This window comes from Streptomyces sp. GMY02 (assembly GCF_019056675.1).
Taxonomy (GTDB): Bacteria; Actinomycetota; Actinomycetes; order Streptomycetales; family Streptomycetaceae; genus Streptomyces; species Streptomyces odonnellii.
Map to the genome: position 1 here is coordinate 1,784,883 of NZ_CP077658.1, position 461,373 is coordinate 2,246,255.

The 461,373-nt window shown below is 69.9% G+C and carries 350 protein-coding genes, 1 tRNA gene, 3 rRNA genes, 13 pseudogenes and 2 riboswitches (2 of these 369 running past the window's edge); of the genes and pseudogenes, 121 read left to right on the forward strand and 246 right to left on the reverse strand.

What is annotated here, in order from left to right:
* Positions 1–552, reverse strand: partial view of an AIM24 family protein gene (locus tag KQY30_RS07490; protein WP_217306166.1) — the 5' portion only. Its footprint begins 126 nt before the window's first position; the window shows 552 of its 678 coding nt (coding positions 1–552); the start codon lies at positions 550–552; its stop codon lies beyond the left edge, outside the window.
* A gap of 116 nt (positions 553–668) precedes the next feature.
* Between KQY30_RS07490 and KQY30_RS07495 the strand changes: the two genes are divergently transcribed.
* From KQY30_RS07495 to KQY30_RS07515, 5 genes are all read left to right on the forward strand, one after another.
* Positions 669–1,481 (forward strand): peptidyl-tRNA hydrolase, encoded by an 813-nt coding sequence (locus KQY30_RS07495; protein WP_217310840.1) that lies wholly within the window; start codon positions 669–671, stop codon positions 1,479–1,481.
* Positions 1,482–1,595: 114 nt separating this feature from the next.
* Positions 1,596–2,408, forward strand: coding sequence for a DUF4142 domain-containing protein (locus KQY30_RS07500; protein WP_217306167.1), 813 nt, complete (start codon positions 1,596–1,598; stop codon positions 2,406–2,408).
* Positions 2,409–2,759: 351 nt separating this feature from the next.
* Positions 2,760–4,133: a DUF692 domain-containing protein gene (locus KQY30_RS07505; protein WP_217306168.1), complete on the forward strand. Its 1,374-nt coding sequence runs from the start codon at positions 2,760–2,762 to the stop codon at positions 4,131–4,133.
* 5 nt (positions 4,134–4,138) lie between these two features.
* Complete coding sequence (locus KQY30_RS07510; RefSeq protein WP_217310844.1) at positions 4,139–5,161, forward strand: TIGR04222 domain-containing membrane protein; 1,023 nt, start codon at positions 4,139–4,141, stop codon at positions 5,159–5,161.
* A gap of 189 nt (positions 5,162–5,350) precedes the next feature.
* Positions 5,351–7,021: an alpha/beta hydrolase gene (locus KQY30_RS07515; protein ID WP_217306169.1), complete on the forward strand. Its 1,671-nt coding sequence runs from the start codon at positions 5,351–5,353 to the stop codon at positions 7,019–7,021.
* 110 nt (positions 7,022–7,131) lie between these two features.
* Here the strand turns inward: KQY30_RS07515 and hemQ are convergent, their stop codons facing one another.
* Both hemQ and hemG read right to left on the reverse strand, forming a co-directional pair.
* Entirely contained in the window at positions 7,132–7,848 is a 717-nt protein-coding gene (gene hemQ, locus KQY30_RS07520) for a hydrogen peroxide-dependent heme synthase (RefSeq protein ID WP_046504833.1), read from the reverse strand.
* A gap of 4 nt (positions 7,849–7,852) precedes the next feature.
* On the reverse strand, positions 7,853–9,298 hold the full coding sequence (hemG, locus tag KQY30_RS07525; RefSeq protein WP_217306170.1) for a protoporphyrinogen oxidase: 1,446 nt from the start codon (positions 9,296–9,298) through the stop codon (positions 7,853–7,855).
* Positions 9,299–9,478: 180 nt separating this feature from the next.
* Here hemG and KQY30_RS07530 point away from each other — a divergent pair, with 180 nt between their 5' ends.
* The gene (locus KQY30_RS07530) at positions 9,479–10,579 is read left to right on the forward strand and encodes a DUF4349 domain-containing protein (RefSeq protein WP_217306171.1); all 1,101 of its coding nucleotides are present in this window, start codon (positions 9,479–9,481) and stop codon (positions 10,577–10,579) included.
* Positions 10,580–10,642: 63 nt separating this feature from the next.
* Positions 10,643–12,022, forward strand: coding sequence for an FAD-dependent oxidoreductase (locus KQY30_RS07535; RefSeq protein WP_217306172.1), 1,380 nt, complete (start codon positions 10,643–10,645; stop codon positions 12,020–12,022).
* A gap of 109 nt (positions 12,023–12,131) precedes the next feature.
* Here KQY30_RS07535 and hemE read toward each other — a convergent pair whose 3' ends face one another.
* Positions 12,132–13,205, reverse strand: a complete 1,074-nt coding sequence (gene hemE, locus KQY30_RS07540; RefSeq protein WP_217306173.1) for a uroporphyrinogen decarboxylase — start codon at positions 13,203–13,205, stop codon at positions 12,132–12,134.
* A 91-nt stretch (positions 13,206–13,296) separates the two neighbouring features.
* Between hemE and KQY30_RS07545 the strand changes: the two genes are divergently transcribed.
* From KQY30_RS07545 to KQY30_RS07565, 5 genes are all read left to right on the forward strand, one after another.
* The gene (locus tag KQY30_RS07545) at positions 13,297–13,986 is read left to right on the forward strand and encodes a DUF3000 domain-containing protein (RefSeq protein ID WP_217306174.1); all 690 of its coding nucleotides are present in this window, start codon (positions 13,297–13,299) and stop codon (positions 13,984–13,986) included.
* 280 nt (positions 13,987–14,266) lie between these two features.
* A complete protein-coding gene (locus tag KQY30_RS07550) occupies positions 14,267–14,926 on the forward strand; it encodes a response regulator transcription factor (RefSeq protein ID WP_093605154.1) in 660 nt (219 codons plus the stop codon).
* A 78-nt stretch (positions 14,927–15,004) separates the two neighbouring features.
* Positions 15,005–16,309: a ribonuclease D gene (locus tag KQY30_RS07555; RefSeq protein WP_217306175.1), complete on the forward strand. Its 1,305-nt coding sequence runs from the start codon at positions 15,005–15,007 to the stop codon at positions 16,307–16,309.
* A 215-nt stretch (positions 16,310–16,524) separates the two neighbouring features.
* Positions 16,525–17,745: an acetyl-CoA C-acyltransferase gene (locus KQY30_RS07560; RefSeq protein ID WP_217306176.1), complete on the forward strand. Its 1,221-nt coding sequence runs from the start codon at positions 16,525–16,527 to the stop codon at positions 17,743–17,745.
* Positions 17,742–19,868 carry a 3-hydroxyacyl-CoA dehydrogenase NAD-binding domain-containing protein gene (locus KQY30_RS07565; RefSeq protein WP_217306177.1) on the forward strand — a complete coding sequence of 709 codons (2,127 nt, stop codon included), beginning with the start codon at positions 17,742–17,744 and terminating at the stop codon, positions 19,866–19,868. Before KQY30_RS07560 ends, KQY30_RS07565 begins: the two co-directional genes overlap by 4 nt.
* A gap of 102 nt (positions 19,869–19,970) precedes the next feature.
* Here the strand turns inward: KQY30_RS07565 and KQY30_RS07570 are convergent, their stop codons facing one another.
* The gene (locus tag KQY30_RS07570; RefSeq protein WP_254407003.1) at positions 19,971–20,942 is read right to left on the reverse strand and encodes a hypothetical protein; all 972 of its coding nucleotides are present in this window, start codon (positions 20,940–20,942) and stop codon (positions 19,971–19,973) included.
* Between the two features lie 290 nt (positions 20,943–21,232).
* Here KQY30_RS07570 and KQY30_RS07575 point away from each other — a divergent pair, with 290 nt between their 5' ends.
* The gene (locus KQY30_RS07575; RefSeq protein WP_217306178.1) at positions 21,233–21,625 is read left to right on the forward strand and encodes an NTP pyrophosphohydrolase; all 393 of its coding nucleotides are present in this window, start codon (positions 21,233–21,235) and stop codon (positions 21,623–21,625) included.
* On the opposite strand, the gene KQY30_RS07580 is transcribed toward KQY30_RS07575, so the two are convergent.
* The 10 genes from KQY30_RS07580 to ngcE all read right to left on the reverse strand — a co-directional run bounded on the left by KQY30_RS07580 (position 21,601) and on the right by ngcE (position 35,461).
* Positions 21,601–23,124, reverse strand: coding sequence for a glycosyltransferase family 39 protein (locus KQY30_RS07580; protein WP_217310845.1), 1,524 nt, complete (start codon positions 23,122–23,124; stop codon positions 21,601–21,603). The two genes, KQY30_RS07575 and KQY30_RS07580, sit on opposite strands and share 25 nt — an antisense overlap.
* A gap of 59 nt (positions 23,125–23,183) precedes the next feature.
* Positions 23,184–24,683: an amino acid permease gene (locus KQY30_RS07585; RefSeq protein ID WP_217306179.1), complete on the reverse strand. Its 1,500-nt coding sequence runs from the start codon at positions 24,681–24,683 to the stop codon at positions 23,184–23,186.
* A 153-nt stretch (positions 24,684–24,836) separates the two neighbouring features.
* The gene (gene dxs / locus KQY30_RS07590; RefSeq protein WP_217306180.1) at positions 24,837–26,741 is read right to left on the reverse strand and encodes a 1-deoxy-D-xylulose-5-phosphate synthase; all 1,905 of its coding nucleotides are present in this window, start codon (positions 26,739–26,741) and stop codon (positions 24,837–24,839) included.
* Between the two features lie 278 nt (positions 26,742–27,019).
* A complete protein-coding gene (locus KQY30_RS07595; protein WP_217306181.1) occupies positions 27,020–28,339 on the reverse strand; it encodes a sugar ABC transporter permease in 1,320 nt (439 codons plus the stop codon).
* Positions 28,336–29,124: an ATP-binding cassette domain-containing protein gene (locus tag KQY30_RS07600; protein WP_217310847.1), complete on the reverse strand. Its 789-nt coding sequence runs from the start codon at positions 29,122–29,124 to the stop codon at positions 28,336–28,338. Before KQY30_RS07600 ends, KQY30_RS07595 begins: the two co-directional genes overlap by 4 nt.
* 261 nt (positions 29,125–29,385) lie before the next feature.
* Positions 29,386–30,486, reverse strand: a complete 1,101-nt coding sequence (locus tag KQY30_RS07605) for a substrate-binding domain-containing protein (RefSeq protein ID WP_217310850.1) — start codon at positions 30,484–30,486, stop codon at positions 29,386–29,388.
* A 133-nt stretch (positions 30,487–30,619) separates the two neighbouring features.
* The gene (locus KQY30_RS07610; RefSeq protein WP_046502268.1) at positions 30,620–31,819 is read right to left on the reverse strand and encodes an ROK family transcriptional regulator; all 1,200 of its coding nucleotides are present in this window, start codon (positions 31,817–31,819) and stop codon (positions 30,620–30,622) included.
* A 216-nt stretch (positions 31,820–32,035) separates the two neighbouring features.
* Positions 32,036–32,971, reverse strand: coding sequence for a carbohydrate ABC transporter permease (locus KQY30_RS07615; RefSeq protein WP_217306182.1), 936 nt, complete (start codon positions 32,969–32,971; stop codon positions 32,036–32,038).
* On the reverse strand, positions 32,971–33,894 hold the full coding sequence (locus KQY30_RS07620) for a carbohydrate ABC transporter permease (RefSeq protein ID WP_217306183.1): 924 nt from the start codon (positions 33,892–33,894) through the stop codon (positions 32,971–32,973). Before KQY30_RS07620 ends, KQY30_RS07615 begins: the two co-directional genes overlap by 1 nt.
* Before the next feature lie 121 nt (positions 33,895–34,015).
* Positions 34,016–35,461 (reverse strand): N-acetylglucosamine/diacetylchitobiose ABC transporter substrate-binding protein, encoded by a 1,446-nt coding sequence (gene ngcE, locus KQY30_RS07625; protein ID WP_217306184.1) that lies wholly within the window; start codon positions 35,459–35,461, stop codon positions 34,016–34,018.
* A 546-nt stretch (positions 35,462–36,007) separates the two neighbouring features.
* Here ngcE and KQY30_RS07630 point away from each other — a divergent pair.
* Positions 36,008–39,870: pseudogene (locus KQY30_RS07630) on the forward strand (GH92 family glycosyl hydrolase).
* 120 nt (positions 39,871–39,990) lie between these two features.
* Here the strand turns inward: KQY30_RS07630 and KQY30_RS07635 are convergent.
* The 6 genes from KQY30_RS07635 to KQY30_RS07660 all read right to left on the reverse strand — a co-directional run bounded on the left by KQY30_RS07635 (position 39,991) and on the right by KQY30_RS07660 (position 48,030).
* The gene (locus KQY30_RS07635; protein ID WP_217306185.1) at positions 39,991–42,312 is read right to left on the reverse strand and encodes a tetratricopeptide repeat protein; all 2,322 of its coding nucleotides are present in this window, start codon (positions 42,310–42,312) and stop codon (positions 39,991–39,993) included.
* 93 nt (positions 42,313–42,405) lie between these two features.
* Positions 42,406–43,035, reverse strand: coding sequence for a DUF6879 family protein (locus tag KQY30_RS07640; protein ID WP_217306186.1), 630 nt, complete (start codon positions 43,033–43,035; stop codon positions 42,406–42,408).
* On the reverse strand, positions 43,028–43,297 hold the full coding sequence (locus KQY30_RS07645) for a hypothetical protein (protein ID WP_217306187.1): 270 nt from the start codon (positions 43,295–43,297) through the stop codon (positions 43,028–43,030). The genes KQY30_RS07640 and KQY30_RS07645 overlap by 8 nt, the downstream gene beginning before the upstream one ends.
* 257 nt (positions 43,298–43,554) lie before the next feature.
* The gene (acnA, locus tag KQY30_RS07650) at positions 43,555–46,284 is read right to left on the reverse strand and encodes an aconitate hydratase AcnA (RefSeq protein ID WP_217306188.1); all 2,730 of its coding nucleotides are present in this window, start codon (positions 46,282–46,284) and stop codon (positions 43,555–43,557) included.
* Positions 46,285–46,769: 485 nt separating this feature from the next.
* The gene (locus KQY30_RS07655; RefSeq protein WP_217306189.1) at positions 46,770–47,660 is read right to left on the reverse strand and encodes an aminoglycoside phosphotransferase family protein; all 891 of its coding nucleotides are present in this window, start codon (positions 47,658–47,660) and stop codon (positions 46,770–46,772) included.
* Positions 47,661–47,757: 97 nt separating this feature from the next.
* Complete coding sequence (locus tag KQY30_RS07660) at positions 47,758–48,030, reverse strand: hypothetical protein (RefSeq protein WP_254407004.1); 273 nt, start codon at positions 48,028–48,030, stop codon at positions 47,758–47,760.
* 428 nt (positions 48,031–48,458) lie between these two features.
* On the opposite strand from KQY30_RS07660, the gene KQY30_RS07665 reads away from it, so the two are divergent.
* The 4 genes and pseudogenes from KQY30_RS07665 to KQY30_RS07680 all read left to right on the forward strand — a co-directional run bounded on the left by KQY30_RS07665 (position 48,459) and on the right by KQY30_RS07680 (position 53,322).
* Entirely contained in the window at positions 48,459–49,124 is a 666-nt protein-coding gene (locus KQY30_RS07665) for a superoxide dismutase family protein (protein WP_254407005.1), read from the forward strand.
* A 318-nt stretch (positions 49,125–49,442) separates the two neighbouring features.
* Positions 49,443–50,423, forward strand: coding sequence for a hydroxyacid dehydrogenase (locus tag KQY30_RS07670; protein WP_254407550.1), 981 nt, complete (start codon positions 49,443–49,445; stop codon positions 50,421–50,423).
* A 215-nt stretch (positions 50,424–50,638) separates the two neighbouring features.
* Positions 50,639–52,656: pseudogene (locus tag KQY30_RS07675) on the forward strand (DUF2264 domain-containing protein).
* A gap of 69 nt (positions 52,657–52,725) precedes the next feature.
* Positions 52,726–53,322, forward strand: coding sequence for a TetR/AcrR family transcriptional regulator (locus KQY30_RS07680; protein WP_217306191.1), 597 nt, complete (start codon positions 52,726–52,728; stop codon positions 53,320–53,322).
* A gap of 117 nt (positions 53,323–53,439) precedes the next feature.
* Here the strand turns inward: KQY30_RS07680 and KQY30_RS07685 are convergent, their stop codons facing one another.
* Together KQY30_RS07685 and KQY30_RS07690 are read right to left on the reverse strand one after the other, a co-directional pair.
* Positions 53,440–54,093 carry a histidine phosphatase family protein gene (locus KQY30_RS07685; RefSeq protein ID WP_217306192.1) on the reverse strand — a complete coding sequence of 218 codons (654 nt, stop codon included), beginning with the start codon at positions 54,091–54,093 and terminating at the stop codon, positions 53,440–53,442.
* On the reverse strand, positions 54,090–55,847 hold the full coding sequence (locus KQY30_RS07690) for an FGGY-family carbohydrate kinase (protein ID WP_254407551.1): 1,758 nt from the start codon (positions 55,845–55,847) through the stop codon (positions 54,090–54,092). Before KQY30_RS07690 ends, KQY30_RS07685 begins: the two co-directional genes overlap by 4 nt.
* A 386-nt stretch (positions 55,848–56,233) precedes the next feature.
* Here KQY30_RS07690 and KQY30_RS07695 point away from each other — a divergent pair, with 386 nt between their 5' ends.
* From KQY30_RS07695 to KQY30_RS07705, 3 genes are all read left to right on the forward strand, one after another.
* Entirely contained in the window at positions 56,234–57,022 is a 789-nt protein-coding gene (locus KQY30_RS07695) for a DeoR/GlpR family DNA-binding transcription regulator (protein WP_217306193.1), read from the forward strand.
* A gap of 114 nt (positions 57,023–57,136) precedes the next feature.
* Positions 57,137–58,153 carry a 2-hydroxyacid dehydrogenase gene (locus KQY30_RS07700; protein ID WP_217306194.1) on the forward strand — a complete coding sequence of 339 codons (1,017 nt, stop codon included), beginning with the start codon at positions 57,137–57,139 and terminating at the stop codon, positions 58,151–58,153.
* A gap of 81 nt (positions 58,154–58,234) precedes the next feature.
* On the forward strand, positions 58,235–59,686 hold the full coding sequence (locus tag KQY30_RS07705; protein ID WP_217306195.1) for an FGGY-family carbohydrate kinase: 1,452 nt from the start codon (positions 58,235–58,237) through the stop codon (positions 59,684–59,686).
* 29 nt (positions 59,687–59,715) lie between these two features.
* Here KQY30_RS07705 and KQY30_RS07710 read toward each other — a convergent pair whose 3' ends face one another.
* The 5 genes from KQY30_RS07710 to KQY30_RS07730 all read right to left on the reverse strand — a co-directional run bounded on the left by KQY30_RS07710 (position 59,716) and on the right by KQY30_RS07730 (position 70,321).
* Positions 59,716–63,876: a hypothetical protein gene (locus KQY30_RS07710; RefSeq protein WP_217306196.1), complete on the reverse strand. Its 4,161-nt coding sequence runs from the start codon at positions 63,874–63,876 to the stop codon at positions 59,716–59,718.
* Between the two features lie 70 nt (positions 63,877–63,946).
* Entirely contained in the window at positions 63,947–64,786 is an 840-nt protein-coding gene (locus KQY30_RS07715; RefSeq protein ID WP_254407007.1) for a carbohydrate ABC transporter permease, read from the reverse strand.
* Positions 64,783–65,823 carry a carbohydrate ABC transporter permease gene (locus tag KQY30_RS07720; RefSeq protein ID WP_217306197.1) on the reverse strand — a complete coding sequence of 347 codons (1,041 nt, stop codon included), beginning with the start codon at positions 65,821–65,823 and terminating at the stop codon, positions 64,783–64,785. Before KQY30_RS07720 ends, KQY30_RS07715 begins: the two co-directional genes overlap by 4 nt.
* Positions 65,820–67,145 (reverse strand): extracellular solute-binding protein, encoded by a 1,326-nt coding sequence (locus tag KQY30_RS07725; protein WP_217306198.1) that lies wholly within the window; start codon positions 67,143–67,145, stop codon positions 65,820–65,822. Before KQY30_RS07725 ends, KQY30_RS07720 begins: the two co-directional genes overlap by 4 nt.
* Positions 67,142–70,321, reverse strand: a complete 3,180-nt coding sequence (locus tag KQY30_RS07730; RefSeq protein WP_217306199.1) for an alpha-L-rhamnosidase — start codon at positions 70,319–70,321, stop codon at positions 67,142–67,144. The genes KQY30_RS07725 and KQY30_RS07730 overlap by 4 nt, the downstream gene beginning before the upstream one ends.
* 389 nt (positions 70,322–70,710) lie before the next feature.
* Between KQY30_RS07730 and KQY30_RS07735 the strand changes: the two genes are divergently transcribed.
* The 4 genes from KQY30_RS07735 to KQY30_RS07750 all read left to right on the forward strand — a co-directional run bounded on the left by KQY30_RS07735 (position 70,711) and on the right by KQY30_RS07750 (position 80,962).
* The gene (locus tag KQY30_RS07735; RefSeq protein ID WP_217306200.1) at positions 70,711–72,318 is read left to right on the forward strand and encodes an alkaline phosphatase; all 1,608 of its coding nucleotides are present in this window, start codon (positions 70,711–70,713) and stop codon (positions 72,316–72,318) included.
* A gap of 286 nt (positions 72,319–72,604) precedes the next feature.
* Positions 72,605–74,134: a UDP-N-acetylglucosamine 1-carboxyvinyltransferase gene (locus KQY30_RS07740; RefSeq protein WP_217306201.1), complete on the forward strand. Its 1,530-nt coding sequence runs from the start codon at positions 72,605–72,607 to the stop codon at positions 74,132–74,134.
* Positions 74,135–75,048: 914 nt separating this feature from the next.
* Entirely contained in the window at positions 75,049–79,905 is a 4,857-nt protein-coding gene (locus tag KQY30_RS07745; RefSeq protein ID WP_217306202.1) for an RHS repeat-associated core domain-containing protein, read from the forward strand.
* A gap of 22 nt (positions 79,906–79,927) precedes the next feature.
* Complete coding sequence (locus KQY30_RS07750; RefSeq protein ID WP_217306203.1) at positions 79,928–80,962, forward strand: hypothetical protein; 1,035 nt, start codon at positions 79,928–79,930, stop codon at positions 80,960–80,962.
* 58 nt (positions 80,963–81,020) lie between these two features.
* Here the strand turns inward: KQY30_RS07750 and KQY30_RS07755 are convergent, their stop codons facing one another.
* Positions 81,021–81,461, reverse strand: coding sequence for a hypothetical protein (locus KQY30_RS07755; protein ID WP_217306204.1), 441 nt, complete (start codon positions 81,459–81,461; stop codon positions 81,021–81,023).
* Between the two features lie 296 nt (positions 81,462–81,757).
* Between KQY30_RS07755 and KQY30_RS07760 the strand changes: the two genes are divergently transcribed.
* The gene (locus KQY30_RS07760) at positions 81,758–83,416 is read left to right on the forward strand and encodes a hypothetical protein (protein WP_217306205.1); all 1,659 of its coding nucleotides are present in this window, start codon (positions 81,758–81,760) and stop codon (positions 83,414–83,416) included.
* A 133-nt stretch (positions 83,417–83,549) separates the two neighbouring features.
* On the opposite strand, the gene KQY30_RS07765 is transcribed toward KQY30_RS07760, so the two are convergent.
* Together KQY30_RS07765 and KQY30_RS07770 are read right to left on the reverse strand one after the other, a co-directional pair.
* Complete coding sequence (locus KQY30_RS07765) at positions 83,550–83,948, reverse strand: RidA family protein (protein WP_217306206.1); 399 nt, start codon at positions 83,946–83,948, stop codon at positions 83,550–83,552.
* Positions 83,945–85,300: an acyl-CoA dehydrogenase family protein gene (locus KQY30_RS07770; RefSeq protein WP_217306207.1), complete on the reverse strand. Its 1,356-nt coding sequence runs from the start codon at positions 85,298–85,300 to the stop codon at positions 83,945–83,947. Before KQY30_RS07770 ends, KQY30_RS07765 begins: the two co-directional genes overlap by 4 nt.
* A 118-nt stretch (positions 85,301–85,418) precedes the next feature.
* Here KQY30_RS07770 and KQY30_RS07775 point away from each other — a divergent pair, with 118 nt between their 5' ends.
* Both KQY30_RS07775 and KQY30_RS07780 read left to right on the forward strand, forming a co-directional pair.
* Positions 85,419–87,089 carry an AMP-binding protein gene (locus KQY30_RS07775; protein WP_217306208.1) on the forward strand — a complete coding sequence of 557 codons (1,671 nt, stop codon included), beginning with the start codon at positions 85,419–85,421 and terminating at the stop codon, positions 87,087–87,089.
* A 4-nt stretch (positions 87,090–87,093) separates the two neighbouring features.
* Positions 87,094–88,026: a PaaX family transcriptional regulator C-terminal domain-containing protein gene (locus KQY30_RS07780; protein ID WP_217306209.1), complete on the forward strand. Its 933-nt coding sequence runs from the start codon at positions 87,094–87,096 to the stop codon at positions 88,024–88,026.
* On the opposite strand, the gene KQY30_RS07785 is transcribed toward KQY30_RS07780, so the two are convergent.
* Both KQY30_RS07785 and KQY30_RS07790 read right to left on the reverse strand, forming a co-directional pair.
* Positions 88,013–90,400, reverse strand: a complete 2,388-nt coding sequence (locus KQY30_RS07785; RefSeq protein WP_217306210.1) for a bifunctional salicylyl-CoA 5-hydroxylase/oxidoreductase — start codon at positions 90,398–90,400, stop codon at positions 88,013–88,015. The two genes, KQY30_RS07780 and KQY30_RS07785, sit on opposite strands and share 14 nt — an antisense overlap.
* Entirely contained in the window at positions 90,385–91,248 is an 864-nt protein-coding gene (locus tag KQY30_RS07790) for an enoyl-CoA hydratase family protein (RefSeq protein WP_217306211.1), read from the reverse strand. The genes KQY30_RS07785 and KQY30_RS07790 overlap by 16 nt, the downstream gene beginning before the upstream one ends.
* A 484-nt stretch (positions 91,249–91,732) precedes the next feature.
* Here KQY30_RS07790 and KQY30_RS07795 point away from each other — a divergent pair, with 484 nt between their 5' ends.
* Complete coding sequence (locus tag KQY30_RS07795; protein WP_254407008.1) at positions 91,733–92,149, forward strand: ATP-binding protein; 417 nt, start codon at positions 91,733–91,735, stop codon at positions 92,147–92,149.
* Positions 92,150–92,371: 222 nt separating this feature from the next.
* Here KQY30_RS07795 and KQY30_RS07800 read toward each other — a convergent pair whose 3' ends face one another.
* The 11 genes from KQY30_RS07800 to KQY30_RS07850 form a co-directional block, all read right to left on the reverse strand.
* Positions 92,372–93,508, reverse strand: coding sequence for a sorbosone dehydrogenase family protein (locus KQY30_RS07800; protein ID WP_217310856.1), 1,137 nt, complete (start codon positions 93,506–93,508; stop codon positions 92,372–92,374).
* A 263-nt stretch (positions 93,509–93,771) separates the two neighbouring features.
* Complete coding sequence (argF, locus tag KQY30_RS07805) at positions 93,772–94,818, reverse strand: ornithine carbamoyltransferase (RefSeq protein WP_217306212.1); 1,047 nt, start codon at positions 94,816–94,818, stop codon at positions 93,772–93,774.
* Between the two features lie 141 nt (positions 94,819–94,959).
* Positions 94,960–96,192, reverse strand: a complete 1,233-nt coding sequence (locus KQY30_RS07810; RefSeq protein WP_217306213.1) for an arginine deiminase — start codon at positions 96,190–96,192, stop codon at positions 94,960–94,962.
* Between the two features lie 270 nt (positions 96,193–96,462).
* Positions 96,463–98,955 carry a polynucleotide kinase-phosphatase gene (locus KQY30_RS07815; RefSeq protein WP_254407552.1) on the reverse strand — a complete coding sequence of 831 codons (2,493 nt, stop codon included), beginning with the start codon at positions 98,953–98,955 and terminating at the stop codon, positions 96,463–96,465.
* Between the two features lie 125 nt (positions 98,956–99,080).
* A complete protein-coding gene (locus KQY30_RS07820; RefSeq protein WP_217306215.1) occupies positions 99,081–100,724 on the reverse strand; it encodes a 3' terminal RNA ribose 2'-O-methyltransferase Hen1 in 1,644 nt (547 codons plus the stop codon).
* Between the two features lie 128 nt (positions 100,725–100,852).
* Positions 100,853–101,755, reverse strand: a complete 903-nt coding sequence (mmuM, locus tag KQY30_RS07825; RefSeq protein WP_217306216.1) for a homocysteine S-methyltransferase — start codon at positions 101,753–101,755, stop codon at positions 100,853–100,855.
* Positions 101,756–101,812: 57 nt separating this feature from the next.
* Positions 101,813–102,742, reverse strand: a complete 930-nt coding sequence (locus KQY30_RS07830) for an LLM class F420-dependent oxidoreductase (RefSeq protein ID WP_217306217.1) — start codon at positions 102,740–102,742, stop codon at positions 101,813–101,815.
* Between the two features lie 4 nt (positions 102,743–102,746).
* A complete protein-coding gene (locus KQY30_RS07835) occupies positions 102,747–103,223 on the reverse strand; it encodes a DUF6099 family protein (protein ID WP_217306218.1) in 477 nt (158 codons plus the stop codon).
* A 145-nt stretch (positions 103,224–103,368) separates the two neighbouring features.
* Entirely contained in the window at positions 103,369–103,719 is a 351-nt protein-coding gene (locus KQY30_RS07840) for a nucleotide pyrophosphohydrolase (protein WP_217306219.1), read from the reverse strand.
* Positions 103,720–103,836: 117 nt separating this feature from the next.
* Positions 103,837–104,241 carry a cell division protein SepF gene (locus tag KQY30_RS07845; RefSeq protein ID WP_217306220.1) on the reverse strand — a complete coding sequence of 135 codons (405 nt, stop codon included), beginning with the start codon at positions 104,239–104,241 and terminating at the stop codon, positions 103,837–103,839.
* A gap of 247 nt (positions 104,242–104,488) precedes the next feature.
* Positions 104,489–106,612, reverse strand: coding sequence for a glycogen debranching N-terminal domain-containing protein (locus KQY30_RS07850; RefSeq protein ID WP_254407009.1), 2,124 nt, complete (start codon positions 106,610–106,612; stop codon positions 104,489–104,491).
* Positions 106,613–106,736: 124 nt separating this feature from the next.
* Between KQY30_RS07850 and KQY30_RS07855 the strand changes: the two genes are divergently transcribed.
* The 6 genes from KQY30_RS07855 (at position 106,737) to KQY30_RS07880 (ending at position 113,124) form a co-directional block, all read left to right on the forward strand.
* A complete protein-coding gene (locus KQY30_RS07855) occupies positions 106,737–107,786 on the forward strand; it encodes a LacI family DNA-binding transcriptional regulator (protein ID WP_217306222.1) in 1,050 nt (349 codons plus the stop codon).
* A gap of 146 nt (positions 107,787–107,932) precedes the next feature.
* A complete protein-coding gene (locus KQY30_RS07860) occupies positions 107,933–109,177 on the forward strand; it encodes an extracellular solute-binding protein (RefSeq protein ID WP_217306223.1) in 1,245 nt (414 codons plus the stop codon).
* Positions 109,178–109,197: 20 nt separating this feature from the next.
* Complete coding sequence (locus tag KQY30_RS07865) at positions 109,198–110,340, forward strand: carbohydrate ABC transporter permease (protein ID WP_254407010.1); 1,143 nt, start codon at positions 109,198–109,200, stop codon at positions 110,338–110,340.
* Positions 110,337–111,290 carry a carbohydrate ABC transporter permease gene (locus KQY30_RS07870; RefSeq protein ID WP_217306224.1) on the forward strand — a complete coding sequence of 318 codons (954 nt, stop codon included), beginning with the start codon at positions 110,337–110,339 and terminating at the stop codon, positions 111,288–111,290. Before KQY30_RS07865 ends, KQY30_RS07870 begins: the two co-directional genes overlap by 4 nt.
* Positions 111,291–111,571: 281 nt before the next feature.
* On the forward strand, positions 111,572–112,264 hold the full coding sequence (locus tag KQY30_RS07875; protein ID WP_254407011.1) for a ferritin-like domain-containing protein: 693 nt from the start codon (positions 111,572–111,574) through the stop codon (positions 112,262–112,264).
* On the forward strand, positions 112,261–113,124 hold the full coding sequence (locus KQY30_RS07880) for a ferritin-like domain-containing protein (protein WP_254407012.1): 864 nt from the start codon (positions 112,261–112,263) through the stop codon (positions 113,122–113,124). The genes KQY30_RS07875 and KQY30_RS07880 overlap by 4 nt, the downstream gene beginning before the upstream one ends.
* A 94-nt stretch (positions 113,125–113,218) precedes the next feature.
* Here KQY30_RS07880 and KQY30_RS07885 read toward each other — a convergent pair whose 3' ends face one another.
* The 3 genes from KQY30_RS07885 to KQY30_RS07895 all read right to left on the reverse strand — a co-directional run bounded on the left by KQY30_RS07885 (position 113,219) and on the right by KQY30_RS07895 (position 115,687).
* A complete protein-coding gene (locus tag KQY30_RS07885; RefSeq protein WP_217306226.1) occupies positions 113,219–113,635 on the reverse strand; it encodes a hypothetical protein in 417 nt (138 codons plus the stop codon).
* Between the two features lie 123 nt (positions 113,636–113,758).
* Positions 113,759–114,472, reverse strand: coding sequence for an HAD family phosphatase (locus tag KQY30_RS07890; protein WP_217306227.1), 714 nt, complete (start codon positions 114,470–114,472; stop codon positions 113,759–113,761).
* Between the two features lie 225 nt (positions 114,473–114,697).
* The gene (locus KQY30_RS07895; protein ID WP_217306228.1) at positions 114,698–115,687 is read right to left on the reverse strand and encodes an AfsA-related hotdog domain-containing protein; all 990 of its coding nucleotides are present in this window, start codon (positions 115,685–115,687) and stop codon (positions 114,698–114,700) included.
* 174 nt (positions 115,688–115,861) lie between these two features.
* Here KQY30_RS07895 and KQY30_RS07900 point away from each other — a divergent pair, with 174 nt between their 5' ends.
* Positions 115,862–116,524 (forward strand): ScbR family autoregulator-binding transcription factor, encoded by a 663-nt coding sequence (locus KQY30_RS07900; protein WP_217306229.1) that lies wholly within the window; start codon positions 115,862–115,864, stop codon positions 116,522–116,524.
* A gap of 300 nt (positions 116,525–116,824) precedes the next feature.
* On the opposite strand, the gene KQY30_RS07905 is transcribed toward KQY30_RS07900, so the two are convergent.
* Entirely contained in the window at positions 116,825–117,676 is an 852-nt protein-coding gene (locus tag KQY30_RS07905) for a transglycosylase SLT domain-containing protein (protein ID WP_217306230.1), read from the reverse strand.
* Positions 117,677–117,680: 4 nt separating this feature from the next.
* Positions 117,681–117,835, reverse strand: a riboswitch (cyclic di-AMP (ydaO/yuaA leader).
* 806 nt (positions 117,836–118,641) lie between these two features.
* Between KQY30_RS07905 and KQY30_RS07910 the strand changes: the two genes are divergently transcribed.
* Complete coding sequence (locus KQY30_RS07910) at positions 118,642–119,550, forward strand: SDR family oxidoreductase (RefSeq protein ID WP_217306231.1); 909 nt, start codon at positions 118,642–118,644, stop codon at positions 119,548–119,550.
* Positions 119,551–119,599: 49 nt separating this feature from the next.
* Positions 119,600–119,974 carry a hypothetical protein gene (locus KQY30_RS07915; protein WP_217306232.1) on the forward strand — a complete coding sequence of 125 codons (375 nt, stop codon included), beginning with the start codon at positions 119,600–119,602 and terminating at the stop codon, positions 119,972–119,974.
* A gap of 47 nt (positions 119,975–120,021) precedes the next feature.
* Here the strand turns inward: KQY30_RS07915 and KQY30_RS07920 are convergent, their stop codons facing one another.
* From KQY30_RS07920 to KQY30_RS07935, 4 genes are read right to left on the reverse strand one after another with little or no spacing between them, the layout of a single operon-like run.
* Positions 120,022–121,185 (reverse strand): XdhC family protein, encoded by a 1,164-nt coding sequence (locus KQY30_RS07920; protein ID WP_217306233.1) that lies wholly within the window; start codon positions 121,183–121,185, stop codon positions 120,022–120,024.
* Positions 121,178–123,382: a xanthine dehydrogenase family protein molybdopterin-binding subunit gene (locus tag KQY30_RS07925; protein ID WP_217306234.1), complete on the reverse strand. Its 2,205-nt coding sequence runs from the start codon at positions 123,380–123,382 to the stop codon at positions 121,178–121,180. Before KQY30_RS07925 ends, KQY30_RS07920 begins: the two co-directional genes overlap by 8 nt.
* Positions 123,379–124,371 (reverse strand): xanthine dehydrogenase family protein subunit M, encoded by a 993-nt coding sequence (locus KQY30_RS07930; RefSeq protein WP_217306235.1) that lies wholly within the window; start codon positions 124,369–124,371, stop codon positions 123,379–123,381. The genes KQY30_RS07925 and KQY30_RS07930 overlap by 4 nt, the downstream gene beginning before the upstream one ends.
* Positions 124,368–124,994: a (2Fe-2S)-binding protein gene (locus KQY30_RS07935; RefSeq protein ID WP_217306236.1), complete on the reverse strand. Its 627-nt coding sequence runs from the start codon at positions 124,992–124,994 to the stop codon at positions 124,368–124,370. Before KQY30_RS07935 ends, KQY30_RS07930 begins: the two co-directional genes overlap by 4 nt.
* Positions 124,995–125,253: 259 nt before the next feature.
* Between KQY30_RS07935 and KQY30_RS07940 the strand changes: the two genes are divergently transcribed.
* Positions 125,254–125,901: a TetR/AcrR family transcriptional regulator gene (locus KQY30_RS07940; RefSeq protein WP_254407013.1), complete on the forward strand. Its 648-nt coding sequence runs from the start codon at positions 125,254–125,256 to the stop codon at positions 125,899–125,901.
* A gap of 171 nt (positions 125,902–126,072) precedes the next feature.
* Here KQY30_RS07940 and KQY30_RS07945 read toward each other — a convergent pair whose 3' ends face one another.
* Positions 126,073–127,401: a class I SAM-dependent RNA methyltransferase gene (locus tag KQY30_RS07945; protein ID WP_217306237.1), complete on the reverse strand. Its 1,329-nt coding sequence runs from the start codon at positions 127,399–127,401 to the stop codon at positions 126,073–126,075.
* Positions 127,402–127,515: 114 nt separating this feature from the next.
* Positions 127,516–129,657, reverse strand: coding sequence for an APC family permease (locus KQY30_RS07950; RefSeq protein WP_217306238.1), 2,142 nt, complete (start codon positions 129,655–129,657; stop codon positions 127,516–127,518).
* Positions 129,658–130,028: 371 nt separating this feature from the next.
* Here KQY30_RS07950 and KQY30_RS07955 point away from each other — a divergent pair, with 371 nt between their 5' ends.
* Entirely contained in the window at positions 130,029–130,697 is a 669-nt protein-coding gene (locus KQY30_RS07955; protein WP_046494400.1) for a TrkA family potassium uptake protein, read from the forward strand.
* A complete protein-coding gene (locus KQY30_RS07960) occupies positions 130,697–131,374 on the forward strand; it encodes a TrkA family potassium uptake protein (RefSeq protein WP_046494402.1) in 678 nt (225 codons plus the stop codon). Before KQY30_RS07955 ends, KQY30_RS07960 begins: the two co-directional genes overlap by 1 nt.
* A gap of 175 nt (positions 131,375–131,549) precedes the next feature.
* Here KQY30_RS07960 and KQY30_RS07965 read toward each other — a convergent pair whose 3' ends face one another.
* The 10 genes from KQY30_RS07965 to dut all read right to left on the reverse strand — a co-directional run bounded on the left by KQY30_RS07965 (position 131,550) and on the right by dut (position 142,567).
* Complete coding sequence (locus KQY30_RS07965; RefSeq protein ID WP_254407014.1) at positions 131,550–132,359, reverse strand: DUF3159 domain-containing protein; 810 nt, start codon at positions 132,357–132,359, stop codon at positions 131,550–131,552.
* A 3-nt stretch (positions 132,360–132,362) separates the two neighbouring features.
* Positions 132,363–132,749 (reverse strand): OB-fold nucleic acid binding domain-containing protein, encoded by a 387-nt coding sequence (locus tag KQY30_RS07970; protein ID WP_217306239.1) that lies wholly within the window; start codon positions 132,747–132,749, stop codon positions 132,363–132,365.
* 127 nt (positions 132,750–132,876) lie between these two features.
* Entirely contained in the window at positions 132,877–133,566 is a 690-nt protein-coding gene (locus KQY30_RS07975; RefSeq protein WP_046494406.1) for a response regulator, read from the reverse strand.
* 26 nt (positions 133,567–133,592) lie between these two features.
* Positions 133,593–136,136 carry a sensor histidine kinase KdpD gene (locus KQY30_RS07980; protein ID WP_217306240.1) on the reverse strand — a complete coding sequence of 848 codons (2,544 nt, stop codon included), beginning with the start codon at positions 136,134–136,136 and terminating at the stop codon, positions 133,593–133,595.
* 95 nt (positions 136,137–136,231) lie between these two features.
* Positions 136,232–136,894, reverse strand: coding sequence for a potassium-transporting ATPase subunit C (locus KQY30_RS07985; protein WP_217306241.1), 663 nt, complete (start codon positions 136,892–136,894; stop codon positions 136,232–136,234).
* Positions 136,895–136,901: 7 nt separating this feature from the next.
* A complete protein-coding gene (gene kdpB, locus KQY30_RS07990; protein ID WP_217310866.1) occupies positions 136,902–139,016 on the reverse strand; it encodes a potassium-transporting ATPase subunit KdpB in 2,115 nt (704 codons plus the stop codon).
* Positions 139,017–139,042: 26 nt separating this feature from the next.
* Positions 139,043–140,707, reverse strand: coding sequence for a potassium-transporting ATPase subunit KdpA (kdpA, locus tag KQY30_RS07995; protein ID WP_217306242.1), 1,665 nt, complete (start codon positions 140,705–140,707; stop codon positions 139,043–139,045).
* 3 nt (positions 140,708–140,710) lie between these two features.
* Entirely contained in the window at positions 140,711–140,800 is a 90-nt protein-coding gene (kdpF, locus tag KQY30_RS08000) for a K(+)-transporting ATPase subunit F (protein WP_217306243.1), read from the reverse strand.
* A 452-nt stretch (positions 140,801–141,252) separates the two neighbouring features.
* Positions 141,253–142,041, reverse strand: coding sequence for a DUF3710 domain-containing protein (locus KQY30_RS08005; RefSeq protein WP_217306244.1), 789 nt, complete (start codon positions 142,039–142,041; stop codon positions 141,253–141,255).
* A gap of 1 nt (position 142,042) precedes the next feature.
* Positions 142,043–142,567: a dUTP diphosphatase gene (gene dut, locus KQY30_RS08010; RefSeq protein ID WP_046494417.1), complete on the reverse strand. Its 525-nt coding sequence runs from the start codon at positions 142,565–142,567 to the stop codon at positions 142,043–142,045.
* Positions 142,568–142,697: 130 nt separating this feature from the next.
* On the opposite strand from dut, the gene KQY30_RS08015 reads away from it, so the two are divergent.
* On the forward strand, positions 142,698–143,156 hold the full coding sequence (locus tag KQY30_RS08015) for a DUF3093 domain-containing protein (protein ID WP_217306245.1): 459 nt from the start codon (positions 142,698–142,700) through the stop codon (positions 143,154–143,156).
* 93 nt (positions 143,157–143,249) lie between these two features.
* Here the strand turns inward: KQY30_RS08015 and KQY30_RS08020 are convergent, their stop codons facing one another.
* The 4 genes from KQY30_RS08020 to KQY30_RS08035 form a co-directional block, all read right to left on the reverse strand.
* A complete protein-coding gene (locus tag KQY30_RS08020) occupies positions 143,250–144,164 on the reverse strand; it encodes an EcsC family protein (protein WP_217306246.1) in 915 nt (304 codons plus the stop codon).
* A 13-nt stretch (positions 144,165–144,177) separates the two neighbouring features.
* The gene (locus KQY30_RS08025; RefSeq protein WP_030350183.1) at positions 144,178–144,474 is read right to left on the reverse strand and encodes a DUF4193 domain-containing protein; all 297 of its coding nucleotides are present in this window, start codon (positions 144,472–144,474) and stop codon (positions 144,178–144,180) included.
* Positions 144,475–144,878: 404 nt separating this feature from the next.
* Positions 144,879–146,111, reverse strand: a complete 1,233-nt coding sequence (locus tag KQY30_RS08030; protein WP_217306247.1) for a HAMP domain-containing sensor histidine kinase — start codon at positions 146,109–146,111, stop codon at positions 144,879–144,881.
* A gap of 5 nt (positions 146,112–146,116) precedes the next feature.
* Positions 146,117–146,770, reverse strand: a complete 654-nt coding sequence (locus KQY30_RS08035) for a response regulator transcription factor (RefSeq protein WP_046494423.1) — start codon at positions 146,768–146,770, stop codon at positions 146,117–146,119.
* Positions 146,771–147,087: 317 nt separating this feature from the next.
* Here KQY30_RS08035 and KQY30_RS08040 point away from each other — a divergent pair, with 317 nt between their 5' ends.
* The gene (locus KQY30_RS08040; RefSeq protein ID WP_169922638.1) at positions 147,088–147,261 is read left to right on the forward strand and encodes a hypothetical protein; all 174 of its coding nucleotides are present in this window, start codon (positions 147,088–147,090) and stop codon (positions 147,259–147,261) included.
* 303 nt (positions 147,262–147,564) lie between these two features.
* On the opposite strand, the gene KQY30_RS08045 is transcribed toward KQY30_RS08040, so the two are convergent.
* On the reverse strand, positions 147,565–148,353 hold the full coding sequence (locus KQY30_RS08045) for an inositol monophosphatase family protein (RefSeq protein WP_217310869.1): 789 nt from the start codon (positions 148,351–148,353) through the stop codon (positions 147,565–147,567).
* A gap of 99 nt (positions 148,354–148,452) precedes the next feature.
* A complete protein-coding gene (locus KQY30_RS08050) occupies positions 148,453–149,580 on the reverse strand; it encodes a ferrochelatase (protein WP_217306248.1) in 1,128 nt (375 codons plus the stop codon).
* 158 nt (positions 149,581–149,738) lie between these two features.
* Between KQY30_RS08050 and KQY30_RS08055 the strand changes: the two genes are divergently transcribed.
* Together KQY30_RS08055 and sepH are read left to right on the forward strand one after the other, a co-directional pair.
* Complete coding sequence (locus KQY30_RS08055) at positions 149,739–151,064, forward strand: D-arabinono-1,4-lactone oxidase (protein WP_217306249.1); 1,326 nt, start codon at positions 149,739–149,741, stop codon at positions 151,062–151,064.
* A 581-nt stretch (positions 151,065–151,645) separates the two neighbouring features.
* Positions 151,646–152,680, forward strand: a complete 1,035-nt coding sequence (gene sepH, locus KQY30_RS08060; RefSeq protein WP_046494427.1) for a septation protein SepH — start codon at positions 151,646–151,648, stop codon at positions 152,678–152,680.
* 153 nt (positions 152,681–152,833) lie between these two features.
* On the opposite strand, the gene KQY30_RS08065 is transcribed toward sepH, so the two are convergent.
* The gene (locus KQY30_RS08065; protein ID WP_217306250.1) at positions 152,834–153,661 is read right to left on the reverse strand and encodes a sulfurtransferase; all 828 of its coding nucleotides are present in this window, start codon (positions 153,659–153,661) and stop codon (positions 152,834–152,836) included.
* 219 nt (positions 153,662–153,880) lie between these two features.
* Here KQY30_RS08065 and KQY30_RS08070 point away from each other — a divergent pair, with 219 nt between their 5' ends.
* Positions 153,881–154,675, forward strand: coding sequence for a VOC family protein (locus KQY30_RS08070; protein ID WP_217306251.1), 795 nt, complete (start codon positions 153,881–153,883; stop codon positions 154,673–154,675).
* Between the two features lie 50 nt (positions 154,676–154,725).
* On the opposite strand, the gene KQY30_RS08075 is transcribed toward KQY30_RS08070, so the two are convergent.
* The 4 genes from KQY30_RS08075 to KQY30_RS08090 all read right to left on the reverse strand — a co-directional run bounded on the left by KQY30_RS08075 (position 154,726) and on the right by KQY30_RS08090 (position 160,185).
* Entirely contained in the window at positions 154,726–155,427 is a 702-nt protein-coding gene (locus KQY30_RS08075; protein ID WP_254407015.1) for a thymidine kinase, read from the reverse strand.
* A gap of 112 nt (positions 155,428–155,539) precedes the next feature.
* Positions 155,540–156,736: an alkaline phosphatase family protein gene (locus tag KQY30_RS08080; RefSeq protein WP_217306252.1), complete on the reverse strand. Its 1,197-nt coding sequence runs from the start codon at positions 156,734–156,736 to the stop codon at positions 155,540–155,542.
* A complete protein-coding gene (locus tag KQY30_RS08085; protein ID WP_217306253.1) occupies positions 156,736–157,359 on the reverse strand; it encodes a DUF5998 family protein in 624 nt (207 codons plus the stop codon). Before KQY30_RS08085 ends, KQY30_RS08080 begins: the two co-directional genes overlap by 1 nt.
* Positions 157,360–157,440: 81 nt before the next feature.
* A complete protein-coding gene (locus KQY30_RS08090; RefSeq protein ID WP_217306254.1) occupies positions 157,441–160,185 on the reverse strand; it encodes a bifunctional GNAT family N-acetyltransferase/acetate--CoA ligase family protein in 2,745 nt (914 codons plus the stop codon).
* Positions 160,186–160,313: 128 nt separating this feature from the next.
* Here KQY30_RS08090 and KQY30_RS08095 point away from each other — a divergent pair, with 128 nt between their 5' ends.
* Complete coding sequence (locus KQY30_RS08095) at positions 160,314–160,595, forward strand: HPr family phosphocarrier protein (protein ID WP_046494437.1); 282 nt, start codon at positions 160,314–160,316, stop codon at positions 160,593–160,595.
* 185 nt (positions 160,596–160,780) lie between these two features.
* Here the strand turns inward: KQY30_RS08095 and KQY30_RS08100 are convergent, their stop codons facing one another.
* The 3 genes from KQY30_RS08100 to KQY30_RS08110 form a co-directional block, all read right to left on the reverse strand.
* On the reverse strand, positions 160,781–161,470 hold the full coding sequence (locus tag KQY30_RS08100) for a GntR family transcriptional regulator (protein WP_217306255.1): 690 nt from the start codon (positions 161,468–161,470) through the stop codon (positions 160,781–160,783).
* Positions 161,471–161,697: 227 nt separating this feature from the next.
* The gene (locus KQY30_RS08105) at positions 161,698–163,080 is read right to left on the reverse strand and encodes a pitrilysin family protein (RefSeq protein ID WP_217310871.1); all 1,383 of its coding nucleotides are present in this window, start codon (positions 163,078–163,080) and stop codon (positions 161,698–161,700) included.
* 17 nt (positions 163,081–163,097) lie between these two features.
* Positions 163,098–164,471, reverse strand: coding sequence for a pitrilysin family protein (locus KQY30_RS08110; protein ID WP_217310874.1), 1,374 nt, complete (start codon positions 164,469–164,471; stop codon positions 163,098–163,100).
* Positions 164,472–164,734: 263 nt separating this feature from the next.
* On the opposite strand from KQY30_RS08110, the gene KQY30_RS08115 reads away from it, so the two are divergent.
* Positions 164,735–167,185 carry a DNA topoisomerase (ATP-hydrolyzing) subunit A gene (locus KQY30_RS08115; protein ID WP_217306256.1) on the forward strand — a complete coding sequence of 817 codons (2,451 nt, stop codon included), beginning with the start codon at positions 164,735–164,737 and terminating at the stop codon, positions 167,183–167,185.
* Positions 167,186–167,212: 27 nt separating this feature from the next.
* Here the strand turns inward: KQY30_RS08115 and KQY30_RS08120 are convergent, their stop codons facing one another.
* Together KQY30_RS08120 and KQY30_RS08125 are read right to left on the reverse strand one after the other, a co-directional pair.
* The gene (locus KQY30_RS08120) at positions 167,213–168,394 is read right to left on the reverse strand and encodes a GTP-binding protein (RefSeq protein ID WP_254407016.1); all 1,182 of its coding nucleotides are present in this window, start codon (positions 168,392–168,394) and stop codon (positions 167,213–167,215) included.
* Between the two features lie 269 nt (positions 168,395–168,663).
* Complete coding sequence (locus KQY30_RS08125) at positions 168,664–169,788, reverse strand: hypothetical protein (RefSeq protein ID WP_217306257.1); 1,125 nt, start codon at positions 169,786–169,788, stop codon at positions 168,664–168,666.
* Positions 169,789–169,913: 125 nt separating this feature from the next.
* Between KQY30_RS08125 and KQY30_RS08130 the strand changes: the two genes are divergently transcribed.
* Positions 169,914–170,480, forward strand: a complete 567-nt coding sequence (locus KQY30_RS08130; protein WP_217306258.1) for a TetR/AcrR family transcriptional regulator — start codon at positions 169,914–169,916, stop codon at positions 170,478–170,480.
* A 166-nt stretch (positions 170,481–170,646) separates the two neighbouring features.
* Here the strand turns inward: KQY30_RS08130 and KQY30_RS08135 are convergent, their stop codons facing one another.
* The 6 genes from KQY30_RS08135 to KQY30_RS08160 all read right to left on the reverse strand — a co-directional run bounded on the left by KQY30_RS08135 (position 170,647) and on the right by KQY30_RS08160 (position 181,473).
* A complete protein-coding gene (locus tag KQY30_RS08135) occupies positions 170,647–172,263 on the reverse strand; it encodes a glycoside hydrolase family 13 protein (RefSeq protein WP_217306259.1) in 1,617 nt (538 codons plus the stop codon).
* A gap of 60 nt (positions 172,264–172,323) precedes the next feature.
* Positions 172,324–173,274, reverse strand: coding sequence for a carbohydrate ABC transporter permease (locus KQY30_RS08140; RefSeq protein WP_079023058.1), 951 nt, complete (start codon positions 173,272–173,274; stop codon positions 172,324–172,326).
* A gap of 15 nt (positions 173,275–173,289) precedes the next feature.
* A complete protein-coding gene (locus KQY30_RS08145; protein WP_217306260.1) occupies positions 173,290–174,246 on the reverse strand; it encodes a carbohydrate ABC transporter permease in 957 nt (318 codons plus the stop codon).
* Positions 174,247–174,259: 13 nt separating this feature from the next.
* The gene (locus KQY30_RS08150; protein WP_217306261.1) at positions 174,260–175,609 is read right to left on the reverse strand and encodes an ABC transporter substrate-binding protein; all 1,350 of its coding nucleotides are present in this window, start codon (positions 175,607–175,609) and stop codon (positions 174,260–174,262) included.
* A 317-nt stretch (positions 175,610–175,926) separates the two neighbouring features.
* Complete coding sequence (locus tag KQY30_RS08155) at positions 175,927–176,973, reverse strand: LacI family DNA-binding transcriptional regulator (protein ID WP_217306262.1); 1,047 nt, start codon at positions 176,971–176,973, stop codon at positions 175,927–175,929.
* A 213-nt stretch (positions 176,974–177,186) separates the two neighbouring features.
* Positions 177,187–181,473 carry a discoidin domain-containing protein gene (locus KQY30_RS08160; RefSeq protein WP_217306263.1) on the reverse strand — a complete coding sequence of 1,429 codons (4,287 nt, stop codon included), beginning with the start codon at positions 181,471–181,473 and terminating at the stop codon, positions 177,187–177,189.
* A gap of 319 nt (positions 181,474–181,792) precedes the next feature.
* Here KQY30_RS08160 and KQY30_RS08165 point away from each other — a divergent pair, with 319 nt between their 5' ends.
* Positions 181,793–183,472 (forward strand): sensor histidine kinase, encoded by a 1,680-nt coding sequence (locus KQY30_RS08165; RefSeq protein ID WP_217306264.1) that lies wholly within the window; start codon positions 181,793–181,795, stop codon positions 183,470–183,472.
* Positions 183,469–184,146 carry a response regulator gene (locus KQY30_RS08170; RefSeq protein WP_217306265.1) on the forward strand — a complete coding sequence of 226 codons (678 nt, stop codon included), beginning with the start codon at positions 183,469–183,471 and terminating at the stop codon, positions 184,144–184,146. Before KQY30_RS08165 ends, KQY30_RS08170 begins: the two co-directional genes overlap by 4 nt.
* Before the next feature lie 104 nt (positions 184,147–184,250).
* Here the strand turns inward: KQY30_RS08170 and KQY30_RS08175 are convergent, their stop codons facing one another.
* The 6 genes from KQY30_RS08175 to KQY30_RS08200 form a co-directional block, all read right to left on the reverse strand.
* Positions 184,251–185,855 (reverse strand): cation acetate symporter, encoded by a 1,605-nt coding sequence (locus KQY30_RS08175; protein ID WP_217306266.1) that lies wholly within the window; start codon positions 185,853–185,855, stop codon positions 184,251–184,253.
* Positions 185,852–186,349: a DUF485 domain-containing protein gene (locus KQY30_RS08180; protein ID WP_217306267.1), complete on the reverse strand. Its 498-nt coding sequence runs from the start codon at positions 186,347–186,349 to the stop codon at positions 185,852–185,854. Before KQY30_RS08180 ends, KQY30_RS08175 begins: the two co-directional genes overlap by 4 nt.
* A 96-nt stretch (positions 186,350–186,445) precedes the next feature.
* Positions 186,446–187,114: a response regulator transcription factor gene (locus KQY30_RS08185; RefSeq protein ID WP_217306268.1), complete on the reverse strand. Its 669-nt coding sequence runs from the start codon at positions 187,112–187,114 to the stop codon at positions 186,446–186,448.
* A 159-nt stretch (positions 187,115–187,273) separates the two neighbouring features.
* Positions 187,274–188,500, reverse strand: a complete 1,227-nt coding sequence (locus tag KQY30_RS08190) for a sensor histidine kinase (RefSeq protein ID WP_217306269.1) — start codon at positions 188,498–188,500, stop codon at positions 187,274–187,276.
* Positions 188,497–189,021, reverse strand: a complete 525-nt coding sequence (locus KQY30_RS08195) for a CcdC protein domain-containing protein (RefSeq protein ID WP_217306270.1) — start codon at positions 189,019–189,021, stop codon at positions 188,497–188,499. The genes KQY30_RS08190 and KQY30_RS08195 overlap by 4 nt, the downstream gene beginning before the upstream one ends.
* Before the next feature lie 153 nt (positions 189,022–189,174).
* Complete coding sequence (locus KQY30_RS08200) at positions 189,175–191,295, reverse strand: type IIA DNA topoisomerase subunit B (protein ID WP_046495430.1); 2,121 nt, start codon at positions 191,293–191,295, stop codon at positions 189,175–189,177.
* 457 nt (positions 191,296–191,752) lie between these two features.
* On the opposite strand from KQY30_RS08200, the gene KQY30_RS08205 reads away from it, so the two are divergent.
* The gene (locus KQY30_RS08205; RefSeq protein WP_046495432.1) at positions 191,753–191,983 is read left to right on the forward strand and encodes a hypothetical protein; all 231 of its coding nucleotides are present in this window, start codon (positions 191,753–191,755) and stop codon (positions 191,981–191,983) included.
* Positions 191,984–192,114: 131 nt separating this feature from the next.
* Here the strand turns inward: KQY30_RS08205 and KQY30_RS08210 are convergent, their stop codons facing one another.
* The 7 genes from KQY30_RS08210 to KQY30_RS08240 all read right to left on the reverse strand — a co-directional run bounded on the left by KQY30_RS08210 (position 192,115) and on the right by KQY30_RS08240 (position 202,593).
* The gene (locus tag KQY30_RS08210; protein WP_217306271.1) at positions 192,115–192,963 is read right to left on the reverse strand and encodes a serine protease; all 849 of its coding nucleotides are present in this window, start codon (positions 192,961–192,963) and stop codon (positions 192,115–192,117) included.
* Positions 192,964–193,186: 223 nt separating this feature from the next.
* Entirely contained in the window at positions 193,187–194,737 is a 1,551-nt protein-coding gene (locus KQY30_RS08215) for an RNA polymerase sigma factor (RefSeq protein WP_217306272.1), read from the reverse strand.
* 340 nt (positions 194,738–195,077) lie between these two features.
* On the reverse strand, positions 195,078–196,019 hold the full coding sequence (locus tag KQY30_RS08220) for a FadR/GntR family transcriptional regulator (RefSeq protein ID WP_269801346.1): 942 nt from the start codon (positions 196,017–196,019) through the stop codon (positions 195,078–195,080).
* A gap of 109 nt (positions 196,020–196,128) precedes the next feature.
* The gene (locus KQY30_RS08225) at positions 196,129–198,063 is read right to left on the reverse strand and encodes an ABC transporter ATP-binding protein (protein WP_217306273.1); all 1,935 of its coding nucleotides are present in this window, start codon (positions 198,061–198,063) and stop codon (positions 196,129–196,131) included.
* Positions 198,064–198,277: 214 nt separating this feature from the next.
* Positions 198,278–199,042, reverse strand: coding sequence for an NUDIX domain-containing protein (locus KQY30_RS08230; RefSeq protein ID WP_217306274.1), 765 nt, complete (start codon positions 199,040–199,042; stop codon positions 198,278–198,280).
* Between the two features lie 118 nt (positions 199,043–199,160).
* Positions 199,161–201,188, reverse strand: coding sequence for a glycogen debranching N-terminal domain-containing protein (locus KQY30_RS08235; RefSeq protein WP_217306275.1), 2,028 nt, complete (start codon positions 201,186–201,188; stop codon positions 199,161–199,163).
* A gap of 115 nt (positions 201,189–201,303) precedes the next feature.
* Complete coding sequence (locus KQY30_RS08240) at positions 201,304–202,593, reverse strand: DUF4192 domain-containing protein (protein WP_217306276.1); 1,290 nt, start codon at positions 202,591–202,593, stop codon at positions 201,304–201,306.
* A gap of 110 nt (positions 202,594–202,703) precedes the next feature.
* Between KQY30_RS08240 and KQY30_RS08245 the strand changes: the two are divergent.
* Positions 202,704–203,112: pseudogene (locus tag KQY30_RS08245) on the forward strand (DEAD/DEAH box helicase); the annotation flags it as partial.
* 16 nt (positions 203,113–203,128) lie between these two features.
* Here KQY30_RS08245 and KQY30_RS08250 read toward each other — a convergent pair.
* Both KQY30_RS08250 and KQY30_RS37375 read right to left on the reverse strand, forming a co-directional pair.
* Complete coding sequence (locus KQY30_RS08250; RefSeq protein ID WP_217306277.1) at positions 203,129–203,287, reverse strand: hypothetical protein; 159 nt, start codon at positions 203,285–203,287, stop codon at positions 203,129–203,131.
* Positions 203,288–203,488: 201 nt separating this feature from the next.
* Positions 203,489–203,899: pseudogene (locus tag KQY30_RS37375) on the reverse strand (IS3 family transposase); the annotation flags it as partial.
* Positions 203,900–204,607: 708 nt separating this feature from the next.
* Between KQY30_RS37375 and KQY30_RS08260 the strand changes: the two are divergent.
* Positions 204,608–205,156, forward strand: coding sequence for an SMI1/KNR4 family protein (locus KQY30_RS08260; RefSeq protein ID WP_217306279.1), 549 nt, complete (start codon positions 204,608–204,610; stop codon positions 205,154–205,156).
* Between the two features lie 60 nt (positions 205,157–205,216).
* Here KQY30_RS08260 and KQY30_RS08265 read toward each other — a convergent pair whose 3' ends face one another.
* From KQY30_RS08265 to KQY30_RS08285, 5 genes are all read right to left on the reverse strand, one after another.
* Positions 205,217–209,617 carry a hypothetical protein gene (locus tag KQY30_RS08265; RefSeq protein WP_254407017.1) on the reverse strand — a complete coding sequence of 1,467 codons (4,401 nt, stop codon included), beginning with the start codon at positions 209,615–209,617 and terminating at the stop codon, positions 205,217–205,219.
* 54 nt (positions 209,618–209,671) lie between these two features.
* Complete coding sequence (locus KQY30_RS08270) at positions 209,672–209,941, reverse strand: hypothetical protein (RefSeq protein ID WP_217306280.1); 270 nt, start codon at positions 209,939–209,941, stop codon at positions 209,672–209,674.
* Positions 209,942–210,174: 233 nt separating this feature from the next.
* Positions 210,175–211,191, reverse strand: coding sequence for a YgdI/YgdR family lipoprotein (locus KQY30_RS08275; protein ID WP_217306281.1), 1,017 nt, complete (start codon positions 211,189–211,191; stop codon positions 210,175–210,177).
* Between the two features lie 12 nt (positions 211,192–211,203).
* Positions 211,204–211,719, reverse strand: a complete 516-nt coding sequence (locus tag KQY30_RS08280; RefSeq protein ID WP_217306282.1) for a hypothetical protein — start codon at positions 211,717–211,719, stop codon at positions 211,204–211,206.
* A 379-nt stretch (positions 211,720–212,098) separates the two neighbouring features.
* Positions 212,099–212,278, reverse strand: a complete 180-nt coding sequence (locus KQY30_RS08285; RefSeq protein ID WP_217306283.1) for a hypothetical protein — start codon at positions 212,276–212,278, stop codon at positions 212,099–212,101.
* Between the two features lie 1,714 nt (positions 212,279–213,992).
* On the opposite strand from KQY30_RS08285, the gene KQY30_RS08290 reads away from it, so the two are divergent.
* A complete protein-coding gene (locus KQY30_RS08290; RefSeq protein ID WP_217306284.1) occupies positions 213,993–214,346 on the forward strand; it encodes a hypothetical protein in 354 nt (117 codons plus the stop codon).
* A 118-nt stretch (positions 214,347–214,464) separates the two neighbouring features.
* Here the strand turns inward: KQY30_RS08290 and KQY30_RS08295 are convergent, their stop codons facing one another.
* The 5 genes from KQY30_RS08295 to KQY30_RS08315 all read right to left on the reverse strand — a co-directional run bounded on the left by KQY30_RS08295 (position 214,465) and on the right by KQY30_RS08315 (position 221,136).
* A complete protein-coding gene (locus KQY30_RS08295; protein WP_217306285.1) occupies positions 214,465–214,788 on the reverse strand; it encodes a hypothetical protein in 324 nt (107 codons plus the stop codon).
* Positions 214,785–215,153 (reverse strand): hypothetical protein, encoded by a 369-nt coding sequence (locus KQY30_RS08300; RefSeq protein ID WP_217306286.1) that lies wholly within the window; start codon positions 215,151–215,153, stop codon positions 214,785–214,787. Before KQY30_RS08300 ends, KQY30_RS08295 begins: the two co-directional genes overlap by 4 nt.
* Positions 215,153–216,610 carry a hypothetical protein gene (locus tag KQY30_RS08305; RefSeq protein ID WP_217306287.1) on the reverse strand — a complete coding sequence of 486 codons (1,458 nt, stop codon included), beginning with the start codon at positions 216,608–216,610 and terminating at the stop codon, positions 215,153–215,155. The genes KQY30_RS08300 and KQY30_RS08305 overlap by 1 nt, the downstream gene beginning before the upstream one ends.
* Before the next feature lie 1,551 nt (positions 216,611–218,161).
* Positions 218,162–218,746 (reverse strand): DUF2690 domain-containing protein, encoded by a 585-nt coding sequence (locus tag KQY30_RS08310; RefSeq protein ID WP_367997476.1) that lies wholly within the window; start codon positions 218,744–218,746, stop codon positions 218,162–218,164.
* Between the two features lie 230 nt (positions 218,747–218,976).
* Positions 218,977–221,136 carry a RecQ family ATP-dependent DNA helicase gene (locus KQY30_RS08315; protein WP_217306289.1) on the reverse strand — a complete coding sequence of 720 codons (2,160 nt, stop codon included), beginning with the start codon at positions 221,134–221,136 and terminating at the stop codon, positions 218,977–218,979.
* A 198-nt stretch (positions 221,137–221,334) separates the two neighbouring features.
* Between KQY30_RS08315 and KQY30_RS08320 the strand changes: the two are divergent.
* Positions 221,335–223,119 (forward strand): annotated as a pseudogene (locus KQY30_RS08320) (helicase-related protein); the annotation flags it as partial.
* A gap of 214 nt (positions 223,120–223,333) precedes the next feature.
* On the forward strand, positions 223,334–223,963 hold the full coding sequence (locus tag KQY30_RS08325; protein ID WP_217306290.1) for a hypothetical protein: 630 nt from the start codon (positions 223,334–223,336) through the stop codon (positions 223,961–223,963).
* A gap of 217 nt (positions 223,964–224,180) precedes the next feature.
* On the opposite strand, the gene KQY30_RS08330 is transcribed toward KQY30_RS08325, so the two are convergent.
* From KQY30_RS08330 to KQY30_RS08340, 3 genes are all read right to left on the reverse strand, one after another.
* Complete coding sequence (locus KQY30_RS08330; protein ID WP_217306291.1) at positions 224,181–224,819, reverse strand: hypothetical protein; 639 nt, start codon at positions 224,817–224,819, stop codon at positions 224,181–224,183.
* A gap of 151 nt (positions 224,820–224,970) precedes the next feature.
* On the reverse strand, positions 224,971–225,681 hold the full coding sequence (locus KQY30_RS08335; RefSeq protein WP_217306292.1) for a ribonuclease HII: 711 nt from the start codon (positions 225,679–225,681) through the stop codon (positions 224,971–224,973).
* Between the two features lie 90 nt (positions 225,682–225,771).
* Complete coding sequence (locus tag KQY30_RS08340; RefSeq protein ID WP_217306293.1) at positions 225,772–226,401, reverse strand: TetR/AcrR family transcriptional regulator; 630 nt, start codon at positions 226,399–226,401, stop codon at positions 225,772–225,774.
* A gap of 137 nt (positions 226,402–226,538) precedes the next feature.
* Between KQY30_RS08340 and KQY30_RS08345 the strand changes: the two genes are divergently transcribed.
* Positions 226,539–228,095: an MFS transporter gene (locus tag KQY30_RS08345; RefSeq protein WP_217306294.1), complete on the forward strand. Its 1,557-nt coding sequence runs from the start codon at positions 226,539–226,541 to the stop codon at positions 228,093–228,095.
* A 147-nt stretch (positions 228,096–228,242) separates the two neighbouring features.
* On the opposite strand, the gene KQY30_RS08350 is transcribed toward KQY30_RS08345, so the two are convergent.
* From KQY30_RS08350 to KQY30_RS08365, 4 genes are all read right to left on the reverse strand, one after another.
* Positions 228,243–230,081 (reverse strand): DUF4153 domain-containing protein, encoded by a 1,839-nt coding sequence (locus KQY30_RS08350; protein ID WP_254407018.1) that lies wholly within the window; start codon positions 230,079–230,081, stop codon positions 228,243–228,245.
* 185 nt (positions 230,082–230,266) lie between these two features.
* Positions 230,267–231,196 (reverse strand): ADP-ribosylglycohydrolase family protein, encoded by a 930-nt coding sequence (locus tag KQY30_RS08355; protein ID WP_217306295.1) that lies wholly within the window; start codon positions 231,194–231,196, stop codon positions 230,267–230,269.
* A gap of 29 nt (positions 231,197–231,225) precedes the next feature.
* Positions 231,226–231,885, reverse strand: coding sequence for a histidine phosphatase family protein (locus tag KQY30_RS08360; protein WP_217306296.1), 660 nt, complete (start codon positions 231,883–231,885; stop codon positions 231,226–231,228).
* Between the two features lie 82 nt (positions 231,886–231,967).
* The gene (locus tag KQY30_RS08365) at positions 231,968–232,573 is read right to left on the reverse strand and encodes a YdbC family protein (RefSeq protein WP_046495476.1); all 606 of its coding nucleotides are present in this window, start codon (positions 232,571–232,573) and stop codon (positions 231,968–231,970) included.
* A 215-nt stretch (positions 232,574–232,788) separates the two neighbouring features.
* Here KQY30_RS08365 and KQY30_RS08370 point away from each other — a divergent pair, with 215 nt between their 5' ends.
* Both KQY30_RS08370 and KQY30_RS08375 read left to right on the forward strand, forming a co-directional pair.
* Positions 232,789–233,325 (forward strand): TerD family protein, encoded by a 537-nt coding sequence (locus tag KQY30_RS08370; RefSeq protein ID WP_217306297.1) that lies wholly within the window; start codon positions 232,789–232,791, stop codon positions 233,323–233,325.
* A gap of 28 nt (positions 233,326–233,353) precedes the next feature.
* On the forward strand, positions 233,354–234,055 hold the full coding sequence (locus KQY30_RS08375) for a 2-phosphosulfolactate phosphatase (protein WP_217310883.1): 702 nt from the start codon (positions 233,354–233,356) through the stop codon (positions 234,053–234,055).
* A 155-nt stretch (positions 234,056–234,210) separates the two neighbouring features.
* Here KQY30_RS08375 and KQY30_RS08380 read toward each other — a convergent pair whose 3' ends face one another.
* Entirely contained in the window at positions 234,211–237,117 is a 2,907-nt protein-coding gene (locus tag KQY30_RS08380; RefSeq protein WP_217306298.1) for a vitamin B12-dependent ribonucleotide reductase, read from the reverse strand.
* Positions 237,118–237,259: 142 nt separating this feature from the next.
* Entirely contained in the window at positions 237,260–237,766 is a 507-nt protein-coding gene (nrdR, locus tag KQY30_RS08385) for a transcriptional regulator NrdR (RefSeq protein WP_217306299.1), read from the reverse strand.
* A gap of 499 nt (positions 237,767–238,265) precedes the next feature.
* Between nrdR and lexA the strand changes: the two genes are divergently transcribed.
* Positions 238,266–239,051 (forward strand): transcriptional repressor LexA, encoded by a 786-nt coding sequence (gene lexA / locus KQY30_RS08390; RefSeq protein ID WP_217306300.1) that lies wholly within the window; start codon positions 238,266–238,268, stop codon positions 239,049–239,051.
* A gap of 158 nt (positions 239,052–239,209) precedes the next feature.
* Here lexA and KQY30_RS08395 read toward each other — a convergent pair whose 3' ends face one another.
* The 5 genes from KQY30_RS08395 to KQY30_RS08415 form a co-directional block, all read right to left on the reverse strand.
* A complete protein-coding gene (locus KQY30_RS08395; protein ID WP_217306301.1) occupies positions 239,210–241,180 on the reverse strand; it encodes an ATP-dependent DNA helicase in 1,971 nt (656 codons plus the stop codon).
* Positions 241,181–241,219: 39 nt separating this feature from the next.
* Entirely contained in the window at positions 241,220–243,004 is a 1,785-nt protein-coding gene (locus KQY30_RS08400; protein ID WP_254407554.1) for an IucA/IucC family siderophore biosynthesis protein, read from the reverse strand.
* A gap of 223 nt (positions 243,005–243,227) precedes the next feature.
* Positions 243,228–243,968 (reverse strand): GNAT family N-acetyltransferase, encoded by a 741-nt coding sequence (locus KQY30_RS08405; RefSeq protein ID WP_217306303.1) that lies wholly within the window; start codon positions 243,966–243,968, stop codon positions 243,228–243,230.
* A 116-nt stretch (positions 243,969–244,084) separates the two neighbouring features.
* Positions 244,085–245,998, reverse strand: coding sequence for an IucA/IucC family siderophore biosynthesis protein (locus KQY30_RS08410; protein WP_254407020.1), 1,914 nt, complete (start codon positions 245,996–245,998; stop codon positions 244,085–244,087).
* Between the two features lie 146 nt (positions 245,999–246,144).
* Positions 246,145–247,509, reverse strand: a complete 1,365-nt coding sequence (locus tag KQY30_RS08415; protein WP_217306305.1) for a diaminobutyrate--2-oxoglutarate transaminase family protein — start codon at positions 247,507–247,509, stop codon at positions 246,145–246,147.
* 336 nt (positions 247,510–247,845) lie between these two features.
* On the opposite strand from KQY30_RS08415, the gene KQY30_RS08420 reads away from it, so the two are divergent.
* Positions 247,846–249,057 carry a serine protease gene (locus KQY30_RS08420; RefSeq protein ID WP_217306306.1) on the forward strand — a complete coding sequence of 404 codons (1,212 nt, stop codon included), beginning with the start codon at positions 247,846–247,848 and terminating at the stop codon, positions 249,055–249,057.
* A gap of 112 nt (positions 249,058–249,169) precedes the next feature.
* On the opposite strand, the gene hflX is transcribed toward KQY30_RS08420, so the two are convergent.
* From hflX to miaA, 6 genes are all read right to left on the reverse strand, one after another.
* Positions 249,170–250,660 carry a GTPase HflX gene (gene hflX / locus KQY30_RS08425; RefSeq protein WP_217306307.1) on the reverse strand — a complete coding sequence of 497 codons (1,491 nt, stop codon included), beginning with the start codon at positions 250,658–250,660 and terminating at the stop codon, positions 249,170–249,172.
* A gap of 157 nt (positions 250,661–250,817) precedes the next feature.
* Entirely contained in the window at positions 250,818–252,341 is a 1,524-nt protein-coding gene (locus tag KQY30_RS08430) for a M1 family metallopeptidase (RefSeq protein WP_217306308.1), read from the reverse strand.
* Positions 252,342–252,468: 127 nt separating this feature from the next.
* Positions 252,469–254,580, reverse strand: a complete 2,112-nt coding sequence (locus tag KQY30_RS08435) for a bifunctional (p)ppGpp synthetase/guanosine-3',5'-bis(diphosphate) 3'-pyrophosphohydrolase (protein ID WP_217306309.1) — start codon at positions 254,578–254,580, stop codon at positions 252,469–252,471.
* Between the two features lie 209 nt (positions 254,581–254,789).
* Entirely contained in the window at positions 254,790–255,701 is a 912-nt protein-coding gene (gene dapF / locus KQY30_RS08440) for a diaminopimelate epimerase (RefSeq protein WP_217306310.1), read from the reverse strand.
* A gap of 111 nt (positions 255,702–255,812) precedes the next feature.
* Positions 255,813–256,250 (reverse strand): hypothetical protein, encoded by a 438-nt coding sequence (locus KQY30_RS08445; protein ID WP_217310885.1) that lies wholly within the window; start codon positions 256,248–256,250, stop codon positions 255,813–255,815.
* A 125-nt stretch (positions 256,251–256,375) separates the two neighbouring features.
* The gene (gene miaA, locus KQY30_RS08450; protein ID WP_217306311.1) at positions 256,376–257,314 is read right to left on the reverse strand and encodes a tRNA (adenosine(37)-N6)-dimethylallyltransferase MiaA; all 939 of its coding nucleotides are present in this window, start codon (positions 257,312–257,314) and stop codon (positions 256,376–256,378) included.
* A gap of 226 nt (positions 257,315–257,540) precedes the next feature.
* Here miaA and KQY30_RS08455 point away from each other — a divergent pair, with 226 nt between their 5' ends.
* Complete coding sequence (locus KQY30_RS08455; protein ID WP_254407021.1) at positions 257,541–257,780, forward strand: gliding motility protein; 240 nt, start codon at positions 257,541–257,543, stop codon at positions 257,778–257,780.
* A gap of 30 nt (positions 257,781–257,810) precedes the next feature.
* A complete protein-coding gene (locus tag KQY30_RS08460; protein ID WP_217306313.1) occupies positions 257,811–258,059 on the forward strand; it encodes an antitoxin in 249 nt (82 codons plus the stop codon).
* A 213-nt stretch (positions 258,060–258,272) separates the two neighbouring features.
* Here the strand turns inward: KQY30_RS08460 and KQY30_RS08465 are convergent, their stop codons facing one another.
* Positions 258,273–259,049 (reverse strand): class III extradiol dioxygenase subunit B-like domain-containing protein, encoded by a 777-nt coding sequence (locus KQY30_RS08465; protein WP_217306314.1) that lies wholly within the window; start codon positions 259,047–259,049, stop codon positions 258,273–258,275.
* 41 nt (positions 259,050–259,090) lie between these two features.
* The gene (miaB, locus tag KQY30_RS08470) at positions 259,091–260,578 is read right to left on the reverse strand and encodes a tRNA (N6-isopentenyl adenosine(37)-C2)-methylthiotransferase MiaB (RefSeq protein WP_217306315.1); all 1,488 of its coding nucleotides are present in this window, start codon (positions 260,576–260,578) and stop codon (positions 259,091–259,093) included.
* A 134-nt stretch (positions 260,579–260,712) separates the two neighbouring features.
* On the opposite strand from miaB, the gene KQY30_RS08475 reads away from it, so the two are divergent.
* Positions 260,713–261,714 carry a TAXI family TRAP transporter solute-binding subunit gene (locus tag KQY30_RS08475; RefSeq protein ID WP_217306316.1) on the forward strand — a complete coding sequence of 334 codons (1,002 nt, stop codon included), beginning with the start codon at positions 260,713–260,715 and terminating at the stop codon, positions 261,712–261,714.
* 54 nt (positions 261,715–261,768) lie between these two features.
* On the opposite strand, the gene KQY30_RS08480 is transcribed toward KQY30_RS08475, so the two are convergent.
* Together KQY30_RS08480 and KQY30_RS08485 are read right to left on the reverse strand one after the other, a co-directional pair.
* On the reverse strand, positions 261,769–263,160 hold the full coding sequence (locus KQY30_RS08480) for a HAMP domain-containing sensor histidine kinase (protein ID WP_217306317.1): 1,392 nt from the start codon (positions 263,158–263,160) through the stop codon (positions 261,769–261,771).
* 6 nt (positions 263,161–263,166) lie between these two features.
* Positions 263,167–263,880, reverse strand: coding sequence for a response regulator transcription factor (locus KQY30_RS08485; RefSeq protein ID WP_217306318.1), 714 nt, complete (start codon positions 263,878–263,880; stop codon positions 263,167–263,169).
* Between the two features lie 249 nt (positions 263,881–264,129).
* On the opposite strand from KQY30_RS08485, the gene KQY30_RS08490 reads away from it, so the two are divergent.
* The 8 genes from KQY30_RS08490 to KQY30_RS08520 all read left to right on the forward strand — a co-directional run bounded on the left by KQY30_RS08490 (position 264,130) and on the right by KQY30_RS08520 (position 270,566).
* Complete coding sequence (locus tag KQY30_RS08490) at positions 264,130–264,915, forward strand: amino acid ABC transporter ATP-binding protein (RefSeq protein WP_217306319.1); 786 nt, start codon at positions 264,130–264,132, stop codon at positions 264,913–264,915.
* Positions 264,916–265,023: 108 nt separating this feature from the next.
* Entirely contained in the window at positions 265,024–265,863 is an 840-nt protein-coding gene (locus KQY30_RS08495) for a glutamate ABC transporter substrate-binding protein (protein ID WP_217306320.1), read from the forward strand.
* Between the two features lie 176 nt (positions 265,864–266,039).
* On the forward strand, positions 266,040–266,714 hold the full coding sequence (locus KQY30_RS08500; RefSeq protein WP_217306321.1) for an amino acid ABC transporter permease: 675 nt from the start codon (positions 266,040–266,042) through the stop codon (positions 266,712–266,714).
* A complete protein-coding gene (locus KQY30_RS08505) occupies positions 266,711–267,616 on the forward strand; it encodes an amino acid ABC transporter permease (RefSeq protein WP_217306322.1) in 906 nt (301 codons plus the stop codon). Before KQY30_RS08500 ends, KQY30_RS08505 begins: the two co-directional genes overlap by 4 nt.
* A gap of 143 nt (positions 267,617–267,759) precedes the next feature.
* Positions 267,760–269,376: an FAD-dependent monooxygenase gene (locus tag KQY30_RS08510; protein ID WP_217306323.1), complete on the forward strand. Its 1,617-nt coding sequence runs from the start codon at positions 267,760–267,762 to the stop codon at positions 269,374–269,376.
* A gap of 47 nt (positions 269,377–269,423) precedes the next feature.
* A complete protein-coding gene (locus tag KQY30_RS37380) occupies positions 269,424–269,495 on the forward strand; it encodes a putative leader peptide (protein ID WP_309544753.1) in 72 nt (23 codons plus the stop codon).
* 76 nt (positions 269,496–269,571) lie between these two features.
* Positions 269,572–270,138, forward strand: a complete 567-nt coding sequence (locus KQY30_RS08515; RefSeq protein WP_217306324.1) for a cysteine dioxygenase family protein — start codon at positions 269,572–269,574, stop codon at positions 270,136–270,138.
* Positions 270,135–270,566 (forward strand): rhodanese-like domain-containing protein, encoded by a 432-nt coding sequence (locus KQY30_RS08520; protein WP_254407022.1) that lies wholly within the window; start codon positions 270,135–270,137, stop codon positions 270,564–270,566. Before KQY30_RS08515 ends, KQY30_RS08520 begins: the two co-directional genes overlap by 4 nt.
* Before the next feature lie 288 nt (positions 270,567–270,854).
* On the opposite strand, the pseudogene recX reads toward KQY30_RS08520, so the two are convergent.
* From recX to KQY30_RS08540, 4 genes and pseudogenes are all read right to left on the reverse strand, one after another.
* Positions 270,855–271,544, reverse strand: a pseudogene (gene recX, locus KQY30_RS08525) (recombination regulator RecX); the annotation flags it as partial.
* A complete protein-coding gene (gene recA / locus KQY30_RS08530; RefSeq protein ID WP_217306325.1) occupies positions 271,445–272,581 on the reverse strand; it encodes a recombinase RecA in 1,137 nt (378 codons plus the stop codon). The gene recA and the pseudogene recX, both read right to left, overlap by 100 nt.
* A 223-nt stretch (positions 272,582–272,804) precedes the next feature.
* Positions 272,805–273,941: an AI-2E family transporter gene (locus tag KQY30_RS08535; protein WP_217310887.1), complete on the reverse strand. Its 1,137-nt coding sequence runs from the start codon at positions 273,939–273,941 to the stop codon at positions 272,805–272,807.
* Positions 273,942–274,255: 314 nt separating this feature from the next.
* Positions 274,256–274,450 carry a DUF3046 domain-containing protein gene (locus KQY30_RS08540; RefSeq protein ID WP_046497305.1) on the reverse strand — a complete coding sequence of 65 codons (195 nt, stop codon included), beginning with the start codon at positions 274,448–274,450 and terminating at the stop codon, positions 274,256–274,258.
* 78 nt (positions 274,451–274,528) lie between these two features.
* Between KQY30_RS08540 and KQY30_RS08545 the strand changes: the two genes are divergently transcribed.
* Positions 274,529–275,479 carry a hypothetical protein gene (locus tag KQY30_RS08545; protein WP_217306326.1) on the forward strand — a complete coding sequence of 317 codons (951 nt, stop codon included), beginning with the start codon at positions 274,529–274,531 and terminating at the stop codon, positions 275,477–275,479.
* Between the two features lie 30 nt (positions 275,480–275,509).
* On the opposite strand, the gene KQY30_RS08550 is transcribed toward KQY30_RS08545, so the two are convergent.
* The 3 genes from KQY30_RS08550 to KQY30_RS08560 form a co-directional block, all read right to left on the reverse strand.
* Positions 275,510–275,818, reverse strand: a complete 309-nt coding sequence (locus tag KQY30_RS08550) for an AzlD domain-containing protein (RefSeq protein ID WP_217306327.1) — start codon at positions 275,816–275,818, stop codon at positions 275,510–275,512.
* Complete coding sequence (locus KQY30_RS08555; protein WP_217310889.1) at positions 275,815–276,621, reverse strand: AzlC family ABC transporter permease; 807 nt, start codon at positions 276,619–276,621, stop codon at positions 275,815–275,817. Before KQY30_RS08555 ends, KQY30_RS08550 begins: the two co-directional genes overlap by 4 nt.
* 100 nt (positions 276,622–276,721) lie before the next feature.
* Positions 276,722–277,678 (reverse strand): LysR family transcriptional regulator, encoded by a 957-nt coding sequence (locus KQY30_RS08560; protein WP_217306328.1) that lies wholly within the window; start codon positions 277,676–277,678, stop codon positions 276,722–276,724.
* A gap of 231 nt (positions 277,679–277,909) precedes the next feature.
* Between KQY30_RS08560 and KQY30_RS08565 the strand changes: the two genes are divergently transcribed.
* Positions 277,910–279,052: an aldo/keto reductase gene (locus KQY30_RS08565; RefSeq protein WP_217306329.1), complete on the forward strand. Its 1,143-nt coding sequence runs from the start codon at positions 277,910–277,912 to the stop codon at positions 279,050–279,052.
* Positions 279,053–279,130: 78 nt separating this feature from the next.
* On the opposite strand, the gene KQY30_RS08570 is transcribed toward KQY30_RS08565, so the two are convergent.
* Entirely contained in the window at positions 279,131–279,985 is an 855-nt protein-coding gene (locus KQY30_RS08570; protein WP_217306330.1) for an AraC family transcriptional regulator, read from the reverse strand.
* A 134-nt stretch (positions 279,986–280,119) separates the two neighbouring features.
* Here KQY30_RS08570 and KQY30_RS08575 point away from each other — a divergent pair.
* Positions 280,120–284,767 (forward strand): annotated as a pseudogene (locus tag KQY30_RS08575) (ATP-dependent helicase).
* A 95-nt stretch (positions 284,768–284,862) separates the two neighbouring features.
* Complete coding sequence (locus tag KQY30_RS08580) at positions 284,863–285,621, forward strand: Fpg/Nei family DNA glycosylase (protein WP_217306331.1); 759 nt, start codon at positions 284,863–284,865, stop codon at positions 285,619–285,621.
* Between the two features lie 61 nt (positions 285,622–285,682).
* On the opposite strand, the gene KQY30_RS08585 is transcribed toward KQY30_RS08580, so the two are convergent.
* The 10 genes and pseudogenes from KQY30_RS08585 to KQY30_RS08630 all read right to left on the reverse strand — a co-directional run bounded on the left by KQY30_RS08585 (position 285,683) and on the right by KQY30_RS08630 (position 300,975).
* A complete protein-coding gene (locus KQY30_RS08585) occupies positions 285,683–285,907 on the reverse strand; it encodes a hypothetical protein (RefSeq protein ID WP_217306332.1) in 225 nt (74 codons plus the stop codon).
* 250 nt (positions 285,908–286,157) lie between these two features.
* Positions 286,158–286,628, reverse strand: a complete 471-nt coding sequence (locus KQY30_RS08590) for a Dps family protein (protein WP_217306333.1) — start codon at positions 286,626–286,628, stop codon at positions 286,158–286,160.
* A gap of 167 nt (positions 286,629–286,795) precedes the next feature.
* Entirely contained in the window at positions 286,796–287,179 is a 384-nt protein-coding gene (locus KQY30_RS08595) for a helix-turn-helix domain-containing protein (RefSeq protein ID WP_046497329.1), read from the reverse strand.
* A gap of 109 nt (positions 287,180–287,288) precedes the next feature.
* Positions 287,289–287,780 (reverse strand): CinA family protein, encoded by a 492-nt coding sequence (locus KQY30_RS08600; protein WP_217310891.1) that lies wholly within the window; start codon positions 287,778–287,780, stop codon positions 287,289–287,291.
* A gap of 53 nt (positions 287,781–287,833) precedes the next feature.
* Positions 287,834–288,643 (reverse strand): CDP-diacylglycerol--glycerol-3-phosphate 3-phosphatidyltransferase, encoded by an 810-nt coding sequence (pgsA, locus tag KQY30_RS08605; protein WP_217306334.1) that lies wholly within the window; start codon positions 288,641–288,643, stop codon positions 287,834–287,836.
* Complete coding sequence (gene rimO / locus KQY30_RS08610) at positions 288,640–290,193, reverse strand: 30S ribosomal protein S12 methylthiotransferase RimO (RefSeq protein ID WP_217306335.1); 1,554 nt, start codon at positions 290,191–290,193, stop codon at positions 288,640–288,642. The genes pgsA and rimO overlap by 4 nt, the downstream gene beginning before the upstream one ends.
* A gap of 49 nt (positions 290,194–290,242) precedes the next feature.
* Positions 290,243–291,028, reverse strand: coding sequence for a helix-turn-helix domain-containing protein (locus KQY30_RS08615; protein ID WP_254407555.1), 786 nt, complete (start codon positions 291,026–291,028; stop codon positions 290,243–290,245).
* A gap of 445 nt (positions 291,029–291,473) precedes the next feature.
* A pseudogene (locus tag KQY30_RS08620) lies at positions 291,474–294,346 on the reverse strand (DNA translocase FtsK).
* A gap of 166 nt (positions 294,347–294,512) precedes the next feature.
* Complete coding sequence (locus KQY30_RS08625; RefSeq protein WP_046497340.1) at positions 294,513–295,181, reverse strand: two-component system response regulator; 669 nt, start codon at positions 295,179–295,181, stop codon at positions 294,513–294,515.
* A gap of 277 nt (positions 295,182–295,458) precedes the next feature.
* Positions 295,459–300,975, reverse strand: coding sequence for a HAMP domain-containing protein (locus KQY30_RS08630; protein WP_217306337.1), 5,517 nt, complete (start codon positions 300,973–300,975; stop codon positions 295,459–295,461).
* A 267-nt stretch (positions 300,976–301,242) separates the two neighbouring features.
* Here KQY30_RS08630 and KQY30_RS08635 point away from each other — a divergent pair, with 267 nt between their 5' ends.
* Positions 301,243–303,894, forward strand: coding sequence for a SpoIIE family protein phosphatase (locus tag KQY30_RS08635; RefSeq protein ID WP_217306338.1), 2,652 nt, complete (start codon positions 301,243–301,245; stop codon positions 303,892–303,894).
* Between the two features lie 72 nt (positions 303,895–303,966).
* Here KQY30_RS08635 and KQY30_RS08640 read toward each other — a convergent pair.
* The 9 genes and pseudogenes from KQY30_RS08640 to KQY30_RS37395 all read right to left on the reverse strand — a co-directional run.
* Positions 303,967–304,039 (reverse strand) — tRNA-Thr (locus KQY30_RS08640).
* 144 nt (positions 304,040–304,183) lie between these two features.
* Positions 304,184–304,300, reverse strand: a 5S ribosomal RNA gene (gene rrf, locus KQY30_RS08645).
* Between the two features lie 76 nt (positions 304,301–304,376).
* Positions 304,377–307,497, reverse strand: a 23S ribosomal RNA gene (locus tag KQY30_RS08650).
* A gap of 306 nt (positions 307,498–307,803) precedes the next feature.
* Positions 307,804–309,329, reverse strand: a 16S ribosomal RNA gene (locus KQY30_RS08655).
* The 16S, 23S and 5S rRNA genes sit together here with 1 tRNA gene alongside, the layout of an rRNA operon.
* Before the next feature lie 449 nt (positions 309,330–309,778).
* Positions 309,779–311,464: a ribonuclease J gene (locus KQY30_RS08660; protein WP_217306339.1), complete on the reverse strand. Its 1,686-nt coding sequence runs from the start codon at positions 311,462–311,464 to the stop codon at positions 309,779–309,781.
* A 197-nt stretch (positions 311,465–311,661) separates the two neighbouring features.
* The gene (gene dapA, locus KQY30_RS08665) at positions 311,662–312,561 is read right to left on the reverse strand and encodes a 4-hydroxy-tetrahydrodipicolinate synthase (RefSeq protein ID WP_217306340.1); all 900 of its coding nucleotides are present in this window, start codon (positions 312,559–312,561) and stop codon (positions 311,662–311,664) included.
* A 221-nt stretch (positions 312,562–312,782) separates the two neighbouring features.
* Positions 312,783–313,301 carry an FAD-dependent thymidylate synthase gene (gene thyX / locus KQY30_RS37385; protein WP_367997477.1) on the reverse strand — a complete coding sequence of 173 codons (519 nt, stop codon included), beginning with the start codon at positions 313,299–313,301 and terminating at the stop codon, positions 312,783–312,785.
* A 147-nt stretch (positions 313,302–313,448) separates the two neighbouring features.
* Positions 313,449–313,718: pseudogene (locus KQY30_RS37390) on the reverse strand (thymidylate synthase (FAD), intein-containing); the annotation flags it as partial.
* Positions 313,698–314,006, reverse strand: a pseudogene (locus KQY30_RS37395) (FAD-dependent thymidylate synthase); the annotation flags it as partial. The pseudogenes KQY30_RS37390 and KQY30_RS37395, both read right to left, overlap by 21 nt.
* Positions 314,007–314,228: 222 nt before the next feature.
* On the opposite strand from KQY30_RS37395, the gene KQY30_RS08675 reads away from it, so the two are divergent.
* The gene (locus tag KQY30_RS08675) at positions 314,229–314,795 is read left to right on the forward strand and encodes a hypothetical protein (protein WP_217306342.1); all 567 of its coding nucleotides are present in this window, start codon (positions 314,229–314,231) and stop codon (positions 314,793–314,795) included.
* Between the two features lie 185 nt (positions 314,796–314,980).
* Here KQY30_RS08675 and KQY30_RS08680 read toward each other — a convergent pair whose 3' ends face one another.
* The 6 genes from KQY30_RS08680 to eccD form a co-directional block, all read right to left on the reverse strand.
* Entirely contained in the window at positions 314,981–315,433 is a 453-nt protein-coding gene (locus KQY30_RS08680) for a hypothetical protein (RefSeq protein WP_217306343.1), read from the reverse strand.
* Between the two features lie 82 nt (positions 315,434–315,515).
* Positions 315,516–316,268, reverse strand: a complete 753-nt coding sequence (gene dapB, locus KQY30_RS08685; protein ID WP_217306344.1) for a 4-hydroxy-tetrahydrodipicolinate reductase — start codon at positions 316,266–316,268, stop codon at positions 315,516–315,518.
* A gap of 127 nt (positions 316,269–316,395) precedes the next feature.
* Positions 316,396–317,772 (reverse strand): pitrilysin family protein, encoded by a 1,377-nt coding sequence (locus KQY30_RS08690; RefSeq protein WP_217306345.1) that lies wholly within the window; start codon positions 317,770–317,772, stop codon positions 316,396–316,398.
* Positions 317,769–320,000: a polyribonucleotide nucleotidyltransferase gene (locus KQY30_RS08695; protein WP_217306346.1), complete on the reverse strand. Its 2,232-nt coding sequence runs from the start codon at positions 319,998–320,000 to the stop codon at positions 317,769–317,771. Before KQY30_RS08695 ends, KQY30_RS08690 begins: the two co-directional genes overlap by 4 nt.
* A 357-nt stretch (positions 320,001–320,357) precedes the next feature.
* Positions 320,358–320,648 carry a 30S ribosomal protein S15 gene (rpsO, locus tag KQY30_RS08700; protein ID WP_030351649.1) on the reverse strand — a complete coding sequence of 97 codons (291 nt, stop codon included), beginning with the start codon at positions 320,646–320,648 and terminating at the stop codon, positions 320,358–320,360.
* Between the two features lie 190 nt (positions 320,649–320,838).
* Complete coding sequence (eccD, locus tag KQY30_RS08705) at positions 320,839–322,317, reverse strand: type VII secretion integral membrane protein EccD (protein ID WP_217306347.1); 1,479 nt, start codon at positions 322,315–322,317, stop codon at positions 320,839–320,841.
* Between the two features lie 162 nt (positions 322,318–322,479).
* Between eccD and eccCa the strand changes: the two genes are divergently transcribed.
* Complete coding sequence (eccCa, locus tag KQY30_RS08710) at positions 322,480–326,433, forward strand: type VII secretion protein EccCa (protein ID WP_217306348.1); 3,954 nt, start codon at positions 322,480–322,482, stop codon at positions 326,431–326,433.
* Between the two features lie 76 nt (positions 326,434–326,509).
* A complete protein-coding gene (locus tag KQY30_RS08715; RefSeq protein WP_046499898.1) occupies positions 326,510–326,755 on the forward strand; it encodes a DUF397 domain-containing protein in 246 nt (81 codons plus the stop codon).
* A 109-nt stretch (positions 326,756–326,864) separates the two neighbouring features.
* Here KQY30_RS08715 and KQY30_RS08720 read toward each other — a convergent pair whose 3' ends face one another.
* From KQY30_RS08720 to eccB, 4 genes are all read right to left on the reverse strand, one after another.
* Entirely contained in the window at positions 326,865–327,161 is a 297-nt protein-coding gene (locus KQY30_RS08720; protein ID WP_217306349.1) for a WXG100 family type VII secretion target, read from the reverse strand.
* A gap of 91 nt (positions 327,162–327,252) precedes the next feature.
* Positions 327,253–327,591 (reverse strand): WXG100 family type VII secretion target, encoded by a 339-nt coding sequence (locus KQY30_RS08725; RefSeq protein ID WP_217306350.1) that lies wholly within the window; start codon positions 327,589–327,591, stop codon positions 327,253–327,255.
* A 161-nt stretch (positions 327,592–327,752) separates the two neighbouring features.
* Complete coding sequence (mycP, locus tag KQY30_RS08730; protein WP_217310892.1) at positions 327,753–328,988, reverse strand: type VII secretion-associated serine protease mycosin; 1,236 nt, start codon at positions 328,986–328,988, stop codon at positions 327,753–327,755.
* Between the two features lie 125 nt (positions 328,989–329,113).
* Positions 329,114–330,673 carry a type VII secretion protein EccB gene (eccB, locus tag KQY30_RS08735; protein WP_217306351.1) on the reverse strand — a complete coding sequence of 520 codons (1,560 nt, stop codon included), beginning with the start codon at positions 330,671–330,673 and terminating at the stop codon, positions 329,114–329,116.
* 201 nt (positions 330,674–330,874) lie between these two features.
* On the opposite strand from eccB, the gene eccE reads away from it, so the two are divergent.
* The 8 genes from eccE (at position 330,875) to KQY30_RS08775 (ending at position 342,697) form a co-directional block, all read left to right on the forward strand.
* Complete coding sequence (gene eccE, locus KQY30_RS08740; RefSeq protein WP_217306352.1) at positions 330,875–332,158, forward strand: type VII secretion protein EccE; 1,284 nt, start codon at positions 330,875–330,877, stop codon at positions 332,156–332,158.
* The gene (locus KQY30_RS08745; RefSeq protein ID WP_217306353.1) at positions 332,158–332,916 is read left to right on the forward strand and encodes a hypothetical protein; all 759 of its coding nucleotides are present in this window, start codon (positions 332,158–332,160) and stop codon (positions 332,914–332,916) included. The genes eccE and KQY30_RS08745 overlap by 1 nt, the downstream gene beginning before the upstream one ends.
* 327 nt (positions 332,917–333,243) lie before the next feature.
* Positions 333,244–336,426 (forward strand): SCO5717 family growth-regulating ATPase, encoded by a 3,183-nt coding sequence (locus KQY30_RS08750; RefSeq protein WP_217306354.1) that lies wholly within the window; start codon positions 333,244–333,246, stop codon positions 336,424–336,426.
* 215 nt (positions 336,427–336,641) lie between these two features.
* Entirely contained in the window at positions 336,642–338,519 is a 1,878-nt protein-coding gene (locus KQY30_RS08755; protein ID WP_217306355.1) for an ABC transporter substrate-binding protein, read from the forward strand.
* A gap of 3 nt (positions 338,520–338,522) precedes the next feature.
* Entirely contained in the window at positions 338,523–339,605 is a 1,083-nt protein-coding gene (locus tag KQY30_RS08760) for an ABC transporter permease (RefSeq protein ID WP_217306356.1), read from the forward strand.
* The gene (locus KQY30_RS08765; RefSeq protein WP_217306357.1) at positions 339,602–340,570 is read left to right on the forward strand and encodes an ABC transporter permease; all 969 of its coding nucleotides are present in this window, start codon (positions 339,602–339,604) and stop codon (positions 340,568–340,570) included. Before KQY30_RS08760 ends, KQY30_RS08765 begins: the two co-directional genes overlap by 4 nt.
* A gap of 14 nt (positions 340,571–340,584) precedes the next feature.
* Positions 340,585–341,601, forward strand: a complete 1,017-nt coding sequence (locus KQY30_RS08770; protein WP_254407023.1) for an ABC transporter ATP-binding protein — start codon at positions 340,585–340,587, stop codon at positions 341,599–341,601.
* 97 nt (positions 341,602–341,698) lie between these two features.
* Positions 341,699–342,697 carry an ABC transporter ATP-binding protein gene (locus KQY30_RS08775; protein ID WP_217306359.1) on the forward strand — a complete coding sequence of 333 codons (999 nt, stop codon included), beginning with the start codon at positions 341,699–341,701 and terminating at the stop codon, positions 342,695–342,697.
* 19 nt (positions 342,698–342,716) lie between these two features.
* On the opposite strand, the gene KQY30_RS08780 is transcribed toward KQY30_RS08775, so the two are convergent.
* From KQY30_RS08780 to rimP, 8 genes are all read right to left on the reverse strand, one after another.
* Entirely contained in the window at positions 342,717–343,670 is a 954-nt protein-coding gene (locus tag KQY30_RS08780) for a bifunctional riboflavin kinase/FAD synthetase (protein ID WP_079023557.1), read from the reverse strand.
* A 339-nt stretch (positions 343,671–344,009) separates the two neighbouring features.
* Positions 344,010–344,909 (reverse strand): tRNA pseudouridine(55) synthase TruB, encoded by a 900-nt coding sequence (gene truB / locus KQY30_RS08785; protein WP_046504583.1) that lies wholly within the window; start codon positions 344,907–344,909, stop codon positions 344,010–344,012.
* Positions 344,906–345,412 carry a 30S ribosome-binding factor RbfA gene (rbfA, locus tag KQY30_RS08790; RefSeq protein WP_217306360.1) on the reverse strand — a complete coding sequence of 169 codons (507 nt, stop codon included), beginning with the start codon at positions 345,410–345,412 and terminating at the stop codon, positions 344,906–344,908. The genes truB and rbfA overlap by 4 nt, the downstream gene beginning before the upstream one ends.
* 87 nt (positions 345,413–345,499) lie before the next feature.
* The gene (locus KQY30_RS08795) at positions 345,500–345,793 is read right to left on the reverse strand and encodes a DUF503 domain-containing protein (RefSeq protein ID WP_046504590.1); all 294 of its coding nucleotides are present in this window, start codon (positions 345,791–345,793) and stop codon (positions 345,500–345,502) included.
* A 144-nt stretch (positions 345,794–345,937) separates the two neighbouring features.
* On the reverse strand, positions 345,938–349,078 hold the full coding sequence (gene infB / locus KQY30_RS08800) for a translation initiation factor IF-2 (RefSeq protein WP_217306361.1): 3,141 nt from the start codon (positions 349,076–349,078) through the stop codon (positions 345,938–345,940).
* 149 nt (positions 349,079–349,227) lie between these two features.
* The gene (locus KQY30_RS08805) at positions 349,228–349,506 is read right to left on the reverse strand and encodes a YlxR family protein (RefSeq protein ID WP_217310894.1); all 279 of its coding nucleotides are present in this window, start codon (positions 349,504–349,506) and stop codon (positions 349,228–349,230) included.
* Between the two features lie 230 nt (positions 349,507–349,736).
* The gene (gene nusA / locus KQY30_RS08810; RefSeq protein ID WP_217306362.1) at positions 349,737–350,780 is read right to left on the reverse strand and encodes a transcription termination factor NusA; all 1,044 of its coding nucleotides are present in this window, start codon (positions 350,778–350,780) and stop codon (positions 349,737–349,739) included.
* Positions 350,781–350,782: 2 nt separating this feature from the next.
* Positions 350,783–351,280 carry a ribosome maturation factor RimP gene (gene rimP, locus KQY30_RS08815; RefSeq protein ID WP_046508530.1) on the reverse strand — a complete coding sequence of 166 codons (498 nt, stop codon included), beginning with the start codon at positions 351,278–351,280 and terminating at the stop codon, positions 350,783–350,785.
* A gap of 160 nt (positions 351,281–351,440) precedes the next feature.
* Between rimP and KQY30_RS08820 the strand changes: the two genes are divergently transcribed.
* The 3 genes from KQY30_RS08820 (at position 351,441) to KQY30_RS08830 (ending at position 353,443) form a co-directional block, all read left to right on the forward strand.
* Positions 351,441–352,022: a hypothetical protein gene (locus tag KQY30_RS08820; protein WP_217306363.1), complete on the forward strand. Its 582-nt coding sequence runs from the start codon at positions 351,441–351,443 to the stop codon at positions 352,020–352,022.
* Positions 352,019–352,441: a ferritin-like domain-containing protein gene (locus tag KQY30_RS08825; RefSeq protein ID WP_217306364.1), complete on the forward strand. Its 423-nt coding sequence runs from the start codon at positions 352,019–352,021 to the stop codon at positions 352,439–352,441. The genes KQY30_RS08820 and KQY30_RS08825 overlap by 4 nt, the downstream gene beginning before the upstream one ends.
* A 90-nt stretch (positions 352,442–352,531) precedes the next feature.
* The gene (locus KQY30_RS08830) at positions 352,532–353,443 is read left to right on the forward strand and encodes an aminoglycoside phosphotransferase family protein (protein ID WP_217306365.1); all 912 of its coding nucleotides are present in this window, start codon (positions 352,532–352,534) and stop codon (positions 353,441–353,443) included.
* Positions 353,444–353,571: 128 nt separating this feature from the next.
* Here KQY30_RS08830 and KQY30_RS08835 read toward each other — a convergent pair whose 3' ends face one another.
* The 7 genes from KQY30_RS08835 to KQY30_RS08865 all read right to left on the reverse strand — a co-directional run bounded on the left by KQY30_RS08835 (position 353,572) and on the right by KQY30_RS08865 (position 361,838).
* A complete protein-coding gene (locus KQY30_RS08835; RefSeq protein ID WP_217306366.1) occupies positions 353,572–355,263 on the reverse strand; it encodes a proline--tRNA ligase in 1,692 nt (563 codons plus the stop codon).
* A gap of 82 nt (positions 355,264–355,345) precedes the next feature.
* Positions 355,346–355,927 (reverse strand): GNAT family N-acetyltransferase, encoded by a 582-nt coding sequence (locus KQY30_RS37400; protein WP_217306367.1) that lies wholly within the window; start codon positions 355,925–355,927, stop codon positions 355,346–355,348.
* A gap of 15 nt (positions 355,928–355,942) precedes the next feature.
* The gene (locus KQY30_RS08845; RefSeq protein ID WP_217310901.1) at positions 355,943–356,785 is read right to left on the reverse strand and encodes a GNAT family N-acetyltransferase; all 843 of its coding nucleotides are present in this window, start codon (positions 356,783–356,785) and stop codon (positions 355,943–355,945) included.
* 135 nt (positions 356,786–356,920) lie between these two features.
* The gene (gene ispG, locus KQY30_RS08850) at positions 356,921–358,075 is read right to left on the reverse strand and encodes a flavodoxin-dependent (E)-4-hydroxy-3-methylbut-2-enyl-diphosphate synthase (protein WP_217306368.1); all 1,155 of its coding nucleotides are present in this window, start codon (positions 358,073–358,075) and stop codon (positions 356,921–356,923) included.
* 98 nt (positions 358,076–358,173) lie between these two features.
* A complete protein-coding gene (locus KQY30_RS08855; RefSeq protein ID WP_217306369.1) occupies positions 358,174–359,475 on the reverse strand; it encodes an RIP metalloprotease in 1,302 nt (433 codons plus the stop codon).
* Positions 359,472–360,833: a 1-deoxy-D-xylulose-5-phosphate reductoisomerase gene (gene dxr, locus KQY30_RS08860; protein ID WP_217306370.1), complete on the reverse strand. Its 1,362-nt coding sequence runs from the start codon at positions 360,831–360,833 to the stop codon at positions 359,472–359,474. The genes KQY30_RS08855 and dxr overlap by 4 nt, the downstream gene beginning before the upstream one ends.
* A 225-nt stretch (positions 360,834–361,058) precedes the next feature.
* Complete coding sequence (locus KQY30_RS08865; RefSeq protein ID WP_217306371.1) at positions 361,059–361,838, reverse strand: hypothetical protein; 780 nt, start codon at positions 361,836–361,838, stop codon at positions 361,059–361,061.
* A 238-nt stretch (positions 361,839–362,076) separates the two neighbouring features.
* Here KQY30_RS08865 and KQY30_RS08870 point away from each other — a divergent pair, with 238 nt between their 5' ends.
* Positions 362,077–363,309, forward strand: a complete 1,233-nt coding sequence (locus tag KQY30_RS08870; protein ID WP_217306372.1) for a glycoside hydrolase family 64 protein — start codon at positions 362,077–362,079, stop codon at positions 363,307–363,309.
* 85 nt (positions 363,310–363,394) lie between these two features.
* Here KQY30_RS08870 and KQY30_RS08875 read toward each other — a convergent pair whose 3' ends face one another.
* The 4 genes from KQY30_RS08875 to KQY30_RS08890 form a co-directional block, all read right to left on the reverse strand.
* Positions 363,395–365,368, reverse strand: coding sequence for an acyl-CoA dehydrogenase family protein (locus KQY30_RS08875; RefSeq protein WP_217306373.1), 1,974 nt, complete (start codon positions 365,366–365,368; stop codon positions 363,395–363,397).
* A gap of 264 nt (positions 365,369–365,632) precedes the next feature.
* Complete coding sequence (locus KQY30_RS08880) at positions 365,633–367,078, reverse strand: aldehyde dehydrogenase family protein (protein WP_217306374.1); 1,446 nt, start codon at positions 367,076–367,078, stop codon at positions 365,633–365,635.
* Between the two features lie 441 nt (positions 367,079–367,519).
* Positions 367,520–369,097 (reverse strand): PucR family transcriptional regulator, encoded by a 1,578-nt coding sequence (locus KQY30_RS08885; protein ID WP_217306375.1) that lies wholly within the window; start codon positions 369,095–369,097, stop codon positions 367,520–367,522.
* Positions 369,098–369,254: 157 nt separating this feature from the next.
* Positions 369,255–371,396 carry an ATP-binding protein gene (locus KQY30_RS08890; RefSeq protein ID WP_217310908.1) on the reverse strand — a complete coding sequence of 714 codons (2,142 nt, stop codon included), beginning with the start codon at positions 371,394–371,396 and terminating at the stop codon, positions 369,255–369,257.
* Positions 371,397–371,770: 374 nt separating this feature from the next.
* On the opposite strand from KQY30_RS08890, the gene gabT reads away from it, so the two are divergent.
* Together gabT and KQY30_RS08900 are read left to right on the forward strand one after the other, a co-directional pair.
* Positions 371,771–373,105, forward strand: coding sequence for a 4-aminobutyrate--2-oxoglutarate transaminase (gene gabT / locus KQY30_RS08895; protein ID WP_217306376.1), 1,335 nt, complete (start codon positions 371,771–371,773; stop codon positions 373,103–373,105).
* A 368-nt stretch (positions 373,106–373,473) separates the two neighbouring features.
* Positions 373,474–374,298, forward strand: coding sequence for a phosphatase PAP2 family protein (locus KQY30_RS08900; RefSeq protein WP_367997406.1), 825 nt, complete (start codon positions 373,474–373,476; stop codon positions 374,296–374,298).
* Here the strand turns inward: KQY30_RS08900 and KQY30_RS08905 are convergent.
* From KQY30_RS08905 to KQY30_RS08945, 9 genes are all read right to left on the reverse strand, one after another.
* Positions 374,252–376,084 (reverse strand): chitinase, encoded by a 1,833-nt coding sequence (locus KQY30_RS08905; RefSeq protein ID WP_254407024.1) that lies wholly within the window; start codon positions 376,082–376,084, stop codon positions 374,252–374,254. The genes KQY30_RS08900 and KQY30_RS08905 overlap by 47 nt on opposite strands.
* A 156-nt stretch (positions 376,085–376,240) precedes the next feature.
* A complete protein-coding gene (locus tag KQY30_RS08910; protein ID WP_217306377.1) occupies positions 376,241–376,726 on the reverse strand; it encodes a hypothetical protein in 486 nt (161 codons plus the stop codon).
* 160 nt (positions 376,727–376,886) lie between these two features.
* Complete coding sequence (locus tag KQY30_RS08915) at positions 376,887–377,381, reverse strand: HPP family protein (protein ID WP_217306378.1); 495 nt, start codon at positions 377,379–377,381, stop codon at positions 376,887–376,889.
* A 266-nt stretch (positions 377,382–377,647) separates the two neighbouring features.
* Entirely contained in the window at positions 377,648–379,204 is a 1,557-nt protein-coding gene (locus tag KQY30_RS08920; protein ID WP_254407025.1) for an FAD-binding oxidoreductase, read from the reverse strand.
* 68 nt (positions 379,205–379,272) lie between these two features.
* Positions 379,273–380,088 carry an ABC transporter permease gene (locus KQY30_RS08925; RefSeq protein ID WP_217306379.1) on the reverse strand — a complete coding sequence of 272 codons (816 nt, stop codon included), beginning with the start codon at positions 380,086–380,088 and terminating at the stop codon, positions 379,273–379,275.
* Entirely contained in the window at positions 380,088–381,029 is a 942-nt protein-coding gene (locus tag KQY30_RS08930) for an ABC transporter permease (protein WP_217306380.1), read from the reverse strand. The genes KQY30_RS08925 and KQY30_RS08930 overlap by 1 nt, the downstream gene beginning before the upstream one ends.
* The gene (locus KQY30_RS08935; protein ID WP_217306381.1) at positions 381,026–382,192 is read right to left on the reverse strand and encodes an ABC transporter ATP-binding protein; all 1,167 of its coding nucleotides are present in this window, start codon (positions 382,190–382,192) and stop codon (positions 381,026–381,028) included. The genes KQY30_RS08930 and KQY30_RS08935 overlap by 4 nt, the downstream gene beginning before the upstream one ends.
* 70 nt (positions 382,193–382,262) lie before the next feature.
* On the reverse strand, positions 382,263–383,510 hold the full coding sequence (locus tag KQY30_RS08940) for a PotD/PotF family extracellular solute-binding protein (protein ID WP_217306382.1): 1,248 nt from the start codon (positions 383,508–383,510) through the stop codon (positions 382,263–382,265).
* A 43-nt stretch (positions 383,511–383,553) separates the two neighbouring features.
* Entirely contained in the window at positions 383,554–385,071 is a 1,518-nt protein-coding gene (locus KQY30_RS08945) for a gamma-aminobutyraldehyde dehydrogenase (RefSeq protein WP_217306383.1), read from the reverse strand.
* 219 nt (positions 385,072–385,290) lie between these two features.
* Between KQY30_RS08945 and KQY30_RS08950 the strand changes: the two genes are divergently transcribed.
* Positions 385,291–385,878: an NADAR family protein gene (locus tag KQY30_RS08950; protein ID WP_217306384.1), complete on the forward strand. Its 588-nt coding sequence runs from the start codon at positions 385,291–385,293 to the stop codon at positions 385,876–385,878.
* Between the two features lie 86 nt (positions 385,879–385,964).
* On the opposite strand, the gene KQY30_RS08955 is transcribed toward KQY30_RS08950, so the two are convergent.
* A complete protein-coding gene (locus tag KQY30_RS08955) occupies positions 385,965–386,717 on the reverse strand; it encodes a DUF4190 domain-containing protein (protein WP_217306385.1) in 753 nt (250 codons plus the stop codon).
* Positions 386,718–386,958: 241 nt separating this feature from the next.
* Between KQY30_RS08955 and KQY30_RS08960 the strand changes: the two genes are divergently transcribed.
* Both KQY30_RS08960 and KQY30_RS08965 read left to right on the forward strand, forming a co-directional pair.
* Positions 386,959–387,984 (forward strand): adenosine deaminase, encoded by a 1,026-nt coding sequence (locus tag KQY30_RS08960; protein WP_217306386.1) that lies wholly within the window; start codon positions 386,959–386,961, stop codon positions 387,982–387,984.
* Entirely contained in the window at positions 387,969–388,742 is a 774-nt protein-coding gene (locus KQY30_RS08965; protein ID WP_254407026.1) for a glycerophosphodiester phosphodiesterase, read from the forward strand. Before KQY30_RS08960 ends, KQY30_RS08965 begins: the two co-directional genes overlap by 16 nt.
* Positions 388,743–388,818: 76 nt before the next feature.
* Here the strand turns inward: KQY30_RS08965 and KQY30_RS08970 are convergent, their stop codons facing one another.
* Entirely contained in the window at positions 388,819–390,258 is a 1,440-nt protein-coding gene (locus KQY30_RS08970; protein WP_217310914.1) for a gamma-aminobutyraldehyde dehydrogenase, read from the reverse strand.
* A gap of 184 nt (positions 390,259–390,442) precedes the next feature.
* Here KQY30_RS08970 and KQY30_RS08975 point away from each other — a divergent pair, with 184 nt between their 5' ends.
* The 4 genes from KQY30_RS08975 (at position 390,443) to KQY30_RS08990 (ending at position 394,429) form a co-directional block, all read left to right on the forward strand.
* A complete protein-coding gene (locus KQY30_RS08975; protein ID WP_046499681.1) occupies positions 390,443–390,958 on the forward strand; it encodes an Lrp/AsnC family transcriptional regulator in 516 nt (171 codons plus the stop codon).
* Positions 390,943–392,322, forward strand: a complete 1,380-nt coding sequence (locus KQY30_RS08980) for an aspartate aminotransferase family protein (protein ID WP_217306387.1) — start codon at positions 390,943–390,945, stop codon at positions 392,320–392,322. The genes KQY30_RS08975 and KQY30_RS08980 overlap by 16 nt, the downstream gene beginning before the upstream one ends.
* Positions 392,323–392,567: 245 nt before the next feature.
* Entirely contained in the window at positions 392,568–393,296 is a 729-nt protein-coding gene (locus tag KQY30_RS08985; RefSeq protein ID WP_217306388.1) for an ABC transporter ATP-binding protein, read from the forward strand.
* Positions 393,278–394,429, forward strand: coding sequence for a hypothetical protein (locus KQY30_RS08990; RefSeq protein WP_217306389.1), 1,152 nt, complete (start codon positions 393,278–393,280; stop codon positions 394,427–394,429). The genes KQY30_RS08985 and KQY30_RS08990 overlap by 19 nt, the downstream gene beginning before the upstream one ends.
* A gap of 89 nt (positions 394,430–394,518) precedes the next feature.
* Here the strand turns inward: KQY30_RS08990 and KQY30_RS08995 are convergent, their stop codons facing one another.
* From KQY30_RS08995 to rpsB, 10 genes are all read right to left on the reverse strand, one after another.
* Positions 394,519–395,568, reverse strand: coding sequence for an ABC transporter ATP-binding protein (locus KQY30_RS08995; protein ID WP_217306390.1), 1,050 nt, complete (start codon positions 395,566–395,568; stop codon positions 394,519–394,521).
* Complete coding sequence (locus tag KQY30_RS09000; protein ID WP_217306391.1) at positions 395,568–397,181, reverse strand: iron ABC transporter permease; 1,614 nt, start codon at positions 397,179–397,181, stop codon at positions 395,568–395,570. Before KQY30_RS09000 ends, KQY30_RS08995 begins: the two co-directional genes overlap by 1 nt.
* Before the next feature lie 130 nt (positions 397,182–397,311).
* Entirely contained in the window at positions 397,312–398,448 is a 1,137-nt protein-coding gene (locus KQY30_RS09005) for a thiamine ABC transporter substrate binding subunit (protein WP_217306392.1), read from the reverse strand.
* Between the two features lie 83 nt (positions 398,449–398,531).
* Positions 398,532–398,657: riboswitch (TPP riboswitch) on the reverse strand.
* A gap of 265 nt (positions 398,658–398,922) precedes the next feature.
* Positions 398,923–400,029 carry a 23S rRNA (adenine(2503)-C(2))-methyltransferase RlmN gene (gene rlmN / locus KQY30_RS09010; RefSeq protein ID WP_217306393.1) on the reverse strand — a complete coding sequence of 369 codons (1,107 nt, stop codon included), beginning with the start codon at positions 400,027–400,029 and terminating at the stop codon, positions 398,923–398,925.
* A gap of 179 nt (positions 400,030–400,208) precedes the next feature.
* Positions 400,209–401,048 carry a GNAT family N-acetyltransferase gene (locus KQY30_RS36280; protein WP_254407027.1) on the reverse strand — a complete coding sequence of 280 codons (840 nt, stop codon included), beginning with the start codon at positions 401,046–401,048 and terminating at the stop codon, positions 400,209–400,211.
* Positions 401,049–401,148: 100 nt separating this feature from the next.
* Positions 401,149–402,234, reverse strand: a complete 1,086-nt coding sequence (locus tag KQY30_RS09020) for a phosphatidate cytidylyltransferase (protein WP_217306394.1) — start codon at positions 402,232–402,234, stop codon at positions 401,149–401,151.
* On the reverse strand, positions 402,234–402,791 hold the full coding sequence (gene frr, locus KQY30_RS09025) for a ribosome recycling factor (RefSeq protein WP_046499668.1): 558 nt from the start codon (positions 402,789–402,791) through the stop codon (positions 402,234–402,236). The genes KQY30_RS09020 and frr overlap by 1 nt, the downstream gene beginning before the upstream one ends.
* Positions 402,792–402,918: 127 nt before the next feature.
* Complete coding sequence (pyrH, locus tag KQY30_RS09030; protein ID WP_046499667.1) at positions 402,919–403,683, reverse strand: UMP kinase; 765 nt, start codon at positions 403,681–403,683, stop codon at positions 402,919–402,921.
* Between the two features lie 158 nt (positions 403,684–403,841).
* On the reverse strand, positions 403,842–404,678 hold the full coding sequence (gene tsf, locus KQY30_RS09035) for a translation elongation factor Ts (protein ID WP_046499666.1): 837 nt from the start codon (positions 404,676–404,678) through the stop codon (positions 403,842–403,844).
* Positions 404,679–404,776: 98 nt separating this feature from the next.
* Entirely contained in the window at positions 404,777–405,673 is an 897-nt protein-coding gene (gene rpsB / locus KQY30_RS09040; protein ID WP_217306395.1) for a 30S ribosomal protein S2, read from the reverse strand.
* Between the two features lie 420 nt (positions 405,674–406,093).
* On the opposite strand from rpsB, the pseudogene KQY30_RS09045 reads away from it, so the two are divergent.
* Positions 406,094–406,537 (forward strand): annotated as a pseudogene (locus KQY30_RS09045) (peptidoglycan DD-metalloendopeptidase family protein); the annotation flags it as partial.
* A gap of 121 nt (positions 406,538–406,658) precedes the next feature.
* On the opposite strand, the gene KQY30_RS09050 reads toward KQY30_RS09045, so the two are convergent.
* The 4 genes from KQY30_RS09050 to KQY30_RS09065 form a co-directional block, all read right to left on the reverse strand.
* Complete coding sequence (locus tag KQY30_RS09050; protein ID WP_217310918.1) at positions 406,659–407,198, reverse strand: TetR/AcrR family transcriptional regulator; 540 nt, start codon at positions 407,196–407,198, stop codon at positions 406,659–406,661.
* 79 nt (positions 407,199–407,277) lie between these two features.
* Complete coding sequence (gene whiG, locus KQY30_RS09055) at positions 407,278–408,114, reverse strand: RNA polymerase sigma factor WhiG (RefSeq protein ID WP_217306396.1); 837 nt, start codon at positions 408,112–408,114, stop codon at positions 407,278–407,280.
* A 241-nt stretch (positions 408,115–408,355) separates the two neighbouring features.
* Positions 408,356–409,522, reverse strand: a complete 1,167-nt coding sequence (dprA, locus tag KQY30_RS09060; protein ID WP_217306397.1) for a DNA-processing protein DprA — start codon at positions 409,520–409,522, stop codon at positions 408,356–408,358.
* Positions 409,519–410,991: a YifB family Mg chelatase-like AAA ATPase gene (locus KQY30_RS09065; protein WP_254407028.1), complete on the reverse strand. Its 1,473-nt coding sequence runs from the start codon at positions 410,989–410,991 to the stop codon at positions 409,519–409,521. Before KQY30_RS09065 ends, dprA begins: the two co-directional genes overlap by 4 nt.
* Before the next feature lie 46 nt (positions 410,992–411,037).
* Here KQY30_RS09065 and KQY30_RS09070 point away from each other — a divergent pair, with 46 nt between their 5' ends.
* The 4 genes from KQY30_RS09070 (at position 411,038) to KQY30_RS09085 (ending at position 416,845) form a co-directional block, all read left to right on the forward strand.
* Positions 411,038–412,567 (forward strand): integrase, encoded by a 1,530-nt coding sequence (locus KQY30_RS09070; RefSeq protein WP_217306398.1) that lies wholly within the window; start codon positions 411,038–411,040, stop codon positions 412,565–412,567.
* A gap of 77 nt (positions 412,568–412,644) precedes the next feature.
* A complete protein-coding gene (locus tag KQY30_RS09075; RefSeq protein ID WP_254407029.1) occupies positions 412,645–414,297 on the forward strand; it encodes a hypothetical protein in 1,653 nt (550 codons plus the stop codon).
* Complete coding sequence (locus KQY30_RS09080) at positions 414,294–416,432, forward strand: integrase (RefSeq protein ID WP_217306400.1); 2,139 nt, start codon at positions 414,294–414,296, stop codon at positions 416,430–416,432. The genes KQY30_RS09075 and KQY30_RS09080 overlap by 4 nt, the downstream gene beginning before the upstream one ends.
* Positions 416,429–416,845 (forward strand): hypothetical protein, encoded by a 417-nt coding sequence (locus KQY30_RS09085; protein ID WP_031087648.1) that lies wholly within the window; start codon positions 416,429–416,431, stop codon positions 416,843–416,845. Before KQY30_RS09080 ends, KQY30_RS09085 begins: the two co-directional genes overlap by 4 nt.
* A gap of 222 nt (positions 416,846–417,067) precedes the next feature.
* Here the strand turns inward: KQY30_RS09085 and KQY30_RS09090 are convergent, their stop codons facing one another.
* Both KQY30_RS09090 and KQY30_RS09095 read right to left on the reverse strand, forming a co-directional pair.
* Entirely contained in the window at positions 417,068–417,322 is a 255-nt protein-coding gene (locus KQY30_RS09090; protein ID WP_254407030.1) for a hypothetical protein, read from the reverse strand.
* A 43-nt stretch (positions 417,323–417,365) separates the two neighbouring features.
* Positions 417,366–417,530, reverse strand: coding sequence for a hypothetical protein (locus tag KQY30_RS09095; protein ID WP_217311535.1), 165 nt, complete (start codon positions 417,528–417,530; stop codon positions 417,366–417,368).
* A 629-nt stretch (positions 417,531–418,159) separates the two neighbouring features.
* Here KQY30_RS09095 and KQY30_RS09100 point away from each other — a divergent pair.
* The 3 genes from KQY30_RS09100 to KQY30_RS09110 all read left to right on the forward strand — a co-directional run bounded on the left by KQY30_RS09100 (position 418,160) and on the right by KQY30_RS09110 (position 421,191).
* Positions 418,160–418,423 carry a helix-turn-helix transcriptional regulator gene (locus KQY30_RS09100; protein WP_217306401.1) on the forward strand — a complete coding sequence of 88 codons (264 nt, stop codon included), beginning with the start codon at positions 418,160–418,162 and terminating at the stop codon, positions 418,421–418,423.
* A 231-nt stretch (positions 418,424–418,654) separates the two neighbouring features.
* On the forward strand, positions 418,655–420,124 hold the full coding sequence (locus KQY30_RS09105) for a UvrD-helicase domain-containing protein (protein ID WP_217306402.1): 1,470 nt from the start codon (positions 418,655–418,657) through the stop codon (positions 420,122–420,124).
* A 443-nt stretch (positions 420,125–420,567) separates the two neighbouring features.
* A complete protein-coding gene (locus KQY30_RS09110) occupies positions 420,568–421,191 on the forward strand; it encodes a hypothetical protein (protein ID WP_254407031.1) in 624 nt (207 codons plus the stop codon).
* A gap of 10 nt (positions 421,192–421,201) precedes the next feature.
* On the opposite strand, the gene KQY30_RS09115 is transcribed toward KQY30_RS09110, so the two are convergent.
* Positions 421,202–422,362 (reverse strand): hypothetical protein, encoded by a 1,161-nt coding sequence (locus KQY30_RS09115; RefSeq protein ID WP_217310922.1) that lies wholly within the window; start codon positions 422,360–422,362, stop codon positions 421,202–421,204.
* A gap of 37 nt (positions 422,363–422,399) precedes the next feature.
* Complete coding sequence (locus tag KQY30_RS09120; RefSeq protein ID WP_217306403.1) at positions 422,400–423,482, reverse strand: ImmA/IrrE family metallo-endopeptidase; 1,083 nt, start codon at positions 423,480–423,482, stop codon at positions 422,400–422,402.
* A 197-nt stretch (positions 423,483–423,679) separates the two neighbouring features.
* On the opposite strand from KQY30_RS09120, the gene KQY30_RS09125 reads away from it, so the two are divergent.
* Positions 423,680–424,576, forward strand: a complete 897-nt coding sequence (locus tag KQY30_RS09125) for a hypothetical protein (RefSeq protein ID WP_217306404.1) — start codon at positions 423,680–423,682, stop codon at positions 424,574–424,576.
* A gap of 332 nt (positions 424,577–424,908) precedes the next feature.
* Here the strand turns inward: KQY30_RS09125 and KQY30_RS09130 are convergent, their stop codons facing one another.
* Entirely contained in the window at positions 424,909–426,342 is a 1,434-nt protein-coding gene (locus KQY30_RS09130) for a tropomyosin (protein ID WP_254407032.1), read from the reverse strand.
* Positions 426,343–426,510: 168 nt separating this feature from the next.
* On the opposite strand from KQY30_RS09130, the gene KQY30_RS09135 reads away from it, so the two are divergent.
* Complete coding sequence (locus tag KQY30_RS09135; RefSeq protein ID WP_217306405.1) at positions 426,511–429,258, forward strand: serine/threonine-protein kinase; 2,748 nt, start codon at positions 426,511–426,513, stop codon at positions 429,256–429,258.
* A gap of 71 nt (positions 429,259–429,329) precedes the next feature.
* On the forward strand, positions 429,330–429,719 hold the full coding sequence (locus KQY30_RS09140; RefSeq protein ID WP_217306406.1) for a hypothetical protein: 390 nt from the start codon (positions 429,330–429,332) through the stop codon (positions 429,717–429,719).
* Here the strand turns inward: KQY30_RS09140 and KQY30_RS09145 are convergent.
* From KQY30_RS09145 to KQY30_RS09230, 19 genes and pseudogenes are all read right to left on the reverse strand, one after another.
* Entirely contained in the window at positions 429,716–431,374 is a 1,659-nt protein-coding gene (locus tag KQY30_RS09145; protein ID WP_217306407.1) for a UvrD-helicase domain-containing protein, read from the reverse strand. The genes KQY30_RS09140 and KQY30_RS09145 overlap by 4 nt on opposite strands.
* Positions 431,371–433,305 (reverse strand): ATP-dependent endonuclease, encoded by a 1,935-nt coding sequence (locus KQY30_RS09150; RefSeq protein WP_217306408.1) that lies wholly within the window; start codon positions 433,303–433,305, stop codon positions 431,371–431,373. The genes KQY30_RS09145 and KQY30_RS09150 overlap by 4 nt, the downstream gene beginning before the upstream one ends.
* A gap of 87 nt (positions 433,306–433,392) precedes the next feature.
* Positions 433,393–435,345 (reverse strand): DUF3732 domain-containing protein, encoded by a 1,953-nt coding sequence (locus KQY30_RS09155; RefSeq protein ID WP_217306409.1) that lies wholly within the window; start codon positions 435,343–435,345, stop codon positions 433,393–433,395.
* On the reverse strand, positions 435,342–435,818 hold the full coding sequence (locus KQY30_RS37405) for a three component ABC system middle component (protein ID WP_367997408.1): 477 nt from the start codon (positions 435,816–435,818) through the stop codon (positions 435,342–435,344). The genes KQY30_RS09155 and KQY30_RS37405 overlap by 4 nt, the downstream gene beginning before the upstream one ends.
* Positions 435,818–437,041 (reverse strand): ABC-three component system protein, encoded by a 1,224-nt coding sequence (locus KQY30_RS09160; RefSeq protein ID WP_217306410.1) that lies wholly within the window; start codon positions 437,039–437,041, stop codon positions 435,818–435,820. Before KQY30_RS09160 ends, KQY30_RS37405 begins: the two co-directional genes overlap by 1 nt.
* 197 nt (positions 437,042–437,238) lie before the next feature.
* A pseudogene (locus KQY30_RS09165) lies at positions 437,239–437,400 on the reverse strand (magnesium chelatase domain-containing protein); the annotation flags it as partial.
* A complete protein-coding gene (locus tag KQY30_RS09170) occupies positions 437,400–437,831 on the reverse strand; it encodes a YraN family protein (protein WP_217310925.1) in 432 nt (143 codons plus the stop codon). The pseudogene KQY30_RS09165 and the gene KQY30_RS09170, both read right to left, overlap by 1 nt.
* A 197-nt stretch (positions 437,832–438,028) precedes the next feature.
* Positions 438,029–438,337 (reverse strand): DUF2469 domain-containing protein, encoded by a 309-nt coding sequence (locus tag KQY30_RS09175; protein WP_014675276.1) that lies wholly within the window; start codon positions 438,335–438,337, stop codon positions 438,029–438,031.
* Between the two features lie 55 nt (positions 438,338–438,392).
* Positions 438,393–438,911 carry an NUDIX hydrolase gene (locus tag KQY30_RS09180; protein ID WP_217306411.1) on the reverse strand — a complete coding sequence of 173 codons (519 nt, stop codon included), beginning with the start codon at positions 438,909–438,911 and terminating at the stop codon, positions 438,393–438,395.
* A complete protein-coding gene (gene lepB / locus KQY30_RS09185; protein ID WP_254407033.1) occupies positions 438,901–439,656 on the reverse strand; it encodes a signal peptidase I in 756 nt (251 codons plus the stop codon). The genes KQY30_RS09180 and lepB (KQY30_RS09185) overlap by 11 nt, the downstream gene beginning before the upstream one ends.
* A 206-nt stretch (positions 439,657–439,862) precedes the next feature.
* Positions 439,863–440,759, reverse strand: a complete 897-nt coding sequence (gene lepB / locus KQY30_RS09190; RefSeq protein ID WP_217306413.1) for a signal peptidase I — start codon at positions 440,757–440,759, stop codon at positions 439,863–439,865.
* Positions 440,665–441,833: pseudogene (gene lepB, locus KQY30_RS09195) on the reverse strand (signal peptidase I). The gene lepB (KQY30_RS09190) and the pseudogene lepB (KQY30_RS09195) overlap by 95 nt, the downstream one beginning before the upstream one ends.
* On the reverse strand, positions 441,826–442,773 hold the full coding sequence (gene lepB / locus KQY30_RS09200; protein ID WP_254407034.1) for a signal peptidase I: 948 nt from the start codon (positions 442,771–442,773) through the stop codon (positions 441,826–441,828). The pseudogene lepB (KQY30_RS09195) and the gene lepB (KQY30_RS09200) overlap by 8 nt, the downstream one beginning before the upstream one ends.
* A gap of 72 nt (positions 442,774–442,845) precedes the next feature.
* Positions 442,846–443,196 carry a 50S ribosomal protein L19 gene (gene rplS / locus KQY30_RS09205; protein ID WP_046499649.1) on the reverse strand — a complete coding sequence of 117 codons (351 nt, stop codon included), beginning with the start codon at positions 443,194–443,196 and terminating at the stop codon, positions 442,846–442,848.
* Positions 443,197–443,327: 131 nt separating this feature from the next.
* Complete coding sequence (gene trmD, locus KQY30_RS09210) at positions 443,328–444,149, reverse strand: tRNA (guanosine(37)-N1)-methyltransferase TrmD (protein ID WP_217306414.1); 822 nt, start codon at positions 444,147–444,149, stop codon at positions 443,328–443,330.
* Complete coding sequence (gene rimM / locus KQY30_RS09215; RefSeq protein WP_217306415.1) at positions 444,146–444,703, reverse strand: ribosome maturation factor RimM; 558 nt, start codon at positions 444,701–444,703, stop codon at positions 444,146–444,148. The genes trmD and rimM overlap by 4 nt, the downstream gene beginning before the upstream one ends.
* Before the next feature lie 86 nt (positions 444,704–444,789).
* Complete coding sequence (locus tag KQY30_RS09220; RefSeq protein WP_030753580.1) at positions 444,790–445,029, reverse strand: RNA-binding protein; 240 nt, start codon at positions 445,027–445,029, stop codon at positions 444,790–444,792.
* Positions 445,030–445,031: 2 nt separating this feature from the next.
* The gene (rpsP, locus tag KQY30_RS09225) at positions 445,032–445,478 is read right to left on the reverse strand and encodes a 30S ribosomal protein S16 (RefSeq protein ID WP_217306416.1); all 447 of its coding nucleotides are present in this window, start codon (positions 445,476–445,478) and stop codon (positions 445,032–445,034) included.
* A 198-nt stretch (positions 445,479–445,676) separates the two neighbouring features.
* Positions 445,677–446,270, reverse strand: a complete 594-nt coding sequence (locus KQY30_RS09230; RefSeq protein ID WP_046499640.1) for a hypothetical protein — start codon at positions 446,268–446,270, stop codon at positions 445,677–445,679.
* 472 nt (positions 446,271–446,742) lie between these two features.
* Between KQY30_RS09230 and yhfZ the strand changes: the two genes are divergently transcribed.
* The 4 genes from yhfZ (at position 446,743) to KQY30_RS09250 (ending at position 450,065) form a co-directional block, all read left to right on the forward strand.
* Positions 446,743–447,681: a GntR family transcriptional regulator YhfZ gene (gene yhfZ / locus KQY30_RS09235; RefSeq protein ID WP_217306417.1), complete on the forward strand. Its 939-nt coding sequence runs from the start codon at positions 446,743–446,745 to the stop codon at positions 447,679–447,681.
* Between the two features lie 118 nt (positions 447,682–447,799).
* Complete coding sequence (locus KQY30_RS09240; protein ID WP_217306418.1) at positions 447,800–448,177, forward strand: PRD domain-containing protein; 378 nt, start codon at positions 447,800–447,802, stop codon at positions 448,175–448,177.
* 83 nt (positions 448,178–448,260) lie between these two features.
* Complete coding sequence (locus KQY30_RS09245) at positions 448,261–448,617, forward strand: DUF2620 domain-containing protein (RefSeq protein WP_217306419.1); 357 nt, start codon at positions 448,261–448,263, stop codon at positions 448,615–448,617.
* Positions 448,618–448,637: 20 nt separating this feature from the next.
* Positions 448,638–450,065, forward strand: coding sequence for a YhfT family protein (locus tag KQY30_RS09250; protein WP_217306420.1), 1,428 nt, complete (start codon positions 448,638–448,640; stop codon positions 450,063–450,065).
* A 41-nt stretch (positions 450,066–450,106) separates the two neighbouring features.
* On the opposite strand, the gene KQY30_RS36285 is transcribed toward KQY30_RS09250, so the two are convergent.
* The gene (locus tag KQY30_RS36285) at positions 450,107–450,325 is read right to left on the reverse strand and encodes a hypothetical protein (RefSeq protein ID WP_254407035.1); all 219 of its coding nucleotides are present in this window, start codon (positions 450,323–450,325) and stop codon (positions 450,107–450,109) included.
* Here KQY30_RS36285 and KQY30_RS09255 point away from each other — a divergent pair.
* Genes KQY30_RS09255 through KQY30_RS09270 form a run of 4 tightly spaced genes read left to right on the forward strand, consistent with a single transcriptional unit; the run spans position 450,221 to position 454,783 of the window.
* Positions 450,221–451,132: a phosphotriesterase gene (locus KQY30_RS09255; protein WP_254407556.1), complete on the forward strand. Its 912-nt coding sequence runs from the start codon at positions 450,221–450,223 to the stop codon at positions 451,130–451,132. The two genes, KQY30_RS36285 and KQY30_RS09255, sit on opposite strands and share 105 nt — an antisense overlap.
* Position 451,133: 1 nt before the next feature.
* The gene (locus KQY30_RS09260; RefSeq protein ID WP_217306421.1) at positions 451,134–452,330 is read left to right on the forward strand and encodes an aminotransferase class V-fold PLP-dependent enzyme; all 1,197 of its coding nucleotides are present in this window, start codon (positions 451,134–451,136) and stop codon (positions 452,328–452,330) included.
* A gap of 2 nt (positions 452,331–452,332) precedes the next feature.
* Entirely contained in the window at positions 452,333–453,496 is a 1,164-nt protein-coding gene (locus KQY30_RS09265; RefSeq protein WP_217306422.1) for an alanine racemase, read from the forward strand.
* A 12-nt stretch (positions 453,497–453,508) separates the two neighbouring features.
* Positions 453,509–454,783, forward strand: a complete 1,275-nt coding sequence (locus tag KQY30_RS09270) for a phosphopentomutase (RefSeq protein WP_217306423.1) — start codon at positions 453,509–453,511, stop codon at positions 454,781–454,783.
* Between the two features lie 63 nt (positions 454,784–454,846).
* Here the strand turns inward: KQY30_RS09270 and ffh are convergent, their stop codons facing one another.
* The 5 genes from ffh to KQY30_RS09295 form a co-directional block, all read right to left on the reverse strand.
* Positions 454,847–456,403, reverse strand: coding sequence for a signal recognition particle protein (gene ffh, locus KQY30_RS09275; RefSeq protein WP_217306424.1), 1,557 nt, complete (start codon positions 456,401–456,403; stop codon positions 454,847–454,849).
* Positions 456,404–456,623: 220 nt separating this feature from the next.
* The gene (locus tag KQY30_RS09280) at positions 456,624–459,071 is read right to left on the reverse strand and encodes a [protein-PII] uridylyltransferase (protein WP_217306425.1); all 2,448 of its coding nucleotides are present in this window, start codon (positions 459,069–459,071) and stop codon (positions 456,624–456,626) included.
* Positions 459,072–459,119: 48 nt separating this feature from the next.
* The gene (locus tag KQY30_RS09285) at positions 459,120–459,458 is read right to left on the reverse strand and encodes a P-II family nitrogen regulator (protein ID WP_046499635.1); all 339 of its coding nucleotides are present in this window, start codon (positions 459,456–459,458) and stop codon (positions 459,120–459,122) included.
* Positions 459,455–460,744: an ammonium transporter gene (locus tag KQY30_RS09290; RefSeq protein WP_217306426.1), complete on the reverse strand. Its 1,290-nt coding sequence runs from the start codon at positions 460,742–460,744 to the stop codon at positions 459,455–459,457. Before KQY30_RS09290 ends, KQY30_RS09285 begins: the two co-directional genes overlap by 4 nt.
* 310 nt (positions 460,745–461,054) lie before the next feature.
* On the reverse strand, positions 461,055–461,373 hold the end of the coding sequence (locus KQY30_RS09295; protein WP_217306427.1) for a hypothetical protein. Its footprint extends 1,160 nt past the window's final position; the window shows 319 of its 1,479 coding nt (coding positions 1,161–1,479); its start codon lies off the right edge, out of view — the gene reads right to left on this strand; the stop codon is at positions 461,055–461,057.

The window sequence follows — 461,373 nt, forward strand, 5'->3', positions numbered from 1 at the left end:
GCGGTGCAGCGAGGTGCCGAGCTGGGTGCTCCAGCCGACGACCGCGTCCGTGTCGACGTACACCGGCGCCTGCGCGGTGACGGGAATGACGATCGGGGTGCCCTCGCAGATCAGGCCGAGCTTGCCGTAACCGGTGAAAACGCTGTTGAAGAGCCCGCCGCCGGTCATGCCCGCGCCCTTCACGGTCTTGATGTCGTACGAGAGGGTCGCGTCGAAGCAGAGGACGTTGCGGCCGCTGATGGTGAGCGAGTCGCCGTGCTCGATGTCCACGATGAAGCAGTTGGCGGCCTCCTGCGCGAACCAGGCCTCGCCCTGTCCGCGTACGGCCATCAGCGGCAGGCCCTCGCCGGTGACGGCCCGCTTGAGCATGCCGCCTATGCCCTGGCCCTTCCGCTCGAACTGGAGGCTGCCCCGGTAGGCGATCATGGATCCCTGCCGTGCGTGCATCTCGCCGTTGACGGCGTACTTGATCGACTTGGAGTTCTGGAGGCTCATCCCGGGGGCGGTCGCCGGCTGGGCCAGATGTTCCGCGTTGAACAGATCGCTCTTCATGGCGTGCATCCTCGCCCGGAGGCGCTCGTTCCGCCAAGATTCCGGCCGGGATTCCGGCCGGAGGGAGCGGCGGGAGGGGCTGGCAGACTGGACGCGTGAGCAGCGACAGCGACGACATCACCAGCACACGCGCCGACAGCGGCGGCGAGGCCATCCGCACCGACAGCCCGTTCCGGCACGAGCGGACGGACCGCGACGAGGCCCCGCAGTTCGTGCTGCCGCTGGTGGTCCATATCGAGAAGGCCGCGCCCCCGGCCCGTACCGACGCCCTGGAGACGGCGGCCCGCGCGGTGCTCGTGATGCTCTCCGACGAACGGTCGCTGGGCGAGGGCGAGTGGGCGCGGGCGATGCGCGACTGGCAGGACGCCAGGATCCGCAAGGTGGTACGGCGGGCGCGCGGCGCGGAGTGGCGCCGGGCCTCGGCACTCCCGGGCCTCACGGTGACGGGTACGGGCACGAGTACGGGGCCGGGTTCGGGTGCGGCTCCCTCTGCGGACGGTACGCCGGGTGCCCCGGACGGGACGCCTCCCGCCGAGGTACGGGTCTTCCCGCCCGTACCGCTCGACGGCTGGCCCAAGGAGCTGGCCAAGCTCCAGGTCTCCGGCACCGATCTGACCGACCCCGCGCCGCCGCCCGCCCCCGACCCCGCACACCCCGTCCTCTGGCTCAGCCCCGAGCTGGAGATGTCGGCCGGCAAAGCCATGGCCCAGGCCGGGCACGGCGCCCAACTCGCCTGGTGGGAACTGTCGGAGACGGAACGCAAGGCCTGGCACGCGGCCGGTTTCCCGCTCGCCGTGCGCACCGCCGCCCCCGCGCACTGGCGCGCGCTCACGGCCACCGGCCTCCCGGTGGTCCGCGATGCCGGATTCACGGAGATCGCTCCGGGCAGTGCCACCGTGGTCGCTGATCATCCGGCACTGCGGAGCTGAACAATCGGGCACCCGTCCCCGTATCTTCCAGTGCCGCCGAGCGAGTTGAGCCGGTCGGTCAACGGTGGATGTGGATACAGCGGTGTCATATATCGGTTCGGAGGCAGCACATTGTTGCGACGCATCAACGGTACGGCGCTCATCATCGCGGCACTTGTCGCCACGGTGGGGGCGCTGGCCTTCCCCGTCTGGTCGTACGCCGACCGTTCCGGGACCGGGCAGGCCAATCTCAACGCCTCGTCCGTCGCGACCCAGTGGGGCCCGCTCTCCGCGACCGACCGCGATCTGCTGATCAAGGTGCGGCTGGCGGGTCTCTGGGAGCTGCCGGCCGGGCAGCAGGCGATCGAGCGCGCGCCCAGCCAGGCCATCAAGGAGTGCGGTGACCACCTTGTCGTCGGCCACACCGATCTGGACAAGCGGGCCCGCGACGTGGCGGCCAAGCTCGGTATCGAGCTGCCGAACCAGCCGAACGAGCAGCAGCAGGGCTGGCTCAGAGAGCTGTCGGCGGCGACCGGCCAGGAGTACGAGCGCAAGTTCGCGAATCTGCTGCGGAACGCGCACGGCAAGGTGTTCGCGCTGATCGCGCAGGTACGGCACACCACCAGAAACACGCTGATACGCCAGCTCGCCTCCGACGCCAACCAGACCGTGCTCGACCACATCACGATGCTGGAGGCCACCGGCTTCGTCGACTTCGACGGTATCGCCAACGAGGCGGCGGGCACCGCGACCGCCAGCCCGACCGGCCCGCCGCCCCCGGACGGGAATCTGCCGCCGGCCCCGTCGCCCGCCGAGCCGAGCGGCGACCAGTCCTTCACCTCCCTGCCCTCGACCCAGCCGGGCGCGCCGACGGCCATCAACACCAACCGGCCGGAGCCGGGAACGGAGCCAGGGGCGGAACCGGGAGCGGAAGTACCGGTTCCGTAGCGCGGAGTTCCGGCCACCGGCGGACGCGACGGACGCCCGCGCGCGGGCTCCTGGGTCCTCGGCCCCCGAGCCTAGGGGGTGTCTCGCCGATCTTGCCGGGCTCGCGGGGCCCGGCACGCACGCTCGCGGCGTTGTCGTCAGTCGCCTACGCTCCGCGTGGGCTCCCTCCTCCGCCTTGCGATCACACGCACCGGACCCCGCTCACCGATCCGGCCCGATCGACAAGACACCCCCTAGCGCGCGGGAACCTCAAATCGACCTCTGAACGTCCCCCTCTGCGGATTCGCCGGCGCGCGGCGGGGTCATCACCTCTGCACCGTTGCGCTGTCGCGCACCGACGTAGGGGGAGCCATGAGTCACACACCACACCTGGGGATCGGAATCGGCTGGCGGCCGGAGATCGCGGACGCGGTGGAAGCACTGCCCGGGGTCGACTGGGTCGAGGCGGTCGCGGAGAACCTCTGCGCGGACCATCTTCCCGACTCGCTCGTACGGCTGCGCGAGCGCGGCGTCACAGTCGTGCCGCACGGGGTCTCGCTGGGCCTCGGCGGCGCGGACCGGCCCGACGCGCGGCGGCTCGCGGACCTGGCGGAGCGCGCCGGGGCCCTGGGCTCCCCGCTGGTCACCGAGCACATCGCGTTCGTACGGGCCGGGGGGCCGCGCACCGCGTCGCCCGCGCTCGAAGCGGGCCATCTGCTGCCGGTACCGCGGACCGGGGACGCCCTGCGCGTGCTCTGCGAGAACATCCGCATCGCCCAGGACGCGTTGCCGGTGCCGCTGGCCGTGGAGAACATAGCGGCGCTGGTCGCGTGGCCCGGCGAGGAGATGAGCGAGGGGCAGTTCCTGGCGGAGCTGGTGGAGCGGACCGGCGTGCGGCTGCTGATCGATGTCGCCAATCTGCACACCAACCGGGTGAACCGCGGCGAGGACCCGGCGAAGGCCCTGGACGAGCTGCCGGTCGAGGCGATCGCGTACGTCCATGTCGCGGGCGGCATCGAACGCGACGGCGTCTGGCACGACACCCACGCCCACCCCGTCACCCGCCCGGTCCTCGACATACTGGCGGCCCTGCGCTCCCGCATCACTCCGCCGGGCGTCCTGCTGGAACGCGACGACGACTTCCCGCCGACGGCGGAACTGGCCGCGGAACTGACCACGATCCGGCAGACGGTCAGGCTCACGGACGCGCGTGCGGGCGTCGGTGCGGGCGCGGACATGGGCGGGGGAACCGGCCGGGGCGCGCGTACGGGCGAGCCCGCCGCCGCATCCGTATCTCCCCGACTCCTCATCGGGGAGGGCGAATCGCCCGACACCGGCCCCGCCCGCGAGCGGCTCGCCCTGCGGGAGGCCGGCCTGCTGTCCGCGCTGGTCGCCGGGGCGGCCGCGCCCGAGGGGTTCGACGCCGGGCGGCTGCGGGTGCAGAGCCGGGCGCTCGCCGCCAAGCGGGCCGGAGTGGTCGCCAAGGTCGCGCCCGAGCTGCCGGAGATCCTGGGCGGCGGCTTCCGGGCCGCGTTTCTCGCGTACGCCGCGGACCGGCCCATGCGGGACGGCTACCGCCGGGACGCGCTCGACTTCGTCGAGCATCTGCTGTTCGAGGGTCGGCCCGAGGATCCCGTGGCCCGGCGGCGGTTGACGCTCTGGTGGGAGGAGCGCGCCGGGGCGCGGCCGCCGCGCCGGGCGACCCGGCTCGTCCGCAGGGCGCGTGCCGCGCTGATCGGGCGGTGACCACGATGACAACGTTCCTCGTCGTACTGGTCCATCTCGCGGTCGCCGTCTCGTCCGTTCTGCTCGTCACCACCGTGGTCCGGCTGCGCGGCCGGAGCGCGGGCGGTCCCGTCCATGACGTGCTGGAGGCCGCGTTCCTCGGCGGCGGGCCCGGCCGGGTCGTGGACGCCACGATCGCCGGGATGCAGGCGGACGGGCGGCTGGCGGTCGGCGGGCCCGGCATCGTCCTCGTACCGCATCCGCTCGCCAGGAACCCGGTGGAACAGGCCGTGCTCCAGGAGCACGCCACCGCGCCCAGCGGCGCTCTGCACACACTCCGTCTCGCGGTGATGCGCAGTCCGGCCGTCCAGCAGGTGGGCGACGCGCTCGCGGCCCGGGGGCTGCTGGTGGCCCCGGCGGAGGCGCGCGGGCCGCGGCGGTGGGGCGTCACGCAGGGGGTGGTCTGCCTGGTCGCCCTGCCTCTGTGCTTCGTCCTGGCCGTCTTCACCTTCGTCGAGAGCTCCGGCCCCGGCTTCGGCAGCCCGATCGCCTTCTCCCTGCTGCCGACCCTGTTCGTGGGCTCGATCACCGGGATGGTCTGCGCGTCCGTGACCGGGCGGCGGATCACCGGAGCGGGGCTGCGGGCGATGCGGGCGTTCGTCGCCGCGCATCCGTACGGCGGGACCGCCTCGGCGGCGCATCTCGTCGCGGCACACGGCATTACGGCGCTGCCCGATCCCGTACTTCAGCAGCAGTTGCGGGCGGCGGCCCGGCTGCGGTCCGGGCGTGACGTCTCATTCACGGATCACGCGTCGCTCGCGGTGGTGACGTGGTGCTCGGGCGCTCAGCCCGGTTCCGGTACGGGGTGCGGTGGCGCGGGATCCGGCTGCGGCGCGAACTCCTGCGGGGGCACAGGAGGTTCCGGCGGGGGCGGTGACTCCGGCGGCGGGGGCAGTAGCTGCGGAGGCGGAAGCGGAAGCAGTTGCGGGGGCGGAAGTAGCTGTGGCGGCGGAAGCAGCGGAAGTAGCTGCGGCGGCGGGAGTTCCTGAGGCCGCGCCCCCGCACGCCGTACGCGCACAACCCCGCGTGCGCACGCCGGAGGAGCCTCCGGAGTGGCCCGGGGGCGCATCGGGGTCATTGGCCCCGACACCGCTCCCGGGTCCTTGTGCGGCCCGCCCCGTCTGCCGACCCTCTGTCGTGCGGTGGATTCCCCCGACCGCACGCATGAAGGGAACGCGATGCGCGCAGTAGTGAAGTACGGGGCACTGACCGCCCTCGGCTCCCTGGTCCTGTCGGCCCTTGCCGTCGCCCCCGCGGACGGAGCGGACGGCCCGGTCCCCGGCGCTCCCGGAACGGCCGCCCGTACCGGCACCGCCGACAGCCGCACCGCTGCCGCCCCCGCCGCCGAGGCCCGGGGCACCGCCCGTGCCGCCCATCGCGCCGCCGCTGCCGGTATCCGCTTCGGCCCCTGCCCCAAGGCCGAGATGCTGCCCGCCCCCATCACCTGCGGCACGGTCGAGGTCCCCCTCGACTACGCCCGGCCGGACGGCCGGAAGATCCGTCTCACCGTCAGCCGTGTCCGCGCGAGCCGCAAGGCGGCCACGCGGCAGGGCGCGCTGGTCTTCAACCCCGGCGGCCCCGGCGCCTCCAGCATGTACTTCCCGATGGCCGCCGGACTGCCCGAATGGAAGCGGATCGCCGCCGCGTACGACATCGTCGGCTACGCCCCGCGCGGAGTGGGCCGCTCCGCCCCGCTCTCCTGCGAGAACCCCGCGGACTTCAGCAAGGCCCCGACCCAGTCCCCGGTGCACCCCTCCGAGTCGTACAAACGGGAGCGGATCTCCGAGGCCAAGGCGTACGCACGGGGCTGCGCCGAGAACGCCGGGACCGCTCTGCCCCACTTCACCTCGCTCAACAACGCCCGCGACCTCGACGTACTGCGCGCGGCCCTCGGCGAGAAGCGGCTGACCTTCATGGGCGCCTCGTACGGCACCTACTTCGGCGCCCTCTACGCGACGCTGTTCCCCTCGCATGTGCGCAGGATGGTCTTCGACTCGGCGGTCGATCCGGACCCGCGGCAGATCTGGTACGGCAACAACCTCACGCAGTCCGTCGCGTTCGAGCGCCGCTGGCTGGACTTCCGTACCTGGATCGCCAAGCACGACAGGACGTACCACCTGGGCACCACCCCCGAGGAGGTGCAGCACAGTTACGAGAAGGTGCGCGCCGGAGTCGCCCTGGAGCCGGCGGGCGGCAAGGTGGGCCCGGGACAGTTGCAGGCGGCGATGCTGGGGGCCGGGTACTACGACGACTACTGGGCGATGCGCGCCACGGCGCTCTCGGAGTACCTCAAGGGCAATCCGGCGCCGCTGGCCGCGCAGGCCTCCCCCAGGCCGGTGGCCGCCGCCGACAGCGAGAACGGCAACGCCGTCTACACGGCTGTCGAGTGCAATGACGCGCCCTGGCCGGCCGACTGGCGGATCTGGGACCGCGACGCCACCGAACTGGCGCGCCACGCACCGTTCGAGACCTGGGACAACGTCTGGATGAACCTGCCGTGCGCCTACTGGCCCGCGCCCCGGCAGCAGCCCCTCGACGTCCGCACCTGGCCGGGCGAGCTGCCCCCGACGCTGATCCTCGCCGCCGAGCGCGACGCGGCCACACCGTACGAGGGAGCGCTCGAACTCCAGCGCCGCCTCGCCGGTTCCGCGCTGGTCACCGAGCGGGACGCCGGTACACACGGGATCGCCGGCGGCAGCAACACATGCGTCAACGCGTATATGGAGGACTATCTGCTCCGGGGCAAGACACCACCGGCACGGCACGCGGAGTGCGCGCCGCACCGGGAGCCCAACCCCGTGTCACTGGAGGAACGGCCGAGCAGCCGCAAGCTGCCGCCAATCGTCTGATCTTCCGGGCGGGACGGCCGGTCCGCGACAGCACGGACCGGATGGGCCGGACGGGCCGCACGGACGGACCGACGGGCGCGCGGGGCCCCGGGTCCCGCTCGGGCCCGGGCTTACGCCAGTCCGGCGATCAGGTCCGCGACCGACTTGCGGCGGCCCGTGTAGAACGGGACCTCCTCGCGGACATGCATCCGGGCCTCCGAGCCGCGCAGATGGCGCATCAGGTCGACGATCCGGTACAGCTCGTCGGCCTCGAAGGCCAGCACCCACTCGTAGTCGCCGAGCGAGAACGACGCCACCGTGTTGGCCCGTACGTCCGGGTAGCCGCGCGCCATCTTGCCGTGGTCCGCGAGCATCCTGCGGCGGTCCTCGTCGGGCAGCAGATACCAGTCGTACGAGCGCACGAAGGGGTAGACGCTCACATAGGCGCGGGGCGTCTCGTCGGCCAGGAAGGCCGGTACGTGCGACTTGTTGAACTCGGCGGGCCGGTGCAGCGCCATGTTCGACCAGACCGGTACCAGCGCCCGCCCGAGCCGGGTGCGGCGGAAGCGGTTGTACGCCTCCTGGAGCTCGTCCGAGGTCTCGGCGTGCCACCAGATCATGAGATCGGCGTCGGCGCGCAGCCCGGACACGTCGTACGTCCCGCGCACGGTGACGTCCTTGGCGCCGAGCTGGTCGAACAGCTCCTGGACCTCCTCCGCGTAGCCGGTCCTGTCCTCGGGCAGCACATCGCGCAGTTTGAAGACGGACCACAGCGTGTAGCGGATGACCTCGTTGAGGTCCTTGGCCTTCTTGCCCGCGTTGGGGGTCTTCTCCGGTGCAGCAGTCATGCGTCTATTCTCCCGCGCCCCGGCCGGTGCCCCACGCCAGGGTCGAGGTGGCGGTGATCTCGTCGGCGGCGCGCCGGGCGCTCGCCACACAGGCCGGAATGCCGACGCCGTCGTACGCCGCGCCGCAGAGCCGCAGGCCGGGGAGCTTGGCGACCTCCTCGCGGATCCGGGCCACCCGGGTCTGGTGTCCCACGGGGTACTGGGGCAGGCCGCCGATCCACCGGGTCACCTCGGTGGCCACGGGGCGCGCGGTCAAGCCGGTCGCCTCGCCGAGATCGCGGAGGGACACCTCGACCAGATCGGCGTCGTCCTGGTGCACCTGCTCCTCCTCGCCGTACCGTCCGATCGAGGTACGGAGCAGGAAGAGGTCCGGCGCGGCGTCGGCGACCCAGCCCCACTTGCGGGTGGAGAAGGTGGACGCCTTGATGGTCCGGCCGTCGACGGGCGGTACGAGAAAGCCGCTGCCGTCCGGCAGCACGGCGGCGTCGGAGCGCCGGAAGGCCATGGTCACCAGCGCCATCGAGGCGTACTCGACCTCGGCGAGCCCGGCGGAGGCGGCCGGGGACTCCTCGGCGAGCAGCGCGGAGGCGGACCAGGCGGGGGTCGCCAGGATCACGCCGTCGGCGGTCAGCACGCTGTCGGTGGTACGGATCCGCCAGCCGCCGGGGGTACGGGAGAGCCCGTGGACGGGGGTCTCCATCAGGATCCGGCCGCCCCCGGCCCGTACGGCGTCGGCGACGGCGCCCGGCAGCCGGCCCACCCCGCCCTCGATGCCCGCGAAGACCGCGCCGCCCGGCCGCTGGGCCGCGGCGGCCTTCGACTGGAGGTCACGGACGCTCTCCAGCAGCGAGTCATGGGTCCTGAGCGCCTCGAAGAGCTGGGGAACGGCCGCCTTCATGGAGATGCGGTACGCGTCGCCCGCGTACACCCCGCCGAGCAGCGGCTCCACCAGCCGGTCGACGACCTCCCGGCCGAGCCGCTCCGCGACATACGTGCCGACCGACACGTCGTCGCCGACTTCTGCGGGCGGCAGTTGGCCCTCCTGCGCGATCCGGGCGAGGCCCTCGTCGGAGAGCAGGCCCGCGAGCGCGGCGGGATCGCCGGGCACGCCCATCACATGGCCCTTGGGCATGGGCCGCAGCTCTCCGCGGGTCCAGACGGAGGCGTTGGCGGTGGCGGGCGGCTGGAGCCGGGCACCGAGCCCGACGGCCTCGGCCAGTTCGACGGCCTCGGGTCTGCGGGCGAGCATCGACTCGGCGCCGAGGTCGACGGGCGCGCCCTCGATCTCGCCCGCGTACAGCTTGCCGCCGAGCCTGCTCGTGGCCTCCACGAGCGTCACCTCGATCCCGGTGCCGAGCAGCCGGTGGGCTGCCGCGAGACCGGCGATTCCGCCCCCGACGACCACGACATGACCCGTATGTGTCTCCGCGTGCTGCGCGCTCGGCTCCATGCCCCCACTCTCTCAAACCCGTACCGAGGCCCGTAAACCCGGACCGGCTCCCACGGGGTCCCGTACCGAGGCCCGTAACGAGTCCCGACCGTGACCCCTTCGGAACCGGAAACGGGCAACCCGCCCAGGGGCCCCGAACGTCGAACCGGCATCATCCGCTTTTCACTCAGGGGGGCCGGTATGCGCAGGATGCCCGCGTTCGCGGCAGCACTACTCGTGATCTCGCTCGCACTCGCCGGATGCGGTGCGGGCAGCGACGACAACGCCGGCTCGGACGCGGCGAAAGCCGTTCCGGCGCAGCAGGACGGTCAGGAGGGCGCGGCGGGCGCCGGGGCGGCGGACCGGGCGGCGGAGGCTCCGGGCAGCGAGGGGCAGCCGACGACGGCGCCCTCCCGGGCCGGGACGCATGTGATCCGCACCGCCGAACTCACCGTGCGCGTGAAGGACACCCAGAAGGCGCTCACCGTCGCACGGACGGCGGCCGAGGACGCCGGGGGCGTGGTGGAGGACGAGTCCACCGAGCGCACCGAGGACGCGTATGTGACGTCACGGATCGTGCTGCGGGTCCCGCAGGACGCGTACGACTCGGTCCTCGCCGAACTGGCCGGTACGGGAACGCTGTTGGCCCGCAAGGCGAACGCGAAGGACGTCACCGACCAGGTGGTCGACGTGAACAGCAGGATCGCCTCGCAGCGGGTGAGCGTAGAGCGGATACGGGAGTTGATGGACCGGGCCACCACGCTCGGCGATGTGGTGACGCTGGAGGCGGAACTGAGCACCCGTCAGGCCGCGTTGGAGTCGCTGCTCGCCCAGCAGGCCTCGCTCAAGGACCGTACGACGCTGGCCACGATCACCCTGGAGCTGTCGGAGGCCCCGGTGGTGAAGCCGGCCGAGAAGGAGGAGGACCCCGGATTCCTGGACGCGCTGGCCGGCGGCTGGGACGCGTTCACCGCGACCGTGCGGTGGATCGCCGTGGTCCTGGGCGCGGTGGCGCCGTTCGTGGGGGCGGTGGCCGTGCTGTACGGGCTGTGGCGGCTGGCGCGCCGGCTGCTGCCGACGACGACGGGGGCGCACGGCGGCAGGACCACCGTGGCTCCGGGCCTGCCGGCGACGGGCAGGCCGGGTCCGGTGGCCGACGGAGCCGCGGCAGTCCCGGCAGGTCACGCGGCCCCGGCAGCCCCAGCCGGTCCTGCCGCTCCTGCGGCTCCTGAAGGGCACAGGCCGGCCGGTCCCGCAGGACCGCCCGCAGGACCGCCTCCGCGGCGCGGGCCCGAGGACTGACCGCGCCGCGCCCGCGCCGCCCGCGTAGCGTTCCCCGAGGACACACGGCGAAAGGGACGCGCAATGGCGGCGGAGCGCATGGTGGTCATCGGCGGCGATGCGGCGGGCATGTCCGCCGCATCACAGGCCCGCAGGATGAGAGGGCCGGAGGAGCTGGAGATCGTCGCCTTCGAGCGCGGCCGCTTCACCTCGTACTCCGCGTGCGGCATCCCGTACTGGGTGGGCGGCGAGGTGACGGACCGCGACGAACTGATCGCCCGTACCCCCGAGGAGCACCGCGCCCGCGCCATCGATCTGCGCACCCGCACCGAGGTCATGGAGATCGATGTGCCGGGGCAGCGGGTGCTCGCACGGGATCTCACCGACGGTACGGAGAGCTGGACCGGCTTCGACAAGCTGGTGGTCGCCACCGGCGCAAGCCCCGTACGGCCTCCGCTGCCGGGCATCGACGCGCCGGGCGTGCACGGCGTACAGACCCTCGACGACGGCCAGGCGCTGTTGGACACCCTCGCCGGTACGCGGGGCCGCCGCGCGGTCGTCGTCGGCGCGGGCTATATCGGTGTGGAGATGGCCGAGGCGCTGCTGAAGCGCGGTTACGAGGTCACCGTCGTCCACGGCGACGAGCAGCCGATGGCCACGCTCGACCCGGACATGGGCCGGCTGGTCCATGAGGCGATGGACGGGCTGGGCATCACCACCGTGGGCGGCACACCCGTCACCAAGGTCCTCACCGGGCAGGACGGCCGGGTCCGGGCGGTGGCGACGGAGGACGCCGAGTACCCGGCGGATGTCGTGGTGCTGGGCATCGGCGTCCGGCCGGAGACCACGCTCGCGCGGGCCGCGGGGCTGCCGCTGGGGGCGTACGGCGGGCTGCTCACCGACCGGTCGATGCGGGTGCGCGGCCACGAGAACATCTGGGCGGGCGGCGACTGCGTCGAGGTCCTCGACCTGGTCTCCGGCGCGAACCGCCATCTCGCCCTGGGCACCCACGCCAACAAGCACGGCCAGATCATCGGCGCCAACGCGGGCGGCGGCTATGCCACGTTCCCGGGCGTGGTCGGTACGGCCGTGAGCAAGGTCTGCGACCTGGAGATCGCCCGTACGGGACTGCGCGAGAAGGACGCCCGCCGGGCGGGCCTGCAGTTCGTCACCGCGACCATCGAGTCGACCAACAGCGCCGGTTACTACCCGGGGGCGGCCTTTATGACGGTGAAGATGCTGGCCGAGCGGCGTACGGGCCGGCTGCTGGGCGTCCAGATCGTGGGCCGCGAGGGCTCGGGCAAGCGCGTGGACATCGCGGCGGTGGCACTGACCGCGGGGATGACGGTGGAGCGGATGACCACCCTGGACCTCGGCTACGCCCCGCCGTTCTCCCCGGTCTGGGACCCGGTCCTGGTAGCCGCCCGCAAGGCGACTGCGGCGGTACGGACTGCGGGTATGTGAGGCGAGCACATACAGGCAGCCGTACGGCGGGCATGTACAGCGGTCATATAGGGGACACCCACATGTGCCCGGACACCATGGGTGCCGGGCACATGGATGCGGAGACCGCTCAGCGGGCCGTCTGTGCCGTCCGTGTATGGACGTACTCCACAAGCCGGGTCAGCGCGTCCGGGTCCGTGCTGGGCAGCACCCCGTGGCCCAGATTGAAGACATGCCCCTCCAGACCGGCCGCCGCGTTCAGCACCTCCTGGGCCTTCGTCTCCACCACCCCGGCGGGGGCGAAGAGCACGGCCGGGTCGAGATTGCCCTGGAGCGCCTTGCCGGGCCCGACCCGCCGGGCCGCCTCGTCGAGCGGTACGCGCCAGTCCACGCCGACCACGTCCGCGCCGGCCTCACCCATCGGCCCGAGCAGCTCGCCCGTACCCACACCGAAGTGGATGCGCGGCACACCGTACGGGGCGACCGCGTCGAAGACCTTGGCCGAGGCCGGGAGCACGGAGCGCCGGTAGTCGGCCGGGGCCAGCGCGCCCACCCATGAGTCGAAGAGCTGCACCGCGCTCGCGCCGGCCTCGATCTGCACCTTGAGGAAGGCCGCCGTGATGTCCGCGAGCCGGTCCAGCAGCTCGGCCCAGAGCGCCGGATCGCCGTACATCATGGCCTTGGTGTGCTCGTGGTTACGGGAGGGACCGCCCTCGACGAGATAGCTCGCGAGAGTGAAGGGCGCCCCGGCGAACCCGATGAGCGGGGTGGCACCCAGCTCGCCGGTCAGCATGCCGATCGCCTCGGTGACATACGAGACGTCGTCGGGCGTGAGGTCGCGCAGCCGCGCGAGATCGCCCCGGCTGCGGATCGGGTCGGCGACGACCGGGCCGACGCCCGGCTTGATGTCGAGGTCGAGCCCGATGGCCTTGAGCGGCACCACGATGTCGCTGAAGTAGATCGCCGCGTCGACCTTGTGGCGCCGTACGGGCTGGAGGGTGATCTCGGTGACCAGCTCGGGCCGCATACAGGACTCCAGCATCGGAATTCCCTCACGGACCTTGAGGTATTCCGGCAGCGAGCGGCCCGCCTGCCGCATGAACCAGACCGGCGTGTGCGGGACCGGTTCGCGCCTGCACGCCTTGAGAAAGGCCGATTCGTACGTCTTCGTCTGCTGGCCCTGGGGCCGGTCAATGGCGCTCACGCCCAGAATCTTCGCACGTACCGGCAAGCCGCCGCCCCGGCCCGGGTGTCCCTCCCTGCGCGAGGCGCGCGTTCCGCCTACTCTTCCCCGCATGGCCGCGGCTCAGGGACAGTTTTCCGATCATTCCAACGGCACCGAGGGAACGGACGGCACGGAGGGGGGCTCCGTCCCTTCCGCGTTCCGTACGGCGGTCGAGGCACTGCGGTCGGCCCGGCCGCGTCCCGGGATCGAGATCGAGCCGACCCCGCCGCCCAAGCGGCTCGCACCGTACGCCCACGCCCTGGAGGCGACCGTGGTGGACGGCGACGACGATCTCGCGGACGGCCGGCTGATCCTGCTGCACGACCCGGCCGGGCACGAGGCCTGGCACGGTACGTTCCGGCTGGTGACGCTCGTACGGGCGGAGCTGGAGCCGGAGATGGCCACCGATCCGCTGCTGCCCGAGGTGTGCTGGTCCTGGCTGACCGGCGCCCTGGAGGCGCGCGGGCTGTCGTACGACGAGGCCAGTGGCACCGTCACCCGGGCGGGCTCGTACTACTTCGGCGGTCTGGCCGAGCGCAGGCCGGCCACCCAGATCGAGATCCGGGCGTCCTGGACCCCGCGCGAGGCCCGGGGCGGGGCGCCCGACGCCGCGGCGCATCTCGCGGCCTGGTGCGATCTGCTCGGCCAGGTCGCGGGGCTGCCGCCGGCCGCCCCCGGACCGGTCCAGGGAGCGGCGGAGACGGGCTCGGGCGCAGGTGTGGTCTCCCTGCCCCAGCGGCGCGGCCCGCAGGTCTCCTGACAGCCCCTCACCCCCGTACACCACCGGCCCGCGGCTCCCGCTCGCCCGCCGTCCCGCCGCGACACCCTCGAACCCCCGCCACACGCGTCGACGCGGCGGGGCGGGTCATAGGATGATCGATCACCCGTCCGAATTGCCCGAATTGTTACTCACCAAATCGTGATCATTCCCTAAAGGCGGGCGGTATTGCTGCCGAAGAGGTCAATGACCCTTCAAACACGGTTCGCCCCGGCTTCATCCCCCAGAGCCGGCTCCGTCCCGCACCTTCCCAGGAGGCCTGGTGTCCGTTCTCCTCGAGCAGCCCGCAAGCCTGGTCGCCTACCGCCCGAACAAGCCGACGGCCATGGTCGTCGTGGCCGACCCACGCGTCCGCTCCACCGTCACCCGCCACCTGTGGGCCCTTGGAGTACGTGACGTCATCGAGGCGTCGTCCATCGCGGAGGCACGCCCCCGCGTCGGCAACCCGCGCGACATCTGCGTTGCCGACGTCCACCTGCCCGACGGTTCCGGGCTGACCCTGCTGTCCGAGACCCGGGCGGCCGGCTGGCCCAACGGCCTCGCCCTCTCCGCCGCCGATGACATCGGCGCGGTGCGCAACGCCCTCGCGGGCGGCGTCAAGGGCTATGTCGTGACCGGTACCCGTACGAACATCGGCCACCCCACCCGCCCCGGCGCCGCCCCCATCGGCGCCGGCCAGCGGATGCACCGCCGCCCCCCGGGCGCACCGAGCCACCCGGGCGGCTACCGCGAGCTCTCCGGCCGTGAGGTCGAGGTGCTCAGGCTGGTGGCCGAAGGACAGTCCAACAAGGCCATCGGTGTCTCGATGGGCCTGTCCGCGCTCACCGTCAAGAGCCATCTCGCCCGGATCGCGCGCAAGCTCGGCACGGGCGACCGGGCGGGGATGGTCGCTGTGGCCCTCCGTACCGGCATCATCCACTGAAGCGACTCCCCGCCCCCACCGCCCGTCGACGGAACGTTCCGTCGACGGGCGCCGTCCGTTCACGGATACCCTTGACAGGTGACCGACGCCCAAGAGACCGCAGCAGAGCCAGCACTGCGAACCACCGGGGGCCCGCGGCGGCAGCCGCTCACCGCGCAGCCCCCGGCCGACGTCGAATCGGCGCCGATCCCCTTGTTGGAGCCCCGCGAGGGCATTCCGCCGGTGGTGGCCACCGAAGAAGCCCTGGCCGGGGTGATCGCGGCCTTCGCCGCGGGCACCGGGCCCGTGGCCGTCGACGCGGAGCGCGCGTCCGGTTACCGGTACGGGCAGCGGGCGTATCTCGTCCAGTTGCGCCGCGAGGGCGCGGGCACGGCACTGATCGATCCGGTGGGCTGCCCCGATCTCTCCGGTCTCGGCGAGGCCCTCGCGGAGACCGAGTGGATCCTGCACGCGGCCACCCAGGATCTTCCGTGTCTGCGTGAAATAGGCATGACGCCCACCCGGCTGTTCGACACGGAACTGGCAGGCCGGCTGGCGGGCTTCCCCCGGGTCGGGCTCGGCGCGATGGTCGAGAACGTGCTCGGGTACGCGCTGGAGAAGGGCCACTCCGCCGTGGACTGGTCGACGCGGCCCCTTCCCGAGCCCTGGCTGCGGTACGCGGCGCTCGATGTCGAGCTGCTGGTTGACCTGCGCGACGCGCTGGAGAAGGAACTGGACCGGCAGGGCAAGCTCGACTGGGCGCACCAGGAGTTCGCCGCGATCGCCTCGGCGCCGCCGCCCGCCCCGCGGAAGGACCCCTGGCGCCGTACGTCGGGAATGCACAAGGTGCGCCGGCGCCGTCAGATGGCGGTCGTACGGGAGCTGTGGAACACCCGTGACCGGGTGGCGCAGCGGCGCGACGTCTCCCCGGGCAAGGTGCTGAGCGACACGGCGATCGTGGAGGCGTCGCTGGCGCTGCCGGCGAATGTCCACGCGCTCACCGCGCTGCCGGGGTTCGGCCACCGGATGGGGCGGCGGCAGCTCGAACAGTGGCAGGCGGCGGTCGACCGGGCGCGTGCGCTGCCCGATACGGAGCTGCCGCAGCCGGGCCAGCAGGTCGCGGGCCCGCCGCCGCCGCGCTCCTGGGCGGACAAGGACCCGGAGGCGGCGGCCCGTCTCTCGGCGGCGCGGGCGGCGGTATCGGCGCTGGCGGAGCGGCTGAACATGCCGCAGGAGAACCTGATCACGCCGGACACGGTGCGGCGGGTCTGCTGGGAGCCGCCGCGGGAGCGGACGGCGGAGTCGGTGGAGGCCGCTCTGGCGGAGCACGGCGCGCGGCCCTGGCAGATCGAACAGGTCGCGCCGCTGCTGGCGCGGGCGCTGTCCTCCGTACCGGCGGAGTAGACGCGGGGCCCAGCGGACCGGTGACGACGACCACCGGCCGCGCCCCGGCAACCCCCATAGGCCTGGAGCCGGCCTCGTAGTCGGCCCCGTAGTCGGCCCCGTGGCAAAAACCTGGCAGGGGTGGGCGGGATGGTTACCGGCAAGTAGCATGGGGTGTGGACGTACGCTCCGGCGTGCCCCGCAGCAGTGCCATCCCCACCTGGAGGAGAGCCATCGTGCCTCGTACCGTCAGGGACGTCGTCTTTGTCGACGGCGTCCGCACCCCGTTCGGCAAGGCGGGCCCGAAGGGCATGTACCACGAGACCCGCGCCGACGATCTCGTCGTGAAGGCGATCCGGGAGCTGCTGCGCCGCAACCCGGATCTCGACCCGGCCCGGATCGACGAGGTCGCCGTCGCCGCGACCACGCAGATCGGTGACCAGGGCCTCACCCTCGGCCGTACCGCGGGCATCCTCGCGGGGCTGCCGCAGTCCGTGCCGGGCTATTCGGTCGACCGTATGTGCGCGGGCGCGCTGACCGCGGTGACCACCACCGCCGGTTCCATCGCCTTCGGCGCGTACGACATCGTCGTGGCGGGCGGTGTCGAGCACATGGGGCGGCACCCGATGGGCGAGGGCGTGGACCCCAACCCGCGGTTCGTGAGCGAGCGGCTCGTGGACGACTCCGCCCTCTTCATGGGGATGACGGCCGAGAATCTGCACGACCGCTTCCCGCATCTCACCCGTCAGCGCGCCGACGAGTACGCGGTGCGGTCGCAGGAGAAGGCGGCCAAGGCGTACGCGAACGGCCTGATCCAGCAGGACCTGGTGCCGATCTCCATCCGCCGTACCGACCCCGCCGCGGGCGAGACCGGCTGGGGGCTGGCCACCGCGGACGAGCCGATGCGGCCGGGTACGACGCTGGAGGGGCTGGCCGGGCTGAAGACCCCGTTCCGGCCGCACGGAAGGGTGACGGCGGGCAACTCGGCGGGGCTCAACGACGGTGCCACCGCCTCCCTGATCGCCGCCGAGGACTTCGCGCGCGAGCAGGGGCTGCCGGTCAGGATGCGGCTCGTCTCGTACGCCTTCGCGGGCGTCGAGCCCGAGGTGATGGGGTACGGGCCGATCCCGGCGACGGAGAAGGCGCTCGCCAAGGCGGGGCTGTCGATCTCCGACATCGGGCTGTTCGAGATCAACGAGGCCTTCGCCGTACAGGTGCTGGCCTTCCTCGACCACTACGGCATCGCGGACGACGACGAGCGCGTCAACCAGTACGGCGGCGCGATCGCGTTCGGCCATCCGCTGGCCTCCTCCGGCGTACGGCTGATGACGCAGCTCGCCCGGCAGTTCGAGGCACACCCGCAGGTCCGGTACGGACTGACCACGATGTGCGTCGGCTTCGGCATGGGCGCGTCGGTCATCTGGGAGAACCCGCACTTCGACGGAGGCACCAAGTGAGCACCGCTGAACTCCTGAAGGGCGCGGCCGAGCTGTTCCCCGACGAGGTCGTGACCCAGGCGCACGTACGCCATCTCGACCTCCCCGCGGGCGCCGGGCGCTTCGCGCTGATCACGCTGGACAACGGTCTCGACCACACCAAGCCCACCACCTTCGGCCCGCAGTCCCTGGCCAATCTGGACGCGGCGCTCGCGCGGGTCGAGGCCGAGGCGGCCGAGGGCACCATCGTCGGGGTGGGGGTGACCGGCAAGCCGTTCATCTTCGCCGTCGGCGCGGACCTCAAGGGTGTGGAGCTGCTGAAGCGCCACGAGGACGCCCTCGCGATCGGCCGGGGCGGCCACGAGGTCTTCAAGCGACTCGCCTCGCTGGCCGTGCCGACCTTCGCGTACTACAACGGCGCGGCGATGGGCGGCGGCGTCGAGATCGGTCTGCACTGCCGGTATCGCACAGTGTCGGCGGCGCTGCCCGCGTTCTCGCTGCCCGAGGTCTTCCTCGGTCTGGTGCCGGGCTGGGGCGGCTGCACGCTGCTGCCGAACCTGATCGGCGCCGACCGCGCGGTCTCGGTCGTCATCGAGAACTCGCTCAACCAGAACAAGCAGCTCAAGGGCCCCCAGGTGCATGAGCTGGGCATCGCGGACGCGATCTTCGAGGGCGCCGACTTCCTGGAGCAGTCGCTGCGCTGGACCGCGTCGGTGCTCACCGGCGAGCTGGAGGTCGTACGGCCCGCGGTGGACCGGGGCGAGGCCTGGGACCAGGCCGTCGCGCGGGGCAGGGCCTTCGCCGACTCCAAGGTGCACGGCGCGGCCCCCGCCGCGTGCCGCGCGCTGGACATCATCGCCGCGGCCAAGGACGGCGATCTCCAGGCGGGCTTCGACGCCGAGGACCGGGCCCTCGCGGACCTGATCATGGGCGGTGAGCTGCGCTCGGGGATCTACGCCTTCAATCTGGTGCAGCGGCGCGCCAAGCGCCCGGTGGGGGCGCCGGACAAGGCGCTGGCCCGTCCGGTCACCAAGGTCGGCGTCGTGGGCGCCGGGCTGATGGCCTCTCAGCTCGCGCTGCTCTTCCTGCGCCGGCTCGAAGTCCCGGTCGTCCTCACGGACATCGACCAGGAGCGGGTCGACAAGGGTGTCGGCTATGTGCATGCCGAGATCGACAAGCTGCTGCTGAAGTCCCGTATCAACCAGGACAAGGCGAACCGGCTCAAGGGCCTGGTCTCGGGCGTGCTGGACAAGGCGGAGGGCTTCGCGGACGCGGACTTCGTGATCGAGGCCGTCTTCGAGGAGATGGGCGTCAAGCAGCAGGTGTTCGCGGAGGTCGAGGCGGTCGCCCCGGCGCACGCGATCCTCGCCACCAACACCTCGTCGCTGTCGGTCTCGGAGATGGCGTCGAAGCTGAAGCACCCCGAGCGGGTCGTGGGCTTCCACTTCTTCAACCCGGTCGCGATCCTGCCGCTGCTGGAGATCGTGCGCGGTGAGCGGACCGACGACGCGGCGCTGGCGACGGCGTTCGGCGTGGCGAAGAAGCTCAAGAAGACGGCGGTACTGGTGAAGGACGCCCCGGCGTTCGTCGTCAACCGGATCCTCACCCGCTTCATGGGCGAGATCCAGAACGTCATCGACGAGGGCACGCCGGTCGCGGTGGCGGAGCGCGCGGTGGAGCCGCTGGGGCTGCCGATGTCGCCGCTGGTCCTGCTGGAGCTGGTCGGGCCCGCGATCGGGCTGCATGTCTCGGAGACGCTGCACCGCGCGTTCCCGGACCGCTTCACGGTCTCGGAGAATCTCGCGGCGGTCGTGGCGGCGGGCAAGCGCGGCTTCTACGTCTACGACTCGGGTGCGCCGGAGCTGGATCCGGAGGTCGCCGCGCTGCTCAAGCAGGGCGGTACGGTCCTGACGGAGGAGCAGACCCGGGCGCGCGTGCTGGACGCGGTGGCGCAGGAGATCGGTCTGATGCTGGCCGAGGGCGTCGTCGCGGAGGCCCAGGACATCGACCTCTGTCTGATCACGGGTGCGGGCTGGCCGTTCCACCTGGGCGGCATCGCACCGTACCTGGACAGGGAGGGCGTGTCCGAGCGGGTGAACGGCAAGCGGTTCCTGGAGCCGGGTCTGGCGAGCGTGCCGGCGTAGCGCTCCGTTCTCGGGCGCCGGGCGGTCCGGTTCCGGGCCGTCCGGCGCCCGTCCCGCGTTCGTCCGGCGTTCGAGGGCTTGAGCACAGCGGCGCCGGTCGTGTCAGACCTGTCGCCATGCCTCCAGGGCCAGGCCGGGTTCCGCCTTCTGACGGGCCAGGCGCAGAGTGCCGTCCTCGGCGAAGGCGGCCAGGACCACCCGGCCGCGGCCGTCCAGGGCCAGGGCCGGGGCGCCCACGCAGGGTTCGCCGGAGGGGGTCCAGTGCAGGCCCGCGGCCTCGTTCTCGGTCGGGTACGCGGCGACGCGCGGGCGGCCGTCGGGGCCGCGCTGGGCGAGGATCGTGCAGTCGTGGCCGTCGACGGGGGTACGGAGCAGGGCCGGCGGGCCGGTGCCGGGGCCGCCCAGCGAGACGGGTCCGGTGCCGGGGCGCCAGGCGCGGACCGTACCGACCCCGGGGTCGCGCCAGAAGCGGGTGAGCCGCCCCGGTCCGGTGCGCTCGGCGGTGAGGGTGCCGGGCGCGACGGCGGCCGCGGGCTCGTCCTCGGCGCGTTCCAGGGCCGCTTCGGGCTTTCCGCGCAGCCAGCGCACCATGGAGTCCCCGGCCGGTACGAGCACGTCGATCGCACCGTGGTCGGTGACGGCGGCGGCCGGCTCGCCGGTCAGTTCCGTCCCCTCGGCGTTCGCGCCGCCCCAGGCCTGCCAACGGCCGCTGGGCGCCTGGTGTTTGGCCGAGAGGCCGCCATTGGCGTTCCGTACGAAGAGATGCACGGAGCCGGTGGTGTCCAGTACCGCCGAGGGCAGACCGATGCGGGCGGCCTTCCCGTGGTCCTTGCCGTGCGGGTTGCCCAGGGAGTGCCAGTCCCGCAGCGGACGGCCCGTCTGGAACTGGACGGCGTGCACCAGATCCGTATCGTCGGGGCCATCGGCACGCGGACGTTTCCGCACCGCCAGCAGATGGACGAAGCCCTCGGCGCTCTGGGCGATGGACAGATACGGCAACAGGCCCTGGGCGGCGAGCAGTTCGGGCCCCGACCAGTCGGGGCCGCCGGTCCGGGTCTCGGTCCTGCGGAGCACCCCTCCGCCGTCGGCGCGTACGCGGTGAGCCTGCCGTCCTTGCCGCGCAGCAGCCAGCCGGCCGTGGCGGGCAGGGAGGTGTCGGCGGGGAGCGCGAGGGGCGTGCGGCGCGACTCACGGGCGACATCGGCGGCCCCGCCCGTACCGTCTCCCGACCGTTTCGACGTCCGTCCGGACCTCGGTGTCATGGCCTGGCGCCACCTTCCCGAGCGCTGGAAACCCGGAGCCCGATGATACTCGCGGGTACTCCGGCGGGCCCGTGAGCCCTGGTGCTGTGGCAGGCTGCCGGGATGCGGATGCAGCTCATCGTCGACGCGGCGAATGTGGTCGGTTCCGTCCCCGACGGATGGTGGCGCGACCGGCGCGGGGCCGCCGAGCGGCTGCGCGACTCCCTGGTGCCGTACGCGGAGAGCGGGATCGACGGCTGCCCGGGGCCGGTCGAGGTGGTGCTCGTCGTCGAGGGCGCGGCCCGGGATGTGACGCCGGTGCCGGGGGTACGGGTCGAGCCCGCGCCCGGCAGCGGCGACGACGGGATCGTGGAGCTGGCGGCGCGGGCCGAGGAGGAGGGCGCCGGGTGTGTCGTGGTGACGGCCGACCGGGAGCTGCGCCGCCGGGTGACGGCCCATGGGGCGCGCTGCGTGGGGCCCAGGACGGTGCGTCAGCCGCCGGGCGGGCGCCCGTAGAGTGCGTCGGTCTCCTGGCGGGCGCTTCCTGGTGAGCGTACGTAGAACACCGCGCCGTCGACCGTCGCCGGGAGCGGCTCGTAGTGCCGTGCCAGCAGCGCCCGGAGAGTGGGCAGCCGGTCGGGGGCGAAGGGCTTGCCGCGCGAGTCGTCGACGATCAGGGCCGGGGGGCGGGCGCGCAGTTCGGCGGTGAACACGGGCCAGGCGCCCGCCACACCGTACTTCTCGCCGACCCCGGGGCCGTCCCGCCCGCCGCTGTAGTTGGTGAGCAGACCGGCCGTCAGATAGCGGCTGGCGGGGGTGCGGTCGGCGAGCCAGTACGTCTCGGGGTGTATCCCCCAGACCAGGATCCGGTCGGCGGGCGCGGTCAGGGCCCGTACGGAGTCGGCGAGGCGCTGGGCGTGTACCAGTTCGGGGCGGGGCGCGAGCAGGCCCCAGGCGAGGAACAGCACGCAGACGCAGCCGGTGGTGAGCAGTGCGGACGCGACGCGTTCGGGGTGCAGCGGGCGCAGGGCCGCGGTCGCCAGCAGGACCAGCGGCGGTACGAGTTGCAGGAAGTAGTGGCCGAAGAAGTGGAAGCCGGCCACGACGGCGACGGCCGAGGCGGCGAGCCAGACCCACAGGTCCGCGGTGCCTCGCCGGGCGCGGACGAGCGATGTGGGCAGCCCGGCGCAGGCGAGGCAGAGCAGGGCGGTGTTGGCCAGGCCCCGGAAGAGGACGTGCAGTTCGGAACCGGTGAAGGTGGCGTACGCGGCCGAGCCCGTCACCGTCCAGAACAGAAAACCGGCCGGGTCGGTGAGCAGGGCCGCGCCGAGGACCGGCAGTACGAGTCCGGCGGCCAGCCGGGGCAGCCCCGCCCGTCCGGCGGCACCGGCTCCGCTTCGTGCCCCGCGGGCCGCGGAGTGCCGGAGCAGCCACAGGACGGGGACGAGGACGGCGCCGCCGGTCTGTTTCGTCAGCAGCGCCCCGGCGACCGCGAGTCCGGCCGCGCCCGCGCGACCGCGGCCCGCACACCACATCGCGGCGGCGGTGAAGGGCAGTATGAAGACCTCGAACGTGGCGGCCTGGGTGTCCTCGGGGTTGAGGCCGGTGGCCAGCAGCGGGTGGAGGACCCCGGCGATCCTGCCCGCCCGGTCGCCCCAGCGGTCGCGCGCCACGGCGGCGAGCAGGACGGCCGTGAGCAGGTGGGCCAGCACGGCGAGCGCCTTCATCGCGTACAGGGACTCGTCGCCGAAGAGCGTGAAGGCGGTCTCGTACAGCCAGGGCAGCAGCGGCGGCTTGCGGTCGACGACGGTCTCGTACAGCGCTCCTCCGTCGGCCAGTATCCGCGCCTGTACGGCGAGATAGCCCTCGTCGGGGCTCCACAGGGGGTGGCGTAGGGAGGGGATCCGGGTGACCAGGACGAGCAGGGCCAGCGCGGGGAGGAGGCGCCGCCAGTAGCCGGTGGTACGGGGGGCCGCGGCCGGTGCGGTACGGCGGCCCGGCGGCCCGTACCGCAGGGCGGAGGGCGGCGGCTCGGCGAGCACGGCGGGCGGGCCGGAACGAGCCGCTGCCGCCCTCAGTGGGAGGCTCCGAGGCGGCTGTGCCCACGTCCGTACAGGGCGTAGAGGACGAGTCCGACGGCCATCCAGATCCCGAAGCGCAGCCAGGTCTCGGCGGGCAGATTGAGCATCAGCCACAGCGAGGCGAGCATGGACGCGACCGGCAGATACGGGACGAACGGGGTACGGAAGGACCGGGGCAGTTCGGGACGGCGCCGGCGCAGCAGGATCACGCCTGCCGCGACCACCACGAAGGCGAACAGCGTGCCGATATTGACCAGTTCGGCGAGTTCCTGGATGGAGGTGAGCCCGGCGACGACCGCGACGACCAGCCCGAGCAGCACGGTCGAGCGGTAGGGCGTGCCGAAGCGCGGGTGGACCTGGGAGAAGGTCCTGGGAAGGAGTCCGTCGCGGCTCATCGCGAAGAACACCCGGGTCTGGCCGAGGAGCAGGATCATGCAGACGGAGGTGAGGCCGACGGCCGCGCCGAAGCTGATGAGCCCGGCCCAGAAGGGATGGCCGACGGACTTGAAGGCGTCGGCGAGCGGGGCGTCCACCGAGAGCTGTGTGTAGTGCTGCATGCCGGTGACGACGAGCGAGACGGCGACATAGAGCACGGTGCAGATGAAGAGCGAGCCGAGGATGCCGCGCGGGACGTCGCGCTGGGGTCTCACGGTCTCCTCGGCGACGGTGGCGACGATGTCGAAGCCGATGAAGGCGAAGAAGACGACAGCCGCGGCGGTGAAGATGCCCATGACACCGAAGTCGGTGGGGGTATAGCCGACGATGAGCTGGATCAGCGGGGCGGTCAGGCCTCCCGCGGCGGGCCGGGGCTCGGCGGGCGGGATGAACGGCTGGTAGTTCGACGCGGTGATGAAGAAGGCGCCGACGACGATCACGATGAGGACGACGGTGACCTTGACGGCGACGACGACGGCGGTCACCCGCGAGGAGAGCTTCACTCCGGCGACGAGGACGGCGGTCAGGGCGAGTACGAGGATGAAGGCGAGCAGATCGAAGCCGAACCGGTCGCCGTGGGTGCCGGACAGGGGCTCGGGCAGGCTCAGCCCCGCGTTGCTCAGCAGCAGGCGCACATAGCCGGACCAGCCGACCGCCACGACCGCGCAGCCCAGGGCCAGTTCGAGGACCAGATCCCAGCCGATGATCCACGCGGGCAGCTCGCCCAGCGAGGCGTACGCGAAGGTGTACGCAGAACCGGCCACCGGTACGGTCGAGGCGAACTCGGCGTAGCAGAGGGCGGCCAGACCGCAGACGACGCCCGAGACGACGAACGCGAGCGCGGTGGCGGGGCCCGCGTTCTCCCGGGCGACCACTCCGGTCAGTACGAAGATGCCGGTACCGATGATCACTCCGACGCCGAAGACCGTGAGATCGAGGGCGGAGAGCGACTTCCTGAGCGCGAACTCGGGGTCCTCGGTGTCACGGATGGACTGTTCCACGCCCTTGGTGCGGAACAGCCCCTCCCCCACCGGTTCCGGGGCATGCTGTGTACTCACCGGCGTACCTCCGTGCGCGCGTCGTTCCCGACATGATCGAGAGGCCGCGCACCGCCCGGTACCCGCAACGTCGAATTTCACACGGATGGGCCGGTCGGACCACCCGTACAGGGCGGACCGACCGGCCCATCAGCCGTTCGGGGGACCGCCGCCTCAGTCGCGGGCGGCCTCGGTGGGCGAGTCCTCCAGCCGGCCGTCCAGCCGTGCGACCAGACCGGTGACCTGGCGGGCGATGTCCGGGGCGGTGAGGCCGATCTCGGCCAGGACCTCCTTGCGGGAGGCGTGGTCGAGGAAACGCGGCGGGATGCCGAAGTCCCGCAGCGGTACGTCGACACCGGCGTCGCGCAGGCTCTGGGCGATCGCGGAACCGACGCCTCCGACGCGGCTGTTGTCCTCGACGGTGACGACGACGCGGTGCTGCTCGGCGAGCGGGGCGAGCGCCTCGTCCACCGGCTTGACCCAGCGCGGGTCGACCACGGTGGTGGTGATGCCCTGCTTGTCGAGGAGCCCGGCGATCTCCAGGCACATCGGGGCGAGCGCTCCGACGGAGACCAGCAGGACGTCCGCCGGGCCCTCGGCCGGCCTGCGCAGCACGTCCATACCGCCGACGCGGCCGACGGCGGCGACGGCCGGTCCCACGGCGCCCTTGGAGAAGCGGACCACCGTCGGGGCGTCGTCGATCGCCACCGCCTCGCGGAGCTGGGCGCGTACCTGGTCGGCGTCGCGCGGCGCGGCGATCCGCAGGCCGGGCACGACCTGGAGGATCGACATGTCCCACATGCCGTTGTGCGAGGCGCCGTCGGTGCCGGTGATCCCCGCGCGGTCGAGGACGAACGTCACTCCGCAGCGGTGCAGGGCGACATCCATCAGGACCTGGTCGAAGGCCCGGTTGAGGAAGGTGGCGTAGACGGCGAAGACGGGGTGGAGCCCGCCGGTGGCCAGGCCCGCCGCGGAGACCGCGCCGTGCTGCTCCGCGATGCCGACGTCGTACACCCGGTCGGGGAAGATCTTCGCGAACCGGTCGAGGCCCACGGGGTGGAGCATGGCCGCCGTGATGGCGACGATGTCCTCGCGCTCCCTGCCGAGCTTGACCATCTCCTCGCCGAACACGGATGTCCAGTCGACGCCCGAGGAGGCGATGGGGAGTCCGGTGTCGGGGTGGATCTTCCCCACGGCGTGGAAACGATCCGCCTCGTCCGCGAGCGCGGGCTGGTAGCCGCGGCCCTTCTCGGTGAGGCAGTGCACGATGACCGGGCCGCCGAAGCGCTTGGCGCGCAGCAGCGCGGACTCCAGGGCCTCGATGTCATGGCCGTCGATGGGGCCGACGTACTTGAGGCCGAGGTCCTCGAACATGCCCTGGGGGGCGATGAAGTCCTTGAGGCCCTTCTTGGCGCCGTGCAGGGTGTCGTAGAGGGGCCTGCCGACGACGGGGGTGCGCTCCAGGATGTCCTTGCCGCGGGCCAGGAAGCGTTCGTAGCCGTCGGTGGTGCGCAGGGTGGCGAGGTGGTCGGCGAGGCCGCCGATGGTCGGTGAGTACGAGCGCTCGTTGTCGTTGACGACGATGACGAGCGGGCGGTCCTTGGCGGCGGCGATGTTGTTCAGCGCCTCCCAGGCCATGCCGCCGGTGAGCGCGCCGTCTCCGGTGACCGCGACCACGTGGTCGTCCTTCTTGAGGACCTGGTTGGCCTTGGCGATGCCGTCGGCCCAGCCGAGCACGGTGGAGGCGTGCGAGTTCTCGATGACGTCGTGCTCGGACTCGGCGCGGGACGGGTATCCCGACAGGCCGCCCTTGCTCTTGAGCCGGGAGAAGTCCTGACGGCCGGTGAGCAGTTTGTGGACGTACGACTGGTGACCCGTGTCGAAGAGGATCTTGTCCTTGGGCGAGTGGAAGACACGGTGCAGGGCGATGGTCAGCTCGACGACACCGAGGTTCGGGCCGAGATGGCCGCCGGTCTTGGAGACGGCGTCCACCAGGAAGGACCGGATCTCCGCGGCCAACTGCTCAAGCTGCTCCGGGCCGAGCCGGTCCAGATCGCGGGGGCCTCTGATGCGGGTCATCAACTCCCATTCGCCCACCCCCGCCCCTGCTCGGCGCGCGTCGCGCGGCACTTGCTTCACTGTGCCTCCTTGCGTGTGAGCTTGCGATTGAGCTGTCGGGCTGTGCCGATCCGGCGAGTCTAATGTTCCGCCCGCGCCGGTCGTCAGTGGGCTGTGGATTGTTCATCACTCGATCGGACGTATGTAGGTCATATGGGCGTCATCCGGAACACACCTGTGCCCGGCACCCCGGGAAGGGTGCCGGGCACGGGCCCGTACGGACGCGCGTGAGCCGCCGGTCAGGCGCGGCCCGCGGTCTTCTGCGTCTTGCGGGTGATGGAGTCGATGACGACTGTGGCGAGAAGCACACCGCCGGTGATCATGTACACGATCGGGGTGGCAATGCCCTGGAGGGCGAGGCCGTACTGGATCGAGGTGATCACCATGACACCGAGCAGCGCGTTCCAGGTGCGGCCGCGGCCGCCGAAGAGGCTGGTGCCGCCGATGACGGCCGCCGCGATCGCGTTCATCAGCAGGTCGCCGGTGCCGGCGCCCTGGTTGGCGGCGGCGATCTTGGAGGCGATGAAGAGACCGCCGACGGCGGCGAACGTACCGGCGATCGAGTAGACCGAGACCCGGATCAGCGTGACATTGATGCCCGCGCGGCGGGAGGCCTCGACGCTGCCGCCGAGCGCGAAGATCTTGCGGCCGTAGGTGGTGCGGCGCAGTACGAAGTCGGTGATGACCAGCACCGCCAGGAAGACCACCAGGGCGAGGGGCAGACCCTTGTACTGGTTGAACATGATCGCCGCGGCGAAGGCCACGACGGCGAGGACGGCCGTACGCAGCACGATCTCGCTCAGCGGCCGGGACGGCACACCGGCCGCCTCGCGGCGGCGGCTGTCCAGGAAGGAGGTCACGAAGAACACCACGACCGCGACGAGGGCGAGCCCGTAGGCGGCGGCCACATCGGTGAAGTAGTACGTGGTGAGCTGGGCGACCACGCTGTCCGCCGGCAGGTTGATGGTGCCGGAGTCGCCCAGGAGCTGGAGCATGAAGCCGAGCCAGAAAAGCAGACCGGCCAGGGTGACGGCGAACGCGGGCGCGCCGATACGCGCGAAGAAGAAGCCGTGGATCGCGCCGATGAGCGCGCCGCCGGCGATGGCGATCACCAGAGCCAGCCAGTCGTTCACCCCGTGGGTGACGCTCAGCACGGCGAAGAGGGCGCCCGACACACCGCTGACCGAGCCGACCGACAGGTCGATCTCGCCGAGCAGCAGGACGAAGACGATACCGGTGGCGATCATGCCGGTGCCGACCATGGCCACGGAGATGTTGCTGAGGTTCTCCGCGGACAGGAAGTTCGAGTTCAGGCTCTGGAAGACGACACAGATGATCAGCAGACCGAGGACGACCGGGATGGAGCCCAGGTCACCGGCGCGTATCTTGCGCTTGAACTCGGCCAGATAGCCGCCGAACCCCTGCTCCCTTACGAGCAGCCGCGGGTCGACCGCGGTGACCGCGCCGTCCGCGGCCGCGGGCGCGTCGACCGCCGCGGGGGCCTTGTCCAGCGACGTGGTCGCCTGGCCGGCCGAGGGGGAGGTGTTCTCCGTACTCACTTCTGAACCTCCACGGTGCGCGACTGGCGGCGGGTCACGGCGTTGTCCGTGGCTCCGGTGATGGCCGCGATGATCTCTTCCTGCGAGGTGGACGCCACGTCGAAGACGCCGTTGTTGCTGCCGAGCCTGAGCACGGCCACCTTGTCGGCGACGGCCTTGACGTCCGCCATGTTGTGGCTGATGAGCAGTACGGCGAGACCGCGCTCGCGCAGCCGCTCGACCAGGTCGAGCACCTGGGCCGTCTGCTCCACGCCGAGGGCCGCGGTCGGCTCGTCGAGGATGACGAGCTTGGGCTCGCCGAGCATGGACCGCGCGATGGCCACGGTCTGGCGCTGACCGCCGGAGAGCGAGGCGATCGGGATACGGACGCTCGGGATACGGATCGACAGGGTGGTGAGCAGCTCGCGCGAGCGGCGCTCCATCTCGACCTCGTTGAGCACGCCCCAGCTCCGCAGTTCACGGCCGAGGAAGAGGTTGCCGACGACATCGATGTTGTCGCACAGCGCGAGGTCCTGGTAGACGGTGGCGATGCCCAGGTTCTGGGCGTCGTGCGGCCTGGTGATCGACACGGGCCTGCCTTCCCACTCGATGACGCCGTCATCGATGGGGTGCACGCCGGCGATGGTCTTCACCAGCGTGGATTTCCCGGCGCCGTTGTCGCCGACCAGGGCGACCACCTCACCGGAGTGGACCTCAAGCTCTACATCGGTGAGCGCCTGGACGGCACCGAATCGCTTGGAGACCCCTCGCAACGCCAGCACGGGCGTAGCGGTCACGTGAACCATCTCCTTCGCCGCCTGACCGGCGGGGATGCCGCGCCGGGGGGAGGCGCGGAGGTCGAGCAGAAGAGAACGGACGGGGCCGGCCACGCGGTGCGGGGGCACGGTGCGCGGCACGGCGGCCGGGGTGGTTCCATCCGGCACCCCGCCCTAGCTGCGGGGCTGTTGAGTGGGCGGGGTGCCGGACAGGCTTCACCGGGGCAGGTCGCCGGACGGGCCGGCAGGGACCTGGGGCCTCTCGCGAGAGACCCCGGGGCCCCGGAAGACCTACTTCAGACCGATCGCGTCACAGGCGGCCTTGTAGCCACCGGTGCAGATCTCGCCGACCGTGTAGATGCCGTCCTTGATGACGGTGTCGTTGATGTTGTCCTTGGTCAGGGAGACGACCGGGACGAGCACCGACGGAACACCCTTGGTGGTCGGGCTGTCGACGGTGTCCTTGGCGATGGAGTCCAGCTTCTCGCCCTTGGCGAGCGCGACGGCCATCTCGGCGGCCACGGCGGCCTCTTCGGGGTAGGACTTGTAGACGCTCATGAACTGCTCGCCCGCGACGATGCGCTGCACACCGGCGAGTTCGGCGTCCTGGCCGGTGACCGGCGGGAGCTTGGTGAAGCCGGCGCCCTTGAGGGCGGTGATGATACCGCCGGCCATGCCGTCATTGGCGGAGTAGACACCGATGATCTTGTCCTTGCCGATGGCGGCGATGGCGCCCTCCATGTTGGCGTTGGCGTTCTCCGGCTTCCACTCCTTGGTGTCGTACTCCTTGCCGATGTTCACCTTGCCGTCGAGCTGGGAGTGCGCGCCCTTCTTGAACAGGGCGGCGTTCGGGTCGGTCACGGCGCCGTTCATCATCACGATGTCGCCGGACTTGGCCTTGTCGCCGAGCGCTTCGAGAAGCGCCTTGCCCTGGACCCGGCCGACCTCTTCGTTGTCGAAGGAGGTGTAGGCGTCGATCGGCCCCTCGGCCAGTCGGTCGTACGCCACGACCGGTATGCCGGCCTCCTTGGCCTTGGTCACCGAGCTGGCGATGGCCTTGGAGTCGACGGCGTCCACGACGAGCACGTCGACCTTGTTGGTGATCATCGTGTCGACCTGCTGGTTCTGCAGAGTCGCATCCTGCTTGGCGTTGGCGTAGACGACCTTGCCGGTTCCGTCGGTCAGCTCGCTGACCTTCTTCTCCAGCAGCGGCTTGTCGAACTTCTCGTACCGGGCGGTCTCGTTCTCCGGCAGGAGCAGCCCGATCGTGATCGGGCCCTTGTTGTCCGACTTCGACGCTTCGGCGCTGTCACCGGACTCCTTCGCGCTGCCACAGGCGGCGAGGGAGACGGCCAGCGCGGTGGTGGCGGTGGCCACGGCAGCACGACGCATCTTTGCGTTCACTTCACAAACCTCCCTGACGAGGCCGCGTCGTTGCGGCCGAGGTGGCTGGAAGTCAACTCGGCTCCGGGGTCGGCGTCAAGGAGTAAATCCTTAACGAGATGACAACGGTGCCATTCGTTATCTAAGTGAAGGCAGGCGTGGTGGCTGGAATGACACTTTCCAAAAGGGTCGAATCGCCCATCTCGCTCAGTACGAGGGCGAGTGCGCCGAGCACCTCGGCCCGGCCGCCGAGCGCCCCGGGAAGCACCGAGAGCTGCCGGGCGGCGCTGGGTATCGCGTACCGGGAGACCGACTCGCGGATGGGTCCCAGCACCAGTTCCCCAGCCTCCGCCAAATCCCCGCCGAGCACCACCCGGCTGGGGTTCAGGAGATTGCACAGGTTCGCCACCCCGCTGCCGATGTGGCGGCCCACGTCGGCGACGACCCGGCGGCAGCCCGGGTCGCCCTCGCGGGCGAGCTGGACGACGCGCTCCATCGTCAGATCGGCGCCGTGGCTGGACTCCAGGAGCGGCAGGACATACCGGGCGGCGGTGAAGGTCTCCAGGCAGCCGCGGTTGCCGCAGCGGCAGACCGGGCCCGACTCGTCCAGCGTGATGTGGCCGATCTCACCGGCCGTACCGCCGGGTCCCCGGTAGATCTGGCCGTCTATGACCAGACCGGCGCCGACCCCGCTCGCGACCTTGATGTACGCCAGGTCCCTGACCCCGCGGCCGCTCCCCCAGACCAGCTCGCCGAGCGCGCCCAGGTTGGCGTCGTTGTCCACGTACACCGGTACGCCCAGCCGCGCGGCCAGTTCGTCGCTGGGGTTGATACCGCTCCAGCCCGGCAGTATCGAGGTGGAGCCGAGCGTGCCCGACTCGACGTCGATCGGCCCCGGCACACCGAGTCCGACGCCGACCACCTTGGCGCGGCTGACTCCGGTGGTCACGATCAGCCGCTCGACCAGCTCCTCGGCACGGCCGAATCCCTGGGCGGAGGAGGCGTCCACGTCGAGCGGCTCGGACTCCTCCGCGAGCACCTGGTGGGCGAGATTGCCGACGGCGACACGCAGGTGGGTGTGGCCGAAGTCGACCCCGATGACGATGCCGGCGTCGCCGCTGAGCGAGACGCTGCGGGCCCGGCGCCCGCCCGCCGAGGTGGGCGTGACCTGGACCGTGCCGCCGTCCTTCAGCTCGCGGACGATATTGGAGACCGTGGCCGCCGACAGTCCCGTGCTCCGGGCGATCTCCGCCTGGGTGAGCGAACCGGCCATACGCACCGCGCGTACGACCCGTTCGAGGTTGGCCCGGTGCAGAGACGACTGCGACCCTGGAGTCTCCACGACTCATCCACTCCTGCCCTTGGCAGGCGGCACGACCGCCGCCGCCGGCCGGGGCCGCGCCAATGAGACCCCGACGTATCTCCAACTTGTGAACCCTAAGCTCAGCCTTTCGGGCCGCTCCCCGTCAAGACCTTGAGCAATGCGGAAGGCAGCAAACCGCCCGCCGACCAGTGCCGACGGGCGGTTCGTACGATTCGTGCCGCTAGGAGGCGTCCGCTACTTCAGGGCTCCCGCTGTGAGACCGGCCACAACCTGGCGCTGGAAGATGATGTACGCGCCGAGCACCGGCAGCATCGCCATCACCAGTCCGGCGAACAGACCCGACCAGTCGCCCTTGTACCCCTGGCTGACCGCGAGCTGCACCAGGCCCTGCGAGAGGACCTTCTTCTCCGGGTCGGTGTTCAGCACCGTGGGCAGCAGGTACTGGTTCCACTGGCCCAGGAAGTTGAAGATCCCGACGCTGATCAGGCCCGGCCTGGCCATCGGCAGCATCACCTGGAAGAAGGTCCGGGTGTGCGAGGCGCCGTCGATGATCGCCGCTTCCGCCACCGAGGTGGGCAGCGTTCTGAAGAAGGAGGTCAGGAAGAAGACCGTGAAGGGCAGCGAGTAGGCGATGTAGACCAGGATCAGGCCGTGGATGGTGTTCAGCAGGCCCAGGTTGTTCAGCACGTAGAACAGCGGGACCAGGGCCAGGATGACCGGGAAGCTCATCCCGCCGATGAACAGGTAGTAGATGAAGCGGTTCCCCGGGAACTCGAAGCGCGCCAGGACGTACGCGGCCATCGAGCCGAGCAGCAGCGTCCCCACCAGTGAACCGGCCACCACCAGAATGGTGTTGAGGAAGTAGTCGCTCATATGCGCCTGGGTCCAGGCGCGCGACCAGTTCTCGAAGTGCAGGGTGTCCGGCAGCGACCACGGCTTGGTGAAGATGGACTTGTCGTCCTTGAAGGACGTCATGACCGCCCACAGCAGCGGCATCACGACCAGGATGGCCCAGATGACCAGCACACCGTGCGAGAAGAGGTTGAGGACGCCGCCGCCCTTGGTCTCCTTCGCGGGCCGCGGCGCCGCCGTCTTGGCGAGCGGCCGGGCCTCGGCGGCCGGGGCCGGTTCCTGGGCACCGGCGGGGGGAGGGGTGTCAGTGGTCTTCATCAGAACTCCAGCCGCTCGCGTCGGCCCAGCCGCATCACGACGGCGGCGAAGGCCAGCGTGACGACGAGGAGGGCGACTCCGATCGTGGTCGCATAGGCCGCCTGACCGTCACGGAACGCCTTCTGGTAGACGAGCAGGGTCAGTACGTTGGTGGAATCGGCGGGCCCGCCCGGCCCCACGGTCATGATCTGGACGACCGCGAAGGACTCCGCGCCCAGGGCGAGGATGCCCATGTAGACCCACCCCGACTGCACCGTGTCCCACAGCAGCGGAAGCGTGATGCGGAAGAAGGTGGTGAAGCGGTTCGCGCCGTCCAGCAGCGCCGCCTCGTAGAAGTCCTTGGGGATGGAGGCCATGCCCGCGGAGAACAGGACCACGAAGAAGCCGGTGGTGGACCACACCAGGACGGCCATCACACACCACAGCGCCAGATTGGGATCGCCCAGCCACTCCGGCTGCACACTGCCCAGACCGAACGCGTCGAGCGCCGAGTTGATGGCACCGCTGTTCGGGTTGTACGCGAACTGGAAGAGCAGCGCGACAATCGCGATCGAAAGCACCTGCGGAAAGAAATACACGATCTTGTAGAAGCCGGAACCGCGCACACCCGAAATCGCGGCTCCCTTCCTCCGGCGCCCGCCGACATTCAGCATGAAGGCGAAGAAGAGCGCCAGTCCGAGCACCACCACCGGAAGCAGCAGCGCGAAGAGCAGACTGTGCCGGAGAGAACTCCAGAAGGTGCTGTCGTCCAGCATCCGGGTGTAGTTGTCGAAGCCGACCATCGCGAAGTCGGGGCTGAGCCCGGTCCAGTCCGTGAACGAGTAATAGATGGACTGGATGAACGGCCATACGACGAAAAGCGCGTACAGCGCCAGCGGGGCGATGAGAAACCCCACGATGAACCGGTACTTGCCGTGTTGCATGTCTCCCGACCCCGAATCCCGGCGGGTGCCGCCGTGCCGCCCTGGAGAGCCCGTCGGACTCCGTACGGGACCGACGGGCCGGAACCGGAAGCCCCGGCGGGGCCTCCGGCCGCTTCCGCTCCTACTGGTGCTTGTAGTGCTTGATGGAGCTGTCCTTGGCCGCCGCGTCGGCGTACTCCTGGGCCTTGTTCATGGCCTCGGCCGGGGTCATACGACCGGCCATCATCTCGCCGAGCACGCCCACGCCGATCTTCTCCTTCTGGAGAGCGGCGTACCAGTCCTGGAGCCGCGGGTTCAGCACGTTGTCGGCCGCCTTGGCGAGGGCGTCGACACCGGACTGGAGCGCGGTGGACAGGGTCAGGCCGTCGGTGCCGCCGTTGAAGGAGGTGAGCGACTTGACCTTGGTGGTGAAGTTCTTCGACGAGGCCTCGCTCAGCATGATGCGGAGCTGCTCCATGCCGCCGTCGGGGTTCTTGGCCTTCGACGGGACGATGAAGGGCTCACCGCCGGAGGCCCAGATGGTGCCGAACGGCAGCTTGTCCGAGCTGTCCAGACTGGACGGCGCGGCCACCTTCATCTGGAAGTCCGCCGGCGTGGTCTTGGCCGCCTCGTTCTCCACCCAGGAGCCGTTCGGGATGAACAGCGCCTTGCCCTCGGTCCACGCGGTCTGCGACTGGATGTGGTCGAGTCCGGGGGTGCCCTGGAGGATGTAGCCCTTCTTGAACAGCTCGTAGTACGCCTCGAAGGCGGACTTCACGGCCGGGTTCTTCCAGGCGTTCGGCTCCAGGTTGTCGATCGCGTCGAGGACCTCGCGACCGCCGATCTTGCCGATGAACGGGTAGAGCGAGAACGGGATGTAGTACGGGTACTTGCCCGCGTACGTCCAGCCGGCGATGCCCTTCTTCTTGGCCTTCTCGCAGAGGGCCAGCATCGCGTCCCAGTCCTCGGGGTACTCCGCGTCCAGCTTGTCGAGCGCCGTCTGCGAGTACCACACGCCGTACACCGTGTAGGCGTAGTACATGATCCAGACCGGGTCGCCGTCGAACTGGCCCATCTCGACGACACCGGGGCGCAGCGTGTCGCGGACCTTCTTGGCCGGGTCGTCGTACGACGGGGCGTCCAGCAGCGGGGTGAGGTCGGCGAGCTGCTTCTTGCCGACGAGGACGCCCATGTCCATCTGCTCGGCGCCCGAGTTGTCGATCAGGTCCGGCGGGGTGCCGCCGTTGAAGCGCGGCTGGAGCTGCGACTGGATCTTCTGAGTCGGGGTGAACGTCACCTTCGCCTCGGGGAAGGCCTTCTCGTACTGCTTGACGGCGTCCGTGGCGTACTCCGTACCGAAACCGCCGTCGAACAGGACGAAGTCGAGCGGCGCGGTCGCGTTGACCCCGAGCGGGTTCTTCGCGGACTTCTCGCCCTTCTCGACCTTGTTGTCGCTCCCGCTGTCGCTGCTCGCGCAGGACGCCAGGAAGCTCATCGTCGGGACGGTGATCAGGCCGATCGCGGCGGACCGCTTGATCACATCACGACGGCCGAGGCCCCCGTTGTGCTGAGCGGAGGTGGATCCCATGCTCAAGTCCTCGCCTTCTCCAGGACTCAGGCGGTGTACCGGTCGCCCGTGCTTCTCGCCTGAGGAGAAGGGCCCCGCCACCGCGGTCAATTGAAGCTGGGTCGTGCAGGATTGTGGTTGTCGCGTCGTTGAGTCGGATGTCGTCGCTCGCGTCTGCTGCTTCGCTCGCTTCGATCGGAGGAGCACGGGCCAGGACGGACCGGCCAGAAGTGGACAGAGCCCTCCCCGCCACCCCCTGCCCCCCTACATGTTGTCCGCCACTGCGGGAAACACCAGGGGCGGACGCCGACAGGTATAGTCCACTTCCCGTCAACTGAGCAAGATCGAAAGCGGGTTTGGGCGGCAGTCTTTCCCTAGTTGAGACCTCGCGGATATCCGAGCCGGTTGTGTACTCATTCGACCACCTCCGGCCTCTTCGGAATGGCCGATTCCGAAAGTTCCACCCGTGCAACACCCTTGACACCATCCTGCACTTGGCCCCTACTGGACCCTGCGCTCTCGTTTGACAACGTTGTCCGACTTGGTACGCAGGAGGAAAGGCTCGGTATGCAGGAGAGATCCCGACCCCGGCGCAGACAATGGCACACCGCCGCCCTGGTGGCGGCCGCCGCTCTGCTCGTCATAACGGCGCAGTCCGCCGCCGTGGCACAGCCCGCCCGATCCGGGCCCGCTGAAAAGGAATTCACGTCATCCTTCGAGGCGGACGAAAAACAGCCGGACTGGCGCAATACCGTTGAAGTGGGGCCCGCCGGAGAGAAGCGGGCATCCGGTGTCGACGGCGGCTTCACCAGCGGAATCCCGGGCAATGTCACCGACAGGGTCGTGGAGTTGCGCGCGAGCGGCGAGAACTCCGGCTCCGGCGAGACCAAGGAGAACCTGGTCGACGTGCAGTCGGCCAGCAAGTGGCTGGCGTTCAGCAGGACCGCGTGGGTCGAGTTCGATCTCGACGCCCCGGTCAAGGTGGTCACATACGCGCTGACCTCGGCGAACGACCACGCGGAGCGCGACCCCAGGGACTGGAAGCTCCAGGGCTCCACGGACGGCAAGGAGTGGAAGGACCTCGACACCCGCACGGGCGAGACCTTCGGCCAGCGCTTCCAGACCAAGTCGTACGAATTCTCCAACACCGTGGCGTACCAGCACTACCGGCTGGACATCACGGCCAACAACGGTGGCACGGACGCGACTCAGCTCGCCGACGTCCAGTTCTCCAACGGCGATACGAGCACGCCGCCGCCGCAGGACATGCGCACCCAGGTCGACCGCGGCCCCTCCGGCTCCCCCACCGCCAAGTCGGCCGCGGGATTCACCGGGGTGCGGGCGCTGAAGTACGCCGGTACGCACCAGCCGGACGGGCGGGCGTACTCGTACAACAAGATCTTCGACGTCAACACGGCCGTGCAGCGCGACACCGCGCTCTCGTACCGGATCTATCCCGCCATGGGCGAGACGGATCTGAACTACCCGGCCACGAACGTCTCCGTCGATCTCGCCTTCACCGACGGCACCTATCTGAGTGATCTGAAGGCCGTCGACGCGCACGGCGGGCTGCTGACCCCGCAGGGCCAGGGCGCCGCCAAGCGGCTCTACGTCAACCAGTGGAACCAGGTCGACGCGCGGATCGGTTCGGTCGCCGCCGGCAGGACCGTCGACCGGATCCTGGTGGCGTACGACTCGCCGCAGGGCCCCGGCACCTTCCAGGGCTGGATCGACGACATCACCCTGGCGCCCAAGGCGCCCGAGAAGCGGCTCGCGCACCTGTCGGACTACGCGTCCACCACCCGCGGCACCAACTCCAGCGGCTCCTTCTCGCGCGGCAACACCTTCCCGGCGACGGCCGTGCCCAACGGTTTCAACTTCTGGACCCCGGTGACCAACGCCGGGTCGAACAGTTGGCTGTACGAGTACAGCCGCGGCAACAACGCCGACAATCTGCCGACCGTGCAGGCCTTCAGCGCCAGCCATGAGCCCAGCCCCTGGATGGGCGACCGGCAGACCTTCCAGTTGATGCCGTCGGCCGCCGAGGGCACGCCCAACGCGTCCCGTACGGCGCGGGCACTGCCGTTCCGGCACGAGAACGAGACCGCGAAGCCGCACTACTACGGGGTGACGTTCGAGAACGGCCTCCGGACGGAGATGACGCCGACCGATCACGCGGCGATGGTGCGGGTGACCTATCCGGGCGCCGACGCGAGCATGATCTTCGACAACATCTCCAACGCGGGCGGGCTGACCCTCGATCCGGAGAACAGTTCCTTCACCGGTTTCTCGGATGTCAGGAGCGGTCTGTCGGCGGGCGCCACGCGCCTGTTCGTATACGGCGTCTTCGACGCGCCCGTCACGGCGAGCGGCAAGCTGTCCGGCGGCGGGGGCTCGGATGTCACCGGGTATCTGCGCTTCGACGCGGGGGACGACCGTACGGTCAATCTGCGTATCGCGACGTCACTGATCAGTGTGGACCAGGCGAAGAAGAACCTCGCCGACGAGATCCCCGCGGGCACGCGCTTCGAGCGGGTCAAGGACCGGGCGCAGGACGCCTGGGACGACATCCTCGGCAGGGTGGAGGTGGAGGGCGCGGACCACGACCAGCTCACCACGCTCTACTCCAGCCTCTACCGGCTGTATCTGTATCCCAACTCCGGCTTCGAGAACACCGGTTCACAGTCGCGTCCGAAGCAGCAGTACGCCAGCCCCTTCTCGCCGAAGACCGGCCAGGACACCCCGACGCAGACCGGCGCGAAGATCGTCGACGGCGAGGTGTACGTCAACAACGGCTTCTGGGACACCTACCGGACCACCTGGCCCGCGTACTCGCTCCTCACCCCGGACCGGGCGGGCGAGCTGGTGGACGGCTTCGTACAGCAGTACAAGGACGGCGGCTGGATCTCCCGCTGGTCCTCCCCGGCTATGCCGACCTGATGACCGGCACCAGTTCGGACGTCGCCTTCGCCGACGCGTATGTCAAGGGAGTCGACTTCGACGCGGAGGCGGCGTACGAGGCGGCGCTGAAGAACGCCACCGTGGTGCCGCCGAGTTCGGGCGTGGGCCGCAAGGGCATGGAGACCTCGCCCTTCCTCGGCTACGCCTCCACGGAGACGCACGAGGGCCTGTCCTGGTCGCTGGAGGGCTACCTCAACGACTACGGCCTGTCGCAGATGGGCGAGGCCCTCTACAAGAAGACCAAGAAGGCGCGTTACAAGGAGGAGTCCGAGTACTTCCGCAACCGTGCGCAGAAGTACGTCACCCTCTTCGACTCCGAGGCCGGCTTCTTCCAGGGCCGTGACCTCAAGGGCGACTGGCGGGTGCCCTCGGAGCAGTACGACCCGAGGGTGTGGGGGTACGACTACACCGAGACGAACGGCTGGGGTTACGCCTTCACCGCCCCGCAGGACTCGCGCGGCCTGGCGAACCTGTACGGCGGCCGGGCCGGTCTCGCGCAGAAGCTGGACACCTACTTCGCGACGCCCGAGACGGCCGCCCAGGAGTTCGTCGGCTCGTACGGTGGTGTCATCCACGAGATGACGGAGGCGCGTGACGTACGGATGGGCATGTACGGCCACTCCAACCAGGTCGCCCACCACGCCACGTACATGTACGACGCGGCCTCGCAGCCCTGGAAGACCCAGGAGAAGGTCCGCGAGGTCCTGAGCCGCCTCTACGTCGGCAGCGAGATAGGGCAGGGCTACCACGGCGACGAGGACAACGGCGAGCAGTCCGGCTGGTACCTCTTCTCGGCGCTGGGCTTCTATCCGCTGGTGATGGGCAGCGGGGAGTACGCCATAGGCTCGCCGCTCTTCACCAAGGCGACGGTCCATCTCGACAACGGCCGCACGCTGGTGGTCAAGGCGCCGAAGAACAGCCGGAAGAACATCTATGTCCAGGGCCTCAAGGTCAACGGCAAGTCGTGGAACTCCACGGCCCTCCCGCACGATCTGATCGCCCGGGGCGGCACGCTGGAGTTCGAGATGGGCCCGAGGCCGTCGAAGTGGGGCACGGGCAAGAACGCGGCCCCGGTCTCGATCACGAAGGACGACAAGGCCCCGTCCCCGCGGACGGATGCGCTGCCTTCCTCCGCGGGCCCGCTGTTCGACAACTCTTCGCGCACGGAGGCGGCGGTCGAGACCGTGGACCTCCCGGCACCCGCCGGAACCCGCGCGGTCCAGTACACCCTCACGTCGTCGACGGCCGCGAAGGCCCCGACGGCCTGGACCCTCCAGGGCTCGACGGACGGCGGCGCCACCTGGCGCACGATCGACACCAGGTCGTCCCAGTCCTTCACCTGGGACAAGCAGACCCGGGCCTTCACGATCGCGAGGCCGGGCACGTACGAGAAGTACCGCCTGGTGAGCGACGGCGCTGCGGCACCGGCAGAGCCTTCGACCCTGGCGGAGGTGGAACTGCTGAGGTAACAGCCTGAGTCGAACCGCATGAGTCGAACCGCAGGAACGGGTCACCGGCACAGCCCGGTGACCCGTTTCCGTTCTCCGCTGTCCGTTCTCCGCTGTCCGCTCTCCGCTCTCCGCTACGACTCAGCCCTCGGCGGCGCGGCGGCTTTCGATCCGGGCTCGGGCCGCGACCGCGCGGGGGTCGTCGTAACCGGCCAGCAGTCCCAGGGCATCCGCCCAGTGCGTACGAGCGGCCTCCGGGTCGTCCACGACCAGAGCCTCGGCCAGACCGTCCAGCGCCATCGCCTCGTCCCACGTGTCGCCGAAGGCACGATGCACGGCGGCGGCCCGACGGTGGAAGTGCGCGGCTTCCTCATGCCGGTCGAGATACCGGTACGCCTGAGCCGTACCGTTCCACCCCATGGCCTCCCGACTGCGGTTCCCGAGCCGCCGGTGCAGGGTGGCGGAGCGCTGGTAGGAGGCGAGTGCCTCGGTGGGCTGGGCGTTGGCGAGCTGGGCGTCGCCGAGGGTGAGGAGCCAGTAGCCTTCCAGACGCTGATCGCGCAGCGCAAGCGCGATGTCCACTGCCTCACGGGCCGTGCCGAGTGCGCTCTCCTCGTCCCCCTGCTCATGCTCCACATGGCTCAGCAGGCGCAGGATGTTGCCTTCACCGCGCTGATTGCTCAGGGCACGGTGCGCCGCCAACGCCTGGCGGCCGGCGGCGGACGCTTCCGGGAGGCGGCCGGCGCGGTAGTGGGTGCTGGCGAGGTTCGAGAGCGTCGTGGCTTCCCAGTGGGCGGCGTTCTGCTCGCGGAAGACGGCGATGGCCTGCTCGAAGTACGAGGCGGCGTCGGCGAGTTGCCGGGTACGGAGGTGGAACAGGCCGATCAGATTGAGCGAATGTGCCTCCCCGAGCCGGTCACCCAGCTCACGCCAGATCCCGAGCGCCGCGGTGTGGTTCTCGTGGCTCTCGGTGAGGCGGTTGTTCCGGGTGTGGCTGATACCCAGCTCGGTGAGGAGCTGGGCCTCCGCGCTCCGGTCACCGAGCCGGCGTGCCGCCTCCAGGCCGAGCCGTCCGACGGCCGGCCAGTCGGCGAAGGGAGCGGAAGGGGACTGGGCGTTCGCGAGAACGGCCGGCAGTTGCCAGGCGAGCCGGTCGTCCGCGGTGGCGGCTGCCCGTACCGCCTGGAGCAGATTGGCGTGCTCACGCTCCGACCAGTCCACGGCGGTGTCGTAGTCGGGGAAGGACAGCGGGCGCACGCCCTCCCCCGGCGGGGTGAGTGAGAGATGAAGCTCCGCCGGGCTGATCCAGCTCTGTGCCGCGTCGGCGGTGTGCAGATACCAGTCCAGTACACGGCAGAGCGCGGCCGACCGCTCCTCGGGAGGCTCTTCGTGTTGTGCCTGGTCGGTGGCGTAGGCACGCAGCAGGTCGTGGAACTGATAACGGTCCGGGGCGATCTGCTCCAGCAGATGGGCGCCGACCAGGGAATCCAGTAACTGACGGGTCTTCGGGGCGGTCAGTCCGGCGAGGGCCGCCGCGGCATGGAGGCTGAACTCGGGGCCGGGATGCAGCCCCAGCAGCCGGAACAGGCGGGCGGCCCGCTCCGGGAGCGCCCGGTAGGACCACGCGAATACGGTACGGACCGCCTCGGCCTCTTCGTCGTCGCCGGTGCTGAGGGCGTCCCACAGGGCGCTCTCGTCCCGTAAATCGGCGATCAGGTCGTCCAGCTTCATATGGGGATGACTGGCGGCGCGCTCGGCCGCGATCCGCAGGGCCAGCGGCAGCCGGGCGCAGAGCACGGCCAGTTCGGTGAGCTTGTCCGGGTCGTCCTCGGGCCGGTATCCGGCGGTGACGGCACGCAGCAGGGCGACCGCTTCGGGTTGCGGCAGCGTCCCGAGTGTCAGCCGCCGCGCTCCGTCCCGTACGGCGAGTCCGGAGAGGCGGCTCCGGCTGGTGACCACCACCAGACACCCGGCGCTGCCGGGCAGCAAGGGGCGGACCTGGCCGACCGTGGCAGCGTTGTCAAGGACGATCAGCATCCGGCGGTCGGCCAGCAGCGAGCGGTAGAGCGCGGCGGCGGAATCGGGGTCCTGAGGCACCGATCCGGGCCGTACGCCCAGCGAGCCGAGGAAACGGTGGAGGGCGTCCTGGGCGGTGACGGGCGCCCCCGGGTCGTAACCGCGCAGATTCACGTAAAGCTGCCCGTCCGGGAATCGGTCCTGCACCTGATGGGCCCAGCGCAAAGCCAGCGAGGTCTTTCCCGCGCCGGCCGTACCGGCGATCACGCAGACCGAGATGACCAGTGGCCGACCGTCCTCATCGGCCAGCACAGCGTTCAACTCGTCGAGTTCATGCGTACGGTTGACGAATCCGCGTATATCGGCGGGGAGTTGCCGGGGTGTGGGATTCGGTGAACCGTCCTCGCCAAGTGTGCCGTGCCCGTGGAAGTGGATTCCTCCGCTCACATTTCCCGCCTGTATGACGTCGCGCGACGTACCCGACAGGTCGTTGTTCGTCCTGCCGGGCCGCCCCTCGTCTCTTCTGTGCTCGTTGATCGTCTACTCCGCGTTGATCGTCGGCGGGGGAAGGTGTGCCACCTCGCGAGCGAAGTAGCTCTGCACGTCCTCACCTGCCCGGTAGAGTTCCTTGATGTAGCTTTCCCAGATTCCGACAATTTCCGGGTCGGTATACCTGACCGCACCACAGGATGCGCCGGATTCGGTGTAGAGCACTTCATACAGCGTGTGTCCGCCGAGGACGACCACTTCAGGAAGAAGGCCGTCGCCCTCCGATTCCGCTACTTCCCCGGCGCCGATCGTACGGATTCTTTCTCCGTATTCCGCGCGCTGCCGAAGCGAGTGCAGTTCCCATTGCATATAGGGCGTCAGCGGCCTTTCCACAACACGCACTCGATGAAAACGGGAATCACGGCGTTCGTCGTCGAGAGCGGAAGCAAGCAGATCCGCGCGCCGTGCTTCGATGAGTCGCAGCGCTTCAGCCCAGTCGCCCCGGGACAGCGCGTCCCGGCTGGCACTTCCCTGCTCCTCGAAGTGCTGCCGGCGTTCGAGCTTCCAGGAGTCCCCATGGCGGATCGCTTCGTACCGCTCCCGGAAGTCCCTCTTATACGTGTCGCGTACGAGCCTCTCGCCCTGCTCACGAGGAAAGGCGGCGGGATGCAGGTCAAGCATCGGCGATGTCCGGTTTCGCGGCGCTGAGCATTGTTCCCGGGATGACGACCAGTCGTTCGTCCGCGGCGAGAGTGACGCCCTCCGGCAGATGCGGAGCGTAATGCGAGGTGAGGTCACGGCCGATTACCGCGATATCGCCGTTGTCGAGCCGCCAGATGTCCGGGCAGTCGTCCTTGCCGTCCGAATGGCCCAGTTCTTCGGCCGACTTTCCGAGTCGCCGCTCGAATAACGCGGACGGATCGGCCTCCCAGGCACGAGCCATGTCTGCCTCCACTCGGTTGTTCTCGGGTGTTGATTGAGTGCGCAACAGCTTCACATTGTATGTGCACACGATTACTCAGAGCAACGTCCCTCGGAGGCAAGTTCGCGCCATCGAAGCCGTCGAGGCCCGTCGAGGTCCGTCGAGGCGACGAGCCTCAGAAGCCGTCGAAGCCGCCGAACGCAGCAAGGGCCGTGTCCCGTACGCGTACGTACGGGACACGGCCCCCGGCTCATCGCCGTCGGCGCGGCAATCGCCGCCTACTTGCGGATCAGGCTCCGCAGCACGTACTGCATGATCCCGCCGTTGCGGTAGTAGTCCGCCTCGCCCGGCGTGTCGATGCGGACCACCGCGTCGAACTCCACGCCCGTGTCCGTGGTGACCTTGACCGTACGCGGCGTCGTGCCGTCGTTCAGTTCCGTCACGCCCGTGAAGGAGAAGGTCTCCTCGCCCGTCAGCCCCAGCGCCTGCGCCGACGCGCCCTCCGGGTACTGGAGCGGGAGGACGCCCATGCCGATCAGGTTCGAGCGGTGGATGCGCTCGTACGACTCGGCGATGACGGCCTTCACGCCCAGCAGCGCGGTGCCCTTCGCCGCCCAGTCGCGGGACGACCCCGAGCCGTACTCCTTGCCCGCCAGGACGACCAGCGGGACGCCCGCCGCCTGGTAGTTCTGCGAGGCGTCGTAGATGAAGGAGACCGGGGCGTCCTCGCGGGTGAAGTCGCGGGTGAAGCCTCCCTCCGTGCCCGGCGCGATCTGGTTGCGCAGGCGGATGTTGGCGAAGGTGCCGCGGATCATCACCTCGTGGTTGCCGCGGCGCGAGCCGTACGAGTTGAAGTCGCGCCGCTCGACGCCGTGCTCCGTGAGGTACGTACCGGCCGGGGTGTCGGCCTTGATCGCGCCCGCCGGGGAGATGTGGTCGGTGGTGACCGAGTCGCCCAGCTTGGCCAGCACCCGCGCGCCGGTGATGTCCTCGACCGGGGTGGTCTCCATCGTCATGCCCTCGAAGTACGGGGGCTTGCGGACATAGGTGGACTGCGGGTTCCACTCGAAGGTGTTGCCGGTCGGGATCGGCAGCGCCTGCCACTGCGCGTCGCCCGCGAAGACGTCCTGGTAGGACTTGTTGAACATGTCCTCGCCGATGGCGTTGGCCACCACGTCGTTGACCTCGGCCTCGGTGGGCCAGATGTCTTCGAGGTATACGGGCTTGCCGTCCTGGTCGATGCCCAGGGCGTCCCTGGTGATGTCGACCTTCATCGAGCCGGCGATGGCGTACGCGACGACCAGCGGCGGGGACGCCAGGTAGTTCATCTTGACGTCGGGGTTGATCCGGCCCTCGAAGTTGCGGTTGCCGGAGAGCACCGAAGTGACGGCCAGGTCGTGCTCGTTGACGGCCTTGGAGACCTCCTCGGGCAGCGGGCCCGAGTTGCCGATGCAGGTGGTGCAGCCGTAACCGACCAGGTTGAAGCCGACCTTGTCGAGGTACGGGGTCAGGCCGGCCTTGTCGAAGTAGTCCGTGACGACCTTCGAACCGGGGGCGAGGGTGGTCTTGACCCACGGCTTGCGGGACAGGCCCTTCTCGACCGCCTTCTTGGCCACGAGCGCCGCGGCGACCATGACGTACGGGTTCGAGGTGTTGGTGCAGGAGGTGATCGCGGCGACGGTGACGGCGCCGTGGTCGATCTCGTACGTCGAACCGTCGGGCGCCGTGACCAGCGTCGGCCGCGTCGGTACGCCGTCGGCGTAGGCCGGGGCGTCGGAGGCCGGGAAGGACTCCTTGCCCGCCTCCTCGTCCTCGGTGACGTAGTTCCGTACGTCCTCCAGGAACCTCTGCTTGGCCTCGGCCAGGACGATACGGTCCTGGGGGCGCTTCGGGCCCGCGATGGAGGGGACGACCGTGGCGAGGTCCAGCTCCAGCTTCTCGGAGAAGTCGGGCTCGGCGGCCGGGTCGAGCCAGAGGCCCTGCTCCTTGGCGTACGCCTCGACGAGCGCGACCTGCTGGTCGCTGCGGCCGGTCAGCCGCAGGTACTTGAGGGTCTCGTCGTCGATCGGGAAGATCGCGGCGGTGGAGCCGAACTCCGGGGACATGTTGCCGATGGTGGCGCGGTTCGCGAGCGAGGTGGCGGCGACGCCCTCGCCGTAGAACTCCACGAACTTGCCGACGACGCCGTGCTTGCGCAGCATCTCGGTGATCGTGAGGACCAGGTCGGTGGCGGTGGTGCCGGCGGGCAGCTCGCCCGTCAGCTTGAAGCCGACGACACGCGGGATGAGCATCGAGACGGGCTGGCCGAGCATCGCGGCCTCGGCCTCGATGCCGCCGACGCCCCAGCCGAGCACACCGAGGCCGTTGACCATGGTGGTGTGCGAGTCGGTGCCGACGAGGGTGTCGGGGTACGCCTGGCCGCCGCGGACCATGACCGTACGGGCCAGATGCTCGATATTGACCTGGTGGACGATGCCGGTGCCGGGCGGTACGACCTTGAACTCGTCGAACGCGGTCTGGCCCCAGCGCAGGAACTGGTAACGCTCCTTGTTGCGCCCGTACTCCAGCTCCACATTCTGGGCGAAGGACTCGGGCGTACCGAACTTGTCGGCGATCACGGAGTGGTCGATGACCAGCTCGGCCGGGGCCAGCGGATTGATCTTCGCCGGGTCGCCGCCCAGCTCCTTGACGGCCTCGCGCATGGTGGCGAGGTCCACGACGCAGGGCACACCGGTGAAGTCCTGCATGATCACACGGGCCGGGGTGAACTGGATCTCCTGGCTCGGCTGGGCCTGGGAGTCCCAGCCGCCGAGCGCGCGGATGTGACCGGCGGTGATGTTCGCGCCGTCCTCGGTACGGAGCAGGTTCTCCAGCAGCACCTTCAGGCTGTAAGGGAGGCGCGCGGAGCCCTCGACCTTGTCCAGCCGGAAGATCTCGTACGACTCGCCGCCCACGCGCAGCGTGCTGCGGGCGTCGAAGCTGTTCGCCGACACGACAGTCTCCTTCATCAATGTGCGCGTACTACCGCGCCGTACCTCTATAACCGACTACCGCCGCGCGATGCCGCCACGGCCCTCGCCGATCCGCTAAGGTAAGACTTGGTTAGGTAACCCTTACCGACTGGCGGCTGCGGGTACGCCTTCGGCAGATATCTCGATGTCGAGATAACTCTAATACATGCCCGCCGCGCGGTCATGCGCGGGCCCGGCCGACCTCTGCCGTCCGATCGAGGCGCTTGACAGCGAACCCAGTCGTTCCGGCTCCCTGGCCGGCGAAGCCAGTCGTACGAGGGGACGTACTGGGGGGTGGGACGTACTGGGGGTGCTGGGTGGCCGCCACCGGTCGGGGCGGATCTTGCGGAGCCGTACGTCGGGCTGTCGTACGTCGGGCTGTCGTACGTCGGACAAGGGCATTGCCGAGAAGGTCGAGTTGACCGCAATGATCGACCTGCGACCAGATCAAGCGATCTGTCACGGCCCGCGATGGGGCGACATCATTCCGTCGGCTCCAGAATGCGGTCGAGTGTCCGGCGCCCCATTCCGCTCATCGTCGGATTGCTCTCGACGTAGTACCAGACAAGACCCATCGCCTGTACGAAGGCCCATGCCTTGCCGCGCTCCCACTCCAGATCGTCGCAGGCCAGTGTCCGCCGGAGCACTTCCCGTGGGCCCGGTTGCAGCAGGTGCCATGCGCCGACCAGATCCAGCGCGGGGTCGGCCGGGCCGAAGCCGCCGGTGTCGAGCACGCCGCTGAGCCGGTCTCCCGCGACCAGTACGTTGCCGGGAATCAGGTCACCATGGCTCATCACGTCGGCACCCGTGCGTGGCAACTCCCTGAGGTGGCTCCACACCTGGCGCAGCCGGGGCACGTCGAGCAGCCCCTTGCTCTCCTCGAAGCACGTCGCCATCCAGTCGTCGTGGTGAGCGAGAACGCCGCCACGGTTCTCGCCGCTGAAACGCCGCCCCCGCGTCTCGGCGTCCCGCAGGGCTGCGATGAAGGCCGCAAGATCCTCGGCGAAAGCGTCCGACCCACTCGGGTCGGCTTCGAAGGCGACCGTTCCCGGCAGCCATGTCTGGACGGACCACGGCATGGGATAGCCCGCTCCGGGCTTTCCCAGGGCGACGGGTTCCGGAACGGGGAACCGGGACACCTGTGCCAGTTCCGCGCTCGCCTCGGCTTCCCGTTCCAGAACCGCCAGCGCCTCCGCCGCATCGGTCAGACGCAGCGGGAAACGCGCGGAGAGGTCCTCCCCGATGCGGAAGATGGCGTTGACCGTCCCGGTCGACGACAGGAGTTGGATCGCCTTGCCGCTCCACTGAGGGAACTGTTCCTGGATCAAGGTCGCAACGATGTCGGTGGTCACGTGCACTTGGTCATCGTGCATGGTCAATCTCGTTGGCCCTTCCACTAATCCAGTTCGAAACGACGGAGGCAGTCCAGATCAACTGAGACGACAGCGTCCGCTGATCTCGCAGCTCGTGTCACAGTTCACCGTCGTAGGGCGGAATCGTCCATCGCATCACCATCGTTCCCGCCTGGTCGGCTTCGAGCGTGACCGGATAGACCTGGTCGGCGTCCCGCTCACCGCGGTGCCTGATCGAGTGGTCGCCCTCGTCCCACTCGATGCCGAGCATCTGGCAACCGCCGACGTCGACAGAACCGGCGCGGAGCGGATGGTGCCACCCGGCCATGCCGAGTACCAGCACACCCGACGGCGCAGTGACCTTTCCCAGGTCGACGAAGATCTCAGACATGCGCCGATTGTGCCTTCCGGGTACGACAACGGTCCGCGCACCGTCTGGGTGCCCGGCGCCGCTGGAGCTTCCGCGCCGCGACGGGCGCCTCCTTGCCGACCGGTGCCGGTCTCACTGGGCGACGGGCACCACCGGGCCCGCCGGGGCCGAACCACTCACCCGCCGTGAAGCCGCGCGCCGGGCGCGCGTCAGTCGTATGGAGGAGCCCGGCGGGCGGGGTTTCCGGGCGGGGCGGGCGGCGCGCGGGGGCACCGTTGGCGCTCGCCCGGGGTAGTTGTACGGTCACTTTCCGGAGCTGCCAGGGGTCGTGCTCGTCGTTACGCTCGCCTCAGTGGGCGGTGGATGGCGCGGACTCGCCAGGTGACACGTCGGGCCACCACCATCGACCACGCTGGACTCCTCATCCCCATCATCGAAGGAGACCACCCGTGAAGCCCCTGAAGCCCGTGAAACTGATGAAGCCCGCGAGGATCCCTCGTAAGGCGTCCGCCGCTCTCGCCGTCACGGCCCTGCTCACCTCGCCGGCCACCACCGCGTTCGCACAGGACGAATCCCGTTGGGTGAAGGCGGGGGAGGTGAGGGCGGCAGGGGTGTTCGTACCGCCGTCACCGCGCCGGCTCGCCGAGGCGCTGACGTACGACGTGAAGCTGGTGCCCGTGGGCGCGCGCATCGCCGTCGTCGAGCGGGTGGGGGATCGTCGCGTCGGCGGGCATGCCGGCAAGGAGACCGCCGGCTCGGGCACCGACGTCCGGCTCAGCGTGAGCGGGCTGCTGCCCAACCGTATGTACGGCGCACATGTGCACACCGAACCGTGCGGCAGCACCCCCGAAGACGCGGGGCCGCACTACCAGAACGTCAAGGACCCCGAGCAGCCCTCCACCGACCCCGCCTACGCCAACCCGGAGAACGAGATCTGGCTGGACTTCACGACCGGCAGCGGCGGCCAGGCCACCGCGGAGTCCCGGCACACCTGGCGGTTCCGGCCGGGTCAGGCGGGGTCGGTGGTCATCCATGAGCACGGGACGGCGACGACCCCGGGCGAGGCGGGAACGGCGGGCGCGCGGCTCGCCTGCCTCACCGTGCCCTTCGAGTGAACTCCGGGGCACGGCGGGATCGTGCGTCGGTACGGGAGACCGTTCGGTGCGGGGGGTACGGGGGTGCGCCGAAGGTACGGGGGGTGTGCGGGGGGGCCGGGGTGTGCGGGGGTACGGGACACCGCGCCGCGCCCGGCTCGTCCTGGAGGAGGATGGGGGCTGCGCCAAGGGAGGCGCCCCTGCCCCGGGGCGCCGCCCGGCCCCCGCTCCCGTACCAGGAGAACGATGACCGCCGCACCCGTCCCGCCCATCCCGCCCGCCTCGTCCGCCTCGTCCGCCGCACGCCCCCCGAGGGCCAAGCCGCGCGCCGCGCTCGCCATGGCACCGGACGCCGCCGCCGGTGTCCTCGGCCCCGACGCGCTCAGCGCCCTGAGCGCCGTGTGCGAACTGGCGCCGCCGCCCGTCCTCGACGACTTCACCACCGACCGGGCCCGCGCCGCCCTCGCCGACGCCGAACTCCTCGTCACCGGCTGGGGCTGCCCGCCCCTGGACGCGGCCGTCCTGGAGTCGGCACCACGGCTGCGCGCGGTCGTCCACACCGCCGGTTCGGTACGCGGCCATATCACCGAGGCCTGCTGGGAGCGCGGGATCGAGGTGTCCTCGGCTGCCGCCGCCAATGCCCTGCCGGTGGCCGAGTACACCGTCGCGATGATCCTGCTCTCCGGCAAACGCGCCCTGGAACGCGCCCGCGACTACCGTGCGTCGCGCCGCCGCGAGGAGTGGCTGCCCACGGCACCCGAGGTGGGCAACTACCGCCGCACCGTGGGCATTCTGTCGGCCTCGCTGATCGGCCGACGGGTCATCGAACTGCTGCGGCCGTACGATCTTCCGGTGCTGCTGCACGATCCGTACGTCGACGACGAGGAGGCCGCCGCGCTCGGTGCCCGGGCGGTCGGGCTCGGTGAACTGTTCACCGCGAGCGACACGGTGAGCGTGCACACCCCGCTGCTGCCCGCCACCCGAGGCCTCGTCAGCCGTGAACTCCTGCTGTCCATGCGGCAGGACGCCGTCCTGATCAACACCGCGCGCGGCGCCGTCGTCGATCAGGACGCCCTGACCGAGGTGCTCCGGGCGGACCGGATCCGGGCCGTCCTCGATGTCACGGAGCCGGAGGAACTGCCCGCGGACCATCCGCTGTGGGAGTGCGAGAACGCGCTGATCACCCCGCATCTCGCGGGTTCGCTGGGCAATGAGCTACGGCGACTGGCGGATCTGGCGGTCGGTGAGATCGCCCGCTGGGCGGCGGGCGAGGGCTTCGCCCATCCCGTACGACGCGAAAGGCTGGCGTTCCTCGCATGACCGGACCGTACGAAGCAACTGGACCGGACGGCGCCCCCATAGCCGGACGCCATGGGCGCGAAGGCCGTGTGGGCGAGCACCATGTGCCCGCGCCACATGGGGGCGAACACCATATGGGCCCGCACCATGGGGGCGAACACCGGTCCGAGCGCCATGGGTCCGAGCAGCATGGGTCGGAGCGCCCTGGGTCTGAGCGCCATGTGCCCGGACACCATGTGGTCCCGCTGCCCGACGAGGACCGTGTGCTCAGCCCGTTCACCGGCTACACCCGGGCGCACTGGGAAGCCGTCGCCGACGGGCTGCTGCGCGCCGCCTGGCAGTGGGCCTCCCCGGCCGCGCCCTGCTCGATCTCCCGGGGCGGCCCTCCGTCTCCGGGGTGCGCTCGGACGGACTGGAGGGGTACGCCCGTACGTTCCTGGCTGCCGCGTTCCGGGTCGCGGGCGCGGGCGGCGCGGACCCGTACGGCTGGCTCGACCGGTACGCGGAGGGGCTCGCGGCCGGGACCCATACCCCCGGACGCGACGACGCCGAGTCCTGGCCGCTGGTCCTCGGTCACGATGTGCACGGCCAGCCCATGGTCGAGTCCGCGTCCGTCGCCATCGGGCTGCGGCTGACCAGGGCCTGGCTCTGGGACCGGCTGGACCCGGCGGTCCAGGACCGCGCCGAGGAGTGGCTGCGTGGCGCGCTGCGGCACACCCCGGCTCCCAACAACTGGTACCTGTTCCCCTATTCGGTCGCCGGATTCCTGGAGTCGGTGGGCCGCGGCGACACCGAGACGGCCCGCGCGCGGGAGCGGGCGCTCGGGCTGCTGGAGGGGTGGTACCGCGGGCAGGGCTGGTACACCGACGGCGACGGCCGCGCCTTCGACCACTACAACGGCTGGGCCCTGCACCTGTATCCGGTCCTGGACGCCCATCTTTCAAGCCTGGAAGGCAAGTTGGGCAACCCGGAAGCCGGGGGCAACACACCCGGGACGGCATCCGGGGTGACGCCCGAGGCGATATCCGAGGTGACTTCCAGGGCGACCGCGCGTCATGGCGCGCGGCTGCGCGAGCATCTGGAGAGTTTCTCGCTGCTGTTCGGCGGCGACGGTGCGCCGATCCACTTCGGCCGCTCGCTCACCTACCGTTTCGCGGCCGGCGCGGCGGTCGCCCTGGGTGCCGTCACCGGGCACACCCCGCTCGCCCCCGGTGTCTCGCGGCGCCTGCTGAGCGGCTCGCTGCGCTACTTCCTCGACCGCGGCGCCATCGGTACGGACGGCCTGCTGAGCCTGGGCTGGCACGGCCCCCACGTCGCCACACTCCAGCGCTACTCGGGCCCGGCCTCCCCCTACTGGGCGTCCAAGGCCTTTGTCGCTCTGCTCGCACCTCCGGACCACCCCTTGTGGACGGCGACCGAGGAGCCCGCCCCCAGTGAGGGCCCCGACCGTGTGCTCGCCCTGGCCGCGCCGGGGCTGCTGGTGCAGTCGACGGCGGCGGACGGGATCGTACGGCTGCACAATCACGGCAGTGACAACATCCGGCCCCACGAGGGCGAGCCGGCCTCGGAGGACGACCCGTACTACGGCCGGCAGGCCTACTCCACCCGGACGGGCCCCACTTCGGTCGAGAACCTCGCGGACAACCATCTGTCCGTCGAGATCGCCGGAGTCCGCAGTGTCCGCCGCCGTATCCGCCCCCTGGGCACGGGGCAGGGCGACGGCTGGGGCTGGGCCGCCTCCTGGCATCTGCCGGTGTTCGCCTCGGGTCCGCCCATGGTGCCCGAGCTGCGGGTCGAAAGCGTGACGGTCGTCAGGGGCCGGTACGAGCTGCGCGCGCACCGCGTCCTGGGCGCACCGCCCGGCACGCTCGTACGCCAGACGGGCTGGGCGACCGGCCCCGGTCCGGACGAAGGTCCTGACGGCGACGACGGCGTACGGTCCGCTCTCCACGGCCTGTACGGCTGGGCGGGCCCGGACGAGCAACGGGCACCGCAGGGCACGGCCTTCACCCGCTGGGCGCGGGTGCCCCGGCTGACCGGCGAGGCCGGGGGGACAGCCCTCTTCGCCGCCCTCGCCACCCTCACCGCGGAGCCCGCCGCGGCCCCGCTGTCCGTGGCCGTGAGCGAGGTGCGGCTGCCGGGTGCGGACCTGGACACCATCGAGGTGACCTGGGCGGATGACGGATCCGTGACGCGCGTCGCCTTCACACCACTGGAGGTCGCCCACACCGGTCGTGTCACCCACATGGCCTGAACCAGTTGAACTAAAATAGACCAGCAGGTCCAGACGATGGGACCGGCAGGCATCGGAAGGACGGCCGACATGCCGAAGGCACTGACCGCCAAGGGAACGGCGACCCGGCAGCGGATCATCGACGGCGCCGTGGCCGAGATCCACGACCGCGGGGTCCTGGCCACCACCCTGGACGATGTCTGCCGCAGGACCGCGACCAGCAAGGGCCAGCTCTTCCACTACTTCCCCGACGGCAGGGAGGAACTGCTGCTCGCCGTCGCCGAGCGCGAGGCGGAGCGTGTACTGGAGGACCAGCAGCCGCACCTCGGCCAACTGACCACCTGGAGCGCCTGGGAGTCATGGCGGGACGCGGTCGTCCTCCGCTACCAGCGGCAGGGCATGAACTGCCCGCTCGGTGTGCTGATCACCGAACTGGGCCGCAGCACCCCCGCCGCGCAGCTTGTGACGGCACGGCTCATCGAGCGGTGGGAGCACCAACTGCTGGTCGGTATCAGGGAGATGCAGCGGCACGGCCATATCGCCGAAGGTCTCGACGCCGGGCGCACCGCGGCCGCGATTCTCGCAGCCGTCCAGGGCGGCGTGACCATCCTGATGTCCACCGGCAGCAGCGCCCATCTCGAAGCGGCGCTGGACACCTCGCTGTTGTTCCTGCGGCTCGCGCGCTGACGGCGAACGGCGCGCCGGCCCCACGACCGCCGCGCCCCTCGCGCCCCGCGCCCCACACCCCGCGCCCCACACCCCGCGCCCCACACCCCGCGCACTTCGCCCCGCGCGCCTCGCCCGTTACTCCGTCGGCACGTTGTACGACATGAGCGCCACCTGTCCACGCGACACCCGCAGTTCGGTGATCGCGCAGTTGCGCAGCTTCGGGAGCACCCGCCGGTACTCGCTCTCCGGGATACCGAGCAGCCTGCACAGCACCAGCCGGAACAGGGAGTTGTGCGCGACGGCCAGCACACGACCGCCCGGATGGGTCCCCGCCAGCCGCAACAGGGCGGCGGCGCCACGGTCGGCTGCGGACTTCGGGTCCTCGCCGCCGGGCAGCGGATGGGCGGCCGGGTCGCGGCGGAAGTCCGCGACCTCCTGGGGGTACGTTGCTTCGAGTTCGGCCAGGGTCCGGCCCTCGGCGACGCCGAAGTCCAGCTCGGCCAGGTCCGGTTCGACGACCGGAACCAGTCCCGTGGTGCGGACAGCGGGTTCGGCGGTGCGGCGGGCGCGGGTGAGGGGCGAGGTCACGATCGCGTCGAGTCCGGCGCCCGCCGCCCAGCTCCCGAGTGCTTCGGCCTGCTGGATTCCACGCGGGGTCAGCGCGATGTCGCTGACCCCGGCATAGCGGTTCTCGTCGTGCCAGATCGTCTCGCCGTGCCGGGCGAGAAAGAGAGTGGTGGAAGCCGTGGGCTCCGGGGCCTGTCCTGCTTCCTTTGCCGAGGCTGTCATCCGTGCTCCCGTGCGTAGGCGGCGGTTTCCGAAGGGAGCCAGCCGCGCCGCTCCAGGGCGTCCACCAGGGTGACAAAGGGCTCGTGAAAACGCGGGGTGACCTGGGGCCGCGGATCCAGGATCGTCCGTACGCGCACCATGCTCCGTACGGTGGAGAGCAGTGTCGACTCGCCATATGCCGACGCACCATGTGGCGCCGCCCCATGTGCCTGGCCCCCATGTGCCTGGCCCCCATGTGCCTGGCCCTCATGTGCCTGGGCCCCATGTGCCTGGGCCCCATGTGCCCGGCCCTCATGTGTCCGGACCCCATGTGCCGCGAGCACAGCCATCCCCAGCGCGGAATCCGTGTGTTCGGGGATGGTGGCGGTCAGTCCGAGGATGTCCGCACGGAGCTGGTTCCAGTACGGGCTGCTCGTGGCGCCGCCGGTGAACGCGATCGGTGAATGGGCCGGGGCACCCAGGAACCGGACATAGGCCAGACAGAGCCGTTCGACCAGGGCGACACCCTGGAGCAGCGCGGCATGGTGATCGCCGTCGTCGGCCGGCCGCCCCAGGACGAAGGGCTCGGCGTCCGCGGCCAGGAACGGGAAGCGCTCCCCGCGCGAGACCAGGGGGTACGCGACGACCCCGGCCGGTTCGTGCGCGGCGGCCAGCCGGTCGAGCTGAGCCAGATCCGCCCCGGGGAACGCCTGCGTCAGGGCGCCCGCGCCAACGCTGGAGGCACCGCCCGGCAGCCAGTGCCCGTCCGGGGAAAGGTGGTTGTAGAGCACGCCGGCGGGATCGTGGAGCGGGGTGTCGGTGACGCCTTTGAGGACGAGTGTGGTGCCGAGGACCGTGTTCCACCGCCCCACGCCCCAGGCCCCCGAGCCGAGTTGGGCCGCGCAGCCGTCGGTCATGCCCGCGATCACCGGGGTCCCCTCGGCCAGTCCCGTGGCCTCCGCCGCCTCCGCGCACACCGTACCGAGCGGTGTCCCGGGGAGCACCACGGCAGGAAAGTCGAGGCCGGAGAGCCCGAGCCGGTCGTGGACGGCCGTCGGCCATGTACGGGTGCGCAGGTCGTAGCCGGTCTTGAGGGCATGGCTGGAGTCGGTCGCCACCGGGCGCCCGACGAGCCGGGTGGTGATGAAGTCCGCCTGGTGGCAGACCCGGGCACCCTTGAACCCGGACGCACCCGCACCGGACCCGCCGGCTCCGGACGTACCAGAGCCGCTCGCACCGAAGCCGCTCGCACCGGAGCCGGACTCACCGGAGCCGGCCGCACCACCTCCACCGCCCGGAGCACCCCGGCCACCACCTCCGCCCCCCGGAGCACCCCGGCCACCCCCGTCGCCCCCTGGACCGCCCCGCTCCGACCGTACGAGCCAGAGCAGTTTGGCCAGGGCCCAGGTCGGCTGGATACGGTGGCCGAGCGAGCGCCACACCTCCTCGCCCGCCTCCTGCGCGTCCCGCGCCTCCTCCCCGGCCCGCCCGTCGTCGTACATCAGCGCCGGCGTCAGGGGGGTCCCCCGGGAATCGGTGAGCAGTACGGTGCCCGAGGTGGCGCAGACCGCCACCCCGCGCACCCGTGCGGCGGAGAGTGTCCGCAGGGTCCGGCGGACCGCCGCGCCGACGCCTTTCCACCAATCGGACGGGAGCTGTTCATGACGGTGCCCGTCGCGACGACCGGTGAGAGGAGCGGAGCCCCGCCCGAGCACATGTCCGTCGTCGGTGACGGCCAGGGCGCGCACGCTCTGGGTCCCCAGGTCGATCCCCATCCACACGTCTCTGTGGCGTGTGTCCGTCACGGATTCCCGCCTTCCCCGTCGCGTCGTCTTCTCTTTGTCCGCTGGTGGCCTTCTCGTTGTCCGCCGGATCCCCCAGTGGTCTCACCATGCTTTTCACACCAGGGCCACCGGCGACCGCCATCGCGCCGCGGCCACCGCCCGCGAGCCCGGGATGCCTTGTCTCACCTGGTGAGGACGGGGTCGTGGCACCGCTGGACGGGTTGACCCGGTCGATGGCCGTGGTGAACACTGCCAAACGCTACATCAGTAATCTATGTTATATCCTCAGAGCTTCATGTTATTGATGAGGTGTCTCGGGGCAACGGATCAGCGAACGCGACAGACGCGCGCGACCAGCGCGCGGAACAGGACCGGGAATGCCAGAGGACGACAAGAGCCAGCGCGGCCCCATACAGCGGCGCCGGGAGATCTCCGACCTTGTGCTGAGCGAGGGATCGACCTCGGCGGCGGACCTGGCGGAGCGGTTCGGTGTGAGTCCGATGACGATCTACCGGGACATCGACGAACTCGAACGCGAAGGCGTCCTGCGCAAGTTCCGGGGCGGGGTCACCGCGCAGCCCTCGGGCGTCTTCGAGAGCAATGTGGCGTACCGGAAGAACGCGATGCGGGCGGAGAAGGAGGCGCTCGCAGCCAAGGCCGTCACCCTCATCGAGCCCGGTATGTCGGTGATGATCGACGACTCGACCACCACACTGGAACTGGCCCGGCTCCTCCCCCGTATCGAACCGCTGACGGTCGTCACCAACTTCCTCGAAGCGCTGAACCTGCTCGCCGAGGAGCGCGGCATCCATCTGATGGCGCTGGGCGGCGACTACGACCCGCTGCACGACTCCTTCCTCGGGGTGCCCTGTGTGGAGGCCGTCGAGGCGCTGCGGGTGGATGTGTGCTTCGTCTCCACCTCGTCCGTGTTCGGCGACTACGCCTTCCACCAGGAACAGCGCATAGTCGCGGTCAAGCGCGCCATGCTCAAGGCCGCCGGCCGCAATGTGCTGATGATCGACCACTCGAAGCTGACCCGCACCGCGCTGCACCGGCTGGCCCCGCTCACCGCGTTCGACCTCGTACTGATCGACGACCGCACACCGCCGGAGGCCGTCAAGGCCCTCGACGAGAGCGGTGTCCGTTACGAACTCGCCCCGACCTGAGCCCACTTGACGGCTCGGGCGCCACCTGAGCCCGCTTGAGGGCCCGGGCACCCACGGGAGCCGGGCCCACGGGCCGCCAGGCTCCCGCCGTACCACGCCAAGGAGATCCGGCCGATGAGAATCCTCGCCGCGGGAGACCACTTCGTCGCCCCCGAACTGCTCACCCGGGAACTGACGGCCGTGATCGGCGCCGCCCACACCATCGGCCAACTGCGTCTGCCCTGGCCGCTGACGCCCTTCGGCCCGGTCTCCGAGGTCGACGAGGCGTCCGGCGACGAGGACACGCTCCTCGCCGCGCTGGCCGGGGCCGAGGTGTGCGTCACCCAGATGGCGCCGGTCACCAGCAAGATCCTCGACGGATCGCCGGATCTGCGGCTGGTGGTCGTCGGCCGCGGCGGCCCCGTCAATGTGAATCTGGACGCAGCCAAGGCGCACGGTGTCCAGGTCTGCAACACCCCGGGCCGCAACGCCGCCGCCACCGCCGAGTACACCATCGGGCTGATCCTCGCCGCGATGCGCCGGATCCCGGAGACCTCGGCGGCGCTCGCCGCGGGCCGCTGGGCGGGCGAGTTCTACACGTACGACAACTGCGGCCCCGGCCTGGACGGCGCGACCGTGGGGCTGATCGGCTGCGGCGCGGTCGGCAGCCGGGTGGCCCGGGCCCTCACCGCGCTCGGCTCGGAGGTCCTGGTGTACGACCCGTACGCCGACCCCGCTCTGCTGCGCGAGGCCGGCACCCCGGTCGTGAGCCTGGACGAGCTGCTGAGCCGCTCCTCCGTCGTCTCGCTGCACGCCCGGCTGACGCCCGAGACCCGCGGACTGCTCGGCGCGCGCGAACTCGCGCTGCTCCCCAAGGACGCGGTCGTGGTCAACTGCGCGCGCGGCGCGCTGCTGGACGAGGACGCGCTGTGCGACGCACTGGAGTCGGGGAGGCTCGCGGCGGCCGGGCTCGATGTGTTCGCCGTGGAACCTCCGCCGCCCGGCTCCCGGCTGCGTATCGCTCCCCGGCTGGTGATGACCCCCCATCTCGCGGGCGCGAACAAGTCGGTCGCGCACAACGCGGCGCGCGTCGCCGCCGCCGAGGTGGGCAGGTACCTGCGCGGCGAGCAACTCGCCCACCGCGTCGCCTGAACACCACGGCTTCCGGCCGGAGCCACACGTCGCAAGCCGCAAGCCGCAAGTTCACAAGTCCACAAGGGAAGGGGCCGCACAGTGTTCGTCGGTCTGGACATGGGAACCTCCGTCGCCAAAGCGGCGGCCTTCGACGAGGACGGCACCGTACTGCGCGTCGAGTCCACCCCCGTCTCCCTGGGCGGGCGCGGTGACCGCGTGGAGCAGGATCTCGAAGAGGTGGTACGGGCCGCCTCCCGCGTCCTGGGCGCGGTGACCGGCGACCGTACGCCCGTGCTCGTCGCCCTCACCGGTCAGGGCGACGGCCTCTGGCTGGCCGACGCGACGGGCCGGGCCGTACGTCCCGCGCTGTCGTGGATGGACGGCCGGGCCGGCGATCTCGTCGCGCGCTGGATGGCCGACGGCACCGCGGAGCGGCTGTACCGGCGCACCGGCAATGTCCTCTTCCCCGGCTCCCCCGGCCCGCTGATGGCCTGGCTCGACCGGAACGAACCGCGGTCCCTGGACGCGGCCGCCACCGCCGCCTGCTGCAAGGACATCCTCCATCTCCGGCTCACCGGCGAGCGCTCCACCGATCTCTCCGACGCCTCGGTGCCCTTCCTCGATCCCCGTACCCGCGCCTACTCCCCCGAGGTGCTCGCGGATCTCGGGCTCGCACACCGCGCCGATCTGCTGCCCCCGATCGCGGCGACCCTGCCGTACGGGGAGGCCACCGGCCGTACACCGGGGCTGGCGGCGGGAACCCCGGTCAGCTCCGGTCCGTACGATCTGCCCGCCTGCGCGCTCGGCGCGGGGGTGACCGAGCCGGGGGACGGGCTGCTGACCGTCGGTACGACCCTGGCCTGCCAGGTCGTGGTCGAACGGGTCGCGCTGGACGAGGATCCGGTCGGTTTCCATCTCGCCACGGCACGCCCCGACCGGCACATGCGGGCGCTGCCCGCGATGACCGGGACCGTCGCGCTCGACTGGGTGCTCGGTCTGACCGGCAGCTCCCACGAGCAGGTCTCGGGTCTGCTGGACCAGACCCCGCGCGGTGCCCACGGGGTGGCCGCGCTGCCCTATCTGTCACCGTCCGGCGAGCGCGCGCCCTTTGTGGATCCCACCGCGCGCGCCGAGTTCACCGGCCTCGATCTGCGGGCGTCGCGCGCCGATCTGGTACGGGGCATGTGTGAGGCGATCGCCTTCGCGGCCCGGCACTGTCTGGAGGCCGCGGGCCTCACCGGCGCTCTGGCCGTCTGCGGCGGCGGCGCGCGCAATCCCGCCTGGCTGCGGATCTTCGCCGATGTGCTGGGCCGCCCGCTGCGGGTGGCCCGGGGCCCGGAACCGGGTGCGCGCGGTGCGGTGCTGGCGGCGGTCGCGGCCCGGGGCGCGGACCTCGGTCTCGCCCTGGACACCGGTGTCTGGACCGTGCCGGACGCGGTGGTGGACCCGGATCCGGCGGGGGTGGAGTTCTACGAGGAGGCCTACGCGGCCTATCTGTTCCGGGTGGAGAGCGCGCGGGCACGGTGGCGGGGGCCGGCGGGGGCGCGCTGAGCGGCACGCCCCCGCCGGGCCGACCGGATTCAGCCGACGAGCAGCCGTACGGGCCCCATCAGCCCGGAGACGCGCTGGCCGGGGAAGACGAAGTGGGTGGGGCTCGTCGCGTCCAAGTGGGGTGCGAGCGTGCCGAAGACGGTGATCTCGATGGTGCACTCCTCCCCGGCCGCGACCAGTCCGGTCACATCGAAGACATACGGGGAGCAGACACGTACCCCGGCCGCGGCGCCCCCGATCCGTACCTCCGCGGTGCCTCGCACCCGCCCGAGGTCGAGCAACAGCCGCTCTCCAGCCGTGACTTGGCTCGCGGCCGGGACCGTCATCCGGCGTGTGTAGCGCACCCCGCCGCTGTACTCGGCGAGGCCCCGCGTCTCCCAGTCGCCGGTCCTGATCAGCCCCGGGCCGGTCTCGCACCGTACGGGACCGGCCAGGGCCGCGCCTCCCCGGTGGGCGGGGCGGGTCCGTACGCGCAGGGCGGCGGCGCGCGGCCCGCCGGGACCTCCGGCCGGCAGATCGGCGGTCACCGTGCGCACACCGTCCGGGCCGAGGACGGTGACCGCCGGGCGCTCCTGGCCGTCCACGAACACCGAGGTCTCGCCGTACGTCCGGGCCGTCAACCCGACCGTGCCCGGCGGCAGTTCGTACCAGAGCCACTCCTCCGCCTCGGCCGGGGCCCCCGGCACCGCGAATCCGACCGGCACCACCGTCCCGTCGTCGGCGTCCGGGTCCAGCCAGGCGGCGCCGGGCAGGGGATGCGGCCTGCGGCGCAGATAGAGGGCGGCCGGATCCCCGACCGGCTGGCGGCGCACCGCGACCGGCCCCCGCTCCCCCGCGCGACCGGCCCACCAGGTGGCATCGCTGTGGGCGGTCGCGACCACCCGGTCGCGCTCGTCGTACAGAGCCGCGTCCACCAGTACGGCCGGATCGCCGCGGCCCGTATCCCGGCCGCCCGTACCGCCATCGTCCCTACGGCCGACGCCCGTACCGCTGTCGTCCGTACGGCCGTCGTCCGTACCGCCGTCGTCCGTCTCCACGGTGATCTCGTTGTCGCCGGTACGGAGTGCCGCCGCCACCTCGTGCCGGCGCACCCGGGGCACCGCGTGCTCGGCGTACGGGTCGAATCCGCCCTGCCTGCCGACCACTTGGCCATTGACGCGCAGAACGCACCGGCCGCGCGCGGCGACCTGGACGACCGCCCGGGCGGGCACGGCCGCCAGGGTCAGGGTCGTACCGACAACGGCCGGGCCACCACCGGGCGGGAGGATCCATTCGGGGCGCCGGTAGCGCTCCGGGTCGCGGACGAGCGCCAAGTGGGCGCGCAGATCGGCATCCTGATTGAGCATCAGGTCCAGCTCCAGGAGATGGCGGCCCGCCGCCAGCCCGACCGGGCCCATGGCCAGATGGCCGCCGTCCGCCAACTCGACCGGCAGACCGTCGAGTCGGGCCGTCTTCGACGCCGCGGCCCCGATCGCGAGATACCCCTCGAAGTCCTCGTCCAGCAGCAGATCGGTCCGTACCCGCACCACCGTCCCGGCGGACGTCGGGCCGACAAGGACGAACTCCTCGGGCACATGCCCCTTGGGACCGAGGACATCGCGGTGGACCGGGTCCTTGTGGACGCCGCGCGTACTGGACCACTCCAGAGTCGACCGGACCCCGCCGCCGGGGTCGAGCAGCACCGCGTGCGGGCCGAAGGTCGCGTGGACCGGGGGCCCGGCGGGGCCTTCGGCGCCGCCCTGCCGGAACGTATGGCACTCGACGACGGCCGGACCGCCGGGTCCGCCGGTCGCGGGCCGCGCGAAGTCGCCCCAGGTGTTGTCGAGGGTCGGGACGAGCGCCATCTCCCAGTCGGCGTCGGCGGGGATCTCGACGACGGTACGGGACGGCCGCGCGGCGACCGGGGCGAGCGCGGCGACCGGGGCGAGCGCGGCGACCGGCGCAACCTCGGACGCCTCCTCCGAAAGCCCCGGAAAGACCAGCACCGCCGCGGGCCCGGAGTCGAACGGCACCTCCACCTCCACCGCCCCCGCGTCGTCCTCCACCGACCGGGCCGGCAGCGTGCGGGGAGGGCCGCCGAACGGATCCAGCAGAACGGCCGGGCCCCGGCCACCCCGTACCCGTACCGACGCCGTGCGCGCGTACCGGCCGGGGTCGAAGTCGTAGCGCGCGTCGAGCCAGCCCTGCGCCGCGCCCCGTTCGTCCGGGGCGGCGACGGACGCCCGGGTCGCGCGCGGGGAGCCGGCGGTCAGGAACACCACCGTGGCGCCGTCGACGCGCCGCGCCAGCGCGGGCACGGACGCCCGGACGGCCGGGCGCCGCGCGGCGAGTGCGGCGGTCAGGTCCGAAGTCTCCGGTACGAGCACCGCCCGGCCCTCGGTGAAGCAGGCGCGCAGTTCGTCACGGATCTTGTCGAGAGTGGCGGCTCCGTCGGGGCCGACGATCTGTTCGGGCAGGGCACCGACCGCGATCAGGGTGCCGCCGGCCGAGGCGAATTCGACCAGCCTGCGCGCGGTGTCCTGTTCGAGCACCGTGCACGCGGGCAGCACGACCGTCGCGTACCGCTCCTCGGCGGCACAGAGCCGCGCCGCGCTGTCGAGCCGCGCGGCACTGTCGGGGCCGTCGTCGTCGCCGTACCCCTCTCGTACGGTGGCGCGCGCCAGGGACTCGTCGTCGATCACATCGGCGTCGAGGCCGAGCCGGTCGAGCACCCCCGGTCGGGTGTGGAACCAGGTCATGTCCCCGACGAGTTCGAGGTAGACGGCCTGAGCGCGCTCCGCGGCGGCGGAGACCCCGTCCAGGGCCGTGCCCGCCTGCGCCGTGGTGGTGGGCAGCAGGACCGCGGTGTCACAGAGATGGCGGCCGAGGCTCAGGATCGCGCAGAGCCGGGTGACGGCGTCGGCGAAGACTCGGTGGTGGCGCCAGTACGGCTGGCGCCAGTCGGTGGCGGGTGGCGCCCACTCCCACCAGCCGCCCTTGGTCGTGTAGTAGACGGCGTGCGGGTTGTAGAGGGTCGCGCCGGCCCGCAGCCAGGGCAGCAGCCAGTCGAAGGTCTCCTCCAGTGTGCCGCCCCAGCCGGTGGAGTGGAACGCCTCGATCCAGGTGCGCGGCCTGCCGTGGAGATGGGCGAGCGAGGAGTGGATCCGGGCGTCGCCGTGGTGGTCGGAGCCGGGCGCGGAGAACCAGCAGTGGGTGCGGGCGTAGTCGGCGTACAACTCGACTCCGCCGACGGGGTGTCCGGCACGGGCGGGGTCCTGCTGGTCGCAGCCGACGAGCAGGCCATGGCGCTCGTGCCAGCCGAAGAGGGGCCGGAAGAACGCCTCTTCGGCCAGTTCGGCGCGGGTCAGGTGGTAGTCGTACCGGATCCGGTGGGCGTCGGGACGGGTGTCGTCCTCGTACAGCGCGTCCAGGCAGGCGACGAGGTCGTAGCCGCGCAGCCGGAGGAAGGCGTCGGCGAATCCGGCCGACCAGGAGGGCAGTGCGGGGAGTTCGTCCTGGAACGAGCCGACGACGGTGGTCCCGAGCCGGTCGCCGAGCCGTCGCTCGAAGGCGCCGTGCACCCGGTCGAGAAGAGCCGCGCAGGCCTCCTGGCCGAGGTAGTCGAAGCCGCGCGGCACATGGTGATGGAGCGTCAGTCGCCATCGCCCGGGGCCGGGGGGCCGTACGGTCCGGCCGTCCACCGGGACCGGGACGGCGGGCCCGGTGGGACGGTCAGCGGCATCGAGTGGTTCGGCGCGGCCCGCGAGGGGCTCGCCGTGCTCGGGGCAGCGCAGTTCGCCGCTCTCGTCGGTGACCGTACGGATCCGGGTCAACCGGCGCCCGGCATAGGCGGGTTGTTCGTCGACGAGCCGTGCCTGGAGATCGGCTCCGGAGAATCCGAGCTGATCGTAGAACCAGAGGCTCACCCCGAGATCGCGTGCGTCGTCGCAGACGCGTTCCAGCAGGTTCCACCACGCCTCGGACATGAACGGCGGGTCGTCGGCGTCGGAGCCGAACAGGGGCCCCGAAGGTGCCAGGTTGAGCAGGACGAGCTGGAACACCCCGCCCTCCGCAAACCGTTGGAGCTGGTCACGCAGCCGTTCGCGGTCGAGCCGCTCGCCGCTCCACCACCAGAGGGCGGTGGGCGAGAAGGCGCGCGGGGGTTCGGCGAGGATCGCCGCGATGGGGGCGGGGAGCTGTCCGTACGTCATGGTTCCGTCCTCGGCATGGTTCTGTGCTCGGTCCGTCGGCGCCCGGGAAGCGCGCGGCCCGCGTGCCGGTTCAGCCCTTGAGCCCGCCCGCGAAGCCCTTGATCACATAGCGCTGGAGAAGCAGGAAGACCACCAGGACCGGCAGCGCGGCCAGCACCAGTCCGGCGAAGACCAGGCCGTAGTCCGACACGTACTGGCCGACGAACGAGAACACCCCGACCGGCACGGTCTCCTTGCCCGAACCGCCCAGATAGAGCAGCGGGGTGAAGAAGTCGTTCCAGATGAAGACTGCGTTGAGGATGATCACGGTGCCCGTGACCGGCCGGAGCAGCGGGAAGACGATCCGGGTGAAGGCCTGCCGGTGGTCGCAGCCGTCGATGAGCGCGGCCTGCGCGTAGTCCTGGGGCAGGGCGCGGATGAAGCCGGTGTAGAGGAAAACGGTGAACGGAAGCTGGATACCGGTGTAGAAGAGCACCATGCCCTGGTACGTGCCGAGCCAGCCGAGGCTGTCGACCAGCTTGTACAGCGGGATCATGCCGAGTTGGAAGGGCAGCACGATGCCCAGCAGAAAGAGGATGGAGAGCCCGTAGCCGAGTCCGCGGGCGCGGCGCGCGAGGTAGTAGGCGCAGGTGGAACCGAGGGCGATGAGCAGCAGCAGGCTGATGGCGGTGATGACCGTACTGCTGAGCAGGGCCGGGCCGAGGGACGCGGAGGTCCAGGCGTTGCCGAAGTTGGCGAAGGTGGGCGGCAGGGGCGCTGCGAGCGGGGACTCGGCGATCTGCCGCGGGTCCTTCATCGCCAGGGTGACCAGGGCGTACACGGGGAAGAGGAAGACGACGGCCGCGGCCGCCATGACCAGTTCGAGGCCGTAGCGCCCGAAGCCGCGGCGCCGGAGTGCCGTGGTGTTCACGTGGTGACCTCCCGGGCGCGCAGATAGCGGAGCTGGACCAGGGAGACGGCGGCGACGAAGAGCGCGAGGACGAGGGCGACGGCGGTGCTGTAGCCGAACTTGCCGAAGACGAAGGCCTCTTTGTACAGCACGGTCGAGAGGGTCTCGCTCGCGGTGCCCGGGCCGCCGTTGGTGGCCGCGTAGACCTGGTCGAAGAGTTTGAGGCCGCCGATGGTCGACAGCATGAGGTTGACGGTCAGCGCGGGGGCCAGCAACGGCCAGGTGACATAGCGGAAGCGCTGCCGGATTCCGGCGCCGTCGATGGTGGCGGCCTCGTGGAGTTCGGGGGGTACGCCCTGGAGGCCGGCGAGGAAGACGACCATCGAGTATCCGGCGTACTGCCAGACGACCATCGCGGCGACGGACCAGAGCGCGAGCGAGGGGTTGCCGAGCCAGTCCTGCCGCAGTTCGCCGAGGCCGACGGCACCGAGGACCGCGTTGAGTCCCGCGCCGTTGTCGGGGTTGTAGACGTACTTCCACAGGAAGGCCACCATGACCGGGCTGACGACGGCGGGGGCGAAGAAGATGACCCGCAGCAGCGACCGGGACCGGATGTTGGCGTTGACGCCGAGGGCGAGCAGCAGGCCGACGGCGTTCTGGACGATGACGACGGCGAGGGTGAGCAGGAGGGTGTTGCTGACGGATTCCAGGGCGCGGTCGTCGTCGAGGAGGGTACGGAAGTTGTCGAGGCCGACGAAGGAGAAGCCGCCGACGCCCGACCAGTCGGTGAAGGCGTAGACCACGCCGGAGGCGCTCGGGTAGAGGACGACGAGTGCGTAGACGACGAGGGCGGGGACGACGAACAGCCATGGGGGGACGGTGGGATCGCGGCGTTCGCGGCGGAGCCGGAAGCGGCGGGCGGAGTGCGTTTCCTTGGCGACCGGCTCGGAGGTGCTCGTGAGGCCGGGTGCCGGGGTTCCGTCGGCGTCGCCCGCACCACCGCCGCTGCCACCGGCGCCGCCGCTGTCCGAAGTGGGCGTCCTGGGAAGGGAGTTCACGATGCCTGCCCGTAGGCCTTGTCCATCTGCCCCAGCGCTCCCCTGACATCCGTCTTTCCCGCCAGCAGTTCCTGTACGGCCGCGAAGTGGGCGGGCTGCACCTCGGCGTTGGGCCAGCTCTGGTCCATGAAGGGGACGGCCCGGTTCGCGTCGATGATGGGCAGGAAGTCCTTCAGTACGGGGTCGATGGCGGTGGAGGGGCCACGTTTGAAGGGGATCGCGGAGACGGCTGTGGCCCAGCGGTCGATGTTCTCCTGCTGTCCGAGGAAGGCGATGAACTCCTTGGCCTCGGCGGTGTTCTTGGCGTGCGCCGCCACTCCGAGGCCGACGACGATTCCCGCGGGAATCCACAACCGGGCGGGGTCGTCGCCGCCGGGGAAGGGGAACATGCCGAGGTCGTCGGGGGTCTTGGCGGCGGCGCGGAAGGCGGAGAGCACGGCAGAGACCTGGACGGCCATGGCGGCCTTGCCACCCGCGACGAGCGCGGTCTGCTGTTCGTAGGTGGTGCCGTTGGGGTTGTCGTTGAAGAAGCCGCGGCGCTGGAGTTCCTGGTACCTGCCCAGGGCGTCGGCCCAGCCGGAGCCCGCGAAGGTGGCGCGTCCGGCGGCCATCTCCCGGTCGAATCCGGGGGACTTGGCGTAGACGGCGTTGGGGACCAGGGCGTAGGTGATGAGCTGGGTGACCCAGGGGGTCTGGGCGCCGAGGGCGATCGGCACGACTCCCCTGGCCTTGAGCCTGGCGCAGACGTCGAGGAGCCCGGCCCAGGTGGTTGGCGGCTGAACGCCGGCGTCGGCGAAGACCTTCTTGTTGTATATCGCCCCGATGACACTGCTGCCCGCCGAATAGAGATAGGTCTTGCCGTCGTAGCGGTAGGCGGCGTCGAAGTTCCTGGGGATGCCCTCGGTCCACTTCTGGTCGCCGAGGTCGGTCAGAAGTCCCGCCTTGGCCAGTTCGACCATGGACATCGCGCTGCCGCTGCCGGGGAACAGCACATGGACATCGGGCGCGTTGCCGCCGGCGAGCTGGGTGCGTACGACGGTCTGGACCTGGTCGGTGGGGGCGAAGGAGGTGCTGAAGCGGGCGTCGGGGTGGCTCGTACGGTACGCGGCGAGGAGTTCGTCGACCGGCTTCTGCTGGTCGGCGACGCCGACGATCCGTACCTGTCCCGAGCCGCCGCCCGAACCGGAGCAGCCGGTGAGGGCCGGGGGGAGCGCGGCGAGGGCGGCGGCGCCCCCGCCGATACGGAGGAACCCCCGGCGGCTGACCGCACCCGGGACCGGGGCGGGGCCGGGGCCCGGACGGCTGCGAGAACCCGTGGTCATGGTGTGTCCTCCTCGTGGGAGCCGACGGACGAAGGGGCCGCCGGAGCGGATGTGCGGGGGTGCGGGGTGAGCGGCGGGCGGGGCGCGCCCGGTGCGGTGAGGGCCGCGGTGAAGCGGTAGCGGCCGGAGGCCACGCGGTAGAGGGCGTGGTCGGAGGCGGCGGCGACGCGTGTGATGTGGGGGCTGGTGCCATACCCGCCGGGTGCGTGGTCCCGTCCGTGCCCGTCGACCGGCTTGTGCCCGTCGTACTGCCGGTGTTCCTCGTACGGCCCGCGTCCCCCGGCCACTTCCCCGTCCGCATCTCCGTCCGCTTCTCTGGCTGCTTCTCCGGCCGCATCTCCGTCCGCATCTCCGGCCGCTTCGCCGTCAGCGCGTACGGACTCCGGGTCGCTGGTGGGTACGCGGACCTCGGCGGTGGCCCCCGGCGGTACCTGCACGTCGAGATCGAACCGGTCCCCCTCGCGCCGCCACCGCACCGCGACCGTGCCGCGGGCCGATTCGTAGCGGGCACTCGCGTGGGTGAGTCCGCCGGGGCGGGGGCGGATGCACAGCTCGCGGTATCCGGTGGAGTCCGGCTTCTGGTCGAGGCCCGCCACCCCGCGGTAGAGCCACTCGCCGATGGAACCGAGCGCGTAGTGGTTGAAGGAGTTCATCGAGGGGGCGCGGAAGCCCGCCTCGGGGGTCCAGCCGTCCCAGCGTTCCCAGATGGTGGTGGCGCCGTGGCGCAGCGGGAACAGCCAGGAGGGTACGTCCGTACGGCGCAGCAGCGCGTGCGCGAGATCGTCGCGGCCATGGGCGTCCAGGACGGGCGCGGCGAGCGCGACGCCGAGGAACCCGGTCTGGAGGGCGGGGCCCGCCTGCTCGATCAGTTCGGCGAGGCGGCGCGCGGCACCGTCGACGGCCTCCGCGGTCGGCAGCAGGCCGAAGGCCAGCGCGATGAGATAGCCGGTCTGGGTGTCGCCCTCGACGCGCACGGTGGTGCCGTGGTCGGCGGTCGTCACAAACCGTTCGACGAAGACCTCGCGGATGTCGGAGGCCAGCTTGTGGAAGTCGCGGGCCACGTCGCGCTGTCCGAGGACGTCGGCGGCCCTGGCGGTGAGCCGGGCGCTGTGCGCGAAGTAGGCGGTGGCGATGACGTCGCGCGGGGTGGGGGTGCCCGGGGCGAGCCAGTCTGAGAAGTGCGGCCCCACGCGCCGGCGCCAGATCAGGTCGGGGTTGTGGCGGTGGATCAGTTCGACCCAGGCGCGCATGCCGGGCAGGGCACGGGAGAGGAAGCGGGGATCGGCGTACGTACGGTAAAGATGCCAAGGGATGATCACACCGGCGTCGGCCCAGCCGGGGGCTCCTTCGTCGGCGACCCCTACCAGGCGCGGGGCGACATTGGTGAAGCCTCCGTCCGGGGTACGTGCGTCGTCCACATCCCGCAGCCACTTCGTATAGAAGGCGGCCACATCGGCGTTGAGGGCGGCCGTGGGGAGGAAGACCTGGGCGTCGGCGAGCCAGCCGAGCCGTTCGTCACGCTGGGGGCAGTCGGTGGGCACACTCACGAAGTTGGAACGCTGTCCCCAGCCCACACAGGTGTGGAGCCTGCGCACATCGGGATCGGAGCAGTCGAAGGCGCCGGTCCACGGGGTGTCGCTGTGCAGGGCCACGGCGACGACAGCGTCCTCGTCCAGATGAGGGACTCCGCTGATCTCCGCGTACCGGAAGCCGTGGTAGGTGAAGCGCGGCTCGAACACGACGGGGGCCCGGCCGTCGCCGATCAGGATGTCGGTGGCGGCGGCGGTGCGGAGGTTCGCCGTATAGAGAGCGCCGGTCTCGTCCAGTGCCTCGCCGTGGCGTATGACGACACGGGCGCCGGGGGCGAGCCGGCCGAGACGGAGCCGTACCCGTCCGGCGAGGTTCTGGCCGAAGTCGACAACATGGACGCCGTCGCGGATACGGGTGAGGGAGCGGGGGCGCAGGGTGGCCGTCGCCCGTACGGGCTCGTCCACCGAGGCGACAAGCAGCCGGTGGTCGGAGTCGACGGCCTGGGCCGGTGTCCAGCCGGAGTCGTCGAAACCGGGCAGGTCCCAGCCGTCGGCCGCGTACCGGAGGTCATGGCATTCGCCCATGAGCAGATCGGCGTGCCGGATGGCTCCTGTGTGGGTGCGCCATGAGCCGTCGGTGACGATGGTGGTGGTACGGCCGTCGGTGCCGGTGGAATGGAGTTCGGCCAGGAACTGGGGGCGTGAGCCGTAGTGTGCTCCCGCTCTGCGCGGTTCGAAGCCGACGAATCCGCTCCACCAGCCGTCCGCGACGGTCGCCGCGAGGACGTTCTCGCCGTCCCGGAGCAGTTCGGTCACGTCGTACGTCTGGTACTGGATGCGGCGGGTGTAGTCGGTCCAGCCGGGCGCGAGTTCGGCGTCGCCGACCCGGGTGCCGTTGAGGCGGACCTCGTACAGCCCGCGTGCGCTCACATAGAGCCGGGCGCGGGTGGCGGTGCTGCCGGGGAAGGCGCGGCGGAGTAAGGGACAGGGCGCGAGCCCGTGGTGGTCGAGCGCGCGCTCGCCCTCGGTCGGGGCGTCCATGACCTCGATGGGGCGGGGGTCGTGCGCGATCCAGGAGGCCCGCCAGGGACCGGCGGCTGACGGTGCCTCGGACGGCGTAGCGGAGAGTGCGCCGAAAGGCCTGTCGGAAGGTCCGCTGAAAGGTTTGTCGGACGACCGGACCGTCATCCCGGTCTCGAACCAGGAGGTGTCCTCGGCAGAACCGGCCGGAAACGCGGGACGGACAGGACGGGCAGGACTGGCGGAGCGGACGGAATCGGCGGAACGGGCGGGGTCGCCGGGGCCGGCGGCATCGTACGGTCCGGAGGACCCGGCCCGGCCGTACGGCTCGCGCGGCCCGGCCGCCCAGACGGTGACCCGCCAGTGATAGCGCGTACGGGCCCGGAGCGGCGGCCCCTCGTACACCGCGCCGATCGCCGCCGGGTCCTCGACCCTGCCCGTGTCCCACAGGGGTCGGCCGCCCTCGTCCAGATCCTCCGGCCGCTCGGCGACCCGGATCCGGTACGCGGCGGGGTCCTCGCCCCGGCGGCCGGAGACGAGACGCCAGGAGAGCATGGGAGCGGACTCGTCGATTCCCAGCGGGGTGGTGCGATGGTCGCACCGCAGGGCGTAGGGCCGCAGGGCCACGGGCGCGTCCTCCCTCGCGCCGAGTGGCGCATCGCCGTTGGCTGTTCGTCTGTTCGTCCGTTCGTCGTCACTTGCCTGCCGTGAAGACGACCATCTTTGAATGTGAAATCTAACGTGAATTCTGTGGCGTGGAGACTATGAGCCCCCCGCGAGAGGTGTCAAGAGTGTTACCGATGCGCTCGACCACCCATCTCATAGCGTGACCGAACTCCCCGGACAGGGCGCGCGACAAGCGCCGTACCCGCCCAGGAACCCCTTCGGCGGGTGCCCTTGTGGCCCCCGATTCCAGTGTGATATTCACCGTGTGATTACCACATGAACGGACGTTAAATCACGCGTGGATCCCCCCTCGGGCGGCGGGACCACGCACGACGAACGGACCAGTCTTCATGAGAAAGAACAGTGGGACCGGCGGCACCAGCGCCCTGGAGAGACGGGCCGTGCTCGGTGCCGGGACCGTCGCCCTGGCCCTCGCCGCGGGCGGTCTGACGGCCAGTCGCGCCCGGGCCAGGGAGCGGTTCAGCGAGGACCCCTTCACCCTGGGCGTCGCGTCCGGCGACCCCTGGCCGGACGGTGTCGTCCTGTGGACCCGGCTCGCCCCCCACCCGCTCGCCCCCGACGGCGCCGGCGGAATGGACCCGGCCCCCGTAGACGTCCACTGGGAGGTCGCCACCGACGAGCGCTTCCGCAGGGTCGTACGCAGCGGGCGGACCCGCGCGGTCGCCGAACTCGCCCATTCGGTCCATGTCGAGGTCACGGGGCTGCTGCCGGGACACCGCTACTACTACCGGTTCCGGGCCGGCGGAGTGGTCAGCCCGGTGGGCCGCACCCGTACCGCGCCGTCGCCGTTCAGCCGCCCCAAGGCCGTCAACTTCGCCTTCGCCTCCTGCCAGGCGTGGTTCGAGGGCTTCTACACCGCGTACCGGCATCTCGCCGACGAGGACGTCGACCTCGTCCTCCATCTCGGCGACTACATCTACGAGAACCCCATCGACGCGATGGGCGGGGTACGGCAGGTCCCGGTCGCCGCCGAGCTGCGCCCCGAGCCGACGACCCTCACCCAGTACCGCAACCGGCACGCCCTGCACCGCTTCGACCAGGACCTCATCGCCGCCCACCAGGCCCACCCCTGGGCCGTCGTCTGGGACGACCACGAGGTCGAGGACAACTGGGCGCGCGACATCTCCAAGCTGGACAACGAACCGGACCAGGACCCGGCGGTCTTCCGCCGGCGGGCCGCGGCGGGCTTCCAGGCGTACTACGAACATCTCCCGCTCCGCCTGCCGAACAAGCCGCAGGGCTTTGACGCCAAGATGTACCGGAGTCTGCGGTACGGGCGGATGGCCACCTTCCACATCCTCGACACCCGGCTCTTCCGCGACGACCAGCCCTGCGGCGACGGCACCAGGAGCGGCTGCGCCGAACGGCTGCTGCCCGAGCGCAGCATCCTCGGCGCGGAGCAGGAGCGCTGGCTCTACCGCGGTCTGGGCCGCTCCGATGCCACCTGGAACCTCATCCCGCAACAGATCCCGGTCGGGCAGGTCGACACCGACCCGGGCGCGGGACAGTCGTTCGTGATGGACTTCTGGGACGGTTACGTGGCCTCGCGCCAGCGGCTGTTCAAGCAGCTCACGGACCAGGACGTGAGCAATCCCGTCGTACTGACCGGCGATATGCACCGCCATCTCGCGGCCGATCTCAAGCAGAACTACGACGACCCGGACTCACCGACGATCGGCGTCGAATTCGTCGGCAGCTCGATCGCCACCGGCAAGGACGGTATGGACCTCGACCCCTCCGGGGCGAATCTGATCGCGGCGAATCCGCATATCAAGTTCACCAACTTCCAGCGTGGTTACGTCCGTTGCTCACTCACCCGGGAGACCTGCCGGGCCGACTTCCGGGTGCTCCCGTATGTGACGGCTCCGGGCGCGCCCGTCTCGACCCGGGCCTCGTACGTCACGGAGTCGGGCCGGCCGGGGGTACAGCTCGTCTGACCCGCGCCCGGTCCACCGACCCCCGTCCGAACCAGGCCCGATCCACTGATCCGCGCCTGATCCGGACCCGGTCCACCCGTACAGCCGCGCAGCGGTTGCCGGGGCGGCCCCCCGATGCACAGGATCGGACATGGGTGGCCGCCCCGTGCGTCCGGGCCCGGTCTGTGCTGTGCGCGGGCCGCCTGGATTCCATGGGGGTGGGCACCCTGGATCCCCCCGGGTGGCCGTCACCCCAACGGCACCCCCCAGCATCACCCTTATCTCACATCTGAGATAACCTGCATCTATGGCAGACGACTACCTCGTACGCATCGGCAAGCTCATCCGCGACGCCCGCCAGCATCGGGGCTGGACACAGAGTCAGCTCGCGGACGCTCTGGCCACCAGCCAGAGCGCCGTCAACCGCATTGAGCGCGGTAACCAGAACATCAGCCTTGAGATGATCGCGCGCATCGGTGAGGCGCTCGACAGTGAGATCGTTTCGCTCGGTTATGCCGGGCCCATGCATCTGCGGGTGGTCGGCGGACGCCGGCTCTCCGGCGCCATCGATGTCAAGACGAGCAAGAACGCGTGTGTGGCCCTGCTCTGCGGCTCACTGCTGAACAAGGGGCGTACGGTGCTGCGCCGGGTGGCGCGCATCGAGGAGGTGTTCCGGCTGCTGGAGGTGCTCAACTCCATCGGCGTACGGACCCGCTGGATCAACGACGGCGTGGACCTGGAGATCGTGCCGCCCGCCGAGCTGGACATGGAGGCCATCGACGCGGAGGCGGCCCGCCGTACCCGTTCCATCATCATGTTCCTCGGCCCGCTGCTGCACCGGATGGACACCTTCCGGCTGCCGTACGCGGGCGGCTGCGACCTCGGTACGCGCACCATCGAGCCGCATATGATCGCGCTGCGCCGGTTCGGTCTGGACATCGCCGCGACCGAGGGCCTCTACCACGCGCAGGTGGACCGCACCATCTCTCCGGGCCGCCCGATCGTACTGACCGAGCGCGGCGACACCGTCACCGAGAACGCCCTGCTGGCCGCCGCGCGCCACGACGGCGCGACCGTCATCCGCAACGCCTCGTCCAACTACATGGTCCAGGACCTCTGCTTCTTCCTGGAGGCGCTGGGCGTACGGGTCGAGGGCATCGGTACGACCACCCTGACCGTGCACGGCGTGCCGAGCATCGACGTCGATGTGGACTACTCGCCCTCCGAGGACCCGGTCGAGGCGATGAGCCTGATCGCCGCCGCGGTGGTCACCGAGTCGCAGCTCACCATCCGCCGGGTGCCGATCGAGTTCCTGGAGATCGAGCTGGCGGTGCTGGAGGAGATGGGCCTCGACCACGACAGGTCCACCGAGTACTCCGCCGACAACGGCCGTACGCGGCTGGTGGACCTGACCGTACGGCCCTCCAAGCTGGAGGCGCCGATCGACAAGATCCACCCGATGCCGTTCCCAGGCCTGAACATCGACAACGTGCCGTTCTTCGCGGCGATCGCGGCGGTGGCCCAGGGCAAGACCCTGATCCACGACTGGGTCTACGACAACCGCGCGATCTATCTGACCGACCTCAACCGCCTCGGCGGCCGCCTCCAGCTCCTGGACCCCCACCGCGTCCTGGTCGAGGGCCCCACCCGCTGGCGGGCCGCAGAAATGATGTGCCCCCCGGCCCTGCGCCCGGCGGTGGTCGTCCTGCTGGCGATGATGGCGGCGGAGGGGACGTCGGTGCTGCGCAACGTCTATGTCATCAACCGGGGCTACGAGGACCTGGCGGAACGCCTGAACTCGGTGGGCGCGCAGATCGAGATCTTCCGCGACATCTGATCGACGGATCTTGCCCCCCTTCCGGCCTGCGCTGAAGCGGGCCGGAAAGGGGGCTTCGGCAACTCTTGTGGCGCTCGACGAACCCGCAGCGCCTGTCGTAGTGCTCGTTACGCAGGATGTCCGCCATCGGCACCGGTAGCGGGGACGAGTCGACCACCGCACATCGGACCACACAGGCGTTCGAGCGCAGGTATATTGCGCAATCCGGCGTGCGACGCCCGCGCACGTATGGTTTCCGCGGGAAGTCCCCCGGCGCTCCCGGAGAGCGAGCGTGCCGGGCGGTCCGGCCGGTCGGTCGGTAATTGCGTTCTCGGACATGTTGTGTCCCGTCCGCGGGGCACGAGCCGGCTTGGTCCGTGCCCCCTTCTCGGCTTGCGCGGCACTGAATTGAAAGCCTTCCCCGAGCGGTTGGGAGGGCCTTCGGCGGCCGGCCGGGCGCGGCCGGTTTTGGTCAGTCGCGCATTCGGGATCTGGACCAGGTCAGGGGCCGCGCCTACGCTGTGGACCTCGAAGCCCGGTGGCTGACGTCACCACACCCATCCATTGGTCACTCCTCACACGATGGCCGCGAACACTGCCTCATCAGGCATGTTCCGCGTTCCGCCGTCCTGCGGAAGCGTTCGCGACGGCGGAAGAGACGGCCGCGGTTTCCGCTGACTCGTTCGGAACGATTCCATCTCTCCGCGAATTCCCTGTTCCGAGGCAACGGCCACACCAGTATCTCCTGTACGGCGTCAGCAGTTGTGGAATTGACAGGTGACGGGTGCAAGATCCTGCCTCGTCGGATCCTTTCCGGTTCCTTGTCGGATGCTTTTCGGATCCCGCTTGTCGATTCGTGGGATTCCACGCGCCGTACTCTGCTCAGGCGGTCAATTTCGCACGTGTCGCGTATTGTCAACCGGGGGGCGTCCGGCATGAGTTCGGTCTCTGCTTTCTTCACACAGGCCACCAATTTCGGCAGCGCGGTGTCCGGTGGAGTCGATCCCCGTACCGGTCTGTTCGCCGTCCGGATCGCGTTGGGCGATCTGGTCGGCAATCACAACCTCGGCCCGTCGCTGCCACTGGAGATGGGCTGGTCGCCGCTCTCCGGAGCCGACGCGGGGTTCGGACAGGGCGTCTCTCTGGGGCTGACCACCTATGACACCGACAGCCAGTTACTGGTCCTGTCCACGGGCGAGCGGTACAAGGTCCAGGAGACCGGCACGGAGGTGATCCTCAAGCAGAGCAAGCTGGATACGGTCCATGTCACGAAGGACGAGGACCAGAACTTCTACCGGATCGTGCACAAGTCCGGTGACGTGGAGATCCTCACGGGACCGGGGAACGCGTTCAGCCTGAAGGTGCCGACCGCTCTGCTGACGCCGGCCGGTCGCTGCCTGACGCTGACCTGGGATTTCAGCGGTCCGCAGCCGCGCCTGGCGCAGGTCGACGACGAGAGCGACACGCTGCTGACCGTGGTCTACAGCGGCTCCAAGACCACCTTGCGCGTCCTGCCCGGCCAGGCCGAGGGCTATGACGTCGAACTGTGGTTCCAGAACGGGCTGCTGGGAAGCCTGCACCACTTCGGGCTCGGGCAGGACAGGCCACTGGTGTGGAGCTTCACCTACGACGCAATGGGTCAGCAGGGGGAGTGGGGATCGTGGATCACCGGTGTGACCATGCCGGGCGGGATGTCCGAGACGGTCTCCTACCGCAACGACGGGCAGGGGCACCAGTTCCCGGACTCCGCCGGCCTGCCGGCCCTGCCCTACGTGGACCAGTTCGTCCGGACACCGGGCGGCGGGCAGCCGCCGATCGCGGTCGGCTACGACTACACGGACAACAACTTCCTGGGCGGCAATTCGGGCGTGAGCTGGGATCCCGACCAGGACAACCTCTATGACGACACCCTGAGCAGCTACACGTACGGCTCGACGGAGTCCCTGGTCTGCGGGGACCGGACCACGACGATCACCCGTGTGTACGACCAGTACCACTTGCAGACAGAGGAGACAGCACAGCAGAACGGCTTCTCCCAGTCACTTGAGACCGACTACTACGCGGTGGTCGGCCAGACCTTCGCCGACCAGCCGGCCCAGTTCCAGCTCCCGAAGACCCGCACGGTCACCTGGACCGACGCGCAGGGGCAGTCGCGCAGCGAGGTCACGGAGACCAGCTTCGATTCGGCGGGCAACCCGCAGAGCCGGACCGGGCCCGACGGTACCCGGACCGACTGGGAGTACTACCCGGCGGGCGGAAGCGGCAGCGACTGCCCGCCCGACCCCAACGGCTTCACCCGCCTGCTCGCCGGCGTCACCCGCACACCCCCGGGCACCGACTTCGACGCCCCTGTCTACCGGACCTCCTACCGCTACACCGCGTACACGGACCTGCCTGATCCCCGCGTGAGCACCGCCGTGCTGAAGACCGAGGAATCCCATCACGGCGACGGCCGGCTCCTCGCCCGTAAGACGTTCGCCTACAGCACCTCGGGCGCGGAGTCCGGGCGGATCACCGGCCTGGTCGAGACGGAGTACCCGGACGGCGACGGCGGCGCGTCGTACACCGCGACCCACTCCTTCGCCTTCTCGGCGCAGCAGGACGCGCTGGTCCAGAGCCACACGCTGACGACGCATGACGAGCTGACGGTGTCACGGTCGCAGACCCGTTCGCGGTTCACCGGTCGCCTGCGGTCCGCCACCGACCCGCAGGACAACGTCACGGCCGTGACGTACGACGGCCTGGGCCGGGTGGTGACCCGTACCGTCAACCCCGGCACCCGCTACGAGGCGGGAGAGACCTACGCGTACGCCATGGATGGCGACGCCCCGTTCGTCGTCACGTTCACCGACGCGCTGGGCAACCAGTTCCGCGAGAGCCTCGACGGCGCGGGCCGGCCGGTCCGGCGGGAGCGCAAGGACATCGACGGCGACGGCGCCTGGTACACCGTCCGGACACTCGGTTACGACGAGCAGGGCCGTACGTCGTCGATCTCGGAACTGGATCAGGTGCGCGACGGCGGCCGGGTCGAGCTGGCCCGGACCCTCTCCTACGACGACTGGGGCCAGTTGTCGACCACCACCTTCAACGACGGCGCGGTCGACCTCACCCGCACGGATCCGGTCCACCTCACCACCACGAGCCAGCAGCTCAGCGGCGAGGCTCCGGTCACGGGCACGGTGGTGACGACGTACGACACCGGGGGCGACCCGGTGAGCGTGGAGCGCTTCGACCTGACCGGGGCGTCCACAGGCCGGCAGACGTGGGAGCGTGACGGCTGGGGCAGGCCGCGCCGCGAGACCGACGCCGCCGGGAACACCACGCGGTACGACTACGACACACACAGCCGGCTCCTGACCACCACGCTGCCCGATGGAACCCAGGTCTCCCGCGACTACGCGCCCTTCTCGCCGGACGCGCTGGTCACCGGGATCGCCGTGAACGAAGCCAGCTACGGCACGCAGACCTTCGACGGCCTGGGCAGGCTCACCACCACCAACTCCGGCGGACGCAGTTGGGACTACGACTACACCCGGGCCGCCGACCCGCTCCCCTCCTCGGTCATCACCCCCGACCAGCTCCACTCCCACCAGTTCGACCCACGGCTCGACAACGCGCTGTCGCAGATCCAGGCGGGGTCGCTCACGCAGGTGTTCACGCGCGACCCGGTATCCGGCTCGCTGACGAACGCCCAGGCCGGCGATGCCACGATCGTGTGCGACTACTACCCGTCGGGCCGTCCCCGTACCGAGACCACCAAGCTCTCCGGCCGGCCCGACCGTACGGCGACATGGAGCTACACGGTCGGCGGCCGCCAGCAGAGTTACACCGGGGCGGACGGCACCACCCAGCAGATCACCTGGGACGCCTACGGCCGGCTCTCGGCCGTCACGGACCCCGCGGTTCAGGCGTCACTGACCTACGACGCCATCGGCCGGCCGGTCACGTGGGTGGCCAGGGACACGCAGTCGGGACACACACTCACCACGGCGCTCACCCGCGACGACTTCGGCCGCGAGGTGAAACGCACCGTCACGGACGACCAGGGGTCGTCATGGACGCTCACACAAGCGTGGCAGCCGAACGACCTTCTCAGCGGCAGGACGTTCTCGCGTGGCGGAACGACGCTGCGGGAGGAGTCCTTCACCTACAACAGCCGCAACCAGCTCGCCACTTACGCCTGTACGGGGCAGGCGCCTCCGCTGGACGAGCGCGGGAACGCGGTCACCCGGCAGACGTTCGGCCACGACGCCTACGGCAACGTGACAAGCTGCCTGACCGAGTTCCCCGACGGCTCCGACACGGCGACGTACCTGTTCGAGAACGCGTCGGATCCGTGCCAACTGACCGGCATCGCCCACTCCCACGCGTCGTATCCCTCCCGGATCGATCTGAGCTATGACGAGGCCGGGCGGCTGGTCACGGACGACGCCGGACGCACACTCAGCTACGACCCCCTGGGACGCCTCCAGTCGGTGAGCTCGGCAAGCTCGTACGGATACGACCCGCTGAACCGGCTGCTGACCCAGAAGACCGACGGCGACACCAGCGTCCTGCACTACCAGTGGGAGTCGGTCGCCTCGGTGATCGAGGGCGACCGGTCCACCCGCTTCCTCCAGCTCGACCAGGCGTGCGTGGCCCAGCGCCGCGAGGGAGCCCAGGCAGAAACGCGCCTGCTGGGGACGGACGGCAAGCGCACCGTGCTCGTGGCGGCCGGCGGCCGGCAGCAGGAGTACGCGTACACCCCTTACGGCGACCGCCCCGCGGACGCGACGAGCAGCGTCCTGGGCTTCGACGGCGAGCGTACCGATCCGGCCCTCGGGTGGTACCACCTCGGCAACGGCTACCGCCCCTACCACCCGGGCATGATGCGGTTCACCGTGCCCGACGAGCTGAGCCCCTTCGGCGCCGGCGGGATCAACCCTTACGCGTACTGCCTGGGCGACCCGATCAACCGCGTCGACCCAACAGGGCACTTGAGCTGGATGGCCTGGCTGGGCATCGGTCTGGGCATCGCGGGCCTGGCCCTGGCGGTCGTGACCGCCGGCGCGTCGATCGTGGCAGCAGGCGGGGTGATGGCGGCGGTGGGCGCCGCCGAGACGACGACGCTGGTTGTCGGCGCCATCGGCGTTGTCTCCGACGTGACCGCCATAGCCAGCGGAGCTCTCGAAGAAGCGTCCCCCAAGGCCTCGTCCATCCTCGGATGGGTCTCCCTCGGCACCGGCATCGTCGGCCTCGCCCACGCGGGCGCGAGCGCCGCCAGGTGGACGAGCCGGGTCTCGGAACTCGCCGAAGACGCGGGGGAGGCCGAACGTGTCGAGACGGGAACGGCGCGGGGCATCGGCCACAGCAAGCCGAAGCAGAAGGAAATCACCGAAAAACAGTGGAAGGAACGCAGGAAGTTCAAAGTCGTGAAGAACAGCCACCGCCAGGAGGTGTACGTCACCCAATACGAGGCGGTCGGAAGTCAACTCCCGGACGTGATCAGAAACGCGCAGGCGCGCGCCCCCAAGGTTGCCATCCTGTCCGGCACGCACGGTGCCGAGGACGGACTCCGCACATCTCTTGACGTCGAGCCGAAATTCTATAGGCAGGACCTGAGGCTGCAGCACCTGGAAAAGGGTTCGAGCGTAAAGGTCTACGACACGCCGAACCTGCCGGAGGGAAAACTGGAACGGATCCTCAACCGCAAGGACACCGCCGTCATCGCGGCGTTCTGCTACAGCCGGAACGACAGTCGTCTGCGAGAAATACTCAAACTGAAACCCACGGTCTCGTACGTCACTCCTTGAATACGAACAGAGGAGACAGAACATGTCAACGTGGACGAGCGTGTCCAAGCTCTCGGTGATCCTCGCGAGCGGCTACCAGAATTGCAACATATATGCGAACGGACGGAACAGGATCGGTGTGACGATCAATGTCGAGCCGATCGACGAAAAAGGAAATTCCGTCCAGGTCGACCCCCAGCATCTGGTCGACAACTTGTGGCTCATCGACTACGTCGACGAGTCGACACTCAACTGGAAGGGCAGCTCGGGCTGGGCCTATACGGACGCCGCGAACAAGTTCACCGCGACGCCCGGCGGGTTCAGCGAGGAGGCCGAAGCCTCGGCCAACGGCGCCGGCACCCAGCAGGTCACGTTCTACGTGTACTGCTCGCCCGGTACGAACCCGAAGTCGATCGGCGTCCGGGTCAGGACCGACTCCGGCAGCACCATCAACAGCTCTTTGAACGGAAAGTACCACAGCAAAGTCACATTCAATCCGCAGGCAGCCACGACTTACATGAAGGGAGACATCAACTGGGAATACTCACACACGTCGACCAAATACGGCGACAACAAGAAGTACGTGACGACGGACGCCTGGAACTACTATCTGTCCCTGAAATCAGCGAACAACTACTTCGTCACCTTCTCGGTGAGTGCCTACTTCAGCGAGTCCGGTTACGACGGCTTCTTCGCGTGCAACATCACTCCAGACAGCCACCACAAGAATTTCTACGGCGGCTATGTCTGGTATCAGGAGCCGCACGACTCCGCGTACTACTCCTCGCAGGACGGGTACAGTTCGGGCGAGATCGTCAACTTCCCCGCGGGAAACAAGTGGTGGGATTACGCGAAGATCTACGACAGGAAATATCCCGAGCGATACCTGTGCTTCACGTGGGTGCACTCCACCACCGGCGGCGACGGATGGCACATTCCGAACGGCCCGCTGGACACCTGGAAGGAGTGGTTCCGTCCGTCGATTGTCGCGTACGACATGTACGGCAACACGGGCACGTTCTGGGTGGACGGCTCGGACATCACCGGCGCGCTCAACATCTACGACCACCAACTGTAGTAAGGGGGCCGACGGCGGACTGAAGGGATCCGGTGCCCGGGGCAAAGACTCGCCAGGCTCACCGCGTAAGACCTCGCCTGAATTGCAGCAGCGACGTCGAGAAGTCCTCCCGAACAGCGTCAGACTCGGGCAGTCCGCCGAGCTCACTCGCCGCAAACTCCTCAGCCGCCCTGAGGAGTTCCTCAACAAACTCGGACGAATCCGCCGCTCCGACAACCCCGTCCCGGCCGGAAGTCTCCACCACACTCCCCCGCATTCTAAATGCAAGCGCAAAGGAAGAGTCCGCACCGACGAACTCGAAGGAACCGCTGGAAGACGTCACCAGGTTGGCCATTTGATCAAGCAGGAGCGAGACGGAGAGATAGATCATCATCCCCTGGTCAGGTGACTGCCCGGCGGATGTCGACATTCCACCTTCTCCCGTGACGACGACATCTCCCAGATCGAAGCCGCTGGGGTCCCCTTGATCGGGGCGGAGGGAGAACTTGAAGTGAATCACGGCGTGTGGCTCTTTCCGACCGGGAAGAAGGTGATGACGCGAACCGACCGGCAACCTCGACAGGGTCGGCGCCGCAGGCCGTGCTGGAACTGCTCCGGGAACTGTACGAAGACGGATCGCCATGAAGCCACCGCGTCTTCGCCGCGGCATCCGTTGCCGGTGTTGTGCGTTGGGCCTGGTCGTGGGGGTGGGTTGGGCCCGTAAGTGGGTCCGGGGGCCCTGCTGTTGGGTCCGGGTTCGTTCCTACGCTGCTTGCCGTTCGGGGGAGCGGTTACGGCAGTGTGCGAGGAGCGGGGATGACGAAGGGCGCCGGGCGGTTCCCTGGTTGGCGTGGGCATGACAGTAGCGGACGGCGGGACCGGGGGCAGGGCGGCATCGAGTATGTCGCCGTGGCCGGGGTCGTCTCCCTGATCGTTGCTGCGATCGTCGGGCTGACGGTGCCCGAGGACGAGGCCGTGGGGCTGAAGGACGCGGTGTGCAGAATCGTTCATGCAGCCGATGGCCCCTCAGGATGCGACTCGGGAAACAACAGGGGCGGCGGCGATGACGGGGACGGCGGGGGTGACGGTGAGGATCCCGCCGTACCGCCCGGCGACCCGTTCCAGCCCGCGAAGTGCCTGCTCTCCGAGGACCAGACCAAGGACACCGTGGTCATCCAGATCCTGTTCATCAAAATCAGCGGCTCGGAACAGCTCAAGGTCCAGCAGTGGTCCGACGGTACGGTCACCGTGGAGCGTGTGACCGACAGCAGTGTCGGTGTCACCACAAGCGTCTCCGCCGGCATACCCGGGCTCAAGGACTGGGACGCCAAGGCCTCACTGAGCGGCACCTATATGCAGGGCAGCGGCAAGGGCGGGCAGTGGGTGTTCAGCAGCCACAAGAGCGACAACCCCCAGGACGATCTGGAGGCCAACCTCGCGGACGCCAAGGCCTTCGCCGAGGGGCTCAAGCAGAAGGACACCTGCGACGCCATGATCGGCTCCCCCGTCTCACCCATCAGTGTGGTGGGGTGCCAGAACAGCGCCCGCTCGCAGATCGACGACTCCAATCCGGAGCGGTTGCCGGACGTCGACATCACCAAGACGACCACCGAGGCCTCTGGCGGACTGAGTTTCGGCAAGTCGTTCACCAGCGGCGGCTCGGACGGCAAGGACGGCAAGCCCAAGAGCCTCGGCAGCATATCCAGCGACATCGCCTCCGGCTCGATGACCGAGGACGTGGTGGTCCTGCGCACCAAGACCGGGCCCGACGCCGGGAAGATCACCTTCGTCTACACCTTCACCGTCAGCGGCAAGGCCGGTGAAATCGCACAGGTCAGGGGCAGCCGGATGCAGCAGGTGGCCGTGACCTACGACGCGGCCATGTACGACGAGGAAGCGAAGAACGGCCAGCCGCACCACCCGCAGAAGATGGTCATCACCACCAGCCAGGAAGCCGGCGAGGGACCGGGTGTCCAGGTCGGCACCGGAACGAACGCGGGCCCGGTGTCCATCGATGTCGGCGGCGGGGGCGGCACCATCGAGTCCCGGATCCACACCGAGTCGGCGGAACTCGTCCTCGACAACGACGCGGACAGCACGCTGGTGGAGGACTGGCTGCGCGGGCGCGGTGACTTCCCGGCCAGCGACGCGCTGCCGACACCGTCGGACGCGGCGGAGGCGCCGGACTCCGACGCGGGCCCGATCGAGCGGCTCCTGCACGACAAGGGCAAGCTCTCCCGTCTCGACTACAAGGCCAACACCGACTGGTGGAACGCCTCCCTCGGCATCGGCTTCGGCATCTCCGCCGGACAGGTCACCCTCGGATTCAAGCTCTTCGGCATCGACATCACCCACGAGCACAAGCAGCAGACCATCACCGGCGACCCCACCTACGCCACCGCGCCCCGGAGCGGCGGCACCCGCCCCTGGGTCGAATGGAAGAACTGCACCCAGACCAAGCCCATCACCACCTGAGGCCCCGGAACCCGAGGTCACGGACCACTCCGCCAGTACGGGCGGTGGCCCCCGGACGCCGATGCCGGGGACCGCCGCCCGTACCGCTTCGTATTCCCATGAGCACAGGCGCGGGGGCCCAGGGGCACAGGGGCTACGGCAGGACCGCGATGCCGTCCAGTTCGACCAGCGCCGGTATGTCCCAGAGCCGTACGACGCCGATCACCGCCATCGCCGGGTAGTCACGGCCCGCCAACCGGCGCCAGATCAAACCGAGTTCGGCGGCGTGCGCACGGTAGTCCGCCACATCGGTGGTGTAGACGGTCACCCGGGCCAGATCGCCCGGCGCGCCGCCCGCCGCCGCCACCGCGGTCAGCAGATTGCCGAGCGCGGTCTCGAACTGGGCCGGAAGGGTCTCCCCCACGATCCTTCCCTCGCCGTCGAGCGCGGTCTGTCCGGCGAGCAGGACCAGCCGTCCGCCGGTGGCGACTACGGCGTGCGAGAAGCCGGTGGCCGGGGAGAGCTGGGCGGGATTGACGCGTTCCAGGCTCATGCGTTCGCCTCCGTGTCCGGGGTCGTGGCCCGCTCCGCGGGCGACCGCCCCGTATCCCTCTCCACGGGCGGCTGTTCGTACGCGTACCGCTGCTCCCGCTCGTACCGCTCCCGGTACAACTCCTTGGCGATGATGCTGCGTTGGACCTCGGTGGCGCCTTCGTAGATACGAGGTGCGCGGACCTCGCGGTAGAGGTGCTCCAATGGGTGGCCGCGCTGGAGGGCGCGGGCGCCGTGCAGTTGGACGGCGGAGTCGACGACGTACTGCGCGGTCTCGGTGGCGAACAGCTTCGCCATGGCCGAGCGGCGCGGTACCCCGGGGGCGCCCGAGTCATAGGCCTCGGCCGCCGCGTAGACGAGCAGTCGCGCCGCCTCCGTACGGGTCGCCATCTCCGCGACCTGGTGCGCGACGGCCTGTAGATCCTTGAGCGGGCCGCCGAACGCGGTGCGCCCGGCGATGTGTTCGAGTGTCGCGTCGAGGGCGGCCTGTGCCATGCCCACGGCGAAGGCGCCGACGCTGGGGCGGAAGAGGTTCAGGGTGTTCATGGCGACCCGGAAGCCGTGCCCGACCTCGCCGAGGACATCGTCGGGGGTCACGGGTACGGAGTCGAAGGCGAGGGCTCCGATGGCGTGCGGCGCGAGCATCTCGATCGGGGTACCGGTCAGTCCGGGTCGACCGGCGGGAACGAGGAAGGCGGTGATCCCGCGCGCACCGGCCCCGGCCCCCGCGCGTCCATGCCCCGTACCGTCCGCTCGCCCGCGCCCCGCAGGCTCCGCGCGTCCATGCCCCGTACCGTCCGCACGCCCGCGCTCCGCACCGTCCGTACGGGCAAAAACCGTGTAGAAGTCGGCCTCGGGCGCGTTGGAGATCCAGCGCTTCTCACCGGTCAGCAGCCAGCCGTCCCCGTCCGGTACGGCCCGCAGGGCGAGCGCCGCCGCGTCCGAACCCGCCCCCGGCTCGCTCAGCGCGAACGCGGCCACGGCCCGGCCCGCGCTCACCTCGGGCAGCCAGCGCGCCCGCTGCGAGCAGGTTCCGGCCTGGACGACCGGATACGCACCGAGGCCCTGAAGGGCGAGGGCGGTCTCGGCCTCCGTGCACCCCTGTGCGAGCGACTCGCGCAGCAGACACAACTCCAGCGCACCGACCGCGCCCGCTGGTCCGCCGCCCCCGGCCGCGCCCGTATCTCCGAACACCTGGCCAAGCAGCCCCAGTTCACCGAGCGCCGCAATCAACGGCCGGTTCACCCGCCCTGGTTTCCCCTTCTCCGCCAGTGGCCGCAGCCGCTCCACCGCCAGCGCGCGCAGTTCCGCGCACCACTCCGTCTGTGCCGGGCCGAGTGTGAATACGGGCATCCGAGCCCCCACTTCCAGCGCGTCCCAGCGCGCTTATCGCGGCCTGTTGACTGTCGTCACCTTCACGATACGCTCGATGGGCGACCCCACGATCCCACCGTGGCAAGGGGGCGGACCCATGGAATCGTTGACGCCGTCGGCGCATCGCGACACCTTCGCGCGCGACCGGTTACCGCCTCCCGAGCAATGGCCGCGCCTGCTCCCCCCACCGGACGGGCTGCACAACGCCGACCGGCTCAACTGCGCCGCCGAGCTGCTGGACCGTACGGCCGAGCTGTTCGGTGCGGACCGGCCGGTCTTCCGTACGGGCACCGGCGAGGTCTGGTCGTACGGCGGGCTGCGTGAGCGCGTCGACCGGATCGCGCATGTCCTGACCTCGGATCTCGGGGTGGTGCCCGGCAACCGCGTACTGCTGCGCGGCCCCACCACCCCCTGGCTCGCGGCCTGCTGGCTGGCGGTGCTCAAGGCGGGCGCGGTGGCGGTGACCGTACTGGCCCAGCACCGGGCACAAGAGCTGGCCACCATGTGCGAGATGGCCCGGGCGAGCCATGCCCTGTGCGACAGCCGGTCGGTGGACGACCTGGTCGCGGCGCGGGTGCCCGGGCTGCGGATCACGGCGTACGGCGGGGACGCGCCCGACGATCTGCTGCGGCTGGCCGAGGCACGGCCGGGGCGCTACCCGGCGGTGGAGACCGCGGCGGACGATGTGGCGCTGATCGCCTTCACCTCGGGGACCACCGGCCGGCCCAAGGGCTGTATGCACTTCCACCGCGACGTACTGGCCGTCGCCGACACCTTCTCGCGCCAGGTGCTGCGGCCCGAGCCCGGTGACCTCTTCGCGGGCAGCCCACCGCTCGGCTTCACCTTCGGTCTCGGCGGTCTGGTGATCTTCCCGATGCGGGCCGGGGCGTCCGCGCTCCTGCTCGAACAGGCCCGCCCCCGGGAGCTGCTGGCCGCGGTCGCGGAGCACCGGGTGTCCGTCCTGTTCACCGCGCCGACCGCGTACCGGGTGATGCTCGACGAGCTGGCGGCGCGGCCGTCCGCGTACGACATCTCCTCGCTGCGGCGCTGTGTCTCGGCGGGCGAGAATCTGCTCGCGGCGACCTGGCAGTCCTGGTTCGACCGGACCGGGCTGCGCCTCATCAACGGCATCGGCGCGACCGAGCTGCTGCACATATTCATCTCCGCGGCGGACGAGGCGGTCCGGCCGGGGACCACCGGGGTGCCGGTGCCCGGCTGGCAGGCGTGCGTGGTCGACCGAACGGGCGCTCCGGTACCGGACGGAGAGCCGGGACTGCTGGCCGTACGCGGTCCTGTCGGGTGCCGGTATCTGGCGGATCCACGCCAGCGGGAGTACGTACGAAACGGCTGGAATCTGACCGGTGACACCTATATACGCGAGCCCGACGGCTACTTCCGCTATGTGGCGCGTGCCGATGACATGATCATCTCGGCCGGTTACAACATCGCGGGTCCCGAGGTCGAGGACGCGCTGCTGGCCCACCCGGATGTGCTGGAGGCGGCGGTGGTCGGCCGCCCCGACGAGGTGCGCGGCCAGACCGTCGCCGCGTATGTCGTCCTGCGGGAGGGCGCGGAGCCTGGCGAGGAGACCGTACGGGCGCTGCGGGACTTCGTCGGCGCGCGGCTCGCACCGTACAAACGCCCGCACTCGGTGGTCTTCCTGGACGCGCTCCCCCGTACCCCCACGGGCAAGCTCCAGCGCTTCCTGCTGCGCGGTCCGGGCCCTGTCCACCGTGGTCCCGGCGCTGTCCACCAGGGCATACAGTGATCGCGTGGCCGAGCAGCACACCCCTCGTTCCCTGATCGTCACCCTGTACGGCGCGTACGGCCGCACTCCGGACGGCGCCCCGCTCGCCGTGGCCGGGCTGATCCGGCTGCTGGGGGCGCTCGGTGTCGACGCGCCCGCGGTGCGCTCGTCGGTCTCGCGGCTCAAGCGCCGCGGTCTGCTGGTCCCTGGACGTACCGCGGAGGGCGCGGCCGGGTACGCGCTGTCGGCCGAGGCCCGCGAACTGCTCGACGACGGGGACCGCAGGATCTACGACCGGCCCGCGCCCCGGCTCTCCGACGGCTGGGTGCTGGCGGTGTTCTCCGTACCGGAGGCCGAGCGCCACAAGCGCCATCTGCTCCGCTCACGGCTGGGCCGCCTCGGCTTCGGCACGGCCGCGCCGGGTGTCTGGATCGCGCCGGGGCGGCTGTACGAGGAGACGAGCCACACCCTGAGCCGGCTCGGCCTCGACGGGTACGTGGATCTCTTCCGCGGGGACCATCTCGGCTTCGAGACCACGTCGGAGGCCGTGGCCCGCTGGTGGGACCTGGACGCGATCGCCACGCGCCACGAGGAGTTTCTGGCCGCGCACGAACCGGTGCTGCGGGCCTGGGCGGACCGGCGGGAGGTGCCGCCGGAGGACGCCTACCGCGACTATCTGCTCGCTCTGGACTCCTGGCGCCACCTCCCGTACACCGACCCGGGCCTGCCCGCGGATCTGCTGCCGAAGACCTGGCCGGGCGAGCGCTCGGCGGAGGTCTTCGCCATGCTGCACGCCCAACTGCGGGACGCGGGCCTGGAGTTCGTACGGGAGTCGCTCGGCGCGGAGGCGGCGGAGACAGCGGAAACGACGAAGGCAGCGGCGGAGGCGGCTGAGGCCACCCAGTCGGCATCGACGGCGGAAGCAGCGGACGTACGGGGGCCGCTCAGCCTGGAGTGAGGCCCAGCGTGAGGCGCGGCCTGGGAGCGTCGGTACGGCCCGAGGGCGGCGGGCGGCTGCCCGCGCGGTACGGGAGCGGCCAGGGCGCGGCGGGCCCCTCGTACCCCTGGGCCGCCGCGGCGTGGAGCGTCCACTGCGGGTCGTGGAGATGCGGCCGGGCGAGGGCGCAGAGGTCGGCGCGGCCCGCCAGCAGCAGGGAGTTGACATCGTCCCAGGAGGAGATGGCGCCGACGGCGATCACCGGGACGGACAGGGTGTTGCGGATCAGATCGGCGAACGGTGTCTGGTACGAGCGGCCGAACTCGGGCCGTTCGTCCGCGACGACCTGGCCGGTCGACACATCGATCGCGTCGGCGCCGTGCGCGGTGAAGGCACGGGCGATCTCCACGGCCTCGTCCATGGTGGTGCCGCCGGGCGCCCAGTCGGTGGCGGAGATCCGGACGGTCATGGGCAGGTCGTCGGGCCACTCGGCCCGTACGGCGTCGAAGACTTCGAGCGGGAATCGCAGCCGGCCCTCCAGCGGTCCGCCATAGGCGTCGGTGCGCCGGTTGGTGAGCGGGGAGAGGAAGCCGGAGAGCAGATAGCCGTGTGCGCAGTGCAGTTCGAGCAGGTCGAAGCCGCTGCGCCGGGCCCGCCGGGCGGCTGCCGCGAACTGTTCGCGTATCTCGCCCAGTTGACGGCCGTCAAGCTGGCGCGGTACCTGGCTGACCCCGGGCCGGTACGGCAGCGGGGAGGCGGCGCTCAGTGGCCAGTTGCCCTCGGCCAACGGCTCGTCCATGCCTTCCCACATCAGCCGGGTGGAGCCTTTGCTCCCGGAATGCCCGAGCTGGACGCCGATGGCCGTTCCGGGCGAGGCGGTGTGGACGAAATCCGTGATGCGGCGCCAGCCGTCGCCCTGCTCGCGGGTGTAGAGGCCGGTGCAGCCGGGGGTGATCCGGCCCTCCGGGCTGACACACACCATCTCGGTCATGACCAGCCCGGCGCCGCCGAGGGCGCGGGCGCCGAGATGGACGAGATGGAAGTCGCCGGGGACACCGTCCACCGCGGAGTACATGTCCATGGGCGAGACGACGATCCGGTTGCGCAGGGTCAGCCCGCGCAGCCGGAAGGGCGTGAACATCGGGGGCGTGCCGGGCGGGCAGCCGAAACCGTCCTCCACCGCCCGGGTGAAGGCGGGGTCGCGCAGCCGCAGATTGGCATGGGTGACCCGGCGGCTGCGGGTGAGCAGCCCGAAGGCGAACCGGCGCGGCGGCTGGTCCGTGTACGTGGCCAGTTCCTCGAACCAGCGCAGGCTCGCGGCGGCGGCGCGCTGGGTGGACTCGACGACCGGACGGCGCTCGCTCTCGTACGCGGCGAGGGCGGCCGGCAGACCGGGACTCTCCTCGATACAGGCCGCGAGCGCGAGGGCGTCCTCGACGGCGAGCTTGGTGCCGGAGCCGATGGAGAAGTGGGCGGTGTGGGCGGCGTCGCCGATCAGCACCGTATTGCCGTGGCTCCAGCGGTCGTTGACGACCGTGCGGAAGACGGTCCAGGAGGAGGCGTTCGCGCGTAGGGGCCGTCCGCCGAGGGCTCCGGCGAAGATCTCCGCGCACCGTTCGACGGACCGTTCGAGGGACCGGTCGGCAGATCGCCCGGCGGACCGCTCGGTGGACGTTTCGGTGGACATTTCGGTGGACCGCCGCTCGTCGAGTTCCTCGAACCCGGCCGCCCGCCAGACCTCTTCGCGCATCTCGACGATGACGGTGCTGCGCGGGCCGTCGGCGCTCCGTTCGTCGGCGTACGGATAGCCGTGGAGCTGCATCACCCCGTGTTCGGTCTCGGCGGTCTCGAACCGGAAGGCGTCGAAGGCGAAGTCGGCGGCGAGCCAGATGTAGCGGCAGCGGTGGGCGCTGATCCGCGGCCCGAAGTGCGCGGCATGGGCCGTGCGGGTGAGGCTGTGGATCCCGTCCGCGGCGATGACCAGGTCGTGGGAGGCGGCGAGTTCGGCGGCGGGCGGTGCCTCGGTGCGGAAGCGGAGCCGTACGCCCAGGGTGGCGCAGCGCTCGTACAGGATCTCCAGCAGGCGGCGCCTGCCGAGGGCTGCGAAGCCATGGCCGCGCGAGGTGAGGGTGTGGCCCCGGTGGACGATGTCGATGGCGTCCCAGCGCACGAACTCGTTCTGGAGCGCCTGGTGGACGACGGGATCCGCGTGCTCGATCCCGCCGAGCGTCTCGTCGGAGAGGACGACTCCGAAGCCGAAGGTGTCGCCGGGGGCGTCACGCTCCCAGACAGTGATCTCGCGGGCGGGGCCGAGCCGTTTGAGCAGGGCCGCCGCGTACAGTCCGCCGGGTCCGCCACCGATCACGGCGATCCGCACGGCTACCGCCCCTGCCACTTCGGGGGCCGCTTCTCCGTGAAGGCGGCGTGGAACTCCGCGTAGTCCTTGCCGTACATCAGCAACGCCTGGGTGGAGGCGTCCAGTTCGACGGCGGCGGCCAGCGGCATGTCCAGCTCGGCGGTGAGCAGGGCCTTGGTCCTGGCGTACGCGAGAGCCGGGCCGCGTGCGAGGGTACGGGCCAGTTCGGCGGCCCGCGGGCCGGCGGCGCCCTCGGCGGTCAGCTCGCTGATCAGGCCGATCCGCTCGGCCTCGGGCGCGGGTACGGGCTCTCCGAGCATCAGCAGCCGGGTCGCGTGGCCGAGGCCGACGATCCGGGGCAGCAGATAGGCCGCGCCCATGTCGCCGCCGGAGAGGCCCACGCGGGTGAAGAGGAAGGCGAACCGCACGGAGGGGTCCGCGATCCGGAAGTCGGCGGCGAGCGCGAGGACCGCTCCGGCTCCCGCGGCGACTCCGTGCACGGCGGCGATCACCGGGAAGGGGCACTCGCGGATCGCCCTGACGACCTGCCCGGTCATCCGGTTGAAGTCGAGGAGCTGGGCCGTGTCCATGGCGAGCGTTGCGCCGATGATCTCGTCGACATCGCCGCCGGAGCAGAAGCCGCGCCCCTCGCCGGCCAGCACCAGGGCACGTACGGAACCCTCCCGGGACAACTCGGCGAGGAGATCGCGGAGATCGGCGTAGGCCCCGAAGGTGAGGGCGTTGAGCTTCTCGGGGCGTGCGAGCGTGACGGTCGCAACGCCGTCGTCATCACGCGTCAGCCGGAGATGGCGCCACTCCTCGGTGCGGGGCGCGGAGCCGGTGAAGGGGCTCGTGGAGCGGGTGGAGCTGCTCGCGGAGTGGCTCATGGGCGTACGGCCTCCCTCGACGGGGCGCGGTCCCTCACCGGAACCGTATCACCGCTCCGTGACTGTCGTCACGAGTGCGCGATACGTACGCGAAACGATCCGCGTCCTCCTGGCATGTGCCGTGCTCACGCCGTCCGAAGCACGCCACGCTCACGCCGTCCGGAGCACGCCACGCTCGGGCCGTCCGGAACACGGCACGCTCAGGCTGTCCGGGTACGCCGTGCTCGCGCCGTCCGGAGCGCATCGCGCAATACCCCGCCCGGCCCCTCCGCCACCCCCATCGGCCCCGCGGCACCCGGCCCGTATCCGGCCCGGCACCGTGCCGAAGGTCCCGGCGGCGGCGGGACGGAAGTCCCGGCCATGGCAGGCCGCCGCCTCTTGCCCGCGCCCTAACGCTCCGTAAATTTGAATCCGATAAAACTTCTGGGCTTCGACAGCCCGCCAACGCTTGTTCAACAGCCAACCCTTGATCGGACCACCCGCCGTGCCGGAAACCTCAGGCCTCCCCTCCTGGCGTGTCGCACTGCCCCACAGCCCTGAAGCCGTACCGCTCGCGCGGGCCCTGGTCCGGACGGCGATCGCGCATCTCGCGGACACGACGGACAGCGACACCGCGGAGCTGCTCACCGCGGAGCTGGTGGCCAACGCGATCAAGCACACCGCGGGCGACGAGCCGATCGAGCTGGTGGTGGAGCTGCTCCCGACCGGCTGCCAGGTCGAGGTGCACGACCGCGACCCGGCTCCGCCGGGCGATCTCGCGCGCGCCGGGTTCGGCACGATGCCCGACCCCTGGCAGGAGGACGGCCGCGGCCTGCTGCTGATCCACACACTGAGCGCGGAGTGCGGACACCGCCCCACCGACCAGGGCAAGGCGGTCTGGTTCACCCTGCCGTCGGCCTGACCCGGAGCGCGTGGCGAAGCGCACGGCGGAGCGCATGGTGCCGGCTGCGCACGGCGAAGCGCACGGCGTCGGCCGCGCACGGCTCCCGGAACGGGGCCGCACAGCACATCAGGCCCGGTGCTGATCTCTCAGCGCCGGGCCTGACCTGGGCCGGCCGTCAGCCGGTCGTCACGCCGGGTCGATACGGGCCCCGTGCGGGGTCCGTGCCGGGCCGGTCGGGGTTCAGGCGGGGTCTATACGGGAGACCTTGCCGCCGATGCCGAGCACGTACAGCTCGCCCTTGCCACCCTGCACGAAGGAGATGACCTCGCCACCGTTGACTCCGAGGTCGCTCACGCCGGTCACCTTGCCGTTCTGCAACTGGAGAGCGCGGACGGTGCCGTCGCAGTAGTCGCTGAACACATACTGGCCCTTGAGGCCCGGGATCGCGTTGCCGCGGTAGACGAATCCGCCGGTCACCGAGCAGCCAAGACCGTTACGGTCGTACTCGTAGATCGGCGGTACGTGGTTCGCGGGCTCCGTGCCGCCCCGGAAGGGGTGGTTGCCCTCCATCTCGGACCAGCCGTAGTTCTCCCCGCCCTTGCTGGACGCCGGGGCCCAGTCGATCTCCTCCCAGGCACTCTGGCCGACGTCCGCGATCAGCAGGGCGCCCGTGCCCGCGTCGAAGGAGAACCGCCACGGGTTGCGCAGCCCGTACGCCCAGATCTCGTCCCTCGCGTTCGGGTCGTTCACGAACGGGTTGCCCGGCGGGATCGCGTACGGCGTGCCGCCCCTCGGGTCGATCCGCAGCATCTTGCCGAGCAGCGTGTCGAGGTTCTGCCCGTAGTCGTGCGGGTCGCCGCCCGAGCCGCCGTCGCCGAACGCGATGTAAAGGTAGCCGTCGGGGCCGAACTTGATGTCGCCGCCGTTGTGGTTGGAGTACGGCTGCGTCTGGGTGAGGACGGTACGCCGGGTGTTCGGCTGGATCTTGCCGTACCGCACGGCGAACTCGTCGATGGTGCTGGTGCCTTCGAGGTCCGTGAACGATATGTAGAAGTGCTCGAACCTCTTGTCGAACGCGATGCCCAGCAGGCCGCGTTCGCCGTCGGTGGTGGTCTCGTCGGATATGTCGAGGACCGGCGCGCCGAGCCCCTGCGTACCCAGGACCCGTACGGTGCCCGCGCGTTCGGCTATCCAGACCGTGCCACCGGGCCCGGCGGTGCCGGCGATGGGATTCTGCGCCGTGGCCACTTGAGTGAGCTTGACCGCCGCCGCCGGACGTGGGGCGGCGCGCTCGTCGGCGGATGCCGTGGTCAAGGCGAGTGAAGCAATGAGGCAGATGGTGCCGATGATCGCCGAGCTTCTGGTGCGAACTTTCACCATGACTCCTAGAGGCGGCGAATGGGGGAACCCGGCTGCATAGGGCAGAGTTGTGTGGTCGTCGCCCGCGCCAGCACGCAACCTGGGTGGGGGGATTGTGTGCCGCTGGCCACGGATGAGAATACAGGGACAGGGCGGTTTGGCGTAGACCAATGCACGCCGTCTCCGCACCCCCCGTTCCGCTTTCCGCCACCGCCGCCCTCCGGCCCCGCGGCCGACGAGGCGCAGCCCCTCCGCAGCCCCCTCCGCCGCCGCCTCCGCGGTCAGCGAAGCCCCGTGGCCGTCACCCCGTTCGCGGCCGTCGAACCGTTCCCGGCGAGCGTGGCCACCAGGACCGCCTTGATGGTGTGCAGCCGGTTCTCGGCCTCGTCAAAGACGACCGAGTGCGCCGACTCGAAGACCTCGTCGGTGACTTCCAGCTCGCTCAGACCGTGCCGCTCGTGGATCTCACGGCCGACCGCCGTGTCCAGGTCGTGGAACGCCGGCAGGCAGTGCAGGAACCTCACCTCGGGGTTCCCGGTCGCGCGCAGCACGTCCATGGTCACGGAGTACGGACCGAGCGCGGCGATCCGCTCGTCCCAGACCTCCTTCGACTCGCCCATCGACACCCACACATCGGTGGCCACGAAGTCCGCGCCCGCGACGCCCTCCTTGATCTCCTCGGTGAGGGTCAGCCGCGCGCCGCTGACCTGGGCGGCCTCGCGTGCCAGGGCGAGGACCGAATCGGCCGGCCAGTAGGCGCGCGGCGCGACGATCCGTACGTCCATGCCCAGCAACGCGCCTGTGACGAGGTACGAGTTGCCCATGTTGAAGCGGGCGTCGCCGAGGTAGGCGAAGGCGATCTCGGTCAGGGGCTTGGCGCTGTGCTCGGTCATGGTCAGCACATCGGCGAGCATCTGGGTCGGATGCCAGGCGTCCGTCAGGCCGTTGAAGACCGGAACGCCCGCGTGCGCGGCCAGTGCCTCGACGGTCGCCTGGGCGTCGCCGCGGTATTCGATGCCGTCGTACATCCGCCCGAGGACTCGGGCGGTGTCCTTCGCCGACTCCTTCTTCCCGATGTGCGAACCGGATGGGTCGATATACGTGGTGGCCGCGCCCTGGTCCGCCGCCGCCACCTCGAAGGCGCAGCGGGTACGGGTGGAGGCCTTCTCGAAGATCAGCGCGATGTTCTTGCCGCGCAGCCGCTGGATCTCGGTGCCCGCCTTCTTCGCGGCCTTCAGCTCGGCGGCGAGGTCGATCAGGCCGCGGAACTCCTCGGCCGTGAAGTCCAGTTCCTTGAGGAAGTGGCGGCCTGCGAGGTCTATCGCCATGGTGGCTGCTCCTGGGGGCGCGGAGAGGAAAAGGAAAAAGGGGCGGAAAGCAAGAGGGCGGCCCCAACCGGGACCATGGAACTATATACGATGACCCGTATTGCTATACGATGGGCGATACCGCGCGCCGGGGTACGTCTCTCAGACCGCGGCGCGTTCCACCGGGCAGCTCATACAGCGCGGTCCGCCCCGCCCCCGGCCCAGTTCGCTGCCGGGGATCTCGATCACCTCGATGCCCTGTCTGCGCAGATGCGTGTTGGTGGTGACATTGCGGTCGTACGCCACGACCACCCCGGGCTCGACCGCCAGCACATTGCAGCCGTCGTCCCACTGCTCGCGCGCCGCCGAGTGCACGTCCTGGGTGGCGGTCAGCACCCGGATCTCCGCCAGCCCGAGGGCCGCCGCGATCGCGCGGTGCATATGCTCCGGCGGATGGTCGGTGACCTTCAGCTCGAACCCGTCGCCGCCCGGCTCGATGGTGTACGAGCGGAGCATGCCGAGCCCCGCGTACTGCGTGAAGGTGTCGGAGTCGACCATCGTCATCACCGTGTCGAGATGCATGAACGCCCGCTTCTTGGGCATGTCCAGCGCCACGATGGTGTTCGCGGAACCGGTCGCGAAGAGCCCCCGGGCCAGCATCTCGATCGCCTGCGGGGTGGTGCGCTCGCTCATCCCGATCAGTACGGCTCCGCCGCCGATCACCAGGACGTCGCCGCCCTCGATCGTCGAGGGATAGTCGTCCTGCCCCTCCGACCAGTGGTGGAAGTCACCGGCGTCCGGGCCGGTGAAGAGCGGATGGTGCTTGTAGATCGCCTCGAAGTGCACGGTCTCGCGCTGCCGGGCGGGCCAGCGCATGGCGTTGATGCTCACCCCGTCGTAGATCCAGGCGGAGGTGTCACGGGTGAAGATGTGGTTCGGCAGCGGGTCGAGCAGGAAGTCGTCCAGCGCCATCACATGGAAGCGGACGGAGGTCGGCTCCGCGTGCCGCTCCAGGAACTCGCGCTTGGTCATCCCGCCGACCAGCGCCTCGACCAGCTCGTCCGTCGGCAGCGCGTCGAAGACCGCGCGGAGATGGCCGGTGGCGAGCGGCCCGTACTCCTTCTCGTCGAAGACCCGGTCCAGTACGAGCCGCCGCGCCGCCGGAAGCTCCAGCGACTCGCGCAGCAGCTCGCCGAAGAGATGCACGTGCACGCCCCGGTCGCGGAGCACCGCGGCGAAGGCGTCGTGCTCCTCCTGGGCACGCCGTACCCACAGCACGTCGTCGAAGAGCAGCGCGTCCTTGTTGCCGGGCGTGAGCCGTTTCAGCTCCAGATCCGGCCGGTGCAGTATGACGCGGCGCAGTCGGCCGGTCTCGGAGTCGACATGGAATCCCATGCCACCATCCTCACCGCACGGCGCGTGATTCACGCGGTGAACGGCAGCGGATGAGAGGACGGTCTCAGCGGGGGCCCGCGGCGGGACCGGGCCGGGCGGCCCGGTGCCCGCGACGGGCGGCCCACTCGGACACGGGGACCGACCCGCCGGACACGGGGACCGACCGGCCGGAGACGCGGATCGACCGGCCCGGGTCGTGGGCCGACCGGTAGAGACCGGGGTCGACCGGCCCGGGTCGTGGGCCGACCGGCAGAGACCGGGACCAACCGGTCAGAGACGGGGGTCGACCGGTTCCGATTCCAGCGCCAGGACAGCGAAGACCGCCTCGTGGACCCGCCACAGCGGCTCGCCGTCCGCCAGCCGGTCCAGCGCCTCAAGGCCGAGGGCGTACTCCCGCAGCGCCAAGGACCGCTTGTGGCCGAGGAACCGGTTGCGCAGGCGCTGGAGATTGTCCGGACGGGTGTACTCGGGACCGTAGATGATCCGCAGGTACTCCCGGCCGCGCACCTTGATGCCCGGCTGTACGAGCCGCCCCTTCGCGTCCCGTACCAGCGCCGCGAGCGGCTTGACCACCATGCCCTCGCCGCCGCGCTCCGTCATCTCCAGCCACCAGTCGACGCCTCCGCGCATCGATTCCTCGTCGCCCGTGTCGACGATCAGCCGCCGGGTGACCTGGAGCAGCCCGGTGGGGTCGTGCTCGACCAGCAGGTCCAGCCAGGCGAGCTGCTGGTCGTGCGGGACTCCGGCCAGGCTGCGGCCCTGGACGGCCAGGAGCTGGAACGGCGCGAGCCGCACCCCGTCGAGCCCGTCCGTGGTCCAGCAGTAGCGCCGGTACGCCTCGGTGAACGCGGCCGCGTCGTTCGCGCGCCCGCGCTGCACCGCCAGCAGATCGCCGGCCTCGACGCCCCTGGCGACCGCGGCCTCCAGGGCCCGGGTCACGGCCGGGAAGGTAGCGCCCGCCGCGGCTCCGACCGCCGCGTACTGGGTGCGCAGCAGCCCGGTGGCCTTGAGCGACCAGGGCATCAGCTCGGCGTCCAGCAGCAGCCAGTCCGTGCCGAGTTCCGCCCACAGTCCGGCGGCCGTGACGGCGGCGCGCAGCCGCTCCAGGATCTGCTCGGTGACCGCCGGGTCGTCGAAGAAGGGCCTGCCGGTGCGGGTGTGCAGGGCGCCGGTCACCCCGGCCGTGCCGAAGCGCTCGCGCGCCACCGCCTCGTCCCGGCAGACCAGCGCCACCGCGCGTGAGCCCATGTGCTTCTCCTCGCACACGACCCGGTCGACCCCGTCCGCGCGGTACTGCGTGAAGGCCTCGGCCGGGTGCTCCAGGAACGGCCCGCCGGCCACGTCCGGGGCGGCTGTCGCGGTGGGCGCCATGGTGGGCGGGAGATACGCGAGCAGCCGGGGGTCGACCGCGAAGCGGCTCATGACCTCCAGCGCCGCCGCCGCGTTCTCCTCGCGTACCGCGAGCCGCCCCATGTGGCGGGTCTCGACCGTCCGTCTGCCCTGTACGTCGGCCAGGTCCAGCGGCCGGCCCTCCCGGCCGCCGGGCGCCTCGGTGGCCAGCGGCCGCGTCGGCTCGTACCAGACCCGCTCGGCGGGTACGTCGACGAGTTCGCGCTCGGGCCAGCGCAGCGCGGTCATCCGGCCGCCGAAGACCGCGCCGGTGTCCAGACAGATGGTGTTGTTGATCCATGAGGTGTTCGGTACGGGTGTGTGGCCGTACACCACAGCGGCCCGACCCCGGTAGTCCTCGGCCCAGGGGTAGCGCACGGGCAGGCCGAACTCGTCGGTCTCCCCCGTGGTCTCGCCGTACAGGGCGTGCGAGCGTACCCGGCCCGAAGTGCGGCCGTGGTACTTCTCGGGCAGCCCCGCGTGACAGACGACCAGCTTGCCGCCGTCCAGGACGTAGTGGCTGACCAGGCCGTCGATGAACTCCCGTACCCGCGCGCGGAACGCGTCGTCCTCCTTCTCGAACTGCTCGACGGTCTCGGCGAGTCCATGCGTGTGCTGGACCTTCTTGCCCTTGAGCCAGCGGCCGAGCTTGTTCTCGTGATTGCCCGGTACGCACAGGGCGTTGCCGGACCCGACCATGTCCATCACCAGGCGGAGCACTCCGGGGCTGTCGGGGCCGCGGTCGACGAGGTCGCCGACGAAGACCGCCGTGCGGCCCTCCGGGTGGGCGCCGTCCTGGTAGCCGAGCTTGCCGAGCAGGGTCTCCAGCTCGGAGCGGCAGCCGTGGATGTCGCCGATGATGTCGAAGGGGCCGGTGAGGTGGGTGAGGTCGTTGTAGCGGCGTTCGAGGACGACCCCGGCGGCGGCCACCTCGCGCTCGCCGCGCAGGATGTGGACCTTGCGGAAGCCCTCGCGTTCGAGGCCGCGCAGCGAGCGGCGGAGTTCGGCGCGGTGGCGCTTGATGACATGGCGGGGCATCCCGGACCGGTCGGGACGGCCCGCGTTGCGCGCCGCGCACACCTCTTCCGGCAGGTCGAGAACGATCGCCACGGGCAGCACATCGTGCTCGCGGGCGATCCGTACGAGCTGTTTGCGGCTCTCGGGCTGCACATTGGTGGCGTCCACGACGGTGAGCCGGCCGGCCGCGAGCCGCTTGGCCACGATGTAGTGCAGGACGTCGAAGGCGTCGCCGCTGGCGCTCTGGTTGTTCTCGTCGTCGGCGACCAGACCGCGGCAGAAGTCCGAGGAGACGATCTGGGTGGGCTTGAAGTGGCTTCTGGCGAAGGTGGACTTGCCGGAGCCGGTGGCGCCCATCAGCACGACGAGGGAGAGATCGGGGACCGCGAGACCGCGCGGGGCGGCGGAGTGCGGCGCGGTGGCGGAGTCCGGCGCGGTGGTCACGGTGGCCGCGCCACCGGCGGAGGTGTCTGGTATGTCGCTCATGCGGCCTTTCCTTCCTGGTGGCCGTTCTCCTCGCGGCGGCTGAAGACGGCCATCTGGGTGGGCGGTCCCACCTCGGGGTCGTCGGGGCCCACCGGGGCGTACGCGACGGTGTAGCCATGGCGCCGCGCGACCGCGTCGGCCCAGCCGTGGAACCCCTCGCGGGTCCACTCGAAGCGGTGGTCGCTGTGGCGTACGTGCCCGGCGGGCAGGGTCTCCCAGCGCACGTTGTACTCGGCGTTCGGTGTGGTCACGAGGACGGTACGGGGGCGGGCCGCACCGAACACCGCGTACTCCAGGGCGGGCAGCCGCGGCGGATCGACATGCTCGACGACCTCGCTCAGCACGGCCGCGTCGTACCCCTTGAGCCGCTTGTCCGTATAGGTGAGGGCGCCCTGTACGAGGGTGACTCGGGCGGCCTGGCGCTCGCTGAGCCGCTCCAGCCCGAGGCGGCGGGAGGCGATGGTCAGGGCGCGTACCGATACGTCGACGCCGACGACGCGGGTGAAGCGCGCGTCCTTGAGCAGCGCCCGTACGAGCCGGCCCTCGCCGCAGCCCAGGTCGAGCACCGTGCCCGCGCCCGCGTCGCGCAGGGCGGTCAGGATCGCGTCGCGTCGCTGATCGGCGAGCGAGGGCTCCTTCGCCGCGCTCCCGCTCCCGGAGCTGTCGGAGTTCTCGGAGCTGCCGTTCTCGGAGCTGTCGGAGCTGGCGGAGTTCTCGGGGCTGTCGGAGCTGTTGGGGGTGTTCGGGCCGTTGGGGCGCGTCGGGCCGTCGGAGCCGTACGGTGTGCCGTCGGCCGGCGCCTCCTCGGTCTCCTCCGCGGGGTCGTCGAGCACCACCGCGTTGTCGAGCGCCTCGACCTCCATGTCGTCGGCCTCGGCGAGCCGTACCAGCTCAAGGCGCTCCATGGCCTGCCGGGTCAGACTCCAGCGGCGGGCCAGATAGCGGCTGGTGATCAGCTTCTGTTCCGGGTGGCCGGCCAGCCAGCCGTCGCCCGCGCGCAGCAGCTTGTCCACCTCGTCGGGCGCGACCCAGTAGTGCTTGGCGTCATCGAGGACCGGCAGCAGGACATAGAGCTGGCGCAGCGCGTCCGCGAGCCGCAGCTCGCCCTCCAGGACGAGATGCGTATAGCGCGACTCGCCCCACTGCGGGAACCGCTCGTCCAGCGCCACCGGCCGTGCCTCCACGGAGGTCCAGCCCAGCGGTCCGAAGAGCTTGCCCACCAGCTCGGCGCCGCCGCGCGCGGGGACGGCGGGGATCTCGATCCGCAGCGGCAGCGGACTCGCGGCGCGCTCGGGCATGGCGGCGCAGACGCCGCGCAGCGCGCTCTTGAAGACCGTGCTCAGCGCGACCGCGAGAAGCGAAGAGGCCGCGTAGGGGCGGTCGTTGACATACTGCGCGAGTGCCGCGTCGGGCGCGCCGCCCCGGCCCTTTCCCCGGCCCCGGCGTACCAGCGCCACGGGATCGACCTCCAGCAGCAGCGCCGCCGTGCAGCGCTCGGCGGACGCCTCGGGGTAGAGCACATGGGCGGTGCCATGCGCCGTGGAGAACGTCTGTGCCCGGTCGGGATGCTTGTGCAGCAGAAATCCGAGGTCGGTCGCGGGACGTTCCGGGGTGCCGGTCGTACTGATCGTCAGGAACACCCGAACGAGTATTGCCCGCCAGGACCGCCACGACCAGGGGTTTTCCGCCCGGATCGCCCTCCGGCCATCGCCCGGGACACCCCCTGGCGGTCCTCCGGGCGGCTACCCGGCCGCTCCCCCGCGAGCCCTCACCGCGCCAACGCCGTGCCGAGCCGGGCGATATCGGCCGGACCGACCCGGCAGCATCCGCCCACCAGCCGGGCCCCCGCCTTCTGCCAGGACCGCACCCGCGCCGGGTCGAATGTGGCGCCGCCGCGCCAGCTCCGGGTTTCCGCGTCCCATCCCTCTCCGCTGTTGGGGTAGACGACCACCGGCTTGCCGGTCACCGAGGCTGCGATCTCGACGGCACGGCCGGCGTCGGCCGGCTCGCAGCAGTTGATGCCCACCGCGATCACCTGCCCGGCACCGGCCGCCAGGGCGAAGGCGTCGGCGAGCGGCTGGCCGGCCCGGGTGCGCTCGCCCGCGATGGAGTACGAGAGCCAGACCGGCACCCCGCAGCCGTCGGCGGCCCGCAGCAGCGCCTCCGCCTCGTCGGTGTCCGGCACCGTCTCCAGCGCCAGCGCGTCCGGACCGGCCGCCGCGAGGGCCTCGATCCTCGGCCGGTGGAAGCGCTCCAGCTCCGCCACCGTCAGCCCGTACCGCCCGCGGTACTCGCTGCCGTCCGCGAGCATCGCGCCGTACGGTCCGACCGACGCGGCCACCCACACCTCCCGCTGACCCGCCGCGCCCGCGCGGCGCGCCAGCTCGACGCTTCTGGCCAGCAGTGCGCCCGCCTCACGCCGCGGCACGCCCCGCCGCGCGAAGCCCTCGTAGGTCGCCTGGTAGCTGGAGGTGATCAGCACCCGGGCGCCCGCCCGCACATACGCCGCGTGGGCGGCCTCGATCTGCCCGGGTCCGTCGGCCAGGAGCCGCGCGGACCAGAGGTCGTCGGACAGATCGCAGCCCTGGTCCGCGAGCTGGTTGGACAGACCGCCGTCCAGGACGACGGTCTCCTCCGCCAGCGCGGCAGCGAGGGTGCGGGAGGGTTTCATGACTGCTCCAGTGCTCCTGGCTCCAGGATCCGGCTTCGCCGCTCGGGTACCGGCGGGTCAGGAACCGGCGAGCTGAGACTGGACCTGCGAGGAGATCAGCTCCAGATGATCGAGGTCGTCCAGGTCCATGACCTGGAGATAGATCCGCGACGAGCCGACGGCGCCGTACCGCCCGATCTTGTCGACCACCTCGGCGGGCGAGCCCGCCAGCCCGTTCGCCTTCAGCTCCTCGACCTCCCGGCCGAGGGCCGCCGCCCGCCGGGCCACCTCGGCGTCGTCCTTGCCGACACACACCACCAGCGCGTTCGAGTACACGAGATCACCGGCCGGGCGGCCGATGGCCTCGGCGGCGGCCCGTACCCGGCCGAACTGCCGCTCCGTGTCCTCGATCGAGGCGAAGGGGATATTGAACTCGTCGGCATACTGCGCGGTCAGCCTCGGCGTGCGCGTCGCGCCATGGCCGCCGATCAGGACCGGCACCTTGCTCTGCGCGGGCTTGGGCAGCGCTGGCGAGTCGGTGAGCTGGTAATAGGTGCCGTCATAGCTGAAGGTCTTGCCGGTCTCCGTGGCCCAGAGCCCGGTCACGATCGCGAGCTGCTCCTCCAGCCGCGCGAACTTCTCCTTGGGGAACGGAATCCCGTACGCCTTGTGCTCCTCCTCGAACCAGCCCGCGCCCAGGCCCAGTTCGACCCGGCCGCCGGACATCTGGTCCACCTGCGCGACCTGGATGGCGAGCACGCCCGGCAGCCGGAACGTACCGGCCGTCATCAGCGTGCCCAGCCGGATCCGCTTGGTCTCCCGCGCCAACCCGGCCAGGGTGATCCAGGCGTCCGTCGGCCCGGGGAGCCCGTCGGCGGACCCCATCTTCAGATAGTGGTCGGACCGGAAGAAGGCATCGAAGCCCAGGTCCTCGGTGGCCTTGGCCACGCTGAGCAGCGTCTCATAGCTCGCCCCTTGCTGGGGCTCGGTGAAGATTCGAAGATCCATGCATCTATCCTGCACCCTCGAACCGCCGGCCCCCTTCCCGCTCCCGTGCGCTCAGCCTGCGCAGCAGCGCGCCCACCCGGTCGCTCGACTCGTCGGCCGCGTCGATCGCCTCGATGCACTGCCAGTACAGCCCCTCCTCGTCCGTCGCGCACGCCACCGCCACCAGGGCGATCCCCACCTCGCCCAGCAGCGTGCCCAGTCCGGCCAGCGCTCCCCGCGTGTCCAGCACCCCGGAGAGTCCGCCCGCCCGTATCCCGCCGCGGCAGAGCCCCGGCTGGTCCGGCAGTCCACAGCCGCGCCCGCCGGCCTCGCCCAGCTCGCGCGCCTCGCCCCTCAGCTCCTGCGGTCCGCCGATCGCCAGCCGGTCACCGATCGCCTGAGCCAGGGCCTGTGCCTGGCAGGCCTCCGCGATGACGTCCAGCGGCTCCGCACTCCCCGCCAGTGCATGCCGGCTCACCGCGATGAGCCGTTCCGCATCCATCCAACAGCCCCCGTTCATAAGACAATCCTGCCCTCTCACTCCACTACCCAGAGTGAGGGACTGGCGACGGAAAGGCCAGAGCAATGCGGAAATCTGTGGACAGCAGGCTCAATGTGTATAACTCAATCACTCCGCAGAGTGACGATCATGAAGAATTGGGTGGTTCCGAGGAACGCTTGGGGGGATAGCGGACCTCATTCCGTTCCATCTTGGCCGCGAGCGCCACAAGCGGATCGATGCCCAGCACCTCGCAGAACTGGAGCAGATACGCGAGCACATCGGCGACCTCGTCCCTCACCCGGTGCGCCGAGTCCGGGTCCGCCATCACCCGTGCCGACTGCTCCGGGGTCAGCCACTGGAAGATCTCCAGCAGTTCGGAGGCCTCGACGCTGAGCGCGGCCGCCAGATTCTTGGGGGTGTGGTACGGCTCCCAGTCCCGCGCCGCCGCGAACTCGGCCAGGGCCCGCTGAAGTCCCGCCACATCGTGTTCTGTCACGGATCCAGGTCTACCACCACGGCCGCCGCCACCCGGACGGCCCGGTACCGGCAACCACCCAGCACCCGCGACCACGCGACAACCCGCCGACGGAACCCCCGCACCCACAGGACCGGCCTACGACCGGGGAATGGCCTCCGCCGCGATCCCCTCGACCTCCGTGCCGATCGGTGCCAGCAGGAAGACATTCCGGTCGACGCGGTGCATCCCGCTGCCGAGCCCGAAGACCACACCGCTGCTGAAGTCCAGGATCCGCTTGGCCACATCGGGCTCCGCACCGGTCAGATCGAGCAGCACCGGAATCCGCGCGATGAGATGGTCCGCGACCTCCCGCGCGTCCCCGAACACCTGCACCCGCAACACGATGAAGCGCCGGTTCTCGGCCTCGTACGTACGCGGGTCCGCCCGGTGGTCGACCCTGGAGGGCCACTCGTCGCGTCCGCGCAGCGGTACGACCTGGGCCAGGCCCTCCCACTGCTCGTCGGTGGCGTCGAATTCGCCGTACCTGCCGTACCTGCTCACCGGACCACCCCACCCGCGCGCTGAGTCTGCATCGGGCCATCCTCCCGCCCCTCACTCGTTCGGCCCAATAGCGACACGGCCCGACAGGCGATCGAATGCGGTCGGCCGAAGGAGCCGGAACCGGCCGGAGTCGGTCGGAGTCAGCCGGAGCCGGCCGGTGCCGACAGGACTCCGGCCGCCACCGGAGTCCCCGCGAACCCGCCCTGCTCGCGCCGCCCGACCGCCCGCGCCGACCCGCACCGCCCGCTCAACGCGGCGCCGGGTACTCCCTCTTCACCTCCAGCCCGGCCGGCGCCTCGATCCGCGCCGTACCGTCGGCCTCCACGGAGATGTCCAGACGCCCGCCCGCGACCTCGAACCCGGTCACCGCCAGCGGCCGGTACGCCTCCGCGAACCCGGGCGCGACGGTGAGCGTCCCGCCGGGGACATCGGCGCTGAGCCCGAGCAGGGACTGGAGCACCAGTACGGACGAGGCCGCCGCCCAGGCCTGCGGACGGCAGGACGCCGGATAGGGCGAGGGCCAGGTGTCGGTCGCCGCGCCATGGCCCGCGAACAGTTCCGGCAGACGCGCGTCGAAGCTCTCGGACGCGGTCAGCAGCCCCGCCGCGAGCGGCCCGGCCTCGTCCGGGAACCCGGCCCTCACCAGACCGTGCACGGCGATCGCGGTGTCGTGCGGCCAGATGGAACCGATGTGGTAGCCGTACGGGTTGTAGCCCACCGAGCCGCTGCTCAAGGTGCGCAGCCCGTGCCCCGAGTCGAGGTCGGGCGCGCTGAGCCGGGCCGCCAGCAGCGCGCTCTCCTCGTGGTCGAGCAGGCCCGTACCGAGCAGATGCCCGAACCCCGAAGTGACCGAGTCCACCGGCCTCCTGTCCCGGTCGAGGGCGACCGCGGGGTACGGTCCCCGCTCGTCCTCCACCCAGAAGTGGCTCCGGAAGCGGTCGCGCAGCCGCTCGGCCCACTCCTCCCACTCGTCGGCGCCCGGCCGGCCGAAGGCGCGCAGCAGCGCGGCGCCGCCGCGGGCCGCCTCGTACGCGTACGCCTGGACCTCGCACAGTGCGATCGGGGCGGCGGCCAGCCGCCCGTCGCGGTGCCGGATGGCGTCGCCGGAGTCCTTCCAGCCCTGGTTGGCGAGGCCCCGCCCGGTGAGATCGATGTACTTGAGGAAGCCGTCGCCGTCCGCGTCGCCGTGGTCGCGCATCCAGGCCAGCGCGGACTCGGCGTTCGGCAGAAGCTGTTCGACCTGCTCGGGCGCGAGGCCCCAGCGCCAGGAGTCGTGCAGCAGGGTGACCCAGAGCGGGGTGGCGTCGACCGTGCCGTAGTAGACGGGCGGCAGGCCGAAGCCGTCGTGGAACTCCTGGGCGGCCCGCCGGACTTCGTGCAGGATCTTGCCCGGCTGCTCCTGCGTGTCCGGGTCGGACGCGGCTCCCTGGCGGCGGGCGAGCGTACGGAGCGTACCGGCGGCGAGACCGGTGCCCAGGGGCAGCAGCATCCTGGCCGCCCACAGCGAGTCGCGGCCGAAGAGCGTCAGGAACCAGGGGGCTCCGGCGGCCAGGAACTGGTCTGCGGGCGCCTCGGGGTCGGTGAGCCGCAGCCGGTCCAGGTCGGCGGCGGACTGGCCGAGCCAGTGGTCGAAGCGCCGGTCGGAGCTGCGCAGCACCGGGGTGCTCCACGGAAGGGTGTCCGCGGCGGGCGCCGGGAACTGGTCGCCGTCCTCGTGAGCGGCGTCACAGCGCAGTACGGCCGTCCATGTCTCGCCGGGCGCGAGCCCGATCTCGTACTCCAGCCGTCCGGTCGCCGCGTCGAGCGCGGTGGGCCTCGGCGTGGAGGCGAGGCGTACGGCGAAGGCCCCCCGCGACCAGTCGAGTCCGCTCCCAAAAGCGGTGGCGGGGGCTGTGGGCAGTGTCTCACCGGTCTTGACGCGCTCCATCGGCGCGAGGTCGGTGGTGGCGGTCACGGCCAGCCGGAAACGGACATTCTGCCGCCCCGCGTTGGTGACTTCGAGGGTCTCCTCCAGCCGCCCGGGGGTGACGCGGCGGATCCTGCGCAGGGTGACGGCGGGGTCCGCGGTGTCCTCGCCGAGGCCGCGCAGCACCGCGCGGAAGGAGGCCCGGTCGGCACCGTCAAGGGCTCCGCGCACCGGTGCGAGCGCGACGCCGTCGGCCGCCACGGTGAGCCGGGCCAGTGCCCTGCTGTCGCCGTGGAAGAAGCCGTCGACACCGCCGTCGATCTGCCCGTCCGGGTGCGAGATCGCGAAGCTCGGCGCGTACAGCGTCACACAGGCGTCGTGCAGAAACGGCTGGAGACCTTCGATTGAGGGGGCAGCCCCCGCGACGGACTTCGTTATGTCGTGGGTCTTGACAGTTGTATCCAACAGAGCAGAACCTCTCAGGCATTGGAGCGTTCCAAGAACCCTAACGACGACTTCAGGGCGTTGACAATGGCATTTAGAACGCTCCAATGTAATCACCTTCCGTACGACCGGCCCCGGAGAACCCATGCCCCGCTCCCCCGACACCGCTTCGTCCAAGGCCGGTCCGGTCACCCTGGCCATGGTCGCGCGACGGGCCGGAGTCTCTCCGCAAACCGTGTCGAACGCCCTCAACTCGCCCGGCCTGCTGCGCCCCGAGACCCTGGAGCGGGTCCGGCGCACCATCGACGAGATGGGCTACCGCCCGCACCGGGCCGCGCAGACGCTGCGCACCCGCTCCAGCAAGCTCATCGGCTACGGCATACGCCCGACCCCGCCCGGCACCCTGGCACCGGTGATGGACCGGTTCCTGCACGCGCTCTCGCAGACCGCCGACGAGGCGGGCTACCGGATCCTGCTGTTCGCCTCGCCGCCCGGCACCACGGGCCTTGAGGGGTACGAGGAGCTGATCGACCTGCACAGCGTCGACGGTTTCGTGCTCAGCGGCACCGACCGCGGCGACCAGCGGCAGGCCTGGCTCGCCAAGCGCGGGGTGCCCTTCGTGGGCTTCGGCCGGATGTGGTCGAGCCGCCAGATAGGCGACTGGGCGGATGTCGACGGCGCCTCGGGGACGGACGCGGCGGTCGACCATCTCATCGGTCTGGGGCACCGGAAGATCGCGTTCCTCGGCTGGCCGCGCGGCTCCGGTGTCGGTGACGACCGTGCCGAGGGCTGGCAGCGCGCCATGCGCCGGCACGGGCTGCCGGTACGCGGTCGGCACGCCCGGAGCGTCGACGACATCGAGGCGGCACGGGCCGCCGTGGAACCGCTGCTCGACGCGGGCGCCACGGCCGTGGTCGCCGCCAGTGACACGCTCGCGCTGGGCTGCTATCGCGCCCTGCGCGAGCGGCAGGCCGTACCCGGCAGGGATGTCGCCGTGGTCGGCTTCGACGACTCGCCGACCGCCGCGCTCCTGTCGCCCGGCCTGTCGACCGTCGCGCAGCCGCTGGAGGCCGTCGGCCGCGAGTGCGTCCGGCTGCTGCTGGCCCGGATGGCGGCCCCGGACGCCCCGCCCGAGCGCGTCCTGCTCGAACCCTCGCTCGTCATCCGGGACAGCACACCGGCGTTAGCCGGCTGAGCGCCCGCCCTCGCCCCACCCCCCGCACTCGCCGCCGCCGGAGCCCTCGTACCACCGCAACACCGCCCGGCCGCCGGCCCACTGATTGACAGCTCGCCCTCCCCGGGCCGCTGAGCCGCACGTTTCATCCCTTTCAGGAGGAATTCATGGTCACCCGCACGGCCGTCGCCGCACTCGCCACCTGCGCGGCGCTGCTGGCCGCCACCGGCTGCTCGTCCAATTTCGACGACAGCAAGGAGCCGGCCCAGGACAAGGCCGCCAAGCAGAACCTGACCGTACTCATCGCCACCTCGGGGGACGCCGAGACCGGGGCGGTGAAGGCCGCGGCCGCCGCGTACGCGAAGAAGTCCGGCAACACGGTCACCGTCGAGGTCGCCAAGGACATGAACCAGCAGCTCGCCCAGGCGTTCGCCGGGCACAAGCCGCCGGACGTCTTCTACGTCAACTCGGACCAGTTCGCGAACTACGCCAAGGGCGGCTCGCTCTACCCGTACGGCGACCGGATATCCGACGCCGACGACTTCTCGCAGCAGCTCCGCTCGTCGTTCACCTACGACGGCAAGCTGGTCTGTCTGCCCAAGGACACCTCCACCCTCGGTCTCGCCATCAACACCGATCTGTGGGCGAAGGCCGGTCTGACGGAGAAGGACTACCCGAAGACCTGGGAGGACCTGAAGACCGTCGCCGGCAAGCTCACCCGCGACGGTGTCACCGGCCTGGTCACCAGCGACGAGTACCAGCGTCTGGGTGTCTTCATGAAGCAGGCCGGCGGCTGGGTCACCGACGCCGACCAGCAGACCATGACCGCCGACACCCCCGAGAACGCCGAGGGGCTCTCCTTCGTCCAGTCCCTGCTGAAGTCCGGGTCCATGAAGTTCGCCAAGAACGTGGACACGAGCTGGGGCGGCGAGGCGCTCGGCAAGGGCAAGGCCGCCATGACCATCGAGGGCAACTGGCTCGACGGCGGCATGAAGCTCGACTACCCGGACGTCAAGTACGCGGTGGCGCCGCTGCCCGCGGGCCCGGCCGGCCAGGGCACCCTCGCCTTCAGCAACTGCTGGGGCGTCGCCGCCGACAGCGCGCACCGCGAGGCGAGCGTCGATCTGGTGAAGGCCCTCACCAGCGCGGACCAGCAGCTCGCGTTCGCCGACGCGTTCGGTGTGATGCCGTCGCGGACCAGCGCGCTCTCCACGTACGCCCAGCAGTTCCCGGCGGCCAAGGCCTGGGTGGACGGCAGTGCCTACGCGCAGGGCCCGGTGACGATCGCCGGATTCGACAAGGTGCTGAGCCAGTTCAACACCGAGCTCCAGTCGCTGCGCACCGCCGACCCGAAGAAGATCCTCGCCGACCTCCAGCGCAACGGCGAACAGGCCATCGCGAAGGGCAACTGAGCCCGATGTCCCTCCGCACGATGCGCGCGCCCCGTGCGCGCCGCACCCCCCGCGCTACCGGCAGGCCGGGCGCACCTGACAGCGCATCCGGCGGACCCGGTACGCCCGCGACGGCCCGCGCCACCCGCGCGGGCCGTCGCGGGGAGGGCGCCTGGGGCTGGCTGTTCGTCAGCCCCATGGTGCTGGTCCTCGGTCTGTTCCTGGTCCTGCCGATCCTGATGGCGCTGTGGGTGAGCCTGCTGCGCTGGAACGGGCAGTCCAACCCGTTCTCGGGACAGGCCGACTTCGTGGGCCTGGACAACTACCGGGCCCTGCTCACCGAGGACGGTCTCGACCGCACGCTCTTCGCGACCGCCCTGCGCAACAACGCGTACTACGTCCTGCTGACCGTGCCGCTCCAGACCGTACTGGCGCTGGGCCTGGCCCTGGTCGTCAACCAGAAGGTGCTGCGCGGGCGCGGCGCCCTCCGTACGGCCTTCTTCTTCCCCTCGGTCACCAGCTCCATCGCCGTCTCCACGGTCTTCCTCTTCCTGTTCCAGGGCAGCGGGGCGGTCAACTCCCTGCTGTCGTGGATCGGGGTGAAGGGACCGAACTGGTTCGCCGATCCGCGCGGGGTGCTCTCGCTGATCCTGGGCGGTCTGGGGATCGTCGATCCCGAGCGTCCCTCCGGGGTGCTGGCGGACCACTCCTTCATGGGGCTCCCGTGGTTCGAGTGGCTGTCGGGGCCCTCGGTCGCGATGTGCACGATCATCCTGCTGTCCGTCTGGACCACTTCGGGCACCTTCATGCTGATCTTCCTCGCGGCGCTCCAGGACATCCCGCGCGAGCTGGAGGAGGCCGCCGCCCTGGAAGGGGCCAACCGCCGCCAGCTCCTGCGGTACGTGACGCTGCCCGCGCTGCGTCCCGTGCTGTTCCTGGTGCTCACCCTGGGGCTGATCTCCACCTGGCAGGTCTTCGACCAGGTGTATGTGATGGGCCAGGGAGCGCCGGGCAACACGACGCTGACCCCGGCCTTCCTGTCGTACTCGGCGGGCTTCGACAACGCGGACTTCGGGCAGGGCGCGGCAATCGCGTTCATTTTGCTCGCCCTGATCCTCTGTCTGACCGCCTTCCAGCGCTGGGCGCTGCGTGAGCGCGGCGCGCGTACGAGGAGGAACCGATGAGCGCCACCGGTACGGCCGTGTCCGAGCGGGCCGGAAGCGACCGGGCCGGGCGGGGGTCCCGCAAGCGCGCCCCGCGCGGGCACGGGCGGCCCGTACTGCCGCGGTTCCCGGTCCCCGCGCGGGTGCTGGGGTACGCCCTGGTGGCGGGGATGGGCCTGCTCTATCTGCTGCCGTTCGCGCTGCAGTTGGTGACGGGCTTCAAGACCGATCCGGACGCCGCCTCGCATCCGCTCTCGCTGCTGCCGGCCACGCCGACGACCGCCGCCTATCAGCGGCTGTTCGGGCTGAGCCAGACAGCGGACGGGGTGCCGTTCCTGCGCTGGCTGGGCAATTCGGCGCTGGTGGCGGTGCTGGTGACCGCCGGGCGGGTGCTGTTCGACTCGATGGCGGGGTACGCGCTCGCGCGGCTGCGCTTCCCGGGCCGCGGGCTGCTGTTCGGCTTCGTCCTCGCGATCATGGCGGTGCCGGGGGTGGCGCTGCTGATCCCCAAGTTCCTGGTGCTCAACACCTTCGGGATCTTCGACACCTATACGGCCATGATCCTGCCGCTGCTGGTGGACGCGGCGGGCATCTTCATCATGAAGCAGTTCTTCGAGTCGGTGCCCCGCGAGGTCGAGGAGGCCGCGCGGGTGGACGGCGCGGGGGTGTTCCGTATCTTCTGGTCCGTCGTCCTGCCGATGGCCAGGCCCGCGCTGATCACCCTGACGATCCTGTCGTTCCAGGGGTCGTGGAACGAGTTCACCCACTTCCTCGTCGCCACCCAGTCCGGCCAGTACGAGACGCTCACCACGGGCCTGGCCCGCTTTGTCTCGGGCGGTCTCGGCGGCGGTACGCAGTATCCGCTGAAGCTGGCCGCCGCGCTGCTGTCCACGCTTCCGGTGGCCGCGCTGTTCTTCTGCTTCCAGCGCTACTTCGTCAACGGCGCGAACGCGGGCGCGGTCAAGGAGTGAGTACGCGCCGGTGAGCGGGTGGTACGGGCCGGGGCCCGGCGGGGAGTCGCCGCCGGGCCCCGGCCGCTGCCACCCGCCTCGCGCCACCCCGTACCGCCCTCTCGTACCGCGCCTCGTACCGTCTCGTCGCACCACCCGCGTCGCTCGGCCGATGAGGTGAAACACCCTCCGGCCGCCGGTGCGGTCGGCGGGCGACCGGCCGCCTCCTCGCGAATGTGTCGATGACAGTGCCCGCGCAGCCGCGGGCGCCGGACACAGGTACCGAGTAGAGAGGGAGCGTGATGCGCGCGGAGCACATCGACACCCGGCTGCTGAAGGAACGGACCGAGCGGTCGCGGAACATGAACGGCGACGCCGTCAGGATCACCGAGCGCGTCCTGAAGGACGCCGCCGCGGACGATGCCGCGAAGAAGGACGTCATGGCGCTGCAGACGGCGGCGGCCCTGGAGCATCTCGCGGTGAGTGTCTACCGTACGGCCGCCGGGCTGCCGTTCATCAAGAACGGCACCAAGACGGTCGCCGAGTTCATCGCCACCACCGTCCAGCAGCATCAGGAGCACGCCAAGGCGTTCAACGCCGCGGCCGTCAAGGCGGGCGGCAAGGAGCAGACCCGGCCCGACGAGCAGTACGGGGACATGGTCAGGCGGACCCTGTCGTCAGCCAGGAACCCGGTGGATGTGATCAAGCTGTCCGCGTCCCTGGAGGACATGGCCGCGCGGACCTACACCAAATACGTGGGCCAGGTCCATGACACCCGGGTGCGGCGGCTCTTCGCGTCGGTCGCGCCGGTCGAGGCCCAGCACCGCGCGACGCTGCTGGCCGTGCAGTCCCTGCTCGCCTCGGGTCACGAGAACCTGGTCGAGATCCCGACGGACGCCCCGAGGCTGCCGGCGGCCCTGGGGAGCGCGGGGATCCCCGATGTGTTCCAGGCGACCGCCAACGCCCGGCCGATGTCGGAAGGAGCGGTGCTGTGAGGCGTGCGCGGGGCGGCTGGGAGCTGCCCATCGGTGAGAACGAGCTGAGCGGCCTCACCAGGGACATGGAGGAGGCGCACCGGGAGACGCTGCCCGCGATGCGTACGAGTGCGGCGGATCTCGGCGAGCGGATCAGGGAACTGGGGCAGGCGGGCCCGCCGGGGAATCCGGGAGGCCCCGCGCGGATCGGGCCGGTGGACGCGGGGCGCCGCCGTTTCCTGCTGAACGCCGGTGGCCTCGGGGCGGCCTTCCTGCTGACCGCCTGCTCCAGCACCGGGACCGACGAGAAGGGCGTCTCGCCGCAGGACGGGCCCTCCGAGGCGCTCCCGCCCCGGGCCGCCGTGGACACCGTCATGTACACCGCCGAGCTGCGGTTCGTCGCGCTGTCGGCGGCCCTGGAGAACCAGGCGGTGGGGGCGTACGGATCGATCCTGGCCGCCGCGGGGGCCGAGAAGTTCGGCGCCGTACCGCCCGCCGTGTCGACCTTCGTCACCATGGCGATGGCCCACCACATCGACCACGCCAAGGCCTGGAACGAGGCGCTGACCGCCGCGGGCAAGCCCGTCGTCACCGATGTGCCGCTGTCCAACCAGCGGGCGGTCACCACCGCGCTGGACCGGGCCGCCAGCGTCGACGACGCCGCCAAACTCGCACTGCAACTGGAGGAGCAGGCCGCGCAGACCTATCTCTCCGCCGTCTACCACGGCAAGAGCCGGGGCGGCATCGAGACCGCGGCCACCATCGCCCCCGTCGAGGCGATGCACGCCTCGATCCTGCGCTTCGTCCTCGGGCAGTACCCGGTCCCGGACGCCTTCCTGCCCGAGGACCTGGCGGCGACACCGGGCCTTCTGACGGTCTGAGAGCCGCGAGCCGCACGGGCCGGTCCGGTCGCGTGCCCGGTGGCGGGCACGCGACGGCCGCGGTGTCCGATGCCGGGCGCGGGCACCGCCGCCGCTATCCCGGGCGCCGGGGCCGCCAGGGGAGCCGGAGTCTGCGGCGGTAGCCGCGCGAGGGAAGCACGGGACCGGTCCCGCGGTACGGAGGGTCCTCGTCGAGATACGGTCCCGGGCCGTCGTCCGCCGGGGTACGCAGTGCCTCCTTGTCGTACTGGGTGGTGGCGATGACGTCGACGAGCTGTTCCTCGGTGAAGGTCTCGGAGCCCCGTACGTGCGGCACGAATCCGACGAGGACCCCGTCCTCCACGACCTCCGCCCGCAGGCCCAGCACCTCGTCCATGTCCCAGATCGCCTCACCGCCCTCGATGAGCACGATCTGCACACCGCACTGGTAGACGCCCAGGTGGGCCATATGGGCCATGACTCCCCGGGCCCGCAGTGAGGATACGAGACGGCCGGCGCGTTCCTCGTCCATCCGATGGCCACTCTCTGTGCGGTGACTTTGGGCGGATATGCCCCATCGGACTCATGGTAGGCCGTTTCCCCGGGAGGGCGAGTTCCGGGATTCCGGGGGGCTTCGGCGCTCCGGGGTCGCGGGTCAGCCGACGGCGGGCATGATGTCGAAGGAGACCTGGACGGGTACGCGGGCGCCGGTCCAGCCGCGTACCTCCGGTTCGTTCAGCGAGCGGACCCAGATGTCCACCAGCGCCACGATCTCCTCCCCAGGCCAGGGCCCGACGCCCACGACCCGCATTCCGGCCTGCGCGGCGGAGCGGATTCCGCAGGAGGAGTCCTCGACCGCCAGGGTGTCGACGGGCTCGGCGCCGCACAGCCGTGCGGCGGTCAGATAGACGTCCGGGTGCGGCTTGGGTCTGATCTCGCCCTCCGGTACGACGATGTGGTCGAAGCGGTCGAGCAGGCCGGCGGTGCCGAGGCAGGATTCGACGACTTCCCTCGGGCAGTTGCTGGCGACCGCGAGCGGGGCCAACTCGCTTGATTCCTCGACCAATTGGCGGGCGCCGGGCATGGTGAGCGGATTGTCGGCCACCAGGGCGCGGAAGTGCCCGAGCAGCAGCTCGGTCATGTCCTCGGTGAGTTCGGGGTGTCCCGCCTCTTCGGCCATGAGGCGGCCGCATTCGGTGTAGTGCAGCCCTTTGGCGCGCTCGGCGAAGCCCGGCAGGGGGGCGAAACCGTACTCGCGCAGCGCCTGAATTCGGGCGTCCTGCCAGTGGCATTCGGTGTCCATGAGGGTGCCGTCGCAGTCGAAGACGATGGCCGCTGGGGTCCAGGAAAGGATGCGATGAGCTGTCATCCGATTGTTCCGTTCAGAAGAGCCCGGTGAGCGGCAGCCCCGGCCGCCGCGACAGTGCGAAACACCGCGGGCACGCCGGCCACCCGCTGTCGGGCGGGCGCGATCCGGGCAGTCGCGGCCTTGTGGATAAGGCCGGTTGAGGCGACCACCCAAGAACATAACGATCGCTACGCTAGAGAGGAAAACTCTTCGTAGTCAAGTGACTTCGCAGAGTATTTTGAGCTTTTACCTGTAGCAGAGGGCACCAAAAGCCTTCTGTTCGCCGTCCTGCAGAAAACGGAACACACAGGTGTCGTGGTGGATCGCGCACATAATTCGAGCAGGCGGACTGTGTTCGACAAAGCGTGCTGCTTTGAGCCGGCCGCGGGCGGGGCGCAGCAAGGTGCCCCCGCTGTAGACGGCCACGGCCTGGCGGGCGGCTTCGAGCAGCATGATGCCGGGGACATGGTCCGTGGGGTGGTCGAAGAAGAACGGGTGCCGGGGATCGGCGGGGTCGACCAGAACGGCGGGGCCTTCGAGCGCCACGACGACATCGTGCGCGCCGGTCACTCCCAGATCGCGGACATCGGGGCGCGTCCGGGCATTCATTCCGGTCGGCGGCGCCGGGCGCATACGGCCGACCCGTACCGACTCGTACTGCGCGTCATTCAGGAACCGCGCACCGCCGCCGGCCCGCGCGAACGGCATTCCGTGGGCCATTCCGTGGGGCGGTATCGCGCGGGTCGCCGGTCCGGAGGCCGTGACTCCACGGGCCGCGATTCCGCAGGCCGAGAAGGAGACATGGAGCCGCATTCCGGTGATCGATCCGTCGGCGGCGGCGCGGCGTATGTCGTCCACCCGCACCTGACAGAGGACCCCGGTGGCGCCGGAGAGCGCCCGGGGTTCCGCGCGGAAGTCGATCTCGAAGAAAAGATCGGTGATGACGAGATGCATCGCCGGAGGGACATCGAAATAGCGGAGCGGGATATAGATCCCGAGCTGGCGCAGGGTTTCGACGATCACCAGCGGGCTGTGCAGATCGGCGCCGTCACGGGGGAAGGTCGGGTGGGACCGGGGCCAGGACGCGGCGGCTTCGAATCCGCCGTCCGGGGCCCGCCGCACGTCAGTGAGCAGCACCTCGGCCACGGAGTCCCGGTGCACCATCTCGCGGGCGACGGTGCGCGACCAGGACAGCGGCCGGACATCGTGCGCGATGTCGCCAACCGATATGCCCATGCGACAAGAACACCGCAATTCCCGCGGTTGCGCACCCCGGTCACGGCCCTGTACTCACGCCGGTCCGGGGGCCCGTACGCACCTTGGTCCGGGCCCCGCAAGCCCGCCGCGTACGGCGGGAAAAGCCGCTACATTGCCTGCTGTCATGCAACGGAACGGCAATCCGGAGTACACGTGCAGGTTCGGGCGGAGCAGGGGCGGGCGAAAACGACACGGAGGTTTCTGCTGGAAGCGGCGGCACATCTGTTCGACGAGCGGGGTTACGCCGGGACCAGCATCAGCGATATCAGCGAGCAGTCCGGCCGTACCAGCGGAGCGATCTACTTCCACTACGCCAGCAAGGAGAATCTCGCCCTGGCCGTGGTCGAGGCGCATTTCGCGAGCTGGCCCGAGCTGATCGAACGCCACCGCTCGCCGGAATTCCCGGCGCTGGAACGGCTGGTGGCGCTGAGTTTCGATGTGGCGAGAGCCTTCAGGGACGATGTCATCATCCGTGCCGGTGCCCGGCTCTGGGCAGAACGCGCCGCCATCGACGCCACATTTCCGAAGCCCTTCGTGGGCTGGCTGGAGACAGTCACCCAACTCCTTGAAGAAGCACGGCAGGAGGGGGAACTGGCGAATGGAATCACCCCGAAGGTCGCCGCGCACGGAGTCGTCTGCGCCTTCTTCGGACTGCACACCGTCTCCGACGCGCTGGAGGGGCGGCGGCATATCGAAGAAGGGCTGCACGATCTGTGGCTGCTGCTTCTGAGCGGCCTTCAGACGCACCCCGATCCGGCGGGGCTGCTGGCGCGGGTGCGGGGGCGCCCGGCCGGTGCCGAGACCACCGGAACATGACGAGACCCGCCCCGGCGGGAGCGCTTTCGCGATTCCCGGCCGGGGCAGGTCTCTGAGCGGCCCGGCAATGGTGCGTGACCCGACAATGCGTCAGGAATGACGCTGGTACGTCGGTAGGTGGCTAGGTCCTGTCCGGCGGATCTTCGTGGATCAGCCCGGGGCGGCTGGTGCGGTGGATCGCAAGGCGGAGGATCGTCCTCGTACTGGACGTACTTGGACGACTCCGACAACGCAGCGAGGTGCCGTGCCAGGCGTTCCGGGCCCGCGAAGATCCGCCGGACAGGGCCTAAGCCGGTACGGTCAGTACGGACCGTTCACATTGTCGATCGAACCGTACCTGTCGGCCGCGTAGTTGCACGCGGCGGTGATGTTGGCGACCGGGTCGAAACTGTCCATCGACGTACCGGGCACGTGATAGGCCTGGAATGTGGGGTCGATGACCTGGAGAAGGCCCTTGGAGGGCGTTCCGGCGGCGGCGTTGGAGTCCCAGTTGTTGATGGCCTGCGGATTGCCCGAGGACTCGCGCATGATGTTGCGGTAAATGCCGTCGTAGCTGCCGGGAATGCCGTTGGCCGCCATGACGTCCAGTGATTCCTTGATCCAGCCGTCGAGATCGTTGGTGTACGTCTTCTCGGCCGCCGGGGTGGCCTCGGTGACCGTACCGGCGGCATCGGCCGGCGCGTTCTCGGCGGTCGCGCTCTCGGCCGGCGCGTTCTCGGCGGTGGCGTTCTCGGCGGTCGTGGAGACGGCTTCTCCGGCGGTGGTGGAGCCGGCCGGTTCCTGCGACGCCGTCCGCGCGCCGAGGGTGAGCTTCATACCGGGGCGGATCAGCGCCGGATTTCCGCCGATGACGTCCCGGTTGTCCTCGTACAACTTCTTCCAGCCGCCGCTCACCGAATACCCGGCCGCGATACCGGAAAGCGAGTCCCCCGCGACCACGGAGTAGGTCTCCGGGCTCCCCTTCTCCGATGTTCCGGAGAGAGTGCCGGTGAGCGGCCGGGGGGCCTCGGCGGCGCTGTGCGCGGGTGCCGCCTGGGCGGCGGTCGCGGCCACGAACGGGAGCGCGAGTACGGCACCACCTGTGCCGACTGCGGCGAAACCACGGGCGAACGGACTGCTTCGGGGACGACGGTGCTTGGCCTTTGCGGGCATGACGAATTCCTCTCCGTCGCCTGCGAGGTGAGCTGTCGGGTTCGGGCTGGAGATGCCCGGCCGCGCTGTGTACACGGCTTCACCCCTAGCCGGTCCGGATTACGGACCGGCGACTTACCTGGGTCCCCCGCTCCTGCCGTGGATGAGTGGGTTCGGTTTCCGGACGACGGCAGGATTCGGCGGTCCGTCCGGATTGACGTGAACGTAGGCGGAACATCCGGCGGAAAACAAGACCTGAATTCACAACTCGCCCCGGGAAACCAATCCGTACGGGAATGAGCGGGTCACCCGGAGGGCATCCGGGAACTCAACTCTCTTTCCCCGTGAGCGAAATGGGGAAGGCGGCCGAAGCCGCCCCTCATGCCCATGTGACGCACATCATGGTGGCGATGGATTTCCTTACATCACAACACCGAACAGAGGATGACAAGTTGTCCTAATACCCCACAAATGAACCATAGGGAGAAAGTGGACAATTCACCATAATGGGCCGGGCTGTCCGGTCGCGTGCATGTGATCACAGCGGTGTGCACCCGACCCCACGCGCCCGCCGTACGGTCCGCGCGATACGGGCCGTCGGCGGTGAGAATGTGTCACATTCCGGGATAAAAGCGAATGGATCCTTGCGGGGTGGCGAGGTCGGCGCCACGGCGGGGCAGGGGGCCAGGGGGCTGTTGACAGTGATCAGCCACGGTGGCAATCATGGCGGCATGGGAGCGCTTCCATGAGCGCGCGAGCCAGCGTCGACTCGTGTGGGGTATCCCGCCCCCGTTCCCCCTCCTCCGTCCGCGGTCCCCCATGACCACCCCCCGGTCACACCAGTGCGCTCCGAAGCACTTCGAAGCACTCCGGACTCACGCCCACCGCCCCGGATCCACCACGCTTCACCAGCACAGCCGCGCCATGTCGCGCGCCTTGACGCCCCGACGATGCCGCAGGCACCAGAGCGGCGGAGAAGAGACGACATGCCTCGAAGGATTCTTGTGACCGGCGCCGGCGGCATGCTGGGGGCCGAGCTGATGACCACTCTGTCCGCCGTCGGCAACGAAGTGCTCGGCTGGTCCTACTCCCAGGACCACCCGAACTGCCGCCGTATGGAAGCCGGTTCGCGCCGGGATGTGGAGGCGTTCTTCGCGGAACAGCCCCTGGACGTCTGTGTCCACTGTGTGGCGAACGCCGATGTGCAGCAGTGCGAGGACGACCCCGGGATGGCCCGCCGGGTGAACGCCGAAACCACCAGGATCGTGGCGGAGCAGTGCGCCCGCCGCGGTGTGAAACTGGTGTACATCTCCACGGAGTACGTCTTCGACGGCACAGCCCCCGACGGGTACGAGGAAAAGGCCGCCCCGCTGCCGCTTCAGATCTACGGGGAGACAAAACGCGGCGGTGAACTCCACACGTCCCGGGTCCCCGACCATCTGATCGTGCGCCTTCCCGTGCTCTACGGGCAGCGGGTGCCGGGGCGCGGCCCGAACTGGACCGAGTCCGTCCTTCAGGCCCTCAGGAACGAAGTCTCCCTCGAACTGGACGACCGGCTCGTACGCCAGCCGACCTGGACGAGCGATGTGGCCCGCACGCTGGAGCGGGCCCTCGCCGCGGATCTCGGCGGCATCCTCCATGTGGCCGCCCAGGAAGGCGTGACGAAGTACGCCTGGGGCAGGAAGATCGCGGAAGCGGCGGGCCTTCCCCTCTCCCTGCTCCGGCCGTCGCGGGGACCGCGGACGGAGTCCGGCGCGCTCAGGCCGGCGCGACCGTGGCTGAGGACGGCCCGGCTGGAGCGGCTGGGGATCCGGCCGCCGGCCGGAGTGTCCGAGCAGGTCCTTCCTTATCTGCGGTCGATGGGAGCGATCGGGGCGACGCCCGCGCACCGGTAGTCGGAGCCGGAGGTCACCGGCGGCCGGGGCGCCGGTAGCCGGGGGCCCGGTGCCGGCACCGGCACCGGCACCGCACGACTATGTGCGCCGTACGCATCTCGACCGCATCCGCAGAAGGCTCGTGGAGACCGCGGCGGCCATTCCCGCGCGGTGGCGGCTCTCGAACGCGGCCGAAGTCCGGGTGAACGGCCTTCCCTTACGCGGAATGCTTCGGGTGGCCGACGCCTTGGCGGGCGACCGGGCGGCCCTGGAAATGCTGACGCCGGACCGGCTCGTCCGTACCCCTGGCGAGCCGCACCGGTTCCTCAAGATGCGGCTGGCCGAGGCCGCGCATGTGCAGTGTCATGCCCTTCCGAGCACCCCGCCGCCCACTCCGTGGAACAGCAGACCGTACGGCTGCGCGCAGGGGACCTACCAGTCCTGACCGTGCCCGACCGTCCCTGACCAGGCGCCCGCGGCAGGCCGAGCCGGTCACGCCGCCGCTCGTGGGCGGGTCCCGTCCGGCTGCCCGCCGTCCTGCTGCCTCCCGTCGACGTCATGGTGGATGAACGTCCCCGAGCCGGTCAGCGGGACCCCCGTCCCGCCCCGGCGCGCCGCGACGATCTCCGCCGCGATGGAGAGGGCGGTCTCCTCGGGCGTACGGCCGCCGAGGTCGAGGCCGATCGGCGAGCGCAGCCGGGCCAGGTCGGCGTCCGTGAGGCCCACTTCGCGCAGGCGGCGGTCGCGGTCCTCGTGGGTGCGGCGCGAACCCATCGCGCCGACGAACGCGACCGGCAGCCGCAGGGCCGTCTCCAGCAGCGGAACGTCGAACTTGGCGTCATGGGTGAGCACACACAGGACGGTCCGCTCGTCGGTCGGGGTGCACCGGAGATAGCGGTGCGGCCAGTCGACCACGAGGTCGTCGGCCTCGGGGAACCGGACCCGGGTGGCGAAGACCGGCCGGGCGTCGCACACGGTCACGTGGTACCCGAGGAACTTGCCCACCCGTACCAGCGCCGTCGCGAAGTCCACGGCGCCGAAGACGATCATCCGGGGCGGAGGCACCTTCGACTCCACGAACAGCGTCACACCGCCCGGGCAGTGCGACCCGTCCTCCGCGATCTCGACGGTGCCGGTGCGGCCGGTGTCCAGCATGGCGCGGGCCTGCGCCGCCGCTGTCCGGTCCAGTTCCGGATGTCCGCCGAGACCGCCCTCGTACGATCCGTCGGGATGTACGAGCAGCGCGCCGCCGAGCAGGCCGCCCGGGCCCCGGACCACCCGGGCGAGCGCCGCGGCCTCGCCCCGGTCCGCGGCCGAGACGCCGGCCCGGAACACCGGGGTGTCCGCGCGCACCGGCGTGACCAGGACGTCAATGACGCCACCGCAGGTGAGTCCCACCGCGAAGGCGTCCTCGTCGCTGTACCCGAACCGTTCGCGCACGGTCCGGCCGTCCTGGAGCGCCTGGGCGCACAGCTCGTACACCGCTCCTTCCACGCACCCGCCGGAGACGGAACCGATGGCGGTGCCGTCGCTGTCGACGGCGAGCGCGGCGCCGGGGTCGCGCGGCGCGCTGCCGTCGACGGCCACGACCGTCGCGACGGCGAAGTCCCGGCCCTCCTCGAACCAGCGGTTCAGCTCTCCGGCGAGATCAAGCACTTCCGGCCCCTTCCGCCGCCACGCTCCCGGTCTCCCGCGCCGCCGCGCGCCGGGCTTCGTCCGCCGCCTCCAGGACACGGTCCGGACGGATCGGCAGGTCCCGGTGGCGTACGCCCGTCGCGTGCCACACCGCGTTGGCGATCGCGGCGGCGACACCCACCACGCCGATCTCGCCGATGCCCTTGATCCCGACCGGGTCGTCGGGAACGGGATCGTCCACCCAGTCCGCCTCGATGAGCGGCACATCGGCATGCGCGGCGAAGTGATAGCCCGCGAGGTCGGCGCCGACATGCCCGCCGGAGGCCGTGTCCCTGACCGCCTCCTCGTGGAGGGCCATGGACAGCCCCCAGGTCATTCCCCCGATCAACTGGCTGCGGGCGGTGAGCGGGTTGACGATGGTGCCCGCGGCGTAGATGCCGAGCAGCCGTCGTACGCGTACCTCACCGGTGGTGACATCCACCGCGACCTCGGCGAACTGCGCTCCGAAGGAGTGCCGTTCCCGCTTCGCGAGGGCAGCGATGGCCTCGGCGGTGTTGGACCGGGCGGTGATCCCCTCGGGCGGAATGCCGCCTCCGAGGGCCAGTCGCTCCCGCAGCTCCTCCGCCGCGATGGTCACCGCCCACGCCCAGGACCGCGTGCCCATCGAGCCGCCGGCGAACACCGCGGGGCCGAGGTCGCTGTCCGCCATGCGCACGCGGACACGGTCCGGGTCCACGGCCAGCGCCTCCGCGGCGACCAGGGTCATCGCGGTCCGCGCCCCGGTCCCGATGTCCGTCGCGTTGATCCGTACGGTGAAGGTGCCGTCCGCCTCCGCGGTCACGGCCGCCGTGGACGGGCGGGCCCCCGACGGGTACGTGGCCGCCGCCGTTCCGGTCCCGAGCAGCCAGCGCCCCTCACGGCGCAGTCCGGGACGCGGGTCCCGGTCCGCCCAGCCGAATCTGCGGGCGCCCTCCTCGAAGCAGGCGAGCACATTGCGGCTGCTGAACGGCAGCCCGGACACCGGACCCGTCTCGGGTTCGTTGCGGGCGCGCAGCGCGATCGGGTCGATACCGCACTTCTCGGCGAGTTCGTCGAGGGCGGATTCGAGAGCGAAGGATCCCGGTGCCTCGCCCGGCGCGCGCATCCAGCCCGGGGTCGGCACATCGAGCCGTACGAGCCGGTGAAGGGTGTGATGCGCGTCGGCGTCGTACATCACGCGCCCCAGCACGGCGCTCGACTCGACGAATTCGTGCACGGTCGACGTGAGACTCGTAGACCGGTGGTCGAACGCGCGCAGCCGGCCATCGGCGTCGGCGCCGAGCCTGATCCGCTGTGCCGTGGGGCTGCGGTAGCCGACGAGGGAGAACATCTGACGGCGTGTCAGTACGACTCGGACCGGGCGGTGAAGGACGGTCGCGGCCATCACGGCAGCCACCTGGTGCGGGCTCAGACCTTTCGATCCGAAGCCGCCGCCGACGTGTTCGGACCGTACCCGTACGGAGGCCGGATCGAGGGAGAAGAGCTGCGCGAGTTCGGTCGCCACCCAGGTGCTGCCCTGGTTGGAGTCCACGACGTCGAGCCGGCCGCCGTCCCAGCGGGCCGTCGCCGCGTGGGGCTCCATCGCGTTGTGGTGCTCCTCCGGTGTCGTGTACTCCTCGTCCACGACGACGGCGGACAGGCCGAGCTGGGCCGCCACGTCGCCTATCTCGGTCTCAGCCCGGACCAGCGGGCTGTCCGCCGGTGTGTACGCGCCGGGGTGTCCGGCGAAGAACGCGGCGTCGTGCGGCTCCTCGTCGTACCGGACCACCAGCGCCTCGGCGGCCTCCCTGGCCTGCTCGGGCGTCTCGGCCACGACCAGCGCCACCGGCCAGCCCACAAAGGGCACGCGGTCGTGCTGGAAGAGCCCGAGGACCGGGTTCGGTCGTCCCACGACGCCGATGTAGTCGGTGTCGACGCGCGGCGCGTTGCCGTGGTGCAGCACGGTGAGGACACCGGGCATGGCCAGGACGGGGGTGTCCGCCACGGAGCGGATGTGTCCACGGGCCACGGTCGACAACACCAGCCAGCCGTGGGCGAGTTCGGTGAACGGTATCTCCCCGGCGTAGCGGGCCGCCCCGGTGACCTTGGCGCGGCCCTCCACCCGGGTACGGGCGGTGCCGAGGGCTCCCGTCACGGCGGTGGGCCGGGGCGTCGTGACCGGTGTGGTCGGCGGGGTCATCGGGAGGCCTCCTCGGTGAGACCGGTCAGCACGGCCACGATGAGATTGCGGGTCAACGGCACCTTGTATCCGTTCTGGGGAAGCGCCTCGGCCGCCGCCAGCTCGGCGTCCGCCGCGGCGGCGAACGCCTCCGCGGTCGCCGGGCCGCCGGTCAGCGCCCGCTCGGCGGTACGGGCCCGCCACGGCCGGGACGCGACCGCACCGAACGCGAGGCGCACTTCGCGTACGACACCGTCCTGGACGTCGAGCGCGGCGGCGAGCGAGCCGATCGCGAAGGCGTACGAGGCACGCTCGCGCACCTTCCGGTACCGGGAGTGGGCGGCGACCGGGGCCGGCGGCAGCGTGACGCCGGTGATCAGCGCGCCGGGCGGGAGGGCGGTCTCGATGTGCGGGGTGTCGCCCACGGGCCGGTAGAACTCGTCGATCGTCAACTCGCCGGGGCCGTCGGCCGTTTCGTACGAGATGACGGCGTCGAAGGCGGCGAGCGCGACGGCCATGTCCGAGGGGTGGGTGGCGACGCAGTGCCCGGAGGCGCCGAGGATCGCGTGGTTGCGGTGCTCCCCCGTGAGGGCGGGGCAACCGCTGCCGGGCGAACGCTTGTTGCACGGTTTGCTGAGGTCGGTGAAGTATCCGCAGCGGGTCCGCTGGAGCAGATTCCCGCCGACCGTGGCCATGTTGCGGAGCTGTCCCGAGGCGCCGGCCAGAACGGCCTGCGCCAACGCCGGGTAGTGACGGCGCACTTCGCGGTGGGCCGCGAGATCGCTGTTGGTGACGGTCGCGCCGACGCGCAGTCCGCTGTCGTGGCTGAACTCGACTTCGCCGAGCGGAAGTTCGCGCACATCGATGAGCAGCGAGGGCCTTTCCACGCCGGCCTTCATCAGATCGACGAGGTTGGTGCCGCCGCCGAGGAAGCGGGCGTCGGGGGCGGCGCCGAGCAGGGCGACCGCCGCGGAGACGTCGAGAGCACGTTCGTAGCCGAATTCCCTCATGCGGCAACCTCCTTGACGTCGGCGGGCTCGACATCTGCGGACTCGGCATCGGCGGCCTCGGCGGGCGCGATATCGGATTTCCCGGCCGTTGCCTCCGCCGCCCGTGCGACCGCCTGCACGATCGACACGTAGGCGCCACAGCGGCACAGGTTTCCGCTCATCCGCTCGCGTATCTCCTCGGCGGTGAGGGCGGGTGCCCCCGCTTCGGGCCGTACATCGTCGGTCACGGCACTCGGCCAGCCCGCCGCGTGTTCCTCGATCACCGCGATGGCCGAACAGATCTGCCCCGGTGTGCAGTAGCCGCACTGATAGCCGTCGAGTTCGACGAAGGCCTGCTGCACCGGATGCAGCCGGTCGCCGTCGGCCACGCCTTCGATGGTGGTGATCTCGCGCCCCTCGGCCGCGACCGCGAGCTGAAGACAGGAGACGGCCCGACGCCCATCGAGCAGCACCGTACAGGCACCGCACTGTCCCTGGTCACAGCCCTTTTTGGTACCGGTCAGATCAAGACGCTCACGCAGGGCGTCGAGCAGGGTGGTGCGGTGGTCGACGGGCAGCGTGTGCTTCTCGCCGTTGATGTTCAGGGTGATGGCACTGTGCGTGGTTGACGGGGCTGGGGCCATGATCAGCCTTCTTTCGCATTGCTGATGCGTGTCGAACGTGATCCCGGCAGACGGCACGGGATGGCGGGGGTGGGGGGAAGGCAGGGGGTGGGCGAACAGCGACAATGGGTACCGGTCGGCCGCACTGGCCGGATCCGCCGCTATGGTGGAGGCAAGCGGATAACTGTCCGGTTGCTATCGAACCTAGCGGACAGTTGTCCGGTTAGCAAGGCCGGGCTGTGCCGTGATTCCGGTTGACCGGATTCCGGAAGGAGGACGGGTGCGAGAAGAAGCGCGGGAAGAGAAGGGCGCGGCGCTGCGCTCGGACGCGCAACGGAATCGCGAGCGCATTCTGGAGGTCGCGCTGGACGAGCTGACGCGGGCCGCGGACGCACCGCTGAGCGTGATCGCGAAGAAGGCGGGCGTCGGTCAGGGCACGTTCTACCGCAACTTCCCCAACCGCGAGGCCCTCGTCATGGAGGTCTACCGCTACGAGATGCAGCAGGTCGCCGACACCGCCGCCCGGCTGCTCCGGACCCGCACGCCGGACCGGGCCCTGAGGGAGTGGATGGACCGCCTGGCCCAGTACGCCATGGCCAAGGCCGGTCTGGCCGACGCCCTGCGCAAGAGCACCAGCACACACGGCAGCCTGGCCCGGATCGGCTACTCCCCGGTGAGCCAGGCGGTCACGCTCCTGCTGAACGCGAACAAGGAAGCCGGCACGATCCGCCCGGACCTCACCCCCGACGACTTCCTGCTCGCCATCGCCGGCCTCTGGCAGATCGACCCCCACACCACCGACTGGCAACCCCGCGCCACACGGCTGCTGGACCTGGTGATGGACGGCCTGAGAACGGGCGCACGGGGAACGACCGGCCCGACGACGAACGAGCCCAAGACGGACGACCCGGAGGACGAGCGGCCCTGAGAGCCACGCCGCCCCGGCCGCTTCAGCGGTCTTGGCGCCGTCGGCCGGCGTCGACGCCGAGGACGAGGACAGGGTGGCCGGGGCGCGGCTCGGCGGACTCGGTCAGTGCGGCAGAGTCGGTCAGTACGGCGGACTCGGCCAGACTGGTGCGGCAATGAGCCTCTAGCTTGGTCAGACGCCCTTGGCGACAGGCTCAAGGATCGCCACGCACTCCACGTGGTGCGTCATCGGGAACAGGTCGAAGGCCCGCAGAGTGCGCGGGCGGTAGCCGGACTCCCGGAAGTACGCCAGGTCTCGGGCCAGGGCTGCCGGGTCGCAGGCCACGTACGCGATGCGGCGGGCGCCCAGGCGGGCGAGTTGGGTGACGGTCTGTTTGCCGGCGCCCGCGCGGGGCGGGTCGAGGACGATCAGGTCCGCCTCGGTGATCCGGGTGCGGGGGAGCACCTGGTCGACCTTGCCCTGTTCGATACGGACGCGGGGGAAGTCCTGGAGGTTGTGCCGGGCGTCCTCCACCGCGCGCTTGCCGGACTCGATGCCCAGGACCGCGCCGGTCTCCCCCACCCGCTCCGCGATCGCCCCGGCGAACAGCCCGACGCCGCAGTAGAGATCGAGCGCCGTCTCGCCCTTCCTCGGCATCAGCCCCTGCATCACGGCCTCGACAAGAAGCTGCGGAGCCTGCGGGTGCACCTGCCAGAAGCCGCCCATGCCGACGCGGTACGTACGGCCGTCGGCCCGCTCGCGTACGAAGTCGCGGCCGTGCACCCGGTGCACTCCCCCGTCGCGCTCCTCGACCCGCAGTACGGAAACCGGCCGGTCCAGTTCGACCAGCGGCAGCCGACCGCCCTCGCGCGGGGTGAGGATCACCTGCCGGTCGCCGGAGCCCGACGCGGCGATCGCCTCGACCGTGGCGATCCCCGGCCATTCGCGCCGCTCGACGCCCAGTTCGCTGACGCCCTCGGTGGCGATCAGGCAGTGCTCGACCGGCTCCACCTCGTGCGAGCGGTGCCGCCGCAGCCCCGCGCGCCCCCGCTCGTCGACCGCGTACTGCACACGGGAGCGCCACGCGGGCACCTCGCCCGTCGGCAGCTTGTCGCCGGGCGCGGGCACGACCGTACCGTCCCAGCCCGCCTCCTCCGGGGTGAGGCCCGCGATCCTGCGGAGCTGCTCGGCGATGACCTCGCCCTTGAAGCGCCGCTGCGCACCCGGCTTGGCGTGCTGCCAGTCGCAGCCGCCGCAGCGGCCGGGACCGGCGTACGGGCACGGCGCCTCGACCCGGTCCTTGGAGGCGTCGATGATCTCCACCGCGTCGGCGCGGAGATAGCGGGAGTCCGGGCCGCCCTCGGTCACCCGGGCGCGGACCCGTTCGCCGGGCAGGGCGTGCCGTACGAACAGCACCCGGCCCTCTTCGGTGCGGGCGACGCAGTGGCCTCCGTGTGCGACGGGGCCCACCTCGACCTCGTACTCCTCCCCGACCAGCGAAGCCTGCGGTTCTGTGTGCATGACGGGGTGGCTCCAAAGGATCAAGGTGTCAAGGGTTTACGGGTACGCAAGTCAAGAGGTACGGCGGAACGCCAGCCCACCAGTCTACGTGCGTGTCAGGGCCGCGCCGACCGCTCAGCGCTTCGTCCCGCTACCCGTACCGCTCCCCGTCCCGCTCCCCGACGCGGACCCACTGCCCGGCGCCTTCGTACCCGTACCCGTACCGGCACCTGCACCACCGCCCGTGTCCCCCGGCCGCGCGTCCACAGGTCCCCGCCGGACCGCGCCCGGCGCCACGTACACGCGCCGCTTCTTCGCCCGCTGCTTCGCCAGTTCCGAGGATTCGAGCTGGTACGGCACCGAGGTCACCATGACCCCCGGTGTGAAGAGCAGCCGCCCCTTGAGCCGCAGCGCGCTCTGGTTGTGCAGCAGGTGCTCGTACCACCGGCCGACCACATACTCCGGGATGTAGACACTGATCGCGTCCCGGGGATTCTCGGTCCGCAGGCCGCGTACGTACTCGATGACCGGCCGGGTGATCTCGCGGTACGGCGAATCGAGGATCTTCAGCGGCACATTGATGCCACGCCGCTCCCACTCGTCCTTGAGCGCCTTCGTCTCGGCCGGATCGACACTGATGCTGAGGGCCTCCAGGGTGTCCGAGCGCATGAGCTTGGCGTACGCGAGCGCGCGCAGCGTGGGCTTGTGGACCTTGGAGACCAGCACGATGGAGTGCACCCGGGACGGCCGCACGCTGTCGTCGGAGGGCCCCTCGGCGGCGGCGATCTCGTCGGAGACCCGGTCGTAGTGCTTACGGATCGCGGTCATCGTCCCGTAGAAGATGACCATGCCGAGCAGCGCGACCCAGGCGCCGTGTGTGAACTTGGTGGCGAGGACGACGATCAGCACCAGGCCCGTGAAGAAGGCGCCGAAGGTGTTGATCGCCCGGGAGCGGATCATGTGGCGGCGCTTGGCCGCGTTCCGCTCGGTCTTGAGATGTCGGTTCCAGTGCCGGACCATGCCGGTCTGGCTCAGGGTGAACGAGACGAAGACGCCGACGATGTAGAGCTGGATCAGCCGGGTGGAGTCCGCGCCGTACAGCCCCACCAGCAGGGCGGCGGCGCCGGCCAGCAGCACGATGCCGTTGGAGAAGGCCAGCCGGTCGCCGCGGGTGTGCAACTGCCGTGGCAGATAGCGGTCCTGGGCGAGGATCGAGCCGAGGAGCGGGAAGCCGTTGTACGCGGTGTTCGCGGCCAGGAAGAGCACGAGCGCGGTGGCCGCGGCGAGCAGGACGAAGAAGAAGGTGCCGTCCCCGAAGACGGCGGCGGCGACCTGGGAGATCACCGGGTTCTGCACATAGTCCGAGCCGACCGGCACACCGTTGCGGAGCAGATCCGTGCCCGGCGACTCCGCCATCTTCACATCGGTGGCCATGGCCAGGCCGATGATGCCGCAGAACATGGTGACGGCGAGGCCGCCCATCAGGGCGAGCGTGGTCGCCGCGTTCTTGCTCTTCGGCTTGCGGAAGGCGGGCACGCCGTTGCTGATCGCCTCGACGCCGGTCAGCGCGGCACAGCCGGAGGAGAAGGCCCGTAGCAGCAGGAAGACCAGCGCGAAGCCGGCCAGCCCCTGTTCCTCCGGCTTGATCTGGAAGCCGGCCGTCGGTGCCCTCATGGTGTCGCCGAAGGCGAGTCCGCGGACCGCCCCCCAGACGATCATGATGAATACGGCGCCGACGAAGACATACGTCGGAATCGCGAAGAGCTTGCCGGACTCCCGGACACCGCGCAGGTTCATCAGCGTCAGCAGCACGATTATCGCGATGGCACAGAGGACCTTGTTCTCCACGACGAACGGGATCGCGGAGCCGAGGTTCTCCACCCCGGAGGAGATCGACACGGCCACGGTGAGCACGTAGTCGACCAGCAGGGCGCTGGCGACGGTGAGTCCGGCCTTGGGGCCGAGGTTGGTGGTGGCCACCTCGTAGTCGCCGCCGCCGCTCGGGTACGCGTGCACGTTCTGCCGGTACGAGGCCACGACCGTGAACATCAGGACCACGACGGCCACCGCGATCCACGGGCTGAAGTGGTAGGCCGACACACCCGCGATGGACAGGACGAGGAGGACCTCTCCTGGCGCGTACGCCACCGAGGACAGCGGGTCGGAGGCGAAGACGGGCAGCGCGATGCGTTTGGGGAGGAGCGTTTCCCCAAGTCTGTCGCTACGCAGCGCCCGCCCGATGAGAATCCGTTTGGGCACGTCGGTCAGTTTGGACACGACAGGATGCTATGCGCTCGCACGGTGGCCCGTGAGGGCAGCACCCCCTCTTCTCCTGCCGCTCCCCTTCTTGTCCTGCGCTCTTCGCCGAAGGCTCTCCGGCCCAGGGGACCCGGGCCGGAGGGCCTCCGGCCCGGGTCTCCCGCCGCGCTCCCGCCGCGCTCCTGTCGCGCTCCCGCCGGGCCGGGCCCGGCCTCTTGCCGAGCCGGGCCCCCACGTGGATGACTGGATTGTCACCCCTGCCGCATAAGCTCGACTCGGGGGACCGTCGTATACGGTGTCCCGCTGGATGCCCGGCAGGTCGAAAAGGAAGAGTGAACAGGGTGTTTTCGCAGGTCAGCAAGGCGACCAGGAGTGCGGGGTAAGTCCACGTGCACATCGTCATCATGGGCTGCGGCCGGGTGGGAGCCGCACTCGCGCAGACCCTGGAGCAACAGGGGCACACCGTCGCCGTCATCGACCAGGACCCCACCGCGTTCCGCCGGCTCGGCTCGGGTTTCGGCGGCCGCCGCGTCAACGGGGTCGGGTTCGACCAGGACACCCTGCGCGAGGCCGGGATCGAGGAAGCCGGCGCCTTCGCCGCCGTGAGCAGCGGGGACAACTCGAACATCATCGCGGCGCGGGTCGCCCGCGAGATGTTCGGCATAGAGAATGTCGCCGCCCGGATCTATGACCCGCGGCGGGCCGAGGTCTATCAGCGCCTCGGTATCCCGACCGTGGCGACGGTCCGCTGGACCGCCGACCAGATGCTGCGCCGGCTGCTGCCGTCGGGCGCGGAGCCGCTGTGGCGGGACCCGAGCGGCGGGGTGCAACTGGCCGAGGTGCATACGGCACCGAGCTGGATCGGCCACAAGATCAGCACGCTTCAGGAGGAGACCGGGGTGCGCGTCGCGTTCCTCACCCGGCTCGGCGAGGCGATGCTGCCGACGTCCCAGACCGTGCTTCAGGAGGGCGATCTCGTCCACGTGATGATGCGCACGGACGATATCGAGAAGGTCGAGGCGGCATTCGCCGAGGGCCCGGACGGAGGCGGGAACTGATGCGGGTCGCGATTGCCGGGGCAGGCGCGGTGGGCCGTTCCATCGCGGGCGAGCTGCTGGAGAACGGACACGAGGTGCTGCTGATCGACAAGGCGCCGACCGCGATCTCGGTGGAGCGGGTACCGCTGGCCGAGTGGCTGCTTGCCGATGCCTGCGAGATCACCTCGCTGGACGAGGCGGCGCTCCAGCGCTGCAATGTCGTGATCGCCGCAACCGGGGACGACAAGGTCAATCTGGTCGTCTCGCTGCTCGCCAAGACGGAGTACGGCGTGCCGCGGGTGGTGGCCAGGGTCAACAACCCCAAGAACGAATGGCTGTTCAACGAGGCCTGGGGGGTCGATGTCGCGGTGTCCACGCCACGGCTGATGTCGGCGCTGGTGGAGGAGGCGGTGAGCGTCGGCGATCTGGTGCGTCTGCTGCGCTTCAGCCATGGCGACGCCAACCTGGTCGAGCTGACGCTGCCGCCGGAGTCGGCCGTGACGGGCACGCTGGTGGGCGATGTGATCTGGCCCGAGGACACCTCGCTGGTGACGATCATCCGCGGTACGCGCGTACTCACGCCGAGTCCGGAGGAGACGCTGGAAGCGGGCGACGAGCTACTGTTCGTGGCGGCGCAGGCCCGTGAGGAGCAGTTGGAGGACCTGCTGTCGGTACGCAGGGAGGACGCGGCGGGCTGAGCAACCGGCGCGGCGGGCTGACGTCGGCCGCGTGAGCGTCGGCCGCGCCCGGAGTACGCACGTACGTCGCCTGCTCACGCGCGTAACAAGAAAGGGCCCGGCACCTGGATACGGAGCCGGGCCCTTGCCGCTCTTGAACGGCCGCTCTTGGATGCCGGGTCGGCCGGATGCCGGGTCAGCGCTCGCGGCGGTGGCTCGTCGGGCCGTTCGGGGTGGTGACGGCCGCGGCCTTGCGGGCCCGCTCCGCCTCCTCCTCCGCCTCCATCTCGGCGAAGACATCGATCGGCGGCGGCGCCTTCGCCAGGAACACCCAGGTCAGATAGACCGCCAGCAGGAACGGCGGGATCTTCAGCGTGATCAGCACCCAGCCGAGCTGTGTCGTATCGGCCCACAGGTAGAGCGGGAACAGGATCGCGCACTTGGCGAGCAGGATCAGCCCCCACGCCCAACTCGCCTTCGCGTACGCGGTCTTGCGGCCCGGATTGCGTGTCCGCCAGGAGAGGTTCTCCTTGAAGACCGGGCCCAGGATCAGCCCGATCAGCGGCACGCCCGCCAGCGTCGTGATGATGTACGCGAGCGACAGCCCCAGCGTGTAGAGCATGCCCGGCAGATAGAAGTCCTTCGCGTTGCCGGTCATCATCGCGAAGACCACGCCGAAGGCCACCCCGAAGACCCCGCTGAACGCGTGCTTGACGGTGTCCCGGCGGATCAGCCGGACCACGACGAGCAGCAGCGAGACCGCGAGCGCGGCGATCGCCGAGGTGTGCAGGTCCTGGTTGATGGTGAAGATCGTGACGAAGAGCAGGCCCGGCAGTACGGTCTCCACCATGCCGCGCAGGCCCCCGAAGGCCTCGAACAGCGCCGCCTCGGTGACGGCTTTCGCGTCACCGTCCGGGCTGTCCGGGCCGTCAGGACCTTCGGGTGAGGCACCGGAGACGGAGGCGCTGGAAACGTTCGAGGCGGCGGGCTTGTCGGGTGACGTCACCGGCTACTCCTGTCCGAGCGGTCGGAGTTCGTATTTGGGATTGAACAGCACCCGCCGACCGTGGCTCAGGGAGATCCGGCCGGAGGCGATCAGTCTGCGGCCCGGCTCTATGCCCATGATGGAGCGCCGGCCCAGCCACACCACGTCCAGCGGCGCGGTGCCGTCGAACAGCTCCGCCTCCAGCGCGGGCACTCCGGCCCGCGGACGCAGGGTGACCGTCCGCAACGTACCAGTCACCCGGACGATCTGGCGGTCGTTGCAGTCGGAGATCTTCGTGCACCCCGACGCCTGCGCGTCCTCCCGCAGCTCCTCGGACTCCAGATCCTCCTGGGAGCTGGACAGCCGGTCGAGCATCCGGCGGAAGCGGCCGGTCGGCTTCTCAGCACTCATGGTTAGAGCGTACCGGGGCGAGGGGCCACCGGATCCAGGGGCGCGGGATCCGGACCGGCTCCGGAGCGGGACCGGATCAACTCGCTCCGGAGCGGGGTACGGACCGGTGCCCCCGGAGCGGTCCGGATCAGCGCTCGAAGCGGTAGCCCATGCCCGGCTCGGTGACGAAGTGCCTGGGGTGCGAGGGATCCGTCTCCAGCTTCCGGCGGAGCTGGGCCATATAGACCCGCAGGTAGTTGGTCTCCGTGCCGTACGAGGGCCCCCAGACCTCCTGGAGGAGCTGTTTCTGGCTGACCAGCCGTCCCGTGTTGCGTACGAGCACCTCCAGCAGGTGCCACTCGGTCGGGGTGAGCCGTACGTCCCTGCCCTCGCGGTGCACCTTCTTGGCGGCCAGGTCCACGGTGAAGCCCTCGGTCTCGACGACCGCGGTCAGGTCGTCGCCGTCCCCGCCGACCGGCTCGGCCCGCCGGACCGCGGCGCGCAGCCGGGCCAGCAGCTCGTCCATGCCGAAGGGCTTGGTCACATAGTCGTCGGCGCCGGCGTCCAGCGCCTCGACCTTCTCGTCGGAGGTGTGGCGGGCCGAGAGCACCAGGATCGGGACCCGGGTCCAGCCGCGCAGCCCCTTGATGACCTCGACCCCGTCCATGTCGGGCAGCCCGAGGTCGAGCACGACGACGTCGGGGTGGCGCGCGGCGGCGAGTTCGAGCGCGCCGGCCCCGTCGGAGGCCGCGTCCACCTCGTACTTCCGCGCCCTGAGGTTGATCACCAGGGCGCGTACGATCTGCGGCTCGTCGTCGACCACGAGCACCCGCGTCATAGCGGTCCGCCTTTCTGCTGTCCCGGTCATGAGCTGATCCGGGCCGGTGGTTCGCGGCGCACCGGGGCGATCCCGGCCGCCGCTGTGAGGGTGAGAACCATGGTCAGGCCGCCGCCGGGGGTGTCCTCGGCGGTGAGGGTGCCGCCCATCGCGTCGACGAAGCCGCGTGCGACCGCGAGCCCGAGGCCGACCCCGGCACCGCGCGGCGCGTCGCCGTGGCGCTGGAAGGGCTCGAAGATCCGTTCCTTGGCGTCCTCGGGAACACCGGGGCCGCGGTCGACGACCCGTACCTCGACCCGGTCCCCCAGCGCGCTGGCGGCGACGGTGACCTTCTTGGCGTCGGGGCTGTACTTGACGGCGTTCTCGACGATATTGGCGACCGCGCGCTCCAGCAGGCCCGGGTCGACGGCGACCATGGGCAGCGACTCGGGGATGTCCAGCTCCACGCTGTCCTCCGGTACGCCGCCGAGCGCCATCGGAACCACCTCATCGAGGTCGATCTCCCGGATCAGCGGGGTGACGGTGCCGGTCTGGAGCCGGGACATGTCAAGGAGATTGCCGACGAGATGGTCGAGCCGGTCGGCTCCGTGCTCGATGCCTTCGAGCAGCTCCGCCCGGTCCTCCTCGGACCATTCGACGTCGTCGGAGCGGAGCGAGGATACGGATGCCTTGATCCCTGCCAGCGGGGTCCGCAGATCGTGGCTGACGGCCGCGAGCAGGGCCGTACGGATACGGTTCCCCTCGGCCAGTTCACGGGCCTGCTCCGCCTCCCCCACCAGGCGCTGCCGGTCCAGTACGACGGCGGCCTGCGCGGCGAAGGCGGCGAGCACCCGGCGGTCCTCGGCCGGCAGCACCCGGCCGGAGAGCGCCAGCGCCATGTGGTCGCCGACCGGCATGTCGACATCGGCCGACTCCGGGCGGTCGACGGGCCGCGGTCCGACACTGCCCGCGCAGGTCCAGGGGTCGACATCGCTCTTGCGTTCGAGCAGCGCCACGGACTCCATGGAGAAGGTCTCCCTGACCCGCTCCAGCAGCGCGTCCAGCGTGGTCTCGCCGCGCAGCACACTGCCAGCGAGGAAGGAGAGGATCTCGGACTCGGCTCTGAGCCGGGCCGCCTGATGGGTACGGCGTGCCGCCAGGTCGACCACCGACGCCACCGACACGGCCACCGCGAAGAAGATCACGATGGCGACCAGGTTCTTGGGGTCCGAGATGGTCAGGGTGTGGGTGGGCGGCGTGAAGTAGAAGTTGAGCAGCAGCGAGCCCACCGCGGCGGAGGCGAGCGCCGGCCGCAGCCCGCCCAGCAGCGCCGACATCACGGTCAGGAAGAGGAAGAGCAGGACATCGTTGGCGAGCCCCGGCGAGTTGCCCACCATGGACAGCAGCAGCGAGAGCAGCACGGGCGCGACGACCCCGGCCAGCCAGCCCCAGATGATCCGGGAGCGGCCGAGCCTGGCCCCGCGCGCCACCGGCAGCCCGCGGCCCTTGGCGGCCTCCTCGTGCGTGACGATGTGCACGTCCAGATCCGGGCCGGACTCCCGGGCGACGGTGGCGCCGACGCCGGGGCCGAAGATGTACTGCCAGGTCTTGCGGCGGCTGGAGCCCAGCACGATCTGGGTGGCGTTGACCCCGCGCGCGAACTCCAGCAGCGCGGAGGGGACGTCGTCGCCGATGACATGGTGGAAGGTGCCGCCGAGATCCTCGACCAGGGTGCGCTGGACGGCCAGCTCCTTGGGCGAGGCGGCGGTCAGGCCGTCGCTGCGGGCTATGTAGACGGCGAGGATCTCGCTGCCGGAGCCCTTGGCGGCCATCCTGGCGGCGCGGCGGATGAGCGTACGCCCCTCCGGGCCGCCGGTGAGGCCGACGACGATGCGTTCGCGGGCCGACCAGGTGGTGCGGATGTTGTGCTCGCCCCGGTACTGCTGGAGGTATTCGTCGACCCGGTCGGCGACCCAGAGCAGGGCCAGTTCACGCAGCGCGGTGAGATTGCCCGGCCTGAAGTAGTGGGAGAGCGCGGCGTCCACCTTGTCGGGTTTGTAGACATTGCCGTGCGCCAGCCGTCGGCGCAGGGCCTGGGGCGACATGTCGACCAGTTCGATCTGGTCGGCCCGCCGGACGATCTCGTCGGGAACGGTCTCCTGCTGCCGTACACCCGTTATCGATTCGACGACGTCACCGAGTGACTCCAGATGCTGGATGTTGACGCTGGAGACGACCTCGATGCCCGCCTTGAGCAGTTCCTCGACGTCCTGCCAGCGCTTGGCGTTGCGCGAGCCGGGCACATTGGTGTGCGCCAGCTCGTCGACGAGGGCGACGGCCGGGCGGCGCTCCAGCACCGCGTCGACATCCATCTCGGTGAAGGTGGTGCCGCGGTACTCGATGGACCGGCGGGGCACTTCTTCGAGGCCGTGCAGCATGACCTCCGTACGGGGCCGGTCGTGGTGCTCGACGAAGGCCACGACGCAGTCGGTGCCCCGCTCGACCCGGCGGTGCGCCTCGGAGAGCATCGCGTACGTCTTCCCGACGCCCGGTGCCGCGCCCAGATAGATACGAAGCTTGCCGCGTCCCATGGCCCCATTGTCTTCCAGAAGAGCCACCGCGTCCGACACGGTGGCGACCTTGGTCCCGGTACGGACATCTCCGTACCGGGACCGGTGTACGAAGGTCAGCCGGCCAGCTCTTTGAGCGCGATGTTGAGCTGAAGGACATTGACCCGGGGCTCGCCCATGAAGCCGAGGATCCGGTCCTGGGTGTTGTCGTCGACGAGCTTCTCCACCTGCTCGACGTCCAGGTGGTTCTTCTCGGCGACGCGGTGCGCCTGGAGTTCGGCGTACTCGGGTGAGATGTGCGGATCCAGGCCCGAACCGGAGGAGGTGACGGCGTCGGGGGGCACGTCCTGGGGCCTGACCCGGTAACCGGGGGTGGAGTTGTCCTTCACCACGGCGGCCTTGGCGTCCTTGACCCACTGGATCAGTTCCTCGTTGTCGCCGGAGCGGTTGGTGGCCCCGGAGAGTATGAGCTTGTACTGGGTGTTGACGCTGTTGCTGCCCAGGCCGTTGGACGGGCGGGGCTGGAACCACTTCAGGTCCGGCTCCGGGGTGTCCTGGCCCTCCTTGAGCGGCAGGTCGTACCGCTGCCCGATGAGCGAGGACCCGACCACCGTGCCGTTCCGGGTGACCTCGGAGCCGTTGGCCTTGCCCGGGAAGAGGCCCTGGGCGACGCCGGTGACCGCGAGGGGGTAGAGGACGCCGCAGAGGACGGTCAGGACCAGCAGGGCGCGCAGCCCGGCGCCGAGCAGCCGTGCGGTGTTTCCTACGGAGTTGTTCATGGCGTGATCAGCCGATTCCGGGGATGAGGGAGATGAGCAGGTCGATGATCTTGATGCCGATGAACGGGGCGATCAGCCCGCCGAGACCGTAGATCCCGAGGTTTCTGCGGAGCATCCGGTCGGCGCCGGCGGGCCGGTAGCGCACGCCCTTCAGGGCGAGCGGTACGAGCGCGACGATGATCAGCGCGTTGAAGACGACCGCCGAGAGGATCGCGGACTCGGGCGAGGAGAGGTCCATGATGTTGAGCTTGCCGAGGCTCGGATAGACCACGGCGAACATCGCGGGGATGATCGCGAAGTACTTCGCCACGTCGTTGGCGATGGAGAACGTCGTGAGCGCGCCCCTCGTGATGAGGAGCTGTTTGCCGATCTCCACGATCTCGATCAGCTTGGTGGGGTTGGAATCCAGGTCCACCATGTTCCCGGCCTCCTTGGCGGCCGAGGTGCCGGTGTTCATGGCCACCCCGACGTCCGCCTGGGCCAGGGCGGGCGCGTCGTTCGTACCGTCCCCGGTCATCGCGACCAGCTTGCCGCCGGCCTGCTCGCGCTTGATGAGGGCCATCTTGTCCTCGGGCGTGGCCTCGGCGAGGAAGTCGTCGACACCGGCCTCCTGCGCGATGGCCTTCGCGGTCAGCGGGTTGTCACCGGTGATCATGACGGTCCTGATGCCCATCCGGCGCAGCTCGTCGAACCGCTCCCGCATCCCCTCCTTCACCACGTCCTTGAGATGGATCACCCCGAGGGCGCGGGCACCCCGCTCGTCCTCAACGGCCACCAGCAGCGGTGTGCCGCCGGCCTGCGAGATCCGGTCGGTCAGTCCCTGGCAGTCCCGGGCCACGCTGCCGCCGCGCCCGGCGACCCACGCGGTCACCGCGCCGGCGGCTCCCTTACGGACCTGGCGCCGCGTCCCGTCCTCGGTGAGGTCGACACCGGACATCCGGGTCTGGGCGGTGAAGGCCACCCACTCGGCACCGGCCAACTGCCCCTGGTGGCGCTCCCGCAGCCCGTACTTCTCCTTCGCCAGGACGACGATGGAGCGGCCCTCGGGCGTCTCGTCCGCGAGCGAGGAAAGCTGGGCGGCATCGGCCAGTTCGGCCTCGGTGACGCCCGGGACGGGGAGGAATTCGGCGGCCTGCCGGTTGCCGAGGGTGATGGTGCCGGTCTTGTCGAGCAGCAGTGTCGACACATCGCCGGCGGCCTCGACGGCGCGCCCGGACATGGCGAGGACATTGCGCTGGACGAGCCGGTCCATGCCCGCGATGCCGATCGCGGAGAGCAGCGCCCCGATGGTCGTCGGTATCAGACACACCAGCAGAGCGATCAGCACGATCATCGACTGCCGCTGCCCGGCATAGACCGCGAACGGCTGGAGGGTGACCACGGCCAGGAGGAAGACGATGGTGAGGGACGCGAGGAGAATGTTCAGCGCGATCTCATTGGGCGTCTTCTGCCGCGCCGCGCCCTCCACCAGCTTGATCATCCGGTCGATGAACGTCTCGCCCGGCTTCGTCGTGATCCTGATGACGATCCGGTCGGAGAGCACCTTCGTACCGCCGGTGACAGCCGAGCGGTCACCGCCCGACTCCCGGATCACGGGCGCCGATTCGCCGGTGATCGCGGACTCGTCCACGGAAGCGACGCCTTCGACGACATCGCCGTCGCCGGGGATGATGTCCCCGGCCTCGCAGACCACCAGATCCCCGACCCGCAGGTCGGTGCCGGGTACGCGCTCCTCGTCCGGGCCGATGACACGCCGGGCGACGGTGTCGGTCCTGGCCCTGCGCAGGGTGTCCGCCTGCGCCTTGCCCCGGCCTTCCGCGACCGCCTCGGCCAGATTGGCGAAGACGGTGGTCAGCCAGAGCCAGGCGGCGATCGCCCAGCCGAACCAGTCGCCGGGATGGATCGCGGCGAAGACCGTGGACAGCACCGAGCCGACCTCGACCACGAACATCACGGGCGACTTGACCATCACCCGCGGATCGAGCTTCCTGACCGCCTGCGGGACGGACGTGATCAGCAGACGGGGATCGAACAGGCCCCCGCCCACCCGTGCCTTCCCGCCCGGACCGGGTCCGGGGGATACCGGCGGGTGCGGCGCACGGGACGGAGTGACAGCGGACATCGTGCCCTCTTGCTTCAGACGAGTGCTCATGACGCCAGCCCCTCGGCCAGCGGTCCCAGCGCGAGGGCCGGGAAATAGGTCAGCCCGGTGACGATCATGATCGTGCCGACCAGGAGTCCGGTGAACAGCGGCTTGTGGGTACGCAGGGTGCCCGCGGTCTCGGGTACGGGCCGCTGCGTGGCCAGCGCGCCGGCCAGCGCCAGGACGAACACCATCGGCAGGAAGCGGCCGAGCAGCATGGCCAGGCCGATCGTGGTGTTGAACCACTGCGTGTCCGCGTTCAGCCCGGCGAAGGCCGAGCCGTTGTTGTTGGCGCCCGACGTGTAGGCGTACAGGATCTCCGAGAAGCCGTGCGGCCCGGAGTTGGTCATGGAGTTGCCCGGGGTGGGCAGGGCCATCGCGGCGGCGGTGAAACAGAGCACCAGCGCCGGGGTGATGAGGATGTAGCTCGCGGCCAGCTTGATCTCACGGCTGCCGATCTTCTTGCCCAGATACTCGGGCGTACGGCCGACCATCAGCCCGGCGATGAACACCGCGATGATCGCCATGATCAGCATCCCGTACAGACCGGATCCGGTCCCGCCGGGCGCAATCTCACCGAGCTGCATCCCCAGCATGGTGATACCGCCGCCGAACCCCGTGAACGAGGAGTGGAACGAGTTCACCGCACCGGTCGACGTGAGCGTCGTGGCCACCGCGAAGATGGACGAGCCGCCGACCCCGAATCGGGTCTCCTTGCCCTCCATCGCGCCACCGGCGATATCGAACGCCGGGCCGTGGTGGGCGAACTCGGTCCACATCATCAGCGCGGTGAACCCGATCCAGACGGCGGCCATCGTGGCGAGGATCGCGTAGCCCTGCTTCACACTGCCGACCATCGTCCCGAACGTCCGCGTCAGCGCGAACGGGATCACCAGGATCAGGAAGATCTCGAAGAGGTTGGAGAGCGGGGTGGGGTTCTCGAAGGGGTGGGCGGAGTTGGCGTTGAAGTAACCGCCGCCGTTGGTGCCCAGCTCCTTGATCGCCTCCTGCGAGGCCACCGCACCGCCGTTCCACTGCTGCGAACCGCCCAGGAACTGCCCGACCTCATGGATCCCGGCAAAGTTCTGGATGGCGCCACAGGCGACCAGCACGATCGCGCCGATCACGGACAGGGGGAGCAGGATGCGGACGGTGCCGCGCACCAGGTCCGCCCAGAAGTTCCCCAGCTCCCCGGTACGGGACCGGGCGAAGCCCCGTACCAGCGCCACCGCCACGGCCATGCCGACGGCGGCGGAGACAAAATTCTGTACGGCCAGGCCACCGGTCTGCACGACATGGCCCATGGCCTGCTCGCCGTAATACGACTGCCAGTTCGTATTCGCGACGAACGACGCGGCCGTGTTGAACGCCTGGTCCGGATCGATCGACGAAAAGCCGAGCGACCCGGGAAGAACCCCCTGCACCCGTTGCAGCAGATACAGGAACAGCACGCTCACCGCGGAGAACGCCAGCACTCCACGGAGATAGGCGGGCCAGCGCATCTCGGTCGCGGGATTCGCGCCGATCGCGCGGTAGATCCACTTCTCGACCCGCAGATGCTTCGTCGAGGAATAGGTCCGGGCCATGTAGTCGCCCAGCGGGCGGTACACCAGACCCAGCGCGACAACCAGCGCCAGCAACTGAAGCACACCGGCGAGGACGGAGCTCATCACTCAGAACCTCTCCGGGAAGAGCAGCGCCAGGACGAGATAACCCAGCAGGGCGACCGCCACCAACAGCCCGACCACGTTCTCGGCCGTCATAGCTTCGCCACCCCCTGGCGATCAGGGCCACCAGCGCGAACACCGCGATCGTGGTGACAACGAAGGCCACATCGGCCACCGCGCACTCCTAGAAGAGTCGGGAAAAACTGACTCCCTGAGGAAACCGGCTGATCCGCCCGGTCAGGCTCGCGTTGACGGGTCCCATACGGCCGGTGCCGCGGGCTTGACGGACTTCATATGGCCGACGCCGTGCCTTGTGATGTGCCGCATACGGCAAGGCATCCGCCCTGGCTCGCAGGCGCCACGGCGTTCGGGCAAACGAAAGGCCGGTGGGGGCGAACGAAAGGCCGGTGGGCCGCGTCCCCGTCCAGGGATGCGGCCCACCAGCCTTGTCGCTCAGGTCTGTGCCAGTCAGGTCTGTGCCGATGCGGTACGTGCCAGTGCGGTGCGTGCCAGTCCGGTCGGTGTCCGGCCGGAGCGCCGACAGGGGCTCAGCGCACCTCGGTGATCTCGGGACCGCGCTGAAGCTGTCCCATGCCACCGGAGAAGCGCGAGCCCTCCTGCTCGTCCTGCTGGACGCCCTCGGCCACCATCTGCGCGTCGTCCGGCAGCTTGAGGACGATCGGGTCCCTGGGCGCCATCGGCCCCTCGCCCCGTACGACCACGGTGTCCCGGAAGATCTGCTCCAGCAGCCCCGCGGCGCCGGGCTGTACCGCGCCCTGCCCGGAGATCACACCGCGCAGGAACCAGCGCGGTCCGTCGACGCCGATGAAGCGCACGAGCTGCACGCCGCCGGTGCCGTCCGGAAGCTGTACGGGAACCTGGGCGCGCAGCTCCCAGCCCAGCGGCCCCTCGACCTCGTCGATGATGCCGCCCTGCCGGGTGATGCCGGAGGCGATCTCCTCGCGGACCTCGCCCCAGATACCTTCCTTCTTGGGCGCCGCGAACGCCTGGAGCTGTACGGCGCTGTCGCGCACGACGACCGTGGCGGCGACGATCGCGTCACCGGCGACCTCGACGCGCAGCTCCATGCCCTCGACCCCGGGAACGAAGATCCCGCCCAGATCGACCCGGCCCTCCCCGGGCCTGGAGACCTCGGAGATGTCCCAGGGGCCGTCCGGCCTGGGGGCCGGCGGAAGGTTCACCCTGCGGGGCGCGGCCGCCCCTTCGGCAGCCGTGTCGGCACCGGCGTCACCGGCATCGTCGGTGAACTGCTCGGCCTCGCCCGCTGCGTCCGCCGCGTCCGCTGCGGAACCACTCTTCTTGCGACGTCCGAACACGTCACTGTCCTTCCCGGTCGGATACGACCGAAGCGTATCGATTCCCGCCCTGTACGCCGCCCACGGCGGCATGACCGCCGGTGGACCCGAAGCCCCCGTCGCCCCGCGCCGACCCGGGAAGCTCCGCCACCTCGTGGAAGCGGACCTTCTCGACCTGCTGGACGACCAACTGGGCAATCCGGTCGAACCGCTCGAACCGAACGCTCTCGCGCGGGTCCAGATTGACCACGATCACTTTGATCTCTCCACGGTACCCGGCATCCACCGTCCCCGGGGCATTCACCATGGCGACGCCGCATCGGGCCGCCAGTCCGGAGCGCGGATGCACGAAGGCGGCGTACCCGTCGGGCAGGGCGATGGACACTCCCGTGGGCAGTACGGCCCGCTCCCCGGGGGCCAGTTCGGCGGCCTCGGTGGTGACCAGATCGGCCCCGGCGTCGCCCGGATGCGCATACCCCGGAAGCGGAACCTCCGGATCGAGGCGGCGGATCAGTACGTCCAGGGGGGCGGCGGGGGTACGGCTCATGGGTTCACCTCGACGGCGCGGGCGCGCCCGGCCTGGTCCGGGAGGCGTCCCCGGGGGTGGCGCGCTGCTCACAGGCGCAGACCTTACCCGCGCGGTCGCCCGGCTTCCGCACCATGCCAAGCTTGGCCGCATGGAGCCTTCCGCCGCGCGCTACGACGAACGCCTCACCGCCCCTCCTTCCTGGTGGGCCATAGCGGCCCTCATCGCCGTGGCGGGGGGCCTGATCACACTGCCGCTGGGGCCGTTGCCACTGCTCGGCGGGGTGATCGGCGCGGGAGCGCTGGCGGCGGCCGGGGTGAGTTCCTACGGCTCGGCGCGGATCAGGGTGGTGGCGGACTCGCTGGTCGCGGGCGATGCCCGGATCCCGGTCTCGGCGCTGGGCGAGGCCGAGGTGCTCGACGCCGAGGAGGCGCGGGCCTGGCGGCTGCACAAGGCGGACCCCCGGGCGTTCATGCTGCTGCGCAGCTATGTGCCGACGGCGCTGCGGGTGGAGGTCACGGATCCCGAGGACCCGACTCCGTACGTCTATCTCTCGACCAGGAACCCGCAGGCTCTGGCGACGGCGCTGAACGCGGTACGGACGGGCTGAACGCGGGGATCCCGCCGCTTCGAGGCCCCTCGGTCCGCCACCGCTGCTCCGCCACCACCGGTCCGCCTCTCGGAGAGATCCAAACGAGAGGCCCTAGCTCTCCAGTTCCTTCGGCAGCTCCGCGGGGAGTTCCTCCGGCCGCTTCAGCGGGGGCAGTTCCGGAAGCGCGTCCCAGGGGATCTGGCGGGCCCGCAGGTCCTTGCGGACGTGCTCGGCGACCTTCTTGGTGTCCCGCCGGTTCATCATCGCGCCGACGGCCGCCCCGATCATGAACGGGACCAGGTTGGGCAGGCTGCGGACCGTGCGCTTCATGATCTGCTGCCGCAGCTCGCGTTTCATACGCCCGCCCAGCGCGCCGTTGAAGGTCGACGGCTTGGTGACATCGACCCCGCGCTCCTCCGTCCAGGAGGTCAGATAGGCGGCGCTGCGCTCCTTGAGCGTGCCCGGCGGGCGCAGTCCGTAGACCTCGTGCAGCTCGGCTATGAGCTTCAGCTCGATCGCGGCGACCGCCGTGATCTCGGCCGCCAGCTCGGCGGGCATCGCGGGCGGTACGGGCAGCATCGCGGCCGCGCCTATGCCCGCGCCGACCGTCGCGCTGCTGTTCGCCGCGCCGGCGACCAGTTTGTCGGCCAGTTCCTCGGGGCCGAGGCCGGGGAACTGGCCGCGCAGGGTCGCGAGGTCACGGACGGGTATCCGGGGCGCGTTCTCGATGATCCGGTCGGCGACATATCCCAGCGCCGCCTTGGCACCCGCGCCGCCCTTCCGTACCCGCCGCTTGACGGCGTCCAGCCGCCGGCCCCCGGTCGTGGGGCCCCCGTGGTCCTCTTGGGCTGCTTCGAGCGAGGCCGGGAGGCCTCGCTCGTCGTCACGTGCGCCGTGCTGGGGCAGGAGGGCGGAGTGCTCGGCAGCGGGCTGAACGCCTTCTGCCGGGCCCGAGCCGCCCCGATACGCCTCCGGTGCGCTCTCGCGCCGGAAGCGTCGTTTCCGAAACGGTGTGTCGCCTGCCACGGCCGACCCGACCTCAGTCGCAGTCGCGGCAGATCGGCTGACCGTTCTTCTCCCTGGCGAGCTGGCTCCTGTGGTGCACCAGGAAGCAGCTCATGCAGGTGAACTCGTCGGCCTGCCGGGGCAGCACCCGGACGGACAGCTCCTCGTTGGAGAGATCCGCGCCGGGCAGTTCGAGCCCTTCGGCCTGCTCGAACTCGTCGACGTCGACCGCCGAAGTCGACTTGTCGTTCCGACGGGCCTTCAGTTCCTCAAGGCTGTCCTGATCGACGTCGTCATCGGTCTTGCGTGGGGTGTCGTAATCCGTTGCCATGTCGCTCTCCCCCTCTGGGTGTCTGTGGTGTCTCCAGCGCACGTAACGCGTGAGAGGCCGGACTTGTGCCCGACCTGAGGCGGAGATTTTGCCTCACATCAAGGTCTGTTACTCAATCGACACCCAACCGGACCCCTGTGGAGTGATCGGCTTCGGGTGGCGAAGGGGACCGTACACGGTCCTGCTGTTGTGCCTCACGGGCGCCACCCCGTGTACTTCCCGTGATCCCGGCCCCCGGAAACCCGGACGATACCGGCTTTCCGATGAAGGCCTGATCACGCAGAGTGGATAGGCGTGAATTCGCCCCTGTGATCGATCACACACGGATTCGCCGGAAATCCGTCCCGGAAATTCCGCGCAAAGCGAACAAAGGCCGATGCTCCCCGGATACCGCGCGCAGCATCTCAGACCGGGAGAGTGACACGCATCACCAGTCCCCCGCCCTCGCGGGGTTCCGCGAAGATCCTGCCGCCATGGGCGCGCGCCACGGACCGCGCGATCGAGAGGCCGAGGCCGACCCCCTTGTCGCTGCCCGTACGCTCCGTACGCAGCCGCCGGAACGGCTCGAAGAGGTTGTCGATCTCGTACCCCGGGACCACCGGGCCCGTATTGGAGACCACCAGGACCGCCTGGCCCTGCTGGACCTCCGTGGAGACCTCCACCCAGCCGCCCTCGGGGATGTTGTACCGCACGGCGTTCTGCACCAGGTTCAGCGCGATCCGCTCCAGCAGGACCCCGTTCCCCTGGACGACCGCCGGCGCGCACTCCGTACGGATCTCGACGCCCTTCGCCTCCGCCTCGCCGAGGCACTGGTCCACACCGCGGGTGGCGACCTCGGCGAGGTCGACCGGTTTTCGCTCGACGATCTGGTTGTCGCTGCGGGCGAGCAGCAGCAGGCCCTCCACGAGCTGCTCGCTGCGCTCATTGGTGGCCAGCAGCGTTCTGCCGAGCTGCTGGAGTTCCGCGGGCGCCCCCGGATCGGAGAGATGGACCTCCAGCAGGGTGCGGTTGATCGCGAGCGGTGTGCGCAGCTCGTGCGAGGCGTTCGCGACGAACCGCTGCTGCGCGCTGAACGCCCGCTCCAGCCGGTCCAGCATCTCGTCGAAGGTGTCCGCCAGCTCCTTCAGCTCGTCGTCGGGGCCGTCCAGCTCGATCCGGCGCGACAGGTCGGAGCCGACCACCCGGCGCGCGGTACGGGTGATCCGGCCCAGCGGCGACAGCACCCGCCCGGCCATCGCGTAACCGAAGGCGAAGGCGATGACGCTCAGGCCGACCAGGGCGAACAGCGAGCGGCTGAGCAGATCGTCGAGCGCCTGCTTGCGCTGGTGGTTGACGCAACTGTTCATGGCCGCGTTGAACTGCTCCGGTGGTGCCTGGTCCGGGAAGTTGCAGACATCGCTGCTCACCTTGCCGGTGACGATCTTGAAGGGCAGCTCACTGCCCACGTGCAGCGCCTGCGCGGCCAGCAGATAGATGATCGAGAGCAGCAGGATGCCGGCGATCAGGAACATCCCGCCGTACAGCAGCGTGAGACGTATCCGGATGGTGGGGCGCACCCAGGGCAGTGCCTGGTCGGGCCTTCTGGGGTCCCAGGTGGGCTTGGGCGGTGCCGCGGGCGGCATCGGGGTCGCGGCCACGGGCATCAGATCCGGTACCCGGAGCCGGGCACCGTGACGATCACGGGCGGCTCGCCGAGCTTGCGGCGCAGGGTCATCACCGTGACCCGGACGACATTGGTGAACGGGTCCGTGTTCTCGTCCCAGGCCTTCTCCAGGAGCTGCTCGGCCGAGACGACCGCGCCCTCGCTGCGCATCAGGACCTCCAGCACCGCGAACTCCTTGGGCGCGAGCTGGATCTCCCTGCCCTCGCGGACGACCTCGCGGCGGTTGGGATCGAGCTTGATGCCCGACCGCTCCAGGACCGGCGGCAGCGGTACGGTCGTACGCCGGCCGAGGGCCCGCACCCTGGCGATCAGCTCGGTGAACGCGAAGGGCTTGGGCAGATAGTCGTCCGCGCCCAGCTCAAGGCCCTCGACCCGGTCGCTGACATCGCCCGAGGCGGTGAGCATCAGGACCCGGGTGGGCATCCCCAGCTCGACGATCCTGCGGCAGACGTCGTCGCCGTGGACGAGGGGGAGGTCCCGGTCGAGCACCACCACGTCGTAGTCGTTGACCCCGACCCGTTCCAGGGCGGCGGCGCCGTCGTACACCACGTCGACGGCCATGGCCTCCCGGCGCAGTCCGGTGGCCACCGCATCGGCGAGCAGTTGCTCGTCCTCGACGACGAGTACACGCACGTCGCAGTCCTTCCTCTGGGCCCGTCACCCCTGAGCGGGGCAGGTTGTAGCACTGGCTGTGCGGCCCCATCCTGCCCGTTACGGCCATAAACCGGCGGTAAGACGATGCCGGGTGACCTGGGACATCCGGGAATGGAACGGATTGTTTGACGCGTTGAGGTTTCTCGAAGTCGGACCCTGGGGAAGACGACTTCACACCCGAGATCACGCCCTGTTTGTGGCACGCCACACCCTTTCTGTCATCCAGAGGCAGTGGGTGCGTGATCTACCCGCCGTCGGCACACCCCCGTGCCACTGACCCACGACGAGGGGGCGCAATGGACGCGTTCACCGCCGGGCTTCTGCAGCGTATAAAGGCCACGGAAACGGATCTCAACCGAGCCCGGGAGACGGGCGACGACTTCCTCGTGGATGTCGATCAGGAAGAGCTGGAAGACCTTCGCCGGCTTGCGGCCGAGCACGGTGTGGAGGTCGGCGCGGCAAGCGCCTGACCGCATGCCTTGGCCCTATCCAATATCAGAGCTGTGACAACGACCTAGTGAGAAGGGCCCCGGCGCCGAGGGGACGGCACCGGGGCCCTTCCGTACGCCCGGCCGCATCGCCGGGACCGGGCCCGGTGGGGCCTATCGGCCAGTGCCTTGACCGGCAATGTTTGCCCGTCAAGGAGCGGCGTCCGGTGCGTGCGATCGCAAGGCGGCCGGAAGTCCTTGTAGCGGAGCTACCAGGGCTTTTGGCCAACGCCGCGAGCGTGCGTGCAGGGCGTCGCGACGGGGCAAACGTTGCTGGGAGGGGCACTAGTCGTGCCAGGCGCCGTACTCGTCCAGCAGGCCCTGGAGGGGTTCGAAGACACCCGGGGTGGCCGCCACCGTGAGTTCGAAGCCGGGGCGGGTGCCGGGACGGCCGCCGGTGAGCGCGCCCGCCTCGCGGGCGATGAGATCGCCGGCCGCGAAGTCCCAGGGATGCAGCCCGCGCTCGTAGTAGCCGTCCAGCCGGCCGGCCGCCACATCGCAGAGGTCGGTGGCCGCGGAGCCGCCCCGCCGGATGTCGCGCAACTGCGGGATCAGCCGCTGGGCGATTGCGGCCTGGTGGGCGCGAACGGCGGTGACGTAGTTGAAGCCGGTCGAGACCAGCGCGCGCTCCAGCGGGGGCGCGGGGCGGCAGCGGACAGGCCGGTCGTTGAGGAAGGCGCCGCCACCGCGTACGGCGCGGAAGGTCTCGCCGCGCATCGGGATCGCGACGACTCCGGCGAGGGTCTCGCCGTCGCGTTCCGCGGCGATGGAGACGGCCCAGGTGGGCAGTCCGTACAGATAGTTGACGGTGCCGTCCAGCGGGTCGATGACCCAGCGGATTCCGCTGCTGCCCGTCGAGCTGGCGCCTTCCTCGCCGAGGAAACCGTCGTCGGGGCGGTGCTCGGAGAGATGGCCGGTGATCAGCTTCTCGGCGGCGATGTCCATCTCGGTGACGACATCGATGGGGCTGGACTTGGTGGCGGCGACGGCCAGATCGTCGGGGCGGCCGTCGCGCAGCAGCTCGCCCGCGCGGCGGGCGGCCTCCAGCGCGAGGGAGAGCAGCTCGGCGGTCAGGGCCTCATCGGGCCGGTCGGTGGCAGCGGGTTGGGCATCGGTGACAGCAGGTAGGGCGTCGGTGGCAGCGGGTCGGGTGTCGGTCACGTCGGGGCTCCTTCAGGCGTACGGGCTGTCGGCGCCCGCGGCGGCGGGCCTGGGGGCACGGGCCGGGCAGCAGCCGACCGGGCAGAGGTCATGACTCGGGCCGAGCGCGCCCAGCGCGCAGCGCTCCACCGGCTGCCCGCGTTCGGTGGCGGCGCGCTCCAGCACCAGGTCGCGGACGGCGGCGGCGAAGCGCGGGTCGGCGCCCACCGTGGGCGAGCGGCGGACGGGCAGCCCCAGCTCCGCGGCCTTGGCGGTGGCCTCGGTGTCGAGGTCGTACAGGACTTCCATATGGTCCGAGACAAAGCCGATGGGGGCCATCACGACCGCCGGGACGCCCTCGCCGTGCAGTGTCTCCAGGTGGTCGCAGATGTCCGGCTCCAGCCAGGGGATGTGCGGGGCGCCGCTGCGGGACTGGTAGACCAGCCGCCACGGGTGCTCGACGCCCGTCTCCTCCCGTACCGCCTCGGCGATCAGCCGGGCGGTGTCGAGGTGCTCGGCCACATACGCGCCGCCCTCGCCGTGGTCCTCGGCCGGTCCCGAGGTGTCGGCCGACGCGACCGGGATGGAGTGGGTGGTGAAGGCGAGGTGGGCGCCCGCCCGTACCGGCTCCGGCAGATCGGCGAGCGAGGCCAGCACGCCGTCGATCATGGGGCGCAGAAAACCGGGATGGTTGAAGTAGTGCCGCAGCTTGTCCACGCGCGGTGGTTCGAGTCCCTCGGCCGCCAGGGTGGCGAGCGCCTCGGCGAGGTTCTCGCGGTACTGGCGGCAGCCCGAGTACGAGGCGTACGCGCTGGTCGCGAGGACGGCGATCCGGCGTCGGCCGTCCAGGGTCATCCGGCGCAGGGTGTCGGTCAGGTAGGGCGCCCAGTTGCGGTTGCCCCAGTAGACGGGCAGATCGACACCGTGCTCGGCGAAGTCCTTGCGCAGCGCGTCCAGCAGCGCGCGGTTCTGTTCGTTGATCGGGCTGACCCCGCCGAACAGGAAGTAGTGCTGGCCCACTTCCTTGAGCCGCTCCTCGGGGATCCCACGCCCCCTGGTCACGTTCGCCAGGAACGGAATCACATCGTCCGGGCCCTCGGGGCCGCCGAAGGACAGCAGGAGCAGCGCGTCATAGGGGGAAGTCTCAAGCTGTTGGGGCATGTTTCGATCCTGCCATCCGCGCTGCCCGGCATGTGCGGCGGCGGTAGCCGGGGGGCGTACGCACGGTGGCCGTGAGTATGATCCCCCTCCAACTGGCCAGGGCACGGGGTGCCGTCGGCCGCGCGAGCCGGTACCGATGCGGGGAGGGCACGGGGCGTATGACCAGGACCCACACGAACGGGCCGACCGTGGACGCGTGGCGCAACTGGGCGGGGAATGTGACAGCCCGCCCGGCCCGCGTGGTCTCCCCCGCCTCCGTCGAAGAGCTGACCGAGGCGATACGAAGGGCCGCCGAGGACGGGCTGAAGGTCAAGGCGGTCGGCACGGGCCACTCCTTCACCGCCACCGCCGCCACCGACGGGCTGCTCGTACGGCCCGATCTGCTCACCGGCATCCGGGACATCGACCGGGCGGCGGGCACCGTGACCGCGGCGGCCGGCACCCCGCTGAAGCGGCTCAACGCGGCACTGGCGCGCGAGGGTCTGTCGCTGACCAATATGGGCGACATCATGGAGCAGACCGTCGCGGGCGCCGTCTCCACCGGCACCCATGGCACCGGCCGTGACTCGGCCTCCATGGCCGCCCAGATCCGTGCCCTGGAACTGGTCACCGCGAACGGCTCGCTGCTGCGCTGCTCGGCGGAGGAGAATCCGGAGGTCTTCGCCGCCGCCAGGATCGGGCTGGGCGCGCTGGGGGTGATCACCTCGGTGACCCTCGCGGTCGAGCCGGTCTTTCTGCTGACGGCCCGTGAGCAGCCCATGGCCTTCGACCGGGTCACAGCCGAGTTCGATCAGCTCGTGGCCGAGAATGAGCACTTCGAGTTCTACTGGTTCCCGCACACCGGCAACTGCACCACCAAGCGCAACAACCGCAGCGCGGGTCCGGCGGCCCCGCCCGGCCGGTTCGGCGGCTGGATCGATGACGAGTTCCTCTCCAACGGGCTGTTCCAGGTGGCCTGTTCGGTCGGCCGGGCCGTGCCCGCGACCATCCCCGCCATCGCCAGGATCTCCAGCCGCGCCCTCTCCGCACGCACCTACACGGACATCCCTTACAAGGTCTTCACTTCCCCGCGCCGAGTGCGCTTTGTCGAGATGGAGTACGCGCTGCCCCGCGAGGCGGCGGTAGGGGCGCTGCGTGAGGTCAAGGCGATGGTCGAGCGCTCACCGCTGCGGGTGAGTTTTCCGGTGGAGATACGCACGGCGCCCGCGGACGACATCACGCTCTCGACCGCCGCGGGCCGGGACAGCGCGTACATCGCGGTGCACCTGTACCGGGGCACGCCCCACCACGCGTACTTCACCGCGGTGGAGCGGATCATGACCGCGCACGGCGGCCGGCCGCACTGGGGCAAGATCCACACCAGGGACGCGGAGTACCTCTCGGAGGCGTATCCGCGCTTCGGACAGTTCACGGCGCTCCGGGACCGGCTGGATCCGGACCGGCTGTTCGGCAATGACTATCTGCGGCGGATTCTCGGGGACTGATCGGGGACTCATGGGGACCGATCGGGGCCTGACGGGAGCCGGCGGGGACCGCTTCCCGGGGGCCGAGGCGGACCGGGGAGCTATGCCCGGTCTTCCGCCTCTGCTCACCCATCTGCCCCATCTCGTACCGGGAAAGGGCGACTGAGCGAAGCCGATCGTTCCGATGTAGCGGATTCTGTGAAGCAGCAGGCCTGGTCAGGGGCGTTGCCGGTGCTCAACTCCGCGCACCGGCGAGAACTTGGGCGGCGTGCCGGTCCACCCGGATGGCCCGAATGGAGTACTGTGGCGAGCCCTGGGGCCGGACTCCCTCATGGGTGTCCGGAACCTTCGGGAAGGGGGCCGAACGTGGCACTCGATCCGGCGGCGCCGCGGCACCGCACGGGCGCCTGCTGCACAGAGTGACCGGGTCTGTCACTCTGCGTCGCAAAGAGGTAACCGTGCCATAACGGCGATCCAGGGCCACTGCCCGACACGCCGGGCAGCACGGCAAGGTTGTGGCAGGCTGCACCCGGGCAGGCCACACTCGACTAGCGGAAGCAGCGACGCACGTGACGTCGGCAGGCACCACCCGGGAGGTCCCCATGCCCGAACTGCGTGTCGTGGCCGTCTCCAACGACGGCACACGACTGGTGCTCAAGGCTGCGGACAGCACGGAATACACGCTTCCGATTGATGAGCGCCTCCGCGCCGCCGTGCGCAATGACCGCGCCCGCCTCGGTCAGATCGAGATCGAGGTCGAGAGCCACCTCAGACCGCGTGACATCCAGGCGCGTATACGAGCCGGGGCCTCCGCCGAGGAGGTCGCCCACCACGCCGGTATCCCCGTGGACCGGGTCCGCCGGTTCGAGGGACCGGTGCTGGCCGAGCGCGCCTTCATGGCCGAGCGGGCCAGGAAGACGGCCGTGCGCCGCCCCGGCGAGAACGCGGGACCCCAGCTCGGCGAGGCGGTGCAGGAGCGGCTGACGCTGCGCGGCGCCGAGAAGGACACCGTGCAGTGGGACTCCTGGCGGCGTGACGACGGCACCTGGGAGGTGCTGCTCGTCTACCGGGTCGCGGGTGAACCGCACTCGGCGAGCTGGACGTACGACCCGCCCCGGCGGCTCGTCCAGGCGGTGGACGACGAGGCACGCGCCCTGATCGGCGACACCGACGACACGGTCACCGCGCAGGAGCCGAGCTTCCCGTTCGTACCGCGGATCGCGCGGCTGCCGCGCGACCGCGACCGGCCGATGGACCGCGCGCTCGACCGGCAGTCGGAGCGGCCCGGGGCGCCGGAGCCGGACGAGATGAGCGAACGCGACTCGCTGACCAGCCTGCTGGAGGCGGTGCCGAGCTTCCGCGGCGACATGGTGGTGCCCGAGCGGCCCGCCCCGGAGCCGCCGGCCACGGATCCGGAGGAGGAGCCGGAGGCCGAGGAGCCGCCGGCGCCCGCGGCCTCGGCCGGTTCGGCGTACGCGGATGTGCTGATGCCGCGCTCGGTGTCCGGGCACCGGGACCGGCTCACGGGCACGACGGACCGCCAGGCGGAAGCGGACGGGGTCCGTCCGGGCCGCAGGGCCGCGGTGCCGAGCTGGGACGAGATCGTGTTCGGCACACGGCGCAAGAAGCAGGAGTAGCGCGAAGACGGCTACGGCCGCGGCGAGTTGTCGGTTGCGGCGGGTTGACGAAGGGGCCTTCGCGAAGGGGGCCCGTACACGGTGTGCGTGTACGGGCCCCCTTCGTATGCGTGTACGGCGGGCGGTACGGCGAGACGCGGGCCCGGGCCCGGGCTACTGGGGGTCGGGGCCCTTGGCGACCGGACGGGTCTCGTCCGCCGACCACTCGGACCAGGAGCCCGCGTACAGCGCCGCCGGGATGCCCGCGATCTCCAGCGCCAGCACCTCATGCGCCCCCGAGACACCGGACCCGCAGTAGACACCCACCTCGGTGCCGGCTGTGGCACCGAGTGCCGTGAATCGTGCGGCCAGATCTCGTGCAGACAGGAAGGTGCCATTTTCGGCCACATTCGCCATCGTGGGCGCCGACAGCGCGCCGGGAATATGGCCGCCGATCCGGTCGACGGGTTCGACGTCGCCGCGATAGCGCTCGGCGGCCCGCGCGTCCAGCAGCAGCCCGCTGCGCGCCAGGGCGGCCGCGCCGTCCGCGTCCAGCAGCGGGAGCGAGCCCGGCACCGGGCTGAAGTCGCCCTCGGCGGGGTCCGGGACCTCAGTGGAGAGCGGGCCGGTCCAGGCGGCCAGGCCGCCGTCCAGCACCCGGACGTCGGAGTGACCCGTCCAGCGCAGCAGCCACCAGGCGCGTGCCGCCGCCCAGCCCTGGCCGCCGTCGTACACCACCACCGGCCTGTCCTGCGACACCCCGGCCCGCCGCATCACCGCGCCGAAGGCCGCCACCTCCGGCAGCGGATGCCGACCGCCGGCCCCGGGCGGGTCCGCCAGCTCCGTATCGAGATCGACATAGACGGCGCCCGGCAGATGGCCCGCCTCGTAGGCCGGACGGCCGGGAGGTCCGCCGAGCTGCCAGCGGACGTCGAGCAGGACGGGCGGACGAGGTCCGGCCGACTCGCCCTGGAGTTCCACCGCGGTGATGATGGCTGTCATGGAGCCATCCTCGCGCACGGGCGGCCCTACCCGGAAACGGCGGAGAAACGGCCGGTAAACACCCCATCGAGATCGCGCCAAGGTCGGCGCAGTCGGGAAGCGGCACCCGGTGACAGGTGCGAGCATCTGCACGGGCGTACGACCGTTCCCGTACGGCGGCCGGAGAGCGGCCCGCGCCCGGTCCCCGCACGGCCACGACGGTCCGAGGAGAGAGTGACGATGACCGAGGCAGCGATCCGGCGCACACCCGGCACACCTTGCTGGGTGAGCCTGATGGTGCACGGCCTTGCCGCGACCGAGGAGTTCTACCGGGAGTTGTTCGGCTGGGAGTTCCGGCCGGGACCGCAGCAGCTCGGACCGTATGTCCGCGGCATGCTGGACGGCAGGGCGATCGCGGGCATCGGCCAGTTGCCGCCCGACCGGCAGTTGCCCATCGCGTGGATGACCTATCTGGCGACGGACGACGCGGATCTGACGGCCGACACGATCAGAAGCTGTGGCGGAACGGTCGGGGTCGGTCCGCTCGACGCGGCGGAGGCGGGCCGGATGGCCATCGCCGCGGACCCCGCGGGCTCGGTCTTCGGAATCTGGCAGGCGGAGGCGCACATCGGGACGGCGGTGGCCGGGGCCCATGGCACCCCGGTCTGGAACGAACTGATCACACGCGAGACCTCGGCGGTCGGAAAGTTCTACGAAGCGCTCTTCAACTACGACGTGGAGTCGGTCGAGTCGACCGACTTTGACTTCCTGACCCTGCGTCTGGAGGGACGGCCGGTGGCCTCCCTGCACGGGGTCGGGCGGGCGCTCGCCAGGGATCTGGGCTCGCACTGGATGACGTATTTCGAGGTGGACGACACCGACGCCGCCGCGCGGCTGGTGACGGAGCTGGGCGGGCGGGTGATCAAGCCGCCGCACGAGGGCACGCACGGCAGGCTGGCCACGGTCGCGGACCCGGAGGGCGCGGTCTTCTCGATCGTACGGTCGGCCGGGCACCGGCAGCTCGCGGACCTCTGACCGCCCGGCGCCGACCGCGAAGCACCGGCGTCTGCCTGAGAGGCGTCGGTCTAGCGGAGTGCCGCCTGCTCGTCGGTCAACGGCCCGCCGTCCAGTGGCACTTCGCCGTTCCCGACCGGCAGGACATCCGGTGAGAGCGTGGCCGCCCGCGCGGTCGCCGCGGTCATCCGCCGCCGGTGATGGCGCCGGCACAGCACCTCGTACCCGATCTCGTCGCCGGACTGGTGCACATCGCCGACGACGACCTGGGCCCCCTCGACGACCATGGCGCCGCCGACCGTCCGCGCGTTGTGCGTGGCCCGGGCGCCGCACCAGCAGAGCGCCTCGACCTGGAGGACCTCGATCCGGTCGGCCAGTTCCACCAGCCGTTGCGAGCCGGGGAAGAGCTTGGAGCGGAAGTCGGTGGTGATGCCGAAGGTGAAGACGTCCAGCTCCAGATCGTCCACCACCCGGGCGAGCTGGTCGACCTGCTCGGGGGCGAGGAACTGCGCCTCGTCGGCGATGACGTAGTCGCAACGGCCGCCCTGGGAGAGGCGGTTGACCAGATACGCGTAGAAGTCGAAGCCCTCGGCGGCCTCGACGGCGTCGGTGACCAGGCCGAGCCGGGAGGAGAGCTTGCCCTCCCCGGCGCGGTCGTCACGGGTGAAGATCATGCCCTGGAGTCCGCGCGCGGAGCGGTTGTGCTCGATCTGAAGAGCGAGGGTGCTCTTTCCGCAGTCCATCGTTCCGGAGAAGAACACCAGCTCTGGCATGAGGGAGTGACGGCCTTTCGGTTCTCGGGCGTGACGTCCGCGGGCCCTGGGGCTCGCGGGGGCTCTGGGGCTCGCGGGACTTCTGAGAGCCGCGAAGCGTATGGGCCACGGCCTAGGAGCGTACTTCGAGAAGCGGGACGAGCTGCTCGACGGGGGTCATCGAGCCATGCATCCCGACCATCGCCGACTCGTGCGGCTCCTGGACGGAGGCGGTGATCACCACATCGTCATGGGCCGCCGCGACGACATCGCCGATCCGTCCGTACACCCGCTCGTCCATCGCGCCGGGCCGTCCGAACCAGCCCCCGGCGATCGCCTCCTCCCGGCTCGCCACCCAGAACCGCTCGCCGAGCACCTCGCGCCAGACGGCGAGGACATCGGCCTCGGCCCCCGGTACGGCGTAGACATGGCGGGCCCGGCCCTCGCCGCCGAGCAGGGCGACCCCGGCGCGCAGCTCCCAGTCCTCGTCGAAGTCGATACGCGACTCCTCGTCGAAGGGGATGTCGATCATGCCGTGGTCGGCGGTCACATAGAGCGCGGTACGGGGCGGCAGCCGCTCGGCGAGGCGCTGGGCGAGCCGGTCGACATACATGAGCTGGCCGCGCCAGGCGTCGGAGTCGACACCGAAGCGATGGCCCTTGCCGTCGACCTCGCTGTAGTACGTGTAGACGAGCGAGCGGTCGCCCGCGGCGAGCTGCTCGGCGGCGAGGTCCATCCGCTCCTCGCCGGTGAGACGGCCGTGGAAGCTGCCGCCGCTCAGCGCGATCCTGGTGAGCGGGGTGGTCTCGAAAGTCGGCGAGGACACCTGGGCGGTATGGACCCCGGCCTCGGCGGCGAGCCGGAAGACCGTGGGGTACGGCTGCCAGACCGCGGGCTCGGTCCAGGGCTTCCAGCGGAGCTGGTTCATCAGCGCGCCGGTGGCCGGATCGCGGACGGTGTAGCCGGGCAGTCCGTGCACGGCCGGTGCCAGGCCCGTACCGAAGGAGGCGAGGGAGGTCGCCGTGGTGGCGGGGAAGCAGGTGGTGAGGGGGCGGCCGGTACCGCCGCGCGAGCTGCCGAGCAGGGAATTCAGATAGGGCGCCTCGTCCGGGTGGGCCCTGAGCTGTTCCCAGCCGAGGCCGTCGATCAGAAAGACACAGTTCCGGTCGGCGGGGGTCAGTTCAGGAATGGCCGCGGTCAGATCCGGTACGCCCTGGCCTGCCGCGAGTGTGGGCAGCAGGTCGGCGAGCGAGCCGGTGCCGTACTCGGGCAGCGGAGCGGAGTCCGGGGCGAGCGGGACGGGGTCCTGCCAGAGTGCCTCGGCTGCCATCAGCGGCCGGAGCCCGAAGGGGCGGGGGCGGCGGCGGGGGCCGCGGTCGCCGCTGTGGCCTCCGAAAGGGCCTGGGCGAACGCGAGCGTCTGGCGGACCGTGTCGGGTCCGTCGCCCGCCTCGCTGACTCTGAGGCTCAGGTCGTCGGCGGTGGAGCTGCCCGTGTAGCCGTGGTCCGCCTCGCAGTTGGGGTCGCCGCAGGCGGCGGGCTCCAGATCGATCCGGGAGACCGCGCCCCAGCCGATGGTCAGGACGACCTCGCGCGGCAGGGTGCCGGGGGTGTACGACTCCGGATTGGCGACGACCCTGCTGACCACGACGGACGAGATGCGGTCGAGTTTGACCGACTCGGTGGAGGTGGTGGCGTACGGGGTCGGGGAGCTGGTGTCGGCGTTCTGCTCGTCGGTGTGGCTGACGATGAAGCGGTGGGCGGTCAGGACGAGGACGGTGACATGCCGGCGCACCTCGTTGGCGTCGAAGGTGGTCTCCTGGTGCACCACGTACGACGCGATCTGCTCACCGCCGACAGCGGCCTCCACCGCTTCGGCCACGAGAGCCGGGTAGTAGCCGCTGCGCTCGATCGCCGTGCGCAGCCCCTGGGTCGTCGTACCGGTCTTCGCCATGGGCTCCATCCTACGGTGGCCGGATGGCTGCCGAGGACGCCCCGGAGGGCCCGCCGGACAGGGCCCGGTCCCGGTGACCCGTCAGTAACTGGGGAGGCGGCGGGGGCCCAGATCGTCGCGGGCGGGCGGCGGTGCGAGCCGTACGCCCGCGTCGAGGACGGAGAGCCCACGGGTGGCGACGACGACCGGTTCCAGGGTGACGGAGACGATCTCGGGGTGGTCGTCGACCAGCCGGGACACCCGGAGGAGCAGTTCCTCCAGGGCAGGGGTGTCGACGGGCGCGGAGCCGCGCCAGCCGAAGAGGAGCGGGGCCGTTCTGATGGACCTGATCTGTCCGGCGACATCGCGGTCGGTGGCGGGTACGAGCCGGTGGGCGAGGTCGCCGAGCAGTTCGGAGGGCGGGCCCGCGAGACCGAAGGAGAGCACGGCCCCGGCGGCCGCGTCGATGGCGGCCCGTACGACGGTGTCCACCCCGCGCGGGACCATCGACTGGACGACGGGCCGCAGTTCGTCGGGGCGGCCGAGCGTCTCGGTCATCTCGCGGTAGGCGAGCCGCAGTTGGGCCTCGTCTGCGAGATCGAGCCGTACGCCTCCGAGGTCGGCGCGGTGGCGGAGATGGGGCGCGGTCGTCTTCAGCGCGACGGGGTATCCGAGCCGGGCGGCGGCGCCGACGGCCGCCGCCGGGTCGGGCGCGGGGAGGGTCGGGCGTACGGGGATGCCGTACAGCGCGAGCAGCGCGTGCGTGTCGGCGGGGCCGAGCCGTACCCCGCGCGGATCGGTGTGCTCGCCGAGCGTCCGGGCGATCAGCGCGGCGGCACCGCTCTCGTCGATGGTGTCGTCGATGGACTCGGGCACCTTGCCGGGCTCGCCGGACTCGCGCCGCCACTGCGCGTACCGGACGGCCTCGGCGAGCGCCCTCACGGCCCGCTCGGCGGCGGGGTAGGCGGGGATGCGCGCGGCGGGCTCGGCGGGGTGCGGCGTCGACAGGGCTTCGGTGAGGCCCGCGATCTCGACGTGGACCAGGGCGACCGGCTTGGGCGGGCCCTTGGTGAGTGCCTCGCGGAGCGCGCCGGCCAGGGCGGTGCCGGGGGCGGCGGGCGTCGCGTCCGGCTCGCCGACGTGCGGGATGGCGGTCACCACGACGGCGTCGCAGGCCTGGTCGGACAGGGCCTCGGCGAGCGCCGTACGGAAGTCCGCGGGCGTCGCGGCGGTCGTCAGGTCCCGGGGCCGCAGCGGGCGGAGCCCCTCGGTGAGACAGGCGTCGTAGGCGAGCAGACCGAGGGACTCGGAGTTGCCGAGGATCGCGACGCGCGGCCCGGCGGGGAGGGGCTGCGAGGCGAGCAGCAGGCCCGCGTCGACCAGTTCGGTGACCGTGTCGACGCGGATCACGCCGGCCTGACGCATCAGCGCCGAGACCGTCGCGTCCGGGATCCGGGTGACCGGGACCGCGTGGCCCGGGGGCGTACTGCCGCTGTGGCGCGCGCCCTTGACCACCACGACCGGTTTCAGCGCCGCCGTACGCCGGGCGAGCCGGGTGAACTTCCGGGGGTTGCCGATCGATTCGAGGTAGAGCAGGGCGACATCGGTGTCCGGGTCCTCGTACCAGTACTGGAGGATGTCGTTGCCCGAGACGTCCGCGCGGTTGCCCGCGGAGATGAACGACGAGAGGCCCGCGCCGCGCCGGTGGAGCGCGGAGAGCAGCGCGATCCCGATGGCCCCGGACTGGGTGAACAGGCCGATGCGTCCACGGGCGGGGGGCCCGGGTGCGAGCGAGGCGTTCAGCCGGACGGCATCGGCGGTGTTGATGATCCCGAAGGCGTTCGGTCCGATGATCCGCATTCCGTACGAACGGGCCTGCCGCACCAGCGCGCGCTGCCGCTCCCTGCCCTCCGGGCCGCTCTCCGCGTAACCGGCGGAGAGGACCACCAGCCCTCGGACACCGTGCTCGCCGCAGTCCGCGACCGCTTCGGGCACCCGGCCGGCCGGTACGGCGACGATCGCGAGGTCGACGGGCTCCTTGATCAGCGCGACCGAGCGGACGGCCGGGACGCCGTCGATCTCGGCGCGGTCCTCGTCGAAGGCCCGGTTCACCGCGTACGTACGTCCGGTGAACCCGGCGTCGAGCAGATTGCGCAGGACCGTTCTGCCGACCCCGCCGGGTGCCCGGCCGGTGCCGACGACGGCGACCGAGCCAGGCGCGAGCAGCCGCTGCACCGAGCGGGCCTCGGCCCGCTGCTCCCGGCCGCGCTGGACCGCCAGGGACTTCTCGGTCGGTTCGAGGTCGAGCGTGAGGCGTACGGCTCCGTCCTCGAAGCTGCGCCGCTGGGTGTACCCGGCGTCCCGGAACACCTTGATCATCTTGCTGTTGGCGGGCAGCACCTCGGCGGTGAAGCGCCGGATACCGCGCTCGCGGGCGACCGCCGCGATGTGTTCGAGCAGGGCGGACGCGACCCCGCGCCCCTGATGCGCGTCCTGGACGAGGAACGCGACCTCGGCCTCGTCGGCGGGCGCGGACGCGGGCCTCCCGCGCTCGTCGACGCGGTCGTACCGTACGGTCGCGATGAACTCGCCGCCCACCGTGACCGCGAGGCCCACCCGGTCCACATAGTCGTGGTGGGTGAACCGGTGGACGTCCTTCGCGGAGAGGCGCGGGTAGGGCGCGAAGAAGCGGTAGTACTTCGACTCGTCGGAGACCTGTTCGTAGAAGCTGACCAGCCGCCCGGCGTCGTCGGTGGTGATGGGCCTGATACGGGCGGTGGCTCCGTCGCGCAGCACCACGTCCGCTTCCCAGTGACCGGGGTACGCGTGGTCCGGCGGCGTCTCCATGCCGAAAGCCTACGGGGGACGGCGCCGCCGAGGGGGCCCTCAGGGGTCGGGAAGGGGTGATTCCCCGGCACATGAGATTCTGGGCCGGACATCGTTTTTCAGACTTTTGAGACTTGAAGGGCAACACCATGGCTGAGCGCCGCGTCAATGTCGGCTGGGCCGAGGGGCTGCACGCCCGTCCCGCTTCCATCTTCGTCCGTGCCGCCACGGCCGCCGGAGTCCCCGTGACGATCGCGAAGGCCGGTGGCACCCCCGTCAACGCCGGGTCGATGCTCGCGGTGCTCGGTCTGGGCGCGCAGGGCGGCGAGGAGATCGTGCTGACCTCCGACGCGGACGGCGCGGAGGCTGCTCTGGACCGGCTGGCGAAACTGGTCGCCGAGGGCCTGGACGAACTGCCCGAGACGGTCTGAACGAGCTGGACGAGAGCTGTCCGACGGCGGGACCCGGTCCGGTGGCGGGACCCCGTCCGGCGCCCGGCCGGAATTACGCACGACGGAGCCGCGGTGCGCGAATTCAGCGCACCGCGGCTCCGTATTTTCGTGCGGGCAGCGAAGAATAGGCCGCGCTTTTCAATACTTTGTATACGGCGAGATTGTTAAGTGCGGGCACTCGCGGTGTTTACACCATGTTGCGAAACCCTCACCCTTTCCCGGTCGCGCTCGGTCCGCCGCAGCCGGTGCACGGCCGCCGTACGCTCCGCATGCAGGGCGGTCAGCGATCGCGCGCGTTCCGCGTCACCGCGCGCCACCGCGTCCACGATCGCGCCGTGCTCGGCCCAGGAGTCGACCGGGTGCGCGGGCTGGTCGACCACGTACATCCAGGCGATCTTGTGCCGGAGCTGGGTGAGCGGGGCGGTGAGCGCCGGGCTTCCGGACGCCTGGGCGAGGGTCTCGTGGAACCAGGCGCCGAGCGAGCGCAGATCCTCGCCCTGTCCTCGCCTGGCCCGCTCCTGCCCCAGTCTGACCAGGCCCCGGAGCACCTTGAGATGGGCTTCCGTACGGCGCTGGGCCGCGCGCGCCGCGCCCAGCGGCTCCAGGAGCTGCCGTACCTCCAGCAGATCGGCCGCCTCCTGGTCCGTGGGCTCGGCGACACACGCGCCGACATGACGGCGCGTGGTCACGAAGCCCTCCGACTCCAGGGTGCGCAGGGCTTCGCGCACCGGGACGCGTGAGACGCCGTAGCGCCGCGCGAGCTGCTCCTCGGTGAGCCGGCTGCCCCGTTCGAATACACCGGAGACAATGTCGTCGCGGATCGCCGTGCATACCGAGTGCGCGGGAATGCGCATGTCCGAACCTCCGCCTTAATCCGCGCGAAACGCTGCCGATCGACCCCTGTTCCGTGACTCTATTGCAATCAACGCGGATTTCCGATGGGTGCCCGGAATCGATGGATATCTTTTGGCCAGCACGGAGCGAGCCACCGCGGAGCAGACGGGCAGCCTCGTAGCGAAAGCGGACATTTAAGAAACCCCGGCGACAGTTGTCGCCGGGGTTTATCACGGAGTCGGTTTTCTCAGCCGCTGACGACCGTGACGTCGCCGATACCGAGCGCCGTCACCGGCTCCTTGATCTGCTCGGCGTCCCCGACGAGCACGGTCACGAGCCGGTCCACCGGGAAGGCGCTGACGGCCGCGGCCGTCGCCTCCACCGTGCCGGTCTCGGCCAGGCGCGCGTAGAGCTGGGCCTGGAAGTCGTCGGGAAGGTGCTGCTCGACCTGGTCGGCCAGGGTCGCCGCGACGGACGCGGCCGTCTCGTACTTGAGCGGTGCCACCCCGACCAGGTTCTGGACGGCCACATCGCGCTCGGCGTCGGTGAGGCCCTCCGCCGCGAGGGTGCGCAGCACCTTCCAGAGGTCGTCCAGCGCCGGGCCCGTGGACGCGGTGTCCACGGAACCGCTGATGGCGAGCATCGCGGCGCCCGTCGCCCCGCCCGGCTCCGAGGGGGCCGAGGAGCGCAGCACCTGCCCGAAGGCCCGCACTCCGTAGGTGTAGCCCTTCTCCTCGCGCAGCACCCGGTCGAGCCGGGAGGTGAGCGTGCCGCCCAGGCAGTACGTGCCGAGCACCTGGGCGGGCCAGACCCGGTCGTGCCGGTCGGCGCCGATCCGGCCGATCAGAAGCTGGGTCTGGACGGCGCCCGGCCGGTCCACGATCACCACGCGGCCCGTGTCGTCGGCCGTGATGGGCGGTACGGGTCGCGGCTTGGCGGTGTCACCGGTCCAGGTGCCGAGGGTGTCCGCCAGCACTCCGTCCAGGTCGACCCCGGTGAGATCGCCGACGATCACGGCGGTGGCCGTGGCGGGCCGTACATGCGCTTCGTAGAAGGCACGCACACCCGAGGCGTCGATGCGCGCCACCGTCTCCTCGGTGCCCTGGCGCGGCCTGGACATCCGGGAGGAAGCGGGGAACAGCTCCTTGGAGAGCTGCTTGGCGGCGCGGCGGCCCGGGTTGGCGGTCTCGTGCGGGATCTCGTCCAGCCGGTTCCGCACCAGCCGCTCCACCTCGCTGTCGGCGAAGGCGGGCGCGCGCAGCGCCTCGGCGAGCAGGCCGAGGGCCTTGGGCAGCCGGGAGACCGGGACCTCCAGGGAGATCCGCACCCCCGGGTGGTCGGCGTGCGCGTCGAGGGTGGCGCCGCAACGCTCCAGCTCGGCGGCGAACTCCTCGGCGCTGTGCTTGTCGGTGCCCTCGGAGAACGCCCGCGCCATGATCGTGGCGACCCCGTCGAGCCCCTCGGGCTCGGCCTCCAGCGGGGCATCGAGATTGATCTCGACGGCCACCACCTGCTGTCCCGGGCGGTCGCAGCGCAGCACCGTCAGCCCGTTGTCGAGCGCGCCGCGCTCGGGCGCGGGGAAGGCCCAGGGCCTGGCCTCGCCGGCGGTCGGCTGCGGGTGGAAGTCCATGGTCACGGCAGCGTCGCTCACTGGTCCGCCCCTTCGTGCTCGTCGGTCTCGTCGGCGGCCGTCCCCGCCGCGTCGGCGGTGTCCTCGGAGGCCAGCGGTTCGTACACCAGCACCGCCCTGTTGTCGGGGCGCAGCCGGGCCGCGGCGACGGCCCGTACCTCCTCGGCGGTGATGTCCAGCACGCGGGTGACGGCGGTCAGCGCGAGCTGCGGGTCGCCGAAGAGCACGGCGAACCTGCACAGTTCGTCCGCGCGGCCCGCGACCGTGCCGAGCCGGTCCAGCCATTCGCGTTCGAGCTGGGCCTGGGCCCGCTCCATCTCCTCGGCCGTCGGGCCCTCGGCGGCGAGCCTGGCCAGCTCCTCGTCGACGGCGGCCTCGATCTGCGGGACCTCGACCCCGCCGGAGGTCTTCACATCCAGCCAGCCCAGCGAGGGGGCGCCGGCCAGCCGCAGCAGCCCGAATCCCGCGGCGACCGCGGTCTGGTCCCTGCGCACCAGCCTGTTGTGCAGCCGCGAGGACTCGCCGCCGCCGAGGACGGTGAGCGCCAGATCGGCGGCGTCGCACTCGCGGGTGCCGTCGTGCGGCAGCCGGTAGGCGGCCATCAGCGCGCGCGCCGGGACCTCCTCGTGGATCTCCTCGCGCAGCTCCTCGCCGATGACGTCGGGCAGGGTGCCGTCGCGGGGCGGCTGCTTGCCGTCGTGGGACGGGATGGAGCCGAAGTACTTCTCGACCCAGGCGAGGGTCTGCTCGGGGTCGATGTCGCCGACGACCGACAGCACCGCGTTGTTCGGCGCGTAGTTGGTACGGAAGAACGCGCGGGCGTCCTCCAGGGTCGCGGCGTCCAGGTCGGCCATCGAACCGATCGGGGTGTGGTGGTACGGATGGCCCTCGGGGTAGGCGAGCGCGGTGAGCCGCTCGAACGCCGTGCCGTACGGCACGTTGTCGTACCGCTGGCGGCGCTCGTTCTTGACGACGTCCCGCTGGTTCTCCATGGACTCCTCGTCGAGCGCGGCGAGCAGCGAGCCCATCCGGTCGGCTTCCAGCCAGAGTGCCAGTTCGAGCTGGTGGGTGGGCATGGTCTCGAAATAGTTGGTGCGCTCGAAGCTGGTGGTGCCGTTCAGCGAACCGCCGGCCCCCTGCACCAGCTCGAAGTGGCCGTTCCCCTTCACCTGGGCCGAGCCCTGGAACATCAGGTGCTCGAAGAGGTGGGCGAGGCCCGTACGGCCTTTGACTTCATGGCGTGACCCGACGTCGTACCAGAGGCAGACAGCGGCGACCGGGGTCAGGTGGTCCTCGGAGAGCACCACGCGCAGGCCGTTGGCCAGGCGGTGCTCAGTCGCTGTCAGGCCGCCGGAACCGGCCTGCGCTGTGGCCGTGTGACCCATGGGCATGTACGTCCCTTCGATCGCGATATGGAGAAGTCCTGCCACTGTATGCAAGCGTGCTGACACCTGGCGAAGTTCCGGCGTGGCAGACGCCCGCCACGCGCCCCGCGCACCACCTGCTCCGTACCCCCCGCTCCGCGCTCCGGCGTACCCCCCGGCCGTATGCCGGTGACGGGTCGAGGTCCGGGTTGTCGGCGGCTCGGTCCACAATGGTCCGCGTCAGCTAGAGAAGTTGCCGTACAAGGACCTGTGAAGGAGCCGCAGCAGCGATGGCCCGCCGCAGCACGAAGACCCCGCCGCCGGAGGACTTCGAGGAGAAGATCCTCGACATCGACGTGGTCGATGAAATGCAGGGCTCCTTCCTCGAGTACGCGTACTCGGTGATCTACTCCCGGGCCCTGCCGGACGCCCGGGACGGCATGAAGCCGGTGCACCGCCGCATCGTCTACCAGATGAACGAGATGGGCCTGCGCCCCGACCGCGGGTATGTGAAGTGCGCCCGCGTCGTCGGCGAGGTGATGGGCAAGCTGCACCCGCACGGCGACGCGTCGATCTATGACGCCCTCGTGCGTATGGCACAGCCCTTTTCGATGAGGCTGCCCCTCGTCGACGGACATGGCAACTTCGGCTCGCTCGGCAATGACGATCCGCCCGCCGCCATGCGCTACACCGAGTGCCGGATGGCCGACGCCACGTCATTGATGACGGAATCGATCGACGAGGACACCGTCGATTTCGAGCCGAATTACGATGGGCAGGAGCGAGAACCGGCCACACTTCCGGCTGCTTATCCCAATCTCCTCGTCAATGGCGCCTCCGGTATCGCGGTCGGTATGGCGACGAACATGCCGCCGCACAATCTGGGCGAAGTCGTGGCGGCCGCACGTCATCTCATCAAGCACCCGGGTGCGGACCTGGAGACGCTGATGCGGTTCGTCCCCGGCCCCGATCTGCCGACCGGCGGCCGGATCGTCGGACTGGCGGGCGTCAAGGACGCGTACGAGAACGGCCGGGGCACGTTCAAGATCCGGGCGACCGCGACGGTGGAGGACGTCACCGCGCGCCGCAAGGGCCTGGTCGTGACCGAACTGCCCTTCACGGTCGGCCCCGAGAAGGTCATCGCGAAGATCAAGGACCTGGTCTCCGCCAAGAAGCTGCAGGGCATCGCGGATGTCAAGGACCTCACGGACCGCTCGCACGGACTGCGCCTGGTCATCGAGATCAAGAACGGCTTCGTGCCCGAGGCGGTGCTGGAGCAGCTCTACAAGCTGACGCCCATGGAGGAGTCCTTCGGCATCAACAATGTGGCGCTGGTGGACGGGCAGCCGCTGACGCTGGGGCTGAAGGAACTGCTGGAGGTCTATCTGGACCACCGGTTCACGGTCGTACGCCGCAGGAGCGAGTTCCGCAGGACCAAGCGGCGCGACCGGCTGCATCTCGTCGAGGGCCTGCTCGTGGCGCTCATCGACATCGACGAGGTCATCCGGCTGATCCGGTCCAGCGACAATTCGGCGCAGGCCAAGGAGCGGCTGATCGAGCACTTCTCGCTGAGCGACGTCCAGACGCAGTACATCCTGGACACGCCGCTGCGCCGACTCACCCGCTTCGACCGGATCGAGCTGGAGAGCGAGCGCGACCGGCTCAACGGCGAGATCGACGAGCTGACCGGGATCCTCGAGTCGGACACCGAGCTGCGCAAGCTGGTCTCCGCCGAACTGGCCGCGGTGGCGAAGAAGTTCGGCACCCCGCGGCGCACGGTGCTGCTGGAGTCGGCCGGTTCGGCGGTGGCCGCGGTGCCACTGGAGGTGGCGGACGATCCGTGCCGGGTGCTGCTCTCCTCGACCGGTCTGCTGGCCCGTACGGTCAACGGCGAGCCGCTGGAGGGCGGCGACGGCAAGCGCGTCAAGCACGACGTGATCATCTCGGCGGTGCCCGCGACGGCGCGCGGCGACATCGGAGCGGTGACCTCGACGGGACGGCTGCTGCGGATCGCGGTGATCGATCTGCCGCAGCTCCCGGACACCGCCTCGGCCCCGAATCTGGCGGGCGGGGCCCCGGTCTCGGAGTTCCTGGCGCTGGAGGGCGACGAGACGCTGGTCTGTCTGACCACGCTCGACGAGTCGTCCCCGGGGCTGGCGCTGGGCACGCTCCAGGGTGTGGTCAAGCGGGTGGTCCCGGACTATCCGGCCAACAAGGACGAGCTGGAGGTCATCTCCCTCAAGGAGGGCGACCGGATCGTGGGCGGCGCGGAGCTGCGCACGGGCGAGGAGGACCTGGTCTTCATCACCTCGGACGCGCAGCTTCTGCGGTACCAGGCCTCGCAGGTACGGCCGCAGGGCCGGCCGGCGGGCGGGATGGCGGGGATCAAGCTGACCGAGGGGGCGACGGTGATCTCGTTCACGGCGGTCGACCCGGCCGCGGACGCCGTGGTGTTCACGGTCACGGGTTCGCACGGCACGCTGGACGACTCGGTGCGTACGGCGAAGCTCACACCGTTCGACCAGTACCCGCGCAAGGGCCGGGCCACGGGCGGGGTGCGCTGCCAGCGGTTCCTGAAGGGCGAGGACATGCTGGTGCTGGCCTGGGCGGGCGCGAGCCCGGCGCGCGCGGCGCAGAAGAACGGCGCGCCGGTGGGGCTGCCGGACCCGGACCCGCGCCGGGACGGTTCGGGTACGCCGTTCGCAGCGCAGGTCGACGCGCTGGCCGGGCCCGCGCACTGATCCGGTGCCACGGATCACGGTTACGGATTACGCCCTGTCCGGGGCCGAGTCCAGGTCCGGGTCCGGCTCTGGATCCTCGCGCTCGGATCCGGCCGGGTCGGGTACGTATCGCAGGACGCCCCACATGCCGCGCTCGTCGGCAGGGGCGTCCCGCGGCCCGGTCTCCTCGCAGGCCGCCAGCTCCTTGAGCAGGGCCTCGCTGCCGATGCCGGAGCCGATCAGCACCAGTTCGGTGCGCCGCTCCTCGCCGCGCGGCCAGGGCGCGGGGTAGAAGCGCAGAAACCGGCCGACGGCGTGCACGGCATAGCGATTGGCCGGGTCGTACGCCCCGAAGTCGACAAATCCCTTGATCCGGTAGAGCCCTTCGGGCCGGGAGTCGAGGAACTCCATCAGCCGGCGCGGGTCCATCGGGGCCCGCGCGGTGTACGAGGCGCTCTCGTAGGCGGCGTGGAGATGGCCGTCGTGTCCCCCGTGACCGTCGTGTTCCCCGTGTCCCCCGTGGCCGTCGCTGCCATCGCGACCGTCGTGTGCGCCGGGACCGTGGGCGAGCGCGTCCTCCGCGTAGAGGTCCTCGAAGGTGAGCTGCCGGACCTTCTCCTCCTCGGCCGGTGCGACGGCCGGGTCGAACAGCAGCTCAGGGTCCACCCGTCCGTACGAGGCGGAGACGACCGGGGTCCCGGGCGCGAGTTCGCCGACGGCGGCCAGGACGCGCCGCCGCTCCGGCTCCGCCACCCGGTCCGTCTTGTTCAGGACCACCAGATCGGCGATCGCGAGATGCCGGTCGGTCTCGGGATGGCGCTCCCGGGTGGCGTCGAACTCGGCCGCGTCGACGACCTGGACGAGTCCTCCGTACACCGTGCCCGGATGGTTCCCGGCGAGGAGCATCCGGACGAGTTCACGGGGTTCGGCCAGTCCGCTCGCCTCGATGACGATGACGTCGATCCGGGCGGCGGGCCGGGTCAACTGCTCCAGATAGCCGTCAAGTTCGCTCGCGTCGACGGCGCAGCACAGACAGCCGTCGCCGAGCGAGACGGTGGAGCCGACCTGCCCGGCGACCGTCATGGCGTCGATCTCGATGGCTCCGAAGTCATTGACGACCACGGCGATGCGCCGGCCCGCGCGGCGGCGCAGGAGATGGTTGAGCAAGGTCGTCTTGCCCGATCCCAGAAAGCCCGTCAGGACCACCACCGGAATCTGCTTCCCGCTCACGAACACCCCTCCGTACCGCGCCGTACCTCTGCCTGGGCGGATGATCACGGAGTCATCCGCCTGCTCCAGAATATTGGCGCGCCGTCCCACCACCCGCGCCAAGGCGAAGGCCGGAGCGAACATCCCGCGCGGCAGCGCCGTCGCGGTGGCGGACCATCCGCGGGCAGGCCGCCCGCCCGGTGCCGGGCCGGCCACCGGCTCCGTCCGGGGCGGGACCCCTCTCCGTCGGCATGAGTCGGCGGGCATCGGCGCTGGTCAGTCCAGATTGCTCAGTCCCGTACGAAGGTGCCGCCCGCGGTGGTCGCCAGGTCGGGCCCCAGGGCGGCTGCCGGTGTCCAGGCGCCGGGGCTGCCGACACCGCCGGCCAGCAGTTCGGTGACCGTGGCGGTGACGTCGGCCGTGAAGTCCATGCCGTCGCCGGCTCGGAGCCATCCCTCGTGCCTGGTGCCGTCCGCCCACTCCACGACGGCGTGCCCCCAGGAGTGCTCGCGCGGACGGGGTGCGGCCTTCACCCGTATCCGGCCGAGCCGGTCGACGGCGAGGCGTCGCAGCGCCGGAACGGACAGCAGGCGGCCCAGCGGCGGGAGCAGGGCACGTATCAGCGGAGCGGTCGGTACGAGCGCGGAGGTGGCGGTGACGTACGGTGCGCCGCTCACCGTGTGCGCCGCGACGAGTTCGCCGGACGCGACACCTGCCGACCTCGCCGACTCCCCGTCCGGGAAGGTGAGTTGCCGCGGGTCCGCGCCGAGGCGCGAGGTCATCAGCCGCCCGTTCTCGTACCGCCGTCCGCCGGCTGTGAGCACGTCCACGATGCTGGCCGCGAGGGCGGCGCCGAGTACGCCCGCCTCGACGGCCACCGAGGCCACGGAGTCGACCCGCACCCGGTGCGGCGTGGGCCGCCCTTCGCACAGCTTCGCCACGACCGCCTCCGTCGCCAGCACGCCGAATCCGGCGCCGGTGACCAGGGTGCTGCCCGCCCGTACCGCTTCGTCGTGCAGGGCGAGCAGCCCCGCCACGGCGGCCACGTCGTTGGCCTGGTCGACGTAGTGGCCGCCGGGCATGCAGGCACGGGCGATCACCGGTGCCGTGGCGGCGAAGGCGCCCATCGTGTTCACCACCACCCGTGGGCGCTCCCGGACGATCTCGTCCGCGATCCGCTCGGCCGAGTCGGCGACGACCACCTTCGCGTCCCCGGGCAGCCCGGCTTCGGCCCCGGCGGCGAGCAGCCGCTCCCGGCTGCGCCCGACCGGCACGACCGTCAGCCCCCGCGCGGCCAGTCGCGCGGTCACGCCCCGGCCCACACGGCCGGTCGCCCCGACGATCCACACCTCGTCGTTCGTCCTGCTCCTGCCTGTCGTCCCGCCGGTCTCGCCGGTCTCGCTGGTCTCGGTCATGCGAACGTCACCCTGCCTGCTCCGGGCCGCACTGGGGACGGACGCCCGCCAGTGATGACACACTGTGTCGTGAGTGCAGGCTAGCACTGACGACACAGTGGGACATCACCTGTTAGAGTCGGCCCATGGCGAGGTGGGATCCGGGTGCTGAGCAGCGCCTGAAGCGGGCGGCTCTGGAGCTGTACCGGGAGCGCGGCTACGACAACGTGACGGTGACCGATATTGCCGAGCGCGCCGGACTCACCCGGCGCTCCTACTTCCGCTACTTCCCCGACAAGCGCGAGGTCCTCTTCGCCGGCTCGGAGCGCCTGCCCCCGACGCTGGCGGAAGCGGTCCTGGCGGCGGACCCAAACGCGGCTCCGCTCCCCGCCGTCCTCGACGCGCTGGCGCGGGTCGGTGCCGAGCTCGTCGAGCACGTGGACGGTGCGATGGAGCGCCGGGCGGTGATCGACGCCAGCCCCGAGTTGCAGGAGCGCGAGCGGACCAAGACCGCCGCGATCACCGCCGCGATCCGCGACGCCCTGAAGCAACGTCAGGTGAACGCCGACACGGCCGAACTGGTGGCACAGCTTGCCACGGTGGCCTTCCAGAACGCCTTCCGGCACTGGATCGACGCCGAGGGGCGCGCGAGCTTCGGCGACTGCCTGCACACGGTGACCACCGAACTGCGAGCCGCCCTCGCCGAGACGTGAGAAGTACAACAGCCCCCGCCCGCCAGGCGGCCCGCCCGGGGCGGGGAGGGGTCAGGGCGTGGCCGCGGAGTCTCGAAGTCGCCCACAGGCGGGACGAGACTTCGCGGGCACGCCCCCCGGGCGGAAACCTGGCAGGCGGGGGCGCCGGTCGGACGGGGGAGGTCCGTCAGTTGCGGAGCCAGGCCGCCGTGTCGCGGGGCAGCCGTCCTTCGGGGTCCAGCGCGCCGCTGACCAGCAGAACCCCCGTGTGGGCCGGGAGTTCGGCCGGTTCCTCGCCGAGGTTGACCACGCAGACCAGCCCGTCCTCCCGGCTGAACGCCAGCACCGCGGGATCCGTCTCCAGCCAGCTCATCGGCCCGTCCCCGAAGCCCGTTTCCGTACGGCGCAGCCGCAGCGCCTCGCGGTAGAGCGTGAGCATCGAGTCCGCATCGCCCGACTGGAGGTCCGCGGCGTACGAGGACCACGACTCCGGCTGCGGCAGCCACGGTTCGGTGTCCGAGCCGAAGCCCGCGTACGGCGCGTCCGCCGTCCAGGGCAGCGGCACCCGGCAGCCGTCACGGCCCGGATCCGTACCGCCGGAGCGGAAGTGCATCGGGTCCTGGATCCGGTCGAGCGGAATCTCCACCTCCGGCAGCCCCAGCTCCTCGCCCTGGTAGAGGTAGACGGCGCCCGGCAGCGCCAGCGAGAGCAGCGCGGCGGCCCGCGCGCGGCGGGTGCCCAGCTCCGTGTCGGTCGGGGTGCCGAAGGCCTTGGCCGCGAAGTCGAATCCGGTGGCCTCGCGGCCGTACCGCGTGACCGTGCGGGTCACATCGTGGTTGCAGAGCACCCAGGTGGCGGGGGCGCCGACCGGCGCGTGCTCGGCGACCGTGTCGTCGATCGCGGCCCGCAGCAGCTCCGCGTCCCAAGGACAGGCCAGGAACGTGAAGTTGAACGCGGTGTGCAGCTCGTCCGGACGCAGATAGCGGATGAACCGCTCGGTGTCCGGCAGCCACACCTCGCCGACGAAGACCGCGTCGTACTCATCGGCGATGGCACGCCACGACCGGTAGATGTCGTGCAGCTCGTCCCGGTCGACAAAGGGATGCGGGTCACGGCCGACCGTGAAGTCGGGCAGCGCGGGGTCCTTGGCGAGCAGCGCCGCCGAGTCGATCCGTACACCCGCGACCCCGCGTTCGAACCAGAAGCGCAGCACGTCCTCGTGCTCCTGGCGCACCGCCGGATGCGCCCAGTTGAGGTCGGGCTGCTCGGTCGCGAAGAGATGCAGATACCACTCGCCGTCGTCGAGCCGGGTCCAGGGCGTGCCGCCGAACTCGGAGATCCAGTCGTTGGGCGGGATCTCGCCGTGCTCGCCGCGGCCGGTCCTGAAGTGGAACAGTTCGCGCTCGGGGCTGCCGGGGCCCGCCGCCAGCGCCGCCTTGAACCAGGCGTGCTGGTCGGAGACATGGTTGGGCACCACATCGATGATCGTGCGGATGCCCCGCTCACGTGCCTCGGCGATGAGCTTCTCGGCCTCCGCGAGGGTGCCGAACGCCGGGTCGATGGTGCGGTAGTCCGCCACGTCGTAGCCGCCGTCGGCGAGCGGGGACAGGTACCACGGCGTGAACCAGATGGCGTCCACGCCCAGTTCCACGAGATACGGCAGCCTCGCCCGTACACCCGCGAGATCACCGGTGCCGTCTCCGTCACCGTCGGCGAAGCTGCGTACGTAGATCTGGTAGATGGCGGCATCGCGCCACCAGTTCTTGTCGGCGGGCTCCAGAGGGGCAGGGGAGGGCTGTCTCACAGTGCGAAGCCTTCTGCGTCGAGGTGAAGGTGAGGGGGGTGGCACGGCTGCTGGGGCTGGTCAGCCCTTGGTACTGCCGGCACTGATGCCGGCGATGATGTGGCGCTGGAACACCAGGAACATCAGCACCATCGGAATACTGGCGATCACCATGGCGGCGATCAGCACCGACAGCGGGATGTTCTGGGAGAGCTGGACGAGCGCCACGCTGATGGGCTGCTGCTCGGTGTCCGAGAAGACCATCAGAGGCCAGAGGAAGTCCTGCCAGACGGCGACCAGCGCGAAGATCGACACCACGCCGAGCACCGGCCTGGACATGGGCAGCAGGATCGACCAAAGGGTACGGAGCTTTCCCGCGCCGTCGATCTCCGCGGCCTCCAGCACATCGCGCGGGATCTGGTCGAAGAACCGCTTGAGGAGATAGAGGTTGAAGGCGTTGGCGACGGCCGGCAGCCAGATGCCGAGCGGGTCGTTGAGCAGGCTGGTGTGGATGAGCGGCAGATCGGCGACGGTCAGGTACTTCGGTACGAGCAGCGCCTGGGCCGGGACCATCAGCGTGGCCAGGATGCCGCCCAGGATGATCTTCCCGAACGCCGGCTTGAGCTTGGACAGCGCGTAGGCCGCCGCCGTGCAGAACACGAGCTGGAGGATCCACGCCCCGGCCGCCTGCACCACCGTGTTCCACAGATGCGTCGGAAGCTGCATCTGCTCCCAGGCGTCGGTGTACGCGGTGAAGGTCAGGGACTCGGGGAACAGCGTCGGCGGTGTCTGGACCACCTCGTCGGGGGTCTTCATGGCACCGGAGGCCATCCAGTACACCGGGAACAGGAAGGCCAGCGCGAAGCCGAGGACGACCGCGCAGAAGACGGTCCAGTACAGGATTTTTCCGCGGGTGCTGCCGAGCGCGAGCGGGGAGACCAGCGTCCGTACGGCCGGGCCCTGGGTCTTGCGTCCGGCGGTCCCTGCCACCGAGGGGGGTGCCTGCCGGGGAGGCGGCGCGATCTGGGTCATGGCGCTGCGCTCCTCTCAGTCGTCGGTGCGGGTGAGCCGCAGGTAGAGGGCGGAGAAGAGACTGAGCACGATGAGCAGCATCACGCTCAGGGCGCAGGCCCCGCCGAAGTCGTTGTAGAGGAAGGCGTACTTGTAGATCAGGTACAGGATGGTGACGGTGGAGTTCTCCGGACCGCCGCCGGTGATCACGAACGGCTCGGTGAACACCTGCATGGTGGCGATGATCTGGAGGAGCATCAGCATCAGGATGATGAAGCGCGTCTGCGGGATGGTCACATGGCGTACGCGCTGCCAGATGTTCGCGCCGTCCAGCTCCGCCGCCTCGTACAGCTCCCCCGGGATGCCCTGGAGCGCGGCGAGATAGATCAGGACCGTGCCGCCCATGTTCGCCCAGGTGGCGACGATGACCAGGGAGAGCAGCGCGGTGTCCGCGCCGTTGGTCCAGTTCGAGGTGGGCAGATGGAGGAAGCGCAGTGCCTCGTTGGCGAGGCCGGCGCCCGGATCGTAGAACCACTTCCACAGCAGGGCGCTGACCACCGGCGGGATCATCACCGGGAGATAGACGACCACGCGGAAGAACGATCTGGCGTGCCGCAGTTCATTGAGGACGAGCGCCATCACGAACGGCACCGCGAAGCCGATGAGCAGGGCGAGCAGGGTGAAGGTGAGGGTGTTGCGCCAGGCCGCCCCGAACTCCGGATCCTGGAAGACCTGGGTGAAGTTGTCGGTCCCGACCCACTCGGGGGCCGACCCGGGCGTGTACTTCTGGAAGGCGATGATCACCGCGCGGATCGCCGGATACCAGGAGAACAGCGCGAAGCAGATCAGGCCGCCGATCAGGAAGCCATAGGCGCGGGCCTGGTGGGAGAGCCGACGCGCGAGGGGGCTCGCGGACCGGCGGCCCGCCGGGCGCGGCCCCGGGGTGACGGGCGGCGCGCCGGCGGACCGGTGGGGGGCCTGGACAGTCTTCATCGGTGCCTCAGCCTCAGCCTCGGGCCAGGATTCCGTCGATCTTGGACTGTGCGTCCTTCAGCAGCGCGTCGATGTCCGCGTCCTTCTTGGTGAGGACCGCGGAGACCGCTCCGTCGAGAACGGAGTAGATCTGCTGGGCCTTCGGCGGCTCCAGCTTCGCGGTGAGCTGCTGGCTTCCGTCGAGGAACGCCTGGTAGTTCTCCACCGGCACATTGGCGTACTGCTTCTTCAGCGCCTGGTCCTTGGCGTCGGTCTCGCCGGTCCAGAGCCGGGGCTCGGGCATTCCGACCGGGGCGTCCAGATCGGCGGCGCGCTTCCAGTTGTTGAGGCCGGTGCCGATGCCGATGGTCTGGTATTCGAGCCACTTCAGGCCGGCCTTGATCTGCTCCGGGGTGGCCTTCTTGTTGAACATGTAGCCGTCGCCGCCGATGAGCGTGCCCTTGCCGCCGGGCATCGGGGCGAGCGCGAGGTCCTCGTACTTGCCGCCCTTCTCCTTGACCAGGATCGGGATGTTGTCCGGGGCGGAGATGTACATGCCGAGCTTGCCGGAGCCCATCATCTGCTGGACGTCGTTGAGGATCAGGAGCTGCTTGCTGCCCATGGAGTTGTCGGTCCAGCGCATGTCCTTGAGCGTCTGGAGCACGGCCTTGCCCTCCGGGCTGTCGACGGCCGCAGACTTGCCGTCCGCGCTGACGACATCGCCGCCCTGCGAGTACATCTCCGCGGTGAAGTGCCAGCCGCCCTGGTTCTGCGCGCTGTAGTCGGCGTATCCCACATAGCCCTTGCCCAGGCCCGCGATCTTCTTGGCGGCGGTGCGGACCTCGTCCCAGGTGGCCGGCGGCTTGGCCGGGTCGAGGCCGGCCTCCTCGAAGAGCTTCTTGTTGTAGAGGAGGCCCATCGAGTAGTTGGTGCGCGGAACGCCGTAGACCTTGCCGTCGACCGTGTAGACATCGCGCAGTGACTGCTGGATGTCGGTGTAGCTCTTCATGTCCTTGACGTACGAGGTGATGTCCGCGGCCTGGTTGATGTCGACGACATGCTTGGCGTCCGTGAAGTACGTGTAGAAGACGTCTTCCATCTGGCCGCCGGCGAGCTTGGCGTCGAAGGTCTTGGGGTCCTGGCACGGGAAGGCGTCGTGGCCGACGATGTCGATCTCCGGGTTGGCCTTCTCGAACGCCTTGATGTCGTCCTCGAAGCTCTGCCGGTCGATCTTGGCGCTCTTCGGGGGCATGCAGTTCACGGTGACTTGCGTCTTGCCCCCCGCGGCGTCCTCGCTGTCCGAGCCGCACGCGGCCAGTCCAGTGAGGGCGAGCGCGGAGGCTATGGCTGCGGTACAGGTACGGCGGAACCCGGAGCTTCTCATCGGTGGGACCCCTCTTGGGCAGGAGCGTGGGAAACCCACAGCTTCTCGCTGTGTGGCGGCGCTCACTCAACCACTAACTACGGATGTCCGCAATATGTCGCCCCGATTTCGCAAATACTTGACAGTGCGCTGCATGGGCCGGTTTGATCCGGAAGGGGCCCGCACGCCCTTCGCGACGTGCGAATACGGCCCGGTGACGGCCCCGGCGCTCGGCGAAAACGACGAAGGGGCCCTCAACGGGGCCCCGTACAAACGTCGTTGGGACAGCGCGCGGACCGTGCCCGGACAGCGCGCACCCCGGCCCTGAGGCCGGTGGCTCAGGCGCCCGCGGGCGCCACGGAGGTCTCCCCGGCCGGCTGGCGGGGCGCCTGCGCCGTGGAGCCCCGTACCACCAGCTCCGGCTCGAACAGCAGCTCGCCGGGCGGTACGGCACCGCCCTGGATCTGGGCGTTGAGCATCTCGACCGCCGCGCGCCCCATGGCCTCGATGGGCTGCCGCACGGTGGTCAGCGGCGGCTCGGTGCAGTTCATGAAAGCGGAGTCGTCGAAGCCGACCACCGACACCTCGCGGGGTACGTCGAGACCGCGCCGGCGAGCGGCCCGTACCGCCCCCAGGGCGAGCGGGTCACTGGCGCAGATGATCCCGGTGACCCCCCGGTCCAGCAGCCGCGACGTCGCCGCCTGGCCGCCCTCCAGCGAGAACATGGTCCGCTCGATGTACTCGTCGGGCAGCCGGGCCCCGGCCGCCCGCGCCGCCGCGAGGGCCGCCGCGAGCTTGCGCCGGGACGGCACATGGTCGGAGGGGCCGAGCACCAGCCCGATGCGCTCGTGGCCGAGGGAGGCGAGATGGCGCCAGGCCTGCTCGACGGCGACGGCGTCGTCGCAGGAGATACAGGGGAAGTCGAGGTTCTCGATCGGCGCGTTGATCAGGACGACCGGAATCTTGCGCTCGGCGAGCTGGCGGTAGTGGTCGTGCGGGGCGTCCGCCTGCGCGAACAGACCGCCCGCGAAGACCACCCCGGAGACCTGCTGCTGGAGCAGCAGCTCCACGTAGTCCGCCTCGGAGACCCCGCCCTTGGTCTGGGTGCACAGCACGGGCGTGAGGCCCTGCTGGGCCAGCGCTCCGCCGATCACCTCGGCGAACGCGGGGAAGATAGGATTCTGCAGCTCCGGCAGCACCAGCCCGACGAGCCGGGCCCGCTCCCCGCGCAACTGCGTCGGCCGCTCATAGCCGAGGACGTCCAGCGCGGTCAGCACCGACTGCCGCGTGGCCTCGGAGACTCCGGGCTTGCCGTTGAGCACCCGGCTGACCGTGGCCTCGCTGACCCCAACCTTCTTCGCCACCTGAGCAAGTCGTCGCGTCATACACGCAAGACTATCGCAAGACATGCAAGCTACTTGCTCACGAGCGTAAAAGGCGCTGACAAGCACGGTGCCGGCCGGACGGATCCGGCCGACACCACACTGCCTGGGCAGGATTACGGACATGTGACGGGTTGCCGCCGATGTGCTACGGATCGCCAACCCGCCACAGTCCTGCTCTCAGCCCTCTGGATCACTCACCGATTCCGTGATCGCTCACGGATTGACGTGGATCCTGAAGGTGGACGTCGTGTTCCTGATGTCCACCGCGTTGTTGTTGAGCGTCAGACCGTTGAAGGTGACCTCACCGACCGCCGGTCCCTGACCCGCCTCGGGCATCTCGTTCGCCCACAGTCCGAAGCCGGACTTGGCGTCGTAGGCGTCACCGCTCTTGCGGGCGCCGGTGATCGAGATGTCGCTGAGGATGGTGTCCTTGATCGGGAACTGCGGCTGGCCGCCCACATAGTTGGTCTGGAACATCACACCGCTGTAGGTCGGATCGACAATGTCGACATTGTTGATCCGGATCCCCTGGAACACCTTCGACGCCGAGAACAGCCAGATTCCGGGGAAGGTCTGGCTGCCCCAGAAGTGACCGCCGGCCCGGATGATCGAGACGTTCTCGATCGTCGTGGGCTCGGTCCCGAAGCCGTTCATCGCGTAGCCGAAGTCCAGCGAGCTGACCGTGATGCCCGAGTAGACCAGGGTGTCCGCGATATGGATGTTCCGGAAGGTGTTGCGGTAGCCGCCGTACACCGCGAGACCCGCCGCACGCCAGGTGAGCGTGGAGGACAGGTTCTCGTACACGTTGTTGAACATGTCCGCACCACCGGCGTCGATCGCCGAGAACAGCGCGAAGCTGTCGTCGCCGGTCGCCCGCGCGTCGTTGTTGACCACGTGGTTGTCGGTGGAGCCGTTGGTCATGTTGATGCCGTCGGCGAACATGTTCCGGATCCGGGAGTTCTTGATCGTGATCCGGTCCGCGTTGGCGCCCCAGTAGAGGCAGACCATGTGCTCGTTCCAGATGTTGTCGATCGTGATGTCCGAGACATTGGCGAAGTCGAACACCTTGCCGGGACCGTCGATGCGCGAGGTGTAGTTGCCGAAGTACGCGAAGCCGGTGAAGGACGAGCCCTTCGCCGCCGCCTCCGCGCGGAAGCCGACATCGGTGTTCTCCTGCGTCGACGGGGCGAAGAACCTGGTGTACCAGGGACCCGCGCCGATGACCTGGACCGGCTTTCCGTACACCTGGAACTTGCTGGACGTCTGGTAGTCACCGGCCGGCAGATAGACACCGACCAGCTTGCCGGTGGTGTCCATCCGGACCCGGTCCAGCGCGTTCTGGACGTCCTGGTGGGTGAATCCGGTCGGGACGGTGTACGTCGCCGGGTCCGGGTTCGCGGTCGCCGCGACCTGCTCCAGGTTGATGAAGTCGATCGCGAAGGTGCCCGCGTTGGCCGCGTCCTTCTGGAGCCTGATCTTGCTGCCCGCCGGGACGGTACGGCCCAGCATGACGTTGGCCTCGTCGTAGATGTGACGGGGCGCGCCGGAGCCCGGGGAGTTGCCCGGCGCCGTCTCGTTCCCGTACAGCCAGGCGTACTTCGAGGTGAGGTCGATGGCCTTGACGAACGTGCCGTCGACATAGATGTTCAGGTTGGAGTTGGTTCCTCCGCCGCCCGCCGAGTCGGGGATGGAGAACCGGGTGACCAGGGTGTTGGTGCTGGCCCTGGTGGTGAACTCGACGTAGTTGCCGTTGCCGTTGAGGGTGACGGCCTTGCGGCCCGACGCCTCGCCCGCGATGTCACCGACGGTCCGGTTGGGACCGACGACCTGGGCGCCGCCGCCCGCGACCCCGTCCTCCGCCTCGTACATGTCGTACGGCATGTTGGCGCCGCGACCGACGAAGAGCGGCTGGGTGCTGGTGTTGTTGGCGCGCTTGACCGGCAGCTCATTGGCGTCGTCGGCGATGACGACCTTCATCTGGTACGAGCCGTTGGCCGCCGTCCAGGTGCCCAGGCCCACCGCGCTGGAGGTCGCGCCCGCGGCGATGGTGCCGTTGTAGGAGCCGGTCAGGGTCTGGACCGTGGCTCCGGACGAGTTCAGCAGCGACAGCGTGATGCCGTGGGCGCCCGCCGCGGAGGCCACCGTGCCCTGGTTCCTGATCGCCACCGAGAAGGAGACGGTGTCTCCGGCCGACGGCGAGGAGGGCGAGGTGGAGACCGTGGCCGCGATCAGGTCGGAGCTGGCGACCGGCCGCACCACCAGCGCGCTCGCGGCGGTGTAGGTGTTGTTGGTCTCGTTCTGCTCGATGATCGCGTTGGCCGGGTCGGCGACCGCGCTGAGCTGGTACGAACCGGCGTCCCGCGCACCGATGTCCGCGGTGACGGTGGCCGAGGCCCCGGCCGCGAGCGCGCCCACGGAACCGGTGCCGACCCGCGTACCGCCGAGCCGGAACTCGACCGAACCGGCCGGGGAGGCGAGCGCCCCGGAGTTGCGTACGGTCGCCGACAGCGTGATCGGGTCGGACTCGACCGGGGAGGCCGGGGACGCGCTCAGCGCGGTGACCTCCAGGTCCGGGTTGGGCGCCGGGTCACCGAGCACCTGGAACTCCGCGACCTGGCCCGCGCCGGCGCCGGTGTTGGAGGTGAACCGGAGCTGGACGTCGGCGACGCGCGCGGTGACCGGGATGGTCACCAGATTGCCGCTCGCCGGGCTGAACGCGTAGTCCCTGGCGGCCACCAGGCTGGTGAAGCCGGTGGCGTTCTGCTCACGGCCCAGCACCTGGATGTTCTGGGTGCGCGCGCCCCAACTGCTGTCGGGGTTGAGCTTGACGACCACGCTCTGGGTGTCGGCGTTGGCGCCCAGCTTCACGGTGAGGGTGTTGGGGTAGCTGCCGCCCGCGCCCTCCCAGTAGGTGGTGAGGCTGTTGTCGTTGGCGTTCTCCGCGACGAAGGTGAAGACCGTGGAGGACGCGCTGATCGGCTTGCCGACGGCCAGGTTCGACGCCGTACCGGAACTGCCGTTCCTGGTCACCGTGTTGCTGTTGCCGGACTGGTTGCCCGCCGCGTCCTTGGCCCGTACGAAGTACGAGACCGTGGTGCCCGCGGACTGGGTGTCCGTGTAGGTGGTGACACTGCCCGCCACGCTCGCGCGCAGCACGTTGTTGGCGTAGATGTCGTAGCCCGTCACGCCCCGGTTGTCCGTGGAGGCGCCCCAGGCCAGCCTGATCTGGCCGGAGGACGGCTCGGTGTAGGCGAGGTTCGTGGGGACGGTCGGCGCCTGGGTGTCACCGGTGTCCCCCTGGCGGGTGACCGTGTTGCTGTTGCCGGAGACATTGCCGGCCGCGTCCTTGGCCCGTACGAAGTACGAGACGGTCGTCCCGGTCGGCTGGGTGTCCGTGAAGGACGTGACATTGCCCGCGACGCTGGTGCGCAGCTCGTTGTTGGCGTAGATGTCGTAGCCCGTGACACCGGTGTTGTCGGTCGACGCCTTCCAGCTCAGCCGGATCTGACCGGTGGCCGGCTCGGTGTAGGCCAGCTCCGTGGGGGCGGTGGGGGCCTGGGTGTCACCGGTCTCGGGGCCGTAGACCTCCAGCTCGGAGACCTGGCCGCCGGGCTGCCCGGTGTTGGCCGTGATCAGCACCCGGACATAGCGCGTGGTGGTGGCGTCGAAGGAGATCGTCACCGTCTGCGCGGACGCGGGGCTGAAGGTGTAGGCCTTGGAGGCCGTCAGATCGGTGAAGTTGCTGTTGTCGGTGCTGCCCTGGATCTTGAGCGTCTGGTCCCTGGCTCCCCAGCCGTCGGGCAGCCGGAGCACCACCTGGTTGACGCGGACGGAGGAGCCGAGGTCGGCCTGGATCCACTGCGGGAAGGCGTTGTTCCTGCTCTCCCAGTAGGTGGCCTTGTTGCCGTCATTGGCGTTGCCGGGCCCGTAGACCTCGGTGAAGCTGCTCGCGGTCAGCGTCTTGCCGAGGGCGAGGTTCACCGAGGCGGCCGCCGCGGCGTGCACCTCCAGCTCGGCGAGCTGGGCCTTCTTCCCCGCCGTGTTGGCGGTGAAGTTCGCCCGCACGAACCGCGCCTTGGTGGCCGGGAAGGCGACCTTCACCGTGTTGCCCTGGCCCTTGCTGAAGCTGTACGTGGCCGAGGTCTTCAGCGTGGCGAAGCTGGTCCCGTCGGCGCTGCCCTGGAGGGACAGGGTCTGCTTGCGGCTCTCCCATCCGGCGGGGAGCTTCAGCACGACCTCGTCGACACGCTTGCTGGAGCCCAGGTCCGTCTGTACCCACTGGGGGCCCTTGCCGTTGCCCTCCCAGTAGGTCGACTGGTTTCCGTCGGTCGCGTTACGGGCTCCCGTGCCGCCCGTACTGGTGCTCGACGCCGCGGTCCGCCCCGCGGCGACGTTGGGGCCGTCGGCCGCGACAGCGGTGAACGACGGCCAGCCGATCATCACAAGACTGGTGGCTATGGCGGCGGAGAGGACCCGCCATCTCCGGCGTAGCGATCTCATGGATCCCCGATCTTCGGCCTCGGCGCGGGGGCGGCGAGGGCGCGGCTCTGACTGCCTGCCGAATGGCAAGCATTTGTGCACTGATGAGCAGGGTCTTTTGCGTTTTGCGGTCAGAGAGTTGCAGAGAACTGCCAGTCCGTCCACTGCTCAGACAGAACCAAATCCACTGGTTCGCCTTCTGCGTTGCCCCCAACGGCCCCAAACCAGGCAGTTTTTGGCCGCTCATCAGGCAAACGTAAGCGAGCCGCAAACCTTGCAAGTATTTTGCGGAAGCACGGAAATTTCAGAAAGCACGCCCGGCCCTCTACCGTTCGTACACATGAGTGCCGGACCGGGCACCGAGGGGAGACGGCGGCGATTCGGCTGGCCGCGCCGGGTCTTCTCGCAGGTGCTGCTGATGCAGCTCGCCATCGCCGCGGGCGTCACCGTGCTGGCCACCGGCCTCTTTCTGGCGCCCTTCAGCCATGAACTGGACGACCAGGCGATGCGCCGCGCGCTGGCGATCGCCGAGACCGCCGCCTCCGCGGAGATCGCCGCCGATCTGGTCTCCTCGCGGCCGACGCCGGGCGGGCCCGTACAGGCCGAGGCCGAGCGCATCCGGCGGGCCACCGGCGCCGAGTATGTGGTGGTCATGGACAGGCGCGGGGTCCGCTGGTCGCACACCGACACGAGCCAGATCGGCCGGGTCGTCTCCACCGACCCCAGCGCGCCCCTCGCGGGCGCGCATGTCATGGAGATCGACAGCGGTACGCTCGGCCGCTCCGCCCGGGGCAAGGTGCCGCTGCGCGACCGTACGGGCGAGATCGTCGGAGCCGTCTCGGTCGGTATCGCGTACGACAGTGTCCGCGACCGGCTGCTCGCCGCGATCCCGGGGCTGCTCGCCTATGCGGGAGGGGCGCTGGCGGCGGGGGCGCTCGCCGCGTATCTGATCTCCAGGCGGCTTCAGCGGCAGACCCACGATCTGGCCTTCTCCGACATCTCGGCACTGCTCACCGAGCGCGAGGCCATGCTGCACAGCCTGCGCGAGGGCGTGGTGGCGCTGAACGGGAGCGGCCGGATACGGCTGATCAACGACGAGGCGCAGCGGCTGCTCGGCCTCGGCCCCGACGCGATAGGCCGCCCGCTGGACGAGGTGCTGGGTGGCGGACGCACGACCGAGGTGCTGTCCGGGCGGGTGCTGGGCGAGGATCTGCTCGCCGTCCGGGGCAGCCGTGTCCTGGTCGCCAACCGGATGCCCACCGATGACGGCGGCGCGGTCGTCACCCTGCGCGACCGCACCGAGCTGGAGCGGCTGGGCCGTGAACTGGACGCGACCCGCGGGCTGATCGACGCCCTGCGCGCCCAGGACCACGAGCACGCCAACCGGATGCACACCGTGCTCGGGCTGCTGGAGCTGGACCTGCACGAGGAGGCGGTGGAGTTCGTCACCGAGGTCGTCGGGGTGCACCGGGTCACCGCCGAGCAGATCACCGAGCGGATCCATGACCCGCTGACCGCGGCGCTGCTGGTCGGCAAGGCCACGGTCGCCGCCGAGCGCGGGGTCTCGCTGCGGCTCTCGCCCGTGACCCTGCTGCCCGACCGGCTGGTGGATCCGCAGGGTCTGGTCACGGTCGTCGGCAATCTGGTCGACAACGCGCTGGACGCGACGGCCGGCTCGGAGGACCCGAGGATCGAGGTGGAACTGCGCGCGGAAGGCCGTACGGTCGTCCTTGTGATCTCCGACAGCGGTCCCGGTGTCCCCGCAGCCCATCGCGAACTGGTCTTCTCCGAGGGCTGGTCGACCAAGGAGCCCCCGGCCCACGGCAAGCGCGGTCTGGGTCTGGCCCTGGTACGCAGACTCGCCGAGCGGCAGGGCGGCAGCGCCCGGGTCGGGGAATCGGTGGACGGCGGCGCCGAGTTCACCGTCGTACTTCCCGAGGCCCTGACCGCCGAGACGGAGGCGGAGGCCGCGGAGGGCGGCGCCGGAGACCTGATGAACGCGGCCGGGGAGCCACGGTGATCGACGTACTGGTCGTGGACGACGACATCCGGATCGCGGAGATCAACACCGCCTATGTGGCCAAGGTGGCGGGCTTCCGGGTGGTGGCCCAGGCGCACTCGGCCGCCGAGGCGCTCGGCCGGATCTCCGAGCGGTCCGTCGATCTGATCCTCCTGGACCACCATCTGCCGGACGAGAACGGACTCGCGGTGGTACGGGAGTTGCGGCGGCTGGGCCATCAGACCGATGTGATCATGGTGACGGCGGCCCGCGATGTCGCCACCGTCCAGGCCGCGATGCGCCATGGAGCGCTCCAGTATCTGATCAAACCGTTCACCTTCACCGGGCTGCGGGCCAAGCTGGAGGCGTACGCGACGCTGCGCAGGACCCTGGACCGCGGCGGCGAGACGGAACAGGCGGAGGTGGACCGGATGTTCGGCGCACTCTCCGCCGGCGCCGCCGCCCCCGCCCTGCCCAAGGGCCACTCCCCCACCACCGCGGAGCTGGTGCGCCAGGTGCTGATGGGGGCGAACGGGCCGCTGTCGGCACAGGAGATCGCGGAGCGCGCGGGAATGAGCCGGCAGACCGCGCAGCGCTATCTCAAACTTCTGGAGCGGACCGGACGGGTGGAACTCACGCTCCGGTACGGCGAGACGGGGCGCCCCGAGCACCGGTTCACCTGGTCAAGGGGCTGAGGCGGCGGCCGGGGCGCGGTCACACGGGGCCCGCGGCGGCCGGTCACACCGCACTTACGGCGGCCGGGGCACGGTCACACCGCGCCCGCCATGGCCGGGTTCGGTCACACCGCGCCCGCGCCCGTCAGCGAACGCACCTCCGTCCTCGCGTGCTTGGCCGCGTCCGGCGGCTCCGGCGAGGTGACCGTACCGATCCAGCCCGCGAGGAAGCCCAGCGGAATGGAGACCACGCCCGGGTTCTGGAGCGGGAACACCTGGAAGTCCAGGCCGGGGAAGACCGCCTCGGGGCTCCCCGAGACCACGGGCGAGAGCACCACCAGCACCACGGCCGGCACCAGTCCCCCGTAGACGGCCCAGACCGCGCCCCGCGTGGTGAAGTTCCGCCAGAACAGGGAGTACAGCAGGACGGGCAGATGGGCGGAGGCGGCCACCGCGAAAGCGAGTCCGACCAGGAACGCCACATTCAGCCCCTGGGCCAGCAGGCTCAGCGCGATGGCCACGGCTCCGATCCCGGCCGCCGCCAGCCGGGCCACCGCGACCTCGCTCCGCCGCCCGCGCCTTCGGCGGGTACGCCGACGCCGGAGCGAGGCGTACAGGTCGTGGGCCACGGAGGCCGAGGAGGCGAGCGTGATGCCCGCGACGACCGCCAGGATCGTGGCGAACGCGATAGCGGCGACGACCGCGAAGAGAACCGTTCCGCCGGTCGTTCCCGTTCCTCCCCCGAGATCGAGCGCCAGCAGCGGAACCGCCGTGTTCCCGGCCGCGTTCGAGGCCCGTACGGCATCGGAGCCGACCAGCGCCGCCGCCCCGAACCCGAGCACGATCGTCATCAGATAGAAGCCGCCGATGAGTCCGATCGCCCAGACCACCGAGCGCCGGGCGGCCCGCGCGGTCGGCACGGTGTAGAAGCGCGACAGGATGTGCGGCAGTCCCGCCGTACCCAGGACGAGCGCCAGCCCCAGGCTGATGAAGTCGAAACGCGCGGTCCAGTCCCCGCCGTACTTGAGACCGGGCGCCAGGAACTCCCCGCCGTGGCCGCTGTGCGCCACGGCCGTGTTCAGCAGGGCATTGACATCACCGTGGAAGCGGACCAGGACCAGCGTGGTCAGCGCGACCGCCCCGGCCATCAGCAGAACGGCCTTGACGATCTGGATCCAGGTGGTGGCCCGCATCCCGCCGAGCGTCACATAGACGACCATCAGCGCGCCGACGCCGATCACGGTCCAGGTGCGCGCCGACGCGCTCGTACCGCCGAGCAGAAGAGCGACCAGACTGCCCGCCCCGACCATCTGCGCGACCAGATAGAGCACCGACACGGTGACCGAGGAAATGCCCGCCGCGATCCTGACCGGCCGCTCGCGCATCCGGGCGGCGACCACATCGGCGAGGGTGAACCGGCCGCAGTTACGGACGAGTTCGGCGACCAGGAAGAGGACGACCAACCAGGCGACGAGGAAGCCGACCGAGTAGAGCACGCCGTCGTAACCGAAGAGGGCGATCAGGCCGGAGATGCCCAGGAAGGAGGCGGCGGACATATAGTCCCCGGCGATGGCGAAACCGTTCTCCATGGGGGAGAACAGCCGCCCGCCGGCGTAGAACTCCTCCGCCGAGCCCTGCCGGTGGCGGCTCACCCAGGTGGTGATCCCGAGGGTGACCGCGACGAACGCGGTGAACAGCAGCAGCGCCAGGGTCTGATGATCGCCGGTCACCGGGCACGCCCCGAAGTCTCCCGTGCCTGCTCCTGGTCGAAAACGGCCCAGCGCAGTTCGAGCGCCGCCCGGTCCCTGCGCAGCCGGGCATGGCGTGCGTACGCCCACGCCAGCAGAAAGGTGGAGAGGAACTGGCCGAGGCCCGCCACCATCGCGACATTCACCGCTCCGACCACCGGTCTCGCCATCAGCTCCGGCGCGGTAGTCGCGGCCACCACGTACGCGAAGTACCAGAGGAAGAAGGCGAGCGACGCGGGAATCACAAAGCGCCGGTAGCGTCCGCGCACCTCCTGGAAGGCGGCGCTGCGCTGCACCCGCAGATAGATGTCGGAATCCGCGTCGCTGTCGGCGGTCCTGTCGGCGGCGCTTCCTGGCGCGGCCGGTGCCGACGGCGGGCCGGAGCCGTCCGGCTCGCCCCAGTCCGAGGCCAGCGCTTCGTACCAAGGGTCGTCGAGCCGCACCTCCGCGGTCTTCCGCCCGTCCTGCTTCTCCACCGGTCAACTCTCCTTGTCGGCGAACCGTTTCGGCCGCGTAGCAAGGATGGTCGGCACGGTGGCGCCCGGGAGCCCGGTCGCCCCTGCTTCACCCCATCAGGTGATGGTTGTCCCGGGTGGCGCGATGAGTCCCCGTTGATAGGCGTATCGCACGGCCTGTGCGCGATCGCGCACCCCGGCCTTGGCGAAGAGGTTGTTGATATGGGTCTTCACCGTGGCCGCGCCGATGTGCAGCCGCTGTGCGATCTCCCTGTTGGAGAGCCCCTCCGCGACCAGGGAGAGCACCTCGGCCTCCCGGGCGGTGAGGCCGTCGGGCAGTTCCACGGGCGCCTGCGGCTCGGGCGGGGCGGTGACCCGCTCCAGAAGTCTGCGCTGTACGGCGGGTGCCAGCCCGGCTTGACCTGCCAGTACGTCCTCGACGGCCCGTACGATCTCCTCGCCCTGCGCGTCCTTGGTAAGATAACCGCGCGCGCCGGCCCGGAGCGCGGCGAAGAGCGAATCGTCGTCCGCGTAGGTCGTGAGGACCACCACCTGGGTGCCCGGGTGTTCGGTACGGATACGGCGGGTCGCCTCCACCCCGTCGCAGCGCGGCATCCGAAGGTCCATCAGGACGACATCGGGGGCGAGTTCGGCAACGAGGGCCACGGCCTCCTCACCGTCCTTCGCGGCACCGACGACCTCGATACCGGGCAGCAGCCCGAGCAGCATCACGATGCCCTCACGCACCACGGCCTGGTCGTCGGCCACGATCACCCTGGCCGTCACGCCGGCACTCGCAGACGCACGGTGAAACCTTTCCCTCGGAGGTCTTGGAGACCTGGGGGGTCTGTGAGACCTGGGGGGTCTGTGAGACCCGCACGCTCCTGAGAGCGCTCGGAACGCCCGGAGCCCTCCGGCCCTTCCGGACCCTCCACGCGCTCCGGCTCAGCCGGACCGTCCACGTGCTCGGTCCCTCCCGTATCGCCCACGTGCTCCGGCTCTCCCGGACCCCCCCGCGTGCTCGGGCCCGGCGCCCCGGAGGCCTTGCGGTCCGGCCTCCAGACTCCCGCCGAGCAGTTCGGCGCGCTCCCTCATCCCCAGCAGACCGTACCCGGAGCCGGAGGCCTCCAGCCCGGCCGGGCCCGTCCCCTTCCCGCCGGAGTCCCGTACATCCAGCGTCACCTCGTCCGGCCCGTACGTGAGCACCATCCGCACACGCGCCCCCGGCGCATGTTTCCGTACGTTGGTGAGCGCCTCCTGCGCCACCCTCCGTACCGTCTGCGAGGCCTCCGCCGGCAGCGGCCTGGGCGTCCCCTCGACCACCGCCTCGGCACCGTCCACCGCGGCCAGCTCCCGCAGATACTCGCCGAGCGGCGGCATCTCCCCGCGCAGCGCGGAGAGCGCCTGGCGGGTCTCGGCGAGCCCTTCGCGCGCCATGGAGCGCGCGGCCACCACCCGCTCCAGGATCTGGTCGCGGAACGGTCCCGGGGGCTCCTTCTCGATCCGCAGCCGGGCGGCCTCCAGGTGCACGAGCTGTGCGGACAGGCTGTGCGCGAGGACGTCATGGATGTCGCGGGCGATCCTGGCCCGCTCGGCGAGGGCGGCCGACTCCGCCTCGGCGGCACGAGCGGCCCGTTCCTGGGCCAGCAGCCGCTGGGCGCTGCCGCGCGCCTCCGCGTCGAGCCGCAGCACATACCCGCCGAGGAGCAGCCCCGCGGTGGTGATCGCCGCGCCCGGCCAGGACTCGTGGTTGACCGCGGTGTACCCGCCGAGGGCGGCGAAGGTGACGGGCAGGGCGGCGGCGAGCGGCAGCCGTTCCATGGCGGAGACGCCGCAGCCGCACCAGATCACGACCGCGGGAGCCTCGAACCCCGCCTGGTTCGAGGCGATGGCCCCGCCCATCAGCAGGACCAGCAGGCCGACCGACGGCCAGAGCTGATGCCGCAGGGTGGTGCGGAAGAACGCCCAGGCACAGCCCACCACCGCGAGCACGGCCGCCACGACCGCCAGCGCCGTCCAGCCGTCCACATCGCGCCGGCTGAGGATCGCCCACAGCAGGCTCACCAGGACGACGATCCGAATCGTACGGGCCAGCCAGCGCCGGGCCTCAGTACGGCCCTGCCGGGAGAGGGCCTCCCGGGAGGGCCAGTTCGTCCAGACGTCGGCTGTCACACACGGTCCTTCCAGGGCTCGGTTGCCGCCCCGGCGGCGGCCGAGCCGTCGCCGTACGGCGGGCGGGCGGTACGCGCCCGCATCACCAGCATGCCCCTGCGGACCAGCACGGAGGCGGCGAGCGCGAGGAGCAGCGCTCCGGTCCCCTGGTGGACATCGGCCAGCGCGCCGATACCCATCAGGCCGAGCCGCAGCGCGATCCCGCCGATCCACACCGCGATGGTGGCCTTGGTGCCCCGGCTCCACAGTGTGCCGTCCTGGCCGGTCCACAGCCTGCTGGTCCTGGCCCAGCCGACGCCCATCGCCAGGCCGACCAGCAGTTCGGCGCCGAGCAGCAGCACCGACAGCGACCGGTGGTGCTGGTCGAGGAGACCGGGCTCACGCAGCGCGACGACCACCAGGACGACCGGCAGGACCAGCCAGCGCCGCCCGTCGGCGGTGACCCGCTGCGGCCTGAGCTGGCGTACGGCGATCAGGGCGACAGCGGCGATGATCACCAGGACATCGACAAGTGCGGACATGGAGTGCCTCCGGGGACGGGGAAGGCCGACACGGAAGGTCGGCGCCGTCGACAGTACGGAGAAAGCCCAGGTCGGAGCATCGGCGTACGGGTTGATCACGGGTGGAGCCGTGGTCTCCACCCTGGGGTGGAGACCACGGCTCCGGACAGCACGTCAGGCGTCGATGCGCGAGCGGTCCAGCGTCGCCGCCGAGCTGGTGATGAACTCCTTGCGGGGCGCCACCTCGTTGCCCATCAGCAGATCGAAGATCTGCTCGGACGACTCCAGGTCCCCGATGTTGATCCGCCGCAGCGTGCGGTGGCGCGGGTCCATCGTGGTCTCCGCGAGCTGGTCGGCGTCCATCTCGCCCAGACCCTTGTAGCGCTGGATGGAGTCCTTGAACCGGATGTTCTTGCGCTGGTACTCCAGCAGCGTCTGGCGCAGCTCATTGTCCGAGTACGTGTACACGTACTTGTCCTGGCCGCGCTTGGGCTGCACCAGCTCGATCCGGTGCAGCGGCGGTACGGCGGCGAAGACCCGGCCCGCCTCCACCATGGGCCGCATATAGCGCTGGAAGAGCGTGAGCAGCAGACAGCGGATATGGGCGCCGTCGACATCGGCGTCGACCAGCAGCACGATCTTGCCGTAGCGAGCCGCGTCGATATCGAACGTACGACCGGAACCCGCCCCTATGACCTGGATGATCGCCCCGCACTCGGCGTTCTTCAGCATGTCCGAGACCGATGACTTCTGGACATTGAGGATCTTGCCCCGGATCGGCAGCAGCGCCTGGAACTCGCTGTTCCTGGCGAGCTTGGCCGTACCGAGCGCGGAGTCCCCCTCCACGATGAACAGCTCGCTGCGGTCCACGTCGTCACTGCGGCAGTCGGCGAGCTTGGCCGGCAGCGAGGAGGTCTCCAGCGCGGTCTTCCTGCGCTGCGCCTCCTTGTGCTGACGGGCCGCGATCCTCGTACGGGCCGCGGCGACGGCCTTCTCCAGCACGGCCCTGGCCTGCGCCTTGGCATCGCGCTTCGTCGAGGTCAGGAACTCCTTCAGCTCCTTGGCGACGACATTGGAGACGATCCGGTTGGCCGCCGAGGTGCCGAGGACCTCCTTGGTCTGGCCCTCGAACTGCGGCTCGGCGAGCCGCACCGTGACCACGGCGGTCAGGCCCTCCAGGGCGTCGTCCTTGACGATGTCGTCCTCGGCGACGCGCAGCATCTTGGCCGAACGCAGCGCCTCGTTGACCGTCCGGGTCAGGGAGCGCTCGAAACCGCTCACATGGGTGCCGCCCTTGGGCGTCGCGATGATGTTGACGAACGACCTGACCGTGGTCTCGTACCCGGTGCCCCAGCGCAGCGCGATGTCGACCCCCAGCTCGCGGGTGACCTCGGTGGGCGTCATGTGCCCGCGGTCGTCCAGGACCGGCACGGTCTCCTTGAAAGTGCCCTGCCCGGTCAGCCGCAGTACGTCGCAGACGGCCTTGTCCTGCGCCAGATATTCGCAGAATTCGCTGATCCCGCCGTCGAAGCGGAACGTCTCCTCGGACGGGCCGCCGCCCTCGGCGCCCGCGCGCTCGTCCCTGACGACGATGGTCAGTCCGGGCACCAGGAAGGCGGTCTGGCGGGCGCGCTGGTGGAGCGTCTCCAGGGAGAGCTTGGCGTCCTTGAGGAAGATCTGCCGGTCCGCCCAGTACCGCACACGCGTGCCCGTACGGGTCCGGGGCACCCGCTTGCCCTTGATCAGCCCGTTCGCCGGATCGAAGGGGCTGTCGGGGCCCGGCTCAGTGAAGATGCCGGGGACCCCGCGCCGGAAGCTGATCGAGTGCGTCGCGCTGTTGCGGTCCACCTCGACATCGAGCCGGGCGGAGAGCGCGTTCACCACGGAGGCGCCCACGCCGTGCAGACCGCCGGAGGCCGCGTACGAGCCGCCGCCGAACTTTCCGCCGGCGTGCAGCTTGGTCATCACGACCTCGATGCCGGACAGGCCGGTCTTGGGCTCGACGTCGACCGGGATGCCCCGGCCGTTGTCCTTGACCTCGACCGAGCCGTCCTCATGGAGGATCACCTCGATGTGGTCGCAGTACCCGCCCAGGGCCTCGTCGACGGAGTTGTCGATGATCTCCCAGAGGCAGTGCATCAGGCCACGGCTGTCGGTCGAGCCGATATACATTCCGGGGCGCTTGCGGACCGCTTCGAGCCCCTCAAGGACGAGCAGGTGCCGCGCGGTGTAGTTGGAGCCGTCACGGTCTGCGGTCAGCAGCGCAGTGGACGGCACGGACGTCTCGGCGGTCACGCGGTTCGCTCCTCGCTGAATTTGAGATGTGGCCCCGTGGGGTAAAGGCCCGGCGTCTGTCACCGGTCAGAGGGTACAGAGGCCTGGTAGAGCCGTTGTCACGCTACCCTCGCGATTTCTCATGCTAGTCCAAGGTCGTATAGGTGTTCGATCCCTCGCCAGGGTGAAGCACACATCACGTTCCCTTCCAGGCATGAACCATTTAGGCTCCGGGCACGTCCTCATCAACAACCGGCAAGCCAGCCGGTGAGGGCGCTCCCCACTGACAAGCACTGTCAAGCGAAGCGAAACCCGTAGAGCGAAGCCCAGCCAGCAATACGGCTCATTCGCCGCCAACCACCAGCAGCCGGCCAGCGCGGAAAGAAGTTTTCGAGGAAAAGCCGAGAGCGGGAACGTTTTCGGCCTGGTTGGATGTTGACCCTGGTACGACAGCTCGTCGAGCTAGAGAAGAGGCGACGTGACTACTGTTCTGACCCCCGCGAGCCCGCTGACCGCGGCCGACCGCTGCGACCGCTGCGGCGCGCAGGCCTATCTGCGCGTCGTCCTGATCAGCGGTGGTGAACTGCTCTTCTGCGCCCACCACGGACGTAAGTTCGAGCCGGAACTCAAGAAGATCGCCGCGGAAATACAGGATGAGACCGACCGGCTGACGGCTGTTCCGGCCGGCGGCGGTGAAGAGGAGCGCTGACACCTCGCATCCACGACGAGCCAGGGGCCGGCGTACACCGGCCGACGGGCGGCCACCCCGGTACTGCGGGGTGGCCGCCCGTTCTCTTGAGCGCGGTACGGGCGCCCTGTCCCAGCGTGATACGGGCGTTCTCAGCGTGGTACGGGCGTTCCCACCGCGGCCGCGACCGACTTGTTCCCCGTGGTGATCCTGGTGTAGACGCCGGGACTGTCCTGGCGCCCGCAGCCGCTGCCCCACGAGACCAGCCCGATAAGCCGTCCCTGGGCCACCAGCGGCCCCCCGCTGTCGCCCTGGCACGCGTCATGCCCGCCCCGGGGATCGCCCGCACAGAGCATCGTGACGGGGTCGTAGCGGCCCCCTGAGCCGCCCGGGTACGCCTTCTCGCAGTTCGCGTCCGACAGCACCGTCACCGGCGCCGAGCGCAGCGTACTCGCGTAGTCCCCGTTCCCCGAGGTGTCGCCCCAGCCGTAGACGGCCGCGGCCGTACCGGGCGTGGCGGCGGAATCCCCCGGCTCCGCGGGCCGGATCGCGTACCGCCCCGGCAGCGAGCGCTCCAGGGTCAGCACGGCCAGATCCGCCGCGTTGGTCGCCTGGTCGTACCCCGGATCCACCTGTACGGACCGCACGGACACGACATGGCCGCCCCTGCCGCGCAACCGGTCCCGCCCCGCGATGACGCTCAGGTCGCGCACCCGTCCCGGAGGCCCTCCGAGCACATCCGGGCTCATACAGTGCGCGGCCGTCAGCACTTTCGTCGGAGCCACCACCACGCCTCCACAGAACTGGCCCGCCCGTGTACCGCCGAAACGGTCACGGCTGGACACGGCCACGGCCCAGGGGCTGTCGGCGGCCCGTACCGGCTCGCCCCCGATGACCACACTCTCGGCGGCCGCGGGCAGGGGTGAGACGAGCAGCGGCAGCGCCCCCGCCGCGATCACGGTCACTCCTCCCGTCAGCACGCGGGCAAGGGAACGGCGCATACGGGCTCCTGACTCTCCGGTGAAGGTGTATCTACCCAGAGTCAGCCCCCGACGCGCCTCCCGCACCCCGCGCGCAGAGTGAAGGCCCGGATCCCTGGAGGCATCCGGGCCTTCGAACGCGCTTCAGTGCGCCCCTGAAAGTGACCTGATCGAGACCGGACGGATCACGTGCCGACCGAGCGCGCCAAGCGGATCAGGCTCCAGCGGGGTACTGGGCGGGGTACTAGTCGAGATAGTCGCGCAGAACCTGCGAACGCGACGGGTGGCGCAGCTTCGACATGGTCTTCGACTCGATCTGCCGGATCCGCTCCCGCGTCACGCCGTAGACCTTGCCGATCTCGTCCAGCGTCTTGGGCTGGCCGTCCGTGAGGCCGAAGCGCATGGAGACCACGCCCGCCTCACGCTCGGAGAGGGTGTCGAGAACCGAGTGCAACTGCTCCTGGAGAAGCGTGAAGCTCACCGCGTCGGCCGGGACGACCGCCTCGGAGTCCTCGATCAGGTCTCCGAACTCGCTGTCGCCGTCCTCGCCCAGCGGGGTGTGCAGCGAGATCGGCTCACGGCCGTACTTCTGGACCTCGATGACCTTCTCGGGGGTCATGTCGAGTTCCTTGGCCAGCTCCTCCGGGGTGGGCTCGCGGCCCAGGTCCTGGAGCATCTGGCGCTGCACACGCGCGAGCTTGTTGATGACCTCGACCATGTGCACCGGGATACGGATGGTGCGCGCCTGGTCGGCCATGGCGCGGGTGATCGCCTGCCGGATCCACCAGGTGGCGTACGTGGAGAACTTGTAGCCCTTGGTGTAGTCGAACTTCTCGACCGCGCGGATCAGACCGAGATTGCCCTCCTGGATCAGGTCCAGGAAGAGCATGCCGCGGCCGGTGTACCGCTTGGCCAGCGAGACCACGAGCCGGAGGTTGGCCTCCAGCAGATGGTTCTTGGCGCGGCGCCCGTCCTCGGCGATGATCTCCAGCTCACGCTTGAGCTTGGGCGCGAGCTTGTCGGAGTTGGCCAGCTTGTCCTCGGCGAAGAGCCCGGCCTCGATGCGCTTGGCGAGTTCGACCTCCTGCTCGGCGTTGAGGAGCGGGACCTTGCCGATCTGCTTCAGATAGTCCTTGACCGGGTCGGCGGTGGCACCGGCGACGGCGACCTGCTGGGCCGGCGCGTCGTCCTCGTCGTCGTCGGAGAGGACGAAGCCCTTGTTCTCGCCCTCGGTCTCCTCCTCCTCGACCTTGCCGCCCTGGATCTCATCGGTCGGCTCTTCGCCGTCCGGGGCCTCGTCGGCGTCCTTCTTGCCCGTGGCCTTCTTGGCGGTCGTCTTCTTCACGGCGGTCTTCTTGACCGCCGCCTTCTTGGCCACGGTCTTCTTCGCGGCGGTCTTCTTCGCGGGTACGGCGGCCTCGTCGGCAGCCGCGTCCACGCTCTCCACCACGGGAGCGGCGGTGGCTGCCGCGACGGTCTTCGCCGTGGCCGTCTTGGTCGCGACAGTCTTGGTGGCGGTGCGCTTGACCGGGCTCTTCGCTGCGACGCTCTTACGGGTGCGCTTGGGCGACTCCGCGGCACTGACCATCAGCGTCACACCCTCTTCCTCGAGGATCTGGTTGAGGCTGCGCAGAACATTCTTCCACTGGGTTGGCGGAATCTGGTCGGCCTCGAAGGCCCGACGCACGTCATCGCCGGCGATCTGCCCATCAGCCTTTCCCCGCTCGATGAGCGCCATCACAGACTCGGACTCGGCGATCTCCGGCGGGAGCGTACGGGATGTGCTGGCCGACACGAACAACCTCTCGGAACGATGGAAACGGCTTCCGGCCCCGCCCAGGATCGGGCCGGAGCCGACGACCGTCGGCTGGGGATGTGCCGACGGCGCGGGCTAGGACCTCAGAGGGTGAATACAGCGCCACGCACGGCGGTCGTATTCCCTCCTCGGCTGTCACCTCTTAGGTCATCGCCCTGCCTCAAGGAGTGTTACGCCCATTCCACGTGGCCCGAGTCACACCCCATTTGCGACAAAGCACACAGAAGCGGGATCTAGGACCTCACAATCGCGTCGCCGGACCCCCGGGTCCGGCGACACACGATGCGTACATCCCCGTACGTCCTGGTCCTGGCGGCGGTCAGTGCTCGCGCGGCGCGGGCACAACGCGCTCCACATCCGGCTGGACCGTGAGCAGTTGGCGCATGGCCGATTCCGCGGCGTGCGCGTCGCCGGAGGCGAGGGCGTCGGTGATCCGGGCGTGGTGGGCGAGTGAGGCCTCGGTGGGGCGGTCGCATCCGGTGACCGGACCGCCGGAGACCTGGAGGGCGGCGGAGACGATGCCGGAGAGGTGCTCCAGCATGCGGTTGCCGGCGAGCTGGATCAGCAGGGAGTGATATTCGGCGTCCGCGCGGGCGAAGGTGATCGAGTCGCCCTGGGCGAGGGAGTGGCCCATGATCTCGACCATCTCGGCGAGCCGCTGCTGCACCTCCGTCCGGCCGTGGCCGGCGGCCAGCCGCGCGGCGAGGGGCTCGATCGTCCAGCGCAGCTCGCTCAGCTCACGGCGCTGGTCGTCGCGCTGCGGCCCGAAGGCGCGCCACTCGATGATGTCGGGGTCCAGCAGATTCCAGTCGCTCACCGGGCGGACGCGCGTACCCACATTGGGACGGGCGCTCACGAGGCCCTTGGCCTCGAGAACGCGCAGCGACTCCCGCACCACCGTGCGGGAGACCTCGAAGCGCTGGCCGATCTCCTCCGGTACGAGCGGCCGGTCGGCGCCCAGGTCTCCGGAGACGATCATCTGGCCGAGCTGCTGGACGAGTTGGCCGTGCAGTCCGCGGCCGCGGCTGCTCGCCGTACGTCGTCCCACCCGGCCCAGATCGGTGTCGGCGCCCTCCCAGACGGGAGCTGCCGCGCGGTCGGCGCCTGGCGCCTCCGCGAAGGGGTAGCGGTCGAGTTCACCCGGGTCGGCGAGGCCCGGCTCGACGGAACGGGCGGCGGTCATCATGGTGTGCGCAAGGGTACTCACGCATCCTTTGTCGGCGTTGCTTCCACGAGCCTTGAGGTCTTTGGTGAAAAGCACACGAAAGGGTGATCGGCGCTCGCCCCTCGATTGACGCCTTATCGGAAAGAAGCGGGCTTTCTCAGGGGAGTTGTGAGCAGGAAGGCACGCTCCGGTCGCTCCGCGATCATCAACGGGCCCTGCGGCGAAGGCCGGTGAGCAGATACGCGCAGAGAAGGACCGACACCGACAGGGCCAGCGCGGCGGCGAGCGGCCGGGCGAGGAGTCCTGCCACGGCCGTCAGCCAGTGGTCGGCACGGGTGGGCCACTGGAGCCACGCCAGTTCACGGAGCCTGGCCGGGAGTCCGGCCGTCGAACGCGCGGACGGGCCCGCGAACGCCGTCTGCAACAGGGGTACGGCCAGGGTCGGTACGGCAACGACGACGGCCACTCCGGCGACGGTGACCCGGAAGACCCCGGCGCCGAGGAGGCCTGCCCAGGCGCAGCCGACGGCCAGTCCGGCCCAGCGGGCACCCAGCGCGGGCCAGTTGTCCGGTACGGGCGCGGCGGCATGGCCGTGGACGAGGCGCAGCGCGGCGCCGTCGACCGCCACCACCAGGAAGGCGAGGAGCAGGGCCGAGGCCGCGGTCACCGCGAGCTTGGCGAGGAGCAGGGCGAGACGGCGGGGAACGGTGCCCCGGGCGCCGGCGAGCGCGGGATAGCGGAATTCGTCGCCGAAGGTGAGCGCGCCGAGCAGTCCCGCGCCGAGCGCGGCGGGCGGCAGCGGCAGGATCGCGGGCCAGGCCACCAGCAGGCCGCGCGGCGGAGTCCCGCCGGCGCGGGCGAGGAACAGGGCGAGGAGAACGGATACGAGGACGACCGCGGCCACGATCAGCGGTGTCGTACGGATCCCGAACATGCGGTGGAGTTCGTAGCGCACCGGTCTGAGCGGACTGCGGACCGGACGCGGCGACAGCGGCGGCACCGGGCGCGGCAGGGGCCCCGGGCCGTCGGACGGCGGTCCGGGCGTGGACGTGGAGGCGTTCGCGGAGTTGGTGACGGGCTTGGTCCGGGGAGCGGCCCGGAGTTCGGCGGGCGGGGCGATCACCGCCCGGGTCGGTGCCGTGTCCGCCTCGGAGGCCGGAGCGGGAACGGTGCCGCTGCCCTGGCCCGACGCGGGCAGCGAGACGGGCCGGGGAAGCGGAATGGGCGCGAAGGCGGCTGCGAGGGCGGGGTGGTGAGCGGGCTCCGGTCCTGTGTCCCCGAACTCGTCGGCGAGCTGATGGACGAGGACACCGTGGCGGAAGGCGGTCTCGCCGATCTCGGGGCAGCTACTGCCGTAGACGGTGAGCCGGCTGCCCGCCTCGGCGACCACTTCGACCGAGCGCCGCTCCGCGCGGGCCTCGCGGCTCAGCGCGTCGGCGAGGCGCGCGGCGTGCGGTGTCCTGACCGCTACGCGCGGGCGCAGTCTGGTACGCGCGAACTCGGCCCCGTCCTGGTCCGCGACCAGGCGGCCGTCGTCGATGGTGACGACATGATCGGCGGTACGGGCAGCTTCCTTGGGGTCGCTGGTCGTGTAGAGAACGGTGCCGCCCCGGGCCGCATGAGCGCGGAGCAGTCCGAACAGCCAGGTGCTCTCGCGCAGCGAGAGACCCGCGGACGGCGCGTCGAGCAGCAGCGCGTGCGGGTCGCCCAACAGCGCGGTGGCGAGCCCGAGTCTGCGGTCCATGCCGAGCGAGAGCGTGCCGAGCCGTTCGCCGCGCAGTCCGTCGAGGCCGACGGCACCGAGGAGTTCGTCCGCGCGCGACGCGGGGACGCCGGCCGCGGCGCCGAGCATTCTGAGCTGGCCTCTGACGGTCCGTCCGGGGTGGCCGGGCACATCGCCGAGGAGCACCCCGACCTCGCGCGCCGGGTGGGCGACGCGATGGAGCGGCAGGCCGCGGAAGTAGGTGATCCCACGGCCGGGTTGGAGTTCGAGCATCAGCCTGAGGACCGTGGTCTTGCCCGCGCCGGAGGCACCGAGCAGCGCGGTGACGGTGCCGGACCGGACCTCGAAGGTCAGATCGTCCACGGCGGAGGTGAGGTCTCGACGGGGGGTGCTGGTCAGTCCGATGGCCTGGAGCATCGCTTCTCTCGCGGGGGAGGTGAGACCGCTCGGCGGCAGGGGCTAGTACCGCAGCAAGATAACTCGACATGTCCGACTTGTGACGCATGATGCGCACCCGGGTGTCCCGGTGTCCGCAATTCGCGTCCGGCCACGCGGCTTCCACCGGAGCCTGAACTGACGATCCGTCAGGTCATCCTGACGCCCGCTCCGCCGGTGCCGCCCGTACCGGAGGTCAGACCTCGGGGCGCAGCATCGGCGGATTGAGTACGGTCGCCCCGCCGGCCCGGAAGAGCTGGGCCGGTCTGCCGCCCTGCCGGGTGGTGGTCCCCCCGGACGGGACCAGGAAGCCCGGGGTGCCCGTCACTTTGCGGTGGAAGTTACGGGGATCCAGCGCCACGCCCCACACCGCCTCGTACACCCTGCGCAGCTCGCCGACGGTGAACTCGGGCGGGCAGAACGCGGTGGCGAGCGAGGAGTACTCGATCTTGGAGCGGGCCCGCTCCACCCCGTCCGCGAGGATCCGGGCGTGGTCGAAGGCGAGCTGGGCGGGCTGTTCGTCCTCGCGGGCGAAACCACCCTCCTGGTTGAGCAGCGCCTCGACGGGTGCCCAGCGCGCGCTGTTGGCATCGCCGCCGGCCCGGGGCGCGGGAAGGTCGGGCGAGAGCGCGAGATGCGCCACGCTGACGACCCGCATACGGGGGTCCCTCCCGGGCTCCCCATAGGTCGCGAGCTGTTCGAGATGGGCCCCGTTCCCGGGCTCCGGGGAGAGCGGGTCGTGTGCGCAGAGCCCGGTCTCCTCGGAGAGCTCCCGTGCCGCCGCCTCGGCGAGATCCTCGTCGCCCCGGACAAAGCCGCCGGGCAGCGCCCACCGCCCCTGGAAGGGCGGCTCCCCGCGCCGTACGACCAGCGCGCAGAGCGCGTGGCGCCGGACGGTGAGCACGACCAGGTCGACGGTGACAGCGAAAGCCGGGAAGGCCGACGGGTCGTAGGGCGACATGCGATGATCATAGTCGTCTGCTTGACGATAAACACTCCTTGTGTCATTAACCCACGGCCACTTCTTTGCCGTTCCTCCGATCTTCAAGTCCGCGGACCAGCGGGCCCGCCGAGCCGTCTCACACCCCGAGCTGGAGTCCGTCGGCCGCTTCCTCGACCATGCCGAGCCCGAGCCGGCTTACCCGTACGGAGAAGGGCTCCCCCGCCACCCGCAGCCCGCTGAGCTGGACCGCTCCCAGCGGGGCGGTGCGCATCGGGTGCAGCGCGACCGTGCCACCGGGGGCGTCGGGACGGATACCCACGAGCGCGGTGAGCACATGGATCCCCGCCGCCGCGGCCACCGCGGCAGGCCGGCATGCGGCGGGATGCGGTACGGGCGCACCCACGGCGGTCCGCTGCTCCCCCGCGTACATCTCCGGCAGCCGGTGGCCAAAAGCCTCCGCCGCGTCCAGCAGCCCGCGCAGCAGCGAGACGGCTTCCTTCTCGTGCCCGGCCGCCGCCAGACCCCCGATCGCGACGGCCGTCTCGTGCACCCGCACCGCCCCGGCCCGGTGGCCGAACGGATTGTGACCCGGCTCCTTGGCCGCGAGTCCGCGCAGCCCCCAGCCGGTGTCGAGCGCGGGACTGCCGAGCAGCCGGGCCACCTGCTCGGTCCTGGCACCGTCCAGGAGACCCGGGGCCGCTCTCCCCTCGCCGAGCAGCCCCGTGTCCAGGAGATGCGCGGCATTGCCGCTCGGATACGGAAGGAGCCGTCCGTCGGAGAGCCGCGCCGCGGCCGGCCGGCCCCCCGCGCGGTCGTCGATCCAGAACGTCTCGCCGAACCGCCGCCGCAGCGCCCCCGCCCACTCCCGCCAGCCGTCCGCCCCCGGCCGTCCGCAGGCCTCCAGCAGATCCGCCCCGAGCAGGGCCGCCCGGTGCGCGTGGGCCTGGGTCTCGACGCGCTGCGGCCCGGTGGGGCCCGGCTCCCCCAGCAGATCGCCGTCGTCCGAGGCGACACGCAGCCACTGGAGACAACGCTCCGCGGCCGGGAGCAGCTCGGCCAGCTCCTTTTCGGGAAGCCCCCAGAGGCGTGCCTCCGCGAGGACGACGGGAAAGGCGAGTGTCGCCTCCACGCCGGTGCAGCTCGGCGGCAGATGAGGACCGGCGTCGCGCAGCGGTCCGCGGAGCCGCCCGAAGTCTCGCCCCTTCTCCCTGAACTGTGTGCGGGCGAGGGTACGGAGCGTCGCCGCGGCCAGGCGGGTGCCGAGCGGGAGCGCCATCCGTACGGCCCAGAGCGCTTCCGCGGCGGGCGGGCCGCAGCGCCAGGGCACGCCTGCCGCAGGGTGGAGGTCCGCAGGGCCACCGGGACCTCGGAGCAGCAGCCCCCGCAGATCGCCGAGGCTCGCGGCGAACAGCGGCCGCACGCGGAGGTCGTCCCCCTCGGCCGCCGCCCGGGGCAGAGGATCGCTCCCCGTTCGGCCTGTGGGCCGCACCGGCCGATCGGAGCGGATCCGCAGTTCGATGGTGTGGGCGGCTCCGGGCCCCAGCTCCACTTCCCAGCGCAGCAGTCCCGCCGAGGCCAGCGAGTCCTGCGGGGCCGGGGACGCGGTGACGACGGCGTACCGTCCGTCCGGCGCTGACCAGCGCAGACCCGCCGCATGGACACCTGCGGGCAGTTCGGGGCCCGCCCGGCCGGCGCCGATCGCGGCCAGCTCCGCGAGGTCGGTGCCGAAGGAGATCTCCACCGGAATCCTGCGCGGCCGCCGGGCGGAGCTGTGCAGGGTGATCCGCTCGGTGCCGTCGGCGTCCCGCAGCCGTTCGACGCTGATCTCCGGATCGGGTCCGGCGTCCTCGGGGGTACGGACCACCGCCCGGAACCGCGCCCGGTCGGCGGCGACGAGCCTGCCCTGCAGCGGGACCGGGTCCCGTCCCGCGATCCGCAGCCAGCACCGGGAGAGCAGTCGTCGGCCCGACTGGTAGAAGCCCTCGATCCCCTCGCCGTTGAGCTGTCCGTGCTCGGCCGAGACCGCGAGGCAGGGCAGCGCGACACACAGCAGAGCGTGGTGCACGGCGGGCGGCCCTGCGGGCGGCGCCGCCCGCCTCCGGACTGCCCCGACGGGGCTGATACGCGGCGGCTCGCTGTTCGGGGAGGGGGCGGTGAGGGCCATGGGTGGTCAGTTCTGCCTTCTGTGCGCTCCGGAGGGCGGCCGTCGCCGCGGCGGTGCGGCTCGTACGGCTTCGCCACAGAGGTGAACGCCCGCCCGGCCGACCGGGTCACGGCCGTCATCCCCCGCTCCTTGTCCCGCGCGTGCCGTCGCGCCGGCCGACCCGGCCCCGCGCCGCCGTCCTTTCGGGGCGCCGTGCGGCCTGGAGTGTTTTGCGCCGCTCGGGCGGACGCGCGGAACGGGACGCGGGCCGTCCGGCAGCCCCGCGTGGACCCGGCAGGGCCCGTGCGACACGTTGCTCGCGCAGACAGCGGCGCAGCGCCTCGGGGTCGAGTCCTTCGTTGCAGGCCTGGTGGAGCAACTGGGCGAAGACATACTGCGGGTCGAGGCGCAGGGCGAGCCCGAGCGCGACCCGGGCGCCGGGTTCGTCACCGGTGGACCACGCGACCCAGCCAGCCAGGGTCAGCGGTGCGGTGGCGAATTCGTTGTAGGGGCCGACGCAGCGCCGGGCCAGGGCGCGCCAAAGCCTCAGGGCCGGCTCGGCCTGCGGACCTTCCATCCACTCGGCGGCCCGGTCCCGCGTCGTACGGTCCTGGAGTCCGAGGATGACGGCAGCCGCCTCCTGATGGCTGATGAGCCGGTCGTCCTCGGCGTCCATGGCCGCCTGTCCCGCACGTGGCGCCTCCGCGAGCCGCTTCATCAGCTCGCGCGCCGCCCGCAAGGTCTCCGCACCGACCTTTTCCTGGCTCCGTTCGACCAGGATCCTGGGCACGAGGACCGCGCTCGCCTCGTCGAGCGCACGCTCCTGTTCTTTGGCGGCCGGTGTCCCCCAGGAGGTCAGACGGGCCTCCATCTCCCTCAGCGATCCGCGGACCTGCACACCGGCGTAGGTGGCGGCCGCAGCCATCACCGACGTACCGGGCAGGGCCAGTCCGGTGCCCTCGGACGGACAGCAGCGCACATCGGGGCAGCAGTACGACCAGAAACGCCCGTCGGAAACGCAGAGCACCTCGTACACGGGCACATCGAGGCTCCCGCAGGCGGTGCGCAGCCGCTGCGCGAGGGGGCGGAGCCGCTCCATCACCTGCCGGCCCGTCTCCCCCTCTTCCGGGTCCTGGCAGAGAAAGGCGACAACACCGTCCGGACGGGCGCCCCTGCGTGCGCTTCCCTCGATCAGGCAGTCGGCGAGCTGCTCGGCCACCGGTGGCCACTCCTTCGGCGAACTCGGGATGCCCAGCCTGAGGCGTCCGCCGAAACTTCCGTGCTCGCCGTGGAGCGCGACCATGACGACGGAATCGGTGGGGTGGAAGCCGAACAAGTACGGGAGCGCGTCGGCGAGTTCGGCGGCACTGCGCAGGGTCATCTGCTGCCTGCCGGTGGATGAGGTCGATTCGTGGTCGTTGTTCATGGCACGACCGTCCCTCGCCCGGCCGGATCCCGCGACCCCTGTGGATAACTTTGTCCACAGGCCGGCGGCCGTGTTCGCGCTCTGTCCGAGCCATCGGGTTGCATGGGTGCATGACCAACGCAGACCGCACGGCTCTCCGGGCCTCCGCCGATTCCGTTCTCGCCCGCCTCGTCGGTGACGCCACCGGCGCCGCCACGCTGCGCGAGGACCAGTGGCGGGCCATCGAGGCGCTTGTCGCCGACAAGCGCAGGGCGCTGGTCGTCCAGCGGACGGGGTGGGGCAAGTCCGCGGTGTATTTCGTGGCGACCTCGCTGCTGCGGGAGCGCGGCGCGGGCCCGACCGTGATCGTCTCGCCGCTGCTCGCGCTGATGCGCAATCAGGTGGAGGCCGCCGCGCGTGCCGGGATCCGCGCGCGGACGATCAATTCGTCGAACGTGGAGGAGTGGGACACGGTCCAGGACGAAGTGGCGGCGGGCGAGGTCGACGTCCTGCTGGTCAGCTGAGCGACTGAACCACCCCGGGTTCGTTGGAGATCTCAGTCGGTGGCTGTGATCTGGGGTTTCGTGGTTGCTCGGTAGTAGTTGGTTTCGTATTCGGCGGACAGGATGTGCCCTATCTCACCGTGGAGTCGACGGTGGTTGTACGAGTCGCCCCACTCGGCCGCGGCGAGCTCGACTGTGAGAGCGACTTCCACGCCGCATCTGTTTGATGACCTCGATCCTGTACAGGCCGATTGTCGACTCCGTGAGGGCGTTGTCATACGCCTCACCGACCGAGCCGACCGGGGCGGCGATCTGGGTGCATCGAGGTGTTCGGCCAGGCGGAACGATGTGCATTGCGAGCCCGCGTCCGGGTGATAGACCAACTCGCCGACACCGGCGGCCGACCGTCGCGGTCACGCTGCCACAAGCCCATGCCCAGGGCGTCCAGGACGAGTTGGGGCTCCTTCGACATCGACGCGGACCAGCCGACGATGCGGCGGGAGAATGTGTCCACGACGAAGGCAGCGTAGACGACACCCGCCCAGGGCTGCCACGTGTGTGAAGTCGGCTACCCAGGTGCGATTGAGGGCCGGGCCGACGAAGTTGCGGTCGATGCGGTCTTGGGCCCGGGCTGCGGCCGAGTCGGGGGAAGCGGTGATGACCTTCCTGCCGCGTACCGCGCCGACGGTGCCGACTTCGCGCATCAGGCGTTCGACGGTGCAGCGGCCCACCCGGTGTCCCTGGCGGTTGAGCTCCCGCCAGATCTTCCCTGCCCCGTAGACACGGTAGTTGGACTGATAGACCATCTGGACCAGTTCCCTGAGTTCCTCGTCCCGCGTGGCCCTGGCTAAGGGAGTTGCGCGGCGTTACTTGTGGGCGTAGTAGGTAGAGGGGGATCTTGCAGCCGTGCTGGGTTACGCGGCAGATCGGCTAACACCGCCGAAGCGGTCCCGGTGCTCGTCGGTGAACGCTACGAGCGCAGGTGTGGCCGGTCGAGCTCGGCCGCGAAGAAACTCGCCGAAGCCTTCAGAATCTCGTTGGCCCGCTTGAGTTCGGCGATCTCCTTCTTCATCGCCTTGATCTGCTCGGACTCCTCCGTCGTCGTCCCCAGACGCTATTCGGAGTCGGACCTGGTCCTGCCGGACCCACTTGCGCAGCGTCTCGCGCGAGCCGGTGCCCAGCTTGACCATGACCCCGTGGATCTCGGCGGACTCGGTCGGGTATCACCGCGGACCTCGGCGACCATGCGCGCCGCGCGCTTGCACAGCTCAGACGGGTAGGAGGAGGGACGTGCCATGACTCTGATCCTTAACATGGAATCGAGTCTCCATTCGAACCGGGGCGGTTCAGATGCGGCGCTTCGGGGTGGTCTCCTGTCGTTGCCTTCTCAGGCTAACAAGATAAATCGATGCATTTCGCGCCACGTTGCCACAGAGGGTCGCAGCCGTCAGTTCTGGAGCGGGTGCGAAACGTTCGATCGAGACCAAGCCAGGCCCCTATATTTGAGAACCTGCCAACAACAAGAGGACGCAATGAGCACCATTGAGCCACTGGATCACTCCATTGAGCGCATTACGCAGTGGATTCGCTCCCAATCGCAAGTCGATATCCCACCACTCAACACCCCGGCCTCAGAAGCAGACATCACCTCCCTCGGCCAAGCCATCGGCCTGGAACCCCCTCCACCCCTTGCGACTCTCCTACGCTTTTCGAACGGTCTCGACTGGTACAGGCTTTTCCCCGCGGGTGAGGGGCTGATGAGCTGTGCGCGGATCGAACGCATCTACACCAGGAACCTGGAGATCGCCCGGCAGAATGAAGACCCCAATTGGTGGCGGACCGAATGGATCCCCTTCGCTGAACGCTACGAAGGACACGAAGGGTTCCTGATCGATGCAGGAAATCCAACGCACCCGATCCTAAAGTACACGGAAGCGGACTACCCGCGCCCTTACGCCCCCTCGATGGCGCGGCTGCTGCACGCCCTCGCCGCCGCCCTGCACGGCACCCAGAACGACCCCGAGTTGCCCTTCGCCGGACGTTCCGCATCCATGGTGGACGGCCTGATCGACTGGTCATGATGACAAGAACAGCCGTGGCGCCGACGGGTCCCGTCGGCGCCACACCCGTTCATTCACCGTCTAGCTGGGCTTCTGCGCTTCCAGCCAGTAGTTGTCTCCCTCGATCACACGGTTCTTTGCGCGCCAGTTCGGGAACGGCTGCATCGACTGTGTGTTCTGATAGTTCGACATGCTGGACCGCCCGCACGGCTCATCCCACGTCGGCACGTGATACCGCGAATCCGGGACGAGACGCCACTTGCCGTCCGCCCCCTTCTTCGCGATGGTGTTCACGCACTCGTCACCGGAGCTGACCTGTTTGGCGTTCTTACCACCCCACGATTTCGGAGTGGCGGCGCTCTGCCAGGAACGGGCAAAGGGGAACTCGTCACAGCTCGGCTTGTCATCCGGCCAGATGTCCGTGCTCAGGGTCGCGTCCGGGCTGCGGATGTACTTGGGGGGATCGGGGCAGATAGCGTCCCGGTTGTATTCGTAGATCGACTTGCTGGAGTTCGGCGGGTCCGGCACGAGAACGTCGTCGCTGAGGAATGTCAGTGGCTCGCCGCCCTGGACACCGTACTTCGCACTGGTCTTGTTCCGGATAAGCCAGACGTGCGCGGCGGCGGCCGGGAACTTCTTGTGGTTGATGGCGTAGGTGGGCTTGTACCAGGAGAACACGCAGCCCGCGCCGACAGTGTTGAACTCGTTGTCGCAGCGGACGTCGAGGCCGGTCTTCTCGACCGTCAACGGGTTCCTGATGACGTCGCCGTTGGTGCTGCCACCAAAGGTCCAGTACGGGACGATGGGCCCACTGTCACCCGTTGACCCAGTCCACTTCATCTTGGTGGTGATGATCGCGGTGTGCGTGTCTCCCTTGACCCATGTGCCGCTGCCGCTCCACGTCACGCTTTCCACAGAGCAGTAGCCGCGGCACTTGTATCCGAGATCGAGGGCGACCGTGTTCATGACGCCGGCCATGCTGCTCAGCTTGAGGGTCGTCGTCTGAGTGAACGTATCGCTCTTGACGTCCGTGTCGATCTCGCTGCGATAGTCGAACAACGCCTGTCCGTCAGGCGATTCGGTTTGTCCGTCGACATGCAGCACACTGAGTTCGGCATGTATGCAGGCATCAGTCCGGGTGTAGGTGACGGACTTCTCTGTCACCGAGCACGCCGCGGTGTCCCCGGTCGAAGCTGAACTCGCCGAGAGCGCCGTCGCGGAGGACACGGATACAGCGGACTCGTAGGGGAAGAATCCCCCCTCGACCGTGTTCGGTGTCTCGTTCGGCACTGGGTCCGCAGCGTTCGGGTCCGGATCGGAAAAGGTGAGATCGCTGGGGATGTTGGAGTAGTCGCCAGGCACGAAAGCGATGGCATCGAAGGCGATGTCCGCGCTTCCGTCGCCGCCGTTGAAGTTGTGCAAGGTGACTTCGGGAGTCATGCCGGTGAAGAAGTACGCACCCAGGTCGACCCACTTGTTGGCCTGATTGGCGTCCTGGGAGATCGCCTTGACGGTCGTTCCGCGCGCGTGAGTGATGCGGTACTCGGCCTTGGAGGTCTGCGCCCCGTGATCTGGAATGTGTGCATACACCTTGGCCTGGCCGTCATACGAGGTGATCTGACTGCCGAGCTTCCAAGTTCCGCTCACCTTCATGCGGTCGCCCGGCTGCGGGAACGACTCAGAAGAACGAGTGTGGGTGAACCAGAAGTGGTTCCCGTACGCCGCACCGATCTGATGTGTGTCGACCTTCCCCGGATAGGTGGTAATCGTCTGCCCGGTATCGGCATCGATGATGTCGGAGGGCTGGTATGTGAGGGTGAACGTGCCGTCCGACTGCGCCGCCCCGCATCCACGCGAATCCGATCCTGCCGGGGTGGTGCCGTCAGGCACGTCGTCCACGATCAAGGCGTTCGAGGGCAGGCCGCTGCTGCAGTGCGGCGGGTAGGAGTTGGCGTCCGGCTGTTCCGGATACGAGGTGTTGAAGCGGTGGACCTGGTGGCCGCACTCAGCCGACCGGTCGCAGTCCTTCCACTCAGCCGACTTGTCCCACCAGCAATGCAGCCAGTGAGGGTTGGTGTCGGAGTCACCCGCATCAAGCTGGCAGGCACCCATGCCGGGATCGTTGGAGTCGTTGTCGCTGATCTTGGACGCATCGCAGTCGTTGGAGGCGTCGCAGAACAGGTCGATCGGCGGCTTCACGGTGCTGCGGTAATCGTTGCTGTTCCACCAGGCAGCCAGATAGCCGGGCTTGAAGTCGCCGGGGGCGAACATCGCCGAGATCGGGCGAGCTGCCCAGCCGAGAACCTTTTCCTCATAGGGCCAATCCTGCGGGTGCGCGGCGTGACTGTAGTCGTCCTTGGACGGGTCCGTGGCGCTCTGCAGGAAGGGGATCCGGTTGGCCTTCCACAGCGGGTTGGCCGGGTTGTTGGTCCAGCCCAGTCCCTTGTGCCCGCCGGAGTCAGCCGTCTCGTAGAAGCCGGAGTTGTACGCCCACAGGGCGAAGAACCAGTTTTCGATCCACTGCGGGTGGCCGTCGTTGACCTTCATGCCGGCCCGGTAGGTCTGGTTCCACTTGTCGGAGAGGATCCGCACGCCGTAGGCGATGTTGGCGGTGTAGTCCAGCGCGACAGCCTCCTGAGTGAGCGGAGACAGAGCCGTCTCACCCGCCTTCTCCTTGCCCGCCAGCCGCATACCGTCAGTGGCCTGGGTGATGCCGTAACCACAGTCGGCCTCGGAGAAGTCAACGCGCCACGGGTCGGCCTGAGTACCGTCGGAGGTGTACTCGGTGCCGTAGTAGTTTCCGATGAGGCTGTTGGCGGTCACGCCGGGGACAGCGAACCGGGTGGCCTGCCACATGTTGGATTCCTGTGCGGTGACGCCGAGCATCACCTGCGAGGGTATGTGCCAGCGGTCGGTGACGTCGGGGTCCTCGTTGTCGAGGGTGCCGTTGGGGTCGCCAGCCAGCACGATCGACGGGAACAGACCCTGGGGCTGGTAGCCGCCCATGCCGGTGTTCTTCCAGTTCGGCGAGCGGTAGAAGTTCAGCTCACCGACGACGGCTTGGTCCACGGCCCATTCCACCTGCCGGGGGGTGGGCTGGAATGCCTGCTTCTTGACATCGTTGCGGGCCACCGCGCAGTAGCGTTCATCGGTGCCCTCGCTTGGACCGGTCGGCGACGCCGTCAGTGCCTGGGTGCGCATCGTCTGCGTGGACAGCCCCTCGCTGTCGCCACTGACCGACGGCTCCGCCGGCGACTCCTTCCCCGTCGGGACGCCCAGCGCCGGGGAGAGTCGGCTTCCGATCTCGGCCCGCTCGGCGGGCACCTGAGGTGTCGCGTCCAACTCGGTGTGCTTGCCGGTGGCGACCACGTCCAGAGTGATCCGCGCATCACGGACCTGCTTGGCCTCCTCGGGTGCAATCAGGCTGGTCTTGCCGTCCGCCCAAGAGGTGGACACGCCCGCGTGGCCCAGACTCGACATGCGGGCACCCTTGGCGAGATGCCCCGGGTTCTTCACCGGTCCCGGCAGAGCCCCCATGTTCTTGGCCTTACCCGTGAGGAACACCGTGCCGCCAGGGGTAGCAGAGAGGTCCCAGTCGGTGAGTTTTCCTTCAGCAACCGTCTTCGGGGTGGTCTTCTCGCCCTTGACCTGCGTGGCGTCCAGGTACTTGGCCCAGGACTTCGCCTTGGTCTTCTTTGTGTCGGCTTCCCGGTCGATGAAGGTCACGCCGTCGCCGGTGTCGGCCGCGATCTGGAACGGCACATGCTTCGTCACGGAGAGGACAGTTTCCTTCTGCCCGTTGATGCGGACGAGCTTGTTGCCGTGGCCGGCCACGATGCCGTGCTGGGTCGGGACAGCTGAGGTGACCTGACCGGGGAAGGCGACCGGCTGGGACTGTTTGCCTGTGGCCGCGTCCACGGTGATCAGACGGGTCTTCTGCTCCTCGTCCCCGTCGTAGGTCAGCTGGGTGAAGACCACGTCATCCCTGGTGCCGCAGCCTGGAGAGAAGTACGCCAGCGACGCGGTGAACGGCAGCTTGGTGACCTTGCCGCTGCCCAGCTCGACGACAGCGGTGAACGCGCCGCGCACCATCAGCTCGGGGTTGTTGGTGAACGTCCGGGGCGCGTAGGCGACGGCCGCGTACTTCCCGGACCTGGTCACGCACGCGTTACCGATCCAGGTGTCCGCATCAAATCCGTCTTCGCGCAGGGTGGCAACGGTGGTGAACTTGTAGCCGTCTTTCTCCTTGCCTGTCAAAACGTGGAAGCCTGTGCCGTCGCCGGAGGTGGACAGGGCCACGTCCTTGGAAGAAGAGTAGTTATTGCCCAGGACGGAGGCACGGTCCTTCTCGCCGACCTCCTGGGGTTTGCTCGCAGCTTTCGGCAGGCTCTTGCCTCCTTGAACGGCACCGTCGGGGACCTCCGGTCCCTGAGCCTGCGCGGAGATGGACAGTGACGAGGCAAGAAGCACAATCGCCGCCACTATCACTATCGCGCGCTTCCTCTTTCTTACACGCACAGTCACATGTTCTCTTTTCTACTTCTGATCGACGATCGGAGTGAACTTGTCGACGTAAATCTTCGGAACCTTTGGAACGGGACCCATGTCTTTCGAGCCAATCACCGCGTCATCCCGCGCGGTTTTGCCCGGAGGAACATCCTGAAGCCAGAATTGGTTGTAGGCAGTCCAGCCCTCACCGTCCGCAATGCTGATCTGGAGCGAGTACGTCGCATTCCGCTCGTAGGTATTGGTTACCTCGATCTTCGTACGCACACCGTCGCTTTCCGGCGTGGCACGCACGACCAAGTCGCCGTACTCCAGGACACGCGTACGGCCTTCGGAGTGCACCGAAGCCGCAGGCGATGGACGCACTTGCGGACTGCTCGGCTCCGAGCTCGGAGTCACCGGCCGGTGCGACGCGAGGGCCCTGTCGGTGGGGGCCCTGTCGCCGGCGTCCGTACACCCGGCGGCCAGCGCACACGCCGCCATCAGGCACAGTGCCCGGACCACGCGCAGTCCGGGCACTACTCCATCAGCCCTCACTTGGAGGAAGCCGTCATCTGCTCGCGCGCGGCGGCGACTTCCTTGCCGTGCTGCTCCTTGATCCCGGCCAGCCGGCTCTTGTTGTCGGCGATCTGCTTGTCCTGAATCGCAGACTCCGCACCGGACCATATCTTCACCAGATCCGTCTGCTCCTTGCAGTCGATGTCGTCAACCGCAAGGGCGATGGACTCCTGCGACGGCTCCCCATCGTGCGTGACACCCTGGTCCATTGCCTTATACGGATCGGCAAGCCCTGCGTGTCCTTTGCCGTCCATGCACGAAGACCATGCGGCGACGGCCTTGATGACCTTGTCGTCCTTCATCGACTTCACCAGGCTGTCCCCGGCGAGCTGCGCCACAATGATCGGGTCGGCTTCCTTCACGCCGAGTTGATCCTTGGACCAGCCGATACAGCCGCCCGTCTTCAACTTCTTCCCGTTGTACTCCGCCCGAGCGGGCTTCGTGCCCTGGCCAGGGCCGGCGAACGCCCCTCCCGCCTTCACTCCCTCGGGAGCGTTGGGCAGTTCGGGCTTGGTGTGGCCGGTCAGGACCTCAACCTCGACACCGGACAGGTCACGCATGGGCTGCTCGATGTGCTGCTGCAGCGCCGGGGGGAGTTCGTAGCCGTACTTCTCGGCCTCGGCCCGGTCTGTGATGCCATAGCGGCGTTCGATGTTCGCGTCGTTGTCACTGGGAGGCGGATTGGCGCCCGCTCGCGGCAGCGTCAGGTCGATGCCGTAGTCCTTCAGACAGGACTGCTGAAGATCGTTGGCGGCCTGTTCGACGGTGACCTGGTCCTCGTAGGAGGCCATGTACGCCTCCAGTGGAAGGGTCAGATCCTTGGTCAGGCCGCTGACAGGGACCTTCTTGGGCCAGTTTTCCTTGTTCACGATCGGTTTGCCGTCGGCCACATTCTTCGCGGTCTCCGGTGCCGTGCCGGAGGAGCAGGCACTGACCAAGAGAGCTGAAGCAGTCAGGGCTACTGCGGTGGCTGTCCGCTTGATGCGCTTCACGGGAGTTCCTTCTTAAGCGAAGTGGGAAGATGCATTGTTGTTCTTCAGAGCAGAGATCAGGTCCGTGATGTTGCAGTCTCCGTAGGGACCGTTCTTCGCGAAGTACTGAGATGTGCCGCCGTAGCCAGAGTTGTAGTACACCCGGTAGTTGTCGTCGGGGGCACAGTTCTGCACGGACGCCGAATTGTTCTTCATGTACTCGCCGTTGCCGTTGCCCCCGTTGCCAAAGACGTACCGGTAGGTCGTCAGTGACGATCCCTGGTACTGGCTCGTACCCCAGTGGTCGGACACGTTGCTGTAGAAAGTCGTGAAGGCCGACTTGATGTAGCCATTTTGAATGGCAATGTCCTTCGAGTTGTAGAACAGCCACAGATCACCGTACGAGCAGGTGATCCACGGAACATCACAGTTGTCAGTGACCTTGAACTCCGCCGCGTGCGCCGGGCCGGCGGTCGCCACCACAGCCACCACCGACGCGAAGGACGTAGCCAAGGCGGCTACCTTCTTCTTGAAGTGGATGCTCTTCATCACATCTCCATCGCTAGATCGCTTGTGCGAGAAGATCTTCACATCCAGGCGGATGTCATGTCCATGAGTTTTAGGATGGCTCGTAGACAAACGTCTCAGCGCCTATGGCGGAGGCGGTCCTGTTCGCCACACGACATCAACTGCCGCCGCAGGCACGCACGTTACGACCACGGCACAGGTGGTCAGCGCCCGCCCACGTTCACAGTGTCGTAATGCACTTCCCGTCCGCGGGGTTGCGCAGCCAACCCCGCTCGGCGGGTCGGTTCAGCGTCAAACGCATCGCCTCCGAACAGGCCGGCTCCAGAGCTCGCGCTGCGGCACCGCCAGTACCGCACGGCCCGCAACCTGCCCGGCGGGTGGCGTCACGAGTCGCTCGGCTTCAGCACACCCGCTCAGCCAGCCAGCGCGCGACCCGTTCGGCGACAGCAAGTTCCTCCAGCTCGTCACGGACCTCCTGCAACTGCTGGCTCAACTTCTCTGCCTGCGCATCCAGTTCGGCCCTGCGGGCTGTGACCAGTTCATGAAGGTCCGCTTCCGCGCCTTGGGCCGGAGAATCCACAGATCCGTGATCACCGAAACGACAGACGACTTTGAGACACGACCGGCGCCTTCGACCAGCATGAGTACACGGAGTGTGATTCTGCGCACGGGCGCGGTTGCCGGGAAAGCAGGCCGGCAGGCCGAAGCGTTGGACTGGTCGCCCCGTACCTGGCAACCGGCTGGTGGAAGCCGTCGTATCCGGGCCGAGCCGCTGGAGCGCTGGAGCCGCGTCGACGAGGCGATCGAGATCACCCGAGTCCGTATGGAGGCCGGGCACCCGATGGCGCTGGGATCCTACACCTGCCTACTCACCCGGCACAGCCGCGCCGAGAAGGCATTTGCCCTGCTGCGCCCCCACATCGGCGAGCTATCGCCGCCGCCCTTGAACAGCACGCCTCCGCGAACAGCCATGATCTCGGCTACCTCATCGGCCTCGGCCGCGTCGAGGACGTCTTGGCCGTCCTCCAACGGTGCGCCCCCGGCCGCCCGAGTTGTCGGGTGGCGCCTGGCACGACGAACCCCCGTTCTGAGGCCCTGCCCTGTTCGGGCCGCTAGGGCGGCCCGTCACCTGGAGAGCGGCAAATTTGTTTGTGCAGGTTCACCAGACGAGGCGGCCGTTCTCGACCTTGCCGTGCTTTCGCAACCCCTCCGCGACAGAATAAAAACATTCCACCACCGAAGCGCGCATTTCAAACTTATTCAGGCCCCCACCGCGAAGGGACCCAATCAAGGTGCCATACCAGGGTTCCGTGATCCGGATATGGCGCCGACTCCAATGCTTCTATTTCCATACGTGATTCGAAGACGTTCAAGATCCGTTGCATGGACAGCAGGTGTCATCCAGACAGAAGAAATCTACTGCAATAAGCAGCGAATTTACTGCTTTCTGCATCGCCGACCATACGCGCCATTGTTGGTGAGCGACCATGTCCACATTTCCTGCCGGGATCTCACACCCGATCCTCGCTTCGACATCGATGATCATCTTTGGTGTTGCAGGTCCGCACACGGCAGCGGCGTTCTACTCATGCCATCGCGTGACATGGCCCCATGCCCGACGCGCATTCTCCGCCGTGCGTGACCGTACTTCACTTTCTGCGTGATGTGGCTCTTTGGGTCGCGGCTGTTCGGGGAGGTGACCTACCGGCGCCTGAACGAGATGTTGCGGTGGCGACGTGTTCATCTCCCTTCCTTCGCCGGTGATCTTCTCGATCACGGCTTCGCGTACAGATGGGAGACGCTGAGGTTTCCGAACAAAGGTCGGGCCTTCCCGGGCAACAAAAGCGGACACCGTTCGTGTCGTTGTGCGACAGGTGAGTGCTACCCGATGCGTGTTCGCAGTGCGCGGCATCGCCAGTGACGATGCCGCGCTTTCCCTTTCATCATTGCCCACGTCAAGGGCTGCTCGCAGACGGCCGGATCGAACTGCCCGCGGCCGTCAAGAAGCTCGGCTATCTCATCGACCGGCCCATCGCGATCCACCTGCTCCAGCCGCTGCGCAACGATGTCCGCATCCAGGCGCCGTCACCTGACGGCCAGCCTCGCCCCGACACGGATCAGGAAGGAAAAGGAACAGTACCTGGCGCAGCCTCAGCGTCACACGACGGCCCGCCCTCGAACCAAGGAGAAAAAATACGGGCGAACCGCCAAATCGGTCGGCGTCAGAAGAACACTCGCAGCTTACGCGAGCACAGACGCGAATCAAGATGTTTCCATTCGCGATATAATTGCCCTTGGCAATCTACACAGAAGAGGGCATTATGAAGAAAGCGCGCATATTTCTCGTTGTGGTGGCGTGCACTCTTATGACCACCGCATGCGGGGGAAGTGACACGCCTGTTGACACGTCCCGCCTGACAGACCGGGAAAGAGAATGGGTTGAGTTTTCCTACACCCACGAGAAGAACGACGAGATCAAACGGGCGTGGGAACAACTAACCGCTGAAGGCGTCAAGTCCTACCTTGATCAGCAGCGTCCCCGCTTGTGCGGCGACACGGCGTCACTGATGCAGAGCCTGAAGGATGCGGGCTACGAGGCAGGCGAAATGCAGGACTACAAGGAAAAGGCCGAAGAGCTCATCTGCTAGCCCCTGCAGAACGGATTATCTGGTAAAGCGTTCCGCGAGCAGAACATACGCTTACAGAGCGAAGGTCCCAGCTGGCGCGACAGCAGGGACCTTCGCGTCCGGAAGTCGACTACTCGCTCTACGCCACCGCGCCTCCGAGGATCCTCAGCGAGTACTTGTCATACGCCCGGTGCAGGACCATCGTCACCGGACCCGAGGTGAACACTCCGCTGACAATGTACTCCTTCTTGTTTCCCGTCTCGGCGACCTTCTTCTCATACAGGGAATCAGTCTCCTTCTTCGCCTGCTTGAGCCACAAAGATGCCTTGCTGTGGTCGACTCCCGCCACGTCGAGTCCGATACAGGAAGCGAGGAAGCCGAAACCATCGGATTGGTTCGTGCTGGTTCTGCACAAAAGAGATGACATGTTCTCGTGATCGGCGTATCCGGCCGAAATCGTCACCCCGTTCCCGCCGCGCCCGTGGACGTAAGTTCTTTTTTCCCGTCGGGCATCTCCTGCTCAACGGGCTTGTCCAGCTTCAGCTTCCACTCTTTCGAGAGCCCGGTGAGGAAGTCCTTCCCTGTGTATCCGGTGGCCATCGTGTCCGCCTCGCCAAGGCTGGGCCGCTTGTCGCTGGTTACCGCATGCTTCGGCAGATCGGCGGCACGCGGCGCGGTTCGCGTTTGGGACGGCTCAAGATGAGGCGCTGCGACCTTCGGACGGTCGGGCGCTGCCGTTTTGGGGCTGTTCTGGCTACAGGAGGCGGTTCCCGCCGCGCCTATGACGACAGTCATAAGCATGGCGGGAACGCGGATGGCAGCGTGCATCACAGGCCACCATCGTTAAGACTGCACGGGCCGGGTTCGGCAGAGTTGAACGGAACGAAGGCGATCGCGTCGAACACCACGTTACTGTCTCCGGTGCCGGCGTCGTGGAGGTTGTCTGCCTCGATCCGACCGCCCTTCCAGAAGGTGAAGGTGCCCATTTCGAACCAGGTTTCCTTGCCCGCGCTGCGGGTTCCCTGGTTGACCCGGCAGTAGTCGGACTTGGCGCCGACCGTGTTGTCGCCGGGGATGAAGTTGTACCGGACGACCGCTTCCGCGCCGTGGCTGGGCAGGTGGACATAGACCTTGTAGCGCTGGCCAGGCTGATCTCCGGAGGGGAGCTTGTCCTGGTTGACCTGCCACCGACCAGTGACCTTGTGGAAGTAGTCGGTGTCTCCGTAGCTGTGCGTGAAGTAGACGTGGTGGTCGTACCCGGCGCCGAGCTGGTGAAGGTCGATGGGGGCGAGGTAGGGAGTCGCGCGGAAAGTGCCGTCGTCCCTCAGCATGGTGATGTTGTCACCGGCCTGGAGGGTGAACTTGCCGTCATCGGCTTTCTCGAAGTCGCCGCATCCGTAGGTGTCCTCGTGCTGGCCGAGGTCATCAACGATGATGGCGTTGGTGTAGACGCTCGGGTGATCGATGCACGGGCCGTGACCGTACTTGCTCTGGAGTTCAGGCTCTCCCGAGCCGAGCGAATAACTAAGCGCCTCGGTGCTGGAGTTGCCGGTGCTCTGCGGGCCCGTCCAGTCCACACTGCGGTCCCAGTAGCACTGCGCGTCCCAGCTCGGGCACGGGTCGGCCGTGTCCGGGTCGCACGCGTTGATGGACGGGTCGCAGAACAGGTCGCGCGGGGGAACGTTGATGACACCGAGCGGCATGTTCGGCTCGGAGTACGACTCTTCTCCGTCCCAGGTCATCTGCGGGGTTTCCGCCCAGCCGAAGATCTTTTCCGGGTAGTTCCATTCGCCCGGGCGGGAGGCGTCCTCATAGCTGTAGCGCAGGAACGGCTGCCGGTCGGCCGGGTACTCCGGGTTGATCGGGTTGTTGAGGAAACCCACGCCGACGGAGCCGGAGGTGTAGACACCGGAGTTGTAGCCCCACAGCGCCATGTACCAGTTCTCGATGTAGGCCGGGCTACCGCTGTTGGTGTTTATGCCCAGCGCCTTGAGCTGGTTCCACTTCTCAGCCAGGATGCCCAGGCCAGCGGCAATATTTGCCGCGTAGTCAGTAGTGATGGCGCCAGCGCGCAAGGGGTCGAACTGCTGAGCGTGCTCCTCGGACATGCCGGTCGTCACCTGGGCGATGCCGTAGCCGCAGTCGGCCTTGGCCCGGTCGGGGTATCCGTGGATGCCGTTCGCATTGCCGAACCAGTCGGACTTGGTGACGTTGCCCGAGTCGCCATTCACGGAGTGCCAGGACGCCTGCTTGAAGTTGGACTCCTGAGCGAGAATGCCCAGCATGACCTGGGCGGGAATCTCCCCCTCCTCCAGTCAGTGACGGCTTGGGGAACAGGCCCTGCGGGCTGTAGGCAGCAAGGCCTGTGTCGTGCCAGTTCTGCGGGCGGGAGACCGTCAGGTCCCCGTGAACAGCCTGATCAACCGCCCACTCGACCATGTTCGCGCTGGCCTGGAGCGCCTGACGCTTGGGGTCGTTACGCTTGACGATGCAGGGGCTTTCCATCTCCGGAACCTTGCCATAGACGGCCGCACCGGACCCGGACAGGCATTGCGTTTCCGGCACGCTCTCACCGCAGGTGAAAGGGTCATCGTCATCGTCTCCAGCAAGGGCGAACGCGGCCGGGTCCATCGACAGCGAGGAATCCGGCTTCGGCCGCTTGCGGTCCGCGTCCACGAGCGTGGTGGCCTTCGCACCGGTCTTGAGCGCGGTCGCCTTGACGGTCAGTGTTCCGGCGCCCTCGTTCGAGGGCGAACCGATGCGGGTGGTGATGCCCTTCATCTGCTCGGAGAACACCGAGTTGGTCACCAGGTGACCGTGACGGGAGATCCCGGCCACGCGGCCGTCCACCGCGTGCTTCGAAAGCCCCGGGGCGTTGCTGGTGTCAATTGCCTTCACGTCGCCGACGACCGCATCGCCGCCGGCCACGGGGAAGAGTTTGACCTTCCCCTTCGGCGCGCGGCCCAGTTCGGTGAAGTCCTTGCCGTTGAAGCGGGAGATGACGCTGCTTTCGCCGTCGACCGTGCCAACGTCCACGGTGCCGTTCTTCGAGGCGGTCAGCGCGAACATCCGGCCGGGCATCGCGGCGACCTTGCGGGCGGACAGCTTGTCGCCATTGCCCTTCAGGTCAACGAGGTTGCCGCCGAGCACACCGACGGTCCCCTTCTGTGTGGGCGTGACGTGCGTCAGGTAGCCGTTGACCGTGCGGCGGGAGGACACCGATCCCGTGGCCGCGTCGACCGATATCACCGTCGTTGAACCGACGGACTTGTCGGTGGCCGAACTGGAGGTGAACGCCACCTCGTCGCCCGTTCCGCAGCCCGGCGTGAAGTACGCCAGTTGCACCCGGTCGGGAACCTCGGTGATCTTGCCGTCGGAGAGACGGATCACCGCCGCGAACGCGCCATTCCGGTATGCGCCAGGCTCGTTGGACCAAGCAGACGGGGCGTAAACCGCTGCCGCATAGTTCCCTGATCCCGTGGTGCAGACGTAACCCGTCCATGGGCCGACGTCGGACAGTCCCTTGCGGTTGAGGCGGGCGATCTCATAGAAGGAGAACCCGTCGCTTTCCCTCGCCGCGAGGATGTGCAGCCCCTCAGCGTCGCCGGTGCCCTGCACGATCGCATCCGGTGATGAGGTGTAGCCCGGTCCCAGGTCGGCGCTGGGTGTGGAGAACAGGCGGGGCGTCGGGGCGTCTGCGGCGGTAGGGGCCGTCTGCACCGTGGTGTCGGGGGAAGCTAACGGGATCAGGGCGGCGGATGCCGCCACCACGCTCATGGCTATCAGCGGGTTCGTGAAAAATAATCTTCTGAGACCCTTTTTGCGCATCATCTTCCTCACAGCCAGTCCGTACACAGGCCGTGTACGACCGGGAGGCTCATGTCAACCGGTTGGGGGTTCGTGGGGGAATTGTTCAGTTTGATATATTTTACCGGCGCGGGATCGTATTGAGCATTGACGTCGTTCCAGCACGCCTTCGCGGTCGTGGTCTTCCAGTCCTGCATCTCGGTGTAGGCGCCTGCGACGCCGTCGGCGAGAAGGCCTGTCGCGTCATACTCCTGGATGCCGCCGTCAGGAGCACGCGTCGTCCACAGCGTCCCGTACACGTAGTCAGGGGACGTGTCGAGATCGCGTGAGATCTTCGCCCATACCCCCTGACAGTTCGGCGACCACATCAGCCGCACCGCAACCGACTCATCCGGCTCGGTCACCTGCTGAAGAATCTCGGCGTCGTCGTCACACCCCATTTGAACGGGGTCCTTACCCGAACAGGTAGCTCGCCAGCAGTCGGCCGCGGCTGCCGGGGACGCCTGAATTCCCTGAAAGGCTCCAGCCAGCAGCGTCAAGACAGCCGCCGCCGACCCCCATCTATGTGTGCCGTACATACACATCACCTCAAATCTTTCTTCTCCGTGCCGCATCAAGGACAGCACGCCTTGTCGTTCGTGTACTGATGTGACGCCGAGTTGATCGATGCATGATGCACTCGGTCGCACAACCTCCACAGACTGCCCATCAAGATCCCGCAGGAACACCCAAGCCGGTAACGGGTTGATCAAGTCACCCGCGGGCAGTGAGCTGGAAACAATGAGCACGTTTCAAAATGAAGTTGAAGGTGTCGGGGGCTGGCTGGGGTCAGCGAGGGGGCCGCCTACCCGGTCAGGGCAAGAACAAGCGGGAGCACCTGGTCGGTACCGGCCTGGCGCAGGAGTCGTGCACCTACGGCCAGGGTCCAGCCGGAGTCGGTGTAGTCGTCGATGAGCAGAACCGGGCCGGAGGTGTGGGTCAGGACGGCAACGAGTGCGTCGGGCACGGTGAACGATGCGGCCAGGGCGCGCAGCCGCTGGGCGGAGTTGCTGCGGTGCGCCGCATACTCGTTGGCCTGCGGGGTGTAGGTCAGACTGCCCAGCAACGGGAGCCTGCCGACCCGGGCCACGCCCTCAGCCAGCGAGCCGACCAGTTGCGGGCGGGTGCGGGACGGCATGGCGACGATCCCCACCGGCCGCGCCACCGCGTCAGGGGAGCCGCTGGCCCAGCCGCCCGGCGAGCGCGCCCAGTCGGCCAGGACCGTCACGGCGGCGTTCAGCACGTCGTCCGGGACCGGCCCGTCCGCCGCCTGCGCCGCCAGGATCGGCCGCAGACGGTTGCCCCAGCCAATGTCCGACAGCCTGCCCAGCGCGCGCCCGGTGACCGCCTGCTGGCCCACGGGAATGCGGCCTTTGAGGTCCACGCCGACCGCGGCGAGTCCGGTCGGCCACATCTTGCGGGGCTCGACCTCAACCCCCGGACGGCTCAGCTCGCCCGTGGCTGCCGCGAGGGCCTCGGGAGAGGCGACGGGATCGAGCCAGGAGCCAGCGCAGGTGTCACAGCGACCGCACGGGATCGCCTTCTCGTCATCGAGTTGCCGCTGCAAGAACTCCATCCGGCACCCCGCAGTTGCCACGTAGTCCCGCATGGCCTGCTGCTCCGCCGCCCGCTGCTTTGCCACCCAGGCGTACCGCTCCGCGTCGTACGCCCACGGCTGCCCCGTCGCAGTCCAGCCGCCCTTGACCCGCTTGACCGCGCCGTCCACGTCCAGGACCTTCAGCATCGTCTCCAGGCGCGAGCGCCGAAGATCCACCAACGGCTCCAGCGCCGGCAGCGACAGCGGACGCCCCGCCCCCTCCAGCACCGCCAGAGTGCGACGCACCTGCACCTCGGGCGGGAAACCCACCGAAGCGAAATACGCCCAGATCGCCTCGTCCTCCCGCCCCGGCAGCAGCAGCACATCCGCATGATCCACACCACGACCCGCACGCCCCACCTGCTGGTAGTACGCGATCGGCGACGAGGGCGACCCCAGGTGCACCACAAACCCCAGGTCCGGCTTGTCAAAGCCCATCCCCAACGCAGAGGTCGCCACCAGCGCCTTCACTCGGTTGGCCAGCAGATCCTCCTCTGCCTGCAACCGATCAGCGTTCTCCGTCTTGCCTGTGTAGGAAGCCACCGGATACCCGCGCTGCCGCAGGAACGCCGCAACCTCTTCCGCCGCCGCGACCGTCAGCGTGTAGATGATCCCCGAGCCCGGCAGATCCCCCAGCCGCTCCCCCAGCCACGCCAGCCGGTGCGCCGCATCCGGCAAATCCAGCACCCCCAACCGCAAGCTCTCCCGGTCCAGCGGCCCACGCAGAACCAGAGCATCCCCGCTCCCGGTGCCCAACTGCTCAGCCACATCCGCGGTCACCCGCGCATTCGCGGTCGCCGTCGTGGCCAGCACCGGCACGCCAACCGGCAGCTCCGCCAGCATCGTGCGCAACCGGCGGTAGTCGGGCCGGAAATCGTGGCCCCAGTCGGAGATGCAGTGCGCCTCATCGACCACCAGCAGACCAGTCGTGGCCGCGAGCCTGGGCAGCACCTGATCACGGAAATCCACAGAATTAAGGCGTTCAGGACTTACGAGGAGAACATCGGTCTCGCCACGCTCTACCTCCCCATAGATCGCGTCCCACTCCTCAGGGTTGGCCGAATTGATCGTGCGCGCCCGGATACCGGCCCGCTCCGCCGCCTCAACCTGGTTGCGCATCAACGCCAGCAGCGGCGAGATGATCACCGTCGGCCCGGAGCCACGCCTGCGCAACAGTGCGGTGGCCACGAAGTACACCGCCGACTTACCCCAGCCGGTGCGCTGCACCACCAGCGCCCGCCGGCGCTCCTCCACCAGAGCCGACACCGCCTGCCACTGGTCCTCCCTCAGCCGCGCCGAACCCCCAGGGGCACCGACCAGCTCAGCAAGGATGACATCGGCTTCAGCACGGAGCTCCAGGTTGTCCATGCCCCCCATGCAACCCGATGGCACTGACACTCGACCAACTCACTCAGAGTGATGCCGAACTCATAAGCGGCCCATCGGCCGCGCACCGACCGAGGAAGGCAAAGGCCGAGCGCCGGGCCACAACCAGCCCCGATCAGCCCGTTTACGCAGGTCAGGGCAAAAGTTCTGCCTGGAATTTGAACGCCCTCCCAGTTCCGTAGTCCTGAGCGGCTGAACAATCCGGACTTCCGGGACCAGGTCCTGCCCCGGCTCGCCGCGGCCACCGGGCTGCTGGTCGTGGACGAGGCGCACTGCATCTCCGACTGGGGCCATGACTTCCGCCCCGACTACCGGCGGCTGCGCACGATGCTCGCGGAGCTGCCGTCCGGGGTTCCGGTTCTCGCCACCACGGCCACGGCCAATTCCCGGGTGACCGCCGATGTCGCCGAGCAGTTGGGCACGGGGGCGGGAACGGACGCGCTGGTGCTGCGCGGTCCGCTGGACCGGGAGAGTCTCAGCCTGCATGTGCTCCGGCTGCCGGACGCGGCGCACCGGCTGGCGTGGCTGGCCGACCATCTCGGCGAGCTGCCCGGCTCCGGGATCATCTATACGCTGACGGTCGCCGCGGCCGAGGAGGTCACCGCGTATCTGCGGCAGTGCGGGCACACGGTCGCCTCGTACACCGGGCGCACGGAGAACGCGGACCGGCAGCAGGCCGAGGACGATCTCCTGGCGAACAGGGTGAAGGCGCTGGTCGCCACCTCCGCGCTGGGCATGGGCTTCGACAAGCCGGACCTGGGGTTCGTGGTGCATCTCGGCTCGCCGTCCTCCCCCATCGCCTATTACCAGCAGGTGGGCCGCGCCGGCCGTGGGGTGGAGCACGCCGAGGTGCTGCTGCTGCCGGGCCGGGAGGACGAGGCGATCTGGCAGTACTTCGCATCGGTCGCCTTTCCGCCCGAGGAGCTGGTCCGGCGCACGCTCGATGTCCTGGGCCAGGCCGGGCGGCCGCTGTCGCTGCCCGCGCTGGAGCCCCTGGTCGCGCTGCGGCGTACGCGTCTGGAGACGATGCTCAAGGTCCTCGATGTGGACGGAGCGGTGCACCGGGTGAAGGGCGGCTGGACCTCGACGGGCCGCCCGTGGGTGTACGACACGGAGCGGTATGCCTGGGTGTCGCGGCAGCGGGAGGCCGAGCAGCAGGCGATGCGGGACTACGCGTCGACGGCCGGCTGCCGGATGGAGTTTCTGCGGCGGCAGTTGGACGACGAGGAGGCCGCTCCGTGCGGTCGCTGCGACAACTGCGCCGGGGTGCGGTTCGAGGACAAGGTGACCGCCGCCGCCTTGGACGCCGCGCGCGGTGAGCTGGGCAGGCCGGGTGTGGAGGTGGAGCCGCGCCGGATGTGGCCGACCGGGCTCCCGGCGGTCGGTGTGGCGCTGAAGGGGCGCATCCCACCCGCCGAACAGTCCTTCGCGGGGCGGGCGTTGGGGCGGCTGTCCGACATCGGCTGGGGCAACAGGCTGCGGCCGATGCTGGCATCTCATGCCCCGGACGGCCCGGTGCCCGACGATGTGGTGACCGCTGTGGTGAGCGTGCTCGCCGACTGGGCCAAGGGGCCGGGCGGTTGGGCCTCCGGTGCCGCCGACGCGTCGCCCCGGCCGGTCGGGGTCGTCACCGTGGCCTCGCACGGCAGGCCCCGGCTCATCGGCTCGCTGGGCAGCCGGATCGCGCAGGCAGGCAGGATTCCGCTGCTCGGTACGGTCGAGTACGCGCCGGAGGCCGCCGACATCCGTGTCTCCCGTACCAACAGCGCACAGCGGGTGCGCGCGCTGCACGAGGCGCTGACCGTGCCCGCCGGACTGGCCGCGGCGCTCGTGTCGGCGGGCGGGCCCGTTCTGCTGGTCGACGACCTCTCCGACAGCGGCTGGACTCTCGCGGTGGCCGCCCGGCTGCTGCGGAAAGCCGGAGCAGAGGGGGTGTTTCCGCTGGTCCTCGCCGTTCAGGCCTGATACAGGACACCGACCGCGCTGCTCTGGCCAGGGATATGACCGCCATACCCGCCCAAACCCGTCAACGGCGCCAATTGCTCGTTGCCGCGCGCCCCCGTGCCAGCGAGAATTGAACAACCCCCGCACGGTCCGCTCGCGGTCCGCGAGGGCCATGCCGTGGTACGCCCCCGTCCGCCCCTGCCCGCACTGTGGGCGCGTATGCGAAGGGAGGATCGTGACCTTCGGATTCGCTCCGTCCGCAGCCACTTCGCTCAGCAGACCGGCCGACTCCGCCAACCGCCCCGCCAGGATGCTCGAACTGGACGAATGGGCGGACGCGGGGATTCCGCTGCTCCGCAATCCCCGCGAGGTGGTCAGCGGACTGCACAGCAGGCACCGGCCGAAACCTGCGACCGCGGTGGTGGCTGTCCTGGACCACGCGGAACGGCTGATCGCCAGCGCCTCGTTCACCCCGCGGGCGGCGCCGGTGGACGGCTGGGAGTTCCGCAACGCGCTGCTGGCCCATCTCCGCCGGGTCATCCCGCACGATCTGCGCCGTCGCACCCCCGTGCGTACCGCCGTACTGCTCTACTGCCGTGAGGGCGACGAGCGCTGGACGGAGGAGGACGGAGCCTGGATGTGGGGGCTGCGGGACGCCTGCACCCTGCACGGCCTGCGGTGCGGCGCGTACATCACCCTGACACGCGGCGGCTGGCAGGTGCTGGGCGAGGGCCGTGGGGGCCGTCGGCCGAACTCCGAGTCCCCGCCCGCCGATCTTTCGGAGACGGTGCTGGAGGCCGCCTCGTCCCTGGTGCGCGGCGGCGGTGGCGGCGTCGAGGCACTGCGGCACACGGCCGCCCGCTGAGCTGCCGGGACGGAACGGCTCCGGACAGCGCCGGACGGCGGCGAACCGAGCGGCCCCGGCGGCTTCCGTGCACAGGGCGCCACAGACACGCATGGACACCACAACGGCCCGGCCACCCCCTGAACGGGCAGCCGGGTCACGACCGGGTCGTACGGCGTACGACGGCGGGCGCATGGACAACGCCCGCACATCCCCCGCCGTACGGCTGTCGTACGGCTCAGACCCCCGCGCCGAGCGCGGCGTTGATCTGTGCGGCGTCACCGCACACGACCAGCAGCGCGGTGGCACGCTGCCGGGCCAGCGGCAGGACCCGGGCGGCGACCTCGTCCCCGCCTCCGTTCACCGCCACGACCACGACGGGCCGGGACTGCGCACGGGTCACGGCGGCGGCGCCGGCGAAGAACACGTCTTCACGGGCGTCGTGCTGGGCCCAGTAGGAGGCCTCGCCGAAGGACAGCTCATGGGTGGCCCACGGATGCTGTTCCCCGGTGGTGAGGACGAGGATCTCGCCCGGCGCCCGGCCCGAGTCGAGCAGCAGGTCCACCGCCTCCTCGGCAGCGTCGAGCGCCCCGCCCTCCGGAGCCGGGATGAGCTGGATCTGAGGAGCGGAAGGAGTAGTGGGCCCGGACGCCTTGGGCTGCCCGGCGGAGCTGTGCGAGCGCTGCGCCGGCGGCGCGGGCTTCGCGGTACCGGGCCCCGGGCGACCGGGACGCGGCGTGGCCGCGGAGCGCGGCCCGGGAACGGGACGCGGACCGGGTACAGGACGAGGGGTCGGCGCCGTACGGCCGGTGGCCGGGGTGGCGCCGGAACCCTGGGCTCTCTCGTGAATCTGAGGCTCCTGAGGGATGAGAGGCATGGCTGGATGTCTATCAAACGCCGACGCCAGGGGCATCGGCGGGTGGGCGCATTCGCGCCCTGGCCCGCGGCCTGCGGACGCGCGGGCGGGAGGTCACCGGGTGTTCCGGAAATCGAGCGGATCGGTCGTCGGACGTGCCGGGTTCGAACGGTCAGAAGTCGAAGCCGAGTTGGCCCCCGCTTTCCATGGCCGCGGCCTCCGCGGGGATCCGGATCTTCTTCAGGTGCCGCCACCGGGGCAGCGCGTCGAGATAGGACCACGAGAGCCGGTGGTGCGGTGTCGGCCCCCGCTCCTCCAGCGCCGCCTTGTGCACCGGCGAGGGATAGCCGGCGTTGGCGCCGAAGGCGAACGGTACGTACTCCTCGGACCGCGCGCCCAGTTCGGCCATCAGCGCGTCCCTGCGTACCTTGGCGATGACCGAGGCGGCCGCCACCGGAACACAGGTCTGGTCGCCCTTGATGACCGTACGCACCTGCCAGGCCCCTCCCAGATAGTCGTGCTTGCCGTCGAGGATCACCGCGTCGGGCCGTACCGGCAGCGCCTCAAGGGCGCGTACGGCGGCGAGCCTCAGCGCCGCGGTCATTCCCAGGGCGTCGATCTCCTCCGGAGAGGCGTGCCCGAGCGCGTGCGAGGTGACCCACTTCTCCAGCTCACCGGCCAGCTCCGTACGGCGCTTGGGGCTGATCAGCTTGGAGTCGGTGAGACCGGCCGGAGGTCTGCGCAGTCCGGTGATGGCCGCGCACACCGTGACCGGCCCGGCCCACGCTCCGCGTCCCACTTCGTCGACGCCTGCGACGACTCTGGCGTCGGTGGTGGCGCGCAGCGAGCGCTCAACGGTGTGCGTGGGTGGTTCGTACGGCATGGCACCTGCAAGGTTACGCCGCCGGAACGCCGTGCAACAGACCGGGTACCGGCCGTCCTCAACAGCCGTGTCCGGCACGCTTCCCCGGGTTCACCGGGCCGCGGGCGGCCGGAGCATCGGCACCATGATCTGATCGATCATCTCGGCGATCTCGTCATCCTCCCATTCGCTCCCGCACACCTTGGCGCGGAACATCATCAGCGCCGGTATCACCTGGAAGACGAGTTCGCCGGTGGCGTCGGGCCGTACGTCACCACGCTGGATTCCGCGGTCCACCACCTGACCGAGGAGCCGGTTGGAGGGCTCGATGAAATTGCTGTTGATGAGTTCCTGGAAACGCTCGGCGCTCGCCGGGTCGCATTCGTGAAGGACCGCACGGAGTGCGAATCCGGGCTGCGAGAACATCGCGTCCCGCACACGCCGGCAGAGCTGGTAGAGGTCCTCGCGGGCGCTCCCGTGGTCGGCCGCTTCGTCGAACGGCGGCAGCGCCGCCAGGAGCGCGTCGGCGACCAGGTCCTCCTTGGACGGCCAGCGGCGGTACACCGCGGCCTTGCCCGTCTGGGCTCCGGCGGCGACGCCCTCCATGGTCAGACCGTTCCAGCCGACCGTACTCAACTGCTCCAGCGCGGCGTCGAGGATGGCCCGTTCCAGTACGGGACCACGGCGGCGCAGGGACGCCGACCGCGACCGAGCGGTGGCCGCGGAGCGCGAAGACATCATCGGTAACTCTCCATCGTTGGCTGACACTCCGGGGCGGCAGCGTTCAGTGAACGCTTGCGTTCACTGAAGGGGACTCACTACCGTGGGCGCGGCAGTGAACGGATGCGTTCACTAATTCACTCGTGGGGGATCCAACAGTGACAACCTCTCAACTCGAAAAACAGAGCGGACCACGGGGCGCGGCCCGTCGCACAGGGCGCCCGGGGATCGCCCTCACCGTCATCGCCGCCTGTCAGCTCATGGTCGTACTCGACGCGACGATTGTGAATATCGCGCTTCCACATATCCAGAACGCTCTCAGCTTCTCGACCACGGACCTCTCCTGGGTGCTGAGCGCGTACACACTGACCTTCGGCGGTCTGCTGCTGCTCGGCGGCCGGGCCGGCGACATCCTGGGCCGCCGCCGGGTGTTCATGGCCGGCATCCTGCTCTTCACCCTGGCGTCCCTCCTCGGCGGCTTCGCCCAGGAGCCCTGGCAGTTGCTGGCCGCCCGGGCGCTCCAGGGCGTCGGCGGAGCGATCGCCTCGCCCACCTCGCTCGCCCTGATCACCACCACCTTCGCCGAGGGGCCCGAGCGGAACAGGGCGTTCGGCGTCTTCGCCGCGGTCTCCGCGGGCGGTGGCGCCATAGGCCTGCTGGCGGGCGGCATGCTCACCGAATGGCTCGACTGGCGCTGGGTGTTCTTCGTCAACGTACCGATCGGCGTGCTGATCGCGGTCCTCGCGCCGAGGTACATCAATGAGTCCGAACGCCATCCGGGACGTTTCGACCTCGCCGGTGCCGCGACCTCCACGCTCGGTATGGCATCACTGGTGTACGGATTCATCAGGGCCTCCGAGGAGGGCTGGCGGGACACACTGACCGTGTCGGCGTTCGCCGCGTCGGTGGTGCTGCTCGCGATGTTCGCGGTGATCGAGTCGCGGGCGAAGGAGCCCATCACTCCGCTCCGGATGTTCGCCGACCGGAACCGTTCGGGCACGTACGTCATCATGCTGAGCCTGGCCGCCGCGATGTTCGGGATGTTCTTCTTCATCGTACTTTTCGTACAGAACGTGCTCTCGTACAGCCCGATCAAGTCCGGTCTGGCCTTCCTTCCCGTAACGGTCGCGATCATCGTGGCTGCGGGGCTGTCCCAGCGGCTGCTGCCGGTGCTCGGGCCCAAGCCGTTCATGGTGACCGGTTCGACCTTCACCGGCCTCGGTCTGTTCTGGCTGACGCTGATCAGCCCGGACAGTTCATATCTGAGCGGGGTGCTCGGGCCGCTGCTGCTCTTCGGCTTCGGCATGGGGCTGAACTTCGTGACGCTCACCCTGACCGCGGTCTCCGGAGTCGCGCAGCACGAGGCGGGCGCGGCCTCCGGGCTGCTCAACGCGAGCCAGCAGGTGGGCGGTTCGCTGGGGCTCTCCATCCTGGTCACGGTGTTCGGTACGGCCAGCCGCAACGAGGCGGAGCGGCAACTGCCGTCCTTCATGGCGCAGGCGAGCCCGGAGCAGAAGGCGGAGCTGGCCAAGACCCAGGAGCTGCCGGGGCGCTGGGGCCACGAGGTGCTGACCCAGGGCATCTCGACCGCTTTCGTCGCGGCGGTGGTCATGGCGGCGGTGGCGCTGCTGACGGCGGCGCTGGTGATCCGGGTGCGCAAGAGCGATCTGGACGCGCTCAGCGGCAGGGCGGAGGCGGCGGGTCCGGTCGCCTAGGGGTTTTCGTTTGGATCCGGCTGGAGCGGATCCGGCTGGAGCCAGCAAGATCCAAACGGGAGGCCCTAGCATCTGACCACGCTGGTCACGGCCTGGATCCGGGTCAGGGGCGGGGGACCGGATCCGGATCCAGGCCGTACGAAAACGTCACAGCCCGTCGAAGTCGCCGCGGTAATCGTCGAAATAGCCCCAGCCGGCACAGGTGACGGAGTGGTCGACCGGCCGCTCCGCCAGAATGTCGCGGGCCCGCCGTTCGGCCAGGCTCGTCGCGTACCAGGGCTGGTCGCCCTCCGACAGATTCTGATCAATACCGGTCAGAGCGCATGAGCGCAGCGGCTCGGGCAGCCGGTCCAGGGCCGGCACCGCGTCGGCGGACAGCTCCTGGAAGTACTCGACGTCGATCTTCTCCGTACGTTCGTACCGCTGGACGTTCTGCTCGGCGACCAGCCCGTCCGGCGAGAGCAGCCCGTACACGAGGACGGCCGCGGCAGCGCTCGCGGCGACAGCGCGCGGCAGCCAGCGTCCGCCCACGGCCCCCGCCACCAGGATCAGCACGATCACCAGCGCGAGCCACAGCTCCATCGCCGCCACCGTGACGCGCAGCCGCGTCAGTCCGTATGCCTCGACGTACAGGTCCATCCGGCGCAGCGCGGAGGCGGTCACGATCAGCGTCAGCACACAGAGGACGCCGAGCACGGTACGGACCAGCGCGCGGTCGCGGGCACCGTCGCGCGGGGCCCAGCGACGGGCCAGCCCGATGACGAGCAGGACGAGGACGGTGACCCACAGAAGCTGCCAGAAGCCCTGGCGCGCGTACTCGGAACGCGTGAGTCCGGTCTGCTCGAAGACCTTGCGGTAACCGCCGAAGAGCACGGCGAGCTGGACGGCGATGAAGGCCGCGAACAGCAGGTTCAGGACGATCAGCGGAAGCGCCCATTCCATCCGGGCGCGGGCCTTGCCGGGCCGGACGGTGACGCGGTCCCAGCGCAGCGGCGCGGCGGCGGTGTGCGCGGCGGCGAGGGCGCCGAGGAGTCCGACGCCGAACAGCAGGAAGCGCCAGGGTCCGTCCTCGACCGACACCTCCGGGGTCAGACCGCCGAGCAGATCGGCGAACGCCGCGTCGGCGCCCGCGAAGAGCGAACCGAACACGACCAGCAGCACGACCGCGACGACGAGCGCGCGGATCACGGGCAGCCAGTGCCGCCGCGACTGTCCGGCGCGCTCGCGCAGACCGCGCAGAGCCCAGGCCATGGCGGTGCCGATGGAACCGAGCAGGCCGAACGGGCCGAACACCACGCCCGGCCAGGTGCGGGCCCCGTGCAGTGCCAGCGACCCCAGGGCCATCGCGGTGGTGATCGCGAGGAAGGTGGGCAGACCGGCGTCGCTCAGGGCGGGGACGACCAGCAGCGCCGCACCTCCGAGGGCCCAGACCAGCGTCCAGGGGCGCGGGCGGCGGCCGGCCGCCTGCGCGGCGAAGTAGGCGGCGAGGGCGGCGGGGACCGTCACGATCAGCAGATTCAGCCCGGCGCCCTCGCCCAGCAGCAGGGCGCTGAGCAGGGCGGTCGCCAGGACCGACCAGAGTGTGGCGACGCGGATGCGGGCCGGGGCGGTGGGACTGATCGCGGTGAGCCAGGCGGGCGGCTCGGGACGCTGCGGCTGCCACTGCTGCCAGTCGGGCGCCGGCGGCGGGCCCTGGGGCTGCTTGCGATACGGGGACGAGGCGGCGGATGCCCGCGCTGCCGCGCCCGGCCGGGCGGCTTCGGATGCGACGCTCTCCGCCTCGGGTTTCGGCGCGGTGGCCGCAGCCTCGGGTTTCGGACCGACGCGTGCGGTGGCCTCAGCCGCGGCTTTCGTACCGGCGCTCGCAGCCTCGGATTTCGGCGCGGCGGTCTGGGCGACCAGGTCTGCCGGCTCCTGCTCGCTGTCCGCGGTCCCCCGGTCGTCCGGCTCCTCGGCCGGCACGGGTATGGACGGTGTATCTGTCACGGGACCCCCTCCCGACCGGGCCCCGTCGCGGTGGAGTGGTGCGTACGGCCCGGTGTCTCGTCGGCATGCGCCCGTCGAAGATCATCAAGGCGGCGTGGCGGACAGAGTAACCACGTACCCGAGCCGGTCCCGCACCCCTCAGGGTCGCCTGTGGCAGGACCGTGACAAACGCATGCCCCCGGTGGTCACCCGGTTACGCCCGAGGACAGCCAGCCGGGAAGCTCTTCCGTACGCTCCCGCCAGTGCTCGGGCGGCGCCCCGGCGGTGCTCGCGGCGATCACTCCCCCGACGATGGCGCAGTTCGTATCGACATCTCCGCCCACCTGGGCCGTTGCCCAGAAGCCCCGTTCGAAATCGCCGAGGGCGCGCGCCGCCGACCAGAGGGCGAACGGCACGGTGTCCTGCGCGCTGGTGCGCCGTCCGCAGCCGAGGACGGCGGCGACGGTGCCCGCGTCGTCGTAGTCGAGCATGTCCCGCGCCCTGCGCAGCCCCGCCCCCACCGCACTGCGCGGTACGAGTGCCACCACTCCGTCGAGCAGGGCCTCCGGCGACGGCGGTCCCGCCGGGTCGGCGGCAAGGGCCGCGGCCGCCGCCACCGCCATGGCGCCCGCCACGGCCTCGCGGTGCTGATGCGTGGTGTACGCGGAGATCTCGGCCTGGTGGGTGGCCTGTTCCGGGTCGTCCGCGTACCAGGCGCCGAGGGGCGCGATCCGCATGGCGGCTCCGTTGCCCCACGAGCCCTGCCCGTTGAAGAGCCCGGCGGCCAGCTCACGCCAGTCGCCGCCCTCCCGGACCAGCCGGAGCATCCGGTTGACGGCGGGGCCGTAGCCCCGGTCGAAGTCGTGGCGCTCGGCGAAGGAGCGTGCGAGCGTGTCCTGATCCATACGGCCGAGCGCGGCCAGCACGGCGAGGACCGACGCGCCCATTTCGGTGTCATCGGTCCACTGCCAGAGCCCGGGCGGCAGCTCCCGCCGCTTCAGCAGGGGATAGTTGGACGGTACGAAGAACTGGGAGCCGAGGGCGTCGCCCACGGACAGTCCGCGCAGGCTGGCCAGGGCACGTTCGAAGCGCCCCTCAGGTGTGAAGTCACCCGCGAGTGTGAAGTCAGCGGTCATCGGACTGACACTTTAATCGCACGGTCGTGCTAGCCGATACGGCCGTACGGTTCCGGGGTCCGCCAGCGCTCGAACGGCCGGTCCAGGGTGTATCTGCCGTCCGCGCCGAGCAGCAGCGTCCGGGTCTCCGCGTTGCAGGGGTTCGACAGTGACTCGAATTCGGCGACCGACCAGTGGAACCACCGCATACAAAAGAGCCGCATCGTCAACCCATGGGTGACCAGGAGCACATTCTCCGGAGAGTCGGGCGCCTCGAAGCTCCGGTGGAGGGACTCCAGGAACGAGCCGACCCGGTCGTACACATCCGCGCCGGACTCCCCCTGTGCGAAGCGGTAGAAGAAGTGCCCGTACGCGTCGCGATAGGCCTTCTGGAGCTGTACGTCGTCGTGGTCCTGCCAGTTGCCCCAGTCCTGCTCGCGCAGCCGCGGCTCCTCCCGTATCCGTACCTGTTCCGGATCGAGGCCGAAGGCCTGGAACGTCTCGTGCGTACGGCGGTACGGGGAGACATAGACGCTGACCTGCTCCCGGCCGAACAGCTCGCGCAGTCGTGCGCCGGTCTCCTCGGCCTGCTGTCTCCCCTTCTCGGTGAGCCTCAGGGCGTGGTCGGGCCGGCGTTCGTACACCGAGTCATCTGCGTTGCCTTCCGACTCTCCGTGCCGGACAAGGACAATGCGCCGCGGTCGTGCCATGCCATGACCCTAGAGCGGCCCGGAATCCGGGTGCCGCTCGGGGCGTACCACCGGGGCGCGCGCACCGCCGGCGCGCGCGGGGTCACACCGTCCAGCCCGGTTCGAGGTCGACGACGTCCCCGGCCAGCGCCGCCACATCCGCGGCCGTCTGCGCGCGCAGGGTCAGCCGCTCTACCCGTTCGACCCGGTACTTTCCGTGCTCGGCCGCGGACTGCCACATCGACAGCACGATGAACTCATGGCCGGGCGCCTCGCCGAACAGCCCGCGCACCATCCCGGGCGACCCGGCCATCGCCGGGTTCCACACCTTCTCCTGCATCAGCGCGAAGTGCTCGACACGGTCCTCGTGGACCTTGCAGTGCGCGACCCGGACCACGTCCGCGTCGGTGAACCGTGGCTCGAAGCCGGTCTTCACATCGAAGCGGTAATCGAATAGTTTCGCCTGGACGTCCCGGTACGTCCCCGACTGCGCGGCGGCCAGCCGGTCGTGCGAGCGGGCCATGAAGGAGTCGTAGAACGCGCGGCTCTCCCAGAACGCGAAGACATGGGCGACGCCCGGCTTCGTCCGGCTCCATCCCCCGCTCTGCCCCCGGAACCCCGGTTCACCGAGCAACCCCGCCCATTTGCGCTGCCCGCGTTCAAACCCTCGTCGGTCGACCACGGTGCAGCGCGTCCACTTGACCAGCACCGCGCCATCGTACGGCGCGGAGCGTGGCGCGGGTCACGCTCCGCAGGAGTGCGTGGCACGCAACCCGGCGGTACGCACACGGATACGAGGCGAGTATCGGCCAACGTGGCGTCAACCGGACTGATCACGGGGCCTGTTGTCAGTGTCCCGGTCTAGCCTTGCAGTAAGTGGGCCTCAGACCGGCCCGGTTCCGATGAGGACGAGGGGGAGGACCAGTGAGCAGCAGTCTCAACCGAGGGGTGGCGAAGATCGAGGTCACGCTGAAGTGGGACCCGAGTCCCCTGGGCGCGCCGCCGCACGATCTCGACCTCGTCGCCGCGACCTATACGGCGAAGGACCCGAACGGGAAGCCGGCCTATCTCGTCTACTTCGGAAGCCGCTCACCGGACGGCACGATCACTCTGGACCGGGAGAGCAGGACCGGCCAGGGCTTCGGTGCCGACGAGGAGATGACGCTGGAGCTGGACCGGCTGTCGCCCGCGTACCACCGGGTGGTGGTGGGGGTGGCCATCCAACAGCGCGACGGGCGGCGGACGTTCGGCGACATAACCAATACCCGGGCGCGTGTCCTGGAGGGATACACCGAGCTGGCCGAGCACGACTTCACGGGTGTCCCCGCCGCCACCGCGGCGACCTTCGCGGAGTTCACCCGGGACGCCTCGGGCGCATGGCAGTTCCGTACGGCCGTCCGTGGTTTTGACACCGACCCCCAGTCCTTCGGCACCCTGATGGGCACCACCGGCACCGTCTGACGCCCCGGCATGCGCGAACATGATCGGCATGAACGCTCGTTTCCTTGGCATCGCCGAGCTGGGTGAAGCCCCGTCCGTGGCGGTCGTGGTCGACGTCATGCGGGCTTTCACGGTGGTTGCCTGGGCCTTTGCCCGGGGTGCGGAAAAGATCGTCCTTGCCGAGTCGCTGGACGAAGCCCTGGCGCTCAAGGCTCGCCATCCGGATTGGGTGGCGCTCAAAGACGGTCCGCCCGCGCCGGGGTTCGACATGGTCAACTCGCCGGGCCTGCTGCGGTCCGTTGACCTCACCGGACGGACCGTAGTGCAGAAGACGACGGCAGGGACGGTCGGCGCCCTTGCGGTCAAGGAGGCGTCGCTGGTGCTGTGCGCCGGCTTCGTGGTGGCGGAGGCGACGGCTCGGCTCCTGCGGGCACGCGCGTCTGACAGTGTCACGTTCGTGGTCACCGGCGAGGACGGTCACGCAGATGAGGATCTGGCGTGCGCTCAGTACATCGCTCGCAGGACCACCAAGGCCGGAACGGATGCTGCTGAGTTCCTCCGCCGTGCCGGCGAGTCGCGTGCCGCCGCCGAGCTGGCGGAGGGTGTGCGTCAAGGAGTGCATCCTGATGACGTCGCGCTCTGCCTTGAGCTCGACCGGTTCACCTTTGGCATGGTGGCGGCCTTGGAGGACTCGCTCATGGTCCTCCGTCGGTGCGAAGTGCCTTCGCCGGCCGACGAAGCCTCGGCCTGATCGCTGTCTCCGCAGATCCGGAACGCCGCGGATCCCGGACGCCGGAGAGGGCGCCGGCCCATGGCCGGCGCCCTCTCTCGTGCGGATCAGCGTCCTCAGCAGCAAACCCTCAGCAGCAAGTGCTCAGTGTCGTATCAGACGTCATTCGCTCGGCTTCAGCTACAGCCGCTGGTCGATCCGCAGCCCTCGCAGATGTAGCAGGACCCCGCCCGCTGCATCTTCGTACCGCAGGAGAAGCACAGCGGCGCGTCGGCGCTGATGCCGAGCTGCATCTCGACCAGCTCGGCGGAGGTGTGCGCCTCCTTGGGGGCCGGGATCGCGGCCGGGCCCGCGACATCGGCGGCGGAGACCGCCTTCAGCGTCTCCGCCGGACGCGGAGTGGACTGGACGAGGCTCTCGGTGTCCAGGGTGTCCTCGTCCAGGGACGGCTCGTACGAACCGGTGTCCAGGTGGCGCTGGCGCTCCTCCGCGGAGTGGATCCCGAGGGCCGAGCGGGTCTCGAAGGGCAGGAAGTCCAGGGCGAGCCGGCGGAAGATGTAGTCGACGATCGACTGCGCCATCCGGACATCCGGGTCGTCCGTCATCCCGGCCGGCTCGAACCGCATATTGGTGAACTTGGAGACGTAGGTCTCCAGCGGCACGCCGTACTGAAGTCCGACCGAGACGGCGATGGAGAAGGCGTCCATCATGCCCGCGAGGGTCGAGCCCTGCTTGGACATCTTGAGGAAGACCTCGCCGAGACCGTCGTCGGGGTAGGAGTTGGCGGTCATATAGCCTTCGGCGCCGCCCACCGTGAAGGAAGTGGTCAGACCGGGACGGCCCTTGGGAAGGCGCTTGCGGACCGGGCGGTACTCGATAACCTTCTCCACCGCCTGGCGGATGGTCTCCTCGGCCTTCTCGGCGACCTTCTCCGTGGCCTTCTCCTCCTTCTTCTTGGCGGAGAGGGGCTGGCCGACCTTGCAGTTGTCGCGGTAGATGGCGAGGGCCTTGACGCCCATCTTCCACGCCTCGAAGTAGACCTCTTCGACGTCCTCGACGGTGGCGCTCTCCGGCAGGTTCACCGTCTTGGACAGCGCGCCGCTGATCCACGGCTGGATGGCCGCCATCATCCGGACATGGCCCATGGCGGAGATGGAGCGCTCGCCCATCGCGCAGTCGAAGACCTCGTAGTGCTCGGGCTTCAGTCCGGGCGCGTCAATCACATTGCCGTGCTCGGCGATGTGGGCGACGATCGCCTCGGCCTGCTCGGGCTGGTAGCCGAGGCGGCGCAGCGCCTGCGGCACCGTGCCGTTGACGATCTGCATGGAGCCGCCGCCGACCAGCTTCTTGAACTTGACCAGGGCGAGGTCGGGCTCCAGACCGGTGGTGTCGCAGGACATCGCGAGACCGATGGTGCCGGTGGGCGCGATGACCGAGGCCTGGGCGTTGCGGAAGCCGTTCTTCTCGCCGAGGCGCAGGACGTCCTGCCAGGCCTCCGTGGCGGCGGCCCAGACGGGGGTGTCCAGGTCGTCCATGCGGACGGCCGTGGCGTTGGCGTCGGAGTGCTGCCGCATGACGCGCTTGTGCGGCTCGGCGTTACGGGCGTAGCCGTCGTACGGACCGACGACCGCGGCCAGTTCGGCCGAGCGGCGGTACGAGGTGCCGGTCATCAGTGACGTGATGGCGCCGGCCAGCGCGCGGCCGCCGTCAGAGTCGTAGGCGTGGCCCGTGGCCATCAGCAGGGCACCGAGGTTGGCGTAGCCGATGCCGAGCTGACGGAAGGCGCGGGTGTTCTCGCCGATCTTCTGGGTCGGGAAGTCCGCGAAGCAGATGGAGATGTCCATCGCGGTGATGACCAGCTCGACGACCTTGGCGAAGCGCTCGGACTCGAAGGACTGGTTGCCCTGGCCGTCGTCCTGGAGGAACTTCATCAGGTTCAGGGAGGCCAGATTGCACGAGGTGTTGTCCAGGTGCATGTACTCACTGCACGGGTTCGAGCCGTTGATCCGGCCGGACTCGGGGCAGGTGTGCCAGCGGTTGATCGTGTCGTCGTACTGGATGCCCGGGTCGGCGCAGGCCCAGGCCGCCTCGGCCATCTTGCGGAAGAGGGACTTGGCCTCGACCTCTTCGATGACATCGCCGGTCATCCGGGCCCGCAGCCCGAACTTGCCGCCGTTCTCGACGGCCTTCATGAACTCGTCGTTCACCCGGACCGAGTTATTGGCGTTCTGGTACTGGACGGAGGTGATGTCGTCACCGCCCAGGTCCATGTCGAAGCCCGCGTCGCGCAGGGCGCGGATCTTCTCCTCCTCCTTGACCTTGGTCTGGATGAAGTCCTCGATGTCCGGGTGGTCGACATCGAGGATGACCATCTTGGCCGCGCGGCGGGTGGCGCCACCGGACTTGATCGTTCCCGCGGACGCGTCGGCGCCGCGCATGAAGGAGACCGGGCCCGAGGCATTGCCCCCGGAGGAGAGCAGTTCCTTGGAGGAGCGGATACGGGAGAGGTTCAGACCGGCGCCGGAGCCGCCCTTGAAGATCATCCCCTCTTCCTTGTACCAGTCCAGGATCGAGTCCATGGAGTCGTCGACGGAGAGGATGAAGCAGGCCGAGACCTGCTGCGGCTGCGGGGTGCCGACGTTGAACCACACGGGCGAGTTGAAGCTGAAGATCTGGTGCAGGAGGGCGTACGCCAGCTCGTGCTCGAAGATCTCGGCGTCGGCAGGCGAGGAGAAGTAGTGATAGTCCTCGCCGGCCTTGCGGTACGTCTTCACGATCCGGTCGATGAGCTGCTTGAGCCCGGTCTCGCGCTGCGGGGTGCCGACGGCCCCGCGGAAGTACTTGCTGGTGACGATGTTGACCGCGTTCAGCGACCAGAAGTCGGGGAACTCGACGCCACGCTGCTCGAAATTGACCGAGCCGTCGCGCCAATTGGTCATGACGACGTCACGGCGCTCCCAGACCACCTCGTCGTACGGATGCACGCCGGGTGTCGTGTGGATCCGCTCGATACGCAGCCCCTTGCCGGCCTTGGTCCCCTTGGTCCGGGAACCACGTGCCGGGCCGCTCGTCGTCTCTGTCATGCCGCCTCCCATATACGTACAAAAACACCCTGACGTGCCATGCTCTTCCCGTGGCACGGGGTCTGTGTCCAAAGCCCCGGGAACGCCTGAGGCGCCCGTGACAGGTCCTGGTTGCCGCGGAGCGGCCGGATGCGGCCGGCCCTCAGTCCGCGGCGGTGGCGGGCACGGGGACCTCGTGGGTCCCGTCGCCGCACTCCTCTACGGGAGGCCGCTCACGCAGTTCCGCGATGGCGGCCTCGAAGTCTTCGAGCGAATCGAACGCCCGGTACACGGATGCGAAGCGCAGGTACGCGACAAGGTCGAGTTCCCGCAGTGGGCCGAGTATGGCCAGCCCCACGTCGTGGGTGGTCAGCTCGGCGCTCCCGGTCGCGCGCACCGCCTCCTCGACCCGTTGGCCGAGCTGGGCAAGGGCGTCCTCGGTGACCGGCCGTCCCTGGCACGCCTTGCGCACACCGGAAATGACCTTGGTACGGCTGAAGGGCTCGGTCACACCGCTGCGCTTGATCACCATCAGTGAGGCGGTCTCCACCGTCGTGAAACGGCGGGAGCAGTCGGGGCACTGGCGGCGGCGCCGGATCGACGTGCCGTCGTCGGTGGTGCGGCTGTCGACGACACGGCTGTCGGGGTGCCTGCAGAAGGGGCAGTGCATGGCTCCGAACCCTCCTTCAAGGCGCGACCGAATAGCCCCGTGAGGGCCCGGAAAGAGCCCCTCGAAGCAGTCCCCAGCATAGGCGATGCCCTGAGCCCCGAACGACCGGGACCACAACTTCTGGGCGGTTGTGACAATCCAACCACTACATCTGGGGCCGGACGGCATCCTATGCCCCGGAGCGTGTCGCCCGCGGAGGCGGGTACGGCGGTCCCGCGCGGGCCGGCCACGAGCGTACGGGAAGGGCCCGGCGGCCGGGATCCGGGACCGCCGGGGTCCCGCACACCGGACGGGCGGGACCGCGCCCTGGGCCCCGGCGCCATGACCCCGGGCGGTACCGTGACGACGGGCCGCCCACGGCCACAAGCCGGGCCCATACACCGAGTCCGTCACTTACGGCAGTCACTCTTCGATTTTTCACTCGAACGTGTGTTTGGCGCAACCTTTCGAAAGCTACTACCGTTGTCCAGCTAGGGAGAACATTTCGAGAGGGGCCGACGTGACCACCACCGCAGACAGTGCCACCATCACTGCCCAGGACCGCTCCCAGAGCCGACTCGAGCCGGTGCATGCCATGAATGACGGGATCATGAATCCGGAGGGGCCCAAGCCCGGCCGTTCGCTGCCCGGCCGACCTCCAGGAATCAGGGCGGACAGCTCGGGTCTCACCGACCGGCAGCGCAGGGTCATCGAAGTCATCCGGGACTCCGTGCAGCGGCGTGGGTACCCGCCTTCGATGCGGGAGATCGGCCAAGCCGTGGGGCTCTCCAGCACCTCGTCGGTCGCCCATCAGCTCATGGCCCTGGAGCGCAAGGGCTTCCTGCGCCGCGACCCGCACCGGCCCAGGGCCTATGAGGTGCGCGGCTCGGACCAGCCGAGCACCCAGCCGACGGACACGACCGGCAAGCCCGCCGCGTCCTATGTCCCGCTGGTCGGCCGGATCGCCGCCGGCGGACCGATCCTCGCCGAGGAGTCGGTCGAGGACGTCTTCCCGCTCCCCCGCCAGTTGGTCGGTGACGGAGAGCTGTTCGTTCTCAAGGTCGTCGGTGACTCGATGATCGAAGCCGCGATCTGCGACGGGGACTGGGTGACGGTCCGCCGCCAGCCGGTCGCGGAGAACGGGGACATCGTCGCCGCGATGCTGGACGGCGAGGCGACGGTCAAGCGCTTCCGCCGCGAGGACGGCCATGTCTGGCTGCTCCCGCACAATGTGGCGTATCAACCGATCCCCGGTGACGAGGCGACGATCCTCGGCAAGGTGGTCGCGGTCCTGCGCCGGGTGTGACGCCTCCACCGGCTCCGACCGGGCCCCGGGACCCTCTGCGCCGGTCCCGGGGCCTGCTGTTTGCCCCGGAACCACGCCCCCGCCGCCCTGGCTGAAGAGCGGCGGCGGAGGCGGTCACTCTCCGGTCGTCATGGTCTGGAACACCAGGCCCCGGATCGTCACGCCCCGGCGGCCTGCGCCGCGGCATCGATCGCCGCGAGGGACCTCCGTACCGTCTGGCCGTCCGTCGTGTACCAGAAATCGGGCAGTGAGGCGCGCAGGAAGCTGCCGTACCGCGCATTGGCCAGCCTCGGGTCCAGTACGGCCACGACACCGCGGTCCCCGCTCGCCCGTACGAGCCGCCCGGCGCCCTGGGCCATCAGCAGGGCGGCATGCGTCGCGGCCACCGCCATGAACCCATTGCCGCCGCCCTCCTCCACCGCCTTCTGCCGAGCGCTCATCAGCGGATCGTCCGGGCGCGGGAAGGGGATCCGGTCCATCACCACAAGCTGGGAGCTGGGCCCCGGCACATCGACGCCCTGCCACAGCGACAGCGTGCCGAACAGACAGGTCTTCGGGTCGGCGGCGAAAGCCTTGATCAGCTCGCCCAGTGTCTCCTCGCCCTGGAGCAGGATCGGCGCGTCCAGCCTGCCGCGCAGCTCCTCGGCGGCGGCCTGAGCCGCCCGCATCGAGGAGAACAGACCGAGCGTACGGCCACCGGCCGCCTCCACCAGCCCCGCCAGCTCGTCCATCATGTCGCCGCGCGACCCCTCGCGCCCCGGTGTGGCGAGATGGCGGGCGACATAGAGGATGCCCTGCTTGCGGTAGTCGAAGGGCGAGCCGACATCGATGCCCTTCCACTGCGGAATGTCGTCCCCCTCCGTCCCCTCTGGCGCCAGTCCCAGCGAGGCGCCCACCCCGTTGAAGTCACCGCCGAGCTTGAGCGTGGCAGAGGTGAGGACGACGGAGCGGTCGGTGAAGAGCTTCTCCCTCAGCAGCCCGGACACCGAGAGCGGAGCCACCCGCAACGAGGCCCCGAAGCGGTCGTGCCGCTCGTACCAGACGACGTCGTACTCGGACCCGTTGGCGATCCGCTCCGCCACGGCGTGCACGGACTCGACAGACGCCAGCGCCTGCTTCCGTACGACATCCTCGTCCTGTACGGACTTGTCGCGGGTCGAGCCCAGCGCCGAGATCACCGTGCGAGCCGCGTCGCGCAGCGCCATCAGCGCATAGCCGAGATCCTCGGGGACCTCTTCGAGCCGCCCGGGCAGGGCCAGCTCCATCAGCCGCTCGAAGCCTTCGGCCGCCGTCTGGAGGGCGTCCGCCGCCTTCTCGTTCACCAGCTTCGCCGAGCGGCGCACAGCACGGTTCACCTGCCCCGGAGTCAGCTCGCCGGTGGCGGCGCCGGTCACCCGGGAGACCAGCTCATGGGCCTCGTCGACGATCAGCACCTCATGCTGCGGAAGCACTGGCGCGCCCTCTATGGCGTCGATCGCGAGCAGGGCGTGGTTGGTCACGACGACCTCGGCGAGCTTGGCCCGCTCCCGCGCCAGTTCCGCGAAGCACTCCGCGCCATAGGCGCACTTCGTCGCGCCCAGGCACTCCCGCGACGAGACGGACACCTGCGACCAGGCGCGGTCCGAGACCCCGGGCGTCAGATCGTCCCGGTCGCCCGTCTCGGTCTCATCCGCCCAGTCCCGCATCCGCAGCAGGTCCATGCCCAGCTTGCTGGACGGCGCGGCCGCCTCGAACTGGTCGAAGAGCCCGTCCTCCTCGTCCTGCGGCACCCCCTCGCGCAGCCGGTGCAGACAGAGATAGTTGGACCGGCCCTTGAGCATGGCGAACTCGGGCCGTCTGCGCAGCAGCGGATGCAGCGCCTCGACCGTGCGCGGAAGGTCGCGCTCCACGAGCTGGCGCTGGAGCGCGAGGGTCGCGGTGGCCACCACGACCCGCTCTCCGTGGGCCAGGGCGGGCACGAGATAGCCGAGTGACTTTCCGGTGCCGGTGCCGGCCTGGACCAGCAGATGGGACGAGGTGTCGATGGCCTCGGCGACGGCTTCGGCCATGGTGACCTGGCCGGGCCTTTCCACGCCGCCGACGGAGCTGACGGCGGCGTGGAGGAGTTCGGGGAGTGATGGCTTCGTCATAGCCCGACCCACCCTACGGCTCACCACTGACAACAGCGATCACTCGCGGCGGCTCCCGGCCGCCAGCGGATTGGGCACCGTACCGTGCACGGCGGCGTGCGGCCGCTCGGACCGGTCGCGGTATCCGTCGAGGTGGAGGCGGTTGCGGTTGAGGCAGAGCCGCTCGATACGCGGGGTGAGCAGGTCGAACGTGGCGAAGCGCTCCTTCAGCTCCGGGAACCGCACGTGGTGGCGCAGGATCTCCGCCCGTACGAGGGACCAGAACTCGTCCTCAGGCACCCCGAGTTGCTCCTCGCACAGGGGTGCCAGATAGCGGAAGACACCGACGAAGAGCCCTGAATGGATGAACTGGGTGAGGAAGCCCGGCTCCTCGGTCAGCAGGATGTCCTTCACGTCGCGCGGCATCGTGCCGTGCTCGGGCAGCGGCTGCGCGCTGATGTTCACATCGTCCACGAAGTCCTTGATCGCCAGCCGTACCGGGACGTCCTGGCCGTCGAAGACGACGATGGCGTTCTCGCCGTGCGGGGAGAAAACGGTTCCGTAGCGGTAGAGGAAGTGCAGCAGCGGCGGGAGCAGCGCCGCGAAGAGCCGCTGGAGCCAGTCCTCGGGCGTGAGACCGGAGCGGGAGACGAGTTCGGCGGTGAACGCCCGTCCCTCTGGATCCGTATGGATGAGGGAGGCGAGCGTACGGGCACGCTCCCCGGGGGCGAGCCGGGTCTCCAGGGGCTCGCGCCAGATCGCGCCGAGCAGTTCCTTGTACTGGTACGGGACTTCCGGGAGCTGGTCGTACAGCGGGTGCTCGACCGTCACCGAGGCGACCTCGCCCAGCAGGATCACCCCGCATTCGTCGCGCAGGAACGGGTCGGCGTCACGGATGCCGTGGACCCATGCGGTGACGGCGGGGGCGGCGAGGGTGCGCTCGGTGGGCAGTCCGCGCCAGACCAGGGTGTTGAGGATGGACAGGGGCAGTTTGACGGTGTGCCGGTCGGGCCGACCGATGTTGAGGAACGTACGGATGGACTGCTGCGGCAGGCGGAGATCACCGTCGGTCGGGAGCGGGACGATCGCTCCCCCGGCTATGGCGGGCGCGTAGAGCGGGAGCAGGACCTCGTCCCACTGCCAGGGGTGTACGGGCAGATAGAGATAGGCGGCCGGGTCCAGGCCCCGGTCCCGGAGGACGGTGTCGAAGCGCTCGCGGACTGCCGGATCGAGTTCCCTGGCGTAGAGCAGGTCGGGGGTGTCCAGGGCGGGGACTCCCCGGTAGGCGGCAAGGGCGGTGCTGACCGCGATCCAGGGCAGCGGGGCCGGTCTGCGGGCCTCGGGCGCCCAGCGCGCCGTATCGGTGGCGGAGAAACCGACGCGGCCCTTGTTGAGGACGAGCCAGGGGTGGCCGGTCTGGTGTCCTTCGAGGTCGGCGTAGCCCAGATCGGCGAGGCGTGCCGCGCTGAGGGCGGTGTGGTCGAGCCGGGCGTCCGCTGCGAGGGTCGCGGTGAGTTCGCGGACGAGATGGCCGAGGGTCTCGCCGTCGAGCCCGAGCACCCGGCGGGCGAGCGGCAGAAAGGCCAGCGGGTCGGTGAAGGGTCTGTTCCGGTACCGGATGGAGCCGGGGTCGACGCGCCAGTCGCCGTAGGCGCCCCGGGTGGCACGGAAGAGGAGCGATTCTCCGGCGTCGAGGGTGAGGTCGTAGTGGCCGACGGCACCGGGGACGGGCGCCGGTTCGATGATCTCCTCGTACGCGAATTCCCCGAGCAGTTTGGCGAGGAGCCGGCCGGCGGCCCGGTCCCAGGACTGGGGGTTCAGCTCCGGCGGGGAGAACAAGGGCACGGTGGAGCCGGGCAGGGCGGTGGAGTCACGGCCGGCCGTGGAGCTGTGGGCAGGAGCGGTGGAGTCGTGGCTGGCAGGGGAGTCGTGGGTGGCAGGGGACTTCGGCACGAGGACTCCTCGGGACGGGACCGGTGTGGATCGAGCGGTGTATCCACAGCCGCCGGAAGCGGCTGAGAGTGGGGGCGAGCAAGGGGCAGGCGCAGGCGGGCCGGCCAGGGACCGTTCAGAGCCGGTCGCGCAGGGCGCGGTCGCGCACCATGAGAGCGGCTCGTTTGCCGGGCAGATCGACCTCCGAGAAGAAGCGGAAGCCTGCGCTCAGGAAGGCGGAGACGGACGGGGTGTTGCGCAGGTCGGGTTCGGCGATGACGCGCCCGCAGCGGGGCCGGTGGTCGAGGATGAGATCGGAGACGGCTCTGAGCAGGACGGTCCCGACCCCGCGCCCGCGGTCGGCGACGCCTCCGAGTAGGAGATGGATCCCGGTGTCGTGCGGACGGGCCGGGTAGTGGCGGGCGAGCGGGTCCAGGTCCGCGCGGTAGATCTCCCAGTAGCTCATCGGAACCCCGTCCAGAACACCGAGGCACGGGACGCTCCGGCCGTCGCCGTCGAGCTGGGGCCGCAGATGGGCGGCGGTCACGGATTCCGGCCCTGCCAGCTCCCAGAAGGCGGCCACAGCGGGATCGTTCATCCAGCGGCTGACCAGCGACAGATCGCGCTCGATACAGACGGGTACGAGCCGGAAGGCACCGGCGGAGGTGGGGGTGGCACCCCAGCCACCCGGGGTGTCGAGCAGATCACCGGCCATCGGAGCGGGGGCGGGCCGCGGCGGTACGACCGCCTGCCCGCCCCCTCCGAACAGTGCGGTCAACTCATCGGTGAGCCGTAGGTCGACGGTGTCCTCGGTGCCCCCGCCGGGGTGCGGGGCGGGGCCGGCTCCACTGCCGGTGCTCGCGTCGGCGGGAGGCATGGGGCGGTCTCCTCTCAGCAGTTCGGACGGGTCGCGTTCCTTCAGAGCCGGACCGGTGACGGATCAATGGCGTATGAGCCGCGGATCAGTGGCGGGCCGGTCGCGTACGAAGCACATCAATGGCGCAGTGGGTTCGTGATGGTGACATACACGGACTGGGTGTCAACAGGCCCCACCAGCTCGTCGAGACCGTGCAGCCGGGTCAGCAGATTGGCCTTGCAGCGCAGAGTGGCGGGCTCCAGCAGCCGTCCGGGCAGCGGCGAGCCGAGTTCCGCCGCTCCGGCCAGAAACTGCCTGAAGGCGGCGAGAAGGACACGTTCGTCGGCGAGTCCCTGCGCACCGAACGCGCCGATCAGGCCGAAGACATTGTTGATGCCGAGGTAGTAGGCGAAGCGCTCGTCGGTGACCTCGTCGGAGACGAAGGTGTCGCTGACCGAGCCGATGCCGGGAAGGCGGCGCTCCAGCGAGGCCCGGTGGGACTCACGGAAGTAGTAGCCCTGGTTGTCGCGGTAGCGGCCCCCGACGGGCCAGCCGTCGGTGTCGAGGAGCACCAGGGTGTTCTGCTGATGGGCCTCCAGGGCGATCCCGGCCGTACCGTCCAGCCAGAGCACCGGGCGTACGACCTGGTCCAGATAGCGCAGAAACCACTCGGCGGACACGGCGGCACGCGACCGGCCGGTACGGGCCGCCAGCGTACGGACGATCTCCGCGAGCCGCGAGTGGGTGCCCGTGCGGCCGGGATACGGGCGCGGAGCGGTCAGCGCGGCGATACAGACGGCGTCGTCCCCGGGCGCGAACGGATTGTGGCGCACCATCACATCGAGCCCGCCGACCGGTTCCCCCTCCGGGGTGTCGACGGCGAGCCAGGCGGGATCGCGGACGATGTCGAAACCGGGGTGCGCGGCCTGCCACTCCTTGCCGAGGCCGCTGCGGAGCAGCCGGTGCACCTCGACGCCCCGGTGGAGTTCCTTGCGGAGGTTCTCACGGCGCGAGTTGGTGATCCGTACGCCGAGCGAGAGCTTGAGCATGGTGGGAGCGTCGGACCGGTGGACCGTACGAATCGAGGAGGTGGGGTGCCAGGGCGCGCCATGGGGGCCCAGGTCGTGCAGGAGGCCGGCGTCGAGGAGCGCGGCCACGGCGGGGCGGTGCTTCAACTCGCGTGCCTGCCAGGGGTGGAGGGGCAGCGGGACGGTGTTACCGGGCAGGGGTACGTCCCCGATGAGGCGGGTGGTGAGCAGTTCCGCGGGGATGACGCGGCCCTGTTCGGTCCAGGCCGAGTCGGTGGCGAGTACGGACCGGTCGACGGCCATCCAGTGCAGCGGGAAGGAGCCGCGCAACTCGGGTGAGTAGAGCCGGGCCTCGGCCTCCGAGAGCCCTTCGCGGCTCTTGGGCGTGGGGTGCAGGGGGTGGCCGAGGACGAGCGACTGCTCGGCGGTGAGGAAGAGATCCGTACCGGCGGGGCCGCCGGGGTCCCGGCGCCGGTCGGCGATGAACTCGGCGGTGTGGCCGAGGGAGTTGGCGACCCGGCCGACCAGATCGGCTCCCTGGTGGCGGCCGCCCTCCCGGCCGAGCAGCGCGGCGACGGTGACGGCCTCGGCGGCCGGGGCGTCCTGAGGCGCGTTCTCCAGGAAGGGCATGCCGAAGCGGTGCCAGCCCGTGGCGGACCAGTACCGGACGGGAACGAGCAGGGCGGTGCCGCTGGCGGTGAGCGGGATCCGCAGCACGGTGCCGTCGGGGCGCGGCAGGCCGGTCTCCCTGACCCAGCAGCGCAGCAGATTCTCGGTGGCCGCCGCGTCGGCTGCCTTGAGCGGGTCAGGGTGGTCGAGCTGGTCGGCCGCCGGAGGGCCGGCGAACGGGCCTGCCGGGGTGGCGGGTTCGCCGTCGAAGCCGCCTTCGGACTGCCGTGGCACCGTCGGGGATCCGGCGGTACGGGCGGCCCGCGCCGGGGCCTGCCCGCCCTGGTGTCCTCGGGGGTGGTCGGTGGAACGGGCGTCGGCCTCGGGCACTTCGGGTGAGGGTGTGGGGTTCACGCGGGCTTCCTTGTGAGGGTGTCCGGGATGTCCTGGATGGCCGGGGCGTCCGGCGGATCTGTGTCCTGAGGATCCGGCGGATCCCGGACGTCCCGGGTGGCCAGCGTGTCCGGGGCGTCCCGGGCCGGCGTCGGCGGTGTCCTGGGTCATGGGCACGGGTCCGTTCCGCTCCGGCGCGGCGCTGTACGTTCGGCGGCGGCGAGGGCGTCGGCAAAGCGGTCCAGGACCGCGACGGCCTGTTCGTCGGTGAGTGTGAGCGGAGGGAGCAGCCGCACGACGGATGAACGGTGACCGCCCAGTTCGACGATGAGGCCACGGTTCAGGCACTCGCGCTGGACGGCGGCGGCGAGTACGGGGTCCGGCGGCGCGGGGTCGCCGGGGGCCGGAGCGACGAGTTCCACACCGATCATCAGACCACGCCCGCGTACGTCTCCGACACAGCGGTGGGTCGCGGCCAGGCCCTGAAGCTGTCCCAGCATCCGCGCGCCGAGGACCGCGGCGCGGCCGGCCAGCCCGTTCTCCCGTACGTACGCGAGGGTCGCGGCGCCCGCCGCCATCGCGAGCTGATTGCCCCGGAAGGTGCCCGCGGGGGTTCCGGGCGGCCAGCAGTCGAGGTCCGCGTGGTGGACGATCAGAGCCAGTGGGAGGGAGCCGCCGATCGCCTTGGAGAGCACCATCACATCGGGGACGATCCCGCTGTGCTCCACGGCCCACAAGGCACCGGTCCGCCCCACCCCGGTCTGCACCTCGTCCGCGATGAGCGGAATGGACCGCTCCGCCGTCAGTTCGCGCATTCTTCGTAGCCAGGTGTCGGGCGCGGGGATCACTCCGCCCTCACCCTGGACGGGTTCCAGGATCATTCCGGCGGGGACCGGTGCCGCTCCCCTGGGGTCGTCGAGCAGATCCTCGGTCCAGCGCGCGGCCAGTTCCGCGCCGCGTTCGCCGCCGACGCCGAACGGGCAGCGGTAGTCGTACGGATAGGGCAGCCGGACCACCCGTGCGTCCCGGGCACCGGCTGAGGCCGCGAGGGCCCCGGCCGTCAGTCCATGGCTCGCTCCGGTGAAGGCGAGCAGGGTGTCACGGCCGGTGGCGGTACGGACGAGGGTGAGGGCGGCCTCGACGGCATCGCTGCCCGCGGGGCCGCAGAACCGCACCCGGGCGTTCTCGGCGAACCGCCGTGGCAGGGTCGCCAGCAGCTCGGTGGTGAAGGCGTCCTTGACCGGGGTCGCGAGGTCGGGGACATGTAACGGAGCACCCGAGTCGAGGACTTTCCTGATCGCTTCGAGAACGACCGGATGGTTGTGCCCGAGCGCGAGGGCGCCCGCTCCTGAGCCGCAGTCCAGATACCGCCGCCCGTCCGCCCCTTCGATCGTGATCCCCCGGGCCCGCACCGGCACGATGGGCAGCGACCGCGCATAGGTACGGGCCGCCGTTTCACGCAGGGGCTGGCGCCGGAGAATGCCCTCGTGCGCGACGGTGGGCGCCGCCGGAGCTGGTTCGGTCACGGCCACGGCTGTCGGTCCTCCCGCTGTCACGGTTCGGTCACATGTCAGTACGGCGCTCGTCCGGTGAATGTTCGACGGTGAAGCCTGCCCCGTCCCTCGTATGTACCAACGACGCGGAATGCCCCGGATCACGGGCTGACCAAAGATCCTTGCCGTTGGAAACCGGTCAGGGATCAGGCCGGAAACCGCTCACGGAACCGCAGCCCTGCCGTACGCCGTCCCCATCGGCACCCGGCATAGTGGAGGGTCTTGTCCTGGCCCCGACACCGAGGCCGGGACTCGTCATTCGCTTTCCGTACGAACCGTTCCGAAACTGTTCCGAAGTCCCAGGGGGATCACGCCATGCGACCCATTCGCCCGACGCTCGCCGCACGCCGTGGAAGGAGCACCCGGCGCGGATTCCCCGCCCTGGCCGCGGTCTCGGTCGCCGCGACGCTCGCGCTGACGGCCACCGCCTGCGGGCCGGGCGAGGAGAACGCCGCGGCCGAGCCGAGCGCCGCGGCCGACGGCCAGATCACGATTCCGGACGATCTCAAGGACCGGCTCAAGGAGCACGGGATCGATGTGGACAAGTGGCGCAACGGCGAATGGAAGAACTGGGACAAGGACAAGTGGCTGCGTGAGGCCAGGGACTTCGTCAACCCGATCATCGAGGACCTCTGGGACCCGGACAGGATGCGGGACGCGGAGCAGCCGCCCGAGCGGCCCGTCAAGGAGCAGGACATCTCCGGCGACGCGGGAGTCACCGACCCGACTCCTCAGCCCGTCACCGCGCAGGAGGTGAACACGCCGTACGGGGAGAACGCGGCCGAGTCGGGCAAGCTGTTCTTCGACGGGCCCGAGGGATCGATGGTCTGCTCGGCGACCGTGGTCCAGGACCCGGCCCACCCCGGCAAGTCCAACATGGTCTGGACGGCGGGCCATTGTGTGCACGCGGGCAAGGCCGGCGGCTGGTACCGCAACCTCGCCTTCGTCCCCTCGTACAACAACGACGGCCTGTCGATGGCGGAGTCGGAGAACGCCCCCCAGGAGCAGATCGCACCGCACGGAGTGTGGTGGGCGGACTGGGCACAGACCTCCGAGCAGTGGATAGCCCAGGGCGCGTCGTCCGGCGGTCAGGGCGCTCCGTACGACTTCGCGGTCATCCATGTCACCCCGGAGAAGGGCAGCACCGCCACCTCGCTGGAGGAGACGGTCGGTTCGGCGCTTCCGGTGGACTTCAACGCCCCGGCCACGCCGCAGATCGCGAGCATGACGGCGACCGGCTATCCGGCGGCGCCGCCGTACGACGGCCAGAAGCTCTTCCAGTGCGAGGACAAGCCGGGCCGGCTGTCGCTGAACGCCGAGGACCCGACGATGTACCGCGTCGGCTGCACCATGACGGGCGGTTCGTCCGGCGGCGGCTGGGTGGCGGCGGGCCAGGACGGCAAGCCCGCGCTGGTCTCCAACACCTCCATAGGCCCGGTCACCGCGGGCTGGCTGGCCGGACCGCGCCTCGGCGATGTCGCCAAGGGCATCTACGACGGCGTCAGCGAGAAGTTCGCAGGCCAGTAGGGCCGGCAGAGCGGCACCACGTCGCGTATCCCGTACAACCGATGGCCCGCCCCCTCACCGCGAGGGGGCGGGCCATCGGCCCATGTGCGCACAGGACGCAAGGTCCGTACGGTCAGCGTGCCACCGGCACATACGGCGCGAGCGCCGCCGCCAGCTCCTCATGGACCCGGGCCTTGAGCACCGTGCCCTCGGGGGTGTGCTCCTCGGAGAGCACCTCGCCCTCGGCATGCACCCGCGAGACCAGTCCGCCCTCCGTGTACGGCAGGAGGACCTCCACCTCGACCTCGGGCCGGGGCAGTTCGGCGTCGATCAGCGCGAGCAGCTCGCCGATTCCGGTGCCCGTACGCGCCGAGACGGCGATCGCGTGCCGCTCCATGCGCATCAGACGCTGGAGGACCAGCGGATCGGCCGCATCGGCCTTGTTGATCACCACGACCTCGCGTACGTTCACGGCGCCCACATCGCGGATCACCTCGCGCACCGCCGCGATCTGCTCCTCCGGCGCCGGGTGCGAGCCGTCCACCACATGCAGGATCAGATCGGAGTCACCGACCTCCTCCATGGTGGAGCGGAACGCCTCGACGAGGTGGTGCGGCAGATGCCGGACGAATCCGACGGTGTCGGCCAGCGTGTAGACCCGGCCGCTGGGGGTCTCGGCCCGGCGCACGGTCGGGTCGAGGGTCGCGAACAGCGCGTTCTCCACGAGCACGCCCGCGCCCGTGAGCCGGTTGAGCAGCGAGGACTTGCCCGCGTTGGTGTATCCGGCGATGGCGACCGACGGCACCCGGTGGCGCCGCCGCTCCTGGCGCTTGATCTCGCGGCCGGTCTTCATCTCCGCGATCTCCCGGCGCATCTTCGCCATCTTCTCGCGGATCCGCCGCCGGTCCGTCTCGATCTTGGTCTCACCGGGGCCTCGGGTGGCCATACCGCCACCGCCGCCGCCACCCATCTGCCGGGACAGCGACTGACCCCAGCCGCGCAGCCTCGGCAGCATGTACTGCATCTGGGCCAGCGCGACCTGTGCCTTGCCCTCACGGGACTTGGCGTGCTGGGCGAAGATGTCCAGGATCAGGGCCGTACGGTCGACGACCTTGACCTTGACGACATCTTCGAGGTGGATGAGCTGGCCGGGGCTCAGCTCTCCGTCGCACACCACGGTGTCGGCGCCGCTGTCCAGCACCAGGTCCCGCAGCTCCTGGGCCTTGCCGGAGCCGATATAGGTGGCCGGATCGGGCTTGTCCCGCCGCTGGATCACTCCGTCGAGCACCAGCGCGCCCGCAGTCTCGGCGAGGGCCGCCAGCTCGGCGAGGGAGTTCTCCGCCTCCCCCACGGTGCCCGTGGTCCACACGCCGACCAGCACGACCCGCTCAAGGCGGAGCTGCCGGTACTCGACCTCGGTGACGTCCTCCAGCTCGGTGGAGAGACCCGCCACACGCCGTAGCGCGGCGCGGTCGGAGCGGTCGAACTGGTCGCCGTCCCGCTCGCCGTCGATCTCGAAGCTCCAGGCGACATCCTCTTCCATCAGGGCATCGGCCCGGAGGCTGTCCGTGCGGTGGTTCGCGAAGCTCTGCGTGTCCTGGGAAGGGGAAGAAGAGGAGGTCATTGGATCCTTACGTCGCATGGAAGGCCGTCGAATGCCGACCGCTGTTGTCACAACGCGTGACGATCCGGAATGATTCCCGGCGCCGCCGACATCTCGATGGTGACACGGTTCCGCCCGGCCGTCACTCGTGTTTGCGCCCCGGCTCTCCCGCCCGCTCTCACGCTCCGTCGCGGGACCGCGCCACACCGGGCGGCACGGCGGCGGCTCCCGGGCGGTGCCGCGCGTCCCGTGCCGGATCACGGTCACCGGGGTCGGTCCGCCAGTCCGGGTGACCCGGCATCGGCGGGGTCGTCCGCCCGTACAGCCACTCCTTGAAGAATCCCGAGAGATCGCGCCCGGAGATCCGTGAGGCCAGCGCGGTGAAGTCCGCCGTGGTGGCCGTCCCGTCCCGGTGGATCCGTACCCAGTCCCGTTCCAGCCGCTGGAACGCGGCGTGGCCGATCCGCTGCCGCAGCGCGTAGAGGACCAGGGCGCTGCCGTCGTACACGACCGGCCGGAAGAGACTGATCGGCTGGCCCGGGGTCGGCGGTTCCGGGGCGGCGGGAGGTCCGCCGGCCGACCGCCAGCGGTCGGAGTTGCGGTACGCGTTGCGCATCCGCGTCTCCAGTGACTTCTTGGCGTGCTCCTCCGCGTACCGCGCCTCGTACCAGGTCGCGTGGCCCTCGTTCAGCCAGAGGTCCGACCAGGTGCGCGGCGAGACGCTGTTCCCGAACCAGTGATGGGCCAGCTCATGGACCATGATCGAGTCGACGTACCACTCGGGGTACTCCGGACGGGTGAACAGGGAGCGCTCGAACAGCGTGAGGGTCTGTGTCTCCAGCTCGAAGCCCGTGTCCGCGCCGGCGATCAGCATGCCGTACGTCTCGAAGGGGTACGGCCCCACCTCGCGCTCCATCCAGCGAAGGTGACCGGGCGTCTTGGCGAGCCAGCGCTCCAGTTTCGCGCGGTCGGCGGCCGGCACCACATCCCGTACGGGCAGTCCGTGCGGCCCCTCACGATGGACCACGGCCGAGTTCCCGATCGAGACCTGTGCGAGTTCCGTGGCCATGGGGTGGTGGGTGCGGTAGGTCCAGATCGTGGTTCCGCCGTGGCGGGTCTTCGCCACGGGGAGTCCGTTGGCCACCGCGGTCAGCCGCTCGGGCGTGGTGATACGGAAGGTGAAGTAGGCCTTGTCGGCGGGGTGGTCGTTGCTCGGGAACACACGGCGCGCGGCATCGGCCTGGTTGGCCATCGCCAGTCCGTCGGTGGTGCGCAGCCAGCCGCCGTCCTTGCCGTCCGTCTCACTGGTGTGATGAACGGTGATCCGCATCCGCGCGCCCGCGTCGATCGCGCCCCGCGGAGTGACCACCAGGTCCTCCCCGGCTGTCGCGAACCTCGCGGGGGTGCCGTTGACCTCGACCGAGCGGACTCTGCCCTGGGTGAAGTCGAGGTTGACGCGTTCCAGCCGCTCGGTCGTCAGGGCGTCGATCCTGGTGACGGCGTCCAGCGGCTTGGTGTTGTCGCCGCCGTAGGTGAAGGCGAGGTCATAGGCGGTCACGTCGTAACCGGGGTTGCCGAGATACGGGAAGAGGGGGTCGCCGATACCGAGAGGCTCGGGCGGGGGCAGTGTCGCGGCGACGAGGGTGGCCGAGGCAGCGGCGGCCAGCAGGGCGGCGCGCAGTCGGCGAGAGATGAACGGCATGGTGTACGGCTATCAGCGCCTGCCCTCACCCGTCCGGCGGCGCGCTCCGTACCCACCCGAAAGGGGCAGGTCGGAGCGCGGAAGCCCGCCGGATGCCGTGCTGTCGCGCGGTTGACGAGGGCCCGCTTCAGGCGGTCGCCGGATGCTGGGCGCGGCTCACGTCGTACACCCCCGGCACATCGCGCATCGCGCGCATCAGGGCGGACAGGCCCGCCGCGTCGGGCAGTTCGAGGGTGTAGGTGTGCCGTACGCGCTGTTCGCTGGGCGGCTCCACGGTGGCCGAGACGATCGCCGCGCCCGCCGTGGCGATCGTCTCCGTGAGATCGGCGAGCAGCCGGGGCCGCCCGAAGGACTCGACGTACAGCGTGACCGTGCACTCCGAGGCGTCCCCCCAACTCACCGCGACCGGCTCGCGGTCCAGTGCCCGCATCCGGTCCACCGCCCGGCACTCCTGCCGGTGGACCCTGACCACACCGCCGCGGACCGGGAAGCCGGTGACGGCGTCGGGTGGTACGGGGGTGCAGCAGCCGGCCAGCCGTACGGTCGCTCCCGGCAGGTCCACCACGGCATTGGCGGTGGAGCGCCGGTCCGCGGTGGGGGCGTGGGAGGCGCGGGGCGCGGCATCGGGCGGCCGCACCGCTTCGGGGTGCGCGGCCAGCCATCCGGTGATGGCGATCCTGGCGGCGGCGGTACGGGCATGGTCCAGCCACTCGGGAGAGGGTCCGGAGGCCGCGTCCTGGGCCAGCAGGAGCTGGACCGTGTCGCCGTCGCTCAGGACCGTGCTCAGCGGCGCCAGACGCCCGTTGACCCTGGCCCCCAGACAGCGGTGCGCGGCCTCGCCGTACTGCGCGTACGCGGCGTCCACACAGGTCGCCCCGGCCGGCAGCCCGAGGAGCCCGCCCTCGGCGCGGAAGACCGTGATCTCCCGGTCCTGGGCGAGGTCCGCGCGGAGCGTCGTCCAGAAGGTGTCCGGGTCGGGTGCGGCCTGCTGCCACTCCAGTAGCCGGGAGAGCCAGCCGGGTCTGGTCGGGTCGGTCCGCTCGCCGTCCTGGGTCTCCGCGCCCGCCCCCGGCCCCGTACCGTCCGCCGGTCCCGGACCGTCGACCGACGCGTACGGATTGCCGAGCGCGACGACTCCGGCCTCGGCGACCTTGTGCATCTGGTGCGTACGGATGAGGACTTCGGCGACCGCGCCGTCCGGGCCCGCGACGGCCGTGTGGAGCGACTGGTACAGATTGAACTTGGGCGCGGCGATGAAGTCCTTGAACTCGGAGATCACCGGGGTGAAGCAGGTGTGCAGCTCGCCCAGCACCGCGTAACAGTCCGCGTCCTCACCGACCAGCACCAGCAGCCTGCCGAAGTCCGTGCCGCGCAGCTCGCCGCGTTTGAGCCTGGACCGGTGTACGGAGACGAAGTGCCGTGGCCGTACGAGTACTTCGGCGGCGATGCCCGCCTCCCGCAGCACGCGTCTGACGTCCTCGGAGATGGCCGCGAGGGCATCGCCCGTGGTGGCGTTCTCCGCGATCAGGGCGCGGGTGTGGGCGTACTCCTCGGGATGGAGGATCGCGAAGACCAGATCCTCCAGCTCGGTCTTGAGCGCCTGGACGCCGAGCCGTTCGGCGAGCGGGATGAGCACGTCCCGGGTGACCTTGGCGATACGGGCCTGCTTCTCCGGGCGCATCACCCCGAGGGTGCGCATGTTGTGCAGCCGGTCGGCGAGCTTGATCGACATCACCCGGACATCGTTGCCAGTGGCGACGAGCATCTTCCGGAAGGTCTCCGGCTCGGCGGCGGCGCCGTAGTCGACCTTCTCCAGCTTGGTCACGCCGTCGACCAGATAGCAGACCTCGTCGCCGAACCCGGCGCGCACCTGGTCGAGCGTCACCTCGGTGTCCTCGACGGTGTCGTGGAGGAGCGAGGCGGTCAACGTCGTGGTCTCGGCGCCCAGTTCGGCGAGGATCAGGGTGACGGCCAGCGGATGCGTGATGTAGGGCTCGCCGCTCTTGCGGAACTGTCCGCGGTGCGAACTCTCCGCGAGGACATACGCCTTGCGCAGTACGGAGAGGTCGGCGTCCGGGTGGTGCGCGCGGTGCGCGTCCGCGACATGGCCCATGGCGTCCGGCAGCCGGTCCCTGGAGGCGGGTCCCAGTAACGCGGCCCTGCCGAGCCGACGGAGGTCGATCCGGGGAAGGCCGCGTCTGCGACTGTGGGCACCAGGGCTGGTGGCCTCTGCACTCATGGGCGCCTCCGGGCAGCTTCGACCGGCGGTGCGAAGAACGGGAACGCCCTCCGGGCCGGTGCTTGATGCTACCGAGCCCACCACGTGGAGCAGTCCCGCTCCCGCCCGGCGTGAAACGGATCACCCATTCGAGCGAAGCCCCAGCGAACCTCACGGACGCCCCGGGCCCCCGAAGCTCCAGGTCACGGAAACCCCGGTCACGGAAAGCCCTAGCCCTGGACGGTCGCGAGCCAGTGCGGGTCGATGTGTCCCTCCGCGACGATCACGGCCGGCCCGGTCATCTCGATCCCTCCGTCCGGCCGTTCCGTGATGAGCAGCCGCCCGCCGGGGAGATCCACGGTGTACGTGACGGGGGCGCCGGTCACGGCCGGGTCGGCGCCGTCCCTGCGGGCGGCGGCCACGGCCACGGCGCAGGCGCCCGTACCGCAGGAGCGGGTCTCACCCGAGCCGCGTTCGTGCACCCGCATGGCGACATGGCGCGGGCCGCGGGAGACGACGAATTCGACATTGACACCGTCCGGGTAGACGGACGAGGGGCTGACCGGTGGCTCGGTGAGCAGAGCGCCCGCGTGCGCGAGGTCGTCGACGAACGCGACCGCGTGCGGATTGCCCATGTTGACGTTACGGGCGGGCCAGGCACGGCCGCCGACAGTGACCGTGACGCCCTGCTCGGGGAGCACGGCGCGCCCCATGTGGACCGTGATGTCGCCGTCCCTCGCGGGACCTCCGGCCGGGCCCGTGCCCTTGGCGAGGTGCGCCCGCTTCACCCCGGCGCGGGTCGCCACGGCCAGATCGCCCGCCTCCACCAGTCCCGCGCGCTGGAGATAGCGGGCGAAGACGCGGACGCCATTGCCGCACATCTCGGCGACCGATCCGTCTGCGTTGCGGTAGTCCATGAACCACTCGGCCTCGGCCGCCATGTCGTGTGCCTCGGGGTGCGCGGCGGACCGTACGACATGGAGCAGCCCGTCGGCGCCTATGCCGGCCCGGCGGTCGCACAGGGCGGCGACGGCCCTGGCGGGCAGGTCGACGGTGTTGTCCGGGTCGGGGACGATCACGAAGTCGTTCTCGGTCCCATGGCCCTTGAGGAAGGCGATCGGAGTGGTCTGCGAGGTGCTCACGGGCCCATCGTACGAGCAGCCACCGACAAGGGCCGCCGCTCCGCGGCCGACGGGATCTCCCACGTCCCCGCACCGGCCCGGCGCCCCGGCCCCGCCGGTCCTGCGCCGTGGTCAGCGCAGCCGGGCGACCCGCCAGACGGCGAGGGCGACCAGTGCGGCGGCCACGGTCACGTACAGGGCGATGACCCGCCAGTCGGGCCGTTCCCCGGAGGCTCGGGACGGCAGCCCCGGCCAGGTGTGGCCGACCCGGCTGGCGGCCATCATGCCCCAGCCCGCGGCGCAGCAACTGATCAGGAGTCCCAGCATGGCGACAACCGCCCCGCCGTCCCCGGTGCCGAAGGCGAGGGGGAACGCGAACATCAGGGAACCGATCGCCGCGAGCCCCACGATGGGCGCGAGCTGCCAGATCCGCAGCCGTCGCTGGGGCCGCAGCTCGACCTCGACCTCGGCCGTCACGGTCTGCTCTTCCGGCCCGTCGGGACTCAGTCCCGGAGCGTCGTTCCGCGTGTCCGGTACGGTTGGTTCTCTGTCACGAGGGCCGGCCTCCATCGCCACGCGCCCTCCCCATTCGGACTCCACTGGCCGATCGATGCCCGATGGTCGATCGATGCTCGATGATGGCACGCCCGGAGGGACCGCACGCACGAGCGGAGCGTCCCGATGCCATCACGTGATCAGGCTGTGACCGCTCGTTCGACCAACGCCAGCGCCCGGTGCGGGAGTTCCTCCCGCTGCTCCGTTCCGCCGCCCAGCCAGTGCACCCGTGAGTCGCGGCGGAACCATGAATCCTGGCGGCGCGCGAAGCGTTTGGTGGCGCGTACGGTCTCGGCGCGCGCCTCTTCGTCGGTGCACTCCCCCGCGAGCGCCGCGAGCACCTGCTGGTAGCCGAGCGCGCGCGAGGCGGTACGTCCCCGGCGCAGCCCCTGGCGCTCCAGGGTGCGCACCTCGTCCACGAGTCCGGCCTCCCACATCCGGTCCACCCGCTGTGCGATGCGGATGTCCAGCTCGGGCCGGGCGACATCGACGCCGATCTGGACGGTGTCGTAGACGGCGTCATGGCCGGGGAGATTGGCGGTGAAGGGCTTGCCGGTGATCTCGATGACCTCCAGCGCCCGGACGATACGGCGGCCGTTGCTGGGCAGGATCGCGCGGCCGGCCTGGGGGTCGGCGGCGGAGAGCCGGGCGTGCAGGGCGCCCGAGCCGCGCGTGGTCAGCTCCTTCTCCAGCCTGGCGCGCACCTCGGGGTCGGTGCCGGGAAAGTCGAGGGCGTCAATGGCTCCCCGTACGTACAGCCCCGAGCCGCCCACCAGGACGGGGGTACGGCCCGCCGCCAGCAGCCGGTCGATCTCGGCCCTGGCCAGCCTCTGGTACTCGGCGACGCTGGCCGTCTCGGTGACGTCCCAGATGTCCAGGAGGCGGTGCGGGACACCGGCGCGCTCGCCCGCCGTCAGCTTGGCGGTTCCGATGTCCATTCCGCGGTAGAGCTGCATGGAGTCGGCGTTGACGACCTCACCGTCGAGTTGCCGGGCGAGATGGACGCCCAGATCGGACTTGCCGGCCGCGGTGGGACCGACGACGGCGATGACCCGCGGTGCGGTAGCTGCGCTTCTCACCGCCCCAGTCTTGCAAACTCGAAGGCCCCTACCCGAACGAGTTACGTGACGGCACGCGGCCGGGTTCGTTGCCTGTTGCGAGGGTTTCGCAGCCGGTTTTCCGTACGGCGCTCCCGCATCCCGGACGGGCGCACCCGTCCGGCGCGGAATTTCACCCTCACGAGTATTCTATGGAGAAGATATGGGTGTGTTTTCACGGCTTCGCCGGAAGTCAGCAGCCGCGTCCGTGGCGTCAACCGAGGAGGCAGAGGCCGCCACTCCGACGGCCGATGCCGCCGGTTTCACGGGTCGGGACGCCGTGCGGGACGGGGCCGAGGTCGGGGCGAAGGAGACCGGAGCGGCGGGGGCCGGGCCGGCCGAGAGCGACAGGACCGAGGCGCCGGCCGCGGAGGGCGTGGAGATCCCCAAGCAGCAGTCGGCGGAGGCAGCGGCGGACAACGAGGCCGGGAAGAGCACCCGCGGCTAGGCCGTTGACTCCTCCGAGGGAAGGTGGGCCATGGGCTTCATGGATACGTTGAAGGCCAGAATCGCTCCGGCCAGGGACAAGGTCTCGGACTTCGCGCAGCAGCACGGAGGGAAGATCGAGCACGGGCTGGAGAAGGCCGCCCGTACGGTCGATCAGAAGACCAAGGGCAAGTACAGCGACAAGATCGACGCGGGGACGGGCAAGGCGAAGGACGCCCTGGGCCGGCTCACCCACAAGGACGACGGCAGCACCCCGCCAACGCCACCGCCCGCCTCCTGATCCTCGGCAACGGCTGTGGACGGCCGCGCGGCGCCTCCGGGCACCGCGCGGCCGCCGCGTTTCCGGGCCGGCTTCGACCGGATCCCCACGACCGGCGTCCGGACCCACGACCGGCGTTCCGGACCCGCCATCGGCGTCCCGGCCCACGACCGGGGTCCGGGCCTGCCTGACGCCGGCCGCGCCTACGAGCCGCCCACGAGCAGCGGCCGGGCCTTACGTCCAGGCCGCGACGAAGTATCCGACGCCGTAGGGGGCGGCGTCATACAGCAGCTCACCGCTCAGACCCGCGTCGTCGGCGGCGCCGGCGAGGAGCTGCCAGGGCGCGCGGCCCGCGGCCTTGAGGTCGTACGCCAGCTCCGCGTCCAGCGCCCTCAGCGCCGCCGTATCGGCCGCCGCCAGGGCCCGTGCCACAGCCTCGTCGAAGCCGGCCGCCCGCTCGTCCAGATATCCGGGCGCCTTGAGCGTGCGGCAGGCACTGCCGTCGCCCATCACCAGCAGGGCCACCCGGCCGGAGCGGGCCGCGATCTCCTTGCCCGCCTGGACACACCGGTCAGTGGCGAGAGACTCGCCGACGCCGAGCCCCGAGACCGGGGCGGCGGACCAGCGGACACGTTCCAGGAGCCAGGCCGCGACCGCGAGCGATGTCGGCAGCTCGGGTTGGGCGTCGCCGCCCTCGGAGCGCCCGGCGCCCGCTCCGGCGCGCGCCGCGGTGTCCGCCCGTACATCCGCTCCGGCGCGCGCCCCGCCCAGTACGACATCACGGACCACCCCGAACCCCCGGAACGAGCCGGCCGCGCCCTCCGGATACTCACCCAGGCCCTCCTGCCCCGCAGGCCCCACGACGACCAGCAGATCGGGCCGCGCCGCCGCCAGCACCCCCAGCGCGTCCTCGCACGCCGCACGCGCCTCGTCCAGTTCCGGAGCCGCCGACGCGGCCACCTCCGGCACGAGCAGCGGTGGACAGGGGCAGACGGCAGCGGCGACCAGCATGATCGAACCCTAACGCGGGCGCCGCGCCCCGGAGCCGGCCGTCAGCCGGCGGCGCATCCGCCCGTCGCCGCGGGCAGCGGAGCCGGTACACCGACCGTGGGCAGCCCCAGCAGCACCCCCGCCGGCTTCGCGGCCTCGGCGGCGTTGCGCCGCTCCCAGGCGTCCCCGGCGCGGGTACGCCGTACCTCCCGGGTCGGCCCCTCGGCGAGCAGATGGTGCGGAGCGGCGTAGGTGATCCCGACGGTCACCACGTCGCCGGGGCGCACTTCCGCGTCCGGCTTGGTGAAGTGCACGAGCCGGTTGTCGCGGGCACGTCCGGAGAGCCGGTGGGTGGCGCCGTCCTTGCGGCCCTCGCCCTCGGCGACCATGACCTCCAGCGTCCTGCCGACCTGCTTCTTGTTCTCCTCCCAGGAGATCTCCTCCTGGAGGGCGGACAGCCGCATATAGCGGTCCTGGACCACGTCCTTGGGGATCTGCCCGTCCATCTCGGCGGCCGGGGTCCCGGGGCGCTTCGAGTACTGGAAGGTGAATGCCTGCGCGAAGCGCGCCTCGCGCACCACCCGCATGGTCTGCTCGAAGTCGTCCTCGGTCTCGCCGGGGAAGCCCACAATGATGTCGGTGGAGATGGCGGCGTGCGGGATGGCGGCGCGCACCTTGCCGATGATGCCGAGGTAACGGTCCTGCCGGTACGAGCGGCGCATCGCCCGCAGCACGGTGTCCGAGCCGGACTGGAGCGGCATGTGGAGCTGCGGCATCACATTGGGCGTCTCGGCCATCGCCGCGATCACATCGTCCGTGAAGTCGCGCGGATGCGGTGAGGTGAAGCGGACCCGCTCCAGGCCTTCGACGGTCCCGCAGGCCCGCAGCAGCTTCGAGAACGCCTCGCGGTCGCCGATGTCGGAACCGTACGCGTTGACGTTCTGGCCGAGCAGCGTGATCTCGGAGACGCCTTCGGAGACCAGTGCCTCGATCTCGGCCAGGATGTCGCCGGGGCGGCGGTCCTTCTCCTTGCCGCGCAGCGCCGGGACGATGCAGAAGGTGCAGGTGTTGTTGCAGCCCACGGAGATGGAGACCCACGCGGCATAGGCGGACTCGCGGCGGGTCGGCAGCGTGGAGGGGAACGCCTCCAGCGACTCGGCGATCTCGACCTGTGCCTCTTCCTGGATCCGCGCGCGCTCCAGAAGGACGGGCAGTTTGCCGATGTTGTGCGTCCCGAAGACGACATCGACCCAGGGCGCCCGCCGCACGATGGTGTCGCGGTCCTTCTGCGCCAGACAGCCGCCGACGGCGATCTGCATCCCGGGCCGCCTGGTCTTCATGGGGGCGAGCCGGCCGAGATTGCCGTACAGCTTGTTGTCGGCGTTCTCCCGCACCGCGCAGGTGTTGAAGACGACGACATCGGCGTCCCCGTCGGAGCCCTCGGGCGCCCGGACGTACCCGGCTCCCTCCAGCAGGCCCGACAGCCGCTCTGAGTCGTGGACATTCATCTGGCACCCGTAGGTGCGCACCTCGTAGGTCTTCGCGCTCATCTCGCCCACCAGAGTACGGGGTCCCTCCGGACCGGCGCCTCTGGCTTGTGCGCGACAGCGGCCGGGCGCCGTCAGCGGGCCGCGGCGACAACCGGGCCTGGTCTTCGCGGGTGGTGAGCTGGCAGGATCGCGGCATGTTCGCGGCGCTGTCCCGTATCGGCCGTGGCCGCGTCCTCCAGGGCGCCGCCGCGTTGGTGGTGCTCGGGCTGCTGCTCTGGTGGCTGGTGCCCTTCGGGCCGGCGTCGCCCACGGGGTCGGTCACCTTCAGTACGGGCGTGCCGAGCGGGGTCTACCAGCGGTACGGAACGCTCCTCAAGGAGGACCTCGGCCGCGATCTGCCGGATGTCTCGATACAGCTCAAGACCAGTGAGGGCTCGCAGCAGAACCTCGCGTGGGTGGCGACCGGCAAGGCCGATTTCACCGTGGCCACCGCCGATGCCGTCGCCAAGTACCAGGAGGACCGGAAGCCGTTCGCGGACCGGCTGCGCGGGTGCGCGCGGCTGTACGACGACTATGTGCAGCTCGTCGTCGCCAAGGACTCGCCGATCCGGTCCGTCGCGGGGCTGCGCGGCAGGACGGTGGGCGTGGGACAGCCGGGGTCCGGGGTACGGCTGATAGCGGACCGGATCCTGACGGCCGCGCACCTCGACCCGCGGCGGGACATCAACCCGGTCCCGGCCGGCATAGACACCATGCCGAACCTGCTCGAACACCACCGTCTGGATGCCTTCTTCTGGTCGGGCGGGCTGCCCACCGCGGCCGTGGACGTGCTGTCGAAGCGCTTCGACATCCGGCTGATCCCCCTGGAGCCGGAGCTCATCGCCGGACTCCACGCGTCGGGCGAGGCCGCCTCCCGCTACTACCGCTCCGCGGCGATACCGGCCGACGCCTATGACGAGGTGCGGAACGACGGTGCGGCCGTGCCGACGGTCGCGGTGGCGAATCTGCTGGTCACCACGGACCGCATGGGCGCCGGGCTGACGGAGGGCTTCACCCGTACGGTGATCGACAGCCGGGACCGTATCGGCAAGCAGGTCCACCCGGCGCAGCTCGTGGACCTGAGGACGGCGATCTACACGGCGCCGCTGGAGCTCCACGAAGGCGCGATGCGCTACTACCACTCGGTCAAGCCCTAGATCCTGTCCGTATCACATCAGGCCCTGGTCCGTATCGGGCCCGGAGCCGGTGCGTCACGTCGTCGGAGAGGACCGCGGAACGCTCAGCGTCACCCGCAGCCCGCGCGGCTCGCCGTGCGCGTACGTGATCGTGCCGCCGCCCGCCGCCAGCAGCGCCCGGGAGATGGACAGGCCGAGACCCGACCCCTTGATGTTCTGATGACGGTTGCTGCGCCAGAACCGGTCGCCGATCCGGGCGATCTCGTCGTCCGTGAGCCCCGGACCGCCGTCATTGATCGAGATCGTGGACGTTTCACCATTACGGGCGACCACCACTGTGACCTCTTCACCCGCCGGAGTGAACTTCAGGGCATTGTCGATGACCGCGTCCAGGGCGCTGGAGAGCGCGGTCGGGTCGGCCCAGGCGGTGACCGCGGCCGGGTGCTCGGTCAGCCTCACGCCCTTCTCCTCGGCCAGCGCCCGCCATGCCGCGACCCGTTCCGTCGTCAGTTCACCGATGTCCGTGAGCCGGAGATCGGCGGGCGCGTGCTCCGCCAGCGCCAGGTCCAGCAGATCGTCCAGGACCTGCGCCAGGCGTCTGCCCTCCGTCCGTACGGAGGCGATCTCCTCGTTCCCCTTGGGCAGTTCCAGCGCCAGCAGCTCAATGCGGAGCAGCAGGGCGGAGAGCGGATTGCGCAACTGGTGGGAGGCGTCGGCGACAAAGGCGCGCTGCTGCTCCAGCACCTCTTCGACGTTGTCGGCCATCTCGTTGAACGAGCCGGCCAGACGCCGCAGTTCGGGCGGCCCCCCGGCCGCCGCCACCCTGGAGTTCATCCGGCCGGTGGCGATGTCGTGCGTCACGGCGTCCAGTACGCGTACGGGCCTGAGCACCCAGCCCGTCAGCCGGATCGCGGCTCCCACGGCCAGCAGCATGGCCAGCGCCTCACCCGCGGCGATCACCAGCCAGCCCTTGAGGATGCGCGAACGCATCTGCCCGGTGGGCGAGTCGGTCACCACGACCGCGACGACGTCGCCGTCCCGTACCACCGGCGAGTCGACAATGAGCCTGCTGTTCTGCCAGGGCCAGACCTGCTCGGGATCGTCGCTGCGGCGGCCCAGCAGGGCTTCCTGGAAGGACTGCCGCCCCTCCCCCTCCACGGGCACCGCCCAGTCCCTGGGGGCGCGTGCCATGAAGTCGTTGTCACGGTAGAAAACGCCGACCTTGATCCCGTAGACATCGTGGTAGCGGTCGAGTTCCTCCTGTAGCAGCGCGCGCCGTTCGTCGGTGCCCGCCCGGCCCTCGGCGACGAACTGCGCGAGCGCCGCGACCCGGGTGGTGTCGTCGATCCGGTCGACGACGACGCGCTGCTGCTGCGCGGCCGCGAGGCTCATCGCGAGCGGGAAGCCCAGCGCGAGGAGCACACCCGCCATGAGGACGATGAGCAGCGGCAGCAGTCGGGAACTCACGGGACGTTACGGTCCTTGGTGCGCGGCCGGGACGACCAGCCGGTAGCCGACGCCCCTGACAGTCTCGATCACCGCGGGCATACCGAGCTTGCCGCGCAGCGACGCCACATGGACCTCCAGGGTCCGCCCCGTACCCTCCCAACTGGTGCGCCACACCTCGCTGATGATCTGCTCGCGCCCGAAGACGACCCCGGGCCGCTGGGCGAGCAGGGCCAGCAGATCGAACTCCTTGCGGGTGAGCTGGACGGGCGTACCGTCCACGGTGACCCGTCGTGTGGGCAGTTCCAGCGTGAGACGCCCGAGCCGCTGGGCCGCCTCGGCCGCCGGCCCCGCCTCCTCGCCGCCCGTACGCCGCCGGCTCACCGCGTGGATACGCGCCAGGAGTTCACCGGTGTCGTACGGCTTGACCACATAGTCGTCGGCCCCGAGATTGAGGCCGTGGATACGGGAGCGGACATCGGCCCGCGCGGTCACCATGATGACCGGGGTCGAGGTGATCCGCCGGATCTTCCCGCAGACCTGGTAGCCGTCCTGGTCGGGCAGTCCGAGGTCGAGCAGCACCACCGCGAACGGTTCCTTGCCCGCGTTGGCCGCGGGCAGCAGGGCCTGGAGCGCCTCCTCGCCGTTTCTGGCGTGCACGACCTGGAAGCCGTGCTTGGCGAGCACGGCCGCCAGCGCCGCCGCGACATGATCGTCGTCCTCCACGAGCAGCAGTCTCACGGGCCCCCTTCGCGGTCGTGATCGCACAACGTATCCGGGCATCCACTCCGATGCGGCGGTGCCAGTCAAGAGTCTTCCCGTTACGCCAAGGTTTCCGTTACCCACCCGGTACTCCCCGCACCGCCCTCTTCACACGGAGTGTCCGGTTGCAGCCGGATCGTTATGCTCAATTTCAGCTCAGATGTGATGACGCTGGTCGCAGGGCGTGACTAGGGTCCTCCCAACCGAGGAGGACGGAGCAAGAAGCCGATGAGCGGAGTGTCAGTGACCAAGGGCGCCGAGGACGCCGTGCCCGCGACGGGCGATCTGGTCGTACTGAGCAACGTGAACAAACACTTCGGCGCGCTGCATGTGCTCCAGGACATCGATCTGACCATCGCCCGTGGCGAGGTCGTGGTCGTCATCGGACCTTCCGGGTCCGGCAAGTCCACACTGTGCCGCACCATCAACCGCCTGGAGACCATCGATTCGGGCGAGATCTCGATCGACGGCAAGCCGCTGCCGCAGGAGGGCCGTGAACTGGCCCGGCTGCGTGCGGATGTCGGCATGGTCTTCCAGTCGTTCAACCTCTTCGCACACAAGACGGTGCTGGAGAATGTGACGCTGGGCCAGATCAAGGTCCGCAAGACGGACAAGAAGAGCGCCGAGGAGAAGGCCCGCGGGCTGCTCGACCGGGTCGGCGTCGGTTCGCAGGCCGACAAGTACCCCGCCCAGCTCTCCGGCGGCCAGCAGCAGCGCGTCGCCATCGCACGGGCGCTGGCGATGGATCCGAAGGTCATGCTCTTCGACGAGCCGACCTCGGCGCTCGACCCCGAGATGATCAATGAAGTGCTCGAAGTCATGCAGCAGCTCGCGCGTGACGGTATGACGATGGTCGTCGTCACCCATGAGATGGGCTTCGCGCGCTCCGCGGCGAACCGGGTCGTCTTCATGGCGGACGGCCGCATCGTCGAAGAGGCCACGCCCGACGCGTTCTTCAGCAATCCGCGAAGCGACCGCGCCAAGGACTTCCTCTCGAAGATCCTGCATCACTGACCGTTCATCACTGAACAAGGCTCTTCACTTCACTGAACACGGCTCGTCATACGGCACCGAGTTCGGCAGAACCCGTTCGTCCACGTCTCACCCGAGGGAAGTTCACGCATGAAGCTTCACAAGGCAAGCGCGGCCGCCGCTGCGGCTCTCGTCCTCTCCCTGACCGCCACCGCGTGCGGCGGCGACAGCAGCGACGACGCCGGCGGCGACAGCGGTGGCGGGAAGATCACCATCGGTATCAAGTTCGACCAGCCCGGCCTCGGTCTGAAGAAGCCGGACGGCACCTACGCGGGCTTCGATGTCGATGTCGCCACCTATGTCGCCAAGGAACTGGGTTACGACGCCAAGGACATCGTCTGGAAGGAGTCGCCCAGCGCCGAGCGCGAGAACCTGATCTCCAACGGAGACGTGAAGTTCGTCGTCGCCAGCTACTCGATCAACGACGAGCGCAAGCAGAAGGTCGACTTCGCGGGCCCGTACTTCCTCGCCCACCAGGACCTGCTCGTCCGCTCGGACGACAGCTCCATCACCAAGGCCGAGGACCTGAACTCCAAGAAGCTCTGTTCCGTGACGGGTTCCACCTCGGCGCAGAACGTCAAGGAGGAACTCGCCCCCAAGGCCGACCTCCAGGAGTTCGGCGGCTACTCCGAGTGCCTGACCGGCTTGGAGAACAAGGCCGTTGACGCGCTGACCACGGACGACTCGATCCTCGCCGGGTACGCCTCGCAGCAGGAGCACCAGGGCAAGTTCAAGCTCGCGGGCCTCAAGCTCAGCGACGAGAACTACGGCATCGGTCTCAAGAAGGGCGACACCGATCTGCAGACCAAGATCAACGCCGCGCTGAAGAAGATGGAGTCGGACGGCTCCTGGCAGAAGGCCGTGACCGCCAACTTCGGCCCGTCCGGCTACAAGAACGAGCCTGCTCCGGCGATCACCGAAGGCAGCTAGAGCGTTTCCGGAAGTAGCGTCGTCCGCCCTTGAGGCGGACGGGACTTCCGGAACAGGTCCCAGGACACGGCCTGGCGGGGCCGGACAGGCTCAGCCGGGCCAGACAGGAGTGACGCGCCGCCGGCCCGCCCGGCGGCGCGTACCGACCAGCCAACCAGGGGAGAGCGCGGAGCATCGTGTTCGACTTTCTTGATTCCGGGCAGTACGACCTGCTCGGCGCCTTCTGGGTGACGGTGCAGCTCACCCTCTACTCCGCAGTTGGTTCTCTCATATGGGGAACGCTGCTGGCCGGGATGCGGGTCAGTCCTGTGCCACTGATGCGTGCCTTCGGTACCGCGTACGTCAATCTCGTCCGTAACACGCCCCTGACCCTGGTCCTCGTGGCCTGTTCACTGGGACTCGGCCAGACCCTCCAGATCACGCTCGGAGGCCAGGACTTCAAGAGCATAGGCTTCCGGCTCGCCGTCCTGGGACTGGTGGCCTACACCGGCACCTTCGTCTGCGAGTCCCTGCGCTCCGGTATCAACACCGTGCCGGTCGGCCAGGCCGAGGCGGCCCGCGCCATGGGGCTCAGCTTCTTCCAGGTGCTGACGCTGATAGTCCTTCCGCAGGCGTTCCGCTCCGTGGTGGCTCCGCTGGCCAACGTACTGATCGCGCTGACCAAGAACACCACGGTGGCCTCGGCGATCGGTGTCGCGGAGGCCTCGGCGCTGATGAAGACAATGTTGGAGAACGAGACCAGCGCGCTCTTCGCGGTATTCGCGGTATTCGCGTTCGGATTCATCGTTCTCACTCTCCCGACCGGTCTGATCCTGGGCTGGGTCAGCAAGCGAGTGGCGGTGAAGCGATGAGTGCCACGTCCGTTCTGTACGACACCCCCGGGGTACGCGCCAAGCGGCGCAACATCATCTACACGATCGTGTTCCTGGGGCTCTTCGCGCTCGCCGCCTGGTGGGTGCTGGCCACGATGGCCGACAAGAACCAGCTCGCGGCCGAGAAGTGGAGCCCGTTCGTCACGGACTCCGAGGTGTGGACGACCTATCTGCTGCCGGGGCTCGGCGAGACCCTGAGGGCCGCCGCGCTGGCCATCGTGATCGCGCTGCCGCTCGGCGCGCTGCTCGGTATCGGCCGGCTCTCCGACCACGCCTGGATCCGGGTCCCGGTCGGTGCCGTCGTCGAGTTCTTCCGGGCCATTCCGGTACTGCTGATGATGGTGTTCGCCGCCCAGCTCTACACGCAGTTCACCGATGTCTCGTCGGATCTGCGCCCCCTGTACGCCGTGGTCACCGGCCTGGTGCTCTACAACGCGTCGGTAATGGCCGAGATCGTACGGGCCGGCATCCTCTCCCTGCCGAGGGGCCAGACGGACGCGGCGAAGGCCATAGGCATGCGCAAGGGCCAGGCCATGTCGTACGTCCTGCTCCCGCAGGCGGTCACCGCGATGCTTCCCGCCCTGGTCAGCCAGCTCGTGGTGATCGTCAAGGACACCGCCCTGGGTGGCGCGCTCCTCGGTTTTTCCGAACTGCTCGCGCAGGGCCGCACCATCACCGCGAACTACGGTGCCAACACCATCGCCGCGTTCACCGTCATCGCGCTGATCTACATCGCGCTGAACTTCCTGCTCACGACCTTCGCCGGATGGCTGGAGCAGCGGCTGCGCCAGGGCAAGAAGAGCACGGGCGCCGTGCTGAGCGCCGATGATGTGCAACAGGCCAGTGCGCCGGGCCGTACCCCGGACGGCGGAGGCGCCTGAGGCGGACGGGACAGGGGGTGTACGCGCCGCTCAGGCCGTCGCTTGACGCAAGCACCCCCAGTGGGTTGCATACGTTCTGTGATCACGTACCGGGCTCCTACCGCCCTTGACCGCAAGACCGCACGGGCCGGAGGGGTCGCGCCGTGGACCCGGTGATCGTCGCCGGCGCGGGCCCCGTCGGGCTCGCGCTCTCCCTGGCCCTCGCCGCGCAGGGAGTCCCGGCCGTCGTCCTGGACGAGGGTACGGGCGCGGACGAGCAGCGTCCCGCCCGTACCGCCATACTGCGGCCCGACACCGCCGCCCTGGTGGCCCGGCTCGGCTGTACGACCCTCGGCGACGAGGGGACCCACTGGACCGGCTGGCGGCTGATGCGGCGCAAGCAGCTCATGCGGGAGCTGCCGCTCGGCGGTGAGAACGGCGCCCCCGCGCCCCTGCACATCCCGCAGCACGCCCTGACGCGCGGGCTGCGGGACGCCATCGCCGACCAGGAGCTGGTACGGCTCGCCACCGGCAGCCGGCTCGACTCGCTGGAGCAGGACGAGCGCGGCGTCACCGTGCACACGCGCGGGCCCGGCGCGACCTGGTGGCGCGGCAGCCATCTGGTGGGGTGCGACGGCGCCAGGTCGACCGTCCGCAAGCTGCTCAACATCCGCTTCCCGGGGCGCACGGCCGTGGAGCGGCACGCCGTCGCCGCGCTCCGCGTCGAACTCCCCTGGCCGGACGAGGCACTGCTGCACCGTCAGCCGCCCTGGCCCAGCGGTGGCGAGGAGGTGTCGGCCAGGCCCCTCGCGGACAGCGTGTGGCGGCTGGACTGGCTGCTGCCCGCGCGCGGCGAGCTGGTCACGCCCGACGCCCTCGTGACGCGTTTACGGGACACCCTGGCCGGCTGGTGCGGTGAGACCCCGCCGTACGAGCTGCTCGACACCGGCGTCTACACGCTGCACCACCGGCTCGCCAGGCGGTGGCGGGTCGGCAGGGCGTTCCTGGCCGGGGACGCGGCCCATCTGCTGGGCGCGGTGGGCACGCAGGGGCTCGACGAAGGGCTGCGGGACGTCGCCAACCTCGCCTGGAAGATCGCCGAGGACTGGCACCGGGGCGCGACGGAGACTCTGCTCGACAGCTATCAGGCCGAACGGCGCACCGCCGTCGCCTCCCGGCTGCGCGCCGCCGACCAGTCGCTGCCGATACTGCGTGGCGGCAGCGGACTGCGTACGTACATGCCGGGCGCGCGCGGGCACGACACGCTCCTCGCCGACGGACACCTGGGGCACGGGCCATTGGGAGCACCGCCCTCGTATCCGCACTCCCCCCTCGCGCCTCCGTACGCCGAGGCGCAGACGGCCGTGGGCACGCCGCCCGGGGCTCCGGTCACGGATGTGCTGGTCATGGCGCCGGACGGGACGACCGCACGGCTCAGGGACCGGCTCTGGCGGGGCCGGCTCCTGGTGGTGCTGGTCGCGCCGGGCACCGGGGTGTGGGACCGGCGGCACTGGGTGAGCGCGGGGGTCATGCCCCGGCTCGCCGCCGCGGTGAAGGCCCTGCCGGTACGGGCGGAGCTGCTGGTCACCGAGGCATACCCGGGCGCCGCCGCCCACTGTGTGCTGCTCGTACGGCCGGACGGGCATCTGGTCACGGCCTTCGGCGGGGTGCGCCCCGCCGATCTGTACGCGGCGGCCGACGCGGCGCGCGGAGGCGCTCCTTCCGTTTCCTCCCGGACGTCGGGGCCGCCGACGACCGACCGCACTGTGAACATCAATTGACCGACGCGGGCGCACATGGTGTACTCCGGAACGTGACTGACACCGATGTGCGCCTGTGGCGGAGGGTCCATATGGACCTGGTCCGCTATGCGGGCTGCGTGTGTCGTCCGTCCTGTTGATTCGCCCCCTCGTCTTCACTCGCTCGTCGCGCTCGTCGCGGCAGCACACGCTCGCGAACCTTCCAGGACGGTCACCATGTCTCTTCCCGCACGTACCCCCACGCCGGTCACCACCCCTGCCGGGACCCCCACCGCGACACCGGCCGGCTCCGGTCCCACCCCCGCCGAACTGCTCGCCTTCGTCCGCGGAACGGTGGCCGACACCGAACTCATCGCCTCGCTCCCCCTCGATCCCGAGGGGCGCACCTGGATCAGGCTCGACGGCCCCGCAGGCAGCGAGGCGTGGCTGATCGGCTGGCCGCCCGGCACGGGCACCGGCTGGCACGACCACGGCGGCTCGCACGGCGCGTTCGCCACGGCAGCGGGCACCCTCAAGGAGGACTCGCTGGCGGCCCGGCTGCCCACCGAGGGCTGGAAGACCCTGGAGCTGGCCGAGGGGGTCGACCGTGAACGGACGCTGACGGCGGGCGAGGGCCGCGCGTTCGGCAGGCACCATGTGCACGAGGTGCGCAATGAGTCCCCGGCCGAGCACGCCATCTCCGTCCACGCGTACTTTCCGCCGCTGCCGCTGATGCGTCGCTACAGCCGCACGGGCGCGGTGCTCCGTCTCGAACATGTCGAGCGCCCCGAGGAGTGGCAGTGACCGAGCGGACAGGGACGGAGCCGGTGGTGTCCGAGCGGGCGGGGGCCGGGCCGGTGGGGATAGACGAACTGCTGGAACGGGTCCGGGAGGGCCTGGACCGGATGGGTCCCCGGGAGGCCTTCGACGCCGCGGCGGAGGGCGCGCTGCTGGTGGACATCCGGTACGCGGCGCTGCGGGAGCGGGACGGACTGATACCGGGGGCGCTGGTCGTCGAGCGCAATGAGCTGGAGTGGCGGCTCGACCCACAGGGCAGTCACCGGGCGGCCGAGGCCACAAGCCATGACCTGCGCGTGGTGGTGGTCTGCAACGAGGGGTACGCGTCGAGCCTGGCTGCCGTGTCCCTGCGGCAACTGGGACTGCATCGCGCGACCGACCTCGTCGGCGGCTTCCAGGCCTGGAAGGCCGAGGGCCTGCCGGTCACGCACTGAGCGCCTGACCGCACTGCTGGACGGGGCCGCCGCCCACACCGCCGACGTACAGGGCCGGCGGCTCATGACCACCGCCATGCGGGTGGCATTCGCCCGCACATTCCGACCCGCGCCCCGGGCCTTCGGGACCTGGCCTGTCCCGGTCGGTCGTTGCGCCCGTCAACGGCCGTACGGGATGGGCGAGTTCCGAGGACGGCGGGCAGCCGAACCGCTCCGCGCGCCGAACCCGGTCCGCGCGCGGACCGACCGGGACCGGCGGGCCCGGCCGGACAGGACCCAGGACAGGGCCTAGTCGAAGCTCTCGTCCAGTCCGTCGGTGTCCTCGCCCTCCTCTTCCAGGGCCTGTCTGACCACCCGCAGCGCCATCCCCTCGCAGTACCCCTTGCGGGCCAGCATGCCCGCGAGTCTGCGCAGCCGTCTGTCCCGGTCCAGGCCGCGGGTGGCCCGGAGCTTGCGGGCCACCAGTTCGCGGGCGGTCGCCTCCTCCTGATCGGCGTCCAGATGCCCGACCGCCTCGTCGATCAGCGCGGAGTCCACCCCCTTCGTCCGCAGCTCCCGCGCGAGGGCGCGTCGGGCGAGCCCCCTGCCGTGGTGCCGCGACTCCACCCAGGCGTCCGCGAACGCCGCGTCGTCGATCAGCCCCACGTCCTCGAAGCGGGAGAGGACCTCCTCGGCGATGTCGTCGGGGATGTCCCGCTTGTCCAGCGCGTCCGCCAGTTGCTTGCGGGTACGGGGGGTCCCGGTGAGCAGGCGCAGACAGATCGCCCGCGCCCGCTCCGCCGGGTCCTGGGGCGACAGCTCCCGCTCGGCCCTCGACGAGTCGGAGCTGTCGCCCGGCTCTTCCGTCCGCTGCCTCTTCTCCCACGGCACCGTACGGACTAGCTCTTGGCCGCTGCCGCCTTGGCCGACCTGGCCTTGGAGGCAGTGGCGGGCGCCGGCTTCGCCGGATCCTCGGCGGGGGCGGAAGACTTGGCGGGCGCGGCCGCGGCATCCGCGCCGGGCTCGGCCTTCGCCTCCGGCCTGACCCCGACGCCCAGCTTCTCCAGGATCTTCTTCTCGATCTCATTGGCGAGATCGGGGTTGTCCTTGAGGAAGTTACGGGCGTTCTCCTTGCCCTGGCCGAGCTGATCGCCCTCGTACGTGTACCAGGCGCCGGCCTTCCGTACGAAGCCGTGCTCCACGCCCATGTCGATCAGACCGCCCTCGCGGCTGATGCCCTGGCCGTAGAGGATGTCGAACTCGGCCTGCTTGAAGGGCGGCGAGACCTTGTTCTTGACGACCTTGACGCGGGTGCGGTTGCCGACCGCCTCGGTGCCGTCCTTCAGCGTCTCGATACGGCGGATGTCGAGGCGCACCGAGGCATAGAACTTGAGCGCCCGGCCACCGGTCGTGGTCTCCGGCGAGCCGAACATCACGCCGATCTTCTCGCGGAGCTGGTTGATGAAGATGGCGGTGGTCTTGGACTGGTTGAGCGCACTGGTGATCTTCCGGAGCGCCTGGCTCATCAGCCGCGCCTGGAGACCGACATGCGAGTCGCCCATCTCGCCCTCGATCTCCGCGCGCGGCACCAGGGCCGCGACGGAGTCGATGACGATGAGGTCGAGCGCTCCGGAGCGGACCAGCATGTCCACGATTTCGAGCGCCTGCTCACCGTTGTCCGGCTGGGACAGGATGAGATTGTCGATGTCGACGCCGAGCTTCTTCGCGTACTCGGGGTCGAGGGCGTGCTCCGCGTCCACGAAGGCCACCGCGCCGCCCGCCCGCTGCGCGTTGGCCACCGCGTGCAGCGTCAGGGTCGTCTTGCCGGAGGACTCCGGCCCGTACACCTCCACCACGCGTCCGCGTGGCAGACCGCCGACGCCCAGCGCGACGTCGAGCGCGGTCGACCCGGTGGGGATGACCTCGATCGGTTCGTTCGGCCGCTCGCCGAGGCGCATCACCGCGCCCTTGCCGAATTGCCGTTCAATCTGTGCGAGGGCGGCGTCGAGCGCCTTCTCGCGGTCGGTTCCTGCCATGGGTTCCACCCGATTTGCTTGTGTCGATCGCTTCACGTCAAAGACGCTATCCCCTGCCACTGACAACGCGTCCCGACGTCCTTCCAGCCTGTGGACAACTCCGCTCAAACCCGCGCGGCAGCGCCCCGGCCGGTCACGGGAAACACCGGCAGGACACCAATAAGAATGGATGTTCGATTTTCATGTCAAGCGTCCAACTCGACGCGCCACAACGTGGATGCTCCTAGGGCCGCGGACCGCCGCCGGTGCGCAAGGCGCGCCAGAACTGCCGCGCGACAGGCCGTCCGTCCCCTGGACCGCCGCTCCGCCGGCCGCCCTGCACCCGGGCGTCGTCCATCACGTCGTACCGCCGCACATAGGCGCCGAGGAACGCCTGGAGCGTGGCGACGGCCGGGATCGCGATCAGCGCGCCGACCGCGCCCAGCAGGGCCGTTCCCGCGATGACCGAGCCGAAGGCCACCGCGGGGTGGATGTCCACGGTCCTGGCCGTCAGCTTCGGCTGGAGCATGTAGTTCTCGAACTGCTGGTAGATCACCGCGAATCCGAGCACCCAGACCGCGTACCAGGGGTCGATGGTGAAGGCGATCAGCATCGGCAGCGCGCCCGCCAGATAGGTGCCGATGGTCGGGATGAACTGGGAGACGAGTCCCACCCAGATCGCCAGCGCCGGCGCGTACGGCACGGCCAGGATCTCCAGCAGGATGTAGTGCGTGACCCCGGAGATCAGTGCCATCAGGCCGCGGGAGTAGATGTACCCGCCGGTCTTGTCGACCGCGATCTCCCAGGCGCGCAGCACCTCGGCCTGTTTGGCCGGCGGGAGCACGGAGCAGAGCGCGCGCCGCAGCCGGGGGCCGTCGGCCGCGAAGTAGAACGAGAACAGGAAGATCGTGAGCAGCCGGAACAGCCCGCCCAGCACGGTGGTGGAGATGTCCAGGACCCCGGTCGCACTGTTCTGGACGTACCTCTGGAGCCAGTCGGAGTGCAGCAGGCTGTCCTGGACGGCGACCCGCGACAGCTCGGTGTGGAAGGTCGCGTTGCTCCAGTTGATCACCGAGTCGAGGTACTCGGGGAAGGACTCGACCATGTCGATGATCTGACTGGCCAGGATCGAGCCGAGCATCGCAACAAAGCCGGCGACCGCGCCCACCACCAGGAAGAAAACCAGGAAGGTGGCGAGTCCACGCCGTATGCCGCGCGCCGCCATCCAGCTCACCACCGGCTCGATCGCCAGGGCCAGGAAGAAGGCGATCAGCACATTGACCAGCAGTCCGATGAGCTGATGGAAAGCCCAGCTACCGAGCTGGAAACAGGCGATGAGCGCCAGTGCGAGGATCATCGCGCGCGGCAGCCAGCGCGGCATATGGGCCTGGACGCCGGTCCGACGGCTTCCGGCCTGCGAGCCCGCGCCCGTATCCGTACGAGCATCCGCGCCCGCGCCGCTCCCGGGCCCGTCCCCGGCCGCCGCGGCCGGCACCGTGTCCCCCGGCTGATCAGCGGGTACACCCGGCTCGGGACGCTGCGGCGGGGCCGACGGCTCCCGGCCCGAGTCCGATATGTCCGGTGCGATGTCTTCGGTGTCGGCGGTGTCGTCAGTCGGTGCCACCGAGCCAGTGTCGCTCACCGCGGCCGCGTCCCGTCCTCCCGCGCGGCCGCCCCCGGCCGCCGGCGTGGGCGTCATCGCTTCTCGGCCGGAATGCCCATGGCGACGCAGACCGCCCGCCAGACATCCTTCGCCTCCCAGCCCGCGTCGAGCGCCTCATGCACCGTACGGCCGCCCAGCTCGGCCATCACATGGTCACGGGCAAAGGAGTCGGCGTAGACAGCACCGAAGTGCTCCACCATCCGCTCCCAGAAAATCGTCAACCGCATGACACCAGTATCGCGCCCCTGAGAGTGCCGCGAAGCCGGTCCGCCCGGCTTCCGGCGGTTTCGGTCTACGGTCGGAGCATGGCTGCCACAGCGGCGACGACCGCGTCTCCCCTCGCCCGCGCCGAGAGCTTCGTCTGGCTCACGGCCCGGGTGCTCGAACAGCGGCGGTTCGCCTATCACTTCCTGGACGGCGGACCGGGCAGAACGGGCCGGGACCGCGGCGAGGAGGCGGTCGAGACGGCCCTCATGGCGTACCGCGGACAGGACGGCGGCTATGCCCACGGGCTCGAACCCGACCTGCGCGGGCCGGTCAGCCAGCCCCTCCATACGGCGCACGCGCTGCGCGTCCTCGATTCCATCGGCCGCTGCGACGGTCCGCAGATGGAGCTGATCTGCCGCTATCTGACGGCGGTTTCGACACCGGAGGGCGCGTTGCCCGCGCTGCACCCGTCCCTGCGGGGCTATCCGTTCGCGCCCTTCCTCCCGCTCGTCGACGACCCGCCGGGCGAACTGCTCGCGACGGGCCCGGTCGCTGGACTGCTGCACCGGAACGAGGTGTGGCACGCCTGGCTCTTCCGGGCCACCGACTTCTGCTGGGCGGCCATCGAGGGGATGGAGGACTCACATCCGTACGAGATCGAAGCGGCGGTCGCCTTCCTTGACGGCGTCCCCGACCGGGCGCGGGCCGAAGCGGCGGCGGACCGGCTCGGGCGGCTGGTACGGGAGCGGCGGCTGGCGGTGCTCGATCCGGAGCGCCGCGCGCACTACCCCGTACCACCGGGGTACGCGCCGGGCGAACACCACTTTCCGCACGACTACGCGCGCGTGCCGGAGTCCCTGGCCCGCCACTGGTTCACGGACGAGGAGATGGCCAGGTCGCTCGACTTCCTCGCGGCGCGGCAGCGGGAGGACGGCGGCTGGCCGATCACGTGGCGTCAGTGGGCGCCGGGGACCGCGCTGGAATGGCGGCCGATCGTGACCATCGAGGCGCTGCGGACCCTGCGCGCCCATGGCCGGGACATCGGCTGACCGTTCCGCCGTACGGCCACCGGCCGGCCGTCAGCCGCCGATCGCCCGTACGCCCGCCGTGACGGCCACGGCAGCCGCGACGACCACCAGAAAGGGGGCGCGCAGAACGAGCGCGAGCGCCGCCGCCGCGAGCCCGGCGCCCCGGGCGTCCAGGACGAGCGCGCCGTTCGCGCTGAAGGTCTGCTGCGCGGTCAGCGCGGCGAGCAGGCCGACGGGCAGCAGGGCAGCCAGCCGCTGGACGAGGGGGCGTTCCAGGACGCCCGCAGGCACCAGCAGTCCCAGCAGCTTGACGAGATAGCAGCCGACGGCGGTCACGCCGATCGCGATCCAGATGTTCAACGGTCGGATCCCTTCCGGCGAGCGGCGGTCTTCGAGGCAGCGGCTTTTACGGCGGTGGCTTTCGCGGCAGTGGTCTTGTGGGCAGCGGTCATACGGTCAACGGTCCTGCGGCGTCCTTCGAGCCAGAGCACGGCAGGGGCGGCGAGAGCCGCGACCAGCACCGGCACCCCGGCGGGCAGCACCGGCAGGAAACCCAGTCCCAGGACGACCGCGAGGCCCGCGGTCATCCGTTCGGTGGCGGTACGGAGCATGGGCGCGAGCAGCGCGAGAAAGACGGCCGGTCCGGCCGCGTCCAGCCCCCAGGCACCGGTGTCGCCGAGCGCCTCCGCGCCCAGGGCCCCGGCCAGGGTGGTGAGGTTCCACAGCGCGTAGAGGCTCAGTCCGGTGACCGTGAATCCGATCCTGGCGGCGCGGCGCGTCGGCTGGGCGAGGGCTACGGCCGTGGTCTCGTCGATCACCCACTGCGCGGCCAGCGGGCGTACGGGTCCGGGCAGCCGCAGCAACTGGGACAGCCTGAGGCCGTAGAAGGCGTTCCGTACGCCCAGGAAGAAGGCGCCCGCGGCGGCGGTGAACGGATTGCCGCCCGCGGCGAGCGCGCCGACGAGGGCGAACTGCGAGGCGCCGGTGAAGACCAGCAGGCTGAGCGCACAGGTCTGGAGTACGGAGAGGCCCGCGCCCGCCGAGGTGACGCCGAAGGCGAAGCCGGAGAGCCCGACGGCGATGCCGACACCGAGGGCGTCACGTACGACGGCGGCGTCGGGCTTGGGCTCGGGGCCGGGACCGGTTCCTTGCGGCGCGTCCAGGGTTCCGGGTTCCGGGGATTCGGGTTCCAGGGATGCCGGTTTCAGGGATCCGGGCGTGGGCGCGGATGCGGATGTTGTCTGATCTGACACGTCCTGGACGCTACGGGGCCTGGTCCTGACCGGTCTTGTACGTTCTTGCGCTCCGAGGTCCCCTGCTCCTGGCCGGCAGCCAGCCCTCCGTACGGGCCAGACGCCGCGCCGTACGCACAAGCGCGGCCACGGTCGGCGGCGCGTCGCGTGCCCAGGCGAGCTGGAGATCGATGGTCGGCAGCTCGTCCAGCAACGCCACGCCGACCATGGTCGGGGGAAGATGCGGCCGGAGCGAGGCGGGAAGGATCATGAAGTCCCCTCCGCTCAGGGCCGATCCGAGGTTGCGCAGTCCGGGGAGCCGGTTCTCCCAGACATCGAAGGTCTCGCCCGAGACGCGCAGCGCGGCGAGCACCCCGTCGTGGTAGCGCGGTGCGACGGCCCTCGGGAAGAACCGCAGGGTGTGGCCGCGCAGTTCGCGCAGGGCCAGCGCGTCGCGTCCCGCCAGCGGGTGGCCGGTGTCGAGCACGGCGGTCAGGGGATCGCGCCGCAGGGTCGCCGTGCGATGACCGGACGGTATGCGTACGAGCCTGCCGAGCAGCACGTCGATCTCGCGGTCGCGCAGGGCGGCGCTGAGTTCGACGTCCCAGGCCTCACGCGCGTCGACACGGATCCCGGGGTGTTCCTCGCGCATCGCCGCGAAGAGCTTGGGCATCTCGTCGAACGCCGTGGTGACGGTGTAGCCGATACGGAGGGTGCCGGTCCCGGCCCCGCCGACGAGCCGTACCTGCCGTACCGCCCGGTCCGTGTCCTCAAGGATGCGGCGGGCCGACTCGATGAACACCAGGCCCGCTTCGGTCGGTCTGGTGGGCCTTCGGTGGAAGAGCGCGACGCCCAACTCGCGTTCCAGAGCGGCGATCTGACGGCTCAGCGGTGGTTGGGTCATATGGAGCGTTTCCGCCGCGCCCTCGAAACCGCCCGCGTCGGCGACCGCGATCACATACCGCATGAGCCGCAGATCAACGGACATACCCGGAGGGTATCCGAGCATTCCCGACGGGTGGGCCCAGTCCGTCGACACCTCCTGAGGGCGGCTGTCAGGGTGAGATCAACGGGCACGGTACAGCTTCGGCGTCAATCTCCGGCGTCAATCTCCGGCGTCAACTCCCCGCGCTCGCCCGCCCTTTGATTCCTCTCGATTCCTCGCGGATTTCTCACGCGATCCTCTGTGGTCATCCTCTGTGAAGGGGGAAGTTCCGTCATGAACCGCACCATGAACCGCACCATGGACAGCACGTCCGGCTCCACGGACCGCACCGCCGCAGGTCACACCACCGCGGACCTCCCGCCGCCGACCCGGCGTACGGTCGTCGCCGCCGGGGCCGCCACAGCGGCGGCGGCCCTTTCCGGAGGCGCGTTCCCGGGCACTGCGGCAGCCGCCTCCGCTCCTTCGGACCTGATCCTCAAGACCGTTCCCGGTACGGGCGAGCGGCTCCCCGCGATCGGGCTCGGCTCCTTCATGACCTTCGACGCGCCTGTCGGCCGGCCCTCGCCCGCGGTCCTGGAGGTGGTCCGCCGGCACTGGTCGGCGGGCGGCCGGGTCTTCGACTGCTCACCGCTGTACGGATCGGCCGAGGCCGTACTCGGCGGCGCCGCCGCCTCGCTCGGTATCGGCGACCGGATGTTCGTCACCGACAAGGTGTGGTCGACGGGCGAATACCTCTGGGACACCTCGCACGCGGAGAACAATCTGCGGCGGTCACAGAGGAGACTGCGCCGAAGCCGGCCGATCGATGTGGTGCAGGTGCACAGTCTGGTCAATGTCGATGTGATGGTGCCCCTGCTGCATGCCCTCAAGGAGGAGGGCAGGATTCGTCAACTCGGCGTCTCGCACCATGACCCGGCATACTTCCCGCTGCTGGCGGGCTGGGTGGAGCGGGGTGATCCGGACTTCGTACAGGTTCACTACTCGATCCACACCCGGGCAGCCGAGGACACCGTGCTGAAGGTCGCGGCGGACCGGGGAGTCGCCGTCCTGGTGAACATGCCTCTGGAGAAGGCGCGGCTGCACAAGGCGGTCGAGGGCAGGCGCCTTCCGGCGTTCGCGGCCGACTTCGGCATCGAGACCTGGTCGGCGTTCTTCCTGAAGTGGGTCATCTCCCACCCCGCCGTCACCGTGGCACTGCCGGCCACCTCGCGTCCTGAACACGTACGGGAAAATGTGGCGGCCATGCGCGGTCCGCTGCCCGATCCCGACACCCGGGAGCGGATGGTGCGCCATATGGAGACGATTCCGGCGTTCCACCGGATCGGCTCGATGTCGTGGTATCCGGGCAAGAGCTATCCCGGAGTTGTGTCGACGGCACAAGAAGCGCTGCGGAAACGCAGCCCCTGGTGGGCGTAGGGGGGTCTCGCCGATCTTGCCGGGCTCGCGGGGCCCGATCGACAGGACACCCTCTGGACGGTGTCCGGACGGCTCCTGTCAGCCCGGCCCGGTCGGCATCGGCCCCGCGGCGGCGCCCACGCGCTCTCTGCGGTACGCGCCCGGCGGCACACCGACGATCCGGGTGAAGTGCCGGTGGAGGTGCGGCTGATCCGTGAAGCCGACGGCCACGGCCGCCTCCGCCGGTGCCGTACCGGCGTCCAGCAGCCGGCGGGCGCGCCGTACCCGCGCGTCGGTGAGCCAGGCGTGCGGGGGCAGGCCGTACGCCGCCTTGAAGGCCCGCAGCAGCGCGAAGGGGCCGGTGCCGAGGTCGGTGGCGAGCCGTTCCAGTGAGGGCGGGTCGGCCATTCGCTCCTCCAGTACGTCCCGTGCGCGTGCGGCGGCTCTCGCCCCGGCCCCGCGCGCCGGGCGCTGCCGGAGGGGGCCGCCGTTCATCCGCAGCAGCCGGGTCACCGCGATCCTCAGCAGGGAGTCGGCGGCCAGCGCGTTCCCTTCGTCGGCGGCGCGCAGCACCTGGTGGACGAGACGGACGGTGTGCGGGTCGTCCAGCACGGGTGCGACGAAGCCGGGGGTGCCGCGGATCGCGGTGGTCTCCGCGGCGATCGAGGCGACGACGTCAGCCGCCGGGTAGACGGCTCCGTACCGCCAGCCCTCCGGCCCCTGGGCACGGCCGGTGTGCGCAGTCTCCGGGTTGACCAGCGCGAGCGCGCCCGGGCCCGCGTACTGGTTGGCGCCACCGTGGTGGAAGACCTCGACACCGTCCGTGATCGCGGCGATGACGAAGTTCTCGTGGGTGTGGCGCGCGAAGGTCTTGCCGATGTAGTTGGCTCGGAGGAGATCGACGCCGGGCAGGTCGGGGTAGTGCCAGTGTCGCGCCTGCTCCCGTATCGCCATGCGCCCATTCTGCCGCCGCTCCGCGGTCCGCCATCCGCCCCGGTTCCGCCGCCGGTCCGCCTTCCGGCACCGGTCCGCGGGCGGTTGTCCACAGGCTCGGGCGATTGTCGGTGGCCGGGTGCACGATGGGGGGCATGGCAACGACAGCTCTCGACTCCTTCTCCCCCGCGACCCGCGGCTGGTTCACGGGGGCCTTCTCCGCGCCCACCGCGGCGCAGGAGGGGGCCTGGCGCGCCATCGGGCGCGGCTCGGACGTGCTGGTCGTGGCGCCGACCGGTTCGGGCAAGACGCTGGCCGCCTTTCTCGCCGCCCTGGACCGGCTGGCGTCCGTCCCACCGCCCGCCGAGGCGCACAAGCGCTGCCGGGTGCTGTACGTATCGCCGCTGAAGGCGCTCGCCGTCGATGTGGAGCGCAATCTGCGCAGCCCGCTCACCGGGATCCGGCAGGAGTCCGTCCGGCGTGGGCTGCAGGAGCCGGAGGTGCGGGTCGGGATCCGCTCGGGCGACACTCCGGCGGCCGAGCGGCGCTCGATGGCCACGAAGCCGCCGGACATCCTGATCACCACCCCCGAGTCGCTGTTCCTGATGCTCACGTCGTCGGCGCGGGACGCGCTCGCCGGGGTCGAGACGGTGATCGTGGACGAGGTGCACGCGGTCGCCGGGACAAAGCGGGGCGCCCATCTCGCCCTGTCCCTGGAGCGGCTCGACGAGTTGCTGCCCCGCCCGGCTCGCAGGATCGGACTGTCGGCGACGGTGCGTCCGGTGGAGGAGGTCGCCCGATATCTGTCGCCGCAGCGGAAGGTGGAGATCGTCCAGCCGCCCTCCGGCAAGGAGTTCGACCTCTCCGTCGTCGTCCCGGTCGAGGATCTCGGCGAGCTGGGCGGCTCTCCCGCGTCGGAGACGGAGAGCGCGGACAGACCGTCGATCTGGCCGCATGTGGAGGAGCGGATCGCCGATCTCATCCAGGCGCACCGCTCCACGATCGTGTTCGCCAACTCCCGCCGGCTGGCCGAGCGCCTGTGCAACCGGCTCAACGAGATCGCGTACGAACGGGCCACGGGGACCGTGCTCGACGGGGAGGAGCCCGCCGCTCCGCTGCCCGAGGCGCACTCCCCGGCCCAGGTCATGGCCCAGTCGGGCGCGGCCAGGGGCGCGCCCGCCCTGCTCGCCCGCGCCCATCACGGCTCGGTGTCCAAGGAGCAGCGCGCCCAGGTCGAGGAGGACCTCAAGGCGGGCCGGCTGCCCGCCGTGGTCGCGACATCCAGCCTGGAGCTGGGCATCGACATGGGGGCGGTGGATCTGGTCGTCCAGGTCGAGTCGCCGCCCTCGGTCGCCTCCGGGCTCCAGCGGGTGGGCCGCGCCGGCCACCAGGTGGGCGCGGTCTCCACAGGGGTCGTCTTCCCCAAGTACCGGGGCGATCTGGTGCAGGCGGCCGTGGTCACGGAGCGGATGCGCGGCGGGCTGATCGAGGCGCTGCGTATCCCGGCCAATCCGCTGGACGTGCTGGCCCAGCAGCTTGTGGCCATGGTCGCCCTGGACACCCGGCAGGCCGACGATCTGCTGGCCCTCGCCCGCCGGGCCGCGCCGTTCGCCTCGCTGCCCGAGTCCGCGTTCACCGCCGTCCTCGACATGCTCGCCGGGCGCTATCCCTCCGACGCCTTCGCGGAGCTGCGGCCCCGGGTGGTGTGGGACCGCGTGACCGGTACGGTCACGGGCCGCCCGGGTGCCCAGCGCCTCGCCGTCACCTCGGGAGGCACGATCCCGGACCGCGGGCTGTTCGGTGTCTTCCTCGCCGGGGCCGACCCCAAGAAGGGCGGCGGCCGGGTCGGGGAGCTGGACGAGGAGATGGTGTACGAGTCGCGGGTGGGCGATGTCTTCACGCTGGGCACGACCTCCTGGCGGATCGAGGACATCACCCGTGACCGGGTCCTGGTCACCCCCGCCCCCGGCACCCCCGGCCGGCTGCCCTTCTGGAAGGGCGACCAGCTCGGGCGTCCGCTGGAGCTGGGCCGCGCGGTGGGCGCGTTTCTGCGGGAGGTCGGCTCGCTCTCCGAGGAGGACGCGCGGCTGCGGCTGCTGGCGGCGGGGCTGGACGCGTGGGCGGCCGGCAATGTGCTCTCGTATCTCGACGAACAGCGCCGGGCCTGCGGGCACATCCCGGACGACCGGACGATCCTGGTGGAGCGGTTCCGGGACGAGCTGGGCGACTGGCGGGTGGTGATCCACTCCCCCTTCGGGGCACAGGTGCACGCACCGTGGGCGCTGGCGCTGGGTGCCAGGCTCTCCGAGCGGTACGGAATGGACGCGCAGGTCATGCATGCCGACGACGGCATCGTGCTGCGCCTGCCCGACGCCGATCTGATGGGCATGGATCTGCTCGACGCCGAACCGGATCGCCTCGGCACGGCCTTCGACAGCGAGCAGGCGCCCGTCGGAGCCGCTGATGTCGCCTTCGACGGGGGCGAGATCCGCGGGATCGTCACCGACCAGGTGGGCGGCTCCGCGCTCTTCGCCTCCCGGTTCCGGGGAGTGCGCGGCGCGGGCACTGCTGCTGCCGCGCCGCAGCCCCGGCAAGCGCACCCCGCTGTGGCAGCAGCGCCAGCGCGCCGCTCAACTCCTCCAAGTGGCAAGCGAATTCGGCTCGTTCCCGATCGTGCTGGAGGCGGTGCGGGAGTGCCTCCAGGATGTCTTCGACGTCCCGGGGCTCTCGGAGCTGATGGGCGACATCGAGTCCCGCCGGGTCCGGCTGATCGAGGTGACCACCCCGGAGCCCTCCCCGTTCGCGCGGTCCCTGCTGTTCGGTTATGTGGCCCAGTTCCTGTACGAGGGGGACTCGCCCCTCGCGGAGCGGCGGGCCGCCGCGCTGTCGCTGGACTCGCGGCTGCTCGCCGAGCTGCTGGGCCAGGCGGAACTGCGCGAACTGCTCGACCCGGAGGTGCTCACGGAGCTGGAGCGTGAGCTTCAGTGGCTCACGGAGGACCGGCGCGTCAAGGATGTCGAGGGTGTAGCCGATCTGCTGCGGGTCCTGGGGCCAATGACCGACAACGAGCTGGCCGCGCGCGGGGCGGAGCCCGGCTGGGCCGGGGAGCTGGCCGCGACTCGACGCGCCATCAAGGTCAGGATCGGCGGGGCCGACCACTGGGCGGCCGTCGAGGACGCGGGACGGCTGCGGGACGCGCTGGGCACGGCGTTGCCGGTCGGGGTCCCCGAAGCCTTCACCGAGCCCGTCAAGGACCCGCTCGGCGATCTCCTGGCCCGCTATGCCCGTACACACGGCCCGTTCACCTCGCACACGGCCGCCGAGCGCTTCGGTCTCGGCACCGCGGTCACGGATGGCGCCCTCCAGCGCCTCGCCGCGAGTTCCCGGGTCGTCCAGGGCGAGTTCCACCCGTCCGGCATCGGCCAGGAGTGGTGTGACGCCACGGTGCTGCGCCGGCTGCGCCGCCGCTCCCTGGCCGCGCTGCGCCAGGAGCTGGAGCCGGTGGCGCCCGCCACGCTCGCCACATTCCTGCCGCAGTGGCAGCATCTGCACGCCCAAAGCCTGCACGGTATCGACGGACTCGCCCGAGCCGTCGAGCAGTTGCAGGGCGCGGCCGTCCCCGCGTCCGCACTGGAGAAGCTGGTCCTCCCGTCCCGCATCGCCGGCTACACACCGGCGCTGCTGGACGAACTGACCACCACCGGCGAGGTGTTGTGGGCCGGGGCGGGCGCACTGCCCGGCAAGGACGGCTGGGTCGCGCTCTATCCCGCCGACTCCGCGCCGCTGCTCCTCCCTCCGCCCCACCCACTGGAGCTGACGGCCCTCCATGAATCGGTCCTGACCACCCTGGCGGGGGGCTATGGCCTGTTCTTCCGGCAGATGGCCGACCAGATCCGCGCCACCACCCACCCGGAGGCGACCGATCCCCAACTGGCCGACGCCGTCTGGGATCTGGCCTGGTCGGGCCGGCTCACCAATGACACCCTGGCCCCGCTGCGCTCCCTGCTGGGCTCGGGACGGACCGCCGGTTCCACGGCACACCGGGCGCGGCGCCCCATACCCCGAGGGCGGTACGGAAGCCTCACGGCCGCGGCCAGACCCGTGTCCCGTTCGGGCCCGCCGACGGTGAGCGGCCGCTGGTCACTGCTCCCCGCCCGGGAGCCGGACCTCACACATCGCGCCCACGCACTGGCCCGTACGCTCCTCGACCGCCACGGTGTGGTGACCAGGGGCGCCGTAGCGGCCGAGGAGGTGGAGGGCGGCTTCTCCGCCGTCTATCGCGTGCTGTCCGCCTTCGAGGACAGCGGACAGGCCCGCCGCGGCTATGTCGTCGAGGGGCTAGGGGCGGCCCAGTTCGCGATGGACGGCGCGGTCGACCGGCTGCGCGCGGCAGCGACCGCCCGGGACCGGGCCGAGGCGCATCCGGCGCCCCGAGCTGTGGTGCTGGCCGCGGCCGACCCCGCCAACGCCTATGGGGCCGCCCTGCCCTGGCCGGAGCCTCCGGACGGTGCGGGTCACAAGCCGGGCCGCAAGGCCGGATCCCTGGTCGTCCTGGTCGACGGTGAGCTGACGCTGTACATGGAGCGCGGCGGCAAGACGCTGCTGGCCTGGCCGACCGACCCGGAGGACCCCGCGCTCCGGACTGCCGCCGAGGCCCTGGCGGGCGCGGCCCGCTCGGGAGCGCTCGGCTCGGTCACAGTGGAGCGGACCAATGGCGCCGCGGCGCTGACGTCCCCCTTGGGCCGCGCGCTGGAGTCGGCCGGGTTCCACGCCACCCCCAGGGGCCTGCGGCTGCGCGCCTGACACCGCCGGCCCCGTGCTCGTACCCGTCCCCGTACCGCCGCCACCGGTCCACCCTCACCCGCCGCTCGCCCGTCCCGGCGCGCATCATGGAGGACATGCCCGAAGGAGACACTGTCTGGCAGACCGCCCGACTCCTGCACACCGCGCTGGCCGGCCGGACGCTGGTCCGGTCCGACCTCAGGGTGCCCCGGTTCGCGACCGCCGATCTCACCGGGCGGACCGTCCTCGATGTCACCCCGCGCGGAAAGCATCTCCTCGCCCGGATCGAAGGGGGTCTGACCCTCCACTCGCATCTGCGCATGGACGGCGCCTGGAAGGTGTACGCCCCGGGCGAGCGCTGGCGCGGCGGCGCCGGGCATCAGATCCGGGCGATCCTCGGAACGACCGAGCGGACCGCGGTCGGCTATCGCCTCCAGGTCCTGGCACTGCTCCGCACCAGCGAGGAGGAGCGGGTGGTCGGCCATCTCGGCCCCGATCTGCTCGGGCCCGACTGGGATCCCGCCACGGCGCTGCGCAATCTTCTCGCCGATCCGGCCCGGCCCCTCGGGGAGGCCCTGATCGATCAGCGGAATCTCGCCGGGGTCGGCAATATCTTCAAGTCCGAGACCTGCTTCCTGGTCCGCGCGACCCCATGGCTCCCCATCGGTGAACTCCCGTCACCGGAGCGCGTGGTGACGGCCGCGAAGCGGCTGCTCGAAGCCAACCGGACACGCCCGGGCGGCAGTCGGACGATCTCGGTGTACGGGCGGGCCGGCCGCCCCTGTCCCCGCTGCGGCGCTCCGATCCGTACGGCCGACCAGGACGACCGCCCCGCCTACTGGTGCCCGCGCTGCCAGTCGGGGCCAACAAGTTGACGTTCCGTCAGCTCTCCGGCGCCCGCCACCCCTCGGCGCCGTCACCCCTAGCGCCGGTACCTCAACTGCCCTCTCCGCCCGCCCCGCTGACCCCACGCCCGGGTTCCGGCCTTCGGCGCCGCGTCGCCGCGACGTGCACCGGCAGCAGACTGAGCCCCCAACCGCCCGCCGCCACCGCGCCCTCCACCAGACCGCTGTGCTCCGGCACAAACGCGAGCCGCAGTACGGCCCACCACCACAGCCCGCCGAGAACGAGCGCCGGCAGAAGGACCCATCGCCTCACCATGGTTGTGCCTCCTCCGGCCGACACCAGGGCCTCTCGTTTGGATCTTGCTGGGCTCGCGGCCCCTGGCACCGCTCCCTGATCCAGCCGGATCCAAACGAACGACCCTAGACCCGAACGATCAGCCGCCGCGAGGGCGCATCGGATGCACACCCCGGCGCGCGGAGACTTCCCGCATGTCGCACGGAGACTTCCCGCAGGCCCTGCGCATCTCTCCGCATACCCGCGTAAGGCGCTGTCAGGCCTTTCCGCCTTACGCGTTCTCCGCCTGGAACATCCACGAGTGCTTCTCAAGACCCGCCGTCACCTTGATCAGTACGTCCTGGGTGACCGGGTCCGGTACGGCCGTCACCTCGACGCGCTCGCGCATCTGCCGGATCACCGAGGCAAGCCCGTCCACCATGATCCGTACGGCGTCCGCGTCCTTGATCCACCCGTTGGGAACCGCGCCGAAGGCACTCGTCGCGGCGACCGTCGCGGCCCGCCCGTCCGGTGTCACCCCGATCGCGGCGGCCCTCTCGGCGACCGTGTCCGAGTGCTTGCGGGCCATGGATACGACCTTGTCGAGCTGGAGATGTATGGAGCGGAAGCGCGGCCCGACGATGTTCCAGTGGATCTGCTTCGACACCAGCGCCACGTCCACCAGATCCACGAGAGCGCCCTGAAGCGTCTCGGCGACGAGCTTCAGATCTTCCTCGGGCAGGGAGCCTTTCACGATAGCCATGCCTGGCCTCCAGTTCCGTTCATGGTGTTCTTCACCCCTGTCTGAGGGCAAAGGCACTTTCCACCATGGCACATATGATGCAAAACGGTCATTTCATAGACGGCAGAAGCCCCGACCGGTCAACACGACCGATCGGGGCTTCAGTCAAAGCTTCGAAAAACTCACCGTCAGGCGGCGACGACGTCCACCGCCTCGGTCGGCGCCTTGATCGTCACCCGCTCCGTCGGTACTCCCGCCACCGACGTCACAGAGACGGAATTGAGCATTGGGCGTACTGGCGCAGGCACCGGCTCGCTGGCAGCCGCCGACGCAGCCAGCTCGGCCAGCGACAGTTCGTCGCTCACTTCCCTCATGAGTTCTGACATCCGTACGTCAAGCGCGTCGCAGATCGCGGAGAGCAGTTCGGAGGATGCCTCCTTCTGCCCCCGCTCCACCTCGGAGAGATAGCCGAGCGAGACTCGGGCGGACGAGGAGACTTCGCGCAGAGTACGGCCCTGGCGCTGGCGCTGCCGACGCAGCACGTCACCAAGCAGGCGACGGAGCAGAATCATCGGTGGCTCCCTCCTCGGACCGCGTAGCCGCATCCTTCACGCCCCACCGTACCGCCTCGCGCTGCGGCCGTGCGGGGAGCGATGTCGTGTTCACTCAGGGCTGCAAACATCAATTCCCCCCGTTCTGTTCCGTATCCTGTGCCCGCCCGTTCCTTGATAGTTCGCTGAGGAGCAGCGCGAGCACGCTGCGTACACTCTCTTTACGGATGTCCGCCCGATCGCCGTTCAACCGCAAAGCGGTCACTTTCCCCATGCCGTCCGGTCCCACTACGGCCACATAGACCGTTCCGACGGGCTGACCGTCCTGCGGCTCCGGGCCCGCGACCCCGGTGGTGGACACGCCCCACTCGGCGCCCAGCACCCGTCGTACCCCGGCCGCCATCTGGCGCGCGACCTCCGGGTCCACCGCGCCGCGCTCTGCCAGCAGGGTCCCGTCGACATCCAGTACGTCCCGTTTGAGGGCCGTCGCGTACGCCGTGACGGACCCGCGGAAGGTCCGGGAGGCGCCGGGGACGGAAGTCAGCTCCGCGGCCACCAGACCGCCGGTGAGGGACTCCGCGACGGCCAGCGTCCCGCCGAGCGCCTCCAGGGCCGCGAGCACCCGCGCCGCGTACTCCCGCGCGGGCGCCGCGTCAGGCCCGGCCGGCCGTTCGGTCACCGCGCGGACTCCCCCGCGCCGGACTCACCGGACTCTCCGGAATCGGACGCCTCACCGACCGTGCCGGCGCCGGCCACACCGGACCCGTCGGCTCCGGTCGCCGCACCGGCCCCGGACACCGCCCCGGAACCGGTACCGCCACCGGCACCGGCCGCGGCCGCCCGCTCCGCCGCGAGCCCCTGCCGCCGCAGCACGACCGCCTGCCGCACGTAATCCAGCCCCGTGACCACCGTCAGCACGACGGCCACCGCCATCACCCAGAAGCGGAGGGTCGCCAACGGTCCGGTCAGCGCCAGGACGTACATCCCCGCCGCCGTCCCCTGCGCCAGGGTCTTCATCTTGCCGCCGCGGCTGGCCGGGATGACCCCGTGCCTGATCACCCAGAACCGCATCAGCGTGATGCCGAGCTCACGGAAGAGAATGACCCCCGTCACCCACCACGGCAGATCGCCGAGCGCGGAGAGACAGATCAGCGCCGACCCCATGATCGCCTTGTCCGCGATCGGGTCGGCGATCTTCCCGAAGTCCGTGACCAGGTTGTACGTCCGGGCGAGATGCCCGTCGAAGATGTCCGTGATCATCGCGACGGCGAAGGCGGCCCAGGCCCAGGCGCGCCAGACGGGGTCGTACCCGCCCTCCTGGAGCAGCAGCAGCACAAAAGCGGGCACCAGGACCAGCCGCACCATGGTGAGGATATTGGCGATGTTCCACACGCTGACCTGATGAACCGCCACAGCCACCCGCTTCCTGCCGGGCGCCGGCTTAGCGCCGGCGCCGCCTGCCGCGGATGCCGGGACTCCGCTCATCTGGCCGCCTCCTCGCCCGGGGTCCTGGAGTCGTCCCCGGAAAGCTCGTAGCACTCTGCCAGCAGATCCACGCCCTCGGTGCCGACCACCTTGGCCTCGACCATACGGCCGGGACGCAGCCCGGCACGCGATGTGAAGATCACCTGGCCGTCGGTCTCGGGTGCCTGGTGCGCCGCACGCCCGGTCGCCGGTTCCCTGTCGCCCGCCGCGTCCCCGAGCCCGCCCTCGGCGCCTGCTTCCGTACCGGCCGACTCCACCAGCACCCGGAGGCTCTCGCCGAGCCGCTCCTCGGCGCGCTGCGCGGTCAGTTCCTCAGCCAGTCGCGACAGGTGGTCCAGCCGCTCGGCGACGGTGTCCGCGTGCAGCTTGCCGTCGTACGTCGCCGCCTCGGTCCCGTCCTCGTCCGAGTACCCGAAAACACCGATGGCGTCGAGCCGCGCGTCCGTGATGAAGCGCTCCAGCTCGGCGAAGTCCGCCTCGGTCTCACCGGGGAAGCCGACGATGAAGTTGGAGCGCACTCCGGCCTGCGGCGCCTTGCCGCGAATGGTCTCCAGGAGCCCCAGGAAGCTTTCGGTGTCCCCGAACCGCCGCATCGCGCGCAGCACACCGGGCGCCGAGTGCTGGAAGGAGAGATCGAAGTACGGCGCGACCTTGGGGGTCGACGTGAGGACGTCGATCAGCCCCGGCCGCATCTCGGCGGGCTGGAGATAACTCACCCGTACCCGCTCGATCCCGTCGACCGCCGCCAGCTCGGGCAGCAGGGTCTCCAGCAGCCGGATGTCGCCGAGGTCCTTGCCGTACGAGGTGTTGTTCTCGGAGACGAGCATGACCTCCTTGACGCCCTGCTCGGCCAGCCAGCGGGTCTCGCCCAGTACGTCGGAGGGGCGCCGGGAGATGAAGGAGCCGCGGAACGACGGGATGGCACAGAAGGAGCAGCGCCGGTCGCAGCCGGAGGCGAGCTTCACAGAGGCGACGGGACTGTGGTCGAGCCGCCGCCGCAGCGGGGCTCTGGGCCCCGAGGCCGGGGCGATCCCTTCCGGCAGATCCTCGGGGACAGAAGCCACTTCGGCCCGCTCCTGCCCATGACCGGGCAGTGCGACGGCCGTTCCGGTGCTCTGCCGCTCGACGGGGCTGAGCGGCAGCAGCTTGCGCCGGTCACGGGGCGTGTGCGAAGCGTGCACGCCACCGCTCAGGATGGTCCGGAGGCGGTCGGAGATATCGGCGTAGTCGTCGAAGCCGAGAACACCGTCCGCCTCCGGCAGGGCCTCCGCCAGCTCCTTGCCGTACCGCTCGGCCATGCAGCCGACGGCGACGACGGCCTGGGTTCTGCCCTGGTCCTTGAGGTCGTTGGCCTCCAGCAGGGCATCGACGGAGTCCTTCTTCGCGGCTTCGACGAAGCCGCAGGTGTTGACCACGGCGACGTCCGCGTCCGAGGCGTCCTCGACGAGCTCCCAGCCGTCCGCTGCCAAGCGGCCTGCGAGCTCCTCCGAGTCCACCTCGTTACGGGCGCAGCCAAGTGTGACAAGGGCGACGGTACGGCGTTCGGGCATGGGCTCAAGACTACTTTGTCCCGGACCCGCCCCTGGCGTGCAGGGTTGCTCAGCCGGCCTCGGGGTCGCCCTGGGTGTACGAGAGTCGCTCGACCTGTCCCGGCTCGAACTCGTCCTCGACCTTCTTGCCGTTCACGAACAGCTCGATCGCCCCGGCGTTGCCGAGAATCAGATCGATCTGCTCGTCGTCCTGGAAGGTCTTGGAGTCGCCCTTGTTGAGAAGTCCATCGAAGAGCAGCTTGCCGTCGTGCGCCTTGGCCGAGATCCAGCTCTTGTCGTCTATGGCGGACAGCCGGACCGTGACCTTGTCGAGCGGCGCCGCCGCGATGGCGCTGTCCGACGGCTCGGGCTTGGGGTTGACCGTCTTGGTGGGGCTGGGCTTGAGGTCGCTCTTCTGCGGCTTGGGGCCCTCGGCGGCCTGCTTGGCCTTGCCGGTGTCCTCCTCGCCGCCGATCAGCGTGAAGCCGGCGAAGCCGACCACGGCGACGATCGCCGCGACCATGGCCGCCGTCCAGTTGGCATGGCGCCGCTCCGGCCGGATCCGCTCCGCTTCGAACATCGGCGCCGCGGGAGTGGGGACCGGCGGCCCGCCGTGTTCCGCGTCGAACTGCTCGACGAGCGGCTCGGGATCGATCCCCACCGCGCGGGCGAGCACTCGGATATGGCCACGGGCGTAGACATCGCCGCCGCAGCGCGAGAAGTCGTCCTGCTCGATCCCCTGCACGATGGGGACGCGCACACGTGTGGAGCCGCTGACGTCGTCGACGGTCAGACCGGCGGCCGTACGTGCTTGCTGAAGGGTCTGGCCGACCGAAGGACGGTCATCTTCGATCAGAGGCTGATCTTCTTCAGATGAATTCCAGTCGTCCTCAAGGGAGTTCTCAAGGGCGGTCCGGTCTTCGTCGGGAGGATTCCGGTCGTCTTCCGGGGAGTTGCCGTCGGGGGCACTGCCGTCGGGGGAGTTGCCGATGGACACGGGGGCGCCTTTCGAGCGTGTAGCCACCTGCTGGACGTTCAGTCTATGGGTGGTACGAAAGGGTGGGGCAACCGGGCGGATGCACTTTGTACGCCATCGGAATGACCGGACGGCGTGGCGAGGGGACAGGGAGCTGTTCCTCACCAACTTGACGTTTGCCCAAGGGAAACGGTTGCCTTCGATTTCCCTCGGGTTCTGCCGGATCTTCCATGACTCGCTCGGACGCGTCGGGACAAGGCCTGATCCGGCCGCTCTTCCGGGACTCGTACAGGCGCGCTTCGGACTCGCTGGGAGATTCCGCTTCCTACGGTTGAGACTCCCCACGGATCACGGCGAGCACTCCATCCACTTCGTCCGCTTTCACCAGGACGTCGCGCGCCTTGGACCCCTCGCTGGGTCCGACGATGTTCCTCGACTCCATCAGGTCCATCAGCCGGCCCGCCTTGGCGAAGCCGACGCGCAGCTTCCGCTGGAGCATCGAGGTCGAGCCGAACTGCGTCGTGACGACCAGCTCGACGGCCTGGCACAGCAGATCCAGATCGTCGCCGATGTCCTCGTCGATGTCCTTCTTCTTGGCCGTTCCGACCACGACGTCGTCGCGGAAGACCGGCGCCATCTGATCCTTGCAGTGCTGGACGACCGTCGCGACTTCTTCCTCGGTGACGAACGCGCCCTGCATACGCGTCGGCTTGTTCGCGCCCATGGGCAGGAACAGCCCGTCGCCCTTGCCGATCAGCTTCTCCGCACCGGGCTGGTCGAGGATGACCCGGCTGTCCGCCAGCGACGACGTCGCGAAGGCGAGCCGTGAGGGCACATTCGCCTTGATCAGGCCGGTCACCACGTCCACCGAGGGCCGCTGCGTGGCGAGTACGAGATGGATCCCGGCGGCGCGGGCCAACTGGGTGATGCGGACGATGGCGTCCTCGACATCACGCGGCGCGACCATCATCAGATCGGCCAGCTCGTCCACGATCACCAGCAGATACGGGTACGGCGACAGCTCGCGCTCACTGCCCTCCGGCGTCTTCACCTTGCCGTCGCGCACGGCCCGGTTGAAGTCGTCGATGTGGCGGTAGCCGTAGGCGGCGAGGTCGTCGTAGCGCAGATCCATCTCCCGTACGACCCACTGGAGCGCCTCGGCGGCCCGCTTGGGGTTGGTGATGATCGGCGTGATCAGGTGCGGGATGCCTTCGTACGCGGTCAGCTCGACACGCTTGGGGTCGACGAGGACCATCCGTACGTCCTCCGGGGTCGCCCTGACCATCACCGACGTGATCAGGCAGTTGATGCAGGAGGACTTGCCGGAGCCGGTGGCGCCCGCGACCAGCATGTGCGGCATCTTCGCCAGGTTGGCCATCACATAGCCGCCCTCGACGTCCTTGCCGAGCGCGACCAGCATCGGATGGTCGTCCTCGGCGGCGTCCGCGAGCCGCAGCACATCACCGAGATTGACCATCTCGCGGTCGGTGTTGGGGATCTCGATACCGACCGCGGACTTGCCGGGGATCGGGGAGATGATCCGTACGTCGGGGCTGGCCACGGCGTACGCGATGTTCTTGGTGAGCGCGGTGATCCGCTCGACCTTCACGGCCGGGCCCAGCTCCACCTCGTACCGGGTGACCGTCGGGCCACGGGTGAAGCCGGTGACGGCCGCGTCGACCTTGAACTCCATGAACACGTTGGTGAGCGAGGCGACGATGGCGTCATTGGCGGCGCTGCGTGTCTTGCCGGGCCCGCCGCGCTCCAGCAGGTCCAGCGACGGCAGCGCGTAGGTGATGTCCCCGCGGAGCTGGAGCTGTTCGGCGCGCGGGGGCAGCGGCTTGTCGATCGGGGGCGGGGGCTTGGTCAGATCCGCGACGGCCGCGGCGCCCGCTCCGCGCTTGCCGGGCTCACGGGCGCCGGGCAGGGGCACGGAGCGCTCGCCGGCGCTCTCGTCGGCGTCCTGCGGCCCCTGTGCCCCTCCCAAGCCCGTTACGCGCTCGGGGGTTCGCCGGAAAGCCCGTCGCCCGTGCGCGTCCGGTCCACGGAGACGCCCTGGGTGAGGTCCGCGACGATCGGCGAGGGCGGCATTCCGTTGAGTACGGCGCCGTCCAGTGCGGCCGCCGCTGCCGCGGCCACGTCCACCGCGTCCATCGGCCGGTCCATGGCGGGCTGTACGGAGGCGCGGCGCGGCCTGCGCCGCTTCTTGAGCGCTTCGGCCTCGGCCCGGTCGTGGTCGTACGGTCCGGTTCCGCTCCGGCGCGCGGACGGGCGGCCCGCCACGGCGGGCAGCCCTTGGCGCCACTGGTCGTCGTACCGCTCGTCGTCGTCCTCGTACCGTTCCTCGTCGTACCGCTCGTCGTCCGTACGCTCCGGCGCGTTCGCGGGTGCGAGGACGCCGAGTCTGGTGGCGAGCAGCCGCAGCCGCTGCGGAATGGCGTTGACCGGGGTGGCGGTGACGACCAGCAGACCGAAGAAGGTGAGCAGCAGAAGCAGCGGTACGGCGAGGACCTCGCCCATGGCGACGATCAGCGGCATGGAGGCGGCCCAGCCGATCAGCCCGCCCGCGTCCTGCATCGCGTCGGTGCCCGCGTCGCGCCCGGGGGCGCCACACGCGATGTGCACCAGTCCGAGCACCCCGACGACCAGCGCGGAGAGCCCGATCGCGATCCGCCCGTTGGCCTCGGGCCGCTCCGGGTAGAGGATCAGGCGTACGGCGATCGCGCCCAGCAGGACCGGCACCAGCAGATCGAGCCGGCCGAAGGCCCCGGTGATCAGCATCTCGACCAGATCGCCCACCGGGCCGCGCAGATTGGACCAGGTTCCGGCCGCGACGACCAGTGCGACGCCGAGCAGCAGCAGCGCCAGCCCGTCCTTGCGGTGCGCCGGATCGAGGCCCTTCGCGCCACGCCCTATGCCGCGGAACATCGCGCCGACACCGTGCGCCATGCCGAGCCATACGGCCCGTACCACCCGGTACACACCGCCGGTGGGGGACGGCGCGGGCTTGGGTGCCGGCTTGGCGGCGGCCTTCTTCGCGGGCGCCTTCTTGGCCGGTGCTTTCTTCGAGGGCGCCGATTTCTGCGCCGCGCTCTTCTTGGCGGGTGCCGCCTTCGCGGCGCCGGTCGTACGGCCGGCCCGCGGCTTCGCGGCGCCCGCCGTGCCCTGGGAACCCTTGCCGGACGTACGTGAGGCCATGGTGGTGAGGTTACCGGTGTGCACGGCCGTCGACACGTGTGCCCACCGCTTCACCCGTATGTGTCGTCCGCAAGTCAGCAGCAAACTGACGCCGATTCAGCGGTTCCTGTCCGCCGGTCGCTCCTGCGCTTCACTTCCGCAAGGGACTTCGGCTCCCCCGGAGGCTTCAGCTCTGCGAGGGAAGGGTGGGCGTACCGCTTCCGGTGCCGGGCTCCAGCGCGTCCAGCGCCCGCCGCAATCCGGTGAGTTTACGTTCGAGATGGGCGGCGGTCGCCACGGCGGAGGCGTCCGCCGAATCGTCGTCGAGCTGCTTGGAGAGTGCTTCCGCCTGCTCTTCGACAGCCGCGAGCCGCGCGGAGAGCTCGGCCAGCAGACCGGCCGGCTCCTTGGCCTCGCCCGCTCCGGCCAACTGAAGTCTGAGCAGCTCGGCCTGTTCCTTGAGTTTGCAGTTCTTCATGTACAGCTCGACGAACACCGAGACCTTGGCGCGCAGCACCCAGGGATCGAACGGCTTCGAGATGTAGTCCACCGCGCCCGCCGCGTATCCCCGGAAGGTGTGGTGCGGGCCGTGGTTGATGGCCGTGAGGAAGATGATCGGGATGTCGCGCGTCCGCTCACGGCGCTTGATGTGCGCGGCCGTCTCGAAACCATCCATCCCGGGCATCTGGACATCCAGCAGGATGACCGCGAAGTCGTCCGTCAGCAGCGCCTTGAGCGCTTCCTCCCCGGACGATGCCCGCACCAGTGTCTGATCGAGCGCGGAGAGAATGGCCTCCAGCGCCAGCAGATTCTCCGGCCGGTCATCGACCAGGAGGATCTTGGCCTTCTGCACCATGGCCGCCCGTCCTCCTCGCCCCGGCATGGGATGCCCCCCGCTCACAGCGCCCCGCGTCACACCGGGCGCCGCCCCAGGGGACGACTCCCTTACGCCGTCCGTCCTTGTGCCGGTCATGGTAGCCGCACCCCGCCTGTCGCCACACCCTGTCACCGTGATGTCACTGTGCACAAAGCAGAAACGTAGCGCGAGACCAGAAGGTTCCCCGAATATGCCCGCCTCACACGCCGTCGGGCGCACTCCGTCAGGACATTGTGACTTTTCCCCCGGCCGCCGGTCACGCGTCCCGCATCCATTGCTCCATGACCGTCAGGAGATGGTCGGGATCAACCGGTTTGGTCACATAGTCGGAAGCACCCGATTCAAGGGCCTTCTCCCGGTCGCCCTTCATCGCCTTCGCGGTGAGCGCGATGATGGGCAGCCCGGCGAACTGCGGCATCCTGCGGATCGCCGTCGTCGTGGCATACCCGTCCATCTCGGGCATCATGATGTCCATCAGAACGACCGTCACATCGTCGTGCTGCTCCAGGACTTCGATGCCCTCGCGGCCGTTCTCCGCGTACAGCACCGAGAGTCCGTGCTGCTCCAGCACGCTGGTGAGGGCGAAGACATTGCGGATGTCGTCGTCCACGATCAGCACCTTCTCTCCGGCGAAGCCGAACGTACGGCTCTCGCGGAGTGCGTCCTGACGGCCCGTACCGCCCGGTCGGGACGTACGGGGCTCCTGACGGCCCTGAGCGGCCGTGCTCCCCCGCGGCAGGCTCTGGGTGCCCTGTCCCGGCGGACCCGAGCGCTGCGCCCCGCCGACGGGGCCCCTGCGGCGGCGCCGGAACAGCGCGGCCGGGCCCGGCTCCTCCCCGGCCGGGGAGGCCACCTCCACCTGCTGGCCCGCCGGCTCGCCCGAACCCGTACCGTCGTCGGCCGCGCGCCCCTGCCGCACGCCCGCGGGCGCCAACTGCGGATAGCCCTGCGGCGGCAGCTCGCTGGGGTGGAGCGGCAGATAGAGCGTGAACGTGGAGCCGCGCCTCGGCTCGCTCGCCGCGTGGATCTCACCGCCCAGCAGCCGGGCGATCTCGCGGCTGATGGAGAGACCGAGGCCCGTACCGCCGTACTTGCGGCTGGTCGTGCCGTCCGCCTGCTTGAACGCCTCGAAGATGACCCGCATCTTGCTGGCCGCGATCCCGATCCCGGTGTCGGTGACCGAGAAAGCGATCAGGTCGCCGTCGGCGTCGCGCAGCGAACCCGCCTCCAGGAGCTGCTCCCTGATGGCGTGCGGCACATCCGCGCCCGCCGGGCGGATCACCAGCTCCACCGCACCGCTGTCGGTGAACTTCACCGCGTTGGAGAGCAGATTGCGCAGCACCTGCAACAGGCGCTGTTCATCGGTGTGCAGGGTCGCGGGCAGCTCCGGCGAGACCCGTACGGAGAAGTCGAGCCCCTTCTCCGCGGTGAGCGGCCGGAAGGTCGCCTCCACATAGTCGACGAGCTGGACCAGCGCGATCCGGGTCGGGCTGACATCCATCTTGCCCGCCTCGACCTTCGACAGATCGAGGATGTCGTTGATGAGCTGGAGCAGATCCGAGCCCGCTCCGTGGATCGTTTCGGCGAACTCGACCTGCTTGGGCGAGAGATTCGATTCGGCATTGTCGGCGAGCAGCTTGGCGAGGATGAGCAGCGAGTTGAGCGGGGTGCGCAGCTCGTGCGACATGTTCGCCAGGAACTCCGACTTGTAGCGCATCGAGACGGCGAGCTGCTCGGCCCGCTCCTCCAGCACCTGCCTGGCCTCTTCGATCTCGGTGTTCTTCACCTCGATGTCACGGTTCTGCTGGGCCAGCAGCTCGGCCTTCTCCTCCAGTTCCGCGTTGGACTCCTGAAGGGCCTTCTGCCGGTTCTCCAGCTCCGCCGAGCGCTCACGGAGCTGCTCCGTCAACTCCTGCGACTGCTTCAGCAGCACCTCCGTCTTGGAGTTGACGCTGATGGTGTTGACGCTCGTCGCGATCATCTCGGCGATCTGGTTGAGGAAGTCCTTCTGGATGTGCGTGAACGGCTGGAACGAGGCCAGCTCGATCACTCCGAGGACCTTCCCCTCGAACAGCACCGGCAGCACGATCACATGGGCCGGCGCCGCCTCCCCGAGCCCGGACGCGATCTTCAGATAACCCGGCGGCACATTGACCTGAATGGTGCGCTTCTCCTGGGCGGCCGTGCCGATGAGCGTCTCGCCGGGCCGGAAGACCGTCGGCATCGAACCGGCCGAGTAGCCGTAACTGCCGCGCATGCACAGCTCGTACGAACCGTCCTTGCCGCCGTCCGTACCGACCTGGGGCACCGCGCCCGTCCGCATCGCCAGGAAGAACGCGCCGTGCTGGGCCGACACCACCGGGGTCAGCTCGCTCATGATCAGCGAGGCGACGTCGTCGAGGTCGCGGCGGCCCTGCATCAGACCGGAGATCCGGGCGAGGTTGCCCTTGAGCCAGTCCTGCTCCTCATTGGCGAGGGTGGTGTCCCGCAGATTGGCGATCATCGTATTGATGTTGTCCTGGAGGACCTGGATCTCGCCCGCCGCGTCTACATCGATCTTCAGGTTGAGATCGCCGCGGGTCACCGCGGTGGCGACGGCGGCGATCGCCCGTACCTGGCGGGTCAGATTGCCGGCCATCTCGTTCACCGACTCGGTGAGGTCGCGCCAGGTGCCGTCGACGTCCCGCACCCGCGCCTGTCCGCCGAGCTGACCGTCCGTACCCACCTCACGGGCCACCCGGGTCACCTCCTCGGCGAACGAGGAGAGCTGGTCGACCATGGTGTTGATGGTGTTCTTGAGCTCCTGGATCTCACCACGCGCGTCGATGTCGATCTTCTTGGTGAGATCACCCTTCGCGATGGCGGTGGTGACCGTGGCGATCTGGCGCACCTGACCGGTCAGGTTGGACGCCATCGAGTTCACGGACTCGGTGAGGTCCTTCCACGTACCCGACACGCCCGGCACCCGGGCCTGGCCGCCCAGTTCGCCCTCCGTACCCACCTCGCGGGCGACTCGTGTCACCTCGTCCGCGAAGGACGACAGTGTCGTCACCATCGTGTTGACGGTGTCGGCGAGTTCGGCGACCTCGCCGCGCGCCTCGACCGTGACCTTCTTGGTGAGGTCGCCGTTGGCGACCGCGGCCGAGACCCGCGAGATGTTCCGCACCTGGCTGGTCAGGTTGTTGGCCATGGTGTTGACGTTGTCGCTGAGGTCCTTCCAGATGCCGGTGACGCCCCGGACCCTGGCCTGGCCGCCGAGAATGCCCTCCGTACCCACCTCACGGGCGACTCGCGTCACCTCGTCCGCGAAGTTGAGGAGCTGGTCGACCATCGTGTTGACGGTCGTGACCAGGTCGAGGATCTCGCCCTTGGCATCGACGGTGATCTTCTTGGACAGATCGCCCTTGGCGACCGCCGTGGTGACCTCGGCGATATTGCGGACCTGCGACGTCAGGTTGTTCGCCATGAAGTTGACGGACTGTGTGAGGTCCTTCCAGGTGCCGGAGACGCCCTGGACCTCGGCCTGGCCGCCGAGAATGCCCTCGGTGCCCACTTCGCGGGCCACCCGGGTCACCTGCTCGGCGAAGTTGGAGAGCTGGTCCACCATCGTGTTGAGGGTGTTCTTCAGCTCAAGGATCTCGCCGCGCGCGTCCACATCGATCTTCTGCGACAGGTCACCGCGCGCCACCGCCGTGGCGACACCCGCGATGTTACGGACCTGATCCGTGAGGTTCCCGGCCATCCCGTTGACGGAGTCGGTCAGATCCCGCCAGACCCCGGCCACCCCCGGCACCTTCGCCTGACCGCCGAGCCGGCCGTCCGTACCCACCTCGCGCGCGACCCTGGTCACCTGGTCGGCGAAGGCCGAGAGCTGGTCGACCATCGTGTTGATGGTGTTCTTGAGTTCGAGGATCTCGCCACGGGCGTCCACATCGATCTTCTGCGACAGGTCACCACGCGCCACCGCCGTGGTCACCTGAGCGATCTGGCGCACCTGATCGGTCAGATTCCCGGCCATGAAGTTGACGGAGTCGGTGAGTTCCTTCCACGTACCGCTGACGCCGTCGACCCGCGCCTGACCGCCGAGCCGGCCCTCCGTACCCACGTCCCTGGCCATCACAGTGACCTGATCGGCGAAGGAGGAGAGCTGCGCCACCATCGTGTTGACGGTGTTCTTCAGCTCCAGCATCTCCCCGGCCACATCGACCGTGACCTTCTGGGTCAGATCACCGTTGGCGACGGCGGTCGTCACCTGCGCGATGTCCCGCACCTGGCCGGTCAGGTTGCGGAAAGCCGTGTTGACCGAGTCGGTGAGGTCCTTCCAGGTACCCGCCGCGCCCGGCACCTCGGCCTGGCCGCCGAGCCGGCCCTCGACACCGACCTCCCGCGCGACCCGTGTCACCTCGGAACCGAACGACTGAAGCTGGTCCACCATCGTGTTGACGGTGTTCTTCAGCTCCAGCATCTCGCCCGCGACGTCGACGGTGACCTTCTGCGAGAGATCGCCGTTCGCGACCGCCGTCGTCACCTGCGCGATGTCCCGCACCTGGGTCGTCAGATTGCGGAAGACCGTGTTGACCGAGTCCGTCAGGTCCTTCCAGGTGCCGGCGGCGCCCGGCACCTGTGCCTGGCCGCCGAGCAGCCCCTCCGCGCCGACCTCGCTCGCCACCCGGGTCACTTCGTCCGCGAAGGTACGGAGCGTCTCGGTCATCTGGTTGATCGTCTCGGCGAGCTGCGCGACCTCGCCCCGTGCGCTGACCGTGACCTTCTGCGACAGGTCGCCGTTGGCGACGGCCGTCGTGACCTCCGCGATACCGCGCACCTGGCTGGTCAGGTTGCCCGCCATGGTGTTGACCGAGTCGGTGAGGTCCTTCCACACCCCGGCCACCCCGGGCACGGTCGCCTGACCGCCCAGCTCGCCCTCGGTGCCCACCTCCCGGGCCACCCGGGTGACCTCGGAGGAGAACGACGAGAGCTGGTCCACCATGGTGTTCACGGTGTTCTTGAGCTGAAGCATCTCGCCGGCCACATGGACCGTGACCTTGCGCGACAGATCGCCCTTGGCGACGGCCGTCGTAACGAGAGCAATGTCACGTACCTGAGCGGTCAACCGGTACGCCATCGTGTTGACCGAATCCGTGAGGTCCTTCCACGATCCGGACATACCGCGCACCTTGGCCTGGCCGCCGAGCTTGCCCTCCGTACCGACCTCCAGCGCCACCCGCGTCACCTCGTCGGTGAACGCGGAGAGCTGGTCGACCAGATTGTTGACGGTACGGGCCACCTTCAGGAACTCGCCCCGCAGCGGCCGCTCCGTACCGTCCGGCGAGTACGAGCGCAGCTCCATCCGCTGCTCGAGATCGCCCTCGGCGACCGCGGAGAGCACCCGCCCGACCTCGGAGACGGGTCGCGCCAGATCGTCCACCAGCGCGTTCGACGCGTCGATGGCCGCGGCCCAGGAACCCTCGCAGGCCCCGGTCTCCAGCCGCTCGGTGAGCTTCCCCTCGCGCCCCACCATGCGCCGTACCCGGGCCAGCTCGCCCGTGAGATGGAGATTGCGGTCCGCGACCTCGTTGAAGACGGCGGCGATCTCCGCCATCACGTCGTCGCCGGAGACGGTCAGCCGTTTGCGGAAGTTGCCGTCGCGCATGGACACCAGGGCTGCCAGCAGTCTCTGCAGCTCCGCCGTGTCCACCTCGGTGGTCCCATTGCTCCGGGACCGTCCGCCTTTCGCGCGCGTACTCGCGCCACGCGACGCCGTGCCAGACTCCACCGTGTCCCTCCCGCAGGGGTTGACCGTACCGCCGGGCTGTCTCCGGAAGCCTGCCCAGTGTTTCACCACGGCCGAACCAGGCCATAACAGTTCGGCAGCTTCGCATAGCGTCCCCGCCTTCTCGGGGCGGAAACAGCGGCGACCGGCATCCGCTCGGACTGCGAAGGTAAGTAACCTGGCATCCGGCTGTCCAACCGCCCCGGTCCGCCCGGCAGGGGCGGTGCGGCGAAGGTACTACCACCGGGCACCTGGAGGGGCGGGCCGATCATGGCAGAGCCGGGCGTCGAAACGCGTACGAGGAGTTCCGTGATCACCGCGCGGGCGGCGGCCAGCTTCGACCCCGTCGGACGGTCCGTGGCGACCGCGCGCGCCTTCGTACGCGACACGCTCCAGGGTTGGGGCCACTCCGATGTCGTCGACGACGCCGTCGTCCTGACCAGCGAACTCGTCACCAATGCCGTCATCCACGCCGGCACCTCGGCCGATGTGCTCTGCCTGCGCATGGAGGACGGCGTCCGCGTGGAGGTGGCCGACCGCTACCCCGAGCGTGAGATCCCCATCCAGGGCACCCGGCGGTCCTTCGCCAACGCCGACCGCGAGAACGGCAGGGGACTGCTGCTCTGTGCCGCCCTCGCCTCACGCTGGGGCGTCGAGTACACCCCGACGTACAAGCAGGTCTGGTTCCAGCTCGACCTTCCCGAGCGCCCGGTCGGCACCCGCCTGGCCGGACCGGTCCTCCCGACCAGCCTGCTTCCCGTCGCCGACGAACGTGTACGGGTCGCCGTCGTCCAGATCGACCGCGGCGCCGCCATCGTGAGCTGGAACGAAGATGCAGAACATATTTTCGGGTACGCGGCCGATCAGGTAATCGGCAAGCCGCTGCCCGACATCGCGGCCTGGCCGCACACCCCCGGCCTCGGCAGCGGCATCGCGGAAGCGCTCCAGCTCTCCCGCTGGGAGGGCAGCTACGGGATCCGCAGCGCCGACGGCCGGGTCGTTCCCGTCTACGCGTCCCACCTCCGGGTCCGCGACACGCACGGCGAGCCGTCCACCGTCTGTCTCCTCGTACGCAACCACGAGCGCGCCGTCATCCAGACCGCGCTACGCGGCTCCGTGAGCGACCAGGGCGCCGAGAACCGTGCCATGGACCCCTTCGAGGTCTTCATCGGCTCCCCGGCCCCCGACGATCTCGACGGACTCCTCCAGCGCACGGTCGAACGCGCCCGCGACATGCTCGACGGAGACTCGGCCTTCCTGCTGCTCGCCACGGACGACGAGACGGAGCTGGAGGTACGGGCCTCCACCGGCCTCCCCTCCGCCCGCCAGCGCTTCGCACGCGTCCCCGTGGAGGCCGGGACCGGACGGTACGGCTCCGCCAGGATGCCCGCCGTCCACGACGACCTCACGGCCGTCCCCGGCGCCGTCCCGCTCCTCAACGACACCGGCATGCGCTCCGTCGTCACCGTCCCCCTCAAGGTGGAGGGCCGGCTGACCGGCTCCCTGGGTGTCGCCGCGGAAGGCCCGGGCCGCTACTCCAACGAAGAGGCGCTGCGTCTCCAGTTCGCCGCGGACCGTATCGCCCTGGCCGTCGAGTCCGCCCGCCTCGGCGAACTCGAACGCCTCCGGCGCGGCTCGCTCTCCTTCCTCGTCGAAGCCTCCGATCTGCTCGCCGGAACGCTCGACCGCGACCAGACCCTGGCCCTCATGGCGCAGATGACCGTCCCCACCCTCGCCACCTGGTGCGCCGTTTACACCATCGCCGACCAGTCCTCCGACCCGTACCTCTCGTACGTGCTCCACGAGGACGAGGAACGCATCGACGGCCTCAAGGCCCTTCTCTCCAAGATCAACCCGCCGGATCCCGTTCCCACTCCCGGCGCCCGTATCTGGACCGCCCCCGCCGAAGCCGCCCACCGGGCCGCGCTGCGCACCTCCATGCGCGAGCTGGGACGGACCTCCACCCCGCTCTCCTCGGGCGTCGGCAGCACCCTGGCGACGGCGGGAACGGTCGGCGGCGAGACCGTCGTCCTCCCGCTGGTGGCCCGTAACCGCGTGATCGGCATGCTGACCCTCGGCAAGCCCTCGGACGACCACTTCCGCCAGGAGATCCTCGAACTCGCCGAGGACCTCTCGCGCCGGGCGGCACTCGCCCTCGACAACGCCCGCCTCTACTCCGAGCGCACCGCCATCAGCCAGGCCCTTCAGCGCAGCCTGCTGCCACCGGGGCTCCCCGAAGTCCCGGGCGTGGAGGTCGATGTCATCTACCGCGCGGCGGGCGAGGGCAACGAAGTCGGCGGCGACTTCTACGACCTGTTCCCCATCCGGGACGGCGCCTACGGCTTCGCCATCGGCGATGTCTGCGGTACGGGACCGGAGGCCGCGGCCGTCACCGGCCTGGCCCGGCACGCCCTCCGGCTGCTCGCCCGCGAGGGCTTCGGCGGACCCGCGGTCCTGGAACGGCTGAACGCGGCGATCCTCGACGAGGGCGCCCGCAGCCGCTTCCTGACGCTGCTGTACGGCGAGTTGTGGCCGCAGGAGGACGGCAGCGCGATCATCAAGGTGGTCTGCGCCGGCCATCCGCTCCCGCTGCGTCTGCGCCAGGACGGCACGGTCGAACCGGCCGCAGAACCGCAGCCGCTCCTCGGCGTGATAGAGGATCTGGAGCTGTACGAGCAGACGCTCACCCTGGACCCGGGCGATGTCCTGCTGTGCGTCACCGACGGCGTCACGGAACGCCGGGAGGGCTCGCGCATGCTGGGTGACGACGGCCTCACCGATGTTCTGACGACCTGTACGGGACTGACGGCGGGCGCGGTCGCCTCGCGCGTGCTGCGAGCGGTGGAACGCTTCGCTGCGGAGCCGGCCTCCGACGACATGGCGATCCTCGCGATGCGCGTCCCGGAGCCCCGTCACAACTAGTCCTGGTCAGGATCAAGGAGTTGGGCAACGAGAAAGGCCCCCGCCGGGTGGCGGGGGCCTTCTCTTGTACGGAGCCCCAATACGGAATCGAACCGTAGACCTTCTCCTTACCATGGAGACGCTCTACCGACTGAGCTATTGGGGCGCTGCAACGAGGTAGAGCATACCTGATGTTGAGCGGTTCTCAGAACCTCGATTCTGAACGGGACTTGAATGAGTCATGAACGGCGATGAACGCAGAAATGCCCTGTACCAAAACCTCTAGTACAGGGCATTTCTCATAAAGTTTGTTCGGCGGCGTCCTACTCTCCCACAGGGTTCCCCCTGCAGTACCATCGGCGCTGTAAGGCTTAGCTTCCGGGTTCGGAATGTAACCGGGCGTTTCCCTCACGCTATAACCACCGAAACACTACGAAACCAACCCGCCGGAACTGTCACGGCTGTTCGTGGTCTCAGAACTAACACAGTGGACGCGAGCAACTGAGGACAAGCCCTCGGCCTATTAGTACCGGTCAACTCCACCAGTCACCTGGCTTCCATATCCGGCCTATCAACCCAGTCGTCTACTGGGAGCCTTACCCCCTCAAGGGGATGGGAGTCCTCATCTCGAAGCAGGCTTCCCGCTTAGATGCTTTCAGCGGTTATCCCTCCCGAACGTAGCCAACCAGCCATGCCCTTGGCAGAACAACTGGCACACCAGAGGTTCGTCCGTCCCGGTCCTCTCGTACTAGGGACAGCCCTTCTCAAGACTCCTACGCGCACAGCGGATAGGGACCGAACTGTCTCACGACGTTCTAAACCCAGCTCGCGTACCGCTTTAATGGGCGAACAGCCCAACCCTTGGGACCGACTCCAGCCCCAGGATGCGACGAGCCGACATCGAGGTGCCAAACCATCCCGTCGATATGGACTCTTGGGGAAGATCAGCCTGTTATCCCCGGGGTACCTTTTATCCGTTGAGCGACGGCGCTTCCACAAGCCACCGCCGGATCACTAGTCCCGACTTTCGTCCCTGCTCGACCCGTCGGTCTCACAGTCAAGCTCCCTTGTGCACTTACACTCAACACCTGATTACCAACCAGGCTGAGGGAACCTTTGGGCGCCTCCGTTACCCTTTAGGAGGCAACCGCCCCAGTTAAACTACCCATCAGACACTGTCCCTGATCCGGATCACGGACCCAGGTTAGACATCCAGCACGACCAGAGTGGTATTTCAACAACGACTCCACAACCACTGGCGTGGCCGCTTCACAGTCTCCCACCTATCCTACACAAGCCGAACCGAACACCAATATCAAACTATAGTAAAGGTCCCGGGGTCTTTCCGTCCTGCTGCGCGAAACGAGCATCTTTACTCGTAATGCAATTTCACCGGGCCTATGGTTGAGACAGTCGAGAAGTCGTTACGCCATTCGTGCAGGTCGGAACTTACCCGACAAGGAATTTCGCTACCTTAGGATGGTTATAGTTACCACCGCCGTTTACTGGCGCTTAAGTTCTCAGCCTCGCCCCACCGAAATGGAGCTAACCGGTCCCCTTAACGTTCCAGCACCGGGCAGGCGTCAGTCCGTATACATCGCCTTACGGCTTCGCACGGACCTGTGTTTTTAGTAAACAGTCGCTTCTCGCTGGTCTCTGCGGCCACCCCAAGCTACCGGCAGCAAGTGCCTTGACCTGGTGTGGCCCCCCTTCTCCCGAAGTTACGGGGGCATTTTGCCGAGTTCCTTAACCATAGTTCACCCGAACGCCTCGGTATTCTCTACCAGACCACCTGAGTCGGTTTAGGGTACGGGCCGCCATGAAACTCGCTAGAGGCTTTTCTCGACAGCATAGGATCATCCACTTCACCACAATCGGCTCGGCATCAGGTCTCAGACTTATGTTGCACGGATTTACCTGCACAACGCCCTACACCCTTACCCCGGGACAACCACCGCCCGGGCTGGACTACCTTCCTGCGTCACCCCATCACTTACCTACTACCACCTTGGATCGACGGCTCCACCACTCCCCTTTGCCCGAAGGCTCCAGGGCGGCTTCACGGCCTTAGCATCAATGGATTCGATACTGGGCGTTTCAAAGCGGGTACCGGAATATCAACCGGTTGTCCATCGACTACGCCTGTCGGCCTCGCCTTAGGTCCCGACTTACCCTGGGCAGATCAGCTTGACCCAGGAACCCTTAGTCAATCGGCGCACACGTTTCCCACGTGTGAATCGCTACTCATGCCTGCATTCTCACTCGTGAACCATCCACCACTCGCTTACACGGCGGCTTCACCCGGCACACGACGCTCCCCTACCCATCACAGCGGGCGTTGGCCCTCATGCTGCAATGACACGACTTCGGCGGTATGCTTGAGCCCCGCTACATTGTCGGCGCGGAATCACTTGACCAGTGAGCTATTACGCACTCTTTCAAGGATGGCTGCTTCTAAGCCAACCTCCTGGTTGTCTCTGCGACTCCACATCCTTTCCCACTTAGCATACGCTTAGGGGCCTTAGTCGATGCTCTGGGCTGTTTCCCTCTCGACCATGGAGCTTATCCCCCACAGTCTCACTGCCGCGCTCTCACTTACCGGCATTCGGAGTTTGGCTAAGGTCAGTAACCCGGTAGGGCCCATCGCCTATCCAGTGCTCTACCTCCGGCAAGAAACACACGACGCTGCACCTAAATGCATTTCGGGGAGAACCAGCTATCACGGAGTTTGATTGGCCTTTCACCCCTAACCACAGGTCATCCCCCAGGTTTTCAACCCTGGTGGGTTCGGTCCTCCACGACCTCTTACAGCCGCTTCAACCTGCCCATGGCTAGATCACTCCGCTTCGGGTCTTGAGCGCGCTACTAAAACGCCCTATTCGGACTCGCTTTCGCTACGGCTCCCCCACACGGGTTAACCTCGCAACACACCGCAAACTCGCAGGCTCATTCTTCAAAAGGCACGCAGTCACGAGAACAAGGCAAGCCTTGCTCCGACGCTCCCACGGCTTGTAGGCACACGGTTTCAGGTACTATTTCACTCCGCTCCCGCGGTACTTTTCACCATTCCCTCACGGTACTATCCGCTATCGGTCACCAGGGAATATTTAGGCTTAGCGGGTGGTCCCGCCAGATTCACACGGGATTTCTCGGGCCCCGTGCTACTTGGGAAATCTCCAAACGAGCCGTACAAATTTCAGCTACGGGGGTCTTACCCTCTACGCCGGGCCTTTCGCATGCCCTTCGCCTACCCATACGGTTTCTCACTCGCCGACCGGCCGGCAGACCGATCCAGAAAACTCCCACAACCCCGCATGCGCAACCCCTGCCGGGTATCACACACATACGGTTTGGCCTCATCCGGTTTCGCTCGCCACTACTCCCGGAATCACTGTTGTTTTCTCTTCCTGAGGGTACTGAGATGTTTCACTTCCCCTCGTTCCCTCCACACTGCCTATGTGTTCAGCAGCAGGTGACAGCCCATGACGACTGCCGGGTTTCCCCATTCGGACACCCCCGGATCACAGCTCGGTTGACAGCTCCCCGGGGCCTATCGCGGCCTCCCACGTCCTTCATCGGTTCCTGGTACCAAGGCATCCACCGTGCGCCCTTAAAAACTTGGCCACAGATGCTCGCGTCCACTGTGCAGTTCTCAAACAACGACCAGCCACCCACCACCCCGCCATACAGCGAGTTCACTGGGACCGGCACTGAAGAAACAGGCAACACACTCGCCCGTGCCCTCAGACACCCAACAGCGCGCCCGACCCGACCAGCACCACAGACCCACGTTCCACGCCGAAGCAGTACTAGTGAACCCATCATGCCGATCGTGCCGAATAGTCAACGTTCCACCCATGAGCTGACCACCGCCGGACACTTGCCGGCGTAGTGGCTCTGGACCCCGTTGGGGGTCTAGATGCTCCTTAGAAAGGAGGTGATCCAGCCGCACCTTCCGGTACGGCTACCTTGTTACGACTTCGTCCCAATCGCCAGTCCCACCTTCGACAGCTCCCTCCCACAAGGGGTTGGGCCACCGGCTTCGGGTGTTACCGACTTTCGTGACGTGACGGGCGGTGTGTACAAGGCCCGGGAACGTATTCACCGCAGCACTGCTGATCTGCGATTACTAGCAACTCCGACTTCATGGGGTCGAGTTGCAGACCCCAATCCGAACTGAGACCGGCTTTTTGAGATTCGCTCCGCCTCACGGCATCGCAGCTCATTGTACCGGCCATTGTAGCACGTGTGCAGCCCAAGACATAAGGGGCATGATGACTTGACGTCGTCCCCACCTTCCTCCGAGTTGACCCCGGCAGTCTCCTGTGAGTCCCCATCACCCCGAAAGGCATGCTGGCAACACAGAACAAGGGTTGCGCTCGTTGCGGGACTTAACCCAACATCTCACGACACGAGCTGACGACAGCCATGCACCACCTGTACACCGACCACAAGGGGGCTGACATCTCTGCCAGTTACCGGTGTATGTCAAGCCTTGGTAAGGTTCTTCGCGTTGCGTCGAATTAAGCCACATGCTCCGCTGCTTGTGCGGGCCCCCGTCAATTCCTTTGAGTTTTAGCCTTGCGGCCGTACTCCCCAGGCGGGGAACTTAATGCGTTAGCTGCGGCACCGACGACGTGGAATGTCGCCAACACCTAGTTCCCAACGTTTACGGCGTGGACTACCAGGGTATCTAATCCTGTTCGCTCCCCACGCTTTCGCTCCTCAGCGTCAGTAATGGCCCAGAGATCCGCCTTCGCCACCGGTGTTCCTCCTGATATCTGCGCATTTCACCGCTACACCAGGAATTCCGATCTCCCCTACCACACTCCAGCCTGCCCGTATCGAATGCAGACCCGGGGTTGAGCCCCGGGCTTTCACATCCGACGCGACAAGCCGCCTACGAGCTCTTTACGCCCAATAATTCCGGACAACGCTTGCGCCCTACGTATTACCGCGGCTGCTGGCACGTAGTTAGCCGGCGCTTCTTCTGCAGGTACCGTCACTCACGCTTCTTCCCTGCTGAAAGAGGTTTACAACCCGAAGGCCGTCATCCCTCACGCGGCGTCGCTGCATCAGGCTTCCGCCCATTGTGCAATATTCCCCACTGCTGCCTCCCGTAGGAGTCTGGGCCGTGTCTCAGTCCCAGTGTGGCCGGTCGCCCTCTCAGGCCGGCTACCCGTCGTCGCCTTGGTAGGCCATCACCCCACCAACAAGCTGATAGGCCGCGGGCTCATCCTCCACCGCCGGAGCTTTCAACCCTCCCCCATGCAGAGAAGAGTGTTATCCGGTATTAGACCCCGTTTCCAGGGCTTGTCCCAGAGTGAAGGGCAGATTGCCCACGTGTTACTCACCCGTTCGCCACTAATCCACCCCGAAAGGCTTCATCGTTCGACTTGCATGTGTTAAGCACGCCGCCAGCGTTCGTCCTGAGCCAGGATCAAACTCTCCGTGAATGTGCACCGGATATCCGGTATCACACACGAGAGCGGAACCACCGGCCGGAATAGGACCAGTGGTTCACAGCGTCCTCGCTGTGTTTCTTCTTCAAAGGAACCTCAACCTGCCGGAACAGAAAACCGTTCCCGCTGGTCGGGGTATCAACATATCTGGCGTTGACTTTTGGCACGCTGTTGAGTTCTCAAGGAACGGACGCTTCCTTTGTACTCACCCTTCCGGGCTTTCCTCCGGGCTTTTCCCTTCGGTCTTGCGTCTCCGACTTTATCAGACTTTATTGAGTCGGATTTTCCTTCCCTCGGGGAAGGCACTGGGCAGGTCTTTCGCCCCGGCTTCCCCCTCAGGTGGAGCCGTAAACGTACTGGAGCGGGGGGCGTCGACGCAAATCGAGGCCCCCCGCTCCCGTAGCCGGCGTCAGATGGCTGTCGCCGGGCGGTCGTTGCGGGGGTCAGACCTCGACGACGACCGGGAGGATCATCGGGCGCCGGCGGTAGGTGTCGGAGACCCACTTGCCCACCGTGCGGCGTACGAGCTGCTGGAGCTGGTGCGGTTCCGCGACGCCGTCCTGGGCCGATCTCGCGATGGCCTCTTCGACCTTGGGCAGTACGGCGCCGAACGCAGCGTCCTCGATACCGGAGCCGCGGGCCTGGAAGTGCGGGCCGCCGACGACCTTGCCGGTGGTGGAGTCGACCACCACGAAGACCGAGATGATGCCCTCGTCGCCGAGGATGCGCCGGTCCTTGAGGGAGGTCTCGGTGACATCGCCGACCGAGAGTCCGTCGACGTACACGTAACCGGCCTGGACCTTGCCCACGATCTTGGCCCTGCCGTCGACGAGGTCGACGACCACGCCGTCCTCGGCGATGACGATGTGGTCCTTGGGGACCCCGGTCAGCGCGCCCAGTTCGGCGTTGGCCCGCAGATGGCGCCATTCGCCGTGGACCGGCATCAGGTTCTTGGGCCGGCAGATGTTGTAGAAGTACAGCAGCTCGCCGGCCGAGGCGTGGCCGGAGACATGGACCTTGGCGTTGCCCTTGTGGACGACGTTCGCGCCCCAGCGGGTCAGGCCGTTGATGACGCGGTAGACGGCGTTCTCGTTGCCCGGGATGAGCGAGGAGGCCAGGATCACCGTGTCGCCCTGCACGATCCGGATCTGGTGGTCGCGGTTGGCCATACGGGAGAGGGCCGCCATCGGTTCGCCCTGCGAGCCGGTGCAGACGAGGACGATCTCGTGATCGGGGAGGTCGTCGAGCGTCTTGACGTCGACGACCAGGCCCGTGGGCACCCTGAGATAGCCGAGATCGCGGGCGATGCCCATGTTGCGGACCATCGAGCGCCCGACGAAGGCGACCCTGCGGCCGTATTCGTGGGCGGCGTCGAGGATCTGCTGGATCCGGTGGACATGGCTGGCGAAGCTGGCCACGATGATGCGCTTCTGGGCGCTGCCGAAGACCTGGCGCAGGACATTCGAGATGTCGCGCTCGGGCGGGACGAAGCCCGGGACTTCGGCGTTGGTGGAGTCGGCCAGCAGCAGGTCGATGCCCTCCTCGCCGAGCTTGGCGAAGGTGGGCAGATCGGTCAGTCTGCGGTCCAGCGGAAGCTGGTCCATCTTGAAGTCGCCGGTGTGGACGGCCATGCCCGCGGGGGTGCGGATGGCGACGGCCAGGGCGTCGGGGATGGAGTGGTTGACGGCGACGAACTCGCAGTCGAAGGGGCCGATGCGCTCGCGGTGGCCCTCGGTGACCTCAAGGGTGTACGGGCGGATACGGTGCTCCTGGAGCTTCGCCTCGATCAGTGCGAGGGTCAGCTTGGAGCCGATCAGCGGGATGTCGTTCTTCAGCCGGAGCAGAAACGGGACACCGCCGATGTGGTCCTCGTGGCCGTGCGTGAGCACGATGCCGTCGATGTCGTCGAGGCGGTCCCGGATGGTGGTGAAGTCCGGCAGGATCAGGTCGATACCGGGCTGTTCCTCCTCCGGGAAGAGGACGCCGCAGTCGACGATGAGCAGACGGCCGTTGTACTCGAAGACCGTCATGTTGCGGCCGATCTCGCCGAGACCGCCGAGCGGGGTGACGCGCAGGCCGTTCTTGGGCAGCTTCGGCGGGGCACCGAGTTCAGGATGCGGATGACTCAAAAGACTCTCCTCACCACACGCGCCACGTACCGCTGAGGCACGTGGCGCGCATGACATTCGTGCACTTGCTGTTGTCTTGTTGACTGTTTTGTTGGTGTTTCGTTGAGCTTGTTGACCGACCCTTCGGTTTGCCGACAGGTCTGTCGTTGGATCCCTCAGATCCGCTGTCTTCGCTTATTCAGTTGTGAAGTCAATGACTAGAGCTGTACCCCGCCGGCCGCGAGATCGATCTTGAGCTCGGCGGTTTCCTGGGGCGACAGTTCCACGAGCGGGAGCCGCAGCGGTCCCGCGGGAAGCTTCCGGAGCGCGAGGGCGGCCTTGGTGGTGATGACGCCCTGGGTCCTGAACATGCCGGTGAAGACCGGCAGCAGCTTCTGGTGGATCTCGGTGGCCTTCTGCACATCACCGGTGAGGTGGGCGTCGAGCAGTTCGCGCAGCTCCGGGGTGACCACATGGCCGACGACGGAGACGAAGCCGACCGCGCCGACCGAGAGCAGCGGCAGGTTGAGCATGTCGTCGCCCGAGTACCAGGCAAGGCCGGACCGGGCGATGGCCCAGCTCGCACGGCCGAGGTCGCCCTTGGCGTCCTTGTTGGCGACGATGCGCGAGTGCTGGGCGAGCCGGACGATCGTCTCGGTGTCGATGGGGACGCCGCTGCGGCCCGGGATGTCGTACAGCATCACCGGCAGCTCCGTGGCGTCGGCGATGGCGGTGAAGTGCCGGAAGAGACCTTCCTGCGGCGGCTTGTTGTAGTACGGCGTGACGGCGAGCAGGCCGTGCGCGCCGGCGCGTTCCGCGGCGCGGGCCAGCTCCAGGCTGTGGCGGGTGTCATTGGTGCCGACGCCGGCGACGATATGGGCCCGGTCTCCCACGGCCTCCAGAACGGCCCGTACGAGCTGGTCTTTCTCCGCGTCGCTGGTGGTCGGCGACTCACCGGTGGTGCCGTTCAGGATCAGGCCGTCGTTGCCCGCGTCCACGAGATGGACGGCGAGCTGCTGGGCACCGTCGAGGTCGAGTGCGCCGTCCGCCGTGAAGGGCGTGACCATGGCGGTGAGGACCCGCCCGAAGGGGGTCTGCGGAGTGGAGATCGGAGCCATGGGTAACACGCTACTCGCTGCTCAGCTCACCGTGTCCCTTTGGGGGACGGGACGAGGCGGGACAAGAGGAGCCCGGCACTGCCTGCTCGGGGGTTCAAGCAGTGCCGGGTCCGTTTGATCAGCCTAGATGAACTTCTCGAAACGCCGCAATACGGACGCATCACCCCGGAGACCGCACATCCGTGCCCCCGACGGGGCTCCGCCCCTGTCCTGAACAGGCGCTAAGGGGCGATACGCCCATTGGCATTGAAGGCCGCATGGGTGAGGGGCATGAGCTTCGACCAGTGCTCCTCCATGCGCTCTCCGACCATCTCGATCTCGCGCTGCGGGAAGGACGGCACCTTCGCCTGTTCGTGTTGGGTGCGCAGACCGAGGAAGTGCATCAGCGAGCGCGCGTTGCAGGTCGCGTACATCGACGAGAACAGTCCGACCGGCAGGACCGCGCGGGCGACCTCACGGGCCACACCCGCGGCCAGCATCTCCTGATAGGCCTCGTACGCCTGGACGTAGGAGTCCTTCATCGCGCGCTCGGTGATCTCCTGCTGGGCGGCGCTCCCGTGCACGAACTGGTACTTCCCGGGGCGGCCCTGCTGGACCAGCTTGCGGTCCTCGCCGGGGACGTAGAAGACCGGCTGGAGGTTGCGGTAGCGGCCCGACTCCTCGTTGTACGAGTTGTGGACGACGATTCCCGCTGCCACGAAGTTGTGCCAGGGGCCCTCGACGGAGAGGTCGTACGTCATCTCCTCGCCGTCCTCGGTGACGGAGACGACCGGGTCGGGACGGGCCGGGGCGGGCTCACGTTCGGCGACGGAGCCGCTGTCCGCCAGCACGGTGTCGCCCGCCGTCAGCTCGCCCGCCTTGCGCCAGCCGTCCGGGGTCAGGACGGCGTGGTCGACCGTGGCCCGCAGCTCACGGCCGCCGGCCGTGACGATCCTGATCAGCGGCTTCACGCCCGACTCGATGACATCGGCGATACGGGCCCGGCGGGCGGCCAGGGTCTCCTCGTCGTAGCAGCGGACCTCCGTACTGCGGTCCGTCGCGTCCTGGTGCCAGCGGCGGTGCAGCTCGGCGATGGTCAGGCGGTGAGGGGTCCCCGTACCGCCCCCCAGGGTGATCTCCGTGTCGCCCGCGACGCACCAGCCGACGCGGTGCCGCATGAACTCGCGGAAGACGAAGATCGGGGCGCTGATGAAGAAGGTCATCGAGTTGTGCTCGAAGGGGCTGCCGTGGCGGTCCCGCATCAGAAAGTTGATCAGCCCCTTCGAGCGCTCCGGGTCCTTGGACAGCTCTTCCAGGGACTGCTCGCCCGCGGTGGACACACGCGCGGCCCACAGCACATCGCTGTCACTGGCGGAGTGCTTCACCAGATCCACGGTGACATCGCTGCGGAAGCCGGGCCTGGTCTCCGTGGTCTCTGCGGAACTGTCGGCGGGGGTGTCGCTCACCTGCGGGGGTCCTTCCATCGCTTCGCTCGGGCGGCGCCCACTCTACGGCGCGGCACTGACAGCCCGGTGAGCCGTACGCTGATCAGGCCGTCCCCTGCCGTGGTCCCGCCGGACAAGCGGCGGGGCTGACTCGTCCGGCCCCCTGGGGTGGTCCGGTGCGGTGCGCGATCGGTAGCCTCACGAGGCACAGCAATCGAGCGTGCTTGTGAGTGAGGATCAGTCGTGCCCCTGCCCTTCCTGACGGCCGACCGGGCTTTTGACGCGACCAACGAGGATGTCGCGCTGCCGTTCGACGATCATGACCAATGGCGGCGTCCGTACCGCCCCGGCCCCTGGCGGGTGGTGGCGGCCGCGCTGCTTCTGCTGCTCGCCTCCTTCGTACTGCTGGCGGCGATGATCATCGCCTTCGCCGGTGCCGTGCCGGGTGCCACGCTGTGTCTGGGCCTCGCTCTGGTGATGATCGCCGTCGCGCTGCGGCTGCTGCGGGTCGGGGCGTGGGTGAGCCGGCACGGGGTACGGCGGGTGGCTCTGCTCCGGACCACGACCGTGGCCTGGGACCGGATCACCGCCGTACGGACGGTCCAGCAGCCGGTGCGCTGGCTGGGGCTGCCCCGTACCGTCCAGGGGCAGGCGCTTGTCGCTGTCCGCCGGAAGGGTGAGGCGCTGCCGCTGCTGACCGACCACAACGCGGATTTCCTGGCGCGGACCGAGGCCTTCGACCGGGCGGCCGACACGGTCGAGGCCTGGGGCGACGAGTACCGCCGCCCCGAGGAGCAGCGGCGTCACTGACCGGCTTCCGGGGCCCGCGTGCCCCGGGACCGGTCGGCACCGGGGTGATCAGCGCCTCGTACGGGCTGCGCGGCCCGTACACCGTTGACGCGCACACATGGAGCGGGGTCCGGCCTCTTCGGCCGGACCCCGCTCTTCGTGCTGCCGTGCTCTTCGTGCCGCTGCCGGCTCTTCGTACCGCTGCCTCAGGCCTGGACCGGCTTGCCGTCGTGGAGTGCGATGGCCCGCTGCATGGCCTTGCGGGCGCGCGGGGTGTCCCGGGCGTCGTGGTAGGCGATGGCAAGGCGGAACCAGCAGCGCCAGTCGTCGGGCGAGTCCTCGGTCTGCGCCCTGCGCTCGGCGAACACGGCGTCGGCCGACGTGCGGTCGATCCGGCCGCCGGGCGTACGGACCAGTTCGTCCACCGGCAGTCCGCCCTCGGCGTCCAGCTCGGCCGCGAGCCGGTTGGCGTGGCTGACGAACTGGGTGTTCTTCCAGAGGAACCAGACGCCGATGACCGGCAGGACCAGGACCGCGACACCGAGGGCGACGGTGAGCGCGGTGCCCTGCTTGATCAGCAGCACTCCGCGGCTGCCGGCCAGGACGAAGTAGATGACCAGGACGGCGGCCGTGACGCAGTAGGTGATCTTCGCACGCATGGGTGTCAGCTCGGGTCGGGTCGGCTCGGAATCGGACGGGGTGGTGCAGGGCGGTCGGTGCTGGCCGGTCGGTACAGGCCGGTCAGTTCAGACCGAGGAAGTGTTCCAGGCCGTAGGTGAGCCCCGGGGCCGAGGACACCCGCCGTACGCCCAGCAGGATGCCCGGCATGAAGCTGCTGTGGTGCAGGGAGTCATGGCGGATGGTGAGGGTCTCGCCCTCGCCGCCCAGGATGACCTCCTGGTGCGCCAGCAGGCCCCGGAGCCGTACGGAGTGCACCGGCACGCCGTCGACATCCGCGCCGCGCGCGCCCTCCAGCGCCGTGGCCGTGGCGTCGGGCTGCGGGCCGAGACCGGCGTCCGCGCGGGCCGCGGCCACGAGCTGGGCGGTGCGCTGCGCGGTGCCGGAGGGCGCGTCGACCTTGTTCGGGTGGTGCAGTTCGATGACCTCGACCGATTCGAACCAGCGGGCGGCCGTCTCGGAGAACTTCATCGTGAGGACCGCGCCGATGGAGAAGTTCGGCGCGACCAGCACGCCGGTCTCCGGGGAGCCGGCCAGCAGCTCCCTGAGCCGTGTCAGCCGCTCCTCGTTCCAGCCGGTGGTGCCGACGACCGCGTGGATGCCATGGCGTACGCAGAAGTCGAGGTTGTCCAGCACCGCGGCGGGGGTGGTCAGCTCCACCACGACCTGGGCACCGGCGTCGACCAGGGACTCCAGCTTGTCGCCCTGGTCGAGGGCGGCGACCAGTTCCAGGTCGTCGGCGGCCTCGACGGCCCGTACGGCCTCGGAGCCGATACGGCCCTTGGCACCGAGAACGGCCACACGCAGCTTGCTCATCGTTCTGTTTCCTTAACGCCTCAACGGCTTACGGCCTACGGCTTCGGGGTCGGGGGCTCTTCGAGGACGGGGTTTTCGGGAACGGGGGCCTTCGCGAACGGCGGTCGGCCCGGTGCGGACGGCCCGGTCAGGAGACCGCCTCGTCGAGACGCGCCGCCTGCTTGTCCTTCAGCGGGCCTATGACGGACAGCGAGGGCCTGTGCCCCAGCACATCACGGGCCACCGTGCGGACATCGTCGGGGGTGACCGCGGCTATCCGCCCCAGCATCTCGTCCACCGACATCTGGGCGCCCCAGCACAGCTCGCTCTTGCCGATACGGTTCATCAGCGCCCCGGTGTCCTCCAGACCCAGGACCGTCGAGCCGGAGAGCTGCCCGACGGCGCGATGGATCTCCTCGTCGCCGAGGCCCTCGGCGCAGACCCGGTCCAGTTCGTCGCGGCAGATCTTCAGCACATCGTGGACCTGGCTGGGCCGGCAGCCCGCGTACACCCCGAAGAGCCCGCAGTCGGCGAAGCCCGAGGTGTACGAGTACACGCTGTAGGCGAGGCCGCGCTTCTCCCGTACCTCCTGGAAGAGCCGGGAGCTCATACCGCCGCCGAGGGCCGTGTTCAGTACGCCGAGTGCCCAGCGGCGCTCGTCGGTACGGGACAGTCCCGGCATCCCGAGGACGACATGGGCCTGCTCGGTCCTGCGGTCGAGCAGTTCGACCTTGCCCGCGGTGCGTACGGCGCGGCTGCCGTCGCGGGGCGCGACGGGCACGGCGTCCGTACGGGACAGTGCGCCGGCCTTTTCGAACGCCTTGCGGACCTGTCGTACCACCGTGGCGTGGTCGACATTGCCCGCGGCGGCGACGACCAGGTGCCTCGGGTCGTAGTGCTTCTTGTAGAAGCGCGCGATCCGGTCGCGGTCCAGGTCGTTGACGGTGTCGACGGTGCCGAGGACCGGGCGGCCGAGGGGGGTGTCGCCGAACATGGTGTGCGCGAACAGATCGTGCACGCAGTCGCCCGGGTCGTCCTCGGTCATGGCGATCTCTTCGAGGACGACTCCGCGTTCGGCGTCGACATCGGCGGCCTCGATGAGCGAGCCGGTCAGCATGTCGCAGACCACGTCGATGGCGAGCGGCAGATCGGTGTCAAGCACCCGCGCGTAGTAGCAGGTGTACTCCTTCGCCGTGAAGGCGTTCATCTCGCCGCCGACCGCGTCGATGGCGGAGGAGATGTCGAGGGCGCTGCGCCTGCTGGTGCCCTTGAAGAGGAGGTGTTCCAGATAGTGGGTGGCGCCGTTGAGGGCGGGCGTCTCGTCGCGTGAGCCGACCTGCACCCAGATGCCGAAGGTCGCGGAGCGGACCGTGGGCAGGGTTTCGGTGACGACGCGCAGTCCGCCGGGGAGGGTCGTACGGCGGACGGTGCTGATGCCGTCCCGGCCCTTGAGCAGGGTTTGGGTACGGGCGACGGCCCGCGCCTCGGATGAGGTGCGGGCCGTCGCCTGGAAGCCGGCCGTCACTGGGTCGCGTCGTCCTTCGCCTCTTCGGCGGCTGCGGTTCCCTCGTCCTCGTCCTCGATCACGGGGATGAGGGACAGCTTGCCGCGCTGGTCGATCTCGGCGATCTCGACCTGGACCTTCTGGCCGACACCGAGGACGTCCTCGACGTTCTCCACACGCTTGCCGCCGGCGAGCTTGCGGATCTGCGAGATGTGCAGCAGTCCGTCCTTGCCGGGGAGCAGCGACACGAACGCGCCGAACGTGGTCGTCTTGACGACCGTGCCCAGATAGCGCTCGCCGACCTCCGGCATGGTCGGGTTGGCGATGCCGTTGATCGTGGCGCGGGCGGCCTCGGCGGCCGGTCCGTCGGCGGCACCGATGTAGATGGTGCCGTCGTCCTCGATCGTGATGTCGGCGCCGGTGTCCTCCTGGATCTGGTTGATCATCTTGCCCTTGGGGCCGATGACCTCGCCGATCTTGTCCACCGGGATCTTGACGGTGATGATCCGCGGGGCGTTCGGGGACATCTCGTCCGGGACGTCGATGGCCTCGTTCATCACATCGAGGATGTGGAGGCGGGCGTCGCGGGCCTGCTTCAGCGCGGCGGCCAGGACCGAGGCGGGGATGCCGTCGAGCTTGGTGTCGAGCTGGAGCGCGGTGACGAAGGTCTTCGTACCGGCGACCTTGAAGTCCATGTCACCGAAGGCGTCCTCCGCACCGAGGATGTCGGTGAGGGTGACGTAGTGGGTCTCGCCGTCGATCTCCTGGGAGATCAGGCCCATGGCGATACCGGCGACGGGCGCCTTGAGCGGCACACCGGCGTTCAGCATCGACATGGTGGAGGCGCAGACCGAGCCCATGGACGTCGAGCCGTTGGAGCCCAGCGCCTCGGAGACCTGGCGGATGGCGTACGGGAACTCCTCGCGCGTCGGCAGCACCGGTACGAGCGCGCGCTCGGCCAGGGCGCCGTGGCCGATCTCGCGGCGCTTGGGCGAGCCGACACGGCCGGTCTCTCCGGTGGAGTACGGCGGGAAGTTGTAGTTGTGCATGTAGCGCTTGCGCGTCACGGGGGAGAGCGTGTCGAGCTGCTGCTCCATCCGGAGCATGTTCAGCGTGGTGACACCCAGGATCTGGGTCTCGCCGCGCTCGAACAGCGCCGAGCCGTGGACCCGCGGAATGGCCTCGACCTCGGCGGCGAGCGTACGGATGTCCGTGACGCCACGGCCGTCGATACGGATCTTGTCCTTGATGACACGCTCACGGACCAGGGACTTGGTCAGTGAGCGGTAGGCGGCGGAGATCTCCTTCTCGCGGCCCTCGAACTGCGGGAGGAGCTTCTCTCCGGCGAGGACCTTGACACGGTCCAGCTCGTTCTCGCGCTCCTGCTTGCCCGCGATGGTGAGCGCCTGGGCCAGCTCGGACTTGACGGCCGAGGTGAGGGCTTCCAGGACGTCGTCCTCGTAGTCGAGGAAGATCGGGAACTCGCCAGTGGGCTTGGCGGCCTTGGCGGCGAGGTCCGACTGCGCCTTGCAGAGGACCTTGATGAAGGGCTTCGCGGCTTCCAGACCGGCGGCGACGATCTCCTCGGTGGGAGCCTCGGCGCCGTCCTTGACGAGCTGGATGGTGTTCTCGGTGGCCTCGGCCTCGACCATCATGATCGCGACATCGCCGTCGTCCAGCACACGGCCCGCGACGACCATGTCGAAGACCGCGTCCTCCAGCTCCGTATGGGTCGGGAAGGCGACCCACTGGCCCTTGATCAGGGCGACACGGGTGCCGCCGATGGGGCCGGAGAAGGGGAGGCCCGCGAGCTGCGTGGAGCAGGAGGCGGCGTTGATCGCGACCACGTCGTACAGGTGGTCGGGGTTGAGCGCCATGATCGTCTCGACGACCTGGATCTCGTTGCGCAGGCCCTTCTTGAAGGACGGGCGCAGCGGGCGGTCGATGAGCCGGCAGGTGAGGATGGCGTCCTCGGAGGGGCGGCCCTCGCGGCGGAAGAAGGAGCCGGGGATCTTGCCGGCCGCGTACATCCGCTCCTCGACGTCGACCGTCAGGGGGAAGAAGTCGAGCTGGTCCTTGGGCTTCTTGGAAGCGGTGGTGGCCGACAGCACCATGGTGTCGTCGTCCAGGTAGGCGACGGCGGAACCGGCGGCCTGGCGGGCGAGCCTGCCCGTCTCGAAGCGGATGGTACGGGTGCCGAAGGTGCCGTTGTCGATAACGGCCTCGGCGTAGTGGGTCTCGTTCTCCACTAGTGCTTTCTCCTCGTCTTCGTCCGGTGCCCGTGTGGCAGGGGACGTGGCGGAGAAGCGCTCCTTGGTGCGGGCCGGTCTTCGATCGAAGCACCCGGGGCGAGCGGCTCGGGCCGCGTGCCCTTCCGGGGGCCACTACCGAGGACCGGCGGCGGCGGAGTTCGCTCCTCCTGTTGTCGTCTGTTCAGTTGTGCTCGTGCGTCCAGATTACTGAGCTTCGCCGCGGGATGACATTCCGGTTGTCCCGGGCGGGGCGACGGCGGCGCCCCGTACATACGGCGCGGTGTTCCGTACGGCCCCGTACATACGTCGAAGGGAGCGGTCCCCGGATGTGGGAACCGCTCCCTTCACGGTGTCTTACTTGGCACCGCCGGCCGCGCCGCGGCGGATGCCGAGGCGGTCGACCAGCGTACGGAAGCGCTGGATGTCCTTCTTGGCCAGGTACTGCAGCAGCCGGCGGCGCTGGCCGACCAGGATCAGCAGACCGCGCCGGGAGTGGTGGTCGTGCTTGTGGGTCTTGAGGTGCTCGGTGAGGTCCGAGATCCGGCGCGACAGCATGGCGACCTGGACCTCGGGGGAGCCGGTGTCACCTTCCTTGGTGCCGAACTCGGTCATGATCTGCTTCTTCGTAGCGGCGTCGAGTGACACGCGTACTCCTCGTGAGGCTTCGTGGCCACCGAGTGCCCCAGGTCGAATACTCTGGGGAGCTTCCATTACTCGGGAGGCTGGGGTCCGCCGGGCGCTGACCGAGGAGACGGTGCTCCGGGGTCACATACACAGACGGCCGTCACACAGGGTACCAGCCCCGCGGCAGGCGCCTTCCCGGGGCCTCTTCGCGCTAGCTGGTGAGGGCGCGGGCCGCGGTGAAGACGTCGAGTACGGCGAGGCAGAGCGGTACGAGCGAGAGCAGTACGGCGCCCTCGGCCAGGTCGAGAAGCCGGCCCCAGAAGGGCGAGAGGCCCTTGCGGGGGATGATCAGGCCGATCGCGGTGATCAGGGCCGCGCCCGCGGCGACACTGGCGGCGAGCCAGATCGTACGGATGTCGAGGGCGCCGCGGTCGCCGTACACCAGGAGTTCCCTGACCGGGTCGGCGGGCGGGTTCAGGGAGAGGCCGAGGATCAGCAGGGCGATCGCGGAGATGCCCGCGACGAGCACACAGGTGACCTGCGAGGTGTAGCGGAAGAGCCGGGAGCGCAGCAGCATCGCGAGGCCGGCGGCGAGCGCGAGGACCTGGCCCCACACGGTGTCCGAGAAACCGAGGACGGCGGCGGCGCCGACCACGACCGCGGCGCAGCCGCCGACCAGGCCGAGCAGCATCTCGTGGCCGCGGCGGGCCTGGGCGGCGATGCGCTCGGCGTCGACGGGTTCACCGACGGGGGCGGCGTTCGGGTCGGCGAAGGTGTCGTCGCCGAAGTCGGCTCCGGCGGCGCGCGGGGTGGCGTAGCCGATGGGCAGCCGTGCGAAACGGGCGGAGAGTCCCGGCAGGAAGGCGACGATGCCGATGGCGACCGGGGCGCAGACGGCGGCGGTGCCGGTGGCCGACGCCTCGGTCAGGATCATCACGAAGGTGGCGAGGGTGCCGACGGTGGCCAGGAAGGTGGCGGCGACGAACGGGGCGTCGCCGCTCGGGGTGAGTGCGACAAGGGCGACGGACGCGACCAGGACCGTGACACAGCCGAGGAGGAACTGGAGCCGGCCGGGGCCCTGCCCCGCGTCGGGGCCGATGATCCCGGAGCCGCCGATCAGCAGCAGCGGAAGCGCGCCGAGTCCGAGGGCGACGGCGCTGGAGCGGTCCGCGTACACCCGTGCCCGTACGCCCGCGAAGGCGGTGAGCAGCAGACCGGCGGCGCCCGCGATGACGCCGGGGAGGCTGTGCATGTCGTGGCGTACCGGGTCGGCGAACCAGAGGACGAAGCCCATCAGGACCAGCAGCAGGACTCCGCCCACCAGCCCTGCGGAGCGCAGGAGTTCGTCGCTCCAGAGGTGGCGGTCGCGGCGGACGGCGGAGGCGACGGCGTCCGAGACGTCGTCGAAGACCGCGGGCGGCAGGGATTCCGCGAAGGGGCGCAGGCTCAGGACCTCGCCGTCGAGCACCTGCTGGGCCGCGAGGGTACGGGCGCTGTCGAGTACGGTGCCGTCCCGCCTGACCAGGTGGTATCCGGTGGGGGTGCCCGGTGCCTGGGTCTGGCCGGTCAGCCTGAGGATCTCCGGGTGGACGTCGGCGACGGCGATGTCCTCCGGGAGCGCGACATCGATCCTGCTGTCCGGCGCCACGACAGTGACGCGGCAGAAGCCCGTCGCTGCGGTCGTACTCACGTGTCTGACCCCCTGATTCGCGGTTGCGCACGATGCGCGCGCCACCCTACCGGGACCGGTGGCGCGGGGCTGCAAGTAGGATCGCGGTCGCGCGGAGGGAGACCGTCGCCACGGGGGCGCCGGTACGGAACTGCCCGTCCGTCTTGAGGGATTGATGCGCCGGTGAGCCAGATAGTCGTCAAACGCCCACCGCGGTCCCTTCCGCCGGAAGTGCCCGCGGACGCACTGGCCCTGGAGCCGCCGCCCGAACTGCCGCGGGGGCAGCGGGAGGGCATGCTGATGCAGATCCTGCCGGTGCTCGGCATGGGCTCGTCGGTGGTCTTCTTCTTCTCGCCGCAGGCACCTCCGTTCATGCGGATCATGGGCGTGCTGATGCTGTTCTCGACGCTCGCGATGGTGATCGCGCAGATCGTCAGATTCCGCCGGGGTACGCAGGGGCAAATTGCCGATGTCCGGCGCGACTACCTCAAGTACCTCGCGCAGACGCGTCGTACGGTGCGCAGGACGGCGCGTGCGCAGCGCGACGCGCAGCTCTTTCTGCATCCCGCTCCGGAACAGCTCTGGTCGGTGGTGGCCGAGGGGTCACGGGTGTGGGAACGGCGGGTCGGGGACCGGGACTTCGGGCAGCTCAGGATCGGGCTCGGCGCGCAGCAGCTCGCCACTCCGCTGATCGCGCCGGACACGGCGCCGGTGGATGAGCTGGAGCCGCTGTGCGCGGGGGCGATGCAGCAGTTCCTCGCGGTGCACGGCTCGCTGGACGGGCTGCCGATGGCCGTGTCGATGCGTGCCTTCTACCACGTGACGGTGTCCGGTGAGCCGGAGTCGGCGCAGTCGGCGGCGCGCGCTCTGGTGGCCCAGCTCGTGACGCTGCACTCGCCGGAGGATGTGATGGTCGCGGTGGTGGCCGCGCCGGGGGCGGTCGCGCGCTGGGACTGGACGAAGTGGCTGCCGCACACGCAGGTGCCGGGACAGATCGACGGCGCCGGTACGAAGCGGCTGTTCGGTGACGATCTCGGCGAGCTGGAGCAGCTTCTGCGCGGCAGGCTCGACGGACGGCCCCGGTTCGGCCGGGACAGTCAGCCGGTGCTGGACCAGCCGCATGTGGTGGTCGTGCTGGACGGCGGGATGGTGCCGCCGGACTCGCTGTTCGCGGCGGCCGAGGGGCTCCAGGGCGTGACGATCGTGGAGGTCGTCCCGGGTGAGCTGGACGAGCCGCGCGGCGGTCTGTCCGTGGTGGTGCGGCCCGGGCGGCTGCGGCTGGAGTCCGGCGCGGGCCTCGCGTACGAGGGCGTGCCGGACGGGATCTCGCTGCCGGCCGCCGAGGCGCTCGCGCGGCAGCTCGCCCCGCTGCGCACGGGCGGCGGCGACGAGGACGAACCGCTGCTCGCCAACCTGGACTTCACGGATCTGCTCGGTCTCGGCGACGCGGGGGCGGTCGATGTGACCCGCACCTGGCGGCCCCGCTCGACGGCGGAGCGGCTGCGGGTGCCGATCGGGGTCGGCGAGGACGGCCAGCCGGTGATGCTGGACCTCAAGGAGGCGGCGCAGGAGGGCATGGGGCCGCACGGGCTCTGTGTCGGCGCGACCGGTTCCGGCAAGTCGGAGCTGCTGCGGACGCTGGTGCTGGGGCTCGCCGTCACGCACTCGTCGGAGACACTGAACTTTGTCCTCGCGGACTTCAAGGGCGGCGCGACCTTCGCGGGGATGTCGCAGATGCCGCATGTGGCGGCGGTCATCACCAACCTCGCGGACGATCTGACCCTGGTCGACCGGATGGGCGACGCGATCCGCGGTGAACTCCAGCGCCGTCAGGAGCTGCTGCGCTCGGCGGGCAACTACGCCAATATCCACGACTACGAGAAGGCACGGGCGGCGGGCGCGGCGCTGGAGCCGCTGGCCTCGCTGGTGCTGGTGATCGACGAGTTCTCCGAACTGCTCACCGCCAAGCCCGACTTCATCGACATGTTCATCCAGATCGGCCGGATCGGCCGCTCCCTCGGCGTGCATCTCCTGCTGGCCTCGCAGCGGCTGGAGGAGGGCAAGCTGCGCGGGCTCGACACGTACCTCTCGTACCGGATCGGTCTGCGCACCTTCTCGGCGGCCGAGTCGCGTACGGCGCTGGGGGTGCCGGACGCGTACCACCTGCCGTCGGTGCCCGGTTCCGGCTATCTCAAGTTCGGTACGGACGAGATGACCCGCTTCAAGGCGGCGTACGTCTCCGGTACGTACCGCACCGGTGGCCCGGATCTCTCGGTGGGGCAGCTCCATGTGGAGCGGCGGCCCGCGCTGTTCACGGCTGCGCCGGTGCCGGTGGTGTACGCGGCCCCGGACCCGGCGGCCCTCCTGGCGCCGTCGAACGCGGACGACGACGCGCTGGCGGACACGGTGCTCGATGTGATCGTGCGGCGGCTGGACGGGCAGGGCGTGCCGGCGCACCAGGTGTGGCTGCCGCCGCTGGACGAGGCGCCCACGCTCGACCAACTGCTGCCGGGAATCGCGGCGACCCCGGAGCGCGGGCTGCACGCGACCGAGTACAGCCGTCCGGGCGGTCTCGCCGTTCCGCTCGGCCTGATCGACAAGCCCTTCGAGCAGCGCCGCGAGGTCCTCTACCGGGACTTCTCCGGCGCGGCCGGCCATATGCTGGTGATCGGCGGCCCGCAGTCCGGGAAGTCGACCCTGATGCGGACGCTGATCTCGTCGTTCGCCCTCACCCACACCCCGCACGAAGTGCAGTTCTACGCACTCGACTTCGGCGGTGGCGGTCTCTCCTCGCTCGCCGATCTGCCGCATGTCGGCGGTGTCGCCTCCCGGCTGGACCCCGAGCGGGTGCGGCGTGCGGTCGCCGAGGTGCTGGGAGTGCTCAACCGGCGCGAGGAGTTCTTCCGTTCGAGCGGCATCGACTCCATCGCGACCTACCGGCGCCGGCGCGCGGCGGGTGAACTGCCCGGTGAGGCCTGGGGAGATGTGTTCCTGGTCATCGACGGCTGGGGCGGATTCAAGAACGACTACGACATGCTGGAGCCGGTGATCTCCGACATCGCGGCGCGCGGTCTCGGCTATGGCGTCCATGTGGTGGTGACCGCCGCGCGCTACATGGAGGTGCGGGCGGCGCTCAAGGACCAGATGCTGGGCCGTCTTGAGCTGCGGCTCGGCGATGTCATGGACTCCGAGTTCGACCGCAAGGTCGCGGCGAACGTCCCCACGGGGGTGCCCGGCCGGGGCCAGGTGCCGGAGAAGCTGCACTTCATGAGCGCGCTGCCGCGGATCGACGGGGTGAGCGGAGCGGCCGATCTCTCGGACGGTCAGCGGGAGTTCGTCACAGCGGTCAGGCAGAGCTGGCCGGGGCCCGCGGCGCCGACCGTACGGCTGCTGCCGCGCAAGCTGCCGGCCGAACAGCTTCCCGGGGGCGGCGAGTTCCCGCAGCACGGCATCGCGATCGGTATCGACGAGACCAATCTGGAGCCGGTGTTCGTCGACTTCGAGACCGACCCGTTCTTCATGGTCTTCGGCGAGAGCGAGTCGGGGAAGACGGCGCTGCTGCGGCTCATCGCCAAGCAGATCTCCGAGCGTTACGCCCCTGAGCAGGCACGCATCGTGGTCGGCGACTACCGGCGCTCGATGCTGGAGGGCGTACCGTCCTCGCATCTGCTGGAGTACGCGCCGATGGCGTCCGCCATGCAGATGCACATGAACGCCATCGGTACGGTCATGGAGAAGCGGGCGCCGAAGCCGGACATCACTCCGCAGCAGCTCAGGGACCGGAGCTGGTGGAACGGCCCGCAGCTCTTTGTGATCATCGACGACTACGAACTGGTCGCGACCAACTCGGGCAATCCGCTGGCCGGTCTGGTGGAGCATCTGCCGTTCGCACGCGACGTCGGTATCCGCTTCATCGTGGCACGCAGCGCGGCCGGTGCCTCACGCGCCATGTACGAGCCGTTCATGCAGCGCATGAAGGAGCTGGGCGCGCAGGGGCTGATCCTCTCCGGTGATCCGGGCGAGGGCGACATCCTCGGCAATGTGCGGGCCCGGCGGATGCCTCCGGGCCGCGGCACCTTCGTGTCCCGCAAGCGCGGCGCGCCACTCGTACAGGTGGGGTGGCTGCCGGACCGGTAGATCGTCACGCCGTGTGGCGGTCCGGCCACTACGCTTGGGCCGTAGCTCGTTCGTAATACCCGGGAGGGATCGCAGGATGGCTGACGCGACGGACAAGGAACGTCAGAAGGAAGAGCTGTACGCGCTCGACATCTCCGGTGTGGAGTGGCTGGGCGCGCCCGGGACGAGTCCGGACGAGGAGCGGGTGGAGATCGCCCACCTGCCGGAGGGGGCGGTCGCGATGCGGTCGTCACTGGATCCGGAGACGGTGCTGCGCTACACGAAGGCGGAGTGGGACGCGTTCGTCCTGGGTGCGCGGGACGGGGAGTTCGACCTCCAGTAGGCGCGTACGAGGAACGGCGAGGGGGTGTCCGCGCGGCGGACACCCCCTCATCTGTGCGACGGCCGGCCTCGTGTACGCGACGGCCGGCCGGCCCGGAGAGACCCCGGGGTCAGCCCATCTGCATCCGGAAGCGGGCCGCGTTGCCGCGGTCGGTGTCCTGGTAGCCGATGACCGACTCGTCGAGGAGCCGGGCGATACGGCCCAGGTCCTGGTTCATCCCGGACATGTCGCGGGCGAGGCGGTCCTGGCTCTCGCGGTAGGCGATCTTGGCCTCGCCGTCCCAGTTCTCGGCGACGGCCCTGACCTTGGCCATCAGGTCTTCGAGTTCCTGGTTGAGCTGGGTGGCGGTCAGCCGGACATCGGCCGCCGCCTGGGTCACGGTGTCGTAATTGACGGCAGTGGTCATGTGAAGCTCCTCAAGACGGAATTCGGCGGAGGGTGTCGGACGGTGGCTCAGGCCGTGTCCGACGATGGCGCAGACCGTGTCTGACGGCGGCTCAGGCCATTCCGAGAATGGAGCTCTGGCCCTGCGTAGAGTCGTCCATCCGCCGGAAGGAGGCGATGCGGTCCTCTTCCTGCTGGGTGAATCCGTCGGCGCTCATCCGCATGATCTCTTCGAGCTTGACCAGCTCGACCCGCATGTTCCGCAGGCGCTGGTTCAGATCGTTCTGAACCCGGTCGTACTCCTTGCTCGCCGCACCCTGCCAGCCCGCCTGGATACGGTCCACCACGCCGTTGAGTGAGGTGATACGGCTCTGCAGCTCGTCGTGGAAACCCTGGATCTTGTTGGCGAGATCAATTTGATCTCCACTGGTTACATTCAGATCCTTCGACATCTGGCCCCTTCTTCCTGTCTTACCGCGATGCGCCCCCAAGTCGGGCGCGATGGACGGGAAGCATCTCGATGCCGCCCCCGTGTGGGATCCGCGACCGGCAACTGCCCGCAGGATCCCGCCAATTACTCTAGCTACTCGGTACGACAGTTCCAACTGCAAAGTCAGTCGTGGGCACTTGACTCGCGCAGGGCACGGCGGGCCGCCTTGGCGCGGCTGTCACGGACGACCGTGGCCGTACCGGCGACCACCGCGACCAGCACCGCCGCTATGCCGAGGGTGTAGGTCGCATAGCGCTCGGTGCGCTCCTCGGGGGTCTCCGACATCGCCAGATACGCGGGTTCGGGCACGGGGGGCTTGGGCGGGCCGGGGTCGGGGCTCGGGGACTCGGGCGCGCGGTCGACCTCGGCAAGGGCGCGGACCGGGTCGACCACTCCCCAGCCGACGAAGGGGTCATGGCCGTTGATGCTGCGCTCGGCGGTCTGCTCTATCTGCGCGATGACCTGGGGCGCGGTCCAGTCGGGGTGCTTGGCGCGCAGCAGGGCGGCGACTCCGGCGACATAGGGGGCCGAGAAGCTGGTGCCGTTGTCGACGCACTGGCCGTTGCCCGGGACGGTCGAGACCATGTCCACGCCCGGGGCCGCCACGCCCACGAACTCGCCAGCCTGGGAGAAGGGGGCGCGTTCGTTGTTGCGGTCGGAGGAGGCGACCGCGAGCACTCCCTTGAAGGCGGCGGGATAGGTGTTCTTCTGCTTCCCGTCGAGGCCGTCGTTGCCCGCGGAGGCGACGACGACGATGTCCTGTGCGACGGCGTCCGCGATGGCCCTGCCGAGGTCGGACGCGGGGGTCAGGGGCTTGGTGGTGTCCTGGGAGATGTTGATGACATCGGCGTCCTCGCTCATGGCGTGGCGGATCGCTGATGCCATGGTGAGCTCGCTGCCGCTGTTCTGCTCGTCGTTCTGGCGGATCGGGATGATCGTGGCCTCGGGTGCGAGTCCGACGAAGCCGGTGCCTGGGCGGGGGCGCGCTGCGATGATCCCGGCGACCTTGGTGCCATGGCCGACGCGGTCGTCCGTGCCGTCGGGCGGCGAGCCCTTCTCCATCTTCTTGGCCAGGAACTCCCGGCCCGCCGAGGTGTCGACGGCTTCCTTGAGCTGGGGGTTGGCGTTGTCGACACCGGTGTCGATGACGGCCACCCGTACGTCCTTGCCGCGGGTGTCCTCCCACAGTTCGTCGAGTATCACCCGCTGGAGGGCCCAGGGGGTGCCCGCGATCTGCTGCTTCATGGGGAAGGTGCACTCGCCGCTGCCGTCGAGCCGGGGGGCGGCGGGGCCGGGGGCGCCGGGTGGATCGGCGGCGTACGCGACGGGGGGCAGCGCGGCGAGGCCGGTGAGGGCCATCGCGGCGGTCAGCAGGGCGGCCTTCCTGCCTGCGTACGGGAGCGGTCGGTGCGGGAGAGGTCGGTGCAGGGTCGGTGGGTACGGGATCGCTCGGTACGGGGTCGGTCGCATCGGTCGTGCTCCCCTCACGAGCCCTGCGGCTGGCGCGCGCTGTTGGTGTCGAGCCGGGGGCCCTTGGAGAGGAACTCCGACCAGGCGATGGGGACGAGGCTCGGGGTGACCTTCTCGTAGCCGAGCCTGATCTGTGCCTGGCTGGGCTCCGGCCTGCCGTCCTGCTGCTTCTCCTGGCCGCCGGTGCCGATGTCGGAGCGGTCCGCGTCGCTGTCGCCGTTCGCCTGGACGGCGTACCGCAGCCCGGTGTCGGTCACCAGGAAGAGCGACCCGTCGGGGCTGGTCTGCCGGCCCTGGACCTGGGTGTAGAGGAGACCGCTGCCGGGGGTGACATATGTGCTGGTGCCGCCGGCGGTGATGTCGGCGGGGTACGAGGGGCCGGCCCAGGTGGAGAGGGCCGTACCGCCCTTGTCGTCGACCTTGCGCAGGACGCTGCACACGGTGTCGCGGGCGCCCGCGCCGTCGACGGAGTTGACCTGGCTGGCCCTGCTCTCGGGCCAGCGGTACTCGGAGGCGAAGTACTCGGACTCCGGGGTGATGGACGCCGCGTCCACGGTGGCCGCCTCGCCCGCCATGTCCAGCACGTCGGTCTGCGGGGAGTTGATCAGCAGCCAGGCGGTGAATTCGGTCACCGGCACGATCTCCCCGGGCAGAACGACATAGTGCTGCGGGCCCGCCCCGGTCTGTGCGAGGAGGACCATGCCGACGCGGTCCTGGCCCTCGGTGAGCCCGCCACCGACGCCCGCGTCGTCGCCGATGGTCTCCGGGTCCGGGATGGCGGGGAACGTGATGGAGCTGCCGTTGTGCAGGGTGGCGAGCCAGTCGTCGGTGACGGGCTGCGGCGCGCGGTCGCCGACGAGCGCACGGGTGAGGTTGTCGCCGGCTGTGTCCGACTCGCGGATCTGGTACTTGCGTCCCGCCGCGTCGACCAGGTACCGCGCCCGGTCCTTCTGCCCCTGCACGTACAGCACCTGCCCGCCGGTCAGCCTGCGGCTGCCCTCGGTCCTGGAGAAGTCGCGGTCGGCCAGGATGAACGCGGCCTTCTGGACGCTGGCGCCGTCACCGCCGCCCGGCTGCTCGCAGACCGCCCACCGTTTGGGCTTCGCGGCCTCGGTGTCGGAGGGCAGCCGGTCAGGGGCGTACGGGATGCCGAGCACCGGTCCGCGCGGCGGCTTGCCCGCGTCCAGGATCTTGTCGGGGACCTGTATGACCTTGCCCTGCTGGGGGTTGAGCAGCAGCCGCGCCGAGGCGAGATTGAGCACCGGGTGCAGCAGGGTCTCGTTCTTCTTGCCCGCGCCGGGTGTCTTCAGCACCACATAGCGGGTGGTGGAGTCCTTGCCCACGATCACATTGGCGTACGGCTCCGCCCAGTTCTTGGGCGCGGACGGTTTGAACATGCCCCAGGCGCCGAAACCGGCCAGCACGAGCGCGCCGACGATCAGGCTCGGAACCACCGCGCGCAGCGGTCTGGGGGCTCCCTCCTCCGAACCGGTGGGCGAAGGTTGGAGAAATGCGGCCACCGTGCGCTTCTTCGCGAAGGTGTACGCGTTCAGCTCGTCCCGCCGTGATGCCATGAGTCCCCATCGGTGAAAAAAGGCGCGGCCTCCCCCAGGGGCGGAGCGAGTCGGCGTGTCCCCCGGGCCCTGCCTGACTGTCGGACCGTCCCCCTACTATGCCGTGTAGGCCGGAGGTGTGCGGGGCCCGGGTAGGGTGATCCGGCCGTCAACGCCCTGGCCGGCCAGGGTGATCGGGACGAACGGGGGGGTTTCTTCATCATGGTTTCCGCGACGCGGACGCGGCCCGCCCCGGCGGCGCCGTCCCCGGCTGCCTCCGGGGCTCCGGCGGCTCCCGGGCTGAACGCCCGCCCTGGGCATTTCGGCCCGTTCCGAATGCAACAACTCGTGCTGATCGAAATCGCCGCCGCCCTGCTGCTGGTGGCCTCGGTGATCGATGCGCTGATGCTGGTCCCGGCCGGGGTGCTGGCCGCGCTGCTGGTGCTGCTGGCCGTCGTCCGCAGGCACCGGCGCTCGCTGCCCGAGTGGCTGTCGACGCTGGTAGCGCTGCGGGCACGCACGCGCAGGGCCGCGTCGATGGTGCTTCCCGCTGGTACGGAACCGGGTCTGGCGCCGGCCGTCGAGTGCGACCCGGCGCTGCGTACGTATTCGTACAGCGACCGGGACCGCCGCCCGGTCGGCATGATCGGCGACGGTACGTTCCTGACGGCGGTCCTCCAGATCGAGTCGGAGGCGACCGCGCTGCGGCCCGACCGCTCGTCCCGGCCGCTGCCCGTCTCGCTGGTGCGGGATGTGCTCGATGTCGACGGGATCCGGCTGGAGTCGGCGCAGATCGTCCAGCACACCCAGCCCGCGCCCGCGCCGCATCTGCCGGAGCAGTCGGTGGCGGCGCGCAACTACGCGCCGCTCCAGGCTCAGACGGGGTCGCCCGCGGTCCGGATCACCTGGATCGCGCTGAAGCTCGATCCGGAGCTGTGTCCCGAGGCGGTGACCGCGCGCGGCGGCGGTCTGACCGGCGCCCAGAAGTGTGTGGTGCGGGCGGCCGACCAGCTCGCGAGCCGGCTGACCGGCGCGGGATTCCGCGCGACGGTGCTGACCGAGCAGGAGCTGACCACGGCCATCGCCATCTCGTCCTGTGCCAATCCGCTGGCCATCGCCCAGGCGGGCCGTACGGACACGCCCGGACTGCGGACGAAGGAGACGTCGCGCACCTGGCGCTGCGACGACCGCAGGCACACGACCTACTGGGTGGGCCGCTGGCCGCAGTTGGGCAGCGGCGGGGCGCCCATGCCGCAGCTTGTCGCGCTGCTGACCTCGATCCCGGCCCTGGCCACCACGTTCAGCCTCACCCTGGGGCGCGGTGACCGGCAGGGAGTGACGGTCAGCGGGCACATACGGATCACCGGGCGCAGCGACGACGAGCTGGTGACCGCCCGGCACGAACTGGAGCGCGCGGCCCGCGGGGTGAAGACCGGGCTGGTGCGTCTGGACCGCGAGCAGCTTCCCGCGATGCTCGCCACTCTTCCGCTCGGGGGTACTCGCTGATGTCCGTGCCCGCACACACCGCTCCGCCGTCGCCGGCTCCCGGCCGGGGCGGCGCCAGGCCGCGGATCGGCTTCGGGCTGATAGGTCCGCGGCGTGAGCGCCATGCCCTGTCCATGGACCAACTGGAGGCACTGGCGCTGCCGGTGGGCGACGACGGCATGGTGATCGGGGTCGACCCGGCGAACAGGCCGGCCGTGCTCGGTATCAACCGGCCCACGCCGTACGACGTCACGCTGATCGGCGGCCTCTGGACGGCCCAGGTGCTGGTGCTGCGCGCGGCGGCGACCGGTGCGCGGATCGCCGTGGAGACGGGCCGGGCAGCGGCCTGGACGGCGCTGGCGCAGGCGGCGGGCGGGGGCCAGCCGTGCGTCACGCTCCATGATGTGGGCCGGGTGCCGCCGCAGGGTGCCTCGGCGGGCAGTCCGGTGGTGGTCGTACGGGACTGCGGGATGCGTCCGCCGCGCGGCCGGGTGGCGTCCGCGCCCTGGCAGTCGGTGATGACCCTGCTGCCGTATCTCAGCCCGGTCGCGCCGAGGTTGATGGAGAAGTCGGGGCTCGTCGGTGTGCAGCGGGTGTCGCCGGACGAGGCCGCGCAGATCGGCCGGATCATGAATCTGCCGCGTGCCGAGACGGAGGCGCTCTCCACTCTGGCCGACGGGGTGACTCTCTGGTGCACGGCGCGGGACCGGCAGTTCGTGATGACGCAGCCGACGGATGCCGAGACCGGATTGTTGGGGAGCGCGCGCCGGATGGACTGAGAAGCCCCGAACGGCCTCTGTGCGCCCGGCCGGTGGGGATTTCGCCAGGATCTCGTAGGGAGATATACGGATTTGGCCGCTCCCCGGCCTCACGCTCCGCCCCTGGCTGTTCACTTGGGCGCGGGGCACGACGTACATGGCGGGCGCCGGCGGGCGGTCCCGGCCTGACGTACCCGCGCCGTTGGCGATTAGGGTGGGAGCGGGCGCGGGATGTAGAGAACCTGCGGGCGGGTTGGCCCCCCTGAGGAAGAGCCGGGCGGACCGGACGCACAGATACGGACGCCCCGCCCATCACGGCACAAGGGTGCGACCACACCAGGAGGCAAAGTGAACGGCGATCGGGACGAGATCCGCGGAGGCTGGAACCGGCCTCCTGTGGACGATCAGTCCGACGCGGATCCCGAGATGACGGGTGAGTTCACCATCGACTACACCCCTCCCGCCTGGTACACGCAGAACACGCCGGGGGACTCGTCCGGGGGTGGCGCGTCGGGTGCTTCCGCGTTCACGAACTCTCCGCCGCCGCCGGACGGTGCGCCGGTCGCGGTGCCGGGGCTGCCCGCGGGGGCCGGCTTCGAGCCGAACTGGGCGCCCGCGTCGCCGCCCGCCCCGGCACCCGCGCCGATCGCGCCGGTGCCCGTGCAGCCTTCCCCCGTGCCGCCCGCGGCCCCGGAGCCGTTCGGCGGGGGCGATGTGGAGAGCGGGGCGACCATGCGGTTCTCCCCCGCGGCGCTCAAGCGTGAGATAGAGGAGCGCGACGCGGCACGGAACGGCGAACCGCCGCAGTCCACCGGCAGCGCTGCCGACGCGGACCCGAAGGGCGCCGAGGCGGAGGCCGCCAGCGCTCCCGCGACAGCGCTGGCCCCCGAGGGATCCGAGCCCGCCACGGATACGGGCGGCACGGATCCGAACGCGCCTGCGACGGATCCGCACGAGGACGACGGCGGTACGGCACCGGAAGCCGCGAGCGCCCCGGATGAGACGGGCGGCACGGCCGGCCCTGAGAGCGCCGACACCACCAACACCAGTGACAGCACCGACGGCGCTCAAAACGCCGACGACGCCGCTGACGCCGACCGGGATGCCAAGGATGTCCCGGACGCGGTGACGGCGGCGGACGAGGACGAACGCGAGACCCCCGAGGCCGACGCCTCAGACGCCGATGCCGACAGCGCCGGGGCGGACACCGCCGGCACCTCCGGCACCGCTGATACCGCTGCCGCCGAACCCGCCGACTCGGTGCCCGCCGACGCCGTCCCGGATGCCGCGCCGCAGGACGCCGTACCGGCCGATGAACCCCAGGACGCGCCCCCGGCTTCCGGATCGGCACAGCCCTGGGCCCTTCAGCCGCCCGTGCCCCCGGCCTCCGGGCTGCCGCCGCTGCCGCCCGCCTTCCAGCCGGCCACTCCCGCACCCGCGCCGCAGTGGCCCGTACCGGCACCGGCCGCGGACCGGTCGGCGCCGCCCCAGCTCCCGGTCCCGGTCCAGCAGCAACAGCAGCCGGACGCCTGGACCCCGCAGCCTCCCCAGCCCCAGGCCCAGCAGGCGCAGGCCCAGCAGCCGCAGAGCGGTTACGGCTTCCCCCAGCAGGGGCAGACCGGGCAGCCCGGAGCCGTGGCGCCGACGCCGCAGCCCGCGCTGCCGCCCGCGCCGGGCCCCGACTCCCCTGTCCCGCCCGCCGGTTACGGCTTCCCGCACCAGCAGGGGCAGCAGCCGGGACCGTACGCACAGCAGCAGCCGCCCGCTCAGGCCGGGGGGTACGGCTTCCCGCCGCAGCAGGGCGGTTACGGCTTCCCCCAGCCGCACCAGGACCAGTCCGGGCAGCCGGGAGCCCAGCCACAGCAGGGCCCGCAGCAGTCCCATCTCCCGGTGCCCGCCACACCGAATCTCCCAGCACAGCAGGCCCCCCAGCCGCCGTACCCGCAACAGCAGCAGTACCCCCAGGCGGCACAGCACCCGCAGCAGCAGCCCGGTGCCCAGGCACCCGTCGCGGACCCCCGCGCCGGTGCCGCCTGGCCCTCGCCCGTCGCGCACGACCACCGCGAGCGCTCCGTCCCGGGTGCCCCGCTCGGCTATACGGCCGCCGTCGAGCTGTCCTCCGACCGGCTGCTCCGCAACAACAAGCAGAAGCCGAAGAGCAGCCGCAATCCGTCCGGGGGTTCGCGCTTCCGGCTCGGCGGAAAGGCCGCGGAGAACGAGTACCGCCGCAAGCTGGAGCTGATCCGTACGCCGGTGCTGTCCTGCTACCGGATCGCGGTCATCAGTCTCAAGGGCGGTGTCGGCAAGACCACCACCACCACCGCGCTGGGAGCCACCCTGGCCACCGAGCGGCAGGACAAGATCCTGGCGATCGACGCCAACCCGGACGCCGGTACGCTCGGACGCCGCGTCCGGCGCGAGACCGGGGCGACCATCCGCGATCTGGTGCAGGCGATCCCGTATCTGCACAGCTATATGGACATCCGCCGGTTCACCTCGCAGGCGCCCTCCGGTCTGGAGATCATCGCCAACGATGTGGACCCGGCCGTCTCGACCTCGTTCAACGACGAGGACTACCGGCGCGCGATCGAGGTCCTCGGCAAGCAGTACCCGATCATCCTCACCGACTCGGGCACAGGTCTGCTCTACAGCGCGATGCGCGGTGTGCTCGACCTCGCCGACCAGCTCATCATCATCTCGACCCCGTCCGTGGACGGCGCGAGCAGTGCGTCGACGACGCTCGACTGGCTGTCGGCGCACGGGTACGCGGAGCTGGTGCAGCGCTCCCTCACGGTCATCTCCGGAGTCCGCGAGACCGGCAAGATGATCAAGGTGGACGACATCGTGCAGCACTTCGAGACCCGCTGCCGCGGGGTGATCGTGGTGCCGTTCGACGAGCACCTCGCGGCCGGTGCCGAGGTGGACCTCGACATGATGCGCCCCAAGACGCGCGAGGCGTACTTCCAGCTCTCGGCGATGGTCGCCGAGGACTTCGTACGGGCCCAGCAGGCGCAGGGGCTGTGGACGGCGGACGGCAATCCGCCGCCGCATGTCGTACCGCCGATGCCGGGACCGGGACAGCCGGCGCACGGTCAGCCGCCCTACACCCAGCCCCCGTACGGACAGCCCGCGCACGGGCAGCCGGTCCACGGACAGCCGCACCAGCCCCACGGCGGGCCGTACCCGCCCCAGCCCTACCCGCAGCACTACCCCCAGCCGGGACAGCAGCAGCCCCAGCCCGGCCACCCGCAGCAGCAGCCTCCGCAGTACGGGTATCCCCAGCAGCAGCCGGGACCGTACCCCCAGCCCGGGGTGCAGCAGGGCTGGCAGCAGTCGCCGCCCTCCCAGGCCCAGTCCCCCGCGAGCCCGGCGGGGCTCCCGCCCGGGCAGCAGGCGCAGCAGGCCCAGCCCGGACCGTACGGTCAGCAGCCCCAGCCGCCCCAGGACGGTACCGACCTCCAGGGTCCGGTACCGCCCGGCGGATGGCCCGGGCAGCAGCCCCCGCAGCCACCGCCAGCGCCTCAGCAGTAGGGCATCAGAGGTTGAGACCAATGAGGGTCCGCACCGTGGTCACGGTGCGGACCCTCGGCGCATTCCCGCAGCCCACACGGGGTATGGGCGCCCGTTGACGCGCCCTGACGCACGCTGATAAACCTCCCTTCACCGATTGGCGAACCAGAGTCAACCCGAGCCGTCCGAGTCAACCCGGCTTCTCCGCGCGAGTGATGACACGAGGTCACCGTCCCATGGTCCATAGCGTTCCGCCGCGGACACCGCGGCCGCAGCCCGTCCGCCGACGCCCCCGTCTCCGACTGCTCCTGGCTTCCGGTGCCGCCTCCGCCGCGCTTGCCGCCGGAACCGTGCTCCCCGTACAACCGCTGCTCCCGGCGCCCCAGCAGGCTCAGGCGGCGGACGACGGCAAGAAGGTCCTCACCGTCGCGGTCAGCCAGAGTGTCGACTCGCTCAGCCCGTTCCTGGCGCAGCGCCTGGTCAGCACCAGCCTCCACCGGCTGACCTACGAGTATCTGACCAACTACGACCCCAAGGACGCGCACACGGTCCCCGGCTTCGCCACCGCGTGGAAGGCCTCCGCGTCCAAGCTGACCTGGACCTTCACGATCCGGGACGACTCGAAGTGGTCCGACGGCGTGCGGGCGACCGCCGAGGACGCCGCCTGGACCTTCAACAAGATGATGACGGACGAGAACGCGGCCACCGCCAACGGCAGTTTCACGGCCAACTTCAAGAAGGTCACCGCGCCCGACCCGGAGACCCTGGTCATCGAGCTGAAGAAGCCCCAGGCCACCATGACGGCCCTCGATGTGCCGATCGTGCCCAAACACATCTGGGAGAAGGTCGGCGACTTCTCGACATTCAACAACGACAAGCAGTTCCCGATCGTCGGCAACGGTCCGTTCATCGTGACGGACTACAAGGTCGACCAGTACGTCAGGCTCAAGCCGAACAAGGACTTCTGGCGCGGCGCCCCGAAGTTCGACGAGCTGGTCCTCAAGTACTACAAGGACGGGGACGCGGCCGTCGCCGCGCTCCAGAAGGGCGAGGTCTCCTTCACCTCCGGTCTCACCCCGGCCCAGGCCGCCGCGCTGAAGTCGGCGGACAACATCAAGGTCAATGACGCGCCCGGCCGCCGGTTCTACGCGCTCGCCACCAACCCCGGCGCCCGGTCGAAGGACGGCGCCACGTTCGGCAACGGCCATCCGGCGCTGCTGGATCCGGCCGTACGGAAGGCCCTCTTCCAGGCCGTCGACCGCAAGGCCATCGTCGACAGGGTCTTCCAGGGCCATGCCGTCGAGGGCCAGGGCTATATCCCGCCACGCTTCGACGCGTACTTCTGGCAGCCCTCGGAGAGCCAGCGGATCGCGTACGACCCGGCCGCGGCGGCCCGTACGCTCGACGCGGCCGGCTACAGGAAGACCGGCGGCGGCAAGCGCGTGGGGAAGGACGGCAGGCCGCTGGACTTCCGTATCCTCTGCCACGCCACCGACCCGAACGACAAGGCCATCGGCAAGTACCTCCAGGAGTGGTGGGGCCGGCTCGGCATCGGGCTGAAGGTCGAGTGCCTCGACAATGTCTCGGACCCCTGGCTCTCGGGCGACTACGATCTGGCCTTCGACGGCTGGTCGGTCAATCCCGATCCGGACTTCGTCCTCTCCATCCATACGTGCGACGCGCTCCCCGCCACCCCCGAGGACACCGGCGCCACCGACAACTTCATCTGCGACAAGGAGTACGACGGCCTCTACGCCCAGCAGGCCGTGGAGTACGACACGGCGAAACGCACGGAGCTGGTCAAGCAGATGGAGTCGAGGCTGTACGACACCGGGTACATGAACGTCATGGCGTATCCGAACGCGGTCGAGGCGTACCGTACCGACCAGATCAAGTCGATCACGACGATGCCGGAGGCCGCCGGCAATCTCTGGGGCCAGGACGGCTACTGGAGCTGGTGGTCCGCGGTCCCGGCCGGTGACGGCGACGGGTCCGGCGGCTCCTCCTCCTCGACCGGTGTGGTGATCGGGATCGGAGCCGCGGTGGTGGCCGCCGCCGCGCTCGGGCTCTTCGTCGCGATGCGGCGCCGTTCCACCGCGGAAGACCGTGAATAACGCATGAGCACCGCAAGCACCCCAGGGGTGGTGCGGGACGCGGCCGGCGGCCCGGTGAAGACCGGGCCGTCCGGCTCCGCGGACCGCGCGGGCCCCGGTCCCGGTACCAGAACCGCGTATCCGCTGTATGTGGCGGGCAGGCTCGGCGGCGCGGTCGTCTCGCTGCTCGCCGTCCTGGTCACCAGCTTCTTCCTGTTCCGGATCATCCCGGGCGACCCGGTCAGCACCATGACCCGTGGCGCACCCACCTCCGCGGCCCAACTGGCCGCTTTGCGCAAGCAGTTCGGGCTTGATCTGCCGCTGTGGCAGCAGTTCACCGACTACTGCGCCAAGGCGCTCACCGGTGATCTGGGCACCTCGTACCAGTTCCACGCCCCGGTCGGCGAGCTGATCATGACGAAACTGCCCGCGACCCTGCTGCTCACCGGGGTCGCCGTGGTGATCTACTCGGCGCTCGGCCTCTGGCTCGGCACGCGCTCCGCCTGGCGCAACGGCGGTCTCGGCGACCGGCTCAACACGGGTGTGGCGCTGACGCTCTGGTCGGTGCCGTCCTTCTGGCTCGGTCTGCTGCTGATCATCGTCTTCTCGGTCGGCATCGGTCCCGTCCCGGGGCTGTTCCCCACCGGCGGTATGGAGTCGGGCGACACGACGGGATTCGCACGGATCCTCGATGTGGCACACCATCTCGTGCTGCCGGTGGTGACGCTGGTCGCGGTGGGGTACGCGCAGACGCTGCTGGTGATGCGCTCCTCGCTGCTGGACGAGATGGGCAGCGACTATCTGACGACGGCGCGGGCGAAGGGGCTGCGGGACGCGTCCGTACGGCGGCGGCACGCCGTGCCCAACGCGCTGCTGCCGACCGTCACCATGGTGTTCATCAATCTGGGCCATGTGGCGGGCGGTTCGATCCTGGTGGAGACGGTGTTCTCCTGGCCGGGGCTCGGCGGGCTGTTCTACCAGGGGCTGAGCGTGCCCGATCTGCCGCTCGTGCAGGGGCTGTTCCTGGTCTTCGCCGGCGCGATGATCGTGATGAACCTGCTCGCCGACCTGCTCTATCCGCTGCTCGATCCCCGGGTGGGCCGATGACCTCCGCAGACCCTTCAGCTCCGCCACCGTCGCCGTTGCCGGACGGACCGGTCCCGTCGCCCAAGTCCGCGGTGCCTTCGGCGGCTTCGATCGCACGGGCCCGCAGGCGCGCGTCGTTGATCCGGTTCTGGCGGCAGTACCGTACGCACCGCGCCGGGCTCTTCGGACTCGCCGGGCTGGCGCTCGTCGCGCTGACGGCGCTGGCCGCGCCCCTGCTCGTGGGCGGCGATGTGCAGAGCGTGACGCGGGCGCCGGGCAAGGCGCTTGAAGCGCCGAGCGGCCAGTTCCCGCTCGGTACGGACCAGTTCGGACGGCCGCTGCTGGGACTGCTGATCTGGGGCGCCAGGATCTCCCTGACCGTGGGGCTGCTGGCCGCCGCGTTGTCGGTGGCCATCGGTACGCTCGTCGGAGTCATGGCCGGGCACTTCGGCGGCTGGCCGGCCACGGTGACCATGCGGATCACCGACTGGTTCCTGGTGATGCCCACGCTGGTGCTGGCGATCGTGCTGGCCACGGTCATGTCCCGGTCGGTCTGGACGGTGATCGTGGCGATCGGGGTCACAAGCTGGCCGACGACGGCGCGGCTGGTGCGGGCGCAGACGATCGCGGTCGAGTCACGGCCGTACATCGATCGTGCCCGGGCGCTGGGCGGCGGCCATGGCCACATCATGACGCGCCATGTGCTGCCCAATGTGATGCCGCTGGTGCTGGCGCAGACCACGCTCGGCATTTCCAGCGCGATCCTGACGGAGGCGACGCTCGCCTTCCTCGGGCTCGGCGATCCGACCATCGTCTCCTGGGGCGGGATGCTCCAGGACGCGCGGGAGGCGGGCGCGGTCTCGTCGGGGCACTGGTGGTATCTGGCGCCGCCCGGACTGGCGATCGCGTTCGTCGCCCTGGCGTTCACGCTCTGCGGCCGGGCGATCGAGACCGTACTCAACCCGAAGCTGGGGGTGGCTCGGTGACAGGGGTGGCAAGGGTGCCAACAGCAAGCGGCGCGGGCGGCGCGTCGGGTCTGCTGGAGATCAGGGACCTGAGGGTGACGTACGGTTCGGGGGCCGCGGCCGTGCCCGCCGTACGGGGTGTGGACCTGGCCATCGGGCCGGGGCAGAAGCTCGGGATCGCCGGTGAGTCGGGGTGCGGCAAGTCCACCCTGGCGCTGGCGCTGCTCCGGCTGCTGCCGTCCTCGGCGAAGCTGTCCGGCGAGATCCTGCTCGACGGTGAGGACGTCCTCACCATGAAGTGGGGCCGGCTGCGGGCCGTACGGTGGGCGGGAGCGTCGATCGTCTTCCAGGGCGCGATGCACTCACTGAACGCGGTGCACCGGATCGGGGACCAGATCGCCGAGCCGGTTCTGCTGCACCGGCGTGCCACTCCGGCGGCCGGCCGCGCCCGGGCCGCCGAACTGCTGGAGCAGGTCGGTCTTCCGGCCGCCCGCGCGGACGCCTATCCGCATGAACTCTCCGGCGGCCAGCGCCAGCGCGTGATGATCGCGATGGCGCTGGCCTGCGATCCGCGGCTGATCGTCGCGGACGAGCCGACGACCGCGCTGGATGTGATGATCCAGGCGCAGATTCTGCGGCTGATCGAACGGCTGGTCGCGGAGCAGGACATCGGGCTGCTGATGATCAGCCACGATCTGGCCGTGCTCGCGGACACCTGTGACCGGCTGGCCGTGATGTACGCGGGCCGGATCGTCGAGGAGGGCCCTGCGCGGGCGGTCTATGACGCGGCGGAGCATCCGTACGGCCGGGCGCTCTCCGCGGCCTTCCCCCGGATCGGGGATCCCGCGTCGCGCCGCGCGCCGCGTGGGCTGCCGGGCGATCCGCCGGACCCCGCGGCGCTGCCGTCCGGCTGTACGTTCCATCCGCGCTGCCCGGTCGCGCTGGATCTCTGCGAGCGGGAGGACCAGCCGCTGCGGGAGGCGGGGCCCGGCCGGAGTGCCGCGTGTGTACGCGTGGGCGCGGCGGTGCCGGCCGGGGAGCAGCCGCGGTGAGGCCCGGCTCCCAAGTCCCCACGCCGTAAAGCCTCGTAGCACCCGACAGGTCCCAGAAGCCTCGTAACAACGCCCGGCCACCTTCCAGGAGCCACCCTTGACGACGACCACGCCTCCCGCGGGCCCCCTCCCCCTGCTGTCGGCCGCCGAGCTGAAGGTCACCTTCCCCGGGCGGCGCGGCGCGGCGTCGGCCCGTGCCGTCGACGGTGTCGATCTCGAGATCGGCGCCGGGGAGATCGTCGCCCTGGTCGGCGAGTCCGGCTGCGGCAAGACCACCCTGGCGCGGGCGCTGCTCGGGCTCGTACCGCCCACACGGGGCCGGGTCACCTTCGCCGGAGAACCCCTGTCGTACGGTGCCCGCGCCCTCAAGGCGTACCGCAAGCGCGTACAGCTCGTCCTCCAGGACCCCAGCGGCTCGCTCAATCCACGCCATACGGTGTACGAGGCGGTCGCCGAGGGGCTCCGCATCCACGCCCACGCGGGCGATGAGCGCGCCGCTGTCGCGGAGGCCCTCTCACGGGCCGGGCTGCGCCCTCCCGAGCGGTACTTCGCGCGCTATCCGCACGAGCTGTCCGGGGGCCAGCGGCAGCGGGTGGTCATCGCGGGCGCGCTCGTCCTGGAGCCCGAACTCATCGTCGCCGACGAGCCGGTGGCCTCGCTGGACGCGTCCGTACGGGGCGAGATCCTGGCGCTGCTGCTGTCGCTGCGGGACGAACTCGGCCTGTCGGCACTGGTGGTGACCCACGATCTGGGTCTGGCCTGGAACATCGCGGACCGGGTGGCGGTGATGTATCTCGGGCGGATCGTGGAGACGGGTCCGGTGGAGGAGGTGCTGACGGCGCCCCAGCACCCGTACACCCGGGCGCTGTTGTCCGTACTGCCCGAGTCCGGACAGGAACCGGTCGTCCTCATGGGCGAGCCGCCGGATCCGTCCAGGATCCCGGACGGCTGCCGGTTCCATGCCCGGTGCCAGGTGCTGGCCTCGGGCGAGGCGGCACGGGCGGGCGTCGACGAGCTGTGCCGTACGGACTCGCCGCCGGTGCTGACGGGCGGCGCCACCACCCAGGTCGCCTGCCACTGGGCGACGGCCGGATGAAACGGCAGAGGCGGCGCCCCTACCTCGCGTCGTACTCCTCCGTCAGCACCCGTGAGCGCTTGACGTCGTCGGCGATCGCCTCCAGCAGCGCCTCGATCGACTCGAACTTCCGCTGCCCGCGGACGTACGAGAGGAAGTCGACCGTCACATGGAGGCCGTACAGATCGAGCCCGATCCGGTCGATCGCGTACGCCTCGACCGTCCGCTCCGTCCCCTCGAACTGCGGATTCGTACCGACCGAGATCGCCGCGGGCATGCGCTCGCCGTCCGCCGTGAGCCAGCCCGCGTACACCCCGTCGGCCGGGATCGCGGTGTGCGGCAGGGTCTCCACATTGGCCGTCGGGTAGCCCAGCTCCCGGCCGCGCTGCGCGCCGCGCACCACCACACCCTCGACACGGTGCGGCCTGCCGAGGATCTCGGCGGCGCCCGCGACATCGCCCTCGGCGACCAGCCGGCGGGTGAGGGTGGACGAGAAGGGCTCACCGCCGCCCGCCTCGCCGGTCACCCGCAGATCGATGACCTCGACCTCGTAGTCGTAAGTCGCCCCCAGATCGGCCAGGACACCGACATTGCCGGCCGCCCTGTGGCCGAAGCGGAAGTTCGGACCCTCGATCACCGCGCGCGCGTGCAGCTTGTCGACCAGGACCTTCACGATGAAGTCGCCGGGCGACAGCTTCGAGAACTCCACGGTGAACGGCAGGATCAGCAGCGCGTCCACGCCCAGCTCCGCCATCAGCTCGGCCCGCCGGTGGTGGGGGGCGAGCAGCGGCGGGTGGCTGCCGGGCCGTACGACCTCGCTGGGGTGCGGGTCGAAGGTCACGACGACCGACGGCACCCCCAGCTCCCCGGCCCGCTCCACCGCCCGTTTGATGATGAGCTGGTGTCCGCGGTGGACCCCGTCGTAGGAGCCGATGGTGACGACGCTGCGCCCCCAGTCCTGGGGGATGTCCTCCAAGCCACGCCAGCGCTGCACTGAGACCGCTCCTCGCCCGAACCCATGTACGTCGTTTCCCGTCACGCAATGCTAAGACTGCCATGCCCAGCAGCCGTGACCCGCATCGGCCACCAGGCTCCCGGAAGGCTTTCCGGCGCGAACGCGCCCCCCGAGTGCACCCTGTCCCCCTCCGAGCGCCTGCCCGAAGGGGTGAATCGCGGGCGCGGAATGGACAGATCCCTTTCGGAGGGGGGCCGTGGAGCCGGGCGGGCGCGCCTGCCCGGCTCCACGGTGGGCATTCAGGCGTACGGGCGATACAGGCGGGTCGCAGGCCTCAGGCCGGCCCTCGCCCGCCCCGCCTGCCCCGGGCTTCGGGCCTCAGCCGAAGACCGCGAGGCTCTTCGCCTTGCCGTGCTGTTCCTCGACCAGCGCCAGAAAACGCCCCCCGGGCCCGAACGCGGCGACCGGCGCCGACGCGAACGCCGGCATGTCCAGCCGTACGCCGTTGAGCAGCAGCCCGGCCCGCTTCTCGTCCACGTCCCAGCGCGGGAACGCCGCCGCTGCGGCCTCCGCGACGGGCATGACCGTCAGCTCCTTCTGGAGCTGGTCCAGCGTCCTCGCCGAGTCCAGCGCGTACGGGCCCACCCGGGTCCTGCGCAGCGCGGTGAGATGCCCGCCGACCCCCAGCCCGGCGCCGAGGTCACGGGCCAGGGCGCGGATGTACGTACCGGAGGAGCAGACAACGGAGACGACGAGATCGAGGACCGGGGTGCCGTCCTCGGCGACGGCCTCGCGTACGTCGTACAGCCGGAACGACGAGACGGTCACCGGCCTGGCCGGGATCTCGAACTCCTCGCCGCCCCGCACCCGTGCGTACGACCGCTTGCCGTCGATCTTGATCGCGCTGACCTTGGAGGGCACCTGCATGATCGCGCCGGTCAGGGCCGCGATCCCGCTGTCGATGGCCTCGCGCGCGAGCAGGGACGCGTCGGCGGACGAGGTGATCTCGCCCTCCGCGTCGTCGGTGACGGTGTTCTGCCCCAACCGGATCGTGCCGAGGTACTCCTTCTCGGTCAGCGCGAGATGCCCGAGGAGCTTGGTGGCCCGTTCCACACCGAGGACGAGGACGCCCGTCGCCATCGGATCGAGGGTGCCCGCGTGGCCGACGCGCCGGGTCCTGGCGATGCCGCGCATCTTGGCGACGACGTCGTGCGAAGTGAAGCCCGACGGCTTGTCCACGATGACCAGGCCGTCGGGCGTGCTGTTCTGCTGAGTCATTCCGCGGCGGCACCGTCCGTGCCACGGCCGCCCGCGCCCTCGGTACCCGCTGCGCCCCCTGTGTCAACGGTGCCCTCGTCGTCCGCGTCGGCCTTGCGGTACGGGTCGGCGCCGGCCGCGTAGGTCTTGCCGGTGGACACCTCCCGTACCTCGGCGTCCTTGGCGCGCGCCCGGTCGAGGAGGTCCTCGATGGTACGGGCGTTGTCCGGCAGGGCGTCCGGGACGAACGCCAGCGTCGGGGTGAAGCGGACGCCGGTCTGGCGGCCCACCTCGGAGCGGAGGACGCCCTTGGCGCTCTCCAGGGCCGCCGCGGAGGCCGCGCGCTCCTCGTCGTCGCCGTAGACCGTGTAGAAGACCGTGGCCTCCCGCAGGTCGCCCGTGACGCGGGCGTCCGTGATGGTCACGAACCCCAGTCGCGGGTCCTTGATACGCCGGTCCAGGGTCTCCGCGACCACGACCTGGATGCGATCGGCCAGCTTGCGGGCCCGCGCGTTGTCGGTCACCGGTCCGTCACTCTTCCTTCTGGGTTTTCTTGTCCGCTACTGGTTCTGCTACTGATCGGTCTTCGTCCGGTGGTGCGTGCCGGGCCGTCAGTCCTCGTCGCCGTACAGCCGCCGTCGTACCGACAGCAGCTCCACCTCGGGACGGCCTGCGACCATCCGCTCGCACCGGTCGAGCACCTCCGTGATGTGGCCCCAGTCCCCGGAGACCACCGCCAGTCCGATCTCGGCCCTGCGGTAGAGCTCCTGAGCGCCGGTCTCCGCCGCGCTCACCGTGAACTTCCGCTGGAGATCGGCCACGATCGGCCGGACGACGGAGCGTTTCTCCTTCAACGACCGTACGTCGCCGAGGAGCAGATCGAAGGACAGCGTCCCCACATACATGCACGTCCGGATGTCCCGCCGGTACGGGTTCGGTGTCCTGCCAGCGCTTGGCAGGGGCACAAGAACCGTACACGCAACGGCCGGGGCCGATCGACGGAAATTCGTCCCGTCGACCGGCCCCGACCGGAGCGGTCAGCCCGTGCGTCAGCCGCGCGGCTTCTCGCGCATCTCGTAGGTGGCAATGACGTCGTCGATCTTGATGTCGTTGAAGTTCCCGAGGTTGATACCGCCCTCGAAGCCTTCGCGGATCTCGGTGACGTCGTCCTTGAAGCGGCGCAGACCCTGGATGTTGAGGTCCTCCGCGATGACCTTGCCGTCGCGGATGAGCCGGGCCTTCGTGTTCCGCCTGACCTCGCCGGAGCGGATGAGCACACCCGCGATATTGCCCAGCTTGGACGAGCGGAAGACCTCGCGGATCTCCGCCGTACCCAGCTCGACCTCTTCGTACTCCGGCTTGAGCATGCCCTTGAGGGCGGACTCGATCTCCTCGATCGCCTGGTAGATGACCGAGTAGTACCGGACGTCCACACCCTCGCGCTCGGCCATCTGCGCGGCACGCCCCGCGGCGCGCACGTTGAAGCCGATCACGATGGCGTCGGAGCCCATGGCCAGGTCGATGTCCGACTCGGTGACCGCACCCACACCGCGGTGCAGGACCCGGATGTCCACCTCTTCGCCGACGTCGAGCTGGAGCAGCGAGGACTCCAGGGCCTCGACCGAACCGGACGCGTCGCCCTTGATGATGAGGTTGAGTTCCTGCACCAGACCGGCCTTGAGGGCCTCGTCCAGATTCTCCAGGGAGAACCGGACGCCCCTGCGGGCGAAGGCCGCGTTCCGCTCGCGGGCGGCACGCTTCTCGGCGATCTGCCGGGCCGTACGGTCCTCGTCGACCACCAGGAAGTTGTCACCGGCACCGGGGACATTGGTGAGGCCCAGGACCAGGACGGGCGTCGAGGGGGTCGCCTCGTACACGTTGTTGCCGTTGTCGTCGAGCATGGCCCGCACACGGCCGTACGCGTCACCGGCGACCATCGTGTCACCGACGCGCAGCGTGCCGCGCTGGACGAGCACGGTGGCGACGGCGCCACGGCCGCGGTCGAGGTGGGCCTCGATCGCGATGCCCTGCGCGTCCTGCTCCGGGTTGGCCCGCAGGTCGAGCGAGGCGTCCGCGGTCAGGACCACGGCCTCCAGCAGGCTGTCGATGTGCAGGCCCTGCTTGGCGGAGATGTCGACGAACATGGTGTCGCCGCCGTACTCCTCGGCCACCAGACCGAACTCGGTGAGCTGACCGCGCACCTTGGTCGGGTCGGCGCCCTCGACATCGATCTTGTTGACCGCGACCACGATCGGCACGTCGGCCGCCTTGGCGTGGTTGAGCGCCTCGATCGTCTGCGGCATCACACCGTCGTTGGCCGCGACCACCAGGATCGCGATGTCGGTGGACTTGGCACCACGGGCACGCATGGCGGTGAACGCCTCGTGACCCGGGGTGTCGATGAAGGTGATCCTGCGCTCTTCGCCGTTGACGTCGGTAGCGACCTGGTACGCACCGATGTGCTGGGTGATACCGCCGGCCTCGCCCGCGACGACATTGGTCTTGCGGATCGCGTCCAGCAGCCTGGTCTTACCGTGGTCGACGTGACCCATGACGGTCACGACCGGCGGCCGGGACACGAGGAGTTCCTCGCCGCCCTCGTCCTCGCCGAACTCGATGTCGAAGGACTCGAGCAGCTCGCGGTCCTCCTCCTCCGGGCTGACGATCTCGACGACGTAGTTCATCTCGTCGGCGAGCAGCTGGAGGGTCTCGTCGGAGACGGACTGGGTCGCGGTGACCATCTCGCCGAGGTTCATCATCACGGCGACGAGCGACGCCGGGTTGGCGTTGATCTTCTCCGCGAAGTCGGTGAGGGAGGCACCGCGCGACAGACGGACGGTCTGTCCGTTGCCGCGGGGCAGCATCACACCGCCGACCGACGGGGCCTGCATGGCCTCGTACTCCTGGCGCCTCTGCCGCTTCGACTTGCGGCCACGACGGGCGGGCCCGCCCGGACGGCCGAACGCGCCCTGTGTGCCACCACGGCCACCGGGACCGCCGGGACGGCCGCCGAAGCCGGGACGGCCACCGCCGCCACCACCGCCGAAGCCGCCGCCACCACCGGGACGGCCCGGGGCGCCACCGCCACCGCCGCCACCGGGACGGCCGGCGAAGCCACCGCCGCCACCGCCACCGCCGGGACGGCCCGCGAAGCCGCCGCCACCACCGGGACGACCGCCACCGCCGCCGGGACGGCCCGCGCCGCCGGGGCCACGGCCACCGCCGGGGCCGCCGCCGGGACGGGGACCCGCGGCGGGACGCTGGGGCATCATGCCCGGGTTCGGACGGTTCCCACCGGGGCCGCCGCCGGGGCCGCCCGCCGCGCGGGGGGCCTGCGGACGCGGCATGCCGCCGGGAGTCGGACGTCCGGACTGTCCGCCGGGTCCGCCCTGCGGACGGGGACCGCCCTGGCCGGAGCCCTGCGGGCGCGGACCGCCGGGGGCACCGGGGCCACCGGGACGCGGGGCGCCGCCGGGACGGGGCGCCTGCGGGCGCGCCATACCGGTGGAACCGCCGGAGGTGAAGGGGTTGTTGCCGGGACGCGGTCCGGCCGGACGGGCACCGGGACGCGGGGCCTGGCCGGGGCGCGGACCGCCGGAGCGGCCGCCCTGGCGCTGGTCGCGATCGCCCTGCCGCTGGTCGCGGTCACCCTGGCGCTGGTCGCCGTGGCCGCCCGAGGGGCGGGCGGACGGACGCGGTCCGGGGGTGGCACCGGGCCGGGGACCGGCGGCCGGGGCCGACGGGGGCGCGGTGAATTCCGGGGCCGCCGGGGCGGCGGGCGCCGGCTTGGGCGCGGCCGCGGCGGGCCTGGGGGCGGGAGTCGGACGGGGTCCTGGACTCGGCGCCACGGGGGTGCTCCTGGGTGCCTCGGCGACGGCCGGCTTGGGGGCCGGGACACCGGGCTTGGGGGCGGCGGGGCGCGGCGTGCGCGCCGGCGAACCCGCCGAGGGCGCGGCCGGTGCGGCCGGCCTCGCGGGGGTCGCCTTGCGGGGCGCCCCGGGCTTGGCAGTGGTCTTGCCGGCGTTGCCGCCGGGCCCCTGCAAAGCGTCAGTCAGCTTGCGTACAACCGGCGCCTCGATCGTCGACGACGCCGAACGGACGAATTCACCGAGTTCTTGGAGCTTGGCCATGACGACCTTGCTCTCCACGCCGAACTCCTTGGCGAGTTCGTATACCCGGACCTTAGCCACTTCGCTCCTTTTAGGTCCGGGTTACCGCCGGACCGTCGCTACTTCATGGGCGTACTCATCGCGTACTCATCGAGTGCTCATCGCAATCTCGACCTACTTCCAACTCGCGAGGTACCTGAACCGCACGGGGTTCCGTGCCGTACTTCTTCCTACAGTGCCGCCTGCTCGACATACCGGCGCAGCTCCGCGCAGTCGAGCGGCCCCTGGACCCGGAAGGCCCGCGGGAACGCCCGGCGGCGGACCGCCAGATCGAGACAGTTCAAGGCGGGGTGCACATACGCACCCCGGCCGGGCAGCGTACCGCGTCGATCGGGGACACACTGTGCCCCGGCCACCACGATGCGCAGCAGATCGTCCTTGGCCGCTCGCTCCCGGCACCCCACGCACGTTCGCTCAGGGCAGGCTCGGGCGCTCGTCCGGCCAGACATGTTCAAGTCTACCTCCCCGCACCGACCTCACCCCTTTGGGGCAAGGGTCGAACGCGTGACTGGTCAAAGATCGCGTCGGCTCCCGGAGGGTGCCCGTCGCGGTGCGACAGGATCCCTCCGGAGAGATCATTACCGACAGGTACCGGCCGGGGACAGCGGATTGTCGGCCGCGCTCCCGCCCGTAGCCGCCGGCCGACCGCCGTCGACAGTCCGCCGCACGCCCGGGAGTGTCAGCCGCGGTCCCGGTCGCCGCCGCGGTCGCCGGCCCCGCCGTCCCGGTCGCGGTTGTCGTCCGTCTGCTCGGTGTCCGGGCGGATGTCGATACGCCAGCCGGTGAGCCGGGCGGCCAGCCGGGCGTTCTGCCCTTCCTTGCCGATCGCCAGCGAGAGCTGGTAGTCCGGTACGGTCACCCGCGCGGACCGCGCCGCGAGATCGACCACCTCGACCTTGCTGACCCGGGCGGGCGACAGCGCGTTCGCCACCATCTCGGCCGGGTCGTCCGACCAGTCGACGATGTCGATCTTCTCGCCCAGCAGCTCGGCCATCACATTGCGGACCCGGCCGCCCATCGGGCCGATGCAGGCGCCCTTGGCATTGAGTCCGGACCGGGTCGACCGTACGGCGATCTTGGTACGGTGGCCGGCCTCGCGGGCGATGGCGGCGATCTCGACCGAGCCGTCCGCGATCTCCGGGACCTCCAGCGCGAAGAGCTTCTTCACCAGGTTGGGGTGGGTACGGGAGAGCGTCACCGAGGGGCCGCGCACGCCCTTGGCCACCCGTACCACATAGGTGCGCAGCCGCAGACCGTGCGTGTACTCCTCGCCCGGCACCTGCTCCTGCACCGGAAGGATGGCCTCCAGCTTGTCGTCCAGCTTGACGAGGACGTTCTTGGGGTCCTTGCCCTGCTGGACCAGACCTGCGACGACATCGCCCTCACGGCGGGCGTACTCGCCGAAGGTGACATCGTTCTCGGCGTCCCGCAGCCGCTGCTGGATGACCTGGCGCGCGGTGGTCGCGGCGATCCGGCCGAAGTCCGAGGGAGTGTCGTCGAACTCCTTGGGCTCCTGGCCCTCTTCGAGTTCGGAGGGGTCCTCCTTGGCCCAGACGGTCACATGCCCGTTGTCGCGGCTCAGCACGACGCGGGCGTGCCGGCGGCTGCCCTCCGTACGGTGGTAGGCGATGAGGAGGGCGGATTCGATCGCCTCGACCAGCAGATCGAAGGGGATCTCCTTCTCTTGTGCCAAGCCCTTCAGGAGCTTCACATCGATGTCCACGGCTACGCCTCCTCTTCCTTCTTGTCCTTGCGGCTGAACTCGATCTCCACGCGCGCCCGGTCGATCCCCGCGAACTCGATCCGGCGGGCGGTGGGTCTGCGCCCCTTCACGCCCGGCACTTCGAGGTCGAGTCCCTCGTCGTCGACGGTGAGGATGCGGGCGACCAGCTCGCCGTCCTCGTGCAACTGGAATCTGGCCAGCCGGCCGACGGCACGCTGATAGTGACGGTGTTCGGTCAAGGGGCGCTCCGCGCCCGGCGAGGTCACTTCGAGCTGGTACTCGTCCTCGCCCATCGCGTCCGTCTCGTCGAGCTTCTCGGAGATGGAGCGGCTCAGCTCGGCGCACTCGTCGAGGTCCACGCCCTCGTCGGAATCCACCACGACCCTCAGCACACGACGCCTGCCTGCCCGGGACACCTCGATCTCCTCCAGATCCAGGTCCTTCGCGCTGACGAGCGGTTCCAGCAGTCCGCGCAGCCTTTCGCTCTGGGTGGTGCTCATCCGGGTGACTCCTCGGCCGCGTGTGCTGTTGTGGGATCGTCGTGTGTCAGATCAAAGGGTATCCGGTCCGAAGGGGTGTTGCCGTCCACCCGTTGATGACCCGCGGGTACGCTCGCCTGCGGTGATCATCGCGAAGCCCGAAGACAGGGGAGAGAGACGCGTGGGGCGCACGGGGACGACACGGAGGCATGCGCTGAGGGCCGCGGGCGCCGCGACAGTCACCGCGACGGGTCTGCTGGCGGGCTGCACCCCGGACTCCACGGACGGCGGCCGGGTGGTGTCCAGCGGTACGAAGGCCGCGCGGGCGGAGAGCGCGCTGCGGCTGCGGTCCGCGGACACCAGCCGCAAGTTGCTCGGACGGTACGACGCGGTGCTGACGGCGTTCCCGGACACGAGCGAGGCGCTGGCGCCGCTGCGGGCGGCGGTCGCGCGCCAGGTGGACGCGCTGGCGCCACCGGCGCGCAAGCCCACGAGCCCCGCACCCTCCGCGCGCCCCTCGTCCTCCGCCGCTCCCTCGCCCTCCGCCACCGCGAGGCCGCCGGTGCTCCCGGCCGTCGCGGCAGACGCGGAGCAGGCGCTCAAGGATCTGGCCGCCGCGGAGCGCCGTACCGCCGACGCGCACACCGCCACGCTCATGGACGCGCCCCCGGAACTGGCCCGGCTGCTGGCCTCCCTCGCGGCGGCGAGCGCCGCGCACGCCTATCTGCTGTCGGAGCTGCTGACGAAAGGATCCGCCTCATGAGCAAGCGGGCGCTGGACGCCGCGCGGGCGGCGCTCGCCGCGGAGCACGCGGCGGTGTACGGGTACGGGGTCGTCGGGGGCCGCGTCGACGACGACCGACGGGCCGAGGCCGCCGCGGCGCACACCGCGCACCGGGCGCGGCGCGACGCGCTCGCGCGCACGGTGCGCGATCTGGGCGGGAGAGTGGCGGTGGCCGCGCCGGCGTACGCCCTGCCGTTCGCGGTGCCGGACGCCGCCGCGGCCGTACGCCTCGCCGCCGCTCTGGAGGACCGGGTCGCGGGCGTCTACTCCGATCTCGTACGGGCGGCCGAAGGGCCCCTGCGGCGGGAGGCGGCGGACGCGCTGCGGGAGGCCGCGGTGCGCGCGGTGCGCTGGCGCGGCACGGGCGTAGCCTTTCCTGGGCTCGCCGAGCGCGCGTGAGCCGGTGGGTCCGGCCATGAGTCCGCGGGCCCAGACGACCGGCCACGAGCCGGGAAGGCCCGGAAAGTCCGGAAAGGTAACCACGCACGTATGGGTTTCGAACCGCCGCAGCGTCTGGTCCGTACCCTCGGCGAGCAGTACGGCGAACCGGCTGCGGCCGAGTGGCTGAGCCTGCTCCCCGCCCTCGCCGGGGAGGCGGTCGCCGCGCGCGGGCTCGAGGTCGAGCGGGTCGTCGCGCCGGGCGGCCGGGGCGGACTGGTGGTGCTGGTACGGCGGGCCGACGGCTCCCCCGCGACGCTCAAGATCGTCCCGTCCTTCGCGGCGCCCTCGCTGGAGCGGGCGGCGCTGGCGCACTGGAAGGGCTGGGGCGCGGTGGAACTGCTGGACCCCGCCTCCACCGCCGACACCGCGCTGCTGCTGGAACGCCTTCAGCCGGAGATCTCGCTGCGCTCCCTGCCCGAGGCGAAGGCGCTGCTGGAAGCGGCGGGTACGGTACGGCGGCTCTGGGTCGACCCGCCGGAGGGTCATGCCTTCGAGACGGTGGCCGAGCGGACGGCCCGTGAGTCGGCGGCGCTGCGGGAGTCGGCGGACGAGGGCCTCGGACCGCTGGTCTCGGCGGCGCTGGAGGCACGCGACGAACTCTGCGCGTCGGCGGCCTCGGTGGCGGACACCCGGCTGCTGCACGGCGCGTTCGGGCAGGGCAAGGTGCTGGCCGGCGAGCGGGCGCCCTGGCTCGCGGTCGGTCCTGAGCCGCTGGTCGGTGAGCCCGCCTATGACCTGGCGCGGCTGGCCCGCGACCGGGTCGAGGACCTGGTGGCCGCCTCGTCGGGCCCTTCGTCGGCGCGGCGCCGGGTGAGCAGGCTGGCGGACTCGCTAGACATGGACAGGGGGCGGCTGCGGGGGTGGACGCTGTTCCGGGCGGTGGAATCGGGGGTACGGGCACTGAGGGCCGGCCGCCGTCAGAGCGCGGAACTCCTCCTGGAATTCGCAGGCTGGCTGTAACGGAGCGACCGGTGCCCTCAATCGCCGGGCGGGGTGACATTTCGCCGGACGGGCTGGTTTTCGCGGCAGCAGCGAAATCCAGCCCGTCCGGCGATTGAGGACCGGGGTCCGGGGCGGAGCCCCGGGAATCAGCCGGCCAGGCGGGCGATCGCTTCCGCTGTGGTCAGTTCCTCGCGCTCACCCGTGCGCCGGTCCTTCAGTTCCAGCACGCCCTCACCCGCACGCCGCCCCGCCACCAGGATGTGCGGTACGCCGATCAGCTCCGCGTCGGTGAACTTCACGCCCGGGGAGACGCCCGCGCGCTCGTCCACCAGCACCCGCAGCCCCGCCGCCGCGAGCTTCTCGGAGACCTCAAGGGCCAGTTCCGTCTGGAGCGCCTTGCCGGCCGCCACCACATGGACGTCCGCCGGGGCGATCTCGCGGGTCCAGCACAGGCCGTGCTCGTCGGCCGTCTGCTCGGCCAGTGCCGCCACGGCGCGCGAGACGCCGATGCCGTACGAGCCCATCGTCACCCGCACCGGCTTGCCCTGCTGGCCGAGGACATCGAGCTGGAAGGTGTCGGCGTACTTGCGGCCGAGCTGGAAGATATGGCCGATCTCGATCGCGCGGTCCAGCTTGAGGCCGGTACCGCACAGGGGGCAGGGGTCGCCCTCCTCGACGACGACCACGTCCAGGTAGTCGTCGACCTCGAAGTCGCGGCCGCACACGACATTGCGCGCGTGCGTGCCGGGCTTGTTGGCGCCGGTGATCCAGGCGGTGCCGGCCGCGATCCGGGGGTCGGCGATGTAGCGGATCTTGAGGCCCTGCGGGCCGACATAGCCCCGTACCAGATCGGGCCGGTCCTCGAAGTCCTCGGCCGTGACCAGCTCGACCACCGCGGGGGCGAGGTGCTCGCCGAGCTTGCCGAGGTCCACCTCGCGGTCGCCGGGCACCCCGACCGCGGTGATCTCGCCGTCCACCTTGACCAGCAGGTTCTTCAGGGTCGCCGAGGCCGGTACGTCGAGGAACGCGGCCAGCGTCTCGATGGTGGGGGTGTCGGGGGTGTCCAGCTCCTCGACCGGGCCGGGCGCGTCCGCCACCGGCACGGACGCGGTGAAGGTGACCGCCTCCGTGTTGGCCGCGTAGTCACACGCCGGACAGTCCACGAAGGTGTCCTCGCCGGCCGCGGCGGGCGCCAGGAACTCCTCGGAGGCGGAGCCGCCCATCGCGCCGGAGACCGCCGAGACGATCCGGAAGTCGAGGCCGAGCCTGGCGAAGATCTTCTGGTAGGCGGCGCGGTGCAGCGCGTACGACTCGGCCAGCCCCTCGTCGGTGGTGTCGAAGGAGTACGAGTCCTTCATCTGGAACTCGCGCCCGCGCAGCACACCGGAGCGGGGCCTCGCCTCGTCGCGGTACTTCGTCTGGATCTGGTAGAGCATCACCGGCAGGTCCTTGTAGGACGTGCACTGGTCCTTGACGACCTGGGTGAAGATCTCCTCGTGCGTGGGGCCCAGCAGATAGTCGGCGCCCTTGCGGTCCTTGAGCCGGAAGAGCAGGTCGCCGTACTCCTCCCACCGGCCGCTGGCCTCGTACGGCTCCTTGGGCAGCAGCGCGGGAAGCAGCACCTCCTGGGCGCCGATCGCGTCCATCTCCTCGCGGACGACGCGTGAGATGTTGTCGAGGACCTTCTTGCCCAGCGGCAGCCAGCTCCAGATGCCGGCGGACGTACGGCGGACATACCCCGCGCGGACGAGCAGCTTGTGGCTGAGGGTCTCGGCGTCCGCCGGGTCGTCGCGCAGTGTCTTGACCATCAAACGGGACATGCGCTGGACCTGGGACATGGGGAGCACTCCTGGCGTTCTGCGTTCTGCGTTCTCTCGGCTGATGCCTGGAGGTTAGCCGGGGCGCACCGGCAGGCGGAAATCAGTTGTCGCCGCCGCCCGGTCTGCGCAACGGCAGCGGCGCCCCCATCACGGCGTACGGCTTGGGCGCGCTGGGGAAGTGGACCTGGCGGGCCAGGTCCTCGTACCCCAGTTTGCGGTACAGCCGGCGGGCCGGGTTCTCGATGTCGATGGCCGACAGGATCGACTTGGGCTGGGCGGCGGTGTCCGTGATGGTGGTGATCAGGGCGCGGCCGATGCCGCGTGCCTGGAACTGCGGATGGACATGCAGTTCGGTGATCACGAAGGAGTCGTCGAGCCAGCCCTCGGAGGCGGTGGCGCGCAGATACGGCTCGACGACGGTGGACCACCAGTGACCGCGGTCGTTCGGCAGGCCGTACACGAATCCGACGAGCCGGCCGTCCCCGGTGGTGGCGCCGAAGGCACGGCAGCCGGGATACATGAGATGCCGGAGCACGATATGGCGGCGTACCCCGATCTCGTCCTCGCTGAGCCCGAAGGCGAGGGCCTGTACGGCGAGCGCCTCGTCGACGCGTGCCGCGAGATCGACCGGCGCTACCTGGACGTCGGGAATCCGGGGGGTGCCCCCGGGGATGCTCAGCATGGGCGAACCCTACTTTCAGAACAGCACGCTCATGAAGGCGCCCACTTCGCGGAACCCGACCCGGCGGTAGGCGGCGCGGGCCGGGGTGTTGTAGTCGTTCACGTACAGGCTCACGACGGGGGCGACATCGGCCAGCGCGTACCGTACGACCGCCGCCATGCCGGACTCGGAGAGGCCGCGGCCGCGGTATTCGGGGTCGACCCAGACACCCTGGATCTGGCAGGCCTGGGGGGTGGCCGCGCCGATCTCCGCCTTGAAGATGACCCGGCCGTCGTCGATACGGGCGAACGACCGCCCGGAGCCGACCAGTTCGGCCACCCGCGCCTGGTAGAGCAGTCCGCCGTCGCCCGCGAGCGGGGAGACCCCGACCTCCTCGGTGAACATGGCCACGCAGGCCGGCATGATCACCTCCAGTTCGTCCTTGCGGATCCGGCGGACGAAGGGGTCGGGCGCGACCACGGCGGGGATCTGTTCGGTGACCATCAGCGGCTGGTGGGCGCGGACCTCGCGGGCGGGGCCCCAGTGGGGCTCCAGCAGCCGCCACAGCAGGGCGGTGGGCTCGGCGGGGCCGACGATCGAGGAACAGCGGCGGCCGGTCCTGCGGGCGCGGTCGGCGAAGGCGCGCACGGCTTCGGGGGTGGCGCAGATCGGTACGAGATTGGCGCCGGAGTAGCAGAGCGAGCGGAGCCGCCCGGCCGTGTACCAGCCCCACATCTCGCCGCCGAGGCGCCAGGGGTCGAGCCCCGCGACCTGTACACGGGAGGTCACGAAGGCGTTGGCGACGGGCTCGCTCTCCAGAATGGCGAGCGCGGCGCCGAGTTCGCCGGGTTCGAGGACCCGAGTGGTGGTGTGCGTCAACACGAGGGTGCCTCACCATACGGTCTGCTGATCTCCGCACTGTACCTGGCGGGTGCATGGCGTGCTGCTCACAGCGGAAGGTCCCGCGGCCGGTGCCCTGGGGGCGGTGGCCGCGGGACCGTGCTCGGAGAGGTGTCAGCTCACGGAGACCTGGGGCTCGCCCGAGGCGATGCCGTCCTTCTCCATCTGCTCGGCGAGCTTCATGGCCTCGTCGATCAGGGTCTCCACGATCTTCGACTCGGGAACGGTCTTGATGACCTCGCCCTTCACAAAGATCTGCCCCTTGCCATTGCCCGACGCGACCCCGAGGTCCGCCTCACGCGCCTCACCCGGACCGTTCACCACACAGCCCATCACCGCGACGCGCAGCGGAACCTCCATACCCTCAAGACCCGCCGTCACCTCGTCCGCCAGCTTGTACACATCCACCTGGGCGCGGCCGCAGGAGGGGCAGGAGACGATCTCCAGGCGGCGCTGCTTGAGGTTCAGGGCCTCCAGGATCTGCAGACCGACCTTGACCTCCTCGGCCGGCGGCGCCGAGAGCGAGACCCGGATCGTGTCCCCGATCCCCTCGCTCAGCAACGCGCCAAACGCCACAGCGGACTTGATCGTCCCCTGGAACGCCGGGCCGGCCTCGGTGACGCCGAGGTGCAGCGGGTAGTCGCACTGCGCGGCGAGCTGACGGTACGCGTTGACCATCACCACCGGGTCGTTGTGCTTCACCGAGATCTTGATCTCCCGGAACCCGTGCTCCTCGAACAGCGACGCCTCCCACAGCGCCGACTCCACCAGCGCCTCCGGCGTCGCCTTCCCGTACTTCCGCAGCAGCCGCGCGTCCAGCGACCCCGCGTTCACCCCGATCCGGATCGGAGTCCCCGCGTCCCCCGCCGCCTTCGCGATCTCCCGCACCTTGTCGTCGAACTGCTTGATGTTCCCCGGATTCACCCGCACCGCCGCACACCCCGCGTCAATCGCCGCGAACACATACTTCGGCTGGAAATGAATATCCGCGATCACCGGAATCTGCGACTTCCGCGCAATCACCGCCAACGCGTCCGCGTCATCCTGCGTCGGACAGGCGACCCGTACGATCTGGCACCCCGACGCCGTCAACTCAGCGATCTGCTGCAACGTCGCACCCACATCCGAGGTACGCGTCGTCGTCATCGACTGCACCGACACCGGCGCATCCCCACCCACCGCCACCGACCCCACCTGGATCTGACGGCTGACCCGCCGCTCGGCGAGCTTGGTCGGAACGGACGGCATTCCGAGAGAAATCGCAGTCATCTGCTGTGCAACCCCAAGGTATGGATCAAGGTCCCGGGACGGGCGGGCTCCGGCCCCGAGATTACGCCACTGCGCGCCGCCCGAGCACATCGTGCAGCTCAGGAGATCTTGACCGGATTGAAGACATCGGCGACCAGGACAAGCAGCGTGAAGCAGATGAAGATCCCCGCCACCACATAGGCGAACGGCATCAGCTTCGCGACATCGAACGGCCCCGGGTCGGGACGCTTGAAGAGCCGTGCCAGCCTGCGCCGCAGGGACTCCCAGAGCGCGCCCGCGATATGCCCGCCGTCGAGGGGCAGCAGCGGCAGCATATTGAACAGGAACAGCGAGAGGTTGAAGCCCGCGAGCAGGAACAGCATCATCGCGATCTGGTTGGTCGCGGGGATGTCGAGCGTCATCACCTCGCCGCCGATCCGGGCCGCGCCGACCACGCCGACCGGTGAGTCCTCCTTGCGCGGGCCGTCGCCGAAGGCCGCGCTCCAGAGGTCGGGGATCTTGGAGGGAAGAGCGACGATCGACTCGACACCGTCCCCGATCATGGTGCCCATCCGGTCAACGGACTGCGGGAAGGACAACGGAACGATCTCGGTGGCGGCGGCGAAGCCGAGATAGCCGGCGGGGACGTACTTGCCGGGGACGACCTCTCCGTTGGAGTCCTTCTCGGCCACCATGTTCTTGGCGAGGGTGGCGTGCAGTTCCTGCCGGGTGCCGTCGCGTTCGACGGTGATGGTGGCGGGGCCGATGGTCTCGCGGATCAGATTGGAGAGGGTGGTCCAGTCGCCGACGGACCGTCCGTTGAAGGCGACGATCCGGTCGCCCTCCTTGAGGCCGGCCGCCTGGGCGGGCGAGACCGGGTCGCCCTTCCGGCAGGTGTCGCGCTTCTCGCTCTGCGAGATCACGCACTTCTGGACACCCGCGACCTGGGTGGTCTGGGTCTGGAAACCGAAGCCCATCGCCACACCGATGAAGATCACGGCGGCGAGGACCAGATTCATGAACGGGCCCGCGAACATCACGATCACGCGCTTCCACGGCTTGCGCGTGTAGAACAGCCGCTTCTCGTCGCCCGGTTGGAGTTCCTCGAAGGCCGCCGAGCGGGCGTCCTCTATCATCCCGCGCCACGGCGAGGTCGACCGCGCCTCGATCCGGCCGTCGGGTCCCGGCGGGAACATGCCGATCATGCGGATGTAGCCGCCGAGGGGGATCGCCTTGATCCCGTACTCGGTGTCGCCCTTCTTGCGCGACCAGATCGTCGGTCCGAAGCCGACCATGTACTGGGGTACGCGGATGCCGAAGTACTTGGCGGTCGAGAGATGGCCCAGTTCGTGCCAGGCGATGGAGAAGAGCAGACCGGCGACAAAGACAAGAATGCCGAGGACCGTCAACAGAATCGTCATGCGCGAGCCTCCACCGGCTGTTCTTCGCCGTTTGTGTCTGCCAGTTGGTCTGCCAATGCCGCCGCCTTCTCACGGGCCCGGGCGCGTGCCCAGGCCTCGGCTTCGAGGACGTCCGCCACGGTGAGCGAGGTTCCCGTACGGTCCGCGCCGTGTCCACCGTTCGTGCCGTGGCCACCGCCCGTGCCGCGTCCGTGGTCCGTGCCGTGTGCACCGCTCGTGCCGTGTTCTTCGACGATCTCGGTGACCGTGTCCATGATGCCGTTGAACGGGAGCCGGCCGGCCAGGAACGCGTCGACGCACTCCTCGTTCGCGGCATTGAACACCGCCGGAGCCGTACCGCCCAGGGCCCCCACCTTTCTGGCGAGTCCCACCGACGGGAAGGCCTCCCCGTCGAGCGGGAAGAACTCCCAGGTCGAGGCCTTCGTCCAGTCGAACGCGGGGGCAGCGTCCGGCACCCGCCACGGCCAGCCGAGACCGACGGCGATCGGCCCGCGCATATCGGGCGGGGTCGCCTGGGCCAGGGTCGAGCCGTCGCTGAATTCCACCATCGAGTGGACATACGACTGAGGGTGGACGACGACCTCAATGCGTTCGAAGGGAATGTCGTAAAGAAGATGTGCCTCGATCACTTCGAGCCCCTTGTTGACCAGGGTCGCCGAATTGACCGTGATCACCGGGCCCATCGACCAGGTGGGGTGCGCGAGGGCGTCCCGGGGGGTGACTCGGGCCAGTTCGGCTCGCGTACGGCCTCGGAAGGGCCCGCCGGAGGCCGTCACGACCAGCTTGCGCACATCGGCGCGGGTGCCGGCGGCCAGCGCCTGGAAGAGCGCGGCGTGCTCGGAGTCGACCGGGATGATCTGGCCGGGCTTCGCCACGGCCTTGACGAGGGGGCCGCCGACGATCAGCGATTCCTTGTTGGCGAGAGCGAGGGTCCGGCCCGCGGTGAGGGCGGCCAGGGTGGGGGCGAGGCCGATGGAACCGGTGATGCCGTTGAGGACGGTGTGGCAGTCGGAGGCCGCCAGCTCGGTGGCGGCGTCGGGGCCGGCGAGGATCTCCGGCAGCGGCTCGCCCGCACCGTAACGCTCGCCGAGCGCCTCCCGCAGCGCGGGCACGGTGTCCTCGCGCGCGACCGCGACGGTACGGACCCGCAGCCGCCGCGCCTGCTCGGCGAGGAGTTCCACCCGGCCTCCGGCGGCGGAGAGCGCGGTGACACGGAAGCGGTCGGGATTGCGCAGGACCAGGTCGATGGCCTGGGTGCCGATCGATCCCGTGGAGCCGAGGACGACGATGTCCCGGCGGCCTTCGGTCGGGTCGAAGGCGATGTGTGGATCGGCGAGAGGGGCTGGGCTGTCGCTCATGCCCCCATTCTTGCCTCATCCGTGCGCCGGTTGGACAGCGCGCCCCTGCGGCTGCTGCGGTGCGCCGTGTTTTTGCCGGTCTTTTTGCCGTGCTTCAGGCTTTTCCGACGGCGTTCGGGCTCCGCCTTCGGGGCTCCGTCGCGGGGGCTCGACCTTCCGTGCTCTGTCGCGGCTCCGCTTGCCGGGCTCTGTCGCAGGTCCGCCTTCCGGGCCCCGTCAGGGCTTTCATGCCTTTGCCGCCGCCTGGAACTTCTGCCACTGGGCCCGGACGATCTCGTCGGGCACTCCGCCGACGTCCTCGGTGCCGGGGATCTCGGCGCGGAAGGAGAGGGTGGTGGAGCCCGACCGTACAACGGTGAGGTATTCGTACAGCTTCAGCGTCCCCTTCACGTCGAGGATGGTGAAGCGGTACGCGGTGGCCTCGTCGCCCAGGCCGGGCGCCTCGGCCGGTTCCACCCTCAGGTATTTCGCCCGCGCCAGCGCCCGGTCCTCCGTGAATCCGCCGGCGCACTCCTTTCCCGCGGTACGGAGGGCCTTCAGGACGCCGGTCGCCCCCTGGGCGGCGTACGAGCGGAGCTGTACGGAGACCGTGAGCCCGAGCATCTCGTCGGGGACATCGGCCTTGCGGTGCACTTCGGCGGCCGGATCGAAGGCCGTGGCGCCGGGCGCGAGGCTGACGAGTGGCTGGCAGACGGCGGGCTCGGCGGTGTAGTCCTCGCCGAGCGGGGCACCGAGGGCGTAGTCGGAGACGGTGTAGCGGCCGATCTTCTCGCCGTCGGTGAGGGAGGCGGCGGTGAGCTGCTCCTTGGTGAGGGGCGCGGGACCGGCGGCGGAGGGCTTGCCGGTGGCTCCGCCGTTCCTGGCGCCGGTGTTCTTGCCGTCGGCGTCGTCGCCCTGCTGGTCACCGCTGCTGCACGCGGACGCGCCGAGGAGTACGAGGCCGACGGCCACCGCCGTCACACCGTGCCGTACCCGCCGCAACCGGCTCCTTGTGGCCCCGAACATGCCTGCCCCCATCGTGAGTTGATCTCGTGGGTTGATCTCGTGGGTTGATCGTCCCGACGCCCGATTGTGCTGCATGACGGCGGCCGGGAGCCACGGCCGCCGGGCGTGGGCGGGGACGGTCGCAGTGCTTCACGGGGCGGACGAATTGGCTCCGGCTCATTGACACGCCTTGGCCGTGGCCCGATTCTGAGAGCGCTCTCAAAGCCCCCAACTCCCCCCACAACTCAGGAGGCAGAGCGTGCTTGGCACAAAAAGGCTGCTCGCGTCACTGGCCGCCGCGGTGGTCTTCGCGACCGGGTTCTCGGCCGCGAGCCCGGCGTCACTCGCCGGGGCCGCGGTACCCACCGAAGCCGCGGTGCCCGCCGAGGCCGCCGTGCCGGAGACGATCCCGCTCACGATCACCAACAACTCCGGCCGCTCGGAACCGGTCTACCTGTACAACCTCGGGACGCTCCTCACGACGGGCCAGCAGGGCTGGGCCGACGCGAACGGTACGTTCCACGCCTGGCCCGCCGGCGGCAATCCGCCCACTCCGGCGCCCGACGCGTCGATCGCCGGGCCGGCCAACGGGCAGTCGGTCACGATCCGGATGCCGAAGTTCTCCGGCCGGGTCTACTTCTCGTACGGCCAGAAGCTCGACTTCAGGCTGACCACCGGCGGTCTGGTGCAGCCCGCGGTCCAGAACCCGAACGACCCGAACCGGAACATCCTGTTCAACTGGACCGAGTACACACTCAACGACGCCGGACTGTGGATCAACAGCACACAGGTCGATATGTTCTCGGCGCCGTACGCGGTCGGTGTCAGGCTCCCCGACGGCTCCACCAGGACCACCGGCCATCTCAAGCCGGGCGGCTACAACGGTGTCCTCAACGCCCTCAGGAGCCAGCCGGGCGGCTGGGCCAATCTGATCCAGACCCGCCCCGACGGCACCGTCCTGCGCGCCCTCGCTCCCGGCCACGGCATCGGCTCGGGCTCGCTCCCGGCCGGGGTGCTGGACGACTACATCAACCGGGTGTGGAGCAGGTACACGACCTCGACCCTGACGGTCACACCGTTCGGGGACCAGCCGAACACCAAGTACTTCGGCCGGGTCTCGGGCAACGTCATGAACTTCACGAACTCGGCGGGCACGGTCGTCACCTCGTTCCAGAAGCCGGACGCCGACAGCGTCTTCGGCTGCTACAAGCACCTGGACGCCCCGAACGACCTCGTCCGCGGCCCCATCTCCCGCACCCTCTGCGCGGGCTTCAACCGCACCACCCTCCTCACCAACCCCAACCAGCCGGACACCAGTCCCTCCGGCTTCTACCAGGACTCCGTGACCAACCACTACGCCCGCACGATCCACGCCCAGATGTCCGACGGCAAGGCGTACGCCTTCGCCTTTGACGACGTGGGCAACCACGAGTCCCTGGTGAACGACCCCAACCCCCAGCAGGCGTACATCACCCTGGACCCCTTCAACTAGGCCGTTCAGCCAGGTCCTTTCAACCGGACCGGTACAGGACTCCGGGCCGCGTCCCTTCTGGGGGCGCGGCCCGGAGGCTGGTGGGTCAGGGGATGGGGCGGTGGACGTTGGGGTGGGGGGAGGGGCCCGGGGTGGATTCGGCGATCCAGGGGCCCTCGCCGCTGGGGTCGATGATGCCGTCCTCCAGCCAGGTGTAGCGGCCGGCCAGGACGCCGCCGACGACCCTGCGGTCGATGTCGTCCGTGTTGGACCACAGACGCGTGAAGAGTTCCTCGACGCGGATACGGGCCTGGCGGCAGAAGGCGTCCGCGAGTTGGTAGGCCTCGCGGCCGTGGTCGCCGTTCGTGCGCAGCAGTTCGGCCCGTACGCAGGCAGCGCTCATCGCGAACAGCTCCGCGCCGATGTCCACGATCCGGCCGAGGAAGCCCTGTTTCGTCTCCATCCGGCCCTGCCAGCGCGACATGGCGTAGAAGGTGGAGCGGGCGAGTTTGCGCGCGGTGCGCTCGGCGTAGCGCAGGTGCACCGACAGGTCCGGCAGTCCCTCGTGGTGGAACTCGCCGTACGAGCCCGGCAGTTGGCCGGGACCCGCGACCAGTTTCGGCAGCCAGCGGGCGTAGAACTTCCCTGCCTGCGCGCCCGCCTTCGCCTTGTCGGCGAGGGACTTGTCCGGGTCGATGATGTCACCGGCCACCGAGAGATGGGCGTCGACGGCCTCGCGGGCGATCAGCAGATGCATGATCTCGGTGGAGCCCTCGAAGATCCGGTTGATCCGCAGATCGCGGAGCATCTGCTCGGCGGGTACGGCGCGTTCGCCGCGGGCCGCCAGGGACTCCGCGGTCTCGAAGCCGCGGCCGCCGCGGATCTGGACCAGTTCGTCGGCCATCAGACAGCCCATCTCCGAGCCGTACAGCTTGGCGAGCGCCGCCTCGATCCGGATGTCGTTGCGGTCCTCGTCGGCCATCTGCGACGCCAGATCGACCATCGCCTCCAGCGCGAAGGTGGTCGCGGCGATGAAGGAGATCTTCCCGCCCACCGCCTCGTGCCTGCCGACCGGCTTGCCCCACTGCTCACGGGCCCCGGACCACTCGCGGGCGATCTTCAGACACCACTTGCCCGCGCCCACGCACATCGCGGGCAGCGAGAGCCGGCCGGTGTTGAGGGTGGTCAGGGCGATCTTGAGACCGGCGCCCTCGGGGCCGATCCGGTTCGCGGCGGGGACCCGCACGCGGTGGAAGCGCGTCACCCCGTTCTCCAGGCCGCGCAGGCCCATGAAGGCGTTGCGGTGCTCGACCGTGATGCCCGGCGAGTCCGCCTCGACGACGAACGCCGTGATGCCGCCCTTGTGCCCCTCGGACTTCGGGACGCGCGCCATCACCACCAGCAGATCGGCCACGACCCCGTTGGTCGTCCAGAGCTTCACGCCGTCGAGGACGTACGCGTCGCCGTCGGGCACGGCCGTCGTGGCGAGCCTGGCCGGGTCGGAGCCGACGTCCGGCTCGGTGAGCAGGAAGGCCGAGATGTCCGTACGGGCCAGCCTCGGCAGGAACGTCTCCTTCTGCTCCTGCGTGCCGAAAAGCTTCAGCGGCTGCGGTACGCCGATCGACTGATGGGCGGAGAGCAGCGCGCCGATCGCGGGGCTCGCGGAGCCGACCAGGGCCAGCGCCCTGTTGTAGTACACCTGGGTGAGGCCGAGACCGCCGTACGCGGTGTCGATCTTCATACCGAGCGCGCCCAGCTCCCTGAGGCCGTTGATCACCTCGTCCGGGATCCTGGCCTCGCGCTCGATCAGCGCTCCGTCGATCCTCGTCTCGCAGAACGCGCGGAGGCTCGCCAGGAACTCCTCGCCGCGCCTGACGTCCTCCGTGGCGGGCAGGGGGTGCGGATGGATGAGGTCGAGCCGGAAGCGGCCGAGGAACATCTCCTTGGCGAAGCTCGGCTTGCGCCAGCCCTGCTCACGGGCGGCCTCGGCGACCTGGCGCGCCTCCCGCTCGGAGACCTTGGGGCGGCCCGGCGGCTCCTGGGGGGCGGATGCTGCTGAGGGTGCGGATGGGGCGGACATGAGGAACTCACCTCGCCGCGGAGTCGGGTCCAGTGACGGTTTTACCGGCTGGTTCTACTCGTCCGTATCTACCCGATTAACGCCCTCCCCACCAGTCGTGGAGCAAAGGGATCAAAGGTTCGTAGGGGACCTGTGGGGCTGGACGGGTACGTCTACGGGCGCGACCGGACGGCAGGACGGGTACGGGTACGGGCGCGGCCGGACGGCGACGGCCGGAGCCGCGCATGGCGTACTCCGGCCGTCCAGGACCACCGCTCCGGGCCGTTACAGGTCCAGGCCCGTGAAGACCATGACGCGCTCGTACGTGTAGTCGTCCATCGCGAAGCGCACGCCCTCGCGGCCGACGCCGGACTGCTTGACGCCGCCGTACGGCGTCTGGTCGGCGCGGTACGAGGGCACATCGCCGATGATCACGCCGCCCACCTCAAGTGCGCGGTGGGCGCGGAACGCGGCCTGCACATCATGGGTGAACACCCCGGCCTGAAGGCCGTACTTCGAGTCGTTGACCGCCGCGAACGCCTCGCTCTCGCCCTCGACCCGGCGGAGCGTCAGCACGGGCCCGAAGACCTCCTCGCGGGAGACCTTGGCGTCCGCGGGGACCTCGGAGAGGACGGTGGGCGCGTAGGCCGCGCCGTCCCGCTTGCCGCCCGCGAGCACCTGGGCACCGGACCGTACCGCCTCGTCCACCCACGACTCGACGCGCCTGGCGGCGTCCTCGCTGACGAGCGGGCCCACGTCGGTGGACTCGTCGGCGGGGTCGCCGGTGTTCTGCGCCTCGACCGCCGCGACGATCCTGGGCACGAGCCGCTCGTACACCGACGCGTCGGCGATCACCCGCTGGACGGAGATGCAGGACTGGCCGGCCTGGTAGTTGGCGAAGGTCGCGATCCTGGTCGCCGCCCAGTCCAGGTCCTTCTCGCTCGCGTAGTCGGCGAGGACGACGGCCGCGCCGTTGCCGCCGAGTTCGAGGGTGATGTGCTTGCGCGGGACGGAGTCCATGATCGCGAAGCCGACCTTGTCGGAGCCGGTGAACGAGATCACGGGCAGCCGTTCGTCCTGGACGAGGGCGGGCATCCGGTCGTTCGGCACGGGCAGTACGGACCAGGCGCCGGCCGGCAGATCGGTCTCGGCGAGCAGCTCGCCGAGGAGGAGGCCGGAGAGGGGCGTCGCGGGGGCGGGCTTGAGGATGATCGGGGCGCCGACGGCGATGGCGGGGGCGATCTTGTGGGCGCAGAGGTTGAGCGGGAAGTTGAACGGCGCGATGCCGAGGACGGCGCCGCGGGGGAAGCGGCGGGTCAGGGCGAGGCGGCCGGCACCGCCGGGGTCGGTGTCGAGGCGCTGGGCGTCGCCGCCGTTGAAACGGCGGGCCTCCTCCGCGGCGAAGCGGAACACGGAGACGGCGCGGCCGACCTCGCCGCGGGCCCATTTGAGGGGCTTGCCGTTCTCGGCGGAGATCAGCCGGGCGATCTCGTCGGCGCGCTCGACGATCCGGCGGGAGACATGGTCGAGGGCGGCGGCGCGGAGGTGGGCGGGGGTGGCGGCGAACTCGTCCCGTACGGCGTACGCGGCGGCGACGGCCTCCTCGACCTGGGCCTCGCCCGGCACCGCGACGGTGCCGACGAGCCGGCCGTCCCAGGGGGAGGTGACGTCGATGGTGTCCTCGCCGGTGGCCTGGCGGCCGGCGAGCCAGAAGGCATGGGTGGAAGTCATCGCGAGTCCGGGCCCTTCCGAGTAGGTGGTCCGCATGGGGGGCGGTGGTGGGGGTGTCTGTGTCCACGGTAGGGCGATGGGGGCGGCGGGTGGGTTGTCCGGGGTGGAGTGCTGGGACGGGGGTGTGCGCCGCAATGTCAGGGGCGGGGGCTTTCCCCCGCCCCGCCCCTACCCGAATCCGGGGCGCTGCCCCGGACCCCGGTGGGTGCATGGCGCCTGCGGCCCACTGCGCCGGCTCGGCGGCGCGGAGGGCCGACGGGTACGGCTCCGGCCCGGCAGCGGCGGAGCCGTACCGCTTACGCCGAGCCGGCCCGGTGCAAGCCAGTGCCACCGCGCGCGGGAGCACGTATCGGGCCGTACGTTCGCGCGTACGCCAATACGCAAGCCGGAACACGCGCCGGGGCGCGCACGGGACGACCGCAGACCAGGACCGCCCGCCCCCTACTTCCGCTGCTCCTCCGCCCCCGGACGGGTCGTCGTCTTCAGGGCCAGCCACAGCTCCATCCGTACGTCCGGGTCGTCCAGGGAGCGGCCGAGGATTTCCTCCACTCGGCGCATGCGGTAGCGGAGGGTGTGGCGGTGGACGCCCAGGTCGGCCGCCGCGGCGTCCCATTGGCCGTGCCGGGAGAGCCAGGCGCGGAGGGAGGCGACGAGGTCGCCGCGGCCCTTGGTGTCGTGGTCGTGGAGCGCGCGGAGCATGCCGTCGGCGAAGGCGCGGACGGCGTCGTCCGCGAGGAGGGGGAGGATCGAGCCCGTGGCCAGTTCCTCGTGTTCGACAAGGGCGCGGCCACGGCGGCGGGCCACCGAGAGCGCCTGTTCGGCCTGTTTGTACGCGCCCGACGCGGCGATCGGGCCCGTCGGCGCGGACAGGCCGATCACCACGCCCGCCGCCTCCGCCTTCCCCGCCGCGTACTCCTCCGCCGCCGCGACCACCGCTCCGCCGTCCACGGCGAGCACCGTCAGCCGCCCGTCGCCGTCGGGGACGGCGAGCACCGCCTCCCGCGCGCGGGCGGCCGCCGCCTCCAGCGTCTCGGCGACCGTGGGCAGCGGATCGTCGTCCGCGCTCTCCGCCGACTCCGCTATCAGCAGCCGGAACGGGGCGTCGAGCAGCCGCCCGTACAGATCGCCCGCCACCGCCCGCGCATGGTCGGGCTGGCCGGACAGCAGCATCCGCAGAACCGCCGACCCGAGCCGCTGCTCCGCCGCCCGCAGGCCGCGCGAGCGCTCCGTGGTCAGTGTCAGCAGGGCGACCGCCGAGTGGACCGCGTACCGCTCCGCCGTGCCGAGCGCCGCTTCCGTACCGACGGCGAGCGCGCCCCGTACGCGCCGGCCCGTGCCCAGGGACTGGAGTTCCACCCGGTCGTCGGCGTGCGCGCCCGGGGCACCGCCGAGGACCGCGCTGGCGGGCGCGGGCCGCTCCCGGAGCCGTTCCACATCGGCCGACAGCCGGGCGGCCCGGCGCGCGGCCCACTCGGGCGCGGCGGCGACGACCGCGCCGGACGCGTCGTACAGCGCCACCCAGCCGTCCACGTATCCGGCGAGCCGGGCCAGCAGTGCCTCGGGGCCCTCGGTGAGCGCGGCGCGGGTGAGTTCGCGCTGGGCCTCGAACCCGGCGGTGACCGCGCGGTACTGGTCGGCCGCGATCGCCGCGGACACGGCCTTGCTGATGGCGAGGAACGGCGTACGGCGCGGTACGCCCAGCAGCGGCAGCCCCGCCTCGCGGGCGGCGGAGACGAGCGCCTCGGGGATGTCCTCGTAGTTCACGCCGAGGGCGAAGCCGAGCCCGGCTACCCCGGCGTCCACGAGCCGCCGCACGTACCGCCGCATCGCTTCGGGATCCTCGGCGTCGAGGCCCGTGGCGGTGATGAGGAGGAGCTCGCCGCCTTCCATGTACGGGACGGGGTCGGCCAGCTCACTGGCGTGGACCCAGAGCACGGGGGTCCGGAGCCGGTCCTCCCCCGCGCGCACGGTGAGGTTGAGTGCCGAATGCTGGACGAGGGAGGCGAGGGTGGGCGGCATGGTGGAACCGTAGGGCCTTCGGCAGCGGACGGGCAGGGCGCCGGAACCAGGACCGGCCACCCCTGACGATTGCGCCGTCCCGTATGAACGGCATCACCCGATTCTGCCAGATTGTACGATCGGACAACCGGCTGCCGCCCTCCGCGCCACGAAGACCTCACCCTCGCAGGTCCACCAGCAGCGGCGGCGCGTGCTCGCCCCCCACCGTCCGCAGCGACAGCACCGCGTGCCCCGCCGGGACCGAGTGCGCCAGCTCGGAGGCCGACCAGCGCTCACGCTCGACCTTCCGTACGGTCACCGCGTCCGTCGTCACGGCCTTGCCGGTGACCAGCTTCCGGAACGCGTGTATGGCCCGGGTCAGCGGCTGGTCGGCGAAGACCGTCCGCTGGGTGACGTCCCGGGTCTCCACCCACTCCGTGCCCCATGCCTCCGCGAAGCGCTTGCCGTCCCAGGTGGTGATCCCGGAGAACGCCATCCGGCAGCCGACGGCCCCGAGCAGCGCGGTGTGCAGCGCCTCGGGCACATCGTCGAGCGTACGGAGCGTGAGCACCGCGCCCGCGTTCGCCGAGCGCAGCCGCTGCACCCCGCGCAGGGTCTCGGGGGTGAGGGTGCGGGTCGCGTCGTCCAGGGCGAGGCAGGCGAAGAGGGAACGGTCGTTGCGCGTCGCCGCGTTCGCCGTGAACTGGGCCAGTATCAGCCTGGCCAGCATCCGCGAGGCTTCGGCGTGCCCGCGCTCCGGCAGGTCGATACGGACCCGCAGCGGGTGCTCCAGGGTGCGCAGCGAAAACGGCCTGGTCCTGCCGGTGGTGTCGAAGAACCCCGCGAAGGCGGGCCGGTCGAGCAGCGCGACCCGGTCGGCGAGCGCCCGCCCCGGATCGCCGGGCGTGCCCGACTGCCGCTCGCGCGCGTCGAGTTCACGCCGCATGGCATGGTGTCCCCCGGCGTCGAGGGCCTCCCGCAGGGCGGCCAGCGCGGCGGGCGAGCCGTCGAGCAGCTCCCGCAGCTCCGGTACGGCGGGGAGCCGGCCGTGCGCGACACGGAAGGGGCCGAGGAGCTGGGCGAGCGCGGTGGTGGCCCGCCGGCTGTCGGTGTCCGTCAGATCGCCGACGAGTCCCTCGGCGAGTACGGCGGCGGCCTCGTCGGGGTCGTTGGTCCCGCCGTACAGATCGAGGTCGTACACCGACTCCGGGTCGCCGAGCCGCACCACGACATCGAAGGCGCTGTCGGGGCCGAACTGGGTGCCGGCGGCGCAGACCACGATGACGGCCGCCTGGCCCGCGAGCGCCTGGAGCGCGAGCGACTCGACGACGGGGCGTACGAGGGTGTGCGTCTTGCCCGCGCCGGGCGGGCCCACGGCCAGCAGCGAGGTCCCGAGCAGCGCCGGGTCCAGCGCGAGACCGGTGCCCCGCCGGGGGTACGGATTGCGCTCGCCGTCGTGGACCGTGCCGATCCTGACCTGCCGTGCGAGCAGATCGTGCCGGGCGGCGCGGACGGGCAGGTCACGGTGGCCGGAGGGATGGACACAGGCCCCGGCGCCCTTGCCGCGCACGGCCTCGGTGAAGGCGGTCAGCCGCGAGGGGTCGGCCCGTACGGAGTGCCAGGCGCGGCGGATCCGGGCGTAGTCGACATCGTTCATACGCCCGTCCCGCACCTCGGACGCGAGCTTGGCGGCGACGTCCCCCTGCCCGGCGGCCCGCAGCTCGGGCCACTCGGCGAGATCGTCCTCGGGCTCGGGGTGCGTCGGGGCGGTCTCCCGGGGGGCGTCGCCGGGGCCGCGGCGGAGCAGGCGCCGGGCGAGCTCGGGCCAGCGGCCGAGGCGGCCGAAGACGAACAGGAGGCCGCCGATGAGCAGCGCGTACCAGAAGTACGAGGCGACGACGGAGGCCATCGTCCCGCGCCATGAGTCCGGCGTGAACATATAGAGCGGCCACAGCCAGAACCCGCCCAGATACCCGTTCCACAGCAGCGACCACAGCAGCATCCCCGCCAGCAGCGAGATCAGTGCCCCGCTGACCAGTTGCCGCAGCGGAGCGCGCTCCGGTTCCTCCGGGGGCCGTGCCCGGTGGCCGTACGCCCAGGTCCCCGGCGCGTCCGCGGCCCGCGGGACGTGCAGCCACTCGCGCAGGGTCGGGCCGGCGTGCGGTGCGTGGCCCGGGGCCGGCGGAAGCGCCGCCTCGAACGGCGCCGAGGACGGCGGTGGCGGCATGGGCGGCGGTCCCGACAGCCCTGGCGGCCCTGCCGGGCGCGGCACGGGGTTGGCCCGGGTGCCCCGTGAGTCGTGCGTGCCGTCGCTGTCCATCCGTACCCCTGCCCCCTGTGCAGTCACCGGTCCGCCCTGCTGTACCTGCTCCGTACGTGCTGTACCCGCTCAATGTATTGCCACCGGCGGACATTCAGCGGCTGGCCCACCGTCCGCCGCCCGCAAGGAGGTTGATGCCCGCCCGTCGCTCCCCTCCGGCACCGGGGCCACCCCTCCAGCGGCCCTCCCTGTCCGTCACGCCGGCCGTCACGCAGTCGTTCACGCTGTCCGTCACGGACAACGACACACCCCCACTACTACCGAACGGCGCATGCCCGCACCCCTCCGCCGCCCCTAGCCTGCGAAGAAAGCCCCCGGAACACCGGTACACCCCGGAACAACCGGAACCCCTGAACACCCCCCAGGAGCCCCTCATGACCGCCATCCCGCAGGAGCGCCGTCTCGTCACCGCCATTCCCGGGCCGAAGTCCCAGGAGCTGCAGGCCCGCCGTACCGCCGCGGTCGCCGGCGGTGTGGGGTCCGTGCTGCCCGTCTTCGCCGCCCGCGCCGGCGGCGGAATCGTCGAGGACGTGGACGGCAACCGGCTGATCGACTTCGGATCCGGCATCGCCGTCACCTCCGTCGGCGCCAGCGCCGAGGCCGTCGTACGCCGTGCCTCCGCCCAGCTCGCGGACTTCACCCACACCTGTTTCATGGTCACGCCGTACGAGGGGTACGTCGAGGTCTGCGAGCGGCTCGCGGAGCTGACCCCGGGTGACCACGCCAAGAAGTCCGCGCTCTTCAACTCGGGCGCCGAGGCCGTCGAGAACGCCGTCAAGATCGCCCGTTCGTACACCAAGCGCCAGGCGGTCGTCGTCTTCGACCACGGCTATCATGGCCGTACGAATCTGACCATGGCGCTGACCTCGAAGAACATGCCGTACAAGAACGGCTTCGGCCCCTTCGCCCCGGAGATCTACCGGGTGCCCGTCGCCTATGGCTACCGCTGGCCCACCGGCCCCGAGAACTGCGGCCCCGAGGCGTCCGCCCAGGTCATCGACCAGATCAGCAAGCAGATCGGCGCCGACAACGTGGCGGCGATCATCATCGAGCCGCTGCTCGGCGAGGGCGGTTTCATCGAGCCCGCGAAGGGATTCCTGCCGGCGCTGGCGCGGTTCGCCCGGGAGAACGGGATCGTGTTCGTGGCGGACGAGATCCAGTCCGGTTTCTGCCGTACCGGCCAGTGGTTCGCCTGCGAGGACGAGGGTGTCGTACCGGACCTGATCACCACCGCCAAGGGCATCGCGGGCGGTCTGCCGCTGGCCGCCGTGACCGGCCGCGCCGAGATCATGGACGCCGCGCACTCGGGCGGCCTGGGCGGTACGTACGGCGGGAACCCGGTGGCCTGCGCCGCCGCGCTCGGCGCCATCGAGACGATGAAGGAACTGGATCTCGCCGCGAAGGCCCGGCACATCGAGGCCGTGATGAAGCCCCGGCTGGCCGCGCTGAGCGAGAAGTACGACGTCATCGGCGATATCCGTGGCCGGGGCGCGATGATCGCGATCGAGCTGGTGAAGGACCGCGCGACCAAGGAGCCCAACCCGGAGGCGACCGCCGCGCTGGCCAAGGCCTGCCACGCGGCGGGACTGCTGGTCCTGACCTGTGGCACTTACGGGAACGTGCTGCGCTTCCTGCCGCCCCTGGTGATCGGCGAGGACCTGCTGACCGAGGGCCTGGACATCATCGAGCAGGCGTTCTCCGCTCTCTGACCAGCCATGAGCGAAGCCCCGAGCGGCCCTGATGACGATCCCGGTGAGGCCCGGTGACGTACCGCGTGACCAGCCATGAGGAGCCTCTGGGAGCCAGTTGGGGTCATCTTCGCGTCAACGGTGAGGGCCTGTGAAGAAGGTGTGCGAGGGCGATGGCGGGAGCCGTTTCCGGCTGTCGGTCGCGGCCGGCCTGTCGTACGGTTTCCGCAGATGAGAGAAACACCCCGCTCGCAGGGGACTGCGGGCGACACCGGAGCGGAGCATCCCCAGCCCCGCTTTGGTCGTGCCTTCGCGCACACCACTGGAGATTCAGGCTCTGGAACTCCTTGCCGATCGGACGGCCACCCGCCCCAAACCCCCCGGGGCGTGTGGCACACCGATGCGGACGGCCGCCCCGGAACTACCCCCCTGTTCCCGGGCGGCCGGCTCATTTCCCGGAGCGTTCCCGGACTCCTCGCAGGTCCCGACTCCATTTCGGCAGGTCCCGTCCGCTCCTCAGCAGGTCCCGTCTCCTCTTCGCGCTCTGCGCGCTCCTCTTCTCGCTGATCACCTGGCAGGCCGCTGCGGGCGGACCGCTGCGCGCCGCCGACGAGCGCCTGGGACTGGCGCTCGCCCGCCAAGGGCCCACACCTCTGACGGAATTCCTTGCCGACCTCGGCGGGATGCCGGTGGCGCTGCCCGTACTGGCCGTGGTGATCGGGTACGCGGTGTGGCGCGGGCAGCGGGCCGGGGCGCTGGCGGCCGCGCTCGCCATGGCCGCCGTTCCGGCTCTGGTCGTACCGCTCAAGATCTGGATCGGCCGGCCGGGCCCGCTCACCGAGGCGACCGGCTACTACCCGTCGGGGCACACAGCGACGGCGATGGTGGCGTACGGCGGCGCGGCGCTGCTCCTGGCCCCGTACACCGCCCCGTCCTCGCGCACCGCCCCGGCCCCCCGACGCCCACGCCCGTACAGCCCGCGGAACTGGCCGGTGCCCGTCGCCGTCCTGCTCACCCTGGCAACGGGCACCGGTCTGGTCCTGCGTGGCTACCACTGGCCGCTGGACGTCCTCGGCAGCGTGGCGCTGTGCGGAATGCTGCTCCTGGTCCTGGGACGGGTGCTCCGCGCACTCCGCACGCCCGGAGCACCCGCCACGCGGTCCCGGCTCAGCCGAAGTACGCGTCGAAGTTCCGGGAGAACTCCCACTGGTTGAAGCGGTCCCAGTTGATCGACCAGGTCATCAGTCCGCGCAGCGCGGGCCAGGTGCCATGGGTCTGGTAGGAGCCGCAGTCCGTCTTCTTCGTCAGGCAGTTCAGCGCCTTGTTGACCTCGGCGGGAGAGGTGTGGCCGTTGCCCGCCTGGGTCGAGGCCGGCAGGCCGATGGCCACCTGGTCGGGCCGCAGCGCCGGGAAGACCTTTGTGGTGTCACCGGCCACCGGGAAGCCGGTGAGCAGCATGTCGGTCATGGCGATGTGGAAGTCGGCGCCGCCCATCGAGTGGTACTGGTTGTCCAGACCCATGATCGGACCCGAGTTGTAGTCCTGGACATGGAGCAGGGTGAGGTCGTCCCGGAGGGCGTGGATCACCGGGAGGTACGCCCCGGCGCGCGGGTCCTGGCCGCCCCAGGGGCCCGATCCGTAGAACTGGTAACCGAGCTGTACGAAGAAGGTCTCGGGGGCCATGGTCAGCACGAAGTCCGGACCGTACTTGGCCTTGAGGGTCTTGATCGCGGAGATCAGATTGACGATGACCGGGGTGGTGGGGTTGCGGAAGTCGGTGTCCCCGGTGTTGAGGGAGAGCGAGTGGCCCTCGAAGTCGATGTCCAGGCCGTTGAGTCCGTACTCGTCGATGATCCTGGACACCGAGGAGACAAAGGCGTCGCGGGCCCCGGTGGTGGCGAGCTGGACCTGTCCGTTGGCGCCGCCGATGGAGATCAGGACCTTCTTGCCCGCGGCCTGCTTGGCCTTGATGGCCGCCTTGAACTCGGCCGCGGACTCGACGTTCGGGCACTCGGCGACCGGGCAGAGGCTGAAGCGGATGTCGCCGGAGGTGACCGAAGTGGGCTCGCCGAAGGCGAGGTTGATGACGTCCCACGAGTCGGGCACGTCGGCCATGCGCGTGTAACCGGAGCCGTTGGCGAAGCTGGAGTGCAGATAGCCGACCAGGGCGTGGGCGGGCAGTCCGCCGCCGTTTCCGCCGCCGCCCGAGGCGGAGGTGGTGGCGCTGACGGCCGATGAGAGGGCGGACGTACCGGCGGAGTTGGTGGCGGCGACCTGGAAGCTGTACGCCGTGGAGGGGCTGAGCCCGGTCACGGTCGCCGAAGTACCGCTGACATCAAGGGCCTTGGTGCCGCCGCGGTAGACGCTGTAGCCGGTCGCGCCCGTGACGGGGGACCAGGAGAGGGCCACGGAGGAGGAGGTGACCGTTCCCGCGCGCAGGCCGGTGGGGACGGCCGGGGGCTGGGCGGGGGTGCCGCCGGGGCCCACGAGGGTGAGATCGTCGGCGTAGTAGGCCGGGGTGCCGTACCAGCCGTGGGTGTAGACGGTCACCGACGTGGTGCCGGCGCCGGTACGGAAGCTGGTGGTGAGCTGCTGCCAGCCGGGGGCGGACTGCGTCCAGGTGGAGACATCGGTGGTGCCGGTCCCGGACGCGCCGAGGTAGACATAGCTGCCCTGGACCCAGGCGCTCAGGGTGTACGCGGAGTTCGGCTGGACCGCGACTGTCTGCGAGCACTTGGCGTTGTCGCTGCCCGCGGGGGTGCCCTTGAGCGCGCCGCTCCCGCCGTGTACGGGGGTGCTGACGACGGCGCCGCTGCCCGCCGTACAGCTCCAGCCGCTGAGGCCGGACTCGAAGTTTCCGTTACGGGCGATGTCCGCGTCGGCGGCCCGCGCCGTCTGCGCGGCGGCGACGAGACCGCTCGCGGCGAGGACGGCGGCCGCGAGGACGGCCACCAGTCTGGGATACAGGGCATACAGGGCCGGACGTCTGGTGCGTTCCACAACTGCCTCCGGGCATGGGGGGAATGGACGTGGCGGAGCGCGCACAGCATGGTCCAGACCAATTGGTTGGTCAAGACCTCTGACAGCACGGCCCGGCGCCCGGCTCACCACACCCCCGCGCCCCCGCGGCCCGGTAGCCCCGGGCCGGCGCTCACGTCACTCCCCGCCGTCCTCCTGGTCGGCGTTGCCGTCCGTCCTCGCCGGCATCCCGGCCGCCGCCTCGTGCATCGCCAGTTCCAGCAGGGACGGGTCGGTGAGGGTGCCCGCGCCGTCCGGCGGGATCAGCCAGCGCATCCCGCCGCTCGCCCGCCCCGGGTACGGGACGACGATCCAGGTGCCGTGGCCTGCTCCCCGTACCCCTGTACCGAGCCAGCGGGCGGCGGTCCCCGGCGGTACGAAGAAGCCCATCCGGGAGTCGCCGAGGTCGGCCAGGACCGGTCCTGGCCGGTCGACGAGCCTGGTCAGTACGTCAAGGGTCGGATAGCCGAGTTCGGCGGGAAGGATCAGTACGTCCCAGCGGCGGCCGGCCGGAAGGAGCGCGATCCCGAGCGGATTGCGTTCCCATTCCCGCCGGCAGGCCTCGGGATCCGGAGCCACCGATGCCAGCCACTCCACCGCGCCGTGTGTGCCCGAGCCAGTCATGTGCCCGGCCTCCCATCCGTATTGTTGGACAGTGTGTCCACAAGAGGCGAGACACCGGTGGCGCCGGTCGATGACGCGGGTTCGGGCGACCACTTGCCAGTGATCTGACTCACACGGAAGCAGTGCGAGGGCTTCCAACGCGCTCGCCGGGGTTCTCCGTTCACCACCAGGACGTGGGATAGGCCTCTCGCTGGAGGCGGGACGAGATCATCTGCACCAGTACGAGCAGCGCCGCGCCGACGGCCAGCAGGGGTACGAAGCTGTGGGCGGGCGGGTCCGTGAGCATGATCATGACAGCGGTTGCCATGGCCGGCGGATGGGCCGCCCTGACCAGGAGCGCGAGTCCGCAGGCTGCCCCGCAGGCCACGGCAGCGGCCCAGGGGCCGCGCCAGCCGAGGGCGAGAACCCCGAAGCTGACAAGGCAGGACAGCATATGGCCGCCGATGACATGGCGAGGCTGCGCGACCGGCGCCTCGGGAGTCGCGGTAATGATCGCCGTGGTGGCCGCGAGCGGCGGTATCAGCACTGTCTGGTCGGTGAGTGTCCCGACGGCCACCAGGACCGCCAGCCCGAACGACGTGGTGATGGCCGCCGAGGCGACCCTCGCCGGGTGGGCCGGGACACTTCCGCCCTTGGTACGCCCGACGAACCTCATGAGTGCGGCGCTCTTGCCCGGTAGGCAGGCATACTGCGGCAGAGCGCCGTCAAGGCGCGCGGAATCAGCACGGGAACAACTCCAGAACCTTCCCCGCTTCCTGACCACGGCGGCTCGTCGTCCGTGAAGCCGGGGAACACACCCAAGATCTTGAGGCCGCCGGCTACGGCCTGTCCAAGTCGGGCTTTCGATCGCTTGATCGACGCCGTCGATCGATGGCGGGCGTCCGGTACCACCACCGGTAAGACGAGGCCTGGCGCAGGAACCTAGCTGTCGAAGCCCAGTCCGAGCCGGTCCATCGTGCGCAGCCATGCGTTGCGCCGGCCGCCCCGGGCGTCCGCGCGGGCCAGCGACCACTTGGTGAGGCCGATCCCCGCCCAGGCCGCGGGCTCGGGCGGGAACGGCAGCGGCTTGCTCCGTACCATCTCCAGCTCCGTACGCTCGGTCCGCTCGCCCGCCAGCAGGTCGAGCATCACCTCCGCGCCGAAGCGGGTCGCCCCGACCCCGAGGCCGGTGTATCCGGCGGCGTACGCGACCTGACCGTCGTACGCCGTGCCGAAGAAGGCCGAGAAACGCGAGCAGGTGTCGATGGCCCCGCCCCAGGTGTGGCTGAAGCGCACCCCCGTCAACTGGGGGAAGCAGGTGAAGAAGTGGGCGGCGAGCTTGCGGTAGGTCTCGGGGCGGTGGTCGAGTCCGGCGCTGAGCCGGCCGCCGTACGGATAGACCGCGTCGTAGCCGCCCCAGAGGATCCGGTGGTCGTGGGTGATCCGGAAGTAGTGGAACTGGTTGGCGCTGTCGCCGAGTCCCTGCCGGTTCCGCCAGCCGACCACGGCGAGCTGGTCCTCCGTCAGCGGCTCGGTCATCAGGGCGTAGTCGTAGACCGGGACGGTGTACGGGCGCACCCGCCTGACCAGCGAGGGAAAGACATTGGTGCCGAGTGCCACGCGCCGCGCGAAAACCCTGCCGTGCGGAGTGCGGACGGCCATCCCGGCACCGGACCGCGCGACTCCGGACCGTACGCCCGAGAGCCTCGCCGCACCGGACAGCACGCCACCGCTCCGCGCGCCACCGGACCGCATGTCACCCGTCCGCGCGCCACCGGACCGCGCGCCGGAAGACCCCCCGTCACGCGGCCTCACCCGCGCCAGTTCCAGCGCCCGGGTGTGCTCGTAGATCCGTACCCCCAGCTCCTGGCAGGCCCGTTTGAGCCCCCAGGCGAGCTTCGCCGGATGCAGCATGGCCACCCCGCGCCGGTCCCACAGCCCGCCGAGGAAGGTCGGCGAGTCCACCTCGGCGCGCACCGCGTCCCGGTCCAGCAGCTCAAGCCCGGTGAACCCGAGCGCGGTCGCCTCCTCGTACCGCTCGCGCAGCTCCGCGAGCTGGTACCGCTCGGTGGCCACATCGATCTCGCCGGTCCGCTCGAAGGCGCAGTCGATGCCGTAGCGGGCGACCGCCGCCTCGATGGCGTCGAGATTCCGCTCGCCCAGCTCCTCCAGCCTGTGCAGCTCGTCCGGCCAGCGGGCCAGCCCGTTGCTGAACCCGTGGGTGAGCGAGGCGGAGCAGAAGCCGCCGTTGCGGCCCGAGGCGGCCCAGCCCGCCTCGCGGCCCTCGATCAGGACGACATCGCGCTCGGGGCCACGCTCCTTGGCGAGGAGCGCGGTCCACAGGCCGCTGTAGCCGCCGCCCACGACCAGGAGGTCGCAGTGTTCGTCGCCGATGAGGGCGGGCAGCGCCGCAGGCCTGCCGGGGTCGTCCAGCCAGTACGGGACCGGACGGGCGCCGGAGAGCGCGTTCAGGGCGGTACGCATGGCACCTGGGGCCATGTCTGCCAACTCCTTCGGAACGGTTCGGAAGCGAGTACAACGGTTCGGAGGCGCGTACCAGGGGCCGGCTACCGGACGGCGGTCTTCTTCCGCCGGCCGCTGACGAGCTGTCCGCCCACCACCATCAGCACGGCGACGACGAACATGGCCGTACCGATGACATTGATCTGTACGGGCGTGCCGCGCTGCGCCGAGCCCCAGACGAACATGGGGAAGGTCACGGTCGAGCCGGCGTTGAAGTTGGTGATGATGAAGTCGTCGAAGGAGAGCGCGAAGGCGAGCAGCGCGCCCGCCGCGATCCCGGGCGCGGCGATCGGCAGGGTGACACGTACGAACGTCTGCACGGGCCCCGCGTAGAGATCCCGCGCCGCCTCCTCCAGCCGCGGGTCCATCGACATGACCCGCGCCTTGACGGCCGTCACCACAAAGCTCAGACAGAACATGATGTGCGCGATCAGCACGGTCCAGAAGCCGAGCTGCGCGCCGAGGTTGAGGAAGAGGGTCAGCAGCGAGGCGGCCATCACGACCTCGGGCATCGCCATCGGCAGGAAGATCAGCGAGTTGACCGCGCCGCGCGCCCGGAACCGGTAACGCACCAGCGCGAACGCGATCATCGTGCCGAGGACGGTGGCGCCGAGGGTGGCCCAGGCGGCGATCTGGAGCGAGAGGGTCAGCGAGCCGCAGAGATCGGCGACACCGCAGGGATCCTTCCAGGCGTCCAGCGAGAAGCGCTGCCAGGAGTAGTTGAAGCGCCCCTCGGGCTTGTTGAAGGAGAAGACCATCACCACGACATTGGGGACGATCAGGTAGCCGAGTGTCAGCAGACCGCCGATGACCACCAGATTGCGCCGGACCCAGCGTCCCGTATCCGTCAGAACACCCATCAGACCAGGTCCTCCGTCCCTGCGCGGCGGATGTAGACGGTGACCATCAGCAGGACGACCGCCATGAGGATGAAGGAGAGCGCGGCGGCCGTCGGATAGTCGAGGACCCGCAGGAACTGTGTCTGGATCACGCTGCCGACCATCTTGGTGTCGGTGGAGCCGAGCAGCTCGGCGTTGACGTAGTCGCCGCTCGCCGGGATGAAGGTGAGCAGGGTGCCGGAGACGACCCCCGGCATCGAGAGCGGGAAGGTCACCTTGCGGAAGGTGGTGAACGGTCGGGCGTAGAGGTCGCCCGCGGCCTCGTGGAGCCGGCCGTCGACACGCTCCAGCGAGGTGTAGAGCGGCAGGATCATGAAGGGCAGGAAGTTGTACGTCAGACCGCAGACGACCGCCATGGGGGTGGCCAGGACACGGTCGCCCTCGGTCCAGCCGAGCCAGCTCGTCACATCGAGCACATGCAGCGAGTCCAGGACGCCGACGACCGTGCCGCCGTCCGCGAGGATCGTCTTCCAGGCGAGCGTACGGATCAGGAAACTGGTGAAGAACGGCGCGATGACCAGGACCAGCAGCAGATTGCGCCAGCGGCCCGCCTTGAAGGCGATGAGATACGCGAGCGGGTAGCCGAGCAGCAGACAGAGGACCGTGGCGGTACCCGCGTACAGCAGCGAGCGCAGGAACTGCGGGTAGTACTCCTGGAGCGCGTCCCAGTAGGTCCGGAAGTGCCAGGTGACCTCGAAGCCCTGCTCCAGGGAGCCGGTCTGTACGGAGGTCGAGGCCTGGTAGACCATCGGCAGCGCGAAGAAGACCAGCAGCCAGAGGATGCCGGGCAGCAGCAGCCAGTACGGTACGAGCCGCTTGCGCGCCGGCGTCCTGCGCGGGGGCGGCGCGGGCTCGGCGGCGGGCGGTACGGGCGCGGCGGGCGGGGCTTCCGTGGTCGTCACGAGACCTCCTCGGCCACGGTCCCGGTGCCCGCGTCGATGTCCATGGCGGCGTCAAGGCCGAAGCTGTGCGCGGGATTCCAGTGCAGGACGACCTCGGCGCCGGGGCCGAGGCGCCCGTCCCGCTCGATGTTCTGCGCGTAGACCTCGAAGCCGGGGCAGACCGGGCTGTCGATCACGTACTGCGTGGAGACCCCGATGAAGCTGGAGTCGGCGATCCGGCCGGTGATCCGGTTGCGGCCGTCGGGGATCGTCCCGGCGTCGTCGGCGTGCGCGAGGGAGATCTTCTCGGGCCGCACGCCGACGAGCAGCCGCCCGCCGCTCGTGGCCGGCGCGGAGCACCGGTCCGAGGGCAGCCGCAGCTTGGTGTCGCCCGCCGTGACCACCACGTCGCCGCCGCTGATCTCGGCGATCTCGGACTCGATCAGATTGGAGGTGCCGAGGAAGTTGGCGACAAAGGTGGTGTCCGGGTTCTCGTACAGCTCGGCGGGGCTGCCGAGCTGCTCGACTCGGCCCGCGTTCATCACCGCGACCGTGTCGGCCATGGTCATGGCCTCCTCCTGGTCGTGGGTGACATGGATGAAGGTGATGCCGACCTCGGTCTGGATGCGCTTCAGTTCGAGCTGCATCTGGCGGCGCAGCTTGAGGTCGAGGGCGCCGAGCGGTTCGTCGAGGAGCAGCACCTGCGGGTGGTTGATCAGCGCGCGGGCGACGGCGACCCGCTGCTGCTGTCCGCCGGAGAGCTGGTGCGGCTTGCGCTTGGCGTAGTCACCGAGCTGGACGAGATCGAGCATGTCGCCGACCTGCTTGCGTACGGACTTGATGCCGCGGCGGCGCAGCCTGAAGGCGACGTTCTCGTAGATGTCGAGGTGCGGGAAGAGCGCGTAGCTCTGGAAGACGGTGTTCACGGGCCGCTTGTACGGGGGCAGTCCTGTGACGTCCTTGTCGCCCAGGAAGACCGTGCCGGTGGTCGGTTCCTCCAGGCCGGCGATCATCCGCAGGGTGGTGGTCTTGCCGCAGCCCGACGCGCCGAGGAGTGCGAAGAACGAGCCCTGGGGCACGGTGAGGTCGAGGGGCTTGACGGCTTGGAAGGACCCGTAGGTCTTGCTGATCCCGGTGAGGCGGACGTCGCCGCCGCCCCGGCTGGTGGATGCGGTCTCTGTCATGGGTAACGGTCCCGGGGATAAGGGGTGGACGGGCGGGCGGCGGCGGGTCACACGCCGGTGGGCGGGCGGGTCACGCGCCGATGAGCTTGGCGAACTTCTCCTCGTACGCCGTCTCTTCCTTGCTGCTCAGGGAGCGGAAGGCATGCGAGGAGGCGGCCATCGCCGCGTCCGGGAGGATCAGCGTGTTGTCGGCCATCGACTTGTCGATCTTGGCGAGTTCGGCGCGTACCCCGTCGACCGGGCAGACGTAGTTGATGTACGCGGCGAGCCGGGCGGCGACCGGCGGCTGGTAGTAGTGGTCGATGAGCCGCTCGGCGTTGGTCTTGTGCCGGGCCTTGGCCGGGACCAGCAGATTGTCGCTGGAGATGATGTAACCGCTCGTGGGGATCGCGAACTTGACGTCGGGGTTGTCGTTCTGGAGCTGGACGACATCGCCGGCCCAGGCCACACAGGCCGCGATGTCGCCCTTGTCGAGGTCCGCGGTGTAGTCGTTGCCGGTGAAGCGGCGGATCTGCTTCTTGTCGACGGCCTTCTGGAGCCGGGCGACGGCGGCGTCGAAGTCGTCGTCGGTGAAGGAGCCGGGGTCCTTGCCGAGGTCGAGCAGGGTCATCCCGACGGTGTCGCGCATCTCGGACAGAAAGGCGACCCGCCCCTTGAGCTGCGGATCGTCCAGAAGCTGGGAGACCGAGTCGACCTTGCGCCCGCCGGTCGCCTTCGTGTTGTACGCGATGACGGTGGGGATGCCGGTCCATGGATAGCTGTGGGCCCGGCCGGGATCCCAGTCGGGCGAGCGGAACTGCTGGGAGAGATTGGCGAAGGCGTGCGGCAGGTTCGACGGGTCGAGCTTCTGCGCCCAGCCCAGCCGGATGATGCGGGCGGCCAGCCAGTCGGTGACGCATATGAGGTCGCGCCCGGTGTCCTGTCCGGCCGCGAGCTGCGGCTGGATCTTGCCGAAGAACTCGACGTTGTCGTTGATGTCCGCGGTGTACTTGACGGTGATCCCGGTGCGCCGGGTGAACTCCTCCAGCGTGGGGTAGTGCTTCTCGTCCTCGCTGACGTCCATGTACTCGGTCCAGTTGGAGAAGACGATCCGCTTCTCCTGGGCCGAGTGGTCGGTCGACGCCGGGCCGTCGCCCTCCCGTTTCGCGGGCGGGATCCCGCAGCCGCTCAGACCGGCGAGCCCGCCGATCCCGAGCGCCCCCGCGCCGGTGGCGCGCAGCATGGAACGGCGGGTGAGGGCGCCCCTGCCGCTGGTCATACTGCGCCGCGCGGCGGCCAGTTGGGCCGCGGACAGACGGTCGGGCTCGTACTGCTCCATGCGCTGTGCCCTTTCGGGTGGGTGAGGAGGACCGGCCGCCTGTCTAACAGCGGTCACCGAAGATCGTGCGGTGCCAGTCCTTCCTGGCGACCGCCGTGTTGTCGTACATCACATGCTTGACCTGGGTGTACTCCTCGAAGGAGTACAGGGACATGTCCTTGCCGAACCCGCTGGCCCGGTACCCGCCGTGGGGCATCTCGCTGATGATCGGAATGTGGTCGTTGATCCAGACACAGCCGGCCCTGATCTCGCGGGTCGCGCGTCCCGTGCGGTAGACGTCGCGGCTCCAGGCGGAGGCGGCGAGGCCGTACGGAGTGTCGTTGGCGAGATCGATGCCCTCGTCGTCGGAGTCGAAGGGGAGGACGGCCAGGACGGGTCCGAAAATCTCGGACTGGACGATCTCGCTGTCCTGGGCGGCGTCCGCGACGAGCGTGGGACGGTAGTACGCGCCGACCTTGAGGTCTCCCCCGGGCGCCGCGCCGCCGGTCACCACCCGGGCATGGGCGCGGGCCCGGTCGACGAACCCGGCGACCCGGTCGCGGTGGGTGTGCGAGATCAACGGGCCGAGGTCGGTGGCCGGATCGAGGGGATCACCGAGACGTACGGTCTCCATCAGCTCGGCGACCCCGGCGACGAACGCCTCGTACAGCGGCCGCTGGACATAGGCGCGGGTGGCGGCCGTGCAGTCCTGGCCACCGTTGATGAGCGCTCCGGCGACCGCGCCGTGCACGGCCGCCTCCAGGTCCGCGTCGTCGAAGACCAAGAAGGGGGCCTTGCCGCCGAGTTCGAGGTGGAGCCGCTTGACGGTGGCGGTGGCGATCTCGGCGACCTGGCGTCCCACGGCGGTGGAGCCGGTGAAGGAGGTCATCGCCACATCGGGGTGGCCGACGAGACGCTCGCCCGCGTCGGGGCCCGCGCCGCTGACGACATTGATCACCCCGTCGGGGATTCCGGCCTCCTGGGCGGCCAGGGCGAACATCAGCGAGGTGAGCGGGGTGATCTCGGCGGGCTTCAGCACGATGGTGTTGCCCGCGGCGACGGCAGGCAGGATCTTCCACGCGGCCATCTGGAGCGGATAGTTCCAGGGCGCGATCGAGCCGACGACCCCGATCGGCTCGCGGCGCACATAGGAGGTGTGGTCGCCGCTGTACTCACCGGCGGAGACCCCGTCGAGATGGCGGGCCGCGCCGGCGAAGAAGGCCGTGTTGTCGACGGTGCCCGGTACGTCGAACTCGCTGGCCAGCCTGATCGGCTTGCCGCACTGGAGCGATTCGGCGTACGCGAAGTCCTCGGCCTGCTGGGAGAGAACGGCGGCGAACCGGTGGAGGGCGTCGGAGCGCGCGGCAGGGGTGGCGCCCGCCCAGCCGGGGAAGGCCGTGCGCGCCGCGGCGACGGCGGCGTCGACATCGGCGGTACCGGCGAGTTCGTACGAATGGATCTCCTCGCCGGTCGCCGGGTTCACGACGGCGTGGGCGCGGCCGGACGTGCCGGGCCGCAGCCGGCCGGCGATGAACTGCGCACCGTCCGCGAAGCGGTCCCGCACCTGGAAGCGATGGGTCATGACGCTCTCCATTGGCCCCGTTGTTGTCCGGGGGTCGTTGGGGGTTGTCGTTCTTGTCGTTCCGGCTTCAATTGAGTGCCGATCCTGACAGAGCCGAGCTTCCTCAACAAGGGATTCCGTTGTTGCCTTTTGGTTACGCGACGGAATCGGTCGCCCCAGGAACACGGAGGCATCCCGGGGCCGTACGGACTGTCAGTGGCGGCTGCGAGACTCGCGCACATGGAACAACACCGGGGGAGCCCGGTCCGTACGGCGGCCGAGCTGGCCGAGCGCACGGAACGCGGCGAGACGATCAAGTATCTGCACTTCTGGGGGCATGCCCCGCGACAGGACGGCACGCTCGGCGCAAGCTGTCTGAGCCAGTGGTGGCCCTCGCCCTTCACCGTCGAGGGCGTCGAGTACGCGACGGCGGAGCACTGGATGATGGCCGCCAAGGCCCGGCTCTTCGGGGACGAGGAGGGCGAGCGCGCGGCCGTCGGCGCGGCGAATCCGGCGCTCGCCAAGAAGGCGGGGCGGCTGGTGCGCGGTTTCGACGAGACGGTGTGGGAGCGCGAGCGCTACGGCATCGTGGTGGCGGGCAGCGTCCACAAGTTCGGGCAGGACCCCGGGCTGCGCGCGTTCCTGCTGGCCACGGGCGAGCGCATACTCGTCGAGGCAAGCCCGATGGACCGGATCTGGGGCATCGGACTGGCCTCGGACGACGAGCGGGCGCACGACCCCGCGCGCTGGCGCGGGCTCAATCTGCTGGGCTTCGCGCTGATGGAGGCGCGTGAGCGGCTCCGGTACGAGGAGCCCGCGCGGGTCTGATACGAGGAGCGCCCACGGGCCCGAGCGGGCGCCCGGCACAAGCGGATCGGAACAGCCGGGCCGGGACCGCCGGGACCGCCGGAGGCTCAGCGGCGGTCGTCGGTGACCAGCGAGGTGGCGAACGGATCCGTGCCGGTGGTGCTGTCGAGGTTCTCGCCGTTCGCGATCGCCCAGATCAGAAAGCCCAGGAACGCGGCGCTGATCACGGCGCCGATCGCGCCGAGGACGATGCCCGCGAGCGCCATCCCGCCGTTCGTCGCCTGGCCCCGCTGGACCTTGCGGCGACCGATGACCCCGAAGACGAGCGCGAGGACACCGAGGATGATGCCGATGCCCCAGATGCAGAAGACGACCACGGAGATGATGCCGAGCACCATCGCGGTGATACCCATGCCGTTCGACGGTCCGGGCTGCCAGCCCGTGGAGCCGTAACCCGTGGAGCCGTAACCCGTGGAGCCGTGGCCCGGGTAACCGGCCGCCGGATATCCGGGGGCCGAATAGTCGGCGGCGGGATAGCCGTAGCCCGGCGTCGCTCCGTAGGGCGACGCGGACTGCTGGGTGCCCGGCGCGGGCTGGGGCGGGGTGCCCGGGTAGCCGTAGGGCCCCGGGGCGGGCTGGGCCGGTCCGCCGGGCGCGACCGGCGGCGGCGGTACGGCGCCGGGCTCGGGCCCGGAGCCGGGTATCCCGGCGACGGTCGGCTGGTCGTGCACCGATCCGGTCGCCGGCGGCTGCGGTTCCGGCCACGCCACGGGGTCGTTCTGCGACGCCTTGTGCTCCGGCGGAGCCCAGGGATCACTCGGCTCGTAGCCGCCCGACGGCTGCTCACTCTTGTCTGACATGGGCCTCCCCCATCGTGATTCCGTCATGCTACGGCCTCCGCTGGACGCGGAACCGGCCCGGCCTACGATGATCCCTGACCCGAGCGGTGCCGGGTCGTGTCTGCCACATGACATCGTCCGCCCGCGGGGCGTGGCGAGCCAGACGGTATGCGGCAGACATGGCCCGGACAGGCAGGGGGCGGACGACCCGGCCCCGCGGACGCCGTACCACGGGCACCAGCCCCACTATCCGGAGGACCCGATGACCGATCTGCGCCCCTTCATCGCGGGGCTGCCCAAGGCCGAGCTGCATGTCCACCATGTCGGCTCGGCCTCGCCACGCATCGTGGCCGAACTGGCCGCGCGGCACCCGGACTCCAAGGTCCCGGCCGATCCGGAGGCGCTCGCCGAGTACTTCACCTTCACCGACTTCGCACACTTCATCGACGTCTATCTCTCCGTCGTCGATCTGCTGCGCACGCCCGAGGACGTCCGGCTGCTGACCTTCGAGGTCGCCCGTGACATGGCCCGGCAGAACATCCGCTATGCCGAGCTGACGATCACGCCGTACAGCTCGACCAGCCGCAACATCCCCGAGCAGGCCTTCATGGAGGCCATCGAGGACGCCAGGAAGGCCGCCGAGGCAGAGCTGGGCGTCATATTGCGCTGGTGCTTCGACATCCCCGGCGAGGCCGGGCTCGAAGCGGCCGAGGAGACCACCCGCCTCGCCGTCGAGCTGCGCCCCGAGGGCCTGATCGCCTTCGGTCTCGGCGGCCCCGAGATCGGTGTGCCCCGGCCCCAGTTCAAGCCGTATTTCGACCGCGCCATCGCCGCCGGGCTGCACTCGGTGCCGCACGCCGGTGAGACGACCGGTCCCGAGACCGTCTGGGACGCGCTGCGCGAGCTGGGCGCCGAGCGCATCGGCCATGGCACCAGCGCCGTCCGGGACCCGGAGCTGCTCGCGCATCTCGCCCAGCACCGCATCCCGCTGGAGGTGTGCCCGACCTCCAACATCGCCACCCGCGCGGTCGCCGATCTCGACGAGCACCCGATCAGGGCGATGGTCTCGGCCGGTGTGCTGGTCACGGTCAACAGCGACGATCCGCCGATGTTCGGCACCGACCTCAACCAGGAGTACGCGGTCGCGGCCCGGCTGCTCGGCCTGGACGAGCGGGGGCTCGCCGATCTCGCGAAGAACGGTGTCGAGGCGTCCTTCCTGGACGCGGGGAGCAAGGTGCGGCTCGCCACGGAGATCGACACGTACACCGCCAAATGGCTCGCCCGGTAGCGGCGGCGATGATGTCCGGTGACCGCGCGGGACCCGCGCGTACGGTGACCGCCGTGGGCCACCGCGGCGATCCCTACCGGTTCCGTGAGAACACCCTCGCGTCGGTGCGCTCCGCGCTGGAGCGGGGGGCGGACGCGGTCGAGATCGATGTCCGGCTCACCCGCGACGGTGTGCCCGTACTGCTGCACGACTCCTCGCTGAGGCGGCTCTGGGAGCACGACCGGCGGCTCGCCGAGCTGACCCACCAGGAGTTGGACGGTCTGACCGGCGGCGCGGTGCCGACGCTGCGGGACGCGCTCGCGGCGACGGACGGCGCCCGCCTCCTGATAGATCTGCCGGGCGCCACGGAGAGGTCGGTACGGACGGTCGTCGCCGAGGTGCGCGAGGGCGGGGCCGGGGACCGGGTGTACTACTGCGCGGGCCCGCGCACGATGCTCGCCGTCCGCGCCGCCGACCCGGGCGCCGAGATCGCGCTGACCTGGACGACGCTCGCGCCGCCCCGCCCCACGCTGCTCGCGGCGGTGCGGCCGCGCTGGCTCAACTACCACTTCGGACTGGTCAGCCGGGCACTCGCCGACCGCAACCACCGCGACGGACTGCTCGTCTCGGCCTGGACCGCCGACACCCGGCGCACCATGCGCAGGCTGATCGCCCGGGGCGTCGACGCGATCACCACCAACCGCATCGATGTGCTGGCCGCCCTGGTCGCCGCCCCGGGCCACCGGGATCCCGTACGGACCGCGCGAGAAGAGCCCTGACGCCCAACGGCTCGCGGGGCGGGCAGTGGACCTGAGGTCCACCGCCCGCCCCGCGAGCCGGATTTGAAGACAGCGCTCAGGCGTCGAGCGAGGTCATCACATGCTTGACGCGCGTGTAGTCCTCGAAGCCGTACGCCGACAGGTCCTTGCCGTAGCCGGACTTCTTGAACCCGCCGTGCGGCATCTCCGCCACCAGCGGAATGTGGGCGTTGATCCACACACACCCGAAGTCCAGCGCCTTCGACATCCGCATCGCCCGCGCGTGGTCCTTCGTCCACACCGAGGAGGCGAGCGCGTACTCGACGCCGTTCGCGTACTCCAGCGCCTGCGCCTCGTCCGTGAAGGACTGGACGGTGATGACCGGGCCGAAGACCTCGTTCTGGATGATCTCGTCGTCCTGCTTGAGACCGGAGACGACGGTCGGCGCGTAGAAGTAGCCCTTGTCGCCGACCTGGTGGCCGCCCGCCTGGACCTTGGCGTGCGCGGGCAGCCGCTCGATGAAGCCGACGACCTGCTTGAGCTGGTTGGCGTTGTTGAGCGGCCCGTACAGCACGTCCTCGTCGTCCGCGGCACCGGTCTTGGTTTCGGACGCGGCCTTCGCGAGCGCCGCCACGAACTCGTCGTGGATCGACTCGTGGACGAGGACACGGGTGGCGGCCGTACAGTCCTGGCCCGCGTTGAAGTAGCCCGCCACCGCGATGTCCTCGACGGACTTGGCGATGTCGGTGTCCTCGAACACCACGACCGGCGCCTTGCCGCCCAGCTCCAGATGGACCCGCTTGATGTCCTTGGCAGCGGACTCGGCGACCTGCGCCCCGGCCCGTACGGAACCGGTGATGGAGACCATCGCCGGAATCGGGTGCTCGACCATCGTCCGGCCGCTGTCGCGGTCGCCGCACAGCACGTTGAAGACGCCCTTGGGCACGATCGCCCCGATGATCTCCGCGAGCAGCACGGTCGAGGCGGGCGTGGTGTCCGACGGCTTCAGTACGACGGTGTTGCCCGCGGCGAGCGCCGGCGCGAACTTCCACACGGCCATCATCATCGGGTAGTTCCACGGCGCGACCTGCGCGCAGACACCGACCGGCTCACGGCGGACCATCGACGTGAAGCCCTCCATGTACTCGCCGGCCGAGCGGCCTTCGAGCAGCCGGGCGGCGCCCGCGAAGAAGCGGATCTGGTCCACCATCGGCGGAATCTCTTCCGTACGGGTCAGCTCCAGCGGCTTGCCGGTGTTCTCCGACTCGGCCGCGATCAGCTCCTCAGCCCGCTCCTCGACCGCGTCCGCGATCTTGAGCAGCACCCGCTGGCGCTCGGCCGGGGTGGTGTCGCGCCAGCCGGGGAAGGCGGCCGCTGCGGCCTCCATGGCGGCGTCGACATCGGCCTGCCCCGAGAGCGGGGACGTGGCGTACGCCTCGCCCGTCGCCGGGTTGACCACCTCGATGGTCCGTCCGTCGGCGGCGTCCCGGAACTCCCCGTTGATGTAGTTACGCAGCCGGCGCAGCTCGGTGGTCACTGCCACCCCTCCTTCTGGTCGGATGTCCGATGGGTGAGACAGTTCCACCCTAATCCTTCGGCCGACGCTTTCGACAGGCCGACGCCCCGGGAACTTCGGATTCGGTGATATTGCAGCCCTTCAACAACGAATATCATCGATAGAGGGTTGCGGGACGGACGAGTCGCAGTGCACAGTGAAGCGCGTGGCCAGTCGTAGCGCAGACTCCAGAACAGACCCGGGCCCCGGTTCCCGGGGCGGAAACGGCTCGTCGTCCTCGATCGACGCCGTCTCCCTCGCCATCATCGAACAGCTCCAGGAGGACGGGCGGCGCCCGTACGCCGCGATCGGCAAGGCCGTCGGCCTCTCCGAGGCGGCCGTGCGCCAGCGCGTCCAGAAGCTGCTCGACCAGGGCGTGATGCAGATCGTCGCCGTCACCGACCCGCTCACCGTGGGATTCCGGCGGCAGGCCATGGTCGGCATCAATGTCGAGGGCGACACGGAGTCGGTCGCGGACGCCCTGGCGGCCATGGACGAGTGCGAGTACGTGGTGATGACCGCGGGCTCGTTCGATCTGATGGTGGAGATCGTCTGCGAGGACGACGACCATCTGCTGGATGTCATCAACAAGAGGATCCGCGCGCTCCCCGGCGTGCGCTCCACCGAGAGTTTCGTCTATCTGAAGCTGAAGAAGCAGACCTATATGTGGGGAACCCGATAGCCGTGAGCAAGGACCTCTCCAAAACCGCGTACGACCACCTGTGGATGCACTTCACCCGCATGTCGTCCTACGAGAACGCGCCCGTGCCCACCATCGTGCGTGGCGAGGGCACCTACATCTACGACGACAAGGGCAAGCGCTACCTCGACGGCCTCTCCGGGCTGTTCGTGGTGAACGCCGGGCACGGCCGCCACGAGCTGGCCGAGACCGCCTACAAGCAGGGGCAGGAGCTGGCGTACTTCCCGGTGTGGTCCTACGCCCACCCCAAGGCCGTCGAGCTGGCCGAGCGGCTGGCCCACTACGCTCCCGGCGACCTCAACAAGGTCTTCTTCACCACGGGCGGCGGCGAGGCCGTCGAGACCGCCTGGAAGCTCGCGAAGCAGTACTTCAAGCTGACCGGCAAGCCCACCAAGCACAAGGTCATCTCACGCGCCGTCGCCTACCACGGCACCCCCCAGGGAGCCCTGTCCATCACCGGACTCCCCGCGCTGAAGGCACCGTTCGAGCCGCTGGTCCCGGGCGCGCACAAGGTTCCGAACACCAATATCTACCGGGCGACGATCCACGGCGACGACCCCGAGGCCTTCGGCCGCTGGGCCGCCGACCAGATCGAGCAGCAGATCCTCTTCGAGGGCCCCGAGACGGTCGCGGCGGTCTTCCTGGAGCCGGTGCAGAACGCGGGCGGCTGCTTCCCGCCGCCGCCCGGCTACTTCCAGCGGGTCCGCGAGATCTGCGACCAGTACGACGTGCTGCTCGTCTCCGACGAGGTGATCTGCGCGTTCGGCCGCCTCGGCACGATGTTCGCGTGCGACAAGTTCGGTTACGTACCGGACATGATCACCTGCGCCAAGGGCATGACCTCGGGCTACTCCCCGATCGGCGCCTGCATCGTCTCCGACCGGCTCGCCGAGCCGTTCTACCGGGGCGACAACACCTTCCTGCACGGCTACACCTTCGGCGGCCACCCGGTCTCCGCGGCCGTCGGCCTCGCCAACCTCGACATCTTCGAGCGCGAGGGCCTGAACCAGCATGTCCTCGACAACGAGGGCACGTTCTTCGACACCCTCAAGAAGCTGCTCGACCTGCCGATCGTCGGCGATGTCCGCGGCAACGGCTTCTTCTACGGCATCGAGCTGGTGAAGGACAAGACGACCAAGGAGACCTTCACGGACGAGGAGACCGAGCGCGTGCTGTACGGGTTCCTCTCCAAGGAGCTGTACGAAAAGGGGCTCTACTGCCGCGCCGACGACCGCGGCGACCCGGTCGTCCAGCTCGCGCCGCCGCTCGTGTCCGACCAGGCGGTCTTCGACGAGATCGAGGGAATCCTGCGGTCGGTGCTGACGGAGGCATGGACCAAGCTCTGACGCCCGGTCAGACGCCCGGTGTGATGCCCGGTCCTGCGTGACCGGGCGCCCGCGACCAGTGCTGAATCGTCACACCACCCGCATGACGGCCCGGGTGCGGCCTTTCGAGTGAGAAGGGCGGCACCCGGGCCGTGTGCTGTCCGATCCCCCGGTTCCGAATACCTAGCGTGCCCTGTGACCGATCGTCGCCGCCTTCGTTCACCCGGACGGCGGAGGTAAGTCCGATCAGAACCGAGGTGTACGCCATGGTGGCCCCGCCGGACAACGACGTGCTCTGGGCGCGTTCCCTGACCTACTCCCACAACGGATCGCCCGCGCTCGACGGTGTTTCGCTCGGCGTGCGCGAGGGCGAGATCCTTGCCGTGTGCGGCCCGCGCGGCAGCGGCAAAACGACTCTTCTGCGCTGTCTGTCGGGTCAGTTGGTCCCGCAGGAGGGCGAGGTCTGGTTCAACGACTCACCGGTCCACACCATGAGCGCGGTGCTGCGCGAGCGGCTGCGCAGGGACCGGTTCAGTTGGATCGACCCCGAGCCCGCCCTCGTACAAGAGCTGACCGCCTGGGAGAACGCGGCGCTGCCGCTGCTGCTGCGCGGCGCCTCGCACCGGGTCGCCAAGGTCACCGCGATGGAGTGGCTGGACCGGCTCGACATCGGGCAGTGCGCGCGCAAGCGTCCGTACGCCCTGCTTCAGGCCCAGCGGCAGCGCATCGCGGTGGCGCGCGCCCTGGTCACCACGCCCTCGGTGCTCTTCGCCGACGAGCCGACCGCGCCGCTGCACCGTACCGACCGGGCGCAGGTGATCCGTACGCTGACCACCGCCGCCCGCTCGCACAGCATCACCGTCGTCCTCGCCACCCTGGACGAGGAGGTCGCGGCGCTCGCCGACCGTACGGTCTCCCTGCTGGACGGCCGCCGGATCAGCTCGCTGGGACCGACCGAAGCGGAAGGCCAGGCCGCGTGCTCGCTCTCCGTCTAGGCCGTGGCGCCCATCCCCTGGTCCTGGTGCGCCGGCTGCTGGTCGTGGCGGCGTCCGCCGGGGTCGGTTTTCTGCTGCTGTGCACGCTCGGCTGGGCCATGGGCCATCCGGCCGGCTCCGCGGCCCGCCTGCTCTGGTGTCTGATCCCGCTGGCGGCGACGGTCCAGTTCGCGGTGGCGGTGGCCCGTACGGAACCGGGTACCCGGCCGCGGACCGGACTGTCCGCGGTGGGCCTCGGCCCGGCGCGGCTGACCACCCTGGCGGCCACCTCGACCGCGGTCTCCTGCGCGTTCGGCAGCGCGCTGGCGCTGCTGCTCTTCCTCCATCTCCGCAGCGATCCGACCCGGTCGCCCCTCGGCGGCCAGGGCGCCGAGCTGCTCGCCAGGGGTCAGTCGCTGCCGCTGGCCGCGATGCTGACGCTGCTGGCGCTGGTGCCGACCTTCGCGACGGCCGCGACCGGGATGGCGATGCGGCATCACACCCGCAGGGCCGCCCGGCCGGCCGAGAACGTGCCGCCCCCCGTGCACACCCCGTCCGGGCTGCCCTGGGGGGTGGCCCTCACCGCGGCGGGCCTGGCGGTCGAGACGTACGCGAGCAGGAGCGGGGGCGGGTCCGCGCCGCCGCTGCCCGGTCAGTTCGACGGCAGCTCTGCCGGTGTGCTGGCGGGCTGGTCGCTGACCGCCATCGGTCTCGCCCTGGCCGGTCCCGGTATCACCCATCTCTGCGGGCGGCTGGTGCAGACCCTGCGGCCCGGCGCGATCCGGCTGCTGGCGGGGCGCACCCTGATGACCGAGGCCCGTAACATCGGCCGCCCGCTGGGCGTTCTGTGCGCGGTGATCTCGGGTGTGTTCGCCGCGACCTCCCTGTCCGGGTCCGGTGCCGTACGCCCCTTCGGGCCCCTGACGGGCCTCGGCGCGGCCCTGGTGATCGGCTGTACGGCGGCGACGCTGCTGACGGCCACGGTGGAGTCCCGGCAGGCCCGCGCCGCCACCACCACGACGCTGCACCATCTCGGCGCCCCGGCCACGCTGCTGCGTACGGCGGCGGCGGTACGGGCGACCGCGATCCTGACGATCTTCGCCCCGCTGACCTGGATGGTGGCGGCCCTGGCCGCGATTCCCCTGACAGCCTGAGCCACTTGAGGCGAAGGCCCCCGGACCCGCTGCGGTCCGGGGGCCTTCGTCTGCCGTCGCCCCGGGCACTGCCCACGGGCCGCCCGGCCTCAGAGACCGTTCTCCCTGCCCTCCAGGACCACCACATCCTCCGCGGCGAAGGCCACCCCGACCGCCGCGCCCACCCTCGGCGCGTCCCGGAGCCCGCACTCCGCTTCCAGTACCGGTCCGCCCGAGGGTCCGTCGGGGCGCAGCAGCACCGCGACCCGGCTGCCGCGGAACGTACGGGCCTCCACCGTGCAGCGCAGCGCGCCCGCCGGGTCGGCCAGCCGCACCCCGGCGGGCCGTACCAGCACCGACCGCTCCCCCTGGGCCGATCCGTCCGGTACCGGGATCCGTCCCCAGACCGTGTCGGCCGCGCCGCCGCTCACCGTCGCGTCCACGACATTGTCGAAACCGAGGAAGCGCGCCACGAACGCCGAGGCGGGCCGCTGCCAGACCTCCACCGGAGAGCCCGTCTGGGCGACGCGTCCGTCCCGCATCACCACGACCCGGTCGGCGAGCGCGAACGCCTCGCCCTGGTCATGGGTGACGGCGAGCACGGTCGTACCCAACCGTCCGAAGAGACCGCGCAGTTCGACCACCAGCCGCTCGCGCAGGCTCCGGTCGAGCTGCCCGAGCGGCTCGTCCAGCATCAGCAGCCGGGGCCGGGGGGCCAGTGCCCGCGCCAGCGCGACGCGCTGCTGCTCACCGCCGGACAGCGCGGCGACGGCCCGCCGCCCCGCGCCCGGCAGCCCGACGAGTTCGAGCAGTTCCTCGACCCGGCCCGCCTGTTCGCCGCGCGGTATCCCGCGCATCCGCAGTCCGAAGGCGACATTGCCGGCCACATCGCGCTGCGGGAAGAGCTGGTGGTCCTGGAACATCAGCCCGACCCCGCGCCGGTGCACCGGCACCCCCGTCTGGTCGGCGCCGTCCAGCAGCACCCGCCCGCCGTCCGGCGCGGTCAGCCCGGCCACCACCCGCAGCAGTGTCGACTTGCCGCTCCCGCTCGGCCCCAGCACACAGACCGTCTCGTGCTCGGCGACCTCCAGGTCCACGGCGTCGAGGGCGGTACGGGCGCCGAACCGTACGGTGACGTCCGAGAGGGTCAGCAGGGCCATCAGAACTCCCCGGAGCGGTCGGTGCGGATACGTTCCAGCGCCAGCAGCGACACCGCGCACACCAGCATCAGTACGGTGGACAGGGCCATGGCCTGCCCGTAGTTGAGTTCGCCGGGCCGTCCCAGCAGCCGGGCCACGGCCACCGGCAGCGTCGGCCGGTCGGGTCGCGCGATGAAGACCGTCGCCCCGAACTCGCCCAGTGAGACGGCGAACGCGAAACCGGCCGCGACCAGCAACGCCCGCCGTACGAGCGGCAGATCCACCTCACGCCAGACGCGCAGCGGGGACGCGCCGAGGACCGCCGCAGCCTCGCGCAGCCGTCCGTCCACCGCCCGCAGCACCGGCAGCATGGTCCGTACGACAAAGGGCACGCCCACCAGCGCCTGCGCGAGCGGCACCAGGATCCAGGAGGTCCGCAGGTCCAGCGGCGGCTTGTCGAGCGTGATCAGGAAACCGAAGCCGACGGTGACGGCCGAGACCCCGAGCGGCAGCATCAGCAGCGCGTCGAGGCCCCGGACGAGCCGGCCCGCGCGCCGGGTCAGCGCGGCGGCCGCGAGACCGCCCACCACCAGCGCGACGCCCGTCGCGGCGAGCGCGTACCGCAGCGAGTTCCAGACGGCTTCCAGCGGCGGTACGAGAAACGTTCCGCCGCTCGCGTCGAGCGAGCCGAGCGCCCGGTAGAAGCCGAGGCCGTACCCTCCCGGCGCGTCGAGGGAGCGCTCGACGAGCACACCGAGCGGCAGCAGGATCAGCACGAGAACGGTGGTGAGGACTCCGCCGAGCAGCGCCCACTGCCCGGTCCCGCGCGGCCTGCGCGCCGTCTGCGCGGAATCGACGAGTCTCAGCGCGCCTTCCCGCCGCCGTACGGTCCTGGCGTGCACCGCCAGTACTGCCGCGACCGCCGCGAACTGGACGAGGGTGAGCACGGCGGCGGTGGGCAGGTCGAGCAACTGCGCGGTCTGCCGGTAGATCTCCACCTCCAGCGTGGAGTAGGCCGGGCCGCCCAGGATCTGTACGACGCCGAAGGAGGTGAAGGTGAAGAGGAAGACCATCAGGGCGGCGGCCGCCACGGCGGGGGCGAGGGCCGGCAGCGTCACCCGCCACCAGGCGGCGAACCGTCCCGCGCCCAGCACCCGCGCGGCCTCCTCCTGGCGCGGGTCGAGCTGCGACCACAGGCCGCCCACGGTCCGTACGACCACCGCGTAGTTGAAGAAGACATGCGCGAGCAGGATCGCCCAGACGGTGGTGTCGAGCCGTATGCCCCACAGCTCGTCGAGCAGTCCGCCGCGCCCGAGCAGCGCCAGGAAGGCCGTACCGACGACGACGGTCGGCAGGACGAAGGGGATGGTGACCACCGCGCGCAGCACGTGCCGGCCAGGGAAGTCGAAGCGCGCGAAGACATACGCGCCGGGCAGGGCGATCAGCAGGGTGAGCACGGTGGAGGCCACTGCCTGCCAGGTGGTGAACCAGAGGACACCGAGGATGTCGGGACGGCTCAGCACCTCGCCGACACGGCCGAACTGCCAGGTGCCGTCGGCCTTGAGACCGCGGCCGACGATCGCGGTCACGGGATAGGCGAAGAAGACCGCGAAGAACACGACGGGCACGGCCATGAGGGCGAGCCGGACGGCGTGCGCGCGCCCGGCCCGCCTTCTCTTCGGGGCGGGGGAGTTCCCTTAGGGCTGGGGCGAGTTCCTTTCGGGGTGGGGCGAGCCGGCCGGGCCCGGCTCGCCCCTTCGCCGGCTACTTCACCACGAGTGAGGTCCACGACTGGATCCACTGCTCACGGTTGGCGGCGATCTTGTCGGATGCCACGGTCCCGGGCTCGGGGACCGTCGCGCCGAACTTCGTGAACAGCTCGGGCAGCTTCACGCTCTTGACGACCGGGTTGACGAACATGTTCAGCGGCATGTCCGCCTGGAAGGTGTCGCTGATCAGGAAGTCCACCAGGGCCTTGCCGCCCGCCTCGTTCTTCGCGCCCGTGAGCAGCCCGGCGAACTCGGTCTGCCGGAAACAGGTGCCGGTGGCGACTCCGGTGGGCGCCTGCTGCGGCTGCGGCTCGGCGTACAGGACCTCTACGGGCGGGCTGGAGGCGTACGAGACGACGAGCGGGCGGTCGGCCTTGGCCTTCTTACCGCCGGCCGAGCCCGAGAAGTTCTCGTTGTAGGCCTGTTCCCAACTGTCGACGACCTGGACGCCGTTGGCCTTGAGCTTCTTCCAGTAGTCCTGCCAGCCGTTGTCGCCGTACCGCGCGGCCGTGCCGAGGAGGAATCCGAGGCCGGGCGAGGAGGTCGCGGCGTTCTCGGTCACGAGCAGGTCCTTGTACTGCGGCTCGACCAGATCGTCGAACGACTGCGGCGGCGCAAGCTTCTTGTCCGCGAAGTACTTCTTGTCGTAGTTGACGCAGATGTCGCCGGTATCGATGGGTGTGACCCGGTTCTGGTCGCGGTCGAGCTGTGCGGCCGTGTCGACGCGGTCGAGGCCCTTGGCCTTGTACGGCGTGAACAGGCCGTTGTCGAGGGCGCGGGAGAGCAGGGTGTTGTCGACGCCGAAGAAGACATCGCCCTGGGGCGAACCCTTGGTGAGGATCTCCTTGTTGAGGGCCTCGCCCGCGTCGCCGCTCTTCAGGACCTTGACCGTGTAGCCGGTCCGCCGGGTGAACTCCTTGAGCACGGCGGGCGAGGCGTTGAACGAGTCATGGCTGACGAGGGTGACGGTCTTTGACTCCGTACCGCCGCTGCCGCCGGACGGCGCGGAGCCGTCGGATCCGCCGCAGGCGGCGAGGACCGAGACCCCGAGCGCGGTGGCAAGCGCGGCGACGGCCGTCCTTCTGCGGGCGGCCGTACTTCTGTTACCGGCTGTGCTGGTGGTGGTGCTCACTGATTTTCCTCCTGGGAAGTCCAGGAGAAGACGCGGCCCTGCCCGGAGTCAGGACCGGCCGGACTCCGGGCAGGGCGCAACAGCTTGAGTGGTGACCGAACTTCCTACCCAGAATGACCTGGGCGAGGTTCAGAGGGTCTGCGGCCGCTGCCCGCTCTCACGGACATGTGCCACACTCTCAGCGCTGTGGCGCTCCCCTGTCGGAACATATGCAATGCGTTCAGACCAACATTACCCCGCGGCCGTCCAGGTCCCGTCCGGCGGATCTTCGTGGATCAGCCCGGGGCGGCTGGTGGAGGGGGTCCCTCCCGTGCCGTTCAGGCTACGGGGGAGCATCGCAAGGCGGAGGATCGGCGTTGTGGATGGCCCGGCCGTACTTGGACGACTCCGACAACGCAGCGAGGTGCCGCCCGCCGCGGCAGCGGCTGATGTCACTGCGGCGTTCCGGGCCCGCGAAGATCCGCCGGACAGGGCCTAGCGCTCCGAAGCGGCCAACTGCCCGCACGCCCCGTCGATCTCCTGGCCCCTGGTGTCCCGTACCGTCACCGGCACGCCATGGGCCGCGATCGCCTCGACGAACGCCTTCTCGTCCTCGGGGCGTGACGCCGTCCACTTCGATCCCGGGGTCGGGTTGAGCGGGATCAGATTGACGTGCACCCGCTTGCCCTTGAGCAGCCGGCCCAGCCGGTCGCCGCGCCACGCCTGGTCGTTGACGTCGCGGATGAGGGCGTACTCGATGGAGACCCGGCGGCCGGACTTCTCCGCGTACTCCCAGGCCGCTTCCAGCACTTCCCGTACCTTCCAGCGGGTGTTGACCGGGACGAGGGTGTCGCGCAGCTCGTCGTCGGGCGCGTGCAGGGAGACCGCGAGGCGGCACTTGAACCCCTCGTCGGCGAAGCGCAGCATCGCGGGCACCAGACCGACCGTCGAGACCGTGATCCCGCGCTGGGACAGCCCCAGTCCGTCGGGCTCCGGGTCGGTCAGCCGGCGTATCGCGCCGACCACCCGGTTGTAGTTGGCGAGCGGCTCGCCCATGCCCATGAAGACGATGTTCGACAGCCGGGAGGGGCCGCCGGGCACCTCGCCGTCACGCAGCGCGCGCATCCCGTCGACGATCTGGTGCACGATCTCCGCGGTGGACAGATTGCGGTCGAGACCGGCCTGCCCGGTGGCGCAGAAGGGGCAGTTCATCCCGCAGCCGGCCTGCGACGAGATGCACATCGTGACGCGGTCCGGATAGCGCATCAGCACCGACTCGACCAGCGTGCCGTCGTGCAGCCGCCACAGCGTCTTACGGGTGGTGTCGTCGTCGCACGAGATGTGCCGCACCACCGACATCAGCTCGGGCATCAGCTCTGCGGCGAGCTTCTCGCGCGCGGCGGCCGGGATGTCGGTCCACTGCTGCGGATCGTGTGCGTACCGCGCGAAGTAGTGCTGCGAAAGCTGGTTGGCACGGAACGCCTTCTCGCCGACCGCGGCGACGGCCTCGCGGCGCTCGGCGGGGGTGAGGTCGGCGAGGTGCCGCGGCGGCTTCTTGGCCCCGCGGGGCGCGACAAAGGTCAATTCTCCAGGTACAGGCATGGTGGATCCCAGTCTCGCAGATTCCCGCCCGTGGCCTGCCCCGCGAGCCGGGTGACGGTCGTCTCTGGTCGTCCTCGGTCACCTCGGGCCGTCGTTCGACGGCCGGCGGACGGCCCGGGTGCACGGTCATGCGCCCCAGCCGCCACCCTCGGAGAGCGGGTTCCCGTTCGCGTCGTACGTCACGCTTCAAGCCCCACGCACGCCGGGCCGGTCCCACTGATCACCCCCGCCGGTCGCTGATAGAGGGCGCCTGATCGGCGGTGCTCCACCGTGCGGACATGTGTGAACCCCTGCCGCTGGTAGTAGTGGCCGAGCTGCGCATTGGTCCTCCACGTGTCCACCCGGAGCCACGACTTCCCCGCTCTCTGAGCTTTCCGCGACGCCCAGTCAAGCATTGACGCGCCCACAGATCTCCCCCGGGCAACTGGGAGAACGATGACCCGATGGGCGTACAGGGCATCGGCGGGCATATCCTCAGGGGGCCAGAATTCCGAGTCGGCAGATTCATCCACCGTGATCGTGCCCATATTCACGCCGAAATCGTGAACGATGTAGGCCGTACCGCGCCCAACGTCGCGTGAGATCTTCTCGACGCTGGCGGGGTACTGCCATTGATCGATCCCCCTTTGCGCCAGCGCTCTGGACGCCTCGTCCCACATCGAGGCGATTACGTCCACATCACTGGACACTGCGGGCCGGATGGTAATTCGTTCACTCATTTGGGCGCGTTCCCAACTCGTTCGGAGTACATTGCGGCCGGTGGGCATTGCGGTCACCGTGACCCGAACAGGGCCGCTCTCCGCGTATCCCGTGCGACTCGTACCCAGGTGTATCCCGTGCGCAATGCAGGTAATCACGCCTTCCGGAATACCGGCGGGTTCTGCAAAGGACCGAATCCCCGCTTCCAGCGCCGGCTTCGTGGCGATGCCCGATGACGCCTTTTCGACACTTACCGCGATGGTCCGACTCGGCGTGCGGCCCCGCTCTTGAATGTCCTGCGCCCATGCGGTCGCAGACATGCGGCAGGGGCCCGCTGTCCTGTGGACAACGGGCCCCCGTACGGTATCGCCGCTGGTCAGGCCCTTGGCCGGGCCCGGTTCGGCAGGAACCTGCGAAGCGTCAGGAGCCTACGAAGATCAGCAGCAGCAGCCAGACCACCGGCGCCGTGGGCAGCAGGGAATCGAGCCGGTCCATGATGCCGCCGTGCCCCGGCAGCAGCGTGCCCATGTCCTTGATGCCGAGATCCCGCTTGATCATGGACTCGCCGAGATCACCTAGCGTGGCACTCGCCGCGACCGCCAGTCCGAGCAGCAGCCCCTGCCACCAGATTCCGTCGTGGATCAGGAACTGCATGCAGAGCGCGCCGGCCACCATGGCGAAGACGACGGCTCCCGCCAGTCCCTCCCTGGTCTTGCCGGGGCTGATGCGCGGCGCGAGCTTGTGCGTACCGAAACGCCAGCCGACCGCGTACGCGCCCGTGTCGCTGACGACCGTCAGCACCATGAACATCAGCACCCGCCACGGCCCGTCGTCCGGCCTGAGCATCATGACCACGAAGGTCGCCAGGAACGGTACGTAGAACACGGCGAAGACCCCGGCGGTGACGTCCTTCAGATAGCCCTCCGGCCGCTGGGTCATCCGCCAGACCAGCACCGCGAGCGCCGTCAGGGCCATCGCGACCCAGGCGCCCTCGGCACCGCGCACATATCCGGCGACGACCATCGCGGCGCCGCCGACGGCCAGCGGGACCAGGGGCGCCTTGATGCCCTTCTTCTCGTCCAGCCGCGAGGTCAGCTCCCACAGCCCCACGACCACCGCGACCGCGACCACGCCGACGAACACGGCCTTGACGACGAAGAGCGACACCACGACGAGCAGCCCCAGGCCGAGACCCACGCCTATGGCCGCGCGCAGATCACGGCCCGCCCGCTTCTTCTGGGGTGGTGGCTGAGGTGCTCCCATGGGCTCCTGTGGAGTCTCGTCACGGAACGGGGGGCGGCCCGGCCGGGCGGCCCTCCGGTCGTCATCCTGGTCCCCGCCGCCGGCGGGTCCGTCGGGCACGATGGGCATGGGGCGAGTCTGCTGTGTGTCCAGCGCGTCGTACGCGGGACCCGCCGGGGCGGCCCCGTGGTCGGCCGGTCCCCAGTAATCGGTGTAACCGGAGTAACCGGCCGCTGACGGGGCCCCCCGGGAAGAGTCGTTCATCAGACCTCGAGCAGCTCGGCTTCCTTGTGCTTGAGCAGCTCGTCGACCTGCGCGACATACTTCGCGGTCGTGTCGTCGAGCTCCTTCTCCGCGCGGCGGCCCTCGTCCTCGCCGACCTCGCCGTCCTTGACCAGCTTGTCGATGGTCTCCTTGGCCTTGCGGCGTACCGCCCGGATCGAGATCTTCGAGTCCTCGGCCTTGGTCTTGGCGACCTTGATGAACTCCTTGCGGCGGTCCTGGGTCAGCTCGGGGAACACCACCCGGATGATGTTGCCGTCATTGCTCGGGTTGACGCCGAGGTCGGAGTCGCGGATCGCCTGCTCGATATTGCGCAGGGCGCTCTTGTCGAACGGGGTCACCACGGCCATCCGCGCCTCCGGCACGGCGAACGAGGCGAGCTGGTTGATCGGGGTCAGGGCACCGTAGTAGTCCGCCACGATCTTGTTGAACATCGCTGGATGCGCCCGTCCTGTGCGGATCGCGGCGAAGTCGTCTTTGGCGACCAGGACGGCCTTCTCCATCTTCTCCTCGGCCTCGAGGAGGGTCTCTTCGATCACCACTTGCTCCTGCGTGTCTTGAGTGGGCCCGGTGTGCGCAGCGGGCCGTCGGAACCTGCGTCGCGTCTACTCCTGCACGGTGTCCGACCGGCAGGGCTCTGTCCATCCCGTACGGGGCGGCCCCGGATCAGGTCCGGGTGCCCTGGTCGCTCACGAGCGTGCCGATCTTCTCACCCTTGACCGCACGCGCGATATTGCCTTCCTTCAGCAATTCGAAGACAAGAATCGGCAGCTTGTTGTCCTGGCACAGCGTGATCGCCGTCATGTCGGCGACACGCAGATCGCCCGCGATCACCTCGCTGTACTCCAGCGCGTCGAACTTGACCGCGTCGGGGTTGGTCTTGGGGTCCGAGTCGTACACCCCGTCCACCCCGTTCTTACCCATCAGCAGCGCCTGGGCGTCGATCTCCAGGGCGCGCTGCGCGGCGGTGGTGTCGGTGGAGAAGTACGGCATGCCCATACCGGCGCCGAAGATGACCACGCGGCCCTTCTCCATGTGCCGTACGGCGCGCAGCGGGATGTACGGCTCCGCGACCTGGCCCATGGTGATGGCGGTCTGGACGCGGGAGTCGATGCCTTCCTTTTCCAGGAAGTCCTGGAGGGCCAGGCAGTTCATGACCGTACCGAGCATGCCCATGTAGTCGGAGCGTGCCCGGTCCATGCCGCGCTGCTGGAGCTCGGCGCCCCGGAAGAAGTTGCCACCGCCGATGACGACCGCGATCTGGGCGCCGTCCCGCACCACGGCGGCGATCTCGCGGGCGATGGCGTGTACGACGTCGGGGTCGACGCCGAGCGCTCCCCTGCCGGCGAACGCCTCACCGGACAGCTTCAGCATGAAGCGGCCGTGCTTCGTACCGTCGTCGCTCTTGTCGGCTTTGTCGGCCTGTTCCATGGAGATCTCCTCGTGCACATACGAAGAAGGCCATTGCCGGGGGTCCTCACGGGTTCCCAGTGCGGCAATGGCCTCCTCGTCAGATCTGCGGTCGCCGGGCGCGTACGCGGACGACTGCGTCAGACCCTATCGGGATCTTCGGTTGATCGCGTACGGACTCAGATGCCGACCTTGATGCGCGCGAAGCGCTTCAGGCTGACACCGGCCTCGTCCAGGACCTTCTGGACGGACTTCTTGTTGTCCTTCGCGAACGCCTGCTCCAGGACCACGACCTCCTTGAAGAAGCCGTTGACGCGACCCTCGACGATCTTGGGGAGGGCGGCCTCGGGCTTGCCCTCCTCGCGCGAGGTCGCCTCGGCGACACGGCGCTCGTTCTCGACCGTCTCGGCCGGGACCTCGTCACGGTTGAGGTACTTCGGGGCGAAGGCGGCGATGTGCTGCGCAACGTCCTTGGCGACCTGGGCGTCTTCCTTGTCCAGCTCGACCAGCACACCGACCTGCGGCGGGAGGTCGGGCATGGTGCGGTGCATGTAGGCGGCGACATAACCGCCGGTGAACTGCGCGAAGCGGTCCAGGACGATCTTCTCGCCCAGGTTGGCGTTCGCCTCGTCCACATACGCCTGAACGGTCTTGCCGGCCTCGATCTCGGAGGCGAGGAGCGCCTCCAGGTCGGCCGGGGAGGTCGCGGCGACATGCGCGGCGAGGGCGTTGGCCACATTCTGGAACTTGTCGCCCTTGGCGACGAAGTCCGTCTCGCACTTCAGCTCAAGCAGAACGCCGGAGGTCTTGTCCTCGGAGATGAGGGAGACGACCGCGCCGTTCTCGGCAGAACGGCCCTCGCGCTTGGCGACGCCCTTCTGGCCCTTGACTCGGAGGAACTCGACGGCGCTGTCGACGTTGCCGTCGGCCTCGTCCAGTGCCTTCTTGCAGTCCATCATGCCGGCGCCGGTGAGCTCGCGGAGCTTCTTGACGTCGGCGGCGGTGTAATTCGCCATGATCTGTAATTCTCTCTCGAAGGTCTGAAAGATCTACGGGGGAACGGCGGGGGCCGTGGTGCCGGCCCCCGCCGTCGACTGCCGGAACCGGTAAGGGGTCAGGCCTGCTCGGTGTCCACGGCCGCGGCGTCCGCGTCGGCGGCCTTCTCCGTCTCGGCGGAGGTCTGGACCTCGGCCTCGGGCTTGGCGGCCGTGGCGGCCGCGTCATCGGCCTTCTTCTCGCCTTCGAGCAGGTCGCGCTCCCACTCGGCGAGGGGCTCGCCCGCGGCCTTCTCGCCCGGCTTGGAGTCACCGGTGGCGACACCGGAGCGGGCGATGAGGCCCTCGGCGACGGCGTCGGCGATCACACGGGTGAGCAGGGTGACGGAGCGGATCGCGTCGTCGTTGCCCGGGATCTTGTAGTCGACCTCGTCGGGGTCGCAGTTGGTGTCGAGGATCGCGACGACCGGGATGTGGAGCTTGCGCGCCTCACCGACGGCGATGTGCTCCTTCTTGGTGTCGACGATCCAGACGGCGCTGGGCACCTTCTGCATCTCGCGGATACCACCGAGGGTCTTCTCCAGCTTGGCCTTCTCGCGGGAGAGGACCAGCAGCTCCTTCTTGGTGAGGCCGGAGGCGGCCACGTCCTCGAAGTCGATCTGCTCAAGCTCCTTCAGACGCTGGAGGCGCTTGTAGACGGTGGAGAAGTTGGTGAGCATGCCGCCCAGCCAGCGCTGGTTGACATAGGGCATGCCGACGCGCGTCGCCTGCTCGGCGATGGCCTCCTGGGCCTGCTTCTTCGTACCGACGAACATGATGGAGCCGCCGTGCGCGACGGTCTCCTTGACGAACTCGTAGGCGCGGTCGATGTACGACAGCGACTGGAGCAGGTCGATGATGTAGATGCCGTTGCGCTCGGTGAAAATGAAGCGCTTCATCTTCGGGTTCCAGCGGCGGGTCTGGTGACCGAAGTGGACGCCGCTCTCCAGCAGCTCCCGCATCGTGACGACGGCCATGGCCGTACTCCTTGAGATACTCGGTTGTCGCGTCCGCCGGACGGCGGCCGCACCTGACGCCCCGGTGCGCTGTGCCACGGAGGACCGAGAAGCGCTGACATCGGCGCGAAGGGGCCGATGGCGGGGCGTGCGAAGTCGACCCGGTGACCCGGATCGCCACAAGAAGTGTACGGGACCGTCGCACCCCCGGGTGACGGCGATATCCACAACCGGTCGGCGGTCCACAGTTCCGGGGCATGATCAGCGCGGTTGTGCCGGGTACGGCACGGTGGGGACATGATCACTGTCCGTGTTGGTGTGCGTGCCGTTGTCTCCCTCTCGTTCCTCTTCTCCCTCTTCTTCTCCCTCGTCTTCTCGCTCTTCACCGCTGATTCCGCGGCCGCTGCCACTGCCACTGCCGATGGGGGCGGCGACGGCGGAGGCCAGGCCTGGCCGGTGGGGGCGCGGCCGGTGGTGCTGCGCGGCTGGGAGCCGCCGGAGTCGGCGTACGGCCGGGGGCACCGCGGGGTGGATCTGGCCGCCGCGCCGGGCTCGGTGGTACGGGCCGCTGCCGGGGGCCGGGTGTCGTTCGCGGGCCGGGTCGCGGGCCGCGGGGTGCTGGCGATCGCTCTGTCGGGGACGGGGGCGCCGCCTCTGCGGATCACCTACGAGCCGGTGGAACCGCTGGTCTCCAAGGGGGATGCGGTGGCTCCGGGGCAGGTGGTGGCCCGGCTGGGCGCAGGCTCGTCGCACTGTGCCGCAGGCTGTCTGCACTGGGGGCTGCTGAGGGGCACGGTCTATCTGGATCCGCTGTCCCTGCTGCCGCCGGAGCTGCTGCGCCGGGGCCCGTCCCGGTTGCTCCCGGTCGTGGGTGTCCCCGAACCGCCGATGGCCGTCCTACCCGGGCCGGCGCCTTCTGCCGCGTCGACGGCGGGCGGTGCGGTGCACACGGTCGTCCTGCTGGCGATGGCGGTCTGGGTGCATCGCGCGGGGCGGCGCCGGGGGCTCAGCTCCGTACGCCGCGCAGGGCCATGGAGACCGCGGCCTCGGCGATCTCCTCCGGAGTCTCGGCCGCGCCCAGTTCGATACGGCGGACCGCCGCGTCCACGACGCCCTGGAGCAGCATCGCGGCGAGCCGGGGCTGCTGGTGGCCCAGTTCGGCGAGGGCCTCCACGATCATGGCGATCAGGCCGCCGTGCGCGGCACGGATCTTCTCGCGGGCCCCCGCGTCGAGCTCGCTCGCCGAGATGGCGACGACGGCACGGTGACGCCGGTCGCCGACCAGCGCGAGCTGCTGCCGTACATACGCCTCGATCTTGGCCTCGGGGGTGTCCGCACCGGCCATGGCCGCCTCTACCTCGGCCGCCCAGAGGGGGAAGTCCACGGCGCACAGCTCTTCGACGACGGCGGCGCGGGAGCGGAAGTATTCGTAGACGGAGGACCTGGCGAGGCCCGTGCGCTCGGCGAGGGCGGGGAAGGTCAGCGCTTCCGTGCCGCCTTCGGACAGAAGGGAGCGTGCGGCGTCCAGGAGGGCGCCACGCTGCATGGTCCGGTGCTCGGCCACGGAGGCCGCTCGAATCCTGGGCACGCCTCCACTTTACGGATGGGGCGGCCGGGGTACAGCGTCAGCGTCCCACGTCGGCCAGCTTGGCCCGCAGTTGGAGCACCGACTTCGTATGGATCTGGCTGACCCTGCTCTCGGTCACACCGAGGACATGGCCGATCTCGGCGAGGGTGAGGCCCTCGTAGTAGTAGAGCGTGACCACGGTCTTCTCGCGGTCGGGGAGCGTATTGATGGCGCGGGCCAGCAGTCGTCTCAGCTCGCGGTCCTCGGCGACCTCCACCGGATCGTCGGCGGCGGTGTCCTCCAGGGTGTCCATCAGGCTGAGCCGGTCGCCGCCCTCGCCGCCGACATGGAGCAGTTCCTCCAGCGCCACCACGTTGGCCAGGGACAACTGGCTGAAAACGGCGTGGAGTTCCTCCAGCGCGATCCCCATCTCCGCGGCCACCTCGCCCTCGGAGGGCGTGCGTCTGAGCTGCGCCTCCAGCGTGGCGTAGGCACGCTCGACGGCTCTGGCCTTCTGCCGTACGGAGCGCGGGATCCAGTCCAGGGCCCTGAGTTCGTCGATCATCGCGCCGCGGATCCGGGTGATCGCATAGGTCTCGAACTTGATGGAGCGCTCGATGTCGAACTTCTCGATCGCGTCGATCAGCCCGAAGACCCCGGAGGAGACGAAGTCGGCCTGCTCGACATTGGACGGCAGTCCCACACTGACCCGGCCCGCGACATACTTCACCAGCGGTGAGTAGTGCAGGATCAACTGCTCGCGCAGCCGCTCGTCGCCCGTGGTCTTGTACGACCGCCACAGCTCTTCGAGCGACGAGGGCGCTGGGGGCCGTACGGCGCTCCGGGCAGCCGGGGGCGCTGCCGCGCGGTCAGACCCGGAGGTGTGCTGGGGCATGCGTTGCCTTGAGCCGTTCTGCTGTGAAGTGCGGGGGACGTCTGCTGGGGCCGGAATGCAGGTGAGCGTAGCGTGGCTGAGCCGTCGCGCCACCCGAGGAGCGGACGGCCGCGCCCGTCCCGGTGGACGCCTTCGAGCACATCTTCGATCCCGGGCCGACACCGCTCGCGCCGGCCCGCCGGGCGGCACCGACGGAGTTGCAGGGATCATCGCTCTCACCTTTTCACCCGAATGCCCCAGATCAAGCACCGCCTCGCCGCATGGTGACCGCCGGAGTCGCCGGGCCGGCCAACTGCCAGCCGCCGCCGTGCCGTTCGACAAACCCCAGCGAGTGGAGTTCGTACAGCCTGGCGAGAGCCTCGTCCGGAGTCGTGCCCGCGCCCCGCGCGATCTCGGGCCCGGCGGCGCTGCCCCGGGCGGGCAGCGCTTCCAGGACCCGGGCGCTGAGCGGGTCGAGCAGGTCCCTGGGCAGTACGGGGCCCCGGCGGCACGGGGCCAGCTCGCCGATGTCGCCGACCAGCTCGGCCACTTCGGCGGCGTCCGTGACCAGGACCCCCTCACCGCGCAGCAGTTCGTGCACGCCGGCCGACAGTCCGCTGGTGACGGGCCCAGGCACGCCCATCGTGAAGCGGCCGAGCCGCTGGGCGTCGCGGGCGGTGACCAGTGAGCCGCTGCGGTACTCCGCCTCCACCACGACGGTGCCCCGGGTGAGCGCGGCGATCACCCGGTTGCGCAGCACGAATCTGCTGCGGGTGGGGTGGTCGCCCGGCGCCAGTTCGGCGAGGACCAGGCCCTGTTCCACGATGCGCCCGATCAGCTCGGCATGACCGCGCGGATAGACCACGTCGACCCCGCAGGCCAGCACCGCCACGGTCGCCCCGCCGGAGGCCAGGGCGCCCCGGTGGGCCGCGCCGTCCACCCCGAACGCGGCGCCGGAGGTCACCACCCAGCCGCGTTCGGCGAGCCCCGCGCCGATACTGGCCGCCATATGTGCCCCATACGAGGTACACGCCCGGGCGCCGACCACGGCCACGGAGCGCAGCGACCAGATCCGCAGATCCGGGCTGCCCCGCACCCAGAGCCCGATGGGCCTGGCATCGCCGAGGTCGTCGAGCTGGCTGGGCCACTCGGTGTCGCCCGGACAGACGAACCGGCCGCCGAGCCGGGTGACCGTCGCGAGGTCGCGCTCGGGTACGGCCGCCAGGGCCCGGGCACGGTAGCCGTCGAGCCGCTGCTCCCCGACGCCGGTGAGCCGGCCTCGCCCGGCGCCGGGCGAGGTGAGCAGCGCAAGCAGTCCGGTGGCGCCGAACTCCCGCAGCCACCGGCCGCCGTGCTCGTCCCCGGGCTCCAGCACTCGGGTGAGCGCGGCCCGCGCCAGCCGCTCCGCCGGGCGGGCACCGGACGTCATGTCACACCTCCGGCCACCGGCACGGCGCCCCGGGCGATACCGGTGCGCAGTTCCAGCGCGAGCGCGACATCCCGGGCCTCTGGGCGGTCGCGCCCGGCGAGATCCGCGACGGTCCAGGCCACCCGCAGCACCCGGTCCAGGCCGCGCGCGGTGAGCAGTCCGCGCTCCAGATCGCGTTCGGCCGCGGCAAGCGCGCCGGAAGCGACCGGCCAGCGGGTGCGCAGCTCATGGCCGGGCACCTCGCTGTTGACGGCCCAGGGTGTGCCGTCCAGCCGGGCCGCCGACCGCGCCCTGGCGTCCCGTACCCGCTCGGCGACCGCCGCCGTGGGCTCGCCCCTGCCGCCCTGTCCGATCAGGTCCTCGCGGTGGACGGGCCGGACATCGACACGCAGATCCACCCGGTCCAGCAGCGGCCCGGACAGCCGCGACTGGTAGCGGCGGATCGCCGAGGGCGGGCATTCGCATCCGGCGCCGTGCAGGGTGTGCCGACCGCAGGGGCAGGGATTGGCGGCGAGGATCATCAGGAAACGGGCAGGGAGCCGCACCACCCCCGCGCTGCGTGCCACCACCACGTGCCCCGATTCCAGCGGCTGGCGCAGAGCGTCCAGGGCCCGCCCCGAGAACTCCGGCGCCTCGTCCAGAAAAAGCACACCTCGGTGAGCCAGGGACACCGCGCCCGGTCTCGGCAGTCCGTTGCCGCCGCCGACCAGGGACTGCATGGTGGCCGAGTGGTGCGGTGCGCAGTAGGGCGGCGTACGGACCAGGGGCTCGCCGGGCGGCAGGATGCCCGCCACCGAGTGCACCGCCGTGACCTCCAGCGACTCCTGCCGGGTCAGGGGCGGCAGCACCCCGGGCAGCCGCTCGGCCAGCATGGTCTTGCCCGCACCCGGCGGGCCCTGGAGGAGCAGGTGGTGACCGCCCGCCGCGGCCACTTCCAGGGCCGTACGGGCGGGAGCCTGCCCGGCGACGTCCGCGAGGTCGGGCCGGTGTCCCTCGCTCTGGCCGTTGCCGGCCGCCAGTCCCGTGCCGACCCCCGCGCCCGGCACCATCAGACCCGCCAGCATCGCGTCCGGGCGCCCCGCCACGGTGTCCCGGGGCTCGTCGGGCACCGCGTCGTCGGTCAGCACGGCGATGAGCTGCCGCAGGCTCCGTACCCCGAGGACCGACACGCCCGGCACCAGGGCCGCCTCGCCCGCGGTCTGCTCGGGAACCACCACCTGCTGGTAACCGGCCTCGGCCGCCGCGAGCACCGCGGGCAGCACCCCGCGCACCGGTCTGACCCGTCCGTCCAGGCCCAGCTCCCCGATCAGCACCAGATCGGCAATGGTCCGGGGATCGATACGCTCGGCAGCCCCGAGCACCGCCGCCGCGACGGCGAGATCGAATCCGCTGCCGCTCTTCGGTACGGAAGCGGGGCTCAGCCCGACCGTGAGTTTCTTCTGCGGCCACTCGGCGCCCGAGTTCACCACTTCCCTGATGATGTGATCTGTTCAAGCGCACAGGGAGGGGCTCGGGTTGAGAGAGTGGCACGTGGTGTGGGTTCCAGATTCGGGGCAGTGGGGAACGCCGCCTACGGACGGCAGCTTCGGGGTGCATGACCTGCCGGGGGCGGTGGCCCGTATCGGTCTAAAGCCCGGCGATCCTGTGTACGTCAGGCCAGACGGCATGGTGGACCGGGATTTCTTGGATCTCGTCCGATCCACGGTTTTCCGAAACCTGGAACGGGAGACGAAGAGGAACTACGGGACGGACTACCGGCTACTGCTGAATTATCTGTCCTCGCGCGGGCTGTCATGGAGGGAAGCGACGCCGCAGGTTTTGGAGGATTACCGGGACTGGCGGTGCGATGCCCCAGAGAATCCCACCCGGATCAGCGGCACAAAGTGGGACCGCGAGGCTGCAGCGTTCACGAAACTGTTCAAGTGGGGCAAGGTCTGCCCTTTGCCGGTAGATGTCTCGCGAAGCGAAGACCGGGCGGCGGACTCCGTCAGCTCTCGAGTGTCGTGGGGGACCCCGCGGACCTGGGGTTTGTGGTCAGACATCGGGTTGCGCGGTCACACCCGCGCCGGTCTCGCAGCGCCGATGTGGGAATCACGGACTGAGCTGCGGAACACGAGCTTCGTACAACTGCTGCTGAGCTCGGGCCTGCGGCGACAAGAAGGCGGTTCGCTGCTCCTTTTCGAGCTGCCGACTCAGCGCCTGCGCCATGGCCGCTACATGCATGGCCGCATCGCTGGCGCGGTGACCAGGTCGAAGAACAGTCGGACGTACTACGCGTCAGTGGATTCCGTCGGCCAGGCCGAGGCGTACGTCGAATCGGAGCGGGCGTGGGCGGTGCAACGCGCCCAAGAGGCAGGCCGCTATCAGCGTCTGCCGATGATGCGGCTGGTCACACGGGTGACGCATGGTCTGAAACCGAAGGTCGAGTGGGTGGATTCGGACGGCGTTGTCGGTGGCAAGGAGCTCAGCCGTCTGGGCTGGCGTGAGCGGCAGTGGTTGTTCGTCGAGGGACCGGAGGGGCCAGAGCCAGCGTGGTTGTGGCTGACGGAACAGGGTCTACCGATGGCCCCTGACCGATGGAACAGTGTATTCCGGATAGCCAATCTGCGCTGCGAGATGACCCTCCTGACAGAGGAAGAGCGGAAGATCCGGCGGCAGTTCAGGCTGGCAGAGGTACAGGGCAAGACCCCGTACATGACGCCCCACTCTTGCCGGCACTCGATGGCGCTCTACATGCTGATCTTGCTGAACGAGCTGTTCGAGAAGCGCTACGGGCTCACCAAGAAGGACCGGCGGGACTTCGCGTTGCTGTTCGGCGACCCGTGGTGGCTGGTCAAGACGTTGCTGGGGCATGCGGACGTGGAGACGACGAAGCGGCACTACCTCGCCCCGGTCGCGCATCTGCAACTCGAGTCGATCCTCGCTGCTGCAGAGACCGCTGATGAGGGCAAGGATGTCGAGGATCTGGATGGCGTGTTCGCCCGGCTGGCCCGGGAGACGGCGGGCATCCAGGACATCGACCTGCTCCTCGGGGCAGTGTCGTGAGCGGGCGGGGACACAGGGCCCAGCCCCCGCCTCCCGACCATCGTGTCGAGCCGGCGCTGGTCCCAGGGTCTGTCGTCGTGACGGTCATCAACAAGGCCGGTCACAGGGCAGAGTACGACTTCGGCGGCCTTGAGGTGGCTGGACCGATGCAGCGGTCGCTGGCCGCAGCGTTTGCCGCCCAGTCGCGCAACTGGACCAGTCACCGGACGGCAAACACCTGCTGGAGCAAGATCGGGCTGTTCGCTCAGTTCGTCGGCTCGTTGGAGTGCCCGCCCGATGACCTTGACGGTCTGACGGTCGCCGCGCTGCAGAGCTGGCGGGATAAGCACATTGACACAAACAGCGGCAGAGGCCTGCTCAGCGTAGTGCGCACTCTGCTGCGGCAGGATCCACGGCTGACTGCCGGGCCGGCGGCGGAAGAACTGGCCCGCCGGATTCCATCGCCGGCACCCAGTAAGCAGTCCTATGAGCAGGCCGAGCGGGAGAGGGTGGTGCTGACCGCTCGGCGCCAGTTCCGCGCAGCCTTTCTCCGGATCAGTGAGAACACTCGACTGCTGGAGGAGTGGCGGGCGGGCCATCTTGTTGCAGGCAGCCGCGAGTGGAAGATCGGGAACATTCTCGATCACACCGCCCGCACGGGGGACGTGCCGCGCACGACCTATCCGGGCGGGCAGGTCCACGTGACGCATCGCAAGCTGCTGGGGGGCAACCGTTCGGAGAAGACCTGGGGCCGGTTGTTCCTCGACCGCTCGGAGCTCACGGCGCTAGCAGTGCTGCTGACCGACCAGTTCGGATGGAATCTGTCCCAGTACGACTGCATGCCAGTGCCGACTGCGGCGCCGTCGGCCGGTGAGACAACCTCGGTGACCTACCAGATTCAGGTCGAAAAGCACCGCGCCGGTAAGGGGCGGTGGTTCTCCACCGAGAACGTGACCGATTCAGGGGCCGACTCGCCCGGGAGGCTGGTTACCCAGGCGCTGACGGCCACGGCTCACGGTCGTGCCCTCGCAAACATGCTGGTGCCGGGAACTGACCTGTTGATGGTCGCTCGAAGCCACCGACCCGAGCAGAAGCATAGGGACTTGGACCGGCCCGCCTCGCTAGGCCCGCTGGATTTCGGGATCCCGGACGATCTGGCGTCGTGGTGGGCGCGCGGCCAGGGACTGGGCGGGTCGCCGTTCCAGCGGGCTCGCCGGACCACGGTGACCCATGTGGGCCGCCCCTTGCAACACACGCAGGGCACCCACGAGAGCATCTACGTTCTGCCCGACCCGCAGGTTCAAAAGGCCTCTCGTGGTGTCTTCGAAGCTGGTGCTCTGGAGGCTCTGGATCAAGCCCGCTCCACCGTCTTCGGCGGGAAGATCGCGGACTCGCCGGACCCGAACCATCAAGAGACGGCAACAGCGGACTGCGAGGACGAGGGCTCCAGTCCTTGGCCAGCTCCCGAGGGCGGTTGCGGGGCAGACTTTCTGCTCTGTTTGGCCTGTCCCAACGCCCATGTCCACCCTGGCCATCACCCGCGGCTCGCGTACTTGTACCAGCAGATCCTGAGTCTGCGGTCCGTTATGGACGATCGCAGGTTCCGTGAGCGCTGGGGCGATCACGTGCTGCGGCTTGAGAACCTGCGCGACAAGATCGGTCTGACCGCCTGGACGGCGGACCCCGGCCGGGTCAGCGACAACGACCGCACGATTGTCCGGCTTCTGTTGAAGGAAGACCTCGCGCCATGACCAGCCTTGCCGAAGCCGACCCCTACGTCCTGTCCCTGCCCGGACCGGACAGCCCAGCGATCCTGCCGCAGTGGATCAAGCCCGGCAATGTGCACGCCAATGCCCGCTACGGCGCAGCCATCTGGCCCCTGGCCCCGCTCATCGACAATCCCGGCACCAGGCTGTTCACGATCTACTGGAGGGGCTGCCCGGCCCCTTTCCTCGATCAGGTCAAACTTGCCACCTGGACGATGATCAACGGCCGGCTCCGGCCGACCTACCTCCAGGACCGAGGGGCCCGTGCCCGAGGCAGAACATCCGCCGCGGATATGCGGGACACCTGCTACGAGTGGCTGATGCTGGCGCGCTGGCTGCACGTACGCCGCATCACGAGCCTCGGCACCTGCACCGAGGATGTGTGGCGCGCCTATATATCCGAGCGCTTGGCCGACGGCGTGATCCGTGGCAGCGCGGAAAAGATCTGCGCGCGTTTGACGGATCTCTGGGCATACGATCAGCTCAGTGCCATCCCTGCAGGCATCACCCGGCCTCCCTGGGAGGAGGAGGGGGTCGACGACTACCTGCCTTCGGCTGATGGCTCGCGCGCAGAGAACAGCATGGAACCGCTCGACCCGAAGGTCCTCGGTCCCCTGTTGGTCTGGGCGATCCGGTTTGTTGACGACTTCGCCGACGACATCCTCGCGTCCTGGCGGGCGCGGGAGCGCCTGCTCGCCACGGCCGCGAACAACGGGGCTGGCCCAGAGGGCTTGGCAGCTCTCGCCCAGCTTCTGCTTCCTGCGGTCCGGTCAGGCGAGCCGCTTCCCTCCGTGCAGATGCACGGCCGGCGCAGTCTGGCGCGCGCATACGTGGCCGCCCTCACCGGTGCGAGCCTGAGCCAGGTCGACCGGTTCAACGAGCGGCATCGGCTCTCGGAGTTGGCTAACGCACGGCCGGGTCCCTGTCCTTTGCCGGTGCCGGTCACCGGGCAGATCAACGGGAATCCCTGGCGCGAGCACATGGACTTCGATGAGGCCGGCGAGCTCATGCGGCACCTCGGCACCGCAGCGGTGATCATCTGCCTCTACCTGACAGGTATGCGTCCGCAGGAAGTGCAGGGTCTGCGGTCTGGCTGCTGCCCTGACCCGGAGCCTGCCGCCGACGGCACGCCCGGTCGTCACCTGATCCGCAGCCGTCAATACAAAAACGTCACCGACGAGGACGGCAACCACATTTCAGCAGGCGAGGAACGGGAAGTTCCATGGGTTGCCATCACGCCGGTCGTGCACTCCATCCGTGTCCTCGAACGCATGGTGCCTCCGGGGGAAATGCTGCTGAGCTCCTCCCACCACGACTACATCTACCGGCGCAGCCTTCACGGAGTGCTGAAAGGTTCGTCATTGAGGGACCGGATTGAAGACTTCGTGGCATGGGCGAACCACGAGGCGCACGTCCATCAGCTACCCGACCAGGTCATCCCCGAAGATCCGCATGGAGCCATCGGGATGGCGCGGTTCAGAAGGACTCTGGCCTGGCACATCGCCCGCCGCCCAGGCGGGTTGATCGCGCTGGCGATTCAGTACGGGCACATGCGCACCGTGCTGAACGCCCGCACGTCCAGTGCTTACGGTTCCCGTAGCCGGGGCGGCGTCCACAGCGTCCTCGACGTCGAAACTGCGCTGGCTGCCGCAGACACCGCCGCTCACCTGCGCGACCGTCTCGCCAACGGAGAGAAGATCTCTGGCCCTGCCGCCCGCCGGGCCATCACCGCTGCGGCGTCGACCCCCCGGTTCGAAGGACGGATCGTCCCTCGCACGTTCGCGAAGAAGGCGGCCAAGTTCCTGGCCCGTGACGGTGTCGTGCTCTACGACAACGCGGACGCGTTCCTGATCTGCGCATTCAAGCATGACAACGCGCTCTGCGAGCCCGAACCGGGCGCCACTGCACCGAGGCAGTACGCCTGTCAGACAGGCTGCGGAAACACCGTCCGCACCGATGGCCACGCCCATGACATGCGGGAACGAGCCGATGAGATCGACCAGTTGGCCGCCGCGGCACCCGAGAAGATCGCCAGGCGCCTTCGACGCAACGCCGACAACCTGCGCGTCGCCGCCGACGCCCACGACGCCACCGCCCAGAGCGCCGAGGACCTCACATGAACCCACAGCACCACGACGAGCGCACCCGCATTCGCGAGGCAATGAACCGGCTTCTTGCCGGCCAGGCCACCGTTTCCAACGGCGGCCTCACCGCCACCGCGCTCGCAGTAGAGGCGGGCGTCCACCGCATGGCACTGCTCAAGCGCCACGTCGACCTGAAGAATGAGTTCTACCAGCGTGTCCGCGCCGAAACCCAGCAGGTACCGGAGCCAGAACAGCGGCTGCGGGAGACGGTCGCCAAGCTCAAGAAGACCCTCGACAACAAGGAGAAGGAACTCAAAGAACTCCGTCAGCTGGTGACCAATCTGACGCTGGCCAACGCCGTCCTCACCCATCAACAACACACACCACTGCCCTCGCCGGACCTCCTGGCTGCGGACAACGTCATCCCGTTCCGCCCACTCGACTCCTGACGCGGTCCGGGGATCGGCATCGGCACGCCGTCCCAGTTCAGACACTCCCTCCCCCGCGGTGCACGACTATGTCGCGCTCGCCGGGGGGCGTCCTGTGGTTCCGTACAGAGGCTAGACGGCGCGGAGCCAGCCCGGTCTAACCTGGGCCGCCTGGCTCTGCTTCCGACCGCCCACGGCGACCGGCACTGCCTTCGGATTTACGTCGCAGGTCACGGCGGCGCATCAGGCTGCAGCGCCGAGCTCTTCGCGAGGGCGGTGGATGAACTCGCGGACGGCCGGCTCGCGCCGCCAGGGGGCGAGGACAGTGTTGAACTCGCGGACGTAGTCCTTGGCGCGGGCGGATTGGACGCGGTCGAGAATGTCGACGGACCGGTTGCCGAGCTCGAGACCGTGATCCAGGTCGCGGGCCTGGAGGTGGGCGGTCCCGACGATGGCAAGGCACATGCCGACTGAGCGGGTGAAGACCCCGGTCGGCATCGCGGTGGCCTGCTGGTTCCAGGTCAGGGCGGCCTTCGGCTCTTCAGGTCGCGGTGCGCGACAGCGGCTGGAGATATCTGCCGATTCTGACCTGATCACACTCCAGCGGGCTGACGAACGTGTACCTGCCCCAGAGCACAGCCACCAGTTCCGCCCTGGCCAGATCCAGTAACGCGGCGGGGTGTCTGCAGATCCACTGGGCGAACACGGTCTCCGTCTCACAGCGCCTCCACCCACTCGATGGGCTCACACGTGAGGTCCGAAACCGCCTCACCCACGGGCGCCCGCACATGGCGGCCGGCCGCGTCCTGCGGGGGTTCAGGGACGGTGGCGGCGCAAGGGATCGCGGCGGCGCACGCAGCGCAGGCATCCGCAAGGTGCCAGGTGAGGCCGCGGTCCGCCCGGATCAGCAGGAGCCGCAGCGGACCGGAACACGGCCCCTGGCGCCCGTGCCACACACAGCCCCTTTCCCGACACTGACAGGTACGCAGGTACGCAGGCAGCCGGGACTCGACGAAGTGGCCCGCAAGATGCCGGCGGACCTGCAGGACCCCATCAGCGCCCACGGCCACGAATGACTGCGGGCAGGCACTGCACGTCAGCACGGGCCGCCCCGCCGAACTGCTGATCGTGACAGTCCAGGCGCGTGCGGACAGAGCCATGGACATCGGTCCCTCCAAGCCGTGAGCAGTCAGCCGCCCACCCTGCATCCGGGCGGCTCCGGGCGCGGAACACCGTAGTGCAGACCCCTGCCCTATCGGAGCCAGTCCTTACCGACACAAAATAGGGCAGAGGTCTGCACTGCCAGGGCAGGTGTCTGCACCGTCGGATGGATGCGTGACGATCATCCCGCCGCCGGAGCCCGACCCGACGGCACTCAGGCTCTCCCTCGCTCGCCTGCGTGCGCAGCGCAGGTGGAGCTATGACGAACTCGCCGCGCGCAGCGGTCTGTCCCGTCGGACTCTGATCGAGATCGAACAGGGCCGCACGATCGGCACGCTGGCCACTTGGCACGCTCTCGCCCACGCCTTCTCCATCCCGCTGGGTGAGCTCCTGGATCCGCTTTGCGCGGGGCACGAACCTCCGAAGTCCGGCGCCTGAGCACAGCCGCCCGTCGGCCACCCGAACGTGGTGGCGCTCTCGTACGTGCGTCTTGGATTCGGATTCTTGTCGCCTTCTTGTCACCGCATCGGGCGGACCGGGCGGCGTGTACGTAAGACACGGGCGGATGCGTTGGCACTTTTTGACTCCGGCACCTGCCCAGGGTGCGGCCCTTTCCCTGTGCCCACTTGTCTGTGGCGCGGGCTTCGAGCTTCCGGAGAGATCTGTTCCATGCCCTTTTCCCCGACCGACGAACAGGCCGCCGCCCTGGAGGCGTTCCGCAACGGTGGCCATCTCGCCATCCAGGCAGGCGCGGGCACAGGCAAGACGTCCACGCTCGTCTTCCTCACGGAACAGATGCCGCTGCGGCGTGGGCGATACCTCGCCTTCAACCGGGCTATCGCCCTGGACGCCGCCGCTCGCTTTCCTTCGGCGGTCCAGTGCAAGACGGCCCATTCGCTGGCCTATGCCGCGCTCGGCCATCGCTTCCGCGGCCGCCTGAATGCTCCTAGGCGGCCTGGCTGGCGGATCGGGCAGGACCTCGGCCTTAACGCCCCGGCCGGCATCGGCCGGGCGGGGCTGATGCCGGCCACGCTGTCCAACGCCGCACTGCGGACGGTGACCCGTTTTTGCCAGTCGGCCGACATGCAACTGGCCCACCATCACGTTCCGCGCCTGCGGGGCTTGGACGACAAGGACCATGCGGAACTGGCCGACCTGATCTTGCCGTACGCGGCGAAGGCGTGGGCCGATCTGCAGGACCCTTACGGCGGCGCGGTCCGTTTTGAGCACGACCATTACCTGAAGATGTGGGCCCTGACCGAGCCGGTCCTGCACGGCGACTTCCTCTTGCTGGACGAGGCCCAGGACACCAACCCCGTTCTCGAGCAGATTGTCCTGGCCCAGCAGGAGCGCACTCAGATCGTCATGGTCGGCGACTCGGCACAGGCCATCTACGGCTGGCGCGGTGCCCGGGATGTGATGGCGCGGTTCACCGGCGACCACCTCACACTCACCCGCTCCTTCCGTTTCGGCCCCGCACTCGCCACGGAAGCCAATCGCTGGCTCACACTCAGCAACGCTCCCATCCGGCTGACCGGGACACCCGACATTCGCACCACGGTCGGATCCGGTGCCGGGCGCCCGGATGCGGTCCTGTGCCGTACCAACATCGGCGCGATGACCGAGGTCCTCGGGCGTATCGCTGCTGGCGTCGCAACGGCGCTGGTCGGCGGGGGTGAGTCGCTGCGCGCCCTGGCATGGGCCGCCCGCGACCTCATCCAGGGACGCCGTGCCCACCACCCCGAACTCGTGCTGTTCACCACCTGGACGGCGCTGCGCGACTACGCCGAGCACGACCCCGCCGGCAGCGACCTGCAGCCCTTCGCCAACCTCGTCGACGAGCATGGCCCCGACGCCATCCTGCAGGCCGTCGACCGACTCGTTCCCGAAGACTCGGCCGAGGTCACCGTCTCCACCGCCCACAAGGCCAAGGGCCGGGAATGGGCCCGGGTACGCATCGCACCCGACTTCACGCCGCCCGCCGACACCGATGAGGTCGACGCCCAGGGCCACCCCGTTCCTCAGCCCGTCGATCAGGCAGAGGCCCGCCTGGCGTACGTCGCCGTTACCCGGGCCCGCCACCACCTGGACCCCATCGGCCTGGCCTGGATCAGCCAGCATCCCGACAACCCAGCCTGAACCCGAGCACCCCGGTACTCGCCGCAGCGAGTTCTGGCACAACGCCCAAAAGGACCGAGCGTCGCTCAGTCGTCCCATAGCGCAAGACGCTTCGCTGGTTTGTCCTGAGGTTCCCATATGATCGATCGCAAGCTGGAAGCGCCCGGACCGTATGCCAAGTTGACCATTGTGGAGCCGTGAAGGCCCGCACTAAGGTCAGGGCTGTCAGTCTGCGGCAGTGCGGGATTGACCGCATTAGCCTGACCTAGTGACTGAGTCCAGAGCCCGTGACCCGGGCGGCAGCGCCTCAGTTGTGCAGTGCGGCCTGCCGCGATGGATACGACACCGAGCGCCTTCAGCGCTGGCGCAGAGCGCCGATTCCATGAAAGGTTTGCTACCGGTGGGTAAGTAGGCGGTCCTCAGTGAAGGGCTGGCTTCCTCGGGGCGAGGGTAGAGGTAACGGCATGGCTGTGGCGGCGCAGGGTCCGGCGGAAGTGATCTCCGGTGCGGCGCCAGGCACCCTGTTCCCTCGCGGCGCAGACTTGGGCGTGTTGAACATGTTCGGCGTCGATGCCGTAGTTGCCTATAGAGCAAACCGTCGGGAAATCGAACGGCGAGCCGCTGTGGGCGCAGCGGAGCTCTCCGATCGCCGTGCGCTTGACCTCTTGATGAACCTCCCGTTGGGAGTCGCGGTTCCTGTGAAATCGCTCAGCGAAGCGGAACGACGCAGGTTGAAGCAGTTGCCACGAGGCTCTGTGTCACGCCCTGACGGTGTAGTCGTACGACAGGCGACCCAGCCGATCCAAATCGACCTGGCCGTCGTGCCCGGCCGAACCTGGACGGAGACCAAGGAGAGGGCGGAGTGGTTCACCCCATTCTGTGCTCGGGCCGTGTTGCTTGACGGGCCGCTACGGCGTCGAGAGGACGCCGCGATGGAGGCAGACTTTTACGGCATCGGTCTGCTGGTGACGACGGGTAGCAACGTCGAGGTGGTAGTGCCCCCTCGCCCGTTCGTCCGGCGACGGTACACAGCAGCCAGTTGGCAGCTTGTTGAGAACGCATACCGGCAGCTTTCACCAAGCCGGTGACGCAAGGAGCTCATGGCGTCACAGGTAGCGTAGCCCAGGCTCTCAGCGGCGCAGGAACCTGGAAGCCGGCCTTGGCATTTGCGGACAACCCAAGACGTTGGTTCTCCAGTGCGTACTGATCGACGGCAGCAGCGCACCTATCCCGCCACCACTCCTTACGCTCCAGCCCCGGCTTGCGGCTAGCGATCTCAATCACCCAACTGCTCCACGAGCTGATGTTGTGATCCTCCGACTCGCGCCGGACCTCGCCGCTGGCATCGTAGAAGCGGTCCAGCCCCCGACCATCGCATACGTCGCAGGTACAGGTCATCGGTGGGTCATTCATGTAGATGCGGTCCAGCGACCGAGCACCCTTAAAGCACATCAGGCTCGGCAGCAACACTGAGGGATACTGAGGACCCCCCTGGTTCTCCTTGCTGACCTGCGGCTTTTCGCCTGGCGGGATGCTGTGACGACGAGCACTGTCGGCGCCAATCCCGGAGAACAGAGCACCGTGAGCCAACGCGTCCAGCGCTGCCAGGTCGCTGCGTAGGACGGCTACGTCAGGCCGCTCGCTGACGACCCGACGCAAGTTCGCCGGCACGTCCTTCGCCTGCTCCATGGGATCAAACTGACGGATCGGTGTGAGCGCCTTCGGATGCGGAATGCGCTCACACGCGGCGATCAGCTGGCCGACGTACTCCTCGGTGAGCCAAACGGTGTCAATCGGCAGATGCACGATGGTGTCCGCCCGCTCGATGCGTTGCGACTGCTCCATCACGGCTTTGAGCGCCTTCGAGGCTCCGGGCGGGATGTATCCAGTCGGCGTAAGGGCAGCACTCACGCCACGGGCCTTCTGCATCTGCAGCTCGGTGTCGACGGTGGCAAACAGATCATCGCCGTCGAGCAAGAAGGGCTCGTCCTGGGTCGCCGTGTGAGTTGTGTACGCCGCGATGTCGATCAGGAGTGGACCATCGTAGCCAGACGCCCGAAGGTGAAAGGCACGCTCTCCTGCCATCTCCCCTGTCATGACTATGCCGCCGAAGTCGCCATTGAGCGGAGACCGCATCTGCGGGATGAAGTTCGCGTTCTCGTGCAGCAGTACACGCCCCTGCAGCAGAGGCGCAGCCGGCACCGACGCATCGAGAATCCGCAAAGCGGGCGTGCGGCCGGGGAACGGCGGGTTGGCCATTTTCACCTACCTGTTGGTGAGTCCAGCAACCCCACGGTCACCGGATAGAGGAAGGACACGAGTAGATCTCGGTGAACTCCCCGAGTTCCAGACCAGCAAGGTGAGCCGCCTGGGACAGGTCGAGGTGGTGCTGTTGCCTCAGCCGGGTCACGACCTCAGCAAGGTAATGCGGGGTCTCGCGTTCGAAGGGAACGGGCTCGTTGGTGCGGTAGCCCAGCCCGGACATCTCTACCATGAGCGAGCGGTATTGCCATTCGGAGAGAACGCCGAGCGACTTGGCTCGACGAGCCAAGGCTGCCATGGATACTCCCCACCTGGGTTTGAGCTCCATCAGCCGCGCCAAGTCCACGCCCGGTTGAAGATCAGCCAGGACTGTCTCGTGCGGCATGAGGAACTCGGCTGCAAATTGGTCTGCTTGCTGTTCTTGCGAGCGAGCATCCCCAGGCGTGGTGTGCATCACAGTGTGCCCGAGCTCATGAGCAAGGCTGAACCGGAATCGATCTCCAGGAGCTGTTGAGTTGAGTAGGAAAAGCGGTCGCTGACCTTGCGGCCAGTGACTGACGGCATCAAGATCGCGAGTTTGCAAGTCACGTACTACGAGCAGGGCACCCGCAGCCTCAAGTACCTCTACCACGTTGGCAATTGGGCCCGACGGGAGTCCCCATTCAAGCCGCAGTGTCTCCGCAGCATCAGCTGGCGTATCCAGGTCGTCGACGGCGATGTGCCGGAAGCCATGCTTATCACCCTCGCGGCCCGCACCCATGATGGCCTCTGCTTGAAGGCGCGTCACCGCCAAGGTCGCGTGCACGCGCCGAAGTGCCAACGCGCCCATGGAAGCGCGCTTTCGGTGATGCACGAGACCAACGCCCACCCCGCCACTGTCAGTGGTGCGGCATAGCATCTGTGGTGTGTACCCAAGCGCAGACGCGAAGAGGGCGAGACGATCGCCTTTCACGACGAGCCGCCCAGCTTCAGCCCGGCTGACGTATCCCTGCGACACAGCTTCGCTGCCTGCGAGGCGTGTCATCTCGGCCGCCAGATCGGACTGTGTCCAGCCGCGGGACTCGCGGGCCAGCATCAACGCGGCAGGGTGCGCGACCAAGTCGTCGAAGCCCTCCATCTCACACACCTCCCCTGCCCCGGCATCACGCCTCCCACACAGTACACCGCCACGGGCCATGCACAAAAACATACTCAAAAATATTCCACCTCTACCTCGAGCCAGGCCGGCCAAGCGTGTGGTATCGCCCTCTCATCTCTGACAAACCAACTCAGGCTAGAGACAGCGGCGTTGGTGCCTGGCGGTAGGCTCCGGCCGTGAAAGAGACCAACTCGGGTGAGCGCCTCCACGTGGACTACCCGCCGGTTCCTAACGGGATGGACTACCTCGACAGCGTGGTGAACCACCTGTCTGGGGAGCCCAAGCCCCGCGACCTCAAGTACGCCGTTCTCCACCTTCAGGCCGCCGCTGAAGTTCTCCTCAAGGCCCGTCTACTCCAAGAGCATTGGAGTCTGGTCTTCAGGGACCCAGGGCGTGCTGACCGATCCCGGTTCGAGACGGGAGACTTCGAGAGCTGCGGTACAGCCGAGGCCATCACCCGCCTGCGCAACATCATCGGGATCGATCTTCCCAAGGGGCCCGTCGACGAGATCAATCAGCTCGCGAAGTGGCGTAACGCCCTGCAGCACTACGGGCTCACGGCGCCGGCCGGCGCTGTGGAGTCCCGCGCTGCGCGCATCCTGGACTTCCTCCTGCTGTTCATCAACGAGCATCTGGTACCGGGTCTCGACGGAGAGGACGCGATGTACGCAGGGGAAGGCGAATACCACATCCGTGCTCGACTCACGGATATGCGTGCCGTCATCAAGGCTCGCTTGGATCGGATTCGCCCTCTCCTGACAAGTGACGCCGAGCGGACGGTGAAGTGCCCCGAATGCGGCCAACTGGCAGTGGTAGTCGGCAGCCGCGGTCCCATTCACTGCCGATTCTGCAGCGAGGTGTTCACCAGAGCTGTGAGCTTCGCCGAGTTCTATGTCGGAGTGGCCTTGGGTAAGGAGTGGGAGCCAGGGTACGAAGACCCTGCAACATGGCCCATTGAGCAATGCCCAACCTGCGGCGAGCCCGCTTTGGTCCTGGAAGCTGAGACGGGTGCAGCATCGGGAAGGCATACACCCTTGTGTTTCAGCTGCGGAACTGTGCTGGTCAACGACTGATGACGAAGACAAGCCGCGCCGTCACAGGGATACATGGTGTGCAAGGTGATGTTGCCGAAGTGGGCGGCGATCTCTGCAGGTCTCCACAGGCGCGTCGGGTCATCCTGCAGCAGGGCGAGGATGCGGTGCCGTCGGCACTGGGCCGGAGCGGTGCGGCGGTCGTCGTTGGAGGCCGTGGGCAGGGGCTGCTGTTCGGGGCCGGGTTCGCGAAGCCGGCCGTCCTGTCCGAGCCGGGCATTGGGACCGTACGGCGCCGACCGGCCCGGCGCAAGCTCGGCGCTCCGTGCAGGGGAGTGTTGGGCTCCGTACGGCTCAGGCCCGGCTGCGCCCCTCTACTTGCGAAGTCTGTCGTACCACCGGCGCTGCGGAGCGAACGGCTGCTGCCGTTTCACCGGCGCGGCAGATGACGCAGCGGCAATGACGCCGCCCAGTACGGCCGTACGGATCGCCGCCCAGTCACCGGCGCGCCACCAGTTGAACAACTGCACCGCGCTGACGACCGTCACCGGCAGGGAGGCCAGCGAGGCGACGTGCTCGGGCCGCGTGTAGACGTCCGCCGACCGTTCCGACGGGTGCAACTTGTACTGATGGTTGACGATCAGTACACCCTCGGAGACTGGGACGGACGGCCGAAGCTGAGGCCAGGTATCCAGATGCTGCCGAAGTTGCCCGATGTAGCTCTCCTGCGCGGGCCCGGAGACCCCTTTGACCTCGACGAGACGCGCAGAGGCCCCCTCGGCACTGACGAGCAGGTCGGCGGACTTTGTGCCGCCGAGCTCCTCGTCCAAGTCGACGGCGCGCATCCCAGCCGCGGTCAGTACCTGCGCGACGGCCTTGGTTAGTTCGGTGCCGCTGCCGTACAGCAGGCCGTACCGCACGGCCTCCGCCTTCTCCTTGGCCTCCCGCAGCTCCTTCTCCAAACGCTGCTTCTCCTCGGCGTACCGCGCCTCCAGCTCCTCGAGCGACTGCCGGGCGCTCTGCTCGCCCGCCGTCTGAAGATCCGGGTCGACGAAGAATGGCGACCGGGCACGGCGCAGCGCCCCTGGTACGTACTCAGGCAGGGCCCGGTGCACCAGCCAGTCCAGCACGTTGTCCCATGGGGTGCCGTCCGGAATCACATACCAGCGCTGGTCGCCGGCCGGTGATGACCAGGCCGCGACCACCGGGTCCCCCAGGGCATCGACCAGGATGGGGTGCAGCTCACCCGCAGCCAGGTGGTCCTCGGAGCCGGACCCTGCGCCGTGTTCCAGATGCATGCCGCGGAGCTGCAGACTCCACCACGGGTCATCCGCGGGGCGGGTGAGCAGCCGGATCGCGAGGTCCCTGTCGGCGCCGCTCAGGCCCGGCGCGATCGAGGGTCGCGTACCGGCAGGAAGGCGGCGAGCGACCACGCTCGTGAACAGGTCGCTGAGGTGGACGGACGCGTCGGCGGAGCCGAACACATTGTGGGTCCGGTCCTCGTCAACTTGGCCGATCACCGTGAGTACGAGAGCGAGTTCGCCGCGCCGACGGGCGCCGCCGAAGAGCCGCTTCATCCCTTCGTCGTCCTGATTGTGGACGTGGCCCGGTGACAGAGCGGCAGCGCAGTCACTGCTCTCCATGCCCAGCCACCTCTGCTGAAGGCCATGCCGCCGCCAGTCGACAGCTTCGAGAATCCGCAGGGATGTGGGGCGGTCCGCCCGCAGCCGCAAGGCCTGATCGCGGTCAGATCCGGGCTCTGGCTGGCCGATGTGGACCGGCACGAGACCGGAGGCTGTGCTGCTCACCGCCGGAGGTTAGCACCCTAGGGGGACGGAATTGGATACGACGGCGCCCGGTGGCACAGAGGGACATAATGCACGGCAGGAGCGGCGGGACTCGCTAGGAGGCCACCCGCCAACGCCTGTCAGCGGCGCCGACGGGAGAGTGCGCCAACCGCGAACGGGGGGGAGCCCATGGACGACGTTCGGGACCTGCTGGCCCAATACGGTCAGCTCACACGGCAGGACCGAGTCACAGCGGAGACGATCGGACGGATCATCCAGTCGCTGCTGCACCAGTCCGTCCCCCGAACGCAGGCCATCCCGCACCTCATGCTCGGCGAGACACTCTTCTTCATATTCGATGGCGGCCACTACCTCCTCACCTACACCGACCCAGACCGACCACGGAAAGACTGGGCAGCCTATCTCCGCCGCGTCCATGAATACGTCACGGACGACTTGCGCACGATGCACTCGCATTGGGTCCACGTCCACTGGCACCAGGAGCACAGCACGCCCGATGAGCAGATGATCGCCGCAATGTCGGGGCTCGGCGTCCTGGTGGACCGCACGCATCTGGAAGCGGCCGCGACCGGACTGCTCCCGCTCGCTCAACTGGTGCACAACCTCTACAGCCGACGCCTGTCCCATGCACCGCTAGCCCAACTGCTGGCCAGCGAAACTGCGGCACAGGCCTGGCACCTGAGCCCGCCCGCACGGCTGATCTCCCCGCCTGCCGTAGAGACCCGAACCTGGGCGGGAGTGGTGGCGGAGGTTCTCCTCATTGGGCAGCCTCAGCAGACCAGACCGACCGGACTGGCCTGGCTGAGCGACAATAAGCTGTTGATGACCTGCCAGGACGGCCTGCTAAACATCGACCTCACCCGCGGGCACGCCCACTGGCACCTCCCACTGCCCGGCTGCTACGGCGCGCCGCTCGTATGCGACGACGGCGTCGTATGGGTGATGTGCGGCTCCGCGCTGGTGCGCTGGAACCACGGAGAACTGGACGCCGTCGCGGGGGGCTTCGAAGACGGTGCGGTCCTTCTGCCCGGACCGGACGGCGAACCCTGGGTCCTGTCCGGATCCGGGGTCACCTTCGGATCTGGCGACGGGACTCTCGCACTGACGCGCGCCGGTGAACGGACAGGTGAGCAGATGCGGTACCCGATCACCTTTGAGGCAGCGGTGCGCTCGGCCGTGTGGCTGGACCGACGCCGGTTCTTCCTCGCCGCCTCCGGGCACAGCGCAGTGATCAACCTGGCCCGCACCACCGACGCCGGACAACGCGAGGAATGGATCCCCACCCCCGTGCACTTCCCCGCCCACGTGCTGCTCGCGGGCGCGGAAAGCGTACTGAGCGCGTCTTCCGACGGCAGCGGCAACACCGTCGCCGTGCATCGCACCGACCTCACCGTCCGAGACAGCGAACCCCTGGCAGAAGCCCGGCTCGGCGAAGTCTTGGGGCTCACCCAGCGACCCGGCGACGGGCCGGCCTACCTGCTCGCCTCTCTGCCAGACAACGATCACACCCACGTCCGGCTGATCCTGATGAGTCTCACCGGCTACCGCACTCCTGCGCCCAGGACATCCCCGGCCCGCGTCGCCCCCGCCGTCGGCTACGACGCGGTGAGCCAGTCAGCCCGGGGGGAGCGGCGGGACTACGGACTTGACAGACTGCCGCTGGCACGCGAGGGCCAAGCCGAGGTCTTCCGAGCCGTACACAAGGCGACCGACACCGTTGTGGCCTTCAAGCGGCGCACAAGCAAGGGCCAGAGGGCCGCACGGCGCATGAGCCGCGAGGTGGAGGCCGCACTACGATTCGGCGGCAACCCACACGTCATGCCGATCCTCGACTTCAGCCCCGATCACGACTGGTTCGTCATGCCGCTCGCGGAGGCCACCGTCGAGGACAAGCGGACGGAACTGCAAGACCCCACCCAGCTGCGGACCCTTGTGAGCGCCGTTGCCGCTGGCCTGGCAGACGCACACCGCAGTAAATGGATTCACCGGGACATCAAACCGTCCAACATCCTCTTTCTCGACGGCCGCTGGACGGTCGCCGACTGGGGCATCGTGCGCCGCGCCCGCGGTGAGACCAGCACCGCTGGCCTCCTGACCCGCGCCGGCATCGGCACCGAGGGCTTCGCCGCACCCGAACTGTCCGTCAACGGCCACAACATCACCCCCGCCAGCGACATCTACAGCCTGGGACAGCTCATCGGTTGGATCTTCACTGGCACGTGGCCCCAGGCGAACGTGCCCCTGCTGCCCCCGCCAGGGCCGTGGTACGGGGTCGTACGCCAGGCCACCCAACTCGACCCCGCCCAACGGCCCCAGGACGTCGACGCCTTCCTCGCCCTCGTCGAACGCATGACAGGCTCCCAGGACGAGTTCCCCTTCCAACGCGCCACACGCCTCCTTGAGGACGCCAACGAGCGGGACGACACCACCGCAGCAGCCCGGCTCCTCACCCTCGCCGCCGACCAGCCCGACTTTTACGAGCTGTACCTGGACGTAGTCACCAAACTCGATGTCCGCGCGGCAGAGACGGCACTATTCGCCAACCCTCAGCAGACGACCGCCGTCCTGAATGCACTGACCGAACACTCATCTGCCTACTGGGCCGCCCAGACAGAGGCCACCCGAGCCATCTGGTGGCTTCTCAATGTTGCTGGCCTCGCCGCGCAAGAGGAGCAGTGGCGTCTGCTTGACGCCGCAGTCCAAGGGATGTGCGCCTGGGACGGCCGTTGGGACCGGTGGGACCCGCGCAACAGCATCCGGGACTGGCTGATCACCTTGACTGGGGACGCCGCCGCTACCGTCGCCTCCGCACTCCGCGCCCAGCCGGCAGGCGCCCGCTTCTACGACGAAGTAATAGACGATCGCCGCGCCGACCTGGCCATCCGCAGCGCCATCCACGCAGCTCAGCGCACCTGAGCAGCGTGGCGCCTCGCGCAAGCCCCCAAGCTATCCACAGGCCGAAAGGCGGGCGGCAGCTCCCTCGTACGATGCTGCTGGAGTCTGTGGCCTGCGCCCGGTTGATCGGTAACTACTCGGCGATGACCATTGAGACCTCCGGACCAGCCGTTGCCGTCCTGCTCCAGGTCGCCGGCTTCGATGCTCATTGGGTTCGTCCGCCGGGGAAGGCCGACCTCAAGCCGGGAGACGTCGTCATGGAGATCCATTACCAGGAGGAGCTCCGTGCCGTGCCCCTCCCCGGATGCCTGACGATGACTCCGGGCTGGACGTTGCAGATGGGCCGCTCCGAACTAGATCGCTATATGATCGAGCTTGTCCAGCCGGGCACGTGGATTGCAAGGATGAAGCACCTGCTTGCCGCGCGCCGGGTCGGGCGACCCTGGCCGCACTACCGCAACGAGCACGAGGGCTGGCCTTAGCCTTCATAGGCGAAGTCCAAGAACCCATGGTGAGGCGTACGCGACTCGCTCCAGAATTTAACGGGCCCTTCTGGCCTATCGCGGTGCCTGACATTAGTCAAGACCAGATGTTGCTTAGCGCGGGAAATCGCAACGAAGAACTCAGATATCGCTGCAGTGGCATCGCCCCAGAAGAGCTGCTCTTCGACCCCGAGCACAACGACCTTCTCGAACTCCAGGCCCTTGCACTTGTGGATGGTCAAGAACCGGATGGCGTCCATCTCCGAAAGGCGCCGGAGAGCTTGGACGGCATCTCCGTCAACGGCAAGCTCCCGGTCGAATGCATCAAGCGCCTGCTCGATCAGATCGTCGAGCCGGGTGCCCTGCTGGTACCCGGTTGACAACGCGGCCAACGTTGGCCGCGACACCAGCTGTAGGAACTCGTAGACAAGGGTCCTCCACACCGCGGGCTCTGCCGCCTTAAACGTAGGGTCACGTACGACCGCTCGGGCCTCGCTGATCATCCGCTTCAACTGGCCGTCGAAGCGAGATGCCTCGTCGTCGGACGTGCTCGATCGGTTAGTGATCCTCATGAGTTCGGCGTACGCGTCGGGTTGCTTGCCGCCAGCGATCACTCGAATAAAGTTGAACACGAGCGCAGCTGCTGGTTCCGCGGTGAGGTCCTGGCTGTCTTGTTCGTTACGGAAGGGGATGCCGCGATCTGCGAGTTCACGGCCGAGGAGGGCCGCGACCAGGTGCGGCTGCTGGCGTACGAGGATGGCGATCTCGCTTGGTGCCGTCCCTTCGTGGAGCCAGCTGTCAATGAGCTGCGCGACGGCTTGCGCCTCGTCCTGGCTGGTTTCGAAGGACAGCACTTCGATGACGCCCTCATCTCCGGTCAGCTCCTCGTCGGGGCTGACCGCTCCAGAGTCCATCTGAGCGATCATTCGGTTCTGCATCCGCCGCAGTCGGGGGGCGGAGCGGAAGTTCTGGTACAGCGGCATTGGTTGGGCCGAAAAGTCGTCGGCGAAGGTTTGCAGCACTCCGTCCAGTGCGCCGGCCCAGGCCATGATTCGCTGCTTGGTGTCGCCAACTGCGGTCAGGACGGCCGTGCTCTGGCCGAATGCTGCCTTTATCAGTCGGTACTGCTGGCCGGTGCAGTCTTGAAACTCGTCGAGGAAGACGTGGCTGTACGTCTGGCGGATGCCTCCTCGAGCGTAGGTGCTGGTCTCGATGATCTCCAACGCCAGGGGGACGAGGTCGTTGAAGGTGATCTGCTCGCCCTGGATCCGGTTGGCAGGATCGATCCGGTAGTCCGGGTTGAGCGCGTTGCTTCCGGTCAGTGCGGGCCGGTAATTGTCGATCAAGCGCTTGGCGAAGGCATGGAAGGTGAAGCTGTCGAACCTGGCTGCGAGCCGCGTGCCAGAGCGACGGCGAACGCGCTCTCGCAAGTTGCGGGCGGCGTCGACCTTGAACGAAACCGCCAGGATCCTGCGCGGGTATGGGCACTGTCCAGTGCGCAATAGAAAGTCCGCTCGTTGGGCGAGCAGCTCTGTCTTCCCAGCTCCTGGTCCCGCGGAAACAACCACGTTCCTGTCCGACGTGGTGACGGCCGACAACGCGTTGGGTTCGAGGACCAGACCGTCGACGGGGCGCCACTGGTTAGGGCGGATCATTCCGGCAGCTCCGCTAGTTTCGTTCGCACCTGCTCGACCAGCCGAACGAGCACGTCGGGGAGGTTCTTCAGCAACTGCTGGTCATTCAGGTCTGCGAGAGCGGACAGGTGGGCAGCGGGCTTGCTTCCGAGATCGAAAATGCTGTGGTAGTCAGCGAAGAGCGCGCTGATGTCCGCGGGGAGGCGGCCTTCGTTCGCGTGGCTCTTGCCGAGTACAGCCACGATGGTGGTTTCGTCCGGCTCGGTAGGACTGACGCCGTAGGCGTCGGGATAAGCCGCCATCAACATCAGGTCGAGGTCGACCGGGTGAGAGAAGAAAACACCTTGCTCCTCCAACGCTTCAACAGGGCTGCGCCCGTTGAAGCGAGCATCTACCAGGGTTGGGAAATCGCAGTCGTCATTCCACTTGGGGAGTTTGTTGATCTGCTCTTCTGTGTAGGTCTCCGGGCGAACTGCGTTGATCTGTTTCAGCGCGTAGCGCACCCGCCCCCAGCCGGCCTGGTAGCGGCCAGCGTCAAGGTCAAGCAGCGTCACGTGCGGGATCTGCAGTTCGTTGAGAAGGCGCCAGAAGTGATTCACGTGCCGACCGCCCAGGGGGACCACCGAAACGGATGCGTCGTCCTCCGTGAGTCCGAAGGCCGCTAGGACACGGGGCAAGACCACTTGCTCGCTGTCGCCTTCACCGAGCACGACCAGTCGGGAGAAGTACAGCTCGGGGTAGGCCTCCACTGCCTCCCGTACGTACTTAGCGGCTCCCTCCTGCTCCTCGGGCAGGACGATGCGGTGGATCGTCGTTTCCCGGGCAGCGTTCAACCTGAGGAAGCAGATTGTGCGGGGATCGACGCGACGCAGGAGGGTGGACGCATGCGTGGCGATGAGGGCCTGCATGTCTCCGTGTGCGCAGGCACCCCGAAGTTGGCGGATGATTCGACCGAGGTACTGCGGCGCGAGGCTGTTCTCGGGCTCCTCAAGCGCGATGACGGTGTGCACAGGCGGGCGTAGGCGGTCGGCGTCGATGGAGGGCTCCTCGCCGTTGAGAACCCGCCGGGCGAGGGACTGCCAGGCAAGCACGAGCGAGATGTACAGCAAGGACTTCTGTCCGTCACTCAGCCGCTCGTAAGGCAATGGTGACCCGTTGGGCGTGGGCGAGAAGGTCACAGTGAGCAGGCGCAATACACTCTCTAGTTCGCCTCGCCCGAAAGCGATCGACGGCTCCCTGAAGTACGCGCCGCGGTGCAGCCCGTGCCACTCGTCGGCTAGTCGAACACCGATGCTCGCTACCGTGGCGTTCTCGCCTAGCGATGAGGTGATTTGAGCAGTAAGGCCACTCAGCGTCTCACGCTCGGCAGTCCAGTCAGTGGCCCGCAGGACCCGCCCGATGAGCGATGCCGTCGTGTACGAGACATGGTCGGCGGGGTCCCGACGAGCCGGAAGGTAGTGCACCTCAATGTGCCCACGGTCATACCGTGACATGTCTGATCGGCGAGTCGGCTCACCCGAATCATCCGACTCCAGCACGTACTCGATCTTCTCGTCGATGACACCGTCCGACGCCAGCGACGCAGTCAATCGGACACGGGTTCGCGGAACCCCGTCGGCGGTAGCGATTGCCATATGGGAGAAATTCGGTGGAACCGATGCATGATCCCCGTCGGCTCCTGCTTCCGGGAACTCGACATCCACCTCCAGCCACAACGTCGGATCCCCGGCTTGCAAATCGCCTGCGGATTGAGCGGCGGGCACATGGAAATCCTCATGTCGAATCTTACGCTGAGCCTCCAGCGGGCTGAATAGCCGCGACAATGCCTCAAGAACAGTGGTTTTACCTGAGCCGTTGGGACCGAGGACATACGTCAGATCATCAAGATCAATTTCCGTCAGTTCCGGACCGAAGGACTGGAAGTTACTCAGCCGCAACGTCGTAATCTTCATCGGCTCCACTCCCCGTTAATTCATACATGTCATTTTACGCAAAAGCGACCACTTGATGAGGGCTGGCGGCCTGGTGCGCCGACCTCGTCAGTCATCCTCGGACGGGATCCATGCGGCGGGTACAAGTGCTTGTCCATCGCGCCGACGCCACCGATGCACGACGTGGTCACTGAAGGCCGGATCTTCAAGGTCTGCGTGCTCCATAACGATGACCTGCAGCTTCCCGTCGAGCCTGCGGAGCGTCCGGTGGATGGCGTTGAAGATGTTCAGAAGCAGGACCCGGTCATCACTCTCAAGCACTTCTTCGCCAACGTGATCGGGCGGGAAGTACACCTGCGAAGGTTGGTCAAGAATGAGCACGCCTGGCACGGGGCTGGCGTTCTCGGCGAACCACTCGTGCAGGCTGAGGAGCGTGGCCACGTGGTACCCGAGATGGTTGTCACCGCTGCCCATATCCCTCAAGGGCACCGGCCCCTCCACGGTGTCAGCCACCACGGTGAGGCGGTTGACATCGAGGCGAATAGGCGAGCTGGAGTGTTCCAGAGCGAGTTCGAGGGCCTTCTTCCTGATCTCCACGTTGATCAGTGACAGGAAGCTGGTCAGGCGGTCGCCTTGAACATCTTCGCTGAGAAGCGTCTCCAACTCGGCAATCCGTGTCCGAAGCTCTTCGGTTCGGTCTTCCATCCTAGGGCCGACAGCGAGTTGGGCCGCCGTGTCCAGGTAAAGGCTGATACGGCCTTGCACTATGGCAGCACGTCGTACGTCGTCGGGTTCTTGGTCGAGGATCCGGGTCGCTGCGGTGACCTCGTTGATCTCTTCTTGATTGCGGGCGAGTTCCGAGCGGAGTTCCTGAAGCTGGCCCTCTTCGTGGCTGATCATCCGTTCGATAGCGGGCGTGTCGCTGCGGATGGCGTTCAGGTCACCTTGGAGATGGAGCAGGTCGGCGGTCAACGCCATGACGGTGGCATGGGCGGATCTGACCGGGCTGTCGCAGACCGGGCACTGTTCAGCAGCGGATGCCTCTGGATCGCGCTTCAGCAGGCCAAGGGTGGCCAGCCGTGCGCGCTGCTCGTTGGCTTGGTCGGTGAAGTCACTGTTCTCCGCCAGGGCGGCCTTGAGGTCGGCGATCCGGACTCGTGCTCTGCTGACCCGACCGCGCAGCTCGGCACGGTGGGCGCGCAGCTCGGTGAGAGGGTCATCAGTCCCGCCTGGACCCGGCCGTGGGCCCCTTTGGAGGAGTGCCTCACGTAGAAGGCGCAGGACGCCTTCGGCGGTCACCTCGTGGCCATGGGGAGGGTCCACGAGACGGGCTTCGATGGCCTCGGTGAGCAGGGCCTGTGCCTGCCCAGTGGCAGGGGCGAGGTTACTCGCGGTGGCCAGCTTGGCTTCGTGGTCGGATAGATCCCGCCGGGCGAGGCGTAGTCGACTGCGGAGAAGCGCCTGCTCACGGTCTGTCGCGCCAAGGAAGTAGGGGATGACGCCCCGGATGGTGTTCGGCCTCCACTCTTCGCCTTGCGAGTGGAAGAGCACATCTTCGTTGGCGATCTCGTTCTGGGCCTGGAAGCAGAAGAACAGTGCATGTCGGACGGAGGGCGCGATGAGTGTTGCGCGGCCGACGGCGGGGACGCGGATATTGCGGTCGATGCCGCAGAAGTCGCTCAACAGACCCTTAGCGACGTCCCTCGGGGTGACGAAGCGAAGCTCGTTCAGAGGCGGCGGCAGCGAGCCGGGCGTCTGCGAGAGGATGCAGAGGACGGTGCTGACACCGCCCTTGGCTTCCGGGGCGCGGCGGGCGACAAAGAGCTGCTCTCCAGGCTTGACGAGGGTGATCGCGAATGTGCTGACGTATTCACGGACCTTGCCGGACTTCACTGGATAGCCGGCGCTGGCCAGGCAGTAGTCGATGATCGTCAACAGGGCGCTCTTCCCGCGGCGGGAGTCGCCGGTGACGATGTTGAGACTGCCTGGCTCGAAGGGCACGGTGTGCACCTGGCCCGGCTTCTTGCCATAGATAGTGACCGCTTTGATCTGAAAGGTCACGGCTTGACTCCGAAGAGGGTCAGGACGGTGCCAAGACTGCCGGTGCTGGGAAGCCAGCGTCCGAGCATGAGGGCTGCCCGTTGGATGTCCACGGTCTGTGGTGTGCCACCACTAGGGGTCTTGGCCAGCGCGCGGGGCACGGGGATGAGGCCGGCAGCAGTGCAGTGCAAGACACGGGACTGAAGGGCGAACAGAAGACCTGGCCTGACCACGTCGGCGAGGAGCGCGGCGTTGCGAGACATCTCGACGCGCACATGCTCGTTCGCCTCGAGCCACCCCATCAGCCCAGTGCCAGTCGTTGCTGGCAGCGCTGCCCGGATGGCAGGCTGCAAAGCCATGACGCTGGCTGTCACAGCTACGGGAAGCGGGCATGCGGCGGCGTACTCCTTGTCGTAGCCCTGAACAGCGCGGGTACACAGGACCCCGGTGAATGCAGGGTTATATAGGGCCCGTTCCTCACGGCTGAGCTGCATCAGCGGGCCCCGGTGGGCTCAAGGAGCTCCATGAGGCGCGCGGAGAAGTCCGGGTGCCATCCGACTTTCAGTTCGTCGGCGAGCATGTGATACGAGCCTTTGGTGACGAAGATTTCGTCACAATCTGCGCGAATCGGGAAGCGGGCCTCTCGATCGACCCAGCGGTAGATCAGCCTGGCTTCCTTCTTCTTCTCCTCCTCGGAAGCCTCGAACCCGAGGTCCTCCGCCATCTCGGCGAAACGCGACTGCCATTCCTCAACGAGCCTGCGCTCGTACTTGCCAAGCTCACCCGCACGCAGCAAGTTCTCGGCGGACCAGCGGGACCGCTGGGTGAAGGCACGGACGTAGTCCCTCACCGCGAGACCGATCCGTTCATCTCCGACACCAATCAGCGCGAGCTGGCGGACAAACTTCCTGTCGGCTGAGCGGGAGGCGTCGGAAGTCATGTCGGAGATGTCGGGGTCGATCGGCAGATTGTCGTAGCGGAACTGTCGCTGCAGGTCGGAGAGCCGCTCATCGAATTCGACGCCGGTGACCGGACTTCCTCCTGGGGTCTGCATCTGCTCGATCACACGGTCGTAGAACCAGCCTTCCAACCTGGCAAGGAAGGCCTTCGCCGCATCGTGGCCGACCGCGAAGGCCGCGAGGCCCTTCAACGCGTCTCGGACCTCGGTGATGTCCTGAGTGCCTCCAAGGACTTCGATGCGGGAGATCAAGGACTGCTGCAGCGGCCTATCCCCCAGATCCAGATCATCGAAGGCCTCAAAGCACTTTGGAAGGGACCCCTTCTTCGCCTTCGACGCCTTACGGGCCTCGCGGAGCAAGTGCAGAGCGCGGTCTTCATCGCGATGCTGGCTGCTTCGAGGCTGCAGGCAGAAGGCTGCACTGCCTTCAGGAAGCTCAGCTGTCGTCAGCAGGAACAGTTTCGTCTCAGTGAGCGCGATCCGGTCGGACTTGGCGGCCTCCGCCCAGATCCGCAACGTCTTCCAGAGGTCCTCGGACAGATCGGTCATGCGAACGCCCTCGGCGCGCTGCTTGAGCTGGACCAGGCTCCTATCCGGGCCCCGTTGGATTTCGATGTCGTCAGCTGCTTCGACCGCAACGTCCCAATCCATGCCGCCGCTCATCCACTGCTCGATACAGATGTGCAGCGCCTTCGCGAACTGAAAAAGGTATCCGAGTGCCGACGCCGACGCCTCATACTGCTCACCCGTGTCTGTCATCGTCCACTCTCCCCCCCAGACCGACCCGGCGATCATTCCACGGAGGTGAACGCCGCGCCCATAGCGATGCGCAAAGAGGAGCAGCGAATTAGGGCGATGAGGACCGCTTCACCCTCCTGGGCACCCTCCGCATATGCCCCCTCCTCGGGCTTCCAGCTGCGGGGACCCCAACCTGAACACACCCACTTGACAGGGAACACCACCGCCGCCCTGACCCGGTCGCGGCTCTCCACCAGGCTCTTGTCCGGCAGCCCCACCAGGGTGAAGGCGGCCACTCCCGGCTCTAGATCCGCCTGGACCTCGACCACCACGCCCTCGACACCCACCAGTGCCACCGAGCACGCTCGCGCGAACCCCATCAGGCCACCCCCCGCGCGTGCTCGATCTCGGCCGCGCCGCGCCGGGGCAGCACCACTCCGATGAGATCGATCCGCACTCCGCCGGGCGGCGGACCGCCGCACCGCTCCAGCCAGCAGGCCGCGAGCCGTCTGAGCCGGTCCGCCTTCTCCTCGGTGACCGCGGCCATCGGATGTTCGAACGAACCGGCCCTGCGGGTCTTCACCTCACAGACGACGAGCACCGCGCCGCCCCGGGCATCGCTGTCCCGGGCCACGATGTCGATCTCGCCCGTTCTGCCGCACCGCCAGTTGCGGGCCAGTACGGTCATTCCCGCCTCGGCCAGTCTGCGCGCGGCCAGCTCCTCGCCGTACCGCCCCAGAGCCCTGGTCGCACTCGCCGCGTTCGCAGCGCCAGTCGCCTTTGCCGTGCTCGCAGCGCTGGTCGCGTTCATCGCGTTCGTCGCGTTCATTTCGGCACCACCTCCGGCACCGACTGTGACGCGACCGCCCGCAATGAGTGGATCTTGGTGGACAAGTCACCGACTGTGGATAACCCGGCCACCCTCGCGGGTGACCGGCCGCCGCCCGGTCCAACGCCCCGGCCGCCGCCACGGCAAGCGCACCGGCGCGACCGCCCGGCTCAAGCCCGTCAGCCGCCGGGCAGTTCGAGGTCGCTCTTGTTCAGCTCCTCGATATTCACGTCCTTGAACGTGAGCACCCGGACCTGCTTGACGAACCTGGCCGGCCTGTACATGTCCCAGACCCACGCGTCCGCCATCGTGACCTCAAAGAAGACCTCACCCTGCACCGAGTGCACCTGCATCTCGTAGTCATTGGTGAGATAGAAACGACGCTCGGTCTCGATCACATATTTGAACAGACCGACGACATCGCGGTACTCCCGGTAGAGCTTCAGCTCCATCTCGGTCTCGTACTTTTCGAGGTCCTCGGCGCTCATGGCATGTTCCCCTTCAGCCGTACGTCCCCCCATTGTGCTCCGACGCCCCGCACCCCTAGACGATTTCGGGCGCGAGGACCACCGGCGTATCCGGAGGACCCTCTTCGAGCAGCGTACGCAGCAGTTCGGCGAGCCTGGTCGGGTACACCGTCTCACGCGCCGCCAGCAGTTCGGCGGAGGTCCACCACCTCAGCCCCGCGACGCTGCGCAGCTCCAGCTCCGTCAGCCCGTCCGCCGAGGTCTCGGTCTGCGCCGTACGTGCCAGGAAGTACCACTCGTCCTGGTCCCAGCGTCTCCCGTCGAAGGGAAAAGAGCAGATCCGGCGCCAGAGCACGGGCCCCAGCTCCACCTGTGTGATACCCGTCTCCTCCGCCAGCTCGCGGAGCGCGGCCTCCTCGCGGGTCTCGCCGCCCTCCAGGCCGCCGCCGGGCGTGAACCACCAGTCGTCGCCGGGATCGTCCGGCTCGAATCCGTGCAGCAGCAGAATCCGGTCCTGGGGATCGAGCAGCACCACCCGGGCCACCTTCCGCAGCTCCCCCTCGGCCGGAGTGCGCGGCTCCCCCTCAGCGGACACCGGCGGACGCCCCTTCACGTGCCCCGCGGGCCCTGCGCGGCGCCGACAGCCACCGCGCGACCGGTCCGTACGCCGCGCCGCCCAGAATCAGCAGGGCCCCGCCCAGAATCGCCGCCGCGACCAGCTTCACCGGCCCCGCCCCGGACACTCCGCCCGGCAGCGCCGCGAACGCCTCCGGCCGGCCGACCAGACTGCCCGCCGGCCACACCACGGCATCGACACGCGCGTCCACCGACGCGAGCGGTACGGAGCCCTGTGCCTGGTCCTGGAGATGGACGCGGGAGTCCAGCGAGCCGCTGCGCTCATCTCCAAGCAGAAAGAGTTGCCCCTCGGGCACCTTCGCGCTGAATTCGGTCGTGGACGCCTGCCCGCCGGGCATTCCCTGGACGTACGGCTCACGAACGGGCTTGCCGTTCACGGTGAGCCTGCCGTCCGCGTCGCAGCAGGCGACCGTGTCGCCACCGACCCCGACCACGCGCTTCAGCATCGGCAGGTCGCCCCAGTCGGCGTCGCTGAAGACCACCACGTCCCCGCGCCGTACGTCACTGCCGGATATCCGCTGGGCCAGCACCCGGTCGCCCGCCTTCACGGTCGGGCTCATCGAGTTGGTGGGAACGGCGTACGGCCGGTACTCCACGGCTCCCCAGACGAAGCCGCCGAGGAAGAGCACACAGCCGACGGCCACGGCCAGCCCCGACAGCACACTGCCGAGGCGACCGTGGCCGCCGCTCACCGCTTCCGGCACCGCTCCGGGCTCCGTACGCCGGGTCCCCTGGCGTCCGGTCCCTTGAAGCCCGGTTTCCTGACGCCCGGTCCCCGGTTGTCCCGGCCCCGGGCTTCCCGTCCCGACCGTCCCGCTTGTGCCGCTCATCCCAGCGCTCCCCCCGTTCCGGAGAATGGCCGCCCCACGCCTCCGTAAAGAGGTCTCGGACGGCGGTCCGGGACCGCACCCTACCCGGCGGTACCCCCGCCGGTCAGCCTCCGCCTGCGCCACAGCACGACCGGCAGCGCTCCGGCCACCCCGAGGGCGCCCGGAACGGCCGTGGAAGCGGCGGCGCTCAGCCCGGACTGGTCGAAGGTGTCCGGCACCGGAAGGAAGGACCACCGGTTGACCGGCCAGGCGACGACAAAGGCGCGTCCGACGACCTCGTCCGTGGAGACCGTGCCCCGGCCGAACAGCTCCTGGTGGTAGCGCGAGTCCAGCGAGTTCTGCCGGTGGTCGCCCATGACCCAGATCCGGCCCTCGGGAACCTTGATCGGCCCGAACGGCTCGTCGTCACAAGGAGTGTTGCCGGGGTAGATGTACCCCTCCTCGTTGAGCGGATGTCCATTGACCTGGACCTTTCCGCCCTTCTTGCACTCCACCGTGTCACCGCCGACCGCGATGACGCGCTTGATCAGATCCTTCTCCTCGGAGGAGGGCATCAGACCGATGAAGCTCAGAAAGTTCTGCACGATGTTCGGACTGGGGGTGGGCGTGCCCTCCAGCCAGCCACCGGGGTCATGGAAGACCACGACCTCGCCGCGCTCCGGCTCGGAGCCGAACCACGGGGTGAGCTTGTCCACCAGGACCCGGTCGCCCCGCTGGAGGGTGTCCTGCATCGAGTCCGAGGGAATCGAGAACGCCTGCACCAGGAAGGTCTTGATCAGCAGCGCCAGCAGCAGCGCGATACCGATCAGCAGGGGCAGTTCCTTCCAGAAGGAACGCTGCGGGCGCGCCGCCGTGGATCCACCGTCGTCGGGCCCGGATCCGTCACCGCCCTGCCCGTCGCCCTGGTGACTCCCCGCCACGTGCGCGTGGTGCGCCGCGTGAGTCGTACCCGTACGTTCCGTCGTATCGTCCGTCACTGCTTCGGGCGACTCGGCGAGCTGCTCGCGTCCCTCTTCGGGACCATCGTGTCCGGATCGTGCGCCGACCGCCACGTCCCCCACATCCACTCCTCACTCCGTGCGACTGCTCCGCGCGATTACGCGGCGCGATCGCCTGCCACCGATACGGGACAGGCCCACCACTCCCATAACGAGCGGGAGTTCCGCAGGGCTCGGGAGCCGGATCAATCCGTTGAGATCCTGGGAAGACACACTATTCGACGCTCCCCGCGCCGTCGTCGGCGCGGCACGCGCGTCCGGCACCGAAGCGTACGTCTCCCGCTCCTCCAGGCCGCGCCAGTGGTCGAACGGCCAGGCGATGACGACGGCCCGGCCCACCACCCCGTCCTCGGAGACCGTGCCGCGGTACTCCTCCTTGAGATGGAAGCGCGAGTCGGCCGAGTTCGACCGGTGGTCGCCCATCACAAAGATCCGCCCCTCCGGCACCTGGACCTGGAACGGGATCTGCGAGGGCGCGTTCTGCGGGTGCAGATACGGCTCGGTCAATGGCACACCGTTGACCGAAACTTTGCCGTCCTTGTCGCAGCAGGTGACGGTGTCGCCGCCGACCGCGACAACTCGTTTGATCAGATCCTGCTCGTCGGCGGAGGGCAGCAGTCCGATGAAGGTCAGCGCTTGTTTGACCTGTTTGACGACGACCGGTGAGTTGTCCGGCGGGGGCTGCTCGTCGTCGAGCCAGCCGCCCGGGTCCTTGAACACCACCACGTCGCCGCGCTCGGGCTTGGAGCCGAACCAGGGGGTCAGTTTGTCCACCAGGACGCGGTCGCTGATCCTGATCGTCTGCTCCATGGACCCCGAGGGGATCACAAATGCCTGCACCAGGAAAGTTTTGAGGACGAGTGCGATCAGCAGCGCCACGGTGATCAGAATCGGTATCTCGGCCATCGCGGACCTGCGGCGGCGCCGCTTGACCCGGCGGGCGAGCTTGCGCCGCTCCGCACGGCCCGGAAGCGCCCGGCCGCTGGTGGGCCGGGTGCCGGTGGGCAGTCTGGTGTCCGAGCCATGGGCCGCGGGCCGGCCGCGCTTACCCATGGGCGCCGTCCGGAGCGGGTACGTCCTGGAGGCCCGGAGCGGGTGCGTCGTGAATGCCCGGAGCCGGTACGTCCCGGAAGGCGTCGGAGTGCTCCAGCGAGGACAAGCGGCCCAGCGGCCAGCCGATCCAGTCCGCCCGTCCGACGACCTTGTCGACGGGCACCATGCCGCCGCCCGGGTCGCCGAGATGGTCCCTGGAGTCGCGCGAGTTGGCCCGGTGGTCGCCCATGACCCACAGGGTGCCCCGTGGTACGACGATGTCGAAGGGGACCCGGGAGGGCGTGTCCCCGGGGTACAGATAGCGCCGCTCGTCCACGGCCCGGCCGTTCACCTCGACCCTGCCCCCCTTGTCGCAGCAGACCACCCGGTCGCCCCCGACGCCGACGACGCGCTTGACGAAGTCGGTCTCGGCGGGCTCGGCGAGCCCCAGAGCCGCGGCGGCCCCGTGCAGCAGCCCGATGACGGGGTTCTCCTCCGGCGGCTCCTGGACAAAGGACCCGGTGCCGTCGAAGACGACCACATCACCGCGCTCCGGCCCGGTATCGGAACGGTACGCCAACTTGTTGACGAGCACCCGGTCGCCGACCTGGAGCGTGGGCTCCATCGAGCCGCTGGGAATCAGGAAGGGCTGCACCACGAAGGCGCTGAAGAGCAGGACGGCGACCGCGCAGAGGAGCCCGGTCAGCCCGGCCCTGCGCCACGAAGGGCCGGACGCACCGAACAGGCCGGACAGCCCGGAGAGGCCGGGGACTCCTGAGGGCCCGGAAATCCTCGACAGCCCCGGGAGCCGGGAGAACCCTCGTACCCCCGTCGCCCGCGGCGCCACGGCTGCGGCGGTCGACAGACCCTCTGACGCACGCACGGAGCGCGACCGCCCTCCCGTCCCCAGTGGGGCTCCGGAAGAGCGGTCGCGCTCCGTGTGCTGTGCTTCGGTGTCCATCGGGGCCAGAGCTTATCCGGCGCCCCTGTGGACCCGGGCGCGACGTGACGAATGCCCCGTCGGCCGCGCGGCTCAGTTGTCGCGCTTCTCCTTGATCTTGGCGGCCTTGCCGCGCAGCTCGCGCAGGTAGTAGAGCTTGGCGCGACGCACGTCACCGCGGCTCACCAGCTCGATCTTCTCGAAGATCGGGCTGTGCACCGGGAAGGTGCGCTCGACACCGACGGAGAAGGAGACCTTGCGGACCGTGAAGGTCTCGCGGACGCCCGAGCCCTGGCGGCGGATGACCACGCCCTTGAACTGCTGGATACGGGAGCGGTTGCCCTCGATGACCCTTACGTGCACGTTGACCGTGTCACCGGGGCGGAAGGCGGGGAGGTCGCTGCGGAGCGACGCGGCGTCGACGGTGTCGAGCAGGCTGGACATGACGGTTCTGCTTCCTCGCCGATGCCACAGGTCATCGGCGGATGTCTGGAGGAGAGTTCTGGGTGCCGTTCGCGTCGGGCGGGCGTCGTTCCCCCTGTGGCAGGGGCGCACACCGGACGTACGGCAGCGGCCTATTCTTCCATGGCCTCGGGCCTGCGCCAAAATCGGCCACCCGGCTCGGGTGCCCAGCCCAGGATCGAGAGAATCTCGCGGTCCTTCTTGTCGAAGGCCTTCGGGTCGCAGCGCTCGATCAGATCGGGCCGGTTGAGTGCCGTACGCCGGAACGCCTCGTCCCTGCGCCAGCGCGCGATACGGCCGTGGTGGCCGCTGAGCAGGACGTCCGGGATGGAGCGCCCACGCCACTCGGGCGGCTTGGTGTAGACCGGGCCCTCCAGCAGGTCCGCCATCGCGCCGGGGGCGAAGGAGTCGTCACGGTGCGACTCCGCGTTGCCGAGGACCCCGGGCAGCAGCCGGGCCACCGCCTCGGTCATGACCAGTACGGCGGCCTCCCCGCCGGCCAGGACGTAGTCACCGATGGACAGCTCGAAGACCGGCAGACGAGTGGCGTACTCGTCCATGACCCGGCGGTCGATGCCCTCGTACCGCGCTGGGGCGAAGAGCAGCCAGGGCCGCTCGGACAGCTCGACGGCCACTTCCTGGGTGAACGGGCGGCCGCTGGGGGTGGGGACGACCAGGGCGGGGCCGTGCGCCCCGGTCTCGTATCCGCCCGCCAGGATCTCGTCGAGGGCGTCGCCCCAGGGCCCGGTCTTCATGACCATGCCGGGCCCTCCGCCGTACGGGGTGTCGTCGACGGTGCTGTGCCGGTCGTACGTCCACTCCCTGAGGTCGTGCACATGGACGTCGAGACGGCCGCGCGCGCGGGCCTTGCCGACCAGCGAGACGTTCAGCGGCTCCAGGTACTCGGGGAAGATCGTGACGACGTCGAGTCTCATGAGCCGTCCCCGCCGGACGCGTCGCGCTCACCGGCGACTTCCGCGCGGTCGTCGATCAGACCGGGCGGCGGCTCGATGACGGCCCGCTGCTCCTCCAGATCGATCTCCGTGACGATCTCCTCGACGAACGGGATCATCACCTCGCTGCCGTCGGGCCGTTCCACGATGAACAGGTCCTGCGAGGGCAGATGCGTGATCTCGGTGATCCTGCCGATCTCGGTGCCATCGGCGAGCACCACGTCCAGGTCCATGAGCTGGTGGTCGTAGAACTCGTCGGGGTCCTCCGGGAGTTCCTCGGGATCGACCTCGGCGATCAGCAGCACATTGCGCAGCGCCTCGGCGCCCGTACGGTCCCGTACGCCCTCGAAGCGCAGCAGCAGTCTGCCGCTGTGCACCCGGCCCGACTCGATCGTGAGCGGTCCGGCCTGCGCCGGGTCCGTGGCGAGTACGGCGCCGGGTCCGAGCCGTACTTCGGGCTCGTCCGTACGCACCTCTACGGTGACCTCGCCCTTGATCCCATGGGCGCGGCCCACCCGCCCGACCACCAACTGCACTACAGGCACCTTTTCTTTTCCGAAAGCAGCAAAGGCCGGAGAAGGCGGTGTGGCCCTCCCCGGCCCGTGCCGGTGTTCCAGCTCTGTCAGCGAACCTGGTCCACATCGACGAGGTCGACACGGATGCCACGGCCGCCGATGGCGCCCACGACGGTCCGCAGAGCGCGTGCGGTGCGGCCGTTGCGACCGATCACCTTGCCGAGGTCGTCGGGGTGGACCCGGACCTCCAGCACACGGCCACGGCGCAGGTTGCGCGAGGCGACCCGCACGTCGTCCGGGTTGTCGACGATGCCCTTCACGAGGTGCTCGAGAGCCTCCTCGAGCATGCTCAGGCCTCGGTCGACTCGGCGGCGGCCGAGGACTCGGTCCCGGCTTCGTCGGCCTTCTTGTCGGACTTCTTCGCCTTCTGGGTGATCGCCTCACCCTTGGGCTCGTCACCGGCGTCCTTCGCGGCGGCCTCGAAGAGGGCGCGCTTGTCGGCCTTCGGCTCCGGCTGGAGCAGCGGCGCGGGGGCCGGCAGACCCTTGTGCGCCTGCCAGTCGCCGGTGAGCTTGAGGATCGCGAGGACCGGCTCGGTCGGCTGGGCGCCGACGGACAGCCAGTACCGCGCGCGGTCCGAGTCGACCTCGATGCGCGAGGGGTTCTGCACCGGGTGGTACAGACCGATCTCCTCGATGGCCCGGCCGTCGCGGCGGGTACGGGAGTCGGCGACGATGATGCGGTAGTGAGGCGAACGGATCTTGCCCAGACGCTTCAGCTTGATCTTGACTGCCACTGGAGTGGTGTCTCCTGGTCTTGACGTGGTTGGGCACAACGGGATGCCGCGTGGGGTTGCGGTACCCGATCCGCCCGATGGACGCGTCAGCCGGAGGAGAGAGGGGTCCTGTGCGACTGTCGAGTACAGCTCGCCATTCTGCCACACGCGCGCACCACGGCAGGACGTCGCGGGTGTCCCGCACCGGTGCCCGGGTGTTCAGCTCGCGGCGCCGACGACTTCCGGGATACGGAACGGCTTCCCGCAGCCGCCGCACATGATCGGCGCCTGGGCGAGGACCGAGGGAACGACCCGTACGTTTCTGCCGCAGTCGCAGACCGCTTTGACGCGGACCCCGCCACCGGACGAGCCGTGCCGGGCGGCCGGACCGCGGAAGCTGCGCTTGGTGTCGGCGGCCGTCGCGACCGTGTGCGCCTTGAGGGCGCGCTGGAGCCGCTCGATGGTGGGGCGATATCGGCGCTTGGCCTCGGGACTGAGCGAGACCAGGGAGAAGCCGCTGCTGGGATGCGGCTCCTCGGGATGGTCGAGGCCCATCTCCTCGGCGATCGCAAGGAATCGGCGGTTGTGATAACGGCCCGCTCGCGAGGTGTCGCGGACACCTCTGGCTGCGGCGATGCCATGGACCGCTTCATGAAGCAGTCGTTCGAAGGAGAGCTCCGCGCCGCAGGCGGACGAGGACTCTCCGATCAGGGACTCTGGCGCGGCGAGATCCGGCAGCTCGGGGTGGGACCGCTGAATATCGGCCCACGCCTGTGCCAGCTCTGCGGCGAGAACAGGTGGTGTCGTGCTCACGTCGTGAACAACGAGCCGGAGCCCTCCCGGGTTCCATTACGGGGCATCCCAAATAATTTTCACGTACCCGTCAGTTGCCATTGATGCGTCCTGACGAGGGCGGGTGCGTCGAACTGCGGAGAAGCCTCACAGCTCGCCCCAAGGTGGTACGTAGCGCCGCGTACGCAGGGACGCGTAGACGATCTACGTCTGGCCGGTCTTCTCGCTGTCTTCGCCGTCCCCGCCGTTCGCCGGGCGGCGTACGCGGGCGGGCGGGGGCACGGGGCCGGGGCGGCGCCCTGCGGTAACGGGGCTCGGGCCACGACGGCGACAGTACCGGGAGCGCTTTCTTTTTCCGAAACCGCCCCGCCCCGGCGCCCGGACCACCACTCGTTTTCAGCCCCGGGCGCCGCTTCCAGCGGATCACGCCGGGGCCGAGGGATCATGCCGGGGACCCTTGCCAGTATCCAGAATCCTGTTTACTGTCTCGTCCGTGACCGGCCTGGATGAGCGTTTTCTGACCCGTAATGGCCTGGCGGCACGGCAGCTCGCCGTGCTGCTGCTGAACCACGAACCGGACACCCGGCTGCCCCGGGTCCGTGACTTCGCGGCGGAGCTGGGGGTCGGGAACGGGACGGTGCAGGCCGCGCTCCAGCTTCTGGAGAGCGCCGAGGCCATCGAGACGACCGCCCGGGGCCATCTCGGCACCTTCCTCGTCCGCTCCGACCGCTCGACCCTGTGGCGGCTCTCCGGGCTCGGCACACTGCTGGCCGCGATGCCGCTGCCGTACTCCCGTCGGTACGAGGGACTCGCCACGGGGCTGCGCGCCGCCTTCGAGGAGGCCGGGGCGCCCTTCGCGATCACGTTCATGCGGGGCGCGGGTGCCCGTACCACCGCTCTGCTCGACGGCAAGGTCGATCTGGTGGTGCTCTCGCGCTTCGCCGCCGACCGGCTGATCGAGGAGCATCCGGTCCAACTGGTGGCGGATCTCGGACCCGCCACCTACGTGGGGGCACACGGGCTGCTGCTGCGGCACGGTTCCCCACTGGACACCCCGGGGCTGCGGGTCGCCGTCGACCACGCCTCGGAGGACCAGCGCATGCTCGCCGAGCGCGCGTTCGCCGGGCGCGACGACATCACCTGGGTGGAGGCCTCGTACATGCAGCTCCGCGAACTGTTCGAGCACGATCTGGCCGACGCGACCGTCTGGAACCTGGACGAGGCGCAGGGCCGGCTCGGTCCTGGGGTGGATGTGCTGCCGCTGGGGGACGAGGTCACCCGCGATCTGGCACTGCGCAACTCGCGTGCGGCGATCATCGGCAGAACCGAGGGCGCCAAGGCGCTGGAGGCCGTACGGGACGCTCTCGACCTGTCCGTCGTCACCACGCTCCAGACCGAGGTACTGAACGGTGTGCGCGCGCCCTCGTACTGAGCCCGCCGAGCCCGCTGGGGGAGGTTTCCGGCGGCTCAGAATACAGAATCCTGGTTACTGTCCGATCATCCGGCGATCCGAAGAAGAGCCGAGGAACCGAGGAAGAGGGGGAGGCACCATGGACGACCAACTCGCCCTGCGTATCAGGCTGTTCCACGAGAGCGGCCAGGTCAGACCCGAGGTCGCCGCGTTCGTCACGGACGAGCTGGACGCCCTGGCCACCGAGGGCCATACGGTCACCGAGGACACCGCGGCCCTGCTGACCAGTCATCTGATGATGGCGCTCAATCGTCTGCTGGACGGAGCGCCGCTCGAACAGTTCCCGACCGACGAGCAGGTCGCGGCCGAACTCGCCGGGCATCCCGAGGCCGTCGCACGGGCCCGCGCCGTCTCCGTACGTGCACGGCGCGAGCTGGGCGCCACGCTCCCCGATTCCGAGATCAACTTCCTCGGTCTGCATCTCGCCGTACTCCTCGACCGCCACCCGACCGTCTGAAGCACCGCGAAGGAAGCACCAAGCACCGGAAGCCCCCAAGAAGCGCGGGGAAAGCCCCACGGAAGCTCAGGAAGAAGGACCCCATGCCAAAGATCCTCACCGGCGGCATCGGCAAGACCGAGGTCGCGGACACCGTCGGTTCGCTCCGGCTCGACGGTCTGGAGATCACGGTCTCCAACGACATGGACGCCGCGATGAAGCTCCGCTCCGGCGGTGCCGACTACTACCTGGGCACCTGCCACACCGGCGCCGGCGCCTCTCTCGGCATCCTCGTCGGCCTGCTGGGGCAGCCCCTCTGCCACACCTTCGGCCGGTCCGTGCCCACCGAGGACGAGATCGCCGGGCTGCTGGCGGACGGCAAAAAGGTCTTCGGCTTCGCCATCGACCAGATCGATGTGATCGCCCCGGTCATGGCCCGCGCGATCGCTGCGCGCGGCTGACGGCGGAGGAGACACCACTCGTGAGCACCGCTCTCGCAACGAGCACCGGTCTGGACTTCTCGCTGACCCAGAAACTGTTCGTCATCGTCCTGTGCGCGCTGACCGCCCTCGTGTCGCACATGGCCCTGGCCGTGTTCAACGACGGCGTACGCCCGTTCATGCTCGACTTCATCCAGGGCCGGTCGCAGCGCTCCGCCACCACGGCGGTGTCCTTCGGGCTCTCGGCGGGCTTCATCTTCGGCCTCGGCGCGCCGATGGCCCTGTCCAGCGGCGTCCTCAACCCCTGGCTGCTCTTCCTGCCCACCGACATACTCGGCATCCTCGCGCCCCGGAAGTGGCTCGCGCCGCTGCTCGGCGGGGTCTGGGGCGCGCTGGTCGTCTTCGGTCTGAGCGGCGCGAACGAGGTGGCGCACGATCTGCCGGTCGACTTCCTGACCGCGATGCAGCAGATGTCGACACCGATTCTCTTCCTCTTCACGCTCTTTCCGGTGCTCGCGATCACCCGGCAGTTCGGACGGCTGCGGGGCGGTCTGGCGGCCGTGCTGGAGCTGGCGCTCGTGATCATGACCATGAAGCTCTGGCCCACGGTCTTCGCCGGTTCGCTGGCCATGGCCGCGGGTGTGCTGCTGCTCATCGGCTTCGCCGTACGGAAGGACCTCGTGCGGCGCACGGCGGACGAGGCCGCCGCACCGCCCGCCGGTGAACAGGAGACCGGGGAGCAGAAGCCCCGGGAGCACAGGACCGGCGAGCACAAAGCCGGGGAGCGGGCCTCCGCTACGGGAGCGCCTCCCGGCAACGACGCCCCCGATCCCATGGCCTCGCTCTTCAGCTCCAGCGCCCAGCGGCTGCGCCGCCACCTCCCGCTGTTCATGGTGCTGGGCGCGGGCGTCTGTGTCCTGGCGCAGATGCACATATTCGGCGGCGGCGAGGCCACCAGCTTTCTGATCGCCAAGGGGCAGTACAGCGAGGCGGCCCAGGTCGACTTCTACCGGGTGTTCGGTTTCGTCCCGCTGATCGCGACGACCGCGCTCGCCTCGGGCGCGTACGGCATCGCCGGCTTCACCCTCGTCTACCCCATCGGCTATCTGCTGCCGAACCCGTTCCTCGCGGCCGTCATCGGGGCGGTGGTCTTCGCCCTCGAAGTGCTGGCGCTGTCCTCCATCGGGCGGGTCCTCGGCAGGCTGCCGAGCGTGCGCGACTCCTCCGAGCATCTGCGCACGGCGATCACGGAGACGCTGGGGCTCGCGATCCTCTTCGGCTCCCTGCTCGCGGCCAATGTGATGGGCGGCGGACTCGCGATCCTCGTCGTCGGCGGGCTCTATCTCCTCAATGAGGCGATGGGCAGGCCGGTGGTGCGGATGGCGGCGGCGCCGGCGGCGGTCCTGGCCGGGGGCGTCCTCCTCAACCTCCTCCACTGGCTGGATCTGTTCACCCCTCTCAAGGGCTGACACCCCTCGAAGGCCGGCACCCCTCAGGACGGCACCACGCCTCAAGGGCCGACACCACGGACCGGCAAGGAAGGCACCCGCACCATGCAGCACCACCCCGGGGCACACGCCCCGGCCCCCGCACCGGCCCCCGTCTGCGCACCGTCGCCGGGCCGCTGCCCGTCACCGCCGTACGCGGCCCGGCGCTCGCCCATGAGCATCTCGTCCTCGATCTCGACCGCGCGGGCGACGGCGCCGCCGTACTCGACCCCGTGCGCCACCGGTCCGCCGTCACCGCCGAACTGGCAGCCCTGCGCGTCGAGTTCGGGCTCGCCCTGGTCGTCGAGCTGACCTGCCGGGGCATGGGCCGCGATCCGCGCGCGCTGGCCCGGATCGCCCAGGAGTCGGGGGTCGCGGTCGTCGCGGCCACCGGCTGGTACTACGAACCGTTCCACCCCGAAGAGATCAGCGGCACCGGCGTCGAGCAGCTCGCGGACATCCTGATCGACGAGATCGACAACGGCTTCGGCGACTCCGGTGTCCGGCCGGGCGTTCTCGGCGAGATCGGCAGCCATGGCGACCGGCCCGGCGAAGCCGAGACCCATACGCTTCTCGCCGCCGCCCACGCCGCCCTCACCACCGGCCTGTCCGTCGCCACCCATGCCCAGCTCGGCCGCGGCGCGCTCGCCCAGTTGGAGCTGCTCACGGGTACGGGCCTGCCCCCGCACCGGATCTCCCTCGGCCACCAGGACCTCCTCGACGCCCCCGCCGTCCACCGCGAACTCGCCGCGAGCGGTGCGTATGTCGCCTTCGACACCGTCGGCAAGGAGAGCTACCAGAGCGACGACACCCGGCTGCGGCTGCTGCTGTCCCTGCTGGACGCCGGGTACGCGGACCGGATCCTGCTCAGCGGCGACATCTCGCGCCATGCCTATCTGGAGTCGGAGGGCGGCCAGGGATACGGGCACTTGTTCCGGTCCTTCCTGCCCAAGGCGCGCGCCGCAGGTGTGGACGACGCCTTGACCGATCTGATGACGCGCCGCAATCCGCTGCGCTTCCTCACCGGCGCGGACCCGGAGGAGATCTGAGATGACCGTCCGGCTTCCCCCCGCCTTCCCGTCGGGCCCTCCCCCAGGCCTTCCTGCGACGTTTCCGCTGCCGACGGTCCCGTTGGAGGACGCGGTACGGACGCAGTTCCGGCTGCTGGAGTGCGTCGCCGCGCACTTCGAGGGCACCCAGCTCTTCGAGGCCGACGCCGGAGTCGTACCGGGCCTCGGCCGGCCCCGTACCACCGCGCGTGTCGAGGCCGTGCTCGCCGACCACTTCGGAGCCGAGGACGCCGCGCTGGTCCAGGGCGCGGGCACGGGCGCGATCAGGGCCGCACTCCAGGCGGCGCTCTCCCCCGGCGATCCCCTGCTGATCCACCGCGCGCCCGTCTACAAGTCGACCGCCACCACCCTGCGCGGACTGGCCGCACGCACCACGGAGGCCGACTTCAACGACCGTACGGCGCTGCGCGAGGCCCTGGAATCCGGCGCGTTCGGCTGGGCGTACGTCCAGCACAGCAGACAGCGGCTCGGCGACTCGTACGATCCGGGCGAGGTGCTCGCGGCCTGCCGCGCCGCCGGGGTCCGTACCGTCGTCGACGACAACTACGCGGTGATGCGCGTGCCCGCTTCCGGGGTGGAGCTGGGCGCGGACGCCTCCTGTTTCTCCCTCTTCAAGCTGCACGGCCCCGAAGGGGTCGGCGCGGTCGTCGGCGCCCGCGATCTCATCTCGCGCGTCCGGGCCGACAACTACTCGGGCGGCGGGCAGGTCCAGGGCCATCAGGCGCTCGACGCGCTGCGCGCCCTCACCCATGTCCCGGTCATGTGGGCGCTCCAGTCACGGGTGGGCGACGAGATCGCACGGCGACTGGCCGCCGGTGAGGTGACGGGGGTCGCGGAGGTACGGATCGCCAACACCCAGGACCGCTGTCTGCTGGTACGGCTCGACCGGCCCGTGGCGCGTGAACTGCCCGCCGTCGCCGCCCGGCACGGCGCGGCGCCCTACCCGGTGGGCGCCAACTCGCGCTATGAGATCGCCCCGCTCGTCTACCGGATGTCGGCGTCGACGCTGGAGGACGCGCCCGGGCTCGCGGACTGGACGGTACGGATCAACCCGATGCGGGCGGGCGCCGATCTGGTGATCGGGATCCTGCGCCGTTCGCTGCGCGAGCTGTCACGGCACACGACGTCACACGACAGGCCCGGCGGGCCCGACACGCCCCACGAGCCGGAGAGCTGACCGTGTTCCTCGACACCCTCCTCGCCCGCAACCCCGGACTCCTCGACACCGCCACCGCGCTGCACCGGTCCGGAGCCGTTCCGCCCGACACCTACGTCATGGACGCCGACGCCGTCGAGGCCAACGCCGCGCTGCTGGCCGCCGAGGCCGAACGGCTCGGCCTCTCCCTCTGGTTCGTCGTCAAACAGCTCGGCCGCAACCCGGCCCTGATCCGGGCGATCGCCCGCCACATCCCGTACTCCGCCGCGATCGACGCCGCCGAGGCGCGGATCCTGCGGGCCTCCGGAGCACGCCCCGGCAATCTGGGGCATCTCGTACAGATTCCGCGCCGCACCCTGCCCGAACTGCTGGCCTGGCGGCCCGAAGCCGTGACCGTCTTCGATCTCGCCAACGCGCGGGCCGTCTCGGACACGGCCCGTGAACTCGGCTTCGTCCAGGACGTGTTCGTACGGCTCGAAGGGGCGGCCGGTACGGTCCACCCGGGCCAGGAGGGCGGCGTACCGCTCGACGCGCTGGACGGTTTCGCGTACGCCGCCGAGCGGCTGCCCGGCATCAGGATCGCGGGCGTCACCGCCTTCCCCTGTGTGCTCTGCGATCCGGAGACCGGCCGCCCCGCCCCGACCGCCACCTTCGAACTCGCCCTCAAGGCACGGGAGTCGCTCGCCGCGCGCGGCCATGAGGGGCTGAAGCTCAGCGCCCCCAGCGCCACCGCCGTGGCGACCCTGCCTCTGCTGGCCTCGCTGGGCGCGACCCATGGCGAGCCGGGCCACTCCCTGACCGGTACGACCCCGCTGCACGCGGCCGATCCGGAGCAGCCCGAGCGGACCGCGTACGTGTACGTCACCGAGGTCGCCCACACCCTCGCCGACGGCCGGCCCGCCCTCCACGGCGGCGGTTTCTACCCGCGCGGCGGTGTCCGGGACGCCCTGCTGCCACGGACCGGACTGCGCCTGCGCGTCCAGGACGCCCCCGCCGAGAACATCGACTACTACCGGCTGCTCGAACCGCCTCCCGCCCCCGGCACGGTCCTGGCCGGGGACACCGCCCTGCTCGCCTTCCGTACCCAGATCTTCGTCACCCGCTCGACCGTCGCCGTCGTCACCGGACTCTCCGCCGGGAGGCCCCGGCTCACGGGCCTGTACGACAGCCGGGGCCGGGCACTGTAAGGAGCCTCCGTCATGAGCAAGACCGTCGTCCTCGTCATCGACGGATTCGGGATCGGCGCCATGCCGGACGCCGGGGTCCTGCGGCCAGGGGACCGCGCGGCCGACACCTGCGGGCATGTCCTCGACCACTGCCGGTCGGCGCTCGGCCGCCCGCTGCGGCTGCCCGCGCTCGGGGCGCTGGGGCTCGGTCTCGTCCATCCGCACCCGGATCTGGCCCGGCGCACGGCGCTCCCGGTGGCGGCGGGCCGGGCCGCCCTGGGCTATCCGGGCGCCGACACGTTCGCCGGGCACCAGACCATGATGGGCGCGGACTTCAGCCGGGTGACGGTGGCGCGGCTCGGTGAGCATCTCCGCGAGGTCGCCTCGGCGCTCACGGCGGCGGGCCACCGGGTGGCGCGGCCGGACGGCCGGCCGCTGCTGGTCGTCGACGGCTCCGTACTGGTCCATGACAATCTGGAGGCCGATCCCGGCATCAACTGGAACGTCTCGGGCCGGCTCGACGACCTGCCCTTCGCCCGGATCCTCGGCATCGCCCGTACGGTACGGGCGGTCGCGCCGGTCGCCCGGGTGATCGCCGTCGGCGGCCACGCGGACGGGCCGCTGGGCACCTACGTACGGGACGGGGACGGCGGTACGGTCGGCCTCGACACCCCGGCCAGCGGCTTCTACCGCAACGGCGGCCTGGAGGTGCGGCACCTGGGCGCGCCCCTGGACCACACCCGGCAGCTACCGGACCTCGCGGCCCGCGCGGGCATTCCGGTGACGCTCGTCGGCAAGGCGGCGGACATCCTGGTCTGCGAGGCGGCGGTACGGCGGCCCGCCGTCGCGACGGCGGAGGTGCTGGCGCACACGCTGGAGGCGGTGCGCGCCCCGGGCGACGGGCTCATCGTCGCCAATGTGCAGGAGACGGATCTGGCGGGCCATCAGCAGGACGCCGAGCGGTACGGCCGGATCCTGGAGCTGGCCGACGCGGGACTGGCCGCGCTGACCGGGCTGCTCGACGGTACGGGCGACCGGCTGATCGTGACGGGCGACCACGGAAACGACCCGACGATCGGCCACGCCCACCACACCCGCGAGTACGTCCCCGTACTCACGCACCGGCCGGGCGCGGCAGGGGTGGACCTGCTGCCCGACGCGCCGAGCCTGGCGGATGTCGGCGCGACGGCGGCCCGGTCGCTGGGCCTGGACGCGGCGGCGCTGGCGAACGGGACCGTGAGGACCGGCCCCGGCGACCTCGTACCGTACGGCCCGGCACCGCACGCCACACACACCACGGCCCGCTGAGCCCCGCCCGACCGAAGCCCCGCGGACCCGACCCGCGAACCCGACGGCCGACCGCAGGTCCGGTCAGCTCATGAACTTCTTGAACTCGTCCGGCAGTTCGAAGTCCTTGCCCTGGTCCCCGGCCGGCAGTCCGAACGCCCCGCCCGCCTGCGCCGCCTCCTCGCGCCGCGCCGCCGCTGCCTGCTCCTCGGCCTTCCGCTTCATCGGGTTCCCGGACCGCTGCTTGCCCTTGGCCGGCTTCTGCTTCTTCTTCGCGCGGCCGGGACCGCCGCCCATCCCGGGCACCCCGGGCATCCCCGGCATCCCGCCGCCCTGAGCCATCCGCGACATCATCTTGCGGGCCTCGAAGAACCGCTCCACCAGATTCTTGACCGCGCTGACCTCGACCCCCGAACCGCGCGCGATACGGGCCCGTCGCGAGCCGTTGATGATGACCGGGTCGCTGCGCTCGCCGGGGGTCATGGACTTGATGATCGCGGCGGTACGGTCCACGTCCCGCTCGTCGATGTTGTTGATCTGGTCCTTGATCTGCCCCATGCCGGGCAGCATCCCGAGCAGCTTGCTGATGCTGCCCATCTTCCTGACCTGCTCCATCTGCGCCAGGAAGTCGTCGAGCGTGAAGTCCTTGCCGCCCTTGCTGCTCGCCAGCTTGGAGGCCATCTTCTCGGCCTCGGCCTGGCTGAAGGTCTTCTCCGCCTGCTCGATCAGGGTGAGCAGGTCACCCATGTCGAGGATGCGGGACGCCATACGGTCCGGGTGGAAGGCGTCAAAGTCCTCCAGCTTCTCGCCGTTGGACGCGAACATGATCTGCTTGCCGGTGACATGCGCGATCGACAGGGCCGCGCCGCCGCGGGCGTCACCGTCCAGCTTGGAGAGGACGACACCGTCGAAGCCGACACCGTCGCGGAACGCCTCCGCGGTGTTGACCGCGTCCTGGCCGATCATCGCGTCGACGACGAAGAGCACCTCGTCGGGGCTGACGGCGTCGCGGATGTCCGCGGCCTGCTTCATCAGCTCCTGGTCGATACCGAGGCGGCCCGCGGTGTCGACGATCACCACATCGTGCAGCTTGGTCTTCGCGTACTCGATCGAGTCCCTGGCGACCGTGACCGGGTCGCCGACACCGTTGCCCGGCTCCGGCGCGTACACGGCGACACCCGCGCGGTCGGCGACGACGGAGAGCTGGTTGACGGCGTTGGGGCGCTGGAGGTCGGCGGCGACGAGCAGCGGCGTATGGCCCTGGCCCTTGAGCCAGAGGCCCAGCTTTCCGGCGAGGGTGGTCTTGCCCGCGCCCTGGAGGCCGGCGAGCATGATCACGGTGGGCGGCTGCTTGGCGAAGCGCAGGACCCGGGTCTCACCGCCGAGGATGCCGATCAGTTCCTCGTTGACGATCTTGAGGATCTGCTGGCTGGGATTGAGCGCCCGGGAGACCTCCTGGCCGCGGGCCCGCTCCTTGAGGTTCGCGGTGAACGCGCGGACGACCGGCAGCGCGACATCCGCTTCGAGGAGGGCGATACGGATCTCGCGCGCGGTGGCGTCGATGTCCGCCTCGGACAGTCGCCCCTTGCCGCGGAGGTTCTTGAACGTCGCTGAGAGGCGGTCGGAGAGAGTGTCGAACACGGTGGTCGCGGATCCTCAGGTCGGGAGCGGGTGAGGGGGCCGTCCCCCGCGCGGTGAACGAACAGCGCGATGAAGGACAGACCGTCCCCCAGGGTATCCGGCCGGGTGCGGTGGGGTCTGCCCCGCGGGAGGCACGGCCGTACGGGTGGCTCCGCTCCACCGTACGGCCGGTGCCCCCGTGCGTGGCCCCGCCCATGTCCCCGCGCGGTCACCCCGGGCGTCAGCGCAGGGCGGTCTCCAGTGCCTGTGCCAGGGCCGTCGCGTCCGGCTCGGGAAGCGGGGAGCCGTCGGCGCGGGTGACATAGACGGTGTCCACCGCGTTCGCGCCGAGCGTCGAGACATGCGCGCTGCGCACCCGTACCGCCGCTTCCTCCAGCGCGCGGCCGATCCGGTGCAGCAGCCCCGGCGCGTCCTGGGCGCGGACCTCGATGACGGTGGCGAGCTGCGAGGCGGTCGGCGCGACCGTCACCCGGGGCGGCGGCGCCTGCACACCCCGGCGGCGCGGGTAGGCGGCCTCGCGCTCGGCGAGCCTGGCGGGGATGTCGAGCGAGCCGTCCAGGGCGCGTACGAGATCGGCGCGGAGCCGGGTGGCCTGCGGGAGCGAGCCGTACTCGGCGGCGACCCGCCAGCTCAGCAGCAGCACATCGGTGGTGCCGCCCAGCTCCGTGGGCAGTTCGACGGCGCGCAGATCGGCCGCTCGTACGGTGAGCCGGTGCAGTGCGAGCACTCCGGCGGCCGCGGGCAGGACGCCCGGCCGGTCGGGCGTGGCGATGAGCAGTTCGACACCGACCGGTTCCGGCGCGCCGTCCTCCAGCGGGGTCTCGGGCTGGGCGTGCAGCGCGAGGACCGGACCGCCCGTACGCAGCGCCTCCACGGCGAGCCGCTCCTGTTCGGCGCTGGGCGCGGCGGGCTCGGGCTCGGCGGGGGCGTCGCCCGCGAGGACGGCGGCCACCCGCGCGGCGAGATCGCCGACCAGCGAGGCACGCCAGGACGACCAGGCGGCGGGCCCGGTGGCGAGCGCGTCGGCCTCGGTGAGGGCGTGCAGCAGTTCCAGGGTGGTGACCGAACCGATGCGGGCGGCGACTGAGGCGACGGTCGCGGGGTCGTCCAGATCGCGTCGGGTCGCGGTGTCGATGAGCAGGAGGTGGTGGCGTACGACCGTGGCGATGACGCCCATGTCCTCGTGGTCGAAGCCGATCCGGGCGGCCACGTCGCGGGCGATGACCTCGCCGGCCACGGAGTGGTCGCCGGGCCAGCCCTTGCCGATGTCGTGCAGCAGGGCGCAGACGAGCAGCAGGTCGGGGCGGCTCACCCGGCGGGTGAGCGAGGAGGCCTGGACGGCGGTCTCGACGAGATGGCGGTCGACGGTCCAGGTGTGCACGGCGTTGCGCTGGGGGCGGCAGCGGACGCGCTCCCAGTCGGGCAGGAGCTGGGTGATCAGGCCTTCGGCTTCGAGGGCCTCCCACACCGGGACGGTGGCCTCGCCGGCGCCGAGCAGGGTGACGAGTTCCTCGCGGGCCTCGGCGGGCCACGGCACCGGCAGCGGTTTCGCGGCGGCGGCGAGATGCCGTACGGCGTGCAGGGAGACCGGCAGTCCCGCTTGGGCCGCCGCGGCGGCGGCGCGCAGGGGCAGTACGGGGTCGCGCTCGGGCCGGGCCGTACGGGCGAGTACGGCCTCGCCGTCCATCTCGACGACGCCGTCGGCGAGCGGGGTGCGCTCCGGGGCGGGCCTGCTGCCGAGCATGGCGCGCAGCCGTGGGCGTACGGACCGGGACCGCAGCACCCGGTTGACCTCGCGCCAGGTGACGTCCGATGCGTACGAGACGGTGCGCGCGGCTTCGTACACCTGGCGCAGCAGGACATCGGCGTCGAGCAGGCCGAGTTCCTTGGCGACCGGGTCCTGTTCCTGGAGGGCGAGCCGGTCGGTGGCGCGGCCGGTGGTGAGGTGGAGGGCGTCCCGTACGTCGAGGAGCGCGCGGCGGGCGTCGGCGAGCCCTTCGCGGGGCGCGTCCGCGAGCCAGGACGCGGCGACGGCGCGCAGGGCGGTGGCGTCGCGCAGACCGCCCCTGGCCTCCTTGAGGTCGGGCTCCAGCAGATACTGCAGTTCGCCCTGGCGCTCGGCGCGCTCCCGGCACAGCTCGTCGAGGGCGGGCAGGCGCTTGGGCGCGGTGTTGCGCCAGTCGGCGAGGACCGCGGTCCGCACCCCGGTGACCAGGCCCAGATCACCGGCGACATGCCGGGCGTCGAGGAGTCCGAGCTGCACCTTGAGGTCCTCGGCCGCGGTCTTCCGTACTTCGGCGGGGGTGCGTACGGAGTGGTCGAGGGCGAGCCCGAGGTCCCAGACCGGATACCAGATGCGGTCGGCTAGGGCGGCGATGGCGCCGGGTCCCGCCTTGCCGTCGTGCAGGAGGAGCAGATCGAGGTCGCTGCGCGGCGACAGCTCGCCGCGTCCGTATCCGCCGACCGCGACCAGGGCCGCGCCGCGCACCCCGGCCTCCTGGGCGGCGGTGCTGAACAGCGCGTTCAGCCAGTCGTCGGTGAGCCGGGCCAGGGCGGCCCGGCGCGGCGGCCCCGGCTGGGCCTTCTCCTGGAGAAGGCGCAGCCGGGCCGCCGCGTACCCGCTGGGTCCCGAGTCCGCCCGGCCGGTCGTCTCTTCGAGGCTCGTCACCCAGTCGTTCCCGTCTCTAGTGCCTCTGGTGCCGCGGCCGGCAGGCCGTCAGAGTGCGTCCGGGCCGCGCTCGCCGGTCCGGACCCGGACCGCCGTCTCGACCGGGACGCTCCATACCTTCCCGTCACCGATCTTGCCGGTGCGGGCGGCCTTCACGACCACGTCGATCAGCTCTTCCGCGTCGTCGTCCTCGACCAGTACCTCTATACGGATCTTCGGTACGAGGTCGACGGTGTACTCCGCACCCCGGTAGACCTCGGTGTGGCCGCGCTGCCGGCCGTATCCGCTGGCCTCCGTGACCGTGAGCCCGTGGACGCCGAAGGCCTGGAGGGCCTCCTTGATCTCGTCCAGCCTGTGCGGCTTCACGACTGCGGTGATGAGCTTCATGCGTCCACCTTCTTGTTGGTCGCCGAGGCGATGGTCCCGTCCTGGTTGGCGGCGGGGACGCTACTACGTCCCGAGGGCGATCCACCCACCGCGCTGTAGTCGTACGCGGTCTCGGCGTGGAAGGCCATGTCGACGCCGCTGGTCTCGTCGTCCTCGGAGGCGCGGAAGCCGATGGTGACATCGACGATCTTGGCGAGGATCCAGGAGACCACGAAGGAGTAGGCCATCACCGAGAAGGCCCCGACGGCCTGCTTGCCGAGCTGCGAACCGCCGCCGACACCGTCGATCGCGAGAAGACCGACGAGCAGGGTGCCGATCACACCGCCGACGAGGTGGACACCGACCACGTCGAGGGAGTCGTCGTACCCGAGCTTGAACTTGAGGCTGACGGCCCAGGAGCAGACCGCGCCGGCGACAACACCGATGAGCAGGGCGCCGAAGGGGTTGACGGCGGCACCGGACGGGGTGATGGCGACAAGGCCGGCGACCGCGCCGGAGGCGGCGCCCAGCGTGGTGAACGCGCCGTGGCGGATGCGCTCGTAGATCAGCCAGCCCAGCATCGCGGCGCCGGTGGCGATCTGCGTGTTGAAGGCCATGATGGCGGCGGTGCCGTTGGCGGCGAGCGCGGAACCGGCGTTGAAGCCGAACCAGCCGAACCACAGCAGACCGGCGCCGAGGACGACCAGCGGCAGGTTGTGCGGCCGCATCGGGTCCTTCTTGAAGCCGATCCGCTTGCCGACGACGAGTACGGCGGCGAGCGCGCCCACACCGGCGTTGATATGGACCGCCGTACCACCGGCGAAGTCGATCACGCCGAGCTTGAAGAGCCAGCCGTCCGACTGCCACACCCAGTGGGCGATCGGGAAGTACACCACCGAGACCCAGAGGGTGATGAACAGCGCCCAGGCGCTGAACTTCACACGGTCGGCGAGCGCACCGCTTATCAGTGCCGGAGTGAGCACGGCGAACATGAGCTGGAAGAGGGCGAACGCGAAGACCGGAATGCCTTCCTTGCCCCCGGTCAGGGTGTCGACCGAAATGCCCTGGAAACCGACATGGTCGAAGTTGCCGAGGAGCCCGCCGCCGATGTCGTCACCAAAGGTGAGCGAGTATCCGTAGAGGACCCACAGCACACTGACGATTCCGAGCGAGATCAAGGACATCATGAGCATGTTGAGGGCGCTCTTCACCCGCACCATGCCGCCGTAGAAAAATGCCAGGCCGGGCGTCATCAGCATGACGAGCGCGGCACTGATCAGTACGAATGCGGTATCTGCGCCATTCAAGGCCAGCGTCTCCTCGCGGTCGGAACGGCCCGTGCGGATGCTCAAGTTATGGGCCGACTGTGCTGAGGAGATTGGCGCAACGCGGTTTCGGCCAGTGCCGCTCGATGTTTCACACCCGTGACGAAGGCGTCACCCGTGTTACGAGCCGATGAACCACCGGATCTCCGCAGCGGCCCTGGATACCCTCTGCGGACATCGGAAACCGGCCGCGGCCCGCACCCTGCTGACCTGGCGGCGGGGGAGCCGTGTCGGACTGTACGGGGTGATGGCCGCGGCCGGGGTTCCGGAGGCGGGCGCGGGGCCCGCCGGCTCAAACGGCTTCGGCGGATTCGGGAAGCTGGGCGGTGAGCAGATCGGTGAGTTCGGCGACTCCGGCGACATCGCCGAAGTCCCTGGCGGCGGTGTCCACGGTCTTGCGCAGCCGGGTGTTCACCCGCTCGGAGCGCACCTTGCGCGCCACCTTCAGCGCCTGCTGGGCCAGGGCCGTGGACTGCTCGGGCTCCTTCTTGAGGAGATGGACGGTGGCCATGCCGATCAGGTTCAGCGCGTACGACCGCTGGTGCTCGTCGTCCTTCTCGAACAGGTCGACGGCCCGCCGCATCAGCGGTTCGGCGAGGGAGGCGTAGGTG

Bases quoted from the DNA above. Each gene is read 5' to 3' on its own strand.
- KQY30_RS07505 (WP_217306168.1), top strand. From the start codon at position 2,760: ATGAGTCACACACCACACCTGGGGATCGGAATCGGCTGGCGGCCGGAG.
- KQY30_RS07510 (WP_217310844.1), top strand. From the start codon at position 4,139: ATGACAACGTTCCTCGTCGTACTGGTCCATCTCGCGGTCGCCGTCTCG.
- KQY30_RS07515 (WP_217306169.1), top strand. From the start codon at position 5,351: ATGCGCGCAGTAGTGAAGTACGGGGCACTGACCGCCCTCGGCTCCCTG.
- hemQ (WP_046504833.1), bottom strand. From the start codon at position 7,848: ATGACTGCTGCACCGGAGAAGACCCCCAACGCGGGCAAGAAGGCCAAG.
- hemG (WP_217306170.1), bottom strand. From the start codon at position 9,298: ATGGAGCCGAGCGCGCAGCACGCGGAGACACATACGGGTCATGTCGTG.
- KQY30_RS07530 (WP_217306171.1), top strand. From the start codon at position 9,479: ATGCGCAGGATGCCCGCGTTCGCGGCAGCACTACTCGTGATCTCGCTC.
- KQY30_RS07535 (WP_217306172.1), top strand. From the start codon at position 10,643: ATGGCGGCGGAGCGCATGGTGGTCATCGGCGGCGATGCGGCGGGCATG.
- KQY30_RS07545 (WP_217306174.1), top strand. From the start codon at position 13,297: ATGGCCGCGGCTCAGGGACAGTTTTCCGATCATTCCAACGGCACCGAG.
- KQY30_RS07575 (WP_217306178.1), top strand. From the start codon at position 21,233: ATGCGGATGCAGCTCATCGTCGACGCGGCGAATGTGGTCGGTTCCGTC.
- dxs (WP_217306180.1), bottom strand. From the start codon at position 26,741: ATGACCCGCATCAGAGGCCCCCGCGATCTGGACCGGCTCGGCCCGGAG.
- KQY30_RS07600 (WP_217310847.1), bottom strand. From the start codon at position 29,124: ATGGTTCACGTGACCGCTACGCCCGTGCTGGCGTTGCGAGGGGTCTCC.
- KQY30_RS07605 (WP_217310850.1), bottom strand. From the start codon at position 30,486: ATGCGTCGTGCTGCCGTGGCCACCGCCACCACCGCGCTGGCCGTCTCC.
- KQY30_RS07615 (WP_217306182.1), bottom strand. From the start codon at position 32,971: ATGAAGACCACTGACACCCCTCCCCCCGCCGGTGCCCAGGAACCGGCC.
- KQY30_RS07620 (WP_217306183.1), bottom strand. From the start codon at position 33,894: ATGCAACACGGCAAGTACCGGTTCATCGTGGGGTTTCTCATCGCCCCG.
- ngcE (WP_217306184.1), bottom strand. From the start codon at position 35,461: ATGGGATCCACCTCCGCTCAGCACAACGGGGGCCTCGGCCGTCGTGAT.
- KQY30_RS07640 (WP_217306186.1), bottom strand. From the start codon at position 43,035: ATGCTTGACCTGCATCCCGCCGCCTTTCCTCGTGAGCAGGGCGAGAGG.
- KQY30_RS07645 (WP_217306187.1), bottom strand. From the start codon at position 43,297: ATGGCTCGTGCCTGGGAGGCCGATCCGTCCGCGTTATTCGAGCGGCGA.
- acnA (WP_217306188.1), bottom strand. From the start codon at position 46,284: ATGAAGGAGACTGTCGTGTCGGCGAACAGCTTCGACGCCCGCAGCACG.
- KQY30_RS07655 (WP_217306189.1), bottom strand. From the start codon at position 47,660: ATGCACGATGACCAAGTGCACGTGACCACCGACATCGTTGCGACCTTG.
- KQY30_RS07660 (WP_254407004.1), bottom strand. From the start codon at position 48,030: ATGTCTGAGATCTTCGTCGACCTGGGAAAGGTCACTGCGCCGTCGGGT.
- KQY30_RS07670 (WP_254407550.1), top strand. From the start codon at position 49,443: ATGGCACCGGACGCCGCCGCCGGTGTCCTCGGCCCCGACGCGCTCAGC.
- KQY30_RS07680 (WP_217306191.1), top strand. From the start codon at position 52,726: ATGCCGAAGGCACTGACCGCCAAGGGAACGGCGACCCGGCAGCGGATC.
- KQY30_RS07685 (WP_217306192.1), bottom strand. From the start codon at position 54,093: ATGACAGCCTCGGCAAAGGAAGCAGGACAGGCCCCGGAGCCCACGGCT.
- KQY30_RS07690 (WP_254407551.1), bottom strand. From the start codon at position 55,847: ATGGGGATCGACCTGGGGACCCAGAGCGTGCGCGCCCTGGCCGTCACC.
- KQY30_RS07695 (WP_217306193.1), top strand. From the start codon at position 56,234: ATGCCAGAGGACGACAAGAGCCAGCGCGGCCCCATACAGCGGCGCCGG.
- KQY30_RS07700 (WP_217306194.1), top strand. From the start codon at position 57,137: ATGAGAATCCTCGCCGCGGGAGACCACTTCGTCGCCCCCGAACTGCTC.
- KQY30_RS07710 (WP_217306196.1), bottom strand. From the start codon at position 63,876: ATGACGTACGGACAGCTCCCCGCCCCCATCGCGGCGATCCTCGCCGAA.
- KQY30_RS07725 (WP_217306198.1), bottom strand. From the start codon at position 67,145: ATGACCACGGGTTCTCGCAGCCGTCCGGGCCCCGGCCCCGCCCCGGTC.
- KQY30_RS07735 (WP_217306200.1), top strand. From the start codon at position 70,711: ATGAGAAAGAACAGTGGGACCGGCGGCACCAGCGCCCTGGAGAGACGG.
- KQY30_RS07740 (WP_217306201.1), top strand. From the start codon at position 72,605: ATGGCAGACGACTACCTCGTACGCATCGGCAAGCTCATCCGCGACGCC.
- KQY30_RS07745 (WP_217306202.1), top strand. From the start codon at position 75,049: ATGAGTTCGGTCTCTGCTTTCTTCACACAGGCCACCAATTTCGGCAGC.
- KQY30_RS07750 (WP_217306203.1), top strand. From the start codon at position 79,928: ATGTCAACGTGGACGAGCGTGTCCAAGCTCTCGGTGATCCTCGCGAGC.
- KQY30_RS07760 (WP_217306205.1), top strand. From the start codon at position 81,758: ATGACGAAGGGCGCCGGGCGGTTCCCTGGTTGGCGTGGGCATGACAGT.
- KQY30_RS07765 (WP_217306206.1), bottom strand. From the start codon at position 83,948: ATGAGCCTGGAACGCGTCAATCCCGCCCAGCTCTCCCCGGCCACCGGC.
- KQY30_RS07770 (WP_217306207.1), bottom strand. From the start codon at position 85,300: ATGCCCGTATTCACACTCGGCCCGGCACAGACGGAGTGGTGCGCGGAA.
- KQY30_RS07775 (WP_217306208.1), top strand. From the start codon at position 85,419: ATGGAATCGTTGACGCCGTCGGCGCATCGCGACACCTTCGCGCGCGAC.
- KQY30_RS07790 (WP_217306211.1), bottom strand. From the start codon at position 91,248: ATGAGCCACTCCGCGAGCAGCTCCACCCGCTCCACGAGCCCCTTCACC.
- argF (WP_217306212.1), bottom strand. From the start codon at position 94,818: ATGGCGATAGACCTCGCAGGCCGCCACTTCCTCAAGGAACTGGACTTC.
- KQY30_RS07810 (WP_217306213.1), bottom strand. From the start codon at position 96,192: ATGGGATTCCATGTCGACTCCGAGACCGGCCGACTGCGCCGCGTCATA.
- KQY30_RS07815 (WP_254407552.1), bottom strand. From the start codon at position 98,955: ATGGGCGCCACCGGCTCCGGCAAGTCCACCTTCGCCAGAAGCCACTTC.
- mmuM (WP_217306216.1), bottom strand. From the start codon at position 101,755: ATGAAACCCTCCCGCACCCTCGCTGCCGCGCTGGCGGAGGAGACCGTC.
- KQY30_RS07830 (WP_217306217.1), bottom strand. From the start codon at position 102,742: ATGGATCTTCGAATCTTCACCGAGCCCCAGCAAGGGGCGAGCTATGAG.
- KQY30_RS07835 (WP_217306218.1), bottom strand. From the start codon at position 103,223: ATGGATGCGGAACGGCTCATCGCGGTGAGCCGGCATGCACTGGCGGGG.
- KQY30_RS07855 (WP_217306222.1), top strand. From the start codon at position 106,737: ATGCCCCGCTCCCCCGACACCGCTTCGTCCAAGGCCGGTCCGGTCACC.
- KQY30_RS07860 (WP_217306223.1), top strand. From the start codon at position 107,933: ATGGTCACCCGCACGGCCGTCGCCGCACTCGCCACCTGCGCGGCGCTG.
- KQY30_RS07865 (WP_254407010.1), top strand. From the start codon at position 109,198: ATGCGCGCGCCCCGTGCGCGCCGCACCCCCCGCGCTACCGGCAGGCCG.
- KQY30_RS07870 (WP_217306224.1), top strand. From the start codon at position 110,337: ATGAGCGCCACCGGTACGGCCGTGTCCGAGCGGGCCGGAAGCGACCGG.
- KQY30_RS07875 (WP_254407011.1), top strand. From the start codon at position 111,572: ATGCGCGCGGAGCACATCGACACCCGGCTGCTGAAGGAACGGACCGAG.
- KQY30_RS07885 (WP_217306226.1), bottom strand. From the start codon at position 113,635: ATGGACGAGGAACGCGCCGGCCGTCTCGTATCCTCACTGCGGGCCCGG.
- KQY30_RS07890 (WP_217306227.1), bottom strand. From the start codon at position 114,472: ATGACAGCTCATCGCATCCTTTCCTGGACCCCAGCGGCCATCGTCTTC.
- KQY30_RS07895 (WP_217306228.1), bottom strand. From the start codon at position 115,687: ATGGGCATATCGGTTGGCGACATCGCGCACGATGTCCGGCCGCTGTCC.
- KQY30_RS07905 (WP_217306230.1), bottom strand. From the start codon at position 117,676: ATGCCCGCAAAGGCCAAGCACCGTCGTCCCCGAAGCAGTCCGTTCGCC.
- KQY30_RS07910 (WP_217306231.1), top strand. From the start codon at position 118,642: ATGCCTCGAAGGATTCTTGTGACCGGCGCCGGCGGCATGCTGGGGGCC.
- KQY30_RS07925 (WP_217306234.1), bottom strand. From the start codon at position 123,382: ATGACCCCGCCGACCACACCGGTCACGACGCCCCGGCCCACCGCCGTG.
- KQY30_RS07930 (WP_217306235.1), bottom strand. From the start codon at position 124,371: ATGAGGGAATTCGGCTACGAACGTGCTCTCGACGTCTCCGCGGCGGTC.
- KQY30_RS07935 (WP_217306236.1), bottom strand. From the start codon at position 124,994: ATGGCCCCAGCCCCGTCAACCACGCACAGTGCCATCACCCTGAACATC.
- KQY30_RS07945 (WP_217306237.1), bottom strand. From the start codon at position 127,401: ATGCACACAGAACCGCAGGCTTCGCTGGTCGGGGAGGAGTACGAGGTC.
- KQY30_RS07960 (WP_046494402.1), top strand. From the start codon at position 130,697: ATGCGGGTCGCGATTGCCGGGGCAGGCGCGGTGGGCCGTTCCATCGCG.
- KQY30_RS07970 (WP_217306239.1), bottom strand. From the start codon at position 132,749: ATGAGTGCTGAGAAGCCGACCGGCCGCTTCCGCCGGATGCTCGACCGG.
- KQY30_RS07975 (WP_046494406.1), bottom strand. From the start codon at position 133,566: ATGACGCGGGTGCTCGTGGTCGACGACGAGCCGCAGATCGTACGCGCC.
- KQY30_RS07980 (WP_217306240.1), bottom strand. From the start codon at position 136,136: ATGGGACGCGGCAAGCTTCGTATCTATCTGGGCGCGGCACCGGGCGTC.
- KQY30_RS07985 (WP_217306241.1), bottom strand. From the start codon at position 136,894: ATGAACAACTCCGTAGGAAACACCGCACGGCTGCTCGGCGCCGGGCTG.
- kdpB (WP_217310866.1), bottom strand. From the start codon at position 139,016: ATGTCCGCTGTCACTCCGTCCCGTGCGCCGCACCCGCCGGTATCCCCC.
- kdpA (WP_217306242.1), bottom strand. From the start codon at position 140,707: ATGAGCTCCGTCCTCGCCGGTGTGCTTCAGTTGCTGGCGCTGGTTGTC.
- kdpF (WP_217306243.1), bottom strand. From the start codon at position 140,800: ATGACGGCCGAGAACGTGGTCGGGCTGTTGGTGGCGGTCGCCCTGCTG.
- dut (WP_046494417.1), bottom strand. From the start codon at position 142,567: ATGAGCCGTACCCCCGCCGCCCCCCTGGACGTACTGATCCGCCGCCTC.
- KQY30_RS08015 (WP_217306245.1), top strand. From the start codon at position 142,698: ATGGAGCCTTCCGCCGCGCGCTACGACGAACGCCTCACCGCCCCTCCT.
- KQY30_RS08025 (WP_030350183.1), bottom strand. From the start codon at position 144,474: ATGGCAACGGATTACGACACCCCACGCAAGACCGATGACGACGTCGAT.
- KQY30_RS08040 (WP_169922638.1), top strand. From the start codon at position 147,088: ATGGACGCGTTCACCGCCGGGCTTCTGCAGCGTATAAAGGCCACGGAA.
- KQY30_RS08050 (WP_217306248.1), bottom strand. From the start codon at position 149,580: ATGCCCCAACAGCTTGAGACTTCCCCCTATGACGCGCTGCTCCTGCTG.
- KQY30_RS08055 (WP_217306249.1), top strand. From the start codon at position 149,739: ATGACCAGGACCCACACGAACGGGCCGACCGTGGACGCGTGGCGCAAC.
- sepH (WP_046494427.1), top strand. From the start codon at position 151,646: ATGCCCGAACTGCGTGTCGTGGCCGTCTCCAACGACGGCACACGACTG.
- KQY30_RS08065 (WP_217306250.1), bottom strand. From the start codon at position 153,661: ATGACAGCCATCATCACCGCGGTGGAACTCCAGGGCGAGTCGGCCGGA.
- KQY30_RS08070 (WP_217306251.1), top strand. From the start codon at position 153,881: ATGACCGAGGCAGCGATCCGGCGCACACCCGGCACACCTTGCTGGGTG.
- KQY30_RS08075 (WP_254407015.1), bottom strand. From the start codon at position 155,427: ATGCCAGAGCTGGTGTTCTTCTCCGGAACGATGGACTGCGGAAAGAGC.
- KQY30_RS08080 (WP_217306252.1), bottom strand. From the start codon at position 156,736: ATGGCAGCCGAGGCACTCTGGCAGGACCCCGTCCCGCTCGCCCCGGAC.
- KQY30_RS08085 (WP_217306253.1), bottom strand. From the start codon at position 157,359: ATGGCGAAGACCGGTACGACGACCCAGGGGCTGCGCACGGCGATCGAG.
- KQY30_RS08090 (WP_217306254.1), bottom strand. From the start codon at position 160,185: ATGGAGACGCCGCCGGACCACGCGTACCCCGGTCACTGGGAAGCGGAC.
- KQY30_RS08095 (WP_046494437.1), top strand. From the start codon at position 160,314: ATGGCTGAGCGCCGCGTCAATGTCGGCTGGGCCGAGGGGCTGCACGCC.
- KQY30_RS08100 (WP_217306255.1), bottom strand. From the start codon at position 161,470: ATGCGCATTCCCGCGCACTCGGTATGCACGGCGATCCGCGACGACATT.
- KQY30_RS08105 (WP_217310871.1), bottom strand. From the start codon at position 163,080: ATGGACTTCCACCCGCAGCCGACCGCCGGCGAGGCCAGGCCCTGGGCC.
- KQY30_RS08110 (WP_217310874.1), bottom strand. From the start codon at position 164,471: ATGCCCATGGGTCACACGGCCACAGCGCAGGCCGGTTCCGGCGGCCTG.
- KQY30_RS08115 (WP_217306256.1), top strand. From the start codon at position 164,735: ATGGCCCGCCGCAGCACGAAGACCCCGCCGCCGGAGGACTTCGAGGAG.
- KQY30_RS08125 (WP_217306257.1), bottom strand. From the start codon at position 169,788: ATGACCGAGACCAGCGAGACCGGCGAGACCGGCGGGACGACAGGCAGG.
- KQY30_RS08130 (WP_217306258.1), top strand. From the start codon at position 169,914: ATGGCGAGGTGGGATCCGGGTGCTGAGCAGCGCCTGAAGCGGGCGGCT.
- KQY30_RS08140 (WP_079023058.1), bottom strand. From the start codon at position 173,274: ATGACCCAGATCGCGCCGCCTCCCCGGCAGGCACCCCCCTCGGTGGCA.
- KQY30_RS08145 (WP_217306260.1), bottom strand. From the start codon at position 174,246: ATGAAGACTGTCCAGGCCCCCCACCGGTCCGCCGGCGCGCCGCCCGTC.
- KQY30_RS08150 (WP_217306261.1), bottom strand. From the start codon at position 175,609: ATGAGAAGCTCCGGGTTCCGCCGTACCTGTACCGCAGCCATAGCCTCC.
- KQY30_RS08155 (WP_217306262.1), bottom strand. From the start codon at position 176,973: ATGACGCGACGACTTGCTCAGGTGGCGAAGAAGGTTGGGGTCAGCGAG.
- KQY30_RS08160 (WP_217306263.1), bottom strand. From the start codon at position 181,473: ATGAGATCGCTACGCCGGAGATGGCGGGTCCTCTCCGCCGCCATAGCC.
- KQY30_RS08165 (WP_217306264.1), top strand. From the start codon at position 181,793: ATGAGTGCCGGACCGGGCACCGAGGGGAGACGGCGGCGATTCGGCTGG.
- KQY30_RS08195 (WP_217306270.1), bottom strand. From the start codon at position 189,021: ATGTCCGCACTTGTCGATGTCCTGGTGATCATCGCCGCTGTCGCCCTG.
- KQY30_RS08210 (WP_217306271.1), bottom strand. From the start codon at position 192,963: ATGCGCCGTTCCCTTGCCCGCGTGCTGACGGGAGGAGTGACCGTGATC.
- KQY30_RS08225 (WP_217306273.1), bottom strand. From the start codon at position 198,063: ATGCTCCAGGCCATCGGACTGACCAGCACCCCCCGTCGAGACCTCACC.
- KQY30_RS08230 (WP_217306274.1), bottom strand. From the start codon at position 199,042: ATGTCGCCCTACGACCCGTCGGCCTTCCCGGCTTTCGCTGTCACCGTC.
- KQY30_RS08235 (WP_217306275.1), bottom strand. From the start codon at position 201,188: ATGGCCCTCACCGCCCCCTCCCCGAACAGCGAGCCGCCGCGTATCAGC.
- KQY30_RS08240 (WP_217306276.1), bottom strand. From the start codon at position 202,593: ATGAACAACGACCACGAATCGACCTCATCCACCGGCAGGCAGCAGATG.
- KQY30_RS08260 (WP_217306279.1), top strand. From the start codon at position 204,608: ATGAGCACCATTGAGCCACTGGATCACTCCATTGAGCGCATTACGCAG.
- KQY30_RS08280 (WP_217306282.1), bottom strand. From the start codon at position 211,719: ATGAAGAGCATCCACTTCAAGAAGAAGGTAGCCGCCTTGGCTACGTCC.
- KQY30_RS08300 (WP_217306286.1), bottom strand. From the start codon at position 215,153: ATGCACGCTGCCATCCGCGTTCCCGCCATGCTTATGACTGTCGTCATA.
- KQY30_RS08305 (WP_217306287.1), bottom strand. From the start codon at position 216,610: ATGCTGGGCATTCTCGCTCAGGAGTCCAACTTCAAGCAGGCGTCCTGG.
- KQY30_RS08310 (WP_367997476.1), bottom strand. From the start codon at position 218,746: ATGCGGCACGGAGAAGAAAGATTTGAGGTGATGTGTATGTACGGCACA.
- KQY30_RS08315 (WP_217306289.1), bottom strand. From the start codon at position 221,136: ATGGACAACCTGGAGCTCCGTGCTGAAGCCGATGTCATCCTTGCTGAG.
- KQY30_RS08330 (WP_217306291.1), bottom strand. From the start codon at position 224,819: ATGCCTCTCATCCCTCAGGAGCCTCAGATTCACGAGAGAGCCCAGGGT.
- KQY30_RS08335 (WP_217306292.1), bottom strand. From the start codon at position 225,681: ATGCCGTACGAACCACCCACGCACACCGTTGAGCGCTCGCTGCGCGCC.
- KQY30_RS08340 (WP_217306293.1), bottom strand. From the start codon at position 226,401: ATGATGTCTTCGCGCTCCGCGGCCACCGCTCGGTCGCGGTCGGCGTCC.
- KQY30_RS08355 (WP_217306295.1), bottom strand. From the start codon at position 231,196: ATGACCGCTGACTTCACACTCGCGGGTGACTTCACACCTGAGGGGCGC.
- KQY30_RS08360 (WP_217306296.1), bottom strand. From the start codon at position 231,885: ATGGCACGACCGCGGCGCATTGTCCTTGTCCGGCACGGAGAGTCGGAA.
- KQY30_RS08375 (WP_217310883.1), top strand. From the start codon at position 233,354: ATGAACGCTCGTTTCCTTGGCATCGCCGAGCTGGGTGAAGCCCCGTCC.
- KQY30_RS08380 (WP_217306298.1), bottom strand. From the start codon at position 237,117: ATGACAGAGACGACGAGCGGCCCGGCACGTGGTTCCCGGACCAAGGGG.
- nrdR (WP_217306299.1), bottom strand. From the start codon at position 237,766: ATGCACTGCCCCTTCTGCAGGCACCCCGACAGCCGTGTCGTCGACAGC.
- KQY30_RS08395 (WP_217306301.1), bottom strand. From the start codon at position 241,180: ATGACGAAGCCATCACTCCCCGAACTCCTCCACGCCGCCGTCAGCTCC.
- KQY30_RS08405 (WP_217306303.1), bottom strand. From the start codon at position 243,968: ATGCCTCCCGCCGACGCGAGCACCGGCAGTGGAGCCGGCCCCGCCCCG.
- KQY30_RS08420 (WP_217306306.1), top strand. From the start codon at position 247,846: ATGCGACCCATTCGCCCGACGCTCGCCGCACGCCGTGGAAGGAGCACC.
- hflX (WP_217306307.1), bottom strand. From the start codon at position 250,660: ATGACCTCCTCTTCTTCCCCTTCCCAGGACACGCAGAGCTTCGCGAAC.
- KQY30_RS08430 (WP_217306308.1), bottom strand. From the start codon at position 252,341: ATGCCGTTCATCTCTCGCCGACTGCGCGCCGCCCTGCTGGCCGCCGCT.
- KQY30_RS08435 (WP_217306309.1), bottom strand. From the start codon at position 254,580: ATGAGTGCAGAGGCCACCAGCCCTGGTGCCCACAGTCGCAGACGCGGC.
- KQY30_RS08445 (WP_217310885.1), bottom strand. From the start codon at position 256,250: ATGGAGGCCGGCCCTCGTGACAGAGAACCAACCGTACCGGACACGCGG.
- KQY30_RS08460 (WP_217306313.1), top strand. From the start codon at position 257,811: ATGGGCTTCATGGATACGTTGAAGGCCAGAATCGCTCCGGCCAGGGAC.
- KQY30_RS08465 (WP_217306314.1), bottom strand. From the start codon at position 259,049: ATGCTGGTCGCCGCTGCCGTCTGCCCCTGTCCACCGCTGCTCGTGCCG.
- miaB (WP_217306315.1), bottom strand. From the start codon at position 260,578: ATGAGCGCGAAGACCTACGAGGTGCGCACCTACGGGTGCCAGATGAAT.
- KQY30_RS08475 (WP_217306316.1), top strand. From the start codon at position 260,713: ATGTTCGCGGCGCTGTCCCGTATCGGCCGTGGCCGCGTCCTCCAGGGC.
- KQY30_RS08490 (WP_217306319.1), top strand. From the start codon at position 264,130: ATGAGCGGAGTGTCAGTGACCAAGGGCGCCGAGGACGCCGTGCCCGCG.
- KQY30_RS08495 (WP_217306320.1), top strand. From the start codon at position 265,024: ATGAAGCTTCACAAGGCAAGCGCGGCCGCCGCTGCGGCTCTCGTCCTC.
- KQY30_RS08505 (WP_217306322.1), top strand. From the start codon at position 266,711: ATGAGTGCCACGTCCGTTCTGTACGACACCCCCGGGGTACGCGCCAAG.
- KQY30_RS08515 (WP_217306324.1), top strand. From the start codon at position 269,572: ATGTCTCTTCCCGCACGTACCCCCACGCCGGTCACCACCCCTGCCGGG.
- recA (WP_217306325.1), bottom strand. From the start codon at position 272,581: ATGGCAGGAACCGACCGCGAGAAGGCGCTCGACGCCGCCCTCGCACAG.
- KQY30_RS08535 (WP_217310887.1), bottom strand. From the start codon at position 273,941: ATGCCGCGCTGGCTGCCGCGCGCGATGATCCTCGCACTGGCGCTCATC.
- KQY30_RS08540 (WP_046497305.1), bottom strand. From the start codon at position 274,450: ATGCGGTTGACGATTTTCTGGGAGCGGATGGTGGAGCACTTCGGTGCT.
- KQY30_RS08545 (WP_217306326.1), top strand. From the start codon at position 274,529: ATGGCTGCCACAGCGGCGACGACCGCGTCTCCCCTCGCCCGCGCCGAG.
- KQY30_RS08560 (WP_217306328.1), bottom strand. From the start codon at position 277,678: ATGTCCGTTGATCTGCGGCTCATGCGGTATGTGATCGCGGTCGCCGAC.
- KQY30_RS08565 (WP_217306329.1), top strand. From the start codon at position 277,910: ATGAACCGCACCATGAACCGCACCATGGACAGCACGTCCGGCTCCACG.
- KQY30_RS08570 (WP_217306330.1), bottom strand. From the start codon at position 279,985: ATGGCGATACGGGAGCAGGCGCGACACTGGCACTACCCCGACCTGCCC.
- KQY30_RS08580 (WP_217306331.1), top strand. From the start codon at position 284,863: ATGCCCGAAGGAGACACTGTCTGGCAGACCGCCCGACTCCTGCACACC.
- KQY30_RS08585 (WP_217306332.1), bottom strand. From the start codon at position 285,907: ATGGTGAGGCGATGGGTCCTTCTGCCGGCGCTCGTTCTCGGCGGGCTG.
- KQY30_RS08590 (WP_217306333.1), bottom strand. From the start codon at position 286,628: ATGGCTATCGTGAAAGGCTCCCTGCCCGAGGAAGATCTGAAGCTCGTC.
- KQY30_RS08595 (WP_046497329.1), bottom strand. From the start codon at position 287,179: ATGATTCTGCTCCGTCGCCTGCTTGGTGACGTGCTGCGTCGGCAGCGC.
- pgsA (WP_217306334.1), bottom strand. From the start codon at position 288,643: ATGAGCGGAGTCCCGGCATCCGCGGCAGGCGGCGCCGGCGCTAAGCCG.
- rimO (WP_217306335.1), bottom strand. From the start codon at position 290,193: ATGCCCGAACGCCGTACCGTCGCCCTTGTCACACTTGGCTGCGCCCGT.
- KQY30_RS08625 (WP_046497340.1), bottom strand. From the start codon at position 295,181: ATGGTGCAGAAGGCCAAGATCCTCCTGGTCGATGACCGGCCGGAGAAT.
- KQY30_RS08635 (WP_217306338.1), top strand. From the start codon at position 301,243: ATGGCAGAGCCGGGCGTCGAAACGCGTACGAGGAGTTCCGTGATCACC.
- dapA (WP_217306340.1), bottom strand. From the start codon at position 312,561: ATGGCTCCGATCTCCACTCCGCAGACCCCCTTCGGGCGGGTCCTCACC.
- thyX (WP_367997477.1), bottom strand. From the start codon at position 313,301: ATGACGTACGACCTCTCCGTCGAGGGCCCCTGGCACAACTTCGTGGCA.
- KQY30_RS08680 (WP_217306343.1), bottom strand. From the start codon at position 315,433: ATGCGTGCGAAGATCACCTACTGCGTCACGGCCGCCGTCCTGGTCATC.
- dapB (WP_217306344.1), bottom strand. From the start codon at position 316,268: ATGAGCAAGCTGCGTGTGGCCGTTCTCGGTGCCAAGGGCCGTATCGGC.
- KQY30_RS08715 (WP_046499898.1), top strand. From the start codon at position 326,510: ATGGCTGACGCGACGGACAAGGAACGTCAGAAGGAAGAGCTGTACGCG.
- KQY30_RS08720 (WP_217306349.1), bottom strand. From the start codon at position 327,161: ATGACCACTGCCGTCAATTACGACACCGTGACCCAGGCGGCGGCCGAT.
- KQY30_RS08725 (WP_217306350.1), bottom strand. From the start codon at position 327,591: ATGTCGAAGGATCTGAATGTAACCAGTGGAGATCAAATTGATCTCGCC.
- mycP (WP_217310892.1), bottom strand. From the start codon at position 328,988: ATGGCCCTCACCGGCCTCGCCGCGCTGCCCCCCGTCGCGTACGCCGCC.
- eccB (WP_217306351.1), bottom strand. From the start codon at position 330,673: ATGGCATCACGGCGGGACGAGCTGAACGCGTACACCTTCGCGAAGAAG.
- eccE (WP_217306352.1), top strand. From the start codon at position 330,875: ATGGTTTCCGCGACGCGGACGCGGCCCGCCCCGGCGGCGCCGTCCCCG.
- KQY30_RS08745 (WP_217306353.1), top strand. From the start codon at position 332,158: ATGTCCGTGCCCGCACACACCGCTCCGCCGTCGCCGGCTCCCGGCCGG.
- KQY30_RS08755 (WP_217306355.1), top strand. From the start codon at position 336,642: ATGGTCCATAGCGTTCCGCCGCGGACACCGCGGCCGCAGCCCGTCCGC.
- KQY30_RS08760 (WP_217306356.1), top strand. From the start codon at position 338,523: ATGAGCACCGCAAGCACCCCAGGGGTGGTGCGGGACGCGGCCGGCGGC.
- KQY30_RS08765 (WP_217306357.1), top strand. From the start codon at position 339,602: ATGACCTCCGCAGACCCTTCAGCTCCGCCACCGTCGCCGTTGCCGGAC.
- truB (WP_046504583.1), bottom strand. From the start codon at position 344,909: ATGACTCAGCAGAACAGCACGCCCGACGGCCTGGTCATCGTGGACAAG.
- KQY30_RS08795 (WP_046504590.1), bottom strand. From the start codon at position 345,793: ATGTATGTGGGGACGCTGTCCTTCGATCTGCTCCTCGGCGACGTACGG.
- KQY30_RS08805 (WP_217310894.1), bottom strand. From the start codon at position 349,506: ATGTCTGGCCGGACGAGCGCCCGAGCCTGCCCTGAGCGAACGTGCGTG.
- rimP (WP_046508530.1), bottom strand. From the start codon at position 351,280: ATGAGCACCACCCAGAGCGAAAGGCTGCGCGGACTGCTGGAACCGCTC.
- KQY30_RS08825 (WP_217306364.1), top strand. From the start codon at position 352,019: ATGAGCAAGCGGGCGCTGGACGCCGCGCGGGCGGCGCTCGCCGCGGAG.
- KQY30_RS08830 (WP_217306365.1), top strand. From the start codon at position 352,532: ATGGGTTTCGAACCGCCGCAGCGTCTGGTCCGTACCCTCGGCGAGCAG.
- KQY30_RS08835 (WP_217306366.1), bottom strand. From the start codon at position 355,263: ATGTCCCAGGTCCAGCGCATGTCCCGTTTGATGGTCAAGACACTGCGC.
- KQY30_RS37400 (WP_217306367.1), bottom strand. From the start codon at position 355,927: ATGCTGAGCATCCCCGGGGGCACCCCCCGGATTCCCGACGTCCAGGTA.
- ispG (WP_217306368.1), bottom strand. From the start codon at position 358,075: ATGACTGCGATTTCTCTCGGAATGCCGTCCGTTCCGACCAAGCTCGCC.
- KQY30_RS08855 (WP_217306369.1), bottom strand. From the start codon at position 359,475: ATGACGATTCTGTTGACGGTCCTCGGCATTCTTGTCTTTGTCGCCGGT.
- dxr (WP_217306370.1), bottom strand. From the start codon at position 360,833: ATGAGCGACAGCCCAGCCCCTCTCGCCGATCCACACATCGCCTTCGAC.
- KQY30_RS08865 (WP_217306371.1), bottom strand. From the start codon at position 361,838: ATGTTCGGGGCCACAAGGAGCCGGTTGCGGCGGGTACGGCACGGTGTG.
- KQY30_RS08875 (WP_217306373.1), bottom strand. From the start codon at position 365,368: ATGTCCGCCCCATCCGCACCCTCAGCAGCATCCGCCCCCCAGGAGCCG.
- KQY30_RS08880 (WP_217306374.1), bottom strand. From the start codon at position 367,078: ATGACTTCCACCCATGCCTTCTGGCTCGCCGGCCGCCAGGCCACCGGC.
- KQY30_RS08885 (WP_217306375.1), bottom strand. From the start codon at position 369,097: ATGCCGCCCACCCTCGCCTCCCTCGTCCAGCATTCGGCACTCAACCTC.
- KQY30_RS08890 (WP_217310908.1), bottom strand. From the start codon at position 371,396: ATGGACAGCGACGGCACGCACGACTCACGGGGCACCCGGGCCAACCCC.
- gabT (WP_217306376.1), top strand. From the start codon at position 371,771: ATGACCGCCATCCCGCAGGAGCGCCGTCTCGTCACCGCCATTCCCGGG.
- KQY30_RS08910 (WP_217306377.1), bottom strand. From the start codon at position 376,726: ATGACTGGCTCGGGCACACACGGCGCGGTGGAGTGGCTGGCATCGGTG.
- KQY30_RS08915 (WP_217306378.1), bottom strand. From the start codon at position 377,381: ATGAGGTTCGTCGGGCGTACCAAGGGCGGAAGTGTCCCGGCCCACCCG.
- KQY30_RS08920 (WP_254407025.1), bottom strand. From the start codon at position 379,204: ATGGCCCCAGGTGCCATGCGTACCGCCCTGAACGCGCTCTCCGGCGCC.
- KQY30_RS08925 (WP_217306379.1), bottom strand. From the start codon at position 380,088: ATGGGTGTTCTGACGGATACGGGACGCTGGGTCCGGCGCAATCTGGTG.
- KQY30_RS08935 (WP_217306381.1), bottom strand. From the start codon at position 382,192: ATGACAGAGACCGCATCCACCAGCCGGGGCGGCGGCGACGTCCGCCTC.
- KQY30_RS08940 (WP_217306382.1), bottom strand. From the start codon at position 383,510: ATGGAGCAGTACGAGCCCGACCGTCTGTCCGCGGCCCAACTGGCCGCC.
- KQY30_RS08945 (WP_217306383.1), bottom strand. From the start codon at position 385,071: ATGACCCATCGCTTCCAGGTGCGGGACCGCTTCGCGGACGGTGCGCAG.
- KQY30_RS08950 (WP_217306384.1), top strand. From the start codon at position 385,291: ATGGAACAACACCGGGGGAGCCCGGTCCGTACGGCGGCCGAGCTGGCC.
- KQY30_RS08955 (WP_217306385.1), bottom strand. From the start codon at position 386,717: ATGTCAGACAAGAGTGAGCAGCCGTCGGGCGGCTACGAGCCGAGTGAT.
- KQY30_RS08960 (WP_217306386.1), top strand. From the start codon at position 386,959: ATGACCGATCTGCGCCCCTTCATCGCGGGGCTGCCCAAGGCCGAGCTG.
- KQY30_RS08965 (WP_254407026.1), top strand. From the start codon at position 387,969: ATGGCTCGCCCGGTAGCGGCGGCGATGATGTCCGGTGACCGCGCGGGA.
- KQY30_RS08985 (WP_217306388.1), top strand. From the start codon at position 392,568: ATGGTGGCCCCGCCGGACAACGACGTGCTCTGGGCGCGTTCCCTGACC.
- KQY30_RS08995 (WP_217306390.1), bottom strand. From the start codon at position 395,568: ATGGCCCTGCTGACCCTCTCGGACGTCACCGTACGGTTCGGCGCCCGT.
- KQY30_RS09000 (WP_217306391.1), bottom strand. From the start codon at position 397,181: ATGGCCGTGCCCGTCGTGTTCTTCGCGGTCTTCTTCGCCTATCCCGTG.
- rlmN (WP_217306393.1), bottom strand. From the start codon at position 400,029: ATGCCTGTACCTGGAGAATTGACCTTTGTCGCGCCCCGCGGGGCCAAG.
- KQY30_RS36280 (WP_254407027.1), bottom strand. From the start codon at position 401,048: ATGTCTGCGACCGCATGGGCGCAGGACATTCAAGAGCGGGGCCGCACG.
- KQY30_RS09020 (WP_217306394.1), bottom strand. From the start codon at position 402,234: ATGAACGACTCTTCCCGGGGGGCCCCGTCAGCGGCCGGTTACTCCGGT.
- pyrH (WP_046499667.1), bottom strand. From the start codon at position 403,683: ATGGAACAGGCCGACAAAGCCGACAAGAGCGACGACGGTACGAAGCAC.
- tsf (WP_046499666.1), bottom strand. From the start codon at position 404,678: ATGGCGAATTACACCGCCGCCGACGTCAAGAAGCTCCGCGAGCTCACC.
- rpsB (WP_217306395.1), bottom strand. From the start codon at position 405,673: ATGGCCGTCGTCACGATGCGGGAGCTGCTGGAGAGCGGCGTCCACTTC.
- KQY30_RS09050 (WP_217310918.1), bottom strand. From the start codon at position 407,198: ATGCAGCGTGGCGCCCTCCTGGACGCCGCACGCTCCCTTCTGTCCGAA.
- whiG (WP_217306396.1), bottom strand. From the start codon at position 408,114: ATGCCCCAGCACACCTCCGGGTCTGACCGCGCGGCAGCGCCCCCGGCT.
- dprA (WP_217306397.1), bottom strand. From the start codon at position 409,522: ATGACGTCCGGTGCCCGCCCGGCGGAGCGGCTGGCGCGGGCCGCGCTC.
- KQY30_RS09080 (WP_217306400.1), top strand. From the start codon at position 414,294: ATGACCAGCCTTGCCGAAGCCGACCCCTACGTCCTGTCCCTGCCCGGA.
- KQY30_RS09085 (WP_031087648.1), top strand. From the start codon at position 416,429: ATGAACCCACAGCACCACGACGAGCGCACCCGCATTCGCGAGGCAATG.
- KQY30_RS09090 (WP_254407030.1), bottom strand. From the start codon at position 417,322: ATGCCGACCGGGGTCTTCACCCGCTCAGTCGGCATGTGCCTTGCCATC.
- KQY30_RS09105 (WP_217306402.1), top strand. From the start codon at position 418,655: ATGCCCTTTTCCCCGACCGACGAACAGGCCGCCGCCCTGGAGGCGTTC.
- KQY30_RS09110 (WP_254407031.1), top strand. From the start codon at position 420,568: ATGGCTGTGGCGGCGCAGGGTCCGGCGGAAGTGATCTCCGGTGCGGCG.
- KQY30_RS09115 (WP_217310922.1), bottom strand. From the start codon at position 422,362: ATGGCCAACCCGCCGTTCCCCGGCCGCACGCCCGCTTTGCGGATTCTC.
- KQY30_RS09120 (WP_217306403.1), bottom strand. From the start codon at position 423,482: ATGGAGGGCTTCGACGACTTGGTCGCGCACCCTGCCGCGTTGATGCTG.
- KQY30_RS09135 (WP_217306405.1), top strand. From the start codon at position 426,511: ATGGACGACGTTCGGGACCTGCTGGCCCAATACGGTCAGCTCACACGG.
- KQY30_RS09140 (WP_217306406.1), top strand. From the start codon at position 429,330: ATGCTGCTGGAGTCTGTGGCCTGCGCCCGGTTGATCGGTAACTACTCG.
- KQY30_RS09145 (WP_217306407.1), bottom strand. From the start codon at position 431,374: ATGATCCGCCCTAACCAGTGGCGCCCCGTCGACGGTCTGGTCCTCGAA.
- KQY30_RS09150 (WP_217306408.1), bottom strand. From the start codon at position 433,305: ATGAAGATTACGACGTTGCGGCTGAGTAACTTCCAGTCCTTCGGTCCG.
- KQY30_RS37405 (WP_367997408.1), bottom strand. From the start codon at position 435,818: ATGCAGCTCAGCCGTGAGGAACGGGCCCTATATAACCCTGCATTCACC.
- KQY30_RS09160 (WP_217306410.1), bottom strand. From the start codon at position 437,041: ATGACAGACACGGGTGAGCAGTATGAGGCGTCGGCGTCGGCACTCGGA.
- KQY30_RS09170 (WP_217310925.1), bottom strand. From the start codon at position 437,831: ATGAACGCGACCAGCGCTGCGAGCACGGCAAAGGCGACTGGCGCTGCG.
- KQY30_RS09175 (WP_014675276.1), bottom strand. From the start codon at position 438,337: ATGAGCGCCGAGGACCTCGAAAAGTACGAGACCGAGATGGAGCTGAAG.
- lepB (WP_254407034.1), bottom strand. From the start codon at position 442,773: ATGGACACCGAAGCACAGCACACGGAGCGCGACCGCTCTTCCGGAGCC.
- rplS (WP_046499649.1), bottom strand. From the start codon at position 443,196: ATGTCCAGCCTGCTCGACACCGTCGACGCCGCGTCGCTCCGCAGCGAC.
- trmD (WP_217306414.1), bottom strand. From the start codon at position 444,149: ATGAGACTCGACGTCGTCACGATCTTCCCCGAGTACCTGGAGCCGCTG.
- KQY30_RS09220 (WP_030753580.1), bottom strand. From the start codon at position 445,029: ATGCTCGAGGAGGCTCTCGAGCACCTCGTGAAGGGCATCGTCGACAAC.
- KQY30_RS09240 (WP_217306418.1), top strand. From the start codon at position 447,800: ATGGACGACCAACTCGCCCTGCGTATCAGGCTGTTCCACGAGAGCGGC.
- KQY30_RS09245 (WP_217306419.1), top strand. From the start codon at position 448,261: ATGCCAAAGATCCTCACCGGCGGCATCGGCAAGACCGAGGTCGCGGAC.
- KQY30_RS09260 (WP_217306421.1), top strand. From the start codon at position 451,134: ATGACCGTCCGGCTTCCCCCCGCCTTCCCGTCGGGCCCTCCCCCAGGC.
- KQY30_RS09270 (WP_217306423.1), top strand. From the start codon at position 453,509: ATGAGCAAGACCGTCGTCCTCGTCATCGACGGATTCGGGATCGGCGCC.
- KQY30_RS09285 (WP_046499635.1), bottom strand. From the start codon at position 459,458: ATGAAGCTCATCACCGCAGTCGTGAAGCCGCACAGGCTGGACGAGATC.